282 protein-coding genes, 3 tRNA genes, 9 pseudogenes, 2 CRISPR repeat arrays and 1 riboswitch (2 of these 297 only partly in view) are annotated in these 461,373 nt (G+C 70.8%); of the genes and pseudogenes, 166 read left to right on the top strand and 128 right to left on the bottom strand.

The annotated features are described in order from the left end of the window. Nucleotides 1-447 carry the 5' portion of a cadmium resistance transporter gene (locus ACQP1S_RS22170; RefSeq protein WP_432898707.1) on the bottom strand. The gene continues 156 nt to the left of window position 1, outside the view, so the window shows 447 of its 603 coding nt (coding positions 1-447); the start codon lies at nt 445-447; its stop codon lies off the left edge, out of view. Between the two features lie 202 nt (nt 448-649). On the opposite strand from ACQP1S_RS22170, the gene ACQP1S_RS22165 reads away from it, so the two are divergent. The 3 genes from ACQP1S_RS22165 to ACQP1S_RS22155 all read left to right on the top strand — a co-directional run bounded on the left by ACQP1S_RS22165 (nt 650) and on the right by ACQP1S_RS22155 (nt 3,784). Beyond that, on the top strand, nt 650-877 hold the full coding sequence (locus ACQP1S_RS22165) for a helix-turn-helix domain-containing protein (protein WP_007072022.1): 228 nt from the start codon (nt 650-652) through the stop codon (nt 875-877). Between the two features lie 43 nt (nt 878-920). Next, nucleotides 921-1,688 (top strand): enoyl-CoA hydratase/isomerase family protein, encoded by a 768-nt coding sequence (locus tag ACQP1S_RS22160; protein ID WP_432898699.1) that lies wholly within the window; start codon nt 921-923, stop codon nt 1,686-1,688. 113 nt (nt 1,689-1,801) lie between these two features. Continuing rightward, nucleotides 1,802-3,784 carry an ABC transporter ATP-binding protein gene (locus ACQP1S_RS22155; RefSeq protein ID WP_432908208.1) on the top strand — a complete coding sequence of 661 codons (1,983 nt, stop codon included), beginning with the start codon at nt 1,802-1,804 and terminating at the stop codon, nt 3,782-3,784. A 128-nt stretch (nt 3,785-3,912) separates the two neighbouring features. On the opposite strand, the gene ACQP1S_RS22150 is transcribed toward ACQP1S_RS22155, so the two are convergent. The 8 genes and pseudogenes from ACQP1S_RS22150 to ACQP1S_RS22115 all read right to left on the bottom strand — a co-directional run bounded on the left by ACQP1S_RS22150 (nt 3,913) and on the right by ACQP1S_RS22115 (nt 9,390). Next, a complete protein-coding gene (locus ACQP1S_RS22150; RefSeq protein WP_432898696.1) occupies nt 3,913-4,350 on the bottom strand; it encodes a MarR family winged helix-turn-helix transcriptional regulator in 438 nt (145 codons plus the stop codon). Further along, nucleotides 4,347-4,727, bottom strand: coding sequence for a hypothetical protein (locus tag ACQP1S_RS22145; protein WP_432898693.1), 381 nt, complete (start codon nt 4,725-4,727; stop codon nt 4,347-4,349). The genes ACQP1S_RS22150 and ACQP1S_RS22145 overlap by 4 nt, the downstream gene beginning before the upstream one ends. A 63-nt stretch (nt 4,728-4,790) precedes the next feature. Further along, nucleotides 4,791-5,399, bottom strand: coding sequence for a G/U mismatch-specific DNA glycosylase (mug, locus tag ACQP1S_RS22140; RefSeq protein WP_432908205.1), 609 nt, complete (start codon nt 5,397-5,399; stop codon nt 4,791-4,793). Between the two features lie 161 nt (nt 5,400-5,560). Then, the gene (locus tag ACQP1S_RS22135; protein ID WP_432898690.1) at nt 5,561-6,313 is read right to left on the bottom strand and encodes an SDR family oxidoreductase; all 753 of its coding nucleotides are present in this window, start codon (nt 6,311-6,313) and stop codon (nt 5,561-5,563) included. 86 nt (nt 6,314-6,399) lie between these two features. Beyond that, nucleotides 6,400-6,946, bottom strand: a pseudogene (locus tag ACQP1S_RS22130) (hypothetical protein). Then, nucleotides 6,943-7,761 (bottom strand): DUF692 domain-containing protein, encoded by an 819-nt coding sequence (locus ACQP1S_RS22125; RefSeq protein WP_432898688.1) that lies wholly within the window; start codon nt 7,759-7,761, stop codon nt 6,943-6,945. The pseudogene ACQP1S_RS22130 and the gene ACQP1S_RS22125 overlap by 4 nt, the downstream one beginning before the upstream one ends. Beyond that, nucleotides 7,758-8,696 (bottom strand): TIGR04222 domain-containing membrane protein, encoded by a 939-nt coding sequence (locus tag ACQP1S_RS22120; RefSeq protein ID WP_432898686.1) that lies wholly within the window; start codon nt 8,694-8,696, stop codon nt 7,758-7,760. Before ACQP1S_RS22120 ends, ACQP1S_RS22125 begins: the two co-directional genes overlap by 4 nt. A 121-nt stretch (nt 8,697-8,817) precedes the next feature. Further along, nucleotides 8,818-9,390: a TetR/AcrR family transcriptional regulator gene (locus ACQP1S_RS22115; RefSeq protein ID WP_091237307.1), complete on the bottom strand. Its 573-nt coding sequence runs from the start codon at nt 9,388-9,390 to the stop codon at nt 8,818-8,820. Between the two features lie 231 nt (nt 9,391-9,621). On the opposite strand from ACQP1S_RS22115, the gene ACQP1S_RS22110 reads away from it, so the two are divergent. Together ACQP1S_RS22110 and ACQP1S_RS22105 are read left to right on the top strand one after the other, a co-directional pair. Next, complete coding sequence (locus tag ACQP1S_RS22110; protein WP_091237306.1) at nt 9,622-10,269, top strand: HAD family hydrolase; 648 nt, start codon at nt 9,622-9,624, stop codon at nt 10,267-10,269. A gap of 156 nt (nt 10,270-10,425) precedes the next feature. After that, nucleotides 10,426-11,355 (top strand): serine protein kinase RIO, encoded by a 930-nt coding sequence (locus tag ACQP1S_RS22105; RefSeq protein ID WP_432898681.1) that lies wholly within the window; start codon nt 10,426-10,428, stop codon nt 11,353-11,355. A gap of 47 nt (nt 11,356-11,402) precedes the next feature. On the opposite strand, the gene ACQP1S_RS22100 is transcribed toward ACQP1S_RS22105, so the two are convergent. Then, entirely contained in the window at nt 11,403-11,651 is a 249-nt protein-coding gene (locus ACQP1S_RS22100) for a DUF2630 family protein (protein ID WP_091237304.1), read from the bottom strand. A 277-nt stretch (nt 11,652-11,928) separates the two neighbouring features. Here ACQP1S_RS22100 and ACQP1S_RS22095 point away from each other — a divergent pair, with 277 nt between their 5' ends. The 4 genes from ACQP1S_RS22095 to ACQP1S_RS22080 all read left to right on the top strand — a co-directional run bounded on the left by ACQP1S_RS22095 (nt 11,929) and on the right by ACQP1S_RS22080 (nt 15,855). After that, entirely contained in the window at nt 11,929-14,370 is a 2,442-nt protein-coding gene (locus tag ACQP1S_RS22095) for a nitrate- and nitrite sensing domain-containing protein (protein ID WP_432898678.1), read from the top strand. 78 nt (nt 14,371-14,448) lie between these two features. Continuing rightward, nucleotides 14,449-14,871: a roadblock/LC7 domain-containing protein gene (locus ACQP1S_RS22090; protein WP_091237303.1), complete on the top strand. Its 423-nt coding sequence runs from the start codon at nt 14,449-14,451 to the stop codon at nt 14,869-14,871. A gap of 5 nt (nt 14,872-14,876) precedes the next feature. After that, entirely contained in the window at nt 14,877-15,263 is a 387-nt protein-coding gene (locus ACQP1S_RS22085; RefSeq protein ID WP_432898675.1) for a DUF742 domain-containing protein, read from the top strand. Beyond that, complete coding sequence (locus ACQP1S_RS22080) at nt 15,244-15,855, top strand: GTP-binding protein (protein WP_432898672.1); 612 nt, start codon at nt 15,244-15,246, stop codon at nt 15,853-15,855. Before ACQP1S_RS22085 ends, ACQP1S_RS22080 begins: the two co-directional genes overlap by 20 nt. A 94-nt stretch (nt 15,856-15,949) precedes the next feature. Here the strand turns inward: ACQP1S_RS22080 and ACQP1S_RS22075 are convergent, their stop codons facing one another. Next, nucleotides 15,950-18,832, bottom strand: a complete 2,883-nt coding sequence (locus ACQP1S_RS22075; RefSeq protein ID WP_432898669.1) for an aconitate hydratase — start codon at nt 18,830-18,832, stop codon at nt 15,950-15,952. Between the two features lie 161 nt (nt 18,833-18,993). Here ACQP1S_RS22075 and ACQP1S_RS22070 point away from each other — a divergent pair, with 161 nt between their 5' ends. The 4 genes from ACQP1S_RS22070 to ACQP1S_RS22055 all read left to right on the top strand — a co-directional run bounded on the left by ACQP1S_RS22070 (nt 18,994) and on the right by ACQP1S_RS22055 (nt 21,196). Then, entirely contained in the window at nt 18,994-19,383 is a 390-nt protein-coding gene (locus ACQP1S_RS22070) for a VOC family protein (RefSeq protein WP_091237299.1), read from the top strand. Nucleotides 19,384-19,431: 48 nt separating this feature from the next. Continuing rightward, the gene (locus tag ACQP1S_RS22065; protein ID WP_432898666.1) at nt 19,432-19,866 is read left to right on the top strand and encodes a VOC family protein; all 435 of its coding nucleotides are present in this window, start codon (nt 19,432-19,434) and stop codon (nt 19,864-19,866) included. A gap of 34 nt (nt 19,867-19,900) precedes the next feature. Further along, entirely contained in the window at nt 19,901-20,398 is a 498-nt protein-coding gene (locus ACQP1S_RS22060; RefSeq protein ID WP_432898663.1) for a YcxB family protein, read from the top strand. Between the two features lie 129 nt (nt 20,399-20,527). After that, nucleotides 20,528-21,196 carry a DedA family protein gene (locus ACQP1S_RS22055; protein ID WP_432898660.1) on the top strand — a complete coding sequence of 223 codons (669 nt, stop codon included), beginning with the start codon at nt 20,528-20,530 and terminating at the stop codon, nt 21,194-21,196. A 98-nt stretch (nt 21,197-21,294) separates the two neighbouring features. On the opposite strand, the gene ACQP1S_RS22050 is transcribed toward ACQP1S_RS22055, so the two are convergent. The 3 genes from ACQP1S_RS22050 to ACQP1S_RS22040 all read right to left on the bottom strand — a co-directional run bounded on the left by ACQP1S_RS22050 (nt 21,295) and on the right by ACQP1S_RS22040 (nt 23,366). Next, nucleotides 21,295-21,954, bottom strand: coding sequence for a C39 family peptidase (locus ACQP1S_RS22050; RefSeq protein WP_432898657.1), 660 nt, complete (start codon nt 21,952-21,954; stop codon nt 21,295-21,297). Between the two features lie 362 nt (nt 21,955-22,316). Beyond that, complete coding sequence (locus tag ACQP1S_RS22045) at nt 22,317-23,042, bottom strand: alpha/beta hydrolase (RefSeq protein WP_432898654.1); 726 nt, start codon at nt 23,040-23,042, stop codon at nt 22,317-22,319. A gap of 120 nt (nt 23,043-23,162) precedes the next feature. Further along, nucleotides 23,163-23,366, bottom strand: a complete 204-nt coding sequence (locus ACQP1S_RS22040; protein WP_176738771.1) for a hypothetical protein — start codon at nt 23,364-23,366, stop codon at nt 23,163-23,165. Here ACQP1S_RS22040 and ACQP1S_RS22035 point away from each other — a divergent pair. The 5 genes from ACQP1S_RS22035 to pulA all read left to right on the top strand — a co-directional run bounded on the left by ACQP1S_RS22035 (nt 23,365) and on the right by pulA (nt 31,818). Continuing rightward, entirely contained in the window at nt 23,365-24,045 is a 681-nt protein-coding gene (locus tag ACQP1S_RS22035; RefSeq protein ID WP_432898647.1) for a hypothetical protein, read from the top strand. The two genes, ACQP1S_RS22040 and ACQP1S_RS22035, sit on opposite strands and share 2 nt — an antisense overlap. 37 nt (nt 24,046-24,082) lie before the next feature. Beyond that, on the top strand, nt 24,083-24,472 hold the full coding sequence (locus ACQP1S_RS22030; protein ID WP_091237291.1) for a hypothetical protein: 390 nt from the start codon (nt 24,083-24,085) through the stop codon (nt 24,470-24,472). A 111-nt stretch (nt 24,473-24,583) separates the two neighbouring features. Next, nucleotides 24,584-25,309, top strand: coding sequence for a hypothetical protein (locus tag ACQP1S_RS22025; RefSeq protein ID WP_432898644.1), 726 nt, complete (start codon nt 24,584-24,586; stop codon nt 25,307-25,309). A 197-nt stretch (nt 25,310-25,506) separates the two neighbouring features. After that, complete coding sequence (locus tag ACQP1S_RS22020; RefSeq protein WP_432898641.1) at nt 25,507-26,184, top strand: cellulose binding domain-containing protein; 678 nt, start codon at nt 25,507-25,509, stop codon at nt 26,182-26,184. A 135-nt stretch (nt 26,185-26,319) separates the two neighbouring features. Then, the gene (pulA, locus tag ACQP1S_RS22015) at nt 26,320-31,818 is read left to right on the top strand and encodes a pullulanase-type alpha-1,6-glucosidase (protein WP_432898638.1); all 5,499 of its coding nucleotides are present in this window, start codon (nt 26,320-26,322) and stop codon (nt 31,816-31,818) included. A 125-nt stretch (nt 31,819-31,943) separates the two neighbouring features. On the opposite strand, the gene ACQP1S_RS22010 is transcribed toward pulA, so the two are convergent. Then, on the bottom strand, nt 31,944-33,623 hold the full coding sequence (locus ACQP1S_RS22010; RefSeq protein ID WP_432898635.1) for a hypothetical protein: 1,680 nt from the start codon (nt 33,621-33,623) through the stop codon (nt 31,944-31,946). Nucleotides 33,624-33,918: 295 nt separating this feature from the next. Next, nucleotides 33,919-35,400 (bottom strand): aminopeptidase P family protein, encoded by a 1,482-nt coding sequence (locus tag ACQP1S_RS22005; RefSeq protein ID WP_432898632.1) that lies wholly within the window; start codon nt 35,398-35,400, stop codon nt 33,919-33,921. Between the two features lie 186 nt (nt 35,401-35,586). On the opposite strand from ACQP1S_RS22005, the gene asnB reads away from it, so the two are divergent. Further along, nucleotides 35,587-37,548 carry an asparagine synthase (glutamine-hydrolyzing) gene (asnB, locus tag ACQP1S_RS22000; RefSeq protein ID WP_091238760.1) on the top strand — a complete coding sequence of 654 codons (1,962 nt, stop codon included), beginning with the start codon at nt 35,587-35,589 and terminating at the stop codon, nt 37,546-37,548. Between the two features lie 105 nt (nt 37,549-37,653). Here asnB and ACQP1S_RS21995 read toward each other — a convergent pair whose 3' ends face one another. After that, entirely contained in the window at nt 37,654-38,784 is a 1,131-nt protein-coding gene (locus ACQP1S_RS21995; protein WP_432898628.1) for a lytic polysaccharide monooxygenase auxiliary activity family 9 protein, read from the bottom strand. A 340-nt stretch (nt 38,785-39,124) separates the two neighbouring features. Here ACQP1S_RS21995 and ACQP1S_RS21990 point away from each other — a divergent pair, with 340 nt between their 5' ends. Continuing rightward, nucleotides 39,125-40,057, top strand: coding sequence for a carbohydrate kinase family protein (locus ACQP1S_RS21990; protein ID WP_432898625.1), 933 nt, complete (start codon nt 39,125-39,127; stop codon nt 40,055-40,057). 52 nt (nt 40,058-40,109) lie between these two features. Here ACQP1S_RS21990 and ACQP1S_RS21985 read toward each other — a convergent pair whose 3' ends face one another. Continuing rightward, nucleotides 40,110-40,940: an MBL fold metallo-hydrolase gene (locus tag ACQP1S_RS21985; protein ID WP_432898622.1), complete on the bottom strand. Its 831-nt coding sequence runs from the start codon at nt 40,938-40,940 to the stop codon at nt 40,110-40,112. Beyond that, on the bottom strand, nt 40,937-41,341 hold the full coding sequence (locus ACQP1S_RS21980) for a thioesterase family protein (RefSeq protein WP_091237282.1): 405 nt from the start codon (nt 41,339-41,341) through the stop codon (nt 40,937-40,939). Before ACQP1S_RS21980 ends, ACQP1S_RS21985 begins: the two co-directional genes overlap by 4 nt. A gap of 165 nt (nt 41,342-41,506) precedes the next feature. Between ACQP1S_RS21980 and ACQP1S_RS21975 the strand changes: the two genes are divergently transcribed. Next, nucleotides 41,507-42,541, top strand: a complete 1,035-nt coding sequence (locus ACQP1S_RS21975; protein ID WP_432898618.1) for a phosphatase PAP2 family protein — start codon at nt 41,507-41,509, stop codon at nt 42,539-42,541. A gap of 43 nt (nt 42,542-42,584) precedes the next feature. Here ACQP1S_RS21975 and ACQP1S_RS21970 read toward each other — a convergent pair whose 3' ends face one another. From ACQP1S_RS21970 to ACQP1S_RS21960, 3 genes are all read right to left on the bottom strand, one after another. Continuing rightward, nucleotides 42,585-44,045, bottom strand: coding sequence for a PH domain-containing protein (locus ACQP1S_RS21970; protein WP_432908201.1), 1,461 nt, complete (start codon nt 44,043-44,045; stop codon nt 42,585-42,587). 77 nt (nt 44,046-44,122) lie between these two features. Next, on the bottom strand, nt 44,123-44,641 hold the full coding sequence (locus ACQP1S_RS21965; protein ID WP_432898615.1) for a PH domain-containing protein: 519 nt from the start codon (nt 44,639-44,641) through the stop codon (nt 44,123-44,125). Beyond that, nucleotides 44,638-44,868 (bottom strand): hypothetical protein, encoded by a 231-nt coding sequence (locus ACQP1S_RS21960; RefSeq protein ID WP_432898612.1) that lies wholly within the window; start codon nt 44,866-44,868, stop codon nt 44,638-44,640. The genes ACQP1S_RS21965 and ACQP1S_RS21960 overlap by 4 nt, the downstream gene beginning before the upstream one ends. A 240-nt stretch (nt 44,869-45,108) precedes the next feature. Here ACQP1S_RS21960 and ACQP1S_RS21955 point away from each other — a divergent pair, with 240 nt between their 5' ends. The 3 genes from ACQP1S_RS21955 to ACQP1S_RS21945 are packed head-to-tail and all read left to right on the top strand — an operon-like array spanning nt 45,109 to nt 48,151. After that, entirely contained in the window at nt 45,109-46,218 is a 1,110-nt protein-coding gene (locus ACQP1S_RS21955; RefSeq protein ID WP_091237279.1) for an AAA family ATPase, read from the top strand. Then, nucleotides 46,197-47,204 carry a DUF58 domain-containing protein gene (locus ACQP1S_RS21950; RefSeq protein ID WP_432908198.1) on the top strand — a complete coding sequence of 336 codons (1,008 nt, stop codon included), beginning with the start codon at nt 46,197-46,199 and terminating at the stop codon, nt 47,202-47,204. The genes ACQP1S_RS21955 and ACQP1S_RS21950 overlap by 22 nt, the downstream gene beginning before the upstream one ends. Next, nucleotides 47,201-48,151, top strand: a complete 951-nt coding sequence (locus ACQP1S_RS21945; protein WP_363675179.1) for a VWA domain-containing protein — start codon at nt 47,201-47,203, stop codon at nt 48,149-48,151. The genes ACQP1S_RS21950 and ACQP1S_RS21945 overlap by 4 nt, the downstream gene beginning before the upstream one ends. Before the next feature lie 71 nt (nt 48,152-48,222). Here ACQP1S_RS21945 and ACQP1S_RS21940 read toward each other — a convergent pair whose 3' ends face one another. Beyond that, nucleotides 48,223-48,375 carry a hypothetical protein gene (locus ACQP1S_RS21940; protein ID WP_432898608.1) on the bottom strand — a complete coding sequence of 51 codons (153 nt, stop codon included), beginning with the start codon at nt 48,373-48,375 and terminating at the stop codon, nt 48,223-48,225. Between the two features lie 515 nt (nt 48,376-48,890). Between ACQP1S_RS21940 and fabG the strand changes: the two genes are divergently transcribed. The 4 genes from fabG (at nt 48,891) to ACQP1S_RS21920 (ending at nt 52,332) form a co-directional block, all read left to right on the top strand. Continuing rightward, nucleotides 48,891-49,595: a 3-oxoacyl-ACP reductase FabG gene (gene fabG, locus ACQP1S_RS21935; protein ID WP_432898605.1), complete on the top strand. Its 705-nt coding sequence runs from the start codon at nt 48,891-48,893 to the stop codon at nt 49,593-49,595. A 23-nt stretch (nt 49,596-49,618) separates the two neighbouring features. Next, nucleotides 49,619-50,386, top strand: a complete 768-nt coding sequence (gene fabI / locus ACQP1S_RS21930) for an enoyl-ACP reductase FabI (RefSeq protein ID WP_432898602.1) — start codon at nt 49,619-49,621, stop codon at nt 50,384-50,386. A gap of 95 nt (nt 50,387-50,481) precedes the next feature. Further along, complete coding sequence (locus ACQP1S_RS21925; RefSeq protein ID WP_432898599.1) at nt 50,482-51,513, top strand: ferrochelatase; 1,032 nt, start codon at nt 50,482-50,484, stop codon at nt 51,511-51,513. A 39-nt stretch (nt 51,514-51,552) separates the two neighbouring features. Further along, complete coding sequence (locus ACQP1S_RS21920; RefSeq protein ID WP_091237272.1) at nt 51,553-52,332, top strand: HAD-IIA family hydrolase; 780 nt, start codon at nt 51,553-51,555, stop codon at nt 52,330-52,332. Nucleotides 52,333-52,533: 201 nt separating this feature from the next. Here the strand turns inward: ACQP1S_RS21920 and ACQP1S_RS21915 are convergent, their stop codons facing one another. Beyond that, a complete protein-coding gene (locus ACQP1S_RS21915) occupies nt 52,534-53,328 on the bottom strand; it encodes a hypothetical protein (protein ID WP_432898595.1) in 795 nt (264 codons plus the stop codon). A gap of 152 nt (nt 53,329-53,480) precedes the next feature. Between ACQP1S_RS21915 and ACQP1S_RS21910 the strand changes: the two genes are divergently transcribed. Further along, nucleotides 53,481-54,293, top strand: a complete 813-nt coding sequence (locus ACQP1S_RS21910; RefSeq protein ID WP_432898592.1) for a DUF3097 domain-containing protein — start codon at nt 53,481-53,483, stop codon at nt 54,291-54,293. Nucleotides 54,294-54,313: 20 nt separating this feature from the next. On the opposite strand, the gene ACQP1S_RS21905 is transcribed toward ACQP1S_RS21910, so the two are convergent. Then, the gene (locus ACQP1S_RS21905; RefSeq protein ID WP_432898589.1) at nt 54,314-55,627 is read right to left on the bottom strand and encodes a serine hydrolase domain-containing protein; all 1,314 of its coding nucleotides are present in this window, start codon (nt 55,625-55,627) and stop codon (nt 54,314-54,316) included. Nucleotides 55,628-55,721: 94 nt separating this feature from the next. Between ACQP1S_RS21905 and ACQP1S_RS21900 the strand changes: the two genes are divergently transcribed. From ACQP1S_RS21900 to ACQP1S_RS21885, 4 genes are all read left to right on the top strand, one after another. Then, entirely contained in the window at nt 55,722-56,195 is a 474-nt protein-coding gene (locus tag ACQP1S_RS21900) for an NfeD family protein (RefSeq protein WP_363675166.1), read from the top strand. 4 nt (nt 56,196-56,199) lie between these two features. Next, nucleotides 56,200-57,306 (top strand): SPFH domain-containing protein, encoded by a 1,107-nt coding sequence (locus ACQP1S_RS21895; protein ID WP_091237268.1) that lies wholly within the window; start codon nt 56,200-56,202, stop codon nt 57,304-57,306. A 228-nt stretch (nt 57,307-57,534) separates the two neighbouring features. Beyond that, nucleotides 57,535-58,332 (top strand): hypothetical protein, encoded by a 798-nt coding sequence (locus tag ACQP1S_RS21890; RefSeq protein WP_432898586.1) that lies wholly within the window; start codon nt 57,535-57,537, stop codon nt 58,330-58,332. Between the two features lie 277 nt (nt 58,333-58,609). Further along, the gene (locus ACQP1S_RS21885; protein WP_432898583.1) at nt 58,610-60,772 is read left to right on the top strand and encodes a transglycosylase domain-containing protein; all 2,163 of its coding nucleotides are present in this window, start codon (nt 58,610-58,612) and stop codon (nt 60,770-60,772) included. A 205-nt stretch (nt 60,773-60,977) separates the two neighbouring features. On the opposite strand, the gene ACQP1S_RS21880 is transcribed toward ACQP1S_RS21885, so the two are convergent. Together ACQP1S_RS21880 and ACQP1S_RS21875 are read right to left on the bottom strand one after the other, a co-directional pair. Further along, nucleotides 60,978-61,601, bottom strand: coding sequence for a dTMP kinase (locus tag ACQP1S_RS21880; protein ID WP_432898580.1), 624 nt, complete (start codon nt 61,599-61,601; stop codon nt 60,978-60,980). 215 nt (nt 61,602-61,816) lie between these two features. Further along, complete coding sequence (locus tag ACQP1S_RS21875; RefSeq protein ID WP_432898577.1) at nt 61,817-63,655, bottom strand: thiamine pyrophosphate-requiring protein; 1,839 nt, start codon at nt 63,653-63,655, stop codon at nt 61,817-61,819. 126 nt (nt 63,656-63,781) lie between these two features. Here ACQP1S_RS21875 and ACQP1S_RS21870 point away from each other — a divergent pair, with 126 nt between their 5' ends. The 3 genes from ACQP1S_RS21870 to ACQP1S_RS21860 all read left to right on the top strand — a co-directional run bounded on the left by ACQP1S_RS21870 (nt 63,782) and on the right by ACQP1S_RS21860 (nt 68,129). Continuing rightward, a complete protein-coding gene (locus tag ACQP1S_RS21870) occupies nt 63,782-64,669 on the top strand; it encodes a TrmH family RNA methyltransferase (RefSeq protein ID WP_432908195.1) in 888 nt (295 codons plus the stop codon). Nucleotides 64,670-64,725: 56 nt separating this feature from the next. Then, nucleotides 64,726-66,177 (top strand): argininosuccinate synthase, encoded by a 1,452-nt coding sequence (argG, locus tag ACQP1S_RS21865; protein WP_091237262.1) that lies wholly within the window; start codon nt 64,726-64,728, stop codon nt 66,175-66,177. Between the two features lie 176 nt (nt 66,178-66,353). Beyond that, nucleotides 66,354-68,129 carry a PucR family transcriptional regulator gene (locus ACQP1S_RS21860; protein ID WP_432898574.1) on the top strand — a complete coding sequence of 592 codons (1,776 nt, stop codon included), beginning with the start codon at nt 66,354-66,356 and terminating at the stop codon, nt 68,127-68,129. Between the two features lie 229 nt (nt 68,130-68,358). Here ACQP1S_RS21860 and ACQP1S_RS21855 read toward each other — a convergent pair whose 3' ends face one another. Further along, on the bottom strand, nt 68,359-69,708 hold the full coding sequence (locus ACQP1S_RS21855) for a hypothetical protein (protein ID WP_432898571.1): 1,350 nt from the start codon (nt 69,706-69,708) through the stop codon (nt 68,359-68,361). 87 nt (nt 69,709-69,795) lie between these two features. Here ACQP1S_RS21855 and murD point away from each other — a divergent pair, with 87 nt between their 5' ends. From murD to ACQP1S_RS21840, 3 genes are all read left to right on the top strand, one after another. Then, nucleotides 69,796-71,145 (top strand): UDP-N-acetylmuramoyl-L-alanine--D-glutamate ligase, encoded by a 1,350-nt coding sequence (murD, locus tag ACQP1S_RS21850; RefSeq protein ID WP_432898568.1) that lies wholly within the window; start codon nt 69,796-69,798, stop codon nt 71,143-71,145. A 282-nt stretch (nt 71,146-71,427) separates the two neighbouring features. Next, the gene (locus ACQP1S_RS21845) at nt 71,428-72,735 is read left to right on the top strand and encodes an aspartate aminotransferase family protein (RefSeq protein ID WP_432898565.1); all 1,308 of its coding nucleotides are present in this window, start codon (nt 71,428-71,430) and stop codon (nt 72,733-72,735) included. Then, nucleotides 72,732-74,384 (top strand): CoA-acylating methylmalonate-semialdehyde dehydrogenase, encoded by a 1,653-nt coding sequence (locus ACQP1S_RS21840; protein ID WP_432898562.1) that lies wholly within the window; start codon nt 72,732-72,734, stop codon nt 74,382-74,384. The genes ACQP1S_RS21845 and ACQP1S_RS21840 overlap by 4 nt, the downstream gene beginning before the upstream one ends. Before the next feature lie 272 nt (nt 74,385-74,656). Here the strand turns inward: ACQP1S_RS21840 and ACQP1S_RS21835 are convergent, their stop codons facing one another. After that, nucleotides 74,657-75,646 (bottom strand): N-acetylglucosamine kinase, encoded by a 990-nt coding sequence (locus tag ACQP1S_RS21835; RefSeq protein WP_432898559.1) that lies wholly within the window; start codon nt 75,644-75,646, stop codon nt 74,657-74,659. 201 nt (nt 75,647-75,847) lie between these two features. Here ACQP1S_RS21835 and ACQP1S_RS21830 point away from each other — a divergent pair, with 201 nt between their 5' ends. From ACQP1S_RS21830 to ACQP1S_RS21800, 7 genes are all read left to right on the top strand, one after another. After that, nucleotides 75,848-76,792 (top strand): MurR/RpiR family transcriptional regulator, encoded by a 945-nt coding sequence (locus ACQP1S_RS21830; protein WP_432898556.1) that lies wholly within the window; start codon nt 75,848-75,850, stop codon nt 76,790-76,792. Next, a complete protein-coding gene (locus tag ACQP1S_RS21825) occupies nt 76,792-77,541 on the top strand; it encodes a sugar isomerase domain-containing protein (protein WP_091237256.1) in 750 nt (249 codons plus the stop codon). The genes ACQP1S_RS21830 and ACQP1S_RS21825 overlap by 1 nt, the downstream gene beginning before the upstream one ends. Nucleotides 77,542-77,566: 25 nt before the next feature. After that, on the top strand, nt 77,567-79,006 hold the full coding sequence (gene ngcE / locus ACQP1S_RS21820) for an N-acetylglucosamine/diacetylchitobiose ABC transporter substrate-binding protein (protein WP_432898553.1): 1,440 nt from the start codon (nt 77,567-77,569) through the stop codon (nt 79,004-79,006). A 20-nt stretch (nt 79,007-79,026) separates the two neighbouring features. Continuing rightward, nucleotides 79,027-79,935, top strand: coding sequence for a carbohydrate ABC transporter permease (locus ACQP1S_RS21815; RefSeq protein ID WP_091237254.1), 909 nt, complete (start codon nt 79,027-79,029; stop codon nt 79,933-79,935). Nucleotide 79,936: 1 nt separating this feature from the next. Further along, nucleotides 79,937-80,857, top strand: coding sequence for a carbohydrate ABC transporter permease (locus tag ACQP1S_RS21810; protein WP_357900329.1), 921 nt, complete (start codon nt 79,937-79,939; stop codon nt 80,855-80,857). 510 nt (nt 80,858-81,367) lie between these two features. Continuing rightward, nucleotides 81,368-83,047, top strand: a complete 1,680-nt coding sequence (locus ACQP1S_RS21805) for a bifunctional 3'-5' exonuclease/DNA polymerase (protein ID WP_432898548.1) — start codon at nt 81,368-81,370, stop codon at nt 83,045-83,047. Nucleotides 83,048-83,310: 263 nt separating this feature from the next. Next, a complete protein-coding gene (locus ACQP1S_RS21800; protein ID WP_432898545.1) occupies nt 83,311-83,904 on the top strand; it encodes a nucleotidyltransferase family protein in 594 nt (197 codons plus the stop codon). Here the strand turns inward: ACQP1S_RS21800 and ACQP1S_RS21795 are convergent, their stop codons facing one another. The 6 genes from ACQP1S_RS21795 to ACQP1S_RS21770 all read right to left on the bottom strand — a co-directional run bounded on the left by ACQP1S_RS21795 (nt 83,905) and on the right by ACQP1S_RS21770 (nt 93,118). Next, nucleotides 83,905-84,552: a hypothetical protein gene (locus ACQP1S_RS21795; protein WP_432898543.1), complete on the bottom strand. Its 648-nt coding sequence runs from the start codon at nt 84,550-84,552 to the stop codon at nt 83,905-83,907. 180 nt (nt 84,553-84,732) lie between these two features. Continuing rightward, nucleotides 84,733-85,542, bottom strand: a complete 810-nt coding sequence (locus tag ACQP1S_RS21790; protein WP_091237251.1) for a metal-dependent hydrolase — start codon at nt 85,540-85,542, stop codon at nt 84,733-84,735. A gap of 102 nt (nt 85,543-85,644) precedes the next feature. Then, on the bottom strand, nt 85,645-87,384 hold the full coding sequence (locus ACQP1S_RS21785; protein ID WP_432898540.1) for a protein kinase domain-containing protein: 1,740 nt from the start codon (nt 87,382-87,384) through the stop codon (nt 85,645-85,647). A gap of 183 nt (nt 87,385-87,567) precedes the next feature. Beyond that, nucleotides 87,568-89,622, bottom strand: coding sequence for a serine/threonine-protein kinase (locus ACQP1S_RS21780; protein ID WP_432898537.1), 2,055 nt, complete (start codon nt 89,620-89,622; stop codon nt 87,568-87,570). 79 nt (nt 89,623-89,701) lie between these two features. Then, a complete protein-coding gene (locus ACQP1S_RS21775) occupies nt 89,702-91,033 on the bottom strand; it encodes a glycosyltransferase family 4 protein (protein WP_432898534.1) in 1,332 nt (443 codons plus the stop codon). A 144-nt stretch (nt 91,034-91,177) separates the two neighbouring features. After that, nucleotides 91,178-93,118, bottom strand: coding sequence for an amylo-alpha-1,6-glucosidase (locus ACQP1S_RS21770; protein WP_432898531.1), 1,941 nt, complete (start codon nt 93,116-93,118; stop codon nt 91,178-91,180). A gap of 45 nt (nt 93,119-93,163) precedes the next feature. On the opposite strand from ACQP1S_RS21770, the gene ACQP1S_RS21765 reads away from it, so the two are divergent. The 3 genes from ACQP1S_RS21765 to ACQP1S_RS21755 all read left to right on the top strand — a co-directional run bounded on the left by ACQP1S_RS21765 (nt 93,164) and on the right by ACQP1S_RS21755 (nt 97,749). Beyond that, the gene (locus ACQP1S_RS21765) at nt 93,164-95,902 is read left to right on the top strand and encodes an MGH1-like glycoside hydrolase domain-containing protein (RefSeq protein WP_432898528.1); all 2,739 of its coding nucleotides are present in this window, start codon (nt 93,164-93,166) and stop codon (nt 95,900-95,902) included. A gap of 77 nt (nt 95,903-95,979) precedes the next feature. Then, entirely contained in the window at nt 95,980-96,654 is a 675-nt protein-coding gene (locus tag ACQP1S_RS21760; RefSeq protein ID WP_432908192.1) for an HAD family hydrolase, read from the top strand. Nucleotides 96,655-97,059: 405 nt separating this feature from the next. Continuing rightward, complete coding sequence (locus ACQP1S_RS21755) at nt 97,060-97,749, top strand: L,D-transpeptidase family protein (protein ID WP_432898525.1); 690 nt, start codon at nt 97,060-97,062, stop codon at nt 97,747-97,749. A gap of 273 nt (nt 97,750-98,022) precedes the next feature. On the opposite strand, the gene ACQP1S_RS21750 is transcribed toward ACQP1S_RS21755, so the two are convergent. From ACQP1S_RS21750 to ACQP1S_RS21735, 4 genes are all read right to left on the bottom strand, one after another. Beyond that, the gene (locus ACQP1S_RS21750) at nt 98,023-98,298 is read right to left on the bottom strand and encodes a hypothetical protein (protein ID WP_091237243.1); all 276 of its coding nucleotides are present in this window, start codon (nt 98,296-98,298) and stop codon (nt 98,023-98,025) included. 47 nt (nt 98,299-98,345) lie between these two features. Beyond that, on the bottom strand, nt 98,346-98,777 hold the full coding sequence (locus tag ACQP1S_RS21745) for a hypothetical protein (RefSeq protein ID WP_091238733.1): 432 nt from the start codon (nt 98,775-98,777) through the stop codon (nt 98,346-98,348). A gap of 1,077 nt (nt 98,778-99,854) precedes the next feature. Then, entirely contained in the window at nt 99,855-100,037 is a 183-nt protein-coding gene (locus ACQP1S_RS21740; protein ID WP_357679495.1) for a DUF397 domain-containing protein, read from the bottom strand. Beyond that, nucleotides 100,034-100,831, bottom strand: coding sequence for a helix-turn-helix domain-containing protein (locus ACQP1S_RS21735; protein ID WP_432898521.1), 798 nt, complete (start codon nt 100,829-100,831; stop codon nt 100,034-100,036). The genes ACQP1S_RS21740 and ACQP1S_RS21735 overlap by 4 nt, the downstream gene beginning before the upstream one ends. 313 nt (nt 100,832-101,144) lie before the next feature. Here ACQP1S_RS21735 and ACQP1S_RS21730 point away from each other — a divergent pair, with 313 nt between their 5' ends. The 5 genes from ACQP1S_RS21730 to ACQP1S_RS21710 all read left to right on the top strand — a co-directional run bounded on the left by ACQP1S_RS21730 (nt 101,145) and on the right by ACQP1S_RS21710 (nt 106,033). Further along, a complete protein-coding gene (locus ACQP1S_RS21730; RefSeq protein ID WP_091238727.1) occupies nt 101,145-101,399 on the top strand; it encodes a flavin reductase in 255 nt (84 codons plus the stop codon). Between the two features lie 396 nt (nt 101,400-101,795). Further along, nucleotides 101,796-103,088 (top strand): ABC transporter substrate-binding protein, encoded by a 1,293-nt coding sequence (locus tag ACQP1S_RS21725; protein WP_432898517.1) that lies wholly within the window; start codon nt 101,796-101,798, stop codon nt 103,086-103,088. Beyond that, nucleotides 103,085-103,984, top strand: a complete 900-nt coding sequence (locus ACQP1S_RS21720) for a carbohydrate ABC transporter permease (protein WP_432898514.1) — start codon at nt 103,085-103,087, stop codon at nt 103,982-103,984. The genes ACQP1S_RS21725 and ACQP1S_RS21720 overlap by 4 nt, the downstream gene beginning before the upstream one ends. Before the next feature lies 1 nt (nt 103,985). Beyond that, a complete protein-coding gene (locus ACQP1S_RS21715; RefSeq protein ID WP_091237239.1) occupies nt 103,986-104,819 on the top strand; it encodes a carbohydrate ABC transporter permease in 834 nt (277 codons plus the stop codon). Nucleotides 104,820-104,827: 8 nt separating this feature from the next. Next, the gene (locus ACQP1S_RS21710) at nt 104,828-106,033 is read left to right on the top strand and encodes an ABC transporter ATP-binding protein (RefSeq protein WP_091237238.1); all 1,206 of its coding nucleotides are present in this window, start codon (nt 104,828-104,830) and stop codon (nt 106,031-106,033) included. 144 nt (nt 106,034-106,177) lie between these two features. Here ACQP1S_RS21710 and ACQP1S_RS21705 read toward each other — a convergent pair whose 3' ends face one another. The 3 genes from ACQP1S_RS21705 to ACQP1S_RS21695 form a co-directional block, all read right to left on the bottom strand. Next, entirely contained in the window at nt 106,178-107,539 is a 1,362-nt protein-coding gene (locus ACQP1S_RS21705; protein ID WP_091237237.1) for a ricin-type beta-trefoil lectin domain protein, read from the bottom strand. A gap of 262 nt (nt 107,540-107,801) precedes the next feature. Beyond that, nucleotides 107,802-108,869: a winged helix DNA-binding domain-containing protein gene (locus ACQP1S_RS21700; RefSeq protein WP_432908187.1), complete on the bottom strand. Its 1,068-nt coding sequence runs from the start codon at nt 108,867-108,869 to the stop codon at nt 107,802-107,804. 313 nt (nt 108,870-109,182) lie between these two features. Continuing rightward, nucleotides 109,183-109,674, bottom strand: coding sequence for an N-acetyltransferase family protein (locus tag ACQP1S_RS21695; RefSeq protein ID WP_432898509.1), 492 nt, complete (start codon nt 109,672-109,674; stop codon nt 109,183-109,185). 86 nt (nt 109,675-109,760) lie between these two features. Here ACQP1S_RS21695 and wrbA point away from each other — a divergent pair, with 86 nt between their 5' ends. After that, nucleotides 109,761-110,378, top strand: a complete 618-nt coding sequence (gene wrbA, locus ACQP1S_RS21690) for an NAD(P)H:quinone oxidoreductase (protein WP_204959058.1) — start codon at nt 109,761-109,763, stop codon at nt 110,376-110,378. A gap of 102 nt (nt 110,379-110,480) precedes the next feature. Here wrbA and ACQP1S_RS21685 read toward each other — a convergent pair whose 3' ends face one another. Continuing rightward, nucleotides 110,481-112,400: an anthranilate synthase family protein gene (locus ACQP1S_RS21685; protein ID WP_432898506.1), complete on the bottom strand. Its 1,920-nt coding sequence runs from the start codon at nt 112,398-112,400 to the stop codon at nt 110,481-110,483. A gap of 227 nt (nt 112,401-112,627) precedes the next feature. Between ACQP1S_RS21685 and ACQP1S_RS21680 the strand changes: the two genes are divergently transcribed. The 3 genes from ACQP1S_RS21680 (at nt 112,628) to ACQP1S_RS21670 (ending at nt 117,109) form a co-directional block, all read left to right on the top strand. After that, a complete protein-coding gene (locus tag ACQP1S_RS21680; RefSeq protein WP_432898503.1) occupies nt 112,628-114,055 on the top strand; it encodes an FGGY family carbohydrate kinase in 1,428 nt (475 codons plus the stop codon). A gap of 67 nt (nt 114,056-114,122) precedes the next feature. Continuing rightward, on the top strand, nt 114,123-116,690 hold the full coding sequence (locus ACQP1S_RS21675; RefSeq protein WP_432898500.1) for a nitrate- and nitrite sensing domain-containing protein: 2,568 nt from the start codon (nt 114,123-114,125) through the stop codon (nt 116,688-116,690). Next, nucleotides 116,690-117,109, top strand: a complete 420-nt coding sequence (locus tag ACQP1S_RS21670; protein ID WP_432898497.1) for a roadblock/LC7 domain-containing protein — start codon at nt 116,690-116,692, stop codon at nt 117,107-117,109. Before ACQP1S_RS21675 ends, ACQP1S_RS21670 begins: the two co-directional genes overlap by 1 nt. Before the next feature lie 132 nt (nt 117,110-117,241). On the opposite strand, the gene ACQP1S_RS21665 is transcribed toward ACQP1S_RS21670, so the two are convergent. Beyond that, nucleotides 117,242-118,738, bottom strand: coding sequence for a GH1 family beta-glucosidase (locus ACQP1S_RS21665; RefSeq protein WP_432898495.1), 1,497 nt, complete (start codon nt 118,736-118,738; stop codon nt 117,242-117,244). A gap of 893 nt (nt 118,739-119,631) precedes the next feature. Here ACQP1S_RS21665 and ACQP1S_RS21660 point away from each other — a divergent pair. Further along, on the top strand, nt 119,632-122,538 hold the full coding sequence (locus ACQP1S_RS21660; protein WP_432898492.1) for a glycoside hydrolase family 48 protein: 2,907 nt from the start codon (nt 119,632-119,634) through the stop codon (nt 122,536-122,538). A 307-nt stretch (nt 122,539-122,845) separates the two neighbouring features. On the opposite strand, the gene ACQP1S_RS21655 is transcribed toward ACQP1S_RS21660, so the two are convergent. After that, nucleotides 122,846-123,502 carry a DUF3159 domain-containing protein gene (locus ACQP1S_RS21655; protein WP_432898489.1) on the bottom strand — a complete coding sequence of 219 codons (657 nt, stop codon included), beginning with the start codon at nt 123,500-123,502 and terminating at the stop codon, nt 122,846-122,848. 249 nt (nt 123,503-123,751) lie between these two features. On the opposite strand from ACQP1S_RS21655, the gene ACQP1S_RS21650 reads away from it, so the two are divergent. After that, nucleotides 123,752-124,639: a phosphatase PAP2 family protein gene (locus tag ACQP1S_RS21650; RefSeq protein WP_432898486.1), complete on the top strand. Its 888-nt coding sequence runs from the start codon at nt 123,752-123,754 to the stop codon at nt 124,637-124,639. 82 nt (nt 124,640-124,721) lie between these two features. Here the strand turns inward: ACQP1S_RS21650 and ACQP1S_RS21645 are convergent, their stop codons facing one another. Then, nucleotides 124,722-125,174: a YbhB/YbcL family Raf kinase inhibitor-like protein gene (locus ACQP1S_RS21645; RefSeq protein ID WP_432898482.1), complete on the bottom strand. Its 453-nt coding sequence runs from the start codon at nt 125,172-125,174 to the stop codon at nt 124,722-124,724. Between the two features lie 78 nt (nt 125,175-125,252). Between ACQP1S_RS21645 and ACQP1S_RS21640 the strand changes: the two genes are divergently transcribed. Beyond that, complete coding sequence (locus ACQP1S_RS21640) at nt 125,253-125,996, top strand: maleylpyruvate isomerase N-terminal domain-containing protein (RefSeq protein WP_432898479.1); 744 nt, start codon at nt 125,253-125,255, stop codon at nt 125,994-125,996. Between the two features lie 82 nt (nt 125,997-126,078). On the opposite strand, the gene ACQP1S_RS21635 is transcribed toward ACQP1S_RS21640, so the two are convergent. Beyond that, nucleotides 126,079-126,348 (bottom strand): hypothetical protein, encoded by a 270-nt coding sequence (locus tag ACQP1S_RS21635; RefSeq protein WP_432898476.1) that lies wholly within the window; start codon nt 126,346-126,348, stop codon nt 126,079-126,081. Nucleotides 126,349-126,399: 51 nt separating this feature from the next. Between ACQP1S_RS21635 and ACQP1S_RS21630 the strand changes: the two are divergent. Continuing rightward, nucleotides 126,400-127,374 (top strand): annotated as a pseudogene (locus ACQP1S_RS21630) (LLM class F420-dependent oxidoreductase); the annotation flags it as partial. Nucleotides 127,375-127,471: 97 nt separating this feature from the next. Beyond that, on the top strand, nt 127,472-128,278 hold the full coding sequence (locus ACQP1S_RS21625; protein ID WP_432898473.1) for an SDR family oxidoreductase: 807 nt from the start codon (nt 127,472-127,474) through the stop codon (nt 128,276-128,278). Nucleotides 128,279-128,411: 133 nt separating this feature from the next. Here the strand turns inward: ACQP1S_RS21625 and ACQP1S_RS21620 are convergent. The 6 genes and pseudogenes from ACQP1S_RS21620 to ACQP1S_RS21595 form a co-directional block, all read right to left on the bottom strand. Then, a pseudogene (locus tag ACQP1S_RS21620) lies at nt 128,412-130,738 on the bottom strand (transglutaminaseTgpA domain-containing protein). A 98-nt stretch (nt 130,739-130,836) separates the two neighbouring features. Beyond that, a complete protein-coding gene (locus ACQP1S_RS21615; RefSeq protein ID WP_432898470.1) occupies nt 130,837-131,985 on the bottom strand; it encodes a DUF58 domain-containing protein in 1,149 nt (382 codons plus the stop codon). An 11-nt stretch (nt 131,986-131,996) separates the two neighbouring features. Further along, complete coding sequence (locus ACQP1S_RS21610; protein WP_357780916.1) at nt 131,997-132,995, bottom strand: AAA family ATPase; 999 nt, start codon at nt 132,993-132,995, stop codon at nt 131,997-131,999. Nucleotides 132,996-133,030: 35 nt separating this feature from the next. Then, nucleotides 133,031-135,655 (bottom strand): fibronectin type III domain-containing protein, encoded by a 2,625-nt coding sequence (locus ACQP1S_RS21605; RefSeq protein ID WP_432898466.1) that lies wholly within the window; start codon nt 135,653-135,655, stop codon nt 133,031-133,033. A gap of 186 nt (nt 135,656-135,841) precedes the next feature. Continuing rightward, entirely contained in the window at nt 135,842-136,243 is a 402-nt protein-coding gene (locus ACQP1S_RS21600; RefSeq protein WP_432898463.1) for a fibronectin type III domain-containing protein, read from the bottom strand. Between the two features lie 749 nt (nt 136,244-136,992). Then, nucleotides 136,993-138,990 carry a tetratricopeptide repeat protein gene (locus tag ACQP1S_RS21595; RefSeq protein ID WP_432898460.1) on the bottom strand — a complete coding sequence of 666 codons (1,998 nt, stop codon included), beginning with the start codon at nt 138,988-138,990 and terminating at the stop codon, nt 136,993-136,995. A 93-nt stretch (nt 138,991-139,083) separates the two neighbouring features. Between ACQP1S_RS21595 and ACQP1S_RS21590 the strand changes: the two genes are divergently transcribed. The 16 genes and pseudogenes from ACQP1S_RS21590 to cas2 all read left to right on the top strand — a co-directional run bounded on the left by ACQP1S_RS21590 (nt 139,084) and on the right by cas2 (nt 161,409). Then, nucleotides 139,084-139,167 (top strand) — tRNA-Leu (locus tag ACQP1S_RS21590). A gap of 160 nt (nt 139,168-139,327) precedes the next feature. Beyond that, complete coding sequence (locus ACQP1S_RS21585; RefSeq protein ID WP_432898457.1) at nt 139,328-139,780, top strand: hypothetical protein; 453 nt, start codon at nt 139,328-139,330, stop codon at nt 139,778-139,780. Then, nucleotides 139,773-140,792 carry a tyrosine-type recombinase/integrase gene (locus tag ACQP1S_RS21580; RefSeq protein WP_432898454.1) on the top strand — a complete coding sequence of 340 codons (1,020 nt, stop codon included), beginning with the start codon at nt 139,773-139,775 and terminating at the stop codon, nt 140,790-140,792. Before ACQP1S_RS21585 ends, ACQP1S_RS21580 begins: the two co-directional genes overlap by 8 nt. Nucleotides 140,793-141,278: 486 nt before the next feature. After that, nucleotides 141,279-144,253: direct repeats of the CRISPR family, unit length 36 nt; unit sequence GCTGCAACGGAGACCGACCGGAACGGCCGGTGAGAC. A gap of 520 nt (nt 144,254-144,773) precedes the next feature. Beyond that, nucleotides 144,774-147,176: a type I-G CRISPR-associated helicase/endonuclease Cas3g gene (gene cas3g, locus ACQP1S_RS21575; protein WP_432898451.1), complete on the top strand. Its 2,403-nt coding sequence runs from the start codon at nt 144,774-144,776 to the stop codon at nt 147,174-147,176. Then, on the top strand, nt 147,173-149,308 hold the full coding sequence (cas8g1, locus tag ACQP1S_RS21570) for a type I-G CRISPR-associated protein Cas8g1/Csx17 (RefSeq protein ID WP_432898449.1): 2,136 nt from the start codon (nt 147,173-147,175) through the stop codon (nt 149,306-149,308). Before cas3g ends, cas8g1 begins: the two co-directional genes overlap by 4 nt. Then, nucleotides 149,305-150,225, top strand: coding sequence for a type I-G CRISPR-associated RAMP protein Csb1/Cas7g (gene cas7g / locus ACQP1S_RS21565; RefSeq protein ID WP_432898446.1), 921 nt, complete (start codon nt 149,305-149,307; stop codon nt 150,223-150,225). Before cas8g1 ends, cas7g begins: the two co-directional genes overlap by 4 nt. After that, the gene (gene csb2, locus ACQP1S_RS21560) at nt 150,222-151,622 is read left to right on the top strand and encodes a type I-G CRISPR-associated protein Csb2 (RefSeq protein WP_432898443.1); all 1,401 of its coding nucleotides are present in this window, start codon (nt 150,222-150,224) and stop codon (nt 151,620-151,622) included. Before cas7g ends, csb2 begins: the two co-directional genes overlap by 4 nt. A 738-nt stretch (nt 151,623-152,360) precedes the next feature. Continuing rightward, entirely contained in the window at nt 152,361-152,585 is a 225-nt protein-coding gene (locus tag ACQP1S_RS21555; RefSeq protein WP_432898440.1) for a hypothetical protein, read from the top strand. 293 nt (nt 152,586-152,878) lie between these two features. Next, a pseudogene (locus ACQP1S_RS21550) lies at nt 152,879-153,073 on the top strand (transposase); the annotation flags it as partial. A 318-nt stretch (nt 153,074-153,391) separates the two neighbouring features. Then, complete coding sequence (cas3, locus tag ACQP1S_RS21545) at nt 153,392-155,683, top strand: CRISPR-associated helicase Cas3' (protein ID WP_432908183.1); 2,292 nt, start codon at nt 153,392-153,394, stop codon at nt 155,681-155,683. A gap of 362 nt (nt 155,684-156,045) precedes the next feature. Next, on the top strand, nt 156,046-156,735 hold the full coding sequence (cas5c, locus tag ACQP1S_RS21540) for a type I-C CRISPR-associated protein Cas5c (protein WP_432898438.1): 690 nt from the start codon (nt 156,046-156,048) through the stop codon (nt 156,733-156,735). After that, on the top strand, nt 156,735-158,561 hold the full coding sequence (gene cas8c, locus ACQP1S_RS21535; RefSeq protein WP_432898435.1) for a type I-C CRISPR-associated protein Cas8c/Csd1: 1,827 nt from the start codon (nt 156,735-156,737) through the stop codon (nt 158,559-158,561). The genes cas5c and cas8c overlap by 1 nt, the downstream gene beginning before the upstream one ends. Further along, on the top strand, nt 158,558-159,448 hold the full coding sequence (cas7c, locus tag ACQP1S_RS21530; protein WP_432898432.1) for a type I-C CRISPR-associated protein Cas7/Csd2: 891 nt from the start codon (nt 158,558-158,560) through the stop codon (nt 159,446-159,448). Before cas8c ends, cas7c begins: the two co-directional genes overlap by 4 nt. Next, nucleotides 159,445-160,095: a CRISPR-associated protein Cas4 gene (cas4, locus tag ACQP1S_RS21525; protein WP_432898429.1), complete on the top strand. Its 651-nt coding sequence runs from the start codon at nt 159,445-159,447 to the stop codon at nt 160,093-160,095. The genes cas7c and cas4 overlap by 4 nt, the downstream gene beginning before the upstream one ends. Continuing rightward, nucleotides 160,088-161,116: a type I-C CRISPR-associated endonuclease Cas1c gene (gene cas1c, locus ACQP1S_RS21520; RefSeq protein WP_432898426.1), complete on the top strand. Its 1,029-nt coding sequence runs from the start codon at nt 160,088-160,090 to the stop codon at nt 161,114-161,116. Before cas4 ends, cas1c begins: the two co-directional genes overlap by 8 nt. A 2-nt stretch (nt 161,117-161,118) precedes the next feature. Beyond that, nucleotides 161,119-161,409: a CRISPR-associated endonuclease Cas2 gene (cas2, locus tag ACQP1S_RS21515; protein WP_432898423.1), complete on the top strand. Its 291-nt coding sequence runs from the start codon at nt 161,119-161,121 to the stop codon at nt 161,407-161,409. Nucleotides 161,410-161,534: 125 nt separating this feature from the next. Next, a CRISPR array of direct repeats spans nt 161,535-167,831; the repeat unit is 37 nt; unit sequence CCTGCGCCCGGCCACCGCGCCGGGCGAGGATCGCAAT. Nucleotides 167,832-168,956: 1,125 nt separating this feature from the next. On the opposite strand, the gene ACQP1S_RS21510 is transcribed toward cas2, so the two are convergent. Next, nucleotides 168,957-169,169 carry a hypothetical protein gene (locus ACQP1S_RS21510; protein ID WP_432898420.1) on the bottom strand — a complete coding sequence of 71 codons (213 nt, stop codon included), beginning with the start codon at nt 169,167-169,169 and terminating at the stop codon, nt 168,957-168,959. Between the two features lie 622 nt (nt 169,170-169,791). On the opposite strand from ACQP1S_RS21510, the gene ACQP1S_RS21505 reads away from it, so the two are divergent. Genes ACQP1S_RS21505 through ACQP1S_RS21480 form a run of 6 tightly spaced genes read left to right on the top strand, consistent with a single transcriptional unit; the run spans nt 169,792 to nt 176,569 of the window. Next, nucleotides 169,792-170,781 carry a MinD/ParA family ATP-binding protein gene (locus ACQP1S_RS21505; RefSeq protein WP_432898417.1) on the top strand — a complete coding sequence of 330 codons (990 nt, stop codon included), beginning with the start codon at nt 169,792-169,794 and terminating at the stop codon, nt 170,779-170,781. 28 nt (nt 170,782-170,809) lie between these two features. Further along, nucleotides 170,810-171,184 (top strand): hypothetical protein, encoded by a 375-nt coding sequence (locus tag ACQP1S_RS21500; RefSeq protein WP_363821883.1) that lies wholly within the window; start codon nt 170,810-170,812, stop codon nt 171,182-171,184. Nucleotides 171,185-171,195: 11 nt separating this feature from the next. After that, entirely contained in the window at nt 171,196-171,903 is a 708-nt protein-coding gene (locus tag ACQP1S_RS21495; RefSeq protein ID WP_432898414.1) for a hypothetical protein, read from the top strand. A gap of 4 nt (nt 171,904-171,907) precedes the next feature. Further along, nucleotides 171,908-174,103, top strand: a complete 2,196-nt coding sequence (locus ACQP1S_RS21490; RefSeq protein WP_432898412.1) for a hypothetical protein — start codon at nt 171,908-171,910, stop codon at nt 174,101-174,103. Between the two features lie 13 nt (nt 174,104-174,116). Next, entirely contained in the window at nt 174,117-175,613 is a 1,497-nt protein-coding gene (locus ACQP1S_RS21485) for an SCO6880 family protein (protein ID WP_432898409.1), read from the top strand. After that, nucleotides 175,610-176,569 carry a hypothetical protein gene (locus ACQP1S_RS21480; RefSeq protein WP_432898406.1) on the top strand — a complete coding sequence of 320 codons (960 nt, stop codon included), beginning with the start codon at nt 175,610-175,612 and terminating at the stop codon, nt 176,567-176,569. The genes ACQP1S_RS21485 and ACQP1S_RS21480 overlap by 4 nt, the downstream gene beginning before the upstream one ends. A gap of 103 nt (nt 176,570-176,672) precedes the next feature. Here the strand turns inward: ACQP1S_RS21480 and ACQP1S_RS21475 are convergent, their stop codons facing one another. The 5 genes from ACQP1S_RS21475 to ACQP1S_RS21455 all read right to left on the bottom strand — a co-directional run bounded on the left by ACQP1S_RS21475 (nt 176,673) and on the right by ACQP1S_RS21455 (nt 182,648). Next, nucleotides 176,673-177,839, bottom strand: coding sequence for a cytochrome P450 (locus ACQP1S_RS21475; RefSeq protein WP_432898403.1), 1,167 nt, complete (start codon nt 177,837-177,839; stop codon nt 176,673-176,675). Continuing rightward, complete coding sequence (locus ACQP1S_RS21470; protein ID WP_432898400.1) at nt 177,836-178,789, bottom strand: hypothetical protein; 954 nt, start codon at nt 178,787-178,789, stop codon at nt 177,836-177,838. The genes ACQP1S_RS21475 and ACQP1S_RS21470 overlap by 4 nt, the downstream gene beginning before the upstream one ends. A 165-nt stretch (nt 178,790-178,954) precedes the next feature. Further along, nucleotides 178,955-179,158 carry a hypothetical protein gene (locus tag ACQP1S_RS21465; RefSeq protein ID WP_432898397.1) on the bottom strand — a complete coding sequence of 68 codons (204 nt, stop codon included), beginning with the start codon at nt 179,156-179,158 and terminating at the stop codon, nt 178,955-178,957. Nucleotides 179,159-179,555: 397 nt separating this feature from the next. Next, nucleotides 179,556-181,355 carry an ABC transporter ATP-binding protein gene (locus ACQP1S_RS21460; RefSeq protein WP_432898394.1) on the bottom strand — a complete coding sequence of 600 codons (1,800 nt, stop codon included), beginning with the start codon at nt 181,353-181,355 and terminating at the stop codon, nt 179,556-179,558. Nucleotides 181,356-182,066: 711 nt separating this feature from the next. Then, nucleotides 182,067-182,648, bottom strand: coding sequence for a TetR/AcrR family transcriptional regulator (locus ACQP1S_RS21455; RefSeq protein ID WP_432898391.1), 582 nt, complete (start codon nt 182,646-182,648; stop codon nt 182,067-182,069). A gap of 86 nt (nt 182,649-182,734) precedes the next feature. On the opposite strand from ACQP1S_RS21455, the gene ACQP1S_RS21450 reads away from it, so the two are divergent. Then, nucleotides 182,735-183,481 (top strand): siderophore-interacting protein, encoded by a 747-nt coding sequence (locus ACQP1S_RS21450; RefSeq protein ID WP_432898388.1) that lies wholly within the window; start codon nt 182,735-182,737, stop codon nt 183,479-183,481. A gap of 186 nt (nt 183,482-183,667) precedes the next feature. On the opposite strand, the gene ACQP1S_RS21445 is transcribed toward ACQP1S_RS21450, so the two are convergent. Further along, a complete protein-coding gene (locus ACQP1S_RS21445) occupies nt 183,668-187,555 on the bottom strand; it encodes an Hsp70 family protein (protein ID WP_432898385.1) in 3,888 nt (1,295 codons plus the stop codon). Between the two features lie 115 nt (nt 187,556-187,670). Between ACQP1S_RS21445 and ACQP1S_RS21440 the strand changes: the two genes are divergently transcribed. The 7 genes from ACQP1S_RS21440 to ACQP1S_RS21410 all read left to right on the top strand — a co-directional run bounded on the left by ACQP1S_RS21440 (nt 187,671) and on the right by ACQP1S_RS21410 (nt 193,148). Continuing rightward, nucleotides 187,671-187,997, top strand: coding sequence for a hypothetical protein (locus ACQP1S_RS21440; RefSeq protein ID WP_432898382.1), 327 nt, complete (start codon nt 187,671-187,673; stop codon nt 187,995-187,997). 72 nt (nt 187,998-188,069) lie between these two features. After that, on the top strand, nt 188,070-188,192 hold the full coding sequence (locus ACQP1S_RS21435) for a hypothetical protein (RefSeq protein WP_432898380.1): 123 nt from the start codon (nt 188,070-188,072) through the stop codon (nt 188,190-188,192). A 5-nt stretch (nt 188,193-188,197) separates the two neighbouring features. Further along, the gene (locus tag ACQP1S_RS21430) at nt 188,198-188,554 is read left to right on the top strand and encodes a hypothetical protein (protein ID WP_432898377.1); all 357 of its coding nucleotides are present in this window, start codon (nt 188,198-188,200) and stop codon (nt 188,552-188,554) included. Nucleotides 188,555-188,664: 110 nt separating this feature from the next. Next, complete coding sequence (locus ACQP1S_RS21425) at nt 188,665-190,716, top strand: NACHT domain-containing protein (RefSeq protein WP_432898374.1); 2,052 nt, start codon at nt 188,665-188,667, stop codon at nt 190,714-190,716. 570 nt (nt 190,717-191,286) lie between these two features. Then, the gene (locus tag ACQP1S_RS21420; RefSeq protein ID WP_432898371.1) at nt 191,287-191,865 is read left to right on the top strand and encodes a hypothetical protein; all 579 of its coding nucleotides are present in this window, start codon (nt 191,287-191,289) and stop codon (nt 191,863-191,865) included. A gap of 39 nt (nt 191,866-191,904) precedes the next feature. After that, on the top strand, nt 191,905-192,228 hold the full coding sequence (locus tag ACQP1S_RS21415; protein WP_432898368.1) for a transposase: 324 nt from the start codon (nt 191,905-191,907) through the stop codon (nt 192,226-192,228). Further along, a complete protein-coding gene (locus tag ACQP1S_RS21410; RefSeq protein ID WP_432898365.1) occupies nt 192,225-193,148 on the top strand; it encodes an IS3 family transposase in 924 nt (307 codons plus the stop codon). Before ACQP1S_RS21415 ends, ACQP1S_RS21410 begins: the two co-directional genes overlap by 4 nt. Here the strand turns inward: ACQP1S_RS21410 and ACQP1S_RS21405 are convergent. Beyond that, nucleotides 193,038-194,270, bottom strand: a complete 1,233-nt coding sequence (locus ACQP1S_RS21405) for an IS110 family transposase (protein ID WP_432898362.1) — start codon at nt 194,268-194,270, stop codon at nt 193,038-193,040. The two genes, ACQP1S_RS21410 and ACQP1S_RS21405, sit on opposite strands and share 111 nt — an antisense overlap. Nucleotides 194,271-195,091: 821 nt before the next feature. Between ACQP1S_RS21405 and ACQP1S_RS21400 the strand changes: the two genes are divergently transcribed. Then, nucleotides 195,092-195,973, top strand: coding sequence for an aminoglycoside phosphotransferase family protein (locus ACQP1S_RS21400; protein ID WP_432898359.1), 882 nt, complete (start codon nt 195,092-195,094; stop codon nt 195,971-195,973). A gap of 128 nt (nt 195,974-196,101) precedes the next feature. Here the strand turns inward: ACQP1S_RS21400 and ACQP1S_RS21395 are convergent, their stop codons facing one another. After that, entirely contained in the window at nt 196,102-196,758 is a 657-nt protein-coding gene (locus tag ACQP1S_RS21395; RefSeq protein ID WP_432898356.1) for a Type 1 glutamine amidotransferase-like domain-containing protein, read from the bottom strand. A 242-nt stretch (nt 196,759-197,000) separates the two neighbouring features. Between ACQP1S_RS21395 and ACQP1S_RS21390 the strand changes: the two are divergent. After that, nucleotides 197,001-197,365, top strand: a pseudogene (locus ACQP1S_RS21390) (IS701 family transposase); the annotation flags it as partial. A gap of 99 nt (nt 197,366-197,464) precedes the next feature. On the opposite strand, the gene ACQP1S_RS21385 reads toward ACQP1S_RS21390, so the two are convergent. Further along, nucleotides 197,465-198,853 carry an IS701 family transposase gene (locus ACQP1S_RS21385; RefSeq protein WP_432898353.1) on the bottom strand — a complete coding sequence of 463 codons (1,389 nt, stop codon included), beginning with the start codon at nt 198,851-198,853 and terminating at the stop codon, nt 197,465-197,467. Between the two features lie 73 nt (nt 198,854-198,926). Here ACQP1S_RS21385 and ACQP1S_RS21380 point away from each other — a divergent pair, with 73 nt between their 5' ends. Together ACQP1S_RS21380 and ACQP1S_RS21375 are read left to right on the top strand one after the other, a co-directional pair. Continuing rightward, on the top strand, nt 198,927-199,376 hold the full coding sequence (locus ACQP1S_RS21380; RefSeq protein WP_432908180.1) for a zinc-ribbon domain-containing protein: 450 nt from the start codon (nt 198,927-198,929) through the stop codon (nt 199,374-199,376). Then, complete coding sequence (locus ACQP1S_RS21375; protein ID WP_432898351.1) at nt 199,318-199,836, top strand: hypothetical protein; 519 nt, start codon at nt 199,318-199,320, stop codon at nt 199,834-199,836. Before ACQP1S_RS21380 ends, ACQP1S_RS21375 begins: the two co-directional genes overlap by 59 nt. A 173-nt stretch (nt 199,837-200,009) precedes the next feature. Here ACQP1S_RS21375 and ACQP1S_RS21370 read toward each other — a convergent pair. The 4 genes from ACQP1S_RS21370 to ACQP1S_RS21355 all read right to left on the bottom strand — a co-directional run bounded on the left by ACQP1S_RS21370 (nt 200,010) and on the right by ACQP1S_RS21355 (nt 201,813). Beyond that, a tRNA-Pro gene (locus ACQP1S_RS21370) sits at nt 200,010-200,081 on the bottom strand. A gap of 10 nt (nt 200,082-200,091) precedes the next feature. Continuing rightward, nucleotides 200,092-200,163, bottom strand: a tRNA-Gln gene (locus ACQP1S_RS21365). An 18-nt stretch (nt 200,164-200,181) separates the two neighbouring features. Then, nucleotides 200,182-201,594: a hypothetical protein gene (locus ACQP1S_RS21360; RefSeq protein WP_432898348.1), complete on the bottom strand. Its 1,413-nt coding sequence runs from the start codon at nt 201,592-201,594 to the stop codon at nt 200,182-200,184. Between the two features lie 90 nt (nt 201,595-201,684). After that, nucleotides 201,685-201,813 carry a hypothetical protein gene (locus ACQP1S_RS21355; protein ID WP_281190477.1) on the bottom strand — a complete coding sequence of 43 codons (129 nt, stop codon included), beginning with the start codon at nt 201,811-201,813 and terminating at the stop codon, nt 201,685-201,687. Between the two features lie 12 nt (nt 201,814-201,825). Here ACQP1S_RS21355 and ACQP1S_RS21350 point away from each other — a divergent pair, with 12 nt between their 5' ends. After that, complete coding sequence (locus tag ACQP1S_RS21350) at nt 201,826-202,308, top strand: Mth938-like domain-containing protein (RefSeq protein ID WP_432908177.1); 483 nt, start codon at nt 201,826-201,828, stop codon at nt 202,306-202,308. A 150-nt stretch (nt 202,309-202,458) separates the two neighbouring features. On the opposite strand, the gene ACQP1S_RS21345 is transcribed toward ACQP1S_RS21350, so the two are convergent. Next, on the bottom strand, nt 202,459-202,815 hold the full coding sequence (locus tag ACQP1S_RS21345) for an NUDIX hydrolase (protein ID WP_432898345.1): 357 nt from the start codon (nt 202,813-202,815) through the stop codon (nt 202,459-202,461). A 335-nt stretch (nt 202,816-203,150) separates the two neighbouring features. Here ACQP1S_RS21345 and ACQP1S_RS21340 point away from each other — a divergent pair. Beyond that, a pseudogene (locus ACQP1S_RS21340) lies at nt 203,151-203,394 on the top strand (helix-turn-helix domain-containing protein); the annotation flags it as partial. 254 nt (nt 203,395-203,648) lie between these two features. Beyond that, on the top strand, nt 203,649-204,398 hold the full coding sequence (locus ACQP1S_RS21335) for an ABC transporter permease (protein WP_432898342.1): 750 nt from the start codon (nt 203,649-203,651) through the stop codon (nt 204,396-204,398). Between the two features lie 74 nt (nt 204,399-204,472). Here ACQP1S_RS21335 and ACQP1S_RS21330 read toward each other — a convergent pair whose 3' ends face one another. The 3 genes from ACQP1S_RS21330 to larB all read right to left on the bottom strand — a co-directional run bounded on the left by ACQP1S_RS21330 (nt 204,473) and on the right by larB (nt 206,737). Further along, nucleotides 204,473-204,661: a cytochrome c oxidase assembly protein gene (locus ACQP1S_RS21330; RefSeq protein ID WP_432898340.1), complete on the bottom strand. Its 189-nt coding sequence runs from the start codon at nt 204,659-204,661 to the stop codon at nt 204,473-204,475. A 133-nt stretch (nt 204,662-204,794) separates the two neighbouring features. Then, a complete protein-coding gene (larC, locus tag ACQP1S_RS21325; protein WP_432898337.1) occupies nt 204,795-206,039 on the bottom strand; it encodes a nickel pincer cofactor biosynthesis protein LarC in 1,245 nt (414 codons plus the stop codon). Further along, nucleotides 206,036-206,737 (bottom strand): nickel pincer cofactor biosynthesis protein LarB, encoded by a 702-nt coding sequence (gene larB / locus ACQP1S_RS21320; protein ID WP_091253015.1) that lies wholly within the window; start codon nt 206,735-206,737, stop codon nt 206,036-206,038. The genes larC and larB overlap by 4 nt, the downstream gene beginning before the upstream one ends. A gap of 32 nt (nt 206,738-206,769) precedes the next feature. Here larB and larE point away from each other — a divergent pair, with 32 nt between their 5' ends. After that, nucleotides 206,770-207,606: an ATP-dependent sacrificial sulfur transferase LarE gene (gene larE, locus ACQP1S_RS21315; RefSeq protein WP_218108317.1), complete on the top strand. Its 837-nt coding sequence runs from the start codon at nt 206,770-206,772 to the stop codon at nt 207,604-207,606. A gap of 20 nt (nt 207,607-207,626) precedes the next feature. Here larE and ACQP1S_RS21310 read toward each other — a convergent pair whose 3' ends face one another. From ACQP1S_RS21310 to ACQP1S_RS21270, 9 genes are all read right to left on the bottom strand, one after another. After that, entirely contained in the window at nt 207,627-208,616 is a 990-nt protein-coding gene (locus ACQP1S_RS21310) for an acyltransferase domain-containing protein (RefSeq protein WP_141723234.1), read from the bottom strand. Between the two features lie 67 nt (nt 208,617-208,683). Beyond that, nucleotides 208,684-210,306, bottom strand: coding sequence for an extracellular solute-binding protein (locus ACQP1S_RS21305; RefSeq protein ID WP_432898332.1), 1,623 nt, complete (start codon nt 210,304-210,306; stop codon nt 208,684-208,686). Nucleotides 210,307-210,353: 47 nt separating this feature from the next. Continuing rightward, a complete protein-coding gene (locus tag ACQP1S_RS21300; RefSeq protein WP_245722817.1) occupies nt 210,354-211,178 on the bottom strand; it encodes a carbohydrate ABC transporter permease in 825 nt (274 codons plus the stop codon). Nucleotides 211,179-211,372: 194 nt separating this feature from the next. Further along, the gene (locus ACQP1S_RS21295) at nt 211,373-212,380 is read right to left on the bottom strand and encodes an ABC transporter permease (protein ID WP_432898329.1); all 1,008 of its coding nucleotides are present in this window, start codon (nt 212,378-212,380) and stop codon (nt 211,373-211,375) included. Next, a complete protein-coding gene (locus ACQP1S_RS21290) occupies nt 212,377-213,468 on the bottom strand; it encodes a substrate-binding domain-containing protein (protein WP_432898326.1) in 1,092 nt (363 codons plus the stop codon). The genes ACQP1S_RS21295 and ACQP1S_RS21290 overlap by 4 nt, the downstream gene beginning before the upstream one ends. A gap of 344 nt (nt 213,469-213,812) precedes the next feature. Then, a complete protein-coding gene (locus ACQP1S_RS21285) occupies nt 213,813-214,670 on the bottom strand; it encodes a phytanoyl-CoA dioxygenase family protein (RefSeq protein WP_432898323.1) in 858 nt (285 codons plus the stop codon). Between the two features lie 155 nt (nt 214,671-214,825). Beyond that, a complete protein-coding gene (locus tag ACQP1S_RS21280; RefSeq protein WP_432898320.1) occupies nt 214,826-215,707 on the bottom strand; it encodes a helix-turn-helix domain-containing protein in 882 nt (293 codons plus the stop codon). Continuing rightward, complete coding sequence (locus ACQP1S_RS21275; RefSeq protein WP_432898317.1) at nt 215,704-216,867, bottom strand: N-acetylglucosamine-6-phosphate deacetylase; 1,164 nt, start codon at nt 216,865-216,867, stop codon at nt 215,704-215,706. Before ACQP1S_RS21275 ends, ACQP1S_RS21280 begins: the two co-directional genes overlap by 4 nt. After that, on the bottom strand, nt 216,857-217,639 hold the full coding sequence (locus ACQP1S_RS21270; RefSeq protein WP_432898314.1) for a glucosamine-6-phosphate deaminase: 783 nt from the start codon (nt 217,637-217,639) through the stop codon (nt 216,857-216,859). The genes ACQP1S_RS21275 and ACQP1S_RS21270 overlap by 11 nt, the downstream gene beginning before the upstream one ends. Nucleotides 217,640-217,799: 160 nt before the next feature. Between ACQP1S_RS21270 and ACQP1S_RS21265 the strand changes: the two genes are divergently transcribed. Beyond that, a complete protein-coding gene (locus ACQP1S_RS21265; RefSeq protein WP_432898311.1) occupies nt 217,800-218,837 on the top strand; it encodes a LacI family DNA-binding transcriptional regulator in 1,038 nt (345 codons plus the stop codon). 111 nt (nt 218,838-218,948) lie between these two features. Here ACQP1S_RS21265 and ACQP1S_RS21260 read toward each other — a convergent pair whose 3' ends face one another. After that, nucleotides 218,949-220,220 carry a lactate racemase domain-containing protein gene (locus ACQP1S_RS21260; RefSeq protein ID WP_432898308.1) on the bottom strand — a complete coding sequence of 424 codons (1,272 nt, stop codon included), beginning with the start codon at nt 220,218-220,220 and terminating at the stop codon, nt 218,949-218,951. An 87-nt stretch (nt 220,221-220,307) separates the two neighbouring features. Between ACQP1S_RS21260 and ACQP1S_RS21255 the strand changes: the two genes are divergently transcribed. The 4 genes from ACQP1S_RS21255 to ACQP1S_RS21240 all read left to right on the top strand — a co-directional run bounded on the left by ACQP1S_RS21255 (nt 220,308) and on the right by ACQP1S_RS21240 (nt 224,878). After that, entirely contained in the window at nt 220,308-221,789 is a 1,482-nt protein-coding gene (locus tag ACQP1S_RS21255; protein ID WP_432898305.1) for a mannitol dehydrogenase family protein, read from the top strand. A 181-nt stretch (nt 221,790-221,970) separates the two neighbouring features. Next, entirely contained in the window at nt 221,971-222,951 is a 981-nt protein-coding gene (locus tag ACQP1S_RS21250; RefSeq protein WP_432898302.1) for a Gfo/Idh/MocA family protein, read from the top strand. A 53-nt stretch (nt 222,952-223,004) separates the two neighbouring features. Next, on the top strand, nt 223,005-224,042 hold the full coding sequence (locus ACQP1S_RS21245; RefSeq protein ID WP_432898299.1) for a Gfo/Idh/MocA family protein: 1,038 nt from the start codon (nt 223,005-223,007) through the stop codon (nt 224,040-224,042). Next, nucleotides 224,042-224,878 (top strand): Gfo/Idh/MocA family protein, encoded by an 837-nt coding sequence (locus ACQP1S_RS21240; RefSeq protein ID WP_091252942.1) that lies wholly within the window; start codon nt 224,042-224,044, stop codon nt 224,876-224,878. Before ACQP1S_RS21245 ends, ACQP1S_RS21240 begins: the two co-directional genes overlap by 1 nt. A gap of 714 nt (nt 224,879-225,592) precedes the next feature. Here ACQP1S_RS21240 and ACQP1S_RS21235 read toward each other — a convergent pair. Beyond that, nucleotides 225,593-226,189, bottom strand: a complete 597-nt coding sequence (locus tag ACQP1S_RS21235) for a DsbA family oxidoreductase (protein WP_432898295.1) — start codon at nt 226,187-226,189, stop codon at nt 225,593-225,595. 578 nt (nt 226,190-226,767) lie between these two features. On the opposite strand from ACQP1S_RS21235, the gene ACQP1S_RS21230 reads away from it, so the two are divergent. After that, nucleotides 226,768-227,259 carry a hypothetical protein gene (locus ACQP1S_RS21230; protein WP_432898292.1) on the top strand — a complete coding sequence of 164 codons (492 nt, stop codon included), beginning with the start codon at nt 226,768-226,770 and terminating at the stop codon, nt 227,257-227,259. A 1-nt stretch (nt 227,260) separates the two neighbouring features. Here the strand turns inward: ACQP1S_RS21230 and ACQP1S_RS21225 are convergent, their stop codons facing one another. The 5 genes from ACQP1S_RS21225 to ACQP1S_RS21205 form a co-directional block, all read right to left on the bottom strand. Beyond that, nucleotides 227,261-228,241 (bottom strand): aldo/keto reductase, encoded by a 981-nt coding sequence (locus ACQP1S_RS21225; protein ID WP_432898290.1) that lies wholly within the window; start codon nt 228,239-228,241, stop codon nt 227,261-227,263. Nucleotides 228,242-228,312: 71 nt separating this feature from the next. Next, on the bottom strand, nt 228,313-230,028 hold the full coding sequence (cmlS, locus tag ACQP1S_RS21220; RefSeq protein WP_432898287.1) for a chloramphenicol-biosynthetic FADH2-dependent halogenase CmlS: 1,716 nt from the start codon (nt 230,026-230,028) through the stop codon (nt 228,313-228,315). A gap of 77 nt (nt 230,029-230,105) precedes the next feature. Further along, nucleotides 230,106-231,494, bottom strand: a complete 1,389-nt coding sequence (locus tag ACQP1S_RS21215) for an ANL family adenylate-forming protein (RefSeq protein ID WP_432898284.1) — start codon at nt 231,492-231,494, stop codon at nt 230,106-230,108. After that, a complete protein-coding gene (locus ACQP1S_RS21210; protein WP_432898281.1) occupies nt 231,495-232,193 on the bottom strand; it encodes an SDR family NAD(P)-dependent oxidoreductase in 699 nt (232 codons plus the stop codon). A gap of 7 nt (nt 232,194-232,200) precedes the next feature. After that, nucleotides 232,201-232,506: a hypothetical protein gene (locus tag ACQP1S_RS21205; RefSeq protein WP_432898278.1), complete on the bottom strand. Its 306-nt coding sequence runs from the start codon at nt 232,504-232,506 to the stop codon at nt 232,201-232,203. Between the two features lie 273 nt (nt 232,507-232,779). Between ACQP1S_RS21205 and ACQP1S_RS21200 the strand changes: the two genes are divergently transcribed. The 8 genes from ACQP1S_RS21200 (at nt 232,780) to ACQP1S_RS21165 (ending at nt 243,786) form a co-directional block, all read left to right on the top strand. Continuing rightward, nucleotides 232,780-233,766 carry an AurF N-oxygenase family protein gene (locus ACQP1S_RS21200; protein ID WP_432898275.1) on the top strand — a complete coding sequence of 329 codons (987 nt, stop codon included), beginning with the start codon at nt 232,780-232,782 and terminating at the stop codon, nt 233,764-233,766. Further along, complete coding sequence (locus ACQP1S_RS21195) at nt 233,763-234,905, top strand: hypothetical protein (protein ID WP_432898272.1); 1,143 nt, start codon at nt 233,763-233,765, stop codon at nt 234,903-234,905. The genes ACQP1S_RS21200 and ACQP1S_RS21195 overlap by 4 nt, the downstream gene beginning before the upstream one ends. Beyond that, nucleotides 234,892-237,645, top strand: a complete 2,754-nt coding sequence (locus ACQP1S_RS21190; protein WP_432898270.1) for an AMP-binding protein — start codon at nt 234,892-234,894, stop codon at nt 237,643-237,645. The genes ACQP1S_RS21195 and ACQP1S_RS21190 overlap by 14 nt, the downstream gene beginning before the upstream one ends. A 22-nt stretch (nt 237,646-237,667) precedes the next feature. Further along, nucleotides 237,668-239,251, top strand: coding sequence for an MBL fold metallo-hydrolase (locus tag ACQP1S_RS21185; protein ID WP_432898267.1), 1,584 nt, complete (start codon nt 237,668-237,670; stop codon nt 239,249-239,251). Between the two features lie 19 nt (nt 239,252-239,270). Next, on the top strand, nt 239,271-241,331 hold the full coding sequence (pabB, locus tag ACQP1S_RS21180) for an aminodeoxychorismate synthase component I (protein ID WP_432898264.1): 2,061 nt from the start codon (nt 239,271-239,273) through the stop codon (nt 241,329-241,331). Then, nucleotides 241,325-242,233: a prephenate dehydrogenase dimerization domain-containing protein gene (locus ACQP1S_RS21175; RefSeq protein ID WP_432898261.1), complete on the top strand. Its 909-nt coding sequence runs from the start codon at nt 241,325-241,327 to the stop codon at nt 242,231-242,233. Before pabB ends, ACQP1S_RS21175 begins: the two co-directional genes overlap by 7 nt. Further along, complete coding sequence (locus ACQP1S_RS21170; protein ID WP_432898258.1) at nt 242,230-242,541, top strand: chorismate mutase family protein; 312 nt, start codon at nt 242,230-242,232, stop codon at nt 242,539-242,541. Before ACQP1S_RS21175 ends, ACQP1S_RS21170 begins: the two co-directional genes overlap by 4 nt. Before the next feature lie 66 nt (nt 242,542-242,607). Then, nucleotides 242,608-243,786, top strand: coding sequence for a 3-deoxy-7-phosphoheptulonate synthase (locus ACQP1S_RS21165; RefSeq protein WP_432898255.1), 1,179 nt, complete (start codon nt 242,608-242,610; stop codon nt 243,784-243,786). Nucleotides 243,787-243,863: 77 nt separating this feature from the next. Here ACQP1S_RS21165 and ACQP1S_RS21160 read toward each other — a convergent pair whose 3' ends face one another. Continuing rightward, nucleotides 243,864-245,072, bottom strand: coding sequence for a Cmx/CmrA family chloramphenicol efflux MFS transporter (locus ACQP1S_RS21160; RefSeq protein WP_432898253.1), 1,209 nt, complete (start codon nt 245,070-245,072; stop codon nt 243,864-243,866). Nucleotides 245,073-245,290: 218 nt separating this feature from the next. Between ACQP1S_RS21160 and ACQP1S_RS21155 the strand changes: the two genes are divergently transcribed. Further along, the gene (locus ACQP1S_RS21155; RefSeq protein WP_432898250.1) at nt 245,291-246,595 is read left to right on the top strand and encodes a cation:proton antiporter; all 1,305 of its coding nucleotides are present in this window, start codon (nt 245,291-245,293) and stop codon (nt 246,593-246,595) included. On the opposite strand, the gene ACQP1S_RS21150 is transcribed toward ACQP1S_RS21155, so the two are convergent. Then, nucleotides 246,543-247,577, bottom strand: a complete 1,035-nt coding sequence (locus tag ACQP1S_RS21150) for a ParB/RepB/Spo0J family partition protein (protein WP_432898247.1) — start codon at nt 247,575-247,577, stop codon at nt 246,543-246,545. The two genes, ACQP1S_RS21155 and ACQP1S_RS21150, sit on opposite strands and share 53 nt — an antisense overlap. A gap of 394 nt (nt 247,578-247,971) precedes the next feature. On the opposite strand from ACQP1S_RS21150, the gene ACQP1S_RS21145 reads away from it, so the two are divergent. Next, the gene (locus ACQP1S_RS21145; RefSeq protein WP_432898244.1) at nt 247,972-248,295 is read left to right on the top strand and encodes a hypothetical protein; all 324 of its coding nucleotides are present in this window, start codon (nt 247,972-247,974) and stop codon (nt 248,293-248,295) included. 271 nt (nt 248,296-248,566) lie between these two features. Next, nucleotides 248,567-248,875 carry a hypothetical protein gene (locus ACQP1S_RS21140; protein WP_432898241.1) on the top strand — a complete coding sequence of 103 codons (309 nt, stop codon included), beginning with the start codon at nt 248,567-248,569 and terminating at the stop codon, nt 248,873-248,875. A gap of 391 nt (nt 248,876-249,266) precedes the next feature. Here the strand turns inward: ACQP1S_RS21140 and ligA are convergent, their stop codons facing one another. Continuing rightward, a complete protein-coding gene (gene ligA / locus ACQP1S_RS21135) occupies nt 249,267-251,369 on the bottom strand; it encodes an NAD-dependent DNA ligase LigA (protein ID WP_432898239.1) in 2,103 nt (700 codons plus the stop codon). Between the two features lie 140 nt (nt 251,370-251,509). Then, nucleotides 251,510-252,088, bottom strand: coding sequence for a hypothetical protein (locus ACQP1S_RS21130; protein WP_432898236.1), 579 nt, complete (start codon nt 252,086-252,088; stop codon nt 251,510-251,512). Nucleotides 252,089-253,002: 914 nt separating this feature from the next. Between ACQP1S_RS21130 and ACQP1S_RS21125 the strand changes: the two genes are divergently transcribed. Then, entirely contained in the window at nt 253,003-254,298 is a 1,296-nt protein-coding gene (locus tag ACQP1S_RS21125; protein ID WP_432898233.1) for an epoxide hydrolase family protein, read from the top strand. A 25-nt stretch (nt 254,299-254,323) separates the two neighbouring features. Continuing rightward, nucleotides 254,324-254,639: pseudogene (locus ACQP1S_RS21120) on the top strand (transposase); the annotation flags it as partial. Nucleotides 254,640-254,686: 47 nt separating this feature from the next. Here the strand turns inward: ACQP1S_RS21120 and ACQP1S_RS21115 are convergent. Beyond that, nucleotides 254,687-255,565, bottom strand: coding sequence for a helix-turn-helix domain-containing protein (locus tag ACQP1S_RS21115; RefSeq protein ID WP_432898230.1), 879 nt, complete (start codon nt 255,563-255,565; stop codon nt 254,687-254,689). 126 nt (nt 255,566-255,691) lie between these two features. Here ACQP1S_RS21115 and ACQP1S_RS21110 point away from each other — a divergent pair, with 126 nt between their 5' ends. The 4 genes from ACQP1S_RS21110 to ACQP1S_RS21095 all read left to right on the top strand — a co-directional run bounded on the left by ACQP1S_RS21110 (nt 255,692) and on the right by ACQP1S_RS21095 (nt 259,076). Further along, nucleotides 255,692-256,534, top strand: coding sequence for an SDR family oxidoreductase (locus ACQP1S_RS21110; protein ID WP_432898227.1), 843 nt, complete (start codon nt 255,692-255,694; stop codon nt 256,532-256,534). A 149-nt stretch (nt 256,535-256,683) separates the two neighbouring features. Next, nucleotides 256,684-257,181, top strand: a complete 498-nt coding sequence (locus ACQP1S_RS21105) for an SRPBCC family protein (RefSeq protein ID WP_432898224.1) — start codon at nt 256,684-256,686, stop codon at nt 257,179-257,181. Between the two features lie 42 nt (nt 257,182-257,223). Then, nucleotides 257,224-257,880, top strand: coding sequence for an SRPBCC family protein (locus tag ACQP1S_RS21100; RefSeq protein ID WP_432898221.1), 657 nt, complete (start codon nt 257,224-257,226; stop codon nt 257,878-257,880). Between the two features lie 278 nt (nt 257,881-258,158). Continuing rightward, nucleotides 258,159-259,076 (top strand): aldo/keto reductase, encoded by a 918-nt coding sequence (locus ACQP1S_RS21095; RefSeq protein ID WP_432898218.1) that lies wholly within the window; start codon nt 258,159-258,161, stop codon nt 259,074-259,076. Between the two features lie 292 nt (nt 259,077-259,368). On the opposite strand, the gene ACQP1S_RS21090 is transcribed toward ACQP1S_RS21095, so the two are convergent. Continuing rightward, the gene (locus tag ACQP1S_RS21090; protein WP_432898215.1) at nt 259,369-260,235 is read right to left on the bottom strand and encodes an LLM class flavin-dependent oxidoreductase; all 867 of its coding nucleotides are present in this window, start codon (nt 260,233-260,235) and stop codon (nt 259,369-259,371) included. Nucleotides 260,236-260,443: 208 nt separating this feature from the next. Between ACQP1S_RS21090 and ACQP1S_RS21085 the strand changes: the two genes are divergently transcribed. Beyond that, nucleotides 260,444-260,662 carry a hypothetical protein gene (locus ACQP1S_RS21085; RefSeq protein WP_432898213.1) on the top strand — a complete coding sequence of 73 codons (219 nt, stop codon included), beginning with the start codon at nt 260,444-260,446 and terminating at the stop codon, nt 260,660-260,662. A gap of 170 nt (nt 260,663-260,832) precedes the next feature. Continuing rightward, nucleotides 260,833-261,828 (top strand): hypothetical protein, encoded by a 996-nt coding sequence (locus ACQP1S_RS21080; RefSeq protein WP_432898210.1) that lies wholly within the window; start codon nt 260,833-260,835, stop codon nt 261,826-261,828. 513 nt (nt 261,829-262,341) lie between these two features. Here the strand turns inward: ACQP1S_RS21080 and ACQP1S_RS21075 are convergent. After that, nucleotides 262,342-263,094, bottom strand: a complete 753-nt coding sequence (locus tag ACQP1S_RS21075; protein WP_432908175.1) for a TetR/AcrR family transcriptional regulator — start codon at nt 263,092-263,094, stop codon at nt 262,342-262,344. Between the two features lie 79 nt (nt 263,095-263,173). Between ACQP1S_RS21075 and ACQP1S_RS21070 the strand changes: the two genes are divergently transcribed. Continuing rightward, nucleotides 263,174-264,043 carry an SDR family oxidoreductase gene (locus ACQP1S_RS21070; RefSeq protein WP_432898207.1) on the top strand — a complete coding sequence of 290 codons (870 nt, stop codon included), beginning with the start codon at nt 263,174-263,176 and terminating at the stop codon, nt 264,041-264,043. A 158-nt stretch (nt 264,044-264,201) separates the two neighbouring features. On the opposite strand, the gene ACQP1S_RS21065 is transcribed toward ACQP1S_RS21070, so the two are convergent. Continuing rightward, entirely contained in the window at nt 264,202-264,588 is a 387-nt protein-coding gene (locus ACQP1S_RS21065; protein WP_432898204.1) for a PLP-dependent transferase, read from the bottom strand. A 229-nt stretch (nt 264,589-264,817) separates the two neighbouring features. On the opposite strand from ACQP1S_RS21065, the gene ACQP1S_RS21060 reads away from it, so the two are divergent. Then, the gene (locus ACQP1S_RS21060) at nt 264,818-264,991 is read left to right on the top strand and encodes a hypothetical protein (RefSeq protein WP_432898201.1); all 174 of its coding nucleotides are present in this window, start codon (nt 264,818-264,820) and stop codon (nt 264,989-264,991) included. A gap of 47 nt (nt 264,992-265,038) precedes the next feature. On the opposite strand, the gene ACQP1S_RS21055 is transcribed toward ACQP1S_RS21060, so the two are convergent. Both ACQP1S_RS21055 and ACQP1S_RS21050 read right to left on the bottom strand, forming a co-directional pair. Then, nucleotides 265,039-265,461: a hypothetical protein gene (locus ACQP1S_RS21055; protein WP_432908508.1), complete on the bottom strand. Its 423-nt coding sequence runs from the start codon at nt 265,459-265,461 to the stop codon at nt 265,039-265,041. An 87-nt stretch (nt 265,462-265,548) separates the two neighbouring features. Then, nucleotides 265,549-265,997: pseudogene (locus tag ACQP1S_RS21050) on the bottom strand (transposase); the annotation flags it as partial. A gap of 168 nt (nt 265,998-266,165) precedes the next feature. Here ACQP1S_RS21050 and ACQP1S_RS21045 point away from each other — a divergent pair. Continuing rightward, nucleotides 266,166-266,309, top strand: coding sequence for a hypothetical protein (locus ACQP1S_RS21045; RefSeq protein WP_432898198.1), 144 nt, complete (start codon nt 266,166-266,168; stop codon nt 266,307-266,309). Nucleotides 266,310-266,612: 303 nt separating this feature from the next. Here ACQP1S_RS21045 and ACQP1S_RS21040 read toward each other — a convergent pair whose 3' ends face one another. The 4 genes from ACQP1S_RS21040 to ACQP1S_RS21025 are packed head-to-tail and all read right to left on the bottom strand — an operon-like array spanning nt 266,613 to nt 270,201. After that, entirely contained in the window at nt 266,613-267,290 is a 678-nt protein-coding gene (locus ACQP1S_RS21040; protein WP_432898195.1) for a response regulator transcription factor, read from the bottom strand. Continuing rightward, nucleotides 267,287-268,444: a sensor histidine kinase gene (locus ACQP1S_RS21035; protein WP_432898192.1), complete on the bottom strand. Its 1,158-nt coding sequence runs from the start codon at nt 268,442-268,444 to the stop codon at nt 267,287-267,289. The genes ACQP1S_RS21040 and ACQP1S_RS21035 overlap by 4 nt, the downstream gene beginning before the upstream one ends. A gap of 6 nt (nt 268,445-268,450) precedes the next feature. Continuing rightward, on the bottom strand, nt 268,451-270,013 hold the full coding sequence (locus ACQP1S_RS21030) for a multicopper oxidase family protein (RefSeq protein ID WP_432898189.1): 1,563 nt from the start codon (nt 270,011-270,013) through the stop codon (nt 268,451-268,453). Continuing rightward, nucleotides 269,983-270,201, bottom strand: coding sequence for a hypothetical protein (locus ACQP1S_RS21025; protein WP_432898186.1), 219 nt, complete (start codon nt 270,199-270,201; stop codon nt 269,983-269,985). The genes ACQP1S_RS21030 and ACQP1S_RS21025 overlap by 31 nt, the downstream gene beginning before the upstream one ends. 796 nt (nt 270,202-270,997) lie before the next feature. On the opposite strand from ACQP1S_RS21025, the gene ACQP1S_RS21020 reads away from it, so the two are divergent. The 4 genes from ACQP1S_RS21020 to ACQP1S_RS21005 all read left to right on the top strand — a co-directional run bounded on the left by ACQP1S_RS21020 (nt 270,998) and on the right by ACQP1S_RS21005 (nt 273,457). Then, on the top strand, nt 270,998-271,720 hold the full coding sequence (locus ACQP1S_RS21020) for a VanZ family protein (RefSeq protein WP_432898183.1): 723 nt from the start codon (nt 270,998-271,000) through the stop codon (nt 271,718-271,720). After that, on the top strand, nt 271,605-272,036 hold the full coding sequence (locus ACQP1S_RS21015; protein ID WP_432898180.1) for an ATP-binding protein: 432 nt from the start codon (nt 271,605-271,607) through the stop codon (nt 272,034-272,036). Before ACQP1S_RS21020 ends, ACQP1S_RS21015 begins: the two co-directional genes overlap by 116 nt. 133 nt (nt 272,037-272,169) lie before the next feature. Beyond that, nucleotides 272,170-272,366: riboswitch (cobalamin riboswitch) on the top strand. Nucleotides 272,367-272,403: 37 nt separating this feature from the next. After that, complete coding sequence (gene bluB / locus ACQP1S_RS21010; RefSeq protein WP_432898177.1) at nt 272,404-273,048, top strand: 5,6-dimethylbenzimidazole synthase; 645 nt, start codon at nt 272,404-272,406, stop codon at nt 273,046-273,048. A gap of 73 nt (nt 273,049-273,121) precedes the next feature. Then, a complete protein-coding gene (locus ACQP1S_RS21005; RefSeq protein WP_432898174.1) occupies nt 273,122-273,457 on the top strand; it encodes a hypothetical protein in 336 nt (111 codons plus the stop codon). Nucleotides 273,458-274,121: 664 nt separating this feature from the next. Here ACQP1S_RS21005 and ACQP1S_RS21000 read toward each other — a convergent pair. Next, the gene (locus ACQP1S_RS21000) at nt 274,122-274,721 is read right to left on the bottom strand and encodes a GrpB family protein (RefSeq protein WP_432898171.1); all 600 of its coding nucleotides are present in this window, start codon (nt 274,719-274,721) and stop codon (nt 274,122-274,124) included. Between ACQP1S_RS21000 and ACQP1S_RS20995 the strand changes: the two genes are divergently transcribed. Next, a complete protein-coding gene (locus ACQP1S_RS20995; protein WP_432898168.1) occupies nt 274,693-275,139 on the top strand; it encodes a transposase in 447 nt (148 codons plus the stop codon). The genes ACQP1S_RS21000 and ACQP1S_RS20995 overlap by 29 nt on opposite strands. A gap of 57 nt (nt 275,140-275,196) precedes the next feature. Here the strand turns inward: ACQP1S_RS20995 and ACQP1S_RS20990 are convergent, their stop codons facing one another. Further along, nucleotides 275,197-275,325, bottom strand: a complete 129-nt coding sequence (locus ACQP1S_RS20990; RefSeq protein WP_432898165.1) for a hypothetical protein — start codon at nt 275,323-275,325, stop codon at nt 275,197-275,199. A gap of 579 nt (nt 275,326-275,904) precedes the next feature. On the opposite strand from ACQP1S_RS20990, the gene ACQP1S_RS20985 reads away from it, so the two are divergent. Beyond that, nucleotides 275,905-276,582, top strand: a complete 678-nt coding sequence (locus ACQP1S_RS20985) for a hypothetical protein (protein ID WP_432898162.1) — start codon at nt 275,905-275,907, stop codon at nt 276,580-276,582. 103 nt (nt 276,583-276,685) lie between these two features. Here the strand turns inward: ACQP1S_RS20985 and ACQP1S_RS20980 are convergent, their stop codons facing one another. The 5 genes from ACQP1S_RS20980 to ACQP1S_RS20960 form a co-directional block, all read right to left on the bottom strand. Continuing rightward, complete coding sequence (locus ACQP1S_RS20980) at nt 276,686-277,483, bottom strand: TIGR03943 family putative permease subunit (protein WP_432898159.1); 798 nt, start codon at nt 277,481-277,483, stop codon at nt 276,686-276,688. Further along, nucleotides 277,480-278,421, bottom strand: a complete 942-nt coding sequence (locus ACQP1S_RS20975) for a permease (RefSeq protein ID WP_432908172.1) — start codon at nt 278,419-278,421, stop codon at nt 277,480-277,482. The genes ACQP1S_RS20980 and ACQP1S_RS20975 overlap by 4 nt, the downstream gene beginning before the upstream one ends. A 188-nt stretch (nt 278,422-278,609) precedes the next feature. Next, nucleotides 278,610-279,215, bottom strand: coding sequence for an IS630 family transposase (locus tag ACQP1S_RS20970; protein WP_432898156.1), 606 nt, complete (start codon nt 279,213-279,215; stop codon nt 278,610-278,612). After that, nucleotides 279,194-279,685, bottom strand: coding sequence for a helix-turn-helix domain-containing protein (locus ACQP1S_RS20965; protein WP_432898153.1), 492 nt, complete (start codon nt 279,683-279,685; stop codon nt 279,194-279,196). Before ACQP1S_RS20965 ends, ACQP1S_RS20970 begins: the two co-directional genes overlap by 22 nt. Before the next feature lie 402 nt (nt 279,686-280,087). Then, nucleotides 280,088-283,399 (bottom strand): S8 family serine peptidase, encoded by a 3,312-nt coding sequence (locus ACQP1S_RS20960; protein WP_432908170.1) that lies wholly within the window; start codon nt 283,397-283,399, stop codon nt 280,088-280,090. A gap of 636 nt (nt 283,400-284,035) precedes the next feature. Here ACQP1S_RS20960 and ACQP1S_RS20955 point away from each other — a divergent pair. Then, complete coding sequence (locus ACQP1S_RS20955; protein ID WP_432908167.1) at nt 284,036-284,425, top strand: Fur family transcriptional regulator; 390 nt, start codon at nt 284,036-284,038, stop codon at nt 284,423-284,425. Between the two features lie 482 nt (nt 284,426-284,907). On the opposite strand, the gene ACQP1S_RS20950 is transcribed toward ACQP1S_RS20955, so the two are convergent. After that, the gene (locus tag ACQP1S_RS20950; protein WP_432898150.1) at nt 284,908-285,045 is read right to left on the bottom strand and encodes a hypothetical protein; all 138 of its coding nucleotides are present in this window, start codon (nt 285,043-285,045) and stop codon (nt 284,908-284,910) included. Between the two features lie 65 nt (nt 285,046-285,110). On the opposite strand from ACQP1S_RS20950, the gene ACQP1S_RS20945 reads away from it, so the two are divergent. From ACQP1S_RS20945 to ACQP1S_RS20925, 5 genes are all read left to right on the top strand, one after another. After that, nucleotides 285,111-285,947, top strand: coding sequence for an alpha/beta fold hydrolase (locus ACQP1S_RS20945; RefSeq protein ID WP_432898147.1), 837 nt, complete (start codon nt 285,111-285,113; stop codon nt 285,945-285,947). After that, nucleotides 285,940-286,530, top strand: a complete 591-nt coding sequence (locus ACQP1S_RS20940) for a TetR/AcrR family transcriptional regulator (RefSeq protein WP_432898144.1) — start codon at nt 285,940-285,942, stop codon at nt 286,528-286,530. The genes ACQP1S_RS20945 and ACQP1S_RS20940 overlap by 8 nt, the downstream gene beginning before the upstream one ends. Nucleotides 286,531-286,633: 103 nt before the next feature. Beyond that, nucleotides 286,634-287,899, top strand: a complete 1,266-nt coding sequence (locus tag ACQP1S_RS20935; RefSeq protein WP_432898141.1) for a low temperature requirement protein A — start codon at nt 286,634-286,636, stop codon at nt 287,897-287,899. 90 nt (nt 287,900-287,989) lie between these two features. Further along, nucleotides 287,990-288,679 carry a DUF998 domain-containing protein gene (locus tag ACQP1S_RS20930; RefSeq protein ID WP_432898138.1) on the top strand — a complete coding sequence of 230 codons (690 nt, stop codon included), beginning with the start codon at nt 287,990-287,992 and terminating at the stop codon, nt 288,677-288,679. A gap of 531 nt (nt 288,680-289,210) precedes the next feature. After that, nucleotides 289,211-302,512: an amino acid adenylation domain-containing protein gene (locus ACQP1S_RS20925; RefSeq protein WP_432898135.1), complete on the top strand. Its 13,302-nt coding sequence runs from the start codon at nt 289,211-289,213 to the stop codon at nt 302,510-302,512. 217 nt (nt 302,513-302,729) lie between these two features. On the opposite strand, the gene ACQP1S_RS20920 is transcribed toward ACQP1S_RS20925, so the two are convergent. The 3 genes from ACQP1S_RS20920 to ACQP1S_RS20910 form a co-directional block, all read right to left on the bottom strand. Then, entirely contained in the window at nt 302,730-303,158 is a 429-nt protein-coding gene (locus ACQP1S_RS20920; protein WP_432908164.1) for a cold-shock protein, read from the bottom strand. A gap of 358 nt (nt 303,159-303,516) precedes the next feature. Continuing rightward, complete coding sequence (locus ACQP1S_RS20915) at nt 303,517-304,914, bottom strand: acyltransferase family protein (RefSeq protein ID WP_432898132.1); 1,398 nt, start codon at nt 304,912-304,914, stop codon at nt 303,517-303,519. 83 nt (nt 304,915-304,997) lie between these two features. Further along, a complete protein-coding gene (locus ACQP1S_RS20910; protein ID WP_432898129.1) occupies nt 304,998-306,086 on the bottom strand; it encodes an alpha/beta hydrolase in 1,089 nt (362 codons plus the stop codon). A gap of 254 nt (nt 306,087-306,340) precedes the next feature. Between ACQP1S_RS20910 and ACQP1S_RS20905 the strand changes: the two genes are divergently transcribed. Continuing rightward, nucleotides 306,341-307,492, top strand: a complete 1,152-nt coding sequence (locus ACQP1S_RS20905) for a sensor histidine kinase (protein WP_432898126.1) — start codon at nt 306,341-306,343, stop codon at nt 307,490-307,492. Continuing rightward, complete coding sequence (locus ACQP1S_RS20900) at nt 307,489-308,154, top strand: response regulator (RefSeq protein WP_091254085.1); 666 nt, start codon at nt 307,489-307,491, stop codon at nt 308,152-308,154. Before ACQP1S_RS20905 ends, ACQP1S_RS20900 begins: the two co-directional genes overlap by 4 nt. A 123-nt stretch (nt 308,155-308,277) precedes the next feature. Here the strand turns inward: ACQP1S_RS20900 and ACQP1S_RS20895 are convergent. Then, nucleotides 308,278-308,382: pseudogene (locus ACQP1S_RS20895) on the bottom strand (hypothetical protein); the annotation flags it as partial. Between the two features lie 476 nt (nt 308,383-308,858). Between ACQP1S_RS20895 and ACQP1S_RS20890 the strand changes: the two are divergent. Continuing rightward, nucleotides 308,859-309,599 (top strand): FkbM family methyltransferase, encoded by a 741-nt coding sequence (locus tag ACQP1S_RS20890; RefSeq protein ID WP_432898123.1) that lies wholly within the window; start codon nt 308,859-308,861, stop codon nt 309,597-309,599. A gap of 108 nt (nt 309,600-309,707) precedes the next feature. Here ACQP1S_RS20890 and ACQP1S_RS20885 read toward each other — a convergent pair whose 3' ends face one another. Next, entirely contained in the window at nt 309,708-310,757 is a 1,050-nt protein-coding gene (locus ACQP1S_RS20885; RefSeq protein ID WP_141723269.1) for an alpha/beta fold hydrolase, read from the bottom strand. Between the two features lie 164 nt (nt 310,758-310,921). Between ACQP1S_RS20885 and ACQP1S_RS20880 the strand changes: the two genes are divergently transcribed. From ACQP1S_RS20880 to ACQP1S_RS20865, 4 genes are all read left to right on the top strand, one after another. Continuing rightward, nucleotides 310,922-311,137: an MbtH family protein gene (locus ACQP1S_RS20880; RefSeq protein WP_091254065.1), complete on the top strand. Its 216-nt coding sequence runs from the start codon at nt 310,922-310,924 to the stop codon at nt 311,135-311,137. A gap of 116 nt (nt 311,138-311,253) precedes the next feature. Further along, nucleotides 311,254-312,852 carry a lysine 5,6-aminomutase subunit alpha TIM-barrel domain-containing protein gene (locus tag ACQP1S_RS20875; protein WP_432898118.1) on the top strand — a complete coding sequence of 533 codons (1,599 nt, stop codon included), beginning with the start codon at nt 311,254-311,256 and terminating at the stop codon, nt 312,850-312,852. Further along, entirely contained in the window at nt 312,845-313,621 is a 777-nt protein-coding gene (locus ACQP1S_RS20870) for an OAM dimerization domain-containing protein (protein WP_091254057.1), read from the top strand. Before ACQP1S_RS20875 ends, ACQP1S_RS20870 begins: the two co-directional genes overlap by 8 nt. Then, nucleotides 313,618-314,658: a hypothetical protein gene (locus ACQP1S_RS20865; protein WP_432898115.1), complete on the top strand. Its 1,041-nt coding sequence runs from the start codon at nt 313,618-313,620 to the stop codon at nt 314,656-314,658. Before ACQP1S_RS20870 ends, ACQP1S_RS20865 begins: the two co-directional genes overlap by 4 nt. 95 nt (nt 314,659-314,753) lie before the next feature. On the opposite strand, the gene ACQP1S_RS20860 is transcribed toward ACQP1S_RS20865, so the two are convergent. Further along, complete coding sequence (locus ACQP1S_RS20860) at nt 314,754-315,950, bottom strand: cytochrome P450 (RefSeq protein ID WP_432898112.1); 1,197 nt, start codon at nt 315,948-315,950, stop codon at nt 314,754-314,756. 240 nt (nt 315,951-316,190) lie between these two features. Between ACQP1S_RS20860 and ACQP1S_RS20855 the strand changes: the two genes are divergently transcribed. The 4 genes from ACQP1S_RS20855 (at nt 316,191) to ACQP1S_RS20840 (ending at nt 338,670) form a co-directional block, all read left to right on the top strand. After that, nucleotides 316,191-335,198, top strand: a complete 19,008-nt coding sequence (locus ACQP1S_RS20855; RefSeq protein WP_432898109.1) for a non-ribosomal peptide synthase/polyketide synthase — start codon at nt 316,191-316,193, stop codon at nt 335,196-335,198. A gap of 308 nt (nt 335,199-335,506) precedes the next feature. Continuing rightward, nucleotides 335,507-336,331, top strand: coding sequence for a 2OG-Fe dioxygenase family protein (locus ACQP1S_RS20850; protein ID WP_432898106.1), 825 nt, complete (start codon nt 335,507-335,509; stop codon nt 336,329-336,331). A gap of 119 nt (nt 336,332-336,450) precedes the next feature. After that, a complete protein-coding gene (locus ACQP1S_RS20845) occupies nt 336,451-337,341 on the top strand; it encodes a dihydrodipicolinate synthase family protein (protein ID WP_432898103.1) in 891 nt (296 codons plus the stop codon). 66 nt (nt 337,342-337,407) lie between these two features. Continuing rightward, nucleotides 337,408-338,670: a pyridoxal phosphate-dependent aminotransferase gene (locus ACQP1S_RS20840; RefSeq protein WP_432898100.1), complete on the top strand. Its 1,263-nt coding sequence runs from the start codon at nt 337,408-337,410 to the stop codon at nt 338,668-338,670. On the opposite strand, the gene ACQP1S_RS20835 is transcribed toward ACQP1S_RS20840, so the two are convergent. After that, nucleotides 338,664-339,632 (bottom strand): GNAT family N-acetyltransferase, encoded by a 969-nt coding sequence (locus ACQP1S_RS20835; RefSeq protein WP_432898097.1) that lies wholly within the window; start codon nt 339,630-339,632, stop codon nt 338,664-338,666. The two genes, ACQP1S_RS20840 and ACQP1S_RS20835, sit on opposite strands and share 7 nt — an antisense overlap. A gap of 119 nt (nt 339,633-339,751) precedes the next feature. Here ACQP1S_RS20835 and ACQP1S_RS20830 point away from each other — a divergent pair, with 119 nt between their 5' ends. The 3 genes from ACQP1S_RS20830 to ACQP1S_RS20820 are packed head-to-tail and all read left to right on the top strand — an operon-like array spanning nt 339,752 to nt 405,002. Next, nucleotides 339,752-362,353, top strand: coding sequence for a non-ribosomal peptide synthase/polyketide synthase (locus tag ACQP1S_RS20830; protein ID WP_432898094.1), 22,602 nt, complete (start codon nt 339,752-339,754; stop codon nt 362,351-362,353). Next, nucleotides 362,353-373,713, top strand: a complete 11,361-nt coding sequence (locus ACQP1S_RS20825; protein WP_432898091.1) for an amino acid adenylation domain-containing protein — start codon at nt 362,353-362,355, stop codon at nt 373,711-373,713. Before ACQP1S_RS20830 ends, ACQP1S_RS20825 begins: the two co-directional genes overlap by 1 nt. A gap of 2 nt (nt 373,714-373,715) precedes the next feature. Next, nucleotides 373,716-405,002 carry a non-ribosomal peptide synthase/polyketide synthase gene (locus tag ACQP1S_RS20820; RefSeq protein ID WP_432898088.1) on the top strand — a complete coding sequence of 10,429 codons (31,287 nt, stop codon included), beginning with the start codon at nt 373,716-373,718 and terminating at the stop codon, nt 405,000-405,002. A gap of 216 nt (nt 405,003-405,218) precedes the next feature. Here ACQP1S_RS20820 and ACQP1S_RS20815 read toward each other — a convergent pair whose 3' ends face one another. Further along, entirely contained in the window at nt 405,219-406,154 is a 936-nt protein-coding gene (locus ACQP1S_RS20815; RefSeq protein ID WP_432898085.1) for a cyclase family protein, read from the bottom strand. 199 nt (nt 406,155-406,353) lie between these two features. Beyond that, nucleotides 406,354-408,999, bottom strand: a complete 2,646-nt coding sequence (locus ACQP1S_RS20810) for a non-ribosomal peptide synthetase (RefSeq protein ID WP_432898082.1) — start codon at nt 408,997-408,999, stop codon at nt 406,354-406,356. Between the two features lie 528 nt (nt 409,000-409,527). On the opposite strand from ACQP1S_RS20810, the gene ACQP1S_RS20805 reads away from it, so the two are divergent. After that, on the top strand, nt 409,528-423,015 hold the full coding sequence (locus ACQP1S_RS20805; protein ID WP_432898079.1) for an amino acid adenylation domain-containing protein: 13,488 nt from the start codon (nt 409,528-409,530) through the stop codon (nt 423,013-423,015). A 185-nt stretch (nt 423,016-423,200) separates the two neighbouring features. Here the strand turns inward: ACQP1S_RS20805 and ACQP1S_RS20800 are convergent, their stop codons facing one another. Both ACQP1S_RS20800 and ACQP1S_RS20795 read right to left on the bottom strand, forming a co-directional pair. After that, nucleotides 423,201-425,081 carry an ABC transporter ATP-binding protein gene (locus ACQP1S_RS20800; RefSeq protein WP_432898076.1) on the bottom strand — a complete coding sequence of 627 codons (1,881 nt, stop codon included), beginning with the start codon at nt 425,079-425,081 and terminating at the stop codon, nt 423,201-423,203. A gap of 155 nt (nt 425,082-425,236) precedes the next feature. Continuing rightward, nucleotides 425,237-426,040 (bottom strand): alpha/beta fold hydrolase, encoded by an 804-nt coding sequence (locus ACQP1S_RS20795; protein WP_432898073.1) that lies wholly within the window; start codon nt 426,038-426,040, stop codon nt 425,237-425,239. A 431-nt stretch (nt 426,041-426,471) separates the two neighbouring features. On the opposite strand from ACQP1S_RS20795, the gene ACQP1S_RS20790 reads away from it, so the two are divergent. From ACQP1S_RS20790 to ACQP1S_RS20775, 4 genes are all read left to right on the top strand, one after another. After that, nucleotides 426,472-427,512 (top strand): ParB/RepB/Spo0J family partition protein, encoded by a 1,041-nt coding sequence (locus tag ACQP1S_RS20790; RefSeq protein ID WP_342670790.1) that lies wholly within the window; start codon nt 426,472-426,474, stop codon nt 427,510-427,512. A 178-nt stretch (nt 427,513-427,690) separates the two neighbouring features. Beyond that, complete coding sequence (locus ACQP1S_RS20785; protein WP_432898070.1) at nt 427,691-429,280, top strand: MBL fold metallo-hydrolase; 1,590 nt, start codon at nt 427,691-427,693, stop codon at nt 429,278-429,280. Nucleotides 429,281-429,317: 37 nt separating this feature from the next. Then, nucleotides 429,318-430,328 (top strand): 4-hydroxyphenylpyruvate dioxygenase, encoded by a 1,011-nt coding sequence (gene hppD, locus ACQP1S_RS20780; protein WP_432898067.1) that lies wholly within the window; start codon nt 429,318-429,320, stop codon nt 430,326-430,328. Continuing rightward, nucleotides 430,325-432,793: an aminotransferase class I/II-fold pyridoxal phosphate-dependent enzyme gene (locus ACQP1S_RS20775; RefSeq protein ID WP_432898064.1), complete on the top strand. Its 2,469-nt coding sequence runs from the start codon at nt 430,325-430,327 to the stop codon at nt 432,791-432,793. Before hppD ends, ACQP1S_RS20775 begins: the two co-directional genes overlap by 4 nt. Before the next feature lie 22 nt (nt 432,794-432,815). On the opposite strand, the gene ACQP1S_RS20770 is transcribed toward ACQP1S_RS20775, so the two are convergent. The 8 genes from ACQP1S_RS20770 to ACQP1S_RS20735 form a co-directional block, all read right to left on the bottom strand. Next, complete coding sequence (locus ACQP1S_RS20770) at nt 432,816-435,152, bottom strand: FtsX-like permease family protein (RefSeq protein WP_432898061.1); 2,337 nt, start codon at nt 435,150-435,152, stop codon at nt 432,816-432,818. Further along, the gene (locus ACQP1S_RS20765) at nt 435,149-435,859 is read right to left on the bottom strand and encodes an ABC transporter ATP-binding protein (RefSeq protein WP_432898057.1); all 711 of its coding nucleotides are present in this window, start codon (nt 435,857-435,859) and stop codon (nt 435,149-435,151) included. The genes ACQP1S_RS20770 and ACQP1S_RS20765 overlap by 4 nt, the downstream gene beginning before the upstream one ends. Before the next feature lie 9 nt (nt 435,860-435,868). Next, nucleotides 435,869-436,846 (bottom strand): threonine ammonia-lyase, encoded by a 978-nt coding sequence (locus ACQP1S_RS20760; protein WP_432898054.1) that lies wholly within the window; start codon nt 436,844-436,846, stop codon nt 435,869-435,871. Nucleotides 436,847-437,508: 662 nt separating this feature from the next. Then, complete coding sequence (locus ACQP1S_RS20755; RefSeq protein ID WP_432898051.1) at nt 437,509-437,805, bottom strand: hypothetical protein; 297 nt, start codon at nt 437,803-437,805, stop codon at nt 437,509-437,511. A 358-nt stretch (nt 437,806-438,163) separates the two neighbouring features. Continuing rightward, complete coding sequence (locus ACQP1S_RS20750) at nt 438,164-439,093, bottom strand: GlcNAc-transferase family protein (protein ID WP_432898048.1); 930 nt, start codon at nt 439,091-439,093, stop codon at nt 438,164-438,166. Nucleotides 439,094-439,162: 69 nt separating this feature from the next. Further along, the gene (locus tag ACQP1S_RS20745; RefSeq protein ID WP_432898045.1) at nt 439,163-450,910 is read right to left on the bottom strand and encodes a DUF6531 domain-containing protein; all 11,748 of its coding nucleotides are present in this window, start codon (nt 450,908-450,910) and stop codon (nt 439,163-439,165) included. A 9-nt stretch (nt 450,911-450,919) separates the two neighbouring features. Beyond that, entirely contained in the window at nt 450,920-451,912 is a 993-nt protein-coding gene (locus ACQP1S_RS20740; protein WP_432898042.1) for a WXG100 family type VII secretion target, read from the bottom strand. Further along, entirely contained in the window at nt 451,909-452,328 is a 420-nt protein-coding gene (locus ACQP1S_RS20735; protein WP_091250198.1) for a YbaB/EbfC family nucleoid-associated protein, read from the bottom strand. Before ACQP1S_RS20735 ends, ACQP1S_RS20740 begins: the two co-directional genes overlap by 4 nt. A gap of 308 nt (nt 452,329-452,636) precedes the next feature. On the opposite strand from ACQP1S_RS20735, the gene ACQP1S_RS20730 reads away from it, so the two are divergent. From ACQP1S_RS20730 to eccCa, 6 genes are all read left to right on the top strand, one after another. Then, on the top strand, nt 452,637-452,957 hold the full coding sequence (locus ACQP1S_RS20730; RefSeq protein ID WP_091250196.1) for a WXG100 family type VII secretion target: 321 nt from the start codon (nt 452,637-452,639) through the stop codon (nt 452,955-452,957). A 45-nt stretch (nt 452,958-453,002) separates the two neighbouring features. Continuing rightward, nucleotides 453,003-453,305 carry a WXG100 family type VII secretion target gene (locus ACQP1S_RS20725; protein WP_091250193.1) on the top strand — a complete coding sequence of 101 codons (303 nt, stop codon included), beginning with the start codon at nt 453,003-453,005 and terminating at the stop codon, nt 453,303-453,305. Between the two features lie 97 nt (nt 453,306-453,402). Continuing rightward, the gene (locus tag ACQP1S_RS20720) at nt 453,403-454,323 is read left to right on the top strand and encodes a hypothetical protein (protein ID WP_091250189.1); all 921 of its coding nucleotides are present in this window, start codon (nt 453,403-453,405) and stop codon (nt 454,321-454,323) included. A 75-nt stretch (nt 454,324-454,398) separates the two neighbouring features. Continuing rightward, nucleotides 454,399-457,134, top strand: a complete 2,736-nt coding sequence (locus tag ACQP1S_RS20715) for a hypothetical protein (protein WP_432898036.1) — start codon at nt 454,399-454,401, stop codon at nt 457,132-457,134. Continuing rightward, complete coding sequence (locus ACQP1S_RS20710; protein ID WP_141723164.1) at nt 457,109-457,492, top strand: hypothetical protein; 384 nt, start codon at nt 457,109-457,111, stop codon at nt 457,490-457,492. Before ACQP1S_RS20715 ends, ACQP1S_RS20710 begins: the two co-directional genes overlap by 26 nt. 19 nt (nt 457,493-457,511) lie before the next feature. Further along, nucleotides 457,512-461,373: the 5' portion of a type VII secretion protein EccCa gene (eccCa, locus tag ACQP1S_RS20705; protein ID WP_432898033.1), read on the top strand. 95 nt of this gene lie beyond the right edge of the window; only the first 3,862 of its 3,957 coding nucleotides appear in the window; its start codon is at nt 457,512-457,514; its stop codon lies off the right edge, out of view.

Raw genomic sequence — 461,373 nt, 5'->3', positions numbered from 1 at the left:
CCAGACGGCGACCAGGACGGCGAAGACCAGCAGGTAGACCAGCCCGGTTCGCGGGTCGAGGGCGCGGAACACCGGGACGTAGACGGCGATGTTGTCGGCGCCGTTGGCGACCGTCACCCCGGCGACCCCGAGCAGTCCGCCGACCACGGCCGACGGGGCGTCGTCGTCGGTGCGGGCCAGCAGCGCCCGGACGCCGAGCGCGATCGGCAGCAACCCGAGCAGGCCGGTCCACGGGTCGGGGACCACCAGCAGGCCGGCGGCGACGACCAGGCCCGCCGCGACGAGGGCGGCGATGCCCAGGTACTGACCGGTCACGATCTGCCACGGGCGGGGTCGTCCGGTGCTCCGGGCGGCTACGAAGAGTACGGTCAGCACCACGATGTCGTCGAGATCGGTGGCCGCGAAGACGGCCGCCGCCCCGCTCACGCTGCCCCACACGTCGGTCACGACCGGCAGGTTACGGCCCGGTCACCGGCCCGGCCACGGCGCAGTCCGCGCTGCGGATCGTTCGGAGTGTCACTCTATCGGGTTGGCGACACTGCATAGCGTGTCGGTTGGCGAAGAGTTGATATCTGGCGCATGATCGTTCGAGGCGGTCTAATAGGTGGGACCGTATCGAACCGCACAGTCTGGGACGTGAGGAATCAGCATGGCAGCCACTGGCACAGCCACCAGCACTGAGAAGGGTCGCCGGATCGTCGGAGCCGAGCGTCAGACGCTCGCCAAGGACCTGGTAAAGCGGTACACCGGCGGCGAGAGCATTCGCGCGCTTGCCGCTTCGACCGGACGATCGTACGGGTTCATCCACCGCGTGCTCACCGAGTCCGGTGTGCAGCTGCGACAGCGCGGCGGCGCCCGGCGTCGCAAGAAGGCGTGACCCGCCCACCAGCGTCGTCCGTCAGCACGCCCCGGGCGGTCCGGTGACCGCCGAGACGAACGGGGTGCTACTGCACTGTGACGGGCCGGTCGCGACGGTCACGTTGTGCCGGCCCGACGTGCTCAATGCCCAGACCCCGGCGATGTGGCGCGCGATGAGCGACTTCTCCCGGGACCTGCCCGGCGACGTACGCGTCGTGGTGGTCCGCGGCGAGGGTCGGTCGTTCTCCGCCGGCCTCGACCTGTCGGTGGCCGGTGCCCAGGGTCCGGGCTCCTTCGCGGAGCTGTCCACCCTCCCCGAGCAGGAGTGCGCCGACCGGATCGCCGGCTACCAGCAGGGCTTCACCTGGCTGCACCGACCGGACGTGATCTCGGTGGCGGCCGTGCAGGGTCATGCCATCGGCGCGGGCTTCCAGCTCGCGCTCGCCTGCGACCTGCGGGTGCTCGCCGAGGACGCCCGGTTGTCGATGGCCGAGGTCACCCTCGGTCTGGTCCCCGATCTGGCCGGCACCAAGCGGCTGGTCGAGTTGGTCGGCTACGCGCGTGCCCTGGAGCTGTGCGTCACCGGCCGACGGATGGACGCCGCCGAGGCCGATCGGATCGGGCTGGCCAACCTGGTGGTGCCGAACACCGAGCTGGACGACGCGGTACGGGACCTCACCGCCGGCCTGCTCGCCGGCAACCGGGACGCGGTGGTGGAGATCAAGGCGCTGCTCGCGGGTGCCGCCGACCGTTCCCACCCCGCGCAGCAGCGAGCCGAGCGCGAGGCACAGACCCGCCGGTTGCGCGATCTCGCGGGCCGGGGCGAATAGTAAGGACTGTTCGGGAAGAGTCGGGTTACCGCCGAGGTTGTCGTAGGCGTCGGGAGAATTGACCCGACGGTGCGTGCTGCCCACGACGCGGAGGTGACCTCATGTCCAACCCGATGGCGGGCGGCAACATGGCCGGCTGGAGCATGCTCCGGTCGATCCGGCACCGCGACGAGGTCTCCACCCACCGGCTCACCCGGGGCACCGCCAAGCGGATCATGGCGTTCGCCCACCCCTACCGGCGGGACATCATCGTCTTCCTGGTGACCGTGGTGATCGCGGCCGTGATCGGGGTGGCCACCCCGGTGCTCGCGGGGCACGTGATCAACGCGATCAGCGGGGGCGGCCCCGATGCGGGTGCCGCCGTCGTCCGGCTCGCCCTGATCATCGGCGCGTTGGCCGTCGCCGACGCGCTCTTCTCCCTCGCCCAGCGGTGGTACTCGGCCCGCATCGGTGAGGGGATCATCCTCGACCTGCGCACCCGGGTCTATGACCACGTGCAGCGGATGCCGTTGCAGTTCTTCACCCGGACCCAGACCGGCGCCCTGGTCAGCCGGCTCAACAACGACGTGATGGGCGCCCAGCGAGCCTTCACGTCCACCCTGTCCGGGGTGGTCAGCAACGTCATCCAGCTGGTGCTCACCGCCGGGGTGATGTTCACCCTCTCCTGGCAGATCACCCTGCTGTCGCTGGTCCTGCTGCCGATCTTCGTGGTCCCCGCGCGGCGGGTCGGCAGGCGGTTGGCCGAGATCACCCGGGAGTCGTACGACCTCGACGCCAAGATGAACGCCACCATGACCGAGCGGTTCGGGGTGGCCGGCGCGTTACTGGTCAAGCTGTTCGGCTCGCCCGAGGTGGAGGCGGGCCGGTTCGGCGCGCGGGCCGAGCGGGTCCGCGACATCGGCATCCAGTCGGCGATGTACTCGCGGACCTTCTTCGTGGCGATGCTGCTGGTCGCCTCGCTGGCCCAGGCGCTCACCTACGGGCTGGGCGGCTGGCTGGCGGTCACCGGTGCGGTCAGCGCCGGCACGGTGGTCACCCTCGCCCTGCTGCTCACCCGCCTCTACGGCCCGCTGACCGCGCTGTCCAACGTCCGGGTCGACGTGATGAGCGCGCTGGTCTCCTTCGACCGGGTCTTCGAGGTGCTCGACCTGCGCCCCGGCATCGAGGAGAAGCCCGACGCGGTGCCGGTGCCCCGGGGTGCCGGCCGGGTCGAGTTCCGCGACGTCCGGTTCCGCTACCCGGCGGCCGCCGAGGTCTCGCTGGCCTCGCTGGAGGAGGTCGCCACCCTCGACCGGACCGCCAACGAGCCGGTGCTCAAGGGCGTCTCGTTCCGCGTCGAGCCGGGGCAGATGGTGGCCCTGGTCGGGCCGTCCGGGGCCGGCAAGTCCACGCTGTCCATGCTGATCTCCCGGATCTACGACGTCACCGACGGCGCGGTGCGGGTCGGCGGGGTCGACGTCCGGGACGCCACCCTCGCCTCGCTGCGCGACGAGATCGGCGTGGTCACCCAGGACTCCCACCTGTTCCACGAGACGATCGCCGAGAACCTGCGGTACGCCAAGCCGGACGCCACCGACGACGAGATCTGGGCGGCGCTGGCCGGCGCGCAGGTGGCCGACCTGGTCCGGGCCCTGCCCGACGGGCTGGAGACGACGGTCGGCGAGCGCGGCTACCGCTTCTCCGGCGGCGAGAAGCAACGCATCGCCATCGCCCGGCTGCTGCTCAAGGCCCCGTCGATCGTGATCCTGGACGAGGCCACCGCCCATCTCGACTCGGAGAGCGAGGCGGCGGTGCAGCGGGCCCTGTCCGTGGCGTTGGCCGGGCGTACCGCACTGGTGATCGCGCACCGGCTCTCCACTGTGCGCGACGCCGACCAGGTCCTGGTCCTCGACGGTGGCCGGATCGTCGAGCGGGGCCGGCACGACGAGTTGGTCGCGGTCGGTGGGCTCTACGCCGAGCTGTACCGCACCCAGTTCGCGGTCGTCGACTCGCCCGCCCCGTACGCCGGGGTGGACCAGCCCGAGCCGATCATCACCACCGTGCCGATGGGCACCTACGTCGCGCAGGAGGCGCTGCCCCCGGCCGTGGCCAACTAGCGGTGGATGCGGGTGCTGCCAGCGGGCGGCGATCGTCCTGGGCTTGCGGTTGCCGTCTGCGCCGGGGCCGATGGACCTGCGCCTGTCCGAGCCGGGCCCTTCGATGCTCGATGACACGTTGGCGTGACTCATGCCCCCATCGCGTAGGAGCGGTCCATCAGGTCGGTCATCGCCTGCTGGAAGTCCCGGCGCTTCGTGTCGTTCCAGTCCGTGGTCAGCTGAGCGAAGATGTCCTCCTGCCAGCGATGTGCCTGGTCCAGCATGGACCGGCCCTCGGGGGTGAGGGATGTCTCACGTCGTCGACCGTCAGCCGGAGACGCCGTCGCCGCCAGGTAGCCGGCTGCCGTGGCGCTCTTGATCAACCGGGAGGCGCCACTCTGGTCGATCCCGATATCGTGCGCGATCGCGTTGACGGTTGCCGGGATTCCTCGCTGGCTGAGCGCCTGGACCGCCTCACAGACCAGCACGAGTCGGCCCTGGTCGCCGCCCGCGTCCGCCGCCACGGGTCGGCGCGCCCAGTGCCGGACGAAGTGGAACAGGACCTGCCCGGGGCCTTGGCTGGTCACTCGGATGCCGCCATCTCGCGACAGATGTGGGCCAGTTCGAGGGCGGCCTTGAGATCCGGCAGCCGCAGCGCAGCCGTGACCTTCCCGCCGGAGGCGCGGAAGACTGTCGCCACCCGTGTGGGCTCCGTGCGCTCGGGCCAGGTGGCGTCCTCCTCGACCACCATGAGTCGTTCGCTGACCGGGTGCCAGGACCGAGGGCGCAGTGTGATCCCTGAACGCCCCACCCACTCCGCGAACTGCGCGGGCGTGATCGTGCCCGCGCCCCTCGGGCCCAGGACGACGACCGGATCACCGACCGCCCTCGCGGCCCGGTCCAGGTCGCCGTCGTTGACGCTCGCGTGCCACTCGTTGATTGCCGCTTCAAGACCCGAATCCATGCCTCAGATTATATGCGATACGCATACATCGGCCGCTCGGCGGCGACCCGCACCGGGTGGCGGTCAGCCGACGGCCGGGGGCGGGTCGCCGGCAACGGCCGCGCGCAGTTCGCCGAAGGCGGCCCCCAGGGTCTGCGGGGTGAAGTGGGCGTTCAGGCCGCTCGGGTTGGGCAGCACCCACAGCCGCGCGCCGGCCAACGGTTCCGGCTGCGGGCCGAAGCCAGCCTTCGGCCGGGCGAACCCGATCCGGTACGCCGTCACCCCGACCACGGCCACCCAGGTCGGCCGGTAGAGGGCCACCTTGTCGGTCAGCGTGCGTGCGCCCGTCACCAGCTCCGCCGGGGTCAGTTCGTCCGCCCGCGCGCTGGCCCGCGCCACCATGTTGGTGATGCCCAGCCCGTACCCGGGCAGCGTGTCCTGCTCGCTCGGGTGCAGTTGGCGCGGGGTGAAGCCGCCCCGGTGCAGGGCCGGCCAGAAGCGGTTGCCGGGCCGGGCGAAGTGCCACCCGGTGGCCGCCGACCAGAGACCGGGGTTGATCCCGACGAAGAGCACCGTGAGCCCCTGGTCGATCACGTCGGGGATGGTGCGGTCCGCCGCCGCGGCCAGCTCCGCCCGATCCGGCCGCCGGAACTCCGGCTCGCGCGGGCGGGTCGGGCCGGGGGAGACCTCGATCCGGCCGGGTGTCCCGTCGGCGGTCCCGGGCAGGCGGTCGGCGGTGATCGGCGAGTGCCGGGCATCGGTGCCCCGACGGCGGCGGGCCGGTTCGGGGCCGGTGGTGGCAGGGAGGGCGGCGGGGCCGGTCGCGGCGGGGCCGGTCGCGCGGCGCGCCGGGGTCACAGGCTGCGTAGCGCGCCGCCGTCGACCGGCACGCTGACCCCGGTGACATAGCCGGCGGCGGGGGAGAGTAGGAAGGCGGCCACCCGCCCGAACTCGGCCGGATCGCCGATGCGGCGCAGTGGGATGCCGGCCTCCGCCCGGGACCGGGCCGCCTCGTCGTCGCCGAGCAGTTCCCGGTTGCGATCGGTCAGGAACCGTCCGGGCAGCAGTCCCAGCACCCGTACGCCGCGGGGGCCGTGCTCGTCGGCCAGGTCCTTGGCCACCCCGGCCAGGCCGGGCCGCAGGCCGTTGGAGATGCCGAGGCCGGTGATCGGCGTCCGGGCCGAGGTGGACAGCACCATGGCGATCGCGCCGCCGTCGGTGAGCGCGGCGGCCACCGTCCGGGCCGTCCGGACCGTACCGAGGAAGACCGTCTCGAAGGACTCCCGCCACTGCGCGTCGCTGACCTGCGCGGCGGTGCCCGGGGGTGGCCCGCCGACCGAGACGAGCGCTCCATCGAGCCGGCCGAAGTGTTCACGGGCGGCGATCACCAGCCGCTCGGGGAGGCTCGGGTCGGCCAGGTCGGCGACGAGGCCGATCGCGTGGTCGGGCCCACCCAGCCGGTCGACGGCCTCGGCGACCCGCTCCGGCGTCCGGGCCGACAGGACCACCCGCGCCCCGTCGGCGACCAGGCACTGCGCGGTCGCGAAGCCGAGCCCCCGGGAAGCGCCGGTCAACACGTACACCCGATCGGTGAGTCCGAGATCCATGCCACCGATCCTGCCGTATCCGGTGGTGGTCGGCACGGGGGGCCGGTGCCGAGCCGGTGCCCCGGACCGTCCGGCCCGGTGTGGGGTCAGCGGCGGGCCGGGCGCAGCAGGCGTACCCGACCGGCGAGCTGGAGGGCGACGGCGCCGCCGGCGCGGGCGAACGCCGGCAGCCGGCGGTGGCGTGGCGGCTGTTCTCCGTCGTAGTGGTGGGCGGCCTCCCGGACGACCAGCTCCTCCGCGCCGAGCGGGGGAGCGCCCCCGGTCCCGCAGCTCGCGGGCGAGGTCCCAGCCGTCGCGCAGCGAACCGGCGGTGGGTCGGCCGGCCGCCCAGTCGCGGAAGGTGCCCCACCAGGCGTCGCCGAGGCCGGCGGCGAGCAGCGGCCAGTGCCGGGCGACCTCCCCGGCCCGCTTGCGCAGCAGGGCCGCCCGGGCGGCGTCGACCCGGTCGGTGACGAAGCCGGCCGGCACCGGTGCCCCCGCGACCAGGGTCGCGACCAACGCGGCCTGCCGGGCGGCCAACCCCGTCGGCGGGGTGGGATCGGCCGGCGGGGTGGGCTCGGCGGGACGGGCCGAGGAGGTGGGGTTGGCCGGGTGGGCCGACGGTGCGGGGTCGGTCGGGTGGGGCGTGCTCATGTGACGACCGGGTGACCGGCGGCGGCGGCGAGGGCGTCCAACTCGGCGCGCAGCGCGGCGGCGGGCGGGTAGTGGCCGTCGCGCTCCAGCAGCAGCGCGGGCGGGGGCCGGCGGGCGCAGAGCGCGCCGACCAGCTCCAGCACCTCGGCGGGCACCGGATCGGTGTGCGTGTCGTGGTAGAGCCCGTCGCGCTCGGCCCCGCCGGCCACGTGCACGTAGGAGATCCGCTCCAGCGGCAGCCGGTCGAGCAGGGCGTGCGGGTCGTCACCCCGGTTGCGGGCGTTGGCATAGACGTTGGCCACGTCGAGCAGCAGCCCCGCCCCGGTGGCGTCGAGGATCTCGGTGAGGAAGTCCGCCTCGTCCAATTCGTCGTCGGGCCAGTCGAACAGCGCGGCGATCGGCTCCAACGTGAGCGGCACCGGCAGCTCCGCCTGGGCCCGTCGGACGTTCGCCACCACCGCCGTCACCGCCTCCCGGGTGCGCGGCAGCGGCAGCAGGTGACCGGCCTCCAGGCCGCCGGCCCGGACAAAGGCGACGTGCTCGCTGACCAGCGGCGCGTCGACCAGCTCGGCCACCCGGGCCAGGTGGGCCACCCGGTGCGGGTCGACCGGTTCCGCGCCGCCGAGGGAGAGCCGCACCCCGTGCGGTACGACGGTCACGCCGCGCTCCCGCAGCGCGGTGAGCCCGGCCGGGAGGGGGCCGCCCGCAGCGAGCGACTCCGCCACCACCTCGACGAAGCGCAGCCCGGGCAGCTCGGCGACGAAACCGGCGATTTCCGGCCGCCAGCCGATGCCCACCCCGTGCGGCCAGGTCATCCGCCGCATCCCCCGCCGCCGCCGCAGGAGCTGCCGCCGCCGCCGCAGGAGGAGGACGAACCGCCACTGCACGACGAGCTGCTGCTGCTGCACGAGGTGCCCGAGGAACCCGAGTAGCTGCTGCCGCTGCTGGCGTTCAACGCCTGCCGCTGGATCTCCGCCTGCGCGGCGAAGCCCGGGTCGAGCGCGTAGAGGGAGGCGGTCCCGAACAGCGCCACGCCCATCGCCGCGCCGGCCGGGCCGTAGGTCGAGTAGGCCGGGGCGGAGTCGGGGGCGAGGTGGCGGCTGCTGCCGCGCAGGCGGCGCAGCGCCCCGTTCGCCGTCCTGGTCCGTCGGGGGGTGCGGGCCAGCAGGGCGAGCGCCACGCCGAGCCCGGCCAGGGCCAGCAGCAGCCAGCCGACGGGTCGTCCGTTGATCAGGCCGGCGATCAGTCGCACCACACCCAGGGCCAGGAGCACCAGCAGCAGGTTGCGCCCTCGACGCAGGGCCCGGACCCCGTCGGCGTCGATCAGCAGGCCGCGTTGCTCCAGTCCCTGCCGCAGCTGCTCCAGGGAGCGGGCCACCCCGGAGTCGCGCTGCAGCTTCCGGGCGGCGACCGGCTGGCGGGCGGCGTGCCGGATCGCGTGGTCGAGCGGGGTGACCCCGGCGGGCGTTGGCCCGGTGGCGATCAGCTGGCGATCCGGCCGGACGTCGATCGCGCCGGCCCCGCGCAGGCCACCCAGCGCCGCCCAGATGGCGAGCTGGTCGCCGCCGTTGAGGTAGGCCACCTGCTGTGGCCCGAGCTGGTCGACGCCGACGGAGTCGGGGCCGGCGGTCGTGCGGCGGCGGTGCAGCAGCGTGCCGACCACGGCGACGACGGTCACCAGCAGGTAGAGCTTGAGGAAGAGCGGGCCCGGGATGCCCCAGGTGTCGCCCGATGCGGCGATGGTGTTCATGGGCTGCTCCTGTCGCGCGAGGGGATCGCGGCCTCATTGTGGAGCAGCCCCGCCACGTCGACACGAGGGCGGGGGGCGAGTTACCGAGCCGAGACCCGCCCGGCCACCGTCACGGGCCGGGTCAGCGTCGGCGGACGGCCTCCTCGACCAGGTCGAGCACCGGCCCCAGGTCACCGGCGGGCCGGCCCATCGCCAGGTGCAGCACCAGCCCGTCGTACGCCAGCTCCAGGAACTGGGCCAGCACGTCGATGTCGATGTCCTCGCGGAGCACCCCGGCCTCGCGCTGTCGGACGAGCCGGTCCCGGGTCGCCTCGGCGATGGCGGCGGACCGTTCCGCCCACCGGCGGGCGAAGGCCGGGTCGGTACGCAGCCGGCGGGACACCTCCAGCTGGCTGCCCAGCCAGCCGGTGGTGTCCGGGGAGACCGCCCGGGCCAGCAGGTCCCGCATCACCTGGACCAGCCCGTTGCGGGCCACCGTGGAGACCATGACGGCGGCGTCGTCCTCGGCGACGGCGAGGAAGAGCGAGTCCTTGTCGCGGAAGTGATGGAAGATCGCGCCCCGGGACAAACCGGTCGCCTCCTCCAGCCGGCGGACGGTGGCGCCCTCGTAGCCGTGCCGGGCGAAACAGGCCCGGGCCGCGCCGAGGATCTCCTGGCGGCGCGCGTCGAGCTGGTCCTGACTTACTCTGGGCACGGGTTGATCGTCGCAGGTGACCCTGCGCAAGGCAAACCGTACGTACGGCTTGCTATTGGGTCGTCGCCTCGGCCTGCCGAACGCCCGTCCGGTTAGGATCGGCCGGTGCCGACAGCCCCGGTCACCTCCCGCTATCCGCCCCCCGCCCCCGCCCCCCGTCGGCAGCCCGACGGCCGTCGGCGGGCGGTTCGACCCTGTCGGCGGCGGTCCTCTCTCCCGTAAGGTGCCTCAGTGCCGTTGCTCCTGCTCGACCTGGACAACACCCTGCTCGATCGGGCCGGGCCGTTCCGCGCCTGGGCCGAGGGTTTCCTGGCCGAGATCGGCGCGCCGGCGACCGACATCGACTGGCTGCTGTCCATCGACGCCGACGGGCTGACCGACCGGTGGGACATCGCCGACGCCATCCGGGACCGGTACGCGCTGCGCATCCCCTCCATCGACCTGGTCGAGGAGCTGCACGACGGGGTGGTCGGGTACACCCGGCTCGACCCGTTGGTGGCCTGCGCGCTGCGGATCGCCGATGACGCCGGGTGGCTGCCGGTGGTGGTCACCAACGGCTCGGTCCGGCTGGAGGACACCAAGATCAGACAGACCGGCCTGGACCGTTACATCGCCGACTGGGTGATCTCCGAGGAGGCCGGGGTCAGCAAACCCAACCCCCGGATCTTCGCGCTGGCCGCCCAGCGGGCCCGGTTGCCGCTGCGCGGCGCGTGGGTGGTGGGGGACAGCCCGGAGGCGGACATCGGCGGGGCCGCCGCGGTCGGCCTGCCCAGCGTCTGGCTGCACCGGGGCCGCAGCTGGACCGACGGCCGGTTCGCGCCCACCCGTACCGTCGACTCGTTGATCGCGGCGGTCTCGGTGGTGCTCGCCGGCGGGTAAATCGGTTGTGCCCCGGTCGGGGCGTCGGCCAGCATGGGCCGCGCAGGAATGCGCAGCCGGGCGGGGCCCGGTCGAGGAGAGGAGGTCGGTCATGGCCGTCTTTGCAGGGTCGTACCACCTGACCTCACCAGCCTCGACCAAGGGATCACCAGCACCGTGCGCGATCACGACCTCCCGGCGCCGCAGCGCCGTGGCCGCGGCAAGAGCCGCTTCGACGACGACGAGACACCCTTCCTGACCTACGGGCGGCAGCCGGCCCGTACCGCACCCGACGACGAACCCGAGCCCGGGCCCGAGGACCACTGGTCCTCCTGGGACGAGGCCGTGCACGGGCCCGAACCGCACCCGCCGTGGCTGGTCACCGAACTGGCCGCCCGGGACACCGAACTCGGTGTGCTCAAGACCGGCAAGGAGGCGGACGTCCACCTCGTCCGCCGGGCGGTGCCCGACACCGACCGGTCCTGCCTGTTGGCCGTCAAACGGTACCGGGACGCCCAGCACCGGCTCTTCCACCGCGACGCCGGCTACCTGGAGGGACGCCGGGTGCGCCGGTCCCGGGAGAACCGGGCGATGGCCGGCCGGACGGCGTTCGGCCGGCAGATGATCGCCGGTCAGTGGGCGGCGGCCGAATTCGCCGCGCTGTCCCGGCTCTGGGAGATCGGTGCCGACTCCGGGCGGATCGCCGTGCCGTACCCGGTCCAGTTGCGGGGCACCGAGCTGATGCTGGAGTTCGTCGGCGACCCCGACGAGGGGACCGCCGCGCCCCGGCTGGCCCAGGTACGCCCCGACCCGGCCCCGCTGCGCTCACTCTGGGAGCAGTTGGTGGACGCCCTGGTGGTGCTGGCCCGGGCCGGCTACGCCCACGGCGACCTGTCGCCGTACAACCTGCTGGTGCACGCCGGGCGGCTCGTCATGATCGACCTTCCGCAGGTGGTCGACGTGGTGGCCAACCCGCAGGGGCCGGAGTTCCTGGCCCGCGACGTGCGGGTGGTGGCCGCCTGGTTCACCGCCCGGGGGCTGCCCACCGCCGACACCGACCCGGCCGCCCTCACCGCGATGCTGCTGCGCGAGGCGGGGGTGCGCTGAGCCGGTGACGTCCCGGACGGCCGACGGCCGTCCGGGACCTCGGGGCGTCACTGGAGGTAGCGCTCGACCTCCGACACCGGTCGGGCACCCTGTGCCTCCGGGTCGCCGTGGGCCTCCCGGGCCGCCCGACGGCGACGCAGCAGGTCCCAGCACTGGTCCAGGGACTCCTCCAACGCGCGCAGTTGTTCCTTGGCCTCGTCGTCGGTGCCGGATTCGTGGGCCTGGGCCGTCGACCGGAGCCGGTGCTCCTCGTCGACCAGTTCCGTGATCCGGTGCAGGATGGTCTTGTCGTCCATGCCCCTGAGCCTGGCACAGGAGGATCGCCCGCGCCCGCGTTCGGACCGGCCGGCCCGGCGTCGGCCGGCCGCGACCCGCACCGGGTGGGTGTCGCGGCTGCCGCGCCGGCACCATCCATGGTGGTCACAATCGCCCCCGGACCTGCGGCACCGGTCCCGCCTCCATGATCAGCATGGCTTGAGCGATGGTGCTGCCGACTGCTAGCGTGCGCCGGGTTCAGGTGTGCCGTGACGCGTCGGGCGTCCGGTGGCCACGGTCCGGCCCGGGGGCGGTGTGATGGGTTCCGGCAGTACGCGTCTGCGTACCAAAATCATCGCCCTGCTCACCTCCCTCGTCGCGCTCTGGTCCTTCGCCGCCTGGGTGACCGTCCGTGACGGCTTCAACCTGCTCTGGGTACAGACCCTCAACAGCCGGGTGGCCGACCCGGGGGAGTCGCTGCTCACCGCCCTCCAGGAGGAGCGCCGGCTCGCCAACGCCTACCTGGGCGAGCGGGGCCAGCGGCAACTCGACGCGTTGACCACCCAGTGGCAGCGCACCGACCAGGTGGCGGACGAATTCGGCACGTCGGTGGGTAGTTGGCAGGCCGAACTGGCCACCGGCGAGGACACCCGGCGTCGGGTGGACGAGGTGCTGGCCGGCCTGAGTGGTCTGACCGGCATCCGGGAGTCGGTGCGGGACGCCGGGCTGAACCGGGCCGAGGCGTCCACCACCTACGCCGCGATCCTCGCCTCGGTGCTGCGGATGTACGGCTCGCTCGGCCAGCTCGACGACACCCAGATCGCCGCGGCGGGTGAAACCCTGGTCGACCTCTACCAGGTGCGGGAGCTGATCTCCCAACAGGACGCCCTGATCACCGGCGTGCTCGCGGCGGGCCGGATGACCGGCGACGAGTACGCCCGGTTCACCCAACTGGTCGGCGCCCAGCGCTACCAGACGGCGGAGGCGGTCGCCGAGCTGTCACCGGCCGACCGGATCCGGTACGACCAGCTCGCCGGCTCGGATGCGGTGGCCCGGTTCCGGGTGCTGGAGGACCGGGTGATCCAGCAGTCCCGGTCGGCGACCACCCTGCCGTTGACCGCCGAGGAGTGGCAGTCGACCATCGGCCCGGCGATGCAGGCGCAGGTGGACTTCGGGGTGAGCGTCGGCGACGCGCTCATCGACCGGGCCACCCCGGTCGCGGTGGGCGTCATCGTCCGGCTGGTGCTCGCCGCCGGTCTCGGCCTGATCGCCGTGATCGCCTCGATCGTGGTGTCGATCAGCACCGCCCGGCACCTGGTCCACCAGTTGGCCCGGTTGCGGGACGCCGCACTGCGGTTGGCCCACGAACGGCTGCCCGGCGTGGTGGACCGGCTCGGCCACGGCGAGGACGTCGACGTGGCCCGGGAGGCCCCACCGCTGGACTTCGGCGATGACGAGATCGGCCAGCTGGGACGGGCCTTCAACGCCGTCCAGGAGACCGCCGTACGCACGGCGGTGGAGCAGGCCGAGCTGCGCCGTAACGTCCGGGGGGTGTTCCTCAGCCTGGCCCGGCGGACCCAGGCGCTGGTGCACCGTCAGCTCACCCTGCTCGACGCGATGGAGCGGCGGGAACACGACGCCGAGGAGTTGGAGGACCTGTTCCGGGTCGACCACCTGGCCACCCGGATGCGTCGCAACGCGGAGAACCTGATCGTGCTCTCCGGGGCAACCCCGGGCCGGGCCTGGCGGCGCAACGTGCCGATGGTGGACGTGGTGCGCGGCGCGGTCGCCGAGGTCGAGGACTACACCCGGGTGGACGTGCTGCCGCTCGGCCCGGTCGCGCTCGCCGGCCGGGCGGTCGGCGACGTGATCCACCTGCTCGCCGAACTGATCGAGAACGGACTGTCCTTCTCACCGCCGCACACCACCGTCGAGGTGCGGGGCCACCTGGTGACCGCCGGGTTCGCCATCGAGATCGAGGACCGTGGCCTGGGCTTGACCGGGGAGGAACTGGTCGCCGCCAACCGCCGCATCGTGGACCGGTCCGAGCTGAACCTGGCCGACGCCGCCCGGCTCGGGTTGTACGTGGTGAGCCGGCTGACCGAGCGGCACGGGGTGAAGGTGCAGCTCAAGGAGTCCGCCTACGGTGGGACGACCGCCGTGGTGCTGATCCCGTCGGAGCTGGTCGTGCCAGGCGACCCGAGTTCGTCCGGCGCGCTGCCGGTCGTCGCGGACAGCCGGGCCGCCGCCGCGGCGCCACCGGCGACCGACGCCGCGCCGCCCCCGGCCCCGAGGGCCGTACCGCCGTCGGACACGGTGACCCCGGCCGGCCTGCCGGCCCGGTCCCGCCGGCGTCCCCCGGCGCAGGAGGCGCAGGACGCGCTGCACGCGCCGACCGTACCGACCGGCCTGCCGGTGACCGTCGCCCGACCCTCCACGCCGGCCGTTGCGGTGACCCGGGAGGGGCGGACGGTGGACGGCGACGCCGGCCCGCCGTCGCCTACTGTGGAAGGGCCGGTGACCGACGCGGGCCTGCCGGTGCGGGTGCGACAGGCGAATCTGGCACCCGAGCTGCGGGCCTCCCCGACCGGTGGGGAGACCGGGGTCGGTGTTCCGGTGCGGCGCGCGCCCGAGCAGGTGCGCCAGATGATGAGCGCCTACCAGTCGGGCACCCGACGCGGCCGGACCGACGCGGCCCGACTGCAGGAGGGGACCCGCACCGGTGACGGGTCGGACGACGCAGACAGCCCGGCCACCTGACGGCGTCGCGACGGATGCGACGCCGACCAGTGTCACGGCAACCGAACACGGCGGAACCGCCGGGGAAGAGGACGACGAGTGGGGCAGACGACGGCATCCGGTGCCGACCTGACGTGGTTGTTGGACGATCTGGTCGGCCGGGTGAAGCAGGCCGAGCACGCCGTCGCGCTCTCCACGGACGGCCTGCTGATGGCCGCGTCCGACGGGATGGGCCGCGACGACGGGGAACACCTCGCCGCGATGGCCGCCGGCATCCAGAGCCTGGCCCGGGGTGCCGGCAAACGGTTCGGCGGCGGGCAGGTCCAGCAGACCATCATCGAGATGGAGTCCTCGTTCCTGTTCGTCACCGCGGCCGGGCCGAACGCGTGCCTGGCGGTGCTGGCCGGCACCGACGCCGACGTCGGCCTGATCGCGTACGAGATGGCGATGCTGGTCGCCCGGGTGGGCAAGTACGTGGCGTCCCCGGCCCGGGGTGTCGACCAGCCGTCCGGTGGGAGCTGACCGCGATGGCCGGTGAGGACGACCCCGCCGACGAACAGTGGGTCGACGACCACGCGGGCCCGGTGGTCCGCCCCTACGCGGTCACCCGGGGCAGGGCCCGCCCGGTGACCGGCTCGTTCGACCTGATCTCGCTGGTCACGGCGACCCGGACGAACGCGGTCGAGGAAGCCGGGCTGGGGCCCGAGCACGTGGCGATAGTGGCGCTGACCCAGCGCATCCAGTCGGTGGCCGAGGTCGCCGCCCGACTGGATCTGCCGGTGGGCACCGTACGGGTGCTCCTCGGTGACCTGGTGGCGCGGGACCTGGTCCGGGTACAGGAACCCCGGGAGCCGGCCGGCGCCAACGACGAGAGCATCTACGAGGCGGTGATCAATGGACTACGGGCACTCTGAACGTCCGGCGGGGGCGCGGGTGCTCCCCACCGCGCTCAAGGTTCTGGTGGCGGGCGGTTTCGGGGCCGGCAAGACGACCCTGGTCGGTGCGGTGAGCGAGAGCCGTCCGCTGCGCACCGAGGAGGTGCTGACCGAGACCGGCATCGGGGTCGACGACCTGTCCGGGGTGGAGCGCAAGAACACCACCACGGTGGCGATGGACTTCGGCCGGATCACCATCAGCAACGACCTGGTGCTCTATGTCTTCGGCACCCCCGGCCAGGACCGCTTCTGGTTCCTGTGGGACGAGTTGGCGGTCGGGGCGCTCGGCGCGGTGGTGCTGGCGGACACCCGGCGGCTGGCCGACTGTTTCCCCTCCATCGACTACTTCGAGGGGCGGGGCACACCGTTCGTGGTGGCGGTGAACTGTTTCGAGGGTGCCCGGCGCTTCGGCCTCGACGAGGTGCGTACCGCGTTGGACCTGGACCCGGACGTGCCGCTGCTGCTCTGCGACGCCCGGCAGCGGGAGTCCGGCCGGAGCGTGCTGATCACCCTGCTGGAGCACGCCATGAAGACCCGGGACTCCCGGCGACGCGCGGCCGGCGGCCGCTGACCACGGTCGCGACCCGACCCGACCCGACCCGACGTCCCGTCGACGGGAACGGGCCCCCTCCGACCGGAGGGGGCCCGTTTCGTACGCGGGTGCGTCAGTTGGCGATCATGCGGCGCAGCACGTACTGGAGGATGCCGCCGTGCCGGTAGTAGTCCGCCTCGCCGGGGGTGTCGATCCGGACCACCGCGTCGAACTCCACCCCGGTGTCGGTGCTGACCCGCACCGTACGCGGGGTGTCGCCGTCGTTGAGCGCGGTCACGCCGGTGATGGAGAAGGTCTCCGTGCCGGTGAGGCCGAGCGACTCGGCGGTGGTGTCCACCGGGAACTGCAACGGCAGCACGCCCATGCCGATCAGGTTGGACCGGTGGATCCGCTCGTACGACTCGGCGATGACCGCCCGGACGCCGAGCAGCATGGTGCCCTTGGCGGCCCAGTCGCGCGACGAACCGGAGCCGTACTCCTTGCCGGCTAGGATGACCAGCGGGACGCCGGCGGCCTGGTAGGCGGTGGAGGCGTCGTAGATGGAGGTCTGCTCACCGGTGAGGTGGTTGACCGTGAAGCCGCCTTCAGGGAGCGCAGCTCCCGCATCGGAACCGGTGCCGGGGAGCCGCAACTGGTTACGCAGCCGGATGTTGGCGAAGGTGCCCCGGATCATCACCTCGTGGTTGCCTCGACGGGAGCCGTACGAGTTGAACTCGTGGCGCGGCACGCCGTGCTCGGCGAGGTAGCTGCCGGCGGGGGAGTCGGCCTTGATCGCGCCGGCCGGGGAGATGTGGTCGGTGGTGACCGAGTCTCCCAGCTTGGCCAGCACCCGGGCGTCGGCGATGTCGACGACCGGGCTCGGCTCCTGCTGCATGCCCTCGAAGTACGGGGGCTTGCGCACGTAGGTGGAGTCGTCGGCCCAGGCGAAGGTGTCGCCGGTCGGGGTGGGCAGCGACTGCCACCGCTCGTCACCGGCGAACACGTCGGCGTAGGCGGCGCTGAAGCCGGTCGCGCCGATCGACTTGGCGATGACGTCCTGGATCTCGGCACTGTTGGGCCAGATGTCACGCAGGTAGACCGGGTTGCCCTCGGTGTCCTCGCCGAGCGGCTCGTTGGCCAGGTCGATGTCCATCGTGCCGGCCAGCGCGTACGCCACCACCAGCGGCGGGGACGCCAGGTAGTTCATCTTGACGTCCGGGTTGATCCGGCCCTCGAAGTTCCGGTTGCCGGACAGCACCGACACGACGGCCAGGTCGCCGGAGTTGACCGCGGCGGAGACCTCCTCCGGCAGCGGGCCGGAGTTGCCGATGCAGGTGGTGCAGCCGTAGCCGACCAGGTTGAAGCCGAGCTTGTCCAGGTAGGGCGTGAGGCCGGCGCGCTCGTAGTAGTCCATGACGACCTTGGAGCCGGGCGCCAGCGTGGTCTTGACCCACGGCTTGCGGCTCAGGCCCTTGTCGACGGCGTTGCGGGCCAGCAGCGCGGCACCGATCATCACCTGCGGGTTGGAGGTGTTGGTGCAGGAGGTGATGGCGGCGATCACCACCGCGCCGTGGTCCAGCTCGTACTCCACCCCGTCGCTGCCGGTGACCCGGACCGGGTTGCTGGCGCGGCCACCGGCACCCACGGCGGCGGTCTCCAGGTCGCGCGGCTCGTCGGCCGGGTCGCTGAAGTCGTTGGCGGGCGGGTCGCTGGCCGGGAACGACTCGGCGCTGGCCTCGTCGGCCGGGCCGTTCGCGCCCCGGGGCAGCTGCTCGCGGGCCACGCCGGGCTTGAGGTCGCGCTCACCGGCGGAGTCGTCGGCGACGTAGTTGGTCAGCGCCGAGCGGAACAGCGTCTTGGCGACCCCGAGCGGCACCCGGTCCTGCGGGCGCTTCGGCCCGGCCAGGGACGGCTCGATGGTGCCCAGGTCCAGCTCCAGGCGCTCGGAGTACTCCGGCTCGTGGTCCGGGTCGTGCCAGAGTCCCTGCTCCTTGGCGTACGCCTCGACGAGCGCGACCTGAGCCGCGTCGCGGCCGGTCAGCTCCAGGTAGCGGACGGTCTCGGCGTCGATCGGGAAGATCGCGACGGTGGAGCCGTACTCGGGGGACATGTTGCCGATGGTGGCCCGGTTGGCCAGCGGCACGGCGCTGACGCCGGGGCCGTAGAACTCGACGAACTTGCCGACCACGCCGTGCTTGCGCAGCATCTCGGTGATGGTGAGCACCAGGTCGGTGGCGGTGGTGCCGGCGGGCATCTCGCCGTGCAGCTTGAAGCCCACGACCCGGGGGATCAGCATGCTGACCGGCTGGCCGAGCATCGCGGCCTCGGCCTCGATGCCGCCGACGCCCCAGCCCAGCACGCCCAGGCCGTTGACCATGGTGGTGTGCGAGTCGGTGCCGACCACGGTGTCCGGGTACGCCTGCCCGTTGCGCTCCATGATCGTCCGGGCCAGGTACTCGATGTTGACCTGGTGCACGATGCCGGTGCCCGGCGGGACGACCTTGAACTCGTTGAACGCGCTCTGGCCCCAGCGCAGGAACTGGTAACGCTCCCGGTTGCGCTCGTACTCCAGCTCGACGTTGCGGGCGAAGGCGTCCTCGCGGCCGAACAGGTCGGCGATCACGGAGTGGTCGATGACCAGCTCGGCGGGGGCCAGCGGGTTGACCTTGGTGGCGTCCCCGCCCAGCTCGCGGACCGCCTCACGCATGGTGGCCAGGTCGACCACGCAGGGCACACCGGTGAAGTCCTGCATCAGCACCCGCGCCGGGGTGAACTGGATCTCCACGCTCGGGTCGGCGGTGGGGTCCCACGCGCCGAGCTGGGAGATGTGGTCGGCGGTGATGTTCGCGCCGTCCTCGGTCCGCAGCAGGTTCTCCAGCAGGATCTTCAAGCTGTAGGGCAGTCTGTCGTGCCCCGGCACCTGATCGATCCGGAAAATGTCGTAGCTCGCGTCTCCGACGCGTAGCTGGGTCTTCGCACCGAAGGTGTCGAGGCTCGCCACGTCGTACTCCTTCACACCAGCGACCGTGAGTAGTCCTGAGCAGTCTGTCGCACCGGGCGGAAGGCCGCCCAGGTTAGGTAACACTTACTGCCGATTCGTCGGCTTCAACAAAACCGTACGTCCGTCTTGCTATTGGCGCAACCTCGTGCCAGGGTTCGGGACGAGGAGGTGTTTCGATGATCCATCACGTGCTGCTCGCCTGCCCGCCCGGCTCCGAGGAGTCATCCCGGGCCTTCTACGTGGGCATTCTCGGTCTGACCGAGAAACCCAAGCCGCCGGCCCTCGCCGCCCGCGGCGGTTGCTGGTTCACCGGGTACGACGCCGAACTGCACCTGGGCGTCGAGGTCGACTTCCGGCCCGCCCGCAAGGCGCACCCGGCGCTGCTGCGCCCCGACCTCGACGCGCTCGCCGACCGGTTGGCCCGCGCCGGCCACCCGGTCACCTGGGGTGACGACGAACTGCCCGGGCTGCGCCGCTTCCACACCGCCGACCCGCACGGCAACCGGCTGGAGTTCCTCGCCCCGCTGACCGACTGCGCACCGGCCGACGGGGGACCCGCCGGCTGATCGTCCTCGCTCGGCCACCATGTCGGACCTGCCGTCTATGGTGGGCCGATGGCATCAGTCCGGCAGTTCCAGGTGACCTTCGACTGCGCGCAGCCCGAGCGGGTCGCCCGCTTCTGGTGCGAGGTGCTGGGTTACGTCGTGCCACCGCCGCCGCCGGGGTTCGCCGACTGGGGCGAGTTCGATCGTGCCCTGCCGCCCGAGCGGCAGGGTTCCGCGTTCGCCTGCGTCGACCCCACGGGGGTGGGTCCGCGGCTGTTCTTCCAGCGGGTGCCCGAAGGCAAGGTCGCCAAGAACCGGCTGCATCTCGACGTGCGGGTCGGCACCGGGCTGGTCGGTGAGCAGCGGCTGGCCGCCCTGGAGGCGGAGTGCGCGCGACTGCTCGACCTCGGCGCGACCCGGGTACGACTGCTGACCGCCGACGGCTTCAACGAGTCGTGCCTGGTGATGCAGGACGTCGAGGGCAACGAGTTCTGCCTCGACTGACCGTCCGGCACCGCGTCGCACTATCGTTTCGGCCGTGCACATCCGTTTCGACGTACCCGCCGATCCCGCCTACCCGGCCCGGGTCGCCGCGGTGCTCAGCAGCGTCCGGCTGCGCCGGTTCGGTCTCATCGGCGCGGTGCTGGCGGCGGTCGGGGCGCTCGGCACCGCCGTCTCCTGGGGGTTCTCCCTGGGCGACCGGATCTCCTCGCTGTGGCTGGTGCTGCTCGTGGGCGGCCTGTTGTCGATGCTCTACGCCCCGTGGGTGCGGTGGCGGGCCCGACGCCGCTCCGGCAGCTATGCGGTCGAGGGCGGCTACGACATCACCGACGACAACATCATGATGCGCAGCGGCTCGGAGTCCGGTGGCATCGCCTGGGACGGGGTCTCCCAGGTGCGCGACACCCCCGAGTTCTGGATCGTGTACGTCGGCCGGATGCCGGCCACGGTGATCCCGCGCCGGTTGATGTCCGCCGAGGATGCCGAGACGTTGCGTGCCTTCATGGCCGCCCGTGGCCTGCTCCAGCCCCGGTGAACCGCACCGCCGCGCGATCCTCGCCGGCCGCTGCCACTGCGGCGACCGGTAGGCGACCGGAGTCGCGAGGGCCCCACCCCCGGCCGGGGGCGCGGGTATGGTTCGAGGTCGGGTCGGAAGGGGTGCGTAGTGATCGACGTGCAGCACTGGCTCTCCGCGCTTCCGCCGGTCGTGGTCTATCTGATCGTCGGCGGAGTGATCGGCGTCGAGAGCATGGGCGTCCCGCTGCCCGGTGAGATCGTGCTGGTCAGCTCCGCGTTGCTGGCCGCCACCGGAGTGGTCGAGCCGCACTGGGTCGCCACCGCGGCGGCGTTCGGCGCGATCGTCGGCGACTCCGTCGGCTACGCGGTGGGGCGGCGCGGTGGACGTCCCCTGCTGGCCCGGCTGGGCCGGCGCTTCCCGAGACACCTGGGCCCCGCACAGATAGCCCGCGCCGAGCAGAGCTTCGCCCGACACGGGGTGTGGGCGGTCTTCTTCGGCCGGTTCGTCGCCCTGCTGCGCATCCTGGCCGGGCCGCTGGCCGGCGCGCTGCACGTGCCGTACCGCCGGTTCCTGGTGGCCAACGCGGCCGGTGGTCTGGTCTGGGCCTTCGGCACGACCTACCTGCTCTACAGCCTGGGCCGGGCGGCCGAGCACTGGCTCAAGGACATCTCCTGGGCCGGCCTGGTCCTGGCCGTGCTCGCCGGGCTGGGCAGCACCTGGTGGCTGCGCCGCCGCGCCCGCCGGCTGGAGTCGACCACCGCCACCGCCACCGCCACCGACGAGGCCGAGTCGGTCGGGGCCGGCACCGACCGCTGAACCGCGCGGCCGGTCGCCGGGCGAGCCGACGCGGGAACCGGCCGTACCGACGACGATCGGGCCGACCCCGGTGGGGTCGGCCCGATCGGTGTTCGGGGTCAGGACGAGTAGCCGCGGGTGGCGATCCAGTCGGCGAGGTTGTCCACGCTGATCCGGTAGGACGCGGTGTCCGGGTTGGCCGAGTCGGCGATCGTCACGGTCTTCCCACCATCGCGGTAGCCGATGACGCTGATGTAGTGGCCGCCCTCGAAGGCGTGGGTGTTGCCGTCGGTGTCGGTGGCGGTGCCGGCGATGTTGGCGACCACGGCCCGGCCGTCGTCCACGGTGCGGACGATGTCGGCACGCAACTCGTCGGTCTGCTTGTCGTCGGCCTTGGCGCTGCGGATCTCGGTGCTCTCGTAGGCCTTGCGGCCGGTCTGCTTGTTCAGCACGGGGGTGATGTCGTTGATGCTGTTGGTGCCGTCCTCGGTGGTGCCCATGACCTTGGCCATCGCGTCCACGTCGATGTTCTTGCCCTGCACGGACAGGGCGTTGCGGGTGGCGGCGGGGCCGCAGTAGTAGAAGTTGGGCTGCGCGGCGTAGTCGACCTTCAGCTCGCGCTCGCCGGCCGGCTTGCGGTCGGCCTGCACCGACGCGGTGGGCGTGCGGGTGTGGGCCTCGGCGGCGTGGGCGGCGGTCAGCGGGCCGGCGATCGCGCCGGTGGTGAAGGCGAGGCCGGCAGCGGTCAGAGCGGTCTTACGCAGGATGTCGGTACGCATGATGGCGTGCTCCTCTGCGTCGGGGGTACGACGGACGCCCGGAGGGTGGCGTCGCCGGGTGAAGGGGGAAGCCAACGGGATCGCCCGGCGATCGGGGGGACCTGCTCGGGCGTCCGAGGGGGTGTAACCCACCCGGTGGCGACCGCATTCCACGGTCGGGGTTCCGGGGCCGTCTCCCGGGGGCGGGAGAGTGGCGGTGGTATGCCAGATACAACGCCCCGACCCCCGCAGCGATTCCGTCGTGGGGGTGGCCCCGACCACGGGACACCGCGCACGAACCGGCTCGTCCGGTGCGAAAATTCCGGAATGAACCGGACATCAGGTCGATCGGCGGACCCGGTGCGGTCGGCGGCGGACCGGGGTCAGTCGGCGCGGATCAGGTCGACCACCGCGTCCCGGGCCGCCCGGACGGCCTCGCGGGACTGCGCGGTGTGGTCCAGCATGTCGAAGCCGTGCTGCCCGTCCGGTGCCTCCACCAGCCGCACCGGTCGACCCATTCGGGCCGCGGCGTCGAGGAACGCCGCGATGCCGGTCAGCACCTGGGGCAGTCTGTCCTGCCCGGCCCGGGTCAGCACCACCGGCGTCGTCGCACCGGCGTCGAGGGCGTCGATCGGCAGGAACCGTGGGTCCACCTCCCAGCCGGGCAGCGGAACGAGCAGCGGGTAGGTCAGCGCGACCCCGCGCAACCAGGACGGTGCCGCGCGCAGCCAGTCCGCCGACAGCAGGCCGCCGCCGGAGAAGAACCAGAGCACCACCCGCTGCGCGTCCACCCGGGGATCGGCCCGGACGGCCTCGACCATGCCGGCGATGTCGTCGGCGGTGGCGGGCAGCCCGGCCAGATCGGTCACCTGGTAGCTGAGCACGGCGCCGACCAGGCCCTGCTCGGCGAGGAGCGCCCCGTAGCCCCGGTAGAAAAGCCAGTCCCGGGGATCCTCGACACCCGGCGGAAGCGGGGCGCCGTGCACCAGCACCACCACCGGATGCGGACCGGCGCCGGCCGGCAGGTGCAGGTCGACCCGGCCGTGCCGTTCCACCGGAGCCTCGGGCGGCGACAACACGAAGGGTTGCTGAGCGATCGCACCATCCATGTCGGGGAGCCTAACCGCCCACGGTGCCCCCGACCGCCCCGTCGGGGGCACCGTGGACGACGGCGCGGCGTCGATCCGCGACCGGCCGGCGTGACGGTGCGGGTCGGTCGCGGGGGACGGTCAGGCCGGGTCGTCGCCGGGCTTCGCGGCCTGGGCGTGCCGCTCGCGCAGCCGGTCCCGGATCTCCTCCGGGGTGTACGCGCGCCGCCGCCGTTCGGCGCGGGCGACGACCACCCCGGTCGCGGCGACACCCGCGAGACCGGCCAACCCGAGGACCTTCCACCACTGCATCCGTTGCCGCATCGGCCTAGGGTAGACGCTCATGAGCATCAGCCTGGACGAGGCCGTCGACCTGACCCGTACCGGTGACGTGTGGGTGTTCCGGGGCCGCAGCGTGCCGGACCGGGCCATCCAGTTCACCACCAACAGTCCCGTCAACCACGTCGGCATGGCGGTGGTGCTGGACGACATGCCGCCGCTGATGTGGCACGCCGAGTTGGGGCGGTCGCTGCGGGACATGTGGACCGGCAGCCACCAGCGTGGTGTGCAACTGCACGACCTGCGCGACGCGGTCTGCGTCTGGGCCAACCGGTACGGCCAGCGTGCCTGGCTGCGCCAGCTCGAACCGTCGGCCGACCTGGCGATGGAGCAGGCGGTGCTGCAGACCGTGGCCCGGCTCGACGGCACCCCGTTCCCGTCCACGGCCCAGATGGCCTGGCGGTGGGCCCGGGGGCGGGTCCCGCAGCTGCGCATGCCGCTGCCGCTGCCGGGCCGGCGGGACCGGGACGACGAGCGGGCCGACCGGCCGGCCGGGGACCGCGCGCTGGAGACCGCGTACTGCGCGGAGGTGGTGGCGGTGACCTACGAGGCGATGGGATTGCTGCCGCAGGACCGCCGGCCCAACTGGTACGACCCGGGCCGGTTCTGGAGCGGCGACGACCTCGACCTGGCCGGTGACGCACGGCTCGGCGCGGAGATCGAGGTGCACATTCCGCCCCGGTGAGGTTTGCCGACGGTCGTCGATGGCAACTGGTGACGCCGTGAGAGCTTCCACCGACCCGGACACGCTGAGCGACTTCTTCGACCGTTACGGGGTGGCGCTCACCACCGGCGACGTGCCCGCCATCGCCGGCTGCTACGCCCTGCCGGGGCTGGTGGTCGCCGACACGTACAGCTTCTCGTTCAGCACGATGGCCGCCGTCGCGCTCTCCTTCGTCGGTGCCGCGCCCGACTACCAGCAGCGGCAGTTGGTCGCGGCGCACGCGCTGATCGAGGAGGTCGAGCCGGTCTCCGCGCTGCTGACCATGGTCGCCGTGCGGTGGGAGTTCCTGGACAGCCAGGGTCGGGCGGTGCCCGGGGAACGCTACCGCTACCTGCTGCGCGGCACCGAGGACGGCCCGATGATCTGCACCGTGATCCGCACCGGCTGACCGCCGACCTGCCTCTCCGCCCCCGGTGATCATCGCTACTGGACGGTCGCTAATCTCTGCACACGGGGTCGACCGAGGAGGATCATGCCGGGGACGCGCTGGACGCGGTGGATGTCCCGGTTGCCCCACGCGGTCGCCGCACTACCCTGGACGCTCGCCTCGATAGCGGTGATCGTGCTGCTCTTTCTGCTGGTCAAGGCGTTGGTGGCGGTGCTCGGGCACGACCGTTACGCCGAGCACGGGGCCGGGTCGCGCAGCGAGGCCGTGATGGTGCCGGGGGTGCCGGTGGCGACCGAGTCGGTGCTGCCGTCGCCGTCGCCCACCAAGACCCGGCGGGAGTCCGGCGGTGGGCCGGGCGCCGCACCACCGCCGGCCGGTCGGACGCCTACCGCGTCCCGGTCGGTGACGCCGTCGGTGTCGGTGACGCCGTCGATGGCGTCGTCCTCGCCGAAGCCGACCACGCTGCTCAACGACGACGCCCCGGGCATCTCCTACCGGGGGCGGTGGGCGGTCTCCCGGGACCGGCCGTACGGCGACCACCGTGACGACGTGCACTACACGATTCACGACGGGGACTCGTTCAGCTTCACGTTCACCGGCACCGGGCTGGACTACATCACCTCGCGGGACCCCGAGTACGGAGACGCCGACGTGTGGATCGTCGATGCCGGTGGCCGGCCGGTGAAGCAACAGCGGGTGAGCGCGCGGGCGAACCGTTACCAGCCCCAGCAGACGGTCTTCAGCGTCAGGGATCTTCCGGTCGGGACGTACACCATCTGGGCGGTCAAGCGTAACGGCGTCTACTTCCAGGTGGACGCGTTGCGGGTGCGGGGCTGACCGGCGGCGAACTGTCCGGTTAGGACAAAATCCGGTGCCTCAGCCACTTTCCGGCAAACGCCGGGATCGTTACTCTTCTCGGACGGGGCCGACCAGGGAGGGTCATGTCCGGCATGCGTCGCGCGCAACCGCGGGCACACGGAGCGGGTGCGCTGGCGTCATCGCCATGGGTCGTCGTCGCCACCGGGGTGCTGGTGATGGTCGTGCTCCTGATCGTCGCGCTGGCGTCGTACCGTAGCCGTGGGCCGGCCTTCGAGGCCCGGCCGGCCGATCCCGCACCGACCTACTCGCTGCCCGGGTCGGGGGAGACCGATCGGGCGCCGGTGGCGGCGAACCTGCCCGAGCCGGCCGTCCCCGGCCTGACGCCCCGCCGCACCGATCCACTCCCGGTCGAGCTGCCCGTCGATGTCGTCGGGGGCGACCCGTCGGGCGGTGGTGGCGCGGTGCCCCCGCCGGTCGACCCGCCACCCGCCGACGGGGGTGCGGCCCCGGCGCCGGCCCCGACGACCACGCCTCCTGCGGCACCGGCACCGCCCGCGCCGCCGTCGTCGCCGATGACCGGCCGGTTCAGCGTGCTGGACAGCTGGAACAACCAGGCGTTCATCGGTGAGGTGCTGCTGCGCAACCGGGACCGGGTGGCCCGGCCCTGGACGGTCCGGCTGGTCCCGCCCGCCGGCAGCAGGCTGGTCACCTCGTGGGTGGAGGGTGCGCCGCAGGGCAGCTCCCGGATGTCCGGCGGGGTGTTCACGTACAGCAGCGGGGTGAACGTCGCGCCGGGGGCCACGGTGCCGCTGCGGTTCCACTTCGAGAACACCGGTGGCAGCATCCGGCCGTCGCGCTGCACGGTCGACGGGGTGGCCTGCTCCGGCCTCTGATCCGCCGTGCTACGCCGCCGGTTGGTCGGGTCTTGCAAGGTTACTGCTTTGTTGCGACTTGGTTTGCAAGGTATTGCAGAACGTTTCGGCAAGGGCTAGCGTGCGGGCGAATCAGCGACCATAGGAAGGCCGTCGATGAAACCCCCGCCGCTGCCGCGCAAGGCGCTGCTCGCCCTGGTCTCCACCCTCACCCTCGCTCTCGTCGGCGTTCCGGTCGCCGTCCGCCAGCTCGGTGCCGACACCACCGACCGTTTGTCCACCATCGACGCCCTCGCGGCGGCCGGAGCCACCCAGTGGGGCGCCGAACCCACCACCGACGCCCTGCTCGCCGCCGGCACCGGTAAGGGCCGCGCCGAACAGTTCTACTTCGTCCTGCCGGACCGGTTCGCCAACGGCGACCGCCGCAACGACACCGGCGGCCTGACCGGCGACCGGCTCCGCACCGGCCTCGACCCGACGGACAAGGGCTTCTACCACGGCGGCGACCTCAAGGGCGTCATCGACAAGCTCGACTACATCCAGGGCCTCGGCACCACCGCCATCTGGCTGGCGCCGATCTTCAAGAACCGTCCCGTCCAGGGCAGCGGCGCGGACGTCTCCGCCGGCTACCACGGCTACTGGATCACCGACTTCACCCAGGTCGACCCGCACTTCGGCACCAACGAGGAGATGAAGAGGCTGGTCACGCTGGCCCACCGACGGGGTATCAAGGTCTACCTCGATGTCATCGTCAACCACACCGCCGACGTCATCTCCTACGCCGAGGGCAAGTACGCGTACATCGACAAGAAGACGTCGCCGTACACCGACGCGCAGGGGCGGGAGTTCGAGGACCGCAACTACGCCGACGGCACCCGGGCCTTCCCGAAGGTGAACACCGACGCCGGCCCGTACACGCCGACCTTCGCCAGCCCCGCCGACGCGGGCGTCAAGGTGCCGGCGTGGCTGAACGACCCGACGATGTACCACCACCGGGGCGACTCCACGTTCACCGGGGAGAACAGCGAGTACGGCGACTTCTTCGGCCTCGACGACCTGTGGACCGAGCGTCCCGAGGTGGTCAGGGGTCTGACCAAGGCGTACGGCGACTGGATCGCCAGCACCGACGTCGACGGTTTCCGGCTGGACACCGTCAAGCACGTCAACCTCGACTTCTGGCCGCAGTTCAGCCAGGGCATCAAGCGCGCCGCCGACTCCGCCGGCAAGAAGGACTTCTTCCTGTTCGGTGAGGTCTACAGCGCCGACCAGGAGGTCACCTCCACCTACGTGCGGCGCGGTGGCCTGCCGGCCACCCTGGACTTCTCCTTCCAGGAGGCGGCGCGCGGCTACGTCAGCGCCGACGGCCCGGCGAAGGCGCTCGCCGACGTCTACGCCAAGGACCCGCTGTACGCCGCGCGGGACACCGACGCCACCCGGCTGACCACCTTCCTCGGCAACCACGACATGGGCCGGATCGGCTCGTTCATCGCCGCCGCCGGTGGCGACGACGCCCGCCAGCTCAGCCGGGACCGGCTCGCCCACCAGCTGATGTTCCTCACCCGGGGCCAGCCGGTCGTCTACTCCGGTGACGAGCAGGGCTTCACCGGGCCGGGTGGGGACAAGGACGCCCGGCAGGACATGTTCGCCACCCGGACGGCGGACTACCTCGACGACGACCTGATCGGCACCACCCGTACCCACGCCAGCGACCAGTTCGACACCACCCACCCGCTGTACCGGACCATCGCCGAGCTGGGCCGGCTGCGGGCCGCGCACCCCGGGCTGCGCGACGGCGTGCAGGTCACCCGGTACGCCGCCGACGGGCCGGGCGTCTTCGCCTTCTCCCGGATCTCCCCGGCCGACCGCACCGAGTACCTGGTGGCGGTGAACAACGCCGGCACCCCGCAGACTGTCTCCGTGGACACCTGGTCGCCCGGCACCACCTTCACCGGCATCTACGGCAGCACGGCCACCCCGGCCACCGACGCCGACGGCAAGGTCAGCCTGACCGTGCCGGCCGGGTCGGCCGTGGTGCTCCGGGCCGGCCGGGCCGTGCCGCAGGCCACCGCGCGGCCGGGCGTCACCCTCACCGAGCCGGGCACCGACCCGGTCGCCACCCGGGCCGCCGTCACCGCGCAGGTGACCGGTGACCCGCTGGCCACCGTCACCGTCGCGGCCCGGGTCGCGGGCGGGAAGTGGACCCTGCTGGGCAGCGCGCACACCGCGCCGTACACCGTCCACCACGACCTGACCGGGCTGGCCGGCGGCACCCGGGTCGAATACAAGGCGGTGGTCCGCGACGGGAAGGGGCGGACGACCGCCACCCGGACGACCGGGGTGGTCGGCACCCCGGCGCAGGGCGCGTCCCGGGACTGGGTGGTGGTGCACTACCAGCGCCCCGCCGGGGACTACGCCGACTGGGGCCTCTACGCCTGGGGTGACCTCGACCCGGCGTACGTCACCGAGTGGCCGACCGGGCAGCCGTTCGCCGGGCAGGACTCGTACGGCCGGTTCGCCTGGGTCAAGCTCAAGCCCGGCGCGAAGTCCGTCGGGTTCCTCGTGGTCGACAAGGCGGGCAACAAGGACGTCGCCAACGACCGCACCGTCGACGTGACCGCCACCGGTGAGGTCTGGGTCAAGCAGGGCGACCCGGCGCTCTATCCCACCCGGCAGGCCGCCACCGGCGAACCCGACCCGGCCGTCGACCCGGGCACCGCGATCATCCACTGGCGCAAGGCCGACAACGACTACGCCGGCTGGGGTCTGCACGTGTGGGACGGCGCGGCCACCCCGACCGACTGGTCCACCCCGCTCCTGCCCGAGAAGGTCGACTCGTTCGGCGCGCTGTTCCGGGTGCCACTGGCCGCCGGCGCGACCGGACTCAACTACATCATCCACCGCGGTGACACCAAGGATCAGCCCGACGACCAGCGACTCGACCTCGCCGGCATCGGCCACGAGGTCTGGCTGCTGGGCGGGGTGCCCGGCCGGCTGCTGCCCGCCTCTTCCGCAGGCCCCGCGAAGGACGTGGACATCACGAGACAGCAGGCGCAGTGGATCGACCGGTCCACCGTCACCTGGGCTGCCGGCCCGACCGACGGCAAGGCGTACGCCCTGGTGGCCGCCCCGGCGGGCGGGCTGAGCGTGGTCGACGGCGAGCTGTCCGGGACGTACACCTCACTGCCGTTGCGGGCACAGCGCAACGGGCTCACCGAGGCCCAGCGCGCGGCCTTTCCACACCTCTGGGCCCACCAGGCGTTCCATCTCGACCGGGCGGACCTGGCCCGGGTGCCGGCGGCGCTGCGCGGGCAGCTCGTGGTGACCGCACGCGACGCCCGGGGCGCGCTGCTCGGCGCGACCGGGGTGCAGATCCCCGGGGTGCTCGACGACGTCTACCGCGCCGCCACCGACGCGACGCTCGGCGCCACCTTCGCCGGTAAGGTGCCCACCCTCGCGGTCTGGGCGCCCACCGCCCGGACGGTCGCGCTCGAACTGTTCGACGCGCCGTCGGCGCAGCCCCGCACGGTGGCGATGCGCCGCGACGACCGCACCGGCGTCTGGTCGGCGCGCGGCAGCCGCGACTGGACCGGCCGGTACTACCGCTACCGGGTCGAAGCCTGGCAGCCGGCCGCCCAGAAGATCGTCACCGCCTCGGTCACCGACCCGTACTCGGTGGCGCTCGCGGCGGACTCCACGCACAGCCAGATCGTCGACCTGGCCGACCCGGCGTTCACCCCGGCCGGCTGGTCCGGGCTGCGCAAGCCGGCCGCGCCACCCGCGGCGAAGGCACAGATCTCCGAGCTGTCGGTGCGCGACTTCTCCATCGCCGACCGCACCGTCCCGGCCGCCCAGCGCGGCACCTACCTGGCCTTCACCGACCCGACCACGGCCGGGATGAAGCACCTGACCGCCCTCGGCGACGCCGGGGTCAACTACCTGCACCTGCTGCCGGTGTTCGACTTCGCGACCATCCCCGAGCGGCGGGCCGACCAACGCCAGCCCGCCTGCGACCTGGCGACGCTGCCGTCGGACTCCGACCGGCAGCAGGCGTGCGTCGCGGCGGTCGCCGACACCGACGGCTACAACTGGGGGTACGACCCGCTGCACTACACGGTCCCGGAGGGTGGCTACGCCGTCGACCCGAACGGGGCGCAGCGCAGCGTCGAGTTCCGGCGGATGGTCGCCGGGATCAACGGCGCCGGTCTGCGGGTGGTGCTGGACGTGGTCTACAACCACACGTCCGCCGCCGGCACCGATGCGAAGTCGGTGCTGGACCAGGTGGTGCCCGGCTACTACCACCGGCTGCTCGACGACGGCACCGTCGCCAACTCGACCTGCTGCGCCAACACCGCCCCCGAGCACGCCATGATGGGCAAGCTGGTGGTCGACTCGCTGGTCACCTGGGCGAAGCAGTACAAGGTGGACGGCTTCCGGTTCGACCTGATGGGCCACCACCCCAAGGCGAACATCCTGGCCGTCCGGGCCGCGCTGGACCGGCTGACCATGGCCCGCGACGGCGTCGACGGCAGGAAGATCCTGCTCTACGGCGAGGGCTGGAACTTCGGCGAGGTCGCCGACGACGCCCGGTTCGTGCAGGCCACCCAGGCCAACATGGCCGGCACCGGGATCGGCACCTTCAACGACCGGCTCCGCGACGCGGTACGCGGCGGCGGCCCCTTCGACGGCAACCCGCGCGTGCAGGGCTTCGCCTCCGGCCTCTACACCGACCCCAACGGTGACGAGGTGAACGGCACCGCCGCCGAGCAGCGGGCCCGGCTGCGACACCAGCAGGACCTGATCAAGGTGGGATTGACCGGCAACCTGCGTGGCTACCGGTTCACCGACTCCGCCGGTCGGCGGGTCACCGGGGCGCAGGTGGACTACAACGGCTCCCCGGCCGGCTACACCGCCGCCCCCGGCGAGGCGGTCACCTACGTCGACGCGCACGACAACGAGATCCTGTACGACGCGCTGGCGTACAAGCTGCCGACGGGCACCTCGGCGGCGGACCGGGCCCGGATGCAGGTGCTGGCCCTGGCCACCACCGCACTCGGGCAGGGGACCGGGTTCGTGGCGGCCGGCTCCGAGCGGCTGCGCTCCAAGTCGCTGGACCGCAACTCCTACAACTCCGGTGACTGGTTCAACCAGATCCGCTGGGACTGCACGCAGGGCAACGGCTTCGGCGTCGGTCTCCCCCCGGCGGCGGACAACGAGGACAAGTGGTCGTACGCGAAGCCGCTGCTGGCCGAGCCGTCCCTGGTCCCGGACTGCGCCGCGATCGACCTGGCCGACGCCCGGTACGCGGAGCTGCTGAGGATCCGGCAGTCCTCGCCGGTGTTCGGGCTGCCCACCGCCGACCAGGTGCAGCAGCGGGTCGCGTTTCCGCTGTCCGGGGCGATGGAGACCCCGGGGGTGCTCACCATGACCCTGGACGCCCGGGGGCTGGGTGGCCGGTGGAAGGCGGTGACCGTGGTCTTCAACGCCACCCCGACGGCGGCGAAGCAGACGGTGGCCAGGCTGCGGGGCACGGACACCACTCTGCACCCGGTGCTGGCCGGCTCGGCCGACCCGGTGCTGCGGACCGCCTCGTTCGACCGGGCGGCGGGCACCTTCACCGTGCCGGCGCGCAGCGTGGCGGTCTTCGTCCAACGCTGACGGGGCGACGCTTCGTCCAGCGCCGACAGGCGACGACCGGCCCCCCTCCGCGTGGTGCGGAGGGGGGCCGGTGCGCGTCCTGCCCGGTGTGCCGCCGTCACCGGCAGCACGTCACCCGAGGGTGCTCAGCCGAAGCAGTTCGGGATGGTGTCGCCCGGGATGGCCAGGCAGTTCGTCGGGCGGTTCGCCACGATCGCGGACTTGTCGTCCACGTTCACCACACCCTCGAAGGTGAACACACCGCCCGGGGCGAAGGTGGCGAAGTTGTTGGCGACCTTCGTCCGGCTGAGGTTGACCTCGCCGAAGATGTTGAAGATGCCGCCGCCGACGCCGATCGGGCCGAGGGCCCGGTTGGCGACGACCTCGGACTCACGCACCGTGGTGACGCTGTCCGCGTTGAACAGCCCGCCGCCGAAGAAGCCGGCGGTGTTCTCCTTGAGGTGGCTCTTCTCGATGGTGACCGCGCTGTCGAAGGCGACGGCCACGCCGCCACCCACGCCGGCGGTGCTGTTCTTGGCCACCGTCGACTGGTGCACGTTGACCTGGGCGTCCGCCGCGGCGATACCGCCACCGGCGAGCACGGCGGTGTTCGACAGCAGCTCCGTGAAGCGCACGGTGGTGTTGCCCCCGATGTCGAGCAGGCCGCCGCCGAAGCCGAGCGTCTCGTTGTCGGTGATCTTGGACTTCTCGATCAGGACGGTGCCCCCGTCGACGTCCTCGGTGAAGATCTCCGCGGCGCCGTTGGAGATACCGCCACCACCGATGACGGCGGTGTTGTCGGTGATCGTGGACTCGTCGACCTGGAGCAGGCCGGCGTTGAAGATGCCACCGCCGAAGAAGAAGGCGGTGTTGTGGGCGACCTCGGTGTGCCGCAGCGACGTGGTGCCGAAGTTGGCGAGCCCGCCGCCGTTGCCGCCGGACTGGTTGAGCACGACCGAGGTGTCGAACAGGTTGGCCGTGCCACCCGGCTGCACCAGGATCCCGGCGCCGTCGTTGACGCCCGGCTCCTCGACCAACGTCGTGACGGTCCCCGGCTTGGCCTTCGCCTTCGGTGCGGCCTGCACCGCGGCCTTGCGCGCGGCCTTCGGGGCGGCCTTCAGGCCGGCCTTCGGGTTCGCCTGCCGGGCGGTGAGCGCCTGGGCCAGCGGGGTGCCGGCCTTCACCTGGGCGGCGATCGCCTGGGAGTCCGAGTAGGCCCCCCACACCGCTGCCGGCGCGACGGCCGTCAGCGCCTCGATGGTCTGCCCACCCTTGATGGTCAGGCCCTTGAGGCTCAGGTGACCGCCGGGACCCACGTTGAGGATCCGGAAGTAGTCGGCGGTGGCGTCCCGGGTGATCGTGGTGTGCTCACCCCGCAGGGTGATGTCCTGGGTGATCACCGGCAGGCCGTTGCCGTCCTGGTTGCGGGTCAGGTTGTAGGTGCAACCCTTGGCCAGCTCCAGCACGCCGCCGTCGCGGCTGTTGGCGAGGACGATGGCCTGGATGAGCCGGTCGGTGTCGCAGGGCACCTCCTTCCCACGTTCGTGGTCCTTGCCGTCGCGGTCTTCCTTGCCGCCACGGTCCGGGCCCTCGTCGCCGCGGCCCTCGTCGCCACGACCCTGGTCGCCGTCCTTGGTGACCTGCTGAGTGGTGTTCCACTTCAGTCCGCTCACCCCGACCGCCCCGGCACTGCCGGCGACGCCGACCGCGGCGAGACTGACCACACCTGTCAACCCGGCGACGCCACTGGCGAGCCAGAGCTTGCGACGGCTCCTGCTCCCCGTCGCCCGCGCGGAGGCTTCGTTGTTCGTTAGGTAGTTGGACATCGGAGCTCTCTGCCCTCTCCTCGTACCAGACAGGGTCGCCGCACGTGAGCGAGCGTCCCCTGCTACAAATCGGTTGTAGCTCCCGAAACCCACGGTATGAGAAGGTTCCTCGCTATGAGGGCAAACCCGAAGAAAGCCCGCCTTGGTTGCCCGTTCCGGCGGTCGGTGACCCCCGGGACGAGGAGGCCGTCAGCGGGGTGATCCGCGCGGAAACGACGGCGGCCCCGCCGCCGGAGGCGTCCGCCGAGGGGGCGACGCGTCCGGCGGCGGGGCCGCCGTGAACCGGGTGCGGGGGTCAGCCGGGCAGGCGGGGACCCGCCTCCCGCTGCGCGGCCAGCCAGGTCTCCACCTCGTCGGAGCGGCGGGGCAGGCCGGCGGAGAGGTTCACCGCACCGGTCGCGGTGACCAGGATGTCGTCCTCGATCCGGACGCCGATGCCGCGCAGCTCCTCGGGGACCAGCTCGTCCTCGGGCTGGAAGTACAGCCCCGGCTCGACGGTGAGCACGTAGCCCTCACCGAGTTGGCCGTCGCGGTACTTCTCCTTGCGGGCGTTCGCACAGTCGTGCACGTCGATGCCGAGCATGTGGCTGGTGCCGTGCAGGGTCCACCGCCGGTAGACGGTGGAGGCCGGGTCCATCGCCTCGTCGACGCCCACCGGCAGCAGGCCGAGATCCTTCAGCGCCTCGGCGAGCACCCGCATCGAGGTCAGGTGCACCTCGCGGAACCCCACGCCCGGCCGGATCGCGTCGATGCCGGCCTGCTGGGCGGTGTAGACCGCGTCGTAGACCTGGCGCTGCAACGGGGTGAACCGGCCGTCGACCGGCAGCACCCGGGTCACGTCGGCGGTGTACAGGTTGCGGTTCTCCACGCCCATGTCCATCAGCAGCAGCTCACCCGGACGGGTCGCGCCGTGGTTGTGCACCCAGTGCAGGATCGTCGCGTGCTCGCCGCCCCCGACGATCGAGCTGTAGCCGACGTCGTTGCCGTCGTGCCGGGCCCGCAGCGCGAAGATCCCCTCCAGCAACCGCTCGGAGACCCCCCGGTCGGCCGGCAGCACCCGGGCCACGTCCTCGAAGCCGCGTACGGTGGCGTCGACCGCGTCCTGGAGCTGGGCGACCTCCCACTCGTCCTTGACCAGCTTCAGCTCGGCGATGGTGATCGCCAGCTCCCGGTCACGGGCCGGCTGGCCCTCCTCCCGGGGGCCGTCCCACGGGCGTACCGCCGCGTCCACCCGGTGGTCGAAACCGCGCAGCACCCGGGTCCGCCCCGGCGCCATCCGGGCCAGCGCCCCGTCCAGCGTGCTCAGGTCCTCCGTGGGCAGGCCCAGCTCGGTCGACTTCTCGGCCAGGGTGTGCCGCCGGCCCACCCACAGCTCGCCGTGCCGGCTGCGGAAGAACTCGTCGGTCTCCCGCGAGGAACGGGGACGCATGTACAGCGTCGCGTCGTGCCCGGAGCCGTTGGGGTGCAGCACCAGGACACTGTCCGGGTCGTGGTCCCCGGTCAGGTACGCGAAGTCGCTGCCCGGCCGGAACGGGTGGTCGGTGTCGTTGGCGCGTACCTTCTCGGTGCCGGTGGGGATGACCAGCGTCTCGCCCGGGAAGGCCGCGGAGAGCGCGGCCCGCCGCTTGGCGTGGTGCGGGACCTCCGGCCGGGGACCGACCGGGAGGCTGGTGTCGCGCCAGCCCTGCCGCATGAAGGACAGGAACGCCTCCGGGAAGTCCGGATCGTGCGATTCGGTGCCGTCCGCCGGCTTGCCGTCCGTCCGCTCCTCGGCCATGTCGGCTCCCTTCGCCTCGTCGCTCGTCCAGACGGTACCCCGGCTCCGGCCGGGCGGGTGCCTGCGGTGCCGCGCGGAGACGGGACAGCGCCGGCGGTGCCGCGCGACCGGAATGTGCCGCGTGCGGAGGTGGCAGGGTCAGCGGTGCCGCGCGACCGGAATGTGCCGCGTGGAAAGATGGCGACCATGTGCGGACTCCTGGCCTTCTTCAGCGCGAACGGCAACGCCGCCGCCCACCGCGACAACATCGCGGGGGCGTTGGAATGCCTGCACCACCGCGGACCGGACGAGACAGGGGTCGAGGTGGTCGGCGACGCCACCGGCCACTATGCGGACGGGGTGTTCGCGCACAAGCGACTCGCCATCATCGACGTCGCGTCCAGCCACGAGCCGCTGCCGTACGCCGGCGGCCGCTATCTGCTCACCTTCAACGGCGAGATCTACAACTACATCGAGCTGCGCGAGGAACTGGTCCGCACCTTCGGGGCCCAGTTCGCCACCGCCGGTGACGGCGAGGTGATCGTCGCCGGCTACCACTACTGGGGCGAGCAGGTGCTCACCCGGCTGCGCGGCATGTTCGCCTTCGTCATCTGGGACCGGCAGGAGCGCCGGGCGTTCGGCGCGCGGGACTACTTCGGCATCAAGCCGCTGCACTACCTGGAGACCGCCGACGGTCTCTACCTCGCCTCGGAGAAGAAGGCGCTGCTGCCGTTCGCGCACTCCTACTACCAGGGTGACGCCGGCATCGACACCGCCAACCTCAGCCACTACCTGACCCTCCAGTACGTCCCCGAGCCCGGCACCCTGCACCAGGGGATCAGCCGGATCGGCTCCGGGGAGTACCTGACCTGGTCCCCGGGCGGCCGGCTGGACGTCCGGCGCTGGTACCGGCCGGTGTTCCGGCCCGCTCCGGTCGCCGACGAGCAGCGGCTCTACCACGAGATCCGGGAGACGCTGCGGGAGAGCGTCCGGATGCACATGCGCTCGGACGTGCCGGTCGGCTCGTTCCTGTCCAGCGGCATCGACTCGACCGCCGTGGTGGCCCTGGCGCGCGAGTTCAACCCCAACATCCTCACCTTCACCGTCGGCTACGACGTGCCCGGCTACTCCGAGATCGACGTGGCCCAGGACTCGGCCCGGCACCTCGACGTGACCACCATCCCGACCAAGATCGGGCCGCAGGACATGATCGACGCGTTGCCGACGATCGTCTGGCACCTGGACGACCCCGTCGCCGACCCGGCGCTGGTGCCGCTCTACTTCGTCGCCAAGAAGGCCGCCGAGCACGTCACGGTGGTGCTCTCCGGCGAAGGGGCCGACGAGTTCTTCGGCGGCTACACCATCTACCGGGAGCCGCTCTCCCTCGGCACCGTCAACGGCCTGCCGGGCGGGGTGCAGAAGGGCCTGCGGGCGGTCTCCAAGGCCATCCCGCAGGGGGTCAAGGGCAAGAGCTTCCTGGAGCGCGGCACCACCCCGATCGAGCAGCGCTACTACGGCAACGCCCGGATGTTCACCGAGGAGGAGAAGCAGCACCTGCTGCGTCGCTACGACCCCTCGGTGCGCTACACCGACGTCACCGCCCCGATCTACGCCGAGTGCACCGAGCTGGACGACGTCACCAAGATGCAGTACGTCGACCTCTACACCTGGCTGCGTGGCGACATCCTGGTCAAGGCGGACCGGATCTCGATGTCGCACTCGCTGGAGGTCCGGGTGCCGTTCCTGGACCGGGCGGTCTTCGACGTGGCGGCCACCATCCCGGTCGACCTGAAGCTGCCGCCCCGTTCCGACGCCACCAAGTACGCCATGCGTCAGGCGTTGCAGGGGGTCGTGCCGCCGGCCATCGTCAACCGCAAGAAGCTCGGCTTCCCGACCCCGACCCGGGTCTGGTTGCGCGGCGAGATGTACGAGTGGGCCCGGCACGTGCTGTCCACCTCGGGTGCCGGCGACCTGATCGACCTGTCGTACGCGATGCGGCTGCTGGAGGAGCACAAGCGGGAGGAGGCGGACAACTCCCGCAAGGTGTGGACGGTGCTGATCTTCTGCATCTGGCACGCCATCTTCGTGGCCAAGACCCTCGACCCGGGCATCCAGCGCAACCAGTCGGCCCTGCTCACCAAGCCGGTGGTCGGCAGCATGGTCCGCTGACCGGGGTGGCCCGCCGGACCGGCACGGCGACGCCGACGCCGGTCCCCGGACGAGCCGGAGGTCCACGCCCGACGGGCGTGGACCTCCGGTCTGCTCAGCGGATCGTCACCGACCGCTGCACGAGACGGTCGGCAGACCGCCGGTGCCGCTGGTGGTGGCGGTGAAGCCGAAGGTGGTCGTCGCCTCCGGCGCGATGCTGCCGTTGTAGTTGGCGTTGGTGACGCTCACCGTCGACCCGTTGGCGGACAGGGTGCCGTTCCACACCTGGTTGAGCTGCTGGCCGCTGGGCAACGTCCAGCTCGCCACCCAGCCGCCGTACGTCCGGGAGCTGTGGTTCATGATGGTGACCTCACCCTGGAAGCCGCCGTTCCAGGTGCTGACCACCCGGTAGACCGCCATGCAGTCGCCACCCGGCAGCGGCGGGGTGGTGGTCGGGTTCGGCGGCGTGGTGGTGGGGTTCGGCGGCGTCGTGGTGGGGTTCGGCGGCGTGGTGGTGGGGTTCGGCGGCGTCGTGGTCGGGTTGGGGTTGCCGTTGCCGACCCCGGTCACCTCGCCGTTGCCACCGTCGAAGGTGACGTCGGAGCAGCCGAAGAAGTTCTCCTGGCTGTCCGAGCGGACCCAGCGGGAGTAGATGATGTGCCGGCCGGACTTGCCCGACGGCAGGTTCCCGCTGAAGTAGTAGTGCCCCTCGTTGGTGCCCGACGCGCCCCGCTGGGGCGGATTGGTCACCGTGAGGAACGGCTCCTCCAGGTCACCCCAGGCCAGCGGCCGGGTCGGGCTCCAGCTGTCCTTCGTCACATAGAAGTAGAACGTGCCGGGGTGGTGGGCCCAGTTGCTGTACTTGAAGTCCAGCCGCGCGCCGGACGTCAGGTGGGTCAGCGGCCAGTCGGTGCGGGCCAGGTCGTACCCGGCGAAACCGGTGTTGCCGCCGCTACACAGCTTGCCGTCGGGGATGAAGCCGACGGTGCGTCCGCCGGCGTCCGAGCGCAGCACGCTGAACCAGTTGTAGAGGGAGTTGGTGCCGCTCTGGGCGACGGCGGCGGAGCAGGCCGGGTTGACCGGCCTGATCTCGCCGGTGGGGCTGAGGCCGTCCTGCCAGCACAGGTAGGTCCGGCTGCCCGGAACGATCGGCGTGCCGTGCGCGGCGGCCGGTTCGGGCTGCACCGTCAGGGCGACGGCCCCGAAGGCGAGGGTGGCGGCCGCGGTGAACAACGCGGCCGTACGGGAACGAAGCACGAGCTTCTCCTGATCCGCGGGGTGGCGCGAACGCCCGCCCCGCACAAGGTGAGGGATGCGTCGGTCGCGGCTCTGGCCGGCGGCCCGACAGGGGCCGACGGGCGCGTGCCGTCGGCGGTCCGTGCCCACGGACCGGTGCCTCTCGCGTCTGACCCCAGCTGATCGCCGAGCGGGTGCGGCAGCCCTCCGCGCCGGCCCGGCACAAGCAATACCATCACGTCCGGACGAACCACGCAATAGTCGTTGCTCGATGGGTGGGATCTGGTTGCCCGGCCGCCCCCGATCGGCATGGGCCGTTGTGCCAGCCTGGTAGCCGGACGACGACGCGCTGGGAGGCGACGTGGGATACGCGGTGGTGCTCGGTGAGGCGCTGATCGACCTGTTGGACGCCGAGTGCGAGGGGCAGCCGGTGTTCCGGCAGGCGATCGGCGGCGGTCCGCTCAACGTCGCCGTCGGGGTGGCCCGGCTCGGCGGCACGGCCCAGTTCGTCGGCTCGCTCGGCGACGACGTGCTCGCCGGCCGGATCCGCGACTTCCTGGCGGACGCCGGGGTCGGACTGGCCGGGGCGGTCACCGTGCCGGCGCCCACCACGCTGGCGGTCACCACGCACACCGGGGCCGAGCCGGACTTCCGCTTCTACGGCGAACCCCCGTCGTACGGGCTGCTCGCCGCCGACGACCTGGACGTGGCGCTGGTCGACGGCGCGGACGTGCTCTACTGCGGCTCGATCGTGCTGCTCAGCCCACCGACGCTCGCCGCCGCCCGCCGGGCCTGGTCGCTCGCGCCCGGCCTGCGGGTCTTCGACCCCAACGTCCGGCCCCGGCTGCTGGCCGGCCCGGCGGCACTGGCCGGCCTGCGGGAGGTGGTGGTCGAGTTCGCCGCCGGGGCGCACCTGGTGAAGCTCAGCAGCGCCGACGCCGCGCTGCTCTGGCCCGACGAACCGGTCGAGGGGGTCGCGGCGTACCTGCGGGAGCTGGGCGCGGGCACGGTGGTGGTGACGCTCGGCGCGGACGGTGCCCTGGTCGCCGCCGGCCCCGACCCGGTCCGGGTGCCCGCGCCGAAGGTGCGGGCGGTGGACGCGACCGGCGCGGGCGACTCGGTGATGGCCGCGCTCGTCGCCGAACTGCTGGTCGACGGCGAACCGACCGGGCCGGCCGACTGGCACCGGCGGGTGGCGTTCGCGCTGCGCGTCGCCGGCCTGGTCTGCGAGTCGCCCGGCGGGGCGGTCGCCATGCCCACCCGGGACGAGGTGCGCCGCCGCTTCGCCGACTGACCGCACCCCGGGCGTGGGCGCCGCAGCGCCCGACCGGGTCAGCGGGTGGGCGTCAGGGGGTGCCGTCGAGTTCGAGGTAGCCCCGGCGGGCGGCGGCGAGGCCGGGTCGGGCGCCGAACGGGGAGTCGGCGGCCACCCGCTCCGGCGGTGCGCCGCCGGTGTGGGCGGCCCGGATCAGCCAGGCCAGCTCCGCCAGTCGGGCGTGCTGGGCCCGGACGAACGCCACGTCCACCGGCGCGCCGTGGCCCGGCACCACCACCGTCGCGGGGGTGGTCATCCGCAGCAGCTCGGCCACCGCGTCCGGCCACTGCAACGGGTACGACTCCTCGAAGGCCGGCGGCCCGGACTGCTCCACCAGATCCCCGGCGACCAGCACGTCGGCATCCGGCACGTGCACCACCAGATCCGCGTCGGTGTGCCCGTGTCCAGGGTGCCGCAGCACCACCCGCCGGCCGCCGACGTCCAGCACCGTCTCGGTGTGCACGGTGTGCGTCGGGGCCAGCAGGGTCGTCCCGGCCAACTCGGCGGCGAGCCCGGGATGCTCCGCCCGCATCTCCTCGTACGCCGCCCGGCGCAGCCGGTCCGGGTGGTCCCGCATCGCGGCGGCGGCCACCTCGTGCGCGTACACCGGGCGGGGTGGGTCGGCGGCGAGCGTCGCGTTGCCGAAGCAGTGGTCGAAGTGGTGGTGGGTGTTGACCAGCGTCCACGGGTGCGGGGTGACCGCCCGCGCCGCGGTGGCCAGTTCGGCGGCCTGCCCGGCGGTGGACAGGGTGTCCACCAGCAGCGCCGCGTCCTCGCCGACCACCAGCGTGACGTTGACGTCGAGCAGCGGCTCCCGCAGCACGTGGACCCGGTCGGCGATCTCCACGAACCGGTACGTCATGACACCCGCGCCGCCCGCTCGACGAAGCGCTGCCGGTCGACCAGCGCCCGCTCCACCCGGCCCGACGCCACCGTCGTGTCGCCGTCGGTCACCGTCACCTCGAACAGCAGCCGCCGGCCGTCGGCCTCGACCAGCCGGGCGTGCGCCACCACGGTACGCCCCACCGGGGTGGCGACCAGGTGGGCCAGCTCGACCCGGACCCCGACCGTGGTCCGGCCGGCGGGCATCCGGGGCGTCGTCGCGGCCACCGTGGCGGCCTCGGCGAGGGCGAGCACCCGGGGGGTGGCCAGCACCGGCACGTCACCGGAGCCGACGGCCCGCGCGGTGTCGGCGTCGGCGACGGTCAGCTCCACCTGGGCGGTCAGCCCCGGCGGGAACGGTGCGTCCGGCTGTTCCAGCATGGGGATCAGCCTAGTGGGCGGGCCACCGGCGTCGGTCGGGAGACCGACCGGCCGCGGCGCCGGAATCGGGTGGTTCGCCCCTGGCGGTGTGGTCAGGCTCCCGGCGGCCACCCGACAGGTGGTCGGCGGTGGTCGATGCGTCGCCCACCGTTAACCTTGACCGCGATGGCCGTTCTGACTGAGCCCCCGCCCCCCGTCCCGTCCGAGTCCGTCGACCCGCCCGTCGGTGGCCGACGCCGCGTGATCGCGATGTCCGTCTGGGGCGTCGCCTTCGTCGTGACCTGGCTGGCCATCGGCCTGCCGACCGATCCGGCGTACGCCTTCCTCTGGATCTGGGCCGGCACCGTCGCCTGGAACTGGGGCCGGCCCTGGCGCAGCCACCTGAGCTTCGCCCGGGACTGGATTCCGGTGGTGCTGCTGCTCGCCTTCTACAACCTCTCCCGGGGCTTCGCCGACAACGGTCGTACCCCGCACGCCTACGAGCTGATCGTCGCCGACCGGGTGATGTTCGGCTGGGCGACCGGGGGCGAGGTGCCGACGGTCTGGCTCCAGCAGCACCTCTACCGCCCCGAGGTGCACTGGTGGGACGTGCTGGTCAGCTGGGTCTACTTCTCCCACTTCGTGGTGACGCTGGCCGCGGCGGCCGTGCTCTGGATGCGCAGCCGCGCGCGCTGGGAGGCGTTCATGCGGCGCTGGGGCTTCCTCTGCGCGGCCGGCCTGGTCACCTACTTCGTCTATCCGGCTGCGCCGCCGTGGTGGGCGGCACAGAACGGTCTGCTCACCGAGGTCGCCCGGATCTCCACCCGGGGGTGGAGGGAGTTCGGCATGCACGGCGCGGGCAACCTGCTCAACGCCGGGCAGATCGCCTCCAACCCGGTCGCCGCGATGCCCTCGCTGCACACCGCCTGGGCGCTGTTCGTGGTGCTGTTCTTCCTGCGGTCGACCCGCCGGCGGTGGTGGCCGCTGCTGCTGGCGTACCCGCTGGCGATGACCTTCACCCTGGTCTACAGCGGTGAGCACTACGTCATCGACGTGCTGGTCGGCTGGGCGTACGTGGGGATGACGTTCCTGGTCGTCGGGCTGGCCGAGCGGGCCTGGCGGGCCCGGCGCTCCCGGCGTGCCGGTGCCGGCGACGAAGCGGGCGGTGCAGCTCCGGTCGCCCCGGCCGCGGTCGTCCCGTCGGAGCCCGTCGGGCGCTGACCGGGCGCGTCGGGCGTCGGCCTGGACCGGACCGGTGTGCGGGTCAGCGGGTGCGGCGGGCGGCGTGCACCCGCGCGGTCAGCTCTGCGGCGAGCGCCCACGCCTCCGCCAGGTCGCGGTGGTACGCGGTGGCACCGGCCCCACCGGCGGTGTCGACGTGCACCGTGGCCAGCCGTAACCGACGCTGGGCCGGGCCCTGCACCACCCGCACGCTCTGGACCCGGGCGTACGGGACCAGCGCCAGCTCCCGGGTGAGCAGGCCGGACCGGGCGGCGAAGACCCGTTCGTCGAGCCCGGCGGCGAGCCGGCGGGCGCTGAGCGGTCGCAGCCAGCGGACCCGGGCCGGTGGCGCGGTCAGCGGCAGCGCGCCGAGGCGTACCCCGGGCAGCACCTCGGCGACGATCCGTGCACCGGTCTCCCGGTCGCCGACGGGCAGCAGCCGGTCGGGCCGGTTGCGGTCGTCCGCCTCGCCGCCGGAATAGCCGGCGACCTCCAGCCGCAGCCGCAGCCAACCCTTCATCCGCCAGAGCAGCGGCCAGGTCACCACGACGGTCTGTACCCGTTCCAGCGGGACGGTCTGCATCCGGGTCTCCAGCAGCCCGTTGTGGATGCGCAGCCGGTCGGCCTCGCGGGCCAGCCGGAAGTTCCAGTCGTCGAGGACCCGGCGGACCGGTTGCAGCAGCACACCGGCCATCGCGGTGAGGGTGCTGGCCACCGCGATGAACGACCAGGAGCCCTCGGAGAGGAACTGGAACACCACGAAGGCCACCCCGACCGGGAGCAGGAACGCCTGCGGGGTGAGCAGTTGGCTGACCAGCAGGTCGGTGTTGCTCACCGCGTGCAGTGGCCGGCCCGCCGGCTCCCGCGCGACCGGCGCGGCGGCGTCCACCGCCGGGTCGCCGGCCGGTGGCGGGACCGCGTCGGCGGTCTCCCGGTCGGGCGTGCCGGCGGCCACGGCGAGCAGTCGCTGCCGCAGCCGGGCCGCGTCGGCGACCGAGAGGTACGCCAGCGGCGCCTCGGTCTTGCCGCCGCCGACCACCTCCAGGCGCAGTTCGGCCAGGCCGGTGAGCTGCGCCAACAACGGGCGGACCACCTCCACGGACTGCAACCGCTCCAGCGGGATCGCCCGGGTCCGTCGCCACAGCAGGCCCTCGTACACCCGCAGTTCCCGCCCGACGATGTGGTAGCCGGTGTTGTACCAGCTGACCACCGCCAGCACGGTCGCGCCCAGGGCGAGCACCGCCACCAGCACGGCGAACCAGCCGAAGCCGACCCGGGACAGCGTCGACCAGGAGAGGCCGGCGATCACCACGAACAGGGACTTCGCCCCGTGCAACACCGGGCTCAACGGGTGCAGCCGCTGCCGTGGCTCGGCGCCGCCCGCCGCCCCACCCTGGTCGGTCGGCTCCGCCGGGACCGGCGGATGCCCCGGGGCCGCCGGGACAGTCGGGGCAGTCGGGGCCTCCGGCACCGCGGGGGTCCCCCAGGCCGGCCGGATCTGCATCGAGGTCGGGGAATCCGGAGCCGCCGGGACGTCCGGGGGCGTCGGGTGGGCCGCGCCGGGGCCGGGGTGGCCGTCGGTCACAGGCCCTCCGCCCGGTCCTCGCCGAGGGCGGTGAGCCGGTCGCGTAGCCGGGACGCCTCGGCCGGCCGCAGGCCGGGCACCCGGGCGTCGGTGGCCGCCGCGGCGGTGTGCAGCTGCACGGTGGCCAGGTCGAAGGCGCGTTCCAGCGGGCCGGCGCTGACGTCGACGAACTGCATCCGCGAGTACGGCACGATGGACAACCGGCGCACCAGCAGCCCGTGCCGGACCAGCAGGTCGTCGGCGCGTTCGGCGTACCCCCAGGCGTGGACGGCCCGGACGATCGTCACCGCCCGCCAGCCGCCGCCGAGCAGCACCACGGCGCAGCCCACGCCGAACAGCCAGTGCCCGTGCCACGCCCAGCCCACCGCCAGCCCGACCAGCAGCACCGCCAGGCCCAGCGCCAGGCGGAGCAACTCGACCCAGATCAGGTCGGTCGAGATCGGCTGCCAGCGGACCGTGTCGGGCCAGGGTTCCAGGGCGCTCACCGGGGACTGGGGTGGCTCGGCAGCGTTCACGCTTCGAGCGTATGCGATCCGGGGAGCGCGGCGACCTCCCGGAGGAACCCGCGGGCGTCGAGAAAGTCGCCGAGGCTGCTCCGGTGGGCCGGGCAGGCGAGCCAGGTCTTGCGCCGGTCGGGGGTGTGCAGCCGGGGATTGTTCCAGCGCAACGCCCACCTGGCGGGGGCGCGACACCCTCGGGACGAACAGACGGGGGTCTCGTCGGCGGGGGTGGGATCGGTCACCAGGGGAGTGTAGGCACGCCGGGACCGGAGGTTAGCGCGCCGGGCGGCCACGGGGGGAGCCGCCCGGCGACGGGGTGAATGGTACACGCGGCAGACCCCTTCGTGTCCACCCTCGTTCAGCGATTCGGTGATCGGGACGGCGCGGCGGAAATCGGGTTCTCCCCACCTCGGCTCTCAGCCGGGCATGCGAGTCTTGTTACCGCACCACGCCACGACGACCGATCATGCTGTGGAGGACCGGTGGCCCAGCCGACCACGCCCGACGCTCCGACTCCGAATGGGACGGCCCCCGAGACACCTGCGGCGGTGACCACCCCCGCCCAGGACGCCACCCTGCTGGAGCGGGCGCTGTTCGAGATCAAACGGGTGATCGTCGGGCAGGACCGGATGGTGGAGCGGATGTTCGTGGCGCTCCTGGCCCGGGGGCACTGCCTGCTGGAGGGCGTACCGGGGGTGGCCAAGACCCTCGCGGTGGAGACCCTGGCCCGGGTGGTGGGCGGGGAGTTCGCCCGGGTGCAGTTCACCCCGGACCTGGTCCCGGCCGACATCATGGGCACCCGGATCTACCGGCAGTCGAGTGAGAAGTTCGACGTCGAGCTGGGCCCGGTCTTCGTGAACTTCCTGCTCGCCGACGAGATCAACCGGGCCCCGGCCAAGGTGCAGTCGGCGCTGCTGGAGGTGATGAGCGAGCGGCAGGTCTCCATCGGCGGCCAGACCCACCGGGTGCCCGACCCGTTCCTGGTGATGGCCACCCAGAACCCGATCGAGCAGGAGGGTGTCTACCCGTTGCCGGAGGCGCAGCGGGACCGCTTCCTGATGAAGATCGTCGTCGGGTACCCCACCGACGCGGAGGAGCGGGAGATCGTCTACCGGATGGGGGTCGCCGCGCCCGTGCCGGCGCAGGTCTTCACCGCCGACGACCTGCTCGCCCTGCAACGCAAGGCCGACCAGGTCTTCGTGCACAACGCGCTGGTCGACTACGCCGTCCGGCTGGTGCTGGCCACCCGCAGCCCCGCCGAGCACGGCATGCCCGACGTGGCCCGGCTGATCCAGTACGGGGCCAGCCCGCGCGCCTCGCTCGGCCTGATCCGGGCCACCCGGGCGCTGGCGTTGCTGCGCGGCCGGGACTACGCGTTGCCGCAGGACGTCCAGGACATCGCACCGGACATCCTGCGCCACCGGCTGGTGCTCAGCTATGACGCGCTCGCCGACGACGTGCCCGCCGACCACGTGGTGCACCGGGTGATGTCGACCATCCCGCTGCCCGCGGTGGCCCCCCGTCAGCAGGCGTCCGCGCCGCCGCCGGTCAGCGGCCCGCCGGCCGGCGGCTGGCCCGGTCAGCGGCCGTGACCACTCCGGCACGCCCCGCCGACGCCGGTGGGGAGCGCAACGAGGCGGTGCTGTCCCGGCTGCAACTGCTGGTGACCCGCAAGCTCGACGGCCTGCTCCAGGGCGACTACGCGGGTCTGCTGCCGGGGCCGGGCAGCGAGGCGGGGGAGTCCCGCGAGTACCGCCCCGGCGACGACGTACGCCGGATGGACTGGCCGGTCACCGCCCGCACCACCACCCCGCACGTGCGGCGTACGGTGGCGGACCGGGAGCTGGAGACCTGGCTGGCGGTGGATCTGTCGGCGAGCCTGGACTTCGGCACCGGCCGGTGGCTCAAGCGGGACGTGGTGGTCGCCGCGACCGCCGCGCTGACCCACCTGACCGTGCGCGGCGGCAACCGGATCGGCGCGGTGATCGGCACCGGGGCGCAGCCCCCGCCCGCGCCCGCCCGCCGGTGGCGACCCGCCCCGGCGCCGCCCGCCGGGCCGGGGGCGCTGACCCGGGTGCCGGCCCGCTCCGGCCGGCGGGAGGCGCAGGCGCTGTTGCGCGCGGTGGCGCACACCCCGCTGCGACCCGGGCGCGGCGACCTGGGGGCGCTGGTGGACCTGCTCAACCGGCCGCCGCGCCGCCGTGGGCTGGCCGTGGTGATCTCGGACTTCCTCGCACCGCCCGCGCAGTGGGGGCGGCCGCTGCGTAAGCTGCGGGTCCGGCACGACGTGCTGGCCATCGAGGTGGTCGACCCGCGCGAGCTGGAGCTGCCCGACGTGGGGGTGCTGCCGGTGGTGGACCCGGAGACCGGGGAGTTGCACGAGGTGCAGACCGCCGACCCGCGACTGCGCCGGCGCTACGCCGAGGCGGCCGCCGCCCAGCGCGGTGCGATCGCCGCCGAGTTGCGCGCCGCCGGTGCCGGGCACCTGCTGTTGCGTACCGACCGAGACTGGCTGCTGGACATGGTGCGATTCGTGGCCGCCCAGCGGCACGCCCGCACCCGGGGGACGACGCGATGATCCGTTTCATGCAACCGTGGTGGCTGCTGGCGCTGCTGCCGGTGGTGGCCCTGGCCGCGGCCTACGTCTGGCGGCAGCGCCACCGCCGGGCGTACGCGATGCGGTTCACCAACGTGGACCTGCTGCGTACCCTCGCGCCGAAGGGGTTGGGTTGGCGGCGACACGCGGCGGCGACCGTGCTGCTGCTGGCGATGGTGGCGCTCGCCACCGGGATGGCCCGGCCGGCGATCGACACCCGGGAGCCGTTGGAGCGGGCCACGGTGATGCTCGCCATCGACGTGTCGTTGTCCATGCAGGCCGACGACGTGTCACCGAACCGGTTGGAGGCCGCCCAGGAGGCGGCGAAGCAGTTCGTCGGCGAGTTGCCGGCCAGCTACAACCTGGGGCTGGTCTCCTTCGCCAAGGCGGCGAACGTGCTGGTGGCCCCCACCAAGGACCGGGCGGCGGTGACTGCGGCGATCGACGGGCTGACGCTGGCCGAGGCGACCGCCACCGGGGAGGCGGTCTTCACCTGTCTGGAGGCGATCCGGTCGGTGCCGGCGGACGGCGCGGCCGGAATCCCACCGGCCCGGATCGTGCTGCTCTCCGACGGGTTCCGCACCTCGGGCCGGTCGGTGGAGGAGGCCGCGGCGGCGGCGCAGGCGGCGAACGTGCCGGTCTCCACGATCGCGTTCGGCACCGACTCCGGGCAGGTGGACATCGGTGGTCAGTTGCAGCGGGTGCCGGTGGACCGGCTGGCGCTGGCCCAGCTCGCCGAGACCACCGAGGGTTACTTCTACGAGGCGGCCTCGGTGGCCGAGTTGAAGCAGGTCTATCAGGACATGGGCTCGTCGATCGGGTTCCGCACCGAGCCGCGCGAGATCACCCAGTGGTACGCGGGGGTGGCGCTGTTGCTGGCGCTCTGTGCGGGCGGGCTGAGCCTGCTGTGGACGTCCCGGATGCTGTGAGGCGGACCGGATAGTGGTGAGGCGGGTCGGGCGCACCGGGTGGTGCGTCCGGCCGGGCGGGCCGGTGGTGGTCAGTGACCGCCGCCGGCCAGCACGAACACGACGGCCACCCAGACGGCGGCGAGGGTGAAGCTCAGCGGGGCGACGTAGCGGCTCATGAACGGCTCCGGTGGCGACTGGACGGTCCGCGGGGCGGGCCGCAGGGGTTTGATCGGGGCGCACACACGAAGTCGTGACCGGGCGGCTCCACCGCGGGGCGTCCCGAGGGGGACGGCACCCGTCGACCTCCCCGGCCTGTGGCCGGGTGGGGGCGGTGCGGGGAGCGGGAGCTGGGTCAGCTCAACCGACTGAGTCGTGGCTCAGCGGGGCTGACGGAGGGCCCGGCCACGACTGGGAGGATCGCTATCTCGCACAGCGATCACCTCCTGCGGTCGGCGGGGCCCGGAAACGCGAGTCGCATTCGGCTCGCGGACGACGATGATCGTACAACGGTGACTGCGGGAACGCGTACTCGGCCGGACGGTCCCGCCGATCCTCCGGTGTGCCCGGGCGGGCTCCGGCCCGGCGCGTCGGTGCCGATGACGCCGGCGAGCTGCCCGCCACCCGCCACGGACGCCGTCCCGCGCGGCTGCGGCGTCGCCCTCTCCGCGGGCGGACACCGGTGGCGGGCCGTTAGCGGTTACCTGCCGGTAACGCCTAGGCTCCGACCGGAATGATCAGTGGAAACGAAGGGGGACCCGTGGCCCGCACCGTGCTGGTGACCGGCGGCAACCGGGGAATCGGACTGGCCATCGCGCAGGCCTTCGCCGGGCAGGGCGACCGGGTGGCGGTCACCCACCGCAGCGGTGACGCGCCGGAGGGTCTGTTCGGGGTCCGGTGCGACGTCACCGACTCGGCCTCCGTCGACGCCGCCTTCGCCGCGATCGAGGCCGAGCTGGGTCCGGTCGAGGTGCTGGTCGCCAACGCCGGCATCACCGACGACACGCTACTGATGCGGATGTCCGAGGAGCAGTTCACCGGGGTGCTCGACACCAACCTGACCGGCACCTTCCGGTGCGCCAAGCGGGCCTCGTCCAAGATGCTCCGGGCCAAGTGGGGCCGGATGATCTTCATCTCCTCCGTGATCGGGCTCTACGGCGGTGTCGGCCAGGTCAACTACGCCGCCAGCAAGGCCGGCCTGGTGGGGGTGGCCCGCTCGATCACCCGGGAGCTGGGCAGCCGCAACATCACCGCGAACGTGGTCGCCCCGGGCTTCATCGACACCGAGATGACGGCCAAGCTGCCCGAGGAGCGCCGCACCGAGTACCGCAAAATCATCCCGGCCGGCCGGTTCGCCGCACCGGACGAGGTCGCCGGGGTGGTCACCTGGCTCGCCTCGGACGCCGCCGGCTACATTTCCGGCGCCGTCATCCCGGTCGACGGCGGCCTCGGCATGGGTCACTGAGAACGTACGGAGGAAGCCAACACATGTCAGGACTGCTCGCCGGTAAGCGGCTGCTGGTCACCGGCGTCATCACCGACGCCTCGATCGCCTTCTCGGTGGCGAAGATCGCCCAGGAGAACGGCGCCCAGGTCGTGCTCACCGGCTACGGCCGGCTCTCGCTGGTCGAGCGGATCGCCCGCCGGCTGCCCCAGCCGGCACCGATCATCGAGCTGGACGTGACCAGCCCGGAGCATCTCGCCGGCCTGGCCGACCGGGTACGCGAGCACGTCGACGGCCTCGACGGGGTGGTCCACTCGATCGGCTTCGCCCCGCAGAGCTGCCTCGGCGGCGGCTTCCTCGACGCCTCCTGGGAGGACGTGGCGACCGCCCTGCACGTCTCCACGTACTCCTACAAGTCGCTGGCCATGGCGGCGCTGCCGCTGATGTCGCCGGGCGGTGCGGTGGTCGGGCTCACCTTCGACGCCACCAAGGCCTGGCCGGTCTACGACTGGATGGGCGTGGCCAAGGCCGGGCTGGAGTCCGCCTCCCGCTACCTCGCGCTGCACCTCGGCAAGCAGGGCATCCGCAGCAACCTGGTCGCCGCCGGGCCGCTGCGCACCATGGCGGCGAAGTCGATCCCCGGCTTCGAGCAGTTCGAGCAGGCCTGGACCGAGCGTGCCCCACTCGGCTGGAGCCTCACCAACCAGGAGCCGGCCGCCCGCGCCTGCCTGGCGCTGATGTCGGACTGGTTCCCGGCCACCACCGGCGAGATCGTCCACGTCGACGGTGGCTACCACGCCCTCGGCTCCTGACCCGCACGAAGGGGCCCCGGACCGGGGCCCCTTCGGCACACCCCGGACCAGGGGGCGTCGTCGGCCCGTCGCCGCGCACGGGGGAGAATGACCCCATGTCGTACGACGCATTGGTGCTGGTCTCCTTCGGTGGCCCGGAGCGGCCCGAGGACGTGCTGCCCTTCCTGGAGAACGTGACCCGGGGGCGGGGGGTGCCGCCCGCGCGGCTGGCCGAGGTCGCCGAGCACTACCTGCACTTCGGCGGGGTCTCCCCGATCAACCAGCAGTGCCGCGAGCTGCTCGCCGCGGTCCGGGCGGACTTCGCCGGGCACGACGTCGACCTGCCGGTCTACTGGGGCAACCGGAACTGGGACCCGATGCTCGCCGACACCGTGGCCCGGATGCGCGACGACGGGATCACCCGGGCGCTGGCGTTCGTCACCAGCGCGTACGGCGGCTACTCGTCCTGCCGGCAGTACCAGGAGGACATCGCCGCCGCGCGTGCCGCCGTCGGCCCGGACGCCCCGGTGATCGAGAAGCTGCGGCAGTTCTGGGACCATCCCGGCTTCGTCGAGCCGCACGCCGACGCGGTGCGCTCGGCGCTGGCCCAGCTCGACCCGGCCCGGCGGGACACCACCCGGCTGGTCTTCACCGCGCACTCCATCCCCACCTCGGCGGCGGCCACCGCCGGCCCGCACGGCGGCCGGTACACCGCGCAGTTGGCGGAGACCGCCCGCCTGGTGCACGCCGCCGCCGCGCCCGACCTGCCCTACGACCTGGTCTGGCAGAGCCGCTCCGGCCCGCCCCAGGTGCCGTGGTTGGAGCCGGACGTCAACGACCACCTGACCGCCCTCGCCGGGCAGGGGGTGACCGGTGTGGTGGTCAGTCCGATCGGGTTCGTCTCGGATCACCTGGAGGTGGTCTGGGATCTCGACACCGAGGCGTTGGAGACGGCCAAGCAGCTCGGCCTGGACTTCGTCCGGGCCGGCACCCCCGGCACCGACCCGAGGTTCGTGACCATGGTGCGCGAGCTGGTGGCCGAACGCGCCACGCCCGACGGGCAGCGGCTGCGCCGTCGCCTCGGCGAACTGCCGATGTGGGACACCTGCCCCACCCCGTGCTGCGTGCCGGCCGCCCGCCGCCCCTGATGACGACCCCTCCTCCCCGACACCCCCTTGGGACGACAGATGCTTGACCGCAAACCGGTGCAGAGCTGGCTCACCGACATGGACGGCGTACTCGTGCACGAGGGTCAACCGGTCCCCGGCGCGCCGGAGTTCATCAACCGGCTCCGGTCGTCCGGCAAACCCTTCCTGGTGCTCACCAACAACTCGATCTACACCCCGCGCGACCTCCAGGCCCGGCTCACCCGGATGGGTTTCGAGGTGCCGGAACACGCGATCTGGACGGCGGCGCTGGCCACCGCCCAGTTCCTCGCCGATCAGCGGCCGGGCGGCACCGCGTACGTGATCGGGGAGGCGGGGCTGACCACCGCGCTGCACGCGGTCGGTTACGTGCTGACCGATTTCGCCCCGGACTACGTGGTGCTGGGGGAGACCCGCACCTACAGCTTCGAGGCGATCACCAAGGCGGTCCGGCTGATCAACGACGGGGCCCGGTTCATCTGCACCAACCCGGACGTCACCGGCCCGTCGGTGGAGGGCGCGCTGCCCGCGGCCGGTTCGGTCGCCGCGATGATCTCCAAGGCGACCGGGGTGGAGCCGTACTTCGTCGGTAAGCCCAACCCGATGATGATGCGCTCGGCGCTGAACACCATCAACGCGCACTCGGAGAGCACCGCGATGATCGGTGACCGGATGGACACCGACATCCTGTGCGGCCTGGAGGCGGGGCTGGAGACGATCCTGGTGCTCACCGGGATCAGCACCCGGGCCGAGACCGAGCGCTACCCGTACCGGCCGTCGCGCATCGTCGACTCGGTGCTCGACCTGATCGACGAGATCTGAGCCGTACCGTTCCGCGACGGCACGACCCGGCACGATCCGGTGCGGGCCGCACGGCCGGCCGCCGGACGGCCCGCCGGCGACGGCGGTGCCGCGCCGGTCGGGCGTGCTCCGGTCCGGGTGCGGGCGGCGGCGCGGCGGGTGCGGCGGCGTTCGGGACGGTGCGGCGGCGTTAGGGGCGGTGCGGGTGCGGTGCGGGTGCGGTCAGGGGCGCAGCGGGGCGTTGCAGGCGGCGACCAGCGCCTGCCGGCAGGCGGTGGTGAGCGGGCGCAACGCGGCGTCGCGCTGCTGGGCCTCATGGTTGTTGACCGCCCCGCCGGGCGCGCTCTCCCCGGCCAGCGCGAGCACCCGGTCGAGCACGGCGGCGCGGGCGAAGAGCCGCCGGGCGCGCGGGTCGAACCCGGGCGGCAGGTCGGTGGCGCCGTCCGGGCGCCGCAGCGCGGCGAGCGCCCCGGCCAGCTCGGGCCGCCACTGGGCCACGTCGAGGCGGGTCAGCGCGGCGGTGGACTCGGCCAGCGCGGTGGCCAGCTCGACCTCCGCCTCGGCCGCTCCCGGTGCGGTCAGGGACGCCTTCGGCGCGTCCGCCGGCAGCGGGTAGACCCGCCACAGCACCGTCTCCCAGGTCATCCCCGAGCCGGAGGTGTGCGTCCGCACCTCGGGGATCAACCCGAGCCCACCGGCCACCACGGCCTCCCCGGCCAGCAGTGCGGCCCCGGCGAAGTCGCCCGGACCGGGCAGCCCCCGCGGGTCACCCGGCGCCGGCAGCACCAGCCGGATCTCGTCGGGGGAGAGCTTGGCCAGCGCGGGCAGGGCGTCGCGCAGCGGCACGTCCCGCCAGGTGCCCGGCGCGTCGGCGACCAGGTGCTCCTCGTCGCCGGCGACCGACTCGGCGACCTCGTCGAAGGGCACCAGGCCGGCTCGCCAGGCGCGTACCCAGGCCACGAAACGGCTCGACCGGCGCGGGGCCAGGGTGGCCGCGCCCGTTGCGGGGGAGGACATGCCGAAAGGGTACGTGCTCCCCGCCGTCCCTGTCTCGACTGCCGGATCGTGGGCCCCTCGGCCCGCCCACCGACGCAGGTGGCGGCGCGGCGGGCCGGGCGGATGGGCGCGTCGGGAGGTGCCGGGGCGCGGGTGGCGTTAGCGTGATCGACATGGCGGGGCGATACGGCGAGGACGTGCTGGCGGGCGACTGGCGGCGACGGAAGGTCACCCCCGAGGTCGACGCCGAGGTGGATCTCGTGGTGGAGGACGCCGACTCCGGGTTCTGCGGCGCGGTGGTCGGGTTCGAGTCCGGGGCGGTGGTGCTGGAGGACCGGCACGGCCGGCGACGCGTCTTCCCCCTGCTGCCCGCCGCGTTCCTGCTCGACGGGGTCCCGGTGACCCTGCGCCGGCCGGTACGCCCCGTGGTGCCCGCCGCCCGCCGTCGCACCGCCTCCGGATCGATCGCCGTGGACGACGTCCGGGCGCAGGTGGCCAAGGCCAGCCGGATCTGGGTCGAGGGCGTGCACGATGCCGCCCTGGTGGAGCGGATCTGGGGCGACGACCTGCGGGTCGAGGGTGTGGTGGTGGAGCCGTTGGACGGCATCGACGCCCTCGACGCCGAGGTACGCGACTTCGCCCCCGGCCCCGGCCGCCGGTTGGGGGTGCTCGTCGACCACCTGGTCCCCGGCTCCAAGGAGAGCCGGATCGTGGCCCGGGTGAACTCCCCGTACGTGCTGGTCACCGGGCACCCGTACGTCGACGTGTGGCAGGCGGTCAGGCCGGCCGCGCTGGGCATCCGGGCCTGGCCGGTGGTGCCGCCCGGCCGGCCGTGGAAGGAGGGCGTCTGCGCGGCCCTCGGGGTGGCCGAGCCGGCCGACATGTGGCGGCGCATCCTGTCCCGGGTGGACAGTTTCGCCGACGTCGAGACGCCGCTGATCAACGCGATGGAACGCCTGATCGACTTCGTCACCGAACCCGGCTGAGACCGACCCGGTCGGCCGGGTCAGGGCTCCTGGTCGGGGGTGCGGGTGAAGACGAAGGTGCCGATGTCCAGGCCCACCGCCCGCCCGGCCGGGTCGCGGAGCACGGCGAGGACCTCGCTGTCCTGCTCGCCGGACCGGCCCCGCCAGCGGTCCGGGCCGGTCCGGGTGAACCGCAGCGTCGGGTCGCCGGGTCGGCCGGCCCACAGGTCGCCGGCCGGGTCGGCCCGGACCTCGTACTCGATGCCCATCCACCACCAGCGGCCGGTCAGCTCGGCCAGTTCCGCCGGGGGCGGGGCGGCGGCCGGACGCCAGGGCGCGACCGGCGTCGGTTCGGCGTCCAGGACCAGGGTGAGCAGTTGCCGGGACAGCCCGCCGAGGTGACCGGTGCGGAACCCGTACGAGTTGGCGTAGCCGACCACGGCGGTCCGGCTGGGCCGGTGCACGGTCAGCGCGGCGACGTAGCCGGGCATCGAGCCGCCGTGGCCCACGTACACCCGGTCGCCCTCGCGGTACAGCTCCAGCCCCAGGCCGTGGCCGCCGCGCCAGGAGTCCAGGTCGTTGAGCATCACCGGGGTGCACATCTCGGTCAGGGTGTCGGCGGCCAGCACCTCGGGGTCGGGGTCGGCGAGGAACGCCGCCCACCGGGCGAGGTCGGTCACCGTCGACCAGAGTTGCCCGGCGGGGGCCATCGCCCCGGTGTCGGTGCGCGGCTCCTCCCGCAGCGTGTCGTGCCACGGGTGCACCACGTAGCCCGGCGCGTACGGCGCGGTGGGGTGGTAGGTGGTGCGCCGCAGGCCCAGCGGGTCGAGGATCCGGGTGGTCAGCAGTTGCGCCCAGGGCGTCCCGGTGACCCGCTCCAGCACCCCGCCGAGCAGCCCGTACGCCAGGTTGGAGTAGTGGTAGCCGCGCCAGGCGGGGTAGCCGACCTTGTCCGTGCTCAGGCCGGCGACCAGGGTGGCCAGGTCGGTGCCCTCGGTCCGTTCCCACCACGGGCCGTCGGGCTCGCGGTGCAGGCCGCTGGCGTGGCCGAGGAGTTGGCGCAGGGTGAGCCCGCCGACGGCGGTGCCCGGCAGGTGCCGGTCCAGCGGGTCGTCGAGGGTGAGCCGGCCGGCGTCGCGTTCCCCCAGCAGCAGCGTCGCGGTCATCGTCTTGGTGATCGAGCCCACCCGGTACTGGAGGTCGGCGTCCGGGCGCGGGTGGTCGCCGGCGGCAGCCAGGTGGACCAGGGCCCCGTCCCGCACGACGCCCAGCGCCAACGACGGCGTACGCCCGGTGGCCTGGGCCTGTGCCACGAGGGTGTCGATCCGGCGGACGGTCTCGGCGAGCAGGGTCACGATCGGCTCCTTGGCGGCGGTCGGTACGGGCCTGGATCGAGCTTACTGATCACCAGAAGTGGGTGGATTCGCGTGGACGTGTCACGATCGGGTGGTGGACGCCGTGGTGTGGATCGTGCTGGGTGTGCTGTTGGCCGTCGCCGAGATCTTCACGACGACGCTGTTCCTGATCATGTTCGCGGCCGGCGCGTTCGCCGCCGCCGGGGCTGCCGCGTTGGGTGCGCCCGTCGCGGTGCAGGCGGTGGTTTTCGCCGTGGTGTCGGCGCTGACGGTGGCGCTCGCCCGGCCGACCATCCGCCGGCACCTGCGGCCGTCGGTGGAGACCGGTGAGCAGTCGTTCGGGGTGGAGGCGCTGGAGGGCGCCACCGCGCTGGTGATCGAGCAGGTCGATGCCGAGCAGGGCATGGTGAAGATCGACGGCGAGTTGTGGACGGCGCGTCCGTACGACGCGACGCAGACCTTCGAGCCCGGTGCGCGGGTGCAGGTGATAAAGGTCCGGGGCGCCACCGCCCTGGTGTGGCAGGACGATATTTCCTCCCCCGGCGAGCTGCCGGAAGCGAAAAGGTGACGGTATGGAATTCATAGCGGTCCTGTTGGTGGCCGTGGCGTTGATCATTGTGGTGACGCTGGCGAAGGCGGTACGCATCGTGCCCCAGCAGCGTCAGGACGTGGTGGAGCGGCTCGGCAAGTACAAGCGCACCCTGAACCCGGGCCTGAACCTGCTGGTCCCGTTCGTCGACGCGGTGCGCACCAAGGTCGACATGCGCGAGCAGGTGGTCAGCTTCCCGCCGCAGCCGGTGATCACCTCGGACAACCTGGTGGTGTCGATCGACACCGTCCTCTACTACAAGGTGGTCGACGCGGTCCGGGCCACCTACGAGATCGCCAACTTCATCCAGGCGATCGAGCAGTTGACCGTCACGACGCTGCGTAACGTGATCGGTTCGCTGGACCTGGAGCGGGCGCTGACCAGCCGCGAGGAGATCAACCGGCACCTCTCCGGCGTGCTCGACGAGACCACCGGCCGGTGGGGCATCAAGGTGACCCGGGTGGAGATCAAGGCGATCGAGCCGCCGGCGAGCATCCGCGACTCGATGGAGAAGCAGATGCGCGCCGAGCGGGACCGCCGGGCGGCGATCCTCACCGCCGAGGGCCACAAGCAGTCGCAGATCCTCACCGCCGAGGGCGACAAGCAGTCCGCGGTGCTGCGCGCCGACGGTGACCGGCAGGCCCGGATCCTCCAGGCCGAGGGTCAGGCCAAGGCGATCCGGACCGTCTTCGACGCGATCCACACCGCGAACCCGAGCCAGAAGGTGCTGGCCTACCAGTACCTCCAGGCGCTGCCGCAGATCGCCAACGGCACGGCCAACAAGGTCTGGATCATCCCGACCGAGCTGACCAAGGCCCTGGAGGGCATGGGTGGCGCGCTGGGTGGGCTCAGCCGGATGGTCGGCGACGAGCCGGCCCCGGAGGCGAAGCACAGCGCCGGCGAGGTCGAGCGGGAGGCCGCCGAGGCGGCGCAGGCGGCGGCCATCGCCGCCCAGCAGATCCACGACGAGGTACGCGTCGCCGAGGCGCAGGCCACCGGCGGCAAGGTGCCGCAGGGGCTGCCGGCACCCGAGCCGGTCTCCCCGGCCAGCCTGGTCAGCGACCCGGTCGACCAGCGCGAACGGGCCTGACCCCGACGCCGCCCACCTGAGCGGCGGCAAATGCGAGAAACGCTCATCCGGCGCCCCGGCGCCTGCCACGATCGGTCCTGAGGGACGGGTGGTGGTCAGGAACCGGGGCGCCGGATCGCGTTCCGTGCCGCCCGTCGGAGCAGACGGGTGGCGCGTCCGGCCGGCCCGCCCGTCGGAGCAGACGGGTGTCGCCTTGCGCGCCGCCCGTCCGAGCGGACGAGGTGAGGCATGAAGGACCCCGCGCAGCGGTTGTTCTCGCGTACCCCGGTTGCCGGCGCACACGACCCGGTCGGCCCGCTGGGCACCCGGCGGACCGGCGGCGGCTTCGGGGTGCTGCCCTTCGTCGGCGACCCCGGCCCGGCCGCGCCGGCCACCGACGCCAGTTGGGCCTGGTCGCTGCGCCGGTTCGCCCGCGCCTCGGTCTGGCTGCTGCCCGCCTACGCGGTGCTCTACGGGGCGGTGGCGATGGCCAGCGACGGCGGGCTCGGCAACGACCCGTACCCGGCCGACGGCCGACCTCTCTACCTGCTCGGCTGGGTGGCCGCGATCTGGCTGGGCCTGCTCGCCCTGCTCGCGCTCACCGGCCTGCTCGCGGCCACCCGCAGCCGGCGGGGTGCGGTGGCCGGCCTGCTGGTGAGCATCGGTGGCACGGTGCTGATGCTGCCCTTCGCCGGCCTGACCGAGCAGACCCCGGTCTTCGGCACCACCGCCCGGACGCTGGTGCTGGTCGGGGCCACCTTCTACAGCGTGGGGTGGCTGCTCACCGGCTGGGCGGTGGCCCGCTCCGGGGCGTTCGCGATCGGTGACGGGGCGATGCTGATGATCGCCGCCCCGCTGCTCGGCCTCGGCGGCGCGTTGGTCGGCTCGCTGCCGGCCTTCGGCGCGATCTTCGTGCTGATCGCCGGCATCGGCATCGGCTACCGCTCCGGCCGCCTCGTCCCGGCCGCGATCGCCCGCGACGCCGCCACCGCCAGCGTCACCACCCCCACCACCCCCGGCCCCCAAGGCCCCCTCCCCGCCGCCTAACCCCACCCCCCGCCCCACCCCACCCCCCGCCCCGGCTCGGGTCGGCTCGGGTCGGTGATCAAGAGGTTTGCGTCAGGATTTCGGCCGGAGAGCGCCCAAAGCTCTTGATCACCGAGCCGCCGGGACAGACAGGACGGGGAGGACGGACGGGATGGGGAGGGGTTGCGGGGACGGCAGGGGGGTGGGGTGGGGAAGTCGCTGGCAGATTACGGTGAGTTACCTGACAATCCGGTGGCGGAGTGGGCCGCTGGTCCGTGCGGTGGCAATGCTTACGCCCATGTCCTCACCCCGGACGCCGCTGACGCGGCTGCTCACCGTGCTGCTCGCCGGCCTGCTGGCCGGTCTGGTCCTCGCGGTCGCCGCGCTACCGGGCAACCTGCTCGCCGGAGTCGTCACCAAGGCGGTTCTCGGGACGTTCGACGACCTGCCGGCGGCGCTGCGCACCCCGGTCACCCCGCAGCGCTCCTACCTCTACGCCAACGACGGTAGGACGCTGCTCACCACGTTCTACGACGTCAACCGCACCGACGTGCCGCTGGCCGAGATCGCCCCGACGCTGCGGCAGGCGATCGTCGCCGCCGAGGACCGGCGCTTCTACTCCCACGGCGGGGCCGACCTGCGCGGCATGGCCCGCGCCCTGGTCGCCAACGTCACCGGCGGCGGCACCGCCCAGGGCGGCTCCACGCTCACCATGCAGTACGTGCGCAACGTGCTCAAGACCGACCCCACGGCCACCGCCGCGCAGCGGGAGGCGGCCACCGAGCAGACCGTCGGGCGCAAGCTCCAGGAGATCCGGTACGCCACCGAGCTGGAGAAAGCCCTCAGCAAGGACGAGATCCTCAACCGCTACCTCAACATCGCCTACTTCGGCTCCGGGGCGTACGGGGTCGCCGCCGCCAGTCAGCGCTACTTCGGCAAGGCGCCGGCCGACCTGACCCTGGCCGAGTCGGCGCTGCTCGCCGGGTTGGTGCAGTCGCCCGACGCGTACAGCCCGATCGACGGTGACCAGGGTGCGGCCCTGGAACGGCGCGGGTACGTGCTCGACTCGATGGTCACCACCGGCGCGATCACGGCGGCCCAGGCCGACGAGGCCCGCGCCGAGAAGCTGACCCTGCGCCCCACCGCCCAGCCCAACGGCTGCACCGCCACGGCCACCGCCGACGCCGGCTTCTTCTGCGACTACCTGCGCCGCTGGTGGCTGGAGCAGCCCGCCTTCGGGGCGACCGCCCAGGAGCGGGAGCAGTCGCTGCGTCGGGGCGGCTACACCGTGGTCACCTCGCTCGACCCGGACGTGCAGGCCACCGCCGTCGCCGAGGCCCGCAAGGTCTACCCCGCCGACGACGAGCGGGCGCTGCCGATCGCCGCCGTCGAGCCCGGCACCGGTCGGGTGCTCGCCCTGGCCGTCAACCGGGAGTACGGCGTGGGCGACGGCCAGACCGTCAACCCGCTGGTCTCCGGCGGCGGCAGCATCGCCGGCTACCAGGCCGGCTCGACGTTCAAGCTGTTCACCATGCTGGCCGCGCTGGAGAACGGCCGTACCCTGTCCACCGGCTTCGACTCGCCGAGCCGGCTGACCACCCGGTTCCCCGCCGAGGGCGCGGCCGCCTGCGACGGCAGATGGTGCCCGGCCAACGCCAACCCGGCGCGGATGGACGGCTACCGGATGATGTGGGACGGCTTCGGCCGCTCGGTGAACACCTACTTCGTCTGGCTGGAGGAGCAGGTCGGCCCGGCCAAGGTGGTGGAGATGGCCCAGCGCCTCGGGATCACCTTCCGGGCCACGGCCGACGCCGACCTCGCCACGCACAGCGCCGACAACTGGGGCGCGTTCACCCTCGGGGTGTCCGCCACCACCCCGCTCGACCTGGCCAACGCCTACGCGACAGTGGCCGCCGAGGGGACGTACTGCGCGCCGACGCCGGTGGTGTCGGTGACCGCCCCCGACGGCACGACGGTGCCCGTCGGCACGCCGTCCTGCCGGCGGGTGCTGTCCGAGGACGTGGCGCGGGCCGCCACCGACGCGGCCCGCTGCCCGGTCGGCCAACAGTCGGCGTACGGGCAGTGCAACGGCAGCACCGCAGGTGGGGTGGACCGGATCATCGGTCGCCCGGTGGCCGGCAAGACCGGCAGCTCGGAGCAGAACGCCACCGAGACCTTCGTCGGCTTCACCCCGCAGGTAGCGGTCGCCGGCATCGCCGCCAACCCCGACGACCCGAGCGACGCGGTCGGCGCGGCGGTACAGGGCGAGGTGATCACCGCGGTCGCCCGGACCATCCGTACCGCCGTCGACGGCCAGCCGGTCCGCGACTTCACCGCCCCCAGCCGGGAACTCGCCGGCACCCCGCAGCGCCCGACGCCCCGGCCGTCCCCCCGCGCGCCGGAACCGGACCAGGGCCTCCCCTCGGACCTGCTGCGCTGGTTGCAGAACCGCCGAGGCTGAGCTGGTAGCCAGCCAGCCAGCCAGCCAGCCAGCCAGCCAGCCAGCCGGCCGGCCGGCCGGCTGGCGGGGCAGGGCGGCCGGCGGGGCAGGGCGGCCGGCGGGGCAGGGCGGCCGGCGGGGCAGGGCGGCCGGCGGGGCAGGGCGGCCGGCGGGGCAGGGCGGTACCGGCTATCGCCTGCCGGTCACGGTGGTAGGGGCGGTACCGCTACCGCGTGCCGGTCACCGTGGCGACCGCCCGGTCCAGGTCGGCGGCCACCGTCGTCGGGTCGGCACTGCCGTCGATCATGGTGAAGCCCCCGAACTCGGGAAGGGCCCGGTAGCCGGCGTCCAGCGCGGTCAGGTGGGCCAACTCCTCGGTGTCGATGCCCCGGTCCAGCACCCGCCGCTGGGCCAGCTCCGGGCTGACCGCCAGGAAGCAGATCAGGTCCGGCCGGGGAAAGAGGGCGTACGCGGCGCGGACCAGCCGTACGCCCCGGTCACCCCGGGCCCGCATGATCACGTACTGGCACCAGGTCCAGCGGTCCATCACCCCGACCCCTCCGGTCAGCCGGGTGACCGCCACGGCACGGGCCAGCGCCACCCACCGCACCGCCGCCTCCAGCACCGGGTAGCCACGCCGTCCGAACAGATGCACGCCGTCGCGGCGGCCCACCGCCCGTGCCAGCCGGTTCCAGAACGGCCGTCCACCGGCGTTCTCCAGGTACGTCGCCGGCGCTCCCGCCAGGCTCAGCCGCCCCGCCAGCCCTTTGGCCTGGGTCGACTTCCCCGCCCCGTCCACGCCGACCACCGCCACGATCACCCCGCGCCCCATCCCCAGCACCCTAACCACCCCCTCCACCCCTCCCGCCCCCGCCGCCCCCGCCCCGCCCCGGACGCCCAGGCTCGGCTCGGCCGCTCGCCTGCCCTCGGTGATCAAGAGGTTTACGTCGCCGAAGGGTGCCTGCCATGACGCAAACCTCTTGATCACCGGGCGAAGCGGAGGCGGAGGCGGAGGCGGGGCGGGGTGGGAGTGGGGCAGGGCGGAGTCGGGTGGGGTGGGTGGGGTTAGGGGTTTTTGCGGCGGGGGCGGTAGGTGGTGAGGGTGGCGGGGAGGGCTCGGCGGATGATGGCGGCGCGGTCGGTGTCGCCGCGGAGCAGGGCTGCGGCCGTGTTGCGGGCCTGGTCGAGGGTGAAGTGCGGGGGCAGCATCAGCTCTGCGGGGTCGACCATGGCGTTCACCACCACGGGGCGGTCGGCGGCCAGCGCCCGCCGCCACAGGCCGGCGACCTGGTCGGGGGAGTCGACCAACTCGCCGTCGAGGCCCAGCACCTCGGCCCACCGGTGGTAAGCCACGTCCGGGACGTCCTGGCTGGCCGGGTAGCGCGGGGTGCCCTCGGTGGAGCGCTGTTCCCAACTGACGAACGCCAGATCCCGGTTGTTGAGCACCAGCACCACGAAACGCGGGTCGGCCCAGTGCCGCCAGTTCTTCGCCACGGTGATCAACTCGTTGACCCCGTTCATCTGCATCGCCCCGTCACCGATCAGCACCACCATCGGCCGGTCGGGGTGGGCGAACTTCGCCGCCAGGGCGTACGGCATGGCGCCGCCCATCGACAGCAGGGTGCCGGAGAGGCTGGCCAGCATGCCGGGGCGGACCTGGAGGTGGCGGGCGTACCAGGCGGTGGCGGTGCCGCAGTCCACCGCGATCATGGCGTCGTCGGGCAGCGCGTCGTTGAGGGTGTGGAACAGCAGCTGGGGGTTCAGCGGATCGGCGGGCTGCCCGGCCAGGTCCGCCTGGGCGCGTCGCCAGCCCGAGGTGGCGTCGGCGACGGTCGCCCGCCAGGCCGTCGGGGCGGGGCCCTCGCCCAGCTCCCGTAACAGCGCCCGCAGGGTCGGGCCGGCGTCGCCGGTCAGGTTGACCTCCGTCGGGTAGCGCAGCCCCATCCGGGTGCCGTCCAGGTCGATCTGCACCGCACGGGCCTGCCCCTGCGGCGGATAGAAGTCCGAGTACGGCATGTTGCTGCCGACGATCAGCAGCCGGTCGCAGTTCTGCATCAGCTGCCAGCTGGGGCGGGTGCCGAGCAGGCCGATCGCCCCGGTCACCCACGGCTCGCGGTGGTCCACGGCGGTGAAGCCGAGCAGGGCGGTGGCCACCCCGGCGCCCAGCCGGTCGGCGATCAGGCGTACCTCCTCCTCGGCGCCCAGCGCACCCTGCCCGACGAGCATCGCCACCTTCTCGCCGCCGCGCAGCACCTCGGCGGCGCGGCGCAGCTCCGCCTCCGGCGGCACCGTCGGCATGCTGCTCGGGACCGAGCTGGTGTGGTAGTAGCCGTGCGCGTGCGGCGGGTCCGGCACCGCCGGCTCGTCCTGCACGTCCAGGGGGAGCACCAGCGCGGTCACCGTCCGGCGGGACAGCGCCGTGCGGCAGGCCCGGTCCACCAGGTGCCGCACCTGGGACGGGTCGTCGAGCTGGGCCAGGAAGTCCGAGGCCACGTCCTTGTAGAGGGCGAGCAGGTCGACCTCCTGGTAGTAGCCGCCACCCTCGGCGGTCAGCGCGGTGTTGCCGACCAGGGCGACCACCGGCTGATGGTCGAGCTTGGCGTCGTAGAGGCCGTTGAGCAGGTGGATCGCGCCGGGGCCACTGGTCGCCAACGCGCAGCCGAGCGGGCCGCCGCCGTACTTGACGTGGGCGCAGGCGGCGAAACCGGCGGTCTCCTCGTGGCGCACCTGGACGAACTCCACCCGGTCGCCGGCCCGTTGCAGAGCGGAGGTCATGCCGTTGATGCCGTCACCCGGGTAGCCGAAGTAGCGGTGCACGCCCCATTCGGCGAGGCGGGCCACGATGTGGTCGGCGACCGTGGCGTTCTTCGGCAACCGGCCGTCGGCGGTGCCTGCTGCGCTCATCGTGGTAGTCCCTCCGGTCACGTCCGTTTCCCGCCCCCTTCCCGCGCCATGCCCGGGGAAACCCGGCCGGCCCGGGGAAAACCCGGCCGGGTCCGTCCTCCCGGCTGGGCCGACACCCGCCCGGCTCTGCCCCGGCGGGGTGCGCCGTACCGCCCCGCAGGTGCGCGCCGGGGCACCCGGCAGAATCGGGCGGTGCCCGTTCACCAGATCACCGACCCCGACGACGCGCGGATCGCCGACTACCGCGCGCTGACCGACGTCGCGCTGCGCACCCGTTGGGAGCCCCCGCACGGGCTGTTCATCGCCGAGGGGGAGCTGGTGCTGCGCCGGGCGTTGCGGGCCGGCTATCCGGCCCGGTCGTACCTGGTCGACGCCAAGCGGGTCGACCAGCTCGCCGACCTGGACACCGGGGACGCGCCGGTCTACGCGGCCACCCCCGACGTGTTGGCGCAGGCGACCGGCTTCCACGTCCACCGGGGTGTGCTCGCGTCGTTCCACCGCAAGCCCCTGCCCACCGCCGCCGAGGTGCTGGCCGCCGCCCGCCGGGTGGTGATCCTGGAGGACATCAACAACCACACCAACCTCGGCGCTGTTTTCCGGGGGGCCGCGGCGCTGGGCATCGACGCGGTGCTGCTCTCGCCGTCCTGCGCCGATCCGCTCTACCGGCGCAGCGTGCGGGTCAGCATGGGGGAGGTGTTCGCGGTGCCGTACGCGAAGCTGGAGCGTTGGCCGGTGGGGTTGGACCAGGTGCGGGCGGCGGGGTTCACCGTGCTCGCCATGACGCCGGCGGCGGACGCCGTACCGATGCAGCGGTTGACGTCGGCGCAGCGGGCGCGGGCGGCGTTGCTGCTGGGGGCGGAGGGTCCCGGTCTCACCGCGGCGGCCCAGACGGCCAGCGACGTGCGGGTGGTCATCCCGATGCGACGCGGGGTGGACTCGTTGAACGTGGCCGCCGCGGCGGCGGTGGCGTTCTGGGAGCTGGGGCGCGACGACCCGCCGGGTGACGCCGGATAGTCACCGCGACACCCGGCTATTTGCATGAGAATGCGGGCAGGTGCATAATCTTTCCTGTGTCCAAGGTTCTCACCTCCCTGCCCATCGGCGAACGTGTCGGCATCGCCTTCTCCGGCGGCCTCGACACCTCGGTCGCGGTCGCGTGGATGCGCGACAAGGGCGCCGTCCCGTGCGCCTACACCGCCGACATCGGCCAGTACGACGAGCCCGACATCGACTCGGTGCCCGGACGTGCGCTCAGCTACGGCGCCGAGGTCGCCCGCCTGGTCGACTGCCGCGCCGCCCTGGTCGAGGAGGGCCTCGCCGCGTTGACCTGCGGCGCCTTCCACATCCGCTCCGGCGGCCGGGCGTACTTCAACACCACGCCGCTCGGCCGGGCCGTGACCGGGACCCTGCTGGTCCGGGCGATGATCTCCGACGACGTGCAGATCTGGGGCGACGGCTCGACCTTCAAGGGCAACGACATCGAGCGGTTCTACCGGTACGGCCTGCTGGCCAACCCGCAGCTGCGGATCTACAAGCCGTGGCTCGACACCGACTTCGTCACCGAGCTGGGTGGGCGCAAGGAGATGTCGGAGTGGCTGCTGGAGCGTGACCTGCCCTACCGGGACAGCACCGAGAAGGCGTACTCCACCGACGCCAACATCTGGGGCGCCACCCACGAGGCGAAGACCCTGGAGCACCTCGACACCGGCATCGAGACGGTCAGCCCGATCATGGGGGTCCGGTTCTGGGACCCGTCCGTGGAGATCCCCACCGAGGACGTCACGATCGGTTTCGACCAGGGCCGCCCGGTGACGATCAACGGCAAGGAGTTCGGCAGCCCGGTCGATCTGGTGCTGGAGGCCAACGCCATCGGCGGCCGGCACGGCCTGGGCATGTCCGACCAGATCGAGAACCGGATCATCGAGGCCAAGAGCCGGGGCATCTACGAGGCCCCCGGCATGGCGCTGCTGCACGCCGCGTACGAGCGGCTGGTCAACGCCATCCACAACGAGGACACCCTGGCGAACTACCACACCGAGGGCCGCCGCCTCGGCCGGCTGATGTACGAGGGCCGCTGGCTGGACCCGCAGGCGTTGATGTTGCGCGAGTCGTTGCAGCGCTGGGTCGGCACCGCGGTCAGCGGCGAGGTGACGCTGCGGCTGCGCCGGGGCGAGGACTACTCGATCCTGGACACCACCGGGCCGGCGTTCAGCTACCACCCGGACAAGCTGTCGATGGAGCGTACCGAGGACTCGGCCTTCGGCCCGTCCGACCGGATCGGCCAGCTCACCATGCGCAACCTGGACATCGCCGACTCGCGGGCCAAGCTGGAGCAGTACGCCACCCTGGGCCTGGTCGGCGGGGCGACCCCCCCGCGGGCGATCGGCGCGGCGCAGGCCGCCTCGACCGGGCTGATCGGGGCGATGCCGCAGGGCGGCGCGGAGGCCATCGCCTCCCGGGGCGTCGCCTCGGCCGACGACGAGGCGCTCGACCGCGCCGCGATGGAGTTCGGCGTCGACTGACAGCCGGCGCTGCGCCCCGGAGCGAACGCCACCGACCTGTGCCGCGCCGTCCGCCGACCGGCGGCGACCGGTCCGGACCGCCGCGGTGCCTGTCGGTACGACGGGCATCGCAGCGCGGCGTCGGCCGGCGAATGCGGCAACGGTGCCTGCCGGCGGCAGGGATCACCGAGGGTAGCGTGTCGCCCGTGTTCCCTACCGTCCGTGAGGTGCTCGCGCTGGACCCGGTGCGTCGCGGTGCCCCACGACTGGTGGCCGGGGAGGCCGGCCTGGACCGGCCGGTGCGCTGGGTGCACGTCACGGAGGTGCCCGACATCGCCACCCTGCTCGGCGGCGGGGAACTGGTGCTCACCACCGGCATCGGGCTACCGGCCGACGACGCCGGGCTCCGCGCCTTCATCGGCGACCTCGCCGAGGTGGGCGTCTCCGGTCTGGTGGTCGAGCTGGGCCGCCGCTATCCGGCCGAGGTGCCCCGGGTGATGGTCGTGGCCGCCGAGCGGCGCGGGCTGCCCCTGGTCGAGCTGCGGCGGGCCACCCCGTTCGTCCGGATCACCGAGGCGGTGCACGCCCTGATCGTCGACGCCCAACTGCACGAGCTGCGGGCCACCGAGGAGATCCACCAGCGGTTCACCGACCTGTCCGTCGAGGGCGCCGGGGCGGCCGAGGTGGTCCGGCAGGCCGCCGAGCTGGCCGGCTGCCCGGTGGTGCTGGAGAACCTGTCCCGGCAGGTGCTCGCCTACGACCCGGCGGGGGAGAGCGCCGACCTGCTGCTCGACGGCTGGGAGCAGCACTCCCGACGGATCCGTCCCACCGGCCGGACGGCGTACGACGTGGCCAGCGGTTGGTTGGTGACCACCGTCGGCGCGCGCGGACAGGACTGGGGTCGGCTGCTGCTGCGCTGGCCGGCCGGCGCGGACCTCGGTGACGGTCGGCCCGTCGGCGCCCCGCCCACCCGGCTGACCATCCTGGTGGAGCGGGCGGCCTCGACGCTGGCGCTGGGTCGGCTGATCCGACGGGACGCCGAGGGGCTGGAGCGGCAGCTGCACCGCACCCTGCTCACCGCCCTGCTCGATCATTCCCGCCCGGTGGACGAGATCGCCCTGCGGGCCAGGGCGCTCGGGGTGACCCTGGACCGCCGGCACCTGGTCGGCATCATGGTCCGGCACCGCCGCGACACCACGGCGGGCCACCCCTCGCCGGGCGAGGGCGGGCCACCGGTCGACGGACCCGGCCCGTCCCCGATCCCGAGCGCCCGGCCGGCACCGACGGCCTCGCCGGACCCGGAGGCCGGCCCGGCCCGGCTGCGTGATCTCGCCGAGGCGGTCGGCCAGGCGCTCCGCGAGACGAAGCTGTCCGGCCTGACCAGCCCGGTCGACGACCAGGTGGTGGGTGTCCTGCTCGCCCTGCCGGACGCCGCCGCCGAGGAGCGCGCCCTCGCCGCCTTCGCCGCCGCGCTGCGCCGCCGCCACCCCGACCAGCCGTCGCCCGGCGGGAGCGGCCACCGGCTGAGGGTGATCGTCGCCGCCGGCTCCGGGGTGGGGAGCCTGCGGGAGGTACGCCGGTCGCTGGTCGAGGCCCGACAGCTCGCCGAGGCGGCCCGCCGGGATCGCCGGGACCTGCCGATCTTCCGGCTGCCGCATGTCGGGCTGGCCGGTGTGCTGCACCTGCTGCGCGACGAGCCCCGGTTGCAGACCTTCGTCGAGCGGGAACTCGGCGCGCTGCTGGCCCACGACGCCCAGCACCCCCGGGAGCAACTGCTCGGCACCCTGCGGGCCTACCTGGAGCAGGGCCGCAACAAGTCGGCCGGCGCGGCCGCCGCGCACCTGTCCCGACCGGCCTTCTACGAGCGACTGGCCCGGATCGGCCGCATCCTCGGCGTCGACCTCGACTCGGTAGAAGCCTGCCTCTCCCTGCACGTAGCCCTGCTGGCCCTGGACGCCATCCGCACCCCCTAACCCCCACCCACCCACCCACCCCACCCCGCCCCCGCGCCTGCCGCCCCGCCCCCGCCCGGCGCTCGCCCCGGTGATCAAGAGGTTTACGTCAGCAGAACGCCAAATCTTGACGTAAACCTCTTGATCACCGAGACGAGACGAGACGGGACGGGACGGGACGGGACGGGACGGGACGGGACGGGACGGGACGGGACGGGACCGGGCGGGCGCGGGGCGGGAGTGGGGCGGGTCAGGTGAGGGAGTCCAGGGTTTTGGTGTACGGGGTGGGGATGTGGTGGGGTCCGGTGGGGGTGAAGACGTCGGAGGTGGCGGCGGTGGACCAGGCGGTCGGGGGGACCGCCTCGACCAGGGTGCGGACCACCGGGGCGTCACGCCACTGGTCCTGCGCGGCGAGCAGGCTCAACGCCACCACCGACTCCTCGACCTCGCCGACGCACTCGAACGGCTTGTGCCCGTCCACGCCGAGCAGTTCCCGGTAGCCGGGGATCTGCGCCTCGTCGGCCAGCAGGTCGCCGCCGAAGATGCCGACCACCCGCTCCCGGCGCATGAACGGGGCCATGGCCAGGAAGACGAACCGGCACTTCGGGCAGTTGCGGCACCAGCGGGCGCTGGCGTCGCGCAGCTTGAACGCGGCGTTGCAGCTGGTCACCACCGCGTCGTAGCGGTCGATGGTGGCGAACAGTCGGGCGATGTGCAGCTCCGACAGCGAGCGCAGCAGCGAGAAGTACGGCTCGGTGAGCCCGGCGTGCTCGGCCAGCGCCGCCCGCAGCAGCCCCTCGGCCTCGACCCCCTTGGACCACTGGTGGTTGATCTCGTGACCGTTCCAGATCAGGTTCGGGTCGGACGCGGACCGCTCGTTGGACATCACCACCGGCCCGAGCCCGTGCAGCACGGCGGTGGCGACCGCGATCAGCGAGTTGATCGCGGTGACCGGGATGTGCCCGTTGCGCGCGCCGGCCGCGTTCAGGTCGAACAGCACCGGGTCGAGCCGTCGCCGGGCAGCCAGGGCGGGCAACCCGGACGCCTCGTTGACGGAGACGATCACGTGGTTGGGGTTGACCGAGAAGGGCACCGGGTCGAAGCCGGCCCGGCGCAGCGCCTCCAGGCTGACGATGGAGTCCTTGCCCCCGCCGACGGCCGACAGCGGACGACGGTCGGAGTCGTCGTACACCCGGGGCGGCGGCACCTCGCCGGCCGGCACCTCGGGGCGCAGCTCCAGCACGTGCGGGAGCTGGTTGCGGTAGGCGTACTCCGCGAGGCCCTTGGTGTAGACGGCGGTGACCAGCGCGGTGGCGGCGGCTCCCAGCGGCGCGGGCAGCACCAGCCTCGGCGGCGCGGCGGCCTTGTAGTAGCTGACCCCGGCGACCACGTGCAGCAGCTCCAGGACCCGGCCCAGGGTGGCCACCGTCTCGTCCGACGGCGGCTCGGCCGGCAGCGGCAGCGTGATCGCCTCGGTGAACCGCTGCTCACCGTCGGGGCCGGTCAGGGCGTAGTCGAACAACGCCTCGCCGGTGGCGAGGTCGATCGCGTACGACGGGAAGGTGAAGGCGTCCATCCGCCGGAGCTGCTCGTTGGGCACACGCCATACTAGGCCCTGGTTCGTCCGGTCGGGTCCGCTGCGCCGGACCGGGCCGCCGCCCCACCGTCGACACCTCAGGGAGAGTTCGTGCGCCTGTCCGATCTGCGCGGCCGTACCGTCGCCGTCTGGGGGGCCGGCCGGGAGGGCCGCGCCGCCGTGACCGCCATCGCCGCGCACGGCCCGGCGGACCTGGTCGCCGTCGACGACAGCGCCAACTTCCTCAGCCTGCCCTGGGAGGGCCCGCTCGCCGAGGCCGCGCCGCTGGTCACCGGCGAGCAGGGGTACGCCCGGCTGGCCGCCGCCGAGATCGTGGTGCGCTCCCCGGGGGTGCCCAACACCCACCCGTGGCTGGTCGAGCTGCGCGCGCGGGGGGTCACCGTCACCCAGGGCACCGCGCTGTGGATGGCCGACCACGCCGACCGGACGATCGGGGTCACCGGCAGCAAGGGCAAGTCGACCACGTCCAGCCTGATCAGCCACCTGCTCGCGGCGGTGGACCGGCCCAACGTGCTGGGCGGCAACATCGGCGTGCCCACCCTCGACCTGCCCGACGCCGAGCGGTACGTGCTGGAGCTGTCCAGCTACCAGTGCAGCGACCTGACCGAGTCACCCCGGGTCGCGGTGGTCACCGCCCTGTTCCCGGAACACCTGGACGCGCACGGCGGGGAGGCCGAGTACTACCGGGACAAGCTCAACCTGATCGCGTACGGCCCCCGGACGGTGGTGGTCAACGGCCACGACCCCCGCCTCGCGCTGGAGCTGGGCGACCGGGCGGCGATCCGCGCCGGCCTGCCGGACAGCGTGCACGTCGCCACCGGCCCGGACGGCACCGACTGGTTCCACCTCGGCGACCGGCCGCTGTTCGCCCGGGGGGTGCTGCCGCTGGTCGGCCGGCACAACGCGGGCAACCTCTGCGTGGCGCTCGCGGTGCTCGACGCGCTCGGGGTCGACGTCGTCGCCCACAAGGACACCCTGGCGGTGGCGGTCGCCGGGTTCCACGGGCTGGCCCACCGGCTCACCGAGATCGCCGACCCGTCCGGCCTCACCTTCGTCGACGACACCCTCGCCACCAGCCCGTACGCGGCGATGCACGCGATCGACGCGTACGACGGGCGGCCGTTGACGGTGATCGTCGGTGGCACCGACCGGGGGCTGGACTACGCGCCGCTGGCCACGCACCTGGCCGAGCGGGAGCTGACCGTGATCGGGATTCCGGACAGCGGTTCCCGCATCGTGGCGGCGCTGGCCGGGTTGCCGAAGGTGCGTACCGAGGTGGTGGACGACCTGGTGGACGCCGTCCGGCTGGCCCGGTCGGTGACCCCGGCCGACGGGGTGGTGCTGCTTTCGCCGGCGGCGCCCAGCTATGGCCGGTTCCGCAACTTCGAGCACCGCTCCGAGGTCTTCGCCGAGGCGATCCGGGACACCGCCGCCGGCTGAGCCGTCGGCCCGCGACCTCGATCCCGGCGCGGCCGCGACCTCGATCCCGGCGCGGCCGCGACCTCGATCCCGGCGCGGCCGCGACCTCGATCCCGGCGCGGCCGCGATCCCGACGTACGGCGCGGGCCGCGAACCCGACCACGCGCCCCCCATGGTGCCGGGCCGGGTGACGCGGTGTCAGGTGTGGACGGCTGCGGGGCTACACAGTGCCAGTTGTCGGCGGCCGGTCGGGGTGGCAGCGTGCGAGGGACGCGCAAGCCGCCGCCGCTGAAGGGTGTGCCGATGACCGCCGACGACCTGCTGGCCCGACACCGGGCCGTGCTCCCGTCCTGGATGCCGCTCTACTACGCCGAGCCGATCGAGCTGGTCGCCGGGTCCGGCCGCCGGGTCACCGACGCCCAGGGGCGCAGCTACCTGGACTTCTTCGGTGGGGTGCTGACCAACATGATCGGCTACGACATCCCGGAGATCCGCGAGGCGGTGGAGCGTCAACTGCGGACCGGCCTGGTGCACACCTCCACCCTCTATCTGATCCGGCAACAGGTGGAGCTGGCCGAGAAGGTGGCCTCGCTCGCCGGCATCCCGGACGCCCGGGTCTTCTTCACCAACTCGGGCACCGAGGCGAACGAGGCGGCGCTGCTGGTCGCCACCAACCACCGCCGGTCGCACCAGATCCTCGCCGTCCGCAACAGCTACCACGGTCGGTCGTACGCGACGATGGGGATCACCGGCCACCGGAGCTGGACGGCCAGCGCGCACAACCCGCTCCAGGTGGCCTGGCTGCACTCCGGTGAGCGGCTGCGCGGGCTGCTCGCCCGGCTGCCCGAGGCCGACCGGATGGACGCCGCCGTGGAGGACCTGCGCGAGGTGCTCGCCACCCAGACCAGCGGCGACGTGGCCTGCCTGATCGCCGAGCCGATCCAGGGCGTCGGTGGTTTCGTCGCCCCGCCCGACGGGTTGTTCGCCGGCTGGCGCAAGGTGCTCGACGAGCACGGCATCCTGCTCATCTCCGACGAGGTGCAGACCGGCTGGGGGCGTACCGGCGAGCACTTCTGGGGCTACCAGGCGCACGGGGTCACCCCGGACCTGCTCACCTTCGCCAAGGGCATCGGCAACGGGTTCGCCCTGGCCGGGGTGGTCGGCCGGGCGGACATCATGGAGTCGGTGCCGGCGATCAGCTTCTCCACCTTCGGTGGCAACCCGCTCTGCACCGCCGCCGGCAACGCGGTCCTGGACTACCTGCGCGACCACGACCTCCAGGCCAACGCGGCCCGGGTCGGCGCGATCCTCCTCGACGGCCTGCGGGCCACGGTCGCCGACCTCGACGGCGTCGCCGAGGTGCGGGGGAAGGGACTGATGCTCGCGGTGGAGTTCGTCCGGCCCGGTGGGTTGGAGCCCGATCCGGCGTTGGCCGCCGGGGTCCTCGAGGCGTGCCGGGCCGGCGGCCTGCTGGTCGGCAAGGGCGGCCTGCACGGCAACGTGCTGCGGATGGGCCCGCCGCTGACCCTCACCGAGGACGAGGCCCGCGAGGGGCTGGCCATCCTGGTCGAGGCGATCCGTTCCGCCGTGGCGGCGGAGGCGGCGCGATGAGCGCGACGGGCGGTCCGGCCCGGCAGACGCCACCACCCGGCCCGCAGGCCGCCGCGCCGGCGGGGGCGGAGGCATCGGCGGTGGCCGCGGCGGGGCCGGTGGCTGCCGGGCCGGTGGCTGCCGGACCGGTGCCGGCGGGGCCGGTGGCGGCGGGCGACGCGACCCGGATCGGGCACTTCGTCGACGGGAAGCGGATCGACGGGACGTCCGGCCGGCACGGGGACGTCTTCGACCCGGCCACCGGGCGGCCCACCGGCCGGGTGGCGCTGGCCGACGCGGCGGACGTCGCGGGCGCGGTCGAGGCGGCCGAGCGGGCCGCCCGGAGCTGGCGGGACGCCTCACTGGCCCGGCGGACGGCGGTGCTGTTCGCCTTCCGGGAGCTGGTCCACGCCCGGCGTGACCGGCTCGCCGAGGTGATCACCGCCGAGCACGGCAAGGTGCTCGCCGACGCCGCCGGCGAGGTGCAGCGCGGCCTTGAGGTGATCGAGTACGCCTGCGGCGTCGCCTCGGCGTTGCGCGGGAGTTTCAGCGAGAACGTCTCCACCGAGGTCGACTCGTACAGCCTGCGGCAGCCGCTCGGGGTGGTGGCGGTGATCTCGCCGTTCAACTTCCCGGTGATGGTGCCGCTGTGGTTCGTGCCGGTGGCGGTGGCCTGCGGCAACGCGGTGGTGCTCAAGCCGAGCGAGAAGGACCCGAGCGCGGCGCTGCTGCTGGCCGAGTGGTTCGCCGAGGCGGGCCTGCCCGACGGGGTGCTCAACGTGGTCAACGGCGACGCCGAGGCGGTGGACGCGCTGCTGGACCACCCCGGGGTGCGGGCGGTGTCGTTCGTCGGCTCCACCCCGGTCGCCCGGCACGTGCACCGGCGTGGCACGTTGGCCGGCAAGCGGGTGCAGGCCCTCGGCGGGGCGAAGAACCACCTGGTGGTGCTGCCCGACGCCGATCTGGACCTGGCCGCCGACGCGGCGGTCAACGCCGGGTTCGGCTCGGCGGGGGAACGGTGCATGGCGATCTCGGTGTTGGTCGCGGTGGCGCCGATCGCCGACGCCCTGGTGGCGAAGATCGTCGACCGGATGGCGGGGCTGCGCACCGGCGACGGCCGACGCGGCGGCGACCTGGGTCCCCTGGTCACCGCCGCGCATGCCGAACGGGTCCGGTCCTACGTCGCGGCCGGGGTGGCGGCGGGCGCGGTGCCGGTGGTGGACGGCCGGGACGTGGTGCCGGACGGTGAACCGGGTGGCTTCTGGCTCGGCCCGACCCTGTTCGACCACGTCACCCCGGACATGTCGATCTACACCGACGAGATTTTCGGCCCGGTACTCGGCGTCGTCCGGGTCGACTCGTACGACGAGGCGGTCGCCCTGGTCAACGCCAACCCGTACGGCAACGGCGCGGCGATCTTCACCAACGACGGTGGGGCGGCCCGGCGCTTCCAGCACGAGGTGGAGGTCGGCATGGTCGGGATCAACGTGCCGATCCCGGTGCCGATGGCCTACTACTCGTTCGGCGGGTGGAAGGCGTCCCTCTTCGGTGACCTGCACGCCCACGGGGAGGACGGGGTGCGGTTCTTCACCCGGGGCAAGGTGGTCACCAGCCGCTGGCTGGACCCGCGCCACGGCGGGGTGAACCTCGGCTTCCCCACCCAGACCTGAGACAGCGGGGGCATGCCGGCCGCCCCGGCTCGCCAGCGGGCGCATGCCGGGACGCGCACCACGGTGGCAGGCTGACCGATAACGACCATATGGTCGGTCCCACCGGCTTGCTGCGGTCGCTTGCGGCACGGCGAACAGCCGGTGCAGGCGCTCGCCGCGCGTTCCGACATGCGTTCATCCCAGCCTCTCCGGACACCTACGGGTGCTCCGGGACGCCGGCCTGGTGACGGAGCGCCCCGTCGGCGGGTAGCGCGCTACGCGTCGGTGGGCGGTCAGTCGGCCGACGGGACCAGCAGCGCGTGCCGGGCGACCGGGTCGGTGACGTCGGGCAGGGTGCGGGCGGCCAGCCAGGCCGCAGCCGCCGCGCCGTCCCCGGCCGAGCGGACCGGGGCGTCCGGCCAGCGCCGGACCGCCTCGGCCCGGACCGCCGCGCCGAGCGGGGTGTCCCCGGTGAGCAGCCCACCGCCGAGCACCAGTGGCGTCGTCGCGGCGTCCGGGCGGATCCGGCCGACGCTGGTGACCAGGTGCGCGGCGGCGCGGGGGAGCAGTTCGGCCGCCACCGGCTCCCCGTCGACGGCGGCGTCGACCACCAGCGGGGCGAGTCGGGCCAGCTCGACCGGCGGCCGGCGGGTGACCGCCTGGACCACCGCGTCCACGGTGTCCCGGGGGCGCTCGGCGACCCGGTCGTCCCCCAGCAGGTCGACGAGGACCGTGCGGCCCAGTGGCCCCGGTGCCCGGCCCGCGTCCAGGTCGGCCAGGAGCGCGCGTACCGCCTCCCGGCCCAGCCAGAATCCGGAGCCGGCGTCGCCGAGCAGCCAACCGTGCCCGTCGGCGACCCGGTCCAGTCGCCACCGGCACACCTGGGCGGCGATCGCCCCGGTGCCGGCGATCAGGATCGTGCCGTCGGGTGCGGCGGTGCCGGAGGCGTACCCGACGAGGGCGTCGCTGTGCACCGTGTACGGGCAGCGCAGGCCGGCGTCCGACCAGGCCCGGTCGAAGGCGGCCCGACCGGCCGGGTCGGCGCGTAACCGGCCGGCCCCGGCCAGGCCGATGGCCCCGGCGCGGACCCGGGCCGGATCGACCCCGCGCAGCGCCTCCCGCAGTGCGGTCGACAGTTCGGCGGCGGCCCGGTCGGCACCGTGGCTGGTGGGGTTGCCGCCGCCGGCCCGGCCGGTGCCGAGGCGTTCGCCGGTGAGGGTCAGGGCGGTCGCCCGGGTGGACGTACCCCCGACGTCGAGGCCGACCACGACGGTGTCGGACATGCTCCCGGACCTCCCGGAGGTGGCGGTGTGGGTGGTGTCCATGCTGGTCGGCGCGGCCCTCGCGAGCAAGATCGATGACCGTCGGCGGGGTGCGCCGGCAGGTAACAGTTTGAAAACTTCGCCCACGGTCTTGACAGGAAGGGGCCTTCAGTAAGAACTTTTACCACTAACAGTTAACACTCTTTTCCGAAAGGTGCGTCGATGGCCGAGCATGAGGCGGACACCACCGCGGCAACCGCGGTGGTCGATGCCGAACCGGTCGACCGGCGGGGCGCCGACGGAGTGCTGGCCAGGGTCCGGGCCGGCGTGGGGGAGTTGACGGGAGCGTTGCGCCGGGTCGCCGAGCAGGTGCTCAGCGACCCGGAGGCAGCGGCCCGCGCCACCATCGTCGAGCTGGCCGAACGCAGCGGCACCTCACCCGCGACGATCACCCGGTTCTGCCGGGCGATGGGCTTCGACGGCTACGCCGACCTGCGCCTCGGCATCGCCTCCGAGACCGGCCGGGCCCGCTCGGCCGGCTGGACCGTGGACATCGGCCGGGAGATCCAGCCCGGCGACCCGCTCGCCCGGGTGCTCGACCAGATCATGGCCGCCGACACCCGGGCCATGCACGACACCGCCACCCTGCTCGACCTCGCCGAGGTGGAACGGGCCGCCGTCGCCATCGCCGGCGCGGCCCGGGTCAACATCTTCGGCGCCAGCGGCAGCGCCCTGGTCGGCGAGGAGATGCAGTTCAGCCTGCACCGCATCGGGGTGGCGGCGTGGGCCTGGAGCGACGTGCACGAGGGGCTGGCCAGCGCCGCGCTGCTCGGCGTCGGCGACGTGGCCCTGGGCATCTCGCACACCGGGCAGACCCGGGAGACCATCGAGATGCTGGCCGAGGCGGGCAGCCGGGGAGCCACCACCGTGGCGTTGACCGGGTTCCCGCGCTCCCCGCTGGCCGAGCTGGCCGACATCGTCCTGCTCACCGCCAGCCAGGCCACCACCTTCCGGCCGGACGCGCTGTCCGCCCGGCACCCCCAGCTCGTCGTGCTCGACCTGCTCTACATCGCCGTGGCGCAGCGCACCCACGACCGCGCCCACGCGGCCTTCCGGCGTACCGCCCAGGCCGTCGACGGGCACAAGGCCGCGAAGGGGACCACCTGATGATCAGTGCCCAGGGGTACGCGCGAGCCGTCCGGCCGGTGCTCGACCGGCTGGTCGACTCCCAGGCCGAGGCGATCGGCCGGGCCGCCGACCTGATCGCCACCAGCCTGCGGGCCGGCGGGGTGCTCCAGGCGTTCGGCGCCGGCCACTCCGAGGCGTTCGCCGCCGAGCTGGTGGCCCGCGCCGGCGGCCTGGTCCCCACCAACCGGCTCAGCCTGCACGACCTGGTGCTGCACGGCGACGCCCCGCGCGACGTGCTCACCGACCCCAAGCTGGAACGCGACCCGGCCGTGGCCCACCAGCTCTACCCGCTGGCCCGACCGCAGCCGGCCGACGTCTTCCTGATCGCCTCCCAGTCCGGCATCAACGGCTCGGTCGTCGAGCTGGCGACGCTGGTCACCGGGCGCGGCCACCCGCTGATCGCGGTCACCTCGGTCGCGCACACCGCACGGGTCGCCCCCCGCCACCCGTCCGGTCACCGACTCGCCGAACTCGCCGACGTCGTGCTGGACAACGGCGCACCGTACGGCGACGCACTGCTGCCGCTCGACGGCGGCGGCGCGGTCTGTGCGGTCTCCTCGGTCACCTCCGCGCTGCTGGCGCAACTGGTGACCGCGGAGGTCGTCCGACGGTTCCACCAGGCCGGAGAGGTACCCCCTATCTACCTCTCCGCCAACGTCCCCGGTGGGGACGCGCACAACCTCGCCCTCGAGTCGCGCTACGCCGGGCGTCTCCGGCGGACCGCCTGACCCGAACACCCAAGGAGAGACGACGATGTCGAATACCCCCGAGACCCCGACCCCGCTGAGCCGCCGCACCCTGCTGGGCCGTACCGCCGCGGCGGGCCTGCTCGCCACGCCGGTGGTCGGCCTGCTCGGTGCCTGCGCCACCAGCGGCTCCGACGAGGGCGGCAACACCAAGGCCGAGGAGGGCACCAAGAGCGCGACCAACCCGCTCGGCGCCGCCGAGGACGCCCCGCTGGAGGTGGTCATCTTCAACGGTGGCTACGGCGAGAAGTACGCCACCGACGTGCACGAGCCGCTCTACAAGAAGGCGTTCCCCAAGGCGGAGATCAAGCACCAGTCCACCCAGGCGGTCTCCACCGTGCTTCAGCCCCGGTTCGCCTCGGGCAACCCGCCGGAGTTCGTCAACAACTCCGGCGAGAAGCTGATCGACTTCGGCTCGCTGGTCGCCGACGGGCAGCTGATGGACCTCACCGAGCTGTGGGACGCCCCGTCGGTCGACGACCCGGGCAAGAAGGTCCGCGACACCGTCGTCCCCGGCACCGTCGAGGCCGGCTCGTTCAACGGCAAGCCGTACGTCCTGTACTACGTCTCCACCGTCTTCGGCGTCTGGTACTCGGGCAAGCTGTTCAAGGAGAACGGCTGGGCGCCGGCGAAGGACTGGTCGGAGTTCACCGCCCTGCTCGACAAGATCAAGGCCAAGGGCATCACCCCGTACGGCTACGCCGGGGCGAACGCGGCCTACTACCAGTGGAACGTGATCCTGACCCACGCCGCGAAGATCGGCGGCACCGACGTCCTCAAGAACATCGACAACCTGGAGGACGGCGCCTGGCAGCAGGACGCGGTCAAGCAGGCCGCGCAGGCGTGGGCCGAGATCGGTGCGAAGTACGTCGACAAGAGCTTCGAGGGGCTCAAGCACACCGACGTGCAGCTGCGGCAGAACCAGTACAAGCTGGCCTTCTACCCCAGCGGCGACTGGCTGGAGGGCGAGCAGAAGAAGGACACCCCGGCCGGCTTCGACTACCAGCTGATGCCGGTGCCGAGCCTGTCCGGCTCGGACAAGCTGCCGGGCACCGCGGTGCGGGCCACCGCCGGTGAGGGCTACTTCGTCTCGGCCAAGAGCAAGAACCCGCGCGGTGGTCTGGAGTACATGCGCCAGATGCTCTCGGTGGCCGGGGCGAAGGGCTTCACCGAGGTGGTCAAGGCCCCGACCGTGGTCACCGCCGGCAGCCAGGGCTTCGCCTTCCCGCCCGGCGTGGCCAGCTCGCAGGCCGCCCTCGCCGCCGCCGGCAAGGACGTGTTCAACCTGTACTTCGACGGCTGGTACAAGGAGCTCGACACGGAGGCGCGGACCGCCACCAACGAGCTGATGTTCGGCCGGATCAAGGCGGACGCCTTCGTGGAGCGGATCCAGAAGCGGGCCGACGCCATCAAGAAGGACAGCTCCGTCGCCAAGTTCACGCGCTGACCGATCGGAGTAGCGGGATCATGCGGCACGGCAAGTATCCGTTCGTGATCGGGTTCCTCTTCGCCCCGGTCACGCTGTACGTGGTCTTCGTCATCGCACCGTACGCGCAGGCGTTCCAGATCTCGATGACCAACTGGCGGGGGCTGTCCGCCCCGCAGTGGGTGGGCTTCGACAACTACCGGCGGCTGCTCGACGACGGGCGCTTCTGGCAGGCGGTCCAGCACCACGGCGTACTGCTGCTTGCCCTGCCGCTGATCACGATCGCCATCGCGCTGTTCTTCGCCTTCCTGCTCAACGTGGGCGGGCGCAGCGTGGGCGGCCAGCGGCAGGGGGTCCGGGGGGCGAAGTTCTACCGGGTGGTGTTCTTCTTCCCCCAGGTCCTGGCCGTGGCCATCATCGCGGTGCTGTTCCAGATGGTCTACCGGCCCAACGAGTCCGGCCTGATCAACGGCGTGCTGATGAAGATCGGCCTGGACCCGGTGCTGTTCCTGATCCGGCCCAACCTGGCCCTCTGGTCGATCATCGCGGTGCTGGTCTGGCAGGCCGTCGGCTTCTACGTGGTGCTCTTCTCGGCCGGGATGGCCTCGATCCCGGGTGAGATCTACGAGGCGGCCGAGATGGACGGGGCGAGCAAGGTGATGCTCTTCTTCCGGGTCACCCTGCCGCTGCTCTGGGACACCCTCCAGGTGGCCTGGGTCTATCTCGGCATCGCCGCGTTCGACGCGTTCGCCATCGTCGCGGTGCTCTCGGTGGACAGCGGCGGTCCGGACGGCGCGACGACGGTGCTGGCGGTGGAGATCTACCGCAACGCCTTCGTCTACTCGAAGTACGGCTACGCCTCGGCGATGGGCGTGGCGCTGTTCTTCCTCACCCTCACGTTCGCGGCGCTGACGCTGCGGTTGACCAAGCGGGAAAGCGTGGAGTACTGAGATGGCCGCACAGACGACGCTGCCGCCGGCCTCGGCGGACACCCCGCCGGGCCGGCCCGCCACCCCCGCCCGCCGGGCCCGGGGCGAGCACCACGAGGTACGACTGTTCAGCGGGCTCGGTCAGCTGGCGCTCGCCGTCTGGGCGGTGATCGTCATCGTGCCGATCCTCTGGACGTTCCTGGCCGCGTTCAAGAACACCGGCGAGATCTTCAGCAGCCCGTGGACGTTGCCGGCGGAGCTGCGCTGGGAGAACTTCGGCCGGGCCTGGACCAAGGCGCACGTCGGCCGGTACTTCCTCAACAGCGTCTTCGTGGTGTCGTGCAGCACCTTCGGCACCATGCTGCTCGGCTCGATGGCCGCGTACGTGCTGGCCCGGTACAAGTTCCGGGGCAACCGGGCGATCTACTACCTGTTCGTCTCCGGGTTGGCCTTCCCGGTCTTCCTGGCGCTGGTCCCGCTGTTCTTCGTGGTGCGCAACCTGGGCCTGCTGGACACCCACACCGGGGTGATCCTGGTCTACATCGCCTACTCGCTGCCGTTCACCATCTTCTTCCTGGCCGCGTTCTTCCGGACCCTGCCGAACTCGGTGGCCGAGGCGGGGATGATCGACGGCTGCTCACACACCCGGCTGTTCTTCCAGGTGATGCTGCCGATGGCGAAGCCGGGCCTGATCAGCGTGGCGATCTTCAACATCATCGGGCAGTGGGCGCAGTACCAGTTGCCCCTGGTGCTGCTCTCCAACGCCAAGGACAAGTGGGTGCTCACCCAGGGCATCGCCGACATCTCGGTCAACGCCGGCTACGAGGCCGACTGGTCGGGCCTGTTCGCCGCCCTCACCATCGCCATCCTCCCGATGATCCTCGTGTACGCGATCTTCCAACGGCAGATCCAGTCCGGCCTGACCTCCGGCGCGGTCAAGTAGTCCACGTCCGTCCCGGCGGCGAGGTGAACCCCTCGCCATCCCGCCGCCGGGGCGGCTGGCGCTCCGCGCTGCCGCCGGAAGCCGTGCGCGGCCACGTGGCAGGGCCCCTCGGTTCCCGGGCCTCGGTTCCCGGGCCGGACAGAACCTCATGTGTGAAGACCGGTATGCCCAGCTGGCATGAATATGCCAGCTGGGTATACCTCTCCCTCGCGCACAATCCCCTCCGACCAGCGCCGCGGCACCCCGTCCGGCCAGCGCGGCGGCGAGTGGTTCGTAGGCTGTCGCCCCCGCCCCGTCAGCGCGGCGGCGAGCCGTCCGCCGGCCGTCATCCCCCGCCCGATCAGCGCGGGGCGAGTGGTTCGCCGGCCGTCATCCCCACCCCGTCAGCGCGGCGGCGAGCCGTCCGCCGGCCGTCCGCCGGCCGGTCGGTAGGTGGCGGCGACCGGTGGACGGACCTGGCGACCGGGCGGGATCGGGCGGGGTGTCACAGGGGCGGGGCAGAATCGGGTCGTGGCGGTGGTGGCGGTGGTGGCGGGCGAGCGGGGTGGTGGCGGGCTTCAACCGCTGGACGCCGCCGGTCGACCGGTCGGCACGGTCGACCTGGTCGACGACCTGCCCGGCGCCGTCGCCGCCCGCGAGGCCGCCGAGCGTCCCCGCTGGGTGTGGGGCTCCGGCGCGGCGGTCTACCCCGCCCTGTTGCGGGCCGGGGCGCGCGTCGAGCGCTGCCACGACGTGGAGCTGACCGAGGCGCTGCTGCTGGGGCACGCCGGCCGGTGGGGCGAGCCCCGCTCGCCCGCCGCCGCGTACGCCCGGCTCACCGGGGCCGTGGTCCCACCCGACCCGCCGGCCCGGCCGCCCGCGCCACCCGGTCACGGCCAGGCCGCGCTCTTCGAGACCGTCCCCGGCCCGCCGGCCCCCGGCATCGACACCCTGACCCGGGTGTACGCCGACCAGCTCACCCGGATCGCCGCCACCGCCCATCCCGGCCGGTTCCGGCTGCTGGTCGCCGCCGAGTCGGCCGGCGCGCTGGTCGCGGTCGAGATGGCCGCCGCCGGGCTGCCCTGGCGGGTCGACGTGCACGGCGAGCTTCTCGCCGAGCTGCTGGGTGAGGCGTCCCCGATGGGCGGCCCACCCCGGCGGCTGGCCGAGTTGGCCGCCCGGATCGCGGCGGCGCTCGGCGTCCGGCAACTGCACGCCGACTCCCCGGCCGAGCTGCTGCGCGCCTTCGCCCGGGTCGGCGTGGAGTTGCCCAACACCCGGGCCTGGGTGCTACGCGGCGTCGATCATCCGGCGGTGCCGCTGCTGCTCGAATACAAGGAGCTGTACCGGATCTGGACGGCCCACGGCTGGGCCTGGCGGGACGCCTGGGTCCGCGACGGCCGGTTCCGCCCGGAATACGTCCCCGCCGGGGTGGTCTCCGGCCGGTGGGCCACCCGGGGCGGCGGGGCGTTGCAGATCCCCAAGGTGATCCGCCGGGCGGTGGTGGCCGATCCGGGTTGGCAGTTGGTGGTGGCCGACGCCGGCCAGTTGGAGCCCCGGGTGCTCGCCGCGGTCTCCGGCGACGCCCGGTTGGCCACCGCCGGTGCGGCCGGTGACCTCTATGCGGCGTTGGCCCAGGACTCCTTCGCCGGTGACCGGGCCCGCGCCAAGCTCGCCCTGCTCGGCGCGATGTACGGGCAGACCGGCGGCGCGGCGCTGCCCGCCCTGGCGGTGCTCAAGCGCAGCTATCCGACCGCCTTCGGATACCTGGAGGCGGCGGCCCGTACCGGCGAGGCGGGCGGCCTGGTCCGGTCCTGGCTGGGGCGGACCTGCCCGCCGGGGACGGCCGGTTTCGGCGACGGTGACGACGACCCGGTGGACCCGGACGCAGGGGCGGACCCGCGCTCACCCCGGGCCCGGGCCGCGCGGGCCCGGGGCCGTTTCACCCGGAACTTCGTCATCCAGGCCACCGCCGCCGAGTGGGCCTCGACGTTGCTCGCCACGCTCCGGGGCGAGTTGGCCGGGGTCGGCGGCGAGCTGGTCTTCTTCCAGCACGACGAGGTGGTCGTGCACTGTCCGGCCGAGCTGGCCGACGCGGTGACCGAGGCGATCCGCCGAGCCGGAGCACGCGCCTCGACACTCCTCTTCGGTGACACCCCCGTCCGCTTCCCCCTGGACCTCTCCACCGTCCCCTGCTACGCCCACGCCTAACCCCACCCCACCCACCCCACCCACCCCACCCCACCCACCCCACCCCGGCCGCTCCCCGCCCCGGCCCCGCCCGCCCCGCCCGGCCGGTCCGGCCCGGCCCGGTGATCAAGAGGTTTAGGTCAACTGGACGGGGTTCCCTGACGTGAACCTCTTGATCACCGGGGACGGCGGAGGGGTGAGGCGGGTTATACGCGTGAAATATCCCTTTCGCGCCGACACTGATTCCTGGGGGGCTCGTTGCACCGGGTGTGCGTACTGCAGGAATGATCATGGCGGCGGGCGGGGGACGTCGGCTCGGCGGCCCCGAGGCGTTGCTGTGCCAGGGGGGCCGGCCGCTGGTCAGCCGCATGATCGACACGATGACCGAGGCCGGGTGCGGGCAGTTGGTGGTCGTGTTGGGCGCGGCAGCCGACGAGGTCCGGGCGGCGGCCGACCTGAGCTCCGCCACCGTGGTGGTCAACCGGGCCTGGGGGACCGGAGTCGGCTCGTCGATCCGGGCCGGCCTGGCCGCGTTGGCCGACGAGCGGGTCGAGGCGGTGGTGGTGGTCCCGGTCGACATGCCCGGCCTCACCCCGGCGGCGGTCCGGCGGGTGGCTGCGCTGCCGTACCCGGACGTGCTGGCCTGCGCCACCTACGACGGGCTGCGCGGTTACCCGATGCTCTTCGGCCGCCGGCACTGGGCCGGCATCGCCACCCTGGCCAGCTCCGACGTCGGAGCCCGACCGTACCTGTTGGCGCACAAGGACCAGATCGTCGACATCGCCTGTGACTCGGTCGCCGACGGCAACCGGGTGGACACCCCGGAGTTGATGGCGCTCTACGGCCTCACCGTGCCACCGCAACGGGTCGGCGTCTGATCAACCGTCGGCCGGGCGGCAGGCTTCCACCGGCTGTGGGGGGCGCAGCCGTCGGTCGAAGGCGACGGTGACCGCAGGCCGGTCGGCCATCGCGACCCGGACCACCCGCTCGTCGATGAACTCGGCGTCGACCCACCCGTGCGGCCAGCCGTCACGGCAGGTGACCAACTCCCGGTCCGCGTCGTGGCTGAGCAGGCCGGCCCGGGATCGCACCCGCAGTTCGGTGTGCGGGAGGTCCTTCCAGTCGCGGGTGTCCAGCCGGACCACCGCGTACCGGCCGTCGGGGGAGACCGCCAGCGTCGAGTCCCGCTCGACGGTCGAGGCGAAGCCGGTGCGGAACACGCCCCAGGCGCCGGTGCCCACACCGAGCAGCACCGCACAGCCGAGCGTGGTGAGCCGCAGCACCGTCGAGGCGGGAGGGTGCCGGGCGGCCAGCCAGCCGGCGGCCACCAGCGTCAGTGCGGCCAGCGTGGCCAACCCGAGCAGGGGCAGCGGTCGGTGCAGGAAGCGCGCCGCCGGATAGAGCCAGGCATACCCGGCGTCCCAGAGCACGCCCCCGAAGAGGACCAGCGACAGCAGGGTCAGCAGGCCGGCGAGCGATCGCCCGCGCCGGGATCCGGCGAGAGGGTGGGTCCCGGGGGCGGACATGGTCGCATCGTAGGCGTGCGCCGCGCTCCCGGACCGTCCCACGTTCGGCCGGTCCCGTCCCGGGACCTGCCGGAGCGTTCCAGGGATGGCTGGTCCGGTGGTGGTCCGTCGGGATCGGCCGGTGCCGCCCTGATCCGGGGTAGCAGGCCGACGCCGGGCCAGGTGGCGTGCGTCGACCGGTCAGACCTCGATGTTGAACCGTTGCAGCACCGAGGGGGCGACCAGGCCGACCGCAGCGAGGACGGAGAGCGCCGTCAGCGCGGTCCGCAACACGACCACCTCCGCCTTGCTGCCGGTACGCAGGGCGATGCTGTTCGGCAGCCCGATCATCGTCCACATCCGGCGCTTGATCGGGATCGGCCAGAGGATCGGCACCCCGGCCTTGGTGATCATGTCGCCGAGGATGTGCACGAAACAGCCCACCCCGACCGCCAACCCGATCATCGGGTAGCCACGGTCGCCGGGCAGGTTGGCGAAGGTGAACCAGGCGGCGGCGGCCGAGACGAGGGTGACGATCACCCAGCCGGCCCGCTCGGCCCACTCGTCGAAGAGCCCGCGCAGCGCCAGCCCGATCATGAAGAACAGGATGCTCACCACCGCCCACTTGCCGTACGCGGCGCAGAGCGTGGTGGTGCCCCAGCCGACCAGCACGGTGAACGGGATGGTGTGGGTCAGCGTGCGGTGGCCGTTGTTGCGGCGCGGGTCGCGGCTGAGCTTGGTGGCGTAGTAGACGCCGAGCGAGATCTTCTCCATCACCTCGGCGACGAAGAGCGAGAAGACGCCGAAGGTGCGGGCCACCGTCGCGCCGCCCTGGTTGCGGGTGACCTTGCCGGAGAGGTCGAGGTCGGGAAAGAGTGCGCCACCGGCGCAGACCGCCGTGCCGACGGCCAGCGCCAGCGGGGACTGGTGGTAGTCGGCGAACTGATCCAGCGCCCACGACCCGGTCAGCCACACCGCCGCGCCCGACAGTGCGTGGGACGGTCCCATCATCTCGCCTCGCCCCTCCCCAGGTTCTTGATCGACAACGCTACGCCACTGTGCCAGAACCGCCGCCGACGGGGCAATCACCCGGACGGTCCACAGGGGAGGGTGTCAGTCGGCGGGGCGGAAACTCTGCCTGATCATCAGGAAGTATGTCGCGTTGACCTGCCAGTCGAACTGGTTTGTCAGCCATGAGACGGTGTACGCGCGGTCCCGGGTGACCCGTACCAGCAGCCGGGCGGTGTGCAGCCGGCCGGCCGCGCCGGTCCACTCGCACTCCCACAGCGCGCCGCCGCGGAACATGTCCAGCGGGGAGATCTCCACCCGGCGGTAACCGGCGAGCCGGCCGTCGTCGGTGAGCCGGCGTTCCTCGCTCTTCCAGTGGGCCACCGGGTCGGTCGGCGCGTCCCCCGGGGCCACGCTCAACACCCGGGGGCCACCCGGCTCACGCAGGCAGGTCACCCCGCCCTCGGAGTAGTGCAGCCAACCGGCCGGCGCGGCGATCCGGAACCCGGTCGGATCCTCGTACCAGGTCCACCCCGGGACCAGGCCGAACCGCTCACCCCTCGGGGGCGGCGCGGACCGGACCGGGATGGCGTCGGCCGGCGCGGGCGCGGCGCACGGGAAGGCCGCCGGTCGGGCCACCGGGTTGCCTGCCCCGACGCCCGGCGAGGACGGCATGGTGGCACCGTCGCGCAGGGCGAGCGTCGTCCCGACCCCGGCCAGCAGCGTGCCCGCGACGGCCGCCGCGACCAGGGCGATCCGCCGCCAACGGCGGCGCGCACCCGCCGCCGGCAACGGTGGGGTGCCCCCGTCGGCCGGGCCCTCTCCAGCCGACGCCCCGAATGCCGGCTGCCCGGCGGGCGATGCCCCGAATGCCGGCTGCCCGGCGGGCGGGGGCGCGCTGACGCTCGCCGGCCCGGTGGGAGTCGCCGGCCGCTCGGATGTCGCGCCGGGCGCTTGCGGTCCGACGAAGGGCGGGCTGCCCGTTGCCGGTCCGGCGGAGGGCGGGCTGCCCGTTCCCGGCCCGGCGGGCGTCGCGGCGAGCGCCGCGTGCAGCAACGACTCCGTCTCGGCGGCGGTGAGCCGTCGACCCGGCTCGCGACGCAGCAGACCCTCCAGCACCGGGCGCAGCGGCCCGGCCCGGCGCACCGGGTCGGGCGGCTCGGTGGCCAGGGCGCTCAACGTCGCCATCGCGCTGGCGCGGGCGTACGGGGACTGCCCCTCCACCGCCGCGTAGAGGGTGGCGCCCAACGACCACAGGTCGGTACGCGGGTCGGAAACCCCGTCGCGGGCCCGCTCGGGGGCGACGAACTGCGGCGAGCCGAGCACCATCCCCGGGCCGGTCATCGCCCCGTCGCCACCGTCGAAGGTGGCCAGCCCGAAGTCGGTGAGCACCACCCGACCGTCGTCGGCGACCAGGACGTTGTGCGGCTTCACGTCCCGGTGCAGCACCCCGGCGGAGTGCGCGGCACGCAGCGCGGCCAGCACCGCCAGCCCGATCCCGGCCACCCGCTGCGGGTCCAGCGGGCCTTCGGCGCTGAGTAGTTGCTGCACCGACCGGGACGGGACGTACTCCATCACGATCCAGGGGCTGTCCCCGTCGTGCACCACGTCATAGATGCGGACCACGTTCGGGTGGTTGAGCCGGGCCGCGGTGCGCGCCTCGCGCAGCGTCCGCAGCCGCAGCTCCTCGCGCTCGGACTCGGCGAGCCAGTGGGGTGGGACGACCTCCTTGACCGCGACGTCCCGGTGCAGCATCTCGTCGCGCGCCAGCCAGACCCGACCCATCCCGCCGGTGCCGGCCAGATCGAGCAGGCGGTAGCGCCCCGCGACCAGCTGCTGCTGCACGACTTTCCCCCTCGACTGCCCCCCCTGTCAGGGTAGCCACCGAGCTGCGGTTTCTCGACCGCAGCGAGGGTGGTGGGGGGCGGTGCCGGAGGCGGGTGGCAGCGGTGGGTGGTGGCCGGGCCGCCGGGGGTGGCGCAGTGCCGGGGGTCCCTTCCCCGTGGCGGACGGCCGTCGAGGGGTCGGTCAGGTGGGCGAGGTGACCTCGGTCGACCGGCCCCGGAAGCTCTCCCGGACCACCCGCAGCTGGCCGGTCGAGTCATCCCAGTCCTCGTCGGCGGTGGACCAGCTGAGCATGAACCCGGACAGGTCCCCTCCCGGGATCATGCGGAGCCCGTGCTCCCGGCCGCCGAACGGGGTGTCCCAGCGGCACTCCCACTGGGCGCCGTCACCGTCGAAGGCGTCCAGTCTGATCTTGTCGTACCCGGGTAGGGCGTCGAAGCCGAGCTGCGTGCGTTCCTCGGCCCGCAACCGGTCCAACGCGCCACCGCCGCCGCCGGTCAGCGGCTCGACGCTGAGCGTCCGGCGGCTGCCCGGGTCGCGGAAGCAGGCCACCTGCCCCTCCTGGCTCCGCAGCCAGCCGACCGGTACGGCGATCCGGAAGCCGGCACCGTCGTACCAGGACCAGCCGGCCGGGGGTCGGAACCCGTCGTCCAGGGTCGCCGGTCGACCGGTGACCTTCGTGCCGACCGGATCGGGTCGTAGGCACGGCAGGGGCGGTGGGACGAGGCCCGGTGCGCCGGGCGGTGGGCCCGGCCGGCCCTGGTCGGGACGCGGCGGGCCGTACGGGCGGGTCGAGGGCGTGCTGCTGGTCGGCGCGTCGGTGACGCCCGGCGCGGCCCGCTGCTCGTCGTGGTCGATCGCGAAGGTGGTGCCGATTCCCACGGTCGCCCCCACCGTCAGCGTCACCCCGGCCAGTAGCCAGCCCCGGGTGCCTCCGGGCAGCCGGGTGAACATCCCGACCACGCCACCCGTTCCGGTCGCCCGTCGTGACCCCGCACCCGCGCCGCCCCGCCCCGGGCCACGTCCTCCCGGGCCGCCCTGTCCCGGGCTGTCCGCCCCGGGCCCGGGCCCTCCCGGCTCGCCGGGTCCCGTACCGGGGCCGCCGGGGGCGGTTCCGCCCGCCCCCGGGCCACCCGTCGGCAGGCCGTCCGGTGTCCCGCCGCCCGGCCCGGGACGGCTGGACTCCGGGCCGGCGACGCCGGACGCCGCCGGGGCGGGGGACGTGGTGGGTCGCTCGCCCGTGTCACCGGGGACCCGGCGACCGGGCGGCCCCCACGCCCGTTCGGCGTCGCGTTCCGCGCGACTCCTCGACGACCGCTCCGTCGGCCGGTCGGCCGGCTCGCCGTCGCCCGGCCGGTGCGGCCGGGCCACGCCCACCGAACGGGCGACCGGCAGCACCACGGTGGGAGGCTCGGAGTGGGGCGTCGGTCGGGCCACCGCCTCCAGCCGGCGAGCCGCCTCGTCGTGGCCGATCCGCTGCCGGGGGTCGCGCGACAGCAGTCCGTCCAGCACCGGGCGCAGGGGCCCGGCGTGCGGCGCCGGGTCCGGTGGGGAGGTGGCCAGTGCGGCCAGCGTGGCCATCGCGGTGCTGCGGGCGTACGGGGAGCGGCCTTCCACGGCGGCGTGCAGGGTGGCCCCGAGCGACCACAGATCCGCCTCCACGCTGGACACCCCGTCGGCGGCGCGTTCCGGGGCGACGAACTGCGGTGAGCCGAGCACCATCCCGGGACGGGTCATCAGCCCGTCACCACCGTCGAAGGTGGCCAGCCCGAAGTCGGTGAGCATCACCCGCCCGTCGTCGGCGACCAGGACGTTCTGCGGCTTCACGTCGCGGTGCAGCACCCCGGCGGAGTGCGCGGCACGCAACGCGGCCAGCAGCGCCAGACCGATCTCGGCGGCGCGCACCGGGGCGACCGGGCCGGTGGTGTCCAGCACCGCCTGCAACGACTGCGACAGGACGTACTCCATCACGATCCACGGCCGGTCCTCGACCTGCACCACGTCGTAGACCCGGACCACGTGGGGATGGTTGAGCCGGGCTGCGGTACGCGCCTCGCGCAGGGTCCGCAGCCGCAACTCGTCGCGTTCGTCGTCGGCCAACCAGGCGGGGGGCACCACCTCCTTGATCGCCACCTCGCGGTGCAACAGCTCGTCGCGGGCCAGCCAGACCCGACCCATGCCACCCCGGCCCACCAGGTTCAACAGGCGGTACCGGCCGGCGATCACTACCTGCTGCACCGTTCTCCTCACCATCGGCCGAGGTACACCGTAGCCAATGGATCGGGACGGACCTATCGGTTGTCTGGTCCGGGTCCACTCAGCATGCCGCGCCGTCCAGCGCCAGCAGGTTGCCCTCCGGGATGCTGACCCGCTGTCGACCGCCGGCCAGCAGCATCGCCGCCCGCCGGGCCTGGAAGCCACCGTGTTCGCGGCGGGCGGTGGCGTAGCTGCTCACGGTACGTGCGGCGATGGCCGCCCAGCCGTACCGCTCGCCGACCATGGTGCGGGCCCGGCGGGCCACCCGGCGGGCGAAGACCTCGTCGCCGATGAGCCGGTCGACCGCACCGGCGAGTGCGCCCGGGTCGCTGTGCGGGAAGGTCACCCCGGTGACGCCCGGTTCGACGATCTCGGCCAGCCCGCCGGTGCTCGCCACGGCCAGCGGAGCGCCGGCCGCCGCCGCCTCCAGGGCGATCATGCCGAACGGCTCGTAGAGGCTCGGCACGACTGTCGCGTCGGTGGCGGCGAGCACCGCCGGGAGCTGCCCGGCGTCCAGGAAACCGGCGAACCGGACGCTGTCGGCGACGTGCAGCCGCCGCACCTGGTCGACCAGTTCGTCCTTGTACGGGCCGTCCCCGGCGATCACCACCCGCAGCCCCGGGTGCCGGTCCCGCAGGTGCGGCACGGCGTCCACCAGGTGCTGCACGCCCTTCTCGTAGACCAGCCGACCGGCGTAACCGACCAGCGGGCCGTCCCCGGCGAACCGGGCCCGTGCCGAGGCGACCGCGCGCGGCCGGGCCCGCCAGGCCCGCTCGTCGACCCCGTTGGGCACCACGTCGACCCGGCCGGCCGGCACGTCGAACAGCCGGCTCACCTGCGCGCGCATGTAACCGGAGCAGGCGATCACCCGGGCCGAGGCGTTGCTGATCCAGTGTTCGACGCCGTGGATGGTGCGGTTCAGCTCGCCGGGCAGCCAACCCTGGTGCCGGCCGGCCTCGGTGGCGTGGATGGTGGTGACCAGCGGCAGGTCGAGGTGCTCGGCCAGGGTCACCGCGGTGTGCCCGACCAGCCAGTCGTGGGCGTGGATCACGTCGAAGTCGGCGGTGTCGGTGGCCCGCAGGGCGGTCCGGGTCAGGGTGTGGTTGAACGCCATCGTCCAGGCCAGCAGGGACCCGGTGGCCAGGGGAAAGGTCACCGGGTCCTCGGGGGCGCGCAGGACGCGGACGCCGTCGGCGTACTCCTCCAGCGGCGCCCCCTCGGCGTGCCGGGTGACCACGGTGACCTCGTGCCCGGCGGCGGCCAGGGCGGTGGCCAGGGCGTGCACGTGCCGGCCGAGGCCGCCGACCAGCACGGGCGGGTATTCCCAGGAGAGCATCAGCACCCGCTGGTGCCGGGCGGGGTGGATGTCGATCACGTCGGCGTCAGGTGACATGCGGCCCCCTTCGGGTGGTGTCCTGGGCGCACGCCGGTGGGGACACCATGAGGGTGTCGTCGCTGTGGCCCGGGGTCAGGGCCCATCCTGCCCAGCGGTGGATAACCAGCGGAGACGCCGCCGTTGCCGGTGTGTAACGGCTGCCTATCGAGCCCGCCTGACCCGCAGCAGCTCGGCCACCGACCACGCCTGGAACGGGCAGCCGGTGGCGGCGTGCGGCGCGACGCCGTCGGCCGTCTCGCTCACCGAACCCAGGCCGTACTCACCCAGGTGGCCGACGAGCCCGGCCAGCAGGTCGTCGGTGGGCAGCCCGGCCCTGCGGTACGCCTCGACGAACGGGCCGACCAGCCACGGCCAGACCGTCCCCTGGTGGTAGGCGCCGTCCCGCTCCGCCGGGCCACCCCGGTGCCGGGGCGTGAACTCCGGCGAGTCGGGGGCGAGGCTGCGCGGGCCCAGCGGGGTGAACAGCCCGGCGGCCACCCGGCGCAGCGCCACCGGGTCCGGCTCCAACGGGGCGTACGGCAGCGACCAGGCGAGCAGTTGGTTGGGGCGGAGCAGGTCGTCGTCGTGGTGCGCCGCCCCACCCAGCGGGTACGCCGGGGCGGGCGCGTCCACCACGTCGTGCAGCCAGCCCGCCGGGGTGGGGAACCGCTTGCCGAACGCGTCCCGGGCCCGGTGGTGCAGCCGCCACAGCTCGGCCGGGTCCTGACCGGTCAGCTCGGTCAGCTCGGCCAACCCGGCCAGCCCGTTGATCCACAACGCGTTGACCTCGACCGGCTTGCCGGTACGCGGGGTCACCGGCACCCCGTATACCCGGGCATCCATCCAGGTCAGCGCGGTGCCCGGGGTGCCGCCCTGGGTGATCAGCCCGTCGGCCGGGTCGACCGCGATGCCGTACCGGGTGCCGGCGAGGTGCGCCTGCACCACCCCGTGCAGCGCCGGCAGCAGCTCGTCACCCAGGTCGGTGTCGCCGGTGACGGTGACGTGCCGGCTCACCGCGTGCAGGAACCACAGCGTCGCGTCGACCGTGTTGTACTCCACCCGACCGGTGTCGGCGGTGTTCGCCAGCATCCCCTCCGACAGCGTCGCCGCGTACGCCCGCAGCAACTCCCGCCCCTCGTCGGCCCGCCCGGTGCACAGGAACAACCCCTCGTAGGAGGTCATGGTGTCCCGGGACCAGGCCCCGAACCACGGATAGCCGGCGACCACGTCCGGGCCGGTGGCGGTACGCACCACGAACGCGTCGGCGGCCAGCGCCAGGGTCGCGTCCACCGCGTCGGCCGGCTTCGCCGCCGCCACCACCGCCCGGTGCCGTTGCCGGGCCGCCGCCACCACCTGCGTCGCCGGCGGTGGCTCCTCGGCCAGGTCACCGGCCCAGGCCAGCACCGACACGGTGTCCCCGGGCCGGTCCAGCGCGCCGGAGAACCGCCCCGCGTACCAGAGGTCCTCGTCGGGGTGCAACCCCCGGGCGGCCTCCTCGCGGTGGTGCACGCCCAGCCACCACTGCCCCTCGGGCGTCCAGTCCGGGCCGGCGAGGCGGTACGCGCCCTCGACGACCGCGCCGCCGTCGGCCGGCTCCACCCGGGGCGTCGGGCCGTCGGCCCGCCGCTCGCCGTGCGCGTCGCGCCAGGTGCAGGCGGCCGACAGGTCCAGCCGGACCGGGCCACCGGCCACCAGCCGGTGCACCACCGCCACGGCGGGCCGGCCGTAGGTCATGGCCAGCTCCCGCTCGATCACCACGTCACCGATGCGCCACCGCCAGCGCGGCAGCCCGTCGACCAGGTCGAAACGTTCCAGGAACTCGTAGCCGCGCGGGTCGACCACGCCCGAGTTCCACTCGTGCGCGCCGAGCCGGACCCGGGCCCCGGACGGCAGGACCACCGCCGGGTCCAGGCTGACCAGTCCCACCCGGCGGGCGGCCGGCGTTTCCCCGGCGACCACCAGCAGACCGTGGTAGCGGCGGGTCCGCAACCCGCTCACGGTGCCCATGGCGTACCCGCCGAGACCGTCGGTGACCAGCCATTCCCGGGTCGTCCCGCCGGCCAGTTCGCCGCAGACCCCCGGGCCGAAACCGAACTCGATCAACTTCTTTCCTCCTGTGGCGGCGAGGTGTAACACGCCACGACGACAATGGCCGCTGTGGTCAAGTACCCCGGCGGCGTCGAAAATGTGCAGGTGTTCACCGACAGATCGCCCTCCGATGCCCCGTCCCCCGATGCCGAGCGGCTCCGGCTCGCCCAGGCCGATGCCGGGGAGCAGGACTGGCGCGCATGGGGTCCCTATCTGTCCGAGCGGGCGTGGGGGACGGTACGGGAGGACTACAGCGAACACGGCACGGCGTGGGACTACTTCCCCCACGACCACGCGCGGTCCAGAGCCTACCGGTGGAACGAGGACGGCATGGCGGGCGTCTGCGACGACCGGCAGACGTTCTGCTTCGCGCTGGCGCTGTGGAACGGGGTGGACCCGATCCTCAAGGAGCGGATGTTCGGCCTCGGCGGCGACGGCGGCAACCACGGCGAGGACGCCAAGGAATACTGGTGGTACCTCGACAGCACCCCCACCCACTCCTGGATGCGCTGGCGCTACCACTACCCGCAGGCCGCCTTCCCGTACGACGAACTGGTCGCCGTGAACGCCCTGCGCGGACGGGACGAGAACGAGTACGAGCTGGTCGACACCGGCATCTTCGACGACGACCGGTACTGGGCGGTCACCGTCGACTACGCCAAGGCGTCCCCGACCGACCTGTGCATCCTGGTCACCGTCGCCAACCGGGCCGACGAGGCGGCCACCCTGCACGTGCTGCCCACGCTGTGGTTCCGCAACACCTGGGCCTGGGGTCCGCCCGGCGCGGACCGGGTGCCCCGGCTGACCGGTGAGGGTGGCCGGCTGGTCGGCGAGCACTGGGTGCTGGGGCAGATCCTGCTGGAGGGCGACGGCGAGCCGGTCCCGCTGCTCTGCGACAACGACACCAACGCCGAGCGGCTGTGGGGGCTGGCCGGTCGCTCGCCGTACCCGAAGGACGGGATCAACGACCACGTGGTGGCCGGCGCGGCCACCGTCAACCCGGACCGGGAGGGGACCAAGGGTGCCCTGCACTACGTGCTGGACGTGCCGGCCGGCGGGCAACGGCAGATCCGGCTGCGGCTGACCCGGACCGCCCCGCCGCCCGCGGCCGTCGCACCGCCCCCGGCGGAGCTGGGCGCGGGGTTCGACGCGGTGGTGTGGGCCCGCCGGGCCGAGGCGAACCGCTTCTTCGCCGGGGTGATCCCGGCGGCGGCCAGCGCCGATGAGACGCTGGTGGCCCGGCAGGCCATCGCCGGGCTGATGTGGGGCAAGCAGTTCTACCACTTCGACGTCAAACGGTGGCTGGAGGGCGACCCGGGCTCGACGCCGCCGGCCGGTCGCCGGCACGGGCGCAACAGCGCCTGGTGGCACATGACCAGCTTCGACGTGATCTCCATGCCGGACCCGTGGGAATATCCCTGGTACGCCGCCTGGGACCTGGCCTTCCACTGCGTCACCATCGCCCGGGTCGACCCGGGCTTCGCCAAGGCGCAGGTGCTGCTCCTGCTCCGCGAGTGGTACCTGCACCCCAACGGCCAGATCCCGGCGTACGAGTGGGCGTTCGGCGACGTGAACCCGCCGGTGCACGCCTGGGCGGCGTTGAAGGTGTTCGAGATCGACGGCGGGCGGGACCACGAGTTCCTCGCCCGGGTGATGCACAAGCTGCTGCTGAACTTCACCTGGTGGGTCAACCGCAAGGACACCGGCGGCAACAACCTGTTCGAGGGCGGCTTCCTCGGGCTGGACAACGTCGGCCCGTTCGACCGCTCGGCGGCGCTGCCGGTCGCCGGGGTGCTCGAACAGTCCGACGGCACCGGCTGGATGGCGATGTACGCCCTCAACCTGCTGGACATCGCGATCGTGCTGGCCGAACACGACCGGGCGTACGTGGACACCGCGACGAAGTTCTTCGAACACTTCGCGTACATCGCGGCGGCCGGTTACTCGCAGGGCCTGTGGGACGCCGAGGACGCGTTCTTCTACGACGTGCTGCGGCTCGCCGACGGCAGCCAGGTGCCGCTGAAGGTCCGTTCGGTGGTGGGGCTGCTGCCGTTGGCGGCCACCACCCGGCTCACCGCGCGGACCCTGCAACGCCTGCCCGAGTTGGGTGCCCGGCTGCGCTGGTTCCTCACCCAACGCCCCGAGTACGCCGACGTGATCGGGGCCCGCCGGCTCGGCCCGGACGGCCGCCAGCAGCGGCTGCTGTCCATGGTCGGCCCGGAACAGGTGGTCCGGCTGCTGGCCCGGATGCTCGACCCCGAGGAGTTCCTCTCCGACTACGGCCTGCGGACGCTCAGCCGGGCCCACCTGGACAAGCCGTTCGCGGTCGACCTCGGCGGGCAGGAGTTCTGCGTCGGCTATGAGCCGGCCGAGTCGACCAGCGGGTTGTTCGGCGGCAACTCCAACTGGCGCGGCCCGATCTGGATGCCGACGAACTTCCTGCTGATCAGTGCGCTGCGGGACTACGCCGCGTTCTTCGGCGACGACCTCCAGGTGGAGTACCCGACCCGGTCGGGGCGCAAGTGCACCCTGGACGAGATCGCCGACGACCTCTCCGCCCGGCTGATCTCCCTGTTCACCCGGGACGACTGGGGTCGCCGGCCGATCTACGGGGCGTGTCAGCTGTTCCAGACCCATCCCGACTGGCGGGACCTGATCGCCTTCCCCGAGTATTTCCACGGCGACAACGGGGCCGGGCTCGGGGCCTGGCACCAGACCGGGTGGACCGCGCTGGTCGCCGACCTGATCCTGACCCTGCGCCGGGACAACCCGGATGTGCCGGGCGGAGCGGGCCACTAGCGTGTCCGGGGCCGCCGCCGGCCGGGCGGGGCGACGCTTCGGGAGGGACCGGGATGACTTCGGGTGGGAACGCGACGATGCTGATCTTCGACGCCGACGACACGCTCTGGGAGAACAACGTCCTGTTCGAGCGGGTGATCGACGACTTCCTGGACTGGCTCGACCACCCGACGCTCGACCGGGTCCAGATCCGTGGGGTGCTCGACGACATCGAGCGGGCCAACGCGGTGGCCCACGGCTACGGCAGCAAGGTGTTCCTGCGCAGCCTGGGGGAGTGCCTGGCGCGGCTGCGCGAGCGACCGGTCACCGACCGGGAGCGCAGCGACCTCGACGCGTTGGCCACGGCGCTGGTCAACCACCAGGTCGAGCTGATGCCCGGGGTCGCCGACACCCTCGACGCCCTGGCCACCCGCTACGACCTGCTGCTGCTGACCAAGGGGGACCGGGAGGAGCAGCAGCGCAAGCTGGACGCCTGCGGCCTGCTGCACCACTTCGGCGCGGCGCACATCGTGGCCGAGAAGGACGCCGGCACCTACCGGTGGCTGGCCCGGGAACACGGCTTCGCCCCGGCCGACGCCTGGATGATCGGCAACTCCCCGAAGTCGGACATCCTGCCGGCGCGGGCGGCCGGGATGCGGGCGGTGTTCATCCCCAACGAGAACACCTGGGTCCTGGAGGACGACGACCTCGACCCCGCCGACACGGGGGTGATCCGGCTGGCCGCCTTCCCGGATCTGCTCGCTCACTTCTGAGGACGAACAGCGCCGGTCCGGCTGACCGTGTCACGCCGGGATGCCCCAATTCCGGCCCGGCGGGAATCACCCCCGCGACCCCGCCGACCTGCTTGCCCGGCCCACCGACGGGTGCCTAACCTGGGCCGGCGTTCGTGGCCATTCGGGGTGGTCGGGACGCGCCGAAGTCCGGTGCCGGGGCACCGTGGAGCTGAGTGCAGGCGGCCTGGCCCGCGTGTCGGGTCCGACGTGGGCGGCCTGCCCCGCCCGTCGTGCCCGCACCGGCGATCACCGCTGCCGGACCGGACGGCTGGCGGTCAGGGTCGGGGAGTTGCGGACCCGACCCTGACCCACCGGCCCGCCAGCCCACCGGACCCGGTGAGCGTCGGGACATCGGGGTGTCGTTCGTGGTGCGATCATTTCCAGATGGAAACCACACCCGGCGCGGCACCGGCGACGGGTCGCGGGCGGCCGATCCCGCCACCGAACCGAGCCTCCCGGCTGACCACCCTGCCCGCCGGGACCCGCCAGGTCGTCATCGTCACCGGCACCGGCTACTCCACCACGTACGCCACCCTGGAGACGTTCCACCGGGCAGGCGGCCACTGGGTGGCGGTCTCGGCCCCGCTGCCCGCCCGGCTGGGCGCGAAGGGGTTCAGCGACAACCACACCGAGGGGGTGGCGACCACCCCGACCGGGGTCTACTCGTTCGGCCCCACCATGTACGGCATCGCCGTCGACCCCGGCGTGCGCTTCCCGTACCACCGGGTGGTCACCGACGACTGGTGGAACGAGAACCCGAACTCGGCGGCCTACAACACCTTCCAGCACAGCAGCACGAACCCCGGCGGATTCAGCGAGGCGCTGTGGCGGGAGGTGCCGGCCTACACCCACTTCGCGGTGATCACCTACAACATGCCGCCGAACGTGCCGAAGCCCGTGCCCAACGCCGGCAGCGGCATCTTCCTGCACGAGTTCAGCGCCGCCGGCGGCGGTCCGACCGCCGGCTGCGTCAGCATGTCGCACGCCGACCTGGTGTCCGTGCTGCGCTGGCTGGACCCGAAGCAGTCGCCGCGCATCGTGATCTGCCCGGCGCAGAACCTCGGCCGCTACTGAGCCCCGGCCGTGTGCTGAGCCCCGGTCGTGTGCTGAGCCCCGGCCGTGCGCTGAGCCCCGGCCGTGTGCTGAGCCTCGGCCGTCCCGGCATCTCGAAAGCGGTGCGGTGCGCCTCGGTCGGCTCGTTGACCAGTCTCTTCTCTGGTTCTTTGCGCCTCGGCCGGGGTGGAGCCTCGGCCGAGGCGGTGCGTCCCGGTGGTGGGGTGCGACTCGGCCGGGACCGGGGCGAAGCCCCGTTCGGGCCGTACCCGATGCGGGGCGACGCCGGCCGGGTCAGGAGATCTCGTCCCGGACGATCGCCACCGCCACCCGGCAGAACTCGTCCATGTCGGGCCGGAAACCGGCGGCGATGTCCGGGTGCAGCCCGGACCGGGTCTCGTCGAGCAGCCGTTGGCAGACCTGTTCGACAGGTTCGCCCGCGTAGCTGGCCCGGATCCGGTCCGTGGCAGCCTGGAGGGCCGAGGTCAGCTGATCCTCCAGCGGGCCGCGCAGCTTCTGCTGCACCGGGTCGAGCCCTCTCGGGTCGAGCGTGACATGTGGCTCCGACATCGGCGCTCCCTTCGTCGGCGTCCGCGATACCCCACCGCGGGCGTCGGTCAAACCACGGTTGGCGCGGCGGCCACCCGGACCTGGTACGAGAAGTCCTCCGCCGGCTCCTCCCGGTACGACAGCCGGCGGATCTGCCGGTCGTCGACGTAGAGGGCGACGTCGACCAGGACCCCGAGATGGGCCAGCCCGATGTTGGCCACCCGCTTCTTGTCCTGGAGCACCGCGCACACCCCACCGAGCAGGGTGCTGGCGTCGGACGTGCGGTGCCCGGGTGGGCACCGCAGGATCAGGTCGACCTCGATCGGCCCGGCCAACGGCGTCCAGCCGGTCTGCTGGGCCGCGGCGCAGGCCGCTTCGAGTAGGGCGCGGACCCTCGTCGCCTGCCGATGGCCGGCAGCGAAGATGGACAGCGCCTCGGTTTTCACCGGTGGCAGGCCGCTCACCTCGAACGTCAGGGCGAGAGCGCGGGTGTCCTGCACCACGGAGCACCTCCTCGTTGAGGACGATCCTGCCCAACCGGTGGACGCGCAGTGGGAGTTCGCGGGAGAACCCACCGAACGGGCAGGCTGATGTCGGCCGGAGGCGTATCGACTACGACGGCGACGCGCTGGCTGTGGAGTGAGTGCATCAACGCTAGTGCACGCGGCACACGTGGGATAGCCCCGCCGTACCCGCCGACCGGACAGTCGTGGCGAGCCGCCGGGGCGCACGGTGTCCGTCGGGACGCACGGTGCCCGACGGGGCATGGCGGCTGGCCGGCGGAGCGCTTGGTTGATCAACTCCACGGGGTCGATGTTGCGGTGTTCACCGCACCTCGATACCGCTGTATCGCCTCAACTGAGTCGATCTTCACGAAAGGCTGGGCGTGTGGGGCGAGCTACCCGCCCGCCTCTGCTGAGCGTCCCGCCCGGCGGTGCTGAGCGTCCCGTTCCGGCCCGTTCTGGCCGTCCGGCTCGGCTGCGTACCCGTCGCCCGGCTCCGCTGCATACGCCTGGCTGGGCGGCACTGCGGGAGCCTCAAGATCAGATTGCCGTTCGATGTACTTTCCCCGGCGTGTCGTCTCCTTTTCGGCAATCCGATCATGGGGCGGGGCTTTGCATACCGCGACGTGGGGCGTGGGGCGGTCGGCCAACGCCGCAGTCGCGTCGGGCGTACCGCTCCGGGTCGAGATGTACGTGCGGGCGACACCTGCCGGCGGCACGCTGACGGCCGAGGCGATTGACGCCCCGATCGCCTCCGTGTCGCTGTCCCGAGATTGCGCTCCTGCCGAGCGCCGCTGCCGAGTGAAGCCTCGTTGATCATCGACGACCGTCGCCCTGTGCGACGGGCCGGAGCGGGGGTGAGAGGCGACCGGGCCCGACCAGGCTCCCGGCTGCGCGGTGGAACCTGGTCGGGTCGCTCAGATTCGGTCTTACGGTGGAACCTGGTCGGGTCGCTCAGACTTGGGTCTTGCGGTGGAGGCTGGTCGGGCCGCTCAGGCTCTCGGCTTCGCGATGGAGGCTGGTCGGGCCGTTCAGGCTTTCGGCTGCGCGATGGAGCCTGGTCGGTGAGCCGCGTCAGTGCTGCTTGGCGTAACCGACGAATGCGGTCCAGGCCGTACGGTCGAAGTGGAGGGTGCCGCCGTCGCGGTCTTTGGTGTCGCGCACCAGCACCCGGCCGGGCAGGTTGTCGGCGACCTCGACGCAAGACCCGCCGTTGCCGCCGGACCTGGTCGACTTCCGCCACTGCGGGGTCATCATGTCCATGACTTCGCCACTTCCTTGATCAGCTCGATTGACTGCCGGCGGGGGAGCGCCTCGTTCCGCACGATCTCCCACGTCCTGGCCAGCGTAGCGACATCGGTTGGCGTATCGACGATCTGCGCGGTGAGCTGGTTGTCCGCATGGGCCACCCGTTCGCCGTCGGGCATCTCGGCGATGATGAACTGCCCGGCCAGCCCCAGGTACATGCCGGCATCGGTCGGCACGATGTGCACCTGGATGTGCTCCTCGGCGGTCAACCGGGCCAGGTGCTCGCACTGCTCGATCATCAGCCCCGGCTGGTCGAGCACCGGCCGGCGGAGCACCGTCTCGTCGATCACGCAGATGAGCTGCGGGGGGCGCTCCCGCCGCAGGATCGCCTGCCGTTCGAGCCGGGACGCCACGATCCGGTCGACGTCCTCCGGGGCGAACCGGCCGCCGGCCAGCGTCGCGCGGGCGTACCGCTCGGTCTGGAGCAGCCCTGGCACGTACGCCAGCTCGAACCAGCGCAGGGTGGTCGCCTCCCGCTCGAACTCGATCCACTCCCGGAGCCAGGCCGGCTCGGCGTCAAGCCGGCCCAGCCGCTCCAGCATCCGTTGGAAACGCCCGCCGGTCTGGTGGTGGCCGTCGACCGCCTTCATGAACTCCTTGGTGGGTGCCCGGCCGCCGGTCTCCACCGAGCTGACGTGCGACCCCGAGTAGCCGATGCCCTTGCCGAAGTCGTCCTGGCTGAGCCCGAGCGCCGCCCGGAACAGGCGTAACTCCTCCAACACGTAATCGGTAGCTGTCCCCATCACACCCCCGGTCTCTGCCCACCGTGGACCGGCGGGTCTGTCGTGGTCGCTCACCCACTCCGCTGAGCTGCGCAGATGACGTGAGCGTGTATCGACAGTAGTGGTCCGATCAGCAGACTGTCACCCGTGGCGGGCCCGCTGGCAGCCGGGGAGGGCGACAGCGGGCCCTGCCCGGGGCCGCTCCCGATCCCCCGTGCGGGAGCGGCCCCTTCCAGTCCCCAGATCGGTGTGGTGACGCGGATCGTCGGCCCCGGGTCGAGACGGCCGGGGCCGACCCCGCCGAACGCGCCCATGATTCGAGGAGGTGGCGGTGATGGTGGTCCGACCGCCTGTCCCGCACGTCGCCATGCGCCCACTGTGGCGGTGCCGCAACTGTGGCCGGGAGTGGCCCTGCCAGCCGGCCAAGCTCGCCCTGCTCACCGAGTACCGCACGGACCGCACGGGGCTGCTCGTCTACCTCGGCACCCTGATGTACGAGGCGACGAACCAGCTCGGCCAACTGCACCCGGAACACCCACCGGCCCGGATGACCGAACGCTTCCTGTCCTGGGCACGAGCCCGGGGCTGAACCGCGCACCCGGTCGCACCCGCCTCGAACGGCGCCCCTGGCTCGACCGACGCGGCCGGCTCGACCGAAGCGTCCGCCTCGAGCGGCGCACCCGCCTCGAGCGGCGCGTTCAGGCATGAACCGGGCGGGCCGGTGGCACCATGGGGCCCGAGGTCGACTCGTGCAAACCGGTGGTGAAGGGCATGAGTCGGGCATCGGCGGTGTCACCTCCGGTGCGGGTCGGCCCACCGGTCCGGACGCTGGTCACCGGCAGGTTTCGCGGCTTCGCAGGTCGGGCAGTGTAGGCGCACGGAGCGGCCGGGCGGGCACGTTTCCGCACTTCACCGGCCCGGTACCGGCTCGCCGTGCACCGGGGCGCGGGTGACCTCCCCGGTTTTCACCGAAGAGAGGGGGAGGGTGATGACGGACCCCGGAACGGCCCGACACCGGTGTCGGCCGGCTGTCCGGGCCGGGGCGGCCGTTGCCGCGCTGGCACTCGTCGCGCCGCTGGCCGCGTGCGGCACCGACGACGGTGGCGGAGGTACGCCCACGATCAACCTGTACTACCCGCCCGAGCAGAACCTGCAGAAGGTGGTCGACGACTGCAACACCCGGGCCGAGGGCCGCTACAAGATCACCTACCGGGTGCTGCCCCGGCAGGCCGACGACCAGCGGGTGCAGTTGGTCCGCCGGTTGGCCGCCGAGGACACCGGGATGGACGTGCTCGGCCTCGACGTCACCTGGACCCAGGAGTTCGCCAGCGCGAAGTGGATCCGGGAGTGGACCGGTCAGGACAAGAGCGAGGTGGAGCAGGGCACCCTGGCGGGCCCGCTGGACACCGCCCGGTACGAGGACAAGCTCTACGCGGCGCCGAAGAACACCAACGTGCAGCTGCTCTGGTACCGCAGTGACCTGGTCCCGGAGGCTCCGAAGACCTGGGACGACATGATCACCGCAGCCAAGGACCTCAAGGGGCAGGGCAAGCCCTACCGGGTGCTCACCATGGGCGCGCAGTACGAGGGCCTGGTGGTGCTCTACAACACCCTGGCCGAGAGCGCCGGCGGCAAGATCCTCAGCGACGACGGCAAGAAGGCCGTGATGGACTCCGGCACGGTGAAGGCCCTCGACCAGCTCCAGCGGTTCGCCACGTCGGGCGTGACGTCGCCGTCGTTCAGCAACTCCACCGAGGATCCGGTCCGGCTGGACTTCCAGTCCGGCAACGGCGCGTTCCAGGTCAACTGGCCGTTCGTCTACCCGGCGTTGCAGGAGGCGGACCCGGAACTGGCCAAGAAGGTCAAGTGGGCCCGGGTGCCCGGCATCGACGCCGACACCCCCAGCAAGGTCACCATCGGTGGGGTCAACATGGCGGTCAGCGCCTACTCCAAGCACCCGACGGAGTCCTTCGAGGCGGCGAAGTGCCTCCGGGACGCCAAGAACCAGAAGTTCTCCGCGATCAACGACGGGGTGCCACCGACCATCGAGGCGGTCTACGACGACCCGGAGATGGACGAGGCGTACCCGATGAAGGAGACCATCCTGGAGGAGTTGAAGGAGCCGGCGGTCCGGCCGCTGACCCCCGCGTACCAGAGCATCTCCACGGTGATGTCGGCGATCCTGTCGCCGCCGTCGGCGATCAAGCCGGAGCAGACCGCCAAGGAGCTGCGTGAGGCGATCTCCGACGCGCTCCAGTCCAAGGGGGTCCTGCCGTGAGCCGGCGTGCCCCGTTGAGCGAGAACAAGAAGGCCGAACGGAAACTGGGCTGGCTGCTCTGCGCCCCGGCCGCGCTGGTCATGGTGCTGGTCACCGCGTACCCGATCATCTATTCGGTCTGGCTGTCGTTGCAGCGCTTCGACCTGCGCTTTCCCGACGAGCGCAAGTTCATCGGGCTGGAGAACTACGTCACCGTGCTGAGCAACGAGTTCTGGTGGACCGCGTTCGGGGTGACGATGCTGATCACGGTGGTCACCGTCGTGGTGGAGCTGGTGCTGGGCATGGGGTTGGCCCTGGTCATGCACCGCACGCTGGTCGGCCGGGGCATCGTCCGCACCGCCGCGCTGATCCCCTACGGCATCGTCACGGTCGTCGCCGCGTTCTCCTGGCGGTACGCCTGGACGCCCGGCACCGGCTACCTGGCCAACCTCTTCGACGGCAGCGCGCCGCTGACCGAGCGGGCCAGCTCGCTGGCGATCATCATGCTGGCCGAGATCTGGAAGACCACCCCGTTCATGGCCCTGCTGCTGATGGCCGGGCTGGCGCTGGTGCCGGAGGACCTGCTCAAGGCGGCCTCCACCGACGGGGCGACGGCGTGGCAGCGGTTCACCAAGGTGATGCTGCCGGTGATGAAGCCGGCGATCCTGGTCGCCCTGCTGTTCCGCACCCTGGATGCGTTCCGGGTCTTCGACAACATCTTCGTGCTCACCAACGGCGGCAACGAGACCTCGTCGGTGTCGATGCTCGCCTACAACAACCTGATCCGGGGGCTCAACCTCGGCATCGGCTCCACGATGTCCGTGCTGATCTTCATCACGGTGGCGATCATCGCGTTCGTCTTCGTGAAGCTGTTCGGCACCGCTGCCCCGGGCAGCGACGACGGGGAGAGGCGCTGACATGGCCGACACCACCACCCGGGCGAAGCTGCGCTGGGGCCTGATCGACGTCATCGTGGTCGTCTTCGCCCTGGTCCCGGTGCTCTGGATCGCCTCCCTGTCGTTCAAGACCCCGGCCACCCTGACCGACGGCAAGTTCTGGCCGAGGGAGTGGACGCTCGACAACTACAAGAGCATCTTCGACACCGACCAGTTCGTCCGGGCCCTGGTCAACTCGATCGGCATCGCCCTGATCGCCACGCTCATCGCGGTGGTGCTCGGCGCGATGGCCGCGTACGCGATCAGTCGGCTGGACTTCCCCGGCAAGCGCCTGCTGGTCGGGGTGTCCCTGCTGATCGCGATGTTCCCGCAGGTGTCGCTGGTGTCGCCGCTGTTCGAGATCGAGCGGCAACTCGGCCTCTTCGACACCTGGCCGGGGCTGATCCTGCCGTACATCACCTTCGCGCTGCCGCTGGCGATCTACACGCTGTCGGCGTTCTTCAAGCAGATCCCGTGGGACCTGGAGAAGGCCGCGAAGATGGACGGCGCGACCCAGGCGCAGGCGTTCCGGCGGGTCATCGCCCCGCTGGCCGCCCCGGGCCTGTTCACCACGGCGATCCTGGTCTTCATCTTCTGCTGGAACGACTTCCTGTTCGCCATCACGCTCACCTCGACCGAGCGGGCCCGTACGGTGCCGGTGGCCCTGTCGTTCTTCACCGGTGAGTCGCAGTTCGAGGACCCCACCGGGGCGATCTGTGCCGCCGCCGTGGTGATCACCATTCCGATCATCCTGTTCGTGCTCTTCTTCCAGCGCCGCATCGTCTCCGGTCTGACCTCCGGCGCAGTCAAGGGATAGGTGACAAAATGGCTGACATCGTGCTGGACAAGGTGAGCAAGAGCTTCCCCGACGGCACCGTCGCGGTGCAGGACGTCGACCTGGAGATCGCCGACGGCGAGTTCGTCATCCTGGTCGGCCCGTCCGGCTGCGGGAAGTCCACCACTCTCAACATGATCGCCGGGCTGGAGGACATCAGCTCCGGTGAGCTGCGCATCGGCGGGCAGCGGGTCAACGACAAGGCACCCCGGGACCGGGACATCGCGATGGTGTTCCAGTCGTACGCGCTCTACCCGAACATGACCGTCCGGGAGAACATGGCGTTCCCGCTGCGGCTGGCCAAGCTGGACAAGGCGACCATCGACCAGAAGGTGGACGAGGCGGCGAAGGTGCTGGAGCTGACCCCGCTGCTGGACCGCAAGCCGGCGAACCTCTCCGGTGGGCAGCGCCAGCGGGTGGCGATGGGCCGGGCGATCGTCCGGCAGCCCAAGGCGTTCCTGATGGACGAGCCGCTGTCCAACCTGGACGCCAAGCTGCGGGTGCAGATGCGCACGGTGGTGTCCCGGTTGCAGAAGAAGCTCGGCACCACGACCGTCTACGTGACCCACGACCAGACCGAGGCGATGACCCTCGGCGACCGCGTGGTGATCATGCGGGGCGGCGCGATCCAGCAGGTCGGCCCGCCCCAGGAGCTGTACGACCACCCCCGCAACCTCTTCGTGGCGGGGTTCATCGGCTCGCCGTCGATGAACTTCCTGCACGCCGCCGTGGAGGACGGAAAGCTGCGTACCGCCCTGGGCGACGTGCCGATCGGCGACCGGATCCGCCGCGAGTTGGAGGGGGCCGACGCGCCCCGGGAGCTGATCCTCGGCATCCGGCCGGAGCACTTCGAGGACGCCGAGCTGATCGACGACGAGGCGCGGGCCCGGGGCATGGAGTTCACCGCGCCGGCCGACATCGTCGAGTCGATGGGCTCCGACAAGTACGTCTACTTCACCGTGGAGGGGCAGCGGGCCAGCGCCGCCGAGTTGGAGGAGTTGGCCGCCGACGCCGGTGCCGACTTCAGTGGCGGCGGGGGCAACCTGGTGACCCGGTTGTCGGCCGAGTCGCCGGTGCAGGAGGGGGAGGACCGGCGGGTCTGGTTCAACCTGGAGAAGATCCACCTGTTCGACCCGTCGTCCGGGCGGAACCTCACCCTGCACGAGGGCCGGTCAGCCGGCACGCTCGGCGACTGATCCGCCGGGTGCGCGGTCGACCGGGGCGGTGACGACCCGCCCGCCGGGGGCCGGTGCGACACGGTCCGGCGGGGTGGCGGCCGGAGGATACGACCGCCACCCCGCGTCGGCATCGTGCCGTGGTGGCACGGGGTTGTCGGACCGTCAGCTACGGATAGCCCATTGCTGGTTGCCGCCTCCGTTGCACGCCCACAGGTTGAGTTGCGTCCCGTTGGCGGTGCCGGCGCCGACGGCGTCCAGGCAGAGTCCCGACTGGGCGGAGGTGATGGTCCCGTTGCTGTTCCGGTTCCACTGCTGGTTCGCGCCGCCGTTGCAGTCCCAGATGTGGACGACGGTGCCGTTGCTGGTGCCCGACCCGCTGGCGTCCAGGCACTTGTTGCCGTAGACGGTCAGGGTGCGGTTGGTGGTATGGGTCCAGCGCTGGTTGCTGTTGCCGTGGCAGTCCCACAGCTGCAACCGGGCGCCGTTGCTCGTGCTGGAGTTGGCGACGTCGATGCAACGGTTCGACTGGCTACCCGCGATCATGACGTTCGCCTGGCCGGCCGGGGGCGTGGTCGGCGGCGTGGTGGTCGGCGGCGTGGTCGGCGGCGTGGTGGTCGGCGGGGTCGATCCGAACTGGGTGAAGAACCGCCACACCTCAGGCTTGACCCAGCTTCGCGCGCCGCTCTCACAGCCGGCACAACCGTCCACCGGACCCTGCTGGTGGCCGCCGTCGAACGGGGCCCAGACCACCGGGTAGCCGGCCCGGCACGAGTAGGCGGTGATGATGTGGGTCAGGCTGCCCCGCGCGGGCTCGGGGGCGTTCTGCGCAGCGCAACCGTTGTTCCTGAGCCACCTGTCGCGTAGTGACCGGCCGCTCTGAATGTTGTCGCTGATCCCGTGAATGCCCAGGTACGCCACGGGCTGGGTCCCGCCACTGCAGCCACTGATCGTTCCGGGGGCGGCGATGGCCGCGACCGCACGGAACACCGTCGGCCGGGAACACGCCAACGAGTAGCTCATCGCGCCGCCGTAGCTGAACCCGACCGAGAAGCGTTGTGTCGTGTCGACGCAGAGTGCGTTGTCGATCATGCGGATCATGTCGTCGGTGAAGGTGACGTCCTCACCGTTGGTGTTGGCCCAGCCGTTGTTGATGCCCTGTGGGGCGACGAAGATCGTGGTGTTGTTCGACTGCGACAGCATGCCGTAGTAGGCCCAGGGGTAGCCGTCGGTTCCGCCCGAGGCGACGGCACTGGCGGTGCCCCCCAGCCAGTGGAATCCGAAGGCCAACCGGTGCGGGTAGGTGTTGTTGTAGCTGTCGGGGAGCCGGAGGATGAAGCTGCGGCTCTTGCCGCCACTCTGGATGGTGTGGGTGCCGCTGTTCAGCCCCGGGGCCTTGCCGCAGCCGGCAGTGGTGGCCGCTGCGGCCGGTGGCGCGTTCGTGATGACGTTCGCGCCGACGGCGACCAGGACCAGGGCGGCCAGGATCGTCCCGATTAATGGGGCCGAGCGTTTGCGAGGTGGCACAGGGTCGTCTCCTTACGGGAGGCCGTCATCCGGTTCGGGGGTGTGACGCCAGAGCACTACCTGAGCCACCCGACCGGACGCGAAGGCGTCACCGAAGCATCGACGTCAGCATGGGACGGTGGTCGAAGCGGCGGGCGCAGACGTCGACCGGTCCGGTGTCATCTCGACCCTCCGGACGGGACGCGGAATCAGTGCATATATCGATGTTCATATTCGTGTGACGTACGACGTCTGTCAAGTCCCGGCCGCTGCGGGAGGCGGGCTACCAGGAGAAGTGCAGCGGCAGGGCGAGGAAGCGGGCGTAGCCTTCCCACGCCGCCTCGACCCGCTGCCTGGTCGACGGGTCCAGCGTGACCAGCGGCTGCACCGTCACGGTGACCCTGGTCCGGGCGAGGCGGCGCTTCCAGGTGCCGATCACCCGGCCGCCGCGTACCACGGTGGACTGGAAGACCCCGTTGCCGCCGGGGATCACCGCCGACATGTGTGCCGGGTCGACCATCAGGGCGCGGTCCTTGAAGCCCAACAGGTATTCGTCGAAGCCGGGCAGCACGTGCACGTCGTCCACCGGCAGGCGGGGCGCGTCGAGCAACGTCGGGTCGAGATACGACTCCACCCCGTCGACCTGCACCCGGGCCAACTGTCCGGCGTCGGTGGCGACCGCGACGGCGCGTTTCGCGTCGGCGGCGGTCAGCCCCGTCCAGCCGGTGAAGTCCTGCCGGGTCGTCGGCCCGTGACTGCGGAAGTACCGGCGGGCCAGGATGCCCAGCGCCTCGTCCCGCTCGGGCCGGTGCGGATCGGGGGCCCACTCGTCGAGCAGCGCGAAGGTCTGCTCGGTGCCCACGTGCGGGGTGATGCAGGTGACGCCCCGCTGGCTGGCGTACCAGAGCAGGTGGTAGCCGCGCTGACCGGTGACGTCGATGCCGGCGGCGGTGAGCGCGGCCAGACACTGGGCGCGGGTCAGCCGGCCGCCGCCGGCCAGCGCCGCGCCGAGCACGTCGGCGGCCCGGTCGGCCTCGGCCTCGGTCAGCCCGATCACGGCCCGGCGGGCCGGTGCCCCGGCCAGTGCCCGTACGCCGGTCAGCTCCAGCATCCAGCGGGCGTCCCGGCAGGGCACCAGGTGCACGGTGCCGCGCATCGGCCAGGTACGCAGCGCCTCGCGCCGCTCCAGGGCGGCCCGCACGTCGGCCTCGGTGCGGCCGGGCAGCCGCAGCCCCAGCGACCACAGGCCGCTCGCCGCGTCCTGGGCCTGCATGGCCCCGAACCACTCCACCACCCCGGCGACGTCCACCGGGCGGCCGGTCGGATGTTCCCGCAGCGCCAGTGCGGTCATCCGCAACGTCAGCGCCTCGCCACCGGTCAGCTCCACCACGCGGTCAGCATAGGAGCGTCCCCCGACACCGGCGGTCACGCCGGGCCCGAACCGGTGGCCACGGCCGGGGTGGGCACCCCTGATCGCGCTACGCCGGTTGCCGAACCGGCGGAGCGCGATCCCCCGTGCAGGTCCCCCCGGCTACCGAAGGTGGTCTCCACCCCCGGCATCCGTGCCCCCCAGGATCGCGTTCCGGCCCGGGCGTGGGAGCGTTCCCGGGCGGAACTTGCGGAAAACTTGAGCTGCGGTCGAAACTCTCGGGATCGGCGGCCGGTCAGTCGAGCCGGCGGTGCATCACCAGCAGGTCGACCAGGCCGAGGTCGGGATGGCGGAAACCCTCCGGCACCCGGCCGACCACCGCGAATCCCAACGACTCCCACAGCGCCACCGCCCGGGTGTTGCTGGCCACCACCGCGTTGAACTGCATCGCCCGGTAGCCGTCGCCCCGGGCCAGCTCCAGCACGTACACCCCGAGGGCCCGGCCGACGCCGCGACCCGCCGCCGTCGGCGCGACCATGAAGCTGGCGTTGGCCATGTGGTCGCCCGGCCCCTCCTGGTTGGCGACCAGCTTCGCCGTCCCCAGCACCGTCCCGTCGTCGTCCACCGCGACCACCGTCCGACCGGGCGGGGCGACCAGCCACCGCCGGCGGGCGTCGTCCGCGCTGACGTCGCGCGGCCAGGTGTACGTCTGCCCGGCAGCGACGATCTCCCGCAGGAAGGGCCAGATCGCCGGCCAGTCCTCGGCGGTGGCGGCGCGCAGCTGCATGTCCGGATCATGCCACGGCGGAACGTTTGACCCGGCAACCGGCGGGTAGTCGCCGGAGCTGACCCGAACCGAGGAGGACACAGACGATGGACGGCCAGGTCAAGGTAGCGGTCATCTACTACAGCGCGACCGGCATCACCTACCAGATGGCGCAGGCGGCGTGCGAGGCCGCCGGGGAGGCGGGGGCCGAGGTACGCCTGCGCAAGGTGCGGGAGTTGGCGCCCGACGAGGCGATCCGCTCCAACGCGGGCTGGCAGGCGCACCGGCTGGAGACCCAGGACGTGATGGAGGCCGAGATCGACGATCTGGCCTGGGCCGACGTGGTGATCTTCGGTAGTCCCACCCGGTACGGCATGATCGCCGCCCAGCTCAAGCAGTTCATCGACACCACCGGCCCGCTCTGGGCCAACGGGGCGCTGGCCGACAAGGTCTACAGCGGCTTCACCTCCACCGCGACCTCGCACGGCGGCCAGGAGTCGACCCTGCTGTCGCTGTTCACGATCTTCTACCACTGGGGTGGTGTGGTGGTCACCCCTGGTTACACCGACCCGAGCCAGTTCGTCGCCGGCAACCCGTACGGTGCCTCGCACACCAGCAACAACGGCGAGGTCGCCCCGGATCATGTGGCGCTCGCGGCCACCGCGCTGACCGCCAAGCGGGCGGTCCGGATCGGCGCCGCCGTCAAGCGCGGCCTCGCCGGCTGAGCCGCCGGACCACACCGGGCCGCCGGACCGCACCGGCCCGGCGGGTGACCGGTGGACCGGACGGGGGCTCTCGACCCGTCCGGTCCACCGGCCACCGCCCTGCTACCCGCTCACCGGATCACCATGCGCCGTCACCGCCGGCCGGGCCAGCAACTGCCCCAGCAACTCGGCCAGCACCGCCAGGCCGTCCCGGCTGAGCACCGACTCCGGGTGGAACTGCACCCCGGCGAAGGTCGGCCCGCGCAGCGCGTGCACCGACCCGTCCTGCGGGTCCCGGGCCAACTCCACCGGTCCGTACGGCGAGCCGATCCGGTCGGTGGCCGCCCGCGCCGTGAACGTCGAGTAGAAACCCACCCGACGCGGCACCCCGAACAGCGACACCTCTCGTTGCAGCCCCTGGTAGGGGGCGGTGCGGCGGTGCAGCGTCAACCCCAGCAGCCCGCTGAGCAGTTGGTGACCCAGGCACACCGCCAGGGTGGGCCGGCCCGCGTCGAGCCGTCGGGTCAGCAGCCCGCGCAGGGCCGCCATCTTCGGTTCGTCGACCGCGCCGGGGTCACCCGGCCCGGGGCCGACGACCACCAGGTCGTACCCCTCGTCCTGGCCGGGGGTGTGCCACGGCCGGACGTCCACCGTCAGGCCCGACGCCCGCAACTGGTGGGCGAGCATCCCGGTGAAGGTGTCCTCCCCGTCGACCACCAGCGCCCGCCGGCCGGTCGCCCCGGGCAGCACCGTCGCGCCGGGCACCCGCTGGTCGAGCCAGAACCGGGCCAGCGGGGCGTTGCGGGCGGCGAGCACGGCGCGGATCTCCGGGTCGTCGGCCAACCGCACCGGCGGGTACGGGCCGACGGCCGCCGCCTGCGGGCCCAGCCCCAGCGCGGCGAGCACCCCGGCGGCCTTGGCGTGCGTCTCGGCGACCTCGCCGGCGGCGGTGGAGTGGCGGACCAGGGTCGCCCCGACCGGCACCCGCAGCTGCCCGGCGGGGGAGATCTCGGCGGTCCTGATCAGGATCGGCGCGTCCAACGTCTGCCGGCCCTCGGCGTCGCGGCCCAGCAACGCCAGCACGCCGGAGTAGTAGCGCCGGCCGGTACGTTCGTGCCGGGCGATCACCCGGCAGGCGTTCTGCATCGGGCTGCCGGTCACCGTCGGGGCGAACATGGTCTCCCGCAACACCTCCCGGACGTCCTTCGTGCCCCGACCGGCCAGCAGGTACTCGGTGTGCGCCAGGTGCGCCATCTCCTTGAGGTACGGCCCGACCACCTGCCCGCCGTGCTCGGCGACGCCGGCCATCATCTTCAGCTCCTCGTCGAGGACCATGTACAGCTCCTCGACCTCCTTCGGGTCGCGCAGGAACCGCAGCAGCCCGTCCCGCTCGGCAGCCGTCCCGGTGTGCCGGAAGGTGCCGCTGATCGGGTTCATCATGACCAGGCCGTCGTCGACGCTGACGTGCCGTTCCGGGCTCGCGCCGACCAGGATCCGGGTGCCGGTGTGCACCAGGAACGTCCAGTACGCGCCCCGCTCGTCGCGCAGCAGCCGGCCCAGCGCCGCCAGCGCGGCACCCAACGGGGCGCCCTGCACCGTGGCGTGCAGGGTGCGGTGGATGACGAAGTTCGCCCCCTCACCCCGACCGATCTCCTCGGCCAGCACCCGTTCGACGACCCGCGCGTACTCCTCGTCGTCGATGTCGAAGGCGGCGTCGCCGGTGACCACCGGCCCGGTCGGCAGGGCGGCGAGCAGGTCGGCCAGCGGCAGCTCGACGTGCCCGGTGACGGTCAGGTACTCCAGCGGGACACCGTCGTCCACGCACTCGAAGCCCCGTTCGGCGATCTGCCGGTACGGCACCAGCGCCAGCGTCCGGGGGCCGGGACCGCCCTCGGGCAGCGGCAGGTCGGCGAGCCGGTCGGCGACGTGTACCGGGCCGGTGAACAGGTCGACGTGGTCGATGCCCTCGCGGCGGAGCAGGACGAACGGGCCGGGGTCCCCGCCGTCGGCGACGGCGGCGAGCAGGTCGTACGGGTGGTTCATCGGGTTCTCCTCGTGGGCCGGGCCGCTTCGTCGGGCGGCCCCGGTGCCGGGGAGGTATCCGTCGGCCGCCTCGTCGGGGCGGCCGCGTGAGAGCTACGCGCGGGGGATGGCCGCCGGGTCGGCGGGCCACCAGCAGGTCAGGTGCGCGGGCATAACGACACCCTAGGCGGCGCACGGGCGGCGGGGAAGGGCGTTCCCACCGGCAGCGCCGGGTAGCGTGACCCGCGATGAACATTCTCGCTCTCGACCTGGGCACCTCCTCGGTACGGGGACTGGTGCTCGACGCCGACGCCGATCCGCTGCCGGGAGCGTTGGCCCGCCGCAGGGTGCACCTGTCGGTCACCGAGGACGGTGCCGGCACCCTGGACGCCGCCGCCTACCTGGCCGGCCTGACCGAGTGTCTGGACGAGTTGGCCGCCGCCGGTCACCTGCGCGACGTCCGGCTGGTCGCGGTCTGCGCGCAGTGGCACTCGGTGCTGCCCCTGGACCGGGCCGGTGACCCGCTCGGCCCGGTGCTGACCTGGCTGGACACCCGGCCCGCACCCGCCACCGGCGCGACCGGCCCGGCCGATCCCGAGGACTTCCACGGCCGTACCGGAGCGTGGTGGCACCGCTGCTACTGGTCGGTGCGGCTGCCCTGGCTGCGGGACCGGACGACCGGGGTGACCCGGTTCGCCGGCCTGGTCGAGTACGTCCTCGGCCAGTTGCTCGACAGCGCGCCGATGTCGGTGTCGATGGCCTCCGGCACCGGCCTGCTCGACCTGCGTCGGCTCGACTGGGACGCCGAGGCCGTCGCGTTGGCCGGAGTCCGGCCGGGCGAGCTTCCCGAGCTGGCCCCGATGGACTGGCACGGCCGGTTGCGGTCCGCGCACGCCCGGCGGTGGCCGCAACTCGCCGAGGCGGACTGGGCCGCCCCGGTCGGTGACGGGGCCGCCTCCAACGTCGGCTCCGGGTGCGTGGACCCCCGCCGGGCGGCGGTCACCGTCGGCACGTCGGCCGCGGTACGGCTGGTCCAGCGGGTTCCGGCCGCCACGGCGTTGCCGCCCCTGCCCGCCTCGCTGTGGCGCTACCGGGTGGACCACGAGTACGTGGTGACCGGCGCGGCGTACTCGTCCGGGGGCAACCTGTTCGCCTGGGCCAACCGGGAACTGCGGCTACCCGAGGGGGCCGACCTCGACGCGGCGTTGGCCCGGTTGTCCCCGGACGGTCTGCTCTCCGTGAACCCACGGCTGGGCGGGGACCGGCCCCCCGGTCTGACCCCGGCCGGCTCCGGTGAGCTGCGCGGGCTCAGCTTCTCCAGCACCGGGGTGGACATCCTCGCCGGCCTGATGACCGGGTTGTGCCGGATGGTCGCCGACGACCTCGCCGTGCTGGAGTCCGGTGTCGACTCCCCGGTCGAGGTGGTGCTCGGTGGGGGAGCGGTGACCGCCTCCGCGTGGTGGCGTACGGCGTTCGCCGCGGCGCTCGCGCCGCGACCGGTCCGGCACCGCGCGGAGCGGGAGATCGGGGCCACCGGCGCCGCGCTGGTCGCCCTGGGTCGGGTGCCCGATGCGGACCGGCTCGCCGGCACCGGCCGTACGGAGGAGGACCCCTTGCCGACCTCGACCGCCGGGTCCGGCACGTCCGCCCGGTCGGATGCCCCGTCGACCCGTTGACACTGGTGTCTGGCCTGGTTGGATGGACCGGGCCCCCCGTCGTGGGGACGGGGACCGAGGAGGCGACGTGGACGCAGGTCCCGACCCGACACCGAGCGCGGAGTCGCCGGGTCGGAACCGGCTCGACGAGCGGGTCGTGCCGCATCGACGACGCTCGCCGTTGCGGCTGCGGGACTGGCGGATGCGGACCAAGCTCGCCACCGTCCTGGTCATCCCGTCGGTGGCCTTCCTGGTGCTGGCCGGGGTGCAGGCCACCGGCCTGGTCGGGCGGACCACCGCGCTGAACGACTTTGCCCGGCAGGTCGGCATCGGCCAGCAGATCACCACGGCGGTGGACCGCCTCCAGCAGGAACGGGACCGCACCGCCGGTGAACTGGCGGCGCTGCGCCGCGCGGGCAACTCCGCCGACCGGGACGCCGCACTGCTCGCCCTGCGGCCGCTGCACTCCGCCACCGACACGGCCATCGGCGCGCTGCGCGAGGCGGCCGGCCCGCTGGCCGACTCCGACGCCGCCTGGCAGGTCGCCTACGCGGAGGCGCTGGAGGCGTACGACCAGGTGGTCTACATCCGGGCGGCGGTGCCGCCGGCGGTGCTGAGCAGCGAGACCATCCTCGGTAACTACCACCGGGCGGTGGAGGCGCTGCTCGGGTTGCTCGCCGAGCCCGACCCCGGGCCGGACCGGCCGGAGCTGACCGATGTGGTGCTGCGTTACGTGCAGCTGGCCCGGGTCAAGGAGCTGTCGTCGCGGATCCGGGGCCAGCTGTACGCCGCCGGCCGGGCCGGCCGGTACGGCCTGGAGGACCAGGTGAACCTGACCGACCTGCGGGCCCAGCAGCTGGCCGCGTTGGGCGCGTTCCGGGTCGCCGCGACCGCCGCCCAGATCCAGGCGTACGACGGGACCTCCCGCGAGGGGGCGTTCGTCGACGCCACCCGGTTGGAGGAGAAGAGCATCGCGACCGGCAGCACCGCACTGCCTGCGGTGCTGCCCGCGAACCAGTGGTGGACGGCCAGCGAGCAGCGGCAGGCGCTGCTGCGGCAGTTGGAGACCCGGGTGCTCGACGACGCGGTGGTCCGGGCCGACGAGGTCAGCGGCGCTCAGCTGCGCACCACCCTGCTGGTGCTCGGTGGCATCGTGGTGGTGCTCGCCCTGGCGGTGCTGCTCGCCGTGCTGATCGGCCGGTCGATTGCGAACTCGATGCAGCGGCTGCGTGACCAGGCCCTGCGGATCGCCCAGGTCGAGCTGCCGCACGCCCTGGACCGGTTGCGTGCCGTCGACGGTGGGGTGCCGGAGATCGACGTGCCGCCCGCCGTGGTCCGGTCGCTCGACGAGATCGGCGAGCTGGCCGAGGCGTTCGTGGCGGTGCACCGCAGCGCGGTCAGCGTGGCGGTGGAGCAGGCGGAGACCCGCCGTACCGTCAACGCGATGTTCGTGAACCTGGCCCGACGCAGTCAGGTGCTGGTGGAGCGGCAGCTGGAGCTGCTCGACGACCTGGAACGGGAGGAGGCCGACCCGGACCAGTTGGAGAACCTGTTCAAACTGGACCACCTGGCCGCGCGGATGCGCCGTAACGACGAGAGCCTGCTGGTGCTGGCCGGCACCGAGTCCACCCGCCGGTGGAACCGACCGGTGCGGTTGGGCGCGGTGCTGCTCGCCGCCAGTGCCGAGATCGAGCAGTACCAGCGGGTCCGCCACGAGTCGGTGGCCGACCTGTACGTGGTCGGGCACGCCGTCGGCGAGCTGGTGCACCTGATGGCGGAGCTGCTGGAGAACGCGACCGCCTTCTCCCGGCCGGACACCGCGGTCCAGGTGACCGCGCGGGCCGAGGGCGGTGGTGCGGTGGTGGAGATCGCCGATGCCGGCCTCGGCATGAGCCCGACGGCGTTGGCGCAGGCCAACGCGGTGCTGGCGGCGCCGCCGGCGGCGGACGTGGCGGCCATCGAGCGGATGGGTCACTTCGTGGTCAGCCACCTGGCCGCACGGCACGGCGTCGGGGTGCGGCTGACGGCTGCGGGGCAGGGTCTGGTGGCGCGGATCGCGCTGCCGGCGACCCTGCTCGCGCCGGCTCCGGCGGTGGAGCTGGACGCGCCCGCCGGGCAGCGGGCCCTCACCACCTTCGCCCCGGTCGACCCGGTGCCCCGCCGCGTCGAGGCGGCGCGTCAGTCCGGGCCGGTCGGCCCGGCCGACCTGCCGGTGGCGGGGCGGCCCCCGCAACAGTGGCCGGGGGTGCCGGACCAGCGGCCCGGGCTGCCGGCCACCCTGCCGGTTCGCGCCGCGGACGTGCTGGCACCGGTGGCCCCCGCCCCGGCCGACGAGGGTGGCGGTTGGTGGTCCCGGCAGGGGCCGGCCCCGTCCTCGCCGGTGTCGCGGGGGAAGAGCACACCGGCACCGCCGCTCATCCCGGTGACCGGCGGCACCAACGACCGGGGATTGCCGGTGCGGGTGCCGATGGCCCAGTTGACCTCGGTGACCGAGCCGGCCCGGCCATCGTCGGCGCGGGTGCGCGAGGACCTGGACCCGGAGGCGGTGGGCGGGATGCTGTCGCGGCTCTACAGCGGCGTGCGCCGTGCCGAGGCCGAGGAGACCACCGAGTTAATCTTGCCGCCGGGTGTGCGCAGCGAAGGAGGACGACAGTGATGACACTGAGCCAGGAGGCGCGTGACCTGAACTGGTTGGTCAACGCGTTCGCGGAGCGGGTGCCCGGGGTGGCGCACGCGGTGGTGGTCTCCTCGGACGGTCTGCTGGTGGCGATCTCGGCGCACTTGCCCCGGGACCACGCGGACAAGTTGGCGGCGGTCACCTCGGGGCTGATGAGCATCACCGCGGGCGCGGCCCAGATGTTCGACGGGGACATCGTCAAGCAGACGGTGGTCGAGATGGGCCGGGGCTACTTCCTGGTGATGCAGATCCGCGACGGTTCGATCCTGGCCACCCTGGCCGGCGCGGACGCGGACATCGGCGTGGTGGGCTACGAGATGGCCCGGCTGGCCAAGCAGGCCGGCGAGATGCTGACCCCGGCGCTGCGCGCGGAACTCCAGCAGGCCCTGCCCCGCTGACCCGGCGCGGGGCGGGACGGCCGGGGGCACCGGTGCGGAGCTACGAGGACGGTGCCCGTCGGCTGCCGGGCCGGACCGCCCCCACGCGGTCCGGCCGTGCCGGTGGTGTTTTCCGTTTCCCGGCCGACGGTCCTACAGGCCGTTGTCCCGGATGACCTGGCGGTACCAGTGGGCGCTGCGCTTCAGGACCCGCCGCTGGGTCGGGTAGTCCACATAGACCAGCCCCCAACGCTGTTCGTATCCCTCTGCCCACTCGAAGTTGTCCAGCAGCGACCAGACGTGGTAGCTCTCCAGTGGTACGCCGTCGGCGATGGCCCGGTGGGCGGCGGCGAGGTGGTCGCGCAGGAAGGCGATCCGGCCGGGGTCGTCGACGGTGCCGTCCGGGCCGAGGGTGTCCGGGCAGGGCAGGCCGTTCTCGGTGACGGTGATCGGGATCGGTCCGTAGTCGCGGGTGACCCGGGTCAGGGTGTCGTACATGCCCTGCGGGTAGATCTGCTGCCAGTCCGCCTCGCTGGTGGGCCAGCGGGTGACGGTGTTGCCGTTGCCGGTCAGGTAGAGCGGGGTGTAGTACTGCACCGCGAGCAGGTCGACCGGGCTGGCGATGATCGCCAGGTCGCCGTCGCGGATGCCCTTGACCATCCGGCTGTCCGGGCCGAGGTCGGCCAGCACGTCGGCCGGGTAGGCCCCGGTGAGGATGGAGTCCAGGTAGAGCCGGTTCTCGTACCCGTCGTGCAGGGTCGCGGCCGAGGCGGCGGCCGGGCTGTCGTCGGCGGGGTAGCACGGGTGCAGGTTCAGCGCCGGGCCGATCCGGGTGTCGTAGCCGGTGGCGCGCAGCGCGCGGACGGCGAGGCCGTGGGCGAGCTGGAGGTGGTGGGCGACCAGGTAGGCGGCGTCGGCGTCCTGCCGGCCCGGGGCGTGGTGGCCCCAGAGGTAGCCGTTCTGCACCACGGTCTTGGGTTCGTTGATGGTCAGCCAGACCGGCACCTGGTCGCCGATGCCCCGGTAGACGGCGTCGGCGTAGTCGGCGAACCGGTGGGCGGTGTCCCGGTTCTCCCAGCCGCCGTCGTCCTGCAACGCCTGCGGCAGGTCCCAGTGGAAGAGGGTGACCATCGGGGCGATGCCGCGTTCGTGCAGCCCGTCGATGACCCTTCTGTAGAAGTCGAGCCCGCGCTGGTTGGGCTTGCCGGTGCCGTCGGCCTGGATCCGGGGCCAGGAAATGGAGAACCGGTAGCTGCGCAGCCCGAGGTCGCGCATCAGGTCCAGGTCGTCGGCCCAGCGGTGGTAGTGGTCGGCGGCCACGTCCCCGGTGTCACCGTTGCGGGTACGTCCGGGGGTGTGGCTGAAGGTGTCCCAGACCGATTCGCCCCGGCCGTCCTCCTTCGCGGCACCCTCGATCTGATACGCCGAGGTGGCGGCGCCCCAGCCGAAGTCGTGCGGGAATCGCACCCGCTCCGCGGTGGGGTCGGCGCTCGGGTCGCCACCCTTCGGCGTGTCACAGCCGGCGGCGAGGGTGCCGGTGGCCGCGATCAGGCCACCGGCACCGGTGGCGGCGGAGAGCCCGGCGCCGGCGGTGGCGGTGGCGGAGAGCGCGGCGCGCCGCAGCAGGCGTCGCCGGGTGAGTATCGACATGGATCTTTCTCCTCAGGGTGCGGGCCACCCCGACGGCCGGGAGCGCTCCCAGCGCGGGCGTGCGACGGCCCGGCCGCCACGGGGGCGGACCGCCAGCCTAGAGGGCCGCGCGCGTGGGCGGCCGGGATGGGGAATCGGGAGTGTGGCGGGCGCCGTCGAGGGACGGTCGGCCCAACTGCCGAGGGGCAGATAGCGATCGAGGCCGGCCGGGCGGCGCGCACGCCTGACCCGTCGGCCTCTTTTCCTGTCGAGTACGGGGGTTTAGTGTGGGGACGGGGGAGGGCAACCCCCGTCCCCACCTGTGTTGCACACACGCACGCTCGAATTGGCGTCCGGTCATGCGTGTCGCGCGGGAGCCGGGCCACGCGAGTGGCTCTGGTTCCACCTCCCTCCGTGATGGTGGGTGATGGCTGGCGACGGTGTCCGGGCTGGCCCGTCGTCAGCCGTTCGGGCTGAACCCCGTGGTCGGGCGACCACGGTTCTGACCTTCACTTGTTGCATCTCCGTCGATGGAAGCGCTCCCATCGGCGATGCTGCGACTGTAACGCCCGTCACGGCTTTGTGAAAGCCCCTAAACGAGATCGAAACATCGACCTGCGTTTCGATACTGGTAGTTGTTGTGGGAGCGCTTCCATGGCACACTGTCGAATCAACGCAGCGGAGCCAAGCACGCGCGAGTGATGGGTCGCCGAGGGCATCCGGGTCTCCCGGACGGCACCCGAAGGAACGGCACGGCCGGTCTGAGCGGCCGTACCCCGTCCCTGCCCCGGCCCACCGGCCGGACCGACCACCATTCCGGCGCCTCCGTCCCCCCGCGCACCCCTGTATCCGCGCGTGGAGGTGCCTCCGCCGGGGCCCGCAGCCCCGGCCCGGTCCGAGGAGACACCGCGCACATGAGACTCATGGCAAGACGTCGCCGCACGGCGATGCTCGCCGCCACCGCACTCGCCATCGGCGGGGTGGGCCTGCCGGCCAGCGCGGCCCAGGCCGCGCCGGCCTGCGACGTGGTCTACGCCACCAACGACTGGGGCAGCGGCTTCACCGCGAACGTCACCATCAAGAACATGGGCGACGCGCTCAGCAGCTGGTCGCTCAAGTGGACCTTCCCGAACAGCAGCCAGCGGGTCACCCAGGGCTGGTCGGCGAAGTGGAGCCAGAGCGGCAGCGAGGTCACCGCCAACAGCGAGTCGTACAACGGCGGCCTCGGCACCGGGGCCTCCACGACCATCGGCTTCAACGGCTCCTACTCGGGCAGCAACCCGAAGCCGACGTCGTTCACCCTGAACGGCACCCCGTGCAACGGCACTCCGGCCAACCAGCCGCCGACGGTCTCCCTCGGCGTGCCCGCCGGCCCGTTCACCGCGCCGGCCGACGTGCCGCTGACCGCCACCGCGAGCGACCCGGACGGGACGATCAGCAAGGTCGAGTTCTACCGCAACGGCCTGCTGGTCAACACGGACACCTCCGCGCCGTACGGCTACACGCTGACCTCGCTGCCGGCCGGCAGCTACACGGTCCAGGCCAAGGCGTACGACAACGCCAACGGCATCGGCGTGGCCGAGAAGTCGTTCACCGTCGGCACCGCCACCGGTCCGATGCTGGTCGCCACGCCGTCCTCGGTGAGCGTCAACGAGGGTGGCAGCACCACCTTCAACCTCAAGCTGAGCGCCGCGCCCACGGGCAACGTGCCGGTCACCCTCACCCGCACCGGTGACACCGACATCACGGTCTCGCCGGCCACCGTCACGCTGACCCCGAGCAACTGGAACACCGGGGCCACCGTCACGGTCGCCGCGGCGGAGGACACCGACACCGCCGGTGGCGCCGCCACCATCACCGCGGCCGGCACCGGTGTCGCCTCGCTGGCGGTCGCCGCCACCGAGATCGACAACGACACCCCCGGTGGGGACAACGCCTACGTCGCGAAGTTCCTGGAGCAGTACGGCAAGATCAAGAACTCGGGCTACTTCAGCCCCGAGGGTGTGCCGTACCACTCGATCGAGACGCTGATCGTCGAGGCGCCCGACCACGGCCACGAGACCACCTCCGAGGCGTTCAGCTACTGGCTGTGGCTGGAGGCCTACTACGGCCGGGTGACCCAGAACTGGGCCCCGTTCAACAACGCCTGGACGGTGATGGAGAAGTACATCATCCCGTCGCACGCCGACCAGCCCACCGCGGGCGTCGCCGGCACCCCGCAGTACGCCGCGGAGTACAACCTGCCCAGCCAGTACCCGTCGGCGCTGAACGCCAGCGTCCCGGTCGGCCAGGACCCGCTGCGCTCGGAACTGCAGTCCACCTACGGCACCGGCGACATCTACGGCATGCACTGGCTGATGGACGTCGACAACACCTACGGCTTCGGCCGCTGCGGTGACGGCACCACCAAGCCGGCGTACATCAACACCTTCCAGCGCGGCACCCAGGAGTCGGTCTGGGAGACCATCCCGCAGCCGTCCTGCGACACCTTCAAGCACGGCGGTCAGTACGGCTACCTCGACCTGTTCGTCAAGGACTCCGGCGCCCCCGCCAAGCAGTGGAAGTACACCAACGCCCCGGACGCCGACGCCCGCGCCATCCAGGCCGCGTACTGGGCGCAGACCTGGGCCAAGGCGCAGGGCAAGCAGGCCGACGTCGCGGCCACCGTGGCCAAGGCCGCCAAGATGGGCGACTACCTGCGGTACGCGATGTACGACAAGTACTTCAAGAAGATCGGCAACTGTGTCGGGGCCAGCACCTGCCCCGCCGGCACCGGCAAGGACTCGGCGCACTACCTGCTGTCCTGGTACTACGCCTGGGGCGGCGCGTACGACGCCAGCGCGGGCTGGTCCTGGCGGATCGGTTCCAGCCACAACCACTTCGGCTACCAGAACCCGTTCGCGGCCTGGGCGATGACGAACGTGAACGAGCTGAAGCCGAAGTCCCCGACCGCGGTCGCGGACTGGCAGAAGAGCCTCGACCGGCAGCTGGAGTTCTACACCTGGCTCCAGTCCGCCGAGGGCGGCATCGCCGGTGGCGCCACCAACAGCTGGGACGGTAGCTACGCCCAGCCGCCGTCGGGCACCGCCACCTTCTACGGCATGTTCTACGACGTCGACCCGGTCTACAACGACCCGCCGTCGAACCAGTGGTTCGGCATGCAGGTCTGGTCGATGCAGCGCATCGCCGAGCTCTACCTGGAGACCGGCAACACCAAGGCCAAGGCGCTGCTCGACAAGTGGGTGCCGTGGGCGATCGCCAACACCAAGCTGGGCACCAACTGGTCGGTCCCGTCCGAGCTGAAGTGGACGGGCCAGCCCGCCAACTGGAACCCGAGCAGCCCGGCGGCCAACACCGGCCTGCACGTCGAGGTCATGTCCACGGGCCAGGACGTCGGCGTCACCGGCTCCCTCGCCCGGACCCTGATCGCGTACGCGGCGAAGTCCGGCAACACCCAGGCGAAGACCACCGCCAAGGGCCTGCTGGACGCGCTCTCGACGGCCAGCGACAGCAAGGGTGTCTCGACGACGGAGACGCGCGGCGACTACAAGCGCTTCGACGACGTCTACAACGCCACCGACGGCCAGGGTCTCTACGTGCCGCCGGGCTGGACCGGGAAGATGCCCAACGGTGACACCATCGCCGCCGGCAAGAGCTTCCTGGACATCCGGTCGTTCTACAAGAACGACCCGGACTGGCCGAAGGTCGACGCGTACCTCAAGGGCGGCCCCGAGCCGACGTTCAACTACCACCGGTTCTGGGCCCAGTCCGACATCGCCATGGCGTACGCGGACTACGGGATGCTCTTCCCGAACGGCTGAGTTGACCCTGCCGGGTGGGTGGCGCGGCGCCGCCCACCCGGAGGCCGACCGGGCCCGGGGGAGCGGACGCCCGGTCGGCGGGCGGCCTGATTCCCACGGTCAGGCCGGGGGTGGGTCGACCGTCCGGCCGACGCAGCGGAACGGCCGGCCCACCCCACCATCCCCCTTTCCCGCCTCGGCGGGAAAGCCGTGAAAAAAGAGGGCGCGCGGGATAACGCGACGCCACCTGACGGAGTACCGTGTTGATCGGAGAGGCCGCTCCCCCCGTGGCGGCCTCTCCATTAACGTCTCCACCCCCGGCCACACCTCAGCCCTCCGGCCGCGCCTCAGCGGGTTCCACCGGGTGTCGCAGCCCCGGATGACCGGTCGGTAGCGACCGGCGGATCACCACCCAGCTCACCGTCAGCGCCGCCGCCACCAGCGGCCAGGTCAGCGCGACCCGGGCCACGGTCAACGCGAGCACCTGCCCGCCCAGCCACAGCGGCAGGAACACCGCCACCCGCACGACGTACGTCGCCGCCCACACCCAACTGCCCCGCCCGTACGCCCGCAGCAGCGCCGGGTCGCGCCGCCACCGCCAGCGCTGTCGCAACGCCGCGCCGACGACCACCCCGAGCAGCGGCCGGCGCACCACGATGCTGACCATCCAGACCAGCGCGCTGGCCAGGTTCGAGAAGACCTGCACCGCGAAGAAGTCGGCCGCCCGGCCGGTGCGCAGTGCCACCACCGCGGCCAGGCAGACCGCGAGCAGCCCGATCAGCACCGCCCGGGGACGGTCCCCGCGCCGCCACCGCCACAGCGCCACCGCCGTGCCGGCCAGCACGGCCACGGCGACCCCGCCGACGACCGACCGTCCGGTGGCCAGCCAGCCGATGGTGAACGCCACCGGCGGCAGGGTCGCGTCGACCGCGCCGCCCCGGCCACCGAGCAGGCTGGCCAACGACTCCGCCTGACCCGTCGCCACCGCCGGTTCCCGCCCCGCCGGCTGCCCGACCGCCGACCCCGGTGCCGCCGACTGCGGGTCCCGCCCGTGTGGTGTCGGCGGCTGCGGTGCGGGCCCGTGCGGTGTTGGCGGGTCACCGGCCGGCGGCTGCCGGGTCGGTCGTCCGTGCTGCGGTGTGCCGGTCACCGTCACCTCCCGTGGTCCGGGTGTCAAGGTATCCGGGTCGAGCCGGTGGGCCCGCGCGCGACGTGCCGGGCATGCCGCTACGGTGTGCGGGTGCGAGCGACGGCAAGGGGTTGGACCGCGGTCTGGTTGGTCGTGCTGGCGTTGGCCCAGACGGCGGCCTTCCTGCTGGTGTGGCGGTTCGCCGTGCACACCGGCACCGGGCAGTGGCTCGACACTGTCGCGTTGACCGGCAACCGGATCGGCCAGGACCGCATCGACGGGCTGGTCAACCGGATCCTCAACGCCATGTCGGTGGTCTCCCTGCTGGCGGCCATGGTGGTGATCTTCTTCATCGCCCTGATCCGGGGCCGCAAGGCGCTCGCCATCTCGGCCACCCTGCTGATCGCCGGGGCGAACGTCACCACCCAGGTGCTCAAGTACGTTGTCGACCGGCCGGCGCTCGGCATCGATCCGCAACGCGACGCGGTCGGCAACAGCCTGCCCAGTGGACACACCACCATCGCCGCCTCGGTGGCGCTGGCGCTGATCCTGGTGCTCCCGGCCAAGGTGCGCGTCCTCGGGGCGTTCCTCGGGGTCGCGTACGCGGCCGTCGCCGGGGTCGCCACCCTCTCCGCCGGCTGGCACCGACCCAGCGACGCGATCGCCGCGTTCCTGGTCGTCGGGGTCTGGGCGGCGTTGGCCGGGCTGCTCCTGCTGATCTTCCAGCACGAGCAGGCGCAGGTCGCCCCGGACGACGCGCACAAGGTGGCCGCCAGCGTGCTCGGCGTCGGCGGCCTGCTCGCCGTCCTCGGCTGCGGACTGGCCCTGTCCGGGCTGCTCGACCAGCAGCAGGTGCCGGTGGACGAGCTGGCCCGCCGGCCCCTGTTCATCGGGTACGCCGGCAGCGCCGCCGGTATCGCCGGCACCATGGGGGTGGTGGCGGCGCTGGTGCTGCTCTCCGTGCACCGCCTGGTGCCCCGCTGGAAGGGCTGACGGCGGCCCTGCGCCACCGGACGGCGGTCCACGGGCTCGCCAGCGGGTCGACGTCCGGGTCCCGGCCGCCGTGGCGTCGCCGCTAACGCCGGTACGTCCCCACCATCGTCCCGCTGGCCAGTCCCCGGCCGGCGATCGCCGCGTGCACGTCGGCCGCCTGCGGTTCGTCGGCCAGGTCCGGGGGACGCTCCAGCGCGTACAGCCGGAAGAAGTACCGGTGCGTCTCCTCGCCCTGCGGCGGGTGCGGCCCGCCCCAACCGGTCGTGCCGAAGCCGTTGGGCCATTCCCGACCACCCTCGGGCAGCGCCCCCTCGGCCACCCCGTCCGAGGTGGGGGAGATGCCGGTGACCAGCCAGTGCAGGAACGGGCTGCGCCCGGCGTCCGGGTCCTCCACCAGCAGGAGCAACTCGGTCGCCGCCGACGGCACGTCGGACCACTGCAACGGCGGTGACACGTTGCCGCCGTCCCGGGCGAACCGCCCCGGCAGCAGGTCGTGATCGGTGAACGCGGTGCTGCGCAGCATCAACCCGGCCATCTGGCGACCGCCCCCTCTCATCGGCCCGCCGCGGGTACCCGGCCCCACCCCGGCGAAACCGGATGCCAGGCTGTGACCATGGACGCGGCGTACCCGGACGACCAGACAGCGGCGGTACGCGAGGCCTTCCGCGCCGAGTGCGCCCGGTTGGACGCGGTTCTCGCCACGCTGACCACGACGGACCTGGCGCGGCCCACCCCCTGCCCACCCTGGTTGGTACGGGATCTCCTCGCCCACGTCCGCACGGGTGCCGGACGCCTGGCGGACATGATCGACGCGGTCGCGCCGCCCCGCGCCGAGGTGGACGCCGCCGGCTACTTCGGCCCGGCGAAGTTCACCCCGCAGGTCGACGCGGCCCGGGTCGAGAGCGCCCGGCGGGCGGCCCGCGATCCCGCCGCCCCGACCGGGTCCGTCGAAGCGGTGGCTACTGCGGCGGCCTTCACCGTCGCCTGGCGGGCAACTGACGCGGCGGTGCAGGCACAGCCCGCCGACCGGGTCGTCCAGACCCGCCACGGTGACCCGATGACGGTGCACGAGTTCCTGGTGACCCGCGTGGTGGAGGTCGGTGTGCACGGGCTGGACCTGGCGGTGGCGCTGCACCGCGAGCCGTGGCTCACCCCCGCCGCGGCCCAGGTGATCGCCGACCTGTTCACCGGGGGACGACCGGTCCCGGAAGGGCTCGGCTGGGACCGCCTCACCCTGGTCCGCAAGACCACCGGCCGGGCCCCGCTCACTGCCGGGGAGCAGCAGACCATCGCGGCACACTCCTGGCCCCCCTTGTCCCTCGCCAGCCAGGGTGGCTCCCCCCGTCGAACGCCGTAACGACACGACTTTCAGCCCCACCAAAACGGCAACCCCCATTACCCTCGGGCAGCCCCGCCGCTGCTGCCGCTGCCCCCGGTGATCAAGAGGTTTGTGTCATGTTGATGATCGAACTTGACGTAAACCTCTTGATCACCGGGGACAGCAGGGGTGGGGTGGGGCCGGGTGGGGTGGGGCGGCGGGTTTCGTGGGTGAGCGCGAAGACGTGCATCAGGTCGAAGAAGAGTTCCAGGAAGGTCGCGCCCTGCGCCGGCCCGGTGCGCCGCAGCGGGGCGGCCTGGTCGCCCGCAGCTGCCGTCGGCCCCGCCCACCGGGGGTTAGCCGCAGCCCGGCCGGACCCGGGGACGGACAACGCGACGATCCACCCTTGTTCCGCGGGGGACGAGCGGGCACCATCGACCGGATGACGAACCGATGGGGCTTCACGGTGCCGCTGACCGGCGTCCCGCTCGCCGAGCACGCCGCCTGCTACGCGGCCCTCGAACGGGCCGGTTTCACCGACCTGTGGTCGTCCGAGGTCAACGGCACCGACGCGTTCACCCCGCTGGCGCTGGCCGCCGCCTGGCAGCCCGGGCTGCGGCTGGGCACCGCGATCACCCCCGCCTTCACCCGGGGGCCGGGCCTGCTGGCGATGAGCGCGGCGGCGCTGGCCGAGGCCGCCCCGGGCCGGTTCGCGCTGGGCATCGGCGCGTCCTCCCCGGTGGTGGTGGGGGACTGGAACGGCGTGCCCTACACCGAGCCGTTCCGGCGTACCCGCGACCTGTTGCGGTTCCTCCGGCCGGCCCTGCGGGGCCAGACGGTCGACGGGGCGTTCGACACCTTCCGGGTGCGCCGGTTCACCCTGGAGCGCCCGCCGGCCAGCCCACCCCCGCTGCTGCTCGCCGCGCTGCGTCCGGGGATGCTGCGGCTCGCCGCCGCCGAGGCCGACGGGGTGATCCTCAACTGGCTGGCCGCCGACGACGTCCCCCGGGTCCGCGCCGAGCTGACCGGTCGCGGCCCGGACTTCGACGTGGTCGCCCGGATCTTCGTCTGCCCCACCGAGGACGCCGACCACGCCCGCGCTCTCGGCCGCCGGCTGATCACCAGCTACCTCACCGTCCCCGCGTACGCGGAGTTCCACCGTTGGCTCGGGCGGGAGCCGGTGCTCGGCCCGGTCTGGGCGGCCTGGGCCGCCGGTGACCGGCGGGCCGCCGCCGCGGCCGTCCCGGACGAGCTGGTCGACGCGCTGATCCTGCACGGCGCCCCCGAACACTGCCGCGACCAGGTCCGCCGTTACGCCGACGCCGGGGTGGACGTGCCGGTGCTCGCCCTGCTGCCCACCCCGGAGTTGGCCGCCGGTGGGGCCGCCGCGCTGGGCGACGTGATCGCCCGGCTGGGACCGCCGCCGGCCCCGGACGGCCGGGCCGGTGCGCCGCCGGCCCCGGGGAGCGGGGCGGACGCGCGCCGCAGCGGGCAGCCGACGGGACGGCACTGAGATGAACCTGACCGACCGGGTGGTGGTGATCACCGGGGGCGCGGGCGGCATCGGGTCCGCGTTGGCCCGCCGCTTCGCCGCCGAGGGGGCTGCCGCCGTCGTCCTGGCCGACCTGGACGCCGAGGCGACCGCCGCGGTGGCGCAGACCGTCGGCCCGGTCGCCCGGGCGGTCGCCGTCGACGCCGCCGACGAGGGCCAGGTCCGCGACCTGGTGGCCGACACCGAGCGACGGTACGGCCGGATCGACCTGTTCTGCGCCAACGCGGGCGTGGCCACCGGCGTCGGCATCGAGGCCCCCGACGCCGACTGGGAGCGGGCCTGGCGGGTCAACGTGCTGGCCCACGTGTACGCCGCCCGCGCCGTGCTGCCCGGCATGCTGGCCCGCGGCGGTGGCCACCTGATGCACACCTGTTCGGCGGCGGGGGTGCTGACGGCGGTCGGCGACGCCCCGTACACCGCCACCAAACACGCGGCGGTCGGGTTGGCCGAGTGGTTGGCGATCACCTACCGGGACCAGGGCCTCCGGGTCAGCGCCCTGTGCCCGCAGGGGGTGGACACTCCGATGCTCGCCGACGGGCTGGCCACCGGCCACCTGGCCGCCCGGGTGATCGCCGCCTCCGGCCCGGTGCTCACCCCCGACCAGGTCGCCGACGCGGCGGTCGCCGGGCTGGCCGAGGAGCGTTTTCTCATCCTGCCCCATCCGGAGGTCGCCGGGTACGCGGTGCGCCGCGCCGAGGACCCGGACGGCTGGCAGGCCGGCCTGCGCAAACTCGTCCGCCGGCTGCGCGCCGCCACCCCGCCGCCGTAGTCGCCACCCGCCGCCGCTCTCGTGGTCGCCGCCACCCGCCGTCGTGGTCGACCCACCGGCCGCCGCCGTGCATGCCGCACGGCCCGGGGTGAGCCGCTCGCCTGTCACCGGGTCGCGGGACCGTGCCGGGTGGTCAGCGGGGCCAGCGCAGCGGACCGGGACGCACCGACCAGAGCAGCCGCCGCCAGCGCGGACGGGCCGCCCGCAGCGCCGTCGCGTACTCCTCGGCGATGCGCCGCGCCCGGTCGGCCTGGGCGTCGGTCAGCGTGCCCGGGGCGAAGGCCGCCTGGTTGAGCAGCCCGGCCAACTCCGCCAGCCCCAACTCCGCCAGCCCCACCGGGTCCCCGCCGCCGGAGTTCCCGCCACGGCCGGAGCTCCCGGCGGGACGGGGACCCCGGCGCGGCCGGCGTCCTCGGCGAGGGCCTGCCGGGCCCGGTCGGCGACCTCGGTGGCGGACAGCTCCCCGCCGACCGGCCGTCCCGACAGCCGCAGCGCGTCGGTGGTGTGCCGCCACGCGCCGCCGACCCGGGTGCCCGGGTCACCCCGGGTCAGCCGGTTCCGGGTCTGCGCCCGACGGCGCCAGGCCAGCACCCCCAGGGCCACCCCGGCCAGCAGCAAGCCGCCGGTGCCGGCCCCCACCAGCAGCGGCGTCCGCCCGCCGCGGTCCTCGACGTCCCGGCCCGGTGCGGCCACCGCCGGTGGGGTGGTCGGCGGGGTCAGGGTCGGTTCGGGCACCTCCGACGGCGGCGGGCTCTGCGGTGCCGGGCGGAAATCCTCCTCCACCGGGCGGGGCGTGCTGTCGGGGCGGGGTCGCGGGTCGAACGGCACCCACCCCACCCCCGAGAAGAGCACCTCCGGCCAGGCGTACGCGTCGGCGGCCCGGACCGGCCCGTCCCCCCGGGAGGTGAACCCCACCACCACCCGGGTGGGCAGCCCGGTCAACCGGCCCAGCACCGCGAAGGCGGCGGCGAACTGCTCCGAGGTGCCCCGCTGACCGCCGCCACCGCGCGGCCCGAACAGGAAGAACTCCAGATTCGGGTACGCGTGCCCGCTCGGCGCGTCCGCCACCAGCCGGTAGTGCTCGGCGAGAAACTGCTCCACGGCCGCCGCCCGCGCGTACGGGGCACCGTTCTCCTCGGCCAGTTGGGCGGCGAGCCGGCGCAACGGCTCCGGCGTCCCGTCGGCCACCCGCAGCACCCGGGCCACCTCCGCACCGGCCGGTACGTCGGCGGTGCCGAGCAGGTTCGCCTCCGGCTGTTCCCGCGCCGAGGTGACCGTGTACGTCAACCCCGGCACCAGCCCCTCCGGTCGGATCAGCGTCCCGCTCTCCGGGTCGTACGCCACCCGCGCGCCGTCGACCGACCGGGGGGTGGCCACCGCCGGGAGCAGTCGGCCGGTCAGCCCGGCCACGGTGATCTCCTGCCGGACGGTGTCCACCACCCCCGGCCCCGGGTCCGTGACGGGCAGGACCCGCCCGGCGGTGCGGTAGGTCGCGCCGACCCGCCAGGTGACCCCGTCGTAGTCGCTGAGCACCGCCAACCGGATCGTGGTGGGCCCACCGGCCGGGGCCCGGGTCGACACGTCCAGCAGTTTGCGCTGCGGGTCCAACGCCCACCCGGAGATCCGGATCAGCGGGTTCTCGTCCAGCGACTCCACCCGGGGCGGTGGCACGTAACGACGCGGGTCGACCGGCCGGTGGTCGACCCATCCGGCCAGCACCGGACCGAGCAGGGCGGCGAGCCCGACCACCACCGCCACCCCGGCGGCGGAGACCGCCGTGGCCCTGACCCGTACCGTGGCCCGGACGCCCGGTGGCAGGCCGACGGTCGGGTCCGCGCCGGGGGTACGCCCGCCGGCCAGGGCGACCGCGACCAGCCCGGCGAAGGCCACCGTCGGCCAGATCGCCGGTCCCGCGTTCGGGCCGACCACGTAGACGGCCCCGACATAGAGCGACGTGGCCGGCAGGAAGCCGAGCAGCACCCGCCCGGCCCGCAGCGCCACCTCGGCACCGGCCAGCCCGGCCAACCAGGCGGCGACCACCGGCACCAGCACCGTGTCCGGCGCCGGCTCGACCGGGATCATCGCGGTGAGCAGCCGGGGCACCGCGTTGCCGGCGGCGTCGGCGGTCACGTCGAGGAAACCACCCGGCAGATCGGCGTGGTCGGCGGCGAGCCGCACCGACCAGGCCGTCGCGCCGAGCATGGCGGCCACCGACAGCGGCGCTACCAGCCAGGAGGGCAACCGGCGGGCCGCCACGCTGACCAGCACCGCGCCCAGGGCCGCGCCGCACACCAGCCGGATCAGCAGGTCACCCGCGTACACCCGGTTGAGCACCACGCCGGCCAGCCCGACGGCGGCGACCAGCGCCGTCGGCACCACGGCGGCCCGGAGCAGCCGCCCGGCGACCCGGCCCGTCGCCCGCTCCCGCCCGCCGCCGACCGGCCTGCCGTCGCCGGTCACCGCGCGATCCGGTCCGTCGCCGACCGGTCCGTCGCCGGCTGTCTCCGGGCGGTCGGGGCGGCGCGGAGGGGTCGGCCCGTCGTGCGGGTCGGTCACCGTCACCATCGGCGGACCGCGTCCCACGCGGCGGCGAACGCCGCGCCGTCGACCGCGTCGAGCACCACCGGCCCGGCCGCCGTCGGCGTCGGTCCGGCCGCCCCCAGCACCCCCACCAGCACCGACGGGTACGCCCCGCGCAGCGCGCCCACCCGCCCCACGTCGTCGCGGCCACCGGGGCCGGTGAGGAAGACCAGCGTGTCGCCGGGCCGGTCCCCGCGCAGCCCGGTCAGCGTCGCGCCCAGCACCCCGCCGGGGTCGTCGCCGGTCAGGGTCACCGCGGCCAGCCGGTCCAGCGGCGGGTCGGTGGCCCGGTCGTCAGCCGGATCGACCAGCAGCAACACCACCGGCAGGTCCTGGCGGAACGCGGCCACCACCAGCGAGGCCGCCGCCTCGCACGCCGCCTCGAACGACGCGGCCACCCCGCCGACCCGGTCCGGGTGGGCGGTCGACCGGTTGTCCAACAGCACCACGATCCGGGGCAGCGAGGTGTCCACGTTCTCCCGCACCATCAGCTCACCCACCCGGGCGCTGGTCCGCCAGTGCACCCGGCGCAACTCGTCGCCCACCACGTACTCGCGCAACGAGTCGAAGGTGATCGACCCGTGCGGCACCCCGTCCACCCGGCCGTCCAGGCTGCGCCCCGCGCCGGTCGGCACCGCCACCAACGGGTGCACCCGGGGATGCACCCGGATCACCGTCGCCGGCCCGTATGCGCGGGTCGCCGCGCACAGGCCCAGCGGGTCGCGGCGGGTCACCCGCAACGGCCCCACCGGCAGCACCCCGCGTCGACGGGTCGGCACGTCGTACCCGAGGGTGGTGTCCCGGCCGGGGCGCAACCGCAGCAACGGCACCGGCACCGGGCGGCCCGCGCAGCGGTCCTCGGCCAGCAGGCTGGTCACCCGCAGCCGGCCGGTGTTGCGCACCGTCAGCGTCATCCGGGCCGGCTCGCCCACCGCCACCCGGTCCGGATCGGCCACCCGGTCCACCACCAGCCGGGGGCGGCGGGCTGCGCCCAGCACCGCCTGCCCGACCGCCACCGCGCCCGCCGCCCCCAACACGGTCAGCTCCGGATAGCCGAACCGCCACCCCGTGCCGAGCAACGCGGTCGCGGCGACGAGCAGCCCGGTGCCCCGGGTGGTGAACCCCATCCCGGCCCCGGTCAGCCGTGCGACGGGGTCGACTGGCCCGACGGCAGCGGCACCGGCACCGACGCCACCGCCTGACGCAGCACCTCGGCGGCGGTCACCCCGCGCACCTGCGCGTCGGCGGTGAGCAGCAGCCGGTGGGCGAAGACCGGCTCGACGAGCGCCTTCAGATCCTCCGGCATGATCCACCCCCGGCCGTCGATCAGCGCGTACGCGCAGGCCGCCCGGGTCAACGCGATCACCCCACGGGGGCTGACCCCCACCCGTACCTGCGGGTGCTGGCGGGTGGCCGTGGCCAGCCGGACGGCGTACCCGTAGAGGGGTTCGGCGATGTGCACCCGGCGGGCCATCCGGACCATCTCCCCGACGGTGGCCGTGTCGGTGACCGGTTGCAGCGAGTCGGGGGAGCGGACCGTCGCCCCGCGCAGCACCTCCACCTCGACCGCCTCGTCCGGGTAGCCCACCGACAGCTTCACCAGGAACCGGTCCAGCTGGGCCTCGGGCAGCCGGTAGGTGCCGTCCATCTCCACCGGGTTCTGGGTGGCCACCACCAGGAACGGCTGCGGCACCGGGTGCCGGACACCGTCCACCGTGACCGTCCGCTCCTCCATCACCTCCAGCAGCGCCGACTGGGTCTTGGGCGAGGCCCGGTTGATCTCGTCGGCGATGACGATGTTGGCGAACACCGGCCCCGGGTGGAACTCGAAACCCCGGGTGGCCTGGTTGAAGATCGTCACCCCGGAGACGTCCGAGGGCAGCAGGTCCGGGGTGAACTGGATGCGCCGCCACTGGCCCTGCACGGTCGCCGCCACCGCCCGGGCCAGGGTGGTCTTGCCCACCCCGGGCACGTCCTCCAGCAGCACGTGCCCCTGGGCGAACAGGGCGGTCAACGCCAACCGCACCACCTCCGGCTTGCCCAGCACGACCGCGTTGACGTTCTCCGCCAGCCGGGCGGCCAGGGCGGCGAAACCCTGGACCTCCGGCTGGCTGAGCGGTGCGGGGGTGTCGTTCACGACGGCGGGATGCTCCTCGGCTGCGGCGGCGCGGGTCAACAGGTGGGCAGCACGGCGATGTCGTCACCGCCGGCCAGGTTGAGCCAGGCCCAGGGGATGTAGTTGCGGCCCTGGTAGTCGACCCGGACCCACCAGGTGCTCTGCTTCTGGTTGTTGTAGATCCAGGAGTCGACGTTCTCGCCCTGCCGTCGACAGTACGTCCGCAGCCGGGTGCCCGGCCTCGCCCAGCCGACCTGTTCGTCGTCATCCTGCCGGGGCACCGAGAAGACCTCGTTGCCGTTGCGACCGTCCACGTCGGAGTTGCAGTAGGTGCGCTGGTCGCCGTCCGGCCCGTTGACGCAGGTCGCCACCCCGTACAGCGGGTCGGTGCCCTGCGCCCGGGTGGCCGTGCCCTGGCCGGCGGCGTTGCTGGCCGTCACGGTCACCGTGTACGCCGTGCCCGGGGACAGGCCGGTCACCCGCAGGCTGGCGCAGCTGCCCGTCGCGGTCTTCCCCCCGGTGGCGGCGGTGCAGGTCGGCTTCCCGCCACCGGCGTCCACGGTGAACGTCACCGTCACCGACGTCGCCTCCGCCGATGAACCGGTCACCGTCACCCGGGGCACCGCCACCGTCCGCGCGGTCACCGAGGCCTCCGGCCCCGGGCCGGCCTCGTTGACCGCCTTCACCCGGACCAGCACGTTCTGCCCGTCGTCCAGCCCGCTGACCGTCGTGGCGGTGTCGGTCACCTCGCTGGTCCGCCCGCCCACGTCGACCCGGTAGCGGCTCACCGGTCGGCCGTTCGCCGCCGCCGGTGACCACTGCACCGCGATCGTGCCCGGCCGGTCGGCCACCGTGACCGCCCGCAGGTCCACCGGCTGCCCCGGAGCGGCGAACGGCACCACCGTGGCACTGATCGGGGAGGCCGCCGAGGCGGCACCCCGGTCGTTGACCGAGGTCACCGTGAACGCGTACTGCGTGCCGTACGTCAACTCGCCGGCCGGCACCACCAGCTCCGTGCGGCGCGACTCGCCGACCGGGGCGTTCGCGCCGGCCGAGGTCGCGGTGACCACGTACCGGGCGATGCGGTTGCCCTGCCCGTCGGCGGCCGGCCACCGCACCAGCACGGTGCCGTCGGCGCGGGCCAGCGCGGTGACCTCGGTCGGCGGGTCGGGCACCGCCGAGGTCGGGGTCACCGGGTTGCTGCGCCGGGCCGGGCCGTCGCCCTTCGCGTTCACCGCGTGCACCGAGAACGTGTACGTCGCACCGTTGGTCAGCTCGGTGATCTCCACGGCCCGCTGGTTCGCCCCCACCTCGTGACGTTGACCGGCGCCCTCCACCACGTACCGCAGGACGGCCGTGCCGTTCGCGGCGGCCGGTTGCCAGGCGACCCGGGCCCGCGCGTCACCGGCGGTGGCGGTGACCTGCCGGGGCGCACCGGGCTTGCCCACCCGGGGCTTCGGCGGCGGAGGCGGCGGTGGCGGGTCCGGCGGGGGGTCCCCACCCAGCACGTCGTTGGCGTACTTGTCGACGGTGCGCACCCGGTGCGTGTCGTCGACCACCCGGGCGGTGGCCGACCCCGGGGCGTTGATGAACAGGTGGTTCTCCCGCACCTCCAGCTCCCACGGGCCGGCGGCCCGGCCGGGGCGGATGGTCTCCACCAACCGCCCGCCGCCGTCGAAGGCGTAGACCGTGCCGGTGACCCCGTCGGCGCAGTAGAACCGGCCGGCCCAGGCGACGGCCGGCCCGACCCGGTCACCGCTGCCCGGCACGACGAACCGGGTGACCACCCGGCCGTCACCGACCGCGAGCACCTGCCGGTCGCCGCCGATCGTCACCGGCACCACCGGGCCGCTGGTCCGCGCCGGCAACGCGCCACCCGCGGCGGCCCCGAGCACGGTACGCCGGGTCTGCCCGGCCCGGACCGTCACCAACGTGCCGGTGGTCCGATCCAGCACCGCCACCCCGTCGTCCAGCGTGGACAGCGTCAACTCGTGGTGCGGCTCGGCCACCGGATGGGTCTCCACCCGCTGCGGACCCCGACCATCGGCCGCCCCCGACACCGGCCCGGACGGCAGCGCGGCGGCGGTGACCGCCGAGACGGTGCCCTCCGTCGGCACCGCGATCCACAGCCGGCCCCGACCGTCGAACGCGCCGGCCGTGATGCCGGGCGGAAAGAGCACCGGATCACCCACCGGCACCAGCGAACGGGGGTCGAGCTGGCGTACCACCCCCCGCACCGCGTCCACCACGAACGCGGCATCGTCGTGCAGCACCACGTTGACCCCGAGGCCCGGCGTGGTGGGGGTGGTCGCGGTGATCTGGAGGGTGGCCAGGTCGAGCGCGCTGACCTGACCGGTCTCCAGGTCGCGCAGGATCAGCAGCCGGTCGGTCTGGGTGACCTGCACCGGATGCTGCCGGGCCCCGGGGACCTCCTTGCGGGTGTCCACCCGGGCGGTGATCCCGTTGACCCGGGCCAGCTCGCCCCGGGCGCTGCTCCACAACCAACTGCTGGCATCGAAGCTGGCCAACGCATCCTCGGCGGCGCCCCGGCCGAGCAGGGTGAGCCCCAACGCCGCCACCAACGCGGCCACCGTACCGACCGTGACCAGCCCACCGCGTAACCGGGAACGTCGACGGGACGTGCCGGCGTCGACGCTCGCGGCGTCGTCGATGCTGGCCACAGCGGGCTGCCCTCCGTCCGGTGGCCCGGGCGGCGTGCCGGGTGTCCGGCCGCCTCCCCTGAACCGTGGGACATCATATGGGCCACTCCGGGACGAGGAAACCCGTACCGTTCCACTGCGGACACCCAGCGTGCCCGGCCCGACGGGTGCTGCGCGGCGTCGCGCCGCAGGTGGGCGGGGCCCCGGTCAGCCGCTCGGCGACGGCCTGACCCGGTCGGTGCAGACCTGGCCGGAGGTGGCGAACGCGTCCGTCGAGTAGACCGCCAGCACGGTGAAGCAGTAGTCCACCTCGGCGTTCAGGCCGTTCACCGTGAAACTGGTCTGTCCGGGGTCGACGGTGGCCATCACCCCGAGCGCCCGCCCGGTCCGTCCACCCGCGACCATGAACGGCACCGACCCGTTGCTCGGATCGGACCAGGTGACCGTGATGGTGGCGGCGTCGTCGCGCAACTTCAGGTCACCGGGAGCGGGGCCCGCCGTCTGCCGGGGCGCGGTGTCGGTCGACCGGGTCGGCCCGTCCGCGTTCCGGTCCAGGGTCACCGCCCCGATCGTGCCTCCGGCGGCCAGCAGCACCACCACCCCCGCCACCACGGCCACCGTACGGCCCCGTCCGCGCGGCTTCGCGTCCCGCACCGGGTACGACGGCGTCAGCTCGGGATATCCGGTCCCCGGCGCCGACGGCGGTACGCCCACGTCTGCGGTGGGCCCCCCGTCCGGCCCCGGCAGCGACCCGGAACCCTGTCCTTCCGCTCCCGGTGCCGGCGCTGGTCCTGCTCCCGCTCCTGGTGCCGGCAGGACGGCGCGTGACGGGTCCGGTTGCGCTCCGCTCCGCGTCGGCGGGGCGTCGGCGGCGGGGTACCCGCCGCCGAGACCCTCGCGGTTTTCGGCGGGCCACGCGGGGACGCTCGCGCCCCAGGCGCCGGTGTCCAGCGGCGGCGGGAAATCGTCCGGCGGACGCCGTGGCGGTCGGGACCCCGCCGGGTCGGGCGGGGCCACCACGGACGGACCATCGACCGGGTACGCCGGGTCCGGTGGCCCGGACGGCGCACCGGCCGGCTCCGGCGGAGCACTCATCGGTGCTGGTACCGGTGCCGGGGTGGCCACCGGCGTCGGCGCTGCGGCGTCGGCCGATGGTGTCGGTGGCGGCGACACCGGCCCTGCGTGCGGTGCCGGCCCTGCGTGCGGTGCCGGCCCTGCGTGCGGTGCCGGCCCTGCGTGCGGTGCCGGGAGCGGCGGGCTCGGTGCCGGTGGTGGGGCCGGCGCCTCCGGTGGCGGTGCCGTGCGCGCTGCCGGTGCCGGTGCCGGTGCCGGTGCAGCTGGTGCTGCCGGCGGAGTTTCTACCGCCGGGCGTGCGGTCGGTGCCGGCGGCCGAGCGGGTTCGGTGGCCGACCCGACGGTGGTCGGTGTGCCGGGCGGGGCCTGGCGGTCCGACGCGACGGTGGTCGGTGCACCGGGCGAGGGCTGGTGGTCCGGTGCGACGGTTCCCGGGGCCCGGGTGGGGTCGTGCTCCGGCTCCTCCAGCAAGGGCCCGAGCTGCTGAACCTGCACCGTCGGTCGGTCCCAGCCCGGTGCCGGCAGGGCCCCGGCACGGGGCGGTGCGGACGGGGCGTCCGGCGTGCCGCTCGACGCCGCGCGCGCGGTGGTCGGGTCGGTCGCCGGCCCCGGCGGGGCGATGCCTGCCGGGGTGGGGTCACCATGCCCACGGTTGGCGGCGGGCGCACTGGCGTCCTCCGGGGAGATGCGGGGTGCGGGGAGTCGGGTGGACTCGGCCGCCTGCTCCGGTGCGCCGGTCGGTCGCGGTGTGCCGGCCGCCCCGACGGAGGACCCCGCCGGGGCGGCCGGCGTGGCCGCAGGGCGTCCCGGACCGGCGACGTCGGTGTGCCCACCGGGTGGGGCGGGCGGGAGCACGGTCGGCTGGCCGTGCCGGATGGGCGGGCCGGCGGGGAGCGCGGTCGGCCGGCCAGGGCTGGACGGCGACGCGGCGGGGAGCACGACCGGCTGGCCGTGGTGGGCGGGCGGGCCGGGGGTGCCGTGGGCGGCTGGGCGGGGTGCCGTGCGGGTGGGAACACCGCCGCCGGATCGGGCTGCCCCGGTGGGACCGGCGACGGCTGGCGGTGCGGCGCAGCGGGGGGCGGTGGTGCCGCAGACAACGGCTGGCCCGGTGGTGGGGCGGGTGGGGGTAGGGCAGGTGGCGGTGGGGCGGCGGGTGGTGTCCGGAGGTGCGGTGGCGCCCAGGGTGAGGTGGCCGGCGCACCACCCGAGACCGGCGTGGGTGACGGAGCCGGTGGCGTCGAGTGTCGTCGGGGCGGCGGCGACACGGGGGGCACGACGGGGGACGTCGCGACCGGGGGCGGCGGCGAGGACGCCGGTGCCTCGGGCTGCGGTACGGATGTCGGATGGGACCGGGGCGGGGCGGGCCGGTGAGCGCCCTGCACGCCGTACATCTGGCGGGGTAGTGGCACCCGGGGCTCGGCCGTCGGTGCGGGGCTTACCGGTGCGGGCAACTGCCCCGGCGCGCGGCTCTGCCCCGGTGGCGGCGTGCGCACCTGCTGGTCGGAAGGGGTCGGCGGGCCGCCAGGGGCCGGCGGACCGGGCACGGAGGTGGGCGGCGCGGAGGTGGGGCGGGAGGCCGGTGGCACGGCACCGGGCCGGGGCGCCGGGGTGGGAGCACGCCCCTGGTGGGGAACCACCGGAGCGGCATACCCGACCGGTCCCGGCGGCGGTGCGACCGGTCCCGGCGGCGGCGTCGCCGGAAGCGGGACCCCAGGGGCAGGAGGGCTCGCGGCGATTCCCAGGTACTGACGGGCGGCCCGTACGGCGGGATGCTGCTCGCCGAGCACGGCAGGCCCCGCAGTGGCGACCCGGGTGTAGTTGCGGCGGGCCTCGTGCCGGTTGCCCAACTCCTCGGCGACCCCGGCCAGGTCGAAGGCCAGCGCCAGCATCAGTGGGTCGGCCGGATTCCACCGCCGCTCGCCGGCGGCGTAGGCCTCCTCCAGCACCCGACGGGCGGCAGCCGGTTCGTCGGCCTCCCGGTGCAACCTCGCGAGCAGGTGTGCGGTGCCCATGATCTCCGGGTGGTCCTCGCCGTACGCCGGGCGTGCCGAGGCGATCATGTCGGCGAGCAGTTGGCGGGCCACCGACAGGTCACCGGCGGAACGCAGGGCGAGGGCCCGGTGCTGGACTGCGGCGAGGGGTGAGGGTGCGGACACGCAAGCAATGCTGCCGTCTGACCGGGTCCCGACGCTACCCGCCCGGTGCAGCCATCCGGAACGGGCCTCTGACCTGCGATGATCCAGTACCCGGCGGCGGCCCGGGCGGTGATGTGCATGATCCATACGGGCCGTGTACAGTAATGCCCCGTGCGGCCCACCAGGGCGGCTGACCGGGGTGAAAGCCACCGGAGTCGACACGGTAGGCTGAACGGGCAAGTCCGGGTGGCGGAATGGCAGACGCGCTAGCTTGAGGTGCTAGTGCCCGTATAGGGCGTGGGGGTTCAAGTCCCCCCTCGGACACGAGTATCTTTCATTTGTGCACAGTATGACGTAGCGGTGGTCAAGTATGCTTGACCACCGCCGAAGCCTCTACGACACAGCCGCTGGCGCTGCCCCTCGTGGCAGGCCCCCCGGAGCGAGAGCTGCGACAACACACGCCAGCTCGGCTGTCATCCCCGCGGTGGCCCTGCCTGGTCAGCAGATCAGCGCACGTGGTGCTCCTGGTTCTCCTGCCGCAGCGATGAGGCGACCTCCGCTACCGCTTCCAACCCTCGCCACCACTCGCAGTCGCCTGGTTGTCTACGGGCTGGTCACGCTGAACGCGCACGGCCGGATCGCCGATCGGTCGGCGATGAAGGTGCTCCAGTGGGTGCCCGGACTGCGATTGAGCATCAGAGAGCGCCACGGGCTGATTGTGGTATCCGCAGATCCACAAGGCGTCTTCAAGGTAGCCAAGGAAGGCCATGTACGGCTGCCGGCGGTGGTTCGCCAGTGGTGCGGCCTCGCCGCCGGTGACCGCGTATTCATCGTGGCTGAACCAGCCAGCGGACGGCTGGTAGTTCACCCGCCCGCGAAGCTCGACGAGCTGATCACCCAGGCTCACGATGCGGTTTTCGGGAGCGGACATGAGTGACGCTGCGGCGAATTGTGCGGAGTTGGACGCGGCGCGGCTGCTGCTCGCTCGGATGGGCATCTCGCCTGCTGATCTGTTGGATGCTGCGGTGGCTCGTCCTGTGTCGCCGACGTTCGCCGAGTATGTTCCGGTGGTGGCGGCTGCGGTCACGGTGGGTACGCGGCGTGCCTACGGCTCCTATTGGAAGCGGGTGGTGGAGCACTGGGGGCAGCGAAGGCTGGATGAGCCCACACCCTCGGAGATCGAGCAGTTGGCGGAGTACGTCAAGACGCATGTGGTGGCTCGGCGGAATGCCCGTGGCGGTCGCAGCGCGGCGGAGCATCTGATTGCCGCCCTGCGGTGTCTCTACAAGAGGGCGGTCGCTGACGGCTTTATCGCGGCGTCGGACAATCCTGCGTTGAAGGTGGCGAAGCCGCGACGGTTGCCGAGCACACGGCGTGCGATGGCGGACGCCCGGCTGGCCGAGATCAACGAGGTTGCAGGCAGCACAGGCGACGATCCGGCGCTCGACACCCTGCTCTTGCGGTTGCATACCGAGACGGCGTGCCGGCGCGGCGGGGCGCTGGCGCTTCGCCCGGCCGACCTGGATCCGGAGCAGTGTCTGATTCTCCTTCGGGAGAAGGGAGACTCGATGCGTTGGCAGCCGGTGTCTCCCACGCTGATGCGGTATCTACAGCGGCATGCGGAGGAGCGGGGTGCGACGGAGACGGGGCCGCTGCTGCGCTACCGCAACGGTCAGCCCCTCACGTATCGGCGGTATGACCATCTGTGGGTACGCATCGGCGAGCACCTGCCGTGGGTGTATGTGCAGCAGATCAGCACTCACTGGCTGCGTCACACCACCTTGACCTGGGTGGAACGGAACTTCGGCTACGCCATCGCACGCGCCTACGCCGGTCACTCGGAAGGCGGTGGTGATGCCGGCACCACAGCCACCTATGTGCGAGCGACGTTGCAGGAGATCGCCGCCGCCCTAGCGGTCCTTACCAACGAGCCACATCCTCTGAGCTAGACGTCGGGTGGGACCTGGTCCTACGAGGCTGGGTCCCACCAATGCTGCGGCTACTCGTCATGACGTCCGCGCCCCGGCAGCAGCGGTGACTGGCGCAAAGCGGGCGGCCGACCCGCCTCCTGGGGCTGTCACGGAGACCGGCCCGACGGCCGGTGGGACGAAGGCCTAACGTTCTGCCTGCGGCTGCACGTCCTGCTGCGACGACACGGACGCCGGCCCGGGCGGCCGGATAGAACGCGGTTTACCACCTTGCGCATCTCGTCGACCGCCTCGGCGCTGCAAAACCGAGACTGACCGGAAGGGGGAACCCGATCTGGGCGCTGGTTAACGAGGGCACCGACTGGGAGCTGCAACGGGGACCGACCTGGACGGCCGGTAAGACCCACAAGCCGATCTCCGCCACCCTCAAGGCGCTCCAGCTGCAACGGAGACCGACGCGGCCGGTGAGACGGGGATCACGTCGAGGAGGTGGACCGCCGGGTCGTAGCTGCAACGGGGACCGACCGGGATGGTCGGTGAGACAGGCTTGATCATGTCCAGGTACTCCCCGGGCATCGTGCTGAAACGGAGACCGACCGGAACGGCCGGTGAGACGCTGGGCCATCTGGAACGGGCAGTGCCGTCGGGACGTGCTGCAACGGAGACCGACCGGAACGGCCGGTGAGACAGGGTGGCGGCGGGGGATGGGCACCAACTACGGGCGGGGCTGCAACGGAGACCGACCGGAACGGCCGGTGAGACGGACGAAGCCGCGGCGGCTGTTGTCGGTATCGGCCAGGCTGCAACGGAGACCGACCGGAACGGCCGGTGAGACCCGCGAGGCTTGGGGGTAGACGCGGGACAGTTCGGTTGCTGCAACGGAGACCGACCGGAACGGCCAGTGAGACACGGGCTGATGGTGCAGCACAAGCGCCGGTTCTTCGAGCTGCAACGGAGACCGACCGGAACGGCCGGTGAGACGACACCGGAGAACTGGAGCAGGTAGTCGACGAGTGGGCGCTGCAACGGAGACCGACCGGAACGGCCGGTGAGACTAGTGCGCCAGCGGCACCGACGACGGCGCGGCGAGCACGCTGCAACGGAGACCGACCGGAACGGCCGGTGAGACGACCGCCTCGAACGCCTCGATCAGCACGTTGAGCACGAAGCTGCAACGGAGACCGACCGGAACGGCCGGTGAGACGTGCGGTTCTGGTCCGGGTGGCGGGCCGGGCCCTGGGGCTGCAATGGAGACCGACCGGAACGGCCGGTGAGACACGGGTACGCGGCACGAAGGTGGAAAGCCAGATTCGGCTGCAACGGAGACCGACCGGAACGGCCGGTGAGACGTCAACGCCGGCCCGGCCGTCTTGTCGATAAACCCGAAGCTGCAACGGAGACCGACCGGAACGGCCGGTGAGACCACCGTCGCACACCACCACCCCTGTCTGACCGTCCCCGGCTGCAACGGAGACCGACCGGAACGGCCGGTGAGACGCGTGGCAGCCCGAACCCGACGAGATGCTCGCCGCCGAGCTGCAACGGAGACCGACCGGAACGGCCGGTGAGACTCCCACCTGATCACCTGCGGGGTGGTTCTCGGCGCCGGTGCTGCAACGGAGACCGACCGGAACGGCCGGTGAGACGCTGGCGCACCGACGGGAAGGCGGAGGCCTGGATCGTGCTGCAACGGAGACCGACCGGAACGGCCGGTGAGACCATGAGCATGGTCGAGGCGTACGGGCAGGCGTGCTACCTGCTGCAACGGAGACCGACCGGAACGGCCGGTGAGACGGGCCATCTGGACGACGGTCCAGATCTTGACGGCGGCGAGCTGCAACGGAGACCGACCGGAACGGCCGGTGAGACGCCCCGTCGGACACCCGGTACTCGCTGGCCACGATCCGGCTGCAACGGAGACCGACCGGAACGGCCGGTGAGACTCGGGGAGACCCTCAGACCCGGTCCGGGTGTCCGCGTAGCTGCAACGGAGACCGACCGGAACGGCCGGTGAGACCTGCGCCCGGTCGACCAGGACGCACAGGTCCCGGCGGCTGCAACGGAGACCGACCGGAACGGCCGGTGAGACGGCCGAGCCATGTCTCCGCCTCGGTGACGCTCTGACGGCTGCAACGGAGACCGACCGGAACGGCCGGTGAGACAGCGTGACCGCTCCCGCTCAGGCTCCACCGAAGGACGAGCTGCAACGGAGACCGACCGGAACGGCCGGTGAGACCGCCCGCGCCATGTGGCACGCGGAGGCCCAGGGGCCGCTGCAACGGAGACCGACCGGAACGGCCGGTGAGACACCACCATCCCCGCGATCGAGGAGACCCGAGCCGCATGCTGCAACGGAGACCGACCGGAACGGCCGGTGAGACGCCACGCGAACCGTCAACAGTTCGCAGGCCAGAGGCCAGCTGCAACGGAGACCGACCGGAACGGCCGGTGAGACCACGGGAGGCGGTCAGACCGCGACGATCAGGGCGGCGGCGCTGCAACGGAGACCGACCGGAACGGCCGGTGAGACCTGTACCTGCGGCCCGGGGTCCGGCCGCACGCCACGCTGCAACGGAGACCGACCGGAACGGCCGGTGAGACGGCTGGATCGTCGGCGACCTGCTCCAGGTGATCAACGACGCTGCAACGGAGACCGACCGGAACGGCCGGTGAGACTCGCGCCGGGGCACCCGCACGGCGACCCTGCTCGCCGCGATGCTGCAACGGAGACCGACCGGAACGGCCGGTGAGACTGGCTACACCCCCTGAGACGGGGCAGCCCACCGCGCTGCAACGGAGACCGACCGGAACGGCCAGTGAGACCCGAGGCCAGCATGGGCCAACCCGAGCCCAAGGTGAGAGCTGCAACGGAGACCGACCGGAACGGCCGGTGAGACGCCTGAGGAGACCCAATGACCGACACGACCACCCGGCTGCAACGGAGACCGACCGGAACGGCCGGTGAGACCGACAACCTCGCGTACATCGCGGAGCGGCGGGCGTACCCGCTGCAACGGAGACCGACCGGAACGGCCGGTGAGACCCGACGACGCCAAGGCCGACCTGCGGCAGCTCGTCCAGCTGCAACGGAGACCGACCGGAACGGCCGGTGAGACACCAGAGCCCGGAAGCCCTGCATGTCGGGCAGGGAGGTGCTGCAACGGAGACCGACCGGAACGGCCGGTGAGACCAGGTCAAGGACGAGATCCTCAACAAGAAGGGCGAGGCTGCAACGGAGACCGACCGGAACGGCCGGTGAGACCGACGAGTGGCGGCAGGCCATCGACAACGCCCTCGCCCGCTGCAACGGAGACCGACCGGAACGGCCGGTGAGACCGACCCTCACCGGCCAGCGGATCGCGGTCGCCAAGGCTGCAACGGAGACCGACCGGAACGGCCGGTGAGACCCCACTGTCGGCCCGCACTCCGCAGGCGTTGCACCGCTAGCTGCAACGGAGACCGACCGGAACGGCCGGTGAGACCCCTCATCGAGCAGCAACTATAGGTTGATCTCGATCAGTGTCGGATCAATGAGCGTCCGTTTTGTTTGCTATGGGTAGTTTCTTGGTTAGGAACCTTGTGCTGAGGCGGTGATTGCTGGGGGTTCCGAACCGGGCTGTGTCCGTGGTTGTTTGAGTTGTCAAGTTCCGGGTCCACTAGAGGGCGTGCTGCTCGTCGTTGGGGGCCGGTGCTCGGGGCGGCGTTGCTGCTCGTTCCCAGTTGGCCTCGTTCTGGTGGCGGGGGCCCGTGGCTTAGTTCTGGCGGGACGCTGGGGTCAGCGTAGCTGTGGACGGGCTCCCGTTCGTTGTGGGTTTCGGGGTTGTTGTGGAAGGTGCCTCGGCTTCGATGTGGATGTGGATGTGTGAAGCGGGGCGTTGGAGGCTCGCGTCTGGGTCTGGTTGCCGACAGTGTCGTACCTGGGGTGTAGGACCTGATTCGGCAAGGCTGCGTCTTTGATCGCTTGGTCGTCGGTGTCGGTGGTCGGTTCGTTGAGGAGTGGTTGTGGCGTCGTTTGATGCGTTCTTCAAGGCGGCGACCGGCGAGTTTCCGTATGGGTATCAGGCGCGGTTGGCGCGTGATGGGTTGCCGGCTGTGGTGCGGGCGCCGACGGGCACGGGGAAGACCGGGATCATCTTGGCGTGGTTGTGGCGGCGGTTGGAGGGGCCTGATCCTGTGGGGACGCCTCGGCGGTTGATCTTTGCGTTGCCTCAGCGGTCTTTGGTGGAGCAGGTGGCTCGGGAGGCTGTGGGGTGGTTGGAGAACCTGGGGTTGTCCGATCGGGTTGCGGTGCATGTGGTGATGGGTGGGGCGGGGGATTCTCAGCGGCGGTGGCGGTTGGACATGTTTCGTCCGGCGATTGTCGTCGGGACGGTGGATTCGTTGGTGAGTAAGGCGTTGAACAGGGGATACGGGATCTCTCGGGCGATGTATCCGATTGATTTCGCGTTGGTGGGCAACGGTGCCCATTGGGTTGTCGACGAGATCCAGTTGTGTCCGGAGTCGACGACGACGTTGCGGCAGTTGGCCGGTTTCACCTGTGGTGGGGGTGTGGGGTCGTGGGTGACGGCGGAGCCGACGGGGTTGACGTGTATGTCGGCCACGGTGTCGGTTGGCCTGCTGGACACGGTGGACAATCCTGCTCCGGCTGAGGGTGATGTGGTGCGGATCGAGGCGGAGGATCGGGTCGGGAAGTTAGCTGTTCGGCTGGGTGCGCGGCGGAGGGTCGGGAGGCTCCCGGTCGAGCCGGGCGACTACCGGGCGGTGGCGTCGGAGGTGCTGCGGCGGCACCGTCCGGGCACTCTCACCCTCGTGGTGGTGAACACGGTAGCCGCAGCTCGTGGTGTTCACGCTGCTCTGCGTGCGGGACCGGTGCCGCACACGTTGCTTCATTCCCGGTTCCGGGGTGTCGAGCGTGAGAGTCTCGCGGTGCAGATCTGTGCCGTCCCTGCGGGTGCAGGTCAGATCGTTGTCGCGACGCAGGTCGTCGAAGCAGGGCTTGATCTTGATGCGGCGGTGTTGTTTACCGAGGCCGCGCCGTGGCCGTCGGTCGTGCAGCGCGCCGGGCGGTGTAATCGTCGGGGGCTGCTCGATGATGCTGAGTTGTGGTGGTTGCCGCCTGTTCGGCATCTGCCGTACGAGGAGGCGGATGTGCGGGCGACGGTGGCGGAGTTGACGGTTCTGGAGGGTGTGGCGGTGACGGGTGAGGACATGCTTGATCGGGAGGTGTTCACCACCGAGCCGGAGGTCACTGTCCTGCGTAGGGCGGATTTCCTCGCCTTGTTTGACACTGCGCCGGACCTTACCGGTGCTGATCTGGATGTGGGGCCGTATGTGCGTGACGCCGACGACCTTGACGTTCAACTCGCCTGGGCGGACTGGACGCCGGTGGACGCCACGGGGCGGCCGGGCCCGGGAATGAAGGCGCCGGAGGCGAAGTGGCGCTGCGGGGTGCCCCTGGGGGAGTTGCGGGTCTTCGCGAAACGAGCTGTGGTGTGGCGGTTCACGCAGGCGGTGGGGCAGTGGACCCGGGTGACTGATCGGCAGCCGGCCCGGCCGGGGGAGGTGCTGGTCGTCGCGGCCAGCGCGGGGGGTTATGACCCCGAGGCCGGGTTCGACCTGTCGGCACGGAGGCCGGTGTCAGGTTGCCCGTCGCTGGATCCGATCCCGGACCGGGTACCGGTGTTTGATCAGGCCGGTGGTGCCGAGGAGGCGTTCCGGCAGGACGACGCGAGCGTGGCGCAAGGGCAGTGGCTGAGCCTGGAGCAGCACAGTGTCGATGTGCGGGAGCATGTGGAGGCGCTCGTCGGGGCGACCGGTCCGGCGCTGCCGGTGTCGATGCTGCGCGCGGTCGCGGTCGCCGCCTACGCCCACGACGTTGGGAAGGCACATCCGACGTGGCAGGATGCCCTGTGCGCGTTGGCGGTGCCCGGGGACCGTGACTGGGTGGACGCGGGCCGTCCGTGGGCGAAGTCTGGTGGCAGCGGCCGACTGGTGTATCCGGACGGGACCAGCGATTTCCGGCATGAGTTGGTGTCGCTGCTGCTGCTCGATGGCCCGCTGCGGGGTCTCCTCGCCGACGTCGAGGACCCGGACCTGGTGCGGTATCTGGTTCTCGCCCATCACGGGAAGCTGCGGATCCAGGTACGCGGGCCGGACGACACCGACGACGATCGGCTCCTCGGCCTCAAGGAGCGCGAGGTGGTGCTGACCTCGGAGTTGCTGGGGCAGCCGGCGGGCACGTTGACCGTCGACCTGGACCAGTTCGGGCTCGGTGGGGCCCGCTCGTGGACCCGCACCGCCCTCGGTCTGCGCGACCGGTACGGGCCGTTCGTGTTGGCGTACCTGGAGACCCTGGTCCGCATCGCGGACTGGCGGGCCAGCGCCAACCTGGAGAAAGCCTCGTGACCCGTCATCTGATGCCGGGACTGCGCCCTGTCCCGCTGAGCGCCTACCTGGCGGGTCTGGGCTTGTTCCGCGTCGTCGCGGAGCAGGCCGATCCGGAGGCGACCGCCCGGTGGACGGCGGAGGGAATGGTCCTGGCCACGACGGTGCCGGACCTCGCCGGCTGGTTGGTCGACGAGTACGTGCCGACGCCGGTGCTGAGCCCGTGGAACGAGGGGAGTGGTTTCGGGGCGAAGGACAAGACTCCGAAGCAGGCCCTCGACGCCCTGGCCGCCCACCCCTCGCCTCGTCTTGCCCCGATGCGGGCGGCGTTGGTCACCGCGACGAGAGTGGGACAGCAGTCCCGGTCGTTGGGCTGGACGAAGGAACGCACGATCCGCCAGTTCCGCAACCACGCCCCCGACGCGCTGCTGCCCTGGATCGATGCCACGGTCATCCTCGTGGGGAACCAGAGCTACTTCCCGCCGCTGCTCGGCACCGGCGGCAACGACGGCCGCCTGGAGTTCTCCACCACCTTCCACCAACGGCTCCTTGAGGTGCTGCCGGTGAAGCCGGCGGACGTTGCGCGGTCTGTCGCCCACGCCCGCGATCTCCTTACCGGTCAGCAGAGCGTGCCGTTGAGTCGGGCTACCGGTGGCCAGTTCGACCCGCTGTCCACCGGCGGACCGAACTCCTCACCGTTCGGTGTCGCTGACGCGATCGTGAATCCGTGGGCGTTCGTCCTGATGGTCGAGGGGGCGCTGTTCTTCGCGTCCACCGCGGTGCGTCGACACCAGCATCAGGTGGGGCGGGCTGCGATTCCTTTCACCGTCGCGTCTACCGCCGATGGCACGACCAGCGGCGCGGCGGGGGAGGAGTCCCGGGGGGAGATCTGGGCGCCGCTGTGGGAGCGGCCGTTCAGCCTGCCGGAGGTGACGCAGCTCTTCGCCGACGCCCGGGCGGCGTGGCGGGGGCGACCCGCCCGCCGGGCGGTGGAGTTCTACGCCGCCACGAGAAGCCTCGGCGTCGCCCGGGGCGTTGCCGCGTTCACCCGCTACGGGCTGCACCAACGCAACGGGCTGTCCTACGTGGCGGTGCCGCTGGACCGGGTCACGGTGCAGACCCGACCAGAGGTGCGGCTCGTCGCCCGACTGGAAGACTGGGTGTCGTGGGTCCGCCGCGACGCCCACACCGGCACCGTGCAGGACACGCTGCGCCGCTTCGACACCGCGCATCTCGCCTACGTCCGCGACGACGGGACGTTGCCGTTGGTCCGGCTCCTCGCCGCGGTGACCGACCTCGAACAGGCCGTCGGCCGCAGTAGCCGCACCCGCGAGAAGGTCCCGGTGCGGACACCCCCGTCGGCGGGCGAGTTCCTGACCGTCCTCGCCCGGGCGAGCTGCCCGGAGTTACGGGTCGCGGTCGGTATCGCCTCCACCGCCACCCTCGGAAGCAGAGGCGAGGCGCGGAGCATGCGGCACCTCCTGCTGCCGGTCGACCCCGACCTGCGCTGGCGCGACGCCCCCCTTGTCGCCGGGTTCGGGCTGCGGCCCCTGCGGCCCGTTCTCGCCGACGTGCTGTCCTGGCGCTGCCGCACCGCCCCCGACGAGCAGGACACCACGACCTTCCGCGGATCGCCGACCTTCCGACGGGGGATCGGGGTTCCGGATCGCGACCTGCACGCCTTCGCCGTCCTCGGGCAGCTCGACGAGAAAGCCCTGGACCTGTGGTTGCGCGCCTGTCTCGCCCTGCGGTGGGACGGCGTCGACCACGAGTGGACCGACCCCGATGAGGCGTTCATCCCCATCCCCACCCTCGGGCTCCTGCACCCCCTCGCCACCGGCCTCGCACCTGGGCGCCGGGTCGACAAGGACGTGCCCCGCTGGGCGTTGGGCCCGGACTGGGCAGCACGGCTCGCCGCCGGCCACACCGTGGCCGTGCACACCGACGCCGCCCGCCGCCTGCGCCAGGCCGGCTGGCTGGCCGTGCCCGCACCAGCGCAAATCCTGGTCGACGGGCATGCCCTCGCGGCGGCGTTGGTCCCCCGGTGCCGCCACCCTCAACGCCTCCTCACACGGTATTTCGGCATCTCGACCCGTCCGGACGAACCCACCGGCGCCCCGCATACCCCAGACCTGATCAAGGAGTTGTCGTGACCACCTACCGCACCGTGCTCAAGGCCACGCTGCAACCGGTCATCGGATCCCGCTTCCAACCGACCGGTTTCCCCGACCTCGGCGCCGCGGAGTTCGACTCCGCGCAGGGACGGGCGCTGCTCGTGGAGTCCACCCAGTCGATGGCGAACCGGCTGGAGTCGACCACCTGGGACGAGGCGAACGCCGACCAACGCGGCGACCTTGCCGGCCTGCCCTACGTGCGGGTGGTCGACGCCGAGGGCACCTTCCTGTCCTCCAGCCGCCTGGAGGCACACCGCCTCGCCTCCGCGTACGTCATGAACGGGGAAGTCGACGGCGTCAAAGGCGAGCAATGGATGCGCGACCGCCTCGGACTCACCGCCGGCCGGCCGTTGGACCACCGTGCGGTCGCCCGCGCCTGCTTCGCCCTCGACCCGGTAGCCCTGATCCACGGCGTCTTCTTCGCCCGCAAGGGCTGGCCCTGGCAACCGCGCATCGCCCGCGCCGTCACCAGCTTCATCGAGGCCTACGACGTCCGCCCCGCCGTCAGCGGCGGCGTGAAACGCGACGTCGTGATCAACGAGGCGAAAGACGGCGCCACCGCCGAGGGATACGGCACCGTGCCCCACCACCGGATCGAGTACACCGCCGGGCAGATCACCGCCTACTTCTCCATCGACCACGCCCAGCTGCGCTCCTACGGGCTCTCCGAATCCGGCACCGCCCTGCTGCACGCGCTGATCGATTTCGAGATCGGTACCCTTCTCGACGGCGGGCTGCGGCTACGCACCGCCTGCGACCTCGACGTCGTCGAGATCGACGGAGAACGCCCCGACACCACAGAGGCCGCCCGTCGCATCGCGAAACTCGTCGAGGAATGCGGTGACCAACTCGGCCCGATCACCACCGCCGTCTGGACCGGACGGGGCAAAGGATGACCGCCACCCTCGCCATCCGCTTCCCCCTCGGCCGCTACCACGCCACCCCCTGGGACCGCAGCGTCAACGAAGGAGCCGTGGAATGGCCCCCATCGCCGTGGCGGCTTCTGCGCGCGCTCGTCGCGACCTGGTATACCCGCTGGCCCGACCTGCCCGCACCCACCCTCGACGAACTCCTCGACACCCTCGCCGACCTACCCTCCTACCGCACCCCACCCACCCAGCCCGGCCACACCCGGCACTACCTCCCCGACACCCACCACACCACGGGCGCCACCGGGCACACCGCCCTCACCCTCGACCCCTACCTCGCGGTACCCACCGACCAGGATCTCCTCATCCAATGGCCGGCGAACCTCACCGACGAACAGCGCAACATCCTCGCCAAACTCGCCGAGTTGATTCCCTACCTCGGCCGCGCCGACTCCATCTGCGAAGCCCGACTCCTCGACACCGACGAGCCACCAGACCACACCTGGTGGCAACCCGGTACAGGCGGAACCCACACCGCACGGCTCCTCGCCCCCACCCCACCGATCCGCCGCGCCATCCTCGAAACCACCACCCTCGACGTACGCAAAGGGCGCCGCACCCTACCCCCCGAAACCCGGTGGATCGACTACACCACCACACCCGCGAACCTGCCCCCCACCGGCCCGACCCGGCAACTCGACAGCGCGATCACCGCGATCCGCTTCGCCGTGACCTCTCGCGTCCCACTCAAGGCCACCCACGGCGTCACCCTCGCCGACGAGATCCACCGACTCGCCGCGACTAAAATCGACGGCCCACGGCCCGGCCTGTTCGGCCAACGCGGCGCGGCAACGCACCACCAACACGCCCACTGGATCCCCCTCCCCACCGGATCAGAACCCGCCGCCACCGTCACCGGCTTCCTCGTCTGGGTACCCGGCGGCCTCATGCTTGACGAGGTCGCCCACCTCATCGGCATCCGCACCGCCTCCGGACGCCGCGGCGACTACCAGGTCAGAGGCTTCCCAGACGTCCACCTGCTGCTGCAGGCGACCGGCACACCGGTCCAGGTAGCACCCGAACTCTGCGGCCCAGCCAGGCGGTGGCGCAGCCTCACCCCCTACCTACCCGTCCGGCACCCCAAGCGACAAACCCTCGACGAGTACATCGCCACCGACGTCCACACCGAACTCCACTACCGCAACCTCCCGGCAGCGACCGTCACCCGCCTCAACCCAGACGACGGTCTCTCCGACCGCTGGGCACGCACCTACCGCCGATACCGGCTCTCACCAGAGAAGCTCAACAACGCCCGACCCGGCCTCGGCGTGAGACTGCAGTTCGACCACGGGCAGGAAGGGCCACTGACACTCGGCCAACTCAGCCACTTCGGATACGGGGTCTTCGTGCCGGAGTCAGACTAGACACGACGGCTGCACCGGTAGACCGGAGCGAAGGTCGCAGGGGAGGAGTCCATGTGTTGGCAGTCCTGCCAGCGTGCCGGCTGCATCGTGGTGGACCCGCGAGCTAGCCTGGCACAGCCCGCTGCAGATGATGCGAACCTCGGTCGTTACTTGCCGGCGACGGCAGGCCCCGTTGCGGCGAGCCGGACCCCTGATGTTTCAGGATCACGACGGTACAACCTCCCTGGCCCTGGCTGGGGCTCCGTCATGCCTGCTGAGAGCGTAAGGATAACTTCGAGCCAGACCCATAATGGTGCTTCGCATCGCCCGGCTCGTCGGGTAGCGTCCAGTGACGGAGCGTTGACCGACCCCTACGTGCCGCTCAACGTCGGCGTTGAGGCAGAGCAGGCTCGCAGCGATCGCCCCTTGCAAGATCGGATCGACTTTGGAGCACAGGTGCGACTGGACCCAAGCAAACCAAAGCCAGGCTGCGCCCGGCCACCACGCCGGGCGAGGATCGCAACGCTGGCAGTTTCCGCGCCTGGGCCGGGGTGTGGTGGGGCTGCGCCCGGCCACCACGCCGAGCGAGGATCGCAACGCGCTCTCGGTCGTGGGCTGCGTCGTAGCCGCGCTGGCTGCGCCCGGCCACCACGTCGGGCGAGGATCGCAACGCGCTGCTGGCACTCGCCGGCACCGGCCTGTCCGCCGAGGGCTGCTCCCGACCACCATGCCGAGCGAGGATCGCAACACGCTTGCCCGGTGGCTACCCAACCGGCCTATCGACGGCTGCGCCCGGCCCTCACGCCGGGCGGGGATCGCAACGGCCTAGCCCTGTTCCCGAGCCTCACGCGCCTGGAGATGCTGTGCCCGGCCAATACGCCGGGCAAGGATCGCAACCTCTCTCAAGGCAAGAGAAGACTACCCCGGGGTGATGGCGCGCTGCGCCCGGCCATCACCCCGGGCGAGGATCGCAATGGCGCCTGAAGAGGCTCGTACGTTAGTCCCGCGTCTTGTTCGAAGAATTGTGCGTGCTTTCGCCACAGTAGCGCCCCTCTGATGGACGTTGGTTTCGCCTTCGCGCCAGTAGTGGCTGATTCACGTCTCCATTTCGGCAACGTGAAATGTCCAACCCGACCCAGTAAGAGCGGATACCAACGGTCACAACTCTGCCCGGAATAAGTGCATCCAACCCCGCAATCGTGCCTGGTTCATTTTTGCCTGACCTCGACGTACGTCGCGTCCGCCGAGCCGTCGCGCCGACACCGTACGCCTGCTGCATGACCGAACGGCGACCCTATCCGTCCGACCTGTCCGACGCTGGCTGGGCCCTGATCGCGCCCCGCTTCACCGCCTGGCGACAGGCCCGCACCGACGCCGGCGTCAGCGGCCGCGCCCCCACCCACGACCTCCGCGACATCTTCAACGCCATCCGCGCCGGCATCGCCTGGCGCTACCTACCCCACGACTTCCCGCCCTAGGGCTGCACCAGGGCTGCGTCCGGCGGTCGCGTCGGCGAGGATCGCAACAAGACCCGGTGGTACGAGAGGGACGGGCAGACCCGGTTGCGCCCGGCCGCTGTGCCGGGCGAGGATCGAGTATTCGCCGCCCTGGCCATTACAGCCTGACCGTTCGGCTGTGCCTGGCCATCGCGTCAGTGGCGGATCGCTACCATGTAGCGCGATCCGCCACTGACCTGCGGCATTGGGACGTGTTGGAGCCGTATCAAATGGATCTCTGCGTTTATTGCGTCGCTTAGTTGGACTGGCCCCGCTTGCGTGGCGGGCATCGTAATGATCTTTTGTGGGGGTCTGATCGTGTCTGGTAAGGGTACTCTTTGGGCGCATAGTCCGGCTGATGGCTCTGGCCGGTGGCATTCTCTTGCAGAGCATCTTCATGGCACGGCAGGGTTGGCGCGACGCTTTGCTGCTCCGTTTGGTGGTGGTGAGGTGGCGTACTGGCTTGGTGCGTTGCATGATGTGGGCAAGGCGTCGTGTTCCTGGCAGGACAAGCTTGCTGCGGCTGCGTCCACTGGTGGGGCGGTGGGCATCGACCACAAGTCTCTGGGTACGAGGATCGCGCAGGAACGCGGGCTTGGCCTATTTTCTGGTGCGATTTTCGGTCATCATGGTGGGCTCGTCGATACGCCCGTGCTTCGCGCAATGCTGCGGCAGAGACTTGCCACCTGGTCTGGGGAGGTGGCGTCTGCCGAACGGGAGTTGGCTGCATTGCTGCCCGATCTGCCAGAAGATCTCGGCGCCCTGGTACCAACGGGTTGGCGGGGAGATCCGCTGGCGGGGGAGATGGCGTTGCGTCTGTGCTACAGCGCTTTGGTTGACGCGGATAGTCTGGACACTGGCGCACACTTTCAGGGGTTGATCGGCCCTCGGGTCCGTGCGGATGCCGATTTCGGTCATCTCTACAAGGTGTTCGAGCAGCGGCGTCGTGAGGAACTCTCAGGGCGCGGCGACTCGCCGGTCGCTGGCCTACGGGAGCGGGTCTATGCGGATTGTCTGGCGGCGGCTGAACGTGAGCCTGGGGTGTTCCGCCTCGGCGCCCCGACCGGTGCTGGTAAGACGCTGGCGAGTGGGGGGTTCGCGCTGCGGCATGCGGAGAAGCATGGGTTGCGTCGGGTGATTGTGGCGGTCCCGTTCCTGACCATCACTGAGCAGAATGCCGCCGTCTATCGTCGGCTGTTGGACGAGGACGGCGGTGAGCCGGTCGTCTTGGAACACCACAGCCAGGCCGATTTCGATGATCCGGATGCCGGTCGGTGGGCGCGGCTGGCTGCGGAGAATTGGGACGCGCCGTTTGTTGTTACGACCTTCGTCCGGTTGTTCGAGTCGTTGTATGCGCGTAAGCCGTCGGCGATGCGTCGGGTGCATCGTTTGGCGAACTCGGTGATCGTGTTGGACGAGGTGCAGGCGTTGCCGCATGCGATGCTCGCGCCGATCCTCGATGGTCTTCGTCTTCTCGTGCGGCACTTCGGCACGACGGTGCTGTTGTCCTCGGCGACGCAGCCGAGTTTCTGGGCGCTGGATGAGTTCAAGGACGTGCCGTGTACGGATCTCATCCACGACACTCCGCGTCTGGTTAGTGAGCTGCGGAGGGTGCGGTACGAGTGGCAGCTCGACCCGCGGCCGACGCTGGCTGATGTCGCCGACCAGGCCATGCGCGCAGGTTCGGCGTTGGTGGTGGTCAACACGACGGCGGACGCGAAGATGGTGTTCGACCGGTGGAACGACACCGAGCCTGAGAGGGCGGCGTGGCACCTGTCGACCCGCATGTGTCCGGATCATCGACGGCGGGTGCTGGCGCAGGTGCGCATGCGACTCGACCGGGGTGAGCGAGTCTTGCTGGTGGCGACACAGCTTATTGAGGCCGGGGTGGACGTGGACTTTCCGGTGGTGTTTCGGGCGATGGCGCCGGCGGACTCGCTGTTGCAGGCAGCCGGGCGAGCGAACCGCGAGGGGCGGATGGCCTACGGTGGTCGGGTGGTCGTCTTCGCGCCGCAGGACGGCGGACAACCACCCACGTACAAGACGCTGGTCGGCTGTACTGGGCGTCAGTTCGGCCCGGACAAGGCAGACCCGGACGATGTCGAGGCACTCGGACGCTACTACCGCAACGTGTACGACATGCTTAATCTTGCGGACCGCCAGCACGTCGGGCAACGCATCCAGCATGCCCGACAACGCTGGGAGTTCGAGTCCGTAGCCGACGGTCCGATGGACGCGGGCACCAAACAGCGGGATCGGAAGCTGGCGTTCAGGATGATCGACGATGACGCCGTCAACGTGGTGACACCCCAGGGTACCGAGACGCCCGAACTGCGCGAAGAACTGGAACAGCTCATCGTGGACCTACGCCATGCACCGATCCGGGAGTTGGCAAAGCTGCGCCGCTTGCAGCCGTACACGACGAACCTCCACCCCAGCGCCCTACGCCAAACCGGCGTGATGGCGTTACTGCGACCGATTCTCGGCACCGAGGTACGGCGAGGTGCGCTGGTCGAGTGGATCGGCGAGTACGACCCCGCCACGGGGATCAACCTCGACCCGAACCTGGAGAAGTTCATTTTCTGACGGCGATGGGCCACCAGGTGAGCGCGCGGCGCGCTCACCTGGTGATCCAATCAATCCATGATCTTGTGCAGCCCTCCGGCAGGTGCTGAGGATCGCAACCTTGGGTGTTGCCCGGAGGGGGTTGGCTTCGTCCGACCAAGACTGGCAGGCCCTTGTCGGACGGAGTTTCGCCCCGGAGCGGTCGAGTCGGATTCTTGTCAGTCCTTCATGGAGTGAATCGGCGTGGTGTGGCCGTTCCTGTCGTACCGGTCGTGGATCGTCGCACTCGCTGTGCGAGAGAGCCTCCGATCCTGTGGTGTGGTCTTTCTTCGTTCACGTGTTCGACGAGCTGTCGTGGGAGGGGCTTTGTGGTGACGACGGATGTGGTCAACGGGGTGACTCTGCGGCGTAGCCCGGAGGGTGATCTTCCGGTGGTGGTGCAGGTCAGTGGTGAGGCGGCGTTGTTTTCGCGGCCGGAGTTGAAGGTGGAGCGGGTCAGTTATCCGGTGATGACGCCGTCTGCTGCGGTGGGGGTGCTCGAATCGGTCTTCTGGAAGCCGGAGATGCGGTACCAGATTGTCGCGATCGAGGTACTCAAGCCGGTGCGGCAGTTCTCGATCCGGCGGAACGAGACCTCGGATGTCGCGCCGTTGGCGGAGGCACTCAAGGGCACCCGTCGGGTCGATACGGCAGCGCATCGTGATCAACGTAATGCGGTGTGCCTGCGGGATGTGGCCTACCGGATTCATGCTCATGTCGAGTTGGCGGCGCACGCGGACAAGCCGGTCGCGGCGTACCGGGATCAGTTGCGTCGGCGGGTGCGTAAGGGTGCCTGCTTCCAGCAGCCCTATCTGGGCACTCGCGAGTTCAGCGCGGAGTTTGGCTGGCCGGATGACACGCCCCGGGCGGATGTCAACGAGGAGATCGGCATCATGCTGCACTCCATCCACCGGGACGGGGAGTCGGGTCAGCCGCGGATGGAGTGGTTCGCCGCTCGGGTGGTGGCCGGGGTGTTGTCGGTGCCGGAGCGGGGGATCGAGTTGGCGCTTCCAGTGGAAGGCCGGGTGGTGTAGTGCTGTTGCAGCGGCTGGTGGAGTTCGCCGACACCAGCACAGAGGTCATCCCGCCGTTCTACTCCCGCAAGGCGGTGCGTTGGAGCCTGGAGATCGACGCCAACGGTGTTCCCCAGGGTGGCCTGGTCGATACGTCGAACAAGGACGACCCGAACTCCCGGTTCGGTGCGCCCCGGCTGGTGCCGGCGGTGACCCGGACCGTCGGGATCTCGCCCGCGCTCGCGGTCGACACGGGTGAGTACGTCTTCGGGTGGCTGTCGGAGGGGGTCAAGCCGGAACGGGTCGCCAAGCAGTACACCGCGTTCCGTGCCCTGATCGCCGAGTGGGCGGCAGCCGAACCAGATAGTCATGGTCCGGCTGTCGCCGCCTTCTACCGCGACGGGCACGCGGACCGTGTTTCACCGCCGGCTGACTGGGGCAGGGGAGACCTGGTCGGCTTCTGGGTCGATGGGGTCTACGCGGCGGACGCTGTGTCGGCGCAGCGTTTCTGGGCCGGGGTGGCCGGTGATCGGAAGGGCTCCGGACGCACTGGGCTGTGTCTGGTCTGCGGGCGGGTGCAGCCGCTGCTCCACACGATGCCGCAGCAGATTCCTCGGCGGTGGGTGCCTGGGGCCACCCAGAGCGCGTCGTTGGTCAGCATGAACGAGGCCACGCACGGCTACGAGCTGCAGAAGTTCCTGACTCACACCCCGATCTGCGCCGACTGTGGGTTGAAGTTCATGACCGCGCTGACGGCCCTGCTGTCCGATCCGCGGCACAGCACCGGCCTGTCCGGGCAGAACGCCCGGCTCGCCTGGTGGGTGCTGGGCGGGTCGACCTTCGACCCGTGGGCGACCGTCGAGCAGTTGGACCCCAGCCACATCCACACCTTGGTTGCTGGGCCGGCGAGCGGCGCGGAAGCCTCCCTCGACGAGTTGTCCCGGTACTGCTCGGTGACCGTGGGTGGCAATGTTGCCCGCGTCGTCGTGCGGGACTGGGTCGAGCAACCGATCTCCCGGGTCAAAGACAACATCCGCGCCTGGTTCGACGACCACCGGATCGTCGATGCCTGGACCGGTGAGGTGGCCACCATCAAGGTGTCCCAACTCGCCCGGGTGGCGGGTCGGTTCGAGGCCGGCCGTAACGGAAGCCCCGGGACCTGGACGAAGTTCGGCGCATCCGGTGAACACCGGCCACCTGATCTGTTTCACCGGCTGCTCAGCGCCGCGCTACTCAAGCGGCCGCTGCCGCCGAAGCTACTCAACCACGTCATCAACCGCATCCGGATCGACGGCCGACTCGACCCTGCCCGCGCGGCGTTGATCCGGCTCGCCCTGCGCCGTCACCCGACCCTGCCCGAGCATGAACGAGAGAGGCTGACGCCGACCTTGAACGTCGCCCACAAGCAGCCGGCCTACGTAGCCGGCCGCGTCTTCGCCGTCATGGACGACCTGCAACGCACCGTGTTCCGGGTCGCCGACCAGAAGCTGAACACCACCTTCGCCGAACGCTACTTCGGCCGCGCCATCGACAACCCGCAGGTCGTCATCGTCTCCGGCCGCCGCAACGTGCAGGCGTGGCTCAAACGTCTCCGCGGGCCGCTGCGTCGCCCCGGCTGGTCGGACGCGTACGAACGGCGGCTCGACGACCTGTTCGTTCAACTCGCTGAGATTCCCAGCGCTGCGGTGTTGACGGACAAGGCTCAGTTCATCCTCGGCTATCACCAGCAGCGGGCCGAGATGCGGGCCGAACGACTCGCCGCCGCCGCGAACAAGAAGAAGACCGACCTGCCCCCGGAGCCCGACGACGTGGCACCGACCGCCGACGACGAAGGAGACGACGCATGAGCGCCGCGCATCTCGACCCGACCCGCCGCCACGACGCCGTCCTGCTGTTCGACGTCAGCGACGGCAACCCCAACGGTGACCCGGACGCCGGCAACCAGCCCCGCACCGACGACGAGAGCGGACAGGGCCTGGTCACCGACGTGGCGATCAAACGCAAGATCCGCGATACCGTGTCCCTGCTGCGCGGCGACGACCCGCGCTACGGCATCTTCGTCGAAGCCGGCCACGCCCTGAACACCCGGATCGAGGGCGCCTTCACTGCCAACCCGCCGAAGATCAGCAACAAGCCCACCCCGGCGGAGAGCGCGGCAGCCCAGCAGTGGCTCTGCCAGCACTACTTCGACATCCGGATGTTCGGCGCGGTGCTCAGCACCGGCAAGAGCGGCGGCGCCGGGCAGGTGCGTGGCCCGCTGCAGCTCACCTTCGCCCGCAGCATCGATGCGATCCTGCCCACCGACCACACCATCACCCGGGTCACCCAGACCCGCCAAGACGACATCGACAAAGGTGAGCGCACCGAGATCGGGTCCAAGTGGACCGTCCCGTACGGCCTCTACCGCTCGCACCTGTTCTACTCCGCGCCCCGCGCCGCGAAGACCGGTGTGACCAGCGACGACCTCGCCGCGCTGTGGCAGGCCGTCACCGTCATGTTCGACCACGACCGGGCCGCCAGCCGCGGTGAGATGAAACTCTGCGGGCTCTACGTGTTCAGCCACCCCGACGCCTTCGGAGCCGCCCCCTCGGCCGCCCTCACCCAGCGGATCACCGTCAAGCGCACCAACGACGACAAGGCGGCCCGCGCCCACACCGACTACACCCGCAGCATCGACGAGACGGGGCTACCCGGCGGAGTCGAGCTGACCAAGCTGGTCGATCTCTGGCCGTGACCGACGACCACCCTGCGGACAGCGGCACCGACCTGCGGGAGGTGCCGCTGTCCGCGTTGGAGCACTACGCCTACTGCCACCGGCAGACCGCCCTGATCCACGTCGAGGGCGTCTGGTCGGAGAGCGTCGAGACGGTACGCGGCGACCTGAGCCACACCACCGTCGACCTGCCCGGCATCCAACGCCGCCGGGGTCTCACCACCATCCGGTCACTACCGGTGTGGAGTCACATTCACGGCCTGCGCGGCATCTGCGACGTTGTCGAGTTCGAGATGAACACCGCCACCCCCGTGGAGTACAAGGTCGGACGCTACGAAGCGGGCGGGCCCGCCGAACTGCAACTCGGCGGACAGGCCCTCTGCCTCATCGAAGCCGGCTTCGATGTGCCCACCGGATACATCTACTCCGTCGCCGAACGCCGCCGACACCCCGTACCCATCGACCACGACCTCCTCGACCGAGTCATCGCCGCCACCGCAGCGGTACGCCGGCTGCTGCACACCCCGACGCTGCCGGCGGCACGCAACGACGCCCGCTGCCGGCGATGCTCCCTGCGCGAGGACTGCCTACCCGAACTGACCGACGGCCGGCGGCAGACCCCACCTGACCTGTTGACCCCACGACCATTGGGACAGTGGCGTGACTGAACTACTCAACACCCTCTACGTCCAAACCCCCGGCACCAGCCTGCGCCTCGACGGCGACACCGTCCGGATCTACCACCCCGAACACCCCGGACGCCACCTGCTACCCCTCGTCCGACTCGACCACCTGGTCCTGTTCAGCGGCGTGACCCCCACCGACGACCTGCTCCTCCGATGCGCCGACGACGGCCGCTCCGTCAGCTGGCTCACCGGCAGCGGACGATTCCGCGCCGGCCTGATCGGCCCCACCCACGGCAACCCGCTGCTACGCCAAGCCCAACACCGCGCCGCCGACTCACCAGAACGCCAACTCCCCATCGCCGTCGCCCTCGTCGCCGGCAAAATCCACAACGCCCGACAAGTCCTCCTCCGCACCGCCCGAGACACCAGCGGCCACCGACAAACCGCCCTACGGGCCAGCGCCGAACTCCTCGCCCGACGACTCGAACTCCTCACCACCACCGCCAGCACCAACGAAATCCTCGGCGTCGAAGGCATCGCCGCCCGCGACTACTTCGCCGCCATGCCCTACCTCCTCGGCGACAACACAGACTGGAAGGCATCCGGCCGCAACAAACGACCACCCACCGACCCCCTGAACTGCCTCCTTTCCTTCCTGTACGGCATGCTCCGCGTCGCCGTCCACGGCGCACTCGAACAGGTCGGACTCGACCCCTACATCGGCTTCCTCCACGCCGTCCGACCCGGCAAACCCGCACTCGCCCTCGACCTGATGGAAGAGTTCCGCCCCCTCCTGGCAGACCGCCTCGCCCTCACCATGCTCAACAGACGCGAACTGACCCCCACCGACTTCGAAGAACTACCAAACAAGGCATACCGACTCACCGACAACGGACGAAAGACCGTGCTCGCGGCCTGGCAACAGAGCCGACAACGCGAGTGGCCGCACGCCCAACTCGGCCGCCAAGTACCCGCCGCGCTGCTCCCACTCGTGCAAGCCCGACTACTCGCCCGCCACCTCCGCGGAGACACTGCCGCCTACCAACCCTGGACCGTGAACTGACCATGGACCTACTCGTCACCTACGACGTCGAAACGGTCACCCCACAAGGACAACGTCGGCTTCGGAAGGTCGCCAAGATCTGCGAGGCATACGGACACCGCGTACAGAAATCGGTGTTCGAAGTGGTCTGCCGCGACACCGACAAGGTCCGCTTCGTCGCCGCCCTCCAAGACGCCATAAACCCCACCCAGGACAGCATCCGCATCTACCACCTACCAGCCCACGCCCTCGACGACGTCGAACACCTCGGCAAACCACGACCCATCGACCCACGCGGAACCTTAGTGATCTAGGAACCCCTAGTGGACGCCCAAACCCGGAGGGTTCCGAGGTCGAAAAACTGGATCAGGTGAACAAAACGGACTGCGAGCAAGCTGGCGAGGAATCGTCGGATCGCTATATTTGCTGCTCGTGAAGGCCTGCGCCCGGCCACCGCGCCGGGCGAGGATCGCAATAACTTCGGGGGTCTCGCCCAGTTGGCACTGGTCAAGGCCTGCGCCCGGCCACCGCGCCGGGCGAGGATCGCAATCGCCCTGGGCTTCCTGGTCTACCTGATCGATTCGGCCGCCCTGCGCCCGGCCACCGCGCCGGGCGAGGATCGCAATCGCACTCCCGTGGTCCGGGTCGCACCCCTTGTGGTTTCCTGCGCCCGGCCACCGCGCCGGGCGAGGATCGCAATTGCCGTCGACCCTGCGCATTGGACAGGAGCACGGCGTCCTGCGCCCGGCCACCGCGCCGGGCGAGGATCGCAATAGGCCCCAGGCCAGAGGGCCGGCACCCGCCCTAGCCCCTGCGCCCGGCCACCGCGCCGGGCGAGGATCGCAATTGGCCAGCGCGTCGGACCGGTGCGGCGAACGGACCACCACCCTGCGCCCGGCCACCGCGCCGGGCGAGGATCGCAATGCGGGAGCGATCTTGCGGGCGCCCATGGCCAACGGAGCCTGCGCCCGGCCACCGCGCCGGGCGAGGATCGCAATACCCACCGCGACGCCCATCAGGCGCTGCGTGGGCAGCCTGCGCCCGGCCACCGCGCCGGGCGAGGATCGCAATTCCGACCAGTACGTGGGGTTGATTCGGCCGGCGTCGCTGCCTGCGCCCGGCCACCGCGCCGGGCGAGGATCGCAATGCCTCCATCGGCCCCGTCCTGGACCAGTTCGCCGACGTCCTGCGCCCGGCCACCGCGCCGGGCGAGGATCGCAATGCCGACAGCCGCCGGTTGGTGAGCCACTGCTCGGTGAACCTGCGCCCGGCCACCGCGCCGGGCGAGGATCGCAATCCCGGCACCGGTCAAGCCCCTCGCCGGGGGCAAGGTGCCTGCGCCCGGCCACCGCGCCGGGCGAGGATCGCAATCGCTTGCTTCGGGCGTCTTGGCGTCGGGCGGTGGCCGTCCTGCGCCCGGCCACCGCGCCGGGCGAGGATCGCAATCGGGTCGTACGGGCTGAAGGTGAGGGCCCGGACGGAGGCCCTGCGCCCGGCCACCGCGCCGGGCGAGGATCGCAATACGAAGTCGAGTCCGTGGCTGCCGAGCCGGGGTCGCGGCCTGCGCCCGGCCACCGCGCCGGGCGAGGATCGCAATCCTCTCTCGCAGGTGTACGAATCTTCGTACACAGAAGACTGCCTGCGCCCGGCCACCGCGCCGGGCGAGGATCGCAATCTGCGCAGTCCGGGCGACTTCCACCTCGGCTACAGCCCGCCTGCGCCCGGCCACCGCGCCGGGCGAGGATCGCAATGCCAAGAACTACGGCTACATGCCGATCCTGCTGACCCGACCTGCGCCCGGCCACCGCGCCGGGCGAGGATCGCAGTTCTTCACCCGACTCGACCCAAAGGTTCCGGCCCCGGCCCTGCGCCCGGCCACCGCGCCGGGCGAGGATCGCAATCGGCAATGCGGCGTGGTAACGCAGTCCGTTGTACGTCGCCTGCGCCCGGCCACCGCGCCGGGCGAGGATCGCAATCGGGGGGAGGTACTGGCCCGTGACGGGCCGCCCGTCGGCCTGCGCCCGGCCACCGCGCCGGGCGAGGATCGCAATTCTGGGGATGGGTGCTGTGGCTGACCTGGGCCGCCGGCCTGCGCCCGGCCACCGCGCCGGGCGAGGATCGCAATGGCGATGGCCCGCCCTTCCAGCTCGAACATCTCCAGCCTGCGCCCGGCCACCGCGCCGGGCGAGGATCGCAATCGGGGCGGGTCCAGTAGGTGACGTCGTCCTGGGTGTAGCCTGCGCCCGGCCACCGCGCCGGGCGAGGATCGCAATTGGCGACCAGGTGGACTGCTGCCGGGTCGGAGCAGCTCCCTGCGCCCGGCCACCGCGCCGGGCGAGGATCGCAATTTCGCCAACGCGCCCGGTGGGGTCGTGACCCGCACGCCCTGCGCCCGGCCACCGCGCCGGGCGAGGATCGCAATAAGACATCAGGACCAAGCTCGCTGATCAGGAGGTCGAGACCTGCGCCCGGCCACCGCGCCGGGCGAGGATCGCAATACTCAGGGCCGGGCCGCCATCGCCCGCTTCGTCTACCCCTGCGCCCGGCCACCGCGCCGGGCGAGGATCGCAATGCTGCACGTCCAGGCGAAGCGACTCCCAGGCGGGCTTCCTGCGCCCGGCCACCGCGCCGGGCGAGGATCGCAATCACCGCGTGCCCGCCGACTGCCTCTGAGTCGGACCCGACCTGCGCCCGGCCACCGCGCCGGGCGAGGATCGCAATGTCACGCAGCTCGGCGTGCCGCTGCGGGTCGGTGGTAGCCTGCGCCCGGCCACCGCGCCGGGCGAGGATCGCAATCGGACAGGCTGTAGCGGGCCTCCTGGAGCCGGGGGTGCCCTGCGCCCGGCCACCGCGCCGGGCGAGGATCGCAATTCCTTTGAGGGGTGCTACGCGACGAGGCCGCGGAGCTGCCTGCGCCCGGCCACCGCGCCGGGCGAGGATCGCAATGCCGGTGACGCGGCGAAGCTGGCGCGCGCCGCGAACCTGCGCCCGGCCACCGCGCCGGGCGAGGATCGCAATAGAATTCCACCATGATCGGTATGACTCTGGAGCTGTGGCCTGCGCCCGGCCACCGCGCCGGGCGAGGATCGCAATCGTAAGGGAATCCTCGACAGCTACAAGCGCGGAAATCCCTGCGCCCGGCCACCGCGCCGGGCGAGGATCGCAATGCGGCTGGCGATGCCGGTCGCGGTCCATACTGGCCGGGTGCCTGCGCCCGGCCACCGCGCCGGGCGAGGATCGCAATGCCCCGAGCTGGAGCTGGAACGCCACCGGGTTGAGGCCTGCGCCCGGCCACCGCGCCGGGCGAGGATCGCAATGACTGGGACCGCGAGGTGAAGACGACCGTCGTCGGGACCCTGCGCCCGGCCACCGCGCCGGGCGAGGATCGCAATGACGTCAGCGGCGTCAAAGGCGACGTTGAGACACCGCCTGCGCCCGGCCACCGCGCCGGGCGAGGATCGCAATGTCTTGAGGTCGGCGAGCGCGGCCAGGACGGCGGCGTCGCCTGCGCCCGGCCACCGCGCCGGGCGAGGATCGCAATTGTGAGCGCGGTCAGGGTGGTGTCGACGTCGCCGACGCCCTGCGCCCGGCCACCGCGCCGGGCGAGGATCGCAATGACGACAGCGCCGAGGCCCGCCTGCTGCAACGCGTCGCCCTGCGCCCGGCCACCGCGCCGGGCGAGGATCGCAATTGACCGAGGGAGGCGACGATGGCCACGATGACGGTCCTGCGCCCGGCCACCGCGCCGGGCGAGGATCGCAATTTCCACCCCCGGACGGCGTCCGGCGTGCTGTCCATCACCCTGCGCCCGGCCACCGCGCCGGGCGAGGATCGCAATGCCAGCTACATGCACGTCCACCACGTCGCCCGCGCAGCCTGCGCCCGGCCACCGCGCCGGGCGAGGATCGCAATGACGAAAGCCCCGAACTCAAGGACTCAGCCGGCCGCACCTGCGCCCGGCCACCGCGCCGGGCGAGGATCGCAATCGCCCCTGCATCCGAGTGTCGCACCACCGCAAAGTCGCCTGCGCCCGGCCACCGCGCCGGGCGAGGATCGCAATTCGTACAGCCGCTTGGACTCGGCCATCGAGATGCCCCTGCGCCCGGCCACCGCGCCGGGCGAGGATCGCAATGCCGTCTGCTGGCGGCCGGAGCCGACCGACGCCGGCGAGCCTGCGCCCGGCCACCGCGCCGGGCGAGGATCGCAATATGAGCGGCGGCGGCGGGAGTGATGGCGGCTGGTGGGGCCCTGCGCCCGGCCACCGCGCCGGGCGAGGATCGCAATGTCGCGGCGCTGGTTGATGGTGGCCGCGTCCGTCTCGGACCTGCGCCCGGCCACCGCGCCGGGCGAGGATCGCAACTTCCCGGCGGAGGTCGACGTCGACTTCACCGGCGCGTCCTGCGCCCGGCCACCGCGCCGGGCGAGGATCGCAACAGGAGCAGCAAAAGCGCCTTCGGAGCCACCACCCGCCTGCGCCCGGCCACCGCGCCGGGCGAGGATCGCAACTCCGACTCACCCGGTACATCGCGTGCAGGTTGCCCTTCCTGCGCCCGGCCACCGCGCCGGGCGAGGATCGCAACGAGGGTGGCGGCGCGCTGGTGCGCGGCGCGGCCGACGGCCTGCGCCCGGCCACCGCGCCGGGCGAGGATCGCAACAAGCGGGTGCCCTACGGGCCGACCGACGTGGCCACCGCCTGCGCCCGGCCACCGCGCCGGGCGAGGATCGCAACACCTCGTCGATGGCGCGCGCCACGGCCACGGCGTCGCCCTGCGCCCGGCCACCGCGCCGGGCGAGGATCGCAACATCGTGAGCGTCGTCGCCAACGCGATGGCGAACAACCCCTGCGCCCGGCCACCGCGCCGGGCGAGGATCGCAACTGGGTCGGCGGAGGGATCGCCGTCGTCCTGAGCTGGGCCTGCGCCCGGCCACCGCGCCGGGCGAGGATCGCAACCTCTACGAACTGGAGCAGTCGGCGTGAAGTCGAACATCCCTGCGCCCGGCCACCGCGCCGGGCGAGGATCGCAACAGCCGTTGGGTAGGCGGCTTGTCGAAAGGAGGGGTGTTAGTGCCTGCGCCCGGCCACCGCGCCGGGCGAGGATCGCAACCTGCTCGGCAAGCGGCGGGTCGTCTACTACGAGGACCCTGCGCCCGGCCACCGCGCCGGGCGAGGATCGCAACGGCGTGTACGCCGTCATCCTCGCCTCAGCGCTCGCCCCCTGCGCCCGGCCACCGCGCCGGGCGAGGATCGCAACCGCGGTGACGGTGTGCGCCTCGATGTAGGCGGACAGCGCCCTGCGCCCGGCCACCGCGCCGGGCGAGGATCGCAACCAAGCACGGAGGTGACCCAGGACGAAGCGCTCACCAGCCTGCGCCCGGCCACCGCGCCGGGCGAGGATCGCAACTTCAAGGCCGACGCGTACCGCGCGCTGGTCGAGCCCCCCTGCGCCCGGCCACCGCGCCGGGCGAGGATCGCAACTGCCGGTGCGAATCGGGGTGGCGCTCTTAGTGGTCGGGTCCTGCGCCCGGCCACCGCGCCGGGCGAGGATCGCAACTCCCGGCAGGCGTTGGCGGCGTTCAAGCAGGCGGACCCTGAGCCTGGCCACCGCGCCGGGCGAGGATCGCAACACGGACACGGTCACGGAGGTGTTCCGCGAGGTCACCCTGCGCCCGGCCACCGCGCCGGGCGAGGATCGCAACATGGCATCGCTGCTGACCGCCGCGCTGACCGAGCTGCCTGCGCCCGGCCACCGCGCCGGGCGAGGATCGCAACCACGTTCGAGGGGATCGCCACCGGCACCGCCTCGGCGGCCTGCGCCCGGCCACCGCGCCGGGCGAGGATCGCAACTCTGTGTCAGGCAAGCACAGCAACACAGGAGGCACACAGCCTGCGCCCGGCCACCGCGCGGGGCGAGGATCGCAACTGCTGGGCGATCATGCCGGCGCGGGCGCAGGCCAGTTCCTGCGCCCGGCCACCGCGCCGGGCGAGGATCGCAACGCGCTGAACACCAAGGTCAAGGCGTACTACGACGGGGCCCTGCGCCCGGCCACCGCGCCGGGCGAGGATCGCAACCTGGGGCCGCTCACCACTCCGGCAGAGGAGCACGCCCCCTGCGCCCGGCCACCGCGCCGGGCGCGGATCGCAACACCGCGACCGCACCGGACGGCACATCGCTGATGGCCTACGACCTGCGCCCGGCCACCGCGCCGGGCGAGGATCGCAACACTTCAACCTCCGGATGATCGGGCCGCCTTGACCGCCTGCGCCCGGCCACCGCGCCGGGCGAGGATCGCAACTGGTCGCGGAAGTCGGCGACGGGCACGACGTCGGAGGCTGCGCCCGGCCACCGCGCCGGGCGAGGATCGCAACATCCCGGTTGTAGTGCTCCCTCACCCCGTCGCACTCGCTGCGCCCGGCCAACGCGCCGGGCGAGGATCGCAACCGTGACTGCACCGAGTCGGGCGTGTGGCCGGGCTACGGCTGCGCCCGGCCACCGCGCCGGGCGAGGATCGCAACGCCATGGCATCCAAGAGCCTGCACCGGCAGCTCTGGGCTGCGCCCGGCCACCGCGCCGGGCGAGGATCGCAACACCAGCATGGCGGCGGAGGCAACGACCCTGACGGATGGCTGCGCCCGGCCACCGCGCCGGGCGAGGATCGCAACGCGTCGGCAAAGGGGATCACTCCGGCGGCGGCGGGACGCCTGGGCTTGGTCACCGCGCCGGGCGAAGATCGCAACGGGTTGTTGACCGTGATGCCGTCGCCGCCGTTGCCCTGCTGCGCCCGGCCACCACGCTAAGCGAGGATTGTTACGGGTCCATCGCTGCCACTCCTCCAGGTACGCGCAGCGACCGCGCTGGGCGAAGATCGCAACGGCGCCTGAAGAGGCTCGCACGTAGTCCCGCGTCTCGTTCGGAGAATTGTGCGTGTTTTCGTTGCAGTAGCGCCCCTATAAACGATCTGCATTCTCTGCGTGTGTAAGCCGCGTAGGCCTGCACCCAGTTGCTCAGTGAAGTGGTGCGGATCTGCCGCAGTTGGGAAAGGAGCAGTAGCCGTTGGCTCCCTGGATGTAGGGGTGGCTCTGGCTGGTGTTCGCCGATCCCTGCGCGGTGGGGCGACGTTTGGTGTTTGAATCCGGTCCGGTGGTCGGACCAACCTTGTCCGTCTGTCGGACCAACGCTAGTTCTGTGGCCGAACCAGCCACCGTGTCTGGGGGAATTCGAAGGCGATAGGCAGTCCTTGATTTCTTGCGACGAGCGTCGTCTACCTTTGGTCTGAATCGTGTGACCCAGCCTAAATCCTCAAGCTGGTTGAGCCAGGTAGCGATTGTGGAGCGAGCCATTCCTGTTGCCCGCTCCAGATCTGTCAAGCTCGGGGAGAACTGCGATGGGATTATTGCGGTTGAGGTGTCTGTCCAGGTTAAGAGTGTGAGGATGAGGTGGCGTCCGGAAGGGCTGAGGCGGCATTGAGCGTCTCGAACTGCGCGCTCTACGGCCCATCGCTCTACCATGCGGTATCTCCTTTCCGTCCCGTGTGCGGTCGGTGGTCCTGCTTCCGGCGGGCACCTGAGCCTCGTGACCGTAGTGGTGCGTTCCTGTTCTGGCCAGGCGCGGAGGTGCTCGGTGTGCGGGCTTGGTTGCTCGGAGGCGGCGGTGACCTGTGGTTTCGGTCTAAGCGGGGCTCCGGCCACGATTGGCTACATCGGAGGATGAGCGAGGCCGGCTGACGGCTGGGAAGGCAGTGGCAGGCAGGCGTGGACGTGCTCGACCGCCGTCGGCGGTGGGAGGAGCCTCGCTGGCCTGTTGTCGATCCAGGTTTGGCGAAGGGGTGGTTCTGGTCGGCCCTCGGCTGCGGGCTGCCTTGGTTACTTGCTCGTGTGCCGGTGCGTGCTTGTGGGCGGGTCGGGTGGGGTCTGGGCGGCTTGTTCCATGGTCAGGATGTTCTGGATGATCGCGGCGATGCCTTGGCGTGCTCCGGGTGACAGCTTTTCGATGGATCGTGTGAGCACTTGCACGTCGGCGCTGCTCTGGGATGAGTCGAGGAAGAAGGCTGGCGAGACGTCGAAGAACTCGGCCAAGGCCGTCAGTGTCGCGGCGGTGGGGTTGTTGTGTTCGTCGGTGCGCAGTCTGCGCAGGGTCTCGGTTGAGATGCGATGACCTCGGGCTTTGAGTGCCTCGGATACCTCGGCGTCCGTGTACGGTCCTCGGCCCTTGGGGTGGTGATGGGCGTACAGGTATCGAAGTCTGTCTCTGATGAGTGCCGGGCCTGAGTCGCCTGGTGGGTTCTCGTGCGGTGCCGCCATGACGCCCCAAACTGCAACTAGAGTTGGTTGCAACCCAACTTTGTGTGGAAGTTCCACGCCGGCTGTGCTTAACTCTCAGTGCCCAAGCCACACCAAGTTGGACGAGCGCCAACTTGGTGGGTTGAGGGTAGCGCATCGGTCGGCCTCGCCGGAGGGGGTTGTGGGGCTCCGATTCGCTTCATCGAACGACCGCGAAGCCTTGTGGTGACACGGTCTTCGACGGGCCTGCTCGTGTGGTCGACGTCCAGGTCGTGACGGTACGGGGGACCGGCCCGCGGCGACGAAAGCTCGTCGTCGCTGGCTAGTGCTGTACGGCAAGCCTTCGGGGGAGGCGGACGTGTCGGATCCATCGACTGCACGAGCAGGCCACCTCGCCAGCACCGCGACCTCTTCGGAGATGGCGGACGGCGAATGGGGGGAGGTGGCGGAGCGGGCGACGCTCGCTCCGCCACCCGAACCCCAGCAGCCTGCGGTACACCGCGAGAGTCTCGACAGCGTGGGGCCCTGGTGGGCGCCGGGCGTGACGCGAGGACCGCGGGAGATTCCTCGCGAGTTCGGCGGCGGCAGCAGAGTCGAATCGCTGTGGCTGCGCACGGCGTCGCTGCACGCCGGCTGCCCCTTGGTGAGTGTGTCATCGGCCGACGGCGGTGTCGGGCGCTCGACGCTGACGGTGGCGCTCGGTGGGGTCTTGGCGCTGGCAAGTCCAGCTCCGATCGTGTCGGTGGATGCGACCGGACGGGCATGGGGCGGTGTGGGCCACCGCGTGATCCGAGGCGGCTCGGCCACGGCGTGGGACGCCAGCGTCGCAGAGCACAGGTTGGCCGACCCGCAGGTCGCCGAGGAGCTGATGCGCAGAGGGCCGACTGGCCTGCGCGTGCTGGTCGGTGAGAGCAGGATGACGGCGCAGCGGCGTCCTCCCACCTGGTCGGAGATGTTCGGTGTGATCGGCCACTTGCGGTCGGTGTATGCGATGGCGTTGCTGGATCTTCCCGCGGCGGACAACACGCCGACGTGGCGGGCGTTGGGGTGGGCGACCGTGCCGGTGCTGGTGACCCGTGCCACCGTCGACGCCCTGCAACACACCATGCGGCTACTGGCGCATCTGAAGGCCGCAGGACTGGGCCAGGTGGCGGAGTCCGCGGTGGTGGTGGTCATGACGACCACCCACTCCACCGCGCGGGAGGTTCGCGCGGTGGAGCACCTTGCGCGGCAGGCGGCGACGCATCTGGTTCGCGTGCCCTTCGACCCGGTGCTCGCGCGTCCCGACCCGCTCGATCCGCGGTCGCTGAGCAAGGCCACGCGAACCGCGCTGACCGAGGTCGCCGCAGCGGTGGTCGACCGCTGTCCTGCCGCCCCTGACCCGCGCGGGGCGGCTCCTGTCGCCTGAGGACGGCGACTTCTCACGGGAGGAACTGATGGTGATCGTGAATTGGGTAGCGGCTGTGTTGACGGCGCGGGCGCCTGCGGTGGTGGCGGTGCTGGCCCCCGACCCGACGCCAACGCCGACGCCGTCCGGCGGGGGGTTCGACTTCGGCCGGATCAGCCCGGACCCGGCAGCGGTGCCGCGGTCGGATCTGTTCTACAAGCTCGCCAACGCCGCGCTGTTCCTCGGCGTGATCTCCGCGGTGGCGGGCCTGGCGGCCGGTGCGATCGCGTTCGGCATCGGACCGATCTTCGGCGCACACATCATCAGCGACCGAGGCAAGTCGATGATGTGGAAGGCCGGGCTGGTGGCGATCGTCGTGGGGTCGGCGACATCGATCGTCGCGTTCCTGCTCAGCGAGATCTAGCAGGTGTCCCCATGCGGAACTCGGGATACAAGACGACCGACAGTCGGCGCGATCCGGCGACGGCGCTTCTGCTCCTTGTCGCCGTCGTGGCCGCTGCTACGGCAGCCTTCGTCGCGGGACGCGCCAGCGCACCCGAACAGCCCGAGCCGGAAGGCTCCAGCGAGCGTCTCGTCACAGGGGTGCCGGTCGGCTTCGCCGGCACCCCTCGCGGGGCAGGTGACGCGGCGGCGGCGTACGTGGTGGCAATGGCCGCTGCAGCGGCCCGGCCGGCCGGGGAGCGGCAAGCGCTGGTCGATGCCATCGCTGTGGACGGTTCGGGTCCGGCGGTGGCCGAGATGATGGGTGCGGGATCGCCGCCGGCTGACGGTGCGGGGATCTCGCAGAGCATGGCCGTCCGGGTGTGGGTTCCCGACGTGGACCTTCACGCCCAGATGCCGGCCGGCGGCGAGGTGACGGCGCGGCTGCTGGTGTGCGCGCTCGCCGGGGCGATGACCGATGGGCTCGTCGCCGGCCCGGAAGCGGGCCTTGCGGGCGGCTGGTACGTGCAGTCGGTGACGGTGCGCTGGACCCAGGACCGGTGGCGTGTGGTGGCGGTGCAGCGGCCGGTGCCGGTGCCGCCGCCGGATCAACGGGGTGCCCGCCGCGATGGTGGTCCCCGCGACACCCAACCTTTGCTTGAGGTGCTCAGCGTGCACTCCTGGGTGCCGGGGACGGACTGATCTCATGTCATGGCTCACGACCTGCCGACGCGGGATCGGCATCGCCGCCGCACTGGTTCTGGTGGCCGCCGTAACGCTGCCGATGTCGGCTGCGGCTGCCCCGGCCCCACTTCCGTCTGCCTCGGCAGCCGATGCCTGCCCAGCGCCGACGTCTTCCGGGCAGCCGTCGCAGCCCGGTGGGGAGCAGACGGCGCCGCAGGTGAACTGGTGCCTTCCGTGGGCGCGGTGGAAAGCCGGCGACGGCTGGGTTACCGATTGCGGCAAGGCCGGCGGCGCGGTGGAGCAGGAACACTGCGACGCGGTGTCACTCACGGTGCAGTCACCGCCGCCGCAGGGCACACGATCGGTCCTCGACGAGTCGCTGCCGACAGGTGGCGCCGCGCCGGTGAGGTGCGAACGGTTCGCCGACCACGCCGCCGAGGACGAGGGCAACGCCGACCGCTGGACGGCGAAGCAGCACCGTTGCGAGGCAGTACGTGCGTCGCTACTGCCCTTCTCATCCCTCCAGGTGCCGGGCTGCAAGGCCCTCGATGTGGGGTGCCAGGTCGGCGAGCAGGTCAAAGGTGCCGCACGCTCGGGGTTCGAGGGCCTCGCGGACATCTGCGTGGCGGGCTTCGCGTGGATGTTGAGCAAGCTGGCCGAGGTGGTGTTCGAGCAGTCATCCGCGGTGCCGGATGAGCCCTTCTATCTGGTCTACAACGACATCTCCGGTGTCCTGATCATCGTGGTGTTGCTGTTCTTCCTCATCTCGACCGCCATCAGCGGGCTGCGCCTGAATGGCCCCGGCCCCTTGTCCACCTTGGGCGGGCTGGTTCGGGCTCTGCTCGGTGTCGCCTTCGCTGGCGGCATCGCCTACATCCTCATGGCGGCGTGGGACGAGGCGACGGTGGCACTGATCGCGCGTAACCAGCAGCGTGACTGGCAGCCCAGCATGTGGGTGGACGCGCTCAACGCCCTGACCGCGGACACCGGCACGATCCTGCTGGCCTTCGTCGTCGCGGTGATCAGCGTGATCGGGCTGGTGCTGGTGTTCCTAATGCTGCTGTTCCGGTCTTTGCTGGCTGCCGGCGCGGCGCTGTTCGGGGCGATGGCGATGACCGGGCAGGTGATGGCCGAGACCCGCTCGTGGGGACGCAAGTGGTTCTGGACCTGCAACGCCCTGGCCAGCTCGAAGTTCTTCATCGCCGCGCTGTGGATCTACGGCACGCGCAGCACCTACGAGAGCGACAACGTCATCAACGTGCTGCGCGGCATGTTCATCATCATCCTGATGGTGCTCGCGCCGTGGATCCTGCTGCGGCTGACGAGCATGTGGGACGGCTACCTGGCCGACGTCGACGCCCGAGGTTTCCTGACCGCAGCGGCCGGCGCGGTGGGCCTGGACGCCGCCGCCGGACGCCTGGCTGATCCGCTCAGCGGCGGTGGGGACGGCGATACGGACGCCGCGTCGTTGATGCAGGGCAACTCCGACGCCATCCCGACGAACCCTACCGATCCGCATGGCGTACGCCCCGGCGCGATGCCCGAGGCGGTGGAGGCTCTGCAAGCTCACGGTGACGGGGACCAGGTCGGCCGGCCGGCCGGTGAGCCGGGCGCTGATCAGAACGGTGGAGAGAACACCCAGGAGGCCGCGGGCATCGAGCGGGACTCCCGCACCGCCCAGGGAGATATAGCCAAGGGGCAACTCACCGCGCCCGGTGACGCGACTGGGCAGCCGGCGCTACCGGTAACGCCGAACGCCATCGGTGAGAAGGCCACCGCCACAGGTACCTCCGCATCCGGCAGCCCGCAGGGCGCAGACCCCGCGCCGGCAACGAGCGGTGAGGGCGCACCCGCGTCGACCGGTGCGACGCCGCCAGCCGGCCCTCCGCTGCCCCCGGCCCCGATCCCGGATGGGAGCGGGCACAGCCCGTCAGGTGGTGCGGCCGACCCGTCCCGTAGTCCGCAGGGCGCAGAGCCTGCGCCGGCAGCGAGTGGTGGGGGCGCACCCGGGTCGACCGGTGCGACGCGGCCAGCCGACTCGCCGGTGTCCCCGCCTCCGGTCCCGGATGGGAGCGGGCACAGCCCGTCAGGTGGTGCGGCCGATCCGCTCAGCTCAAGCCAACCCCCACAGGGCGGCACCGCCACCGGTGCGGGTGCCGGTGGTACGGGCGGTGCCGCCGCGGGCAGTGCCGCCGAGGTACCCATCGTTCCGGTCTAGGTGAGGAGACCAGATGACCCAGTTTCAGTTCCCACCGCGGTCCACGCGGGGCTCGATCATGGGCTTCTCATGGGGACAGATCGGCATGGCCGTCGCCGGCGTGATCTGCCTGGTCATCGCCGCGAATCTCCTGGTTGCCGGTCGGCAGGGCAGCGCCGGCGGCATGCTGCTGGCAGCGCTGCTGCTGTTCACCGTCGGCCTGCTGCGGCTGCGGGGCCGCCGCGTCACCGAGTGGACGCCGATCGTCGTCGGCGCGCTGGTGCAGCGTGCCGCCCGGCAGGACCGCTACCGGGGTGGTGTCTTCGCCGCTACCCCTGGCAGTGCGCACCTGCACCTTCCGGGTCCGGCCGCCGGGTACCGCTGGCTGCCGGCGGTCGCCGCTGATGGGCTGACCGAGGTGGGGTTGCTGCACCACCGCCGCGAGAGCACCGTCACCGCGGCCCTGCTCTGCGCGGGCAGCAACCTGGTTCTGGCCGACAGTGCGGTGCAGCAGCAGCGCCTGTCGGCGTGGGCGGAGGTGCTGAATCTGCTCGGTACCGAGTACGCCGACGGTGGTCTGGCCCGGTGGGCGCTGACAGCACACGCTGTGCCGGATGCCGGGAACCGGGCGCAGCGGTATCTGGTGCAGGCGGCGGTCGCCACGGACACGCCTGCGTACCGGTCCCTGGCAGAGTTGACCGCTGGGTCGGCGCCGTCGACGCAACGCCACGAGGTGTACCTGAGCGTCGTGTTCGACACGAAGAAACTGTCGGCGGAGATCGCCGACGCGGGCGGCACCGACGCGGCCATCGCCACCGTGGTACTCGACAAGCTCGGTGGTGTGCAGGCCGCTGTCCGGGAGGCCGGCGTCGACACCGTGGGTTGGTTGACGCCGCCGCAGTACGCGGCGGTGCTGCGTACCCAGTTCGACCCCGAGGACCAGCCGGACACGGATATGCGGACCGCGAGCGCGGGTGGTGTGGCACCGCACACGGCCGGGCCCATCGCCGCGGAGAACATCGGCTGGTCGTCCTACCGTCACGACTCGGGGTTCTCGCAGAGCCTGTGGGTGTACGAGATGCCGCGCCAGCCGGTGGCCACGACATGGATGACCGCCCTGTTCACCCGCACCACCGGTCGGCGTGCGGTGACGGTCGTCGCGGAGCCGGTGCCCGCGCAGCTGGCCCAGTTGGCGACGCGGCGCGACAAGGTCGCCCGCGCCGGTGACGAGATCACCAAACGCAAGATGCGGTTGGTACGCACCGCGCGGGAGGACGAGGAAGCCCGCTCGGTGGATCAGGTTGACCGGGAGCAGGCGGCAGGGCACGTGCGCTACCGCTACGCGGTCGTCGTCACCGTCACCGCCGGAAGTGAGGAGCAGTTGCGCCACGACGTGCGCGCGATCAAACGCGTCCTGGGCCGCACCGGCTGCCAGGCGGTGGTGCTCTACGGGGAGCAGGATCAGGGCTTCGTCGCTGGGGCACTGCCCTTGGCCAGGGGGCTCAAGCCGGTGCGGGGGTGGCTGGCGTGAGCCGGGCGAGGGTGCGGCGGGAAGGGTCTCTGGCGCAGCACGTCGCGCAGGCGGCGCAGTGGCGTGATCTGTCGGCGGCGCAGGCCGACGTGGCGCGCGAGCAGCGCGCTGTGCGCCGCGCAACGCAGCGGCTGCTGGGTGCGCCGCCGGTCGACGGTCGCGGTGCCCTGGGGCGCGCGGCCGGGCGGGTGTTCTGGCGGCTGCGGCTGCCGCCGCTGGTCACCACCAGCGCACAGTTGTGCAGCGTGTACCCGTTCGTCGCCGACCCGGGCCTCGGGGTGGACGGGCCCCTGATCGGGCAGGAGGTGTACTCCCGGTCCGGGTTTGTGTTCTCGATGCGGGAGTTGTATCGGGCCGGGGTGCTCAGCGCCCCGAACATGGTGGTCACCGGGGAGATCGGTTCGGCGAAGTCGTCGCTGCTCAAGACGATCGCGTTCCGGGGTATCCCGTTCGGCACCCGCTTCTACATCGTTGACGTCAAGGGTGAGTACGACGCCCTCGCCCAGGCCGCGGGGATCAGGCCGGTACGCATCGGGCCCGGTGCCGGGGTGGTGATGAACCCCCTGGCCGGGATCCGCCGCCAGCCGGGCCAGGGGGAGTCGGAATGGCTGCAGATCCAACGGGCCCGTCGGCTGCTGCTGCTGGAAGGGCTACTGGAGATCCAGCTCGGTGGCCCGCTCAGTGAAGCCGAGCGGTCGCTGACCGAGTACGCCCTCGACGCGGTGACCCGCGGCGACGACGGCACCAGCACCGACCGGTTGGCCACCCCGACGCTGTCTCAGAGGGTGAGTCAGACCGGCCGGGTGACCTGCCCCTACATCATCTCTGTCAGAAGGGCACGCCGCATGGGCAGCCGGGACGCCGGAAGACGCACCCCGCTAGGGAGCTGTCGGTCGGCGTGGCGTCAGCGGGGGATCCGGCGGTCCGAGCGACTGGGTAGGTCCTGTGCGGGGTAGTGATGGTGCGTGGTGGCCGGCTGCCGCTGCCGAAGAAGGAGAGCTTGCGGATCGGCTGTCTCGGCGCGGCTGGGGAATCTGTCATTTCGATGTCACCTCTCACTCAGTCCCAGACGACGGGCACCGTCCGTACGGCACCGCCGTCGCGGCGGATCTCGTCCAGAAGATCGTTCGGCGACATGGCGAGCCGGAGGGTCGGGAGCCTGCGGAAGATCGCCCGGTACAGCAGTTCGAGTTCGAGGCGGGCCAGGTTGGCGCCCGGGCACCGGTGCCGCCCATAGCCGAAGCCCAGGTGTGGGTTACGCCGCCTGCCTCCGTCGAAGTCGTACGGATTGGCGAACTGACCCTCGTCGTAGTTCGCGGTGTGCGTATCGAGGATCATCAGGTCGCCGACATTGATCTGTGCGTCGGCGAGCTGGAAGCTGGTGTTTGCGTAGCGGGACAGCCCATTCGGCGGATTTGTTTTCGGTGGCGAACGCAGGAAGGAGCGGACCCGGACGATCTCGTCGATCAGGCCTGGGGCGAGTTCCTCCTCGTCGAGCAAGGCCCGCTGTTCGGGATGGGCGAGCAGTAGGAGCAACCCGTGATCGATGACCGATGTGGGGGTGATGCTCCCGGCGATCAGGATCAACGCAGCGAGGTTCTGCATCGGCGGCGCGGGGGTACCGGTCGCCTGCCACGAGCTGTCCGTCTGCGCCAGTACCGTGAGCAGGTCCTCTCTCGGCGCACGGGCTCGCTCTTGGAGTTGCCGGAGCATGTAGTCCTGCAACTGGGTGACGGCTGCGCTCGCCCTGTGCCAGTCGTGTCCGTCCTGCGTGCGCTCGATGAGCGTGCCGAGGTGTTCCTGGTCGTTGTCGGAGACACCGAGGATCGCGCCGACCACAGTACGGGGCACGGGCGCGGCGATGAGCTGGTGGAAGTTCGCCGGTTGAGGGGCGTCGGCGAGGCGACGGACGTGGTCGTCGACAATTCGCTGGATCAGGTGACGGAGCCGCTGGGAGCCTCGCCAACTCGCGATGGTCTGCGTGACTTGGCGCATCAGGTCGTGCTGAGCGCGTTCCTGCTCGGGCGTGACGTCGAGCGGGCCGACCATCGGTGAGTCCAGCAGGCGGGAGGCGAGTCGCGGTAGGGGGTGTGCCAGTCCGAGCCGTTCGTCGCCGAGTAGTGACCGCACCAGTTCGTAGCAGCCGACGTGCCAGGCGAGGGTCCCGCCGGAGGCCTGTACGACCCGTAGGCAGTCAGCGTGTGCCGCATCCGATTCCTGGCTCATGCGAGAGTCGCCCTCGGGGCTACCAGGTCGATGTGGGCGCCGGTGACCCCGTTGCCAAGTCCGATGTGCAGTCCGCCGACAGCTTCGTTGAACTGTGAGTTGATGCTCCAGTCGACGTCGACGGCCCACTGGGTCGCGGCAAACCCGAACTCGGTGATGAACTCCCGCTTGTTTGGGTCGACGAAGGTCAGCACCTCGTCGAGGACAGACTCCGAACCGCAGGTCAGGCTGACCGGGCGGGAGTGCCTGATGTCGACGACGATGGGCGCGCCGCCGTTGCGGGCACGCAGGTTGGTCAGGTAGCTCCATGTCCGGTCTGCCGTCTGCCGGATCTGATCGGCGTAGAGCCGGTGGTGTGCCACGACGAACCCTTCGGCCACGAACGTGCCGTTCATGTCATGGTGCGGTCGCTGGTCGTTCGGTGACGAGACAAGACCGACCTCAAGGTACTGGGCGACGCTGACCCACTCGCCGCGTTGGATAGCCAGGTTGCCCTTGGGGCTCATCAGGTTGACCTCGTCACCGAGGACGACCTCGACGTCCGTACCACCGCCGACAAGTCGGAGCCGGGGCGCGGTCTCAAGCTGGCTGAGCCAGAACTGGACGCCGTCAATGCATCGAGACAAGTCAATGTAATTGAGGAAGGTGAGCATGTACCGCGCGCCGCGCTCGGTGCCGCAGAAGGAGGCGACCGGCAGGACGAGCATGGCCGAGTCTCCGAAGTGTCGCTCAATGACCGGCCCGGGCGGCGTGGTGGCGAAGTCGATCGGGATCGCCACCACGTCCCGCAGGAGGCTCGGATCCGTCGTGGTGAGCTCGCTGTAGCGGCAGGCGGTCAGCCCGTGCTGCCGCAGGTTGTCGACCAGGGTGGTCGAGTCACTGATGAACGTGGGTAGGCGGCCCGAGAAGGCCGGTCTGAGGTTCGACCCGAGCGAGTCGAGGCTGTGCACGCATGTCCTCCAGGGTTGAACGGGGTGCGTACGCGCCCCGGCCCCACGGCGCGTGGGGGGCGCTGTCAGGAGACATGCCTGGGCGCGGCGTTGCCGGCCCGGCGCTCGACGCACCGAGTCGGCAACGCGCTTGCGGATGAGCGACGGTGGACAGGGCGCCCAGGATCAGAAGGTGGCGCTACAGGGGCACAGCGTCGGCTCTGAGGGGGCGGCGAATTCCACCTCGCCGGAGGCCGTGATCTCGTCGTAGACACCCTGGACATAAGACTGGGTGTACGTCTCCCGGAGATCCAGTGATGCCGTGTCCACGTCCCAGGTGCTGGCCGACGTGGTGACCGTGTTCTCGCCGTGCATGCCATCGCCCAGCATGCGCAGCTTTCTGGTTTCGACCGCCACTTGACACCTCCAGTGCCCGTAGGCAACGTTGGTTAATAGATTGAACGTATGCTACGGGTCGACGGTGCACAACCCGTTGACTGAGGTCAATTTATTTGATGCTAGATCTATTCCCATGGCCGGGTTTTCCAATCGATAAGACCGCCGGGTATCACGGTTGGCCGTGGGGTCACCGCCTATGGTGTCCCCACGGGCTTTGGTGCCGGTTCGGCCCTGAGGTCAGACCGTGCGCCTGGCCAGGAGGGTAGGTGCCGAGACGGTTACTCAGGCGCTTAGGCTGCGCCGATGTCTGTCGATGGGACGGTGGTGCACCGGCAGCCCGGACCAGGTTTCCGGCCGGTGTTGCTGACGGGGGTGGGATCGAGCAGGGTCAGGCGTACGCCGAAGCCTGCTGGGAATACATAGAAGCGTATTCTCCGCCCAGCGTCATCAGTTCATCGTGGGAGCCTTCTTCAACGAGCCTGCCACCGCTGAGAACCAGAATCCGGTCGGCAACGCGAACGGTGGAGAATCGGTGGCTGATAACGATAACGGCCCGGCTCCCGCGCAATCGGGACAGGGTCGAGAATAGTTTCGCCTCCGCTTCGGCGTCCAGCGAGGCGGTCGGCTCGTCGAGCACGACCAGGGACGGGTCCCGATAGAGGAGGCGGGCGATCGCGACCCGCTGCCACTGCCCCACCGACAGATCGACACCGCCCTTCAGCTCAGCCGCCAGCAGGGTCTCGTAGCCTCGGGGCAGCTGCGCGAGGAACGTGTCCGCCTCGGCCTCCCGGGCCGCCCTCCGGACCCGGGCCAGGTCGTCGTCGTCCGACTCCGCGGTCGCACCGACCCTGATGTTGTCCGCTGCCGAGAACCAGTAGCGGGCGAAGCTCTGGAACACCGCGCCGATCTCGTTCCCCGTGTTCTGCGTGCGAATCGGCCGGCCATTCCAGCTAACCTCTCCGGATTGAGCCTCATACAGACCGCAGAGGAGTTTGGCGAGGGTCGTCTTACCAGATCCGTTATGTCCCACGATCGCCACCATCTCGTCGCCCCGCAGGGAAAACGAGACGTCTCTGAGCGCGGGACGGCTAGCGGCCGGATAAGAGAAGGTGAGGTGGTCCACGTCCAGCCGGGCCAACGGCCCTGCTTCCGACTTCGCGGCCGGACCAGCGCTGGAGAGCCGGTCCAGCAACCGCATGGTCTCGAGGAAGTCGGCCAACTGCCCGGAATGCTCCCGGAGTGCACCGACATTGGCCGCGATCGTCTGCGATTGGTTGGACAGGATGAGCACGGAGATCGCGACGGCCGCCGCCGACAGCAGGTCGACGTCGCCTCGGGCCAGCAGCCACGCAAGCGAGACCAGCAGGATGGCCAGGCTGACCGCCACGCCGACCGCAGCAGCGACGGCCCGGCGCAGGAAGGCCCGGACCAGGTCTCGGATCTCGTCGATCCGCTCGTCGTACAGGCGGCGCCAGCGGTCGGCGAGGAACCCCTGCATGCCGAAGACCCGGATCTCGGCGGCCTGGTCACGCGACTCAAGGATGTTCTCGATGTGCTGCCGTTCCCGATCGCTCGGTGTATGCCCCCAGGTGAACGTCAACAGCCGCTCACCGAGGGCACGACCGGTCAGCAGCACCGGCAGCCCGGATAGCAGCGCCACCGGCAGCAGGATTGGGGCGGTGAGGGCGACGGCGACGACGAGGCCGCCGACCGTCAGGAGTGAGGCGATCACCCTTGGCACCGCAAGCGTGATCTGAAGGGCCGCAGTAGAGGCCCGGCGGGCTCGTACGATCCGGTCGTGGAACGCCGGGGAGTCGAACTCGATGAGTTCGCTGTGGGCCGACAGGAGAGTGATCTGTTCCTCGCACCACCGGATGACCTGCTCTGTCAGCAGGCGGTGGAGCCCGCCCCCGACCATCCGGCCGAACGAGACGATCGCTGCGAGTAGGACTACGGCGGCGAGCAGCAGCCAGAGCGAGGGGCCCGGCCGACCGTTCTGCGAGGTTAACTCTGTGGCGAGGCTCTGTCCGAGGACGAGGATCGCGGCGAGACCGATCCCAGTCGTGCACATCGTTGCTAGCACGCCGTAGAAGGAGGCGCCACCGGCGCGGGCGACCAGTCCGACGACTTGCGGTAGCGATACGCGGGGCGGTGATCCGGCCTCGTCGTCCCGCCCCGGGTCGGTCACGAACCGGCCCAGCTCGCCGGGCTACCGCCGGTCGCCTCGCTCACCTGGCCGGCGGCCATCAGGCTCCAGTACCGGACCGCGGCGAGGGTCCCCAGCCGGATGCGTGCGTTAGCGCCCGGGTGGCGAGGATGTCGGCGTTCGCGGCCCCGGCCCTCGAACGAGATTCTCGATACATCATTCGAAGGTAGTCGATCGGTATGTCTTGGGCAACCATGTCGGTACCGGACTGCTGCCTGCCGGATTGTGGTGTTCCGTGCTGTGGCAGATTGGTCAGCTTGCAGGTGTGACGTGGCTTCAGCGGCTCGGCGCGGCGTCGCGGTCAGCTTGATCCTCACAAGCGCCCCGAGGTCCGCAGCTGGTGCGCGGCCAACCAGGTGGACCCGGTGTTCCTGCCGACGAATGCGTCCTGGTTGAACTGGATCGAGGCGTAGTTCGCCGCCGTACGTCACCTTGCTCTCAACGGCACCGACCACCGCACCCACGCCGAGCAGGACACCGCCACAGGCGCCTGCATCCGCTGGCGCAACCAACACGTCCGACCCAAGACCGGACTCGTCATCAGATCCAAGATCCGCCACATGGATTCCCCGTTCAAGGCTGCATGACGAGGCAGCAGACAGCTCCACTCCACAACCGGAGGCCTTCGTCATCACGCCTATCTACGTCGTGTCGTCACATGACCTCAACCAACGTCCTGGCAGTACAGCTGGGTCACAGGTCGCCCAGCAGCACCTTGATGACCTCCATCAGCTGCTCGCGCAGCTGGTCGGCTGGCAGGTCCTGATAGTGGTCCGACAGCATCACCAAGGGGCCGAAGATCGCGCCCAGGGTGCTGCCGAGCCGGACCCTGACCTGCGGGTCGAGCGCCGGGTCGGCGAAGAGCGCCGACAGCTTCGTGTTCTGTGCCGCCAGCCGGGTGCCGACCTCGGGGTCGTTGGCGAACAGCGTGTGGAAGACGTCCTCGTTGCGTTCGAGGACCACGAGCATCTGCCGGTGCCGCAGGGCGATGTCGATGATCTGTGGCAGGGCCCGCTGCCAGGCGCTCGGGTCGGTGCCGGCCACCACCAGCCGGTCGGACGCCTCGGTGAGTACGTCGAGGGCCCGGCCGATGACCGTGCGGGCGATGTCGTCCTTGGCGTGGAAGTGGTGGTACACCGCCGCTTTGCTGACGCCGAGCCGCTCCGCGATGTGCCGCAGCGACGTGCCCTGGTAGCCCTGGCGGGCGAACAGCTCGACGGCGACATCCACGATGCGCTCCCGCATCGGCTCGGCAGTGGGGTTGGCGGAGGTCACCGCCACAGGGTATAACTTGCCGATCGGCAAGTCGCGCCTTGTCGATCGGCAAGGAATAGGCTCGACTCCGATGGTGAGGACCGCTTGTGAAGAGTCGTCTGCTCGACCGCCTGCTGGTCGCCGCCCAGGTTCACGCGGTCGAGCCGCTGGGCCCCCGGCTACGGCTGGTCACCCTGACCGGGCCCGATCTGGCGGGTCTCGACTGGCTGCCCGGCCAGCACGTACGCCTGCAGCTCGCCCCGGGGCCGGCCGCCATCGACTGGCTGGTCGGCACGCTGCGCACCTACACGGTGTGGAGCTACCAGGACCAGACCATGGAGCTGGTCGTCTTCGACCACGGGGACGGCCCTGGCGCCCAGTGGGCACGCACCACCCGGCCCGGCGACGAGCTGATGCTGATGAAACCGCAAGGCACCTTCGTCACCGCCCCGGCGCCGTACCACCTCTTCGCCGGGGAGGAGACCGCGCAAGCCGCCTACGGTCCGATGCTGCGGGCACTGCCGGCCGACGCCCGGGTCTTTGGCCGGTTCGAGATCGACTCCCCGGACGAGCGCCTGGACCTGATCGACTCCCACCACGAGCGCCTGGCCCCAAAGACGCGCGGGGACCTGGAGTGGAGCTACCGCCGGGGCCGGTCCGCGGCTTCCTCCGAGACGCTGGTCGAGGCCGTCCGCGGGCTGGAGCTGCCCGCCGAGCCCGGCCGCGCCTACCTCGCCGGAGAAGCCCGGACGATCCAGCTGATCCGCCGCCACCTCGTCGAGGAGCGGAACTGGCCGCGTCGCAACGTGATCACCAAGCCGTTCTGGACCCCGGGCCGCAAGGGGATGGACTAACGCATCGTTCCTTGAACCCTGTATGTGAGTTCTAGGCGGCAGATGCGTCTTGGTGGGGTGGTCTGCCCCAGATCCAGGGTTGCCGCTGAGATCACTTCACTGCCGGGGGTAGCCGGCCGTAGCGAGCACACCAACCGACGACTCGATGGTGCTCCCCGCATATACGTACGGGCGCGGCGGTTCCGATTACTGATCCTCTCGGAGGCGGTATGCCGATCGAGCACGTCGAAGGGTCTGCTGGTGGCGGTGCTGCAGCTCGGCGGCTGCTTGAGTGCAGCCGAGGTCGGTGAGGGCACCGCTGGCGAGCCTGTGTAGGTCGGTGTTGTACGGGTCGACGCGGATACCGTCCTGCAGTAACTGCAGGGCGCGGTGTGGGTCGGGCTCCTTGGCAGCGAGGGCGGCGCACAGGTCGATGACTCGGCGGCGGGTCGCTTCGCGGTGCGGGTCGAGCCAGGGCCAGGTGCGGGTGTCAGCAAGGTCGGCGGAGTAGGCGTCGAGGACGGTCTGCCAGGCAGTGGTGGTGTGGGGGAGGGTGGCGGCAGCCTGGTGGATGGTGGCGTGGAGTTGCCACAGGTCGACGTCGATGTGCGCGGGGTTGAGGTGGTAGCGGTCGTCGGTGTGGTCGATGACGGGTAGGTCGCTTGCGGTTCGGATGGTGCTGCGGAGGTCGCTGAGGGCGGTGTAGAGGCGGCCGGTGAGGGAGTGGCGGGGTAGTCCTGGCCAGATGGCGTCGGTGAGTTGTGCGGTGTCGGCCCCGTTGGGGTGGATAGCGAGGTAGACGAGGACCTGGAGGCCAGCGCTGCGGCGGATGGTCAGGGGTTCGCCGTCGAGGAGCAGTTGCGGGTCACCCAGGACGCGCAGATGAAGCCGCTGCTGGGGCGCGGTGAGCAGGCGTGGATGTTCGCGCCGGGCAACCTGTCGTGGCAGTGGCAGCTCTGGTGGTCCCGCGTAGGGCAGTGGTGGGCGTCCGCTGGCGGGGTGGAGTGGTGCCGGGTCGGGACTGGCGATGACGGTGAGGAGGTCGGTGGTTGCCGTCTGGTCCAGGACGCATAGCCGTGGGCTCGGCATGTCGGGGTGGTGTGGGTCGTGCAGGTGGCCGGTGGAGTCGGCGTGCCAGTTCGGCCCGTCCGGCCGTTCTCCCAGTACGACGACGAGAGCAGCGGTGGCGGTGCCTGTCTCGGCGAGTTGCTTCAACTGCTGCTCATCGCCGTCGTGGTCGTTCAGCAGCACGATCTTCCGATGGCCGTGTCCACTCGACGTCTCACCCTGACGCTGACCAGGAATGGCTTCACCAGCGACGGGGCCGGCGGGTTGGAGTAGCTGTGCTGCTTCGTCAGCGATGTCGACGATCGTCAGCGGCAGGCGTCGCCCGAGCGTCTCCGCAGCTGGCCCGAGAAGGAAGGCCAGCGTTGCCTTGGTGACGATCAATGATGTCGAGGGGTGGCGTTGGTCGGCCAGAATGGCGGTGACCAGCAGCCCACGCCCGACGGGCAGCGCGCCCGGTCCGGTAAGACCCACGCCGCCGACCGGCAGGGCTTCGACGAGTGCCGCAAATCCGTCCGACGGCGAGGGCGTCGAGGGGGCATCGGCGAGGGCGGCTTGGACGGCGGGGACGGTGGGTGGTAGTGGGGTGAGGTCGGTGTCGTCGGGGTGGGTGGGGTGGGGTTGGTAGTCGCGGCGGCGGCGTAGCCAGACCAGTGCTGCGGCGGCGGTGATCTGTTCGGCGACGTCTCGGGGCAGCCAGCCACCGGGAACCGTGACCCCGTCTTCGCGTACGGCCTGGTCGGGATGGTCGTCCGGGGCGGTCTCGTCGTGGAGTGTGGCGGTGCCGGTTGCTGTGGGCTGTGCGGGTTGGGGTGGGGCGTCGGTGATGGTGTTGGTGGTGACGCCGAAGACGGCTGCGCCGGCCATTCCGCTGGCCGTCGCCTGTAGCGGTGTGGGAAGGGGCACCCGTCGGAGCCATGCCGTGGTCGCGCGGAGGCGGATGATGATCCGGACGGCGACGGTGTAGACGACGAGCAGCCAGATCAACCACGCGCCGATAGCAAGTCCGGCGGTCAGAGTCTCCTCGGTCAACGGCTGCTGCAACCAGGCTCGTGCTTGTTCCGAGGTCGGCCATCCGCGAAGGGGCGGACCGATCACGGTCAGGAGCACCGCCGGTGGGCCGACCAGGAACGCCAGGACGAAGATCAGTGACATCAGTTGCCGTGGCCAGCGCATGTCAGCTGCCTCGGCCTGTGGGTTGAGGGCGGTGGGGGTGGTGGTGGGGTGGATGAGGCGGGTCCATACGCGTGCTGCCCACCAGATGGTGATGGCTATGGCGTAGCTGACGCCGAGGATGCCGGTGGCTTGTCCGGTGACGATCGCGGCGCTGATCACCGCTATCGGGGCGGCGAGGACGATGCGGAACATCAGGGGTGTCACGAGGGCCATGACAATGCCGATGCCGAGGAGGAGTCCGCCGATGCGGGCGGTGAGGTCGAGCCATTCCACCAGGTGTGGCCATCGGTCGGCGGTGCGTGCGTACTGGATGAGTCCCATGCCCACGGCGGCGGTGACGACCGAGCCGGTGGGTGTGGCCAGGAGCGCGGACCAGCCGCCGGAGGGTGTGCGCCATTGTCGGGCGGCGATCATCGCCATGACCGCTGCGAGGACGGCGGTGGGGGCGATAGGCCAGAGCGCCCAGGTCAGGAACCCGCGCAGGGGTAGGCCGAAGTACTGGCTGATGACGATCGCGTAGAGGGCGGCGATGGCGACGCCGAGGGAGACCCCGGCGAGGATGCCGATGCTGACTTTCCCGCCTTCGGTGCGGAGTTCGGGGGTGGGGCTGCGGGCGGCGATCAACGAGCCGAGGATGGTGCCTGCTGCGATGCAGGCCACCAGGGCGAACACCGCTGCCATCGTCAATTCGCCCAGGTTGAACAGGACGTAGTAGTACGCGCTGAGGGTGTTGTTGCGTTCGGCGGTCCGTAGGGCCTGCCACAGCAGTGCCGGGGAGGCGAGGCCGGGCACCGCGATGGCGACGGCTCGCCGGATCGGCGGCACCGTCACCTCCACCGTGTTCACCCCCGCTGCGGGAGCGCCCACCTCGGCGGCGCCCCGTGCCGCGACGAGTTGAGGCTCCGCCACCAGCACCGGACTGGTTCCCGTTTGCTCGGCGATGGCGGTGTCCAGGCGTGGGAGGTGGGCGCTGCCGCCGACGCAGTAGATTCCCGCGAGGTCGCGGGGGGTCAGTTCGGCGGCGGAGATGCACTGCTGGGTCAACTCCGCGACCCGTAGTACGGCCGGTTGGGCGGCGGTGTCGAGCATGGTGCGGTCCGCGATGACCGGGTGGTGGCCGGCGACCGGCACGGTGACCGCCGGGTGCGATCCCACGGTTTCCTTCGCGACCCGGACGCTTTCCGCCATCACCCACTGGCCCATACCGCCGGCAGGCACCTCGCGGCCGTGGAGCACAGCAGCGGTCAACGCCAGGTCGACGGCAGTACCACCGGCCGCAGGGTCGGCGAGGGTGGCGAGGACCTCGAACCCTGCCGGGCCTCGGCGCAGCACCGTCACCTCGGCCCCCGCGCCGACATCACACACGACGATGAAGGATCCGACCGTCAGCCGTACACCTGTGGCCACCAGGTGCTCCGCGACGGCTACCGGAGCTTCCACCAGGCGGGGCTGCCCGAGACCTGCCCGGTGCGCGACCTGCCGCATCCAGGTACGGCGACGCGGTCCCCACCCGGCCGGCACCACCAACCGCACATCCCGTACCGGCTCACCGACAACACCTTCGGCCTCCGCAGCAGCCCGCCGCAACGGCGCCGCCGCCAACTCCACCGCCCCCGCCTCAGCACTGTCGACGACCAACTCGTCATCGCCGGTACGGCGGGGGTTCGGCATGAACCTGCTCGGTTGCGCCTCGGCGGCCTGCCACGCCCGCCGGCCCGTCCAGACCTGCCCGTCCTCGGCCAAGAACAAGCCACTGGGCAGGTACGGTAGGCCGTCGAACGCCAATGTCGACGCCCCACCATCAGCCCAGGCCAACACGGCCACGGTGCTGGCGCTACCGCAGTCGATCGACAACTGTGCTCCCCCCCCGCCCCCCACGCAGGTAGTCAAACATGAATATCCGTTCAAGTAACCTCCTGATCACGCACGAGAATCAAGGCTGGTCCAGCTCGTGGAAACGGTGCGCACCGTGTACGAGATCCGCACCTTCGAGGCGCTGTGTGACCAGCTCAAGTGCAAGGGCGTCGACCTACAGCACAGCCTTACCACCGACCCCACCCGTGGTGCGGCTACGCGAGGCGCCGAGATCTTCGGCGAGGACATCTGGGTCGCTGTGATGCTGTCCGGCGAGTTGGATGGTGACGACGATCTCGACGACGGTGTGGCCATCCGCCGGTGGACCACCGTGGTGCCCTACCCCGACGAGTTGGGCTGGCCGCGCGAGGCGCTGGCCCTCAACGCCGACGACACGCTCGATGAGGACAACGAGGATGACGATTTGGCACCGTTGAGCTAACTGCGGCCGGTCCAGGTACTGCAGCGGATTCTGTGTCTACGGCTATGTGCCCCGGACTCGTAGGATTAATAGATGGTGGCCGAACCGGAGTACCCGCAGGAGTTGGAGCGCCGGATTCACCGGCTGGAGGATCACGAGCGGCGCATCGCCAGGATGGGCGGTCATTCGGGCAGTGTGGAAGGGGCAATCCGGTGACGGGGGTGGAGTTGATCGTGGCGGCGTTGGCCGCCGCTGCGACGGCGGGGGTCACCAGTGGTGTGCAGGACGCATATGCCGGGTTCAAGGGTCTGCTCGTCAAACGGCTGGCCGGGCGTACCGAGGCGGTGGAGGCGTTGGCGGCGCGGGAGACCGAGCCGGGGGTCTGGCAGGCGCGCATTGGTGAGGACTTGACCGCCTGCGGTGCGGCGTCCGACGCGCAAATCCTCGCCGCAGCCCGGGCGGTGCTGGCCCAGGCCGATCGGGCTGGGACCTACACCGTGGAGTACAACTACGGGGCGGTCGGCCAGTTTCACGGCCCGGTGACGATCTACCCCCCCGTCACGCCGGGGACGGTCTAGGGTCATCCGCCTCCGGCATCGCAAGCACCGACCCTCAGGCCACTGTTGCCGATGGCTACAGGCACATCCAGCACAACTACCTCACTTCGCTTCCTGGGGATCCGGTGGAGATGGCTGCGCAGAAGTTGGGGAAAGTGGTGCTGGCGCAGTGGAGGCAGGAGGCTGCTCTGCGGGGCCTGCAGGACCCGGTGCCGATCCCCGTTCGGTGGCGCGCGACGCCCAGCGGGGAGTTCGGTGACCACCTTCATCTGACGGGGGATCCCGTCGAGGGAAGCGCTGACGATCTGGGTTCCTTCGCTGACGCGTTCTTGCGTCTGCAACGGCGGCGGCTGGTCGTGTTGGGTGGGGCGGGCAGCGGCAAGACGAGCCTGGCTGTGTTGCTGGTGATCGAGCTGCTGCAGCGGATGCGGGAAGGGGACCGGGTCCCGGTTCTGCTGTCGCTCGCCTCGTGGCGGCCCCGGGTCGAGCACCTGGCTACCTGGTTGGAGCGGCAACTGCTGCTCGAGTATCCCCACCTAAGCGTCGAGATGGTCCGCGACCTCGTCCAGGATTGGCGCGTTCTGCCGGTCCTGGACGGCCTAGATGAACTGCCCGCCGCCGAGCGGCCGGCGGCGTTGCGGGCGCTCAATTCCGCCCTTGCGGCCGGTGGCCCCCTAGTGCTGACATGCCGGACCGATGACTACGCCGAGGCGATCCATTCCGCTTCCGTGTTGCGCTCTGCCGCCGTCGTCCAGGCCGAACCTCTCGCCGTCGAGGCGGTATCGGAATACCTGATCGAATGCGCCACGCCGCTCCACCAGGATCGCTGGCGACCGCTTACGGACGCCCTGACCCGGGATCCGTCCAGCCCTGTGGCCACGGTCTTGTCGGTTCCACTGCTGCTGTGGTTGTGCCGCGTCGTCTACGAACGCGCGGAACCGGACCGGCCTCCCTGCGAGCTCACCAATTCGGGCGACTTCCCAACGGCCGAGGCAATCGAGCGTTATCTACTACGGGCGCTGGTCCCGTCGGCCTATGCAGGTGGTCCGCAGCCACTGCCCCCGCCCGGTCGAAAGGCGTCGCGCGGACGGTCCAGCCCGGACGGGTACGGAGGTCCCGAACAGGTTTCCCGCTGGTTTGGCTACCTCGCCCAGCACCTCAAACAGCGTCGCAAGCCTGACCTCGCGTGGTGGGAACTGGGCGTCGCTATGCGCCCACTGCCGCGCATGATAGTGGTCGGAGTTGCCGCCGGCTCGGGCGTCGGGCTCATGGTCTGGTTCACGGACTGCCTCCTCTACGTGTTCGGCTACCTGTACTTGTACCCAGGGCTCTCACAGGGGCTCATGTCCAGGTTCATGAACGGACTGTTCATCGGACTCATGAACGGGTTCATTAACGGGATTCCGGCCGGGCTGGTCTTCGCGCTCATCCACGGAAGGGCGACCAGGGACTCGGCGCTGGAGCCGGTACGCGTACGGATCCGCATCAGGGGCAGGGCAGGACAGTCGGAGGTCAGGCGCTTCCCTGAGATCCTCGCGCGGGCCAGGATCGGGCTCCTGGCCGGACTCGCGACCGGCGGCGGAGGCGGATTGCTGGTTGGGGTGTACAACACGCTGTACTACGAAGTGTCTTCCTGGTTCGTGGCCGGGCTGGTCGGCGCGGTCGTGGGCGGGCTTTCGCTCGCACTCGGCGGTGGGCTCGCCGGAGGACTCATGGCATGGCTCGAAACTCCTGTCGACATCGGGGCCATCCCCGATCCGCGTGCCTTGCTGAACCTCAACCGTAAGACCGTGCTTCTGCAGTGGCTCATGATCGGACCCCTGTTCGGGCTCGTGGCCGTGGTTGGCTTCAGGTTCATCTATGAGTTGCTGAACGAAATTGTGCGAGACGGTGCGGTCGCGTGGAGTGGCACCTCCCTCGTGGGAGGGCTCAGGCTCGGACTTCTCGCCGCGCTCGGGGGCGGGCTCGGAGTCGTGCTTAGCCTGACCGCCTGGGGGCAGTGGGTGGTCCTCTCGCGCATCTGGCTACCGCTGACCCGGCGGCTGCCATGGCGGGTGATGTCCTTTCTCGAAGACGCTCACCAACAGCGCGGGATATTGCGCCAGGCCGGCGCATTCTACCAGTTCCGCCACACCCGACTCCAAGATCACTTTGTCCGTCCGTCGGAACACCGCGACCAGTAATCCAGTCCAGCGGGCATGGACCGGACGATCGATTTCACCAACCCGCTCAGCTCAGCGCAAGATCATCGCCAGGGCACGCCTACTTCTCCTCGGGCAGTCGTATTGCCTCCACACGTGTTCTGCATGGCAGACGCATGATCCATGCAGCTGGTGGCATAGTCGGCAGTCCCGGTAAGCTAGACCGAGGGGAGAGAGGGTGCCTCGTCATCCGGACACGGTGATCAGGCCGAACACCGTGCTCAGCGCTGCTCGAAGGCGGTTGCCGCCACCCATGCGCGCTGGACAATGTATGTCCCGTAGTGAATTGGCTGACGCAGTCAACGCAACGCTTGACGCGATCTATTCCGGCCGTGACGTCGCCGCCCACTATGTCGACTTTCGCTGGATCGGCAAGTTGGAGCGTGGCGAGCATCGTTGGCCCAGCGAAGCCCGACGGGCTGCACTGCGCCAAACGCTGGGTGCCGCCACCAATGCGGATCTTGACCTCTACAGCCCGCGAAGGAGCGATGGGGGCCTCTCGTCGACGGATCGTTCGAAGCTCGGCCAGGTAGTTGGGACGAGACGATCCACTTGCTGCGCGAAGAGTGGCATCTTCTGGTTCAGAATGACAAGACGTTCGGGCCGGAGTACGCCTTGATGGGGGTCAGTAGGCAACTGGCGACGGTCGAGGCGCTCCTGCGTGAGGTGCCTCAGACGCTGCGGCCCGCTGCGGTTCGGCTCGCCGCGCAGTACGCCGAGTCTGCTGCTTGGCTCAACCAGTCTCTCAACGATCATTACGCTGGCCAGCGTTGGGCTCAGCAAGCACTCTCCTGGGCACAGCAGATCGCTGACCCGGCGATGACTGCTTGGGCCATCTACCGCAGCAGTCAGCAGAGACTGGCGGCTGGGCAATTCACCCAAGCGGTTGAGCAGGCTGAGGTGGCGCTGCACTACGACCAGAAACTGCCTCGGCCGATGCGAGCGGCGCTGCGGGTCCAGCACGCGCATGCTCTTGCAGGCACGGGCGAGCATCGTGCGGCCATGCGTGTGCTCGACGACGCGCATCATTGGGCAGCGGACCGTCGTCCAGGTAAGCCTGAGGGGGAGCATGGCTCCTACTGCACGAGTGGCTACATTGAGGTGTACCGGGGTGGGCCTGCCCCGTTTTGACGGACATCCGAGATCAGGGGACCTGGGGTCTCCGGGAGGATGTCCATCATCATGGAGAGCATGGGGAAGAAGCGGCCGCGGCCTCGGCGTTCGTTCACGCCGGAGTTCAAGGCCGAGATCGTCGAGTTGTGCCGGCGCGGTGACCGCACGCTTCGGCAGGTCAGTCAGGATTTCGACCTGACCGAGACAGCGGTGCGTGACTGGGTCAGGCAGGCCGACCTCGACACCGGCGCCCGTACCGACGGGCTGACCAGCAGCGAACGAGACGAGCTCGCGCAGCTGAGGCGGGAGAACCGCAGGCTGCGCGAGGACGTGGACATTCTCAAGCGGGCGACAGCTTTCTTCGCGAAGGAGACCCGGTGAACGTGCACCCGTTCATCGAGGCGGAGCAAGCCGGCGAACACAACGTCAAGCGTGCGTGTGAGCTGCTCGAGGTCTCCAGGTCCGCCTACTACCAGCGCACATCCGGTGTCCAGTCCGTCCGCCGGCGCGTGGATGCCCAACTCACCGAGAAGATCATCCAGGTCCACGCGGTGTCGAAGGGCACCTACGGGGCGCCACGGATCCATGCCGACCTCGCCGACGCCGGCATGCGGCACGGCCGTAAACGCGTCGCCCGGCTGATGCGCGCCGCGCAACTGGCCGGTAAGAGCCCCCACCGGTGGCGGACCACGACGACCCCGGACCCGAACGCCAGCAGACGCCCCGACCTGGTCGAGCGTGACTTCACCACCGACCCGACTGCCCTCGATTCCCGCTGGTGCGGGGACATCACCTACATCAACACCTGGCAGGGCTGGCTCTACCTGGCCACCGTCATCGACCTGGCCTCACGCCGCATCGTCGGCTGGGCCATCGCCGACCACCTCAAAACCGACCTGATCGACGCCGCCCTCACCGACGCCCTCGTGCGACGCCGACCCAAGTCCGGGCTGGTCTTCCACTCGGATCGCGGCTGTCAATACACCAGCGCCCAGCATGCCCGCCTCGCGCAACGTCACGGCATCCGCCTGTCCGTCGGACGGCGCGGGCAGTGCTGGGACAACGCGGTCGCCGAATCGTTCTTCTCCACCATCAAGACAGAACTCCTGCACCGCCAGCCATGGCCCACCCATCACGCTGCCCGCCAGGCCATGTTCGAGCACATCGAGACATCTCACCAACACTGTCTGTCAAGCGGGGTTACCTGCGAAGTTGGTGAAGGCTCTGGTCGGGTCGTAGATGGTGCCGTGTTGCAGGCAGTGGTGCAGCTTGCCGAGCATGAGGTGGAACAGTCGGCGTAGTGCGGCGACGTGGCGGTCGCCGGCCTGCCGGCGGGCGCGGTAGCGGGCGTTCCAGTGCGGGTCGTGCCGTACTGCGGCCAGCGCCCACACGTAGCCGGTAGCGGCGATCCGGTCGTTCTTCGCGCGCCGGGCGTGCACGAAACTGCTCTTGCCTGACGCCCGGGTCACCGGCGCCGCGCCCGCGAAGGCCCGCAGTGCGCGGGCGTCGGCGAATCGGCGCCGGTCGTCGCCGATCTCGGCCAGCAGGCGGGCGCCCAGTTGCACTCCGAGGCCGGGCACACTCGTCATGATCTTCGCATCCGAGTGCACGGTGAACACGTCGTCGATGCGGTGTTCCAGCTGTGCCAGCGTCTGACAGACCGCGTCGAGCTGTCGGACCAAGCCCTGCAGTTGCAGGCCCATCGCGTCCTCTACGGCTGCGGGCTGGCGCATCTGCTCGCTGCCGAGCAGGTGGTGCAGCTTGTCCGCCTCAGCGGTGATGCCGCGCTGCCGGCCAGCCGTGCGCAGCATCGACGCCAGATCGTCTACGGTCAGCGCCGCTGCGGCGGCAGGTGTCGGCGCAGCGGCCAGGACGATCCGGGCGGTAGGCGAGTCCAGCCGATGCCGCCCACCGCGCTCGAACGCCTCAAGCGCGGCAGGGAAGAACATCCGTAGCACCGTCCGGATCCGGTTGGTGATCGTGACCTGGCCCCACGCTGCGTCCTGCTGCGCCCGGGTCAGCACCCGCAGCGATTTCAGCAACTCGCTGTCCTGCGGCAACGGCCGGTGCGCCTCGACGTCGGTGCGCAGGATGTTGGCCAGCACCATCGCGTCGAACGCGTCGGACTTACCCCGCGAAGACCGGTAGCGGTCTCGGTAACGTGACACCGCCAACGGGTTGATCGCGAACACCTGCCGGTCGGCGGACCGCAGCCCCGCGACCAGCAGTCCCTGACTCGTCTCGATCGCTACCGGCAGCTTGCCACCTTCAGGGTCATGCTCGGCGAGCATGGCCAGGACCTGACTCAGCCCTGCCGCGTCGCTGCTGATCCTGGCCGAGGCCACGACGACGCCGTTGGTGTCGACCAACGCCACGTCGTGGTGATCCTGCGCCCAGTCGATCCCACACGCCACCGCTGTCACCGCGACTCCTCTCCGTCTGCATCCACAGCGAGGCGCGACGCCCTAATGGACAGTGCTTGCCGCACGACATCTCACGAGCCGTTCGCCTCGCCACCCGTGGCGCCCGCACTCGCGCAAGGCTCCAGGCCTGCGACCAATCAAGGCTCAGCCCGCTGGCGATCCACGGGCCGATCATCCTCGCCAACGACCGCGGCCGCTGCGCCCCACGCCGAAACCAGGGTCCAGCCCTCAACGTTCTTACAGAGGTCAACAGCGGCCGCGATCCTCAACAAGGCGCCGATCTCGATTCCCAGGCTCGATGGCCAACGGCTGGTACGGGCGTCCTCTGTAGCCATTAAGGCTGGTACAACACCCGATGCCGGCACTCGACCCTCGGCTACCTCAGCCCCGCCGCCTTCGAAGCCACCGGTTCGCACCTGCTACCAACGGTCCAGGCAGCCTGACTACGATCAACACATCGACCCTGTCCGTCGAAACGGGTCAAGCCCAGGGAGCATGCCTTCGGTTGGCGCAGCGTCCGATAGAGGCGATCGCTGTGTTGGACGAGGCCCTTCCGTCCGACGTCCGTATCCGGGAATGCCAGCTATCACGATCGCGGCGGCTCTGAGGTCTTAGTTAACAGTCGACGGGTAAGACGGTCTGAAGCATCGTCTCGGGAGGCCGCGATCACCAACCACATCACCGATGTGACTCTGCCAGTGAAGCCGGCGGATCAGTGGACTTGTCTTCGAGCTGGAATTCGGTTGCGTCAGAGTCGCTCGTCGAAGATGGTCAGCGCTACGACCGCGCTTCATCGGGAGGGTGTCCTGCCAGCTCCAAAGATGCACGCCGATGAGATCGACATCCCGCTCGCCATGGTCGAGCGGCTGATCGCCGGACAGTTCCCCCGGTGGGCTGCCCTTCCCCTGCGACGACTGCCCTCCACCGGGACGGTGAACGCGCTGTTCCGCTTGGGGCCGGATCTGGTGGTGCGGCTGTGCCGCGTGCCGTGGGCTGCGGGTGGCGAGGCCAAGGAGCAGCGATGGCTGCGGCAGCTGGCCGGCTACCTGCCCGTCGCCATCCCCGCACCGGTCGCTCTGGGGCAGCCCACCGACGAGTACCCCTGGACCTGGTCGATCCTTCGCTGGCTTCCTGGCACAAACCCCGTTCCCGGGAGCCTCACTGCACCGGACAAGCTCGCCGCCGATCTGGCCGCGTTCATCATCGCCTTCCGCGCCATCGACATCCCCGAAAGTCGCAGGGCCTACCGCGGCGGCCCGCTGGCGCGGCTTGACGAGCAGACACGGGCAGTCATAGCGAAACTTGACGGCACGATCGACACCGACGCGGCTACCGCCATCTGGGACGAGGCTCTGGACATCCCCGCCTGGGACGGTCCATCCACCTGGGTCCACGCGGACCTGTTGCCCGGCAACATCCTGACCGCGGATGGGCGACTCAGCGCCGTCATCGACTTCGCGACCGTCGGCATGGGCGACCCCGCATGCGATCTGATCGTCGGCTGGACCGTCCTACCCGCTAACGTCCGGCCCATCTTCCGAGAGATGGTCGACTGCGACGACGCCACCTGGACCCGCGCACGCGCACGCGCACTGTCGATCTCACTCGGTGGGCTGCACTACTACCGGGGCATCGAGCCCACTCTGGCTACCGAGGCCCAGTACACGATTGACCAGGTCCTCGCCGACTCGATCACCTCGTGAGGACTCACGGGAAGTTCGCGCCGCAAGCCTTGCTCACCGACAACATCGAACCTGGCTTCGGAGCTGCTCAGTCGACTCGGCCGGGACGCCAAGCGAGCGAAGCCGTGCCGCTCTCGGGGCCTCTCTGATCAACAGACGGCCGCGGTGAGCTCGATCGCACCGGACGGGAAGACCCGGACCCGTTCCGGCCCGGTCTCGCGGAACACACCGTCCCGGAAGATCAGCCCGCCCCTCTCGGGGACCGCCAAGACCGGCTCGTCGTGGATGCCAGCCCACTGTTCAACCACCGGCGCGTCCGCTGCCGTGAAGTGCGGATAGACCACCGCTCCCGCCAGCAGGTCCAGCGCACGGGTATCAGAGATTCCGACAACGTCTTCGTCAAACAGACCCGCGACGGCGATGTCCGCCCCGCACAAGATGGCACCGGCGCTTCCCCCATACAGCAGGCCGCCGCCTTCCACGAACTCACCCACCCGGCCGAGCCAGCCCCGAGCGCGCAGACAATCCAGCAGCGCGAACGTGTTGCCACCCGGAATAAACAGGATCTGCGCCGAGGACAGGCCAGCGATCGCGCGGTCCGGCACGTCGATCCAGGTGTCGACGTCGAAATCTCCGCGCTTCGCCAACTCTCCGGTCAGCCAATCGTGGACCGACGCCTGGGCGTCGCGTTTACGCAGAGCGTACGGCCAGCAGACGACACGTCCGCCCACCGCGAAGAGCTCGTTCCACAACCGCTCCTCATCAGCCGCGCTGCAGCCACCACCGATAAACACCGCCCCGCCCATCGGGCCAGACTGCCACAAGCTGCAGGACCTGACGACCACCATCAACCCTCGATGACCGGTCCCACTACATGAGCCCAGGCCAGGGGAATTGCATGAGCGTCGACACCGCGACGGGAGTGTGGTCCTTGCGGGCCCAGGTCCGGGCCCTGGGCGGGCGCAGGGTCTGTCCGGCCTCGTCCTCGAAGACGATCCACGCTCCGGTCGCCGCCGCTAGCCTCGTATCCTGGCCCAGGTGGTGGCCCGCCGGGACCCGGTGGGCGATCGAGGAGTGCTTCCAGACGGCCAAGACCGAGGTCGGCCTGGACCACTACCAGGTCCGCCGCTACGACGCCTGGTACCGCCACATAACTCTCGTTCTGTGCGCCCACACCTACCTCGCAGTCACCGCCGCCCAAACGAAAAGGGGGACCCGGAACCTGATCATGAACAGCTCGTGCCCCTCAGCCTCGGCGAGGTCCGCCGTCTCCTGGCACACCTGATCACCACCACCCGACCCTTCGACCACATCCATCGATGGTCACGATGGCGACGACGGCACCAATACCGCGCCAAACGGGCCCACTACCAGCGAAGACTTCGACTCCATCAGGTGCGGCTGGAGTACTAGTAGTGCTTTGTTAGGTTGGGACGAGTTGGTGGCAGCGGGGGCAGAACCCGAGCCAGGTCGCGAGTAGGTACTGCAGTTCGCGGAGGACGGCGTAGAGGCTCAGGTCTGCCCCGCTGCTTTTGGGCGTGTCAGCCTCAGTTGGGTGAGGAACAGTTGGGCGGCTGCGGCGAGGGTGACGTGGCGGTGCCAGCCGATCCAGGAGCGTCCTTCGAAGTGGTCGAGGCCGAGGCCGGTTTTGAGTTCGCGGTAGTCATGCTCGACGCGCCATCGGCTCTTGGCCAGGCGGACCAGCTCGGCAAGTGGTGTGTCGGCGGGCAGGTCGGACAGCCAGTAGTCGCTGGGCTCTTCCTGGCCGGGGGGCCATTGCACGAGCAGCCAGCATTCGGGCAGGACGCCGTCGTCGCCGTACTGGGGTCCGCGTCGGATGACCCGGCCGGCGGGACGCACCCGTATGGCGAAGAAGTGTCCGGACAGCTCCCCGACGGGCCGGTCCGGGATGCGGTCGGCTGCGGGTAGCCGGGCGCGCCAGCGCACCACGGTCGTGGCGTCGGCGCCGTGGGCGAGGGCCAGGTCCTTCAGGCTGCGGGCCGGGTGGGGGTAGCGGGGTGCGGGGTGCTTGCCGACTCCGGCGTAGGGAACCTGCACCGGTTGGGCGTGACCGGGTTGCGCGGTGGTCGACGACGTGGTCGCCACGATGTAGCCGATGCCGCGTTCGGTCAGGCCCTGACGGAACTCGGCGACCTGCCCGTAGCCGGCATCAGCGGTCAACAGCGGCGGACGCAGCCCCCACCCGGCGAGTTCGTCGAGCATTTCCAGGGCCATCATCCACTTCGGCCGGTACCGCTCGGTGCCGGGAACCTTCGACGCCGCCCGCCGCCGACGGATCTGCTCGATCTGCTCGGCGGGCGGCACCCGCGCCCGTTGGTGTGGATTCTTCGCCCCGGCCGCATCGAGGGTGACCGGCTGTTGACGCAGCCTGCGGGCGTGGGCGTTGGCGGGTTTGCCATCCGGACCCGGGACGCAGCCCTCGTCCCAGGACTCCGGCACGAACAGCCGCCAGTTCAGCACCGCCGACGCCGTGTCGGTCGCCGCGTGGACGCTGACGGCGATCTGGCAGTTGGCGACCTTACCGAGGGTGCCGGAGTACTGCCGGGCCACACACGCAGAAGCCCTGCCGTCCTTGGGAAACCCGGTGTCGTCGACCACCCACACCTGAGGCATCACCGCATCGACCGCAGCCGTGGCCAACCGCCGCCGCACACCGGAGACATCCCACGTCGACGAGGTCAGGAACTGCTGCAACTGCTGGTGATCGACCCCGAGCCGATCGGCCATCGGCTGCATCGACTTACGCCGGCCCTCCAGCATCAGCCCCCGAAGATACCGCAGACCAGTCGCCCGCTGATCCGACCGCGGCAACCCCGCGAAGATCCCGGCCGCGAAGTCCTCCAACCGCGCCCGCACCCGAACAAGATCCCGCTCATCCACGCACCGCAGCCAAACACCACCACGAAACCCGTACAAGCGACACGCCACAACGACCTAACAAAGCACTACTAGGATCGCGCTGGAGTTCCGTGAGAACCTGTCAGAGCCGGATCGTGAACCGGACACCCTCCGACCTGGCAGCAACAATCGATGCCGGTGGGAATGCACCCAAGGCCATCGCTGGATTACGACCGTCAACACCCGCACGTTCGGATCCGGGACGGGGTGCGCCAAATGCGTTGCCGCCGGCATTTCACGCTTCGAGCTGGAAGTCGCCGCCATGCTCCACGCTTCCACCGGCCTGGCGGTGACGACCGATCATCGGGCGATCGTGCGCGCCGCCTTGGTCTCGGCGTATCCAGGCACGCTGCAGGGCTTCGGCTGCCAGGATCCGGAACGCGCGGACCGCGGCAGATCCGGATACCCGAGTGCGAGTCAGGCCGGCTCAGGATTACCGTCCGGTGATGACCTTCGACTTCGGTATTGCCGGCTACCAGCCGGCCTGGCTGAACGGAGCTGCTGAGGTCGCCGGTCGTCACGCTCGACGGCTGCGGGGTCTCGTGGGCCGTCGGCTGACGTCCAGCTGGGTGGTGTGGGATGACGATGAGGACACCTGGTTCGCCGACTGTCCGGTGGTGTTGGACTTCGACGACGAGCGTCTTGAGGTCAATCATCAGAAGTTTGATGATCTGTCGATCACGTACGGGTCGATCGACGTGACACGGATGCCGGTGTGGCCGGCCTCGGACGGCTTCCTGCTCCGTTGGCGCAGCGATGCTCCCGCGCTGTTGGTTGCCCGGCACGGGCAGAGGCTTGAGGCGGTGGAGCTTCTGGAGTGGGCCGGGGGTGACCTGGCGGACGGTGCCGTGGCGTTGGGCCTGCGATTCGCGAGCGGCTGGCTGACGGTCTACAACGCGATGGACGAGAACGGAATTCAGGAGGGCGATCCCTCCCTGTGGTACCGCCGACACCGACTGGGGTGAGCCTGCAACTGCATGACTCGATCGAGCCGTCAGCGGCAGAAGCGGATGGCAGGCGGCTGTGGTGTCTGGATCACGCACGGGTACGGCGGAGATCCACCGGCTGCTCATCGAGGGGCCTGCCCGCCTCAGCCTCGCAGTTGATTGTCCATCAACTCGGATGGCAGATCCGGGGGATCCGTTGACCGGGCTCGAACCGGCGTCCTCCCGGCCCCTAGCCGGGTGCTCTACCTCTGAGCTACAACGGATCTCCACGGGCCTCGCCGGCTGGGCTCGAACCAGCGTCCACCCGGACCAGAGCCGGGCGCTCTACCCCTGAGCTACGACGAGCGTGATCATGCTGCCCTATCACGGCTTGACGTGTCCATCCCGTTCCGGCAGCTCGCTGACCACGACGTCACCCGGGATCAGCGTCTGCTCCAAGCTGCTTTTGATCATCTTCCCGGAGAACGCCCCACCGGCACGGAGCATCGACGCCCACAGCGGGTCCACGATCGATACCCCGTGCACCAACTCGGGCGTGGGGCGAAAACGCCCGGTTGCTGCGGGTGTCCTGGGACCTGTCCAACCCGACGTGACCGGGTCGACGCCACCATCGGCGCATGCTGCCTCGACATCCGCACGGGTGCAGGCGGCGGTGCCGTCGAGAACGTCCCACGGCAGCGGTAGCCGAGCCCATACGCCCACATCGGGGTGCAGGCCGCCGCCGGTCGACCGGTGCCACGCCGCCAGGTCCGCCGCGATCAGCATCATCGCCTTGCCCGGGCAGGACGCCTCCAGCAGGCCGAGGCTGCCGGCGGCGTCGAGCGCCGCGATCCAGGCCGCCCGCGCGGCGTTGTACGCGCCGCACAAGAGGTTCCACGTCGACGAGTCGTTACCCCGCCTCACGATCATGGTGGCCTGGTCGAACTCGCTGGCCGTCCATACCCGCTTGAGCAAAGCCGCGACCTGGCGCATCGTTGTCCACCACCGGCCCAGCAGCTCACCGCGCTGTGCTTCGGTCAGCCGGGCGAGCACGGGCGGCGTCGGATGGGCCTGGGCGATCATCCACCAGTCCGTCGCCGGGTTGGCGGTGCAGTGCCTGAACAACAGGTCGGCGATGTCGTCGTACGGGTTGTCCCGCCCTGACAGCGTGAACTCTCGCCGTAACTTCCGCTTGGCAGTCAGATACGCCACGAAGCACCCCGCCCACGGATCAGCCAGAAAGGCATCTCGCTCGATGCTCGCGGCGAATCCTGCCCGCGCGACCATGGTCAACCGCCGCTTGGTCTGCTCGACCGCCAACCTGTCGGCTTTCGTCAACAGTCTCTGCGTCACCCGGAATCGCCGGTTGTACTGCCGCTTCGACAACTCGATCCCGGCCGCGGCCCGGCCCTCCCGGTTCAACCGATCACGCAGGAAGTCCAGCCGGGCCGGATCGACGGCACCCAGGGATTCGCTCAGGCGGGACGAGAAATCAAGCAGCGAAACGGGATCATCCGGGTCGACGCCACCGGGCGGCAGATCGAACAGCCGCGCCGCGGCGTCGATCTGACGGGCCCCACCGACCGGCCGCGCGAAGTCCACCGACATCGAACTCCACCCGCTCCAGCGTGCCGCCGCACGAGCCGCCCGCCCCAACGTCATCCGGTCTCGCAGCCCCAACTGGCCGCCCACCACCCGCAGCACGAGATGCGCGACCTCCTCCGGCCGGCGCCGCTCATCGAGTGAGGTATGCAGCGCGACCAGGGCATCCTCAGCAGAGGTCTCGGCGATGGACATGGCGGCATCCTGGCAGGCACGACGCGACCCAAGCAATCCGATTCGCCGCCGCACCTGGCACCGCACGGGCGGAATGCTGATCATCAGATCTCAACCGGTCTCTACCGTGGAGGTGGTACGCGACCCCTGCCGGACAGCGTGCGACGAGGTGCTGTGCGCCACGTCGTTGACGTCGACCTCCTCGTGGTCTTTCAACATCACCACCTGCCACGCGCTCATCGGTACGAACGGATGCGCACCGGGCGCGCGGATTGCGGCGTGAGCGTAGGGCCTGGCAGCCTGCACAGAACGTTCAGCCGCGGCCGACGCGGCTCCGTCCAACGAGGGGCCGCCGTGTCCAGCGAAACAACTCGTTCGCCGCTCGTACTGGCGATCTCATGGGGCCACATGGACGTCGAGGACCTTGGAGTTGGCAAGGACTTCAAGCTCTACCCCAGCGGTGGCCGTCCGTGGGACTGGCCCGAAACCGGTACCCGCCACAGCCCCGGTGTTCAGCCCGATGATGTCCTAGAGCTTCTGGCCCACGGCGCCACGACCGTCGTACTGTCGCGTGGCATGCAGCTGCAGCTGCAGGTCGACCCGCGTACCCTCAGACTGTTGGAGGAGCGCGGGGTGACCGTCCACGTGGCGGAGACCACCGAGGCAGTCCAGATCTACAACGACCTCGCCACCAGTGGCACCGCAGTCGCAGGGCTGTTCCACTCGACCTGCTGAACGCAACGATAGAGACACGCTTGCAGCGGCAGATGCGAGCGCCGAAGTTCGCCAGTCGGCGGGTCCGCAGCATCTGGATGTGCAATTGGGCGTCAGTACCGCGTCCTGCTTCACGTCCAGCGAGACGGTGCAGCTGCACCGGCGGCGGACTCAGTGCTGAAGCAGGCCACCGACCGGGACGGGGACGACGTGGCCGGTCGAGGGAAGGGTCTGCGCGAGTGCCAGCCCGACGTCGACCAGCGACGATCGGCGCAGGCGGGCCACATCCGGTATTGAGGTCCAGACCGACTCGGCGGTTTCGCCGTTCGGCTCGGGGCGCAGTGTGCCACCAGCAATGCGGACTCGGTAGAAGATGCCAATGTTCTGGTGCTCGATTCCCAGCCGCGCCTCGGTGGCGGGAATCACCCTCGAGTCCACGCCCAGCAAGCGTTCAACCAGCGCGTCGCAGCCGGTCTCTTCGGCGACCTCGCGGATCACCGCATCGAACGGATCCTCCGCGTGCTCCACCTTGCCCCCGGAAGGGTCCAGTTGGTGTCGCCGGTCGGCGATACATAGCGGGCGAGCAGTACCCGCCCATCCTCGATGCACACGGCATAAGCCGCCAGCCGGAAACTCATCGGCACCTCCGGCCGGACCCTACGCCACCGTTGGGATCGTATCTGGTCCATGCGCCGGCGATCAGGTGCACGCTCATCGGCTAGATGAGTGCGTCGTGGTCGACCACGGTGAGGGTGCGATGCGAGCGCCGACGATGGGGGGCCGGCCGTCACCGTGTCGGCTCCGCGTGAAAGCTGACCCCGTGGTTCCGGCTGAATTTTGACCCCTTCCGGAAGCATCGGGAGGTGCTGAGCGTGGAGGACTGGGCGGAGATCCGTCGGTTGCATCGGGCGGAGCGGATGGCGATCAAGGCCATCTGTCGTCGGCTGGGGGTCTCACGGAACACGGTGCGTAAGGCCTTGGCCAGTCATGAGCCGCCTCGCTATCAGCGGGCGGGCAGGGGTTCGATCGTGGATACGGTCGAACCGCAGATCAGGGCGTTGTTGGCGGAGTTCCCGGACATGCCGACGACGGTGATCATGGAGCGGTTCGGGTGAGCCCGCGGCAAGACGGTGTTCGCTGATCGGGTGCAGCAGTTGCGGCCGTTGTTCCGGCGCCCGGACTCGGCGCAGCGGACGGAGCATCTGCCAGGAGAGTTGGTCCCCATAGTGGTGCCACCCGCCCTACCCATCGGTATCCAACTCCTACGCTCCCGCTCGGCAACCGCCGCAGGGGCAACGGCGTTCAGAGACGCATCCGGTACCAACTGATCGGCCCGTCGGCGCCGGGGCAACACTGGCAGGATGACCTCGACGATGCTGGTGCTCGGGCCGCAACTCGCCGTCGCGCTGGCGCTGCTGACTGCTGTCGCAGCCGCCGTCGCGATCGTTGGACGGCTCGGGCACGGCCGGCAGATCGCCGTCGCCGCCGCCCGGGCCGCGCTGCAACTGGCCGCCGTGTCGCTGGTGATCACCGCGATCATCTCGTCGCTGTGGGCGACCGCGGCGTTCGTCATGCTCATGTGCGCGGTCGCTACGGTCACTTCCGGCCGGCGGATAACTGGTGGGCCGAACGGCTGGTGGGCGGGTGTCCCGATCGCCACCGCCAGCCTGACCGTCGTCGCCGCGCTCCTTGTCGCCGGGCTGGTGCCCCTGCGTGGCATCGCGATCATCCCGATCGCCGGTATCCTGACCGGCGGCGCCATGACCGCCACAAGCCTCGCCGGGCGTCGTTTCAACGACGATCTTCGCGCCCGGCGCGGCGAGGTCGAAGCGGCTCTCGCGCTGGGACTGCTCCCCCGCGACGCCGCGCTGCTCGTCTGCCGCCCCGCCGCCAGCCAGGCACTCATCCCCGCCCTCGACCAGACCCGCACCGTCGGCCTCGTCACCCTCCCCGGTGCCTTCGTCGGAGTCCTCCTCGGCGGCGCGAGTCCCCTGACTGCGGGGATCATCCAACTGTTCGTCCTCGTCGGCCTCCTCGCCGTCGAAGCAACCGCCATCGTCCTCACCATCGAACTGATGGCCCGGGGACGTCTACGCCCGCGATCATCCTGAACCCAGCAGAACGCTGGGCTCCTGGCACACATTCTGCGATTGATCGCGGATCCACTGCCGGACCAGCAGGCCCATCACGACGGCGGCGGGATCTCACCGAACGCCCAGGTGATGCCGGCGCCCAGCTTCTGGTCGTCGAGCGGCGACGACGCCCATCCGGGATGCACGCCGAGGTGCCAGTCGGGGGCGAGGACGGTGGTGGTCTGCATGAGCGCGAGGCCGAGGAAGCCGTGCGCCATCATCGCGGCCAGGTGGATGAGCACCAGTACCGGGTGCGGGATCCGGGGCCGGCCCGGGTCGATGCCTTGACCCACGGGTCGCGGACGCGGAGCACGCCGGCCGGCGTGCTCGCGGCGGCGGAGGCTGACCAGGAGCGCCGCCGCCGGCCGCGGCGGATCAGGGCTGCGCGGCGAGCAGTCGGTGCACCTCGGTCAGCACGTCGGCCAGTGGTCGGCCGGTACGTCGGGCCACCGCCAGCACGTCGTCGTACTCCGGTTGGCTGTTCACCACCCGGCCGCCGAGGTGACCCCGTTTGACCCGCACCGGTGATCCGTCGACGGCGACGGTCACCACGTCGCGGCGCAGAGCGCGGCGGTGCACCTCGCCGACGCGGACCCCGAGGGTGGTGGTCTGCTCGAAGACCAGCTGGCAGACCAGATCCAGCCGGTCGGTGTCGACCAGCACGCTGAGCACCTGACCCGGCCGCCCCTTGCGCATCAGCGCCGGGCTGCACCAGGCGTCCGCCGCACCTGCGTCACGCAGCTGCTCCAACAGGTCGGGCCAGATCCGTGGGTCGAGGTCGTCGATCGTGCACTCGACCTGATGCAGGGTGTCGGTACGCCAGTCGGGCGGGCTGCTCGCAGCGCCGATGAGCACCCGGAGCAGGTTGGCGTGCCCGGCCGGGTCGGCCTGCCCGGCACCGACGCCGACCGTCCGCGGGACGCAGGGCGGGGTCGGCCCCCACCCGGTGGCGAGGGTGCTCAGCAGCGCAGCGCCGGTGGGTGTGCAGAGTTCCATGCTGGCCGGATGCGCCCGCAGCGGGGCACCAGCCCTGGTGAGCAGCTCCAACACGGCCGGTGCCGGCACCGGCAGGACGCCGTGCGCGGCGTGTACCTGGCCCGAGCCGACGGCCACGGGCGAGACGACCCGTACCGCTGCGGCCAGTACGCCCAGCTCGTGCAGGGCCAGCGCGCAGCCGACCACGTCGGCGATCGCGTCGAGCGCACCCACCTCGTGGAAGTGCACCTGGTCGATGCCGGTGCCGTGCACGCGGGCCTCGGCGGCGGCCAGCCGGTCGAAGACCGCGCAGGCGAACGCGGTGACCGACTCGTCCAGCCCAGCCGATCGGATCACCTCGACTACGTCGGTGAGCCGGCGGTGCGTGGTGCTTTCCGACACCCGTACCTCGACCAGGGTGGCCCGGAAACCGTGCCGGCGGACCGGGCGCGGCTCGACCACGATCGGCTCGACGTGCAGCCGCGCCAGCCCGGCCCGCACCACGTCCGGGTCGGCGCCGGCGTCGAGCAGCGCGGCGAGTAGCATGTCCCCGGCCGCGCCGTTGCTCGCGTCGATCCAGAGCACCGGCACGGGTCCGGGCTCGCCGGCCCGGTGTCCGGCGCGCTCCGGTGGGCCGCCGGTCATGGTCGGGCCGTCCGGCGGGCGATCCGGGCGGCGGCCACGCCAGCGCTGAAACCGTTGTCGACGTTGACCGTCAGCACGCCGGGTGCGCAGCTGTTCAGCATCGCCAGCCAGGCAGTCAGGCCGTTCAGGTGCCAGCCATAGCCGACGCTGGTCGGCACCGCTATCAGCGGGACGCCGATCAGGCCGCCGAGCACCGACGGCAGGGCCGCCTCCATGCCGGCGACCGCGACCACCGCGTCGGCGCCGGCAATGCGGTCCCGCTGGGCCAGCAGCCGGTGTAGCCCCGCTACGCCCACATCCACGACCTCGTCGCAGCCTGCGCCGAAGACGCCCACCGTCGCGGCCACCTCGCGCAGCACCGGCAGGTCGGCCGTTCCCGCGCCGACCACGGCCACCGTGCCCACCGGGGCCGGCGGTGTCCCCAGGATGGCGAGTCGGCCAGCCTCGTCCAACCAGGCTGCCGGCAGCTCCTCGGCGAGCCGGGCCAGTGCGGCCGGTGCGAGCCGGGTCGCCAGCACCGCCCGGTCCGGGTGGGCGGCGTGCAACGCGCGGAGCGCGCTGACTATCTGTGCCGGGGTCTTACCCTCGCCGTAGACCACCTCGGGGTCTCCGGTGCGTGCCGCCCGCTGTACGTCCAGCTGGGCAAAGCCCAGGTCAATAGTGTTCCCGGCGGAGCCGGTCGGATATGGTTCCATCATCTTCCCCCGGTCGTCGTGATGGGAGTGGCGTCGTGGACACGATTGCACTCGGTGATCGGCTTGTCGCCGAGATCGCCGGTTACGGCAGTGTGCTGGTGGCTTTCTCCGGTGGGGTCGACTCCAGTCTGGTGCTGGCGGCGGCGGCCCGGGCCCTGGGTGCCGACCGGGTGGCCGCGATGACCGCGGTGTCGGCGTCGCTGCCCGCCGCCGAGCGGGCCGCCGCCGAGCGGTTCTGCGTCGCCCTGGGGGTGGCCCACCACCGGCCGGCCACCGGGGAGCTGCGCCGGGCTGGTTACCGGGAGAACGGCCCGCGACGCTGCTACTTCTGTAAGAGCACGGTGCTGGACGCGGCCGTCGAGCTGGCCGGTCGGCATGGCTACGACACGGTCGCTACCGGCACCAACGCCGCCGACCTGACCGCCGGTTTCCGGCCCGGCATCGAGGCCGCCCAGGAACGGGCGGTCCGTAGCCCACTGGCCGACCTGGGAATGTCCAAGGACGCGGTCCGGTCGGTTGCCCGGGATTGGGGCCTGCGGACCTGGGACAAGCCGGCAGCGGCCTGCCTGGCCAGTCGGATCGCCTACGGCATCGAGATCAGCCCGGCCCGGCTGGCTCGGGTCGAACGGGCCGAGCGGGCGGTGCGTGAACTGCTGGCCCGGCACCAACCGCGTGACCTGAGGGTCCGTGACCTCGGCGACGAGGTACGGCTGGAGGTGGACGCCGAACTGGTGGCTGCGGCGCTGGCCGACGAGGCGCTGCCCGGTGCGGTGAGGGCGGCCGGCTTCGGTGAGCTGCCGGTCCGGGTGGCCGCCTTCCGCTCCGGCTCGCTGAACGACCCGCTGCGAGCCGACGTGCCGGGCCGTGCGTGACCGGGGCGCCGCCGGCCGGTCTACAGGGGTGTCCATCCTGTCCTGATCCGCCAGTGTCGACCGGAGCGCAGGTGGGTCACCACGGCCCGCTGCAGGGCGGTGTCCTGCGGAAGCTCGGCCAGGTCGGTGGGGTGTTGCCGGAAGACGAACTCGAAGACGTCGTGGTCGCCGTCGAGCACCGGCGGGAAGAGTCGGAACCGGCGCTGGAAGCGGATGATGTTGGCCGTCGGCGGCAGGTACTCGGCGAGTTGGTCGTCGAGCAGCCACGATCGACAGACCGCTGCCGGATAGGGCTCCTGCGGGAAGTGGCGGGCGAAGAACACCGCCGCGGAGGTGAACGACTCGTCACAGTCCGCCAAGGCCAGCGGACCGTCCTCCGGGATGTGCACGTCCAGCACCGGCTGACCGGCCAGTGGCGATCCGGCAGCCACCGCCGGGTCCAGTCGGAACCGGTCGAACTGTAACCGGCCGAGCCGGTAGAGGCTGCCCCGGAAGTGCCGGGTCAGCCAGTTCTGCCGGTCCAGCCCGCCCTGGCCGTGCGTCCGGCGGTGGATGGCCATCTTGGCACCGAGGTCGGCCAGGGTGTGCCAGGAGACCTCCGCCGGGATGCCCAGGCTGTCGTGCAGCCGGCGGGTGGTCGGCAGCGCGGCCAGGAAGACGTGCAGGTAGAAGTACCGACCGGCGGGGCCGAGCGACGCCGGCAGGCTCGGCCAGGGCGCGATCGGCCGGAGGTCGGCCAGGTCGCGGCAGAGCTCACGGTGACAGTGCTCCAGCAGCCACCACAGCTCCGGCGTGCCGTCCGGGGTGGGCATCGCCTCGATCGCCGGCAGCCGGTCCGGCTCCGGCACCCCCAACCGCTCCAACAGGGCGTACGCCTGCTCGGGCGGCGGTGGCACCGGGCCGGCCGTCGGCTCGCCGGGGGTGGCTGACCGGGCCAGCCACCCCTCGACGTCGACGGGGAGGCCCAGCCGCTGCCGGACCGCCGAGACGTCCACTTCCCGCCGGATCACCGTGCTCCTCACCTCGTACCGTGAACGGACCTCCGGTGTCCGACGGGCCGCGTCCCACGTGATCCGGTCAGGCGCCGCTGTTCTTGAGCTCCTCGGCGTACTCCTCGGCCATCTTGTCACCGCCGCCGTCGCGCCACGACTTGACCGCGGTGTCCCAGGTGGAGAGCGGCTCCCGGCCGGTGGTGATCGAGGTGGCGGCATCGGTCAGGATCTTGTTGAGTTTGGCGCCGTCCGCAGTCTTCGTGGCGGAGCGTAGACCATTGCTGGGATCGCGGATGCTGTTGGGCAGCACCGCGCTCTCCCAGTCGTAGAGCCGGCGGGCGGCCTCCTCCTGACCGGGCAGGTTGATCACGCCGGGCGGGGAGGCGATGTAGCGGAACGGCGGTGGGGCCGGGTTGCCCGACTCCGACAGCGTGATGCCGGTGGCGCTGCGGGTGAAGTCGGTGCCCTCGATGCCGAACGTCTTCAGCTCGTACTCGGTCGTGCCGAAGGGCGCGGCCAGGTAGTTGCAGATCCGCAGCAGCATCTTGAGCCGGTCCGTGGAGGCCTTCTTGAACACGGTGTAGCCGAAGATGCCGGTGCCCTGCCACGGGGTGGGCGTGGTGCCGGCGTTGTACGGCAGCGCGAAATCGACCTTGAACCCGTCCTTCACCGTCGGCGCGGCGGTGGCGTACGTGCCGAAGCCGTCGGTGATGGTGCTGACCGTGCCGTTGTAGTAGAGCGTCTCCAGGTCCACCTGGCTGGTGCTGCTGGAGTCCGGGTAGTAGAGCTTCTCGCTCCACAGCTGCCGGGTGAAGTCCAGCGCCGCCTTGTACTGCTCGGTGCCGTAGGTGGAGATGAAGGCGCCGCCGTCGACCTTCCAGACGTTGGGCGCGCCGAACGACCCGGCGTGGTAGATCTGGTGGCTGCCGCCGAGCGCCTCCCGGGCGCTGCCGGTGCCCCAGCGCCGGCCCGTGGTCAGTGCCTTGAGCGCGGCGCGGAACTCGTCCTTGCTCCAGTCCCGTGGCGCCCCGACCTGGTCGAGCTGGGTGCGGTTGGCCAGCAGGCTGTTGCCGGGCACCGGCCGTTCGATCGGCAGCCCGTAGAGCCGACCGCCGATGCGGCCGACGGCCTTCCAGGCATAGAGCGGGATGTTGGCGAGGTTGGGGTATTCCTTGATGGCGTCGCCGCCGATCAGCTCGGAGATGTCGGCACACTTGCTGGCGACGAAGTCCTCTTCCCGGGGCAGCGTGTAGCCGGCGCCGAGCATGATGATGTCCGGCAGCTCGCCGGAGGCCATCACGGTGGCCATCTTGGTGGCGAACTCGGCGTCCGGTACCACGGTGACCTTGAGGTTGACGCCCAGCGCCTTGTTGATCGCCTGCCAGCGCGGGCTGCCGCTGACGTCGGTCGGCGGCGGCTCGTACGTGATGATCATCGCGGTGACCTCACTGCCGTCGCCCGGGGTCTCCTTGACCGACGTGGTGAGCTGCTGCGGGTAGCTGGTGTAGAGGTTCTGCACGCCCTTGTCGTTCGCCGGGGCGTCCGGTGTCGGGCCGGCGAACGGGACCTGTGTCGGCCACGGCACCAGTTCCTTGCCGCTGTTGGTGACCGAGGTCTTCTCGGCCGAGCCGCAGGCGACCAGGGCCGGGCCGGCGGTGCCGGCCAGAAGGCCGACGCCGGTGAGCCGGATGAAGGATCTGCGCTGCATGGGGTTCATTGGTCAATGCCTCGGTTCCTGTGGAAGGGGTCCGACTGTCAGCCCTTGATGGCGCCGGTCATCACGCCCTTGACGAAGTGGCGCTGGATGAACGGATAGACGCAGACGATGGGAACCAGCGCGAGCACGACCACCGCCATCTGGATCGAGTGGGGTGCGTTCCGGCTGGCCGATTCGGCCACGCTGGGGTCGGCCAGCTGGGCGCCCTGCGTCACGTACTGCTGCAGGACCGCCTGGATCGGCCACTTCGATGAGTCGTTCAGATAGAGGATGGCGTTGAAGAAGGAGTTCCAGTAGCTGACGGCGTAGAAGAGGCCGACCACCGCGACCACCGCCTTGGACAGCGGCAGCACGATGCGTACGAGGATGCGGAGGTCGCCGGCGCCGTCGATCCGGGCTGCCTCGTACAGCTCGTCCGGGATGCCCTGGAAGAATCCGCGCATCACGACCAGGTTGAACGCGTTGACCAGCACCGGCAGGATCAGCGCGAAGTAGCTGTCGAGCAGTCCGACGTTCTGCACGACCAGATAGCTGGGAATGATGCCGGGCGGGAAGAGGAAGGTGAACAGCACCAGCAACAGCACCGGTTTGCCGCCGAAGACACCCGGCCGGGCCAGGGCGTAGGCCAGGGTGACCGTGCAGAGCAGCGACAGGAAGGTGCCGACGACGGTGACCAGGAGACTGACCGTGGTGGCCCGGGTGACCACGTCACCGGAGAGCACCTGCTGGTAGGCGGCGAAGCTGATCTGATCGGGCCAGACCACCCAGCCCCCCTTGGCGATGACCTCCTCGGGGGTGGCGAGGCTGGTCGAGATCACCACCAGGAACGGCGCCAGCACGATGGCCACGATGATCGTCAGCACGATGCCCTTGACCGCACGCAGGCCGAGCGAGGGCTCGCCCTGCCAGACCGGTCGGTCGCTCGGCCGGCGTCGCCGTGGTCGTACCGTGGGGCGGTGTGGGTGTCCCGGCCGCGTGGTGCCTTGTGGGCCCGGCTGGCCGGAGGTCGTGCCGCCCGGTGTGTCCGGGTGGGTGGGATTCTTCGTACGGTGTGCCATCAGCGGTAGACCCCCGATTCGCCGAGTCGGTGGGCGACCTTGTTGGCCGAATAGACCAGCAGGGCGCCGACGACGCCCTTGAACAGACCGGCCGCCGCGGCGTAGCCCCAGTCGCCGTTGGCCACGCCGGTGAAGTAGACGAAGGTGTCGAGCACCTCGGCGGCGGCCGGACCGACCGAGGCGCGTTGCAGGTAGATCTGCTCGAATCCGGTGCTCAGGATGTCGCCGAGCTTGAGGATCAGCAGCAGCGCGATGATCGGGCGCAGCGCCGGCAGCGTGACGTGCCAGAGCCGCCGCCACCAGCCGGCGCCGTCGATGGCGGCCGACTCGTAGAGCTGTTCGTCGACCTGGTGCAGCGCGGCCAAGAAGATGATCATCCCCCAGCCGGAGTCCTTCCAGATCACCTGGCCGACCACCAGCGGTTTGAACATGTCCGGGTTGCCGATGACGTCGATGGTGGAGAGCCCGTGGTCGCCGAGCATCCCGTTGAGCACACCGGCGCCCCCCAACACCTGCTGGAAGAGCGCGACCACGATCACCCAGGAGATGAAGTGCGGTAGGTAGACCACGCTCTGCACGAACTTTCGGACGAAGCCGCCGGTCAGACTGTGCAGCAGCAACGCGAGCCCGAGCGGCGCAGGGAAGAAGAAGAGCAGTTGCAGCGCCGAGATCTCCACGGTGTTCCAGGTGGCCTGCCACATCGCGGGGTCGCGGAACATCTCGCTGAAGTTGTCGAAGCCGACCCATACCGACCCGGTGATGCCCAGGAACGGCACGTAGTCCAAGAAGGCGATCAGGTTGCCGGCCAGCGCGCCATAGTGGAAGACCAGGAAGTAGGCCAGCGCCGGCAGCATCAGCAGCACCAGGGTGAGGTCGCGGCGCAGCCGTTGGCGGCGGCTGGCCCCTCGGACGCGTGCCGGTGCCGGGTCCTCGACCATCGCGGTCCGGACGCGCCGCGCCAGCACCTCGCCCTCTGCGGGGACGTCCGGTGCCGGTGCGCCACTCACCGGATGCCCGCCGTGGACTCGCGCACCATGATCTCCGGCTCCAGCCGGGTGTGCCGGGCCGGCGCCCGCCCGCCCGCCTCGACCAGGTCCAGCAGCGTACGGGCAGCCACCTTGCCAACCTCCTCCTTGGGTGGGGAAACCGCGGTCAACGGGGGGTCACCGAGCCGGGCGACCTCGTCCTCGTACGCCACCACGGAGAGCTGGTGCGGCACCGACCAGCCGTACCTGCGGGCCCGCTGCACGATGGTCATCGCGTTCTCGTCGTTGTGGCAGACCAGCCCGGTCACCCTGGCCTCGCGCAGCTGGCGGACCACCGTGTCGATGTCGTCGTCGCTCCAGCGCGGCCAGCTGCCGACGTCCTTGCCGAGGATCACCGGCACGTCGGTGTCCAGCCCGAAGGCGGCGACCGCCCGCTCCCAGCCGCCGCGGATCAGCTCGGCGGCCTGGCTGTCACCCCGGGTGATCAGTGCGATCCGGGTGTGGCCGAGGGTGCGAAGGTGGTCCACGGCCGCGGCGGTGCCCTGCTCGTGGGCGGTCCGGACCGAGGAGATCAGGCCGAGCCGGTTCTCCGGCAGCTCCCGTTCCACCAGCACGGCCGGCACCGGAAGGTTGTGCAGCCAGGCATCGGTGGCCGGGTCGGTCGGGCCGTTTTCGATCGAGGGGACCAGCAGCAGCCCGTCCGCGCCGGCCTGGAGCAGTCCGTCGACCAGGGCCTGCTCCCGTTCCGGCCGGTAGTCCGAGACGCTCAGGGTCAGCCGGGCACCGGCGGTGTCGAGGGTGCGCTGCATCCCGTCGACGATCCGGCGGAAGTAGTCGGCGGCGGTCGGCACCAGCACCCCGACGTGGATGGCGTCCGGCCGGTGACGGGTGCCCGGTTCCCGACCCGCGCTGGCGCGGACCGGTGACCGGCGTAGGGTCGCCCCGCCCCGCACCTTGCGCAACTCCCCGGTGCGGGCCAGCATCGCCAGGTCCCGCCGGACGGTGACGTCCGATACGCCGAGGCTGACCACGAGGTCGGCGATCCGCACGATGCCGTGCCGGTCGGCGGCCTCCAGGATCTGCGCCCTGCGCTCTGCTGCTAGCACCACGTGCGCTCTTCTCTGCTTCCGGCTGGCCCGCGTTCGTGCAGGTCAGGCCACTTGCGACGGCACCTGCGCGTCGTAGGGGCAGGCTGCCACACAAACGGCTCCTGAACAAGCAAAAAAGTAAGCAAAGAATCAGTCTGTTATGAACCTGTCTCTTGCTGATCAGAACTGATCGATTAGTTGGGAACGGCACCCGCCACGACGGGACGCACCGGGGGCGGATCGCCCGTCGGTGCGTCCCGTCGTGGCCGCCGGGCCCACCCCGCCCCCGGCCCGCGACAGGGAGGGGGCGGCGTCGTCGACGGCGGCCGGCCGATGCCCGGTGGGTCAGCGGCTGGCGTCGAGGGTCAGCAGGTCGCGCCGCGCCCTTCCAGGCCGAAGACCGCCAGGTGCTCGTCTTCGGTCACCTTGACCGCCGAGCGCGGCACGTAGTGGAACTGCACCGCGCGCCGACGCAGGTTGGTCCGGTTGGCCGGGGTGCCGTGGTGGATCAGCCCGTTGAAGAAGAGCGCGCCGCCGGGCGGCAGCGGCACCACCACGTCACGCGAGGTCTGCACGTCGTCGTCGCAGAGCTGCCAGTCCCGGCGCATGAAGTGCGGGGCCGGCCCCTCCCGGTGCGACTCGGAGATCACGTGCATGCAGCCGTTCTCCGGGGTGGCCCTGTCCAGGGCGATCCAGACCCCCACCGTCGGGGTGTCCGGTTCCAGGTTGAAGAAGGCGTTGTCCTGGTGCCACGGCTTCTCCCGGCCACCACCCGGCGGCTTCAGCAACGCCATGTCCTGCATCATCACCACGTCGTCGGTGCCAGCGAGCCGGCGTACCACGGTGAGCAGCCGCTCGTCCTGGGAGATCCGGCGCAGCCGCTCGTCGGCCCCGACGAACCACATGAACTTGCGGACCGCGTTGAAGCGCTCCTCGCCGTCCAGCTCGTCCAGCCGGTCGGCCGCCCACGCCTCGAACTCGACGTCCGCGTCGCGCGGGTCGAGCAGCAGGGCCTGGAGCCCGGCCAGCGCCTCGTCGACCTGCCCGCCGGTCAGCGCCGGCGCCACCGCCAGGTAGCCCTCGTCGAGATAGCGCCGCACCTCGGCGTCGCCCACCCGCTCCAGACCCGGCACCACGTCGGCGGGGTGATCGAAGCGGTACAGGTCCGCCGGGTAGTCGCCCCGGTCGGTGTCGACCCGCAAGGGTCGGTTCGTCACGGTCATGATCGCTCCCACCTGCTCGTTGTTCCCCCGGTCCCAGCCCTCTGCCGACTGTAGGTTTGCGCAGGTCAGAGCTGCCATGGGTCGAGACGACGACTTGTTGCACCGAGCGGTCGGCGGCCTGGTCGGGCGGTGCCGGCCGGGGGTACCGCAGCCGGTCAGCCAGGAGATCGCCCGGGTGGGGTCGACGTCCGACGAAGGGCGCTGGGCGGCTCGCCGTAGCGGCGGCGAAACTGCCGGCTGAACAGGAAGACGTCTGGATAGCCCAGCGCCCGCGCGATCTGCCCGACGGTCATCGACGACTCGGTGAGCAGTTGCCGGGCGCGCTCCAGCCGGGAGTCGATCACGAACTGCCGGAAGCTGACGCCGAGCTGCCGGCTGAACAGCCGACTCAACCCGGCCGGGGCGAGCCCGGTGAGCCGGGCTGCCTCGTCCAGCGATGGACGACGCCCCGGATTGCCCCGGACCAGGTCGATCACCTCCTGCAACCGTGGGTCGATCATGTCGGTCTGCTCTCCGTGCGCGTGGGCGTCCTGCCGGTAGACCTCGGTGAGCAGGGAGAGCAGCGCAGCTGCGGCGTCCAGCCGGCGCAGCGGGTGCGGGTCGCGGCTGAGTCGGACCACCCGCCGCATCAGGTCAGCCACCGGGGCGGCGTGGCGCAGCACCGGGAACCGCGCCGGCAGCCAGGCGTCCGCGACCACGGCCGGCTCGCCGCTGGCCGCGTCCCGGAAGTCGAAGTGGCAGTAGAGCACGGTGAGTCGGTCGTGCGGATCCTGCCCGAACTCCCCGCGGTCGCCGGGGCGGAGCATGATCAGGCGGCCCGGATGCAGGTCGACCCGCTCGCCGCCGACGCTGGCCCAGCCCCTGCCACGCACCACCAGCCAGGCGTCGTGGTCGGCGAGCACCGGCCGCCAGGCCCAACCAGGTTCGCACTCCACCCGGCCGCAGTCCGCCCTCGGCCAGGGCGGATGCCGCCGGCCGAGGCGCTCGACCAGCTCGGCCCAGACGCCGGGCCGCTGGTAGTCCGGGCCGCTGGTCACCGCGTCGCCCGAGGCGGTCCGACTTCCTGCCCGAGTACGAGCACCGTGTCGACGCCCAAGGTCGACGCCCCCGGCACCCAGTCGAACCGCAGCAGGTCGGCCGGTGCGCCCACGGTCACGGTGCCGCGGCCACCGACGAACCGGCCCGGTTGCCCGGTGGCCAGCCGGACCGCCTCGCCCAGGCTCAACCGGGCCGCGGTCACCGCCTGGGCCACCCCGTCGGCAAGGCCACGGGCCGCCCCGGCCAGGTACGGGGTGCCGGACTGCACCAGCCTGCCGTCCGCGTGCAGTTCGACGGCGTCACCGATCGGCGTCCGGTACCGGCCGGGAGGCAGCCCGGCCAGCGCGACGGCGTCGGAGACCAGCAGCGACCGGTCCGGCCCCTTGGCCCGCAACATCGCGGTCAGCGTGTCGGCGGGAAGGTGGTGCCCGTCGGCGATGAAGCCGGCGGTGAGCCGTTCGTCGGCGAGTTGGGTCCAGAGATAGTTGGGGTGTCGGGCCAGCACCGCGTGCGCGCCGTTGCCGAGATGGGTGCAGAGCCGGGCGCCTGCGTCGACCACCGCGGTGATCTGCGCCGGCTCGGCGTGGGTGTGCCCGACGGCCACGTGCACTCCCCGGCCGGTGAGTACGGCGGTGTAGTCCGCCGCTTCGGGGAAGTGCGGGGAGAGGGTGACCATGCCGACCAGGTCACCGCTGGCCGCCTGCCAGTCGGCGAACTCACTCAGCGAGGGCGGCCGGACCCAGGTGGCGTCGTGCACGCCACGTGGACCGTCCTGCGGCGAGATGTGCGGCCCCTCCAGATGGGCGTACGGGATGGCGTGCTCGACCAGTCGGTCCGTCCGCCGGGCCGCCGAGATCGCCTGCAGGGCCCGGGTGATCCGGTCGTGCGCGGCGGTCACCAGGGTGGGTACGAAGGTGGTCACCCCGCTCGCGAAGAGGGTGTGGGTGAGCGCGACGACGGTCTGCGGGGTCAGCCCGTCGGCGTTCAGGTCGTGCCCGGCGAAGCCGTTGACCTGCAGGTCGACCAGCCCGGGGGAGAGGAACCGGGTCTCCTGAGCCGGGCCGGGCCCGATCCCGGTGATCCGGCCGGCCGCGACGGTGACCGCCAGGGGTGTGCCACTGACCGGGTCGCGGCCGGTCAGCACCCGGTCAGCCGGCATGGCCCACCTCGGGCGGTAACTGCCCGGCGGACTCCCGGTCGAGATAGAGGGTGCAGTCGGGGTGGGTACGCAGCGCGGTGGCCGGGCAGGCGGCGTCGATCGGATCGAGCAGCGCCCGCCGGACCGCCGTGCTCTTGCGCGCGCCGGGCACCACGCAGAACAGCCGCCCGGCGGCGAGGAGCCGGGGCACGGTGAGGGTGATCGCCCGGTGCGGCACCTCGGCGAGGGTGTCGAAGCACTCGTCGTCCACCTGCTGCTGGCGGCAGACCTCGTCGAGTTGGACGACCTTGACGTCGAGCGGATCGGCGAGGTCGGCCACCGGCGGGTCGTTGAAGGCAAGGTGCCCGTTCACCCCGATGCCGAGGCAGACCAGGTCGATCGGGGCAGCGGCCAGCGCCTCGGCGTACTCGCGGGCGGTCTGCTGGGCATCCGGGCCGGGCTCGATCCGGTGCACCGAACCGAGCGGCACCCGGTCGAAGAGCGCGTGGTCGAGCCAGCTGGCGAACCGCTGGGGCGCCGCCGCCGGCAGGTCGAGGTATTCGTCCATGTGGAAGGCGGTGACCCGGGACCAGTCCAGGTCGGGCGCGTCGACCAGCGCGTCGAGCAGTTCCTGCTGGCTCGGTGCGGCGGCGAAGACCATCCGGACCCGGGGCTGGACGGCGAGCAGGGCGCGCAGGTTGGCGGCGACGTCGGTGGCGGCGGCGTGGCCCATCGTGGCCCGGTCGGCGAAGGTGCGCACCCGGGGCGTTGTCGAGGCGGAGATTGGGGTCACGGTCACCATTCCTCGGAGTCTGCCCGCCGGGCGCGCTGCGCGAGGCGGGTTGGCGGCCGACCGCCGGGCCGGCTGTTGCCCAGCATTTCGTGCAACCGGTTGCATGTCAACTCGCGCGCCCTTCGCGACAGGGCCGGTGTGGTGGTCGTAGGCTGCGGCCATGCCAATGCGCGGAACCGGACGGGGACCGGGCGACGCCGCACCCACCATCGGCGAGGTGGCTGCCGCCGCCGGAGTCTCCCGGGCCACCGTCTCGCGCGCCTTCGGCCGCCCGCAGATGCTCCGGCCGGAGACCGTCGAGCGGGTGCAGGAGGCCGCCCGCCACCTGGGCTACGTGCCGAACCGGGTGGCCCGGGCGCTGTCCACCGGCCGGTTCGGCAACCTCGCGCTGGTCGTACCGGACATCGCCAACCCGTTCTTCCCGCCGATGATCAGGGCCGTGCAGGGCCGGGCCGACCGGGCCGGCTTCGCGGTCTTCCTCGGCGACGCCGACGAGGACCCGGCCCGGGAGGAAATCCTGCTCAGGCAGCTTTCCACCCAGGTCGAGGGGTTCGTGCTCGCCTCGTCCAGGCTGACCGACGAACGGATTCGGGCACACGCCGAGCGCCGGCCACTGGTGCTGGTCAACCGGGACGTCGAGGGCATCCCCCGGGTGCTCATCGACACCACCCGGGCGGTCGGCCAGGCGGTCGAGCACCTGCACGAGCTGGGACACCGCCGGATCGCCTACCTGAGCGGGCCGGCCGGCTCCTGGTCCAACCGGCAGCGACGGCGGGCGGTCAAACGGGCCGGCGACCGGCTCGGCGTCGAGGTGCTGATGGTGCCCGCCGGGCGGGCCACCTTCGAGCTGGGTCGACTGGCGGTGCCGGCACTGTTGGCCACCGGAGCCACCGCCGTGGTCGCCTTCGACGACCTGGTCGCCCAAGGGGTGCTCGCCGGGCTGAGCGAGCAGGGCGTCGGAGTGCCGGCCGGGCTGAGCGTGGTCGGCTGCGACGACGTGCTGGCCACCCGGACCTATCCACCGCTGACCACCGTCTCGGCCCGTTCCGCCGAGGCTGGCGCCGCGGCGGTGGACCTGCTGGCCGGGATGCTCACCCCTGGCACCCCGCTGGCCGACACCCGGCTGCTGCTGGACACCTCGCTGGTCGTGCGGGTCACCACCGGCCCGCCGCCGAGGGGTGGTCCGCGCCGGCCCTAGGCCAGCAGCGCACCGGCGGGTAGCCGCTCGCCCGCACGGCACTGGTCCGGACCTGCACGGCAGCGGTCCGGACCTGCACGGCAGCGGTCCGGCCGGCTGCCGCCGGCCGGTTCAGCGCAGCCGGTAGAGCAGCTCGCCGGCCCGGGGCACGACCAGGGTTTCCGGGTCGGCGGCGAGCGCCGTGAGATCGAGCCCCGCCGGGTCGCGGTAGGACAGGTTGGCCGCCCGGCACTCCTGCGCCGGGATCGCAGTGGCCAGGGTGACCGTGATCCGGCCGCTCTCCCGCCCGGTGGCCGGGTCGTAGCTGCCCGCGCCGCGCAGGTGGGTGGAGTGCGCGAGCACCCCCCGGGGCACGTCGGCGAAGCGGGCCGGATCGGCCAGGAAATAGTCCCGGCAGTGGTAGCCGACCTGCCGGATGTGCCGGTCGTGGGTGATTGAGAAGGTGCGGACGTGCGGGGCATAGATGATCAACTCGCCGCCGTCGGCGACCACCGGTTCCAGCTTGTACATGCCCTTGGCGGCGGTCCAGATATCGTCGTACATCAGTGGCATGACCGAGACCACCCGGCGCACCGGCTCGTCCAGGTAGCGGATGTTGACCTGGGCGGAGAGCTGGGCCGCAGCGGCCCAGGCCGGGCGGGTGGGGCCGACGTACGCGCCCTGCACGCCGCCGCCCGGCCCGATCACCGCCGCGACGGTCAGCCGGCGGGTCGGAATCAGGGCGGCGGCCCGCTCGATCAGCGCCCGGACGGGGGTGATGCCCAGCGTCCCGATGATCTCCACCGAGGTGATCAGGGCGCCGAGCCAGTGCGAGACGTTGATCAGCTCGGGGCCGGAGACACCGGGGAAGAAGTACTTGTCGCCGCCGGAGAAGCCGACCACCTCGTGTGGGAAGACCGGCCCGACGACCAGGCAGGCGTCGTACTCGGTGACCATCCGGTTGACCCGGACGGGGACATCCTCGACCAGTCGCCCCCCGCTGAGCTCGGCCAGCTCGCCGGCCGTGATCCGGCCCAGCTCGACGAAGGTCGCCGGATCGTCCCAGCGGTGGTTGTGGAAGGTCACCCCCGGCCAGCGCCGGGCCAGCGCCGCCGGGTCGGGGCAGCCGAACCGGTCGGCGATCTGCAACGGCGTCATCATCGGGTGGGTGCCGAGCGCGATCAGCACGTCGAGCGCCGCCGTCTGGGGGGCAAGGGTGTCGTACACGGTGTCGAAGAGCTGATCCAGTGGGATGCTGCGGGTGGCGTCCGGCACGATGACCAACACCCGCGCCCCGTCGAGCCGGAGCGCCGCGAGGCCTCGGTGCAGCACCTCGGTGAGCTCTGCCTGGGCCAACACCCGGTCCGGGTGGCCGGCCCCGATCACGTCCTGCTCCGTGTGCACGGCTGCCTCCTGCCGGTTCGACGATGAATACTGTAACCGGTTGCAGGAGTCCGCTGTACCGGTGCCGGCGACGAGAAGGAGCATCGAGTGTCTGAGCTTGACCGAACGGCGGTGCTGAACCGATCGGCGGTGGCAGCGTTGGCGGCGGAGCTGCGGCCGGTGCCGGCGGTGCAGGCCGCGGCGACCGGCATCGTGCACCTCGGGCTGGGCGCTTTCGCCCGTTCCCACGTGTTCGACTTCACCGCCGACGCGGTCGAGGCCGGCGGCGGGGACTGGGGGGTGCTCGCCGTCGCCCCCCGTTCGGCGGCGACGGTGGCCGCGCTGCGCCGGCAGCAGCTGCTCTCGTCGGTGCTGATCCGGGGGGTGGCCGAGGACCGGATCCGGGTGAACGGGCTGCTGCGCGACGCCCGCTGCGCGGCCGAGGAACCGGCCGCGGTGGTCGCCGCGCTGGCCGACCCGGCGGTCCGGGTCGTCACCCTGACCATCACCGAGGCCGGCTACCGGGTCGACCCGGTGACGGGCGTGCCGCGTCCGGACGACGCCGAACTCGCCAACGACCTGGCCGCGCTGGGCCGCGGAATTCCGGATCCGGACCGGGTCTGGCGGACAGCGCCCGGGTTGCTGCTGGCCGGCCTGCTGGCGCGGTACCGGGCCGGCGCGGCGCCGGTGGCCCTGGTCTCCTGCGACAACCTGGTCGGCAACGGCGCGGTGCTGGCCGCCGCGGTGCGTGGCGGCGCCGAGCGGATCGTCGCCGGCGCCGGGGATGCCGCCCGGGGCGGGCTGCTGGACTGGTTGGCCGACCGGGTGACCTTCCCGGACACCGTCGTCGACCGGATCACGCCGGCCAGCACCGAGGCCGACCGGGAGCAGGCCGCCCGGCTGCTCGGCGTCCGGGACGAGGCGGTGGTGGTCGGCGAGCCGTACCGGCAGTGGGCCGTGGTCGACGACTTCCCGGCCGGTCGCCCGGCCTGGGAGCTGGCCGGCGTCCGGCTGGTCGACGACGTCGCACCGTACTCGGCGGTGAAGTTGCGGCTGCTCAACGCCGCCCACAGCCTGCTCGCCGAGGTGGGGCTGCTGCTCGGCTGCGAGACCGTGGCCGCCGCGCTGGACCGGTCGGTCCTGGCCGACCTGGCCGGCCGGTACCTGCGGAGCGAGGCGCAGCCCGCGCTCGATTCCCCACTGGACCTGACCGGCTACGTCGAGACCATGCTGGCCCGCTTCGGTCATCCCCGCCTCGCCCACCGGCTGGACCAGATCGCGGTGGACGGCTCCCAGAAGCTCGCCCAGCGGATCGTGCCGACGATCCGCGTGACCGGGGCCGGCTCGCGGGGGCTGCTCGTGGTGGCCGCCTGGGGGGTGCGCTGCCGCCGCCGGGTGCTGGCCGGCGTACCCCTGCGCGACCCTCGGGCGGCGGCACTGGCGGGTGCGGTCACCGGGGCCGACTCGGCGGCCGGTCTGCTGGAGCTGCTCGCCCCCGACCTGGCCGCCGACGCCGGGATGCGGTCGGCGTTGACCGAGCGGATGGCCGGGCTGGACCGCGACCCGGCCGGCTACCTGCGGTCGTGTTGAGCCGGCCGGTGGGCCCGACCTCGGTGCTCTGGCCTGTCGCGCGGTCAGCCCGGAGAACCCGGTCAGCTGCGGAAATACCCGTCGGGCGGGTTGACGTGCAACCGGTTGCACGATTGGATGGGCGCATGCCCGAGGCATCCGAACCCCAGCGGACCGGCCGACGCGCGACGGGAGTGGCGCGGTGATCCGGCTGGCCGTGCTGGGCGCCGCCCACCCCCACGTGCGGTACGCCTTCGACGAGCTTCCCCACCAACATTCGGTGACTCTGGTCGGGGTCAGTGACCCGGACCCGGAGCTCGCCGAGCGGTACGCGACCGAGCAGGGCGTGCCGGCCTACACCGAGCATCGCCGGCTTCTCGACGAGCAGCACCCGAACGTGGTGCTGGTCGCCGGCGTCTACGCCGAACGGGCGGCGGCGGTGCTCGACGCGCTGCGCGCCGGCGCGCACGTGCTCGCCGACAAGCCGCTCTGCACCGACCTGGCCGAGCTGGACGAGATCGCCACCGCTGCCCAGCGGCACGGGCGGATCGTCTCGCTGCTGCTGGAAAAGCGGCACTATCCCGAGACGCTTGCCGCCCGCGCCCTGCTCGACAGCGGTGAGCTGGGCGAGCTGGTGCTGGTGGCGAGCACCGGCCCGCACAAGCTCAACCGGCCGACCCGGCCACCGTGGTTTCTGCGCCGGGCCAGCTACGGCGGCATCCTCGGTGATCTCGCCGTCCACGACGTCGACCTGGTCCTGCTGCTCTCCGGTGCGACCGAGGGCACCGTGGTGGGGGTGAGCGACCCGTCCCGGCCGGACTTCGCCACCTACGGCGCACTGCTGCTGCAGGCCGGCCCGGTCGCCGCCACCATCGAGGTCAGCTGGCTCACCCCGGCTGCCGCGCCCCACCACGGCGACTACCGGATGCGGTTGACCGGCACCCTCGGCACCGCCGAGCTGTACTGGGCGCAGGGCCGGCTGCTGGCGGCCACCGCCGAACGCCCGCCCTGGGAGGTCGAGCTGCCGCCGGGCCGGCGTCCGGCCGCCGACGCGCTGGGTGCCCTGGCCGCCGGCCGGGAGCCCGAGGTGGACACGGCGGCGAGCCTGGCCGCCACCCGGATCGCCCTGTTGGCCCAGGACAGCGCCGACTCCGGCGGCGCGGTGCGCCGATGGACGACATGACCGGATCGAACGCGACCGAATCGAACAGGACCGGATCGAGAGGAGGCCGCGCCATGCGGTTCGCGGTGGTAGGCGCAGGAGTGATCGGGACGACGCACGCGCGGCTGATCGCCTCGCTGGGCGAACGGGGGCGGCTGGTGGCGGTGGTCGACACCGACCTCACCCGGGCGGTGCGGTTGACCGCCAAGTTCGGCGGTGACCCGCTGACCAGCCTGCGGCAGGCGTGCGTCCGCGACGACGTGGACGCGGTGGCGGTCTGCCTGCCCAGCGGCGCGCACGCCGACGCGGCGGTGACCGCGCTGCAGGCCGGCAAGCACGTGCTGGTGGAGAAGCCGATCGACGTGTCGCTGGCCGCTGCCGACCGGGTGATCGCGGCGGAGCAGGAGACCGGCCGGACGGTCGGGGTGATCAGCCAGCGCCGCTTCCAGCGGGCGTCGGCCTTCCTGCACGAGGCCGTCGTGTCCGGCCGCCTGGGCCGGATCACCTCCGGGATCGCCGAGTCGACGTTCTGGCGGCCGCAGGAGTACTACGACTCGGGTGGCTGGCGGGGCACCCTGGCGCTCGACGGCGGCGGCGCCCTGATGAACCAGGGCATCCACGTGGCCGACCTGCTGCTCTGGGTGTTGGGCGAGCCCGTCGAGGTGCAGGCGTACGTCGACCGGCTGGCCCACGACCGGATCGACGTCGAGGACACCGTGGCGGCGACCGTCCGCTTCGCCAGCGGGGCGATCGGTTCGCTGTCCGCCACCACCGCCGCCTATCCGGGCCTTCCGGTGCGGCTCTCCGTACACGGTGACCGGGGGAGCGCGGTGATCGAGCGCGAGGAACTGACCTACTTCCACACGGTCGACGGCGAGCGCCCCGGTGACCAGCCGGACGGCAACCATGCGGTCGACCTGGGCGGGGCGGCCGGCAGCCAGTCGATCGACGACGCGCACCGCGACCAGTACCTGGACTTCATCGACGCGGTCGAGCAGGGGCGCAAGCCGCTGGTCGGCACGCTGGACGGCCGGCGGGCGCTGGAGCTGGTGCTCGGGGTCTACGAGTCGGCCAGCACCGGCCGGCCGGTCCGGTTGGGACGGGCCCGCTGATGCGGATCGGGATGATCGGCACCGAGAACACCCATGTCGACCAGATCCTGGAGTATCTCAACGTCCGGGAGTTGGCGCCCGGCACCCGGGTGGTGGCGCTGGCCGGCGGGGCGACCGAGCGCAACGAGCAACTCCGGGCGCACGGCGGCGTGGAGCGCATCGTGGACGCCCCGACCGAGCTGCTCGGCCAGGTCGACGCTGTGATCATCACTGACCGGCACGGTGGGCTGCACCGCGAACACGCGGTGCCGTTCCTGGCCGAAGGGCTGCCGGTCTTCGTGGACAAGCCGTTGGCCTGCTCGGTGGCCGACGCCGAGGCGATCGTGGCGGTGGCCCGGGAACACGACGCGCTGCTGACGTCCTATTCGGCGCTGCGTTGGATTCCGGACACCGAGGCGCTGGTCGCCGAGCTGCCCACCGTCGGCACGCCGCAGGTGGTGGTCACCACCGGGCCGGCCGACGAGGCCAGCCCGTACGGCGGGATCTGGTTCTACGGGATCCATTCGGTCGACGTGGCGCTGCGGCTGGTACCCGGCGAGATCGGCGAGGTACGGGTGGAGCGCAGCGCCGAGACCGTGATCGCCCGGGTGCGGGTCGGCGACACCCTGGTCGTGGTGAACCTGGTCCGGCCGGAGGAGATCGCCCGGGTGCCGTTCCACGCCATGGTGGTGGGGCGCACCGGCATCGCCGCCCGCCCGCTGGTGCTCGACGACTGGTACGTCGCCCCGGGTCTGGAGGCGTTCCTGCGGATGGTCGGGACCGGTCACCCCCCGATCGGCTACGACGACCTGTTGCGCCCGATCCGGGTGCTCGACGCTGTCGCTGCGGCGTTGTAGCCGCATGCTGCCGGCGCATCTGGAGAGCACCGCGCCCGGCGGCGGCTGCGATCCGGTCCGGTGTGATGACTGAGGACGCGGCCGCGGGTACGCGGCGGGCGTACGGGTCGTATTGGAAGCGGGTGGTGGAGCACTGGGGGCAGTGGCCGGTTGGATGAGCCGAGTCCGTCGGAGATCGAGTGGTTGGCGGAGTACGTCAGGACGCATGTGGTGGCGCGTCGCAATGCGCGGGGTGGGCGGAGTGCGGCGGAGCATCTGATCGCGGCGTTGCGGTGTCTGTACAAGCGGGCGGTGGCGGACGGGTTCGTCGCGGCGGCGGACAATCCGGCGGTGAAGGTGGCCAAGCCGCGGCGGTTGGTGAGCACCAGGCGGGCGGTGGCCGATGCCCGGTTGGCGAAATCAACGACCCTGACCTGGGTAGAACGAAACTTCGGATACGCGGTAGCGCGCGCTTACGCAGGCCACAACGGCAGAGCCGATGCGGGTACGACGAGCACCGACGTGCGAGCAGACGTCTACGAGGTCGCCCGGGCGCTTTCGATGTTGACCGGTGAGCAGCACCCGCTGTTGTCGGTCTCAGCAACCACTGCTATCCCGACGCTTTCAGGAACCTTGCACTGGTACCCCCGGGGTAGGCCAAGGAGCTGCACATGGGCGCCGCCCTCCCGCATCGTCGGCGGCGGGGGGCGAGGGGTGCTGATGGTGGCTTGGCGATCACCTCATGAGGGTCGTGAGGAACAGCTCCTCGGACTGCTCTCCTTCCAGGACAGGTCCGCCCTCGAAGCGGAAAGCCGGCGGCTGGACGCCGAACCGTCGTACCCGCTCAAGTTCGGCCCGCAGGCCGGCGGCACCGGTCTCGCTGGTCACCACTCCCGTCTCGCTTGCGATTCGGGTAAGCGTGTCAGGATCGGCGATGTTCAGTCCGTCGGTGAAGTAGGCCCGGAACAGCCGTTCGGCCATCTGCTCGCCCCTTCCCTGGGCAGACGCCTGAGCATGGATCCGGTGCGCGTCGAACGTGTTGGTGAACCATGCCCGACCGAAGTTCAGCTCAAGACCGCCGGCAACACCGAACGACTCATCGGATACGAGGGCACGCGCGACCTCCTCGCCGCGCTGCCGTTTCCAGACCTCGAATAGCGGCTCGCCCGCGGAGGAAGCTTCGGGCTGGAGCTGGAACGGGCAGTAGACCGTCTCCACCTGGCCGCCATCGGCGCGGAAGCGACGAGTGACTCGTGTAAAGCGGCTGAATCCGCGATAGGAATGCACACACATGAAGTCCAGGACGACCTCTACCCTGCGCGGCTTTTCCATACTCGGCCCCTTCTACGGCTGTGACTGGTTGATCGTTCGACGGATACGGCCTCCGGGTGCTGTCCCGGCAGCGGGTGGCCTCGATGCGTCACCAGGGAACCGGACCGGTGGCGGCGAAGTAGCCACCCGTCGGGCCGTCCGGCCCGATCACGGCCATCCGCACGATGATCTCGGCGCCCTCCTCGACGCTCTGGGCACCGGTGTGGCCGAGAAGTTCCCTCCTAGGATGGTTTAGGAAGTGTGCCCGAGTTCGTCTATTCAGTACGGTGTCAATGCACCGATTCATCGTGGGTGGACGGCGTGTAGGCGCCTTGTAGAGCCAGGACGGCCTGCAACAGGGGGATGGCTCCGCGGGGGGAAGGTGAAGCTCGGACAGGCTCGTCGAGGTGATAGCGGAACTCTGTCGTTGCTCCTGCACACGGGCCACTACACACGCATGCTGCTTCGCAGCGGACTCGGGATCGTGCGGCGAAGCAGCGGTCCTCCGGAGTGAGCATCCTGAGACGGTGTTTGTGCCATCCCCCGCGTACCAGGTGATCTTCCGGGGTGCTCGGGCTGGCCGCGCTGGCGGCGAGCTAGTGGAGAGTCCGGGCCAGGAGTGGACCGGGCTGGCGCTGAGCCGGGGCCTGGACGCCACGGCACCGCTGGCCGCCGCGGCGCCGGTGCTGTTCGGCGTCGGCCTGGTGGCGTCGCGGCTGGTGCTGGACAGGCTGCTGGCCGCGTTCGGGGCGCGGGCCGTCGCGCTGACCGGCGGCGCGGTCACGACGGCGGCCTCGATCGGCGGCCTGCTGGTCGTCGCCGGGCACGCGTCGCCGTGGCTCGCGCTGCTGGTGGTGACGCTGCCCGGGATCGGCGCGGCCGACCACCTGTCCACCCGGTACTGCATCCCGGCGGCCGGCACCGCGTCGATCGTGTCCGCGCTGTCCCGGACCGGCGCGATCACCGCGCCGGTGGTGGTGGGCCCGCTGTCCGAGGCGTACGGGATGGGCCTGGTCTTCGCGGTGATGGCGGCCGGCGCGGCGCTGGTGCTGGTGACGCTGCCGCGCGCGGCGGCCGGGCCGCGGCCCTGAGCTACGACCGGTCCATCATCCGCATCTGTTCCTCGGTGTGGTGTTCGCCGGCGGCGACCGGCAGGGCGTCCAGCCGGGCCAGCTGAGCGGCGCCGAGCCGCAGGCCGGCCGCCGCCAGGTTCTCCTCGACGTGGGCCGGGCGGCTGGTTCCGGGGATCGGGACGACGTCGTCGCCGCAGGCCAGCAGCCAGGCGAGGGCAACCTGCGCGCTGGTGGCGCCCGCCTCGGCGGCGACGGCCTCGATCTCGTGCACGATGCGCAGGTTCCGCGGCAGGTTGTCCGCGGTGAAGCGCGGGTTGTCGGCGCGCAGGTCGGCCGGGCCGAACGTGCCGGAGGTGCGGACCGTGCCGGTGAGGAAACCGTGGCCGAGCGGCGAGTACGCGACGAAGCCGATGCCGAGTTCGCGCAGCACCGGCAGCACGTTCTCCTCCGGGTCGCGCGTCCACAGCGAGTACTCGGACTGGACCGCGGTGATCGGGTGGACGGCGTGCGCCCGGCGGACGGTGGTGGGCCCGGCCTCGGAAAGACCGATGTGCCGGATCTTGCCTTCGGCGACCAGTTCGGCGAGCGCGCCGACGGTGTCCTCGATCGCGACCTTCGGGTCCACCCGGTGCTGGTAGCAGAGGTCGAGGTGGTCGGTGCCGAGCCGCCGCAGCGAACCGGTCACGGCCGCGCGGACGTTGGCGGGGCTGCTGTCCGGTTCGCCGGGTGCGCCGCCCACGTGGGACATCAGGCCGAACTTGGTGGCGATCACCACCCGGTCGCGGCGACCGGCGATCGCGCGGCGCAGCAGCTCCTCGTTCGTGTACGGGCCGTACACCTCGGCGGTGTCCAGCATGGTCACGCCCAGGTCGAGGGCGCGGTGCACGGCGCGTACCGAGCCCGCGTCGTCCGAGCCGGAGCCGGTGTAGCCGAACGAAAAGCCCATCGTGCCGAGGCCGATGCGGGAGACCTTGAGGTCCCGCAGCCGCGTGTACTCCACCGTTTGGTCTCCTTCGGTGCGGTGAGGGGGTGCCGGCCGCCGGGTGTCGTCCCGGCGGCCGGTCGGTGCGGTCAGACCTCGTACTCGACGCCGACGCCGCCGAAGTGCAGACGGCCCTGGATGAAGACCTTGTCGCCGTTGTCGTCGTAGCCGTTGAGCAGCCCGGCCTCCATCAGGCGGATGACGAGCTGGGTGCTCTGTTCCTGGCGGCCGGCGGCGCCGAGGCGCTTGACGAGCGTCCGGTAGCCGAACTCCTCCTCGGCGAGGTCCTGGAAGATCTGCCGGGTCTCGTCGTCCATCGCGTAGCGGGTCAGGTCGAGCCCGTCCTCGTTGGCCAGCACCTCGCGGTGCTCCAGCCGGAAGCCGGTCGGCTCGACGCCGTAGTACGGCTTCAGCACGGCCTTGCCGCCGGACCAGCGGAAGCGGCTGATGTTGTTCAGCCGGGCGGTGAGGTCGCTGATCCAGCGCACCCGGGCGGCGTTCAGCTCGGCCTCGCTGAAATCGTCGCTGAGGTCGGGGCGCTGGTGGCGGCCGATGGAGATCATCGTGGACGCCCGGTCGCGGAACGTCGCCACCGTGCCGCCGGATGCCTCCGGGCCGTTCGCCGCCAGGCTCTCGAACCACTGCCGCCGGACCAGCCGGTCGTCGTCGGACTCGGTGATCCGCCGCTTGCGCCAGAACTCGGAGTCCGGCTCGGTGAACGACGCGAACGTGTAGAACGAGGCGAGGAACTGGTGGTACTGCTCGTACGCCTCGCGGTAGGTGCGGTTGTACCAGGCGTGCACCGCGTCCCGCTCGTCGCCGTGGCTGGTGATCCGGTCGATGGCCGCCGCCGCGGAGACCGCCGACTGCGAGGCCAGGTGCACGCCCTGCGAGAACAACGGGTCGGTGAAGCAGGCCGCGTCGCCGCAGAGGAAGAACCGGTCGGCGGAGTAGAGCGAGGTGTCGTACGACCAGTCCTGCACGATGCGGACCTCGTCCACCTGCTCCGCGCCGTTCAGGATGCCCATCGCCCGCGCGCACTTGGCGAGCGTGCTGGTGTAGAACTCGTCGGCGCCGCGGGCCCGTACCTCGGCGGACTTCGAGCGGTCCACGACCAGGCCGACGCTGTACAGGTCGCCCTTCAGCGGGATCATCCAGACCCAGCCGTCCTCGAACGTGATCGAGTAGGTGGTGCCTTTCAGGTCGCCCTCGAACGGGTCCTTGAGCCGGAAGTACGACCAAATCGCGAAGTTGCGGTAGAACTCGTCGTACTGCCGCACGCCGAGCTTGCGGGCGAGCAGGCTGCCGGAACCACCGGCGTCGATGACGAAGTCGCTCTCGACGGACACGTTCTCGCCGCCCTGCCGCACGGTCAGCACCACGCGGTCCGGGTCGGACAGATCCACGTCGGTGACCGGGGTGTCCTCGTGGACGGTGACGCCACGGCTGCGGGCCTCGTCCAGCAGGAGACGGTCGAAATCCTCCCGCTTGACCTGTACGGCATGGTCGAAGACCCACGGCGTGACCTTGGGGGCCGCGAACGAGAACGTCCACGGCGCCTGGTCCTGACCCCACAGGAACGTCGCGGACGGCTTCTTGACGTAGTTCTGCGCGTCGATCTTCTCCTGGAGACCAAGGCGGTTGAGGATCGACATCGTGCCGGGCAGCAGCGACTCGCCGATCCGGTAGCGGGGCAGCGAGAGCCGCTCGTAGATCGTCACCTCGTGGCCGAGTTTGCGCAGCGTGAGGCCCGCGACGCTACCGGCCGGCCCTCCGCCGATGATCGCCACCTTCGATCGTGCCATGTCGTACTCCTTGGGACTTCGAGGGACTGACGGGATTCCGTGCCGGCGCGGCACGGAGGGTTTTCGCGGCGGAACGCTCACGCCTCGCCGGCGACCGACCGGGACCGCACCTTCTTCATCCGGTCGGACATCGCGATCGACTCGACCACGTTGATCTTTGAGGGGATCTTGAACGGCTCGACCCGGCCGGCCAGGAACTCGGCCACGTGCTTGCGCAGGGCGGCGCGGGTGACGTCGCCGCTGGGCCGGATGTCCACGCACACCGACTGGCCGGTGATAGCGTTCGGCCGCCCGTAGACGACGCAGTCCTCGACGAGCGGGCTGCTCAGCAGGATCGACTCCAGTTCGAGCGGCAGGAGCTTCTCGCCGCCGACGTTGATGACCTCCTTGGCCCGGCCCTTGATCCGCAGGTAGCCGTCGGCCGCCTCCTCGACCAGGTCACCGGTCCGGAACCAGCGGTCCTCGGTCAGCGCGTCGTCGTAGTTCAGGTAGCAGCGGAACTGGGTGCGGCTGCGCAGCTGGAGTTCGCCGTCCACCACCCGGTATTCCACGCCCGCGTCGGAGATCTTGAAGTTGGTGCTGTTCGACGACTCGCTCGTGGTGGTGGCGATCCCGGTCTCGCTGGTGCCGAACGTCTGTAGCAGCCGCACGCCAGGGAAGGCCAGGTTGACCCGCTGGAGCAGTTCGTCGGTCATCGGCTCGGTGCCATACGTGATCATCCGCAGGCTGCTGAGATCGTGCTTGCGGTGGTAGTTACCGACCATGATCAGGTTGAGGTAGGTCGGGCTCGCCGGGAGCACCATGATCCGGTGGCGTTCGATCAGAGCGCAGATCTCGTCCGGGGTTCGCTGCGCGGGCAGGACCGCGGTGCCGCCGACGATCAGCGTACTGAGCAGCGAGTTGATGCCGCCGATGTGGTCGAACATCAGCACCATCAGGATGTTGAACGGCTTGTCGCTGCGGCGCGGGCGCTTCGCGATCTTCTCCGCGACGAGCGTGTCCAGGCTGTGCAGGATGACCTTCGGCGCGCCGGTGCTGCCGCTGCTGAGCAGCACCAGCCCGGCCGTGTCCGGGTCGCCGAGCCGGTCGTGCACGGCGCCGCCGTCTGCGGCGGCGGCCCACCGGTCCCGGAGGTCCTCGAACGCGACGCCCGCCTCGCCGGTGCGCACCAGCAGCGCGGGCCGGCAGTGCTCCACCAGCGTGTCCAGCGTCGTGCCGGTCAGCGTCACCACCGGCACCACCACGTTCCGGTCCAGGAACAGCGCGAACAGGGTGGCCACCGAGTCGAGCGAGTACTCGCCATTGACGACCACGGTCTCCCGCGGCTTGACCCCCTGCCCGGCCAACCGGCCACGCACGTCGGTGATGCGCCGCGACAGTTCCGCGTACGAGACGGCGGTCCCGTGGTCGTAGAGCGCGGTCCGGGTGCCGAAGCCCTCGAACCTGCTGATCAGTTCCTCGCGCATTCAGTGCACACCCCCAAGAAACAGCGTCTCGCCCGTGATGAACTCCGACTGGCGGCCGATCAGGAATTCGACCGGGCCGACGATGTCCGCCGTCGTGCACTGGCGGGAGATCGTCTGACGCGCGATCAAATTGTCGATCTTGGGTCGGGGAACGGTACGCGTCAGCACGGTGTGCACCGGCGGAAGCCCGATCCCGTTCACCCGGATGCCGAACGCGGACAGCTCCTTGCTCATGATGCGGACGAGTTGTTCGACCGCGCTCTTGCTGGCCGCGTACGCGAGCTGACCCTCGATGGCCCAGGGCACCGCGACCGTGGAGACGTTCAGGATCGCGGTGCTTTTCTCGGATGACTTCTGCAGCATCTTCACGGCTTCCCGGCAGCAGTTCAGCACCGCGAAGAAATTGACGTCGAATATCCGCCGGGAAACCTCGTCCGGAGTGGTCATGAAATGGTTCATCGACGAGATTCCGGCGTTGTTCACCAGCGCGTCCAGCCTTCCGTACTCCTGGCGCACGCTGCGGAACATCTTCTTCGTCTGCAAGATGTCGGTGATGTCCAGCTGGTGATGCCGGTAGCGCGGATGGTCGATGGCCGCCGGCCGCCGGCTGCATCCGACGACGTCGTGCCCGGCCGCTAGGAAGTGCTCCGCGAGAGCCCGGCCGATGCCGGTACGGGTGCCGGTGATCATGAGGATCATGAGGACGTCAGCCCCGCACGCCGACGAGTTCCAGCTCGCCCTCGATGAACCCGATCAGGCGGCGGACGCTGCTGAACGGGCTCACCCGCAGGGACACCGCCTTCTCGGACGTCAGCGAGATCTCGGCGCCGAACTCGTCCTCGATGTTCTCCTCCAGCAGCGAGAGGAACGCCACCAGATACATCGACTCGAAGACGCCGGCATCGCCGTAGAGGCACAGGCCGAGCACGTCGTCGGTGGGGATCTTCTCTGCCCGGCTCGCATTGATCTCGTCGAGCGCCGCGACGACGACGCTCTGGATTCGATCGGTCACCTTACGGGCCTCCTTCCAGTGCGAAAGAAAGAACTGACAACGGCGACGGTCCGGCGATGTCCCGTCCGGCGCCTGGATCTTTATGTCAGACGTCCCGGAGCGCACACAAGGCTGTTCACGCCGGAGAAATCGCGCGTGCAACTGTCCTGTTCTTTCAGTTGAACACCCGCGTTGATCTGCACACCCTTGCGAGCGGCAATCGATATACCCAGACTGCGAAAGGCGCCGGACCAGAAGGGACGGACGCAAAGAAAAGAGGAGACGGGAGCAGTCGTGCGTGACGATGAAGGGCATGTCCGGATCGGCCAGCTGCCGGCATTCGACCCGGACGACCCCGCCGAGAACGCCGTCATCAAACGGCTCGTCGGCAACTGGCACCGGCGGGCCGCGGTGAAACGCGACGAGCCGGACGTGTACGCGCTGTTCGACCACGCCCGACCGGACTTCCGCGACGACATGGTCCCGTTCCGGGCGCACCCGATCTGGGAGCAGCTGTCCGACGAGACCCGCTCGCGGCTGCTGAGCTGGGGCTGGGTCGCGTACAACCGGAACACCGTGCTGATCGAGCAGCGGATCGCCAACCCGGCGTTCGAACTGGTCATCGGCGGCGCGTACCCGGGCCTCGGCGGTCAGGACCTGGAGCTGGCGGTGGCGCAGGCGATGGTGGACGAGCAGTACCACACGCTGATGCACATCAACGGCAGCGCGGTGACCCGTCGGATGCGCCGCGGCGACTTCGCCGACCGCGTGCTGCCGGACTCGCACATCACCCAGATCCACCAGGCGCACCTGGACCGCTGCACCGAACCGTGGCAGCGGAGCCTGACCACGCTGGGCTTCGCCACGGTCGCCGAGATCTCGATCAACGCGTACCTGGACCTGCTCGCGGACGACCAGCAGATCCAGGTGGTCAACTCGACCACGGTGAGGCTGCACAACCGCGACGAGTACTGCCACGCCTCGATCTCCGGCGAGATGATGAAGCAGGTCTACGAGGCGCTGCCGGCGGACCGGCGCCGGTTCCTGCTCGGCACGGTGGTGGCCGGGCTGGAGGCGTTCGTCGCCCCCGACTTCACCACCTGGGAGACGATCGCCGCGTTCGAACGGGTACCGGGCTGGGAGAGTGCCGCCGCCGAGGTGCGTGAGGAGCAGGGCGGCACCCACCTGGTGCAGGACCACTCCGGCATCCACACGCTGCTGTCCGAGATGGACGTTCTCGACCAGGTCGAGTTCGGCTGGGGCACGACGGAGGCCCGATGACCACCCGCCTGAGGCCCGGCGCGACCGCCGTCCGCGACATCTACAGCTTCCTCGCGGACCTCGGCATGGACTGCGACGTCAACCCGTGCACCGCCTTCGCCGGGACCGTCGATCCGGCCCGCGCGGCGGACGCGGCCGGTTGGCGGGATCTGGTCACCCGGCTCGGGCTGACCCGGGCGCTGGCCGACCTGGTCGAGGTCGCCGAACGGGACGTGGTGGTCACGTTCGCGCCGCGGCCGGAACCGGTCATCGGCGACCCGGCGGAGCTGGTCACCGGCTATCACAACAGCCACCCGCTGCGGCTCGACGAGGCGGCGCACCTCGCGCTCTGGCCCGCCGGTGACGGCGAGTACGTGGTGTTCGTCAAGTTCAGCCATCTGATCGTGGACGGCACCGACGTCGTTGACCTGCTCCGGCACGTCCGGGCCTGGCTGCGCGGCGACGAACCGCCGGGCCGCCCCGGCTCCCGGTACCGCCACCACGAGCGGACCGTCCGGCAGTACGCCGCGCTGCCCGCCGCCGACCCGGACGAGGTGGTCCGGGCCCTCGGCGACCTGCCCGAACCGGGCCGCAAGGGCATCCCGACGATCTCCGCGTCGGACGAACGGTGGCTGCCGCTGCGCGCGGGCGTCACGTTCGACGAGCTGCTCAGCGCGGTCACCGATGCGCTGCTCCCGGTCCTGGGCGGCGGCCTGATCCTCCAGTACCCGTACTCCCGCTGGAATTTCGCCACGAAGGGCGGCTACTACGTCGAGATCAAGCCGCTCGTCGTCCGGGCCGGTGACGCGGCGCAGTACACGCCGGAGCACTTCGCGAAGACCCGGGAGGCGCAGGAGGCGCTGGGCCGGTTCACGATGTCCGACATCGGCGCCCTGGCCCGCGCGTTCACCCGCGGCCGGATGCCCCGGATCGTCGTCTCCGACACCACGTTCATGCGCCCCGAGCCCGGCCGGTGGCGCTGGATACCGGTCCGCAGCGCCCGCGTCTTCGAGGATCTCAAGTTCCTCGCCGACCGGTCCTGGCCGGGCCCGCCCCTGCTGCGGATGCAGTACAAGCCGGGCTTCCTGTCCCCCGGCACCGCGACCGACGTCCTTTACCGACTTGAGCAGCGAATAGGAGCAAGTGGTGGAACTCCCTGACCTGTTGACCGACCTCTTCCGGCGGCATCGCGACCGAACCGCGCTGCGGACCGCCGGGCGTAGCTGGACCTACCAGGAACTCGACCGGGTCACGGGCGCGCTCGCCGCCCGGATCGGCCGTGAGTGCCCGCCCGGACGCCGGGTCCTGGTCGCCGGGGAGCACACGATCGAGGCCACGGTCTGGGCGCTCGCCGTGATGCGCAGCCACGGCGTGTACACGCCGATGAACCCCGGCCTGCCCGCCGACCGGTTCGTCGAGTTCGCCCGGGTCGCCGAGGCGGGCCTGCTGGTCTGCTTCGACCGGGCCGCGCTGCTGCGGGCCGAGCGGGCCGGGATCGCCGCGCTGCACGCCGGTGATGTGGGCTGGCCCGCCGAGGCAGCGCCGGCCGGTGAGACGACCCGGTCCCGGGTCGCGTACTCCATCTTCACCTCCGGCTCGACCGGCAGCCCCAAGCTCGTGGACGTCGGGCACGGCGGGCTGCTCAACCTGTGCCGGTCGCTGCGGCGGCGGCTCGACATCACCCCGGACGACGAGGTCCTGCAGTTCGGGTCGCTCTCGTTCGACGCGTCGATCACCGAGATCCTCGGCGCGTTGTACGCCGGCGCCACCCTCGTCGTACCGGCTCAGGACGGGGTCTCCTGGCTGGGTTCCGTCTCGCGGCACCTGGCCGCGCACGGCGCCGACCTGGCGATGATCCCGCCGTCGGTCTACGCGCGGCTCGACGCGGCGGCCCGCGGGCGCATCCGCAAGGTGCAGTTCTGCGGGGAGGCGCTGGGCGAGCACGAGTACCGCGAGGCGGCCCGGCACGGCCGGGTGTTCAACGCGTACGGCCCGACCGAGGCCACCGTCTGCTTCTCGCTGGCCGAGCTGACCGAGTTCGAGAACACGATCGGCACCCCGAACGACGGTTTCCGGGCCGTCGTCCGCGACCTGGAGACCGGCGCGTACGCCACCGCGGGCACAGGCGAGCTGATCATCGTCGGCGACGGCGTCGCGCTGGGCTACGCCGGGGCGACCGGAAGCGAGAACGACGTGTTCCGGACGTACGAGGGCTCCCCGGCCTACGCCACCGGCGACGTGGTGACCCTGGCGCCCGACGGCCGGCTCGCCTACGTCGGGCGCAACGACGAGCAGATCAAACGCCTCGGCCACCGGGTGAACCTGGCGCACGTCGAGTCGCTGCTCGCCCGGCATCTGGGCCGCGACGTGGCGCTGATCCGGCGGGACGAGACGATCCTGCTGGTCACCACCGACGAGGGCGCGGACACCCCGGAGTCGCTGATGGCCCGCATCCGCGGCCTGGTGCCGGTCTGGGAGGCGCCCGACCACGTCGTGCTGACCGGCGAGCTGCCGCTGACCCCGGGCGGCAAGGTGGACCGCAACGCGCTGCGGGACCGGCTCGACACCCCGGCACCGGCGGAGGACGATGCGGACGCGGCCGTCCTGGCGCAGGTGCTCGGCGTGGTGACCGCCGTCCTGGGCCGGGAGATCGACCCGGAGACGTCCATCTTCGACGCGGGCGGCAGCTCACTCGCCATGATCCAGATCCAGGTCAAGCTCTCCGAGGCGCACGGCGAGCATGCCGTCGAGGCCGCGTTCGCCGCAATGGACTACGACTTCGTACCGGCCACGTTCGTCCGGCATCTGGGCGGTGGGACCGTCGCTGCGGCGGCCTCCCCGGCGGAGACGCTGCTGCACCGGGTCGAGCGGGACCGCGACGCCCTGCGCGCCGAGCTGCCGACGCTGCGCCGGGACACCCGGCACGATCCGGACCCCGCGATCGGAGACCGGGCGGTGCTGCTCACCGGCGCGTCCGGGTTCATCGGCGGGCACGTGCTCGACCGGCTGCTCACCGCCGGTCGCGGCGTGCTGGTGGTCGCCACCGGCGACCCGGAGCGGGTGCTCACCGGGCATCGGGCCCGGTTCGGCCGGGCCGCGGCCGACTACGCCCGGGTGCGGGCGATCACCTACGCCGAGCTGGAACAGTGGATTGACCGGCGGCGTGGACCGGCGCTCGACGCGGTGCTGCACTGCGGTTACCAGGTCAACCACCTGCTGCCGCTGGACAGCCACCTGACCGGCAGCGTGCGCAACACCACGTTGGTGGTCCGCGGCGCGGCGGCGCTGGGCGCCCGGTCGTTCGCGTTCCTGTCGGCCGCCTCGGCGGGGCGCGAGTTCGGGCCGCTGTCGGCGGCGGCGCTGACCGCGGCCGGAGACCCGTACTCGCGGTCCAAGCTGATCGCCGAGGAGCACGTGAACACCCTGGCCGGCCTCGGCTGCGCGGTCGCCCACTACCGGTCCGGCCTGGTCTACGGGCACCGGCCGGAGGATCACGACCACCTGAAGGACGACTGGTTCACCGCGCTGATCGGGACCGCGCGCCGGGTCGGCGTGATGCCCCGGCTCACCGGGCAGGTGCCGGTCTGCGACGTCGGCACGCTGGCCGGGACGCTGCTGGCGGGCATCGAGCCCGGGTCGGACGCCCGGTCCGCGGTCGTGGTCCACCGGACGTACCCCCTCGGTGAGCTGCTGGCGCACGCCGGGCTGACGGCGGCCGACGTGGTGGAACCGGCGGAGTGGTTCGAGCGGGTCCGCGCCGGCGGCGAGGTTTCGCCGCCGCTGCTGGCCGCCATGCAGGCGGCGCTGAGCGGACCGGGCTGGCCCACCGCTCACCGCGAGGTCGAGCACGACATCCTCGGCCGGTTGCTCGGCTCAGTCCACGCGTCGTCGCGGCGCTGACCGGAACGGAGCGGCTGTCACCATGCGCTACTCGCTACGTCAGAACGTCGCGGCCGAACCGGTCATCGCCGGGTGGTACGGCTGGTCGTACCTGCTGCCGCCGCAGATCCTCGCCCGGTTCGCCCGCAACCGGTTCACCCGGATCGTCGAGAGCTACCTCGACAATCCGCAGGTCCACGCGACGGCGGTCCGCCAGCGCCGGATGCACGGCGGCCCGTGGATTCACGCCCACGAGCACCACGACGCCATCCGGGACTGGTACCGGGAGACCGCACCCCGGCGGGAACGGCTGGACGAGCTGTTCGAGGCGATCCGGCAGCTGGAGGAGGAGATCCTGCCCCGGCGGCGCGGCGAATGCCTCGACGACGTCTACCAGGAGCTGCCGCGTCCGCTGGCCGGACGGGTGGAGGTGTTCTACGGGCGGGACAACCGCACCGCCGACTACCGGTTCATCGAACCGCTGATGTACGCGTCCGAGTACTACGACGAATCCTGGCAGCAGGTGCGGCTCCGGCCGATCACCGAGGACGCCCGGGAGTTTGCGCTCACCACGCCGATGCTGGAGTACGCACCGGACCAGCTGCTGGTCGACGTACCGCTGAACTCCCCGCTGCTCGACACGATCTTCCGCGGGAACCTGACCGCGGACGAACTGGACGAGTTGGCGGCGCGGCTCGGGCTGCACGGCGAGCGGGCCGGGCGGTTCCGGGCGTACTTCGAGCCGGCGCCGGAACCGGCCGGGCCACCGGCCGGCGACGACGTCCTCGAATACGCCGGCCACGCCTGCGTGTTCGCCCGGTACGAGGGCACGACGTTCCTGGTGGACCCGGCGCTGAGCTACGCCGGGTATCCCGGTGGCGCGCCGGGCCGGTTCACCTTCGCCGACCTGCCGGACCGCATCGACCACCTGCTGATCACCCACAACCACCAGGACCACATGCTGTTCGAGACCCTGCTGCGCATCCGGCACCGGGTCGGCCGGGTCCTGGTGCCGCGCTCCTCCAATGCCAGCCTGGTGGACCCGGGGCTGGGCGGCATCCTGCGGCGGCTCGGCTTCCGCGACGTCGTCGAAGTGGACGACCTGGAGACGCTGCCCTGCGGTTCCGCCGAGGTGGTCGCGCTGCCATTCCTGGGCGAGCACGGCGACCTGCGCATCCGCAGCAAGACCGGCTGGCTGCTGCGGTTCGGCGAGCGCTCGGTGCTGTTCGCCGCCGACTCCACGAACATCGCTCCGACCATGTACGCGAAGGTCGCCGAGGTGATCGGCCCGGTGGACACCGTGTTCATCGGCATGGAGAGCACCGGCGCGGCGGCCAGCTGGATCTACGGCCCGCTGTACGGCGAACCGCTGGACCGCCGTACCGACCAGAGCCGCCGCCTGAACGGTTCCAACTTCCCGCAGGCCCGGGAGATCGTCGAGACGCTGGAGCCCGGCTCGGTCTACGTCTACGCGATGGGCCTCGAACCGTGGATGGGCATCGTGATGGCCATCGACTACGACGAGAGCCATCCGGCCATTGTGGACAGCGATCTTCTTGTGCAGCACGTCCGGGACAAGGGTGGCACCGCCGAGCGGCTGCACCTGCGCCGGACGCTGCCCATCTGAGAGACGAGGTGCCTCCTCCGTGCGCACTCTTCTGATCAACAACTACGACTCGTTCACCTTCAACCTGTACCAGTACATCGGTGAGGCGACCGGGCAGCCGCCGGTCGTGGTGCCGAACGACGCCGACTGGGCCCGCCTGCCGCTCGACAGCTTCGACGCGATCGTGGTGTCGCCGGGCCCCGGCACACCGGAGCGGTCGCGGGACTTCGGCATCAGCCGCCGGGCGATCGCCGAGAGCGGCCTGCCCGTCCTCGGCGTCTGCCTCGGCCACCAGGGCATCGCCCAGTTCTTCGGCGGGATCATCGGCCTGGCGCCGGAACCGATGCACGGCCGGATCTCCGAGGTGCGGCACACCGGCGAGGACGTGTTCCGCGGCCTGCCGTCGCCGTTCGTCGCGGTGCGCTATCACTCGCTGGCCGCCACCGACCTGCCCGCCGAGCTGGAACCGCTGGCCTGGAGCGACGACGGCGTGGTGATGGGGCTGCGGCATCGCGAAAAGCCGCTGTGGGGCGTCCAGTTCCACCCGGAGTCGATCGGCAGCGACTTCGGCCGCGAGATCATCGCCAACTTCCGCGACCTGGCCGTCGCGCACAACCGGGCGCGGAGCGGCGCGACGGCACCGTCGTACGACGTCCGCGTACGCCGGGTGGACGAGCTGCCGGACGCCGAGGAGGTGCGCCGCGCCTGCCTGCCCGGCTCCGGCGCGTCGTTCTGGCTGGACAGCAGCGCCGTCCTGGACGGCGCCTCCCGCTTCTCGTTCCTCGGCGACGACCGCGGCCCGCTCGCCGAGTACGTCACCTACCGGGTCACCGACGGCGTGGTCCGGGTCCGGGACTCCGCCGGCGCCACCACCGAGCTCCGCCGCCCGTTCTTCTCCTACCTGGAGGAACAGCTCGACCTGCGGCGGGTGCCGGCCATACCGGGCCTGCCGTTCGAGTTCAACCTGGGCTACGTCGGTTATCTCGGGTACGAGCTGAAGGCCGAGACCGGCGGCGAACCCGCGCACCGCTCGCCGCACCCGGACGCCGCGCTGCTGTTCGCCGACCGCGCGATCGTCCTGGACCACCACGACGGCTGCTGCTACCTGCTGGCCCTGGACCGCCGCGGGCACGACGACGGCGCACGGGCCTGGCTGGCCGAGACCGCCGCGGCGCTCACCGCGCTGGCCGGGCACGCACCGGCGGACCAGACGCCCGCGGTGGCGTTCGGTGCGTCCGAGCAGGCCGCCGGTTTCGGGCCGGACGCGACGGCCCGCCTGAACAAGGACGCCTATCTCAAGCGGATCGACGAGTGCCTGCGGGAGATCCGCAACGGGGAGTCGTACGAGATCTGCCTGACCAACATGGTCACCACCCCGACCGAGGCGGCGGCCCTGCCGCTCTACTCGTCGCTGCGGGCGATCAGCCCGGTGCCGTACGGCGCGCTGCTGGAGTTCCCCGAGCTGGCGGTGCTCAGCGCGTCGCCGGAGCGGTTCCTCACCATCGATGCGGCAGGCGGCGTGGAGTCCAAACCGATCAAGGGCACCAGACCCCGCGGCGGTACGTCCGAGGAGGACGAGATGCTCCGCGCGGACCTGGCCGGGCGAGAGAAGGACCGCGCCGAGAACCTGATGATCGTGGACCTGGTCCGCAACGACCTGAACAGCGTCTGCGCGATCGGCTCGGTCCACGTGCCCCGGCTGTTCGAGGTGGAGACGTACGCGCCGGTGCACCAGCTGGTCTCGACGATCCGGGGCCGGCTGCGACCCGGCACGAGCACGTCGGCCTGCGTCCGGGCGGCGTTCCCGGGCGGCTCGATGACCGGCGCACCGAAGAAACGCACCATGGAGATCATCGACCGGCTGGAGGACGGCCCGCGCGGCGTCTACTCCGGCGCGCTCGGCTGGTTCGCGCTGAGCGGCGCCGCCGATCTCAGCATCATCATCCGGACCATCGTGCTGGCCGCCGGGCAGGCCGAGTTCGGTGTCGGCGGCGCGATCGTCTCGCTCTCCGACCAGGAGGAGGAGTTCACCGAGACGGTGGTCAAGGCCCGTGCGATGGTGTCCGCACTGGACAGCACCGCGGTGGCGGACGCGTGCTGACCGAGTTCGCCCGCAGCGTCGTCGTCGGCGGAAGCGGGGCGGTGGGCGGCATGTTCACCGGCCTGCTCCGGGCGGCGGGCAGCGACACGCTGGTCGTGGACGTCGCACCGCCGTTGGAGCAGCCCGGCGAGTGCCTGCGGGCCGACGTCACCGCGCCTGGTCCCGAGCTGGCGGCGGCGCTGGCCGAGGCGGACCTCGTGCTACTGGCCGTGCACGAGGCGGTGGCGATCCGGGCGGTCGGGCCGGTGACCCGGCTGATGCGCCCGGACGCGCTGCTCGCCGACACGCTGTCGGTCCGGACCGGGATGGCCGCCGAACTCGCCGCCCGCGCCCCCGGCGTCGAGCACGTCGGGCTCAACCCGATGTTCGCGCCCGCCGCCGGGATGACCGGCCGCCCGGTGGCCGCCGTGGTCACCCGGGACGGGCCCGGCGTCGCCGCGCTGCTGCGGCTGGTCGAGTACGGCGGCGGGCGCCCGGTGCGGTTCACCGCGGCGGAGCACGACCGGACGACCGCGGCCACCCAGGCCCTGACCCACGCGGTGATCCTCGCGTTCGGGCTGGCCCTGTCGCGGCTGGATGTGGACGTCCGCACGCTGGTGGCCACCGCGCCGCCGACGCACCGGGTGCTGCTCGCGCTGCTGGCCCGGGTGCTCGGCGGCCGTCCCGAGGTCTACGGCGAGATCCAGTCGGCCAACCCGGACGCGGCGCCGGCCCGCGCGGCGCTCGCCGACTCGCTGGCCGGGCTCAGCGCGCTCACCGGCGGCGACCCGGCCGGGATGGACGGCGTCTTCGAGCGGCTGCGCGAACTGCTGGGCCCGGAGCTGGCGGCGCAGCAGGAGCGCTGCCGGGAGCTGTTCCGCACCATCCACCGCACCGATGAGGAAGGCGAGACGGACCGATGACCGAGCATGACGAGCTGCACCGGCTGCGCGCGGAACTCGACGTCCTGGACGGGACGCTGCTGGACACGCTGCGCCGCCGCCTCGACTGCGGCGTGCGCATCGCCCGGGCCAAGTCCCGGCACGACGTACCGATGATGCAGCCCGGCCGGATCGGCCTGGTCAAGGAGCGTGCCGCCCGGTACGCCGCCGAACACGGCCTGGACCAGGCGTTCCTGGCGAACCTGTACGACGCGATCATCGCCGAGATGTGCCGCGTGGAGGACGCCGAGATGAGCCGGCAGCTACCGGCGGCCGAGGGCCGTCGCTGATCCCCGTACGACCACCGACGACAGCCCGGCCGGCGACCTCGGACGGCGGGCGGAGAGGAACACACGATGACCGCGACCACGACGCTCACCACCCTGACCGGGCGGAGCGCGGCGCAACAGCCCCACTGGCCGGATCCGGTGGCGCTGGAGGAGGCGGAACGGGAGCTGACTGAGCGGCCCGTGCTCGTCACCGAGCCGGAGATCGTCGAGCTGACCGGCGGGATGGATCTGGTCGCCCGCGGTTCGGCGCTGCTACTCCAGGGCGGTGACTGCGCGGAGCGCTTCCACGAGGCCGTACCGGAACTGGTCCGGCAGAAGGTGGACAACCTGCAGGGCCTGGCCGCGATCATGCGGTCCGGCAGCGGGCTGCCCGCGGTGACCATCGGCCGGATCGCCGGGCAGTACGGCAAGCCGCGCTCGTCGCCGTTCGAGACCGAGGAGACCGGCTCGCGGCGGCAGATGCCCAGCTACTGCGGCGACGCGGTGAACGAGCCGGAGTTCGAGCCGGTGGGCCGGACCCCGCAGCCGCGGCGGCTGCTCACCGCGTACGAGTGCTCCCGGCTCGTGCTGGACGAGGTCCGGCGGTCCTGGTCGCAGCGGCCCGTCCTGGAACGGGTCTACACCTCGCACGAGTTGTTGCTGCTGCCGTACGAACGGCCGCTCGTGCGGCTCGGCGCGTACGGCGTGTACAGCGGTTCCACCCATTTCGGCTGGATCGGCGAGCGGACCCGCGCCCACGACGGCGCGCACGTCGCGCTCAGCCGGGCCGTGCACAACCCGATCGGCGTCAAGCTGGGTCCGTCGGTGTCGCCGGACGACGCGGTCGCGCTGAGCCGGTCGCTGAACCCGGAGGGCATCCCCGGGCGGCTGACGTTCATCGTCCGGTTCGGCGCGAAGGACGTGGACCGGCTGCTGCCGCCGGTCGTCGAGGCGGTCCACCGGCACGGCTCGCCGGCGGTCTGGCTCTGCGACCCGATGCACGGCAACGGCCTGAAGATCAACGGCCAGAAGACCCGCTTGGTCGAACGGATGCACGCCGAGGTCGAGTCGTTCGTCCGGACGCTGCGCCGCCACCGGGAGTGGCCCGCGGGCCTGCACCTGGAGCTGACCCCCGACCCGGTCACCGAGTGCGTGTCGGAGCTGGCGCAACCGCCCCGGTTCACCGACTTTCGGTCCACTTGCGACCCGCGGCTGAACCCCCGGCAGGCGACGGAGATGGTCGCGCTGTTCCTGTCCCTGCTCTGAGGATGCGCCGCGTGTGCCGGGCCGGTGGCCCGTCCTCGCGTGCTGGACGGACCACCGAACACATCGGAGGGTGCCGGTCAGGAAGCTGCCTGCACCGGGCTTCCGGCCGAGCTCTCCTCGGGCGCGGCGCCGGCGTTCCGGCCGGTGACGCCGGTGGCGCGGGCCACCCCGGCCAGCAGCAGCGCGGCGAGCACCAGCAGGGCGCTCACCACCAGCGGCGATCGGTAGCCGTGGTCGGCGGCCAGCGCGAGACCGCCCAGGGCGGGCCCGGCCGCCGCGCCGACGTTCAGCGCGCCGGTGGCGAAACCGCCGGCCATCGTGGGCGCGCTCGACGCCGTGTACAGCGACTGCGCGATCAGCGTGGAACCCACACCGAACGAGAGAACGCCCTGGAGGAACACGAAGATCAGCGCCAGCACCGGGTTCCCGGCGGTGAGCGCGAACAGCAGCCAGCCGGTCAGCAGCGCCGCGCCGCCGACCGCCAGCGCCTCACCCGGACGGGTGTCGGCCAGCCGGCCGCCGATGTTGACGCCGACGAACGATCCGATGCCGAACAGCGCCAGCGCGGCCGGCACCCAGTTGGTGCCCAGCCCGGTCACGTTGGTGATGACCGGTGAGAGGTAGGTGAACGAGCAGAACGTGGCGCCGTTGACCAGCGCACCGAGAGCCAGAACGGTGATCAGCCGGGGCGAGCGCAGCACCCGCAACTCGTGCCGGGCGCTGGGGGCGTTCAGATCGACGGGCGTCGCCGGTACGGACCAGAGCACCGCGACGACCGCCGGGGCGGAGATGATCGCGACGGCCCAGAACGCGGACCGCCAGCCCCACATCTCGCTGAGCACCGCACCGAGCGGGACGCCCGCGATGCAGGCAAGGGTGATCCCGCTCAGCAGCACCGAGGTGGCCCGGCCCTTGGCCTGTGGCCCGGCCATCGCCGCCGCGGTCGCCAGGCCGACGGCGAGGAAACCGGCGTTGGCCAGCGCGGCGATCACCCGGGTGACGAACAGGACCTCGAAGCTGCCGGTGAGCGCGCCGACGACGTGGGCGAGAAGGAAGGTGACGAGGAAGGCCAGCAGCGCCCGGCGGCGCGGCCACCGCAAGCTCAGCATCGCGACCAGCGGGGCACCGACGATCATGCCGACGGCGAAGGCCGAGGTCAGCGAACCGACGGCCGGGATGGACACGCCCAGGTCGGCGGCCATGGCCTCGACCAACCCGGACAGCATGAATTCCGACGTTCCCTGGGCGAACACGGCGAGCCCGAGAACGTAAATGGCGAATGGCATGAAGAGATCTCCAACAACATCGCAGTAAACGGAAAGCGATGCGGTGGATCCGTGACGGAGACGCGACGACAGGGTCGTCAGCGGGTTACGCGCTCAGCCACCGGATCACCGGTGGCTGGATTCTCTCTGCCTCGCGACTCGACATGCCCTCCAACATAGCAGCGCCCTCGACCCACCGAGAAGGAGTGTCCATGTCCACCCACCAAACGGCCATGATAATGGCCGGTCTGGCGTTGATCCTCGGGCTCGCGCACGTGCTCGGACACGTCGCCCGGCGGTTCGGCCAGCCGGCCGTGCTGGGCGAGATCCTGGCCGGAATCCTGCTCGGGCCGACGCTGTTCCACGGCGCGATCTCCGGCACGATCTTCCCTGCGGACGTCCGGCCGATGCTCAGCACGCTCGGCTATCTGGGCGTCGCGCTGTTCATGTTCCTGGTCGGGCTGGAACTCGATCATCGGCTGCTGCGCGGCAACAAGCGCGCCGCGTTCGGCGTGTCGGTCGGGTCGATGGTCTGCTCGTTCGGGCTCGGCGTGCTGCTGGCGGTGTGGTTGTGGAACGAGCACGCGATGGGCGACCGGCTCGGGTTCCTGCTGTTCATCGGCGCGGCCATGTCGATCACGGCGTTCCCGGTGCTGGCCCGGATCCTGAAGGACCGGGGCATCCAGCACACCCGGATCGGTGCGCTGGCGATGGCGTCCGCCGCGGTCGGTGACGTCGCCGCCTGGCTGCTGCTCGCGGCCGTGCTCACGATCGCGGGCAGCCAGAGTTCCTGGCAGGTGCTGCTGGTCCTGCCGTACTCGATCGTGATGGTGACCGTGGTGCGCCCGCTGCTCGGCCGGTTCCTGGTGGCCCGGGAGCCGCGCGGCACCGGCACCGGCGAGCGGGGGCCGGGCGCCGCGCCGTTGGCCGTGCTGACCGTTCTGCTGCTGGTCTCCGGGGCGCTGAGCGAGTGGTTCGGGCTGCACTTCATCTTCGGGGCGTTCCTGGCCGGGGCGATCGTGCCGCGCCGAGGCACCGAGCGGCTGCGAGCCGCGGTCACCGGCCGGTTCGAGGCGATCACCTGGGTGCTGCTCCCGGCGTACTTCACGGTGGCCGGGCTGAAGGTCGATCTGAGCACGGTGGACTGGACCGGCGTCGGCGAGATGGGCCTGATCCTGCTGGTGGCGATCGGCGGCAAGCTGGGCGGCGCCTACCTCGGCGCGCGGCTCGCGGGCCAGCCCGGCCGGTCGTCGGCCACCCTGGGCATCCTGATGAACACCCGCGGCCTCACCGAGCTGATCATCCTCGGGGTGGGGCTACAGGCCGGGCTGCTGGACACCGACCTGTACTCCCTGATGGTCGTGATGGCGCTGGTCACCACCGCGATGACCGCGCCGCTGCTGCGCTGGACGTACCCGAGCCGGATCGTCGATGCGGATCTCCGGGCGCTGGCCGAGGAATGGGCGAGGGCGGAACGCGACCGCGCCGCGGTCAGGCCGGACGGGCGACTGACCAGCTCCCGGACCGAGGACGATCGACCCTGACGGACCGCGGGCGGACCGGCGGCGCCGCGTCGGGCGCCGGCCGGTCCGCCTCGACGCGCAGCTCCTGCGCCATGCCCTTGAGGTCCTCGGCGCAGGCGGCCAGGATGTCCGCGACCGCGCTGCGGCCGTGCGGCGGGATGGCCGGGGCGAGCCGTTTCCACTCCTCGGCCGTCCGCAGTTGGGTGTGCAGACGGCGCAGCACGAGCCGGCCGCTCTCGCTGAACCGCAGCGAGGGGTCGTTGCGGAGCCGGGCGAACAGCGTGACCGAGCGGGCGAAGTCCTGCGCGGCCTCGTCGCCGCTGCGGTCGTCGGCGGGCGCGGCCACCGCCGGGTCGCCGTCCGGCACCACCGGCCGCCCCTGCGCCAGCCGGAAACGCACGTCCCGGGCCGTGCCCACCGAGATCCCGGCCTGCCGGGCGATCTCCCGCAGCGAGGCGGCTGGATCACGCGCGATCACTTCGGCCGCCACCCGCCGCCCGTCCGCGGTGGTGGACGGGCGGACCCGGCCGTCCCGGCCAACCCGCGCGTCCGGCCGGGCGTCCGGGTCGGTGGTCTCCCGGCGCAGAACGCCGACGCTGGTGGCGTTCCAACCGGTCCGCTCGGCGATGCTGCGATCCGACCACTGTGGATGGATGCGCAGGATGCGCAGCGCGGCCTGCCGGCGTTCGTCGCTCGACAGCGGCAGGCCGTGCCGGGTGTTGGTCTCCACCGCGAGCAGGAACGCGGCGTGCTCGTCGCCCTCGAACCAGCACGCGCTGATCGTGGACCGATTACGCAGTTCCGCCGCCCGCACCCGGTGCATGCCGTCGATCACCCGCAGCGTCGCCCGGTGCACCAGGATCGGCGGGAGCTCGGCCGCGCTGTCGGCGAGCGCACGGGCGTGCCCGTCGTCGATGGCGAAGCGCGGCGAGTCGGCCGGCAGCAGGGTGCGGATGTCGATCTCGACGATCGACGCCGGCTGCTGATCCGAAACTGCGGACATCAATGCCTCCAGGAATGACATCATTGAGGACAGGCGGCACCCGCCGAGTGCTTAGCGTAGTCAAGGCGTGACTCTAGGTCAGCGAATGTTGGGGCGTCAACGCGTCCACTGGCGCGGACAGGCGGCGTCCGGAGCCTGGGTTGCCCGCTCGCGCGCACCGGGTTATATATAGAGATGTGCCACTATGAAGGAGGCGTCGCATGGGCGATGACCCGGCACACTCCGACGCAGGGCCATTGCGTAGTCGGTTGAGGAGTTGCTGAGAGCCACCGGCAATAGGTGTTACTCGAGTCGGCGGGTGGTGGGCCTGGTGTCCCAGCGGTAGAGGGTTCGCGCTCATTGGATGAGTTGACGTACGGTGACGATCGCTGCTGCCAGGTACAGGTCGAAGTCGATGACGGTGGCGTCACGGTCGGCGCAGCAGACCCTCCACCTGCTGCTACAAGCGACCGGCACACCGATCCAGGTAGCACCCGAACTCTGCGGCCCAGCCAGGCGGTGGCGCAGCCTCACCCCCTACCTACCCGTCCGGCACCCCAAACGACAAACCCTCGACGAGTACATCACCACCGACCTCCACACCGAACTCCACTACCGCAACCTCCCGACAGCGACCGTCACCCGCCTCAACCCAGACGACGGTCTCTCCGACCGCTGGGCACGCACCTACCGCCGATACCGGCTCCCACCAGAAACGCCCGACCCGGCCTCGGCGTGAGACTGCAGTTCGACCACGGGCAGGAAGGGCCACTGACACTCGGCCAACTCAGCCACTTCGGATACGGGGTCTTCGTGCCGGAGTCAGACTAGACACGACGGCTGCACCGGTAGACCGGAGCGAAGGTCGCAGGGGAGAAGTCCATGTGGTGGCAGTCCTGCCAGCGTGCCGGCTGCATCGTGGTGGACCCGCGAGCTAGCCTGGCACAGCCCGCTGCAGATGATGCGAACCTCGGTCGTTACCTGCCGGCGACGGCAGGCCCCGTTGCGACGTGCTGTTCGGCGTCGAGGTCACCACGGGCGGCCAGCTGATCGGCCTGGTCCGGTTGCACGGCGCCGCCGGCGACCAGCCCGCCCAGTGGACACTGATCGACCTCACCTGCCCCGACGACGCGGGCGACGAACTTGCCCGCCGGTTCGCCGCCGCGCTGTCCCCGGGACGCTGGTACGCCGACTACGCCACCGACAGCACCAGCTGGGTCGTGTTCGCCGGCCGCGTCTTCACCTATCCCCGAGGCGACGACACCGGGCGACAGGAAGCGGTCATCTACGCCCGCGACGTCGGCGTGCCCGAGGCGTGACTCGACTGGCCCCGATGACCGGAGTTGGCCAGCGCCGGTCGCTGCACGGAAGGCGTGCCGATGTGGTCGGAGCGTCGGAAGTCCCTGCGGGGGATGACCGCCGCTGCCGGCATCCGCCACTGCATGAATCCGGCGGGCTGGGCGGGCTGCGCGAGTGCGGCGGCGAGCCGGCAGCCAGCGGCGGTGTTGTAGGACGCGCGGCGCAGCAGCCGGGCTCCGGCGGTGACCTGGTCGTGGACGCAGTCGCGGGCGGCGCTGCCTTGATGATCGTCGAGGCAGGCCAGTGTCGGGGTACGGCTTAGGTACAGCTGATCTTGCAGAGGCGCGTACCGTTCCTCGTGTGCCCCGCCCAGGGAGCAGGCGAAGGCTCGGGCCGGTCACCCACCGCTTCTCACGTCAGGTGTCCAGCGAGGCGGTGGGCGAGTTCCTCGGGTGTGATGGTTTCGATGCCCAGTGCTTGGGCCTTGTCGTGTTTGCTGCCGGCGTTGTCTCCGGCGACGACGAGGTGGGTGCGGGCAGAGACGCTGGAGGACGCGCGTCCCCCTGCTTGGGCGATCAGTTCGGTCATTTCGGTTCGGGATCGGTCTGCGAGGGGTCCGGTCATCGTGCCGGTTACCACCACGGTCAGCCCCGCTAGTGGCAGCTCGCTCTTCGCGTTCTGGGCGGACGTTTCCGCGTCGGTCTCCGCATCTGTGGAAGCCGGGGGAACGAAGCCGGGTTGGCTCATGTTCACACCTGCGGCGATGAGCTTGTCGATGATCGGGGCAAGCTCGGCCAGTTCCTGGACGATCACGGGGGCCTTGTCGTTGCCGATGCCGTTGACCTGCGCGAGAGCGACGGCATCGGCGTCTCGGATGGCCTGCATGGAGCCGAAGTGCGCGGCGATGCGCAGCGACATGGAACGGCCGGTGCCCAGGACGCCGAGGGCGCAGAAGACGCGATTGAGGGGTTTGGTCTTGGCCGTCTCGATGGCGGCTATGAGGTTGTCGGCGCTCTTGGCCCCCGAGCGGTCCAGGGTGAGCAGTTGATCATGGGTGAGGGTGAACAGGTCGGCGAAGTCCTCGATCAGCCCTTTGTCGACGAGTTGCACGATGATCTTCTCGCCGAGGCCGTCGATGTCGAGCGCGTCGCGGGCGACGGCGTACCGGATCGCCTCTTTTTGACCGCAGGCGCGTCCCCGCGCGCAGCGCCAGCGTTCCTGGCTGCGGTCGATGCCGCCGCCGCAGCGCGGGCAGAGTTCGGGGATGTCGATGGGCTGCTCGGTGCCGGTGCGGAGGCCGGCGACCGCGCCTTCGACGCGGGGGATGACGTCGCCGGCTCGGTAGACGATGACGTGGTCTCCGAGCATCAGGCCACGGCGGGCGATGTCGGCCGGGTTGTGCAGGGTGGCGTAGGTGATGGTGGTGCCGGCGACGTCCACCGGGTCGAGGACGGCGCGCGGGGCGATCACGCCGGTGCGGCCCACGCTCCACTGCACGGCGCGCAGCACGGTGATCTTCTGGGCGGCGGGGAACTTGAAGGCGGTGGCCCAGTGCGGGGTGCGGGAGCCCGTCCCGGCCAGGATCTGGTCGGCGGGGTTGTCGGCCTTGATCACGGCACCGTCGAGTTCGATGTCGAGCCCCGCGCGTAGGGCGCCGATCTCGCGCACCCGGTCCAGGACCTCGTCAAGGGTGGCGTAGGACCGGGTGGCGAGCGGGGTGTCGGCCGTCGTTCCCAGTCCGAGGGCGGCCAGGCGGGCGACGAGCCGGGTGTGGGTGAGCCCGGCGAGGATGGGATCGTCGGTGTGTCCGGGGTCGGTCAGCGCGGCGTAGGCCAGGAAGGTCTGCCCGACTCGGTAGGCCCGGTCCTTCGCGCGCAGAGAGCCCGACGAGGCGTTGCGGCGGTTGGCGAAGGCCGTGGCGCCGTGCGCGGTCCGTAGCGCGTTCGCGGCGGCGAACTGGTCCTCGGTCATGAGGACTTCGCCCCGCACTTCGATCGTGACCGGTTCGGTCAGGGTCAGGGGCAGGCCGATGATGTCCCCGATCGTGTGGGACACGTCCTCCCCGGTCGTCCCGTCGCCCCGGGTGACCAGTTGCACCAGCCGACCCTCGCGGTAGCGGGCTGCCAGGGCCACACCGTCGAGTTTCGGCTCCACCGCCCAGCCTGCCACCGAAGCTCCGCCCAGCCGCCGCTGCACCGAGATGGCCCACGTGGTCAGTTCCTCGTCCGAGAAGACGTTCCCGAGGCTGAGCATCGCCACGGTGTGCGCGACGTCGCCCGCGGTCACTCCTGCCGCGACCTGCTGCGACGGGGAGTCGGCCGCGATCTGCCCGGGGTGCGCGTCCTCCCAGGCGGTGATGCCGCGCAGCAGCCGATCGTAGGTCTCGTCGTCCAAGCCTGACTCGCCGGAGCCGTAGTAGGCATCGGCGGCCTTCCGCGCCTGCGCGACGGCTTCCAGGTAGGCGGCCTCATCAACAAGGCCAACAGCGGGCGCCGCTGCGGAAAGCTGGGTCATGCCGCCCATTCTCCTGACCACCCCCGACAACACCACAGCGCTGGTGTGAGCCGACCTGCTGGAGTTCGGCCCACTGCTGCTCTGGCTCGCGTTGACAGCGCAGGACAGGCCGCCCGCCGGGAGGCGTCCCCGTTCAGGGGCTACCTTTGGTCGCCGGTCCGTTCGTCGGGTACGGCCAGCCAGCCGCCGACGACATGGAGGTCGGCCGTGAGTCCTTGCACCAGAGTGCAGGGCCTCCCGCCGGGCCGGTGCGTCTCCCCGCACGGGGACTCCCAACTGCCCGTCGTGAGTCGCCCGATGGCGCGCGTGAGCACCGCACGCGAGTACACCAGCGCTCTTCCGTTGATGGTCACCGGCTCCTCGCGTGTGCTGGTCCTGATCTCCGCGCCGATGCCGACGATCGCGTCGGCGGCGTCGGTGAGGAGACCGGCGGCGTCGGCGGGATCCTCCTCGATCTGATCGGTAGCCAGTTGGCACACCATGCCGAGTGCGGCAATCACCCGTCCCGCCTCTGGCACGGTGATGGTGACCGGCTCGGCTTCGGCCATCACGTCCCGGTAGGTGGCGGCGTGCTCGCCGAGAACCGTCGCCAGCAGCGAGATGTGGTGCGGGGTGGTGTGACTCTGTCGCGCGGTGCGTTCAGTGACGCCGAGTTGGGCGGCGGTGAAGGCGACGCGCTCCGCCAGGAGGTCTGCTGCTTCGGCCGGCGCGAAGACCACCCGAGCCGGTTCGTCTCCTCCTCCAGATGGGCGAGCCGCTCCTTGAAGAGCCTGGTGTTGCGAAGGTCGGCGGCCATCGACTTCTCCTGTATCGCCGTCCGAGTACCGGCCCTGCGGTAGTCGGGATCACCCGGCACCCTAACGCGCCGAGCCAACCTCACTGGCAATTCCTGTGAGTGCTGACCACGCCGCACATCGGCCATCAGCCCGTTACGGTCTCACGCTGTTGCTTACAGGTCTGCGGGCTTCAGCGCTGGGTGAGCGGCCTGGCCGCACGGCGCGAGGTCGGCCGCTGGCGGCTTCTCAGCGGGCAGAGCGGCAACCTGCGCGGCGAGGCGTTGTTGGGCCAGTTGCGGCGGCAGGAGTTCGGGCAGCGCCCATTCGACCATCTGCTGGTCACGGGTCCGGTGAGTCACTGGCTGGTGTCGGTGGTGACTCGTAGGTCCCAGCCGGGGAGGTCTTCGTCGTTGTGGGGAACGAGGCGGGGGTGGAACCAGTCGGCGTGGGGCCGGCCGGCTTGTTCCCATTGGTGTAGCCATGAGCGTAGGGCGGTCAGGATGGGGGAGTGTGTGTTGTCGGCGAGCGAGGATGACGGCGGCGGTGGTCGCGGTGGTGTGTCCGATGCCGCGTCGGCCGTCGTCGAGGGCGGCGATGCTGCCGGTGTGGTGCCGGTCGGTGCGGCCGGGCACCGAAGCGGTGGCGGACCACGACCATCGCCGACGAAAACGATCGTCGAGACGGGATGTGAACCAGACTTGAGAGTCGTCTGCGGCATAGATCGAGCCAGCGATCACCACGACGTGGTCATCGTCGATGACACCGGCTTACCGCGAGCCCGCACTCATCTTGAGTGGTCTATGGGCGGCTACGGCCGGTCCGGGCATGATCTCGGACGGCACGGGTAGAGCTCGATCATGCTTGAGCCGTTTCGGATGCACGCCAGCGCGGCCGACCTGGCCGACCTGCAGGCCCGTTTGCGCGCGACCCGCTGGCCGGACGCACCCGAGGACGCCGGCTGGTCGATGGGGGTCGATCTCAGCTACCTGCGGGAGCTCGTCGGATACTGGGCCGAGGAGTTCGACTGGCCTGCCCAGGACGAGGCGCTGGCCCGGTTGCCGCGCTTCCGGTCCTCCATCCACGGGCTGGGCATCGTGTTCCTGCATGCCCGGGCCGTCGCGCCGGGTAGGCCCGCCTTGCCGCTGATCCTCTGCCACGGCTGGCCGGACTCTTCCTGGCGCTACGAGAAGGTGCTGCCGCTGCTGACCGATCCCGGAGCGCACGGTGGCGACCCGGCCGACGCGTTCGACGTGGTCGTGCCGGACATGCCGGGGTTCGGGCACTCGGACTGCCCGGCCGGCGCGCCGCTGGACGCCGTCGCGGTGGCCGGGCTGTTCGCCGAGCTGATGACCGTGGCCGGCTACCCGGCGTTCGGGGTGGCCGGCGGCGACATCGGGAGCGCGGTCAGCCGCTACCTCGCCCTCGACCACGCCGAACGGGTGGTGGCCGTACACCGGATGGAGGCCAGCCTCCCGGTCGACGTCGGGGCGGACTACACGCATGAGGAACGCGCGTACCTGGACACTGCAGCCGCGTGGAAGGCCGCCGAGGGCGCGTACGCCGATCTGCACCGCACCAAACCGCAGACCGCGGCCGTCGGGCTGACCGACTCGCCGGCCGGCCTGGCCGCCTGGATCGTCGAGAAGCTGTGCTCGTGGAGCGACTGCGGCGGCGACGTCGAGCGCAGCTTCACCCGGGACGAGATCTGCGGGCTGCTCACCCGCTACTGGCTGACCGGGACCATCGGCTCGTCGATGCGCATGTACGCGGCCAACGCCGCCATCCCGATCGAGCAGCACGCGCGCCGGGTCGAGGTGCCGTCCGGTTTCGCGCTGTTCCCTGGTGACACGCTGCACGCGCCGCGCCGCTGGCTCGAGCGGTTCGCGAACGTCGTGCGGGTCGCCAAGCTGCCACGGGGCGGCCACTTCGCCCCGTTCGAGGAGCCCGAGCTGTACGCGCAGGAACTGCGCGACTTCTTCCGCCCCTACCGCGCCGTAGTCGACGCGGATCAGCGGCCAGCCCCGGTAGAACACGACCCCGCCGAAGTGGGCGTGGCCTCGCCCGATCTCACGCCCGCCGGTATGACGACGGCCTACGACCAACATGCGCGCACCGACGGCGATGCCGAGGGTGCCACGCTGCCTCCAGAATGAAAGATCTGCTGACCTCGCGCCTTCAGCAAGGGTGGCCGGGGTGCGAAGGTGCCTCACCGGCTTCGGCCGGTTTCCGTCCCGGCAGTACGCCGTCAACCAAGCGTGGCTGGAGCTCGCCCTGACCGGCGTCGACCTGCTCTGCTGGACCCAGCACCTGCTGCTGACGGGCCACTCGCGTCCGCCGAACCCAAGAAGCTGCGCTACCGGCTACCGCACGTCGCCGCGAGACTCACCCGCACCGCCCGCACCACCACCCTGCGCATCGCTGCGGCTGGCCCTGGACCAACGACCTCATCCGAGTCTTCGAACGCCTTACCGCGCTACCCGAACCCGTTACCTGACACCAGATCCGCCGCCCACCGTACCGGTAGCCGTCGCATCGACGGGTTCATACCGGCGGGGGTGTCGTGCGCGCGTCAGCGTGGCGGGTGGCCGTCCAACTGGCCAGCAGACGCAGGGCGTCATCGCCGGCCGAGCCGGGCGGGGCGGTGAGCATTGCCATGTTCAGGCCGGGGTCGGCGATCAGCTGCACCATTTCGATGTGCAGGTCGAGGTCGCCTACCACGGGATGATGGAACTTCTTGACGCCGGTACGGTGCAGCCGTACGTCGTGTGCGGCCCATAGCGTGCGGAAGTCCTCGCTGCGGGTGCTGAGTTCACCGACCAGATCGGTCAGGGGCCTGTCGAACGGATTACGACCGGCCTCCGCGCGCAGCATTGCCACCGCATCGTCGGCGACCACATTCCAGTCGCGCCAGAAGCTACGGGAGCTAGCGTTCAGGAACACGAACCGGGCGTGATTCACCGGCCGTACGGGATCGTCGAACATCGGCGCGTAGAGCGCCTCGGCAAGCGGATTGGCGGTGAGGATGTCGCCGCGCCCGTTGCCGACGAATGCGGGCATGTCAGTCATCGACTCGAGTACCCGGATAACGCTGGGCCGGACCTGTGCGGCGGGCGGCCTGCGCCGGGGGCGGGCTGCCCGTCCGATGGTGCGGGCCAGGTCGGTGAGGTGCTGGTGTTCGGCCTCGTCGAGACGCAGGGCCCGGGCGATCGCATCGAGCACGCTGTCGGAGACACCGGCGAGGTTGCCGCGTTCGAGCTGGATGTAGTACTCGACACTGACACCGGCCAGATCGGCGACCTCGCTGCGGCGCAGGCCCGGCACGCGCCGGTTGCGATGGAAAACGGTCAGACCGGCCTCTTCCGGGCTGATCTTGGCGCGTCGAGAGCTGAGGAAGGCTCTTGCCTCGTCACGGTGGTCCACCCGTTCCACGGTAGGCGCAAACGGTGAGGCGAAAGGGGGGCTGTCAGCACCCCTTTCGACAGCATCTTCTCCACCGATGGGCGCGGCGGTTGTCTGGGCGCGGTCTTCTCATCGAAACGGAGCGACATGGCTCACAAGAAAGTTCTCCTCGTCACCGGCGCCGGCCGGGGCATGGGTGCGGACATCGCGAGGGCGGCCCTGGCAGCCGGGTACGCGGTGGTCGCGACCGGTCGTAACCCGCGAAAGGTCGAGCAGGCATTGGGGGCCGCCGAGGACCTGCTGGTGGTCACGCTCGACGTGACAGACCCCGTCAGTGCCCGGTCCGCGGTTCAGGCAGCCGTCGATCGGTTCGGTCGCATCGACATCCTGGTCAACAACGCCGGCATCATGTACGCCGGGTTCTTCGAGGAGACCACTGCCGACGACTTCCGCGCCCAGCTCGAAACGAACCTTTTCGGTCCACTCAACGTCACCCGCGCGGTCCTGCCCGTCATGCGCGCCCAGCGCTCCGGGCTGATCGTGACGAATTCCTCGAGCGTCGGCATCGCCGGGATGGAGTTCTGCTCCGCCTATGCGACGACGAAGTTCGCCCTGGAAGGCTGGATGGAGTCGCTGACTCCCGAGGTCACGCCGTACGGCATCCGCACGATGCTCGTCGAACCGGGTTTCTTCCGCACCGAAGCCCTTTCGCCGGAATCGGCCAGCTTCGCCGAGCCGAGCATCGACGACTACCGCGAACGCAGCCGGCGAATCGCCACCGCGTTCAGCGGCATGAGCGGCCGGCAGGGCGGTGACCCGGCCAAACTCGCCGCCGCCCTGACTCAGCTGATGAGCTCCGCGCAACCACCGCTACGCTGGCCCGCCGGCGCCGACGCGGTGAGCACCCTGGAGCAGAAGGCCAAGACCCTGCTCGAACAGGCCGAGGCCCACCGGGAACTGTCCTCGTCACTGGCGCACGACGACATCTGAAGCAAGTGGAGAGCGGCCACGACGAGTAGGCAATTCTTGCCGATGCGGGCGAGGCATGCGCGTTGGCAAGATCGTCTCTGGTGGGCGGGGTCAGCCCCGCGACACGGTGGCGGCCAGCCGGCCGCCGCTCAACGACGAGGGGTAGCGTGATGGAGAACGGGCACGTCACCGGCGCGGTGACCGGTGGTTTGCGGATCGACGAGACGGCGCCGGTCATCAGTCGCCACAGCGTCACGGTGCACGCGTCGGCTGAGACCGTATGGCTCCTTCTCACCGACATCGACGCGTGGACGACGTGGCTGCCGGAGCTTTCGTACGCGCGCGTGGAGGCCTCGGGCCCTATCGGGCCAGGCTCGGTGTTCCGGTGGTCCGTGTCCGGGCTGGACATTGTTTCGACCATCGACGAGGTACGGCCGTACGAGCGCTTGGCCTGGTCCGGGCACGCCAACGGACCGGACGGCATCCTGGGCGTCCACGTCTGGAACCTTGCTCCCGGCGACGGCGGACTGCTCGTGTCCACGGAGGAGTCCTTCGCGGGCCCGCCGGTCGACGCCGATCCGCACTCCGTCCAGGCCGCGTTGGACGAGAGCCTGGGCACCTGGCTGCAACGGCTGAAGGACACCGCTGAGGCCGACGTCGCCGGATAGCGACAAGCCTTCATCGCGATGAAGACCAATGAGAGGGAAATTGTGAGCATCATCCGTCCGGCTCCTGGGTGGGGCATCAAACGCATGCTGGTGGCCTCGGTCGCCCTGACCGGCGTTCTGGGGTTCCTGGCCACGCCGGCGCACGCCTCCGCTCAGGGCAGCGGCGCCGACTCCGGACCACTGCGGTGCGCGGGACAGAGCGTCGACCCGAAGGCGAAGATCCGCTACCGGTCCGAGGTCGTCATCGACGCACCGCTTCGGACTGTCTGGAAGCTGCAGACCGATGTGGAACGGTGGCCGTCCTGGCAACCGGCGGTCCTGACCAGCAGGCGTCTCGACTCCGGTCCGCTTCGCCCCGGCTCGTCGTTCCGGTGGACGACTCCGGTGCCGGAGACGCCGCTCAGTCCCGCCACCACTCTCGTGGTCACCTCCACCGTCCACCAGCTTCAGCGGCAGAAGTGCCTGCGGTGGAGCGGCCCAGCGGTGGGCGAAGGACTGCTGATCGACGAGGGAGACCACGTCTGGACCTTCACCGAGATCGGGGGCCGGGTTCTCGTACGTACCGAGGAAACCTGGCGCGGCCCCCAGGTCGAAGCGGACGCCGAGTTCGCCACCGCCGCTCTCGGAGCGGGTCTCGAGGCTTGGCTCCGAGACCTGAAGACCGCGGCTGAACGAGACTGCGACCGGCACCGCCGCTGACAACACTGAACCCTCGACGCCCCGCCACCGATTCCCAGTGGCGGGGACAGCCGTCTCTTCCAAAGCTGGAGTTCACGGAGCTGGCGGCGCGTCCCTATCCCGAGCTTCCGATAGATGTGGCGTTGGGTGGTACATGGCTCCCTCGGCGGCGGTCATCGCGTCCTGGAGCCGAGGCGGGCCTGGCAGTAGTTGATCACGGCGTTGTACAGGCGGTCCTGGCCGTGGCCAACGCTTTGCCCCGGGCTTCCTTCGGTCACGGCTGGGTTACGTTGGAAAGCATGACGAAGCTCGGCACCACGGACCTGAACGTCTTCGGACTCAACCTCGGCGGTGCCGTCTTCGGGCGCACGGCGAACGAATCCACGTCGTTCGCCGTACTCGACGCCTACGCCGCCGGCGGCGGCAACTTCTTGGACACGGCGAACGCATACGGCGGTGGCGGCGGCTCGGAGACGATCATCGGCAAGTGGCTCACCGCACGCGGCCGGCGGGACGACATGGTGATCGCAACCAAGGTCGGCGCCGGGGACCAGCGGCCGGGTCTGTCGGCGGCGAACATCGCCGTGGCCGTCGAGGAGTCCCTGCGCCGCCTGCAAACTGACCACATCGATCTCTACTACGCACACCGGGACGATCTCGACACCCCGCAAGAGGAAGCACTCGCCGCGTTCGACAGGCTCGTCCGCGCGGGCAAGGTACGGTACATCGCGGCGTCGAACTTCAAATCCAACCGGCTCGCCTCTGCACTATCCGTTTCGGACCGCGAAGGACTCGCCCGATACGTTGCCGTGCAACCGCATTACAATCTCATGAGACGCGACTACGAGAAGGAACTGGCACCCCTGGTCGCTCGCGAAAACCTCGCCACCCTGCCGCATTCCGGTCTGGCACAGGGATTCCTCACCGGCAAGTACCGCTCGAAGGACCAGCGGTCGAGCGACCCGTCACGCGCCGCGCGAGCGCTGGAATATCTGGACGCGCGCGGCGAACGAGTGCTTGCCGTTCTCGACGAAGTCGCTGCCGCAAAAGGCGTCTCGGTCACCAGCGTCGCACTGGCCTGGTTGCGCGTGCAGCCGGCGGTCGCCGCGCCGATCGCGAGCGCAAGCTCCCCGGAACAGTTGCCGGATCTGCTCGAGTCGGTGTCGCTCGAACTCACCGACGGTGAGCTCACCGCACTGGGCCGGGTCTCGAGCTGATTCCTGCCGCACTGGCTTACCCCGGGCACGTTGCGGCACGGTAGTGCGGCACGGTCATCGACACGCGTGCGACCTGGGATAGCCGAAACGCCGCAGGCTCACCGGAAGGAGCGACTCCGGTCGCTGGCACAGCTCGTCGGTCACGCTATCGCCGCAGGTCTGCACGACCGTTGTGGCAGGCCAGAGGTGATGCCCCTGGCGTGGGTCCGTTCAGAACCCAGCGGCTCGAAAGGCTGACGGTCAGTGTCACGGGTTGAGCAGCCGGTCGATCGGGCCGTGCGCTGGGCATCGGTCATCCGAGTAGGGCGCGGGCCTGTCCGAGCAACCCTGCCGCTTCGAACGGGTCAGTACCGAACGGGATGACGACGAGCGTGTCGGCCCCGGCGTCCCGATAGCGCGCGAGGCCTTCCGCAAGCTGCTCGGGCGATCCACCGAGGGCAAGGGCGGCGGCGCTCTCGGCGTCGAGCCCGAACAGGCCGTGCAGGCGTTCGGCGCTTTCGGCGGCGTCCAACCCGGGTGCGGCGAAGACACCCGCCGCCACCCGCGGTGGCGCCTGGTCGGGGCCGGCCAGCGCAGCGAGCTCGCGGGCCCTCGCCGCGAGTCGGTCCGGTGGGAGTGGACTCGCCAGCCATCCGGCCCCGAAGCGCACTGTGCGCCGCAGCGCGGCATCGGACCGGCCGCCGATCCACAACGGAGGCATGGGCACCGCCGGGTCGAGGGTCGTCCCGGCCAGCGTGCCGTCGAGGGAGGGATCAGCTGGGCGCCCCGCGAGCAGATCGGGCAGCGCCGCCAGGAACGCATCAGTCCGCGCGGCCCGTCCGGTCTGGGTCGTCCCGGCAATCTGCCACTCGGGACCCGGCCGGCCCAGGCCCACACCGAGCTGGAGCCGGCCGTTCGAGATCCGCTGCACCGACGCGACCTGCTTGGCCGCCCACGCCGGGGGACGCAGAGCCGGCAGCATCACCGACCAGCCGACCGTCACACGCTCGGTGACCGCGGCGGCCGCACCGAGCAGCGTGGGGCTGTCGAGCCACTGTCCCGGGAAGGCGAGATGGTCCCCGCACCACACCCCGTCGAGCCCGGCCTCCTCGATCGCCCGAGCCATCAGCGCGACGTCCGGGTCACCGCCGTTCTGCAGCGACTGCCCCACATGGATCATCGAAGCCCCTCCTCGTGGGTGGCGAAAGATCAGGCCGCGACCCACGCCTGGTAGCCGGACAGGTTCGGCGCGACCCGTTCGGAACGCCCGCAAGCATCCGCGACGTCTCCACATCAGCAACTCTATATCAAGGGTAACGACGAGTTGCTTCCACCGATTATCCAGTGTTACTGTGGATGCGCTTCCAATGATAACGTAAGGACTGGATTTGATCGTCACTACCGGCGCGACCGGCGCTCTCAGTGGAGCCACCACCGATCATCTTCTGCAGCGCGTGCCCGCCTCGGACATCGTGGTCGCTGTGCGCGACGAAGCTGAGGCCCGGCGCTTCGCCGACCTCGGCGTCGAGGTGGGGATCTACCAAGCCGCTCAGCAGTGCCTGTTCGCCGGTGTCGACCCGCTGCTGTCGACGCTGCTCAACCCGTGAGCCGCGCACTGTCCATGAAGTCCTCACGCAGTTCCGTCCTGGTGACCCCCTCCGCTGTGCCTTGAACCAGCAGTGCAGTTAGGTGGCGTGGCGGCTCAGTCAGGCCACCATGCCGCGCCCACGGTAGAGCCCTGTTGCCGATAGATCACCCGAGTGAACCAAGGATGCTCATGCCGATCGACCGTCCTCTTACCTTGAGCTGCAACTCGTACGACGTGACCGCCGCACTGCTCGACGGCACCGTGACCGCAGACGGGTACACCCTGCAGACGCAGACCGGCACCGACATCTCGCGCCTGTTCGAGCAGGTCGTGCGGGACCGGGCCTTCGATGTCGCGGAACTGGGTTTTACGTTTCTCGCGCGCACCATGAGCGCCGACAACCCACCGTTCTACGCTCTACCGGTCTTCCTGGTTCGCAGGCTGCAGCATTCGACCACCTACATCAACGTCAACGCCGGCATCGAGACACCGGCTGATCTCGCAGGCAAGACCGTCGGCGAGTTCGCCACCTTCGGTCACGACATGGGCGTCTGGCCCAAAGGTATTTTCGCCGACGAATACGGCCTGAGCGTGCAACAGATCCGCTGGATCGTCGGTGGCGTCACCCATCCGATGGCCCCCATGGACTTCCTGACCGTCCGGCACGGGCCCGGGGTGTCCGTGGAGGCGGTTCCCGAGGGGCAGACGCTCGGCCCGATGCTCGAGTCCGGCGACATCAGCGCGTTGATCTCAGCCCTGCCGCCCGCCGGTCTCGGCACCGCCGCTACCAATGTGCGCCGACTGTTCCCGGACTACGAAAAGCGCGAAGCGGACTACTACTCCCGGACCGGGATTTTCCCCATCATGCACCTCGTCGTGGTCAAGCGTGACCTCATCGATGCCGACCCCGGCTTGGCCCGTGCCCTGTTCACCGCGTTCGAGGCCGCCAAGAGCACTGCGATCGACACGTATCATGCCGAGGGTGCGGACGCTGGAGTCCACCCGCGGTTCGCGCAACTCATCGACCCGAACGGCCAACTCGTCGGTGACGGTCGATGGGATTATGGGGTTGCCAAGAACCGTCACGCCGTGGACACCTTCCTGCGCTATCACCACGATCAGGGTTTGTCCGATCGGTTGCTGACCGCGGAAGACATTTTCCCGGCAGAGCTCATGGACACCTGATTGATCGAACCGGCCGCGATCGCGTCTTGGTTTCACCACCTGTTGAAGCGGACACACTCCGGGAGGGAACCCATGCGGGCGATCAGTTAAGGCGTCCGCAGATCGGCTACGAGTAGGCCAGCGGCAAGATCGACGCCCTGACCAAGGCTAGATGAGCGCGGGCTATTCGTATCCGGTTGCGGCCCAACGATCTCGGCAAACACGCGCCGGGAGGCTTGCTCTTGATCAAGCTTCGGCGCATCGGCGACGCGGGCGTCGGCGAAACGCCGACAACCCGTCGAGGAATCGATCCAGGGTGCCGTTCTCCCACCCGGCCTCTCCTGTCGACCGGAAGTCAGCTATCGCAGCCAAGAGGAAGCGGGCGAAGTCATCGGGTGTCTCGACGTTGCTCGGGTCAACGTGGGTGGCCCGTCCAGTCTCGTAGTTCACTGCACCATGGAGCCCGGGCCGGTGACTGCATGGTCATCGGCCGGCCCGAGCCCGACCCGCGGCAGATCCGGTAACGCCTCGGGATCATCGGTTGGCACTCCCTGGTGTCTCGGCGACTTGGGCCGCCCGTGCAGGTGTCTCGGTAATGCGGTCGAGCCACTCGACCAACAGTTGTCGCTCGGAGTCGCTGAGCACCCGCAGCTGTGGTGCGAGAGCCCGTAGGGCGACGGCCGTTGCGATGGCTCCGTCCGGCGCCTCGGGCGGGGGGTCGGCCAGGATGCGGCCCAGGACGGCCTCCATCATCGCGTCGCCCAGGCGGGGATCCCGCCGCTCCTGCGGCGTTGCCAGCAGTGTCTGAATAGTCCCGATGCCCGCGGCATGGATGAGGTCCACTGCATGCGGCTCGGGGACCCGGAGTCGCCCGGCCGTCGCCAGCCGATGGATGCGTGTCTCCAGAATCTGTCGACCCGTGCGGGCTGCCGGTGAACCGAGCACGCGTTCCGGGTCGCTCAGCAGGCGGAAGACGGCCGGGTTGGCGAGACCGAACTCGATCTGTTTGCGCCAACTGGCGCGCAGATCATCGAGCGGGTCGACGTCCGCCGCCGTGGCCGCCGCCACGCGCGCGGCCTTGTCCGAGACGAACGTGGCCATGACATGCTCGGCCACCGCATCGAGCAGACCATCTTTGTCGCCGAACAGGCGGTAGATGGTCGGGGCTTGGACGCCGGCCCGCTCGGCGACGCCGCGCGTCGTCACAGCGCCGGGTCCGCTCTCGCGCAACAGCCACGCGGCAGCGTGGACGATCGCAGCCCGGGTGTCTGCCCGACTCTTGACCATGTCACTCACGAACCAACGATAACAGGGACTTGCTGTCAGCGATTAGCGCCGTTATGGTGAACGCGTTTCCGCTGATCACATGAAGGATGAACCAGTGATAATCGTGACCGGAGCGACCGGAGCCCTCAACGGCGCGACCGTCGACCAACTACTCGAACGTCTGCCCGCGAGCGAGGTCGCGGTCGCCGTACGCGACACCGCGAAGGCCGAACGCTTCGCGCAGCGTGGCGTCGAGGTCCGACGCGGCGACTACGCCGACCCCGATCGGCTGCCGGCCGCGTTCGCCGGCGCCGACCAACTGCTGCTCGTCTCCTCCAACGACCCGGCCGCGGACGCGACCAGCCTGCACCGTGCAGCAATCGATGCCGCGCTCACCGCTGGTGTGAAACGGATCCTCTACACCAGCCACCAGGCCGCCGCACCCGACAACCCGTTCGCCCCCGGACGAGACCACTTCGCCACCGAGCAACTCCTGGCCGCCTCCGGGGTCCCCTGGACCTCGTTACGCAACGGGTTCTACGCCCACAGTCTCCAATGGCTCGCCGGCCCCTGGCGCGAAACGGGTGTGATCGCCGTGCCCGGCGACGGACCGGTTTCCTGGACGGCTCGCGAGGACGCCGCCGAGGCAGCCGCCGTGATCCTCGCCTCTGACGGCGCGTACGACGGCCCGACAACCATCACCGCGCCCGAGGCTCCGACCTTCGCCGAACTCGCCCGGGTCGCATCCGAACTGTCAGGACGAACCATCCGCTACCAACAAATGGATGAGCAGGACTGGATCGCCGCGCAACTCGCCGCCGGACAACCGGAGCACATGTCACGCTTCCTGCTGGGCTTCTACCAGGCCACGCAGGGCGGCTTCTTCGCGGGCGTCGACCCGCTGCTCGGCGAACTGCTCGGCCGTCAACCGCGCAGCGCGCGGGACGCCCTGCAGGTGACGACCCGATAGAGCTGCGACTTTCGGCGGCCGGACCCACGACCGGCGATCGCTGGATCTCGGTGACGGCATCCTTGCGCCCGGGGCGCCGACGGCAGCTGACCTGCACCCTGATGTCGAGCGATCGCGTACAGGAGCGCTGTCCAGATGCGCTCGCGCCGATGTCGCAATCAGATCCCGCGTTGGCCGCCCGCCCCGGTGGGCGTCTGGATGTCGCGACGCAGTGGCCAGGGGGCGGGCGACCCTCCCGAGGCACTCGCGCGCACGATCGGACGGAGCCAGCCGGCGACGAGGTCCAAGGCGCGGGTGAAGTCGGCGACGAGGTCGGGGATCTCCTCGATGCCGGTGGAGACCCGGACCAGACCCTCGCCGATGCCAGCATCGGCGAGCTGGTCGGCGTCGACGATCCCGGCCCACATCGAGCGCGGGTGCACCACGAGAGTGCTCACACTACCCAGGCTGGCCGCCCGTTTGGCCAGCCGCAGCTCGGCCGGCAGGGCCGCCGCTGGCTGGCCGCCGGCCAGGTCGAGGCTGAACACGCGGCCGTGCCCGCTCATCTGCTTGGCGGCGAGGTCGTGCCGGGGTGGCTGGCCGCTGTACCCCTGTGCTGGCCGTTCACCCCGTCCCGCCCGCGTTGCCGGCGCGGTTCGACTGGTGTTGGCGTACGGGTTCCGGTGCAGAGTCAGGTACGCCAAGTGTGCAGAGGTCTGGGCGAGTGGTGCTGGGGGACCTTTGCGGTGCCGCTCGCCCCGGCGGCGCGCGCCCATTGCTCGTGATGGGTGGCCGGTGGATGTGGGCCGTCGCCTGCCCCTTGACCTACGGGAGGCGCTGCTCAGCTTGATGGACACCCGCGCCGACCTGCACGCGCTCGACGCCGACCCGGCACCGACCGGTGCTGAGCTGTCCCACCGATTCCTGCGCCGGGCCTGCGGACCGCCGGTGCCGTCGGCTGGCACCTGAAGCGGTCAACCGGCCCGGGGTCCGGGGTGCGGGGAGGCGGTTACCGGCTACGCCCAACCGTCGACGGAGGTCGACGCGGAGCCGCCGTGGTCGTCGGTCATCAGGCCGTTCACCGTGACCTCCCGGAAGGGGTCCCAGCCCTCGGCGACATCGACGGTGACCTGCCAGGCGACCGGCCCGGCCGCGCAGGGCACGTCCACCTCGCCCGCGCCGAACCGGAACGGCATCAGCTGCACCACGGTGGAGAGCACGTGGGCGGCGCCGGTGGGCTGGGTGCAGGTCACCGTCCCGTGCACCTGGATCTCCCGGTCGGAGAGGGCGTAGAAGCTGGTCACCGTGATCTGCGCGGTGGTGGTGCTGATCTGCCGGGCCGGTGGCGCGGGGGCGGCCTGCGCGGGTGCGGCCACGGTCAGGCCCGCTGCGGAGACGGCGGCGGTGATCAGCAGAGCGCGGATAGACCCACGAACCATGACGTCAACTCTCCCGGACTGGTGTGGTACCGAACCTGCGGCGGTTGCCGCCGATGGGTCCAATCTTCGCAGCGCAGTGTCACCGGAAGCAATCACACCGTGACTTAGGTGCGCGGCCATCTCTGACACCTGCGGCTTGGACAGCTGCCGGACGCCGAGCTGCTCGACCAGTTTCTCCACCCGACGAGTCGAGACGCCGAGCAGATAGGAGGTTGCCACCACCGAGACGAGAGCTTGTTCGGTTCGTCGGCGGTGCGTCAGCAGTCGGTCCGGAAAGTACGAACCAGTGCGCAGTTTCGGCACCGCCAGGTCGATCGTTCCGGCACGGGGTCCCACTCCCGCACCCGGTATCCGTTGCGGGAGTTGACCCGCTCGTCGCTGCGCTGCCCATAGCTGGCACCACAGCTCGCGTCGGCTTCGGCGGGCATCACCGCCTGGGCGAACGTGCGGATCATCGCCTGCAACACATCAGGCGACGCGCCCTCGATCTGCTCGCGCAGCAGCTCAACAGGGTTCGCACTCTCAGATGCGGCCATCGCGTCCTCTTCTCCTTCGCTGACTTGGTCGTCTTGAAGGATCGACGCGATGGCCATCTCTCATCTATGCAACACGCCCAACACGGGCAAGTCGTACACCGCTCCCGTGGACGCAACCGCCACACCGTTTTCACTCACCCCGCCACCGGTAGACGAGGACGTGTGCGGTTGTTGCCGACTCTGGGCCTGGATCGGTTGCGCCCGGCCTTCTACGGCCTCCACCAGCTGCCGGAGGCACTGGCGGCGCAGCGCGCCGGCACCGCCGACAAGGTGTTCATCGCCCCGCACGACATCGCCGCAGCTCGGGGCTGACGCGAAGGAACGTCCCTCTCTCCCGCTCAGGAGGTGCGACGAACGACCGGGCCGGGCGGACCCCGTCGACCAGCGCGGCGGAGCGGGCCAGGTGCGCCAGCATGCTGCGGGCGCTGTCGCGGACCGCCTCCTCTCCGAACGCGCGGTGGGTCTGCATGACCCTGACCGGCCTGGGGGCGATGCTCACCGCCGTGCCGATCGGCATGCTGGCCGACCGGTACGGGGCCCCACGGTCGCTGATCGCGGTGTGCCTGTGACGTGCCGCGGCCGCCGACGAGCAGCAGTTCGCCCGAGGGCCGCTGTTCACGAGGTGGTGGCGTCGCCCGGACGAACCAGACCGGTCTCGTACGCCAGCACTACCAGTTGCGCCCGATCACGGACCGCCAGCTTGATGAGGATCCGGCTGACGTGGGTCTTCGCCGTCAACGGACTGATCCGCAGCGCCAGGCCGATCTCCGCGTTGTTCATCCCGGCCGCGATCATCGTCACCACCTCACGTTCTCGGGCGGTCAGGACGGAGAGGCGTTCGGGGGAGGTTTGCGGCGGATCGGGGCGGCGGCTGAACTCGGCGATGACCCGTCGGGTGACGCTCGGGCTGAGCAGGGCCTCACCGTCCGCAACGACCCGGACCGCTCGGCACAACTCGTCACGGCTGACGGTCTTGGACAGGAAGCCGCTCGCGCCGGCCTTGAGCGCCTCGAAGATGTACGCGTCGAGCTCGAATGTGGTCACGACGATGATCCGCACCTCGGCTGTCGCCGGGTCGGTGGTGAGTTGCCGGGTAACGGCCAGACCATCCGGATGCGGCATCCGGATGTCGAGCATGGCCACGTCGGGCCGGGTCAGCCGGGTCAGCCGCAGCGCCTCGGCGCCATCGGCGGCCTCCGCGACGACCTCGATGTCGCCGTCGCGTTCGAGCAGACCACGCAGACCCGCCCGGACGAGTGGCTGATCATCAGCGAGGAGCACTCGGACGGTCATCGGGCCGGCCGTCCCCGCTCTGCGGTGGCGGGACGGAGCGGCAACCATGCTCGTACGCGGCAGCCGCCGGCCACCGCTCCGACGTCCAGGACGCCGCCCAGGCTGGCCGCCCGCTCCCGCATCCCGGCTAGGCCGTGCCCCGCGGCGATCGGGCCGGGCGTGGACGTACCGTCATCGACGATCTCGAGGCCGACGTCGTCCGCGGCATAGCGCAGCGTCACCGCGACCGACGTGGCGTTCGCGTGCCGCAGCACGTTGGTCAGCGACTCCTGCGCGATGCGGTACAGCGTCAACCCGACAGCGGGAGGGAGGAGCCGCGCCTCGCCGACGCTGTCGAACGCCACCCGCAGGCCGGCGTCGGCGACCCGGCCGAGCAGGTCCTCGATCTGGGTCTCGTCGGGCAACGGATGCCGGTCCGGGTCCGTCGGCGCGTCCGGCTCGCGCAGCAGACGTACAGCCGCTGCCAACTCGCCGATCGCGTCCGCATTGATCCGCCTGGTGGTGTCGAGCATCGCGCGGGCGGCGTCGGGGTCGTCGACGACCAGTTCCCGCGCGAGGTTCACCTGGATGCCGACGACCGCGATGGTGTGGGCGGTGACATCGTGCAACTCCCGGGCGATGCGCAGCCGCTCGGCGAGCAGCCGCCGGGCCGACTCGCGCTCCTGCTGGCCACGCTCCGCGGCGAGCCGGGCCGCGAACTCGTGCGTGAGCAACTCCCGGGTACGCACGGCGGTGCCGGCGACGAGGGCGAGGGCGAGCATCGCGGCCTCCCGTAGCGCGCCGTCGAGCAGTTCGAGCGGTGGCGCACCGGCGTGCAGCACCCAGCCGGTGGAGACCAGCAGGGTCGAGGTACCGACCGCCGCCCCGACGAGCGGCTGGCCGCAGCGGGCCACCGTGTACAACGGCACGAGCAGCGGCCAGATGGGCGAGACACCGGAGAAGTCCGTCAGGTTGTAACCCATGACGGCGATCAGAGACAGCACGAGCACGAGCACCGGCCGTTCGCGTCGCACGAGCAGCAGAACACCCATGACGATGCCGAGCGAGCACGCCGCCGCGGTGGACGACTCGCTCGACGGCTCGGCGGCCACCGCGGTCGCGACCGTGATCACGCCGGCACTGACCACCGCGAGGAGGATGTCGACCGGGCCCATCCGACCTCAATTCCCGTGACCGTCGTGGACCGCGCCCGGACCGGCCGGCACGAGCGGCGCGTCCTGCGGCGACACGGTGAGGAATTGTCCCATCATGCCGGCGTCCTCGTGCGCGAGGAGGTGGCAGTGGAACATGTACGGCCACCGGATGTCGGAGTGGTCGAGGAACCGTACGGCCAACCGTACGGTGGCGCCCGGCCGGACGTACACCGTGTCCTTGTCCCCGCGCAGGTACTCCGGCGGCGCCGACCCGTCGATGTCGAGAATGTGGAATGCCGAGCCGTGCACATGGAAATTGTGCGGGATCGACTGCCCGTTGACGATCTGCCACAACTCCACCGAGCCGGTCCGCACCACTCGGTCCACGCGGGCGACGTCCATGGTCCGGTCATTGAGGAGAAAGTCGCCCATCTCCAGCCGGAACGGCTCCGGGCGCGTCGGCACCGGCACCGGCACCTCGCGGCCCAACCGGGCGGGCAGGGGCGCGGACGGCCGCAGGGTCGCTGCGGCGATCATCTTGATCAGGTCGTGGGTGTCCCCGCCGCCGGCTAGCCGCTGGTAGGCGAAGTTCGCGCCGAGCGGTGGCGGGAAGCCGCGTAGGACCACTTCCTCGCCGGGCCGGAACGCCACCACGATCTCGGCGCGCTCGCCGGGCGAGAGCATCAGCCGGTTCAGGCTCAGGGGCGTCCCGCGTGCCCCCGCGTCGGTCGCGACGAGGGAGAAATCCCGGTCGTCGGTGAAACCGACGTGGAAGATCCGGGCGTTGGCGCCGTTGAGCAGTCGGAGCCTGACCAGGGTGGTGCTCACCTCGACGTACGGGTCGTAGGTCCCGTTGACGAGGATCTTGTCGCCGAGCAGCCCCGTGATCGTGAGCCCACCGAACGCCAGATCCGACAGGTCCAACGTGCCATCGTCGTCGATTCTGCGGTCCTGCAGGATCAACGGGATGTCGTCCACGCCGTAGTGGTTCGGCAGCGACGCCGCGTCATCGTCGCCGTCGTCGACGATGACGAGTCCGCCGATGCCGCGGTAGACGTGCGCTGCGGTGGCGTGGTGCAGGTGCGGGTGATACCAGAGCGTGGCGGCCCGCTGTTGCACGGTCCAGGACGGCTGCCACGTACGCCCGGGGTGGATCGGCTGGTGCGGGCCGCCGTCCATCACGGCCGGTAGATGCATCCCGTGCCAGTGCAGCGTGGTGGTCTCGGGCAGATGGTTGCTGACGTCCATCGCCACCCGGTCGCCGCGCCGGACGCGTAGGGTCGGCCCGAGGATCGGCCCGTTGACCCCCCACGTGGCGGTGGTGGTGCCGGGCAGCAGTTCGGTGCGGCCCTCCCCGAGTGCCAGCCGGAAACGCCGGCGGCCATCGGCGTCGATCGTCGGCTCCAGCACGGGCGGGATCCGCAGCCGGTTGCGGAACGACAGCGTCCCGACGTTGCTTCGTCCCGAGTCGGCGTAGAGGTAGCCGACGAGCCCGGCGGCCGGCGCGACCACGAGCCCGCCGATCGCGGCCAACCCGCCCAGGACGGTCCGGCGGCTGGTCAACGCCGTGCCCCACGGCGCAGGCTCCACACCATCAGCACGACCCCGATGAGGATCACCCACCAGCCCAGCAGCGCTTCGGGCATCGGGACGAATCCGGGATCGTCGAACCACACGTCCGGCGGAACGAAGAACCAGCCGAGGTTGAACACGAGGCCCACCAGGGCCACCACCAGTCCGGCCCACAGCAGCCGGTTGACACTTCGCTGTCCGCTCATACGGAAACGGTAGGAACCGGCGGTACCGGCCCACATCCGCCGGCAGGAGTCGAAACCCGTACTCTACCGGGCGTACGGCCCTGAGACCGTCGGTCAGGGTAGGACGGTAACGGCGGATCGACGATCAACGTCCACCCGTTCAGCTCGACGATGGGCAGTCGAGCAACGTCGGCAGCCGCGCGGAAACCGACCGAACCGGCCGCAGAACCTTCGGCAGCAGCACGAATCCACTCAACGGGAGTGTCGGCCGCAAGAGGAACCCTTGGTCCAGGGCTCCGCTGCATGGTGCTTGAGTGACCTCGGCTCCGCTGTCCGCGTCCGCCGGTCCGCCGAGGATGCCGAGGCCACCGTGGGTCGGCCGGATCCGGTATCCGGTCGACGTCAGGGTGTGGGTCGGCTCTCGCTGGTAGCGCTGGTGTGCTGCCCCGTGCACGCGGTGGGAGCTACCAGCGCTTCGTCCTCGGTGAGCGTTGCGCTCACGGGCCCTCGCCGATGCGGAAGCCGTGGTCAGGAACATGGGCGGGCTGGATGAGGTCAGGTTGACGACAACGTGCAGATACCGGACCTCCTCCTGCGGCAGGAGGCTGCGATCACCGGCGCGCTCGTCACCCCGCCACCAGACAACGGCGGCTGACGGTCTCTGCGCCGAGTGCATCATCTCGCCGTTGCTGTGCCGTCCGGCAGTTGGCAGCAGGGCTACGGGCCGGGGCGCGGACGACGGCGCTCGGCGCGTGTATCGCGGACGTATGGAGAATCGCATACGCCACCGCAACGGGCCGCCGGCTTCGATGGGGGCATGGACCACAGCACATCCCCGTCGGTACCGTCCCGTCTCGTCCGCCGGATCCTGCCCGCCGGCCTGGCTCTTCTCGGGTTGGCGGGCGTGGCGTTCGTGGTACGGCGGCCGCTCCTGATGTCCGCTCCGAGGTGTCTGGCCGGGCGGTGGCACGGCTGCTACGACACGTTCAACGGGGTGGTGCTGATGATGTTGGTGGGGCTGCCGTTGGCGGCCCTGGCGGTGTGGGCGCTGGCGCGCTGTCGGCGTGCTGCCGGCGTCGTCCCGGTGTGGCGGCTGTCGCTGGCCGAGGTGGGCATGGTCTACGGGACGGTGCCGTTGGTGTGGATGACCCTGATGCCGGGGGCGGCGGCGGGACTCGGCCCCGGTCGGGTGAGTCTGGTCCCGTTGCGGGACCTGGTCACGATGGGGCCGGTCGGGATCGGCGGCAACCTGCTGATCTTTGCGGCGCTGGGGTTCTTCGCCCCGGTGCGGTTCGTGGCGTTCGCCTCGATGCCGCGGATCCTGGCGCTCGGCGCGGGCTGCTCGATCCTGGTGGAAACCGCCCAGTACGTCCTGTGGCTGGACCGGGTGTCGTCGGTGGATGACGTCCTGGTCAACGCCACCGGTGCCGTGCTGGCCGGGCTGGCGTCCCGCCACTGGTGGCGTACCCCGGCGGAGGCACGTCGGACCAGCCTTGCCCCCGCACCAGCGGCTCCGCCGAACTCCTGCTCCGGATGGTGACGAACCTCGTGCAGAACGCCATCGTGCACCACCTTCCCGCCGACGGCTCCGTGACGGTCCACACCGGGGCGCACGGCGACAGGAGCCTGCTGCGGATCGGGAACACGGCCGCCGGCTCCCACCCGCACTGGTGTCGACCTTCACCGAACCCTTCCAGCGCGGAACGGAACGCGTACGCACCGACGAACACGCCGGTGTCGGCCTCGGTCTCGCCATCGTGCACAGCATTGTCCGCGCCCACGCCGGGACCCTCGACCTCGTGCCCGACTCCCACGGAGGTCTCCTCGTCACGGTTCGGCTTCCCGGTACGCCGTAGCACCCCCGCCGAACGGTCCACAGGTGCCCGACGAACATCAGCTGTGACAACTGACGAGCGCCCGCTGTCGCGGGATCCTGCGCCGACCCGAGCGCCTCGCTCCACCTGTCCCTTCAACCTCTGTAGCATCGTCGGCGGCATGATCATGCGAGGTGCCCCGCGTGCGGGGAGAATCGGGAAGCCGGTGTGAATCCGGCACGGGCCCGCCGCGGTGACCGGGGAGCCACCGTCCATGCGCGAGGAGCGCAGCCACTGGCCGTAGGGCTGGGAAGGCGGACGGGCTGGCGTCGATCCGGGAGTCCGAAGACCGGCCTCGCGTCGACCGCCCACCCGTCGGGGGTGGGCCGAGCGCAGCGGGAGCCTGCCTGTGGAACTCTACGATGCCATCCATCGCCGCCGGGACGTCCGGGCCCAGTTCACCGGGGGGCCGGTGCCGGCCGACACCCTGCACCGGATCCTCGACGCCGCGCACGCCGCGCCCAGCGTCGGCTACTCGCAGCCGTGGGACTTCGTCCTGGTCCGTGACTCCGCCGTCCGTCGCCGGTTCCATCGGCACGTGCAGGCCGAGCGGGTCAGGTTCGCCGCCACCCTGGACGGCGCGGCGGCCGAACGGTTCGCGCGTATCAAGATCGACGGGGTGCGGGAGTCGACACTGTCGGTCGTCGTCACCTACGACCCGCAGCGCGGGGGCCCGGCCGTGCTCGGGCGGCACGCGATCGCCGACGCCGGCCTCTACTCGGTCTGCCTGGCCATCCAGAACTTCTGGCTCGCCGCCACCGCCGAGGGGCTGGGCGTCGGGTGGGTCTCCTTCTACCGGGAGGCGTTCCTCGCCCACCTGCTAGGCGTGCCGGCCGGCATCCGGCCGGTGGCCTGGCTCTGCGTCGGGCCGGTCACGCACCTGGAGGCCGTGCCCGACCTGGAACGGCACGGGTGGCGGCGGCGCAGGCCCCTCGCCGAGGCGGTGCACCAGGACCGCTGGTCGCAGCGGGTGACTGATCGACCGAACAGCTAATTCAGGTACGTCTATGCGGTGGCTAGGCTGGCGTTGCCTTGAGTCATCGCTCGGCTACGTCAGGAGGAGTTCCATGCGTACCACCGTCAAGGTCCTGGCGGCGTCCGCCCTTAGCGCCCTGAGCCTCGCCGCCGCCACCCCGGCCCTCGCCGCCGCCCCGGCGCCCTTCTGCGAGTCCGGCGCATCACAGTTCTACTGCGACGGCAACAGCACCGGCACGACGACCTGGAGCATCACCTGGTACTCCGGCAGTGTCGGCACCTTCACCGCCGGGTCGACCCTCTTCGCCGCCTGCCCGGCCAGCAACCTCGGCCACCCGGTGCAGGCCAGCTACAGCTACTTCGACGGCAGTACGACCCAGTACAGCGGCACCACCCAGTTCATCTGCCGCGGCGGCCCCTGGCAGTAGAGCCATCCCGCGTCCGGCGTGCGCGTGACCCACGCGCACGCCGGACAGGCTCTGATACTCCGGCCGCACCTTCCTGGTCTGGAATTGCGGCAGCTCATCAGCATGATCGACGTTTGAGGCGTGGGGGCCGTGACCGACGTTCGGCGACCGTATCGATCAGCTCGAACCCGGGCTCGACGCGCTCCACCAGAATCGACGGCCGCAGCCGTGAGTTCCCCCGCTTTGATGGAGCGGTGGTTACCTGCTGCCGGCTGGCGCAGGGGTGGCGATAGGTGGTTCGTCTGGCTGTGCCAGGCGGTCTCGTATTCGTTCGGGCCGAGGTAGCCCAGTTCCTTCTGGATACGGCGGGTGTTTGTACCAGCCGTCGAGGTAGGTGAAGATCGCGTTCTCGGCCTCGTCGCAGGTCCGCCAGGACGTGCGGTAGCTCAGTGTGGACCAGAAGTTCTCCATCAGGGCGTCGTAGCTGTCGCCGACGGAGCCCCTCGATGGCAGGATCCCGTTGTCCTGCAAGCGTTCCGCGAAGCGGAAAGACGGGTAGTTGGCGGCGCCGGTCGCACCGGCGACGCACGCCCGCTTCTCACGATGAGTAACTGGTGGGCGTGGGTGTCGTCCGAATCGCGGCAGAAGCGGATGCGGTGCGAGCCGGCCAACGGGCAGCCAGTCCTCAACGGTCGACGCCGCCCGGGTGCCAGCCGGTGGCGGTAGCCCATTCCTCCGCGATGGTCACGACGAGGTCGACCACCGGGTCTTTGACGTCCGTGTAGACGTCCAGGTCGCCGACGGCGGCGGCCAGAGTGCCCTTGAACCGTGCGTACGCTGGCACTGCCGGCGGGTGCGCCCTGAACCAGTCCCGGAACAGCAAGGCGAGCCGCTCATTCGGTGAGCCTGCGAGCCGACAATGCAGGTTGACATGCCGCTCACCGGCGCTTCGCTTGTTCCAGTACCGCTTGGCCCACCTATCTGGCGGGTCGTCACGACCGGCCGGAACATGGTCTCGCTCGTATGGTCGTCGGCAGAATCCGAGGGCGGCCAGTGGTTCATCGAACACGGCTGCGGCGGCGTCGAGGTCAGCGACGCTGACCTGCAGGTCTAGCACCGGCTTGGCTGCCATGCCGGGGATCGAGGTGCTGCCGATGTGATCCACCCGCCGCGCCGCCGGACCTAAAACGGCCTGCAACTCGTGGATGAGCGCGGCTCCCTGCTGCTGCCAGGCTGGGTCAGGCGCAGCGATGAACGTGGAGGCGAGAGAGTCTGGAACGAACACGGGTAGCAAGGTAACGCAGCGACGGATCTACCGGCGCTCCAAGGAGGCAGGCAAGGAACTCAAGGAACTGGTCGCCTCCACCGGCACCACGCTGATGGATCTGCACGGCATCGGGCCGTCCGGCGCCGCCCGGCTGCTGGTCGAGGCCGGTGACATCACCCGATTCCCGAACCGGGCCCACTTCGCCTCCTGGAACGGCACCGCCCCCATCGACGCGTCCTCCGGCGAGCAGGTACGCCATCGGCTCTCCCGTGCCGGGAACCGGCAGATCAACCGGGTGCTGCACACCATGGCCACCGTCCAGCGCCGACACACGGCTGCCCGAATCGGAACGCTGATCGCGCAGCGGCCGGCCTCGGAGCCAGGCCATCACCCACCCGGGCGGCAGATGGTCATGATGGTCTTCCGGCTGTTCTGATACGGCGATGACGGCATCATTTGTCGGTGCCGCCATCGCCGCCGGTGTGGCTGTCGGTCACTTGAGCCAGGGCAGGCGGCGGACGATGGGAAGCCTGCCCCACACCCCGCCGAACCCGAGGGTGTCACCGGCGGCCGTGAGGGCGAGTAGACCCAGCACCCCGACGTAGATCAGGTGGTCGTCCATGAAGAGCTTCGGACCACGGCCACCACCCATACCAGCCATCTACCAACGAATCGACGACCCACCACACTGGATGATCCGCCACCGCGACCGGGCCTCCACCAGATGGGGCTGCCCCAGCCCGGCGCGATGCGCCGCATCCAGGTGCGCCGTCGCGGCCCCACCCGGCCGGCACCACCAGCCGTACATTCTCCGCCGGCCCGCCGGCCACCTGCCCAGCCTGCTCGGCGACCCGGCGCAGCGTCGCCGCCACCAGCAGCGCCGCCACCAGCAGCGCCGCCTCGACCTGCCGTCCATCGACGGCGAGGGCCTGACCGGCGAACCGCTGGGGCACCGCGACGAACCGCTGCGGCCCGCCGCGCCTGCTGCCCCGTCCACACATCCGCGTCCTCGGCCACAGTGCTTCTCACGTTGCTCTCGGCGCTCACAGTGGAAGGACGGCTCCAGATGAAACGCGCGTGCTACGCCCGCAACGCCGTTTCCGACGCCGGGATGAGGCCCTCGGGTGCATGCTGGGTGTCGACTGGCGGCGGAGGGCAGGGCTAGGCTGCGAGCAGGCATTCATCGACGCAAGGAGATGCCGTGTCGCGCCGTACCGGTAAGCCCTCCTACCAGTTGTCCGTGCCTGACACCCGCCGCCGTCGTCTGGTGCGTGTCGCCGTGCTCGTCGCGGTGATCGGGCTCGTGGGTGTTCTCGTGGGAGGCGTCGCCGGTTACACGGCTAGTCAACCGGACGGCGTCGAGGCGGCTATCGCCGACATACGCAAGGCCGAGGCGCAGCGTGACAGTCAGCAGATAGTCGAGCTGACGGCGACGGCCCGGCGGCTTCGTGAGGAGATTTCCCCCGTTCTCAGCGCCTTGGGGGCGGATGCTCCCATCAGCGGGCAACCGGGCCCCGAGCAGGCCCGCCAGTGGCGACAGACCATGCTGCGGGCGGCGGAGCCGTTCGCCAATCCTCCGTCGGGCACTACCGCCACCAATGTGGCGCGCGGCGGGCTGCGCAGCGCCGTGGAGCAGGCGTCCCTGGCTGTCGAGTCGTACTTCCTCGCGGTTACGGGCCCGCCCACCCAGCGGGCCGCCCTGACGGAGCTGGCGAAACGACAGGCAGTCCAAGCGGCAGCCGCTTGGTCCGTCGCGGCCACCCAGCTCGATCAGGTCAACATCGATGCCGGTCAAGGCCATCAGCATGTCTACCTGGACGCTGGCCCCGACGACGGCGCTCTTGCCCCAGACGGCGCGGCCGAAGGATCTGGGGGATGACCGATCGCCGGTAGGAGGCGAGGCAGCGGGTCTGCCTTCCTCGTTGGAGCGCGCAGTTCTTCGTGCCGCTCCGGCAGCCCCAGTCGTCCGGGGGCGCGAACGACTACTCGTACGGGTCCTTGGGGGCGGTCACCTGTCGCCAGGATTCGACGTCGATGTAGGGGATCTCCTCGTCGTTGATGGGGTCGTGGGTGATGCGGTCGGTGTAGCGGCCGGTGACCTGGATCCAGGTGTCGTTGGCCAGACCGGTGGGCGCGCTGCCAGCCATGCCGAGTTTGACCGGTCGACCGTCGGCGGCGCAGCAGGACAGGATCATGCGGGCGAGGATCGGCTGTCCGTCGGGTCCCGGGGTGATGAAGCCGGTGAGCTGGACCCGGCGGTTGCCGATCGACTCGCCCTTGTCGAACAGGGCGCGGGAGGCGTAGTCGAACACGGTGGTCGTCGCCGGATCGCCGGCAGGCAGGGGAGGGTAGTCGTAGTCCTGGTCAGCGGTGAGGGCGGTGCCTGCCTGGCCGGCGGCGTACGAGCCGAGGGCGGGTGGGGACAGGAGCAGCAGCCCGACAGCGGGAAGGATGAGCAGCCAGGCGACTCGTGGTTCGTGGTGGGTGTGTTCGTCGCGGAGATCTTCCGCCGTTGACCCGCTCGCGTTCTGTTCGGCGCTCTGCTGCCGCTTCCCGCTGGCGGGGTCCTCAGGGTCGTTGCGGTCATCGGGCGTGTCGGCGTAGGGGCGCAGTTCGTACCAGAGAGTCATCACCGCCGCAGCGATCAGCAGCAGGCTGGCGGCGATGAGGAAGGGCCGCAGCCCTTCCTTGACGTAGCGCAGGTAGAGGTCCGTGACGCTGGCACGCAGGACTGCGGCCCCGAAGAAGATCATGACGCAGGCTTGGGCCATCCGGTTCACAGCAGCACCATCCCGGTGATGACGGCGACAGCGACGGCCACCGTGAAGGTGGCCGGCGCGAATCGCGCGGCGAAGCGCCGGCCGAAGATGCCGGCCTGCATGGAGATGAGTTTCAGATCGACCATCGGGCCGACCACCAGGAAGGCCAACCTGGCCGTGAGGGAGAACTGCGACAGGGAGGCGGCGACGAACGCGTCCGCCTCGGAGCAGATCGACAGGAGGACCGCGAGCCCGGCCAGGGCGAGCACGGACAGCACCGGCTGGTCGGCGAGGGTCTGCAGCCACTGCTCGGGGACGACGACGTTGATGGTGGCCGCGGCCATCGCGCCGATGACGAGGAACCCGCCGGCGTGGACCACATCATGCCGTACGGCGGACCAGAAGGCTTCCCCGCGTCGGAGCCCGTCCAGGTCGGGTCGACGCGGGAGTCGGATCCAGTCGGCGCGGCCCAGTCGCAGCCAGAGCCAGCCCATGACCATCGCGACGATGAGGCTGGCGACCGCACGGGCGAGGACCATCTCAGGGTTGTGGGGAAACGCCACGGCCGTGGCGACGAGGACGATCGGGTTGATCGCCGGGGCGGCGAGAAGAAAGGCGAGTGCCGCCGCCGGGGTGACGCCGCGGCGGATCAGGGAGCCCGCGATCGGCACGGCCCCGCACTCGCAGCCGGGGAGGATCACCCCGGCGGCGCTGGCGACCGGGACGGCGAGGGCGGGGTGCTTGGGCAGGGCCCGGGCCCAGAACGAGCGGGGTACGAAGACCGCGATCACCGCGGAGAGCAGCACCCCGAAGACGAGGAATGGCACGGCCTGCACCATCACCGAGACGAACACCGTCGTCCAGGTCGCCAGCGACGGCGCGGACAGCAGTCTCGCCAGGGGGCCGCGCAGGAAGATGAGCAACACCAGCACGGCGCCGAGGATCTCGACTGAACCGATCCGGCCGACGAAGGGAAACGAAGGCCGGTGGCCATGGTCATGCTGAGCAGTGTCGAGGCCCGGCCGCGTGTCGTCTGCGTCGACGGGCGCGTCGGGGGCGGTGCTTGTGCGTGACGAGGTGGTGGGTTCGGATGCGGCCACGCCGCCCCCTTCTGTGCTCTGGGCATGTGGATACAGATCTTGAATGGTCAGGTTGTGTCGGGTTCGAGGGTCAGGCCGGTGTGGGCGAGGAAGCTGTCGAGTAGGTCGGTGCGGTACTGGATTCTCTTGAGGCGGTGTTTGATGATCGCCTGGAGGTGGTCGACGCCGGTCACGGCGAGGTTGCCGATGCTGCGTTTGAGGTGGGACCACACGGCCTCGGTGGGGTTCAGGTCCGGGGCGTAGGCGGGTAGTCGGATGACGGTCAGCCAGTCCCGGGCGTCGATCATCTGCCGCATGGCGGCGCTGACGTGGGTGTTCAGGTTGTCCCACACCAGCACGATCGGGCCGTCGAGTTGTTGGTGGGCGGCGTCGAGCAGGGCGATGTAGTCGCGTTCGCTGAAGCTGCGCCGCTCGTTCTTACGGCGGCGGTGCACGATCGTGCGGTAGATGAACCGGGACCGCTGCCCGGGCCGGTAGCAGGTCAGCCCGGCGATCGAGACCCGGCCGGAGCCCCTGCCCGACACCGGCACCACGGGGGTGTGTCCGCGTCGTCCCCAGGTGCGTGCCTTCGGAGGGCGCAGCGTCTGACCGGCCTCGTCCTCGAAGACCAGCCACGCCTGCCGCTGCGCCGCTACCGTTTTCCCGCCGGCCACGCCTCCCGCCGCCACGTGATGACCGCGGCCTCGTCCCGCTCGACCGCACGATGCGCGGGAACCTGCACCGACCAACCCAACCGATACATGATGTTCGCCGTCCCGCGCAGCGTGTACCGGGTGTGAAACATGCGGGCGACCAGATCCGACACCCGCGCCAGAGTCCACCGCTGATCACTACCGAACCCGTACGCCGCCGGCCCCTGCTCCAGGGCATCGGCCAGCCGCCGCAACCGGCCCTCATCCAGCCGACACCGAGACCCACCAGGCCCCTTCGACACCAGAGCCTGTTCACCACCAGCCCGCCACCGCTCACGCCACCCGTACACCGCGGTCTGCGACACCCGCAACCGACACGCGATCACCGACACCGACACACCCTCGGCGAACCACCCCGCCGCCTGCCGCCGTACCGCCTCACGCTTCGCCCGCCCCCGCGCGGACAACCCACCACCATCGGGATACCTCATCCCATCGAACTACCCCAACCCCACACCGCCACACAGCCCACATCGGACGAACCTGACCATTCAAGATCTGTAGCGTCAGTTCGGTTGCCTGCCCGTACCGGCGTTGGTGTAGAGCAATGTTCTTGCCCCGACCCCTGGCCCGCTTACCACCATCCACAGCGAAGCGAGTGTGTCGAGCGCGGTGTGCCTGCGTCACGACCACAGGGAGCCGAGCGCCTGCATCGGAAGCTCTCGACCGATGCAGATACCGCCTCCTGCTCGGATCCACCCCGGGAAGTCGGGCCCTCGACGGGTCCTCGTGGTGGCGGGTGTGACGGCAATGCCGTGGTGCTCTCCGGGTCGCGGGTGTGTGGGAGCCCATCCCACGAGATCGGAGACGGGCTCCCACGCGGTGCGCAAGGATCAGCTGACGGCGCCGATGGAAACGGCGCCGCGGCCGACGACCGCGCCGTCGCTGGTGACGACGGCCAACTCGCCGTACAGCTCGCGCCCGGCGCCCGGGGCGGACTGGGCGGTCACCGTCCCGGTGAGGGTGGCGGTGGCGCCGTTGGGCAGGGCGAGCGGGGTCGGCGGGGTGTTCAGCGCGCCCAGCGACGACGCCGAGAACGAGTCCCGGTAGTCGTAGGCGGTGCTGGTGTTCGGTCCGTCGACGGCGTACCCGTCGACGACGACCCGGTAGGTGCCCGCGGGCGGGTTGGCGATGGTGACCGCTTCCTCGGAGTCACCGTCGGCGGACTGGCCGACCTGCGCGTCGCCGCGGAACACCGTCAGATCCAGGTCGGCACCCAGGTTGGCCGTGTTGCCGATCCGGGCCGTGAACCTGCTGGCACCGGCTGGAACATCTACCAGGTACTCCTGCTGGGCGCCCTCGGCGATGGTCGGCCGCTCGGCGTGCACGCTGGACAGCGGACCGCCCTGGCCGGTCACCGCGACCGGGCCGAAGGTGTTGGTCAGCGTCCAGTTGGCCGGGGTCGGCGTTCCGGCGGTGACCGCCGGCAGTTCGATCACGGACGGCTCGACCTGTACGCCCTGCACTCGGGTCTGCAGCTGGAACGGGTTGTTCAGCGCCGGGGACGTCCGCCGTGCCTCCACTTCGACTTCCCAGACACCGGCGATCGGGTTCTGGTAGTCGCGCTCCTGCGGTTTGCAGGCGGCAGTGTCGGAGAAGTTGGTGTAGCAGGCGGTGCTCGCCGTGCTCTCCACCGGCACGCCGTAGGGGTTGATGGCGATGAACCGGGTCTGCGACCCGGTGGCGATGCCGGACAGGTTCACCTGCAGCGTGCCCGCGCCGGCCGGCACGGTGATGAAGTACGAGGTGAAGCCGTTGCGCGCCACCGAGCCCTCAGCCGAGAACGAGTAGCCGGGCTTGCTGACGGTGGTGGCGGCCACCACGACGGCGGAGACCTCGAAGTCGAGCACCGAGGTCTTCGGGTCGTCCACGGTCAGGATCGTGCCGTGCGCGCCGGTGGTCGACGGCTTGGCGGTGACCGGGATCGTGACGGTCTTGTTCAGTGGGAGCACGACCGTCTTGGGCGCGGTGAAGGTGCCGTCGTTGCCGCGCAGGGCCAGTTTGTGGTTGAGGGTGCCGGCTGGGCCGCTGGTCCGGGTGACCTTGACCGGGTAGGTGCGGCTCTGGCCGACCTTGTGCCCGCCCTCCGCAGCGGTGCAGCGGTTGTAGACGCCGGCACCGCGGTTCGGGTTCGGGACGAACCGGCTCAGGTCGCGGTCGTAACGGGTGAGGTTCTCCGACAGTTCGGTGCAGACCGGTGCGTCGGAGACGTACGAGCGGGTCTCGACGGTCTTGGCGAGCAGCTTCCACGCGCCGGGAACGTTGAACATGCCGTAGCCCTGCGCGTACGTCGCCACGCCCGCAATGGGCTTGGCAGAGGTGTAGATGGCCCGACGCAGCGCGGCCGGGGTGACACCCTTGTCGGTGGCCTTGGCGGCCGAGAGCAGCAGGGCGGCGGCACCGGCGGCCTGCGGGGAGGCCATCGACGTGCCGTTGAGCATCTGGTAACCCGGCGGCAGCGCGTAACCGGCCTCGGGTACGGGAATGCCCGGCTGCCAGGTCGGCGCGGTGGAGATCGCCGATCCGGGGGCGGCGATGTTCGGCTTGAAGCCACCGTCCTCGCGCGGGCCGCGGGAGGAGAAGTTGAACAGCGCGTTCTTCTTCGTGACCACCGCGCCGTAGTTGGCCAGCCAGGTGTCCTTGCTGATGCTCGCGGCGACGCTGACGACGTTCTCGGCGACCGACGGGTCGCCGACGGTGTTCAGACCCGGTCCGGAGTTTCCGGCGGAAATGAACATCTGCACGCCGTAGGTGGTGATCAGGTCGTTGTAGAGCTGCGCGCGGGCGTTCGCGCCGTCGTTGAGCGTCGGAAGGCCGCCGATGGACATGTTGACCACATCGACGTGCCGGTTGATGACCAGGTCGGCCATGCCGGTGGTCAGTGCCGCGGCGGTGCAGCCGCCACCCCAGGAACAGGCCCGGGCGGAGACGAGTTTGGCGCCGGGCGCGGCACCGTCGAAGGCGGTGTTGCCGAGCATGTCGTTGGCGGCGGTGATGCCGGCGACGTGGGTGCCGTGGGTGGACTCGATGATGCCGATGTTGACGTAGTCGGCGTACGGGCCGGGCGTGCCGTCGCTGGGGTCGATGTCGACGTCCTCGCGGTACTCGACCACGAAAGGCATCTGGTCCCGCACGGCGGTGGCGGGGTTGTCGGTGCCGAAGTGCCCGATGTCGAAGCGTTCCCGGTACGGGCGCATCAGCGTCTCGTCGGTGAAGCTGTTGTCCTGGTCGACGTCGACCCAGACGTCGTGCGTCTGCGGGTTGTACAGCACGCCCCACACGTCGGTGGTGTCCCCGTCGCGGTTGACGTCACCCGCCGGGTCGCTGTCAGAAGTGATCGACTCGCGGAAAAGGTTGAACGTATAGGTCCCCGCCGGCGCGGTCCACGTGGCACCGCCCGCGCTGAAGGAGGGGCCGGTCACCTCGGTGACCATGCGCCGCCAGGTGAAGTCGTTCTCGGTCACCGGGTCGGTGGCGGTGACCCAGTCGACGATCTTCCGCTCACCGGTCGTGGTCTTCTGCAGCGCCGGCTGATCCAGGTCGATGCCGGAGTCCATGATGCCGATGGTCACCCCGCGGCCGTCCCACTGCGGGTGAGCGGCTTTGAAGGACTCCGTGCCGGTCTCGTTGGTCGGCATGTACGGGTTCACCGCGCCGGTACCCGCGCCGGGACCGCTGAGCGTCGCGCCCTGCGCGGCGGCCTTCGCACCGGAGGCCGCAGCACCGGCGGCCGGGTCCGGTAGCGGGATGACCTCGTCCAGGTCGATGGCGGCGACGCCCGGTAGCCCGGCGGCCTTGAGGACCTTGCTGGTGGGCACTGTGGCCAGGACGTAACCGATCTGGTCAAACCGCCGGTTGACCGCGCCGCCGAGGGCCTCCACGCCATCGACGACAGCCTTGCTCTGGCCCTTCTTGGCGGCGACGATCAGGGTGACCGTCGGCGCGTGCTTCGCCTCGGCCTGCGCGAGCAGCTTGGCGTCATGCGAGCCCAACGCCTCGGCGGGGGTGGCCCCATGGGCGTCGGGGGTGGAGGGAGCGGCGCTCGCGGTGGCGGCACCACCCGTCACGGTCATGGCACCGGCCGCCAGGACCGATGCGAAGAGCGCGGCGGAGGTACGCCTGCTCAGGTTGCGGGGTCTACTCACGTTCTCTTTCCTCCAGAGAACAGGGCCCTGAGATGACAGGGCACGCGTGAGCGATCCTTCGTGGTGTTGGTAGTCGATGTCGATAGGTGGCTCGACGTTGTGATCTCCCCGTGACATCGCCAGCTGACCCGTCATCTTCGCGGCGAGGTCGGCCACCATGCCCTCGAAAGACAGTTCCCTGACCAGAGTCGGTCATGGCCACGCCACGGGTAGTCCGATGTCGGATCGTCGCTCACCGACCGGCGCGTGCCGGGGTGGCGCGGATGTCATGCAGAGCGAACGGCGCTTGATGACATCGACTGGGCAGACTTCACCCGCCAGGCCGACGCCGCCAAGCTCCGCCGGGAGGTTCCCTGGGGAGACAACTTTCCGTCAGCGTCGCCGCACTGTCGTTTGTGCTGCTTATCAGTAATAGTTTCGGTTTTCATCACCGTACCCCGTCTGGGTCGTGCTGCGGCCGCGCGGGGCTGATCCGCGCTGCCCGCAACGGCGGAGAGGTGGGCCGGGGAGATGGCCCGGCGGCGTATCTGCGCAACGACGCATAGTGGTCCGACGGCAGCGAGGCGACGTGTCGGAAGCGGCAGGCCGGCGGCGCCCGAAATCACGGGAGGGTGGGCGGCCACGGTGGACCAGGTGATGCCGAATGTGACCTGGAACACCCGGCAGCGGGCAGAGGTGCTGGCGCTGTTGCGCGAGGTGGAGGGCTTCCACTCGGCGCAGCAACTGCACCAGATGCTGCTGGCGCGTAAGGCGGGAGTCGGCCTGACCACCGTCTATCGAACGTTGCAGTTGCTGGTGGAGGCCGGTGAGATCGACTCGACTCGGCTGCCGGGCGGCGAACAACTCTTCCGCCGGTGCGGCCAGAGCAAGCTCCACCACCTGGTCTGTCGACACTGTGGGCGCACGGTCGAGGTGGCCGGACCGGCCGTGGAGCGGTGGGCGGACCAGGTTGCCGCGCAGCACGGGTTCGTCGATGTCGGGCACACCTTGGAGATCTTCGACACGTGCGACGGGTGCGCGCGCTGAGCGATCGACGGATCGTTTTGAGGCTGGGGCGGAAGTCTGGGAAAGCCGCGCCCTGGTCGCTCCGCGGCGGCCGACGTCGCCAGGCTGCGCTCGCCCCGTACCCTTCTCCAACTTCCTGCAAATATCTACTGTTGTCGATATCCGTCGCAGGAGGGGTGCTTCTGGAAGGCGAAAGCCTGCCGGCGTGGCACCTTACCCAGGTGCCACGCCGGCAGGCTTTCGCCTGGCCGGCCTGAGCCCTTGCGGCCAAGGACCTTCACGTGCCCTTGCACGTGCCTCGATCATGAGGCCGGTCACCCATCAGGCGGGTTCGCAGCGGAGTGTGGTTCCTGCGGTTGCCTCTTGGTCTTCGGTCCGCCCGGCGTGCCTGGGTGTAGTCAGCAACAGGCTTTCTGCCCGATCAGTGGCATTTCACGTCGGGTCCGGCCCGCCGTCACTAGTCGGTCTGCCGGGTCGCTGGGTCGGCGTGTCCCGCCTGAAGCTCATGCGGGGTGAGGATCGGCGATGCGCAGCCCACTGATACGGCTGAGATCAACTGCCGTCACCAGCGGGCTGAGCAGGCGCTTTGCGCTGGATTCACCGCTGTTGTCTTCAAGGGTCGAACCGTCGAGGAAGATCACTTGACATAACTGGTTAACGCCATTAACTTACAGGAAGTGCCGTTAACCAAACCTGGAGGTCGTCAGTGACCGAGTACTTGAGCATCGCCGGCAACAAGCTCGCCTATGAGGTGTCCGGGCGGGGCCCTCTCGTGGTCCTGGCGCACGGGATCGGCGACAGTCGGCACTCCTACCGTTTCCTCGCTCCGGCCCTGGCCGGCGCGGGTTACCGGGTCGCCAACGTCGACATCCGCGGCTGCGGCGATTCCAGCCTGGGCTGGGACGGCTACAGCCGCACCGACATCGCGGGCGACCTCGTCGCCGTGGTGCGCCACCTGGGCGGGCCCGCCGTGATCATCGGCCAGTCGATCAGCGGCGGTGCGGCGACCATCGCGGCGGCCACCGCGCCCGATCTGATCAACGGCGTCATCGAGCTGGCGCCGTTCACCCGCGTACAACCCCTCGATCTCGGCGGGCTGATGCGGGTGAAGCGCTTCCGGAGCGGCTACAGCCAGATGGCGCAGGTGATGGTCCTGGGGCGTCTGGCGAGCTGGAAGAAATACCTCGACGTGGCGTACCCGGTCAAGCCCGCCGACTGGGACACCGAACTGGCGCGTATCGAGGCGAAGCTGAACGAGCCCGGCCGGATAAAGGTCCTGCAGGCCATGTGTAAGACCAGCCCGACCGACGCCGGCGCGCAGCTGGCCAACGTCACCTGCCCGGTCCTGGTCATCGAGGGCAGCCTCGACCCCGACTGGGCCGACCCCCGCGCCGAGGGCGAGAAGATCATCGCCGATCTGCGCAGGGGCGTCGGCGAACTCGCCATCATCGAGGGTGCCGGTCACTACCCGCACGCCCAGACACCAGATCAGGTCCTCGCGCTGGCCCGGCCTTTCCTCGACAAGACGTTGGCGAATGCCTAGGGCCCGGCTCACCCCGCTGTCGGTCACCGAAGCAGGCGCCGCCCTGATCGACGAGATCGGCTTCGAGAACCTCAGCATGGGCCTCCTCGCCGAACGGCTCGGCGTCAAGACCCCCGCGCTCTACAAACACGTCACCAGCCAGGCCGATCTGGCCCACCGCATCGCGGTCCGGGCCATGGCCGAGTTCGCTGACGCCATTCGCGACGCCATTCAGGGTCGGGCCGGCAGCGATGCCCTCGCCGCCGGCGCGCAGGCGATGCGGACCTACGTGCGGGAACACCCCGGCCAGTACGCGGCCGCCGATGCTGCTTCCCGCCCCACCGGGCCCGACGACCCGATCATCCCCGCCGTCGAACGGGTGGTCGCCTCCTGGGCGGCCATGCTGCGCGGCTACCACCTGGACTCCAGCCAGGAGATTCACGCCCTGCGGATGCTCCGCAGCGTCCTGCACGGGTTCTCGACCCTGGAAGCGGCCGGCGGGTTCCAGATCGACGCACCTGTCGACGACAGCTTCACCTGGATGGTCAGCTTTCTCGACCGCGGCCTGCGCGACATCCCTACGGGCAGCGCCCCCGTCAGCTGACGGATCGTCGATGGCGCGACCCGACCATCTCATCCCGGAGGTCCGACATCAGCATCACCCGCGTACCCGTGATCACCGCGACGTCACCACTCGGCCGCCGGTGGTGAACATCGACGAAGAGTCCAGAGACAGGGTCGAGCGGCACGCGAGCTGGGCCGAGCTGTTCTTCGATCTGGTGGCGGTGGCCGGCGTGGCCGCGCTGGCACACGTGCTCGGGCCTGAACTGGACGCGGTGGCGCTCGGTCTCTACGCACTGCTGTTCCTGGCCCTGTGGCTGTCCTGGACGACGTTCATGCTGTACGGCAACGTCGCCGCCGGCCAGACCCGCGTGCTGCGACTGATGGTCGGCATGTTCGGCCTCGGGACCATGGCCGCGTCCGTGCCAGGAGTGGCGCACACCGTCCTCGGGCACGGCAGCGACATCCGTCCGCTCAACGTCTTCGCCATCGCCTACATCGCCACGCGCATCTACGGATCCAAGTCGTGGCAACGCGGCGCAGTGCTGCTGGACTTCCCGGTGGTGCAGTACTCGGCGGGACTGCTGCCCTGGGTCGCCTCACTCTGGGCCGACGAACACTGGAAGCTCGCGCTCTGGGCCGCAGGAGTCAGTCTCGACCTGCTGCTGATCGTGGTCCTGTCCGGCAGCCGGATCCTTCAGCGGGTCCAGTCGTACCTGACCGCGCCGGCACGCACTCGGCGTCGGCCACGAGCAGGGGGCCGCCACGACGCCACGGGACCCGTCATGCACGGAGTGTCGGTCGATCCGGCCCACCTCTCCGAGCGGCTGGGCCTCTTCGTGATCATCGTGCTGGGCGAATCGGTGGTGCAGGTCGTCGCCGCCGCCAGCGAGGCACGGTACGACCTCGGCCTGCTGGCCACCGCAGTCGCATCCTTCATCCTGCTGGCCGGCATGTTCGGCCTGTCCGTCGTCTACGGATCCGCCGGCCTGCCGCACCTGCGCGCCGGCCGGATCCCCACCCGCGCAGCCCTCGGCCTGCACTGCCTGGTCACCGGCGTCGTCGCCACCATCGCCGCACCGCTCGCACTGGTGGTCCAGCACGGCTCCGACCCGCTGTCCGGCCCAGGTCGCTGGCTGCTGTGCGGCGCGGTCGCAGCCTACTTCACCCTCGGCGTCGTCACCGGCGTCGCCAGCCACAGTTCCGACCTGCCAAGGACGGTCTCACGGGTCACCACAGGCATCGCCGCCCCGCTCCTACTCGGACTGCTCGCCACCAACGTCAGTGGCCGCACGCTCGTGGTCTACCTGGCCCTGATAGTCCTGGCCCACCTCTGGTTCGAACGACGACTGACGCCGATCCAGGCTGCTCCCACTGATGAAGCGCCACCGGCCGCGCCTGGTGGCTCATGAACCCTTCCGGTGCGGTGACCCGGCCCCTGACACACCTCTCCCGCCACACGTGACCGACCAATCGGTCACCTAGACGGAACGGATCACATCATGAAGATGCTCCGCACCCTCGCCGCTGCCACCTTTCTCCTGGGCCTGGCGATCTACCTCGCCGCCGAGGCGATCACGGCCGCGGCATGGAAGTCACCTCGCTACAGCTACGCCGACAACTGGATCAGCGACCTCGGATCCGCAACATCCGGGGTGTTCCAGGGCCGCGAACTCCACTCGCCGCTGCACGTCGTCATGAACTCCGGATTCATCGTTCAGGGCATCCTGTTCGGGATCGCCACAGTGCTGCTATCGCGGACGATCAGCGGGCGGCGTACCTTCACCGCCGTGACGGGGGTCGTGACCATGATCGGCTACATCCTGGTCGGGACCTTCCACGGTTCCCTGCAGGCGCAGCAGAACGGCACGCTTCCCCTGCACTTCACCGGAGCAACGCTGGCAATCGTCGGCGGGAACGTGCTTGCCCTCGTCCTGGGCATCCACTGGCGAAAGACTCCCGAGACGCGGCTGATCGGCCTCGTCAGCATCGTCGTCGGAGCATTCGGCCTGGTCTCCGTAGTCGCTCTCTTCCTCACCTTCGATGCCGGCCTGCCCTCGGGTGCGATCGAACGCGGCTCCGTCTACACCATCGTCATCTGGCAACTCGCCGTCGCCATCGCACTCCTCCGCAACCGGGCCAACTCTGGCGCACCCCGCGTCGCCGCGACCAGCTCATCCAGAGGCAACTGACCGCCGGCTCCACAACGCCGATCAACGACCAGAACCCAGCCCCAGGTCCGAAACCGCCACCACATCCGGTGAATCGACCCCGGTTTCCCCGACGCGAGGGATCGCTTCGGGGAAACCGGGGCAGCTGCTGCGGTACCGCAACGGGCAGCCGATCACCTACCGGCGCTACGACCACCTGTGGGTGCGCCTCGGTGAGCACCTGCCGTGGGGTGCACGTGCCGCAGACCAGCAGCACTGGTTGCGGCACACGACGTCGACGTGGGTCGAGCGGAACGTCGGCTACGCCGTGGCGCGGGCATACGCCGGGCACTCCGACAGCGGCAGCGATGTCGGACCACCAGCACGTACGTCCGGGCGTCCGCCACTCCCACCGAGCTGGTTGGTCCGTTCAACTGCCGTGCCTCGGCACTTGAACGAATGCACGTGCCGGGTGGGCCTGCCAGACCTTTCGATGGGCTCGTCCAATACATGGATCAAACACCTGTTGTCGGCGAGAGTGGCCAGCGTCCCGGCATCGCGAGGAGGAGCCTGATGATCCCGTTGTCGTACGCTCAGCGCCGACTCTGGTTCATCGAACAGCTCGAAGGCCCGAGCACCCTCTACAACCTCGCCCCGTTGGTGCTGCGGCTGCACGGCGATCTCGACCGGGTCGCGTTGGGTTCAGCGCTGCGCGACACCCTTGACCGGCACGAGGTTCTGCGCACGCTGCTCACCGTCGTCGACGGGGAGCCCCAGCAGCGCATCGTCTCCGTCGACGAGCTGGGGTGGCAGCTCACCGAGGTGACGACGGCCCCGGACGAGCTCGACGCGGCCCTGGCCGACGCGCTGGGCCACGTCTTCGACCTGGCGCGTGAGGCGCCAATCCGCGCCTGGCTGTTCACCACCGCCCGGGACGAGCACGTTCTCGCCGTCGTGATGCACCACATCGCGTCCGACGGCTGGTCCATCGGCCCGCTCATTCGCGACCTCGCCACCGCGTACACGGCCCGCCACACCGGGCAGGAGCCCGGCTGGTCCGCGCTGCCGGTGCAGTATGCCGACTACGCGCTGTGGCACCAGGAACTGCTCGGCGACGAGCGCGACCCGGAGAGCCTCGCCGCGCAGCAGCTCGCCTTCTGGCGACGGTCTCTCGCCGGGATCCCGGAGGAGCTGACGCTGCCGTTCGACCGTCCTCGCCCGGCCGTGGCCGGGCACGACAGCCACGTGGTCGCACTCGACCTGCCCGCCGACGTCCACGCCCGCCTGGCCGAACTCGCCCGGCGCGAGGGCGTGACCATCTTCATGGTGGTGCAGGCCGCGATCGCGGTCCTGCTGTCCCGGCTCGGCGCCGGCACCGACATCACGATCGGCACTCCCGTCGCCGGCCGCACCGAGGTAGCCCTGGACGACCTTGTCGGCTTCTTCGTCAACACCCTGGTCCTGCGCACCGACCTGACCGGCGACCCCACCTTCACCGAGACGCTGGCCCGGGTCCGCCGGTCCACCTGGGACGCGTTCGAACACCAGGACCTCCCGTTCGACCGGCTCGTCGAGGATCTGTCGCCGACCCGCTCGCTGTCGCGGCACCCGCTGTTTCAGGTGATGTTGACGGTCAACAACGTGGATCAGGGTGCCCAACCGGCCGCACCGTTCCTTCCCGGTCTACACATCGAGTGGGACGACATGGCCGCCTCGGCGGCCAAGTTCGACTGCGAGTTCACGTTCGAGGAGGTCAGCGACCCCACCGGTGCCCCAGCGGGGCTGCGCGGCACGCTCGTGGTCGCCGCCGACCTCTTCGACGCCGCCTCCGCCCGGCGGATCGCCGACCGGTTCGTTCGCGTGGCCACCGCCGTCTGCACCGAGCCGCACCGCCGTCTGAGCGTCATCGACCTGCTCGACGACGCCGAACGGCGTCAGCTCCTCGTGGAGTGGAACGGCAGCCCGGTCGAGCGTCCGGCCGCGACCCTGCCTGAGCTGTTCGCTGCCCAGGTCGCGCGCACGCCGGACGCCGTCGCGGTGCTGATGGGCGACACCACCCTGACGTACGCCGACGTCGAGACGCGCTCGGAGGAGGTGGCCCAGCTTCTCCTGGCGCGGGGGGTGGGCCCGGAGTCCGTGGTGGGCGTATGCCTGGAGCGTGGCATCGACCTGCTGGTCGCCCTGCTCGGCATCCTCAAGGCCGGCGGGGCCTACCTGTCGATCGATCCGGCCTACCCGACCGACCGGGTGGCCTTCATGATCGCCGACGCCGTTCCGGTGGCCGTGATCACCTCGCCGCAGACGGAGGACGTGCTGCCACTCGGTGTCGCACGGCTGTCGGTGCACGACCGGGTTGCCGTCGGGACAACCGTGCCGCGACCCCCGCTACGCCCCGAGAATCCCGCGTACGTCATGTTCACCTCGGGGTCCACCGGCCGCCCCAAGGGCGTCGTCGTCGAGCACCGCAGTGTCGCGAACCTCGTCGCCTGGGCCCGGGAACGCTTCGGCGGTGCCAGCTTCACCCGGGTGCTCGCCTCGACGTCGCTGAACTTCGACGTGTCGGTGTTCGAGCTGTTCGGGCCGCTGGTCAGCGGTGGCAGCATCGAGGTGGTGCCGGACCTGCTCGCGCTGGCCGACCAGGATCGCGAGTGGGACCTCAGCCTGGTCAGCGCCGTTCCATCCGCGCTCGCCCAGGTGTTGACCGGTGGCGTCCGCGCGACGGTCGGCACTGTCGCGTTCGCCGGCGAGGCGCTGACCCCGCGGGCCGTCTCCGACGTGCGCCGAGCGCTGCCGGGCGTGCGGGTGGCGAACATCTACGGACCGACCGAGGCGACGGTCTACTCGACCGAGTGGTATGCCGACGGCGACCTCCACGGCACGCCCCCGATCGGCCGCCCGGTCACCAACACCCGCGCCTACGTGCTCGATGGCGGGCTTGCTCCCGCTCCGGTCGGCGTCGCCGGTGAGCTGTACCTCGCGGGCGCCGGGCTGGCCCGCGGCTACTTCGGACGCGCCGCGCTGACCGGCGAGCGGTTCGTGGCCTGCCCCTACGCCGCCGGCGAGCGGATGTACCGGACCGGCGACCTGGTGCGCTGGAATGGTGATGGCCAGCTTGAGTACCTTGGCCGGACCGACGACCAGGTGAAGATCCGGGGCTTCCGGATCGAACTGGGCGAGGTCCAGGCGGTGGTCGCCGACCACCCGGACGTCGCGCACGCCGCCGTCGTCGCGGTCAACCGGCACGCCGACGACGACACCGACAAGCGGCTCGTCGCATACCTCGTTCCGGTTTCCGGCGCCGACCGCGCCGCGCTGCCCGGTGCCGTGCAGGCGTACTGCTCCATCCGCCTGCCCGGCCACATGGTGCCCTCGGCCTGCCGCGTCCTCGACGCGCTCCCGCTCAACAGCAGCGGCAAGCTCGACCGCGCCGCCCTACCGACGCCCGAATTCGCCGCCGCCGCGAGGAGCGGCCGCAGCCCGGCGGACGCCCGCGAGGAGTTGCTGTGCGCTGGCTTCGCCGAGGTGCTCGGGGTGGACCAGGTCGGCCTCGACGACGATTTCTTCGCCCTCGGCGGCCATTCACTCCTCGTCGTCCGGCTCGTCGACTGGCTGCGGCAGCGTGGTGTGACCGTCTCGGTCCGGGCACTGTTCCAGACTCCGACCCCGGCCGGTCTGGCCACCGCCGCCGGTGCGCGCCCCGTCGAGGTGCCGCCGAACGCCATACCGGAGTCTGCCGACCGGATCACTCCCGAGATGCTGCCGATGGTGGCGCTGACGCAGGACGAGATCGACCGGATCGTGTCGACGGTGGACGGGGGTGCCGCCAACGTGGCGGACGTCTATCCCCTCGTGCCACTGCAGGAGGGCATCCTCTTCCACCACCTGCTCACCGAGGAGGGCGGACAGGACGCCTACGTCCTCCCCACCGTCCTGGAGTTCACCGGACGTGACCAGCTCGACCGGTTCCTGGCGGCGTTGCAGCACGTGGTCGACCGCCATGACGTCTTCCGCACCGCGGTGCTCTGGCAGGATTTGCCCGAGCCGGTGCAGGTGGTACGCCGGCACGCCCGCCTGCCGATCACCGAGATCAGCCTGCGGCGGGGTGATCCGGCCGAACTGGTCGCCGCCGTGGGTTCGGCGATGGACCTCGGCCGGGCGCCGTTGATCGACACCCACGTCGCCGCTGTGCCCGGTGCCGCCACCTGGCTCGCGCTGGTCCGGATCCACCACCTGGTCCAGGACCACATGGGTCTCGACCTCGTCGTGGCCGAGGTGCAGGCGTTCCTGGCCGGCCGGGGCACCGACCTGCCGGCCCCGGCACCGCTGCGCGACTTCGTCGCGCGGACCCGCGCCAGCGGCACCGCGCACGAGCAGCATTTCGCCGACCTCCTCGGCGACGTCACGGAGCCGACCGCGCCCTATGGCCTGCTCGACGTTCGAGGTGACGGCTCTGGCCAGGTCCATGCCGGTATCCGGCTCGACGACGAGTTGACCAGCCGGCTGCGTCAGGTCGCCCGCAGGCTCGGCACCAGCCCCGCCACCATCATGCACGTCGTGTGGGCCCGCACGGTGGCCACCCTCGCCGGCCGCGAGGACGTCGTCTTCGGCACCGTCCTCCTCGGGCGGATGAACACCGGCGCCGCGGCTGCCCGCGTCCCCGGCCCGTTCATCAACACCCTGCCCGTCCGCGTCGACGTCGGGCAGGGGACCGCTCGGGAAGCCGTGGTCGCCATGCGCGACCAACTCGCCGGCCTCATCGAACACGAACACGCCTCCCTGGCGGTCGCGCAGCAGGCCAGCGGAGTCGCCAGCGAGGTCCCGCTGTTCACGGCGCTGTTGAACTACCGGCACAACGAGGCACCCGTCGTCGATCCGGAGCCCGACGTCGACGTCGACGGCCCGCGAATCGTCCTGTCCCGGGAGTACACCAACTACCCGCTCATGCTCTCCGTGGACGACTTCGGCGACGGGATGAGCCTCGCCGTCGAGGCGACTGCGCCGATCGACCCGGCCGCCGTCGCCGTCCTGGTGCGGACCGCGACCGTCGGGCTCGTCACCGCGCTCCAGGCCGACGACGACGCCCCCCTCGCGGACGTCGCGGTGCTGGACACCGACGAGCGGCGGCGGGTGGTGGAGAGCTTCAACGACACGACGGTGGCGTATGCGGGCGGAACCCTGGGGGAGCTGTTCGAGGCGCAGGTGCTCCGGTCGCCGGACGCGGTGGCGGTGGTGTTCGAGGGCGTGGGGCTGACCTACGCCCAATTGGACGCGCGGGCGTCAGCGGTGGCCCGGTTCCTGGTGGGACGCGGTGTAGGGCCGGAGTCGGTGGTGGGCGTACGGATGTCACGCGGCGTCGACCTCGTGGTGGCGTTGCTGGGCGTGGTGAAGGCGGGCGGGGCCTACCTGCCGATCGACACCTCCTATCCGGCGGAACGGGTGGAGTTGATGGCCCGGGACGCGGCGCTGGTTCTGGAGTCGGTCGAGGGTCTGGATGGCCCACCGGCATCGGTGCGGGTCGACCCACGACACCCCGCGTACGTGATCTTCACGTCGGGTTCGACGGGTCGCCCGAAGGGCGTGGTGAATTCGCACGAAGGGATCGTCAACCGGTTGCGGTGGATGCGGGACCGCTGCCGGTCCGGCGCGGGCGACCGGGTGTTGCAGAAGACACCCTTCACGTTCGATGTCTCGGTCTGGGAGTTCTTCTGGCCGTTGGTCACGGGGGCCACGTTGGTGGTGGCCCGACCGGGCGGTCATCAGGACCCGGCCTATCTGGCGGAGCTCATCCGGACCGAGCGGATCACCACCGCGCACTTCGTGCCGTCGATGCTGGAGGCATTCCTGCCGCACGCGGCGAGCTGCGCGGGGCTGACCCGGGTGATCTGCTCGGGGGAGGCGTTGCCGCAGGGCGTGCAGGACCGCTTCTTCGAGCTGCTGCCCGGCGTGGAGTTGCACAACCTGTACGGCCCGACCGAGGCCGCCGTGGAGGTGACGGCGGCCCGCTGCCAGGCGGGTCACCCGGTGACGATCGGCGGGCCGGTTCCCAATACGCGTACCTACGTGCTGGACGCGCGGATGCGACCGGTGCCGGTCGGGGTGGCGGGGGAGTTGTACCTGGCCGGGGTGCAGGTGGCGCGGGGCTACGCGGGTCGGCCGGGGCTGACCGCCGAACGGTTCGTGGCATGTCCCTTCGGTGGGCGGATGTACCGCACGGGTGACCTGGTCCGATGGACCCCCGGCGGGGAGCTGGAATATCTCGGGCGAACCGACGACCAGGTCAAGATCCGTGGCATGCGCGTCGAGCTGGACGAGGTGCGGGCCGCGGTGGCCGGGCACCCAGGTGTGGCCGGTGCCGCGGTGGTGGTCCGCGACGGGCGGCTGGTGGCGTACGTCGTCGGTGTGGATGCCGGGGTGCGGGAGTTCGTCGCGGCACGGCTGCCCGACTACATGGTGCCGACCGCGGTGGTGGTCCTTCCCGCGTTGCCGGTGACTGCCAACGGAAAACTCGACCGCGCGGCGTTGCCGGCGCCGGAGTTCAGCACGGGACGCGGACGCGCGCCGGCCAATCCGCGCGAGGAGCTGTTGTCCGCGGCGTTCGCGGAGATCCTGGGGCTCGACGACGTCGGTGTCGACGACGACTTCTTCGCTCTCGGCGGTCACTCCCTGCTGGCGGTGCGGTTGATCAGCCGGGTCCGGACCCTCCTCGGGGTCGAGGTACCGCTGCGGGCGTTGTTCGACGCGGCGACGCCGGCGCGCCTGGCCGCCCGACTCACCGGCGCCGACCAGGCCCGCGCACCCCTGACCGTCACCGAACGCGCCGGCCGGGTGCCGCTGTCGTACGCCCAACGCCGGCTCTGGTTCATCAACCGGCTGGAGGGGCGGAACCCCTCGTACAACATGCCGGTGGTGCTCGACCTCGAAGGCGTACGCCCGGAGGTGCTCGAGGCCGCGCTGCGGGACGTCATCGGCCGTCACGAGGTGCTTCGGACGATGTTCCCGACCATGGGGGACGAGCCCTACCAGCACGTGATCGACATGGACGCCCTCGACTGGTCGGTCACCGTCGCCGACGTGCCGGACCTCGACGCGGCCGTCGCGGAGGCGGCGGCGCACCCGTTCGACATGCAGCGCGAGGTGCCGATCCGGGCCTGGTGGTTCAACGAGGCGGTGCTCGTCGTCGTCGTGCACCACATCGCCGCCGATGGCTGGTCGATGGCCCCACTGGCCAGGGACTTCTCCACGGCGTACGCGGCCCGGCTCGCCGGTCGGGCACCGGGCTGGGCGGCGCTGCCCGTCCAGTACGCGGACTACACCCTGTGGCAGCGACGTGTCCTCGGCGACGAGGATGCCCCGGGCAGTCTGCTGTCGCAGCAGGTCACCTACTGGCGGCAGGCCCTGGCGGGCGTCCCGGAGGAGCTGGCGTTGCCGTTCGACCGGCCGCGTCCGTCGGTGGCCAGCCACGGCGGGCACGTGGTGCCGATCGACGTTCCCGCCAAGGTCCATGCCCGGATGATCGCGCTGGCGCGGGCGCAGGGCGTGACCGTGTTCATGGTCATGCAGGCCGCCCTCGCCCTGTTGCTGTCCCGGCTCGGCGCCGGCACGGACGTACCGATCGGGTCGGCGCACGCCGGGCGTTCAGACGACGCCCTCGACGACCTTGTCGGCCTGTTCGTCAACACAATCGTGTTGCGCGCCGACCTGTCCCTCGACCCAACCTTCGCCGAGCTGCTGCTCCGGGTACGGTCGCGGGTGCTGGCTGACGCGGAACATCAGGACGTGCCGTTCGAGCGGCTCGTGGAGGAACTTGCCCCGACCCGGTCCGTTGCCCGGCATCCGCTGTTCCAGGTGGTGCTCACCAAACTGGACACCGTGGAGGCCGCCCTCGACCTGCCGGGCGTGGTGGTGTCGGGCCGGGAGGGCGGCACGTCGACGGCGAAGTTCGACCTCGACGTGCTCGTCGGCGAGGTGTTCGACCGCGACGGCGCCCCCGCCGGCCTGCACGGCACCGTCACCGTCGCCGCGGACCTGTTCGACCGGCCCTGGGCGCAGCGGATCGCCACCTGGTGGGCGCGGGTCCTCGACGCCGTGACCAGCGACCCGCAGCTGCGGGTGCACGCCGTGGAGATCCTCGGCGACGACGAACTGGCCACTGTTCTGCGGACCTGGAACGACACCGCGGTCCCCGCCGAGCCGACGCCGATCCTTGAGCTGTTCGCTCGGCAGGATCCCGCCGCGGTCGCCGTCGTCGTCGACGGGACCCCGACCACGTACGGCGAGCTGGACGCACGGGCCAACCGCATTGCCAACTATCTGCGGGCCCAGGGCGTCGGTGCGGAGACCGTCGTCGGGCTGTGCCTGCCGCGCGGCGTGCAGATGGTCGCCGCGATCCTCGGCGTCTGGAAGGCGGGTGCGGCGTACCTGCCAGTCGACGCCCATCAACCGGTCGCCCGGATGGCGCACCTTCTCAAGGACAGCCTGGCGGTGCTGGTCCTCACCGACCATGACCTGTTCGACGAACTGCCCGCCGGCCGGGTGCGGATCGTCGCCCTGGACGACGGGATCCTCGCCCGCTGCGCCGAGACGACGCCGCATGCCACGGTCCACCCCGACAACACCGCCTACGTCATCTACACCTCCGGCTCGACGGGTCGCCCGAAGGGCGTCGCCGTGAGCCACCGGGCCCTGGCCAACTACGTCGCCTCCGTCCCGGACCGGCTCGGCTTCGCGCCAGAAGGTGGCCGCTACGCCCTGCTGCAGGCGCAGATCACCGACCTGGGCAACACCATTCTGTTCGCCAGCCTCACCCGCGGTGGCGAGCTGCACATCCCGTCCGAGGACGTGGTCACCGACCCGGTGAAGGTGGACGCGTTCCTGCGGGACAACGCGATCGACTACCTGAAGGCCGTGCCGTCCCACCTCGCCGCCCTCACCGCGGCCGGCGCCGACGTCATGCCGCGGCGCGCCCTGGTCCTCGGCGGCGAGGCGGCCGACCTCGCATGGGTCCGCGAGCTCCTCGCCAAGGGCACCGTCTACAACCACTACGGTCCCACCGAGACCACCATCGGCGTCCTCACCACCCGGCTCGAGCCGGGCGACACCGTCCCGATCGGCACGCCCATCGGTGACATCCGCGCGTACGTCCTCGATGCCGCGCTCCGGCCGGTCCCCGTCGGCGTCGCCGGTGAGCTCTACATCAGCGGCCCGGGAGTAGCCCGCGGCTATGTGAGACGCCCGGGGCTGACCGCGGAACGTTTCGTCGCCTGCCCCTACGACGGTGGCGGCCGGATGTACCGGACCGGTGACCGCGCCCGCTGGAACACCGCCGGGCAGATCGAGTTCCGGGGCCGCACCGACGACCAGGTCAAGATCCGCGGCTACCGTGTCGAGCTGGGCGAGGTGCAGGCCGTCGTCGCCGCCCATCCCGAGGTCGATCAGGCCGCCGTCGTCGCCCGTACGGATGACGGCGGTGAGCAGCGCATCGTCGCCTATGTCGTCAGCGAGGACGCCGAGGACGACCTGCCGGGCTCGGTGTCGACGTTCGTGGCCGCCCGGCTGCCCGCCCACATGGTGCCGGTCGTCGTCGTGCTCGACGCCCTGCCGCTCACCAGCAACGGCAAGCTCGACCGGAAGGCACTACCGGCCCTCGGCCTGACCGCCACCGCCGATGCCCGCCGACACTCGACCGACGTGCGGGAGGAGATTCTGCGCGTCGCGTTCGCCGAGGTGCTGGGCCTGCCCATGGTGGGGCCCGACGACGACTTCTTCTCCCTCGGCGGCCACTCCCTGCTCGCCGTGCGTCTCATCAGCCGGATTCGCACACTGCTCGGCGTCGAGGTCGAGGTCCGGGTTCTGTTCGAGTCACCGACGCCGGCCGGGCTGCTGGCCCGGCTCGCCGAGGCGGACGAGGCCCGCGCACCGCTCACCCCCCGGCCACGGCCCGACCGGGTACCGGTTTCCTACGGACAGCGGCGGCTGTGGTTCATCGCGCAGCTGGAGGGGCGCACCTCCACCTACAACATCAGTAGGTCCGTCCGGCTCACCGGCACGGTGCACCCGGAGGTCGTCGAGGCCGCCCTGCGTGACGTCCTCGACCGGCACGAGGTGCTGCGTACCGTCTATCCGGTCGTCGACGGCGAGCCGTACCAGCTGATCCGCGACGTGCGTGACCTCCCGCCGTTGCTGACCACCGTCACCCACCCGATCGAAGCCACTGCCGCCGTCGCGCTCGCCGAGGCGAACGAACTCGACCTGTCCACCGACGTGCCGCTGCACGCCTGGCTCTTCACCGAAGGCCCCGACGAACACCTCCTCGTCGTCGTCGTGCACCACATCGCCACGGACGGCTGGTCGTGGGCGCCGCTGGCCCGCGACTTCGCCACCGCCTACGCCGCGCGCAGCGAACACCGCGCCCCCGACTGGGCGCCGCTGCCCGTGCAGTACGCCGACTTCGCCTTGTGGCAGCACGAGGTGCTCGGCGACATCGCCGACCCGGGCAGCGTCATCGCCCGGCAGGTCGCCCACTGGCGCGACGCGTTGGCCGGTGCCCCCGAGGAGCTGTCGCTGCCATTCGACAAGCCCCGCCCGGCGGTCGCGAGTCATCGGGGCCACGCCGTGCCGGTGCACATCCCGGCCGAGGTGCACGCCCGCCTCATGGAGATCGCCCGCACCGAGGGCGTGACGCTGTTCATGGTCCTGCACGGGGCGCTCGCCACCCTGCTGTCCCGGCTCGGCGCTGGCGACGACATTCCGATCGGCTCGGCCATCGCGGGACGTACCGACGAGGCGCTCGACGGGCTCGTCGGCTACTTCGTCAACACCTTCGTCCTGCGTGCCGACCTGTCGGGCGACCCGTCGTTCGGCGAGACGCTGCGCCGGGTACGAGAGACCAGCCTGGCCGTGTTCGGCAACCAGGACGTGCCGTTCGAGCGGCTCGTCGAGGAGCTGGCGCCCACGCGCTCGCTCGCCCGCCACCCGCTGTTCCAGGTGATGCTGCTGCTGGAGAACACCGCGGAGGTCACCGTCGACCTGTCCGATGTCGACAGCGGCCGGGGAGCGCCCGGCGGTGCGGCGACGGTCAAGTTCGACCTGGACTTCAGCATGGCCGAGACCCGCACGGCGGACGGCGCACCGGCCGGACTCGTCGGCCGGCTCACCGGTGCCGTCGACCTGTTCGAGGCCGCCTCGGTGGAGCGCATCGCCGAGCGGTGGGCCCAGTTGCTGCGAATGCTCGCCGCTGACCCGGCGCTGCGCCTCGGTGCCGTCGACCTCTTCGAGGAGGCCGAACGCCACCAGGTTCTGCGCGACTGGAACGACACCGCCCTCGACCGGTCGGGCGATACCGTCGTCGCACTGTTCGAGGCGCAGGCGGCGCGGACGCCGGACGCCACCGCGGTGGTGTTCGCCGCCGTCGAGCTGACGTACGCACAGCTCGACGCGCGGGCGAATCGGCTCGCGAGGTACCTCGTGGAACGCGGTGTCGGCCCGGAGTCGATCGTCGCCACGGTCTTCGAGCGGACCGACGACCTGATCGTCGCGTTGCTCGGTGTCATCAAGGCCGGCGGCGCGTACCTGCCGATCGATCCGGCCTACCCATCGGACCGCACCGCCTACGTCATCGCCGACGCGGGTGTCGTGTGCCTGCTCACCAGCACCGAACTGCGCGATCACCTGAGCGGCTTCGGCGTCGACTCCGCCGGCGGCGTTCCGGTGGTGTTCGTGGACGCTCCGGACGTCGCCGCCGACCTGGCCGGGCGCGATCCAGCCCCGCTGGGCGTGGCGCTGCGCCCCGAACACCCGATGTGGGTGATCTACACCTCTGGCTCCACCGGGCGGCCGAAGGGCGTCCTCGTCGAACATCGCGCCATTGAGAACTTCCTCGTCGCGATGCAGGACCGGTTCCGCCTGAGCGTCGATGACCGGCTCCTGGCGGTGAGCACCGTCGGGTGCGACATGGCCGGCTTCGAGTTCTACCTGCCGCTCGTCACCGGTGCGCGGATCGTGCTCGCCTCGCAGGACCAGGTGCTCGACCCGTGGGAGCTGCGCCGGCTCGTCCGTGACTCCGGGACCACCATCGTCCACGCGACTCCCAGCCTCTGGCGTGGCCTCGTCGCCGACACCGACGATCCCGTCGACTGGACCGGCGTCCGGGTCATGGTCGGTGCCGAGGTGCTGCCCACGGACCTCGGCCGCACGCTTGTGGAGCGCGCTGGCGGTTTCGACAACCTCTACGGCCCGACCGAGACGACGGTCTGGTCGACCGCACGGCACACCACGACGGACGCGGTCGACATCTCCGCGATCGGCGGACCGGTCGGCAACACACAGGTCTACGTGCTTGACGCGCACCTTGCCCCGGTGCCGCCCGGAGTGGCCGGCGAGCTCTACATCGCCGGTGACGGGCTGGCCCGCGGCTACCTCGGCCGGCCGGGGCTCACCGCCGAGCGGTTCGTCGCGCGTTCGTACGCCGACGCTGGCGAGCGGATGTACCGCACCGGCGACCTCGTACGCTGGAGCGCCGACGGTGAGCTCTCCTTCGTGGGCCGCGCCGACGACCAGGTGAAGGTACGCGGGTTCCGGGTCGAGCTGCGCGAGATCGAGGCGGTGCTCGCCGCCCACGAGGGTGTCGGGCAGAGCGCCGTGCTGCTGCGGGAGGACACCCCGGGGGACCGGAGGCTCGTCGGCTACGTCGTCCCGGCCGACGGTCGGGACGTCGATCCGGAACTCGGGCAGCTGGTCCGCGCCGCGGCACAGGATCGACTGCCGGGGTACATGGTGCCGGCCGCGATCGTGGTTCTCGACCGGTTCCCGCTCATGCCCAACGGCAAGCTGCATCGTAAGGCGCTGCCGCGGCCCGAGTACGACACCGGCGACGTTGCCCGCACTCGCAGCGACGCGGTGATCGAGGACACCCTGTGCGAGGTGTTCGCCGAGGTGCTCGGCGTGCCGAAGGTCGGGGCCCACGACGACTTCTTCGCCCTCGGCGGGCACTCGTTGCTCGCGGTGCGCTGGGCGGAGCTGCTGCGCGAACGGGGCCTGACGTTCGCCGTACGCGATCTCTTCGTTGCGCCGACGGTCGCCGCGCTCATCGAACGGATGGATCTGTCCACGATGGCGGACGGGCTGGACGTCCTGCTGCCTATCCGGACCAAGGGTGATCAGCCGCCGGTCTTCTGCCTGCCGCCCGCCGGCGGGCTCAGCTGGAGCTACAGCCCGCTCTCCCGGTTCGTGCCGAAGGACACCCCGCTGTACGGGTTGCAGGCGCCAGGTCTGGACGGCAAGCGCCCGCTGTCGACGTCCCTGCGCGATGCCGCCACCGTGTCGCTCGAGCACATCCGTTCGGTGCAGCCCACCGGGCCGTACCACCTGCTCGGCTGGTCCTACGGCGGCGTGCTCGCCCAGGAGATCGCCGTGCAGCTACAGGCCGCCGGTGAGACCGTCGGAGCGCTGATCATCCTTGACCAGTACCCCAAGGACCCGGGAATCCAGGCGGTTATCGGCGACGAGCCCGCACCCGACGAGGAGACCCAGCTCGCGGCGCTCACCGAAGTCGTGCGCAAGGAGGCCGGTGCCGTGCTCGGCAACGCTCCCGACGAGGAGCTGCGCCGCTTCGCCGTCCTTTGGCGCAACAACTTCACCTGCATCAACGCCCACGAGTACGGCCGGTTCGACGGCGACGCGCTGCTGGTCGTCGCCGACCGGAACATCCCGGAGGGCGCGCCGACGGGCGAGTTGTGGAAGCCGTACATCACCGGCGAGATCAGCGAGGTCCGACTGCCCTGCGGGCACGAGGACCTGAACACTCCGGCCATGCTGGGCCAGATGTGGGCCGCCGCCGCGAGGTGGTTGGGTCGGAACGGGGACGCGGCCAGCAGCTGACCCGTGGTCGGAGGCCGGAGCGGCACGCACCGCGGCGGGCCGGTCTGGCACCTGGTCGACGCCAGCCGGGCAGGTGTGGCGCCCTCACCTGGGCGCCGCCTGCTGCTGGCGGCCAACCTCCTGCTGGTGAGGGCACGAACGCCGATGACGGCTGGTCCCGGGCCACGGTGCCCGGGACCAGCCGTCGCCTACGCGTTGACGCGGGGCACGCCGCGCGTCAGCCGTCCACCCAACCGTGGGACCGGCCGAACTCGATGAACCTCTTGCGTACCTCGATGATCTGGGAGCCGGTCAACGACGGCGCGCACTGCAGGAGCATCTCGGTCACGGCCCCGACGAACTCGGCGGATGCGAGAACGTCGCACATCTCTTCGTCGCCGTCCGTGCGGACCCGAGATCGGATCTCGTCTCCATTGGGTGACGCGGGCGGTGTCTCGGCCGTCTCCAGAACTCGGACCGACCGGGCGCGCAGCCCGCGGTCGCCATCTACGGCGTCATACTCGATCGGCAGGCCGATCCGCACCAGTTGGCGTTGCTCGCCGAAGTCGTTGGCATGGAAGAAGACGTCCTCACCGCCGCCCGTCGGGGCGATGAACCCATAGCCACGCACATCATCGAATCGGATGATCTTACCCACAGAAGACATCACACCACCACGTATGCTCAAACGCCTGAACGCCTACCGACAAGGTTGCCATCCGGGTTCACGCAGGTGAACCGGTTGGCGGTGAAGGACCTACGGGTCCTTCGGTGACGCACTACGTGACGCCCTGTCCAAATCCCGTATCTGAACACGCGTCCATTCCCACAGACTTCCGCACTATTACCCAGCATCTCCCGACGGGCGGACCCGACGCCATTGCCCGGGCTTGTCGGGGGCCTATTCCCTGGCCCCAGGATGACGATCTCCCACTGCCCTCCCCAGGTGGTCAGGATTCACCACTTCCACCACGCCCGGGAACCCGATGGTCGGGGATCACGCGGCGAAGCATGGCGCGATCATCTTACGCCGGCGAACCGAACCCGTCTGCGACGGAACACGCGCGAATGCCATCGCGGGGGCAATGGCGCCGCCTGCCGATCGGTCCGGCGGGGCCGCCGCACGGACGTGTCCAACTGCGGACCACCCCGGTTGTACGACAGCGGTACGCGCATCGAGGGCCGTCACCGAGCCCGCGATCGTTCCCGCTACCCGCGCCGGCCGCCACCGGGCAGCGCGCGCTCATGCTCCCCTGGAGGGAAGGGCTCCCCGTTCTGTCGAGGTCTCGGTGTCGTCGCCGACGCGCCCAGCTCGTCCGACCCCCGGTCGGCGGGTGTCGCGGCGAAGCCCGGTGGAAGACCGCCACCAGGCCGGCCAGGGTCAGCAGGAACAGCGGCACCCACACCAGGCGGTGCAGCAGCCACCGGCCGTCGGGTGTGTCGAGCAGGCCGGGCAGATGCCGGCCCACGAGCAGGCCCGCGAAGACCACCAGCAACATCGCGGTCTGGTGCCAGCAGAACAACTCCATCGCAGTCCGGTTCAGCAGGGTGACCGTCCTCGCCAGCCGGGGGCGACGCAGCGGTCCGGCCAGCCTCGCCCGCAGGAGCAGGAATACCCCGAGTTGGGCGAACGCCAGTGACACTGTGAAGAGCGACGGCGGGTCGAGGTTGGACCACCGGTCCCCGGGAACGCCGACGGCGCTGGCGGGATACCCGACCACGAGCACCAGAAGCGCCCCGGCCGTGCCGCCGAGGGCCAGCAGGCCCGCGCCCGCATACCGGGGCAGTCGGTTCTCGGCCATCGCGATACCCAGCAGATAGGGCACCGACCAGCCGATCACGGTGACCGCGATCTTCCACCCGAGCGGCAGACCGTTGGCGCGCAACCCGTCGGTGATCCCGACGACGCAGATCGCCGGCAGGATCGACCACAGCCCCCACCGGGCCACGAGCTTGATCAACGGCGTGGTGAGCGCCACCAGTGCGAGGTACACCGGCAGGAACCACAGGGGATGGGTGACGAGCGACGTGACGACGTGCTGGGTTCTCGCGGGTGCGTCGATGGCGTCCAGGAGCAGCAGAGCCGGCACCCACACCGCGGCGAACAGCAGCAGCGGCCGGACCAGACGGTGGTACCGCGCGCCCAGCCGTGGCACCCGCGCCCAGCGGCCCCGGTGGCCCTCCCGCGTGCCGGTCGGGTCCGCCTTCGCCCGCCGCCGCGACCGGGCGGCCGCGTAACCGCCGGCGAAGAAGAACAGCCCGAGGGTCTGCAGGAACCAGCTCGCCGGCGCGAACTGCGGGACGTACGACAACGGGCTCTCGCCGTGCAGCGTCGACGGCAGGTAGGGGTCACTGACGATCGCGGAGACCATCCAGTGCCCGAGCACCACGCCCAGGATGGCGACAGCCCGCAGCGCGTCCACCGTATGGTCGCGATGGGCCGGTGTCGACGTTCCGTCTGTCCGCTCAGGTGCCACACCCGGGATGGGCCGTCTACCGGTATCGGTCATGGTGTCTCCCGTGCGTCGGTGCCGAGCAGTGCGATCGAGGTGAGGCTGGCCTGCGACCGCGTTCCCACCGCCAGGTAGTGATCGTGGTCCGGAACGTCGTCGGCGGGGAAGATACTGGCCCCGAATCCCGGTGTGGCCGGCTGGGTGCCGTGGCCGAGGCCGCGCAGGCGGGCACTCGGCACCCAGCGCATGTTGTCGCGCGGGGAGAGCGCGGCCCAGACGCGTGCCTCGGTACCCAGATCCGTTGCCCTGTCCACCCCCATGCCCGGGCTGCCGAAGGCCGCTATGTCGGTCACCTGGACCGGCAGCCGGTGCGCTGCGAGGCCGATCACCGTCGATCCGTAGCTGTAGCCGAGCAGGGCGATCGTGGCTTGCGGACGGAGCAGGGTCAAGCCGGCTACGAAGCGCTCCAGGGCGGCCGCTCCGGTCTCGGCCAGATCCTCACGCGCGGCGGAGAGGTCCACCCCGTCCGGGGCGTCGTATCCCAGCCAGACCACGACCGCGAAGCTCTCCGCCGGTACCTGGTAGCCATGCGCGGAGTGGTACAGGTCCTGGCCCTGCGTCGAGGGGGACCGTGCGGGTTTGCCGCCGACGCCACGCCAGAAGTTGCCAGCTCGGTTGCCGGCCCCGGGCACCAGGACGGCGATTCGATCCGCGTGGTCGAGGTCGCCGAAGACCTGGGCGACCTGGCCCTGCCCTCGGGGGTCGAACAGGAGGTACTGTCCGGCCCGGTCCCCGTACGGCGGACCCGCCAGCGCCATCGCCCGCCGGTTCGCCTCGTACCGCAAACCCGGCGGAGCGCCGTCCAGATTTCCGACCACACCCGGGTACGCGGCCGCCAGTCCACGCTGCTCCTCGGCATCGAGGGAGGCGAGGAACGCCCGGATCTCGGCCGGCTCGGCACGCGTCGGGTCGGGCAGGTGTCGGGGATCGGCGAGCCAGGCCGCGGCGCCCACCGGCGGGGTCACCCGCACGGCGCCGGACGGTGGAAGCAGGTTGGCGGCGGTCGGTGCGAGAGATATCAGGACGCCGGTCAGCCCGGTGAGCAGGCTCCTGCGCCAGCGGCGGGGAACAGGACGGGTCACCGCTGTCTCCGGTCGGTGCCGATCCGGACGTCGGTGACGAGACCTGCGGTATTCACGCCGGACTGGTCGACAAGTCGGTGCATACCTCTGACGGTGTCAAAGACGGGCAGTGATTGTCATCGGTCCGTCGATGACACTGAGGTGCCCGGGTTAGACCACTGGCTTAGGTCCGCGGACTGATGATGACGGCTGACGGGGCCGGATAGGATCGGCCCATGTCGGTCGTTGCCCCTGCTCAGCTGCCCAAAAGGGTCTTGGGGCGGTCCCCTTCCTGGCTCGTCTGGGGCAGCTGCGCCCTCTCACCCCTGCTGCTGTTCCTCTGGGTGAAGACCGGCAATCCGGCGAACTGGCCCCTTGGCCTCCGCTTCATCGTGCCCAGCCTGCTGATGGCGCTGCCGGTCGTCGGGCTGCGTCGCCGCCCGTTCGTCGCGCTGGCGGTGATGTTGCTCGACGTGGCGTTGGTGGAGCTGTTGACGTCCTCGGCGGTGATCTACGACGCGCAGTTCCACAGCGTGCTACGCACCATCCAGACCGCCGCGCTGGACGTCGCGGTCGGTTATGTCGCGGCTTTCCGGAACCGGCGGATCTCGGTGGCCACCGCGGCCTTCGTGCTGGTCGTGCAGCTGACGGTAGCGGTCGCGTTGCAGATCAGTCCGGCGGACCTCAACGAGCGGGTGACACAGAATCTCCTCGCCGTGACGGTCGCCTGGATGGTCGGCAACTCGGCGCGGCAGCGCCGGTTGTTCGCCGAGGCGCAGCGGGTCGAGGCCGCGGCGAGCGCGGTACAGGCCGAACGGCTACGGATCGCCCGGGAGCTGCACGACGTGGTCGCGCACTGTGTGGGGGTGGTCGCGATGCAGGCCGGCATGGCTCGACGGGTGTTCGACACCCAGCCGGAGGAGGCCCGCAACGCGCTGACCGAGATCGAGCAGACTGGCCGGGAGACGCTGGTGAGTCTGCGCCGGATGCTCGGTTCATTGCGTCGTGCCGACCTGAGCTCCGGCTCTGCACCACTGGATCCGGCGCCGCGCCTGAGCGACCTCGACCAGTTGGCCGAGCGGTCCCGGGCCCTCGGCGTGCAGGTGGAGGTCCGGTCGCGCGGCGCAGATTCACCCCTGCCGTCGGACATCGACCTGTCCGCGTATCGGATAATTCAGGAAGCGGTGACCAACGTGGTACGGCACGCCGATGCACGGCATTGCGAGGTCGTCGTCGACCGGCGACCGGACGAGTTGTCCATCCAGGTGATCGATGATGGCCGCGGCGCGGCCGGCACGGGCACCGGCTTCGGCATCGTCGGGATGCGGGAACGGGTCAGCCTGCTCGGCGGGGAGTTCGATGCCGGCCCTCGCCCCGAAGGTGGGTTCCGGGTGGAGGCCCGGATTCCACTGGTTCCCGTCCGATGACCGTCCGCGTGGTGCTGGTCGACGATCAGCCGTTGATCCGGAGCGCGTTACGGATCCTCATCGTCGACAGCGGCGACCTGACGACTGTGGGGGAGGCCGGCACCGGCGACGAGGCGGTCGCCGTGGTGAGCCAGACGCGGCCGGACGTGGTGGTGATGGACATCCGGATGCCGGGCATGGATGGCATCGAGGCGACCCGGCGCGTGATGGCCGGCCCCGACGCTCCCCGGGTACTGATCCTCACCACGTTCGACGACGACGAGTACGTGTACGCCGCGCTGCGCGCCGGTGCCAGCGGCTTCCTGGTCAAGGACACCGGACTCGACGAGATTCTCAGTGCCATCCGGGTGATCGCCGCCGGTGAGGGCCTGATGGCGCCGCGGGCGACCCGGCTGCTGATCGAGCAGTTCGTCCGGGGTCCGCAGTCCGCCCCGCCGCCCGTTCCGAGCCGCAGCGCCGACATCATCACCGAGCGGGAGCGCGAGGTGCTGACGTTGATCGGTCAGGGTAAGGCCAACAGCGAGATCGCCAGCGAGTTGTGGATCAGTGTGGCCACGGCCAAGGCCCATGTCGGCCGACTCTTGACGAAGCTCGACGCCCGCGACAGGGTGCAGTTGGTGATCATTGCCTACGAGATGGGGTTGGTCTCCACGTCCCGCTGAGGCGCTGCCGCCGACACCGGCGGCCACGGCCGCCAGGGTGCCGGTGCCCGGTGTGCCCGCCCGCCCAGGCCCCGGCGGAAGTCGACCGACCCGGGTGTTGGCACCCGGCACCAGCACGGCGATCCGGTCGGCATGGCACAGGTCGCCGTACACTACAGCTATCCGGCCGGCGTCCTCGTCGAACAACAGGTACTGCCCCTCCCACGAACGGTACGGCCCGAGGCGCATCTGTTGACGGTTCGCGGCGTATCGCAGTGCCGGTGGCGCACCCTCGAGCTGCCCGACGACGTCGGGGTGGCGGCGGGCGAGCTCCGCACCCTCGGCGGGGACGAGATCGGAGAAGAAGCGGCGCACCGCCACCGGGTTGGGCCGGGACAGCGGCCACCCCGGTCGGTCGACACCGGGCGCGTTGGGGTGGACTGCCGGAGTAGGGCCAGCAGTCCGGGGCGGGCGGCCTTCCCGGCGGCCGGGTCCGCGGTGGCGGTTCCCGGGCGGACGAAAGGCGGCCGCGGAGATTTCTACGGGAGGGTGGAAGTCACCCGCCGGCAGTGCCGTACGACCGATGGTCTGGGCATCCACCCGGTGATGAATACCCTCGCGGAGATGTCACCCGGGGGCGTAAGCCCCCGGGGGGTGCCGCTCCGGTAGACGATTGTCTAGTGTCGTGCGTGATCTCACGACCCCTGAATGTTGCGGAGAACTGGATGCCCGGCCTCAACCGACCGGCCCTCACCCACGCCCTGACCAACCTGGTTGCCCGTCACACGCGCTTCCTGGACAATGAGCTGCCGACCATGCGTACGCTTGTCAAGCGCGGTGACGTATGCATCGACGTCGGGTCCGCCGCGGGCGTCTACACGCAGGCGCTCTCCCACCTCGTCGGCCCCAGCGGGCTGGTGCACAGTGTGGAACCGCTGTCGTTCTCGCACCCGCTGTGGACCCGGGTCTTGGCCGCCAAGGAGCGGCCCAATGTGCGGTATCATCCGATCGCGTTGGGTGCCGAGCCGGGCCGGATGGCGATGCGGGTGCCCTTCGGCCCAGGCGGGGCGGCGACGAGCCGCTCATTCCTGGACTGGCACTCGCAGGGCGTCGGCTCCAACGACGAGTTCACCCACCACGCCGACGTCATGGTCGACGTGCTCACGCTCGACGGCCTGGCGGAGAAAGTCGGTCTCACCAGGCTCGATTTTCTCAAGATCGACGTCGAGGGTGGCGAGCTGCACGTGCTTCACGGCGGTGTGCAGACCGTCGAGAAGTACCTGCCGAAGATGTACATGGAGATTGAGGAACGGCACACGGCCCGGTACGAGTACGGACCGGACGACATCGTGAAGTGGTTGCGCGAGCGTGGGTACACCATGTATTCGTGGCGCAACGGCTGGCACGCGACCGATCGGGTGCACGATCGCGTCAACAACTACGTCTTCCGGGTGCCGCCTCGGTAGGGCCGGTCGGCGTGGCGGTGACATCCCACTGACGGCAGCCGGCGAGGACCGGTAGGACAGATGGCAACGACCATCCGCCGGCCCTTGCCGGCCGGGCCGTGCTGTCGTTCAGGCGCTTACCCGGGCCGGCGCACCGCCGGCCCGCTCGCAGACCCGGACGAACGGCAACTCCTCGATCGGCCGCTCCTCGAAGTGAGCGAGGAACAGGTCGGCGGTTTCGCGCGGTCGTTCCAGGTGAACCATGTGGTCCGCGTCGGCGATCAGGGCGAAGACGCCGTGCGGGCTGGTCCGGGCGACCCGCCGCGAGATCTCGGGCGGGGTGTACGTGTCGTGTTCACCGGTGACGACAAGCAAGGGGGTCCGGATCGCCGGCTCGGGTTCGAGGTGATCGCGGGCCATCAGGCGCAGGGTGTTCTGCACGTACTTCTCGGCCTCGTCCGCCGTGATGGTGCTGAAGCGGCGATTGAGGATCCGGTCGACCCCGACGCGGTGCACGACGGTCCGGTCGGTGTCGGGGCACATGAACAGCGCCACCGTCGCCGCCGCGAACTCTTCCATGCGCTGTTCCCGCAGCAGCGTCAGGCTGTGTTCGACCGCTGGACGGATGGCATCCGGGATCGAGGTCAGACAGGCCAGGACGACGAGGTGGCCGACCAGTTCGGGATGACGCTGGGCCATCCGGTATCCGATCATCGCCCCGTAGGAGCCGACGGCCATGTCGACGTGTGTCACACCGAGTTCGTCGAGTCCCTGACGGAGGGTGTCGACCAGGAAGTCGGTGTCGTAGTCGGCGGGCAGGGTGTCCGCCGACCCTGAACCGGGCAGATCCACGGTGATGACGGGCCGCGCCTCAAGGAGGAACTGCTCCAGCCTGCCCCACGACTCCTTGCGTTGGAACGCGCCCCCCACCAGCAGGACAGGGACAGCATCGGACACCCGCCCGACGACCGAACGAGTCTCGAAAACGAAGCCATCCCGAATGTGCTGACGGACAGTTACCTCTGGCTTGCTGCTCATGCTGATTCCTCTCTGACGACGACGGCAAGAGGGATGCGGCTCCTGGATGCCGATCGCTTTCAGCGGTGCCGAAACGTCCGTGGACGTGGTAATGAGCCACTCAAGCGGGCGGGCACGACTGCGGCGGGCCGTGTCGTTCAATTGCCCCTGCTCGTCAGTTGAACAGCGCCGTCGGAGCGTCTGCCAGGTGTTCGCCCGCACGCGTCCACACGATTGATCGGCCTCGGCAGATGGCCCATAGTCGTCGGCGACGTCCCTGAATTGTCGCTTCGGCGATCAGTTCGCGGTGAAGAGGAGACTGCACAGTGACGAATCCGTTCGAAGACCCCGACGCCAACTATCTGGTACTCGTCAACGACGAGGGGCAGCATTCATTGTGGCCGGTCTTCATCGAAGTCCCCGCTGGCTGGGAAACGGTTTTCGGTGAGGCGGGTCGACAGGACTGCCTGAACTACATCGAGAAGAACTGGACCGACATGCGCCCGAAGAGCCTGATCAAGGCCATGGAGGGCAACGGCTGAGGTCCGGCCGGATCCACTGCGTTTCCGGGGCGCCGGGCTGACAACCCGTGCGCCCCGGCCCTGGTGCACCGCGGGGACGTCGGCGACTCGTCGCCGGACAGCCGCGCACTGTGCTGATGGCGTCTCCTCGATCTGCCCCGGGAGGGTGCATGCGTTCGAAGCTCGGCCTTGATGTCGGCCTGGCCGACTCGTGCCGTGAGGTGGCTGCGGAAATCGCCCGTGACGTTGGCAAACGGACCGCCGGTAGGACCACCGTGTCGGTGGAGCGCACCATCGCCCGTCTGCTCGGTGTGGACGGTGTCGACGCGCTCGACGTGCCGCTGCCGAACGTCCTCGTCGACCAGATCGAGGAGCACGGCGGGCTGGCCAGGGGCCTGGCCTACTGGCTCGGCAACGCCATCATCGCCACCGGTGCCGAGCCGCTGGAGATCGCCAAGCTGGTCGGCGCGGGCGAACTCGACCTTCACCACCTGCCCCTCGCCGAGGACCACCGGATTCGGCAGACCATCCGACAGCATGCCGCCGCGGCGCTGGAGAAGATCCGCGGCACCCGGGCCGAGCGTGCGACGTTCCGGGCCGGCCTGGACGGCGGCACCGCCGACGCGGTCGAGACCTACGTGCTGACGGCCACCGGCAACGTCTACGAGGACGTCGCGCACGCGGAGGCCGTCGCGGAGAACGGCGGGGACATCGTCGCCGTCATCCGGTCCACCGCGCAGAGCCTGCTGGACTACGTTCCCTTCGGCCCGACCACCGAGGGGTTCGGCGGCACCTTCGCCACCCAGGCGAATTTCGCCATCATGCGCGAGGCGTTGGACCGTTGGTCGCGGGCGAATGGCCGCTATGTCAAGCTCTCCAGCTTCTGTTCGGGCCTCTGCATGCCGGAGATCGCCGCCATGGGGGCCATCGAGGGCCTGGACAACATGGTCAACGACGCCCTCTACGGCATCCTCTACCGGGACATCAACCTGCGCAGGACGCTCATCGACCAGCGCTTCTCCCGGATGATCAACGGCTACTTCGGAGTCGTCATCAACACCGGCGAGGACAACTACCTGCGGACCGCCGACGCGGTCACCGCGGCGCCGTCCGTCGTCGCCTCCCAGATGATCAATTACTTCCTCGCCCGGGACAGTGGCCTGCCACCCGAGCAGATCGGTGTCGGCAACGCCTTCGAGATCCACCCGGACGTCACCAACGGCCTCCTGTACGAGTGGGCGCAGGCGCAACTGACCCGGGAGCTGTTCCCGGACTGTCCGGTCAAGTACATGCCGCCCACCGTGCACATGAACGGCAACCCGTTCCGCACCCATGCCGTCGACAGCCTGTTCAACCTTGTCACGGTCGCGACCAAGCAGGAGATACAGACCATCGGCGTACCCACCGAAGGTGTCTTCACCCCGCACATCCACGACCGCGTCCTCGGGTTGGAGAACACCCGTTACGTGGCCAACTTCGCCCGGGATCTCGGCGACGAGATCGAGTTCCGCCCCGGCGGCATCATCCAGACCCGTGCCGCGCAGGTGCTCGCCGAGGCACATCAGATGCTGCTGGAGATCGCCGAGATCGGGCTGTTCGACGCGATCGGCAAGGGCTACTTCGGCAACGTGTCCCGGCACTACGACCACGGCCGCGGCGCCGAGGGCATCGTCGAGTTCGACACCGGTTACTACAACCCGTTCATGGAACTGATGGGGGTCGACCTCGATGCGTGAGACCGCTGACCTGTCCGCAGTCCGGCCGTACGGTGACCACCTCAACGACGGCCTCGTGCAGGTGACCTTCACCCTCCCGGTGCCGTACGGCCTGGCGGCCCGGCACGCGGCCCTGGAACTGGCCCGCACGATGCGGCTCACCGAGCCGGAGGTGGTGCACTACCAGCGGCTCTGCGACGGCTACACCTACTTCGTGGTGATCGGTCAGTGTCGGCAGTCGGTCGACTTCGCCACCCTGCGCGAGGGCGCGTTCGACATCCAGTACCTCACCGAGCACGAGATCGATCGGTTGATCGAGGAGCAGATCGGCCGGCGGGTCGTCGTGATCGGCGCCAGCACGGGCACCGACACCCACAGCGTCGGCATCGACGCGATGCTCAACCTCAAGGGCCTCGACGGCCGGCATGGGCTGGAGGCCTATCACGGCTTCGAAGTCCACAACCTGGGCAGCCAGGTGCCCAACGCCCGACTGGTGGAGCGGGCGATCGCGGTGAACGCCGACGCCATCCTGGTGTCGCAGACGGTCACCCAACAGAATCTGCACCTGCACAACCTCACTGAGCTGGTGGAGATCGCCGAGGCTGAGGGGATCCGGGACCGGACGCTGTTGATCTGCGGCGGGCCGCGCGTCTCCCACGAGCTGGCCAAGGAGTTGGGCTTCGACGCCGGGTTCTCCAAGGGCACCTACCCGGACCACGTCGGCACGTACATCGCCAAAGAGCTGGTGGCCCGCCGTGCCATCGCCTCGACGACCGCGACCGCGGGGTGAGCGCCCACCACCTGGCCGATCTTGTCACCGAGGCGCAGCGCGTCGCGGTCATCGGCCTTGCCAAGAACACGGGCAAGACCCGTACCCTGGTCGCGCTCCTGGCCGAGCTGCACCGGCGCGACCGTACCGTCGGGCTGACCTCGGTGGGACGCGACGGTGAGGCCACCGACGTGGTCGACCCGCGGATCACCAAGCCGCGCATCCCCCTACCGCCGGGTGGCCTGGTCGCCACGGCGGAGCCGTTGCTGCGCGCCGCGGGGCTGCCGTACGAGGTGGTGAGCCGCACGGGCTACTCGACGCCCCTCGGGCAGACCATGATCGCCCGGCTGCCAGCCGGCGGCGCGGTCGAGGTGGCGGGCCCCAGCTCCAACCGTGGCACCGCCGAAGTGACCGCGGCGATGCGGGAACACGGCGCCGACATCGTGCTCGTCGACGGCGCGATCAACCGTCGGGCGGCCTCCTCACCGACCGTCGCCGACCTGGTGCTGCTGGCCACCGGCGCCGCCCTGCACACCGAGTTCGCGCAGGTGGTGGAGCAGACTGTCGCAGCGGCCGAGGTCTTCGCCCTGCCCTGTTCGGGCGACTCGGCGGTGTACGGCGCCGCCGCGACAGCGGCGGGCAGCGTCGCGATCACCGGCTCCGGAGCGGTCGTGCCCGTCGACCGGGCGCTCACCCTGGGCGGCGCCGGCGCCGACCTGAGCCGATTGTTGGCGGGGCCGGACGGGGCACGGCACGTCGTGCTGAGTGGCGCGCTGTGCGAGTCGTTCGCCGAGGAGATCCGGCGCGCGGCGCGCGGCCGCAAGGTGTCCCTCGTCGTGACGGACAGTTCCAAGGTCTTCCTGGCCCAGCGCACCAGCGACTGGTACCGCCGGCAGAACGTGTCAATCGAGGTGCAGAAGCCGACGGTGCTCGCCGCGGTCAGCGTGAACCCGGTCGCGCCGTTCTCGCATCGATTCGACTCCGTCGCGCTGCGTACCGAGCTGTCCGCCAGGCTGCCCGGCCTCTACTTCTGCGACCTTGGGCCGCACGTCGACTGATCGCGCGGAAGGTAGCGCACGGGTCACCCGGCCCGGTCGGAAAGACCGACGACGCGGGTGCCGCGCTCGATTCGTCGACGTGCCCGGCGGGGCGCTCAACCACGCAGACGCACGGGCATCCGCTCGGGGCCGTTGACCACGATCGAGCGCAGTAGCGTGGGCTCCTCGGCCAGGTCGATCCGCACCGACCGGTTGATCAGCTCCTGGTAGAGCAGCCGTAGCTCGACCCGGGCCAGCACGTTGCCCACGCAGAAGTGCTCGCCGAAACCGAGCGCCAGGTGCCGGTTCGGCTTGCGGGTGACGTCGAAACGGTCCGGGTCGGCGAACACGCTCTCGTCCCGGTTGGCCGACGGCAACCACAGGGTCACCAGATCGTTCGCGGCCAGCGTCGTGCCCCGGATGTCGACCGGGCGAGTGACCGTCCGCACGATGTGGGTGGCCGTGGAGGTCCACCGCAGGACCTCGTCGACGGCGGACGGCAGCAGGCCGTGGTCGGCGGCCAGCATCGCCCACTGGTCGGGGTGCTCCAGCAACGCCAGCATGCCGCCGGATGCCGCGATCCGGGTGTTCTCGGTACCGCCGACCAGGAGGTTGTCGCAGTTCAGGATCACGTCGTCGGCAGGTAGTCGCTCACCGTCGATCTCCGCCGTGGCCAGCACGCTGACCAAGTCCTCACCGGGCCTGCGCGCCTTGGCCATCCGCAGGTCGTCGAAGTAGGACATGATCTGCAGGTGGGCGATCCGCTGGCTGCCCGCGTCGCCGGCACCGAACGCCTGACTGGTGAGGCCGTAGAGCAGCTCCCAGTCGGCCTCCGGTATGCCCATCATGTCGCAGATGACATACAGCGGCAGCCGGCCGGCGATGTCGGTGACGAAATCGCAGGTGCCCAGCTCCAGCGCCCGATCGACCACCGTCTGCGCGATCTTTTCTAGCTTCGGTTCCAGGCTGCGCATCGCCCGTACCGCGAACCAGGAGTCGACCAGGTTGCGCAACTGGCGGTGCCGGGGCGGGTCGGTCAGCGCCAGCGTCCGGCCCCCGCCAGGGTCCTCCCCGTGTCCGGCCGGCCGTAGCAGGATTCCCTTGGCGGAGCTGAACGTCTCCGGGTCCCGGTAGGCGGCTCGTACGTCGTCGTAGCGGGTCAGCGCCCAGAAACCGGGCAGCTCGGTCGCGGGGTGTCGATAGACCGGCGCGTGTGCGCGCAGCCACCGCCACTGACTGAATGGGTCTCCGTTGCGATACAGGTCGGGATCGACCAGGTTGATCGTGGGGCGCGGTTCCAACTCGGCGGGCATGCCGAAACCTCACCACCACCGTGGCGGGGCGTCGATACCGGTTCAACCGGCGAGTCGACGCAGTTGAACAGCTGTTGGTCATCTGGCGCCGGCGGAAGGCTACCGGCAGCATGATTCGCGGCCCACCCTGCGAGGCGGATGTTGTGGTGCCACGTCACGACCAGACGGTGCAGCGGATGAAGCCAGATTGCCGTCATGCCCCGCCGTTCCGGTCGTTCGTCGAGCGATGGGAGAGTGCGGATGCCTGCAGCTGAGGGTGAACTCCGGGAACTGATGGCTGGCCAGCTCGGCATCTGGTACCTCCAGCAGTTCGCTCCCGAGAGCCCGGTCTACCACGTCGGGGAGTACCTCGAGATCCGTGGTCCGCTGGATGCTCCCCGCTTCGTGGAGGCGATGGGGCGGGCGATCCGCGAGATCGACACGCTGTCCATCCGCCTCCAACCGGTGGCCGGCGACCCGCGACAGTACGTCGACCACGCCCGGCCGGCGCCCACCGGTTTCGTCGACCTCAGCGGCGACGTCGACCCGCCGGCCGCCGCCGACCGGCTGATGCGGGCGGACCTGGCGCAGCCACCCGAACTCGACGGTGGGCCGCTGGGCAACTTCCAGCTCATCAAGCTGGCCGAGGACCGCTTCTTCTGGTATCAGCGGGCGCACCATCTCGTCGCCGACGGGTACGCCGGCGGCCTGATCGCCAGCCGTACCGCCACCGTCTACGCCGCCCTCGGAGCCGGTACCGATCCGACCGAGGGCGCCCCCGACTCCGTGACCGTCCTGCTGGACGCCGACCGCGAGTACCGGGCCTCCGAGGAGTTCGCCGCCGATCGGGCGTACTGGCGTGCCGTCCTCGCCGACCTGCCCCGGCCGGCCGGGGCCGAGGTGGCGTCGGGCCGGCGGCTCGCGGGCCCCGCCGCCCGCCACACCGACAACCTGCCCAGCGCGGCATCGGTCGAACTGAAGGCCGCCGCCCGCCGGCTCGGCACCAGCCTGGGCGGCCTGATGATCACGGCCGCGGCGCTGTACCGGCATCGGGCCACCGGCGAGAACGACGTGGTGATCGGCGTACCCGTGCGTGGCCGCAACGGCCGGCAGACGCTCGCCATCCCCGGCATGACCTCCAACGTGATGCCGGTGCGCTGCCGGATCCGCCCCGACATGCCGGTCGGCGACGTGGTCCGGCAGGTCTCCCGGGCCGTCCGCGACGGGCTGCGCCGCCAGCGGTACCGCTACGAGGACATTCTGCGCGACCTGAAACTGCTGGACAGCAACGGCCTGTTCGGCCTCGAACTCAACTTCGTGTCGTTCCTCTTCCCGGTCGAGATCGCCGGCTGCACGACCACCGCGCTCAATCTCTCCAGTGGCGCCGTCCCCAGCGTCCGCATCAATGTCTTCGACGTCCCCTCAGCCGAGGGCACCCAGGTCACCGTCGAGGTCAACCGGGAGGCGTACCCGTCCCTGGCCGAAGCGGACGTCTGCCGCCGCTTCACCGCCGTGCTGGACTGGCTGCGCGGCGCCGAGTCGGACGAGCCGGTCGCCCACATCGACGTCCTCGACGCCGACGAGCGGATCCGGCTGCTCGACACCTGGAACGACACCGCCGTCGCGCTACCCGAGGCCCTGGTGCCCGAGTTGGTGGCCGCCCGGGCGGCAGCCTCCCCGGACGCTGTCGCGGTGGTCTGCGGCGACGAGCGCCTGACGTACGCCGATCTCGACGCGCGGGCCAACCGGCTGGCGCGGTTCCTCGTCGCCCAGGGCGTCGGCGTCGAGTCGGTGGTCGCGCTGTGCCTCCCGCGCGGCGTGGCAGCGGTGGAGTCGATGCTGGCCGTCTGGAAGGCCGGCGCGGCCTTCGTCTCGATCGACCCGGACTACCCCCCGAACCGGGTGTCGTTCATGGTCGCCGACAGCGGTGCCGCGCTGGTCCTCGGTGTCAGCGACGTGCTCGACGAACTGCCCGCCACCCGGGTCCGGGCGGTCGCTGTCGACGACCCCCGCACCGCCGCGTCGGTGGCGGCCTGCGTCGCGGATCCGCTGCCGGTCCCGACGGCTCGTGACGCGCTCGCCTACATCATCTACACCTCGGGGTCGACCGGGCGGCCGAAGGGCGTCGCCGTGACCCACGGTGGTCTCGCCAACTACGTGCTCTGGGCGGCCGGCGCGTACCGTGCCGCCGAGACCGGCGGCAGTGCGCCGCTGCACTCCTCGCTGGCGTTCGACCTGACCGTGACCAGCCTGGTCGTGCCGCTGATCTCCGGCGGCACGATCTGGGCCAGCCCGGCCGGCGGCGCCGACGGCCTGACCGACCTGATCCGGGACGCGGGCGGCTTCGGGCTGGCCAAGGTGGTGCCGGCGCACCTGCCGCTGCTGACCGCTGCCCTCACCGACACCGAGGTGGCCCGCGCCGCCCGTACCTGGGTGGTCGGCGGAGAGGCACTGGCCGGCGCGGACGTGCGTGCCCTGCTGGCCCGCGCCCCCGACTCGGTGGTGGTCAACGAGTACGGTCCCACCGAGACGGTGGTGGGCTGCTGTGTGTACGAGGTCGCCGCCGGCGACCCGGTCGCCGCGTCGGTGCCGATAGGCCGACCGATCGCCAACACCCGGATGTACGTGCTCGACGGCGCGCTCAGCCCGGTGCCGGTCGGTGCCGCCGGTGAGCTGTACATCGCCGGAGCACAGCTCGCCCAGGGGTACGTCGGACGACGCGGCCTGACCGCCGAGCGCTTCGTGGCCTGCCCGTTCGGCAGCGCGCAGCGGATGTACCGCACCGGTGACGTGGCCCGGTGGACCACGGACGGCCAACTGGAGTTCCTCGGCCGCGCCGACGACCAGGTCAAGATTCGCGGCTTCCGGATCGAACCCGGCGAGGTGGAGGCTGTCCTCGCCGCCCACCCGTCGGTCGACCGCGCGGCCGTGGTGGCCCGCGAGGACATCGCCGGCGACCTGCGACTGGTGGCGTACGTCGTCCCGGACGACCCGGACGACCTGGGCGACGTCGATCTGCCGGCGGCGGTCCGGAAGTTCGCCGCCGTCCGGCTGCCCGAGCACATGGTGCCGGCCGCCGTGGTGCCGCTGGCCACCCTGCCGCTGACCGCCAACGGCAAGCTCGACCGTGCCCTGCTCCCGGCCCCGAACTACGGCGGGGGTGGCATCGGCCGGCGTGAACCTGCCGATGCTCGTGAGGAGCTCCTCTGTGCCGCCTTCGCCGACGTGCTCGAACTGCCCACCGTCGGAGTCGACGAGGACTTCTTCGCCCTCGGAGGGCACTCGCTGCTGGCCGTCCGGCTGATCAGTCGGATCCGGACGCTCCTCGGCGTCGACCTGGAGATTCGGCAGCTCTTCGACGCCCCCACCCCGGCCACTCTCGCCGCTCGGCTGGCCGGTGGCGGCCCTGGACGACCGCCGCTGCGCGCCGGTGTCCGCCCCGATCCGATCCCGCTGTCGTACGCCCAGCGTCGGCTGTGGTTCGTCGCGCAACTGGAGGGGCCGGGCGCCACCTACAACAGCCCCGTCGCCCTGCAACTGTCCGGCCCGGTGGATTCGGTCGCCCTCGACGCGGCACTGCGCGACGTGATCGGCCGGCACGAGGCGCTTCGCACGGTGTTCCCCACCGCCGACGGAGAGCCGTACCAGCGGATCCTCGATCCGAACGAGCTGCGCTGGGAACTCGCTGTTCGCGCCGTCGCGTCCGAGGACCTCGAGGCCGCGGTGGCCGCCGCGGCGGCGTACCCGTTCGACCTCGCCACCGAGGTGCCGATCCGGGCCTGGTTGTTCACCACCGCGCCCACCGATCACGTTCTGGTGCTCGTCGTGCACCACATCGCGAGCGACGGCTGGTCGGTCGCCCCGATGTCGCGCGACATCGCCACCGCGTACGCGGCTCGTCGGGTGGGTCAGGTGCCGGGGTGGTCGCCGTTGCCGGTGCAGTATGCGGATTTTGCGGTGTGGCAGCGGGGGTTGTTGGGTGTGGAGTCGGATGTGGGGAGTGTGGGTTCGCGGCAGGTGGGGTTTTGGCGTGGGGTGTTGGCGGGTGTTCCGCAGGAGTTGGGGTTGCCGGTGGATCGGGTGCGTCCGGTGGTGGCTGGTCGTGGGGGTTGTGGGGTGGGGTTGGTGGTGTCGGCGGGGGTGCATGCGCGGGTGGTGGAGGTGGCGCGGGTTGAGGGTGTGACGGTGTTCATGGTGTTGCAGGGGGCGTTGGTGGTGTTGTTGTCGCGGTTGGGTGCGGGGGTGGATGTGCCGGTGGGGACGGTGGTGGCGGGTCGTGTGGATGAGGCGTTGGATGAGGTGGTGGGGTTTTTTGTGAATACGTTGGTGTTGCGGACGGATGTGTCGGGTGATCCGTCGTTTGTGGAGTTGTTGGGGCGGGTTCGTGAGGTGGGGTTGTCGGCGTTTGAGCATCAGGATGTGCCGTTCGAGCGGTTGGTGGAGGAGTTGGCGCCGGAGCGTTCGCTATCCCGACACCCGCTGGCCCAGGTCGTGCTCACCCTGAAGAACACCACCGAGGACGGCCCGGTCCTGGCCGGCACGGTCGGCCGACCGTTTCCCACCGGACCGGCAGCGGCCCGCTTCGATCTCGAATTCAATGTCGAGGAGCGTCGCGATGAGACCGGCGCTCCGGCCGGGCTGTCCGGACGGCTGATCGCCGCCGCCGACCTGTTCGACGCGGCAACCGCCCAGCGCCTCGCCGACTGGTTCGCCCGGGTGCTCGGTGTGCTGGTCGCGGACGTCGATCGGCGGCTCTCGTCGGTCGACGTGCTGGACGATGTCGAGCGCCGGCAGGTTCTGGTGGAGTGGAACCCGGAGCCGGTGGCGGTGCCGCAGTCATCGGTGGGTGACCTGTTCGCGGCGCGGGTGGCAGAGGCGCCGGCGGCGATCGCGGTGGTCGCCGACGGTGAGCAGCTGACCTACGGCGAGTTGGACGCGCGCGCGGGTCGGTTGGCGAGCCTGCTCATCGGGCACGGGGTTGGGCCGGAGTCGCGTGTCGGCTTGGTGCTGGACCGGGGTCCGGACCTGCTGGTGGCGATGTTGGCTGTGGTGCGGGCTGGCGGTGCGTACGTACCGGTGGATCCGCGCTATCCGGCGGAGCGGGTGGCGTTCACGATCCGTGACGCGGAGCCGGTGGTGGTGCTGGCCACGACGGCGACGGCCGGACAGTGGAGTGACTGCCCGGCGCCGATGATCATGCTCGACGACGGGGAGGTCGTGGCGAAGCTGGCCGGGTTGCCGGTCGCCGCGCCAGTGGCGGTGCGGCCGGACCACCCGTTGTACGTGATCTACACCTCGGGGTCGACTGGGCGACCGAAGGGTGTGACGGTCACCCACGGCAACGTGATCGGAATGTTCGCCGCCACGGCGGAGTCCTTCGGTGGGTTCGGGCCGACTGATGTGTGGTCCTGGTTCCACTCCGCGGCGTTCGACTTCTCGGTGTGGGAGTTGTGGGGGGCGTTGCTGCACGGTGGCAGGGTGGTGGTGGTGCCGTTCGAGGTGTCGCGGTCGCCGGGTGAGTTCGCCACGTTGGTGGCCCGGGAGCGGGTGACGGTGCTCAGTCAGACGCCGTCGGCCTTCTACGAGGTGATGGATCTGTTGGACACCGGCGCGTTGCGGGCGGTCGTGTTCGGCGGCGAGGCCCTCAATCCTGGCCGGCTGGCGAGCTGGTTCGCCCGCCACGGTGCCCGGTCACCGCGCATGGTGAACATGTACGGCATCACCGAGACCACGGTGCACGTCACCTTCGAGCAGGTGACCGAGGGTGGCGTCGCCAGTGTGGTGGGTCGGGCGTTGCCGGGGCTGCGGGTGTTCGTGCTCGATGACCGGTTGCGGCCGGTGCCGCCGGGGGTCGCGGGCGAGGTCTACGTCGCCGGCGGGCAGGTGGCGCGGGGCTATCTGGGTCGGGCCGGGCTGACGGGCGAGCGGTTCGTGGCCTGTCCCTTCGAGCCGGGTGTGCGGATGTATCGCAGTGGGGACCTGGCCCGGTTCAACGGTGCGGGTCGGCTGGAGTTCCTGGGTCGGGCGGACGACCAGGTGAAGATCCGGGGGTTCCGGATCGAGCTGGGTGAGGTGGAGGCCGCCGTCGCGACGGTGGGTTCGGTGGCACAGGCAGCGGTCGTGGTTCGCGAGGACACCCCGGGTGACGCGCGACTGCTGGCCTACGTGGTGCCGGCTGACGGGGTGGATCGCGCCGGCCTGCCGGCAGTGGTGCGACAGGAGACGGCTCGGCGGTTGCCGGGACACATGGTGCCGGCGGTCGTGATGGTCATGGACGCGTTGCCGTTGACGACGAATGGCAAGTTGGATCGGGAGCGGTTGCCCGCGCCGCTGCAGGTGGCGGGGGTGGGGCGGGCGCCGGCGAACCCGCGGGAGGAGGTGATCTGCGCGGGGTTCGCGGCGTTGCTGGGGGTGGACGCGGTGGGTGTGGACGATGATTTCTTCGCTCTGGGTGGGCATTCGTTGTTGGTGGTGCGGTTGGTGGAGTGGCTGCGTCGGCGGGGGATCGTGGTGGCGGTCCGGGCGTTCTTCCAGACTCCGACGCCTGCTGCTCTGGCTGCTGCCACGGGTGTCCGGCAGGCGCGGGTGCCGGCGAACCGGATTCCGGTCGGTGCCGCCCGGATCACCCCGGACATGCTGCCGCTGGTGTCGCTGACCCAGGACGAGGTCGACCGGATCGTGGCCGCTGTCGACGGCGGCGCGGCCAACATCGCCGACGTCTACCCACTCGCCCCCCTACAGGAAGGTCTGCTCTTCCACCACCTGCTGGCCGCCGACGGGCCCGACGCCTACGTCCTGCCCACCATCCTGCGCTTCGTCGACCGACGCCTGCTCGACGACTTCCTGGCCGCGTTGCAGCAGGTGGTGGACCGGCACGACATCTTCCGCACCGGCCTGGCCTGGGCGGGACTGCCGGAACCGGTGCAGGTCGTCCTGCGGCACGCGACCCTACCCGTATGCGAGGTCGTGGCGGCCGGACCGGATGACCTGCTGGCCGCCGCCGGGCGGACCATCGACCTGAGCCGCGCGCCGCTGCTGGACGCCACGGTGGCCCCCACCACCGACGGACAGTGGCTGGCCCTCATCCGGGTTCACCACGTCGTGCAGGACCACACCGGACTCGACGTACTGCTCTCCGAGGTGCGCACGATCCTGTCCGGCCGGGCCGACGAGTTGCCCCGGCCGCTGCCGTTTCGCGACTTCGTCGCCCAGGCCCGCGCCAGCGGCACCGAGGAGGAGCACGAGCGGTACTTCGCCGCTGTGCTGGGCGACGTCGACGAGTCGACCGCCGCGTACGGGGTGCTGGACGTCCGCGGCGACGGCACCGACCAGCGGCGGGCCGAGGAACCACTCGATCCGACCCTGACCGAAAGGCTGCGGCGGGTCGCCCGTGAGCTCGGCACCAGCCCTGCGACGATCCTGCACACGGCCTGGGCACGGACCCTCGCCGTGTTGAGCGGCCGGGAGGACGTCGTCTTCGGCACCGTGCTGTTCGGCCGGATGAATGCCGGTTCCGGGTCGGATCGGGTGCCCGGCCCGTTCATCAACACCCTGCCGGTGCGCCTGGACACCCGCCGGTTGACCGCCCGGGCCGCTGTTGCCGCGATGCGCGACCAGCTCGCCGGGCTGCTCGAACACGAACACGCCCCGCTCGCCGTCGCGCAGCGGGTCAGCGGTGTTCCCGCCGACCAGCCCCTGTTCACCACGATCTTCAACTACCGGCACAACATCTCCGGCACCGAGATCGGTATCGACGGCGTCACCGTCGTCTCGTCCCGCGAGTTCGACAACTTCCCGCTGTCGGTCTCGGTCGACGACGACGCTGAGCGGATCGCCTTCGCCGTAGACGCCGCCGGATCGATCGACCCGAGCGCCGTCGGTGCGCTGCTGCACACCGCCACCGAAGGGCTGATCGGCGCGCTCGAATCGGCGACTGACATCCCCCTGGCCGCCGTGGAGGTGCTGCCCGATGATGAGCGGCACCGGATGCTCGTCGACTGGAATGACACGGCGACGCCGGTTGCGGGGACGTCGCTGCCAGAGGTGTTCGCGGCCCAGGTCGCGGCCACGCCGGAGGCGACGGCGGTGGTCTGCGACGGTGTCGCGCTGAGCTTCGCCGAGCTGGACGGGCGGGCGAACCGGCTTGCGCGGCTGCTGGTCGACCGCAGGCTCGTCCTGGAGTCGCTCGTGGGTCTGCTGTTGCCACGCGGGGTGGACGCGCTGGTGGCGATCCTGGCGGTGCTGAAGGCCGGTGGGGGGTATCTGCCGCTCGACCAGGAGTATCCGGCCGAGCGGATCGCCCTGATGGTGAACGACGCGGCTCCGGCGGTGGTGCTGGCGGTGCGGGAGACCGCGGACTTGGCCCCGGACGGTGTGCCGGTGCTGGTGCTCGACGATCCGGCTGTCGAGGCCGAATGGGCGAGCGCGCCATCGGATGACCCTTCGGTACCTGTCGGTCCGGAGTCGGTGGCGTACGTGATCTACACGTCGGGCTCGACGGGCCGGCCGAAGGGCGTGGTGGTGACCCACGGCGGGCTGCGCAACCTCTACGCCTTCCACCGGTCCGGGGTGATGGCAGGCGTCGAGGGCCACCGACTGCGGTTCGCGTTGACCGCATCGTTGTCCTTCGACACGTCCTGGGAGGGTCTGCTGTGGATGGTCGCCGGCCACGAGCTGCACGTGATCTCCGACGAGGTGCGGCGGGACACCTCGGCGATGGTGCGATACGTGGCCGAGCGGGGCGTCGGGGTGATGGACGTGACGCCGACGTACGCCGAGCAGCTGGTGGCCGACGGCCTGTTGGACGCCCCGCCGGACATCCTGCTGCTCGGTGGTGAGGCGGTCGGATCCCGGCTCTGGGAGCAGCTGCGCGACGCCACGGGGATGTGGTTCGTGCCCTTGTACGGTCCCACCGAATACAGCGTGGACGCCCTGGGGCTGCCGACCGGTGACAGCGCGGGACCGCTGGTGGGTGTGCCGATCGCCAACACCCGCGCCTACGTCCTCGACGGTGGGCTACGACCGGTACCGGTCGGGGTGGCCGGCGAGCTGTACCTCGCCGGTGTCGGGGTGGCCCGCGGCTACCTGGGGCAGCCGGGCCTGTCGGGGAGCCGGTTCGTGGCGTGTCCGTTCGGTGGCATCGGCGAGCGGATGTACCGCACGGGCGACGTGGTGCGGTGGGACGCCGCAGGACGGTTGGAGTTCCTGGGCCGAGCCGACGGCCAGGTCAAGATCCGCGGCTTCCGGATCGAGTTGGGGGAGGTGCAGGCCGCGGTCGTGGCCCACCAGGAGATCGTGCGGGCTGCGGTGGTGGTACACACCGACGCGGCCGGTGACCGGCGGCTGGTGGCCTACGTGGTAGCCGACGACGGGGATGCCGAGCTGCCGGAGCGGGTCCGGAGGTTCGTCGCCGAGCGGCTGCCCGGGCACATGGTCCCGGCGGCGGTCGTGGTCCTCGACGACCTGCCGGTGACGGTCAACGGCAAGCTCGACGAGCGGGCGTTGCCCGCCCCCGACTTCGCTGCCCGAAGCGGCGTCGGCGGGGCCGTGGCCGATCCCCGGCAGGAGTTGCTGTGCGGCGTCTTCGCCGAGATGCTCGGCCTGCCGGCGGTCGGTGTCGACGACGACTTCTTCGCGCTCGGCGGACACTCGCTGCTTGCCGTACGCCTGCTCGGTCGGCTGCGCAACGTCCTCGGCGCCGAGGTGACGCTGCGGGCCCTCTTCGACGCGCCGACCCCCCGCGCGTTCGTCGCCCGGCTGACCGAGGCCGGCCCGGCCCGTCTGCCGCTGACCGCCGCCGCCCGTGCCGAGCGGGCACCACTCTCCTTCGCCCAGCGCCGACTCTGGTTCCTCGACCGGCTGGAAGGCCCCAACGCGACCTACAACCTGCCCGAGCCGCTGCGGCTGTCCGGACAGGTCGACGTCACCGCGCTCGACGCCGCCTTGCGTGACGTCCTCGGCCGGCACGAGATCCTGCGCACCGTCTTCGACACCGTCGACGGTGAGACCGGCCAGCGGGTCATCGCGCTGGACGACCTCGACTGGCGACTGAGCGCCGTCGAGGTAGGCCCGGAGGCGCTGGACGAGGCGATCGCCGAGCTGGCCGGACAACCCTTCGACCTCGCCCACGAGGTGCCGGTCCGGGCCCGGCTGTTCTCGACCGCCTCCGACGAGCACGTGCTGCTTCTCGTGACGCACCACATCGCCAGTGACGGCTGGTCGATCGGCCGGCTCGCCCACGACCTGTCGGTCGCGTACGCCGCTCGGTGTGCCGGGCACGCCCCGACCTGGCAGCCGCTGCCGGTCCAGTACGCCGACTACGCGCTGTGGCAGCGCGAGCTGCTCGGCGACGAGCAGGACCCGGGCAGCCTGCTGTCCACCCAGGTCGCCTACTGGCGGGACGCGCTGGCCGGCGCTCCGGAAGAGCTGGCCCTGCCGTACGACCACGCCCGACCGGCGGTGTCCGGACACGGGGGCCACTGCGCCACCGTCGAGGTGCCCGCCGTCCTGCACGCCCGGCTCCGCGAGCTGGCCCGGGCCGAGGGTGTGACGGTCTCGATGGTGCTGCAGGCCGCTGTCGCCGTGTTGCTGTCCCGACTCGGAGCGGGCACCGACATCCCGATCGGAACGGCGACCGCCGGTCGTACCGACGAGGCGCTGGACGACCTGGTCGGCTTCTTCGTCAACACGATGGTGCTGCGCACGGACCTGTCGGGCAACCCGACCCTGCGCGAGGTGCTGGCCCAGCTCCGGGAGAGCACGCTGGCCGGTCTCGGTAACCAGGACGTGCCGTTCGAGAGGCTGGTCGAGGAGCTTGCTCCGATCCGGTCGCTGGCCCGCCACCCGCTGTTCCAGACGATGTTGACGCTACAGAACAACGCCGTCGCGACGCTGGACCTGCCGGGCCTGCGGACCGAGGAGTACTCGGTGCGGAGCGCCGTGGCGAAGTTCGACCTGGAGTTCAGCCTCGCCGAGACCTTCGACGACGCGGGCGTACCGGCCGGCCTGACCGGAGAACTGATCGCGTCGGCTGACCTTTTCAAGCCCACAAGCGTTGTCCAACTGCTGCGTCGTTTCGTCCGGATGCTCGAACTGCTGACGGACGATGCCGGGCAGCGAGTGAGCGCCATCGACCTGCTGGACGCGGAGGAGCGTTCGCGGGTGTTGTCCGGTTGGAATGACACGGCGGTGTCGTATCCGGTGGACGACACCATTGTGTCGTTGTTCGCCCGTCAGGTGGCGGCTACGCCGGATGCGGTGGCGGTGGTGTTTGAGGGTGTGTCGGTGTCGTATCGGGAGTTGGATGTGCGGGCTGGTGCGGTGGCGAGGTATTTGGGGTCGGTGGGGGTGGGGCCGGAGTCGGTGGTGGGGGTGTGTTTGCCCCGTGGGCTCGACCTGGTGGTGGCGTTGTTGGGGGTGTTGAAGGCTGGTGGTGCGTATTTGCCGGTTGATCCGGAGTTTCCGCAGGCGCGGGTGGAGGTGTTGGTGCGCGACGCGGGTGCCCTCGTCGTGTTGGAGTCGGTGGTGGGGTTGGACGGTCCGGATGTGGGGTCGGTTGAGGTGTCCTCGGGTGGTGCGGCGTATGTGTTGTTTACGTCGGGGTCGACGGGTCGGCCGAAGGGTGTGGTGGTGTCGCATGGGGGTGTGGTGAATCGGTTGCGGTGGATGCAGGACCGGTTTGGGTTGGTGGTGGGTGAGCGGGTGGTGCAGAAGACGCCGTTTACGTTTGACGTGTCGGTGTGGGAGTTCTTCTGGCCGTTGGTGGTGGGTGGGACGGTGGTGGTGGCCCGTCCGGGTGGTCATCGTGATCCGGCGTATCTGGCCGACCTGATCCGTGAGGAACACGTGTCGACGGCGCATTTTGTGCCGTCGATGTTGGAGGTGTTCCTTCCGGTGGCCGCGTCCTGTCCCGGACTGTCCCGGGTGGTGTGTTCGGGTGAGGTGCTTTCGGAGTCGGTGCAGGACCAGCTTCTGACGGTGTTGCCGGACACCGAACTGCACAACCTGTATGGGCCGACGGAGGCGTCGGTGGATGTCACCGCGGCCCGGTGTGAGGTGGGTGCACCGGTGACGATCGGGTCGCCGGTGGCGAATACCCGTGCCTATGTGTTGGACAGCGCGATGCAGCCGGTGCCGGTGGGGGCGGCGGGTGAGTTGTATTTGGCTGGTGTGCAGTTGGCGCGGGGGTATGTGGGTCGGGCGGGGTTGACCGGGGAGCGGTTCGTGGCCAACCCGTATGAGTCGGGTGAGCGGTTGTATCGGACCGGTGATCTGGTGCGCTGGACTGCGGGCGGGGAGTTGGATTACCTGGGTCGTACTGATGATCAGGTGAAGTTGCGGGGTGTGCGGATCGAGTTGGGTGAGGTGCAGGCCGCCGTGGTCGGGCATCCGGAGGTTACCCAGGCTGCGGTGGTGGTGCGTGGTGATCGGCTGGTCGCCTATGTCGTCGGTGGTGATGGCAGTGGGGTGCGGGAGTTTGTGGGGCGGCGGTTGCCGCAGTACATGGTTCCGGCGGCGGTGGTTGTTTTGGATGAGTTGCCGTTGACCAGTAGCGGGAAGCTTGATCGTCGGGCTCTTCCGGCGCCGGAGTTCGAGGCCGGTGCGGGGCGTGCTGCGGTGAATGCGCGGGAGGAGTTGTTGTGTGCGGGGTTCGCTGAGGTGCTTGGGCTCGCGGCGGTGGGGGTGGATGACGATTTCTTTGCGTTGGGTGGGCATTCGTTGTTGGTGGTGCGGTTGGTGGAGTGGTTGCGGCGGCGGGGTGTGTCGGTGCCGGTGCGGGCGTTCTTCCAGACGCCGACTCCGGCGGCGTTGGCGGCCACGGGTGGTGTGGACACCTTCGAGGTGCCGGCGAATCTGATTCCGGCGGACGCGTCGGTGATCACTCCGGGCATGTTGCCGTTGGTGGACCTGACGCAGGAGCAGATCGACCGCATCGCGGCGTCGGTGGATGGTGGGGCGGCGAACATCGCCGACATCTATCCCCTCGCCCCGCTACAGGAGGGCATTCTCTTCCACCATCTGTTGGCCGAAGGCGGCGACGAAGCGTACATCCGGCCAATGGTGCTGGAGCTGGACTCCCGATCCCGGCTCGACGACTTCATCACCGCGCTGCAGAAGGTCATCGACCGGCACGACATCTACCGCACGTCGATCGCGTGGGAGGGACTCACCGAGCCCGTCCAGGTGGTGTGGCGGCACGCCGTGCTACCGGTCACCGACGTTGTCCTACCGTCCGGTGTCGACGACCTGGTGGCCGAGCTGATCACCGCAACCGGGATGGCCATGCCACTGGGCCGAGCGCCACTGCTGGACCTCGGCGTGGCCCAGATCCCGGGCAGCGAGCGTTGGCTCGCTCTGATCCGCGTCCATCACATGGTCGAGGACCACACCGGCATGGATGTGGCCCTGGCGGAGCTGAAGACGATCCTCACCGGTCATGGCAACGATCTGCCGCCAGCCCTGCCGTTCCGTGACTTCGTCGCAAAGACCCGCTACAGCGCGGCTGAGGAGCAGCACGAGCGCTACTTCACCGCCCTGCTCGGCGACGTGGACGAGCCCACCGCGCCGTTCGGGGTGACCGACGTGCTCGGCAGTGGCAGTGGCGTGACGCGTGTCGTCCACGAGTTCCCACCCGCGTTGTCGAGCCAGGTCCGGGACGTCTCCCGGCACCTCGGCGCCAGCCCGGCGACACTCCTGCACGTGGCCTGGGCCCGGGTGCTCGCCGCCCTGTCCGGCCGGTACGACGTGGTGTTCGCGACGGTGCTGTTCGGCCGGATGAACGCCGGCGCCGGCTCCGACCGGGTGCCCGGCCCCTTCATGAACATGCTGCCGGTGCGGGTGCGGATCGACCACCAGGGCGCGTCCGCCGCGGTCACCGCGATGCGTGACCAACTGGCCGAGCTGATGGAGCACGAGCACGCCCCGCTGGCGGTGGCGCAGCGGGCCAGCGCGGTCGCCGCCGACCTGCCGCTGTTCACGTCGATCTTCAACTACCGGCACAACGCCACGGTGGACCCCGAGGACGAGGCGATGGCCGGGATCCGGATGGTGCACTCCGAGGAGCCGACCAACTACCCGCTGTCGGTGGTGGTCGAGGACGACGGTGATCAGCTCGCGCTGGCCATCGACGCTGTCGCGCCGATCGACGCGGAGCTGGTCAGCGGGCTGCTGCAGGCTACGACGCAGAATCTCGTCGACACCCTCGACGCCACCCTCAAGGAGGGCTTGGACGGACCGCTGGAGGGGGTGGACGTCTTCGACGAGCGCGATCACGAGCGTCTCCTCCGGGAGTGGAACGACACCGCCGTCGAGGTGCCAGATGCGACGATCCCCGAGTTGTTCGAGCGGCAGGTCCGCCGGGCACCGGACGCCCCGGCCGTCGTGGCCGACGACGGCGAGCTGACGTACGTCGAACTCGACGCGCGGGCCGAACGGCTGGCGCGCTCCCTGGCCGCGCGTGGAGTCGGCCCGGAGTCGTTGGTCGCGGTCTGCATGCCGCGCGGTGTCGCGCTGACCGTGGCCCTGCTCGGTGTGCTCAAGGCCGGTGGCGCGTACCTGCCCGTCGATCCGGACTACCCGGTCGAGCGGATCGCGTACATGCTGCACGACGCGCAGCCGCCGGTGCTGCTGGCCACCACCGCTACCGCCGGTGTCCTGGCCGACGTGGCGACCGTGCCGGTGCTGGTCACCGACGGCCCCGAGCTGACCGCTGAGCTGGCGGCCTGGGAACCGACCACGCTGCGGCTGGGGGAGCGGGCCCGAGCGGATCACCCGGCGTACGTCATCTACACCTCGGGGTCGACCGGCAGGCCCAAGGGTGTCCTGGTGTCACACGCCGGAGTGCCGAGCCTGGTCGCCGGGCACGTCAACTACCTCGGCGTCGGCGCGGGCTGCCGGGTGGGCCAGTTCGCCTCGGCCAGCTTCGACACGTTCGGCTGGGAGTGGATGATGGCGCTGCTGACCGGCGCCGCCCTCGTGGTGATCCCGGCCGAACACCGGCTCGGGACGGCGCTGCCGACGTTCCTCGCCGAGCGACGGGTGACGCACGTGACCCTTCCGCCGGCGGTGCTGGCCACGCTCGACGAAACCTCCATCGCCTCCGACGTGGTGCTGGTGGTGGCTGGTGAGGCGTGCCCGCTCGACGTGCTTCGGCGCTGGGCGCCGGGACGGCGGATGTTCAACTCGTACGGCCCGACCGAGACCACAGTGGACGCCACCCTGTGGCGGTTCGCGCCGGACGCCCGGGAGGTGGCCATCGGCACCCCCGTGCTGAACAGCAGGGCGTTCATCCTCGATGAGCGGCTCACCCCGGTCCCCGTCGGAGTGGCAGGTGAGCTGTACGTGGCGGGTGCGGGGCTGGCTCGCGGCTACGTCGGGCGGGCGGGCCTCACCGCCGAACGGTTCGTGGCCTGCCCGCACGGTGCCGCTGGCGAGCGGATGTACCGCACCGGCGACCGGGCCCGGTGGACGGCCGACGGCGAACTGGTGTTCGCCGGCCGCGCCGACGACCAGGTCAAGATTCACGGCTTCCGCATCGAACCCGGCGAGATCGCCGCCGTGCTCTCCGCCCATCCCGGTGTGGCGCAGGCCGCGGTCGTGGTCCGCGAGGACCGCCCTGGTGACAAGCGGCTGGTCGGCTACCTGGTGCCAACCGATCCGGAGGCGGCGGAGGAGCTGCCGGGCCTGATCCGCGGCCTGGCGGCGCAGCGGCTGCCGGACTACATGGTCCCGTCGGCGCTGGTGCTGCTGGACGCGTTGCCGCTGACCTCGAACGGCAAGTTGGACCGCCGGGCGCTGCCGGCGCCGGACCTGCGCGGTTCCGTCGGACGGGCTCCGGCCGACCTACGCGAGGAGTTGATCTGCGCGGCGTTCGCCGAGTTGCTCGGCGTCGACCGGGTCGGGGCGGACGACGACTTCTTCGCGCTCGGCGGTCAGTCGCTGCTGGCCGTGCGGCTGGTCAGCCGGCTGCGGGCGATGCTCGGGGTTGAGGTGGAGATCCGCGTCCTGTTCGAAGCGCCCACGCCCGCTGGTCTGGCCGCGCGGCTGGCCGGTGCCAGCGCCGCACGACTGTCGCTGACCGCCCGGCCCCGGCCACCACGGGTGCCGCTGTCGTACGCCCAGCGCCGGCTCTGGTTCATCGACCAGCTCGAAGGGCCCGGCGCGACGTACAACATGCCGATCGCGGTGCGGCTCACCGGTCGGGTGGACGTGCCGGCGCTCGACGGGGCGCTGCGCGATCTGATCGGCCGGCACGAGGCGCTGCGGACCGTGTTCCCGACCGCCGATGGTGAGCCGTACCAGCGGATTCTCGATCTGGCTGACATGGACTGGGAGTTGGCCACGGCGGCGGTGCCCGCCGCAGAGCTGCCGGCCGCCGTGGCTGCTGTCGCCGGGCGGCCGTTCGACCTCGCGGTCGAGCCGCCGGTGCGCGCGTCGCTGCTGACCATCGGACCGTACGATCACGTCCTCGTCTTGGTGCTGCACCACATCGCCGGTGACGGCTGGTCGCGGGGCCCGCTCGCCCGGGACCTGTCGGCCGCGTACGGGGCCCGCGTGGCGGGCCGGTCGCCGGACTGGTTGCCGCTGCCGGTCCAGTACACCGACTACGCCCTCTGGCAGCGTGAGCTACTCGGCGCCGACGACGATCCGGACAGTCTGCTGTCCCGGCAGGTCGGGTACTGGCGGTCGGCACTCGACGGCGTGCCGCAGGAGCTGTCCCTGCCCACCGACCGGCCCCGCCCCGCCGTCGCCTCGCACCAAGGCCACGAGGTGCCGGTGCACCTGCCGGCCGCCCTGCACGCCCGGCTGCGCGAGGTGACGCGCGCCGAGGGGGCGACGGTGTTCATGGCGTTGCAGGCGGCCCTCGCCGTGTTGCTGTCCCGAGTGGGTGCCGGCACCGACGTGCCGATCGGTTCCACAAGCGCCGGACGCACCGATCTGGCCCTCGACGACCTGGTCGGGTTCTTCGTCAACACCGTCGTCACCCGGGTCGACCTGTCCGGCGACCCGGCGTTCGACGAGGTGCTGAACCGGGTACGGGACGCCGGCCTGGCCGGTCTGGCGAACCAGGATGTGCCGTTCGAGCGGCTGGTCGAGGAGCTGGCGCCGACTCGATCGTTGGCCCGGCACCCGCTGTTCCAGGTCATGCTGACCCTGCAGAACAACGCCGCCGCGGTCATGGACCTGCCTGACCTGCGGATCGAGGAGGTGCCGGCAGAGCTGTCGGTCGCCAAGTTCGACCTGGAGGTGATCGTCGCCGAGTCCTTCGACGCGTCGGGCGCGCCGGCCGGACTGGACGGGGTGCTCATCGCCGCCGCCGACCTGTTCGAAGCGGAAACGGTCAATCAGTTGGCCAGGCGCTTCGTCCGGACGGTGGAAGCGGTGACCGCCGACCCGGCGGTGCGGGTCGGCTCGGTCGACGTATTCGACCCGGCCGAGCGGGAACTGGTCCTGGCTCGGTGGAACGACACCGGCCGCCCGGTGCCCGGCACGCTGGTGCCGGACCTGATCGCCGCCCGGACCGTCGAGAGTCCCGACGCGGTGGCGGTGCGGTACGACGACACGGCACTCAGCTACGCCGAACTGGACGCCCGCGCGCGGCGACTGGCCCGGACACTGCGCGACGCGGGCGCCGGCCCGGAGACCATCGTGGGTCTGTGCCTGCCGCGCGGCGTGGACATGGTCGTCGCGATCGTGGCGGCCTGGCAGGCGGGCGCCGCTTACCTGCCGATCGACCCGGAGCAGCCGGCCGAGCGCATCGCGTACCTGATCGACGACGCGGTGCCGGCCGTGATCGTGACCGATCAGGCGCACGCCGAGCTGTTGCCGGACGGGGTCGTGCGCATCCTGCTCGACGCGCCGACGTCGGACGCCGGGGCCGCCCCCGTTGCCCCGGTGCTGTCGCCGGCCCACGCCGCCTACGTCATCTACACCTCCGGCTCCACCGGGCGGCCGAAGGGCGTCGCGGTGCCACACGGCGGCCTGAGCAACCTGGTGGAGGTATTCCGGTCGGTGCTGCGGGTGGCCCCGGGGACTCCGGTGCTGCAGTTCGCGTCGTTCAGCTTCGACGCCTCCGTGCTCGACCTGGCGGTCACGCTTGCCTGCGGTGGCACGCTCGTGGTCGCCACCGCGGCCCAACGCGCCGAGCCGGCGCTGCTGCGCGAGCTGGTCCGACGGACCGGCGTCCGGTCGGCCAGCGTGGTGCCGTCCCTGCTCGGTGTCCTGTCACCGCACGACCTGGTCGGAGTGGAGTCGATGGTGGTCGGCTCGGAGAGCATCGAGCCGTCCCTGCTGACGACCTGGGCTCGGGGCCGACGGCTGACCCACGCGTACGGGCCGACCGAGGCGACGGTCATCGTCGCGGCCGGGCTTGTCGATCCGGACCGCGCCGGTAGCGGTGCCACCGTGCCGTTCGGCGGACCATTGGCCAACAGCCGGGCCTTCGTCCTGGACCGTGCGTTGGCACCGGTGCCCCCGGGAGTGGCCGGCGAACTCTACGTCGCCGGCGACCAGCTCGCCCGCGGCTACGTGCGCCGCCGGGGGCTCACCGCGGAGCGCTTCGTGGCCTGCCCGTACGGCGTGGCCGGGGAGCGGATGTACCGCACCGGCGACCTGGTGCGGTGGACCGCCGACGGGGAGTTGGTGTTCCTCGGCCGAACCGACGACCAGGTGAAGCTGCGGGGGTTCCGGATCGAGCTGGGCGAGGTTCAGGCGGCGCTGGCCGCGCACCCGGGCGTGGGACGGGCCGTTGCGACGTTGCGCGAGGACACGGCCGGCGACCGGCGTCTGGTCGGTTACGTGGTGGCGGCCGACGGGGCCGACCGCGGCGGGCTGTCCCGTGAGGTTCGGGCCACGGTGGCGGCCACCCTGCCGGAGTACATGGTGCCGTCCGCCGTCGTGCTGGTGGACGCGATTCCGCTGACCCCCAACGGCAAGCTGGACCGGCAGGCGCTGCCGGCACCCGATCACGTGGCCCGAGCCGGTCTGGGCCGGCCACCGGCGACGCCTGAGGAGGAGGCGATCTGTGCGGTGTTCGCCGCCGCGCTGGGCCTGGACCGGGTCACCGCCGACGACGACTTCTTCGAGCTGGGCGGCCACTCACTGTTGGCGATCGACGTCATCGGCCGGATCCGGGACCGGCTCGGGGTCGAGGTGGGCATCCGGGAGTTGTTCGAGTCGCCCACCCCGGCCGGGTTGGCCGGGCGGATGGGTGCGGCCGCCGCTGCTCCGGCCCGGCCGGCGCTGCGTCCGATGCGGGGCCGTACCGACTGATCGAACGAGCGGGCCGTCGGCGCGCGGGTGACAGTCACCCGCGCGCCGACGACGCCGCCCTTCGGATCGTGGCTCCGTCGACCGCCAGCAGATCATCGGCGGCGCACCGGCGTGTTCAACTGCGGTCGGAAGCAGTTGAGCGTGTACGCCCGACGAGCCGGCATCGGCGTATTCCTTGGCCGCCTCGCGGCGTCCAACCATTTCCCCGAGGACGATTCCTGGCCACCGCACCAAAGACATGTTTCACTGTAATCGACAAATTCTTAAGGCCGTCGGTGGGGCGTGAACGCTCTGGAGAGGGACAATTCATGGACGGGAGTCGGCCCGAGGCGGCTATGGTGTTGCCGGATCGGCGGGACACGGATGCCCAAGCGCTGCCCGAGCGCGGCTTCGCCCGCGGTCGAGCCGCCGAATTCGGGTTCTCGGCGGACCAGTGCCCGGAAGACTTCCAGCAGCTCGCGGCCGCATTCGCCGGCTTGCCTGAGGATCCGTACGCGCCCGGTGGTAAACGTTTCCGCCGCTACTCTCGCCTGGTGTACCTGCCGTGGAATGAGGGGCTGTTCTGGATTCCCGGCATTCCGGACAACAGGTACGGCTCCGTCGCGGAATACCATCAAGGGCGTTACAACCCTGACTTCACGCAATTGCGGCGGCGCTTTCCTGAGGTTCCGGAGATGTTGCAGAGGAACGCGCTGCTGTTGCAGATCATCCGGTCCGACATTGCTCAATTGCAGTGGCTTGAAGAAATGGCCCGGACCCCGATATACATCGGTCTGCACATGGTGAAGCTTGCCGTCGGCAACCGCGGCGATGTCGCCGTCTCCTCGCCGAACTGCCTGCACCAGGACGGCGGAGCGAACATGTTCACCTTCGCGCACCTCGTCGACTGTCACAACGTGGTCGGTGGCGAGAACGTCATCGCCACTCCGGAGAGCGCCGGGCGACAGCCCGAGGAGTTGGCGCCGGAGGCGATCCACGCCCAGTTCACCCTGGCCGAGCCGCTGGAGACGTACGTGGTGCACGACCATCGGGTCAGCCACCACGTCAGCCCGGTGCGGTTGGGCGACGCCCCGGGCCCTGGCCAGCGCTCGATCCTGATCATCGGCGTCGCGCCTTTCGTGCCCGATTTCTGAGCCTCATCGACGGCTACATCCACAGACGTTCCCGTCGCAACGGGTCCCCGGCCGGGGACCCGTTGCGACGGCGCCGCGGTTCGTCTGGCCCGCGGCACACGACGGAGAGAGGACGCAGCATGGATCTCGTACCGGGTGGGGCCAACACCCTCGTGGTGACCCCCTTCGACGACTCCGGAGAGCTCGATCACAAGTCGATGGCCTCGCTCATCGACTTCGTGCTGGGAGGGGGAATCCAGGGCATCATCGCGCTCGGCACGACCGGCGAGTTCTTCACCCTGTCCGGTGCCGAGCGGGTCGAGGTGATGCGTAGCGTCGTGACCCAGGTCGCCGGCCGGGTGCCGGTCACCCTCGGCGTGGGCGCGGACGGCACCGCCGCGGCGGTCGAACTCGCCCGGGCGGCTCGGGAGGCCGGTGCCGACTGTGTGATGGTGCTGCCCCCGCTCTACTTCGACCAGTCGCCGGCCGCGCAGATCGAGCACTTCACGACCGTGGCCCGCTCAACCGACCTGCCGGTCATGCTGTACGACGGTGCCGCCAAGATCCCCGTCCCGGCCGAGGTCGTCGCGGAGGTGGCGAAACGGGCCTCCAATGTCAGGTACGTGAAGCTGGCGTTCACCGACCCGGAGCGGGCCAGCGACATCCGGCGGCTGGCCCCGGGCGTGGTGCCGCTGGCCGGCGAGGACAGCGCGCTCCTGAGCACCTTCCGGGCTGGCGCGGTGGGCAGCACCATCGCCACCGGCAACATCCAGCCCCGTGAGGTCATGGCGGTGCACGAGGCGTACCACCGGGGTGACCTGGACGAGGCGTACACCATCTTCACCAACACGCTGCTTCCGGCGATGGTCGCCATCTCCATTCCGGAGCGCAACTTCATCGCCCGGTTCAAGGCGGTGGCGGCCGCCATGGGTGTGATCGCCAGCGGCCACGTCCGGTCGCCGTTGCGCCAGATCGACGCGGAGTCGCGCGAGGAACTGCTGATGGTGATGAAGAAGATCAACGTGCTCTGACTCGCGCCAGGGTCCGGTCCGCTCCCGGTCGCCGAACCAGCGGCGCCCCTCTCTCAGGAGGCACAGATGCCGTCAGTCGGCTCGTACGCGCAAGCGGTGGGGAGGTCCGGTTTCCGGGCCATCAGCGAGTGGTTGCAGGAGTTACCCGGCCCGGAGGTGGCCCTGCACATCGGCGCGCCGGACCTGCCCTCGCCGGCCCACGTGGTCGCCGCCGTCGAGCAGGCCGTGCGTCGGGGCACGGCGCGCTACGGGCCGAACCGCGGCGAACCGGAGTTGGTCGAGGCGATCCGGGCCAAGCTGGTCCGGCAGAACGACGTCCGGGTCGGCACCGAGCAGGTCTTCGTGACTGCCGGTGCCACCCAGGGCGTCCACCTGGCCCTGTCCGCGATACTCGCGCCCGGGCAGGAGGTGCTGGTGCCCGACCCGGGCTGGCCGAACTATGCGATGGCGGTCCGGTCGCTCGGTGGCGTGGCACGGCCGTACGCGCTGGCGGCCGACGGTTCGGCGGCCACCCAACTGGCCGAGCTGGAACGTGCCATCACCCCTGCCACCCACGTGATCGTGGTGAACTCCCCGGGCAACCCGACCGGAGCGGTGCTGTCGGCGGAGACCCTGCACGGACTCGTCGACCTGGCCCGGCGTCGCGACCTGTGGGTGGTCTCGGACGAGTGCTACGAGTCGTTCCAGTTCACCGGCCCCCACCTCAGCCCCGCCGCGCTCGATGACGAACGCGTCATCAGCTGTTTCAGCTTCTCCAAGACGTTCGCGATGCCCGGCATGCGAGTGGGCTACCTGGTGGTGCCCCGAGCGCTGTCCGCGCTCTGCCTGCGCCTCCAGGAGATGGCGATCTGCTGTGTGAACATCGCCGCGCAGGCCGGCGCGCTGGCCGCGCTCGAGGGGCCGCAGCAGGCGCTGACCGACATGCGGACCACCTACCTGCGGCGACGTGCCGGCGTCACCCGGACGCTGCGGGACGCCGGTATCCCGTACACGGATCCGCAGGGCGCCTTCTACGTCTTCGCCCGGGTCACCGCCCCGCCGTTCGGACACGACGACAAGGGCGGTGACTGGGACTGGACCCGTGAGCTGCTGCGCGAAAAGCGGGTGCTTGTCGCTCCCGGCTCCACCTTCGGCGCTCGCGGCGGTGGCTGGGTGCGGATCGCGCTGACCGCCGACGACGAGGCGCTGGCCGAGGGCATAGCACGGCTTGTCGCGTTCTGCCACGCCGACGCCGACGCCGACGCGTCGTTGACGGTGCCCACCGGCACCGCGGACGAACGCCGTGACCCCGTCGGCGCTCGTCCGCGTCCTGGACCGGCCGCTCAGTAGTAGGTGCGGCTCCAGGAGGTGAAGGCGTGCGTCGGGACGAAGCCCAGTTCCTCGTTGATGGAGATGATCGGGTGGTTGTCGGCCGCGTTCAGCGTGTCGCAGGCCGTGACCTGCGGCTGGTGCCGTAGGAAGAACCGGAGGTTCTCCACTTTGGAGACCAGGCCCAGCCGCCGCCCTCGATGAGGCGGATCGACGATCGTGTTGTGCTGGGAGCCGTGCCAGGGATGCTCTGACTGGAAACTCAGGCTGGTCCAGGAGACCAGGCGATCGCTGCCCTCGTGCACCATGCCGGTGTGGTAGACGGTGCGCCCGCGCTCCTGGGTCAGCCGCTCGGTCTCGTGGTAGTCGTCGGTGTCCTGCCCGTTGAGGTACGCCACACTGTCGACAAGTTCCTTCGGCGTGCGGTCGATCCAGCTGACCACCCGATAGCCGGTCGCCTTCGCCCAGCCGCGTTCGAGGGCGAGGTCGAGACGGCGTTCGTCCGTCCCCTCGGTGTGCAGTCGGTAGTTGAGGTCGGGGCCGTCGGTCGAGTAGCCTTCCGCCCGCGCGAAGACCGAGGCGCCCCCACTGCCAACGCTCACGGCGGGATGGTCGACGAGCGCGTCCGAGGACAGCGTGCGGCAACCGTGGCCGTGGGCCACGTCCTCCACGGCCCGCAGGATCTGCCGACCGAAGCCGCGGCGACGGTGATTCGGGCTGACTCCCAGCTCGAGAGCAGCGGTCGTGGCGTCGTTCTGCTGAAACGCCAGGCCGAACTGGCCCACCGGCTCGCCGTCGGCCCGTACGACGAATCCCAGTTCGGTGAGGCCGGGCCAGGGATGCCGCAGGGCCCGTTCAATGTCGGAACGCGTGGTCGACGGAATGATGGGGAGATCGTAGCGTCGTACCGCTTCGCTGACATGTACCCATTCCTCGATGGAAGTCGGACTTTCGAGCGATAGTGGCGATATATCGATCGTCATACCTCAAAGATGACCGTGCCGCGCTGGGCGGCGCAAGGCTTGACAACCAACCGGAAGTGCCCCTCCACCCGGCGGGCGTCAGGTCCGCCGCCGTCGACCTGCTCTCCCGGAAGGCCGCGGTGTTCAACTGGTTCTCAGTGCCAGTCGAACGGCCCGCTGAGGACCTGTTATCGCAAATGATCAATCGCTGGCGGCATGACGGGTTGTACAAAGCCGACGCCGTGACGAATCCCGCCACCCCTCGCATGATGGCTCCGGGTTCGCACCGCTGGCGACCCGCCTCGTCATCTCGGCACGTCGGCGCCCGTTGCCCAACGCCCCATGAGCGTCGGTCGGCCCCTCACGGCGAGGCCTGCCGCCGGCGAAGCAGCGGGCGGTGCGTGGTCGTCCGCCGGGCTGCTCGTCACCGGCAGGTGAGTGTCGAGCGGAACGTTCAGCAGAACCGGCCCCCGGGCCGGGTCCCGCCAGGAGGAGTCAGGATGATCCCGTTGTCGTTCGCGCAGCGCCGGCTGTGGTTCATCGAACAACTGGAGGGGCCCAGCGCCACCTACAACCTCCCGATCGCGCTGCGACTGACCGGCCGGATCGACAGCTCGGCGCTGGCCGCGGCCTTGCGCGACGTGATCGGACGACACGAGTCGCTGCGGACGGTCTTCCCGGTCGTGGACGGCGAACCGGTGCAGCGGATCCGCGACATCGCGGAGCTGGACTGGGCGCTGGAGGTCGTCGACCTGCCCGCCGGCCAGCCGCAGGCGCTGGACGAGGCGGTCACGGCCGCGACCGGGCAGCCCTTCGACGTGTCCCACGAGGCGCCGATCCGGGCCTGGCTGTTCTCCGTCGGCCCCGACGAGCACGTCCTCGTGGTCGTCACCCACCACATCGCCAGTGACGGATGGTCGCGCGGTCCGCTGGCACGCGACCTCTCCATCGCGTACGCGGCCCGGTGCGCTGGCAGGGCACCGGACCAGGAACCACTGCCCGTGCAGTACGCCGACTACGCGCTGTGGCAGCGGGAGCTACTCGGCGACGACCAGAACCCGGAGAGCATCGTGTCGCGCCAGCTCGGCTACTGGCGTACGGCACTGGCCGGGGTGCCGGAGGAGCTGACGCTCCCCACCGACCGGCCGCGCCCCGCGGTGGTCAGCCACCGTGGGCACAGCGTCCCGGTGACCGTGCCGGCGGCGGTGCACGCCCGGCTACGCCGCCTCGCCCGCGGCGAAGGGGCAACGGTCTTCATGGTCCTGCAGGCCGCTCTGGCGGCACTGCTGTCCCGACTGGGCGCCGGGTCCGACATCCCGATCGGCGTATCGGTCGCCGGACGAACCGATGTCGCACTTCGCGACCTCGTCGGCTTCTTCGTCAACACCCTGGTCCTGCGTAGCGACCTCTCCGGCGACCCGACCTTCACTCACCTCGTCCGGCAGGCTCGGGAGAACGGCTTGGCCGCCTTGGCCAACCAGGATGTGCCCTTCGAGCGCCTCGTTGAGGAGATGGCCCCCACCCGGTCGCTGGCCCGCCACCCCCTCTTCCAGGTGATGCTGACCGTGCTCAACCAGGAGGAGGCGGTACTCGACCTCGACGGGGTCCGGATCGCCGCCCTGCCAGCCGGACCGGACCCGGCGAAGTTCGACCTCAGCGTCAGCGTCTCGGAGACGTACGACCCGGCCGGGCAGCCGGACGGCATCACGGGATGGGTCACCGCGGCGGCCGACCTGTTCGACGTCGAGTCGGCACAGCGGATCGCGGACCGCCTGGGCACTCTGCTCGACCTGGTGACCGCCGACCCCGGCATCCGGCTGAGCGCGCTCACGCTCCTCGACCCCGACGAGCGACGCCGCGTCATCGAGGAGTGGAACGACACCACCACCGCGCTGCCCACCGCCACGGCCGTCGAACGGTTCGAGGCGCAGGTCGCCCGCACCCCGGACGCGACGGCCGTCGTCTGCGCCGACGAGCGGGTGTCCTACGCGGAGTTGGACAGCCGGGCCAACCGGTTGGCCCGGTACCTGCTGACCCTCGGCGTGGGCCCCGAGTCGGTGGTGGCGTTGCGCCTGCGTCGAGGTCTGGACACCATCACGTCGATCCTGGCAATCTGGAAGGCTGGCGGCGCGTACCTGCCGATCGACGGCCGACAGCCGTCCGACCGGCAGGCGTACCTGCTGGCCGACAGCTCGGCCACGGTCCTGCTGACCACGACGGACACCACCGACGAGGACACCCTCGCCGCCGTACCCACAGTGGTGCTGGACTCCCCGGCTGCCATCGCCGCGATCGTCACCGCCGATGCCACGTCTCCCCGGGTCGACGGGTCCCCGGACGCGCTGGCATACGTCATCTACACCTCCGGGTCGACGGGCACGCCCAAGGGCGTGGCGGTGGCTCACGCGTCGCTGGCGAACTACCTGTCCTGCGTCCCCGACCGGATCGGCTTCGGCCCGACCGGCGGGCGGTACGCCCTGCTGCAGGCACACACCACCGACCTGGGCAACACCACGCTCTTCGCCAGCCTGGTGAGCGGCGGCGAGTTGCACGTCCTCGACGAGGACGCCAGCACCGACCCGGCCGCGGTCACCGACTACCTCAGCCGGCACCGCATCGACTACCTCAAGGCGGTGCCGTCGCACCTGGCCGCGCTGTCGGCCGCCCGTGGTGTCGCCGCGGTGCTCCCGGCCCGGTCTCTCGTGCTCGGCGGTGAGGCCGCCCACCACGCCTGGGTCGGGCAGCTCACCGACGTCGCCGGCGAGCGTCAGGTCTTCAACCACTACGGGCCCACCGAGACCACCATCGGCGTGGCCACCACCCGGCTCACCTCGGAGCTGGTGGCCGGCGGCGCGGTACCGGTCGGCCGGCCCATCGCCAACACCCGGATGTACGTGCTCGACCAATGGCTCAACCCGGTCCCGCCGGGAGTCGCCGGGGAACTCTACGTCGCCGGCGCCGGCTTGGCCCGCGGCTACCTGAGGCGGCCGGAGCTGACCGCCGAGCGGTTCGTCGCCGACCCGTTCGACCCGGCCGGATCGCGGCTGTACCGCACCGGCGACCGGGCCCGCTGGACCCCGGACGGGCAGCTGATGTTCCTCGGCCGCGACGACGACCAGGTCAAGGTGCGCGGCTTCCGCATCGAGCTGGGCGAGGTACGCGCCGCCGTCGCCGGCCACCCGGAGGTCGCCCAGGCGGCGGCGGTGGCCTGGCAGGACCAGGCCGGCGAGCGTCGCCTGGTGGCGTACGTCGTACCTGTCGACGGAGCCAGCCGGACCGATCTGCCGGCGGCGGTCCGCGCGCACGTCGCCGCCGTCCTGCCCGACTACATGGTCCCCGCGGCCGTTCTCGTCCTGGACGCGCTGCCGCTGTCGGTCAGCGGAAAGCTCGACCGCTCGGCGCTACCCGATCCGGACTTCGCCGCCACGGCCGGCGCCGGCCGTGCCCCGGCCGACGCCCGGGAGGAGCTACTCTGCGCGGGCTTCGCCGCCGTGCTCGGCCTACCGCAGGTCGGCATGGACGACGATTTCTTCGCCCTCGGCGGCCATTCGCTGTTGATCGTGCGGTTGGTGGAGTGGCTGCGTCAGCGGGGCCTGTCGGTGCCGGTCCGGGCACTGTTCGAGACGCCGACCCCGGCTGGGCTGGCCCGGGCGGCCGACGCGGCCGGCGCCCGGCCGCTCACCGTGGTGCCGCCCAACGCCATTCCGGTGGACGCCCAGCGCATCACGCCCGAGATGCTGCCCCTGGTGTCGCTGTCGAGCGCCCAGATCGACCACGTGGTGTCGACGGTTGCGGGTGGCGCACCGAACGTCGCTGACGTGTACCCTCTCGCTCCGCTGCAGGAAGGGCTGCTGTTCCACCACCTGTTCTCCGCCGGCAGCGCCGACGTGTACATCACGCCGACGGTCGTCGAGTTCGCCACGCGGGGCCTGCTAGACAGCTTCGTCGACGCCCTGCAGAAGGTCATCGACCGGCACGACATCTATCGCACGGCGATCGTCTGGGAAGGGCTACCCGATCCGGTTCAGGTCGTGTGGCGGAGCGCGGTGCTGCCCGTCGTCGAGGTGACACTCGACGAATCCGCCACGGACCCGGTTCCCACACTGCTCGCCGCCGCCGGCCAGTCCATGGACGTGGGAAGGGCGCCGCTGCTCGACCTGCACATCGCCGCGTCCCCCGGCAGTGACCGGTGGCTCGGCGTCGTGCGGGTGCACCACCTCGTGCAGGACCACCTCGGACTCGAGGTCGTCCTCGACGAGGTACGGGCCCTGATGGCCGGACGGGGCGACGAGTTGGCCCCGCCCATGCCGTTCCGCGACTTCGTCGCGCAGGCGCGCGGCGCCGGCGACGAGCAGCAGCACGAGGAGTTCTTCGCCGAACTGCTGGGTGATGTGGACGAACCCACCGCGGCGTACGGGCTCACCGACGTGCGACGTGACGGCACCGACTTCGCGGAGCACTGGCTCGCCTTCGACCCGGCGCTGACCGCTCGGCTTCGACGGGTGGCGCGGGCGCACTCGGTGAGCACGGCCACCGTCCTGCACGTGGCGTGGGCGCGGGTCCTCTCCGTGGTCAGCGGCCGGGACGACGTCATCTTCGGCACCGTCCTGCTCGGTCGGATGAACAGCGGCGCGGGGTCCGACCGCGTTCCCGGGCCCTTCATCAACACCCTGCCGGTACGGGTACGAACCGACGAGGCAGGTGTCACGGCGGCGTTGCGGAGGATGCAGGCGCAGCTCGCGGCCCTGGTGGAGCACGAGCACGCACCCCTCGTGCTCGCCCAGCGTGCCAGCGCGGTCACCGGCGACACACCGCTCCTGACCACCCTGTTCAACTACCGGCACAATCCCGAGCCCGCCGTCAGCGACGAGATCGACGGAATCCGGGTGATCTTCTCCGAGCAGTACACCAACTACCCGCTGACGGTCTCGATCGACGACGACGGTGACACCATCGGCACCTGGGTCGTCGCGGTGGCCCCCATCGACCCGCCGACGGTCGGCGTCCACCTGGCGACGGCGATCGAAACGCTCGTGTCGGCGCTGGAGGCCGCGCAGCGCGACGCGCCCGAGCCACGACTGGCGGACCTGCCGATCCTGAGCGACCACGAGCGCCACCAGATCCTGACGGAGTGGAACGACACCGCGGTCGAGATCGACGAGCGGACCGTCGTCGACCTTCTCCAGGCCCCGGCGGCTCGGACCCCGGACGCGGCGGCCGTGGTGTCCGCGTCCGGCACGGTGACCTTCGCGGAGCTGGAACTCCGGGTCAACCGGATCGCGCGGCTCCTCGTCGACCGGGGCGCCGGGCCGGAGACGGTGGTCGGACTCTGTCTGGACCGCACCGCCGACGCCGTGGCGGCCCTCTTCGGGGTGCTGAAGGCGGGCGCGGCATACCTGCCGATCGATCCCGAATATCCGGCCGCGCAGATCGCACTCATGCTGCACGACGTCGCGCCCGTCGCCGTGCTGACCGCCGCGGCGCTGGCCAACGTTCTCCCCGAGGACGCCCCGGTGATCCTGCTCGACGACCCGGCGACCGTCGCCGCGCTGGACCGCCCGGAGGCGGACCCGACCGGATGGCCGGCGGCCACCGGCAGTGGCATCGCCTGCATCTACTACACCTCGGGATCCACCGGACGGCCCAAGGGCGTCGCGACGACGCACGGCGGTCTCCGTAACCTCTACGAGTACCACCACCGCACCACAATCGCCCGCGCCGACCGCAGAATGCGGTTCGCGCTGACCGCGTCGTTGTCGTTCGACACCTCCTGGGAGGGCCTACTCTGGCTCATCGCGGGACACGAGCTGCACGTGATGAGCGACGAGGTTCGACGCGACACCACCGCCATGGTGCGCTACGTCCGCGACGCGGGGATCGACGTCATGGACGTGACCCCGACCTACGCTGAGCAGCTCGTCCACGACGGCCTGCTGGCCGATCCGCTGCGCCGGCCGGCCGTGTTGTTGCTCGGTGGCGAGGCGGCGGGTACGGTCCTGTGGGACCAGGTGCGGGCCGCGGACGGTTTGCAGGCCTTCAACATCTACGGCCCCACCGAGTACACCGTCGATGCCCTTGGCCTGCCCATGGACGGCATCGAACATCCGCTGGTGGGCCGGCCGATCTGCAACACCCGGGCCTACGTGCTCGACGGGCGCCTGCAACCGGTTCCGGTCGGCGTCGCCGGTGAGCTGTACCTCGCCGGCGCGAGCCTCACCCGCGGGTACGTCCGTCGCCCCTCGCTGACCGGCGAGCGGTTCGTGGCCTGCCCGTGGGGCGACGGCGAGCGCATGTACCGCACCGGCGACGTCGTGCGCTGGGACCGAGACGGGCGACTGGCCTATCTGGGGCGCAGCGACTCGCAGGTCAAGATCCGCGGCTTCCGCATCGAGCTGGCCGAGGTACAGGCGGCCGTCGCCGCGCATCCGGACGTGACCCAGGCCGCCGTCATCGTGCGGGACGAGGTCGCCGGCGACCGCCGGCTGGTCGCCTACGTCGTGACCGCCGAGCACGCGGACGCGGCGACACTGCCGCTGACGATCCGCCAGTTCGTGGGCGAGCGACTGCCCCGGCACATGGTCCCCGCCGCGGTCGTCGTGCTCGACGCGCTGCCCACGCTGGTGAGCGGCAAGCTCGACCAGCGGTCGCTGCCGGCGCCGGACTACACGGCGGCCGCCGGCCGGGCACCGCTCTCGCTGCGCGAGGAACTGCTCTGCGCGGCGTACGCCGAGGTGCTGGACCTGCCGGCTGTCGGACTCGAAGACGACTTCTTCGCCCTCGGCGGGCACTCCCTGCTCGCCGTCCGGCTCATCAGCCGGCTCCGCAGCGTCTTCGCCACGGAACTGCCGCTGCGTGCGCTCTTCGACGCGCCCACACCGGCGGCGCTGGCCGCGAGGCTGGGCGAGGGCGGCCAGGCGCGGACCGCGTTGACCGCGCGGGAGCGTTCGGGACGGCCGCCACTGTCGTTCGCCCAACAGCGACTCTGGTTCATCGCGCAGCTCGAAGGGCCGTCCGGCACGTACAACATGCCGGTCGTGTTGCGGCTGACCGGTGAGGTGGACCCGAGCGCGCTGAACGCCGCACTGCGCGACGTCATCGGCAGGCACGAGGTGCTGCGTACCGTCTTCGCTGTTGCCGACGGCGAGCCGTACCAGCGCATCCTGGGCCTGGACGACCTGCCCTGGGAGCTGTCGACCCGGTCGCTCGCGCCCGAGGCGGTCGAGGCGGCCGTCACCGCCGCGGTCTCCTACCCGTTCGACCTGTCCCGCGAGGTGCCGATCCGGGCCTGGCTGTTCGAGACCGGGCCCGACGAGCACGTGCTCGCGGTGGTCGTGCACCACATCGCCGGTGACGGCTGGTCGATGGAGCCGCTGGCCCGGGACCTCTCCGTCGCCTACGCCGCCCGACGGCAGGGCACGGCGCCGGGATGGGAGCCGCCGTCCGTCCAGTACGCCGACTACGCGCTCTGGCAACGCGATCTGCTGGGCGCCGCCGACGACCCGGACAGCTTGCTGTCCCGGCAGGTCGCCTACTGGCGGCAGGTGCTCGCCGACGCCCCCGAGGAGTTGGCGCTGCCCTTCGACCGGCCCCGCCCGGCGGTCGCCAGCTATGCCGGCCACTCCGTGCCGCTCACGCTTACCGCCGACCTGCACGCGAGACTGCGCGACGTCGCCCGGGCCGAGGGCACCACGGTGTTCATGGTGCTGCAGGCCGCCCTGGCCGTGCTGCTGTCCCGGCTGGGGGCCGGGACCGACCTGCCGATCGGTGTTCCGATCGCCGGCCGTACCGACGTCGCGCTCGATGACGCGGTGGGATTCTTCGTCAACACCCTGGTCCTGCGCACCGATCTGTCCGGTGACCCCTCGTTCGTCGATCTCCTGGGCCAGGTCCGCGCGACGGCCCTGTCGGCGTTCGAGCACCAGGACGTGCCCTTCGAGCGGCTGGTCGAGGAGTTGGCCCCGGCCCGTTCGATGGCGCGTAATCCGCTGTTCCAGGTGATGTTGACCCTCCAGAACACCGCCGACGCGGTGCTGGAGCTACCGGGGGCGGCTGCCGATTCCCTGCCGGGTTCGTCGCCAGCGGCGAAGTTCGACCTGGACGTGACGCTCGGCGAGACCTTCGACGATACGGGCGCGCCGGCCGGCATGACCGGTGCCGTCGTCGCCGCTGCGGACCTGTTCGACCCGGCGACGGTCGAGACGCTCACGCGGCGCTTCGTCCGGGTGCTGCACGGCGTCCTCGCCGACCCGACAGCGCCGGTACGCATCGTGGACGTCCTCGACACCGGCGAGCGGCGGCGGGTGATGACCGAGTGGAACGACAAGGCCATGCCGGTGCCGTCGCCGTGGCTGCCGGAGGTGTTCGCGGCGCAGGCGGCGGCCACCCCGGACGCGGTCGCCGTGGTGTGCCGAGAGGTGTCGCTGACGTTCGCCGAGTTGGAGGGGCGCGCCAACCGGTTGGCCCGGTTGCTGACGGGTCGGGGTGTGGGCGCCGAATCGGTGGTGGGGTTGTTGCTGCCGCGTGGGGTGGACGTGGTGGTGGCGATCCTGGGGGTGTTGAAGGCGGGCGCCGCGTACCTGCCGCTGGACATCGAGTATCCGGCTGAGCGGATCAGGTTGATGGTCGCGGATGCCGCGCCGGCTGTGGTGCTGACGACCGCGCACCTGCGGGAGTCGGTGCCGGCCGGGGTGGCGGGACTGGCGGTGGACGACGCCGCCTTCGTCGCGGAGCTGGCTGAGGTCTCAAGCGGGCCGGTGGCGTCGGTGGTAGGTCCGGAGACGGCCGCGTACGTGATCTACACGTCGGGGTCGACGGGTCGGCCGAAGGGCGTGCTGCTGACCCACGGCGGGTTGCGGAACCTGTACGCGTCTCACCGTGCGGGGGTGCTGGCGGACTTCGAGGATCGCCGGTTGCGGTTCGCGTTGACCGCGTCGTTGTCGTTCGACACGTCGTGGGAGGGGTTGCTGTGGATGGTGGCCGGCCACGAGCTGCATGTGCTGGACGACGACGTTCGCCGGGACACCGCGGCGGTGGTGCGGTACGTGCGGGACGCTGGCATCGGCGTGATGGACGTGACGCCGACCTATGCCGAGCAACTGATCGTCGACGGGCTGCTCGAGACGCCGCCGACTGTCTTTCTGCTCGGCGGTGAGGCGGTCGGGCAGCGTTTGTGGGAGCAGCTGCGCGACGCCGAGGAGATGCGGTTCGTACCGCTCTACGGGCCCACCGAGTACTCCGTCGACGCTCTCGGTCTGGCGGTCGGCGACACCGACCGGCCCTCGGTCGGGGTGCCGATCGCCAACACCCAGGCGTACGTGCTGGACCAGTGGCTGTCACCGGTGCCGGTGGGGGTCGCGGGTGAGTTGTACCTGGCCGGCGCGGGTGTGGCCCGCGGGTACCTCAACCAGCCCGGCACCACCAGTATGCGGTTCGTGGCCTGCCCGTTCGCGCCGGCCGTGCGGATGTACCGCACCGGCGACCTGGTGCGCTGGGACGCCGAGGGGCGACTGGAGTTCCAGGGCCGCACCGACGACCAGGTCAAGATCCGAGGGTTCCGGATCGAGCTGGAGGAGGTCCGGGCCGCCGTGGGCGCCCACCCGGACGTGGTCCAGGCCGCGGTCGTGGTCGACGACGGGCGGTTGGTCGCCTATGTGGTGGCCGTGGAGGACAGCGCGGACCTGCCGGAGCGGGTCCGTCGCTTCGTCGCTGAGCGACTGCCCAATTACATGGTGCCGGTGGTGGTGCTCCTCGCTGAGCTGCCGATGACCGTTGCCGGCAAGCTGGACCGGCGAGCCTTGCCAGCTCCGGACTTCGCCGGCCTGGCGGGTCGGGGTCGGGCTCCCGCGAACGAGCGGGAGAGGGTGTTGTGCGCCGGCTTCGCCGAGGTGCTCGGTCTGCCGAGCGTCGGGGTGGACGACGACTTTTTCGCCCTCGGCGGTCACTCGCTGCTGGTCGTACGACTGGTGGAGTGGCTGCGCCAGCGCGGCGTGTCGGTCGCGGTAAGGGCCTTGTTCCAGACCCCCACGCCCGCTGGCCTGGCCACCGCGGCGGAGGCCGACCAGGTCGAGGTGCCGGTCAACGGGATTCCGAGCGGTGCCACCGCGATCACCCCGGCGATGCTGCCGTTGGTGGACCTCACGCAGGCGCAACTCGACCGGGTCGTGGCCACCGTGGCCGGTGGTGCGTCGAACGTCGCGGACGTGTATCCGTTGGCACCGCTGCAGGAGGGGCTGCTGTTCCACCACCTGCTGGCTGCGGGGGGCGTGGACGCGTACGTGACGCCCACGGTGCTGGAGTTCGATTCCCGGCAGCGTCTTGACGCGTTCCTGGCCGCCGTGCAGCAGGTGGTCGACCGGCATGACATCTATCGCACGGGCGTGGTCTGGGAGGGGCTGGACACTCCGGTGCAGGTGGTGTGGCGGTCGGCGGAGCTGTCGGTCACCGAGGTGGTGTTGCCGGAGACCGACGACCTGTCGTCGGCCCTGGTGGGGCGGGTCGGGCTCTGGATGGACCTGCGTCGGGCGCCGCTGCTGGATGTCCACCTCGCCGCGGTGCCCGGCACCGATCGCTGGCAGGCGCTGGTCCGCGCCCACCACATGATCGAGGACCACACGGGCATGGACGTGATGCTGGGTGAGATCGAGGCGATCCTCGCCGGTCGCGGCGGGCAACTGCCGGTCCCGGTGCCGTTCCGGGAGTTCGTCGCGCAGGCTCGGGGTGGTGTCAGCGTCGAGGAACACGAGCGGTACTTCGCCGGGCTGCTCGGTGACGTGGACGAGCCGACCGCGCCGTACGGGTTGCTCGATGTGCGCGGCCAGCGCATCGGTGAGAAGTTCGCTCGGGTCGGGCTCGACGACGCGGTGACGGCACGGCTGCGTGACGTGGCCCGGGTGTTGGGTACCAGCCCGGCGACGGTGCTGCATGTGGCGTGGGCACGTGTCCTGGCTGCCCTCTCAGGTCGTTCGGACGTGGTGTTCGGCACGGTGTTGTTCGGTCGGATGAACGCGGGCGCGGGCGCGGATCGGGTGCCGGGGCCGTTCATCAACACCCTGCCGGTGCGGGTGCGCACCGACGGGGTGGGCGTTCGGGCGGTGGTCGCGGCGATGCGCGACCAGCTCGCGGGGTTGTTGGAGCACGAGCACGCGCCGTTGGCGATCGCCCAGCGGGCCAGCAGCGTGTCCGGTGCCGCCCCGCTGTTCACGTCGCTGTTCAACTACCGCCACAACACGGCAACCGAGCCGGACGCGGCTCTCGACGGCGTGTCCGTCGTCTATGCCCGCGAGTACCACAACTTCGCGCTGTCGGTGTCCGTGGACGACGACGGCGCCGGCCTCGCGTTCACCGTCGACGGCGTGCCGGCCATTGATTCGCACGAGGTCGGCGTGTTGTTGGCCACGACCACGGCCGGTCTGGTCGCCGCCCTGGAGAGCACGGACGACGTCGCCCTGGGCGACGTCGACGTGCTCGACGGCGCTGCGCTGCGTCGGGTCCTGGTCGACTGGAACGACACGGCGGCCGAGGTCGCCGCGCCGTTGCTGCCGGAGGTGTTCGCGGCGCAGGTGGCGGCGACGCCGAATGCGACGGCGTTGGTGTTCCGTGACGCGGCGCTGACGTTCGCCGAGTTGGAGGCGCGGGCGAACCGGTTGGCCCGGTTGCTCGCCGACCGTGGGGTGGGCCCGGAGTCGCTGGTCGGGCTCGTACTCGAGCGCGGCCTGGACGCCGTGACGGCGATCCTGGCGGTGTGGCGGGCCGGGGCGGCGTACCTGCCGATCGACCCGGAGTACCCGGCGGAGCGGATCGCGTTCATGGTCGCCGACGCCGCTCCGGCGCTGCTGCTGGCCTCGACTCGCACCGCAGACGCGGTCCCGGCGGGCACCCCGGTGCTGGTGCTCGACGCCCCGACCACCGTCGACGAGCTGTCCGGCGCGCCGGCCGATGGTCCCGTCCCGCCGTGGCACGCCGACCAGACGGCGTACGTCATCTACACCTCGGGCTCCACTGGTCGGCCCAAGGGCGTCGCGGTCACCCACCGCGGCCTGCGCAACCTGTACAGCGTGCATACCTCCCGCTTCATCCCCGCCGTCACGGATGGGCGTAGGCGGGTGGCATTCACCTCATCGCTGTCCTTCGACGCCTCGGTGGACCCGCTGCTGTGGCTGACCGCCGGGCACGAGCTGCACGTCGTCGCCGATGACATCCGCCGCGACACCGCCGCCACCGTGGCGTACGTCCGGGATCGGGACGTCCGGGTTCTCGACGTGGTCACCTCGACGTATGCGGAACGGCTGGTCGCCGACGGCCTGCTGGCCGCCCCGCCGGAGATCGTGATGCTCGGCGGCGAGGCGGCGACCCCGCAGGTCTGGACCGACCTGCGCGCCGCCGACGGTGTGCGGTGTGTGAACCTGTACGGCCCCACCGAAATCACCGTGTACGCCACCGCGCTCGACGCGCGGGACAGCGACCGGCCGTTGATCGGTCGGCCGGTGGCGAACACCCGCGTCTACGTGCTGGATTCGAGCCTGCGACCGGTGCCGCCGGGTGTGTCCGGCGAGCTGTACCTGGCCGGCGCCGGCCTGGCGCGGGGCTACCTGGGCCGGTCGGGGCTGACCGCAGATCGGTTCGTGGCCTGCCCGTATGGCGGGCTGGGGGAGCGCATGTACCGCACCGGCGACCTGGCCCGCTGGGATGCCGAGGGGCGGCTGGAGTACCTGGGGCGCGCGGACGAGCAGGTGAAACTGCGTGGGTTCCGGATCGAGTTGGGTGAGGTGCAGGCAGCCGTGGCCGCGCACCCGGACGTCACCCAGGCGGCGGTCATCGTCCGCGACGAAAAGCTGGTCGCCTATGTGGTGGGTGGTGACGGCGCCGGCGTCCGTGAGCATGTGAGCCAGCGGCTGCCCGACTACATGGTTCCGGCCGCCGTCGTCGCGCTCGATGCATTGCCGATGACCGCGAACGGCAAGTTGGACCGCGGGGCGCTGCCAGCCCCGGAGTTCGCAGCCGGTTCTGGCCGTGGCCCCGCGAATGCCCGCGAGGAGTTGTTGTGCGCGATGTTCGCCGAGATTCTTGGCCTGGACACTGTCGGGGTGGATGGTGATTTCTTCGCTTTGGGTGGGCATTCGTTGTTGGCGGTGCGGTTGTTGAGTCGTTTGCGGTCGGTTTTTGGGGTGGATTTGTCGTTGCGGGTGTTGTTTGAGGCGGCGACGCCGGGGCGGTTGGCGGGGCGGTTGGGTGAGGGTGGTGCTGTTCGGCCGGTGTTGGTGGCGGGGGTGCGTCCGGAGCGTTTGCCGTTGTCGTTTGGGCAGCGTCGGTTGTGGTTTATCAATCAGTTGGAGGGGGCGACGGCGGCTTATAACGTGCCGGTGGTTTTGCGGCTTGTTGGTGGTGTGGATGTGGTGGCGCTTTCTGCGGCTTTGGTGGATGTGGTGGGTCGGCATGAGGTGTTGCGGACGGTGTTTCCGGTGGTGGATGGGGAGCCGTTTCAGCGGGTGTTGGGTGTTGGTGAGGTGGGTGGGGTGTTGGAGTGTGTGGAGTCGGTGGATGTGGATGGGGTGGTGGCGGAGGTGGTGGGGCGGCCTTTTGATGTGTCGGTGGAGGTGCCGTTGCGGGCGGTGTTGGTGAATGGTGAGGTTTTGGTGGTGGTGGTGCATCACATTGCGGGTGATGGGTGGTCGATGGGTCCGTTGGCGCGGGATGTGTCGGTGGCGTATGCGGCGCGGTGTGCCGGTGGGGTGCCGGGGTGGTTGCCGTTGCCGGTGCAGTATGCGGATTTTGCGTTGTGGCAGCGGCGGTTGTTGGGGGATGAGTCGGATCCGGAGAGTAGGTTGTCGCGGCAGTTGGGTTATTGGCGGGGTGTGTTGGCGGGGGTGCCGCAGGAGTTGTCGTTGCCGTTTGATCGGGTGCGTCCGTTGGTGGCGAGTCATCGGGGTTTTCAGGCGCCGGTGGAGGTGTCGGCGGGGTTGCATGCGGGGTTGGTGGAGGTGGCGCGGGCGTATGGGGTGACGGTGTTTATGGTGTGGCAGGCGTCGTTGGCGGTGTTGTTGTCGCGGTGGGGTGCGGGGGTGGATATTCCGATTGGTTCGGCGCATGCGGGTCGGGTGGATGAGGGGTTGGATGATCTGGTGGGGTTGTTTGTGAATACGGTGGTGTTGCGGGCGGATTTGTCGGGGGATCCGTCGTTCGCGCAGGTGTTGGTGCGGGTGCGGGAGGCGGCGTTGGCGGGTGCGGCGCATCAGGATGTGCCGTTCGAGCGGTTGGTGGAGGAGGTGGCGCCGGTCCGGTCGATGGCGCGTCATCCGTTGTTCCAGGTGGTGCTGACGAAGCAGGACACCATCGATGCGGTGTTGGATCTGGCCGGTGTCGACGTCACTGGTGTGTCCAGGGGTGGGTCGTCGACGGTGTCGACGGTGAAGTTCGACGTGGATGTGTTGGTGGGTGAGACGTTTGATGAGGGGGGTCGTCCGGCGGGTGTGCGGGGTGCGGTGACGGTGGCGGCGGATCTGTTCGATGAGCCGTTTGCTGCGCGGGTGTCGTCGGGGTGGACCAGGGTGTTGGAGGCGGTGACCGCTGATCCGACAGTGTCGGTGAGTGCGGTGGATCTGCTCGATGAGGTGGAACGCCGCCGGGTGGTGTTCGACTTCAACGACACGACGGATGTGTCGCCGGTGGAGTCGGTGCTGGGCTTGTTTGAGGGGTGGGTGGCTCGGACGCCGGACGCGGTGGCAGTAGTCGCCGATGGGGTGGAGACCACATACGCGCAGGTGGATATGCGGGCGAATCAGTTGGCGCGGTATCTGGTGGCGCAGGGGGTGGGTGCGGAGTCCGTGGTGGCGCTGTGTCTGCCGCGGGGTGTGGAGATGGTTGTCGCGATTCTCGCGGTGTGGAAGGCGGGTGCGGCCTATCTGCCGGTGGACGCAAGTCAGCCGGTGGAGCGGGTCGCGTTCGTGCTGCGTGACAGTCGGGCGGTGTTGTTACTGACCGACGTGGACACCGCTGATGAGTTGCCCGCGGGGAAGATCCGCATCGTGGCGCTGGATGCGCCGGCGACCGTGGCGGGTCTGGCGGGGTTGGAGCAGAGCGTGCCGCAGGTGAGGTGCTACCCGGATGGCGTGGCGTATGTGATTTATACGTCGGGGTCGTCGGGGCGGCCGAAGGGTGTGGTGGTGACGCAGGCGGCGGTGGCGAATTATGTGGCGTCGGTGCCGGAGAGGTTGGGTTTCCCGCAGGTGGGGGGTCGGTTTGCGTTGTTGCAGGCGCAGGTGACGGATCTGGGGAACACGGTGTTGTTCGCGTCGTTGGCGCGGGGTGGGCAGTTGCACATCCTGCCCGAGCGGGTGGTGACGGATCCGGTGGCGGTGGCCGGGTATCTGGTCGAGCACCGGATCGATCATCTGAAGGCGGTGCCGTCGCATCTGATGGCACTCGGTGCGGCAGGCCAGCTGACGGATGTCATTCCCGCCGGTGGTGTGGTGCTGGGTGGTGAGGCGGCGCCGGTGGACTGGGTGCGGGAGCTGGTGGCGGCTGCGGATGGTCGGCCGGTGTTCAACCATTATGGGCCGACGGAGACGACGATCGGTGTGCTCACGGGTCGCCTTGATGGTGATGCCGTGGTGCCGGTGGGTACGCCGATTCGTAACGTGCGTGCGTTCGTGCTTGACGACAGGTTGCAGCCGGTGCCGGTCGGGGTGGCGGGTGAGTTGTATGTCGCGGGTGCGGCGTTGGCGCGGGGCTATGTGGGCCGGCCGGGGTTGACCGCGCAACGGTTCGTGGGATGCCCGTTCGGGTCTGGTGAGCGGATGTATCGGACCGGGGACCGGGTGCGGCATCTTCCTGATGGGCGGTTGGTGTTCCTCGGTCGGGTTGATGATCAGGTGAAGATCCGTGGGTATCGGGTTGAGCCGGGCGAGATCCACACCGTGTTGGCCGGGTGTCCGGTGGTGGAGCAGGTGGCTGTGATCGCCCGCCCCGACCGGCAGGGCGAGCTGCGGCTCGTCGCCTACGTGGTCACCGACGACGACCCCGACACCGTAGTCGAGCAGGTCCGCCGCTACGCCGCCAAACGGCTCCCCGAGCACCTGCTGCCCACCGCTGTGGTCGTGATCGACGCCCTACCCCTGACCTCCAACGGCAAACTCGACCGCCGCGCCCTCCCCGAACCCGAGGCGCCATCGACCTCCGGCGTCGGCCGGGAACCCGCCAACGCACGCGAGGAGCTGCTCTGCGCGGCCTACGCCGAGATCCTCGGCCTCGACCGGGTCGGCGTCGACGACGACTTCTTCGAACTCGGCGGGCACTCCCTACTCGCCGTCCGACTCATCTCCCGAATCCGCGCACTACTCGGCGTCGACCTCGAAATCCGCGCTCTCTTCGAGACCCCCACCGTCGCGGCTCTCGCCGCCACCCTCGCGGAACCCGAAACAAGCACCACCACCCGCCCCGTACTGGCCCCCCAGCCCCGTCCCGAGCACATCCCACTGTCCTCCGGACAACGCCGCCTCTGGTTCATCGACCGACTCGAAGGACCCAGCGCCCTCTACAACGTCTCGAACACCCTCGACCTGGACGGCCCGGTGGACCCGACGGTCATCGAGGCCGCACTGCGTGACGTGATCGGGCGGCACGAGGCGTTGCGCACCCTACTTCCGACCATTCAGGGGGAACCCGTTCAGCAGGTCGTGCCGGTGGACCAGGTCGACTGGCACCTGCACCACGAGGTGACCAACGGCGACGGTCTTGACGAGGCGATCGGCCGACACCGGTCGTACGCCTTCGACCTGGCGGCCGAACTACCGATCCAGGCGTGGTTGCTCAGCGGCGACGTGGAGCGGCAGTTACTGCTCGTGGTCATCCACCACACCGCTGCCGACGGCTGGTCCTGGACTCCACTGGCCCGGGACTTCGTCACCGCCTACACGGCCCGTCGCGCCGGAACCCCCCCCGACTGGGCGCCGCTGCCCGTGCAGTACGCCGACTACGCCCTCTGGCAGTACGACCTGCTCGGCGACAAGGGCAACCCGGCCAGCCTTCTGGCCCGACAGGTCGAATACTGGCGCCGGACCCTGGCCGGAGCGCCGGAGGAGCTGAACCTTCCGTTCGACCGGGCCCGCCCGGCGGTGCTCGGCGACCGTGGCTATCGGCTCCCGGTCCAGGTTTCCGCCCATGTGCACGCGAAACTGGCGCGGCTCGCCCGGGCCGAAGGCGTCACCGTCTTCATGGCACTGCAGGCGGCGCTCGCCGTTCTGCTCTCCCGCCTGGGCGCCGGCACGGACGTCCCGATCGGCACCGCGATCGCCGGCCGCAGCGACGAGAAACTCAACGACCTCGTCGGCTTCTTCGTCAACACGCTGGTCATCCGCACCGACCTGTCCGGCGACCCGGAGTTCACCGCGGTGCTGGGCCGAGTCCGGGAGAGCAGCCTGGCAGCCTTCGCCCACCAGGACGTGCCGTTCGAACGGCTGGTGGAGGACCTGGCACCGACCCGTTCCTTGGCCCGCAACCCACTGTTCCAGGTGATGCTCACCCTGCAGAGCCAGGAGGAGGCCATTCTCGACGCGGCCGGGATCGAACCCGCCCCGGCCGACGATCGAGCGGTGGAGACGACCGCACGGTTCGACCTCGACTTCAGTCTTCAGGAGACGTTCGACGGTACCGGCAGCCCGCTCGGGATCCGTGGCGCTCTCACCGTCGCCGCTGACCTGTTCGATGTAGCGTCCGCGCGGCTGATGGTGGAGCGGCTCGCCCGGGTGCTGGAGGACGTGACCGACGACCCGGCGTTGCGGCTGGGCGCCGTGAACGTGGTAGACGCGGTGGAGCGGCACCGGGTGCTGGTGGAGTGGAACGACGTGCCGGCCGCACCAGTCGAATCAACGCTGCCGGAGCTGTTCAGCGCACAGGTGGCCAGGACCCCGCAGGCACCGGCCGTGACGTCGGGTGGCACGACGTTGACGTATGCGGAGTTGGATGCGCGGGCCGAGCGGCTGGCGCGGGTGCTGGTGGCACGGGGGGTGCGGCCGGATTCGGTGGTGGGTGTCTGCCTGCCGCGTGACGTGGACCTGGTCGTGGCCCTGCTGGGTGTGTGGAAGGCCGGTGGGGCGTATCTACCGATCGACCCGGGACTTCCGGAGGAGCGGGTGGCCTTCATGGTGGGCGACGCGACGCCGGTGGCCGTGGTGACCTCGCCGGAGACCGAGAGGGTGCTGCCGTTCGGGGTGGCCCGGGTGTCTGTGCACGACCGGCCGGTGGGCGACGAGCTGCTCGACCGGGCACCGGCGCGGCCGGATCACGGCGCGTACGTGATGTTCACCTCGGGTTCGACGGGCCGGCCCAAGGGCGTGGTGGTGGAGCACCGTTCGGTGGCGAACCTGGTGAGCTGGGCGGCCGACCGCTTCGGTGGCGCGGCATTCGCCCGGGTGCTGGCCTCGACGTCGCTGAGCTTCGACGTGTCGGTCTTCGAACTGTTCGGACCGCTCGTGTCCGGCGGCAGCGTCGAGGTCGTGGCCGACCTGCTGGCGTTGACCGACCGGGATCGGGCCTGGGACCTGAGCCTGGTCAACGCGGTGCCGTCGGCGCTGGCGCAGGTCCTCCAGGCAGGCGTGCGGGCCCGGGTCGGCACCGTGGTGGTGGCCGGTGAGGCGCTGACGACGGGGACGGTGGCCGAGGTACGGGCAGCCCTGCCGGGTGTGGAGGTGGTCAACCTCTACGGCCCGACGGAGGCGACGGTGTACGCGACACAGTGGAACGTCGACGGGCCAGCGGAGCAGACCCCGCCGATCGGGCGTCCGATCAGCGGTACGCGGGTCCACGTACTCGACCGGGATCTCGCCCTCGCGCCGGTAGGAGTCGCCGGAGAGCTGTACGTGGCCGGCGTGGGGCTGGCTCGGGGCTATCTGGCCCGGGCAGGGCTGACCGCAGAGCGGTTCGTCGCCAATCCGTTCCAGCCGGGCTCGCGGATGTATCGCACCGGCGATCTGGTGCGGTGGAACGCCGACGGCCAGATCGAGTACCTCGGGCGTACCGACGATCAGGTGAAGATCCGCGGGTTCCGCATTGAGCTGGGCGAGGTGCAGGCCGCGCTGGCCGGGCACTCGGACGTGGCTCAGGCAGCGGTGCTGGCTCGGGAGGATTCGGGCGGGGACAAGCGGCTCGTGGCGTACGTGGTGCCGACGCCCAGCGTCGACCCGGACGGGTTGCCGGCGCGAGTACGGTCGTATGCCGCGACGGTGCTGCCGGGGCACATGGTTCCGGCGGCGGTCGTGGTGTTGCCGGCGCTGCCGCTGTCGGCGGCGGGGAAGCTCGACCGTGCCGCACTGCCGGCACCCGACTTCGCCGCGTCCACGCGTGCCGACCGCCTGCCCGCCAACGCGCGGGAGGAGTTGTTGTGCGCCGGGTTCGCCGAGGTGCTCGGGCTCGCGGCGGTGGGTGTGGACGACGACTTCTTCGCTTTGGGTGGGCATTCGCTGCTGGTGGTGCGGTTGGTGGAGTGGCTGCGGCAGCGGGGTATGTCGGTGCCGGTGCGGGCGCTGTTCCAGACCCCCACGCCGGCGGGGGTGGCTGCTGCGGGTGTAGGCCGGGATCAGGTTCGGGTGCCGGCGAATGTCATCCCGGCGGACGCCGAGCGGATCACCCCGCAGATGCTGCCGCTGGTCGAGCTGACCTCGGAGCAGGCCGACCGGGTGGTGGCCAGCGTCGACGGCGGTGCGGCGAACGTCGCGGACATCTATCCGTTGGCCCCTCTGCAGGAGGGGTTGCTGTTCCATCATCTGCTGGCCGAGGGTGGTCGTGATGCGTACGTGTTGCCGACGGTGGTGCGTTTCGCCACCCGTGACCTGCTCGACGGCTTCCTCGACGCGCTCGGTCGGGTCGTTGATCGGCATGACATCTTCCGGACGGCGATCGTGTGGGACGGCCTCGACGCGCCGGTACAGGTGGTGTGGCGGCACGCCCCCCTGCCGGTGGTCGAGGTCACGGTCACCGACGCCGATCCCGTACGCGATCTGCTGGCAGCTGGTGAGACGGCGATGGACCTGCAGCGCGCGCCGCTGATCCAGGTACACATCACCGCGATACCGGGCGGTGACGGGTGTCTGGCCTTGGTGCGGGTGCACCACATGGTGCAGGACCACATGGGCCTGGACCTGTTGATCAGCGAGGTACGCGCGGTGATGAGCGGCGATGACAGCGCGCTCGCGCCGGTCGTGCCGTTCCGTGAGTTCGTGGCGCAGACCCGCACCGGAATCTCCGACGCGGAGCACACCCGGTACTTCGCCGAGATGCTCGGCGACCTTGACGAACCCACCATCCCCTACGGCGTGCGCGACGTGCACAGCGACGGCGCCGACCAGCGGAGCGCTCGGCAGCGGCTGGAACCTGCGCTGACCGCCCGGTTGCGCCAGGTCGCCCGTACCCTGAGCACCAGTCCCGCGACCCTGCTGCACGTCGCCTGGGCGCGCGCCCTCGCGGCCGCCTCGGGACGCGACGACGTGGTCTTCGGTACGGTCCTGTTCGGTCGGATGAACGCCGGCGTCGGCGCCGATCGGGCGCCGGGCCCCTTCATCAACACCCTGCCGGTCCGGCTGAACACCGGCCGCCTCGACGTCCGCGACGCCGTCACTCGGATGCGTGACCAACTCGCCGCTCTCCTCGAACACGAACACGCGTCACTGGCCACCGCCCAACAGACCAGCGCGGTTCCCCACGAAACCCCACTGTTCACCTCGATCCTCAACTACCGACACAACGACGTCCCGGGCGATTCGGACGCCGAGGTCGGCGGCGCGGACGACATCGCGGTCGTCTTCTCCCGGGAGAACACCAACTACCCGCTGGCAGTCTCCGTCGACGACGACAGTGACACGCTCCACCTCACCGTGGAGGCGACGACTCCCATCGACGCCGAATCGGTGGTGTCGCTGTTGGCCACGACCACCGAGAACATGGTCGCCGCGCTGGAGGCCGATGGTGAAGTGCCGCTGACCCGGGTGCCGGTCCTCGACCGGGCGCAACGCTCGCTGGTGCTGTCCGAATGGAATGACACGGCGGTGTCCTACCCGGCCGGCGACACCATTGTGTCGTTGTTCGCCCGTCAGGTCGCCGCGACTCCGGATGCGGTGGCGGTCGTGTTCGAGGGTGTGTCGGTCTCGTATCGGGAGTTGGACGCGCGGGCTGGTGCCGTGGCCCGGCATCTGCGGTCGGTGGGGGTGGGCCCGGAGTCCGTGGTCGGGGTGCGGATGGATCGCGGTGTGGATTTGGTGGTGGCGTTGGTCGGGGTGTTGAAGGCCGGTGGTGCCTACCTGCCGATCGATCCGGAGTACCCACAGCAGCGGGCGGACGTGTTCGTGCGGGATGCGGGTGCGGTGGTCGTGCTGGATTCGGTGGTGGGGCTGGACGGCCCGGACGTGGGTTCGCCGGTCGAGGTGTCCTCGGGTAGTGCGGCGTATGTGGTGTTCACGTCGGGGTCGACGGGTCGGCCGAAGGGCGTGGTGGTGCCGCACGCGGGGGTGGTGAACCGGTTGCGGTGGATGCAGGATCGGCTTGGGTTGGTGGTGGGTGAGCGGGTGGTGCAGAAGACGCCGTTCACGTTTGACGTGTCGGTGTGGGAGTTCTTCTGGCCGTTGATCGTCGGGGCGACGGTGGTGGTGGCCCGCCCGGGTGGTCACCGCGACCCCGCGTACCTGACCGAGTTGATCCGCGAAGAACACGTGTCCACGGCGCACTTCGTGCCGTCGATGCTGGAGGCGTTCCTTCCGGTGGCGGCCTCATGCACGGGGTTGTCGCGGGTGGTCTGCTCCGGTGAAGCGCTTCCAGCGACGACGCAGGACAGCCTGCTGGCTGTCCTTCCGGACATTGAGCTGCACAACCTGTACGGGCCGACCGAAGCGTCGGTGGAGGTCACCGCGACCCGGTGTGAGGCGGGTGTGCCCGTGACGATCGGGTCGCCGGTGGCCAACACCCGCACCTACGTCCTGGACAACACCCTGCAACCGGTGCCGGTGGGTGCGGCCGGCGAGTTGTATCTGGCCGGGGTGCAACTCGCCCGGGGATACGCGGGTATGCCGGGATTGACCGCCGAGCGGTTCGTCGCCAACCCGCATGAGCAGGGTGAGCGCTTGTACCGCACCGGTGACCTGGTCCGGTGGACCCCGCAGGGGGAGCTGGACTATCTGGGTCGCACCGACGACCAGGTCAAGTTGCGGGGTGTGCGGATCGAGTTGGGTGAGGTGCAGGCGGTCGTGGTCACGCACCCTCAGGTGACTCAGTCGGCGGTCGTCGTCCGGGACGACCGGCTGGTGGCGTACGTCGTCGGTGACGCCGATCCCGCCGAGGTCCGTGAGCACGTCGCTCGTCACCTTCCCGGCTCCTTCGTACCGGCCGCAGTGGTGGTACTGGAGGAGTTGCCGCTGACCAGCAGCGGGAAGCTTGACCGTCGGGCGTTGCCCGCGCCGGACTTCGCCGGGGCTGTCAGCTCCAGCCGGCCTCCGGCGAACCCGCGCGAGCAAGCGCTGTGCGAGGCCTTCGCACACGTCCTCGGGCTCGAACGGGTCGGCGTCGATGACAACTTCTTCACCCTCGGTGGGCATTCGCTGCTGGCGGTACGGCTGATCAGCCGCCTCCGCACCGTGCTCGGCGTCGAACTCGGTCTTCGGGACCTGTTCGACGCGCCCACCGTGGCCCAACTCGCCCTGCGCGTTCCCGCCGAGCAATCCAGTCGGCCGGCACTGCGGCCGATGCGCAACCGAAAGGGCTCCTGATGATCCCGTTGTCGTTCGCGCAGCGCCGGCTGTGGTTCATCGCCCAACTGGACGAAGCCGACACCACGTATACCCTGCCGATCGCGATGAGCCTCTCCGGCGGCGTGGACATCGCGGCACTCCGGGCGGCCCTGCACGACGTGCTGGCCCGCCACGAGGTGCTGCGCACGGTCTTCCCGACCACGGACGGGGAGCCGTACCAGCACGTCCTCGACAACGCCGAGCTGGACTGGGACCTGCAGGTGGCGGACGTCGCACCCACCCAGCTCGACGATGCGGTCACGGCGGCCGCCGCGCGCACCTTCGACCTCGCCACCGACGTGCCCATCTGTGCCACGCTGCTGCGCGCGGGACCGACCCAGGCGGTCCTGGTGGTGGTCCTGCACCACATCGCCGCCGACGGCTGGTCGATGGCCCCGTTCGGCCGCGACGTCTCCACCGCCTACGCGGCCCGGTCCGAGGGCCGAGCCCCGGACTGGGCGCCGCTTCCCGTGCAGTACTCCGACTACGCGCTCTGGCAGCGGGAGTTGCTCGGTGCCGAGTCCGACCCGGACAGCGTGCTGGCCCGACAGTTGGGCTACTGGCGGGCCGCCCTCGACGGCATTCCGCAGGAACTCGCCCTGCCGGCGGACCACCCCCGTCCGGTGCAGGCCACCTACCAGGGACATACCGTTCCGCTGCGGGTACCGGCCGACGTGCACGCCCGGATCGTGGCGGTGGCCCAGGCCGAGGGCGTGACGGTCTTCATGCTGCTGCAGGCGGCCCTGGCGGCGTTGCTGTCGAAGCTCGGAGCGGGCCTGGACGTACCCATCGGTGTTGCGGTGGCAGGGCGGACCGACGAGGCACTGGACGACCTGATCGGCTTCTTCGTCAACACACTGGTGCTGCGCACCGACCTGTCCGGCGATCCGACTGTGGCCGAGTTGTTGACCCGGGTGCGGGAGACCGGTCTGGCCGCGTTCGAGCACCAGGACGTGCCGTTCGAGCGACTGGTGGAAAAGTTGGCGCCGGTCCGGTCGATGGTCCGGCACCCGCTCTTCCAGGTGATGCTCACGGTCCAGAACAACGCCGCCGCTGGCGTCACGATGTCCGGTGTCACCACCGGCCGCATCGAGGCCGGCGGGGACTCGGCGAAGTTCGACCTCGACGTCGACGTGGCGGAGACCTTCGACTCGACGGGCAGACCGGCCGGGTTGCACGGCGCGGTCGTCGGCAGCGCAGACCTGTTCGAGCGGGCCAGCATCGAGCGGCTGGTGACCTGGTACGTCCGGTTGCTCGGCCTCCTCGTCGCCGACACCGGTCGCCGGTTGAGCACGATCGACGTGCTCGACGAGGCCGAGCGTCGGCGGGTACTGGTGGAGTGGAACCCGCCGCCGGTGACCGCGTCGGAGGCGGCGAGTGTCGCCGGGCTGTTCGCGGCACAGGTGGCGCGGACGCCGGACGCGGTGGCGGTGGTGACCGACGGCGGGTCCCTGACATACACGGAACTGGACGCGCGCGCGGGTCGGCTGGCTCGGCTGCTGACCGAGCACCGCGTCGGCCCGGAGTCACTGGTCGGGCTGGTGTTCGACCGGGGTCCGGAGCTGCTGGTGGCGATGCTGGCAGTGGTGCGCGCCGGTGGGGCGTACGTGCCGATCGATCCCCGGTATCCGGTCGACCGGGTGACGTACACGATCGAGGACGCCGCACCCGTGGTGGTACTGGCCAGCTCGGCGACCGCCGGAGTGTTGGTCGACTGTGCCGCGCCGGTCGTGGTGGTCGATGACCCGGCGGTCGTGGCCGAGCTGGCCTCGCTGACGCCGGCTGGTCCGGTGACGGTGCGGGCGGCCCACCCGCTGTATGTGATCTACACGTCGGGGTCGACAGGACGGCCGAAGGGCGTAACCGTCACGCACGGCAACGTCGCGCAGCTGTTCACCGCCACCGCGGACCCGTTCGGCGGGTTCGGACCGGACGACGTGTGGAGCTGGTTCCACTCGGCGGCGTTCGACTTCTCGGTGTGGGAGATATGGGGGGCGTTGCTACACGGCGGCCGGGTGGTGGTGGTGCCGTTCGAGGTGTCGCGGTCGCCGAGCGACTTCGCCGATCTCGTGCGGCGGGAGCGGGTAACTGTGCTGTCGCAGACGCCGTCGGGCTTCTACGAGGTGATGGACCTGCTCGACGCGCCGTCCCTACGGGCCGTGGTCTTCGGTGGGGAGGCACTGGACCCGGGCAGGTTGGGCGGGTGGTTCGCTCGATACGGCTCGGACGCGCCGGTGTTGCTGAACATGTACGGAATCACCGAGACCACGGTGCACGTGACGATTCAGACCGTGCAACCGGACGCCACGTCGAGTGTGGTGGGCCGGGCCCTACCGGGACTGCGCGTGCACCTGCTGGACTCCGCGATGCGGCCGGCGCCGCAGGGCGTGACCGCCGAGGTGTACGTTGCCGGCGGTCAGCTGGCCCGCGGCTACCTCGGCCGGCCGGGGTTGACCGCTGAGCGGTTCGTCGCGTGCCCGTTCGGTGCTCCCGGTGAGCGGATGTACCGCAGCGGTGACCTGGCCAGGTGGAACGGCGAGGGTCGGCTGGAATACCTGGGTCGCGCGGACCAACAGGTGAAGATCCGCGGCTTCCGGATCGAGCTTGGCGAGGTCGAGGCAGCGGTGGCCGCGTGCGAGTCGGTGGCGCGGACGGCGGTGATCGTGCGCGAGGACACCCCCGGCGACGTCCGCCTGGTCGCCTACGTGGTGCCCGCGGCCGGGACGGACCCCATCGCCCTGCCTGCGGCCGTGCGGCAGGAGGTCGCCCGGCGGCTGCCCGGGCACATGGTGCCCGCCACCGTCGCCCTGCTGGACGCGTTGCCGTTGACGACGAACGGCAAGTTGGATCGGGAGCGGTTGCCCGCGCCGCAGCAGGTGGCGGGGGTGGGGCGGGCGCCGGTGAACCCGCGGGAGGAGGTGATCTGCGCGGGGTTCGCGGCGTTGCTGGGGGTGGACGCGGTGGGTGTGGACGATGATTTCTTCGCTCTGGGTGGGCATTCGTTGTTGGTGGTGCGGTTGGTGGAGTGGCTGCGTCGGCGGGGGATCGTGGTGGCGGTCCGGGCGTTCTTCCAGACTCCGACGCCCGCTGCTCTGGCTGCTGCCACGGGTGTCCGGCAGGCGCGGGTGCCGGCGAACCGGATTCCGGTCGGTGCCGCCCGGATCACCCCGGACATGCTGCCGCTGGTGTCGCTGACCCAGGGCGAGGTCGACCGGATCGTGGCCGCTGTCGACGGCGGCGCGGCCAACATCGCCGACGTCTACCCACTCGCCCCCCTACAGGAAGGAATCTTCTTCCACCACCTCATGGCCGCGGGCGGTGACGACACCTATGTCCTGCCCACCGTCATCGAGCTGGCCGACCGCGCGCTCGTCGATCACCTCGTCGACACCCTGAACCTGCTGGTCGACCGGCACGACATCTTCCGCACGATGATCCTCTGGGACGGCCTGCCGGAGCCGCTGCAGATCGTCCAGCGACGCGCCACCCTACGGATCGAGCCGGTGACCCTCTCCGCGGACTCCGACGACCCGGTCATCGACCTGGTCCGAGCCGGCGGGGCGCGGATGGACCTGGAGCGGGCGCCGCTGATGGACCTGTTCATCGCCCGGCACCCCGACGACGACCGCTGGCTGGTGCTGCTCAGGGTCCACCACCTCGTTCAGGACCACACCGGCCTCGACATCGTCCTGGACGAGGTACGGACACTGTTCGCCGGCCGGGGCGACGAACTGCCGCCGGCACCACCGTTCCGCGACTTCGTCGCCCAGGCCCGGGCCGGCGTCCCGCAGGAGGAGCACGAGCGGTACTTCGCCGCCCTGCTCGGCGACATCGACGAGCCGACCGTGCCGTTCGGAGTGCCGGAGGTCCGCGGTGACGCACGACCAGCCCGCTGGCGGACCCCGTTCCCACCCGGACTGGCCGGCCGGCTGCGCGAGGTCTCCCGCCGACTCGGCGTCAGCCCGGCGACGGTTCTGCACGTCGCCTGGGCGCGGGCGCTCGGCGCCATCTCCGGCCGTGACGACGTCGTGTTCGGTACCGTGCTGTTCGGTCGGATGAACGCCGGCGCCGGCGCCGACCGGGTCCCCGGCCCGTTCATCAACACCCTGCCGGTCCGGGTGCGGATCGGTGACATCGGCGTGCGCGCCGCGGTCGCGGTCATGCGAGACCAACTCGCCGCGCAGCTCGAACACGAACACGCCCCGCTGGCCGTGGCGCAGCGAGTCAGCGGCGTTCCCGCAGACTCCCCGCTGTTCACGTCCATCTTCAACTACCGCCGGAACACCGCCACGGCCGGCCCCGCGGACGACGACGTCGACGGCGTCCAGGTCATCTACACCCACGAGCGCAACAACTACCCGCTCACCGTCTCCATCGACGACGACGGGGACGACGCCAGCGTCTCCGTCGACGCGGTCGAGCCGATCGACGCCAACGCCCTCGGCCGACTGATCGTCACCACCGTCGACGGCCTGGTGACCCGGCTTCGGACGGCCCTCGACCGCGACACCGACCCGCCGCTGCGCGCGGTCGAGGTCCTCGACGAGGACGAACGGCATCGGGTGCTCGTGGAGTGGAACGACACCGCCGCAGACCTCACCAGCGCCCCGGTACCGGAACTGATCCGCCGACAGGTCATGCGTACGCCGGATGCCGCAGCCGCGACCCACGAGGGCGTCGCGATGTCGTACGCCGACCTGAACGCCCGGGCCAACCGGCTCGCCTGGCTGCTCGTGACCCGCGGCGTCGGGCCGGAGTCGGTGGTCGCGCTCTGCCTTCCCCGGGGCCTCGACATGGTGGCGGCCATCATCGCGGTGTGGCGGGCCGGTGGCGCGTACCTGCCGATCGACCCGGAGTATCCGGCCGAGCGCATCGCCTACCTGGTATCCGACGCCCGACCGCAGGTCGTGCTCACCACGTCGAGCTGCGCCAACGTGCTGCCGCCGGAGGTCGCCCCGGTCGTCGTCGACGCCCCGATGCCGGACCACGCCGACGTCGGCTTGCCGGCCGCGCCGGCGCCCGCCCAGGCGGCGTACGTCATCTACACCTCCGGCTCGACGGGCCGACCCAAGGGTGTGTGCGTGCCACACCGCGGCCTGTCGAACCTCGTGTCGGTGTTCGCGGCACTGCTGCGGGTGCGGCCCGGAACCCCGGTGCTGCAGTTCGCCTCGTTCAGCTTCGACGCCTCCGTGCTCGACGTGGCGGTCACCCTCGCATGCGGTGGCACCCTGGTCATCGCCTCGTCGGCGCAGCGCTCCGAACCGGAGTTGCTGCGCCGGCTGGTCACCGCCAGTGGGGTGCGCTCGGCGAGCGTCGTACCGTCGCTGCTGGCTGTGCTCGACCCGGAGCGGTTCACGAACGTCGAAGCGATGGTGGTGGGCTCCGAGGGCATCGACCCGGGGCTGGCCGCCCGGTGGTCCCGGGACCGGCACCTGGTGCACGCCTACGGTCCGACCGAGGCCACCGTCATCATGGCGGCCGGCCGGATCGACCCGGAGTGCGCCGACGGCCCGGTGCCGTTCGGTGGACCGCTGCCGAACAGCCGGGCGTTCGTCCTCGACGCGGCCCTGGCGCCGGTCCCGGTCGGCGTGCTCGGCGAGCTGTACGTGTCCGGCAGACAGCTGGCCCGCGGCTACGTCGGACGATCCGGGCTGACCGCGGAACGCTTCGTCGCCTGCCCTTTCGGATCTGGTGAGCGGATGTACCGCACCGGTGACCTGGTGCGGTGGACCGTCGATGGTGAGCTGGTGTTCGCCGGTCGGGTGGACGACCAGGTGAAGATCCGCGGGTTCCGGATCGAGCTGGGCGAGGTGCGGGCCGCGGTGGTTGCGCACCCGGCAGTGGAGCAGGCCGTGGTGGTTGTCCGGGAGGACAGCCCGGGGGAGCGGCGTCTGGTCGGGTACGTGGTGGCCACCGCGGGCTTGGACGCCGAGGACGTGCGCCGGTTCGTGGCCGGCCGACTGCCGGAGTACATGGTGCCCTCGGCAGTGGTGGTACTCGACGCGCTGCCGTTGACGCCGAACGGAAAGGTGGACCGCGGGGCGTTGCCGGCACCGACGGCACGCCCCGCTGTCGGCCGGGCCGTGCTGACCCCCCGCGAGGAGTTGCTCTGCGCGGCGTTCGCCGAGGTGCTGGGCCACGACTCGGTGGGTGTGCACGAGGACTTCTTCGCCCTGGGCGGGCACTCGCTGTTGGCGGTGCGGCTCGCCAGCCGGGTCCGGGCGGTGCTCGGAATGGAGCTGCCGCTGCGGACGCTGTTCGAGGCGCCCACACCGGCGCGGTTGGCGGCCCGGATGTCGGCGGTTCCGATGCGTCCGGCGGTCGTGGCCATGAACCGTCCGGACCGTGTGCCCCTGTCGGCCGCCCAACATAGGTTGTGGTTCGTCAACCACCTGGAGGGCGCGTCGGCGGCATACCACATGCCGTTCGTCCTGCGGTTGGATGGAGTGGACTCCTCGGCGTTGGAGTCGGCGTTGCGCGATGTGCTCGGCCGGCACGAAGCGCTGCGGACCGTGTTCCCGACCGCCGACGGGGAGCCGTACCAGCGGATCGTCCCGGTCGAGGAGCTGGACTGGCGGTTGACGATTGCCGGGGTCGACGACCTCGACAGCGCGGTGGCGGCTGCGGTTGCCGAACCGTTCGACCTGTCGACGGAGGTGCCGATCCGGGCCTGGTTGTTCGACGACTCGGTGCTGGTGGTGGTGGTCCACCACGTGGCGGCCGACGGGTGGTCGATGACGCCGTTGGCCCGGGATCTGTCCCAGGCCTACGCGGCGCGTTCGGCGGGCCGGACACCGGACTGGTCACCGTTGTCGGTGCAGTACGCCGACTTCGCGCTGTGGCAGCGGGAGTTGCTGGGCGTGGAGACGGACCCGGACAGTGTGCTGTCCCGGCAGGTCCGGTTCTGGCGGGACACGCTGGCCGGCATTCCCGAGGAGTTGGCGCTGCCGACGGATCGGCCCCGCCCCGCGATCCCGAGCTACCGGGGACACGCGGTCTCGGTGGCGGTGCCGGCGGAGGTGCACGCCGCGATGCTCACCCTGGCCCGCGCCGAGGGCGTGACGGTGGCCATGGTGGTCCAGGCCGCGCTGGCGGTGCTGCTGTCGCGACTGGGCGCCGGCGTCGACATTCCGATCGGTACGGCGGTGGCCGGCCGCACCGACGAGGCGGTCGACGACCTGGTGGGGTTCTTCGTCAACACGTTGGTGCTCCGGACCGACGTGGCCGGCGACCCCACCTTCGTGGAGCTGCTGGGCCGGGTACGGGAGACCAACCTCGCGGCGTACGAACGGCAGGACGTGCCCTTCGAGCGCCTCGTGGAGGAGCTTGCGCTGACGCGGTCCCTGGCGCGGCACCCGCTGTTCCAGGTGATGCTGACCGTGCAGAACCAGGACGTCGCAGCACTCGACCTCACCGACGTCGACGCCATCCGGACCGCGATGGAGGCTGCGACCGCCAAATTCGACCTGGAGTTCGGCATCACCGAGGAGTTCGACCCGGACCGGCGACCGGCGGGGCTACGCGGCGAACTGATCGCCGCCGCGGAGCTGTTCGATTCGGGTTCGGCGGGTGTGCTGGCGGAGCGGTTTGTGCGGGTGTTGTCTGCGCTGGTTGCCGATCCGGGTGTGCGGGTGGGTGTGGTGGATGTGTTGGGTGCGGGGGAGCGTTCCCAGGTGTTGTTTGGCTGGAATGACACGGCGGTGTCGTATCCGGTGGATGACACGGTGGTGTCGTTGTTCGCCCGTCAGGTGGCGTTGTCGCCGGATGCGGTCGCGGTGGTGTTCGAGGGTGTGTCGGTGTCGTATCGGGAGTTGGATGCGCGGGCTGGTGCGGTGGCGGGTGTGTTGGTGGGGTTGGGGGTGGGGCCGGAGTCGGTGGTGGGGGTGTGTTTGCCGCGTGGGGTGGATTTGGTGGTGGCGTTGTTGGCGGTGTTGAAGGCGGGTGGTGCGTTCTTGCCGGTGGATCCGGAGTTTCCGGTGGAGCGGGTGGCGGTGATGGTGGCGGATGCGTTGCCGGTGGCGGTGGTGACGTCGGTGGGTTGTGCGTCGGTGGTGCCGTTGGGGGTGGCGCGGGTGTTGGTGGAGGAGGTTGTTCCTTCGGGGGTGCCGGTGCCGGTGCGGGTGGTGGGTGCGGCGCACCCGGCGTATGTGTTGTTTACGTCGGGGTCGACGGGTCGGCCGAAGGGTGTGGTGGTGTCGCATGGGGGTGTGGTGAATCGGTTGCGGTGGATGCAGGACCGGTTTGGGTTGGTGGTGGGTGAGCGGGTGGTGCAGAAGACTCCGTTTACGTTTGACGTGTCGGTGTGGGAGTTCTTCTGGCCGTTGGTGGTGGGTGGGACGGTGGTGGTGGCCCGTCCGGGTGGTCACCGTGACCCCGTCTATCTGGCCGACCTGATCCGTGAGGAACACGTGTCGACGGCGCATTTTGTGCCGTCGATGTTGGAGGTGTTCCTTCCGGTGGCCGGATCGTGCACCGGTCTGGCCCGGGTGGTGTGTTCGGGTGAGGCGCTTTCGGAGTCGGTGCGGGACCAGCTTCTGTCGGTGTTGCCGGGTACCGAGTTGCACAACTTGTATGGACCGACGGAGGCGTCGGTGGATGTGACGGCGGCCCGGTGTGACATCGGTGGGCCGGTGACGATCGGGTCGCCGGTGGCGAATACCCGTACCTACGTGTTGGACAGCGCGATGCAGCCGGTGCCGGTGGGGGTGGCGGGTGAGTTGTATCTGGCTGGTGTGCAGTTGGCCAGGGGGTATGTGGGTCGGGCGGGTTTGACGGCGGAGCGGTTCGTGGCCAGCCCGTTCGAGTCGGGTGAGCGGTTGTATCGGACCGGTGATCTGGTGCGCTGGACTGCGGGCGGGGAGTTGGATTACCTGGGTCGTACGGATGATCAGGTGAAGTTGCGGGGTGTGCGGATCGAGTTGGGTGAGGTGCAGGCCGCCGTGGTCGGGCATCCGGAGGTGACCCAGGCTGCGGTGGTGGTGCGTGGTGATCGGCTGGTCGCCTATGTCGTCGGTGGTGATGGCAGTGGGGTGCGGGAGTTTGTGGGGCAGCGGTTGCCGCAGTACATGGTTCCGGCGGCGGTGGTTGTTCTGGATGAGTTGCCGTTGACCGGCAGCGGGAAGCTTGATCGGCGGGCGTTGCCGGATCCGCAGGTCGAGAGCGGTGCGGGACGGGCTGCGGTGAATGCGCGGGAGGAGTTGTTGTGCGCGGGGTTCGCTGAGGTTCTGGGCTTGGAGCGCGTGGGTGTGGGGGATGACTTCTTTGCGTTGGGTGGGCATTCGTTGTTGGTGGTGCGGTTGGTGGAGTGGTTGCGGCGGCGGGGTGTGTCGGTGCCGGTGCGGGCGTTCTTCCAGACGCCGACTCCGGCGGCGTTGGCGGCCACGGGTGGTGTGGAGATGGTTGAGGTGCCGGCGAATCTGATCCCGGCGGGTGCTTCGGTGATCACTCCGGAGATGTTGCCGTTGGTGAGTGTGACGCAGGAGCAGATCGACCGCATCGCGGCGTCGGTGGATGGTGGGGCGGCGAACATCGCCGACATCTATCACCTCGCCCCGCTACAGGAAGGCATTCTCTTCCACCACCTGCTCGCCGACGGTGGTCGAGACGCCTATCTCATGTCAATCACCGTCGCATTCGACACCCGGGCCCACCTGGACAGATTCGTCGATGCGTTACAGCGGGTCGTGAATCGGCACGACGTCCTGCGGACCGCAATTCTCTGGCAAGGGTTGCCCGAGCCGGTACAGGTGGTATGGCGGCAAGCCACACTGTCGATGACCGACACGATCCTGGCCGCCGGCGACGATCCGGTCGCCGCGCTCGCCGCCGCCGCCGGGCACGCCATGAACCTCGACCGCGCCCCGCTCCTCGACATCCACACCGCTGCGGCCCCCGACGGCCCGGGCTGGCTCGCCCTGCTGCGGGTCCATCACATCGTTCAGGACCACGTCGCGCTCGACGTACTGCTGGGCGAAGTGCGAACGATCCTCTCCGGCCGCGACGACCTCATCGCCCCGCCCCTGCCGTTCCGGAACTTCGTCGCGCAGGCCCGCAACGCCGTCACCGAGACCGAACACGAACGCTACTTCGCCGAACTCCTCGGCGACGTCGTCGAACCGACCGTACCGTTCGGCATCCACGACGTACGCGGCGACGGCAGTCAGCTCACCCGGCACCAACTTGACTTCCCGAGCGGCTTCACCGACCGACTACGTGAGACCGCACAAACTTTGGGCACCAGCCCGGCCACGCTGCTGCACGTCGCCTGGGCGAGGGTCGTCGCCACCGTCGCCCGACGCGACGACGTCATCTTCGGCACGGTGTTGTTCGGGAGGATGAACGCCGGCTCCGGATCCGACCGGGTGCCAGGCCCATTCATCAACACCCTGCCGGTACGAGTCCGCACCGGCGAACTGACCGTGCGGGCGGCGGTGGCGGCGATGCGCGACCAACTCGCCAGCCTGCTCGAACACGAACACGCCCCGCTAGCCGTCGTGCAGCGCGCCAGCGGCGTCGCCGCCGAGACCCCGCTGTTCACCGCACTGTTCAACTACCGGCATGACAACGGGGCCGACCCCTCCGATGAGCCCGAACCGACACCGCAGACGACCGGAATCCGGGTATTGCACGCCCAGGAACGCAGCACCTTTCCGATCAACGCCTCGGTCGACGACGACGGCCACGACCTGACACTCACCATCGACGCCATTGCACCCATTGACCCCTACACGGTGGCGGCGCTGCTGCGTACCACCACCTTGAACCTGGTCGACGCGCTGGGAAGTACAACGAACGACCCGCCGTTGAGCGCTATCGACACCGTGGACGAGTCCGAGCGTCACCGGCTGCGCCTCGACTGGCCCGACACTCCCGACGGTGCCGCCGCCGCCGAGGCCGAGGTGGCCGAGCGGGTACGCCAGTTCGTAGCGCACCGGCTGCCGTCGTACATGGTGCCGTCCACAGTCGTGCTGCTTGACGCGCTGCCGGTGACCCCCAACGGCAAGATCGACCGCCGCGCGCTGCCCGTGCCAGACCTCGCCCCGACACCGACGGCCAGCCACCGGCCCCCCACCAGCCCCGCTGAGGAGGCGGTCTGCACCGCCTTCGCCGAGGTCCTCGGGCTGGAACGGGTCGGCGTCGACGACGACTTCTTCGCTCTCGGCGGCCAGTCACTGCTGGCCGTCCGAGTCCTCGCCCGAATCCGGGCGGCGCTCGACATCGACGTGCCCCTGCGCGCACTCCTCGACGCGCCCACCGCGGCCGGTCTCGCACGCCGGATCGGCCAGCTGCGGAAAACGAACCGGCCGACGCTTCGGCCCATGCGTAGTGACAAGGAGTGACGATGATCCCGTTGTCGTACGCCCAGCGCCGGCTTTGGTTCATCTCGCAGTTGGAGGGGTCCAGCAACGCCTACAACATGCCGATGCTGCTCCGCCTGACCGGCGACGTCGACGTCCCGGCCCTGTGCGCTGCGGCCCGGGACGTCCTGACGCGGCATGAGGTGCTGCGAACGACGTTCCCCACCACCGACGGCGAGCCCCATCAGCGCATCATCGAACCCGAAGACCTCAACTGGCACGTCGAGCTGGTGGACGTATCCCCAGCCGAGCTCAAGACCGAACTGGAGCGGGCCGCCAAGACCATCTTCGACATCACGACTGACCTGCCGGTTCGGTCGTGGCTGTTCTCGACCGGCCCGGACGAGCACGTCTTCGTCACCGTCATGCACCACATCGTCAGCGATGGATGGTCCATCACCGTGCTGACTCGGGACCTGTCCACCGCGTACGAGGCACGCCGCGCCGGACGATCCCCCGACTGGGAACCACTGGACATCCAGTACGCGGACTTCACGCTGTGGCAGCGGGAGGTCCTCGGCGACCCGGACGACCCGGACAGCCTCATGTCCCGGCACGTCGCCTACTGGCGGGAAGCCCTCGCCGGGGCTCCCGAGGAGCTTGCGCTGCCGCTCGACCATCCCCGGCCGGAAATCATGAGCCGCCGGGCGACGAGCGTGCCACTCCTGGTCCCGTCGGCGCTGCATGCCCAGGCGGCGGAATTCGCCGCAGAGGAGGGGGTCACCCTCTTCATGATCATGCAGGCGACCGTCGCCATGCTGCTTTCCCGGCTCGGTACCGGGACCGACATCCCGATCGGCACACCGGTCGCCGGGCGCACCGACGAGGCGCTGGACGACCTTGTCGGATGCTTCATCAACATGCTCGTGCTGCGGACCGACGTGTCCGGGAACCCGACCTTCCGCGAGGTGCTGGTCCGGGCGCGGGAGACCGCGTTGTCCGCGTTCGAGCACCAGGACGTGCCATTCGAGAAGCTGGTGGAGGAACTGGCCCCGGCGCGGTCGATGGCCCGGCACCCGCTCTTCCAGGTCATGCTCGGCGTCCAGACCAGCACGGATGCCTCAGGGGACGTACTCGGCGTCGGGATAGGACTGCCCGGCGAGAGCGCCGCCAAGGTCGACCTTGAGTTCAGCGTTGGTGAGTTACTCGACGGTGACGGCGCTCCGGCTGGACTGCAGGGCGAGGTCATGGGGGTCGCCGAGCTTTTCGAGACCGCTACGCTGCGCCGGCTCGCCGACCGTTTGGTGGCCGTGCTGGCAACGGTGGTTGCCAATCCTGACGTGCGGCTCAATGACGTGGACCTGCTGGACGCGGAGGAGCGTTCGCGGGTGTTGTCCGGTTGGAATGACACGGCGGTGTCGTATCCGGTGGACGACACCATTGTGTCGTTGTTCGCCCGGCAGGTGGCGGCCACGCCGGATGCGGTGGCGGTGGTGTTCGAGGGTGAGTCGGTGTCGTATCGGGACCTCGACGTCCGGGCTGGTGCGGTGGCGAGGTATTTGGGGTCGGTGGGGGTGGGGCCGGAGTCGGTGGTGGGTGTGCGGATGGGCCGTGGGCTCGACCTGGTGGTGGCGTTGTTGGGGGTGTTGAAGGCTGGTGGTGCGTATTTGCCGGTGGATCCGGAGTTTCCGCAGGCGCGGGTGGAGGTGTTGGTGGCTGATGCGGGTGCGGTGGTGGTGTTGGAGTCGGTGGTGGGGTTGGACGGTCCGGATGTGGGGTCGGTTGAGGTGTCCTCGGGTGGCGCGGCGTATGTGTTGTTTACGTCGGGGTCGACGGGTCGGCCGAAGGGTGTGGTGGTGTCGCATGGGGGTGTGGTGAATCGGTTGCGGTGGATGCAGGACCGGTTTGGGTTGGTTGCTGGTGAGCGGGTGGTGCAGAAGACGCCGTTTACGTTTGACGTGTCGGTGTGGGAGTTCTTCTGGCCGTTGGTGGTGGGTGGGACGGTGGTGGTGGCCCGTCCGGGTGGTCACCGCGACCCCACCTACCTGGCCGACCTGATCCGTGAGGAAGGCGTGTCGACGGCGCATTTTGTGCCGTCGATGTTGGAGGTGTTCCTTCCGGTGGTCGCGTCCTGTCCCGGACTGTCCCGGGTGGTGTGTTCGGGTGAGGTGCTTTCGGAGTCGGTGCAGGACCAGCTTCTGACGGTGTTGCCGGACACCGAACTGCACAACCTGTATGGGCCGACGGAGGCGTCGGTGGATGTCACCGCGGCCCGGTGTGAGGTGGGTGCACCGGTGACGATCGGGTCGCCGGTGGCGAATACCCGTACCTATGTGTTGGACAGCGCGATGCAGCCGGTGCCGGTGGGGGCGGCGGGTGAGTTGTATCTGGCTGGTGTGCAGTTGGCGCGGGGGTATGTGGGTCGGGCGGGGTTGACCGGGGAGCGGTTCGTGGCCAACCCGTATGAGTCGGGTGAGCGGTTGTATCGGACCGGTGACCTGGTGCGGTGGACCGCGGGCGGGGAGTTGGATTACCTGGGTCGTACTGATGATCAGGTGAAGTTGCGGGGTGTGCGGATCGAGTTGGGTGAGGTGCAGGCCGCCGTGGTCGGGCATCCGGAGGTTACCCAGGCTGCGGTGGTGGTGCGTGGTGATCGGCTGGTCGCCTATGTCGTCGGTGGTGATGGCAGTGGGGTGCGGGAGTTTGTGGGGCAGCGGTTGCCGCAGTACATGGTCCCGGCCGTGGTCGTCGTTCTCGACGCGTTGCCGTTGACTGGCAGCGGAAAGCTCGACCGGCGGGCGTTGCCGGATCCGCAGGTCGAAACCGGTGCGGGACGGGCTGCGGCGAACGCGCGGGAGGAGTTGTTGTGTGCGGGGTTCGCCGAGGTTCTGGGCTTGGAGCGCGTGGGTGTGGAGGATGACTTCTTTGCGTTGGGTGGGCATTCGTTGTTGGTGGTGCGGTTGGTGGAGTGGTTGCGGCGGCGGGGTGTGTCGGTGCCGGTGCGGGCGTTCTTCCAGACGCCGACTCCGGCGGCGTTGGCGGCCACGGGTGGTGTGGACACCTTCGAGGTGCCGGCGAATCTGATTCCGGTGGATGCTTCGGTGATCACTCCGGGCATGTTGCCGTTGGTGGACCTGACGCAGGAGCAGATTGATCGGGTCGTCGCCACTGTGGATGGTGGTGCGGCGAATGTTGCCGATGTTTATCCTCTTGCTCCGTTGCAGGAGGGGATTTTGTTTCATCATTTGTTGGCTGATGGTGGTCGGGATGCGTATGTGTTGCCGACGGTGTTGGAGTTTGCGGATCGGGGTGTGTTGGGTCGGTTTGTGGAGGCGTTGCGGGTGGTGGTGGGTCGGCATGACATTTTCCGGACGGGGATTGTGTGGGAGGGGTTGCCGGAGCCGGTGCAGGTGGTGTGGCGTCGGGTGGTGTTGCCGGTGGTGGAGGTGGCGGCGGTGGGTGTGGATGAGTTGTTGGCGGTGGTGGGTTCGGTGATGGATTTGGGTCGGGCGCCGTTGGTGGATGTGCATGTCGCGGTGAATGGAAACGGTGGCGGGAGTGGTGGCGAGGACAGGAACGGGGGTGCGGGTGGGGGGTCGTGTTTGGTGGTGGTGCGGGTGCATCATTTGGTGCAGGATCATTTGGGTTTGGATGTGTTGTTGGATGAGGTGCGGTTGGTGTTGGCGGGTGGTGGTGAGGCGTTGGGTGAGGTGTTGCCGTTTAGGAATTTTGTGGCGCAGGTTCGTGGTGGTGGTGTGGTGGGTGGGCATGAGGAGTTTTTCCGGGGTTTGTTGGGTGATGTGGTGGAGTCGACGGCGCCTTTTGGGGTGTTGGATGTGCGGGGTGATGGTTCGGGGCAGGTGCGGCGTCGGGTGGTGGTGGATGCGGGGTTGGTGGGTAGGTTGCGGGTGGTGGCGGCGGGTTTGGGGGTGAGTGCGGCGTCGGTGTTGCATGTGGCGTGGGCGCGGGCGGTGGGGGTGTTGTCGGGGCGTGATGATGTGGTGTTCGGGACGGTGTTGTTCGGGCGGATGAACGCGGGTGTGGGTGCGGATCGGGTGCCGGGGCCGTTCATCAACACGTTGCCGGTGCGGGTGGTGATGCGTGGTGGGGGTGTGCGGGCGCAGGTGACGGGGATGCGGGATCAACTCGCGGGTTTGCTGGAACACGAACACGCCTCATTGGCCCTGGCGCAACGCGCTAGTGGGGTAACGGGCAACACCCCGCTGTTCACCTCACTGTTCAACTACCGCCATAACAGTGGTGCGGTGGTGGCGGAGTCGGAAGAGGCCCTCGACGGTATCGAGGTGGTATTTGCCGACGAGCACACGAACTATCCGCTGACGATTTCGGTGGACGATAGCGGCGACGCCATTGGCTTGACCGTTGACGCGGTGGCTCCCATTGATGCGCGTCTGGTGGCGTCGCTGTTGGCCACGACCATCGAGAACATGGTGGCCGCGCTGGAGGTCGATGGTGAGGTGCCGCTGACCCGGGTGCAGGCGCTCGACCAGGCGCAGCGTTCCCAGTTGTTGGTGGACTGGAATGACACGGCGGTGTCGTATCCGGTGGACGACACCATTGTGTCGTTGTTCGCCCGTCAGGTGGCGGCCACGCCGGATGCGGTGGCGGTGGTGTTCGAGGGTGTGTCGGTGTCGTATCGGGAGTTGGACGCTCGCGCTGGCGCGGTGGCGGGTGCGTTGGTGGGGTTGGGTGTAGGGCCGGAGTCGGTGGTGGGGGTGTGTCTGCCCCGTGGGCTCGACCTGGTGGTGTCCTTGCTGGGTGTGTTGAAGGCCGGTGGTGCGTATCTGCCGGTGGATCCGGAGTATCCGCAGGAGCGGGTTGCGGTGATGTTCGCGGACGCGTTGCCGGTTGCGGTGGTGACGTCGGCGGTAGGTGCATCGGTGGTGCCGGCCGGGGTGGCGCGGGTGTTGGTGGAGGAGGTCGTTCCTTCGCGGGCACCGGTGCGGGTGGCGGTGGGTGCGGGGGACGCGGCGTATGTGTTGTTTACGTCGGGGTCGACGGGTCGGCCGAAGGGTGTGGTGGTGTCGCATGGGGGTGTGGTGAATCGGTTGCGGTGGATGCAGGACCGGTTTGGGTTGGTGGTGGGTGAGCGGGTGGTGCAGAAGACGCCGTTTACGTTTGACGTGTCGGTGTGGGAGTTCTTCTGGCCGTTGGTGGTGGGTGGGACGGTGGTGGTGGCCCGTCCGGGTGGTCATCGTGATCCGGCGTATCTGGCGGAGTTGATTCGTGAGGAAGGCGTGTCGACGGCGCATTTTGTGCCGTCGATGTTGGAGGTGTTCCTTCCGGTGGTCGCGTCGTGTCCCGGTCTGGCCCGGGTGGTGTGTTCGGGTGAGGTGCTTTCGGAGTCGGTGCGGGACCAACTTCTGGCGGTGTTGCCGGACACCGAGTTGCACAACTTGTATGGGCCGACGGAGGCGTCGGTGGATGTCACCGCGGCCCGGTGTGAGGTGGGTGCACCGGTGACGATCGGGTCGCCGGTGGCGAACACCCGCACCTACGTCTTGGACAACAGTCTGCAACCAGTGCCGGTGGGTGCCGGCGGCGAACTGTATTTGGCCGGTGTGCAGTTGGCGCGGGGATACGTGGGTCGGGCGGGGTTGACGGCGGAGCGGTTTGTGGCCAGCCCGTTTGAGTCGGGTGAGCGGTTGTATCGCACGGGTGATCTGGTCCGCTGGACCAGGGACGGCGAGTTGGACTATCTGGGTCGCACCGATGACCAGGTGAAGATCCGTGGTGTGCGGATCGAGTTGGGTGAGGTGCAGGCAGCAGTCGTGGCGCATCCGCAGGTGCGCCAGGCGGCGGTGGTCGTGCGGGATGACCGGTTGGTGGCGTATGTCGTGGGTGATGGTGCTGGGGTGCGGGAGTTTGTGGGGCGGCGGTTGCCGCAGTACATGGTCCCGGCGGCGGTGGTTGTTCTGGATGAGTTGCCGTTGACCAGTAGCGGGAAGCTTGATCGGCGGGCGTTGCCGGCGCCGGACTTCGGCGGGGCTGTCGGGTCCAGCCGGCCTGCGGCGAACGCGCGGGAGGAGTTGTTGTGCGCCGCGTTCGCCGAGGTGCTGGGCCTGGACGTGGTGGGTGTGGATGACGACTTCTTTGCTTTGGGTGGGCATTCGTTGTTGGTGGTGCGGTTGGTGGAGTGGCTGCGGCAGCGGGGTATGTCGGTGCCGGTGCGGGCGTTCTTCCAGGTTCCCACGCCGGCGGGGGTGGCTGCCGCGGGTGTAGGCCGGGACCAGGTAGAGGTGCCGGCGAATGTCATCCCGGCGGGCGCCGAGCGGATCACCCCGCAGATGCTGCCGCTGGTCGAGCTGACGTCGGAGCAGGTCGACCGGGTGGTGGCCACCGTTGATGGTGGTGCGGCGAACGTTGCGGACGTCTATCCGTTGGCTCCTCTGCAGGAGGGGTTGCTGTTCCATCATCTGCTGGCCGAGGGTGGTCGTGATGCGTACGTGTTGCCGACGGTGGTGCGTTTCGCCACCCGCGGCCTGCTCGACGGCTTCCTCGACGCGCTCGGTCGGGTCGTTGATCGGCATGACATCTTCCGTACGGCGATCGTGTGGGAGGGCCTCGACGCGCCGGTACAGGTGGTGTGGCGGCACGCCCCCCTGCCGGTGGTCGAGGTCACGGTCACCGACGCCGATCCCGTACGCGATCTGCTGGCAGCTGGTGAGACGGCGATGGACCTGCAGCGCGCGCCGCTGATCCAGGTACACATCACCGCGATACCGGGCGGTGACGGGTGTCTGGCCTTGGTGCGGGTGCACCACATGGTGCAGGACCACATGGGCCTGGACCTGTTGATCAGCGAGGTACGCGCGGTGATGAGCGGCGATGACAGCGCGCTCGCGCCGGTCGTGCCGTTCCGTGAGTTCGTGGCGCAGACCCGCACCGGAATCTCCGACGCGGAGCACACCCGGTACTTCGCCGAGATGCTCGGCGACCTTGACGAACCCACCATTCCCTACGGCGTGCGCGACGTGCACAGCGACGGCGCCGACCAGCGGAGCGCTCGGCAGCGGCTGGAACCTGCGCTGACCGCCCGGTTGCGCCAGGTCGCCCGTACCCTGAGCACCAGTCCCGCGACCCTGCTGCACGTCGCCTGGGCGCGCGCCCTCGCGGCCGCCTCGGGACGCGACGACGTGGTCTTCGGTACGGTCCTGTTCGGTCGGATGAACGCCGGCGTCGGCGCCGATCGGGCGCCGGGCCCCTTCATCAACACCCTGCCGGTCCGGCTGAACACCGGCCGCCTCGACGTCCGCGACGCCGTCACTCGGATGCGTGACCAACTCGCCGCTCTCCTCGAACACGAACACGCGTCACTGGCCACCGCGCAGCAGACCAGCGCGGTCCCGAACGAGAGCCCTCTGTTCACCTCGATCCTCAACTACCGACACAACGACAACCCGGAAAGCAGCGCGACCGAGACGGTCGAGGTCGGCGGCGCGGACGACATCGCGGTCGTCTTCTCCCAGGAGAACACCAACTACCCGCTGGCAGTCTCCGTCGACGACGACAGTGACACGCTCCACCTCACCGTGGAGGCGACGACCCCCATCGACGCCGAATCGGTGGTGTCGCTGTTGGCCACGACCACCGAGAACATGGTCGCCGCACTGGATGCGGGCGGAGGACTACCGCTGCCCCTCGTGCCGGTCCTCGACCACGACCAGCGTTCCCAGCTGTTGGTGGACTGGAATGACACGGCGGTGTCGTATCCGGTGGGCGAGACGGTGGTGTCGTTGTTTGCGGAGCGGGTGGCGGTGTCGCCGGATGCGGTGGCGGTGGTGTTCGAGGGTGAGTCGGTGTCGTATCGGGAGCTCGACGTCCGGGCGGGTGCGGTGGCCAGGTATCTGCGGTCCGTGGGGGTGGGCCCGGAGTCCGTGGTCGGGGTGTGTTTGCCCCGTGGGCTCGACCTGGTGGTGGCGTTGTTGGGGGTGTTGAAGGCTGGTGGTGCTTATTTGCCGATTGATCCGGAGTTCCCGCAGCAGCGGGTGGATGTGTTGGTGCGCGACGCTGGTGCGGTGGTGGTGGTGGACTCGGTGGCCGGGTTGGACGGCCCGGATGTGGGGTCGGTTGAGGTGTCCTCGGGTGGTGCGGCGTATGTGTTGTTTACGTCGGGGTCGACGGGTCGGCCGAAGGGTGTGGTGGTGTCGCATGGGGGTGTGGTGAATCGGTTGCGGTGGATGCAGGACCGGTTTGGGTTGGTTGCTGGTGAGCGGGTGGTGCAGAAGACTCCGTTTACGTTTGACGTGTCGGTGTGGGAGTTCTTCTGGCCGTTGGTGGTGGGTGGGACGGTGGTGGTGGCCCGTCCGGGTGGTCATCGTGATCCGGCGTATCTGGCGGAGTTGATCCGCGACGAGAACGTGTCGACGGCGCACTTCGTGCCGTCGATGTTGGAAGCGTTCCTTCCGGTGGCCGCGTCCTGTCCCGGACTGTCCCGGGTGGTGTGTTCGGGTGAGGCGCTGCCTGCGGCTGTGCAGGACCAGTTGTTGGCTGTCCTTCCCGACACCGAACTGCACAATTTGTATGGGCCGACGGAGGCATCGGTGGATGTCACGGCGACGCGGTGTGAGGCGGGGGCACTGGTGACGATCGGGTCGCCGGTGGCGAACACCCGCACCTACGTCCTGGACGGCGCGATGCAACCGGTGCCGGTGGGCGCCGCTGGCGAGTTGTATTTGGCTGGTGTGCAGTTGGCCAGGGGGTATGTGGGTCGGGCGGGGTTGACCGCGGAGCGGTTTGTGGCCAATCCGTTCGAGTCGGGTGAGCGGTTGTATCGCACGGGTGACCTGGTCCGGTGGACCCCCGGTGGGGAACTCGACTACCTGGGTCGCACCGACGACCAGGTGAAGATTCGCGGTGTCCGCATCGAGCTGGGTGAGGTGCAGGCAGCAGTCGCGGCCCATCCGCAGGTGCGCCAGGCGGCGGTGGTCGTGCGTGATGACCGGTTGGTGGCGTACGTCGTCGGTGATGGTGCTGGGGTGCGGGAGTTCGTGGGGCAGCGGTTGCCGCAGTACATGGTCCCCGCCGCGGTGGTCGTCCTCGACGCGTTGCCCCTGACCAGCAGCGGAAAGCTCGACCGTCAGGCGCTCCCGGATCCGCAGATCGAAACCGGTGCCGGACGCGCTCCGGTGAATGCCCGCGAGGAAATGCTGTGCGCGATCTTCGCGGAAGTCCTGGGCCTGGAGCACGTCGGCGTCGAGGACGACTTCTTCGCTTTGGGTGGGCATTCGTTGTTGGCGGTGCGGTTGTTGAGTCGTTTGCGGTCGGTTTTGGGGGTGGATTTGTCGTTGCGGGTGTTGTTTGAGGCGGCGACGCCGGGGCGGTTGGCGGGGCGGTTGGGTGAGGGTGGTGCTGTTCGGCCGGTGTTGGTGGCGGGGGTGCGTCCGGAGCGTTTGCCGTTGTCGTTTGGGCAGCGTCGGTTGTGGTTTATCAATCAGTTGGAGGGGGCGACGGCGGCTTATAACGTGCCGGTGGTTTTGCGGCTTGTTGGTGGTGTGGATGTGGTGGCGCTTTCTGCGGCTTTGGTGGATGTGGTGGGTCGGCATGAGGTGTTGCGGACGGTGTTTCCGGTGGTGGATGGGGAGCCGTTTCAGCGGGTGTTGGGTGTTGGTGAGGTGGGTGGGGTGTTGGAGTGTGTGGAGTCGGTGGATGTGGATGCGGTGGTGGCGGAGGTGGTGGGGCGGCCTTTTGATGTGTCGGTGGAGGTGCCGTTGCGGGCGGTGTTGGTGAATGGTGAGGTTTTGGTGGTGGTGGTGCATCACATTGCGGGTGATGGGTGGTCGATGGGTCCGTTGGCGCGGGATGTGTCGGTGGCGTATGCGGCGCGGTGTGCCGGTGGGGTGCCGGGGTGGTTGCCGTTGCCGGTGCAGTATGCGGATTTTGCGTTGTGGCAGCGGCGGTTGTTGGGGGATGAGTCGGATCCGGAGAGTAGGTTGTCGCGGCAGTTGGGTTATTGGCGGGGTGTGTTGGCGGGGGTGCCGCAGGAGTTGTCGTTGCCGTTTGATCGGGTGCGTCCGTTGGTGGCGAGTCATCGGGGTTTTCAGGCGCCGGTGGAGGTGTCGGCGGGGTTGCATGCGCGGTTGGTGGAGGTGGCGCGGGCGTATGGGGTGACGGTGTTCATGGTGTGGCAGGCGTCGTTGGCGGTGTTGTTGTCGCGGTGGGGCGCGGGGGTGGATATTCCGATTGGTTCGGCGCATGCGGGTCGGATTGATGAGGCGTTGGATGATCTGGTGGGGTTGTTTGTGAATACGGTGGTGTTGCGGGCGGATTTGTCGGGGGATCCGTCGTTCGCGCAGGTGTTGGTGCGGGTGCGGGAGGCGGCGTTGGCGGGTGCGGCGCATCAGGATGTGCCGTTCGAGCGGTTGGTGGAGGAGGTGGCGCCGGTGCGGTCGATGGCGCGTCATCCGTTGTTCCAGGTGGTGTTGACCAAGACCGACACGATCGATGCGGTGTTGGATTTGCCGGGTGTGGAGACGACGGGTGTGTCGCGGGCTGAGTCGGTGGCGGTGTCGGTGAAGTTTGATGTGGATGTGTTGGTGGGTGAGACGTTTGATGAGGGGGGTCGTCCGGCGGGTGTGCGGGGTGCGGTGACGGTCGCGGCGGATCTGTTCGATGAGTCGTTTGCTGCGCGGGTGTCGTCGGGGTGGACCAGGGTGTTGGAGGCGGTGACCGCTGATCCGACAGTGTCGGTGAGTGCGGTGGATCTGCTCGATGAGGTGGAACGCCGCCGGGTGGTGGCGGATTTCAACGACACCGCGGATGCGTCGCCCGTGGAGTCGGTGCTGGGCTTGTTTGAGGGGTGGGTGGCTCGGACGCCGGACGCGGTGGCAGTAGTCGCCGATGGGGTGGAGACCACATACGCGCAGGTGGATGTGCGGGCGAATCAGTTGGCGCGGTTCCTGATCGCGCAGGGGGTGGGCGCTGAATCGGTCGTGGCGCTGGCGTTGCCGCGGGGTGTGGACACGGTCGTGGCGATTCTCGCGGTGTGGAAGGCGGGTGCGGCCTATCTGCCGGTGGACGCGGGTCAACCGGTCGAGCGGGTCGCGTTCGTGGTGCGCGACAGTCGGGCGGTGTTGTTGCTGACCGATGAGGACACCGCTGATGAGTTGCCGGCGGGGAAGATCCGGATCGTGGCGCTGGATGCGCCGGCGACCGTGGCGGGTCTGGCGGGGTTGGAGCAGAGCGCACCGGCGGTGACTCATCACCCGGATGGCGTGGCGTATGTGATTTATACGTCGGGGTCGTCGGGGCGGCCGAAGGGTGTGGCGGTGACGCAGGCGGCGGTGGCGAACTATGTGGCGTCGGTGCCGGACAGGTTGGGTTTCCCGGTTTCGGGTGGCCGGTTTGCGTTGTTGCAGGCGCAGGTGACGGACCTGGGGAACACGGTGTTGTTCGCGTCGTTGGCGCGGGGTGGGCAGTTGCACATCCTGCCCGAGCGGGTGGTGACGGACCCGGTGGCGGTGGCCGGGTATCTGGTCGAGCACCGGATCGATCATCTGAAGGCGGTGCCGTCGCATCTGATGGCACTTGGTGCGGCAGGCCAGCTGACGGATGTCATTCCCGCCGGTGGTGTGGTCCTGGGTGGTGAGGCGGCCCCGGTGGACTGGGTGCGGGACCTGGTGGCGGCTGCGGCCGGCCGGCCGGTGTTCAACCACTATGGGCCGACGGAGACGACGATCGGTGTGCTCACGGGTCGCCTCGATGGTGATGCCGTGGTGCCGGTGGGTACGCCGATTCGTAACGTGCGCGCGTTCGTGCTTGACGACAGGTTGCAGCCGGTGCCGGTCGGGGTGGCGGGTGAGTTGTATGTCGCGGGTGTGGCGTTGGCGCGGGGGTATGTGGGTCGGCCGGGGTTGACCGCGGAGCGGTTCGTGGGGTGTCCGTTCGGGTCTGGTGAGCGGATGTATCGGACCGGGGACCGGGTGCGGCATCTTCCGGATGGGCGGTTGGTGTTCCTGGGCCGGGTTGATGATCAGGTGAAGATCCGTGGGTATCGGGTTGAGCCGGGCGAGATCCACACCGTGTTGGCCGGGTGTCCGGTGGTGGAGCAGGTGGCCGTGATCGCCCGCCCCGACCGGCAGGGCGAGCTGCGGCTCGTCGCCTACGTGGTCACCGACGACGACCCCGACACCGTAGTCGAGCAGGTCCGCCGCTACGCCGCCAAACGGCTCCCCGAGCACCTGCTGCCCACCGCTGTGGTCGTGATCGACGCCCTACCCCTGACCTCCAACGGCAAACTCGACCGCCGTGCCCTTCCCGAACCCGAGGCCCCATCGACCTCCGGCGTCGGCCGGGAACCCGCCAACGCACGCGAGGAACTGCTCTGCGCGGCCTACGCCGAGATCCTCGGCCTCGACCGGGTCGGCGTCGACGACGACTTCTTCGAACTCGGCGGGCACTCCCTACTCGCCGTCCGACTCATCTCCCGAATCCGCGCACTACTGGGTGTGGAGATGGAGATCCGGGCGGTGTTCGAGACGCCGACCGTGGCCGGCCTGGCAGCTGCCCTGCCGGAGCGAGAGGCCAGCGGCACGGACGCCACCACCAGCCGGCCGGTGCTGACCGTCCGGCCCCGCCCGGAGAACATTCCACTGTCGTCCGGCCAGCGCCGCCTCTGGTTCATCGACCAGTTGGAAGGCCCCAGCCGGACCTACACCGTCCCCAACGTGCTGCGGCTGACCGGTGCCGTGGATCGGGACGCGCTGCGCGCGGCCGTGCGGGACCTGCTCGACCGGCACGAGGTGCTGCGCACGGTGTTCGACGTCGTCGACGGTGAGCCGTACCAGCGGGTTCTGGACATGACCGACATACCCGAGGTGCTGACGGTGGCCGAGGTCGACGAGCGGGCACTCGACGATGCCGTCGCCGTCGCGACCGGGCACGGATTCAACCTGACGGTCGAGCCGCCGCTGCGGATGTGGCTGTTCACCACCGGCGCGGACGACCACACCCTGGTCGTGGTCATGCACCACATCGCCGGCGACGGCTGGTCCTGGACACCGCTGTCCCGGGATTTCTCCACCGCGTACGCGGCCCGCAGCACCGGAACCGCCCCCGACTGGGCCCCCCTCCCGGTGCAGTACGCCGACTACGCCATCTGGCAGCACGAGCTGCTCGGCGACAGGGGCAACCCGGCCAGCCTCCTCGACCGGCAGGTCGCCTACTGGCGGGACACCCTGGTCGGCGTGCCCACCGAGCTGACGTTGCCGTTCGACCAGCCACGGCCCGCCGTGCCGGGACACCGTGGGCACGGCGTGCCGTTCGACGTGTCGGCCGAGGCCCACGTCGCCCTGGCGCGGTTGGCCCGGGCCGAGGGCGTGACCGTCTTCATGGTGCTACAGGCCGCGCTGGCGCTTCTGCTGTCCCGGCTGGGCGCTGGTACGGACGTCCCCGTCGGTACGGCCGTGGCCGGCCGTACCGATGAGGCGCTCAACGATCTCGTCGGGTTCTTCGTCAACACTCTCGTTGTGCGCAACGACCTGTCGGGGGACCCCGCGTTCACCGAGGTGCTGCGCCGGAGCCGCGAGACCTGCCTGGCCGCCTTCGCCCACCAGGACGTGCCGTTCGAACGGCTCGTCGAGGAGCTGGCCCCGACCCGCTCGCTGGCCCACCACCCGCTGTTCCAGGTAATGCTCACCCTGCAGAACAACGACCATGCCGCCCTCGATCTGCCTGAGCTGGCGAGCCGGCGCACCAACGGTGGATCAGTGGTGGCGAAGTTCGACCTTGAGGTCAGCGCCGAGGAGATCGTCGACGCCACCGGCGCGCCCGCAGGCCTGCGCGGCGTGCTGGTCGGCGCGGCGGACCTGTTCGAGGCCGAGACCGTGCGTCAACTGGCCGACCGGTTCGCGCGCGTGGTGGAAACCGTCGTCACCCGACCGGCGACCCGCCTCAGCGCCGTCGAGATCCTGAACGACGCCGACCAACGCAGCCTCGCTGAATGGGGGACCGGGACAGCGCTGGCGGTGCCGGAGCGGACCGTGCCGCAGATGTTCCGGACCCAGGTCGCGCAGGCGCCGGGCGCGCCCGCCCTGGTCGGCGGTGGCGTCACTCTGACCTATGCGGACCTGGACCAGCGAACCGACCGTCTCGCTCGGCAGCTGGTGGGTCGCGGGGTCCGACCGGAGTCGGTCGTCGGAATATGCCTGGAACGTGGCATCGACCTCGTCGTCGCGCTGCTCGCGGTGCTCAAGGCCGGCGGCGCCTACCTACCCGTCGATCCGGCCTACCCGACCGAGCGGGTGCGACACCTCGTCCGCGACGCCGCGCCGGCCCTGGTGCTGACCACCAGCCGTACGTCGAAGGTGCTGCCGCCCGACGTACCCATGATCATGCTCGACGGTCCCCTCGACGAATCGATCGACGCACCCCTTCCGCCCACCGCGGCGCTGCTGCCGACCCATTCGGCGTACGTCATCTACACCTCCGGGTCGACCGGTCGCCCCAAGGGTGTCCAGGTCAACCATGGCAGCGTGGTCAACCTGTGTACTGGACACAGGCGTTCGCTGCTGGCCGGGCCGGCACGGATGCACGTCGCGCTCGGACTGTCCGTGTCCTTCGACGCGTCCTGGGACCAACTGACCGCCCTGCTGAGTGGCCACGAACTGCATGTCGTCGACGCCGCCACCTGGAGCGATCCGGCGCTGCTGGTGCCGTGGCTCGGGGCCCACCGCATCGACGTCCTGGTTGCCACCCCCTCGCACGTCGAGGCGCTGCTCACCCACGGCCTGCTCGACGACCCGGCGCAGCGCCCGACCCGAATCGCGCTCGGCGGTGAGGCCGTACCCGAATCGCTGTGGCGGCTGCTGCGCGCCACCCCCGACCTCGACGCTTTCAACATGTACGGCCCCACCGAGTGCACCGTCGAATCTGCCAGCGCCCGGCTCTCCGACGCGGCGCGACCGGTCATCGGACGTCCGGTGGCCAACGCCCAGTCGCACGTCCTCGACGCCCGACTGCGTCCTGTGCCGGCCGGCGTGCCCGGCGAGCTGTACGTCCAGGGCGCCGGTCTGGCCCGCGGCTACCTCCGCCGGCCCGCCCTGACCAGCGAGCGCTTCGTCGCCAGCCCATATCGAGCCGGCGAACGGATGTACCGCACCGGCGACTTCGTCAGGTGGACCGCGGACGGGCACCTCGAATACCTCGGCCGCACCGACGACCAGGTCAAGATCCGCGGCTTCCGGGTGGAGTTGGGCGAGGTTCGGGCGGCCGTCGCGGCGCACCCCGACGTGGCGCAGGCCGCAGTGGTGGTCCAGCAGGACCGCCTTGTCGCGTACGTGGTCGGTGGCGACGGCACCGGCGTACGGGAGTCGGTGGCACGGCGACTGCCGGAGTACATGGTCCCGTCCGCGGTGGTGGTCCTCGACACGCTCCCGCTGACGGCCAACGGCAAGCTCGACCTGACCGCCCTGCCCGAACCCGCCCCGATCGGCGGGGACGGCGCGGACCACGCCTCGTCCGACCCGCGCGAGGAACTCATCCGGGCCGCGTTCGCCGACGTGCTCGGCCTCTCCCGGGTCGCCGCCGACGCGGACTTCTTCGCTCTCGGCGGCCACTCGTTGCTCGCGGTGCGGCTGGCCAGCCGGATCCGCACGGTCCTCGGCACCGAGGTGCCGCTGCGCGCGATCTTCGAGGCGCCCACCGCGGCCGCGCTCGCCGCCAGGCTGGACACGACCCGACAGACCCGTCCGGCCATGGTCGCGGCCGTCCGGCCCGCCCGCGCACCGCTGTCGTTCGCGCAGCGTCGACTGTGGTTCCTCGGCCAACTGGACGGTCCGTCGGCCGACTACAACCTGCCGGTAGTGCTGCGAATGCCGAACGCCGACGCCGAAGCGCTGGACAACGCGTTGCGCGACGTCATCGGCCGACACGAGGTCCTACGTACGATCTTCGCCTCGGCCGAGGGTGAGCCTTACCAGCGGATACTCGACGCAGCTGGGCTCGACTGGCGGTTGGAGGTCCTCGACGGCGACGAGGCGGACATCGCCGCCGCCACCCGACACCGGTTCGACCTGGCCTGCGAACTCCCGATCCGGGCCTGGCTGTTTAGCGGCTGCGTGCTGGTCGTCGTCGTGCACCACATCGCCGCCGACGGCTGGTCGATGGGCTTGTTGGCCCGTGATCTCTCCGAGGCGTACGACGCCCGGTCCGAGGGCCGGACGCCACAGTGGTCGCCGCTGCCGGTGCAGTACGCCGACTATGCGATCTGGCAGCGCGAGTTGCTGGGTGACGAGACCGACCCGGACAGCGTCATCGCCCGGCAGGTGGCGTACTGGCAGGCGGCACTCGCTGGCGCGCCGGAGGAACTGCGGCTACCGACCGACCGGCCGCGGCCGGTTGTCGCCAGCCGGAACGGCCACCGGGAACCGCTACGGATCCCCGCCGACCTGCATGCCCGCCTACAGGAGTTGGCCCGCGCCGAGGGTGTCACCGTCTTCAACGCACTGCAGGCCGCTCTGGCGGTGTTGCTGTCGCGGCTGGGCGCCGGCACCGACATCCCGATCGGTACGGCCGCTGCGGGACGAAACGACGAGGGAGTCGACGACGTCGTCGGCTTCTTCGTCAACACCCTGGTATTGCGGACCGACGTGTCCGGGAACCCGACCTTCCGCGAGGTGCTGGTCCGGGCGCGGGAGACCGCGTTGTCCGCGTTCGAGCACCAGGACGTGCCGTTCGAGAAGCTGGTGGAGGAACTGGCCCCGGCGCGGTCGATGGCCCGGCACCCGCTCTTCCAGGTGATGCTCACGCTGCAGAACAACGCTGAGGCGGTGCTGGACCTGCCCGGCATCCAGAGCGCCGCGCCGTCCATCGCCGCTGCTGCCACCGCCAAGTTCGACCTCGAATGGAGCATTGAGGAAACCCATGACGAAGCGGGCGCACCGGCAGGTCTTCGCGGTGCGTTGACGGCTGCGGTTGATCTGTTCGATTCGGGTTCGGTGGGTGTTCTGGCGGAGCGGTTCATGCGGGTGCTGACCGCGCTAGTTGGTGAGCCGGGCGCGCGGGTGGGCACTGTGGATGTGCTCGATGTGCGGGAGCGTTGGCAAGTGCTGTCGGGTTGGAATGACACGGCGGTGTCGTATCCGGTGGATGACACGGTGGTGTCGTTGTTCGCCCGGCAGGTGGCGGCTACGCCGGATGCGGTCGCGGTGGTGTTCGAGGGTGTGTCGGTGTCGTATCGGGAGTTGGATGCGCGGGCTGGTGCGGTGGCCCGGTCTTTGCGGTTGGTGGGGGTGGGTCGGGAGTCCGTGGTGGGTGTGTGCTTGCCGCGCGGGGTGGATTTGGTGGTGGCGTTGGTGGGGGTGTTGAAGGCGGGCGGTGCGTTTCTGCCGGTGGATCCGGAGTTTCCGGTGCAGCGGGTGGGGGTGATGTTTGCGGATGCGTTGCCGGTGGCGGTGGTGACGTCGGTGGGTTGTGCGTCGGTGGTGCCGTTGGGGGTGGCGCGGGTAGTGGTGGAGGAGGTGGTGGTGCCGGTGGTGCCGGTGGTCTTGCCGTCGGTGGGTGCGGGGGATGCGGCGTATGTGTTGTTTACGTCGGGGTCGACGGGTCGGCCGAAGGGTGTGGTGGTGTCGCATGGGGGTGTGGTGAATCGGTTGCGGTGGATGCAGGACCGGTTTGGGTTGGTGGTGGGTGAGCGGGTGGTGCAGAAGACGCCGTTTACGTTTGACGTGTCGGTGTGGGAGTTCTTCTGGCCGTTGGTGGTGGGTGGGACGGTGGTGGTGGCCCGTCCGGGTGGTCACCGCGATCCGGCGTATCTGGCGGAGTTGATTCGTGAGGAGAACGTGTCGACGGCGCATTTTGTGCCGTCGATGTTGGAGGTGTTCCTGCCGGTGGCCGGATCGTGTACCGGACTGTCCCGGGTGGTGTGTTCGGGTGAGGTGCTTTCGGAGTCGGTGCGGGACCAGCTTCTGTCGGTGTTGCCGGACACCGAGTTGCACAACTTGTATGGGCCGACGGAGGCGTCGGTGGATGTGACGGCGACCCGGTGTGAGGTGGGTGTGCCGGTGACGATCGGGTCGCCGGTGGCGAACACCCGTACCTATGTGTTGGACAGCGCGATGCAGCCGGTGCCGGTGGGGGCGGCGGGTGAGTTGTATTTGGCTGGTGTGCAGTTGGCGCGGGGGTATGTGGGTCGGGCGGGGTTGACGGCGGAGCGGTTCGTGGCGAACCCGTTCGAGGCGGGTGAGCGGTTGTATCGCACGGGTGACCTGGTCCGGTGGACCCCCGGTGGGGAACTCGACTACCTGGGTCGTACGGATGACCAGGTGAAGGTTCGTGGTGTGCGGATCGAGTTGGGTGAGGTGCAGGCGGCGGTGGCCGCGCATCCGCAGGTGGTGCGGGCCGCGGTGGTCGTGCGCGACGATCGGCTGGTCGCCTACGTCGTTGTCGTCGGTGGTGATGGTGCTGGGGTGCGGGAGTTCGTGGGGCAGCGGTTGCCGCAGTACATGGTCCCGGCCGCTGTCGTCGTTCTCGATGAGTTGCCGCTGACGAGTAGCGGGAAGCTTGATCGGCGGGGGTTGCCGGCGCCGGACTTCGCTGGGGCTGTCGGGTCCAGCCGGCCTGCGGTGAATGCGCGGGAGGAGTTGTTGTGCGCGGGGTTCGCCGAGGTTCTGGGCTTGGAGCGCGTGGGGGTGGGGGATGATTTCTTTGCTTTGGGTGGGCATTCGTTGTTGGTGGTGCGGTTGGTGGAGTGGTTGCGGCAGCGGGGTGTGTCGGTGCCGGTGCGGGCGTTCTTCCAGACGCCGACCCCGGCGGCGTTGGCAGCGACCGGCGGTGTCGACTCGGTTGAGGTGCCGGCGAATCTGATTCCGGCGGGTGCTTCGGTGATCACTCCGGGCATGTTGCCGTTGGTGGACCTGACGCAGGAGCAGATTGATCGGGTCGTCGCCACTGTGGATGGTGGTGCGGCGAATGTTGCGGACATTTATCCTCTTGCTCCGTTGCAGGAGGGGATTTTGTTTCATCATTTGTTGGCGGATGGTGGTCGGGATGCGTATGTGTTGCCGACGGTGTTGGAGTTTGCGGATCGGGGTGTGTTGGGTCGGTTTGTGGAGGCGTTGCGGGTGGTGGTGGGTCGGCATGACATTTTCCGGACGGGGATTGTGTGGGAGGGGTTGCCGGAGCCGGTGCAGGTGGTGTGGCGTCGGGTGGTGTTGCCGGTGGTGGAGGTGGCGGCGGTGGGTGTGGATGAGTTGTTGGCGGTGGTGGGTTCGGTGATGGATTTGGGTCGGGCGCCGTTGGTGGATGTGCATGTCGCGGTGAACGACAACACGACCGACATCGGCGGCGACAGTGGTGGGGCTGGTTCGTGTTTGGTGGTGGTGCGGGTGCATCATTTGGTGCAGGATCATTTGGGTTTGGATGTGTTGTTGGATGAGGTGCGGTTGGTGTTGGCGGGTGGTGGTGAGGCGTTGGGTGAGGTGTTGCCGTTTAGGAATTTTGTGGCGCAGGTTCGTGGTGGTGGTGTGGTGGGTGGGCATGAGGAGTTTTTCCGGGGTTTGTTGGGTGATGTGGTGGAGTCGACGGCGCCTTTTGGGGTGTTGGATGTGCGGGGTGATGGTTCGGGGCAGGTGCGGCGTCGGGTGGTGGTGGATGCGGGGTTGGTGGGTAGGTTGCGGGTGGTGGCGGCGGGTTTGGGGGTGAGTGCGGCGTCGGTGTTGCATGTGGCGTGGGCGCGGGCGGTGGGGGTGTTGTCGGGGCGTGATGATGTGGTGTTCGGGACGGTGTTGTTCGGGCGGATGAATGCGGGTGTGGGTGCGGATCGGGTGCCGGGGCCGTTCATCAACACGTTGCCGGTGCGGGTGGGTCTGCGTGGGGTGGGTGTGCGGGCGGCGGTGATCGGCATGCGCGACCAACTCGCGGGTTTGCTGGAACACGAACACGCCTCGTTGGCCCAGGCGCAACGTGCGAGTGGGGTGGCGGGTAGTGCCCCGTTGTTCACGTCGCTGTTCAACTACCGCCACACCCAACGCCCCAGCGAACCGCAGGCAGACTTCGACGGCATCGGAATTGTTTACTCCCATGAACGCACCAACTATCCGCTGAACGTCTCCCTGGACGACGCAGGCGACACCATGGCGTTGAATGTCAACGCGGTTGCGCCGATTGACGCCGCCGAGGTGGCCCTGCTGCTGCACACCGCCATCGAAAACCTGGTAACTGCCCTTGAGTCGGACGATGACCTGCCACTCGACTCGGTCGAGGTCCTCGACGAAGCCGCCCGCAGGCGAATTCTCGTCGACTGGAACGACGCCGGCACCGACGTACCGACCGCTCTGCTCCTCGAATCGTTCGAGCGGTGGGTAGCCCAGACCCCGGACGCGGTCGCCATCGTCTCCGAGAGCGGCGCCCTCACCTACGGGCAGCTCGACCGCCGCACCAACCAGCTCGCCCGTCTCCTCGTGGATCGCGGGGTGGGACCGGAGTCGGTGGTGGGGCTGTGCCTCGACCGAGGTGCCGACCCGATCATGGGACTGCTGTCGGTGCTGAAGGCCGGTGCGGCGTACCTGCCGATCGATCCGGCTCACCCGGCGGATCGCATCGCGTACCTGTTGGACGACTGCCGTGCAGTGCTCGTCCTGGGTCGGTGCGACGTGTCACCGGTACCGGTGGTGGCGCTCGACGACCCGGCGATTGACGCGATGTCGGTAAATGGGCTGGGGGATCGGGGGGTGTTGCCGGAGCATCCGGCGTATGTGATTTATACGTCGGGGTCGTCGGGGCGGCCGAAGGGTGTGGTGGTGACGCAGGCGGCGGTGGCGAATTATGTGGCGTCGGTGCCGGAGAGGTTGGGTTTCCCGCAGGTGGGGGGTCGGTATGCGTTGTTGCAGGCGCAGGTGACGGACCTGGGGAACACGGTGTTGTTCGCGTCGTTGGCGCGGGGTGGGCAGTTGCACATCCTGCCTGAGCGGGTGGTGACGGATCCGGTGGCGGTGGCCGGGTATCTGGTCGAGCACCGGATCGATCATTTCAAGGTGGTGCCGTCGCATCTGATGGCGTTGGGTGCTGCGGGTGGCCTGGCGGCTTTGGTTCCCGCTGGTGGTGTGGTGCTGGGTGGTGAGGCGGCGCCGGTGGACTGGGTGCGGGAGCTGGTGGCGGCTGCGGACGGCCGGCCGGTGTTCAACCATTACGGGCCGACGGAGACGACGATCGGTGTGCTCACCGGTCGCCTCGACGGTGACGCTGTGGTGCCGGTCGGTACGCCGATTCGTAACGTGCGTGCCTACGTGCTTGACGACAGGTTGCAGCCGGTGCCGGTCGGGGTGGCGGGTGAGTTGTATGTCGCGGGTGTGGCGTTGGCGCGGGGTTATGTGGGCCGGCCGGGGTTGACCGCGGAGCGGTTTGTGGGGTGTCCGTTCGGGTCGGGTGAGCGGATGTATCGCACCGGGGACCGGGTGCGGCATCTTCCTGATGGGCGGTTGGTGTTCCTCGGCCGGGTCGATGATCAGGTGAAGATCCGCGGGTATCGGGTCGAGCCGGGCGAGATCCACACCGTCCTGGTCGCGCACCCCGACGTACGCCAGGCGGCCGTGCTCCTCCGGGACGACCGGCTGGTGGCGTACGTGGTCGGAGGCGACGGCAGTGGGCTGCGGGAGTGGGTGGCACAGCGGCTGCCCGAGCACATGGTGCCATCGACCGTCGTTGTCCTCGACGCGCTGCCGCTGACCTCGAACGGCAAGCTGGACCGCTCCGCGCTGCCCACCCCGGACCGGACCGCGCCCGCCGGCGTCGACCGCGACTCGCTCGACCCCCGTACGGAGCTGCTCCGCGTCGCGTTCGCCGACGTGCTCGGCCTCGACCACGTCGGTGTCGACGACGACTTCTTCGACCTGGGAGGACACTCGCTGCTCGCGGTCCGGCTGATCAGCCGGATCCGGATGGTGTTCCACGCCGACGTGCGACTCCGTACCCTGTTCGACGCTCCCACGCCGGCCAGGCTCGCGGCCCGGCTGTCCGACGCCGACCAGGCCAGGCTCGCGCTCGGCGTGCAGATCCGGCCGGAGCGGATGCCGCTGTCGTATGCGCAGCGCCGCCTGTGGTTCATCAACCAGCTCGAAGGCCCATCGGTCACCTACACCATGCCTGTGGTTCTCCGGCTGTCCGGCGACGTGGACCCGGCGGCCCTTGACGCGGCGCTGCGCGACGTGATCACCCGACACGAGGTGCTGCGTACCGTGTTCGCGACGGCGGACGGCGAGCCGTACCAGCGGGTGGTCGACCCGACGGATCTGGACTGGTCGCTGGAACTCGCCACGGGCGAGTCGGACGCGATCGCCGCCGCCACCGGTTACCGCTTCAACCTCGCGCAGGAGATCCCGATCCGGGCCTGGCTGTTCGACCAGCAGACGCTTGTGGTGGTCGTCCATCACATCGCCGGTGACGGATGGTCCTGGGAGCCGCTGGCCCGGGACCTGTCCACCGCCTATGCGGCCCGCCGTGCCGGCAGCCCCCCGGACTGGCGTCCGCTGCCCGTGCAGTACGCCGACTACGCACTGTGGCAGCGGGAGCTGCTCGGCGATCCAGACAACCCGGACAGCGTCGCCGGCCGGCAGCTGATCTACTGGCGGGATCGGCTCGCCGACGTACCCGAGGAACTGAACCTGCCGGTCGACCGACCGCGCCCGGCCACCGCCGGCCACGAGGGCCACAGCATCGACCTGACCGTGCCCGCCGCGGTGCACGTCCGGCTGCGCGCGCTTGCCCGCGCCGAGGGTGTGACCGTGCCGATGGTGGTTCAGGCAGCCCTCGCGGTCCTGCTGTCCCGTCTCGGCGCCGGCACCGACGTTCCGATCGGCTCGGTCGTCGCCGGCCGGACCGACGAGGCCCTCGATGACCTGGTCGGCTTCTTCGTGAACACGCTCGTGCTGCGGACCGACCTGTCCGGCGACCCGGCCTTCACCGAACTCCTCGCTCGGGTCCGGGACACCGCCGTGGCAGCCCTGGAGCACCAGGACGTTCCCTTCGACCGCCTCGTGGAGGAACTCGCGCCGGCTCGGTCACTGTCGCGGCACCCGCTGTTCCAGGTGGCGCTGAACGTGCAGAACCAGGTCGAAGCGAGCCTGGACATCGTCGGCGCCGACGCGTACCGGTTGTCCGCGGGCACTCGGGCGATCCGGTTCGACCTCGAGTTCAGCTTGCGCGAAACGTGGAACGCGGACGGCGCGCCACTCGGGCTGCGCGGTGTCGTGCGGGGGTCCGCTGATCTGTTCGAGGCCGACACCGTGCGGCGGCTCGTCGACCGGTTCGTACGGGTCCTGGGCACGGTCGCCGCCGAGCCGGGAACCCGGTTGAGCGCGGTCACCCTGCTCGACGAGGCCGAGCGATATGACGTGCTCACCGGTTGGAATGCCACCGGCGCGCGGATCGACCCGACGTCGGTCCCGGCCCTGATCGCCGCCCAGGTCGCGGCCACGCCGGACGCTCCGGCAGTCCACTTCGGCGGAGCGATCCTCTCGTACGCCGACCTGGACGCACGTGCTGACCGGCTGGCTCGGGTGCTGGTGGCACACGGCGTCGGACCGGAGACGGTCGTCGCGCTGCGCCTGCCGCGCGGCTTCGACATGATCGTCGCGCTGCTGGCCGTGTGGCGGGCTGGCGGCGCGTACCTGCCGATCGACCCGGAGACGCCGACCGAGCGGCTGGCGTACGTGGTGGAGGACGCCCAACCGGTGGCCATCGTCGCCACCCCGGCGACCGCCGGGGCGGTGCCCGCCGGACCGCACCTGATCCTCATCGACGCGCTGCCGGACGACGCCGACGACGTGTCACTTCCGGAGTGGGGACACGGCGGCCAGGCCGCTTACGTCATCTTCACCTCCGGCTCGACCGGCCGACCGAAGGGGGTGCTGGTCGACCACGACGCGCTGACCAACTTCGTGTCCGCCATCGCCGATCACCTGGAGATCACTCCCGGCACGGCGATGCTGCAGTACGCGTCGTTCTCCTTCGACATGTCGGTGATGGACATCGTCGTGCCGCTCAGCCGCGGTGGGACCGTGGTCGTGCCGAGTGAGGCCGAGCGTGCCGAGCCCGAACTGCTACGGGCGCTCGTCGCGGCGTCCGGGGCACGGACGGCGACGCTTGTGCCTTCGCTGCTCGGCGTGCTCGAACCGGACGACCTCGCCGGCGTGCGGGTGCTGTTCGTCGGCGGCGAGGTCGTCGACCCGGCGCTGGCGGCCCGGTGGGCGCCGGGCCGCAAGCTGGTCCACATGTACGGGCCGACCGAGACGACGATCGTGATGGCGGTGGACGCGATCGACCCGCAGCGTCCGGGCCCGCTACCGCTGGGCGGGCCGCTGGCCAACAGCCGCGTCTTCGTCCTCGACCACGCGTTGGCGCCGGTGCCGGTGGGTGTGGTCGGTGAGCTGTACATCGCCGGGTCCCAGCTGGCGCGGGGTTACGTTGGACGGGCCGCGCTGACCTCCGAGCGGTTCGTGGCATGTCCTTTCGGGGCGGGCGAGCGGATGTACCGCACCGGTGACCTGGTGCGGTGGAACGCCGACGGTGAGCTGGTGTTCGCGGGTCGGGCGGATGACCAGGTGAAGATCCGGGGGTTCCGGATCGAGCTGGGCGAGGTGCAGGCTGCGCTGACGGCACATCCGGCAGTTCACCAGGCGGTCGTGGTGGTTCGGGAGGACAGCCCGGGCGAGCGACGGCTGGTCGGGTACGTGACCGGCGGTGCGGACCTCGACATCGAGGCTGTGCAGGGTTTCGTGGCGGCGCGGTTGCCGGAGTACATGGTGCCAACGCTTGTGGTGTTGGCCGGGATGCCGTTGACGTCGAGCGGGAAGGTGGACCGTCGAGCACTGCCGGCCCCGGTGGTGGTGGAACGCCGTCCCGGTTCCGGTCGGGGTGCGATGACGCCTCACGAGGAATTGTTGTGTGCGGCATTCGCCGCGGTGTTGGGCCGTGACGCCGTGGGCGTGGATGAGGACTTCTTCGCCCTGGGCGGGCACTCGCTGTTGGCGGTGCGGCTCGCCGGTCGGGTACGGACGGTGCTGGGCGTCGAGGTGCCCCTGCGGACGTTGTTCGAAGCGCCGACGCCACGGGCGTTGGCGGTGCGGCTGTCGTCCGCGGAAGACCAGGCCCGTCCGGCTCTGACGTCGGTCGAACGGCCGGCGCGGGTGCCGCTGTCCTTCGCACAACGCAGGTTGTGGTTCATCAGCCGGTTGGAGGAGTCGACGGCGGCGTATCACGTGCCGATCGTGCTGCGCCTCGACGGGGTCGACCCGGTGGCGCTGGAGTTGGCGCTGCGGGATGTGTTGGCCCGGCACGAGGTGTTGCGCACGGTGTTGCCGATGGTCGACGGAGAGCCGTTCCAACAGATCATTCCCGTCGATGAGCTGGACTGGCGGTTGACGATCGCCGAGACCGATGACCAGGACGCCGCCGTGGCGGCGGCGATCGCGGAGCCGTTCGACCTCACCGCCGAGGTGCCGGTCCGGGCGTGGTTGTTCGACGGGTCGGTACTGGTGCTTGTGGTGCATCACGTGGCGGCCGACGGCTGGTCGATGGCCCCGTTGGCGCGGGATCTGTCGCAGGCGTACGCGGCTCGTCGGGTGGGTCAGGTGCCGGGGTGGTCGCCGTTGCCGGTGCAGTATGCGGATTTTGCGGTGTGGCAGCGGGGGTTGTTGGGTGTGGAGTCGGATGTGGGGAGTGTGGGTTCGCGGCAGGTGGGGTTTTGGCGTGGGGTGTTGGCGGGTGTTCCGCAGGAGTTGGGGTTGCCGGTGGATCGGGTGCGTCCGGTGGTGGCTGGTCGTGGGGGTTGTGGGGTGGGGTTGGTGGTGTCGGCGGGGGTGCATGCGCGGGTGGTGGAGGTGGCGCGGGTTGAGGGTGTGACGGTGTTCATGGTGTTGCAGGGGGCGTTGGTGGTGTTGTTGTCGCGGTTGGGTGCGGGGGTGGATGTGCCGGTGGGGACGGTGGTGGCGGGTCGTGTGGATGAGGCGTTGGATGAGGTGGTGGGGTTTTTTGTGAATACGTTGGTGTTGCGGACGGATGTGTCGGGTGATCCGTCGTTTGTGGAGTTGTTGGGGCGGGTTCGTGAGGTGGGGTTGTCGGCGTTTGAGCATCAGGATGTGCCGTTCGAGCGGTTGGTGGAGGAGTTGGCGCCGGAGCGTTCGCTGTCCCGACACCCGCTGTTCCAGGTGATGCTGACCGTGCAGAACCAGACTGCCCCCGTGCTGGACCTCCCCGGCGTGGAGACGGGTCAAGTGAGCACCGGCACCCCGACCTCGAAGTTCGATCTCCACTGCACCCTGCAGGAGTCGTACGACAGCACGGGCACCGCCGCCGGCCTGCACGGCTCAATGGTCGGTGCCGCGGACCTGTTTGACTCCACGACGGTGAGTGGTCTCGCGGAGCGGTTCGTGCGGGTCTTGACCGCGCTTGTCGACGACCCGGGTGCGCGGATGAGCACTGTGGATGTGCTGGACGCCGAGGAGCGTTCCCAGTTGTTGGTGGACTGGAATGACACGGCGGTGTCGTATCCGGTGGACGACACCATTGTGTCGTTGTTCGCCCGGCAGGTGGCAGCTACGCCGGATGCGGTGGCGGTGGTGTTTGAGGGTGTGTCGGTGTCGTATCGGGAGTTGGATGTGCGGGCTGGTGCGGTGGCGAGGTATTTGGGGTCGGTGGGGGTGGGGCCGGAGTCGGTGGTGGGGGTGTGTTTGCCCCGTGGGCTCGACCTGGTGGTGGCGTTGTTGGGGGTGTTGAAGGCTGGTGGTGCGTATCTGCCGATTGATCCGGAGTTCCCGCAGCAGCGGGTGGAGGTGTTGGTGCGCGACGCGGGTGCCCTCGTCGTGTTGGAGTCGGTGGTGGGGTTGGACGGTCCGGATGTGGGCTCGGTTGAGGTGTCCTCGGGTGGTGCGGCGTATGTGTTGTTTACGTCGGGGTCGACGGGTCGGCCGAAGGGTGTGGTGGTGTCGCATGGGGGTGTGGTGAATCGGTTGCGGTGGATGCAGGACCGGTTTGGGTTGGCAGCCGGTGAGCGGGTGGTGCAGAAGACGCCGTTTACGTTTGACGTGTCGGTGTGGGAGTTCTTCTGGCCGTTGGTGGTGGGCGCGACGGTGGTGGTGGCCCGTCCGGGTGGTCACCGCGACCCCACCTACCTGGCCGACCTGATCCGTGAGGAACACGTGTCCACGGCGCACTTCGTGCCGTCGATGTTGGAGGTGTTCCTTCCGGTGGTCGCGTCGTGTCCCGGTCTGGCCCGGGTGGTGTGTTCGGGTGAGGTGCTTTCGGAGTCGGTGCGGGACCAACTTCTGGCGGTGTTGCCGGACACCGAGTTGCACAACTTGTATGGGCCGACGGAGGCGTCGGTGGATGTCACCGCGACCCGGTGTGAGGTGGGTGCACCGGTGACGATCGGGTCGCCGGTGGCGAACACCCGCACCTACGTCTTGGACAACAGTCTGCAACCAGTGCCGGTGGGTGCCGGCGGCGAACTGTATTTGGCCGGTGTGCAGTTGGCGCGGGGATACGTGGGTCGGGCGGGGTTGACGGCGGAGCGGTTTGTGGCCAGCCCGTTTGAGTCGGGTGAGCGGTTGTATCGCACGGGTGATCTGGTCCGCTGGACCAGGGACGGCGAGTTGGACTATCTGGGTCGCACCGATGACCAGGTGAAGATCCGTGGTGTGCGGATCGAGTTGGGTGAGGTGCAGGCAGCAGTCGCGGCCCATCCGCAGGTGCGCCAGGCGGCGGTGGTCGTGCGGGATGACCGGTTGGTGGCGTATGTCGTGGGTGATGGTGCTGGGGTGCGGGAGTTCGTGGGGCGGCGGTTGCCGCAGTACATGGTCCCGGCCGCTGTCGTCGTTCTCGATGAGTTGCCGCTGACGAGTAGCGGGAAGCTCGATCGGCGGGCGTTGCCGGCGCCGGACTTCGGCGGGGCTGTCGGGTCCAGCCGGCCTGCGGCGAATGCGCGGGAGGAGTTGTTGTGCGCGGGGTTCGCCGAGGTTCTGGGCTTGGAGCGCGTGGGTGTGGAGGATGACTTCTTTGCGTTGGGTGGGCATTCGTTGTTGGTGGTGCGGTTGGTGGAGTGGTTGCGGCGGCGGGGTGTGTCGGTGCCGGTGCGGGCGTTCTTCCAGACGCCGACTCCGGCGGCGTTGGCGGCCACTGGTGGTGTGGAGATGGTTGAGGTGCCGGCGAATCTGATTCCGGTGGACGCGTCGGTGATCACTCCGGGCATGTTGCCGTTGGTGGACCTGACCCAGGAGCAGATCGACCGCATCGCGGCGACTGTGGATGGTGGCGCGGCGAACATCGCCGACATTTATCCTCTTGCTCCGTTGCAGGAGGGGATTTTGTTTCATCATTTGTTGGCTGATGGTGGTCGGGATGCGTATGTGTTGCCGACGGTGTTGGAGTTTGCGGATCGGGGTGTGTTGGGTCGGTTTGTGGAGGCGTTGCGGGTGGTGGTGGGTCGGCATGACATTTTCCGGACGGGGATTGTGTGGGAGGGGTTGCCGGAGCCGGTGCAGGTGGTGTGGCGTCGGGTGGTGTTGCCGGTGGTGGAGGTGGCGGCGGTGGGTGTGGATGAGTTGTTGGCGGTGGTGGGTTCGGTGATGGATTTGGGTCGGGCGCCGTTGGTGGATGTGCATGTCGCGGTGAACGACAACACGACCGACATCGGCGGCGACAGTGGTGGGGCTGGTTCGTGTTTGGTGGTGGTGCGGGTGCATCATTTGGTGCAGGATCATTTGGGTTTGGATGTGTTGTTGGATGAGGTGCGGTTGGTGTTGGCGGGTGGTGGTGAGGCGTTGGGTGAGGTGTTGCCGTTTAGGAATTTTGTGGCGCAGGTTCGTGGCGGTGGTGTGGGTGGGCATGAGGAGTTTTTCCGGGGTTTGTTGGGTGATGTGGTGGAGTCGACGGCGCCTTTTGGGGTGTTGGATGTGCGGGGTGATGGTTCGGGGCAGGTGCGGCGTCGGGTGGTGGTGGATGCGGGGTTGGTGGGTAGGTTGCGGGTGGTGGCGGCGGGTTTGGGGGTGAGTGCGGCGTCGGTGTTGCATGTGGCGTGGGCGCGGGCGGTGGGGGTGTTGTCGGGGCGTGATGATGTGGTGTTCGGGACGGTGTTGTTCGGGCGGATGAACGCGGGTGTGGGTGCGGATCGGGTGCCGGGGCCGTTCATCAACACGTTGCCGGTGCGGGTGGTGATGCGTGGGGTGGGTGTGCGGGCGCAGGTGACGGGGATGCGGGATCAACTCGCGGGTTTGCTGGAACACGAACACGCCTCATTGGCCCTGGCGCAACGCGCTAGTGGGGTAACGGGCAACACCCCGCTGTTCACCTCACTGTTCAACTACCGCCACACCCAACGCCCCAGCGAACCAGTCGACGCCTCGACCAATGAGCACAACGACGACAGCATCGGCGTGGTGTACACGCAGGAGCACACGAACTACCCCTTGACGATCGCGGTGGACGACAGCGGCGACGCCATTGGCTTGACCGTTGACGCGGTGGCTCCCATTGATGCGCGTCTGGTGGCGTCGCTGTTGGCCACGACCATCGAGAACATGGTGGCCGCGCTGGAGGTCGATGGTGAGGTGCCGCTGACCCGGGTGCAGGCGCTCGACCAGGCGCAGCGTTCCCAGTTGTTGGTGGACTGGAATGACACGGCGGTGTCGTATCCGGTGGACGACACCATTGTGTCGTTGTTCGCCCGTCAGGTGGCGGCCACGCCGGATGCGGTGGCGGTGGTGTTCGAGGGTGAGTCGGTGTCGTATCGGGACCTCGACGTCCGGGCTGGTGCGGTGGCGAGGTATTTGGGGTCGGTGGGGGTGGGGCCGGAGTCGGTGGTGGGTGTGCGGATGGGCCGTGGGCTCGACCTGGTGGTGGCGTTGTTGGGGGTGTTGAAGGCTGGTGGTGCGTATTTGCCGATTGATCCGGAGTTTCCGCAGGCGCGGGTGGAGGTGTTGGTGGCTGATGCGGGTGCGGTGGTGGTGTTGGAGTCGGTGGTGGGGTTGGACGGTCCGGATGTGGGGTCGGTTGAGGTGTCCTCGGGTGGTGCGGCGTATGTGTTGTTTACGTCGGGGTCGACGGGTCGGCCGAAGGGTGTGGTGGTGTCGCATGGGGGTGTGGTGAATCGCTTGCGGTGGATGCAGGACCGGTTTGGGTTGGTTGCTGGTGAGCGGGTGGTGCAGAAGACTCCGTTTACGTTTGACGTGTCGGTGTGGGAGTTCTTCTGGCCGTTGGTGGTGGGTGGGACGGTGGTGGTGGCCCGTCCGGGTGGTCATCGTGATCCGGCGTATCTGGCGGAGTTGATCCGCGACGAGAACGTGTCGACGGCGCACTTCGTGCCGTCGATGTTGGAAGCGTTCCTTCCGGTGGCCGCGTCCTGTCCCGGACTGTCCCGGGTGGTGTGTTCGGGTGAGGCGCTTCCGGAGGCGGTGCAGGACCAACTTCTGACGGTGTTGCCGGACACCGAACTGCACAACCTGTATGGGCCGACGGAGGCGTCGGTGGATGTCACCGCGACCCGGTGTGAGGTGGGTGCACCGGTGACGATCGGGTCGCCGGTGGCGAACACCCGCACCTACGTCTTGGACAACAGCCTGCAACCAGTCCCGGTGGGCGCCGGCGGCGAACTGTATTTGGCCGGTGTGCAGTTGGCGCGGGGATACGTGGGTCGGGCGGGGTTGACGGCGGAGCGGTTTGTGGCCAGCCCGTTCGAGTCGGGTGAGCGGTTGTATCGCACCGGTGACCTGGTCCGCTGGACCAGGGACGGCGAGTTGGACTATCTGGGTCGCACCGATGACCAGGTGAAGATCCGTGGTGTGCGGATCGAGTTGGGTGAGGTGCAGGCAGCAGTCGCGGCGCATCCGCAGGTGCGCCAGGCGGCGGTGGTCGTGCGGGATGACCGGTTGGTGGCGTACGTCGTGGGTGATGGTGCTGGGGTGCGGGAGTTCGTGGGGCGGCGGTTGCCGCAGTACATGGTCCCGGCGGCGGTGGTTGTTCTGGATGAGTTGCCGTTGACCAGTAGCGGGAAGCTTGATCGGCGGGCGTTGCCGGCGCCGGACTTCGGCGGGGCTGTCGGGTCCAGCCGGCCTGCGGCGAACGCGCGAGAGGAAAAGCTGTGCGCTCTCTTCGCGGACGTCCTGGGCCTGGACCACGTCGGCGTCGAGGACGACTTCTTCGCGTTGGGTGGGCACTCGCTGCTGGCTGTGCGGCTGGTCAGCCGGGTCCGGGTTGAGCTGAACGTCGACCTGGCGCTGCCCGTTCTCCTCGACGCGCCGACCGTCGCCGAACTGGCCGGCAGGCTTGGCGACACGCCGTCCAGCCGCGCGGCCCTGCGTCCGATGCGCCGCGGCCCCCACACCTGACAGCTCGGCCTGGGCACACCGGACAGCGCCCAGGCCGGCGGCGGCCAACGGGCCCAGACGAACCGGTGGCCCCCACCACGAGGCGGGGGCCACCGGAGAACATGCGGACCGTGCCCGCCGGCCGATCTCCGGCTCCCCGCCGGCCTCAGTCGATGGCCAGCAGCGAGGCGGACGGCGCGCAGAGCACCGCCCAGGCCGAGCCCTCGTGAACCGCAGTCAGAACGTGACGATCGGGTTGACCGGGCTACCGGACGTACCAGCGAAGCGGACCGGAGCGACTGCGAGCTGGAAATCCCACTGGTCGAGTTCGGCGGCAGTCGTCACGCAGGCCTCCAGGTCGCAGTTATCGAGAATCCACAGACCCATCGCGACGAGACCCACGGCGTGGACCGGCATCAACACGTCGTCGTACCCCGACGGCTGAGCGTCCTGGGGGGTGTCAGCGCCGATCAGCGCCACCCTCCGTTCATGCAGCCACGGCAGGCACGACGCGTGCCAACCGGCCTGCCGGAAACCGCTGGCCGCCCCGTTCTCATGCCGGAAGCGGCCATAGCCGGTCCGCAGGAGCACCGCGTCACCGGGTCGCACCTGCACACCCTGGCGACGCTCGGCTTCCTCAAGGTCGTCGGGAAACACCGCCTGCCCCGGTTCCAACCACGACACGTCGCGGGCCGCCGCGACATCCAGCAGAACGCCACGCGTGACGATCCCGTCCGCGGCCGCCGTGACGGCCGCCCACGCCGAGCCCGTCGCGGCGTCGACGAACGAGTGCGACCGCCCGTTGTACATCGCGCCGTCCCAGAAGATGTGACACGGCGCGTCAAGGTGGGTGATGGTGTTGCCGTGGAACGAGATGCCGAGCCGCTCGGACGAGAAGCCCCAGCGCCGGTCGGCGTGGAAGTGCTCCGGCATGTTCTCGGCACCTGGCATGTCGGCGGCGCACGGGCACGCCGTCGTCGACCGCTCCAGCTCTGCCGGTACGGCAACCTCCCACGCACACGACACACTCCTGCCGTGCCGTACGGCCCGCGCCGCCGCCAGCCGAACGTCGTCGGTGATGTGGTTCAGCGTCCCGCGCTCATCGTCGTCGCCCCACCGCCCCCAGTTCGACAGCGTGTCGAAGTACCCGAGCACCTCGTCCTGCGTCGGCATCGGTCGCCCTACCGTCATCTCAGCATCGACCCCTCCGGTCACGCGCTTCCGAGGCACGCAGGTAGGCTATCCCGCCGCCGGATCGACGACCGCTACGACGGTGTCCCGGGGTCGCAGCACGTGGACGAGGCAACCGGGCCCGGGCGGACCGATGGCCCCCGCCATCGGGCGGAGGCCATCGGGGGGACGCGGGTGTGGCTCAGCGAGCCGGTACGACGTAGGCCACCAGCCGGGCGGCCTCCCGTTCACCCACCGCGACGACGACTGCCTCGGCAACGTCCGGACTGGCCCGGATGACGGACTCGATCTCACCCAGCTCGACCCGGAAGCCTCGAACCTTCACCTGGTCGTCCACCCGGCCGAGGAATTCGAACTCACCGGTTGGCCGGCGCCGGACCCGGTCGCCGGTGCGGTAGAGCCGCCGGCCGGGCAGCCCGGAGAACGGGTCCGCGACGAACCGGGAGGCGGTCAGCGCTGCTCGGCCCAGATAGCCCCGCGAGACGCCGGCACCACCGACCAACAGCTCACCGACGACCCCGGTGGGCACCAGCGCGCCGTACCTGTCGACCACACAGAGGAACGCGTTGTCGACAGGTACGCCGACCGGCACCGGTGGCATCTCCTGGCGCCGGACGGTCCACGCGGCCGCGTTCATCGTGACCTCGGTCGGGCCGTACAGGTTGTGCAGCAGGGGACCGAATGCCGCCGCCCGGGGCGGCACGTCGGCGGCCAGCTGCTCGCCACCGGTGAAGACGTTCCGCAGTGTCGGGATCCGGCCTCGGAGGTCCTGATCGAGGAAGAGCGAGAGCAGATGCGGGGCGAGCTGCGCGGTGGTGACCCGGTGCCGTTCCATGTGATCGACCAGGTAGCCGAGGTCGGCGTGCCGGTCCGGTTCGAGGACCACAAGGGTGCCGCCCATCATCAGCGGCATCCAGAACTCCCAGACCGAGCCGTCGAAACTGAACGACGTGCGTTGCAGCACCCGCTCGTCCGACCGGATACCGAACCGGCTGGTGATCCAGTGCATGTGGTTGACCAGGTTACGGTGGGTCACCGCCACACCCTTGGGTGCGCCGGTGGAGCCCGAGGTGTAGATGAGGTACGCAACGTTCTCAGGCGAGACACCCGCCCGCGCAGTCGGCAGCGCGGCCGCCGGTGGGACCTCGGGTGTGGTCACCTCGAGCGTCGCTACGTCGTTCCCGACTACCAGCGCCCGCAGTTCCCCGATGGTGAGGACCGCGGTCAGTTCGGCGTCGCGAGCCATGAAGGCCAGCCGCTCAGCCGGGTACAGCGGATCGAGTGGCACATAGGCCCCACCGGCCATCAGCACGCCGAGCAGGCCCACCACCAGCTCCACTGACCGCTCCAGACAGACGCCGACGCGGGACTCGGGCCCCACGCCGGCCTCGGTGAGCCGCTGGGACAGCAGATCCGCCCATGTGACCAGCTGTCGGTACGACACGGACCGGTCGCCGAACTCGACGGCCACCGCGTCCGGCGTCGCGGAGGCCTGTGCCAGAACGAGCTCGTGCAGCAGGGTGGGATCGTCCCCGTTCACCTGGACGGTGCCGACCACGCCGGCCTGGCCCGGCGACACCATCGGCACCGCGCCCAGCGGCCGATCGGGCTCGGCAGCCATGCCCGTGAGCAGCGTCGCCAGGTAACGGGCCAGCTGTTCGACGGTGGTGCGGTTCCAGAGGTCGGGCGAGTAGCCGAGACACAGTTCCACGGCCGCGTCCTCCACCGTGAAGTCGAATGTGAGGTCGAACGCCGAGCGTGGCGGATTGCTGAACAGTTGCGACACGGCGACCCCGGGCAGAGCGAAGGCCGCTGCGATGGGCTCGTGCAGCGTCACCATCGTCTGCAACAGGGGGTGTTGGCCACCGCCGGCCCCGGCCCCGGCCAGCTCGACTATCTCGGCGAACGGGATGTGGGCATGCGCCACCGCGTCGCGATGCACCCGGTGAGCGTCGGCGACGGCCTCGGCGACCGTCGGGTCACCGGCCAGGTCGCAGCGCAGCGGAACCGGCTCAACGAGCCGGCCGACGACGTCGGGAGCGGCGGGGAGCGTGCCCAGCACGAAGTCGTCCATGCCGGACACCCGCGCGAGCAGGCTCTGTACGCCGGTGCTGAGCACGGCGAACAGATCGGCCGAGCAAGACTCGGCGAGCCGGCTCAGCTCGGACCGGCCGAAGAACCGGTACGCCACCTGGGACGTCACGGCGCGGCCCACCGCCGGCCGGACCCGGTCCAGCGGCAGCTCCAGCAGGTGCGGCGCGGTCGCCAGCACACTCTTCCAGTACTGACGATGCGCGGTGACGCCGTCGCTGCGCAGCCCCTCGCGGTACGCCATGAGCGTCTCGAGGAACGAGACCGTCGGAGCCATCGGATCTGCCGTGAGCGCGGCCGCGATCAGTCGCATCGAGCCCGGGTCGGCGGCCAGTTGGTGCGCCGTCAGGACCAGCAGATGATCCTTGGGCGCCAGCCGGACGATCCGGGGTGCGAACAGCGGACCGGCGGTCAGGTCGAAGGTGCGGGCGGTCTCTTCGCGCAGCACCCGGTCGACCGTCGCGTCGAGGCTCTCACCGGAGAGACGGTCCTGCACCGGCACGGTCCACCCGTCGGTGACGGTCTGCGCCGGCTCGGCGTCGTCGACGATGCGTACCCGCAGCGCCTCGTGGTGGTCGATCACTCGACCTAGGCGCGCGGCGAGGTCGGCCGGATCAAGCTCGCCGGTGAGTCGGAGCACCAGCGGCACCGTCAGATCCGAGGCGTGTCGGTTCGGTGCCGCCCGTTCCCACAACGACAGTTGCGCGAAAGAAAGGGGCGTCATTGCGTCGGCCATCGGGCTCCCTTGCTCTTGACTCGAACCGGCGACCGCCGTATAGAGGCTGGGCGGAGGCGCGCGGGAACCCCAATCCGAGCGAGCCTGATCGTGCTCGGGCGACGCGGGCTGTGCCGGGACGACAGTGAAAGGTGCGGGGGTACGGGCGCACGACAATCCTGCGGGTCTGCCGCCGGAAAGGACAGCACCCCGGGTGATCGCCCGCGGTGTCCGCACCGCTGACGGGTGCGGCGTTCAACCGTGGTGTTGCGGCAGTTGAACGGCCTCGGCCGGTTGGGCGGCAGCCCGTGACGTCCCACCGCGGTGACTTCGCTTCCCGGCCCGATCGATGGATCAAATATGCCGGGTGGGCCATAGTGGGCAGCGCCGCCCTGCGTGGCACCGGCTCGTGAACGCGCCGGTGCGGCGCGGTCTGTGCCACGGCCCGGGCGTTGGCGTCCGCCACAGGTCAAGGAACTTCCGGCGTACGTCATCGAGCCTGATCAGCCGTGCCGACCCGGCGGCCGCTGCATCGCTAGGAGGAGACGGATGATTCCGTTGTCGTTCGCCCAGCGTCGACTCTGGTTCATCGAACAACTCGAAGGGCCCAGTACCCTCTACAACCTTCCTCCGTTGGTGCTGCGCCTGCACGGCGAACTGGACCCGGCCGCGCTGCGCCAGGCGCTGCGCGACACCCTCGACCGGCACGAGGTGCTACGGACCGTCCTGACCGTCAGTGACGGTGAGCCGTACCAACGCATTCTGGGCCTGGACGAGCTGGGCTGGGATCTCGACGTCGTCCCGGCCACGGATCAGGGGCTGGATGCGGCGGTGCTGGCGGCCACCTCTCACGTGTTCGACCTCGCCAGCGAGGCGCCGATCCGGGCCTGGTTGTTCGCCCTGGCGCCGGACGAGCACGTGCTGACCCTCGTGTTGCATCACATCGCGTCGGACGGCTGGTCGGTCGGGCCGCTGCTCCGGGACGTGTCACAGGCGTACGAGGCGCGGCTGGTCGGGCGTGCCCCGGACTGGGCGCCGCTGCCGGTGCAGTACGCCGACTATGCGCTGTGGCAGCGTGAGCTCCTCGGTGACGGGCAGGACCCGACCAGCCTCCTGTGCCGTCAGGTCGCGTACTGGCGCAGAACCCTGGCCGGGGTGCCGGAGGAGCTGAACCTGCCGTTCGACCGGGCCCGGCCGGCGACTCTCAGCGACCGTGGTCACCGCCTGGCGGTGCAGGTGCCCGCCGAGACGCACGCCGCTCTGACGCGACTGGCGCGGACCGAGGGCGTCACTGTCTTCATGGCACTGCAGGCGTCGCTGGCGGTGCTGCTGTCCCGGCTGGGCGCGGGCACGGACATCCCGATCGGTACGGCTTTCGCCGGACGGACCGACGAGGCTCTCAACGATCTCGTCGGCTTCTTCGTCAACACCCTGGTGATGCGTACCGACCTGTCCGGTGACCCCACGTTCACCGAGCTACTGGCTCGGGTCCGTCGGTCCAGCTGGGAGGCGTTCGAGCACCAGGACGTGCCGTTCGACCGGCTGGTGGAGGAGCTGGCGCCGCCTCGTTCGCTGTCCCGCCACCCGCTCTTTCAGGTTCTCCTGACCGTCAACAACGTCACTCTCGGTGCTGGCCCGCGGAGCGAGGCGCCCGCCCTGGCCGGCCTGCGGGTGGATTGGGGCAGACCGGGTTCGGTGGCGGCCAAGTTCGACGTGGAGTTCGCGCTGGAGGAGGTGCTCGACGCCGACGGTGCCCCGGCCGGGCTGCGCGGCAACGTCATCGTCGCCGCCGACTTGTTCGACCAGGCGTCCGCACGACTCCTGGTCGACCGGTTCGTGCGGGTGCTGGGGGCGGTGGCTGCTGATCCGAAGGCACGGCTGGGCATGGTGGACGTGGTCGGTGAGGCCGAGCGGTCCCGGGTGTTGGTGGAGTGGAACGGCACGGCGGTGGCGTCCGTGGGCGCGACCGTGCCGGAGTTGTTCGCGGCGCAGGTGGCCCGGACGCCGGACGCGGTGGCGGCCGTGTCTGGTGACGAGTCGCTGACGTACGCCGAGTTGAACGCGCGGGCGGAGCGGCTGGCGCGGGTGTTGCTGGCGCGCGGGGTGAAGCCGGAGTCGGCGGTGGGCGTGTGCCTTCCGCGCGGGACGGATCTGCTGGTCGCGGTGCTTGGGGTGTGGAAGGCGGGCGGGGCGTACCTGCCGATCGATCCCGGCTATCCGGTGGAGCGGGTGGCGTTCGTGGTGGCGGACGCGGCGCCCGTGGCGGTGGTGACCTCGCCCGCGGTGCAGGACGTGTTGCCGCCGGGGGTCGCGCGACTGCTCCTCGGGGATCTGCCTGGCGGCGCGGCGAGGTCGTCGCGGTCGGTGGTGCGGGGAGCCCACCCGGCCTACGTGATCTACACGTCGGGGTCGACGGGCCAGCCCAAGGGTGTGGTGGTCGAGCATCGTTCCTTGGCGAATCTGGTCGGTTGGGCGGCCGACCGGTTCGGTGAGGCGGACTTCGCGCGGGTGCTCGCATCGACGTCGTTGAGCTTCGACGTGTCGGTGTTCGAGCTGTTCGGCCCGTTGGTGTGTGGCGGCAGCGTGGAGATCGTGGCGGACCTGTTGGCGTTGGCCGAACGGGACCGGACCTGGGATCTGAGTCTGGTAAGTGCGGTGCCGTCGGCGTTGGCGCGCGTGCTCGGCGACGGGGTGCGGGCGCGGGTGGGCACGGTGGTGTTGGCGGGTGAGGCGTTGACGGCGCGGACGGTGGCAGAGGTGCGTACGGCTTTGCCCGGGGCGCGGGTGGCGAACATATACGGCCCGACCGAGGCGACCGTCTACGCCACCGAGTGGCATTCCACCGGCCCGGTGCAGGGCACCCCGCCGATCGGCCGACCGGTGACGAACGCCCGGGTATACGTGCTGGACGGCGGGCTGTCGCCCGCGCCGGTCGGGGTGGCGGGCGAGTTCTACCTGGCGGGCACCGGCCTGGCGCGGGGCTACCTGGGGCAGGCGGCGTTGACCGGCGAGCGGTTCGTCGCGAACCCGTTCACCCCCGGGGAGCGGATGTACCGCACCGGCGACCTGGTGCGTTGGGACGCCGACGGGGAACTCCACTACCTTGGCCGCACCGACGATCAAGTGAAGATTCGTGGGTTCCGGATCGAGCTCGGCGAGGTCGAGGCCGTGGTCGCCGGCCATCCAGACGTGGTCCGGACCGCCGTGCTCGCCCGCGAGGACACCACCGGCGAGAAACGTCTCGTCGCCTACGTCGTACCGGCGGCCGGCGTCGAGCGCGATCGGCTGCCGGCGCGGGTCCGCGCGCACGCGGCCACCCTGCTGCCGGAGTACATGGTCCCGGCGGCGGTGCTGGTCCTGGAGACGTTGCCGTTGTCGGCGGTAGGAAAGCTGGACCGCCTGGCGCTGCCGGCGCCGGACTTCGCGGCGGGTGTGGGTGTGGGACGGGGTCCGGCTAACGCGCGGGAGGAATTGTTCTGCGCGGGATTCGCCGAGGTGCTCGGGTTGCCGGCGGTGGGCGTGGACGACGACTTCTTCGCTCTGGGTGGGCATTCGCTGCTCGTGGTGCGGTTGGTGGACTGGTTGCGGCAGCGAGGGCTGTCGGTGCCGGTGCGGGCGTTGTTCCAGACACCGACACCAGCGGGGTTGGCCGCGGTAGTGGCCGGTCGTGTCGAGGTGGTGGTGCCGGACAACGCCATTCCCGCGGATGTCACGGCGATCACGCCGGAGATGCTGCCGCTGGTGGAACTCACCCAGGGGCAGGTCGATCGGGTGGTGGCGACGGTCGACGGTGGCGCGGCGAACGTCGCCGACGTCTATCCGCTCGCGCCGCTGCAGGAAGGGCTGCTGTTCCATCACCTGTTGGCCGAGGACGGTCAGGACGCGTACTCGCTGCCGACGGTGCTGCGTTTCGACACGCGGGAGCTGCTCGACGCGTTCCTCGGCGCGCTGCAACGGGTGATCGACAGGCATGACATCTTCCGGACGTCGATCGTGTGGCAGGGGTTGGACTCGCCGGTGCAGGTGGTGTGGCGGCAGGTCACGCTGCCCGTCACCGAGACGCTGGTCGGCGGGCCCGACCCGGTGGCGGAGTTGGTGGAGGCCGCCGGCTCGGTGCTGGACCTGGGCCGGGCACCGTTGATCGAGGTGCACACGGCGGCGTTGCAGGGTGGTGACGAGTGGTTGGGGCTGGTGCGGGTGCACCACATGGTGCAGGACCACATGGGCCTGGACCTGCTCATCTCCGAAGTCGGCGCGGTGCTGGCCGGGCGCGATGACGCGCTGCCGCCGGTGGTGCCGTTCCGGGAGTTCGTGGCGCGAACCCGGACCGCTGTCAGCGCTCAGGAACATGAGCGGTACTTCTCCGAGTTGCTCGGCGACGTTGACGAGCCGACCGCCCCGTACGGGGTCCTGGACGTGCGCGGCGACGGCACCAGCCAGTCCACCGTCCGGCAGAGGCTGGACGCCGCGGTGACGGACCGGCTGCGGATCGTGGCCCGTTCGCTCGGCACCAGCCCGGCCACGCTGCTGCACGTCGCCTGGGCGCGCACCGTCGCGGTGCTGTCCGGCCGGGCCGACGTGGTCTTCGGCACCGTCCTGTTCGGCCGGATGGACGCCGGCTCCGGTGGCGGCCGGGTACCCGGACCGTTCATCAACACACTGCCGGTCCGGCTGCGCACCGACCGCGTCGACGCCCGTGACGCCGTCAGCGTCATGCGCGACCAACTCGCCGGCCTGCTGGAACACGAGCACGCATCACTGGCCGCCGCGCAGCGGGCCAGTGCCGTCGAGGGCGAAGCGCCGTTGTTCACCTCGATCCTCAACTACCGGCACAACTCCTCCCGCGAGACCGGACCGGGGCACGCCGAGCCGGTGGACACCGGGCTGGACGGAATCGCCGTGGTGTACGCCCGTGAGTACGACAACTACCCGCTCTCCGTCTCGGTGGACGACGACGGCGAGAGCCTTGGGATCACCGTCGACGCCGTCGCCCCGATCGATCCGCAGGCGGTGGCCCGGCTGCTGGCCACCACCACCGGCAACCTGACCGCGGCCCTGGAAGCCGCGCAGCCCCCCGCGCTCGCCGCCGTCGATTCGCTCGACGGGGACGAGCAGCACCGGCTACTGGTGGAGTGGAACAGCACCCAGAGCGCCGTGGGGGCGCCGCTACTGCCGGAGGTGTTCGCAGCGCAGGCCGCGGCGACGCCGGACGCGACGGCGCTGGTGTGCGAGGGCTCGACGTTCACGTACGCCGAACTGGACGAGCGGTCGAACCGACTGGCCCGGCTGCTCGCCGCCCGCGGGGTGGGGCCGGAATCAGTTGTCGGTCTGCTGCTGGAGCGGGGCCCGGAGGTGGTCGTCGCACTCCTGGCAGTGCTCAAGGCCGGCGGCGCGTACCTGCCGATCGACCCCGAGTATCCGGCGGAGCGGATCGGCTTCATCATCGCGGACGCGGCGCCGGTGGTGGTGCTGACGTCGAGTCGCGCCGCTGCTCGCGCCGCGTTGGACATGCCGACGGTGCTGCTGGACGACGCCCAGGTCGCCGCCGAACTCGCGGGCCTGCCCACCGAGGCGCCCCAGGTGCCGATCGCGGCGGGACAGGCCGCATACGTGATCTACACGTCGGGGTCGACCGGTCGGCCGAAGGGTGTGCTGGCGACCCACGGTGGGTTGCAGAACCTGTATGCCTTCCACCGGTCGGGCGTGATGGCATCGGCGAACGAGCGGCTGCGGGTCGCATTGACGGCGTCGCTGTCGTTCGACACCTCCTGGGAGGGCCTGCTGTGGATGGTGGGCGGCCACGAGCTGCACCTCATCGGTGACGAGCTGCGGCGGGACACGGTTGCTCTGGTGCGCTACATCGCGGACGAAGGCATCGGCGTGCTGGACCTCACGCCGACGTACGCCGAGCAGCTGGTCGCCGATGGTCTGCTGTCCACCTCGCTGTCGGTTCTCATGCTCGGCGGCGAGGGCGTTGGTGACGAGCTGTGGCAGCTGCTGCGCCGCTCCGACGTCCGGTCAACCGTCGACATGTACGGGCCCACCGAGTTCACCGTCGATGCGCTCTGGGCCGACGGCGCGGACCGACGCCAGGCCATCGGCCACCGGCCGGTCGCGAACACCCGGGCCTACGTGCTGGACTCCCGGCTGCGTCCGGTACCGACCGGGGTGCCCGGTGAGCTGTACCTGGCGGGTGCCGGCATGACGCGGGGGTACCTGCGCCGGCCAGGCCTGACCGCCGGGCGTTTCGTGGCGTGTCCGTACGGCGGGCCGGGGGAGCGGATGTACCGCACCGGTGACGTGGTGCGCTGGGCCGTCGACGGACGAGTGGAGTACCTGGGTCGGGTCGACGAGCAGGTGAAGTTGCGGGGCTTCCGGATCGAGCTGGGCGAGGTGCAGGCCGCCGTCGCCGCTTATCCGGACGTGACCCAGGCAGCGGTGATCGTGCGGGACGACCGGTTGGTCGCCTACGTCGTCGGTGGGGACGGCAGTGGGGTGCGGGAGTTCGTGGCGCAGCGGTTGCCGGAGTACATGGTCCCGGCGGCGGTGGTGGTCCTTGACGCGTTGCCGGTGACCGTGAACGGAAAGTTGGACCGTCGGGCGCTGCCGGCGTCGGCCCTCGCCATCGGCGGCGTGCGGACCTCGTTGGACGCCCGGGAGGAGTTGGTCGCCGGCATGTTCGCGGATGTGTTGGGTCTGCCCCGGGCCGGTGTCCAGGACGACTTCTTCGCTCTGGGTGGGCATTCGTTGTTGGCGGTGCGGTTGTTGAGTCGGTTGCGGTCGGTTTTGGGGGTGGATTTGTCGTTGCGGGTGTTGTTCGAGGCGCCGACGCCGAGGGCCTTCGCGGGGCGGTTGGGTGAGGGTGGTTCTGCCCGGCCGGTGTTGGTGGCGGGGGAGCGGCCGGAGCGTTTGCCGTTGTCGTTCGGGCAGCGTCGGTTGTGGTTCATCAATCAGTTGGAGGGGGCCGGTTCGGCTTACAACATGCCGGTGGTGACGCGTTTGTCCGGCGCGGTTGATGTGGATGCGTTGGAGTGGGCGTTGCGGGATGTGATGGGGCGGCATGAGGTGTTGCGGACGGTGTTTCCGGTGGTGGATGGGGAGCCGTTTCAGCGGGTGTTGAACGTGGCGGAGCTGGATTGGCGGTTGGAGCGGGTGGAGTCGGTGGATGTGGGTGGGGTGATTGAGGAGGTGGTGGGGCGGGGTTTTGATGTGTCGGTGGAGGTGCCGTTGCGGGCGGTGTTGGTGAATGGTGAGGTTTTGGTGGTGGTGGTGCATCACATTGCGGGTGATGGGTGGTCGATGGGTCCGTTGGCGCGGGATGTGTCGGTGGCGTATGCGGCGCGGTGTGCGGGTGGGGTGCCGGGGTGGTTGCCGTTGCCGGTGCAGTATGCGGATTTTGCGTTGTGGCAGCGGCGGTTGTTGGGGGATGAGTCGGATCCGGAGAGTAGGTTGTCGCGGCAGTTGGGTTATTGGCGGGGTGTGTTGGCGGGGGTGCCGCAGGAGTTGTCGTTGCCGTTTGATCGGGTGCGTCCGTTGGTGGCGAGTCATCGGGGTTTTCAGGCGCCGGTGGAGGTGTCGGCGGGGTTGCATGCGCGGTTGGTGGAGGTGGCGCGGGCGTATGGGGTGACGGTGTTCATGGTGTGGCAGGCGTCGTTGGCGGTGTTGTTGTCGCGGTGGGGTGCGGGGGTGGATATTCCGATTGGTTCGGCGCATGCGGGTCGGGTGGATGAGGGGTTGGATGATCTGGTGGGGTTGTTTGTGAATACGGTGGTGTTGCGGGCGGATTTGTCGGGGGATCCGTCGTTCGCGCAGGTGTTGGTGCGGGTGCGGGAGGCGGCGTTGGCGGGTGCGGCGCATCAGGATGTGCCGTTCGAGCGGTTGGTGGAGGAGGTGGCGCCGGTGCGGTCGATGGCGCGTCATCCGTTGTTCCAGGTGGTGTTGACCAAGACCGACACGATCGATGCGGTGTTGGATTTGCCGGGTGTGGAGACGACGGGTGTGTCGCGGGCTGAGTCGGTGTCGGTGTCGGTGTCGGTGAAGTTTGATGTGGATGTGTTGGTGGGTGAGACGTTTGATGAGGAGGGTCGTCCGGCGGGTCTGCGGGGTGCGGTGACGGTCGCGGCGGATCTGTTCGATGAGTCGTTTGCTGCGCGGGTGTCGTCGGGGTGGGTGCGGGTGTTGGAGGCGGTGACGGCGGATCCGTCGGTTCGGGTGCAGGCGGTGGATCTGCTCGATGAGGTGGAACGGCGTCGGGTGGTGGTGGATTTCAATGACACGACGGATGTGTCGCCGGTGGAGTCGGTGTTGGGGTTGTTTGAGGAGTGGGTGGTGCGGACGCCGGACGCGGTGGCGGTGGTGGCCGATGGGGTGGAGACGACGTTCGCGCAGGTGGATGTGCGGGCGAACCGGTTGGCGCGGTTCTTGGTGGCGCAGGGTGTGGGTGCGGAGTCGGTGGTGGCGTTGGCGTTGCCGCGGGGTGTGGATGTGGTGGTGGCGATTTTGGCGGTGTGGAAGGCGGGTGCGGGTTATCTGCCGGTGGACGCGGGTCAGCCGGTGGAGCGGGTCGCGTTCGTGTTGCGTGACAGTCGGGCGGTGTTGTTGCTGACCGACGTGGACACGGCTGATGAGTTGCCGGCGGGGAAGATCCGGATCGTGGCGCTGGACGATCCGGCGTTCGCGCAGGCGTTGGCAGTGTTGGAACCGACCACCCCGCCGGTGGCGGGCCCGGCCGATGCAATGGCGTATGTGATTTATACGTCGGGGTCGTCGGGGCGGCCGAAGGGTGTGGTGGTGACGCAGGCGGCGGTGGCGAATTATGTGGCGTCGGTGCCGGAGAGGTTGGGTTTTCCGGTTTCGGGGGGTCGGTTTGCGTTGTTGCAGGCGCAGGTGACGGACCTGGGGAACACGGTGTTGTTCGCGTCGTTGGCGCGGGGTGGGCAGTTGCACATCCTGCCTGAGCGGGTGGTGACGGACCCGGTGGCGGTGGCCGGGTATCTGGTCGAGCACCGGATCGATCATTTCAAGGTGGTGCCGTCGCATCTGATGGCGTTGGGCGCTGCGGGTGGCCTGGCGGCTTTGGTTCCCGCTGGTGGTGTGGTGCTGGGTGGTGAGGCGGCCCCGGTGGACTGGGTGCGGGACCTGGTGGCGGCTGCGGACGGCCGGCCGGTGTTCAACCATTATGGGCCGACGGAGACGACGATCGGTGTGCTCACGGGTCGTCTTGACGGTGATGCCGTGGTGCCGGTGGGTACGCCGATTCGTAACGTGCGCGCGTTCGTGCTTGACGACCGGTTGCAGCCGGTGCCGGTCGGGGTGGCGGGTGAGTTGTACGTCGCGGGCGCGGCGGTGGCTCGCGGGTACGTGGACCGGGCGGGGTTGACCGGCGAGCGGTTCGTGGCGTGTCCGTTCGGTTCCGGTGAGCGGATGTATCGCACCGGGGACCGGGTGCGGCATCTTCCTGATGGGCGGTTGGTGTTCCTCGGCCGCGTCGATGATCAGGTGAAGATCCGCGGGTATCGGGTCGAGCCGGGCGAGATCCACACCGTCCTGACCGCGCATCCCGACGTTGAGCAGGCCGCCGTGATCGCCCGCGAAGACAACACCGGTGAACGACGCCTGATCGGCTACGTCGTGCCCGACAGGGACGCCGACCCGGCGCACCTCCCCACCCAGCTTCAGACGTTCGCCGCGAAACGACTACCCGCCCACCTCGTCCCCAGCGCCCTCGTCGTCCTCGACGCCCTACCACTGACCTCCAACGGCAAACTCGACCGACAAGCACTACCAGCACCCGAGACCCCGTCCGAGAAGGCCGACAGGCGGGCGTCCTCAGACGTACGGGAGGAGATCCTCCGCGCCGCGTTCGCCAACGTGCTCGGTCTGCCGGCCGTCGGACCCGACGGGGACTTCTTCGGCCTCGGGGGGCACTCCCTGCTCGCCGTACGGCTGATCTCCCGGATCCGTGCACTGCTCGGCGTCGAGGTGGAGATCCGGGTGCTGTTCGAGTCGCCGACCCCGGCTGGACTGCTGGCGCGGCTGACGGACGCCGACGAGGTCCGTGCGCCGCTGGCGGCCCAGGCCCGACCCGAGACGCTGCCGCTGTCCTACGGCCAGCGGCGGTTGTGGTTCATGGCCCAGCTGGAGGGTCGTACCGCCACCTACAACATCCCCCGGACGGTCCGGCTCGGCGGCATCGTGCATCCGGATGTCGTGGCCGCCGCGCTGCGCGACGTACTCGACCGGCACGAGGTGCTGCGCACCGTCTATCCGGTTGCCGACGGCGAACCGTACCAGCGGATCGTGCCCGTCGATGATGTTCCCGAGCCGCTCACCCATGTCACACTCGATGCCGCAGACCTGACCGAAGCGGTCGCGGCGGCCAAGGAGCACGAGTTCGACCTGGCTGTCGAGGTGCCGATCCACGCCTGGCTGTTCAGCACGGGCCCGGAACAGCACGTCCTGGTGGTGGTGATGCACCACATCGCGGGCGACGGTTGGTCCTGGGGCCCCCTCACCCGAGACTTCTCCCTCGCGTACGCGGCACGACGGGAGGGCGTCCCGCCCGCCTGGACGCCGCTGCCGGTGCAGTACGCGGACTTCGCGCTGTGGCAGCGTGATCGGCTGGGCGACGTGACCGAGCCGGACAGCCTGATCTCCCGGCAGGTGGCGTACTGGCGGGAGGCCGTCGCGGGGGCGCCGGAGGAACTGCCGCTGCCGGCCGACCGCCCCCGGGCGGCGGTCGCCAGTCATCGGGGACACGCCGTACCGGTGCGGATCACCGCCGAAACGCACGCGCGGCTGATGGACATCGCCCGCGCCGAGGGCGTCACCCTCTTCATGGTGCTGCACGGCGCGCTGGCGACGTTGCTGTCCCGTCTCGGAGCGGGCACCGACATTCCGATCGGCTCCGCGGTGGCCGGACGGGGCGACGAGGCGCTCGACGACCTCGTCGGCTACTTCGTCAACACGTTCGTGTTGCGTACGGACGTGTCCGGAGATCCGACGTTCGCCGAGATCCTCGGGCGGGTGCGGGAGACCAGCCTGAGCGCGTTCGCCAATCAGGACGTGCCGTTCGAGCGGCTGGTGGAGGAGTTGGCACCGAGTCGATCGCTGGCGCGGCATCCGTTGTTCCAGGTGATGTTGCTGCTGGAGAACACCGCCGACGTCGCGTTGATCCTGCCCGGCGCGGACGCCGCAGGCGGCGGTGTACCCGGCGGCCCGACCACCGTCAAGTTCGACCTGGACTTCAGCATGGCCGAAGTCCGCGATCGTGATGACGCTCCGGCCGGGCTGGTCGGGGCCGTGGCTGTTGCCGCCGACCTGTTCGACGAGGCGTCCGCCCGGCGCATCGCCGACCGGTGGGTACGAGTGTTGGATCTGCTGGCCGCTGATTCCTCCGTGCGGGTCAGCGCCGTGGACGTGCTGGACGCCCACGAGCGGCATCAGGTGGTCGCCGGATGGAACGACACCGCTCTGGACGTGCCGGGCGCCACCGTGGTCGAGATGTTCGAGGCGCAGGTGGCACGCACGCCGGACGCGATCGCCGTCGAGTTCGGCGAGACGGTGTTGACCTTCGCAGAGTTGGACGCGCGAGCCAACCGGTTGGCCCGACACCTGGTCGCCCGAGGTGTGGGCCCGGAGTCGATCGTGGCGACGGTCTTCGAGCGCACCGACGATCTCGTCGTCGCGCTGCTCGGCACCATCAAGGCCGGTGGCGCGTACCTGCCGATCGACCCGGCGTACCCGTCGGAGCGTACCGCCTACGTGATCGGCGACGCCGGAGTGGTCTGTCTGTTGACAAGCGCCCGGCTGCGCGCGCAGCTTGCGGACTTCGGGGTTCGTCCGGACGAGCCGGGCGGTCTTCCGGTGATCTGTCTCGACGACCCGGCGGTGGTGGCCGACCTGGCCGGGCGTGACAGTGGCCCGTTGCGTGTCGGGCCGCGTCGGGAGCATCCGATGTGGGTGATCTACACCTCCGGCTCGACCGGACGTCCCAAGGGTGTACTTGTGGAGCATCGTGCGATCGGGAACTTCCTGGCCGCGATGCAGGAGCGGTTCCGGCTGACCGGCGAGGACCGGCTGCTGGCGGTGAGCACGGTGGGCTGCGACATGGCGGGCTTCGAGCTGTGTCTGCCGCTGGTCACCGGAGCGCGGATCGTATTGGCGTCGCAGGAGCAGGTACTGGATCCGTGGGAGCTGCGCCGGATCGTCCGCGACCGCGAGGTGACGGTCGTGCACGCCACTCCGAGCCTGTGGCGAGGGCTGGTCTCCGACGACGATGACCCGGTCGACTGGACGAGGGTGCGGGTCACGGTCGGCGCAGAGGCGCTTCCCGAGGAACTGGCGCGGACACTGATACACCGGGCCGGCGAATTCAGCAATCTGTACGGTCCGACGGAGACGACCGTCTGGTCCACCGCCCGCCGCACGACCGCCGACGCGGGGAGTGTCTCCGCCATCGGCGGTCCGGTGGGAAACACCCAGGTGTACGTGCTCGACGCCCGGTTGGCGCCCGTGCCGCCGGGAGTCGCCGGTGAGCTGTACATCGCGGGCAACGGACTGGCCCGTGGCTATCTCGGTCGGCCCGGCCTGACGGCGGAACGGTTCCTGGCCTGCCCCTTCGGCGGGGCGGGTCGACGGATGTACCGCACCGGTGATCTGGTGCGCTGGAACCCCAGCGGTGATCTGGAGTTCCTGGGGCGGGCGGACGACCAGGTGAAGGTCCGTGGCTTCCGGGTCGAGTTGCGGGAGATCGAGGCGGTGCTGGCCGCCCACCGGAGTGTCGCGCAGTGCGCGGTGCTGCTGCGCGAGGACAGCCCGGGGGACCGGCGCCTGGTCGCCTATGTGGTTCCGGCGCCCGGCGCGGACAAGGACCTCGGCGTCGTCCTGCGCGCCGAGGCGCAGGGTCGGCTGCCGGGATACATGGTCCCGGCGGCGGTGGTGGAACTGGAACGGTTCCCCCTGATGCCGAACGGGAAGCTGGATCGTAGGGCGTTGCCGGCGCCGGAGTACAGCTGCGGGGACGGCGAGCGCAGCCGCAGCAACGCCGTCATCGAGGACGCCCTGTGCGAGGTGTTCGCCGAGGTTCTGGGCGTGCCCAAGGTCGGCCCCCAGGATGACTTCTTCGCTCTGGGCGGCCACTCGTTGCTGGCCGTACGGTGGGTCGAGTCGGCGCGGCAGCGGGGCCTGTCGTTCGCGGTGCGGGACCTGTTCGTCGCCCCGACCGTGGCTCAGCTGATCGAGCGAATCGACCTCGCGTCCATGGCCAATGGCTTGGACGTGTTGCTGCCCATCCGCACCAAGGGCGACCGGCCTCCGTTCTTCTGCCTGCCGCCGGCCGGGGGGTTGAGTTGGACCTACAGCCCGCTGGCCCGGTTCGTGCCGAAGGGCATCCCGCTGTACGGGGTGCAGTCGCCGGGTATGGACGGCAGCCGCCCGTTGACCAGCTCGCTGCGGGAGGCCGCGGCGATCTCGATCGAGGCGATCCGGGCCGTGCAACCCACCGGCCCCTACCATCTGCTCGGCTGGTCGTACGGCGGGGCGCTCGCCCACGAGATGGCGGTGCAACTGCAGGCGGTGGGGGAGCGGATCGGTGCCCTGATCATCCTCGACCAGTACCCCACGGACCCGGGTATCGCGGCTGTCATCGGTGACCAGCCGGTCGTGGACGAGGAGACCCAGCTCGACCACCTGACCGAGGTCGTCCGCAAGGAGGCCGGCGCCGTGCTCGGTAACGCCGCGGAGGAGGAGTTGCGACGCTTCGCGCGAGTGTGGGCCAACAACTTCACCTGCATCGAGAGCCACGGGTACGGGCGGTACGACGGTGACGCCCTGGTGATCGTGGCCGGCCAGAACCCGGAAGGCTGGCCCACCCCCGAACTGTGGCAGCCCTACATCACCGGGACGATCAGCGAGGCCCGGGTACCGTGCGCACACTCGGACATGAACACCCCGGCGATGCTCGGCGAGATGTGGACCGCCGCGGCGACCTGGCTCGGCCTCGGCGCGCAGGATGAGGCGACCGAGCCGCAGGACTGATCGCAGCGTCGCCGTGACCGCGCCGTCGAGCCGGGCCAGCGCGGTCGACGTGGACCCGTCCGGGCGGACCTGCCGCCTCGGGTGACGCCCCACCGCACACCAGTGGCCGGTAGCCCGGCCCGGTGTCCCGACAGCAGATCGGTCCGGGACGGCAGCCGTCCCGGACCGATCGGGGGAGTCAGCGGTTACGCCGTCGCCGGGACATCCGCGGTGCGCTGGGCGAACTGGGTCCGGTACAGCTCGAAGTAGAGCCCTCCGGCCAGCAGCAGCTCCTCGTGGGTGCCCCGCTCCCGGACCCGGCCCTGGTCGATGACCAGGATCTGGTCGGCCTCCCTGATGGTCGACAGTCGATGCGCGATCACCAGTGAGGTGCGACCGGCCAGCGCGTTGCGCAGGGCGTGCTGAATCGCGAGCTCCGACTCCGAGTCCAGGTGCGCGGTCGCCTCGTCGAGCACGACGACCGAGGCGGCCTTCACCAGCAGTCGGGCCAGTGCCAGCCGCTGCTTCTCGCCACCGGAGAACCGGTAGCCGTGCTCGCCGACCACCGTGTCCAGACCGTGCGGCAGGACCTTGACGGTGTCCCAGATCTGGGCCGCGACACACGCGTCTATCAGCTCCTGTTCCGTCGCTTCAGGCCTCGCGTACAGGAGATTGGCCCGGAGGGTGTCGTGGAACAGGTGCGCCTCCTGGCTCACCGTGCAGATGGCGTCGCGCACCGACTGCAGGGTCAACTCACGCAGGTCCTGACCGCCGAGATACACAGTCCCGGAGCGCGGGTCGTACAGCCGCTGCACCAGGTGCGTGATCGTCGACTTGCCGGCGCCCGAGGGGCCCACCAGCGCGGTGAGCTTGCCGGCCGGTGCGTGGAACGACAGCCCTCGCAGGGTCAACCGATCCTCCGGCTGGCCGGGCTCCGGCATCGCGATCGACTCGAGCGAACCGAGCGGCATGTCGGCCGCCGTGGGATAGTGGAAGGTGACGTCCTCGAAGCGTACGTCCGGCGCCGAGCCGTCGGGTGGTACGGGCAGCGACCGAGCGGCCTCCCGTTCGCGCACCTGCGGCTGCATGTCGAGCAGCTCGAAGAGACGCTCGAAGCTCAGGGCGGTGGTGAGCGCTGCGACGTGGATCTCGGAGATCTCGTTGACGGGGCCGTACAACCTGCTCAGCAGGGCAGCCATCGCGACCAGGGTGCCGATCTGGACGGTGCCCTGGATGGTGAGATAGCCACCGACGCCGTAGACGACCGCGGTGATCAGCGCCGTCACCACGGCGACCAGGATGCCCATCATCCGGGCCTGCAGCACGGTGACGGCACGGACGTCGCGCAGTCGGGCCGCCCGATCGCCGAACAGCCGTGACTCCTCCTCGGGCCGTCCGAAGAGCTTGGTGAGGATCGCTCCCGAGACGTTGAACCGCTCACTCATCATCGAGCTGAGTTCGGCGTCGAGCTGCATGGTCCTGCGGGTGAGTCGTTGCATCCGGCGGGCCAGCAGCTGGATGGGCGGCAGGAAGATCGGGATCAGCACCAGCGAGAGCAGCGCCAGTTGCCACGACAGGTAGATCATGGTGCCGATGACGAACACCAGGGTGAGAATGGTGCTGGCCGCGTTGGACAGCAGAGTGGTCACCGCCTGTCGGGCACCGATGACGTCGGTGTTGAGGCGGCTGATCAGTGCACCCGTTTCCGCCCTGGTGAAGAACGCCACCGACTGCTTCTGAACGTGGGTGAAGACCTGGGTGCGGAGGTCGTAGACGAGCCCTTCGCCGACCCGGCCGGTGAGCAGACCGGTGGCGTACGCGACCGCGGCGTCGACCAGGGCCAGGCCCACCACGGCTGCGCAGAGCCACAGTACGACCGAGGTGCGGCCGGGCAGGATGCCGTCGTCGACCACGGCCTTGAGAATGACCGGGCCGGCCGCGACGATCGCCGCCTCCACGACCGTGAGCAGCAACAGCAGGCTGAGCCTCCAGCGATACTTCAGCACGTACGGCAGGATGCGCCGCAACGTACGCCAGCGGACCTCCGGTCGTTTCGTCGAAGATGCGGCGGGACCGTTCTCCGCCATGCCAATCCGCCTTTCGTCGGGGTGCCCGGCCGGGCGCGACGCCCAAGGGCTGGGGTGGCGTGGTCGTCGACGTGTCCGGCGCCGGCTCCACGAGCCTGATCAGGCCGATCTCACCGCACCGTGCACTGGGTCGGCGAGTTCTGCCGGCGCTGGGATCAGTGCTTCTGCAGGAATTCGAGGATCGCGGCATTCACCTCGTCAGGACGTTCCAGGTAGCCCAGGTGCCCACACCCGTCGATCTGGACGAGGTCACAGCCGGGGATGGCCTCCGCCGTCTCCGCCACCAGGTGCGGCGGACAGATCAGGTCGTCGGTGAAGGCGATGGCCCGGCAGGGGGCGGTGATACCAGCCAGGGCGGGTCGTAGGTCGCCGAGACTGTCGATGACGGCCTCCTGGCCGATGGCGACGTCCTGACCGCCGGAGAGTTCCATGATGTCGATCCATCCGGCGATGACCTCTTCGTCGTTGAGGGTCGCGGGGGACAGCATCTCCAGCGCCGTCCGCACGGCCCGGTACGAGGCCGGAAGCACGAGGCCGCTCTCCCGCAACGCCTTGTCGGCAAGGGACATTCTTGCCCGCAGCACATCGGTGCGGGCGCGGGTGGCGATCAGGACCGCCGAGCGCACCAGGTGCGGCCAGCGGATCGCCACCGCCTGGGTGACGATGGCGCCGAGCGAGGTGCCGACGATGTGGCACGGACCGAGGTCGAGCGCCTCGATCAGGCCCTGCGTGTCGGCCGCGAGCTCGTCGAGGGTGTAGTCACCGGGCGGCACCGAGGACGGCGACACGCCCCGGTTGTCGAAGGTGACGGTTCGGTAACCAGCCTGTTGTAGCGCCGGTGTCTGGTGCATGGCCCACACGTGGCCGGCGGCTGACGATCCCATGATGAGCAGGACCGGGTCGCCGGTGCCCCCGCTCTGGTACGACAGCGTGATTCCGTTACTCGTTGCGAAGGGCACGAGGCGGCTCCTCTGCTGTGGTTGCCGAGGGCGCGCCGGGTGCGGAGAGTCGCGACGCCGTAAGGCAGTCGCCCCCGGGGTCGCTCGCTGCTGACGCATCTGCCGTGCACACGATGGCATCGGCCCGTGCCCTCGATCAATGTTCGTGGTCCGCCGTGGGAGTAGACGGTGTTCAACTGCCACTGTGCTGCACCTGAACACGACCAGGCTCTGGCAGGGCTTCAGCGGCGAGTCCCATACATCGGCCGGTGGCACACCCCGTGTGACCAGGTGATCTCTCTCCGGAGTGGAACTTCCATGCCAAACGTCTCGACCCGTTCGACGGTCGGTGGTTAGGATAGACCGGCACGCTATTTTATTCAGGTTTGTCAATGCACGGGCCGGTGGGAAGAGGGAAAGGTAATTCTGCCGACCTTTCGCACTAACGGGGAGTGCAATTGAATCAGTCGCAATTCTTCACCGTCGCAGCCGTGGGCTCGATACCTGAAAGTGTGTCCCCAGTTCAGCATCTCGATCTGTTGAGAGGTGGGGTCGCGCCGACGTGTCGGGTGCCGGTGAGCTCCCTTCTACCTGCGGATTCGCCGCGCAGCGAGGGTGAGGACCCGGAGCATATCCGGGTGCTTGCGAGTATTGAGGCGAAACTACCGCCCATCATTGTGCACCGGGCGACGATGAGAGTCATCGATGGCATGCATCGACTTGCCGCCGCAAAGCTCCGCAATGACGAGACGATCGGTGTTCGCTTCTTCGAAGGCACGGAACGGGAAGCGTTCGTGCTGGCCGTGAAGGCCAACATCGCCCACGGCCGTCCATTGTCGCTCAATGACCGGACGAGCGCGGCTGAGCGCATCATGGGGTCCCACCCGGCTTGGTCGGACCGAGCCATCGCGGTGGCCGCGGGGATCAGCGCACGGCTCGTGGGCAACCTGCGCCGACGACTCGCGGTGGAGGATGACTCGTTCGACGAGGCGCGGTCCCGAGTCGGCCGCGACGGGCGGATACGCCCGTTGGACAACGCGGAGGGACGCCTCAAGGCGGCCGAGGTGATCCGAGAGTCACCGATGGCCTCGCTGCGTGAGATCGGCAAGCGAGCGGGCATCTCCCCGGCGACTGCCAGCGACGTCCGCAAGCGGATCGAGCGCGGTGAGGACCCGGTCCCCGGCAACAACGAGCGAGCCGAGCGTCGGCCGGTGCGTCCGGCGCGCCGAGGCGGCGACCCGGCCGACGAACCAGACATCGAGGCGATGCTGCACGGGCTACGGGTTGATCCGTCGCTACGGTTCAGCGAGACTGGTCGAGATCTGCTTCGGTGGATTCTCTCCAAGGCGCTGCGGCCCGGTGAATGGGAGCACATCAGCGACGGGCTTCCGCCGCACGCCACCTATATTTTGGCCGATGTTGCCCGTCGGTGCGCCGACGAATGGCGTGAGATCGCCGACGACCTCGACCAGCGCTCCCGCCGCATGGCCTGACGTGGGCTGCAGCGTTGTCGCTGCCGACGCCGGGAAACGCCCACCCTCACTCTTCCCGGACGACTGGTCAGGCCAGAAGGGCTCGCGCCAACGAGGAACCATTCCGGCAATTCCCATACTTCCCCTGGTGCGCGTCCGGCCGGTCGTGCTGCACCATCTCCCAGCTGGAGGAACAGCGATGAACCCTGAAAGCGAACAGAAGTACCTCCGCTCCAATGTCATCATCGAGCCGCTGGTGGACCGGTTCTACGCCTGGCTGTACACGGTTGCACCGGCCCAGGCGGCAATGAATCTGGCCAATGTGCAGATGCCGCTGCTGGAGTCGTATCTGCACTCGCCCCAGGTGCATATCGCGGCCAGCAACAATCCGGAGCTGCGGGGTGGCTACTTCGTCAACATCGAGGAGTCCCGCGCCCACGAGGTCGCCACCCTCGTCGATGCGATCAAGCGCGACCGGGCAGACATGCTGGAGTTCGCCGCCGCTGTCGCCGAGGCGGAGGATCTGGTTCGGGAGAACGCCATCGGCTTCGATCTGTCCCCGCTGTACCCGAAGCTGCCGGCAGCGCTGCACGGTCTCGTCGAGCTGGCCTACGACACCAGCAACCAACCGTCGGTCCGGTTCCTCGAACCGCTGCTCTACCACAGCTCGGTCTACGACGAGCGCCGTCAGTCGATCCAGATCTCGCTCGACGACGGTGTGGAGCGGCCGTTCATCCTCAGTACCCCCCGCCTGCCCCGCCCCGGGGTGCTGGACCTGGCGATCCCGTTCCGGCACCCGGGCCTTGAGGCGCTGGTCCGGGCGCGGGTCGAGCCCACCACGCTCGCCGCGTTGCGCGAGGCCCTGGAACTCGACGATGAGCAGGCTGCCCTGCTGGAGACCATGCTCGACGACCAGCCGAGCCTGTCCCCGGACCGGCACATCACCAGCGGCGGGCGGATCCGCTACTTCGGCCACGCGTGCCTGGTGCTGCAGACGCCGGAGGCGGCCATCGTCACCGATCCCTTCATCAGCACGGACAACACCAAGGGCGGCCGCTACACCCTTGACGACCTGCCCGACTTCATCGACCTGGTGCTGATCACGCACGGCCACCAGGACCACATCGTCCTGGAGACCCTCCTGCAGTTGCGGGGGCGGGTCGGCAAGGTCGTGGTGCCGCGGACCTCCCGCGGCAATCTGGTCGACCCGTCGATGGGCCTGTACATGAAGCACCTCGGGCTGCCCGTCGTCGAGGTGGACGACTTCGATGAGATCCCGTTCCCTGGCGGCACGGTGATGGCGACACCCTTCCTCGGTGAGCACGCCGACCTCGACATCCGCGGCAAGTCCACGTACGCCGTCCGGCTCGCCGGGGCGTCCGTCTTCGTCGGCGCCGACTCCTCGGGCATCGACCCCACTCTCTACCGCTACATCCGGGAGAAGGTCGGGAAGGTCGACATGGCCTTCCTCGGCATGGAGTGCGACGGCGCCCCACTCACCTGGCTCTACCAGGGCCTGATCACCAAGCCGGTGAGCAAGAAGATGAGCGACTCCCGCAAGCTGTCCGGCTCCAACGCCGCGCAGGCGGCCGCGATCACCGTGAAACTCGGCGCCGACGAGGCCTGCATCTACGCCATGGGCGAGGAGTGCTGGCAGGGGCACGTCATGGCGACGACGTACACCGAGGACACCTACCAGCTCAAGCAGATCGACGAGTTCCTCGCCTGGTGCTCGGAGCACGGCATCACCGGTGAACACCTGCTCAACCAGCGGGAGTGGAGCTGGTGAGGCACCGCCCCGAGTCACATCGAGAGGAAGGCTGGCGATGAGCGCCCAGTCTCTGGCATATGTGGAGCTGTACGTCGGTGACTCACCGGCCGTCCAGGACTACTTCATGACGGCCATGGGCTTCACCCGTGTCGCGGAGTCGGTCACGGACCGCCACACCTCCTCGTTGCTTCGCCAGGGCGAGGTGGACCTGGTCGTCACCTCCGGGCCGGCAACGACGCAGTTCCTGAACGAACACGGAGACGGTGTCGCCGACATCGCCCTGAGTTGTGACGATGTTCCGGCGACGAGTGATGCCGCACGCGCGGCCGGAGCCGACGTGACGGTCGTCGACGGGCAACCGGTGGTCTCCGGCTTCGGCGCGGTGCGGCACACGCTCGTCCCCGCCGACTTCGGCCGGTGGCCGGCGAATCGGGTCAGGACGCGCCAGCCCGGCGCGCCGACTGAGTCGGGCCGGCACGTCCGACTTCTCGACCACGTGGCGATCTGCGTCGCCGGCGGATCGCTGCAGAGGGTCGTCGACTTCTACGGCGCTGGCCTCGGCCTGACCCCGTTCTCGAGCGAGTACGTCGACGTCGGTGGTCAGGCGATGGACTCGGTGGTGGTACGCAGCGCCTCCGGCGGGGTCACGTTCACGCTCGTCGCGCCCGACCTGGCCCGGAACCCGGGCCAGCTGGACGCCTTCCTGGAGCGCAACGGTGGACCCGGAGTGCAGCACCTGGCATTCCTGGTCGACGACATCCTGTCGGCAGTCGCGCAGTTCAGGGAGCGCGGCGTGACGTTCCTGAGCACGCCACGGTCGTACTACGACATGCTGGGCGAGCGGTTCCCGGAGATGGCGTCCGAGATCGGCGCGCTGCGGGCGGCGAACGTGCTGGCGGATCGGGACGAGTGGGGATATCTGTTGCAGCTGTTCTCCCGGTCGCCCCACGATCGGAACACCCTGTTCTATGAACTCATCCAGCGTCGTGGATCGCGCGGATTCGGCTCGCGCAACATCCGAGCGCTCTACGAGGCCGTGGAGCGTGACCGTCTGGTCGCGGAGTGACCGAGGCGCAAGCTCCAGGTGATGTCGTCGATCTGGCCGACTTCGCCCGTCTCGCCCGGCAGCGACTGGAGCCCGGGGTCTGGGACTTCATCGCCGGCGCCGCGGGGGACGAGCGTACCCTCGCGGCGAATCGGGCGGCCTTCGACCGGCTGCACCTCGTACCCCGGGTGCTGACCGGGTCCGCTCGGCCCACTGCGGAAACCCGCGTGCTCGGGCGTACCTGGGCCGCGCCGCTGGGCATCGCGCCCACCGCCTACCACACTCTGGTGAACCCCGACGGTGAGGTGGCTACGGCCGCTGCTGCCGGGTCAGCGGGGTTACCGTTCGTGGTGAGCACGTTTGCCGGGCGCTCGTTCGAGGACATCGCCAAGGCCGCCAGCGCGCCGCTCTGGTTGCAGGTCTACTGCTTCCGGGACCGCTCGACCACCCGTCGGCTGATCGAGCGGGCCGTGCAGGCCGGTTTCGACGCCTTGGTGCTCACGGTCGACGCGCCCCGGCTGGGGCGTCGGCAGCGGGACATCCGCAACGGATTCCGGTTGCCGATCGGGGTGTCCGCAGCCAACATCGCGGGCACCGACGGGCGTTCGCCCAGTAACCACGCGTTGGACGAGTTCGACGCGGGGCTGGACTGGTCGGTGGTGGGTTGGCTGCGTTCGATCAGCCCACTGCCGATCCTGTTGAAGGGCATCCTGCACCCGGCGGACGCCCGGCGGGCAGTCGACGTCGGGGTGAGCGGTCTGCTGGTGTCCAACCACGGTGGTCGGCAGCTCGATGGTGTGCCAGCCACCGTCGACGTCCTGCCCGCCATCGCCGCCGAGGTCGCCGGTGCCGTGCCGGTGCTGCTCGACGGTGGTGTACGCCGCGGTATCGACATCCTGATCTCGCTCGCGCTGGGAGCGGACGCCGTGCTGGTGGGCCGTCCGGTGCTGCACGGCCTAGCGGTCGGAAACCAGGAGGGCGTCCAGCAGGTACTGGACATACTGGTGGACGAGATGCTCGACGCGATGCTCCTCTGCGGCACCGCCACGGTCGCCGATGCTGGTCCGCAGCTCCTATTGGAACGAGGGCTGTCGCCGTCGCACGGCCCGGTTCGGACCGAACCGGTGCACGGGCCGGCCGCGTCGAGGCCATCGGTCGGGCTACTGAGGCAGGACCTGCATGCCAGCTTGAGCGACCCGGTGCTGGACACCATGAACTTCCTGAACGAGGTGGCGACCCACTTCCCGCGAGCGGTGTCCTTCGCTCCGGGACGCCCGTTCGGCCCGCTGTTTCCCGATCCGGAACTGATGTTCGATCACGTGCGGCGCTACCTGGCGCACCTGGAGGCCGGGGGTAGCTCGGCCGAGCAGATCCGGGAGCAGCTTCTCCAGTACGGGCCGGCCAGCGGGATCATCCGAGACCTGATCGCCGACTCGCTCCGGCTGGACGAGGGGATCGAGGTGTCTCCGGACGCGGTGGTGGTCACCACCGGAGCCCAAGAGGCGATGCTGTTGACCGTGCGGGCGCTGATCGCCGGCCCCGACGACGTCCTGCTTGTGTCCACCCCGTGCTATGTGGGCATCACCGGGGTGGCCCGACTGCTGGGCGTCACAGTGGTGCCGGTGCCGGAAGGGCCAGCCGGCTTCGATCCGGCCACGGTGGAGGCGGTGGTGCGCACCGAGCGGGCCCGGGGTCGTACACCACGCGCCTGCTACGTGGTGCCGGACCACTCGAACCCCTCCGGCAACACCATCCCGATGGCCGCGCGGGCCGCGTTGCTGGACCTTGCCGCCCGGTACGACTTCCTCGTTCTCGAGGACAGCCCGTACCGGCTGGTCAGCCCGGGCGGTCAACTCCCCACCCTGAAGAGGATGGACGATCGGCGTCGCGTGGTGCAGCTCGGCTCGTACTCCAAGACCTTCTTTCCCGGGCTCCGGGTCGGGTTCGTGGTAGCCGACCAACCGGTCACCGACGGCGCCGGGCAGAACACCCTGCTGGCCAAGGAGATCGCCAAGATCAAGAGCATGGTCACGTTGAATACCGCACCGCTGAGCCAGGCGGTGGTCGGCGGCATGCTGCTGGCGGGCGGGCGAAGCGCGACCGCCCACACCACGGAGTCGTCCCGGTTCTACGGCGATGCCATGGCGAGCACGCTGAGCCTGCTCGACAGGTGGTTCCCGGCCGAGCGCCGAGAGTCGCTCGGTGTGCGGTGGAACGCGCCCGCTGGCGGGTTCTTCCTCAGTCTTGAGGTCCCGTTCCCGGCGGACGAGGCCGCGCTTGCCCGATCCGCCGAGGAGTTCGGTGTGATCTGGACGCCCATGTCGTACTTCTATCCGGATGGTGGCGGTGAGACCAACATCCGGTTGTCGGTCAGCTACCTCTCCCCGGAACAGCTTGAGGAGGGCGTGGCCCGGTTGGCGCGGTTCATCACCGCCGAAGCCGCCCGCTGCCTCCCGGCTCGCTCGACAGCCCTTCCCCCGCTCTGACCGGCGGGGGAGGGCTCTCGGCCTACTCACTGCGCAACACCTGCCCGATCGGTAGGCGGGCCGCCGACCGTGCCGGCAGTAGCGCACCGATCGTCGCGATCACCAGCCCGGCCAGGGGCAGCAGGAGGACGACTGGAACATTCCAGACGTTCAGGAGGAACCCCGGGGTGTCGATCTGCGCTGCCCTGGCGGTCAGCGGCACGATCAGGCGGTGGGCCAACACGCCCAACGGTGTCCCGAGGAGCCCGCCGAAGATGCCCAGCGCTGCCATCGACACCACCGTCATCGTCACGACCTGGCTCGGCCGCATGCCGATCGACTTCAGGATCCCCAGATCGCGACGGCGTTCCCGGACGGTCAGCAGGACGGTGTTGAGGACGCCGAGTGCCGCGACGAGGCCCAGCAGCACCGACAGCGTGATCGACAAGCTCAAGACCGAGCTGCTGAAGGAGTTCGTTCCGCGGTTGTCCCAGGCGTACAGGCCGGGCGTGGCCGCGTTGACCCGCCGGACCAGGTCGGTCACGTCAGTGCCCGGCGTTTGTTCGATCTGGTAGAAGAGGTCGGAGCTGGGGAGCTGGTACCCGGGTGCCAACGCGTCGAGGGTCTGCCAGCCGGCGAAGAAGTCAGCCGATCCCACTCCGCTGGACAGCGTCGCACCGACAATCGACACCTTTCGGATCCGTTCGCCGAACTGGAGTGCGACGTCCTCGCCAACGCCGAACCCGCGCTCGTTCAGCACCGCGGTCGGTACGACGATCTCGTCCTCGCCGCGTAGCCAACGGCCCTCGACGATCATTCCCGCCAGTCCAGCGTCGGTGTCGCCGCGCAGGAAGCCGCCGCTCATCGTGCGGGTCTGCCCGGCAATGGTCACCGGCACGACCGTGCTCACGCTGAGGTGCGCGACCCCGGGCAGAGCCCGCAGCAGCGCCTCGGTCTGGGCGGCGTCCAGTTCGGGGGCGACCTGTCCGAAGGCCGGGTTCCCGGGGCGCATGGCGATCGGGGCGGCGTTGTTGACGTCGCTGACCTCCGCGTAGCGCGACACGGTCGCGGCCAGCCCACCGGCGAGCACCACGGTGGCCACGCCGAGCACCACGGCGGCCAGGGTCAGGGCGGTCCGTGCCGGCCTGGCGAACGGCTGTCCCAGTCCCAGGCTCACCGCGCGGGGCAACCGCGTGCCGCTGAGCCAGCGCTGTACGCCAAGGCCGCGCCCGGCACGCGGCGCGCTGCCTGCGCTGATCGCCTCGGCGGCGGAAAGCCGGTACGCGCGCGCGGCGGGCACCAGTGCGGCGACCACCACGACGGCCGGCACCGCGACAAGTACGACCACCGGCACCCACCAGGCGACGCCAACGTTTCCGCCGAACCCCGACCCGCTGAAGGCGTCGCTCAGTACCGAGCGTGCCACGAGGTAGCCGAGCCCAGTGCCGAGCACGGTGGCGACCATCGCCGGGAGCAGCGCGATGCTGAGGTAGACCAGCACGACCTGGCGCGGCGTGAACCCCAGGGCCTTCAGCACACCGATGTGCCGGAAGCCGGACACCACGGCCCCGCTGACGACGTTGCCGATGATGAGAATGGCCACCGCCAGGCCGAGTAGACCGAACGTGGTCAGGAACGGGATGTAGGCGCCGGGGCCGGCGGCGACCGCCTGCCGGACCGTCAACCAGGACTGGGAGCCCAGCAGGGCACCCTGGGGCAGTCCGTCGGTGACCGCCGAGGCGTGGGCCGCCACGGCCGCAGGCGTGTCGGCGTCGGCGAATCGATAGAGCACCTGGGCGGTGGTCGGCCCGAGCGCGACGATCTGGTCGGGGGGGACCCAGGCGTCGGCGGTCTGGCTCACGCTGTACGCCCGACCGACGATGGTCAGGGCGGAGCGCCCGGGTACCTCGATCCGCGCACCGAGCCGGCCCGGTCCGGACTCCGCGTCGGAGGGCGCGGCGTTGAGTACGATCTCGCCGGGCGCGGTGGCCCACCGGCCGGCCCACAGGTCGAGACGATCCACCGGGCCGCCCGGGTCGGCGCGGCCGACCACGGTCAGCGCGCCAAGTCCGACCGCGTCGCTGGAGTCAGCCGGCAGGTTGAGGACCGCCCGGGGGAACGGACCTGCGACCGCCTGCACGCCAGCGGAGCGGTCCACTGGCGGCGGAACTGCCGGGGCCTTGGTGGCGTCCAGCACCAGCACCAGGTGCGCGCCGTGTTGTGCGTCGAAGCTCCGGTCGAACGGTCTGGATGCCGCGCTGATGAGGGTCAGCGCGACCGTTGCCGTGGCGGCAGAGACCAGTACCACCAGACCGATCACGAAAGTCTGCACCCGGCGGCGGCGCACCGTCGCTCGGATCGCGCGCCAGGTGGCGGTCATGCCGTTTGCTCCAGCACCCGTTCACCGATGATCGCACCGTCGGCGAGTTCGACCACGCGGGTGGCCACCCGCTCGGCGAGCATCTGGTCGTGGGTGACCAGCAGCAGTGTCTGGCCACGCTGGTTGAGCGCGAGGAGCAGGTCGGCGACCTGGGCACCGGAGGCGCTGTCGAGAGCCCCGGTCGGCTCGTCGGCCAGCAGGAGCGCGGGCTCGTTCATCAGGGCGCGGGCCACCGCGACGCGCTGTCGCTCCCCACCGCTCAGCGTCGCCGGGTAGGCGTCCGCCCGGTCGCCGACGCCGAGTTCGGTAAGTCGTTCCCGGGCGCGCTGGCGGGCCTGAGCGGTAGGCACGCCGGCGAGCTGCCCGGCCAGCGCCACATTGTCCAACGCCGGTAGATCTTCGAGCAGGTTGAAGAACTGGAAGACCATTCCGATCCGCCGACGCCGGAAGAGAGCGAGGCCGGTTTCGTTCAACTGGCTGAGGTCCTCATCGTGCACCACGACGGAACCGGAGGTGGGACGGTCCACCCCAGCCACCAAGTTGAGCAGGGTCGACTTGCCGCAACCGGATGGCCCCATCACCGCGACCGCCTCGCCGGGCCGAACATGGAGTGACACGCCGCTGAGCGCTCGTGTCCCATCAGGGAATTCCTTGCACAAGTCCGTAAGACTTACGATCTCGCCTGATTCGTCACCTTTCAATGGCATATAGCCATCCTATGAGTGCGACCCCCACGGAACATCCGCCCACGGAATGTAGCCCGCGGGCGAGTCGGCCGGAGTCGCCGCGCCGGTGTCGCTGAGCAGCGACGCGAGCAGCTCCGGTTCGACGTTTCCACCGGAGAGCAGCACCCCCACGTCGACGCCGCGGCCGGCTGCGTACTGCGCCGCGCCGGCCAGCGCCGTGGCAGCGGCCGGCTCGACAGTCAGACCGGCGTGCAGGAACAACGCGCGCATCGCATCGGCGATGCCCGGTTCGTCGACCGTCACCACTGCGGCCACCCCGCGCTGGGCAAGCGCGAAGGGCAGGTCGCCGATCCGGTCGGGACGTAGCCCGTCCGCGATGGTGTACGACGCCGCGACCGACACCGGTTCTCCGGCGCGCAACGCTGCGGTGAACGCCGGTACCGCCTCCGGCTCGGCACCGACCACCGCCACCCCGTGGGGATGGGCCGCCAGGCAGGCGCCGGCGACGGCGCTTCCACCACCGATCGGGACCACCACGGCGTCCAACCGACCCCCTTCAGCGGCGACCTGTTCGATCAGCTCAGCCGTCGCGGTCCCCTGGCCGACCACCACCGAAGGGTCCTCGTACGGGTCGACCACGTCGTAGCGGTGCCGGTCCAGCAACTGCAGCACGGCGGCGACCCGCTCCGCCATCGTCGTGCCGGCGAACATCACCTCGGCACCCGTTTCCCGGATCCGCCGCACCTTCACCGCGGAGATGTCCGTTGGCACGACCAGCACGGCGGGGAGTCGGTGTCTGCGGGCGGCCAGGGCGACTGCGATGGCGTGATTGCCGGTGCTCTGCGCCAACACGCCCCGACTGCCCCGAGCGGCCAGGCGATCCACCGCCAGCAGCGCCCCGCGCAGTTTGAAGGAGCCCCCACGCTGCAGGTTCTCGGCCTTCATCCACAGTCGCACGCCGTAGCGGGCGGTCAGTTGGTCGGAGCGGAGGACCGGAGTCCGGCGCACCCTTCCGGTCAGAGCGCGCCGGGCCTGTTCGAGGTCTCGGTGGAGGAGTCGGAGCGCCGACGTTCCGGCCCGGGTGGCACCGTTCCCCTGATCGGACGGCACGGTTGGTCCCCTTCCTGATCGCGTCGGCCGCCCGTGGCGGGGTCGGGCGATCGGAATCCGACGAGACGGCGTTGTCGACCGATTGCGTTGGTCATCGTCACACGGGCCTCAATGCCCGGGAAGAGCCCGCTGAACAGGGCGCGCGACGGGCGGCGGGCACGCCCGGTGATGGTTGCGGCGGCCGGTGTCCTGGCACGTTCAACCGCGAAAGGTCGGCAGTCGAACGACCAGCCGGTGCGCGCCCAGCGCACGCCGTGCCGACCCGCACCGCCGCCCGCTCCGCACCACTGCCCGCTCCGCACCGTGAAGCGACCGCCGTCCGTGGGCAGCCGCCGCCTCCTGTGGGGTGGCCGTCTCCAGGAGGCAGCCGCCGAGGCTTCGTGCCATCACCGCCTCGCCCGGCCGGTTGCCGAATCGACGGCAGGTTTCCAGCGCCGCGAGCGTAGCCTGGTGCCAGCCCTCGTGATGTGCGCGCAACGCGCAGAAGTCCGCTCCCCATCCGGCCAGGCAGCGGGCCGCGCCAACGAGCCCTGCCCTGGCGCACGAGACGACGATGGAGGTCAGGGTTCCCGTTCCGACTCGAACCAGTCGATGGGTCTGCGGCGGGCAAGATCGACCACCCGTGGGGCGTCGAGGGCCGCCGGGATGCTGGGATCGTCGAGATGCAGCCGCTCGCAGCGAAGCTGCTGCTGAACGTGCCGGGCCAGGGCCAACCAGGCGGCCGCGACCCGAGACAGCGCTTCCGTCCAGTCGGTTGCCTCGATTTGCCGGTCCAGGCATTCGCCGGCATACCGCCTGGTGACCTCGTGCAGCCGAAAGCGTGGTTGGCCGGCCTGGTCGAGACCGATCGCGTCCACCAGCCGGGCGTCCAGCAGTTGCCGGTAGTGGCGGGCGACGAGGTCGGCGGCTGGGTAGCGGCGCGGTCGAGCAGGTGGTGATCAGCCGGAAGTCGTCGACGTGGTGGCCGGTCGTGGTGGTGATGCTGATCCGGGCCTCGATCACGCGGACGTGCTGTCCGCCGAAGACCGACCGCCAGGACCCGCCACGGTGGCGGCGGATCAAGGGGAGCCCTGGCCCGGCCGTTACCAGTCGTCCACGGCGTTCCGTCGGACGACTCCGTCGCGCGCACCCGACGGCCAGGGTGGCGCCGTCGGGTGCGTACGCGAGTGAGGTGACCGGGCCGTACCGGCTGACGGGCTCGGTCCCGGGGGCGGGTCACGCGGTCAGCAGCGCGGGGGGACGGGGAACCGTGCCGGCCTGTGCCTCCGCGGTCGCGGTGCAGGTCGTGAAGTCGACTCCGACGTACTCCTGGTAGGCAGACATCGGGCGAACCGGGCCGATGCCGAGCCCGCCGACCATCGCGTACCGCAGGATGGCGAGCACCCGGCGGCGGCCGGCCCGGTCCAGGTCGTACCAGTAGTCGGTGCCGGGGACGCGGTGATCCATCCAGTGCCGGAACTGGTTCTCGCGGATGTAGTAGTGCCAGGCCAGCACCTCCACCGGGTGGAACAGGTCGTACCCCCAGGTGAACGCGCGGGTGGCGAGGTTGATCTCCTCGCCCTGGTAGTAGATCCGGCCGTCGTAGGGCACCTCGCGGACGAACGACCCCGGGGCGAAGAGGAAACCGGCGGCCACGAAGCGCGCCGGGATCGGCGCGGTCGCCGCCTGCCACTCGGGGATGCGGAAGTGCTTGAACTGCGGTAGCCCGTCATGGGTCCAACCACTCAGGAAGATCAAAGTCGGCTCGCCCCCACCGGTGAACTCCACCGCCGGGTCGTACGTCGGGGGATAGCAGCTCAGGATCGGCTTCGCCACCCCGGTCTGCTCGGCCATCGCGATCAGCCGGGAGTCCCAACCGGGTGCGAACCGGGTGTGGCTGTCCACCTGTAGGTACCAGTCGGAGTCGACGTAGTTCTTCTGGATCTCCGCCCGCGCCCAGCAGACACCACGGCTGCGCCCGGCGTCGAACTCGAGCACCGTGACCCGGGGATCGGCCTGCAACGCCGACACGTCCTCGCCGCCGAGATGCTGCCAGTTGACGACGACGCGCAACTCGTCCGGGTGGTCGGCCTTCGCCAGGCAGTCCAGCACGGTCGGCACCAGCTCCGGGTCACGGTACGCCGCGACCGAGACGAAAATGCTCACCACACCTCCGTGGAATGATGCGAAAAGGGGGCCTGCCCCGATCACCGAAGTGATCGGGGCAGGCCGTGGTCAGCTGACGGGCAACGGAGCCACCCGGGACTCGACCAGGAAGCGGTCCGTCGCCGGGTCGAAGTAGCGCGAGCCGTCGTACTCCAACCCGGTCTCCGCGTCCAGGTACCGCCCGCCGAGCCGCAGCGGAACGCCGTCCGGGTCGTCCGGCCGGCTGCCGTCGGTGCCGACGAGCACCATCGGGGCACCCGCGACATCGGCCAGTACGGCGTGCACCGCGCCGTCGGTGATCTGGGCAACCGGATCCGCCATCGCCGGGTGGTACTCCCACGCCGTCGTGGTGACCCTGCCGCCGCGATCCCGGTGGTGCTGCTCGACCAGCAGACCACCGGACCAGACGAACTCCGTCTCCTCCTGCACCGCACCGTCCGTGCCGCACAGCTGCTTGGCGATCCGCCGGCCGAACGCGTCGTACCGGTAGCGCCACCGGTCACCGCGGGGCGTGGTGACCGAGGCCAGCCGGTCCTGGTGGTTCCAGGACAGGTGCCAGTCACCGTCGGCGCCCGACCGGACAGCCGGCCGGCCCAGCGCGTCCACCGTGTACCGGACAGCACCGTGCCCGCCCGGTCGCTCGGCGAGCGCAGCCGCCGGGTCGGCGTCCCGCTCGATCGTCAGACCCGCGTCCCAGACGCGGCTCACCTCGCGTGGGCCGTCGTAGGCGAACCGGAGGTGCTCCCCGCCGGCCACCAGCACGGCCGGCCGGCCGGACTCGTCGTACGACCACTGCGTCGACGCGCCGGAGGGACGGGTCCGCCCGGTGATCGCGCCGAACTGCTCGCTGTAGGAACTGGCGACCGTGCGCCCGTTCACCGTCTCGGCGACCACCCGGCCGGCCGCGTCGCGCGCCAACCGGATCTCCGAGTCGGCGTCGTCGGCCGCGACGACGCGGCCGGCCGCGTCGTACGCCAGCCTGGTGACCGTGGTGCCGGTGCGGCGCTCGACCACCCGGCCGAGCACGTCGTAGCTGAACCGGGTCACCTCACCGGCCGCGTCGGTGTGCGCGACGAGCTGCCCCGCGGCGTCGTACGCGTACCGCTGGGTGCGGCCGTCGAAGTCGGTCTCTGCGATCATCCGGCCGTTCGGGTCGTACGTGTACCGCCACGTCCGACCCTCGGGGTCGGTGATGGTGGTCAGCCGCAGCTCGGTGTCGTAGGCGTACCCGGTGCGGTTGCCCGCATCGTCGATCCGGGCGGTCACCAGGTCGAACGCGCCGTATTCGAGGAACGTGCGGCGGCCGGTGGCGTCGAGCGACTCGACGAGGTTCCCCTCGCCGTCGTACGCGAACTTCTCGACGCTGCCGTCCGGGTTCTCCCGCCAGGCCAGATCGCCCTCGAGCGTCCAGCCGAACTCGGTCACGCCGTGGTCGTCCTCGACGAGGACGACGCGGCCGAGGCTGTCGTACTCGTACCGGGTCTCAGTGCCACTCTTCGTGACCGACGTGACCAGCTTCGCCGCGTTGCGGACCATGGCCGTCGCACCGGCCTGGGTGACCGTGCCCGGCCCGTCCTCGACCGGCCGGTCGAAGCGCACCACCTCGCCGGCGGCGTCGGTCTCGGCGACCACCCGCCCGTCGGTGTCGAACGCCCGGTGCCGGGTGCTGCCGTCGAAGTCCCGCCACGACGTCGGACGGCCGAACTCGTCATAGGTGATGGTCGACTGGCTGCCGTCCGCCCGGGTGACCGTGGCGCACCGGCCGTCCGCATCGTGGTCGAAGGTCGTCGTGCGGCCCAGCGGGTCGGTCCGTGACCGGAGCCGGTTCGCGCCGTCCCACTCGGTCCGGGTCGTCGCACCGAGCGCGTCGGTCTCCGCGACGACCTGGAAGCGGTCGTTGAGCTCGTACCTGCGCACCGCGCCGAGGGAATCGGTGACGACGGTCTGGCCCTTCTGGTACTCGAACCGGTACCGCAGGTAACCACCCTTGCCGTCGGTGCCGACGCAGCGACCGGCCTCGTCATAGGTGTAGGAGTACCACTCGCCGTTGCGGTCCTCCCACCGCACGATCCGGCCGTCGGTGTAGTCGAACCGCTCGGCGTCGCCCGAGCTGTTGAGCACCTCGACGAGGTTGCCCGCGCCGTCGTACTCGAACTGGTACGCGGCCTGCATCGCGCCGACCTGGTTCGGCAGCCAGAGCATCGTCACCCGACCGGAGGCCGAGCTGAAGCCGACCTGGGCGCCGGCGGAGGAGCGCAGCTCGATCGGGGTGCCGGCGCTGTCCCGGGCGATCGACCAACGGAGATCACCCTCGGCCACGTCGCTGAGCACCGACTCCGCGTCGTTCGCGGGAGCGAACACCAGTGCGCGACCCGAGACCGGATCGGTCAGCAGCCAACCACCATCCACCAGCCGGCGCAGCGGCAGCGCCCGGCCGACCTGCGGCAGCGTCACCTCACCCACAGCGGGCAGCGGATAGGTGAGCATCGACCCATCGGCGGCCAGGTAGCGAACCTGATCACCGGAGACGACGACGCGCTGGTCGAGCGTGGAGGCCCAGGAGCGGCCGAAGGACCGGCCCCAGCGGTAGTCGGAGCGGTACGTCCGCTCCAACGTCAGGCCCGGCAGCACGACGTCGGTCTCGGTCAGGATCATCCGGCCGGTGGTCACGTCGATGGGATCGGCGGCGGTCGGCGTCTGCTCGGTGCTCTTGGCCACCGCGTCCGGTGTCACCTCGGTGAACGGTGCGGTCGGGGGGTAGGTGGCCGGCTCCCCGGTTCGACGAGGGGCGCGGGCGTAGTCGTGGTAGTTGTCCTCGTAGATGTCCTCCTCGGTGTAGTAGCGGTCCTCGGTGGTCTGGTTGTCGTCCCAGTCGTCGTCGGTCTGCGTCGTCGGGTCTTCGGGGGTCATGGCGACGTAGTCCGCGACGTGCAACCGGAAACTGTGGAACAGCTCCGCCCGGACGCGGTGCACCGCTTCCTCTTCGGACAGCGGTGGCCGGCCCTGTGCCGCACGTTGGTCGTTGATGAAGTTCGCGATCCCGCGCATCGTCTGCGGGGTGGCCGGGAAGGTGAAGCTGTACGTCGGATCTTCCGCCGGATAGTTGCGTACCGGTGGGATGGCGTTGCCGTACTGCTGTGCACCACCGGGGTAGTTCACGTCGCGGCTGAAACCGGCGCCGGTGGTGAGCACTCCGACCGGTGCCGCGCCCGCAGGCGCGTCCGCGGTCACCGCTGCGGTCGTCGTCGGTAGGGACCCGGTCAACACGTAGGTGAAGGTGGAGTCCGTCTCGCCGTCGGGTAGGCCGATACCGCGCCCCGCGCCGGGCCGGACACCCTCGTTGTGGATTGCGCTGTAGTTCGCCAGGCCGGTGACGTGCAGGTTCACCTGCACGCCGGGCGGCAGGCTGCCGGCCCTGCGGAACTCCTGTTCCAGTTGGGTCAGGTTCGCCGGTGTCGGTGTTCCGAACGGCGTGTACACGGTCCGTTCCGCAGCCCTCGATCCCCGGATGCTCTGGGCCGCGGTGGGCCTGCTCCGGGAGGAGGTCTGCCGGTCACGCTGACGCCGGACATCGTCGCGTTCCTGCTGGATCATCTCCATCAGTTGGCGCCTGGTGCGGTCCAGCCGCCGGATCCGGGAACGGTTCAGGGTCCGAAGCCGGACGGCAGGCGTGTCGTGGTAGGCACGCCAATTGTCCAACGACACCCGGAGGGCGTTGAGGGCGAAGTCGCGTTCGCCGAGATCGTCCCGACGGAGCCCGAGGTATTCCCGCAGCGCCGTCTGCACCGACGACCACTGTGAACTGTCGGTCGTCTCCTCACCCAGGGTGTCGCGTACCCGGTTCGAGGACAGCCACGCGTCCGGCCCCGCCGACGGCGTCCGACTTCTACTCGGAGTACTGACGTAGTCGGTCGATCCGTCCTCGGTCCCGGCCGAGGGGTCGTCGGGTGCGGCGTCCGGTGGCACCGCCTCGGGTCCGGTCGACCGGCCGGGGTCCGGCGGGACGACCTCCACGGGCAGCCGCGAGATCCGGTCGAGATCGCGCTGCTTCAGCTCCGGCCGGTCCGCCGCATCGATGGTCGTCATGATCGAGTTGTCGGGAGCGGGTCGGTGTCGCCGCAGCACCCACCTGACCGGCCTGCCGTCGGAGTCCAGGACGGTGTTCTTGCCATCGAGCAGGTACTGGTCGAACAGCCCCAGGAAGTGCGCACCCTCGTGCACGACGTCCAGGGCGGTGGTGTCCGGTGACCAGACGACCTGGGTCGTGCCGGCATTCCCACCGGTCACCCTGATCGAGCGGTGTGCGTGGGGTGCGGTGTCGACGAGATTCATGGTGAAGTTGAACTGGTCCTTCTTGGGACCGATCCGGTACTTCTGGTTGTAGAAGTCGCTGAATACGCGCTCGTACTCTTCCCGCTTGGCGGGCGGGAACACCTCGGCCGCTCGGGAGTCGTCCGGACGCAGTTGCAGCAGCAGTTCGAAGTCCTGGATCCGGCGGCCGTCAGCCGTCACCAATTCCCGGTAGTTGAACGCCAGGTCGCGTCGCTGGGCGCCGATCGACGGCTTGACGGGCGCGAAATCGGGAACCTCCAGGCCCGCCTCGCGGTAGGAGTCACGTACCACCTGGGGGATGGACGGGTCCTTGGCCTGCCTCTCGACGACGTCGAAGACCGTCGTCGCCTTCACCACCCGTGGGGGCACCTGCCTGCGGAGGGCCTCGATCTCCTCCGGGGAGACCCATGCCGGGTCCGGCGGCCCCGACCGCTCCACTGTGACCTCGCCGGTCTCCCGCGAGCCGGTCGGCGCACGCCCGTAGTCGTCGTAGTTGTCGTAGTAGACGTTCTCCTCGGTGTAGTAGTTGTCGTCGGTGGTCTGGTTGTCGTTCCAGTCGTCGTCGGCGGTCTGCGTCGTCGCAGGGCTCTGGGGCAGCGCGAGGTAGTCGGCGACGTGCAACCGGAAACGGTGGAACAGTTCGGCCCGGACGCGGAGCATCGCTTCATCGTCGGACAGCGTCGATCGGCCCTGTGCCGCACGTTGGTTGTTGATGAAGTCCGCGATCCCCCGCACCGTCTGCGGGGTGGGCGGGAAGGTGAAGCTGTACGTCGGGTCGCCCGCCGGATAGGTGCGTGCCGGTGGGATGGGGTTGCCGTACTGCTGTGCACCACCCGGATAGTTCACGTCCCGGCTGAATCCGGTGCCGGTGGTCAGTACCCCGACCGGTGCCGCACCCGCAGGCGCGTCCGCGGTCACCGCCGCGGTCGTCGTCGGTAGGGACCCGGTCAACACGTAGGTGAAGGTCGAGTCCGCGCCGGCTCCCGGCAGGCCGATACCGCTTCCCGCGCCGGGCTGGAGACCTTCGTGCCGGATCGCGCTGTAGTTCGCCAGCCCGGTCACGTGCAGGTTCACCTGCACGCCCTCCGGCAGGCGGCCGACCCCGTCGAACTCCTGCCGCAGTTCGTTCAGGTTGGCCGGCGCCGGTGTTCCGAACGGCGTGTACGCGGCCGGCTCCGCAGCCCTCGACCCCCGGATGCTCCGGGCCGCGGTGGGTACGCTCCGAGCGGAGGAGGTCGCCCGGTCACGCCGACTCCGGATGTCGTCGTCTTCCGTCTGGATCAGGGCTCTCAGGTCGCGCCTGATCTCGTTCAGCCGTCGAATTCGGGAACGATTGAGCGTCCGAGCGTTCGTGTCCCACCGATCGTGATACTGACGCCAGTTGTGCAACGATCCCTCAAGAGCGCGGAGGGCGAGCCCTCGCTGATCGAGATCGTCCCGACGAAGCTCGCGATACTCCCGCAGCGCCGTCTGCACCGGCAACCACCGTGAGGTCTCGCTCGTCTCCTCGTTCAGGGCACGCCGCACCACACTCGAAGACAGCCACGCCTCCGGCCCCGCCGACGGCCTCCGACTGCTGCTCGGAGCGCCCACGTAGCCGGCCTCGTCGTCCTCGCGGCCTCGGCGGCGGGGCGCGGCGGCGGGGGCCTCGTTCAGGTTGTCGTCCCGGTCGACGTCCGGACCCGACTGGGGGAGCGGCTGAAGCTGTCGTTGGATGCTCTCCAGCGTGGGGTTCTCGGACGAGAGCTGTTCCGTGAGGCTGGACGGTGCGGCGGCGGACTCGGAGTACCAGTCGTGGGCGTGCGGCGACGTGCCGACGGTCGACGGGTTCGACGGCGGGCGCAGGGCCGGGCGCGGCTCGTGCCGGATGCGCTGACTGCCGTCGGGCTGGAGGGTCACCACCTGCGCCAGTGGAGGCATGCCGTACAGCGCCTCCGGCGGTGGCGGGGCGGCCCGGTCCGGCAGTTGGCTGGGCTCACCGTCGAGGGTGACGGGACGCGCCGGATCGTGGTCGCCGAGCGGGTCCAGTGACGGCTGGGTCACCGTGCAGTTCGTCAGGCCGAGCGGGTCCGCGACGGTCAGCGGGTCCGGGACGTACGCCGTGGGGTTCGGCCCACCGGCCAGGCCGATCGGGTCGGGGCTCAGATAGCGTGCCGTCGCGGGATCATAGAACCGGAACCGGTTGTAGTGCAGGCCGGTCTCGGCGTCGAAGTACTGCCCCGGGAAGCGCAGCGGGGTGGCCGCGCCGTGGCCGCGACCCCACAGATCGCTGCGTGACCACCAGTGCAGCGCGCCGGTCGCCTCCACCAGGTGGGTCGGCGTGCCGATCCGGTCGGTGACGACCGTGCGCAGCAGGTCGCCGTCGCGCTGGGCCAGCGGCGTCGATCCGTCCTGCCGGTAGTCCCACGAGGTGGTGGAGGTGGTGCCGTCCGCGTCCCGATGGGTCTGCTCCACCACGAGGTCGCCGGACCAGGCGAACCGCACCTCTTCGAGCACCCGGTCGTCGCTGGCGAGGCGTTGCTTGAGGATGCGGCGGCCGAAACCGTCGTAGCGGTACCGCCAGCGATCCCCGCCGGGGGTGACCACCTGCACCATCCGGTCCTCTGCGTCCCAGCCGAAACGCCACACGCCGGCCGCGTCGACCCGGAGGACCAGCCGGCCCTTCCCGTCGTACTCGAACCGGGCGTCGTCCGACCGCACCAGCATGGTGCCGTCGAACTCCCACCGGTCGCCGACCGTGCCGGCCAGGTTGCCGGCCTCGTCGTAGGCGTACCGTTCCCGCTGCTCCCCGTCGGCGGTCACGGTGTGGACCCGGCCCACCTCGTCGGCGTGGAAGGACCGCTCGCCGGCAAGGGAGTCACCGATCGCGGTGATCCGACCGGTGGCGTCGTAGCGGAACTCACGCTCGGCGGTGTCGGCGATGCGCTGGGCCGCCAGCCGTCCGGCGGCGTCGAAGCTCTGGCGCAGCGCGACCACGTCGTCGACGGTTCGGCTGATCTCCCGCCCGGCGGCGTCGTGCCGGAACCGCATCAGGTGCCGGCCGGTGGCCAGGCTCTCCGGTCGGCCGTCGGCGTCGAAGGTCCACCGGCTCGACCGGCCCGACGGTGTGGTGCGGGCCTGCACCCTGCCCAGCTCCGGGTGGTACGAGGTGTGGACGGCCTCGCCGTTGACGGTCTCGGTGATCACCCGGCCCTGCTCGTCGCGCGCGAACCGGACCACCGCGTCGGGGCTGAGCACCGCCGCGAGCCGGCCCTGCGCGTCGTACTGCAGCCGCGTCACGGCGTCGCCGACGCGCCGCTCGGTCACCCGTCCCAGCAGGTCGTAGGCGTAGTGGGTGGTGTCACCGGCCGGGTCGGTGTGCGCGACCAACTGACCCGCGGCGTCGCGGGCGTACCGCTGGGTGCGGCCGTCGAAGTCGGTCTCCTCGGTCAGCCGGCCGGCCGCGTCGTAGGCGTAGCGCCAGACCCTCCCGGCCGGGTTCGTGACCGCGACCAGCCGTAGCTCGGTGTCGTAGGCGTACTCCGTGCGGTGGCCCGCCTCGTCGACCCGCGCTGTCGGCAGGTCGAACGGCCCGTACTCGATCCGTACCGTGCCGCCTGCCGCGTCTGTGCTCTCCACCAGGTTCCCCTCGCCGTCGTAGTGCCATTCCTGCCGGTAGCCGGCCGGGCCGACGAGCGACGCCAGGTCGCCCTCGGCAGTCCAGCCGAACTCGGTGACGGCCCCGTCCGGGAGCCGCGCCGATCTGGGACGTCCCAGACCATCAAGATCAAAAATCGTCCCGGGTACGCGGTGCGGGCGCGCACCGATCACCGGGGAGTTCACCGTGTTGCCGTCCGGGCGGGTCAGCACGGTCGGCCGACCCCGACCGTCGTAGCCGAACCGGGTGGTCCGGCCGAGCGGGTCGGTACGCGACAGCAGCCGGTTCGCCGCGTCCCACGTCAACCTCGTCGTGGCGCCGAGCGGGTCGACGATCGCGACGACCTGGCGGCGTGCGTTGAGCTCGTACCGGTGTGCACCGCCCAGCGAGTCGGTCGCGATGGTGACGTCGTCGCCGTACTCGAACGCGTACCGCAGATAGCCGCCGTTACCGTCGGCGAGCACGCACCGGCCCGCCTCGTCGTAGGCGTACGAGTACCACTCGCCGTTGCGGTCGGCCCACCGCACGATCCGGCCGTCCTCGTCGTAGTCGAGCCGGACCGGGTCGCCGGACGAGTTCCGCACCTCGACCAGGCGACGTCGGTCGTCATAGCCGAAGGTCGGCAGCTCGACCCGGTCGTGGACCTCGCCTGCGGACACGAACAGCGCACCGGTCACCAGGCCGTCGCGGCTGCGCAACCGCACCCGGTCTCCGGTTGCCGACTCCAGCAGGACGGGAGTGCCGGCGTCGTCCCGGGTGATGTGCCACCGCGTGCGGGCCGTGGCGACATCGGAGAGGATTGCCTCGCGGCCGTCGCCGGCGGGGGCGAACAGCAGGACGGTGTCCTGCTGGGTGAGCGACCAGCCACCCCCGGCCAGTCGGCGCAGCGCAGCGGGGCGGCCGAGCAGCGGCAGCGCCTCGCCACCTTCGGCGGGCACGGGGTACGTGAGAATCGAGCCGTCGGCGGACAGGAACCACACCCGCCTGCCGTCGGTGACGACCCGCTGGTCCAGAGTGGACGACCAGCTGGGGCCGAAGGAGCGGCCCCAACGGTAGTCCGAGCGGTGGGTACGCTCCAGGGCCAGGCCCGGCAGGCTGAGGTCGGTCTCGGTGTAGATCATCCGGCCGGTGGTCACGTCGATCGGGTCCCCGGCGGTCGGCGTCTCGGCCGTCGACTTCGCGACCAACGCGACCGGTACGTCCCGCAGCGTCGGCACCGAGCCGGGTGGCGCAACTGCGGCGGAAACCAGCGAGCGCCGGCCGTCCCCGCCATCGGATGGCGGCCCCGGCGCCTGAACCGGCGGCGGCACGGGTCGGGGAGACGACGGCACCGGCTGAGTCATGCGTTCGGCGCGGTCGACAGCGAGGTCCGGCACCCTCTCGTCGCCTGGCCCGTCCACCGTGGTCGCCGCCTCAGGTGTGGGCGGTGGTGGCGCCTCGGCGACGGCTTGCGGAAGCGGCTTCTGCGCGGTGGTCGGAGGCGGAACCTGCTCTCGCCGGCCGACCCCAGTCGACGCCGATGCGCCCGACGTCGCCGGGCCCGACGACGATGCGCCCCGGACGGCCTCGGCAGGCTGAGCCGGGAGGGAACGATCCGGTAGCGGGTTCGTCGGGAGCACCGGTACCGGTACCGATCCAGCGGACTCCGGGTCGGACCCCACCTCCGTTGGCGTCGGCGTCGCACGGCCGGTCGGGTCCGGAACCGGGCCGACGGTTGCCGACGGGCCTCCCCGAGTGGTGGTCGTCTCCGTCGTGCCTGACGGCTCGGTCGCGGTGGTGCCGGCCACCTGGCCGGTCGAGAGCGGCCCGGCACCGCTGCCGGTCGTCTCGGCCGGGGTTTCCACCCGCACCGGAACTCTCAGCTGACCCGAGTCGGTGGGCATCGGTCCGGGCTGGCCGATCTCGGCAGATGTGCCGCGGGGCTGGGTCGGCTCGGCGGAGACGCCGCCGGGTTGTGCCGGTCCCGCCGGGGTGCCGGCGGGCACGGCCGGGGTGCCGGCGGGTGTGGTTGGGGTGCCGGCGGGCACGGCGGGTGTGGTTGGGGTGCCGGCGGGCACGGCGGGTGTGGTTGGGGTGCCGGCGGGCACGGCGGGTGTGGTTGGGGTGCCGGCGGGCACGGCGGGTGTGGTTGGGGTGCCGGCGGGCCCGGCGGGTGTGGTTGGGGTGCCGGCGGGCCCGGCGGGTGTGGTTGGGGTGCCGGCGGGCCCGGCGGGTGTGGTTGGGGTGCCGGCGGGCCCGGCGGGTGTGGTTGGGGTGCCGGCGGGCCCGGTGGGAGTGGCTGGCGTGCTGCCGGGTGTGGCTGGGGTGCCGGCGGGCGTGGCCGGCATGCCGCCAGGTGTGGTGGGGGTGTCGCCGGGTGTGGCCGGCGGAACGCTCTGCGGGGTCGGATGCGGCGTGGTGGGGTCGACGGCGGCCGGCTGCTGGTTGACGACCGGGGGCGGTCCCTGCGCCTCCACCGGGGCTGGCGGCGGCACGGTCAGATGCTGTGTCGCGATGCCGTCCGGTGGCCTCGAACCGGCCGAGCCCTCCGGCTGGTTGGCGTCCGAGGGAGCGCCGACCGGGCTCGCGGGGGCGCCAGGGCCGGGGGTCGTGGACCGGACCGGAGGCGAGTCGAGGCCCGGCAGGCCCTGGTTCGCACCCGGGATGGGCGTGGTGTCCGACTCCGGCGTACGCCCGGAGTCGGCGGCACCCGACCCCGGAACGTGCCCCGGTCTGCTGCCTTCCGTGTTCGGGCCGCCAGCGACCACGTCACCCGTACCCGCCGTCCCGCCGGGGTTCCGGGGACCGTGGCCGCCCGCCCGCGCCGGCGGCCTGTCGCCGCCGGCGAGTGCTGCCGGGCCTTCGGCACCGGAGCCCCCCGGGAGCCCTCCGCCGCCAGGTCGGCCGGATCCGTTGACGTCTGTGCCGGCGGCGGCGAGATCCTTGAGCCTGCCGGGTCCGTGGAGGTCGGACGCGTCGGGTTTCCCGGAGCCGCCACCGAGCGCCTCCCCGAAATCTTGTGCGTACCGGTCGGCGTAGCTGCCCACTGCGGACGACACGGCGGTGGCCAGCGGGTTGAATTCCCCCCCTGCGCCAAGCATCAACATGAAGGTGTACTCGCCGAGCAGTTCGCCGATCACCCCTGATCCGGCCTGGCCGTGCGAGGTGCCGGAGAACTTGGGGAAGAACTTGCCGCCGATCTGGTGTACGCCACCGGCGACGCCGCCGATCCAGGCACCCGCACCGACAGAGAGGAAGAAGTCCGAGAAGTCGAAGCCGTCGCTCTTGTTGTCCTTGGCGATCACGATGGCCTGGGCGGCGACGTTTTCGGCACCCTCCTGGGCAGCTTCCCCGGCGGCTTCCGCCGCGAGGCGCAGGCTCAGCCGCAGGAGGTCGCTCTGCAGCCCGTTGAGGAGGTCCTGCGCCCACTTCTGGCCGATTCTCAGGTACGCCGGGACGAGCGAGGCGCCGAAGCCGGTCGCCATCGCCGAGGCGATGCTGAGGACGATCGTGAACGCCGCGGTCACGATCTGGACCTGTCCGTAGTCGATCTTCTCGTTGGCCAGGTTCGCGATGTATCCGGCGGTCAGGGCCTTGCGGGTACCCGACGGGATCGGGTGGGTGATCGACTTCTGGAACTGGGCGAACGCGTCGGCTGCGGGACCGTCGAGATTGCCCCGCAGCCCGGCGCCGAGCGACTGGGTCGCCGCCATCCCGCTGAGCAGGTTCCGCCCGAACTGGTCGAGTTTGACGCTGAGCGCCTCCAGCTCCGACGGGTCACCCTTGGGAAACTGCTCACCGATGGTGTAGAGGATCGCGTCGTACGCCCACTGCCAGTTCGGGTCGTTCGGAATGTGGAAGTCGCCCATGGGTGGATGTCAGGAGGGATCGGTGAGCAGCGGAACGGCGGTGCCGTCCGAACGGAAGCTGATCAGCAGTGGACGGTATGCGGATGAGGTCGGATCCGGGGCAGGTCCCTCCTTGGGTTTGACCAGAAAGAACTGGTCGCCGCCGGAGTCGACGGGCTGGCCGTCGGGCCCGGTGACCCGGTGCCGTACACCCAGCGGGACGATCGAGTCGTAGTAGTTGGCATCGGCGCGCGAGGTGCCGTCGGAGAAGGTGCTCAGCGTCTGCAACTGGTAACCCGAGGGAATCGGATCGCCGTCGATGAGAACGCCTGCGGTGCCGTAGTGGCGGAACGAGGAGATGGCCGGCACCATCGGCGTCAGCGCGGCCTGCTGCGCGTCGTGGGCCGGCTCCTTGTCGATGAGCGGTTCCGCGTTGAGCACGCCGGCCTCTATCCGTTGGGCTGGCTCCTTCTCGATGACCGAACCGGCGAAGAGCAGGGCGGCCTCCATCGGTTCGCCGGGCCCCTGCGGTGCCTTCGGGTCGATGTTCCGGCCGGCGATGGTCACGCCGACCTCCAATGACGCTTTCCCCAGCTTGAGCAGCGGCCGAGCGACTTCGACACCAGCCTCGTGCAACGGCGGGTCTTCGCCGGCGGTGGACTGCCGCAACCTGAACTGGGTGGGCAGTTCCTCGAACGCGGAGCTGATCTGGCGACCGGCCTCGTTGGCCTCCTCGTCCGCCTGCCGGTACCCCTCGCCGCTGAGCCGGAGGCCGACGGCCGCGTACTCCAGGGAACCCTTGACACGGCGGATGGTGTCCTCGATGGCATCGATGGTCTGGTCGAACTGTTTCTTGAACTGGTTGCCGATGTCGTCGTCGCCCCACGCGGGGCCGTACTGCGTCCGCAGGTGGGACAACTGGCGAAGGTAGCTGTCGTAGCGGGCGATGTGCCTGGCGTACGAGTCACCAGCTTCGATGACGCCTTCGGGGTCGACCCAGATGGAACCCGACGGCCGGCTCACGGCTGCTCCGGTCGGGGGCCGAGTATCTCGCGGAAGCTGCTGTTGATCCGGGGCCCCTCCGGCGGCAGGAACATGTCGACACCGGCCTCGCCCCGGACCACCTTGGCCGCGTCCACCCCCTCGGGTAACAACGGTGCCAGCAGGTTCGCCGCCTGGACCATGACCTGCTCCTTCGCCTCCGTGAAGGTCTGCATGATGCTGGTCTGCAGCGCGAGCGGGGTCATCCGTCGGTAGGCGCTGGTCGGGAAGGCGATGTCGGTGATCACGCCGTTCTGCCCGACCGTGACCGTCACCTCACGCCGGGGGGAGGTGGCGGACGCCCTGACCTCTTTCATCCGTTCCTGGAGTTCCGTCACGCTGTTGCGCTGACGTTCGTACTCCGCGAACAGCTCCTCCATGCGGTCGTTGAAGCTCATGTCGACCGGCTCCCTTCTGCGCGGGCTCAAGTAGAGGCCGGGATCGGGTACGCGGAAAGGGGTGCCCCGGTTTACGGGCACGAACGTGCAGCGCCTCTTCCCTACCGCACGGGCTGCCGGCCGGCCTCGCGTGTGGTGCGTCGGACGGCGGACAGGGGTGAAGTAGGCAAAGTTGCCCGTCGTTCGGACATGCGCCCCTCGCCGGCCTTGCCGGAGACGGCCGGTCGCCGTGAACACTCGGTACGGCGAGCGCCGAGCGCACGAGACTCGACGTCGTCACCTCGACTTACGACGAAAGGAGAGCCGCTGTGACCATGCCAACGGTCCAGACTTCCGAACCGGGTATGGAGGCGGCGGCCAAGGAGTTCGCCAGCAAGGCCGGCGAGTTCAATGGCCACCTGCGTGCCGTCAACGGTGAGATGAGGACTTTGCAGGCGAGCTGGCGGGGTGACGCCTCCAACAGCTTCAACCACGCGATGGACAACTGGGAGGCGTCCTTCCAGACGGTCATCAACCAGTTGCTTCGCATGATGGACGTCATGGGAGCAACGACCGCCGGTTACCGGGCCGCAGAGGAGGATGCCTCGCAGACCGCCCAGGCATTCTCGTCGGCGCTGCCCGGAGTCTGACCCTTTCCCGGTCACTCACCTACGCACTCGAGAAAGGACCTGACGGTGTCCAACTACCGGTTCGACTTCAACCAGGCAGACGCCACCCTCTATGACATGGGCCGGATCAACGGGCGTATCTCGGATGCGCTCGACGAGATGGAGCGCAACGTCGAGAGCAGCCTCCAGGACTGGAGCGGTGACGCGCAGACCACCTATCGCGACGCCAAGATCGAGTGGCGGAGAGCCGCCACCGCGATGACGGTCCACCTGGATCAGGCGCGTAACACGCTGCTGGCGATCTCGGACAACTACGGGACGACCGAGCAGCGGCACACCAGGATCTGGAACGACGTTCGCGGCGGCTGACCCGCCGGTCGGCTGCCGGGCCGGTGCCGCCCGGCAGCCGACGGGCCGCCCGGCACCACTTCCTGGAAGTCGGCCGCACTGCAAAGGTTGATCAAAGATGGGCGTCGATTACAGCTATCCCAACGATGAGGCTATCGACCAGACCGGCATTCTGGACAAGTTCAACGCCGGCGAGATCGGGGGCTTTCCGGGTAAACACCCGGAGGGCTGGATCCAGGCGGTCATTGACGAGGTCCAGGCAGAGATCCAAAGTAACAGCAACTCGATGCAGAAGGTGGACTGGTCCCACTACAGCGCCGAGGAGAAGGCCGCCTACGACTGGTACACGGACGAGGTGATCCCGCGTGACAAGTGGGACAAAATCGTCGACGATTACAAGGCGGACTCCGCCAAGGAGGAGAATGTCACCTGGGAGAAATACGGTGGCACCGACTACTCCGGCATCGACGGGAAGATCAACCCCCCGGACGTCAAGGTCTACACCGGCGGCGACAACAAGAACGGTGCGCTGAAGGTCAGCACCGAGGCCATTCGCTACTTCGCCAACTCGATCGGTGCCCTCGTCGGTACGGACGGCAAGGGCAACAGCATGATGCTCGACGTCAGCAACAAGCTCGGCGAGCTGAACGTGCTTCCCGGCAAGTTCGCCCGGGCCGAGGTCATGCGGCAGAAGATCAGCGGCGACGGCAGCACCAACACGGGACTGATCGGGGACACCCAGGGTCTCCTGGTGAAGGTCCACCAGACGCTCTTCGCGCTACGCGAGAGCCTGCTCAAGATGGCCGACTCCTACGAGTACACCGAGGACGACAACCTGCGTACCGGCAAGGACCTCGAAAAGAAGACCAAGGAGTTCAACGCCATGACCAAGGAGGAGTTCACCAAGGCCATGGGCAAGCCGTGGGGGCAGATCAGCGACATCGACGACTACGGCCAGGTCGGCACCGAAGGCGGCGGCGGCAAGTCCGGTGGTGGCGAGTCCGGCGGCGGTAAGGGTTCGGACGGCGGCGCCAAGTAGTCCTCGCAGTGCCGGACCTGGGGACTCCGGACCGGGCAGTGTTCTCGTACTCGTACAGAGGTTGGTGGATAAGGCATGCCAGAATCCCAGACGGGCTCGGCGGACACCTGGGGAAGCTCCGTGGACCCCAAGGCCACCTTCCCTCCGTTGACGGTGCCCACCGAGCCCCTCAACGACCTGGAGATCTGGGCGCAGATGGATCCGCCCGGATGGCGGCGGATCAAGGCAGCTGTCACCGGCGGGTCGGCGATCGAGAGCGAGGCGGGACACACCTACGCCGACTCGCTGATCAGCTACGAGAGCCTGGTCGACGCGGCGTCGGCGTTCCAGCAGGCGTACAACACTCTGCACTGGCTGGAGACGTTCGTCAGCCTGCACTCCCATGCGATCGCCGGTGAGGACAAGGCCTGGCAGGGCGAGGCGGCGCAGGCGTTCCTGGCCAAGATGGACTACTTCAGCGAGTTCCTGGGCAACCAGGCGGAGCGGCTGCTCGGCGGGCCGGGAATGCCGTCCTCGGCGACCCTGCCCCATCAGCTGATGAAGGACGCGAGCTATCTCAAGTGGGCGCAGGAACAACTGAACTACCTCGATGTCGCCTGGGCGAAGATCGCCTACGACGACGGCAACACCAGCAAGACGAGCGGCGGCAACGTCGCGATCAGCTCCACCCGGTTCGCCCGGCCGATGACGAACCAGATGCTGGAGGTCGCGCTCACGCTGGCGGAGCAGTACTCGGCGACCGTCGGGAAGGTCACCTCACCCGAGGGCGACGGCACCCTCGGCATCGACAAGCCGACGGACCCGCCCAAGCCGACCGAGCCGCCGACCGATCCGCCGACCGAGCCGCCGACGGACCCGCCGACCGAGCCGCCCACCGAGCCGCCCACCGAGCCGCCCACCGAGCCGCCGACGGAGCCGCCGACTCAGCCGCCCTACGACCCGCCGACGGACCCGCCCACCGAGCCGCCGACTCAGCCGCCGCACGAACCTCCGCTGGATCCGCCGACGAGTCCGCCCGTCGATCCGCCGGTGGGTGGCCTGCCGGGGTCACCGGGCGTCGACGATCCACCCGTTTCCGGCCCGCCCAGCCGCCTCGACAACAACCCGCCGGGTGTGAACGGTCCAGGCGGGTCCGGTGTCGAACCGCCGGTCGTCGCCGACCCGCCGGGAGGAGGGGGCCTGCCGGGAGGAGGGGGCCTGCCCGGCCTCGTCCCACCGCCCGTCAACGGCCCGCCGTTGAACACTCCCGGTGGCGGCGGTGCGCCGCCCGGCGGGGTCGTCCCACCCCCGATTTCGCACCTTCCGGGCTCCGGCAACCAGGGTCCCGGCAACAACGGCGGGGCAAAGCCGCCCCCGGTCGGCCAGGTCCCCGGTGGAGGTGGGGTCGAGCTGCCCGGAGGCGGTCTTCCTGGCGGCGGTGGTCTGCCGCCCGGTGGTGGTGTGCCTGGCGGCGGCGGCCTGCCCGGTGGGGTGGATCTGCCCCCCGGTGGTGGTCTGCCCGGTGGCGGTGGTCTGCCCCCTGGTGGTGGTGTGCCGGGTGGCGGTGGTCTGCCCCCTGGTGGTGGTGTGCCGGGTGGCGGTGGTCTGCCCGGTGGGGTGGAACCGCCGGGCGGAATCGACCCGCCTGGCGGCGCCCATTCGCCGGGTGGTGGCTCGCCGCCGGGTGCGCCGGGTCAGGGGCCGATGCCGGGGATGCCCGGATCCCCTGGTTCCGGGCTGGGTGGTGGCGGCTCGTCGCCGGAGCGGCCGGACTCATCCGGCCTGGTCGAAGGGGATCTGGAGGACTGGACGCCGGGCGGCTCCGACATCGGTGACCCGTTCGCACCCGGCGGTACGGCCGCCGGCGGCGGTGGTCTGCCCGGCGGGGTGAAACTGCCGGGCGGAATCGATCCCCCCGGTGCCCATTCTCCGGGTGGTGGTTCGCCGCCGGGTGCGCCGGGTCAGGGGCCGATGCCGGGGATGCCCGGATCCCCTGGTTCCGGGCTGGGTGGTGGCGGCTCGTCGCCGGAGCGGCCGGACTCATCCGGCCTGGTCGAAGGAGACCTGGGGGACTGGACGCCGACGACTGTCGGGGTGGACGCCCCGGATGCTCCCGGCGGCGCCACTGCCGGGGGCGCCGGCCTCGGGGAGGGATCCGTGCGCCTGCCGGCCACTAGCCTGCCGGCCATCCCGGGGAGCCCGGGTGCCCCTGGGGCCGGGGCGGCCGGCAGCAACCCCGCGGCGCGTCCGGACGCCGCCGGCCTGGTCGAGGGTGACGCCGCAGACTGGGTGACCACCCGCCCCGACCCGATGATCGGTCCCGGGTCGTCCACCGGCACGGCCGCTGGCGGGGCCGGCCTCGGCACCCCTGCGGTCGACCCACCCACCGGCCGTGGAGCCGCGACGTCCGGATCTGGTCCCGTCCTGCCGATGCTGCCGGGGCTGCCCGCTGCCGAAGGACGGGACCGGGAGGCCCCGCCGCGGCCTGACGCCGCCGCGCTGGTCGTGGGGGACGCGCAGGATTGGTCCGCCGTACCGTCGGTCGTCGGCGTGCCGGACTCGGTGCCCCTGCCGGTGGCTGGGGCTGGAACCGGGGCCGCGACCAGGGCCGGGGAGCGTGCCAGGGCCGATCGGCCGGACGCCGCAGAACTGCTTCACGAGGAGGAACCCACCTGGGCCGGTGCCGAGGCGCCGCCGCTGGATGACGACCGGGTGCCGATCGTACGACCGGTCGAGAAGATCGTCGACACGTCGGACTGGGACGACACCGGCGACGCCTGGTGGTTGCACGGCGAGGAGCCCGAGGATGCCGATCGGACGACCAGTGCGTGACGGGTTCGAGCCGGCGCCCCTGAAGGCGTGGAAACGGGGCCGGTCGACCGGCCCGGCCAACCCGGAGCGGACTACGCCGGAGCGGCCGATGATGTGCGGTGGCCCGGAGTACACCAGCGCCGAGCGACTTGAGTTGGTGCGCCAGAAACAGCGGGAGATGGACGAGGCGGCCCGCCGTGAGCGGGAGGAGGCCGAGGCGCGCGAGGCAGCCAAGCGTCGGGGCCCGAAGCCGGCCGACGATGAGGACGAGTACCCCGCCGGCGAGCGGCCCCGCAAGGACCGGTACGCGGTCACGCTGCTGCGCCAGGACGACTCGGCCTGGGGCGGCGGCAGTGAGGGGTCCGGGGTGCTCGGATGAGCGGAAATGGAGCGCCGGCATGAGCACGGTCACCGTCAAACGTCCGCCCCGCGCCGCCGGTCCGGAGGCACCGGACGGAGAGGTCGAGCTGCAGGAACCGCCGCTGATGGCGGAAGAGGCGCCGCTCGACTTCCGCTCGTTCGCGATGATCGTGCCGATGGGCCTCGGCATGGGCGCCATGATGGCGATGTTCGGCCTCTACAGCCGCGCCCCGATGATGTACGTGATGGGCGGCGCGATGGCCGCCGGCATGCTGCTGATGGGCGTCATGCAGATCGGCCGTGCCGCCGCCGACCGCAAGCGGCAGATGCGCGGCGAACGTCGCGACTTTCTGCGTTACATCGCCCAGCTGCGCAAACAGGCCCGGACCGCAGCCGAGGAACAGCGCCGGGCGGTGATCTGGAACAACCCGCAGCCGGACTGGCTCTGGTCGGTGGCGATGAGCAGCCGGCTCTGGGAGCGACGACCCAGCCACGAGGACTTCGGCCGGATCCGGATCGGGCTCGGCCGGCAGAACGCGATGCTGCGGTTCCTTCCCCCGCAGACCAAGCCGATCGAGGACCTGGAGCCGCTCGCCTCGATCTCGCTGCGGCGTTTCTCCGAGGCGTACCGGACGGTCTCTGCCGTGCCGACCTCGGTGGGTCTGCGCAGCTTCACCAGCGTCGAGTTCGAGGGCGCGGCGGAGGCGGCCATCGACCTGGTCCGGGCCATGGTGGCCGCCCTGGTCACCCTGCACGCGCCGGACGAACTGCGGATTGCCGTCCTCGCCCCCGAGGTGCACCGCGGCGCGTGGGACTGGATCAAGTGGCTGCCACACAACGCCCACCCGACCGCGTTCGATGCGGCCGGCCCGGTCCGGCTGTTCGCCGGCAGCCACGACGAGCTGACCGACCTGCTCGGCATGGAGATCGCCGATCGGGGCGACCACGACCGGGAGGCCCGGCCCTCGTCCAGCGAACCGTTCGTGGTGATCATCGCGCAGCTGGCCGACCTGCCGGACAGCTCGCGGCTGCTCGGCGCCGGCATCCGCAACGTGGTCCTGCTCGACCTGACCGGGCAGATGCCCGGCGGCCCCAAGGTGCTGCGGCTGACCCTGGACCAGGAGCTGGTGACGTTCCCCGCCGGGGACACCACCGGTTCTGCGGTACGCGACGGGCTCGGCGCGGCCGAGTGCGAGGCGCTGGCCCGGATCATCGCCCCGAAGCGGACCAGCGGCACCCTCGACGTGGTCGAGGAGCCGCTGGAGAGCAGCTTCGAGCTGACCACGCTGCTCGGCATCCGCGACGCCCACTCCTTCGACGTCGCGGCGCTGTGGCGCAACCGCGCACCCCAACGCAACCGTCTCACCGTCCCGATCGGGGTCACCGAGGGCGGTGAGGTCATCGAGTTGGACCTCAAGGAGTCCGCGCAGGGCGGCATGGGTCCGCACGGCCTGCTCATCGGCGCCACCGGCTCCGGCAAGAGCGAACTGCTGCGGACCCTGGTCTGCGCGCTGGCCGCCACCCACTCCTCCGAGATCCTCAATCTGGTGCTGGTCGACTTCAAGGGCGGCGCGACCTTCATCGGGATGGAGAAGCTGCCGCACACCTCGGCGGTGATCACCAACCTCGCCGACGAACTGCCCCTCGTCGACCGGATGCAGGACGCGCTCAACGGGGAGATGACCCGCCGCCAGGAGATGCTGCGGGCCAGCGGGTACTCGTCGCTCTTCGACTACGAGAAGGCCCGCGCCGCCGGCGCCCAACTGGTGCCGTTCCCCGTCCTGCTGATCATCGTGGACGAGTTCAGTGAGCTGCTGTCCAGCAAGGGCGAGTTCATGGATCTGTTCGTCTCGATCGGTCGGCTCGGCCGGTCCCTCGGTGTGCACCTGCTACTGGCCTCGCAACGGCTGGACGAGGGCCGGATCAACCGGGTCGAGGGACACCTGTCCTACCGCCTCGCCCTGCGGACCTTCTCGTCGATGGAGTCCCGGTCGGTGATCGGTGTCGGCAAGGCGTACGAACTGCCGCCCGAACCCGGCAACGGATACCTGAAGATCGACACCAGCAACCTGGTCCGGTTCAAGTCCGCCTACGTCTCCGGACCGTACAAGGGCAGTGGGCTGCACGGCGGGAACGACGACGAGCAGGAGCGGGTCGTCGCCGAGGTCGTCCCGTTCCACGCCGGGCAGGTCGCGGCCCGGCACGACCCCGGCCGGGCCCAGGCCCTCGATCCTGTCGAGGAGCCCGCTGAGGAGCCCGAGTCCACCACCGGTCCGACCCTCGTCGAGGTGCTGCTCAACCGGATCGCCGGCGCCGGCCCACCGGCCCGTCAGGTGTGGCTGCCGCCGCTGTCCGCAGCACCCAGCCTGGACACGCTGCTGCCCAGCGTCGTGCCGGATCCACTACGTGGCATGACGGTGGACGACCCGGGCGCGCAGGGCCGCCTGCGGGTGCCGGTCGGCATCGTCGACCGCCCCGCCGAACAACTGCGCGAACTGCTCACGATCGACCTCGGCGGTGCGGACGGGCACATCGGCATCGCCGGTGCGCCACAGAGTGGCAAGTCCGCGCTGCTGCGCAGTGTGATTCTCGCGTTGGCGCTCACCAACACCCCGCGTGAGGTGCAGTTCTACGGGCTCGACTTCGGCGGCGGCGGTCTCGCCTCGATCGCCGGGCTGCCGCACATCGGCTCCATCGCCACCCGGATGGAACGCGACCGGGTGGTCCGGACCATCGAGGAGGTCTGGCAGGTCATGGAGCGTCGCGAGTACGAGTTCGCCAACCGTGGCCTCGACTCGATGAGCAGCTACCTGGCGGCCCGTGCCCGGGGCGACATCGACGACCCGTACGGGCACGTGTTCCTGGTGATCGACGGCTGGTACACGATGAAGCAGGACTTCAGCGACCTGGAGACGCGGTTCCAGGAGCTGGCCTCGCGGGGACTGTCGTTCGGCGTACACGTGATCGTGTCCGCGACCCGGTGGTCGGAGATGCGGACCTGGCTGCGCGACCTGCTCGGCACCCAGCTGGAGCTGCGCCTGGCCGACTCGATGGAGTCCGAGGTGGGCTCACGCAAGGCCGCCACCGTGCCGAACCAGCCAGGACGTGGCCTGACCAGCGGCGGACTGCACTTCCTCGGTGCGCTGCCGCGGATGGACGGCAGTTCGTCGGTCGACGACCTCGCCGAGGCGACCAAGTCCACGGTCGAGGAGATCAGCACGTTCTGGACCGGTCCGGCGGCACCGGGGGTGCGGATGCTCCCCACCCAGCTGCCCGTGGCGAGCCTGCCGGTGCCGGAACCGGCCTTCAAGGTCTGCATCGGTCGCGACGAGCAACGACTGGCCCCGGTCTGGCACGACTTCATGGTCACCCCGCACCTGCTGGTCTTCGGCGACAACGAGACCGGCAAGTCGAACATGCTCCGGCTGGTCCTGCGGGCCATCCAGCGGCACTACACCCCGGAGCAGGCCAAGGTCGTCCTCGGTGACTCCCGCCGCGACCTCGACACCGCCATCACCACCGACTACCAGGTCGGGTTCGGTTTCACCGGCGACAAGCTCCACGAGTTGGCCGGGCAGACCTCCGTGTCGATGAACCGCCGGGTGCCCGGTCAGGAGATCTCCTCCGAGCGGATGCGCCGCCGCGACTGGTGGGAGGGCCCGGAGCTGTTCGTCATCGTCGACGACTACGACCTGATGACCCGCGGGTCCGGGCCGGGCTCCGCCCTCGACCCGCTCCTTCCGCTGCTGGCCCAGGGCGTCTACATCGGACTTCACGTGATCGTCGCGCGCAGCACGTCGGGCGCGATGCGGGCCATGATGGACCCGGTCCTGCGTCGCATGTGGGAGCTGAGCACCCCGGCCACCCTGCTGTCCTACCCGAAGGAAGAGGGCAGGTTCC

The sequence above is a fragment of the Micromonospora matsumotoense genome, from assembly GCF_050951065.1.
GTDB lineage: Bacteria > Actinomycetota > Actinomycetes > Mycobacteriales > Micromonosporaceae > Micromonospora > Micromonospora matsumotoensis.
This window is presented reverse-complemented; position numbering and strand designations above follow the sequence as displayed.

Coding starts and splice junctions, on each gene's coding strand:
- ACQP1S_RS22165 (WP_007072022.1), top strand. CDS start 650: ATGGCAGCCACTGGCACAGCCACCAGCACTGAGAAGGGTCGCCGGATC.
- ACQP1S_RS22155 (WP_432908208.1), top strand. CDS start 1,802: ATGGCGGGCGGCAACATGGCCGGCTGGAGCATGCTCCGGTCGATCCGG.
- ACQP1S_RS22145 (WP_432898693.1), bottom strand. CDS start 4,727: ATGGATTCGGGTCTTGAAGCGGCAATCAACGAGTGGCACGCGAGCGTC.
- ACQP1S_RS22135 (WP_432898690.1), bottom strand. CDS start 6,313: ATGGATCTCGGACTCACCGATCGGGTGTACGTGTTGACCGGCGCTTCC.
- ACQP1S_RS22125 (WP_432898688.1), bottom strand. CDS start 7,761: ATGACCTGGCCGCACGGGGTGGGCATCGGCTGGCGGCCGGAAATCGCC.
- ACQP1S_RS22120 (WP_432898686.1), bottom strand. CDS start 8,696: ATGAACACCATCGCCGCATCGGGCGACACCTGGGGCATCCCGGGCCCG.
- ACQP1S_RS22100 (WP_091237304.1), bottom strand. CDS start 11,651: ATGGACGACAAGACCATCCTGCACCGGATCACGGAACTGGTCGACGAG.
- ACQP1S_RS22095 (WP_432898678.1), top strand. CDS start 11,929: ATGGGTTCCGGCAGTACGCGTCTGCGTACCAAAATCATCGCCCTGCTC.
- ACQP1S_RS22085 (WP_432898675.1), top strand. CDS start 14,877: ATGGCCGGTGAGGACGACCCCGCCGACGAACAGTGGGTCGACGACCAC.
- ACQP1S_RS22080 (WP_432898672.1), top strand. CDS start 15,244: ATGGACTACGGGCACTCTGAACGTCCGGCGGGGGCGCGGGTGCTCCCC.
- ACQP1S_RS22070 (WP_091237299.1), top strand. CDS start 18,994: ATGATCCATCACGTGCTGCTCGCCTGCCCGCCCGGCTCCGAGGAGTCA.
- ACQP1S_RS22065 (WP_432898666.1), top strand. CDS start 19,432: ATGGCATCAGTCCGGCAGTTCCAGGTGACCTTCGACTGCGCGCAGCCC.
- ACQP1S_RS22050 (WP_432898657.1), bottom strand. CDS start 21,954: ATGCGTACCGACATCCTGCGTAAGACCGCTCTGACCGCTGCCGGCCTC.
- ACQP1S_RS22045 (WP_432898654.1), bottom strand. CDS start 23,042: ATGGATGGTGCGATCGCTCAGCAACCCTTCGTGTTGTCGCCGCCCGAG.
- ACQP1S_RS22035 (WP_432898647.1), top strand. CDS start 23,365: ATGAGCATCAGCCTGGACGAGGCCGTCGACCTGACCCGTACCGGTGAC.
- ACQP1S_RS22040 (WP_176738771.1), bottom strand. CDS start 23,366: ATGAGCGTCTACCCTAGGCCGATGCGGCAACGGATGCAGTGGTGGAAG.
- ACQP1S_RS22025 (WP_432898644.1), top strand. CDS start 24,584: ATGTCCCGGTTGCCCCACGCGGTCGCCGCACTACCCTGGACGCTCGCC.
- ACQP1S_RS22020 (WP_432898641.1), top strand. CDS start 25,507: ATGGTCGTGCTCCTGATCGTCGCGCTGGCGTCGTACCGTAGCCGTGGG.
- pulA (WP_432898638.1), top strand. CDS start 26,320: ATGAAACCCCCGCCGCTGCCGCGCAAGGCGCTGCTCGCCCTGGTCTCC.
- ACQP1S_RS22010 (WP_432898635.1), bottom strand. CDS start 33,623: ATGTCCAACTACCTAACGAACAACGAAGCCTCCGCGCGGGCGACGGGG.
- ACQP1S_RS22005 (WP_432898632.1), bottom strand. CDS start 35,400: ATGGCCGAGGAGCGGACGGACGGCAAGCCGGCGGACGGCACCGAATCG.
- asnB (WP_091238760.1), top strand. CDS start 35,587: ATGTGCGGACTCCTGGCCTTCTTCAGCGCGAACGGCAACGCCGCCGCC.
- ACQP1S_RS21985 (WP_432898622.1), bottom strand. CDS start 40,940: ATGACGTACCGGTTCGTGGAGATCGCCGACCGGGTCCACGTGCTGCGG.
- ACQP1S_RS21980 (WP_091237282.1), bottom strand. CDS start 41,341: ATGCTGGAACAGCCGGACGCACCGTTCCCGCCGGGGCTGACCGCCCAG.
- ACQP1S_RS21975 (WP_432898618.1), top strand. CDS start 41,507: ATGGCCGTTCTGACTGAGCCCCCGCCCCCCGTCCCGTCCGAGTCCGTC.
- ACQP1S_RS21970 (WP_432908201.1), bottom strand. CDS start 44,045: ATGCAGATCCGGCCGGCCTGGGGGACCCCCGCGGTGCCGGAGGCCCCG.
- ACQP1S_RS21945 (WP_363675179.1), top strand. CDS start 47,201: ATGATCCGTTTCATGCAACCGTGGTGGCTGCTGGCGCTGCTGCCGGTG.
- fabI (WP_432898602.1), top strand. CDS start 49,619: ATGTCAGGACTGCTCGCCGGTAAGCGGCTGCTGGTCACCGGCGTCATC.
- ACQP1S_RS21925 (WP_432898599.1), top strand. CDS start 50,482: ATGTCGTACGACGCATTGGTGCTGGTCTCCTTCGGTGGCCCGGAGCGG.
- ACQP1S_RS21920 (WP_091237272.1), top strand. CDS start 51,553: ATGCTTGACCGCAAACCGGTGCAGAGCTGGCTCACCGACATGGACGGC.
- ACQP1S_RS21915 (WP_432898595.1), bottom strand. CDS start 53,328: ATGTCCTCCCCCGCAACGGGCGCGGCCACCCTGGCCCCGCGCCGGTCG.
- ACQP1S_RS21910 (WP_432898592.1), top strand. CDS start 53,481: ATGGCGGGGCGATACGGCGAGGACGTGCTGGCGGGCGACTGGCGGCGA.
- ACQP1S_RS21895 (WP_091237268.1), top strand. CDS start 56,200: ATGGAATTCATAGCGGTCCTGTTGGTGGCCGTGGCGTTGATCATTGTG.
- ACQP1S_RS21890 (WP_432898586.1), top strand. CDS start 57,535: ATGAAGGACCCCGCGCAGCGGTTGTTCTCGCGTACCCCGGTTGCCGGC.
- ACQP1S_RS21885 (WP_432898583.1), top strand. CDS start 58,610: ATGTCCTCACCCCGGACGCCGCTGACGCGGCTGCTCACCGTGCTGCTC.
- ACQP1S_RS21875 (WP_432898577.1), bottom strand. CDS start 63,655: ATGAGCGCAGCAGGCACCGCCGACGGCCGGTTGCCGAAGAACGCCACG.
- ACQP1S_RS21845 (WP_432898565.1), top strand. CDS start 71,428: ATGACCGCCGACGACCTGCTGGCCCGACACCGGGCCGTGCTCCCGTCC.
- ACQP1S_RS21840 (WP_432898562.1), top strand. CDS start 72,732: ATGAGCGCGACGGGCGGTCCGGCCCGGCAGACGCCACCACCCGGCCCG.
- ACQP1S_RS21835 (WP_432898559.1), bottom strand. CDS start 75,646: ATGTCCGACACCGTCGTGGTCGGCCTCGACGTCGGGGGTACGTCCACC.
- ACQP1S_RS21830 (WP_432898556.1), top strand. CDS start 75,848: ATGGCCGAGCATGAGGCGGACACCACCGCGGCAACCGCGGTGGTCGAT.
- ACQP1S_RS21825 (WP_091237256.1), top strand. CDS start 76,792: ATGATCAGTGCCCAGGGGTACGCGCGAGCCGTCCGGCCGGTGCTCGAC.
- ngcE (WP_432898553.1), top strand. CDS start 77,567: ATGTCGAATACCCCCGAGACCCCGACCCCGCTGAGCCGCCGCACCCTG.
- ACQP1S_RS21815 (WP_091237254.1), top strand. CDS start 79,027: ATGCGGCACGGCAAGTATCCGTTCGTGATCGGGTTCCTCTTCGCCCCG.
- ACQP1S_RS21810 (WP_357900329.1), top strand. CDS start 79,937: ATGGCCGCACAGACGACGCTGCCGCCGGCCTCGGCGGACACCCCGCCG.
- ACQP1S_RS21800 (WP_432898545.1), top strand. CDS start 83,311: ATGATCATGGCGGCGGGCGGGGGACGTCGGCTCGGCGGCCCCGAGGCG.
- ACQP1S_RS21795 (WP_432898543.1), bottom strand. CDS start 84,552: ATGTCCGCCCCCGGGACCCACCCTCTCGCCGGATCCCGGCGCGGGCGA.
- ACQP1S_RS21790 (WP_091237251.1), bottom strand. CDS start 85,542: ATGATGGGACCGTCCCACGCACTGTCGGGCGCGGCGGTGTGGCTGACC.
- ACQP1S_RS21775 (WP_432898534.1), bottom strand. CDS start 91,033: ATGTCACCTGACGCCGACGTGATCGACATCCACCCCGCCCGGCACCAG.
- ACQP1S_RS21765 (WP_432898528.1), top strand. CDS start 93,164: ATGGCCGCTGTGGTCAAGTACCCCGGCGGCGTCGAAAATGTGCAGGTG.
- ACQP1S_RS21760 (WP_432908192.1), top strand. CDS start 95,980: ATGCTGATCTTCGACGCCGACGACACGCTCTGGGAGAACAACGTCCTG.
- ACQP1S_RS21755 (WP_432898525.1), top strand. CDS start 97,060: ATGGAAACCACACCCGGCGCGGCACCGGCGACGGGTCGCGGGCGGCCG.
- ACQP1S_RS21750 (WP_091237243.1), bottom strand. CDS start 98,298: ATGTCGGAGCCACATGTCACGCTCGACCCGAGAGGGCTCGACCCGGTG.
- ACQP1S_RS21740 (WP_357679495.1), bottom strand. CDS start 100,037: ATGATGACCCCGCAGTGGCGGAAGTCGACCAGGTCCGGCGGCAACGGC.
- ACQP1S_RS21735 (WP_432898521.1), bottom strand. CDS start 100,831: ATGGGGACAGCTACCGATTACGTGTTGGAGGAGTTACGCCTGTTCCGG.
- ACQP1S_RS21730 (WP_091238727.1), top strand. CDS start 101,145: ATGGTGGTCCGACCGCCTGTCCCGCACGTCGCCATGCGCCCACTGTGG.
- ACQP1S_RS21715 (WP_091237239.1), top strand. CDS start 103,986: ATGGCCGACACCACCACCCGGGCGAAGCTGCGCTGGGGCCTGATCGAC.
- ACQP1S_RS21710 (WP_091237238.1), top strand. CDS start 104,828: ATGGCTGACATCGTGCTGGACAAGGTGAGCAAGAGCTTCCCCGACGGC.
- ACQP1S_RS21700 (WP_432908187.1), bottom strand. CDS start 108,869: ATGACCGCACTGGCGCTGCGGGAACATCCGACCGGCCGCCCGGTGGAC.
- ACQP1S_RS21695 (WP_432898509.1), bottom strand. CDS start 109,674: ATGCAGCTGCGCGCCGCCACCGCCGAGGACTGGCCGGCGATCTGGCCC.
- wrbA (WP_204959058.1), top strand. CDS start 109,761: ATGGACGGCCAGGTCAAGGTAGCGGTCATCTACTACAGCGCGACCGGC.
- ACQP1S_RS21685 (WP_432898506.1), bottom strand. CDS start 112,400: ATGAACCACCCGTACGACCTGCTCGCCGCCGTCGCCGACGGCGGGGAC.
- ACQP1S_RS21680 (WP_432898503.1), top strand. CDS start 112,628: ATGAACATTCTCGCTCTCGACCTGGGCACCTCCTCGGTACGGGGACTG.
- ACQP1S_RS21670 (WP_432898497.1), top strand. CDS start 116,690: ATGACACTGAGCCAGGAGGCGCGTGACCTGAACTGGTTGGTCAACGCG.
- ACQP1S_RS21665 (WP_432898495.1), bottom strand. CDS start 118,738: ATGTCGATACTCACCCGGCGACGCCTGCTGCGGCGCGCCGCGCTCTCC.
- ACQP1S_RS21660 (WP_432898492.1), top strand. CDS start 119,632: ATGAGACTCATGGCAAGACGTCGCCGCACGGCGATGCTCGCCGCCACC.
- ACQP1S_RS21645 (WP_432898482.1), bottom strand. CDS start 125,174: ATGGCCGGGTTGATGCTGCGCAGCACCGCGTTCACCGATCACGACCTG.
- ACQP1S_RS21640 (WP_432898479.1), top strand. CDS start 125,253: ATGGACGCGGCGTACCCGGACGACCAGACAGCGGCGGTACGCGAGGCC.
- ACQP1S_RS21625 (WP_432898473.1), top strand. CDS start 127,472: ATGAACCTGACCGACCGGGTGGTGGTGATCACCGGGGGCGCGGGCGGC.
- ACQP1S_RS21615 (WP_432898470.1), bottom strand. CDS start 131,985: ATGGGGTTCACCACCCGGGGCACCGGGCTGCTCGTCGCCGCGACCGCG.
- ACQP1S_RS21595 (WP_432898460.1), bottom strand. CDS start 138,990: ATGGATCATGCACATCACCGCCCGGGCCGCCGCCGGGTACTGGATCAT.
- ACQP1S_RS21580 (WP_432898454.1), top strand. CDS start 139,773: ATGAGTGACGCTGCGGCGAATTGTGCGGAGTTGGACGCGGCGCGGCTG.
- csb2 (WP_432898443.1), top strand. CDS start 150,222: ATGACCGCCACCCTCGCCATCCGCTTCCCCCTCGGCCGCTACCACGCC.
- cas3 (WP_432908183.1), top strand. CDS start 153,392: ATGATCTTTTGTGGGGGTCTGATCGTGTCTGGTAAGGGTACTCTTTGG.
- cas7c (WP_432898432.1), top strand. CDS start 158,558: ATGAGCGCCGCGCATCTCGACCCGACCCGCCGCCACGACGCCGTCCTG.
- cas2 (WP_432898423.1), top strand. CDS start 161,119: ATGGACCTACTCGTCACCTACGACGTCGAAACGGTCACCCCACAAGGA.
- ACQP1S_RS21505 (WP_432898417.1), top strand. CDS start 169,792: ATGGCGGACGGCGAATGGGGGGAGGTGGCGGAGCGGGCGACGCTCGCT.
- ACQP1S_RS21500 (WP_363821883.1), top strand. CDS start 170,810: ATGGTGATCGTGAATTGGGTAGCGGCTGTGTTGACGGCGCGGGCGCCT.
- ACQP1S_RS21495 (WP_432898414.1), top strand. CDS start 171,196: ATGCGGAACTCGGGATACAAGACGACCGACAGTCGGCGCGATCCGGCG.
- ACQP1S_RS21490 (WP_432898412.1), top strand. CDS start 171,908: ATGTCATGGCTCACGACCTGCCGACGCGGGATCGGCATCGCCGCCGCA.
- ACQP1S_RS21485 (WP_432898409.1), top strand. CDS start 174,117: ATGACCCAGTTTCAGTTCCCACCGCGGTCCACGCGGGGCTCGATCATG.
- ACQP1S_RS21475 (WP_432898403.1), bottom strand. CDS start 177,839: ATGAGCCAGGAATCGGATGCGGCACACGCTGACTGCCTACGGGTCGTA.
- ACQP1S_RS21465 (WP_432898397.1), bottom strand. CDS start 179,158: ATGCTGGGCGATGGCATGCACGGCGAGAACACGGTCACCACGTCGGCC.
- ACQP1S_RS21435 (WP_432898380.1), top strand. CDS start 188,070: ATGGTGGCCGAACCGGAGTACCCGCAGGAGTTGGAGCGCCGGATTCAC.
- ACQP1S_RS21425 (WP_432898374.1), top strand. CDS start 188,665: ATGGCTGCGCAGAAGTTGGGGAAAGTGGTGCTGGCGCAGTGGAGGCAG.
- ACQP1S_RS21415 (WP_432898368.1), top strand. CDS start 191,905: ATGTCCATCATCATGGAGAGCATGGGGAAGAAGCGGCCGCGGCCTCGG.
- ACQP1S_RS21400 (WP_432898359.1), top strand. CDS start 195,092: ATGCACGCCGATGAGATCGACATCCCGCTCGCCATGGTCGAGCGGCTG.
- ACQP1S_RS21395 (WP_432898356.1), bottom strand. CDS start 196,758: ATGGGCGGGGCGGTGTTTATCGGTGGTGGCTGCAGCGCGGCTGATGAG.
- ACQP1S_RS21375 (WP_432898351.1), top strand. CDS start 199,318: ATGACCTTCGACTTCGGTATTGCCGGCTACCAGCCGGCCTGGCTGAAC.
- ACQP1S_RS21360 (WP_432898348.1), bottom strand. CDS start 201,594: ATGTCCATCGCCGAGACCTCTGCTGAGGATGCCCTGGTCGCGCTGCAT.
- ACQP1S_RS21355 (WP_281190477.1), bottom strand. CDS start 201,813: ATGAGCGCGTGGCAGGTGGTGATGTTGAAAGACCACGAGGAGGTCGAC.
- ACQP1S_RS21350 (WP_432908177.1), top strand. CDS start 201,826: ATGCGCACCGGGCGCGCGGATTGCGGCGTGAGCGTAGGGCCTGGCAGC.
- ACQP1S_RS21335 (WP_432898342.1), top strand. CDS start 203,649: ATGACCTCGACGATGCTGGTGCTCGGGCCGCAACTCGCCGTCGCGCTG.
- larC (WP_432898337.1), bottom strand. CDS start 206,039: ATGACCGGCGGCCCACCGGAGCGCGCCGGACACCGGGCCGGCGAGCCC.
- larB (WP_091253015.1), bottom strand. CDS start 206,737: ATGATGGAACCATATCCGACCGGCTCCGCCGGGAACACTATTGACCTG.
- ACQP1S_RS21305 (WP_432898332.1), bottom strand. CDS start 210,306: ATGCAGCGCAGATCCTTCATCCGGCTCACCGGCGTCGGCCTTCTGGCC.
- ACQP1S_RS21285 (WP_432898323.1), bottom strand. CDS start 214,670: ATGACCGTGACGAACCGACCCTTGCGGGTCGACACCGACCGGGGCGAC.
- ACQP1S_RS21275 (WP_432898317.1), bottom strand. CDS start 216,867: ATGCCGGCTGACCGGGTGCTGACCGGCCGCGACCCGGTCAGTGGCACA.
- ACQP1S_RS21265 (WP_432898311.1), top strand. CDS start 217,800: ATGCCAATGCGCGGAACCGGACGGGGACCGGGCGACGCCGCACCCACC.
- ACQP1S_RS21245 (WP_432898299.1), top strand. CDS start 223,005: ATGCGGTTCGCGGTGGTAGGCGCAGGAGTGATCGGGACGACGCACGCG.
- ACQP1S_RS21240 (WP_091252942.1), top strand. CDS start 224,042: ATGCGGATCGGGATGATCGGCACCGAGAACACCCATGTCGACCAGATC.
- ACQP1S_RS21235 (WP_432898295.1), bottom strand. CDS start 226,189: ATGGAAAAGCCGCGCAGGGTAGAGGTCGTCCTGGACTTCATGTGTGTG.
- cmlS (WP_432898287.1), bottom strand. CDS start 230,028: ATGGCACGATCGAAGGTGGCGATCATCGGCGGAGGGCCGGCCGGTAGC.
- ACQP1S_RS21215 (WP_432898284.1), bottom strand. CDS start 231,494: ATGCGCGAGGAACTGATCAGCAGGTTCGAGGGCTTCGGCACCCGGACC.
- ACQP1S_RS21210 (WP_432898281.1), bottom strand. CDS start 232,193: ATGATCCTCATGATCACCGGCACCCGTACCGGCATCGGCCGGGCTCTC.
- ACQP1S_RS21195 (WP_432898272.1), top strand. CDS start 233,763: ATGACCACCCGCCTGAGGCCCGGCGCGACCGCCGTCCGCGACATCTAC.
- ACQP1S_RS21185 (WP_432898267.1), top strand. CDS start 237,668: ATGCGCTACTCGCTACGTCAGAACGTCGCGGCCGAACCGGTCATCGCC.
- ACQP1S_RS21170 (WP_432898258.1), top strand. CDS start 242,230: ATGACCGAGCATGACGAGCTGCACCGGCTGCGCGCGGAACTCGACGTC.
- ACQP1S_RS21165 (WP_432898255.1), top strand. CDS start 242,608: ATGACCGCGACCACGACGCTCACCACCCTGACCGGGCGGAGCGCGGCG.
- ACQP1S_RS21160 (WP_432898253.1), bottom strand. CDS start 245,072: ATGCCATTCGCCATTTACGTTCTCGGGCTCGCCGTGTTCGCCCAGGGA.
- ACQP1S_RS21155 (WP_432898250.1), top strand. CDS start 245,291: ATGGCCGGTCTGGCGTTGATCCTCGGGCTCGCGCACGTGCTCGGACAC.
- ACQP1S_RS21150 (WP_432898247.1), bottom strand. CDS start 247,577: ATGTCCGCAGTTTCGGATCAGCAGCCGGCGTCGATCGTCGAGATCGAC.
- ACQP1S_RS21145 (WP_432898244.1), top strand. CDS start 247,972: ATGACGGTGGCGTCACGGTCGGCGCAGCAGACCCTCCACCTGCTGCTA.
- ligA (WP_432898239.1), bottom strand. CDS start 251,369: ATGACCCAGCTTTCCGCAGCGGCGCCCGCTGTTGGCCTTGTTGATGAG.
- ACQP1S_RS21125 (WP_432898233.1), top strand. CDS start 253,003: ATGCTTGAGCCGTTTCGGATGCACGCCAGCGCGGCCGACCTGGCCGAC.
- ACQP1S_RS21110 (WP_432898227.1), top strand. CDS start 255,692: ATGGCTCACAAGAAAGTTCTCCTCGTCACCGGCGCCGGCCGGGGCATG.
- ACQP1S_RS21105 (WP_432898224.1), top strand. CDS start 256,684: ATGGAGAACGGGCACGTCACCGGCGCGGTGACCGGTGGTTTGCGGATC.
- ACQP1S_RS21095 (WP_432898218.1), top strand. CDS start 258,159: ATGACGAAGCTCGGCACCACGGACCTGAACGTCTTCGGACTCAACCTC.
- ACQP1S_RS21090 (WP_432898215.1), bottom strand. CDS start 260,235: ATGATCCATGTGGGGCAGTCGCTGCAGAACGGCGGTGACCCGGACGTC.
- ACQP1S_RS21080 (WP_432898210.1), top strand. CDS start 260,833: ATGCCGATCGACCGTCCTCTTACCTTGAGCTGCAACTCGTACGACGTG.
- ACQP1S_RS21075 (WP_432908175.1), bottom strand. CDS start 263,094: ATGGTCAAGAGTCGGGCAGACACCCGGGCTGCGATCGTCCACGCTGCC.
- ACQP1S_RS21070 (WP_432898207.1), top strand. CDS start 263,174: ATGAAGGATGAACCAGTGATAATCGTGACCGGAGCGACCGGAGCCCTC.
- ACQP1S_RS21065 (WP_432898204.1), bottom strand. CDS start 264,588: ATGAGCGGGCACGGCCGCGTGTTCAGCCTCGACCTGGCCGGCGGCCAG.
- ACQP1S_RS21055 (WP_432908508.1), bottom strand. CDS start 265,461: ATGGTTCGTGGGTCTATCCGCGCTCTGCTGATCACCGCCGCCGTCTCC.
- ACQP1S_RS21040 (WP_432898195.1), bottom strand. CDS start 267,290: ATGACCGTCCGAGTGCTCCTCGCTGATGATCAGCCACTCGTCCGGGCG.
- ACQP1S_RS21035 (WP_432898192.1), bottom strand. CDS start 268,444: ATGGGCCCGGTCGACATCCTCCTCGCGGTGGTCAGTGCCGGCGTGATC.
- ACQP1S_RS21025 (WP_432898186.1), bottom strand. CDS start 270,201: ATGAGCGGACAGCGAAGTGTCAACCGGCTGCTGTGGGCCGGACTGGTG.
- ACQP1S_RS21020 (WP_432898183.1), top strand. CDS start 270,998: ATGGACCACAGCACATCCCCGTCGGTACCGTCCCGTCTCGTCCGCCGG.
- ACQP1S_RS21005 (WP_432898174.1), top strand. CDS start 273,122: ATGCGTACCACCGTCAAGGTCCTGGCGGCGTCCGCCCTTAGCGCCCTG.
- ACQP1S_RS20990 (WP_432898165.1), bottom strand. CDS start 275,325: ATGGACGACCACCTGATCTACGTCGGGGTGCTGGGTCTACTCGCCCTC.
- ACQP1S_RS20965 (WP_432898153.1), bottom strand. CDS start 279,685: ATGAGGTATCCCGATGGTGGTGGGTTGTCCGCGCGGGGGCGGGCGAAG.
- ACQP1S_RS20955 (WP_432908167.1), top strand. CDS start 284,036: ATGCCGAATGTGACCTGGAACACCCGGCAGCGGGCAGAGGTGCTGGCG.
- ACQP1S_RS20940 (WP_432898144.1), top strand. CDS start 285,940: ATGCCTAGGGCCCGGCTCACCCCGCTGTCGGTCACCGAAGCAGGCGCC.
- ACQP1S_RS20930 (WP_432898138.1), top strand. CDS start 287,990: ATGAAGATGCTCCGCACCCTCGCCGCTGCCACCTTTCTCCTGGGCCTG.
- ACQP1S_RS20925 (WP_432898135.1), top strand. CDS start 289,211: ATGATCCCGTTGTCGTACGCTCAGCGCCGACTCTGGTTCATCGAACAG.
- ACQP1S_RS20920 (WP_432908164.1), bottom strand. CDS start 303,158: ATGTCTTCTGTGGGTAAGATCATCCGATTCGATGATGTGCGTGGCTAT.
- ACQP1S_RS20900 (WP_091254085.1), top strand. CDS start 307,489: ATGACCGTCCGCGTGGTGCTGGTCGACGATCAGCCGTTGATCCGGAGC.
- ACQP1S_RS20890 (WP_432898123.1), top strand. CDS start 308,859: ATGCCCGGCCTCAACCGACCGGCCCTCACCCACGCCCTGACCAACCTG.
- ACQP1S_RS20875 (WP_432898118.1), top strand. CDS start 311,254: ATGGCGTCTCCTCGATCTGCCCCGGGAGGGTGCATGCGTTCGAAGCTC.
- ACQP1S_RS20870 (WP_091254057.1), top strand. CDS start 312,845: ATGCGTGAGACCGCTGACCTGTCCGCAGTCCGGCCGTACGGTGACCAC.
- ACQP1S_RS20860 (WP_432898112.1), bottom strand. CDS start 315,950: ATGCCCGCCGAGTTGGAACCGCGCCCCACGATCAACCTGGTCGATCCC.
- ACQP1S_RS20855 (WP_432898109.1), top strand. CDS start 316,191: ATGCCTGCAGCTGAGGGTGAACTCCGGGAACTGATGGCTGGCCAGCTC.
- ACQP1S_RS20850 (WP_432898106.1), top strand. CDS start 335,507: ATGGACGGGAGTCGGCCCGAGGCGGCTATGGTGTTGCCGGATCGGCGG.
- ACQP1S_RS20845 (WP_432898103.1), top strand. CDS start 336,451: ATGGATCTCGTACCGGGTGGGGCCAACACCCTCGTGGTGACCCCCTTC.
- ACQP1S_RS20840 (WP_432898100.1), top strand. CDS start 337,408: ATGCCGTCAGTCGGCTCGTACGCGCAAGCGGTGGGGAGGTCCGGTTTC.
- ACQP1S_RS20835 (WP_432898097.1), bottom strand. CDS start 339,632: ATGACGATCGATATATCGCCACTATCGCTCGAAAGTCCGACTTCCATC.
- ACQP1S_RS20825 (WP_432898091.1), top strand. CDS start 362,353: ATGATCCCGTTGTCGTTCGCGCAGCGCCGGCTGTGGTTCATCGCCCAA.
- ACQP1S_RS20820 (WP_432898088.1), top strand. CDS start 373,716: ATGATCCCGTTGTCGTACGCCCAGCGCCGGCTTTGGTTCATCTCGCAG.
- ACQP1S_RS20815 (WP_432898085.1), bottom strand. CDS start 406,154: ATGCCGACGCAGGACGAGGTGCTCGGGTACTTCGACACGCTGTCGAAC.
- ACQP1S_RS20810 (WP_432898082.1), bottom strand. CDS start 408,999: ATGGCCGACGCAATGACGCCCCTTTCTTTCGCGCAACTGTCGTTGTGG.
- ACQP1S_RS20805 (WP_432898079.1), top strand. CDS start 409,528: ATGATTCCGTTGTCGTTCGCCCAGCGTCGACTCTGGTTCATCGAACAA.
- ACQP1S_RS20800 (WP_432898076.1), bottom strand. CDS start 425,081: ATGGCGGAGAACGGTCCCGCCGCATCTTCGACGAAACGACCGGAGGTC.
- ACQP1S_RS20785 (WP_432898070.1), top strand. CDS start 427,691: ATGAACCCTGAAAGCGAACAGAAGTACCTCCGCTCCAATGTCATCATC.
- hppD (WP_432898067.1), top strand. CDS start 429,318: ATGAGCGCCCAGTCTCTGGCATATGTGGAGCTGTACGTCGGTGACTCA.
- ACQP1S_RS20770 (WP_432898061.1), bottom strand. CDS start 435,152: ATGACCGCCACCTGGCGCGCGATCCGAGCGACGGTGCGCCGCCGCCGG.
- ACQP1S_RS20765 (WP_432898057.1), bottom strand. CDS start 435,859: ATGCCATTGAAAGGTGACGAATCAGGCGAGATCGTAAGTCTTACGGAC.
- ACQP1S_RS20745 (WP_432898045.1), bottom strand. CDS start 450,910: ATGGGCGACTTCCACATTCCGAACGACCCGAACTGGCAGTGGGCGTAC.
- ACQP1S_RS20735 (WP_091250198.1), bottom strand. CDS start 452,328: ATGAGCTTCAACGACCGCATGGAGGAGCTGTTCGCGGAGTACGAACGT.
- ACQP1S_RS20720 (WP_091250189.1), top strand. CDS start 453,403: ATGGGCGTCGATTACAGCTATCCCAACGATGAGGCTATCGACCAGACC.
- ACQP1S_RS20715 (WP_432898036.1), top strand. CDS start 454,399: ATGCCAGAATCCCAGACGGGCTCGGCGGACACCTGGGGAAGCTCCGTG.
- ACQP1S_RS20710 (WP_141723164.1), top strand. CDS start 457,109: ATGCCGATCGGACGACCAGTGCGTGACGGGTTCGAGCCGGCGCCCCTG.